The 342,912-nt window shown below is 39.4% G+C and carries 303 protein-coding genes (1 of these 303 only partly in view); 195 read left to right on the top strand and 108 right to left on the bottom strand.

Annotated features, from left to right (window positions below; all coding sequences use genetic code 11):
* Positions 1–119 precede the first annotated feature (119 nt).
* From GVK91_RS15115 to GVK91_RS15095, 5 genes are all read left to right on the top strand, one after another.
* The gene (locus GVK91_RS15115; RefSeq protein WP_159729813.1) at positions 120–875 is read left to right on the top strand and encodes an energy transducer TonB; all 756 of its coding nucleotides are present in this window, start codon (positions 120–122) and stop codon (positions 873–875) included.
* Between the two features lie 419 nt (positions 876–1,294).
* Complete coding sequence (locus GVK91_RS15110; protein WP_159332775.1) at positions 1,295–4,432, top strand: SusC/RagA family TonB-linked outer membrane protein; 3,138 nt, start codon at positions 1,295–1,297, stop codon at positions 4,430–4,432.
* 11 nt (positions 4,433–4,443) lie between these two features.
* Complete coding sequence (locus GVK91_RS15105) at positions 4,444–6,027, top strand: SusD/RagB family nutrient-binding outer membrane lipoprotein (protein ID WP_159729811.1); 1,584 nt, start codon at positions 4,444–4,446, stop codon at positions 6,025–6,027.
* Positions 6,028–6,038: 11 nt separating this feature from the next.
* A complete protein-coding gene (locus GVK91_RS15100; protein WP_159729808.1) occupies positions 6,039–6,971 on the top strand; it encodes a DUF1735 domain-containing protein in 933 nt (310 codons plus the stop codon).
* A 139-nt stretch (positions 6,972–7,110) separates the two neighbouring features.
* The gene (locus tag GVK91_RS15095; protein WP_159729806.1) at positions 7,111–7,800 is read left to right on the top strand and encodes an energy transducer TonB; all 690 of its coding nucleotides are present in this window, start codon (positions 7,111–7,113) and stop codon (positions 7,798–7,800) included.
* Between the two features lie 121 nt (positions 7,801–7,921).
* Here GVK91_RS15095 and GVK91_RS15090 read toward each other — a convergent pair whose 3' ends face one another.
* The gene (locus tag GVK91_RS15090; protein ID WP_200845632.1) at positions 7,922–8,215 is read right to left on the bottom strand and encodes a VOC family protein; all 294 of its coding nucleotides are present in this window, start codon (positions 8,213–8,215) and stop codon (positions 7,922–7,924) included.
* Positions 8,216–8,686: 471 nt separating this feature from the next.
* On the opposite strand from GVK91_RS15090, the gene GVK91_RS15085 reads away from it, so the two are divergent.
* The 3 genes from GVK91_RS15085 (at position 8,687) to GVK91_RS15075 (ending at position 15,012) form a co-directional block, all read left to right on the top strand.
* Positions 8,687–11,932 carry a TonB-dependent receptor gene (locus GVK91_RS15085; RefSeq protein ID WP_159729804.1) on the top strand — a complete coding sequence of 1,082 codons (3,246 nt, stop codon included), beginning with the start codon at positions 8,687–8,689 and terminating at the stop codon, positions 11,930–11,932.
* 11 nt (positions 11,933–11,943) lie between these two features.
* Positions 11,944–13,479 carry a RagB/SusD family nutrient uptake outer membrane protein gene (locus GVK91_RS15080; RefSeq protein WP_159729802.1) on the top strand — a complete coding sequence of 512 codons (1,536 nt, stop codon included), beginning with the start codon at positions 11,944–11,946 and terminating at the stop codon, positions 13,477–13,479.
* A 297-nt stretch (positions 13,480–13,776) separates the two neighbouring features.
* The gene (locus GVK91_RS15075) at positions 13,777–15,012 is read left to right on the top strand and encodes a porin (protein WP_159729800.1); all 1,236 of its coding nucleotides are present in this window, start codon (positions 13,777–13,779) and stop codon (positions 15,010–15,012) included.
* Positions 15,013–15,123: 111 nt separating this feature from the next.
* Here the strand turns inward: GVK91_RS15075 and GVK91_RS15070 are convergent, their stop codons facing one another.
* From GVK91_RS15070 to GVK91_RS15045, 6 genes are all read right to left on the bottom strand, one after another.
* Positions 15,124–15,690, bottom strand: coding sequence for a Crp/Fnr family transcriptional regulator (locus tag GVK91_RS15070; RefSeq protein ID WP_153848615.1), 567 nt, complete (start codon positions 15,688–15,690; stop codon positions 15,124–15,126).
* Positions 15,691–15,702: 12 nt separating this feature from the next.
* Positions 15,703–16,977, bottom strand: coding sequence for an adenylosuccinate synthase (locus GVK91_RS15065; RefSeq protein WP_159729798.1), 1,275 nt, complete (start codon positions 16,975–16,977; stop codon positions 15,703–15,705).
* Between the two features lie 122 nt (positions 16,978–17,099).
* Complete coding sequence (locus GVK91_RS15060) at positions 17,100–17,681, bottom strand: NAD(P)H-dependent oxidoreductase (RefSeq protein WP_153848617.1); 582 nt, start codon at positions 17,679–17,681, stop codon at positions 17,100–17,102.
* Between the two features lie 58 nt (positions 17,682–17,739).
* Positions 17,740–18,306, bottom strand: a complete 567-nt coding sequence (locus GVK91_RS15055; protein WP_153848630.1) for a Crp/Fnr family transcriptional regulator — start codon at positions 18,304–18,306, stop codon at positions 17,740–17,742.
* Between the two features lie 100 nt (positions 18,307–18,406).
* Entirely contained in the window at positions 18,407–18,874 is a 468-nt protein-coding gene (locus tag GVK91_RS15050; protein ID WP_153848618.1) for a cupin domain-containing protein, read from the bottom strand.
* Complete coding sequence (locus GVK91_RS15045) at positions 18,871–19,863, bottom strand: NADP-dependent oxidoreductase (RefSeq protein WP_159729796.1); 993 nt, start codon at positions 19,861–19,863, stop codon at positions 18,871–18,873. Before GVK91_RS15045 ends, GVK91_RS15050 begins: the two co-directional genes overlap by 4 nt.
* 158 nt (positions 19,864–20,021) lie before the next feature.
* On the opposite strand from GVK91_RS15045, the gene GVK91_RS15040 reads away from it, so the two are divergent.
* A complete protein-coding gene (locus GVK91_RS15040; RefSeq protein ID WP_153848620.1) occupies positions 20,022–20,408 on the top strand; it encodes a helix-turn-helix domain-containing protein in 387 nt (128 codons plus the stop codon).
* Between the two features lie 4 nt (positions 20,409–20,412).
* Here GVK91_RS15040 and GVK91_RS15035 read toward each other — a convergent pair whose 3' ends face one another.
* Positions 20,413–20,886: a DinB family protein gene (locus GVK91_RS15035; protein ID WP_145327692.1), complete on the bottom strand. Its 474-nt coding sequence runs from the start codon at positions 20,884–20,886 to the stop codon at positions 20,413–20,415.
* Positions 20,887–21,079: 193 nt separating this feature from the next.
* On the opposite strand from GVK91_RS15035, the gene GVK91_RS15030 reads away from it, so the two are divergent.
* The 10 genes from GVK91_RS15030 (at position 21,080) to GVK91_RS14985 (ending at position 38,537) form a co-directional block, all read left to right on the top strand.
* Entirely contained in the window at positions 21,080–21,700 is a 621-nt protein-coding gene (locus tag GVK91_RS15030) for an RNA polymerase sigma factor (protein WP_159729794.1), read from the top strand.
* A gap of 60 nt (positions 21,701–21,760) precedes the next feature.
* A complete protein-coding gene (locus tag GVK91_RS15025) occupies positions 21,761–22,960 on the top strand; it encodes a FecR family protein (protein ID WP_159729792.1) in 1,200 nt (399 codons plus the stop codon).
* A 194-nt stretch (positions 22,961–23,154) separates the two neighbouring features.
* Positions 23,155–26,556, top strand: a complete 3,402-nt coding sequence (locus GVK91_RS15020) for a TonB-dependent receptor (protein WP_235032936.1) — start codon at positions 23,155–23,157, stop codon at positions 26,554–26,556.
* A 4-nt stretch (positions 26,557–26,560) separates the two neighbouring features.
* Entirely contained in the window at positions 26,561–28,294 is a 1,734-nt protein-coding gene (locus tag GVK91_RS15015; protein ID WP_159729790.1) for a DUF4397 domain-containing protein, read from the top strand.
* A complete protein-coding gene (locus tag GVK91_RS15010; protein WP_159729788.1) occupies positions 28,294–29,499 on the top strand; it encodes a hypothetical protein in 1,206 nt (401 codons plus the stop codon). The genes GVK91_RS15015 and GVK91_RS15010 overlap by 1 nt, the downstream gene beginning before the upstream one ends.
* Before the next feature lie 11 nt (positions 29,500–29,510).
* The gene (locus GVK91_RS27505) at positions 29,511–30,632 is read left to right on the top strand and encodes a fasciclin domain-containing protein (protein WP_159729786.1); all 1,122 of its coding nucleotides are present in this window, start codon (positions 29,511–29,513) and stop codon (positions 30,630–30,632) included.
* Positions 30,622–31,965 carry a fasciclin domain-containing protein gene (locus tag GVK91_RS15000; protein WP_159729784.1) on the top strand — a complete coding sequence of 448 codons (1,344 nt, stop codon included), beginning with the start codon at positions 30,622–30,624 and terminating at the stop codon, positions 31,963–31,965. Before GVK91_RS27505 ends, GVK91_RS15000 begins: the two co-directional genes overlap by 11 nt.
* Positions 31,966–31,968: 3 nt before the next feature.
* The gene (locus tag GVK91_RS14995) at positions 31,969–32,967 is read left to right on the top strand and encodes a fasciclin domain-containing protein (protein ID WP_159729782.1); all 999 of its coding nucleotides are present in this window, start codon (positions 31,969–31,971) and stop codon (positions 32,965–32,967) included.
* A 37-nt stretch (positions 32,968–33,004) separates the two neighbouring features.
* Positions 33,005–36,319, top strand: a complete 3,315-nt coding sequence (locus GVK91_RS14990; RefSeq protein ID WP_235032935.1) for a carboxypeptidase regulatory-like domain-containing protein — start codon at positions 33,005–33,007, stop codon at positions 36,317–36,319.
* Between the two features lie 61 nt (positions 36,320–36,380).
* A complete protein-coding gene (locus GVK91_RS14985; protein WP_159729780.1) occupies positions 36,381–38,537 on the top strand; it encodes an IPT/TIG domain-containing protein in 2,157 nt (718 codons plus the stop codon).
* 140 nt (positions 38,538–38,677) lie between these two features.
* On the opposite strand, the gene GVK91_RS14980 is transcribed toward GVK91_RS14985, so the two are convergent.
* From GVK91_RS14980 to GVK91_RS14970, 3 genes are all read right to left on the bottom strand, one after another.
* Entirely contained in the window at positions 38,678–39,415 is a 738-nt protein-coding gene (locus tag GVK91_RS14980; protein WP_159729778.1) for a metallophosphoesterase, read from the bottom strand.
* Positions 39,416–39,607: 192 nt separating this feature from the next.
* Entirely contained in the window at positions 39,608–40,369 is a 762-nt protein-coding gene (locus GVK91_RS14975; RefSeq protein ID WP_159729776.1) for an SDR family NAD(P)-dependent oxidoreductase, read from the bottom strand.
* A gap of 93 nt (positions 40,370–40,462) precedes the next feature.
* Positions 40,463–41,377 (bottom strand): AraC family transcriptional regulator, encoded by a 915-nt coding sequence (locus GVK91_RS14970; RefSeq protein ID WP_159729774.1) that lies wholly within the window; start codon positions 41,375–41,377, stop codon positions 40,463–40,465.
* A 167-nt stretch (positions 41,378–41,544) separates the two neighbouring features.
* Between GVK91_RS14970 and GVK91_RS14965 the strand changes: the two genes are divergently transcribed.
* The 7 genes from GVK91_RS14965 to GVK91_RS14935 all read left to right on the top strand — a co-directional run bounded on the left by GVK91_RS14965 (position 41,545) and on the right by GVK91_RS14935 (position 45,130).
* Entirely contained in the window at positions 41,545–41,970 is a 426-nt protein-coding gene (locus GVK91_RS14965; RefSeq protein ID WP_159729772.1) for an organic hydroperoxide resistance protein, read from the top strand.
* A 3-nt stretch (positions 41,971–41,973) separates the two neighbouring features.
* Entirely contained in the window at positions 41,974–42,342 is a 369-nt protein-coding gene (locus GVK91_RS14960) for a DUF1304 domain-containing protein (RefSeq protein ID WP_159729770.1), read from the top strand.
* 12 nt (positions 42,343–42,354) lie between these two features.
* Positions 42,355–42,990, top strand: a complete 636-nt coding sequence (locus tag GVK91_RS14955; RefSeq protein ID WP_159729768.1) for a nitroreductase family protein — start codon at positions 42,355–42,357, stop codon at positions 42,988–42,990.
* 46 nt (positions 42,991–43,036) lie between these two features.
* Positions 43,037–43,468, top strand: coding sequence for a MarR family winged helix-turn-helix transcriptional regulator (locus tag GVK91_RS14950; protein WP_159729766.1), 432 nt, complete (start codon positions 43,037–43,039; stop codon positions 43,466–43,468).
* Positions 43,469–43,580: 112 nt separating this feature from the next.
* Positions 43,581–44,294, top strand: a complete 714-nt coding sequence (locus GVK91_RS14945; protein ID WP_159729764.1) for a 2OG-Fe(II) oxygenase — start codon at positions 43,581–43,583, stop codon at positions 44,292–44,294.
* Positions 44,295–44,304: 10 nt separating this feature from the next.
* Positions 44,305–44,565 carry an Ada metal-binding domain-containing protein gene (locus GVK91_RS14940; protein WP_159729762.1) on the top strand — a complete coding sequence of 87 codons (261 nt, stop codon included), beginning with the start codon at positions 44,305–44,307 and terminating at the stop codon, positions 44,563–44,565.
* Positions 44,566–44,701: 136 nt separating this feature from the next.
* A complete protein-coding gene (locus GVK91_RS14935) occupies positions 44,702–45,130 on the top strand; it encodes a hypothetical protein (protein ID WP_159729760.1) in 429 nt (142 codons plus the stop codon).
* 23 nt (positions 45,131–45,153) lie between these two features.
* Here the strand turns inward: GVK91_RS14935 and nudK are convergent, their stop codons facing one another.
* From nudK to GVK91_RS14920, 3 genes are all read right to left on the bottom strand, one after another.
* Positions 45,154–45,735, bottom strand: a complete 582-nt coding sequence (nudK, locus tag GVK91_RS14930) for a GDP-mannose pyrophosphatase NudK (protein WP_159729758.1) — start codon at positions 45,733–45,735, stop codon at positions 45,154–45,156.
* A gap of 242 nt (positions 45,736–45,977) precedes the next feature.
* On the bottom strand, positions 45,978–46,817 hold the full coding sequence (locus GVK91_RS14925) for an AraC family transcriptional regulator (RefSeq protein WP_159729756.1): 840 nt from the start codon (positions 46,815–46,817) through the stop codon (positions 45,978–45,980).
* A gap of 31 nt (positions 46,818–46,848) precedes the next feature.
* Positions 46,849–48,078 carry a hypothetical protein gene (locus tag GVK91_RS14920; RefSeq protein WP_159729754.1) on the bottom strand — a complete coding sequence of 410 codons (1,230 nt, stop codon included), beginning with the start codon at positions 48,076–48,078 and terminating at the stop codon, positions 46,849–46,851.
* Positions 48,079–48,554: 476 nt separating this feature from the next.
* Here GVK91_RS14920 and GVK91_RS14915 point away from each other — a divergent pair, with 476 nt between their 5' ends.
* Positions 48,555–49,316, top strand: coding sequence for an AraC family transcriptional regulator (locus GVK91_RS14915; protein WP_235032934.1), 762 nt, complete (start codon positions 48,555–48,557; stop codon positions 49,314–49,316).
* Between the two features lie 9 nt (positions 49,317–49,325).
* Entirely contained in the window at positions 49,326–50,504 is a 1,179-nt protein-coding gene (locus GVK91_RS14910; protein ID WP_235032933.1) for an NAD(P)/FAD-dependent oxidoreductase, read from the top strand.
* 60 nt (positions 50,505–50,564) lie between these two features.
* Here GVK91_RS14910 and GVK91_RS14905 read toward each other — a convergent pair whose 3' ends face one another.
* From GVK91_RS14905 to GVK91_RS14895, 3 genes are read right to left on the bottom strand one after another with little or no spacing between them, the layout of a single operon-like run.
* Positions 50,565–50,846 (bottom strand): hypothetical protein, encoded by a 282-nt coding sequence (locus GVK91_RS14905; RefSeq protein ID WP_075991365.1) that lies wholly within the window; start codon positions 50,844–50,846, stop codon positions 50,565–50,567.
* On the bottom strand, positions 50,843–51,697 hold the full coding sequence (locus tag GVK91_RS14900; protein ID WP_159729750.1) for a DUF2071 domain-containing protein: 855 nt from the start codon (positions 51,695–51,697) through the stop codon (positions 50,843–50,845). Before GVK91_RS14900 ends, GVK91_RS14905 begins: the two co-directional genes overlap by 4 nt.
* 36 nt (positions 51,698–51,733) lie before the next feature.
* Complete coding sequence (locus tag GVK91_RS14895; RefSeq protein ID WP_235032932.1) at positions 51,734–52,645, bottom strand: SIR2 family protein; 912 nt, start codon at positions 52,643–52,645, stop codon at positions 51,734–51,736.
* Between the two features lie 717 nt (positions 52,646–53,362).
* Here GVK91_RS14895 and GVK91_RS14890 point away from each other — a divergent pair.
* Genes GVK91_RS14890 through GVK91_RS14880 form a run of 3 tightly spaced genes read left to right on the top strand, consistent with a single transcriptional unit; the run spans position 53,363 to position 54,693 of the window.
* A complete protein-coding gene (locus tag GVK91_RS14890; protein ID WP_153848471.1) occupies positions 53,363–53,857 on the top strand; it encodes an N-acetylmuramoyl-L-alanine amidase in 495 nt (164 codons plus the stop codon).
* Positions 53,844–54,221 (top strand): hypothetical protein, encoded by a 378-nt coding sequence (locus tag GVK91_RS14885; protein WP_153848472.1) that lies wholly within the window; start codon positions 53,844–53,846, stop codon positions 54,219–54,221. Before GVK91_RS14890 ends, GVK91_RS14885 begins: the two co-directional genes overlap by 14 nt.
* Positions 54,178–54,693 (top strand): hypothetical protein, encoded by a 516-nt coding sequence (locus GVK91_RS14880; RefSeq protein ID WP_153848473.1) that lies wholly within the window; start codon positions 54,178–54,180, stop codon positions 54,691–54,693. The genes GVK91_RS14885 and GVK91_RS14880 overlap by 44 nt, the downstream gene beginning before the upstream one ends.
* 150 nt (positions 54,694–54,843) lie before the next feature.
* On the opposite strand, the gene GVK91_RS14875 is transcribed toward GVK91_RS14880, so the two are convergent.
* Positions 54,844–55,416 (bottom strand): hypothetical protein, encoded by a 573-nt coding sequence (locus GVK91_RS14875; RefSeq protein ID WP_153848474.1) that lies wholly within the window; start codon positions 55,414–55,416, stop codon positions 54,844–54,846.
* A gap of 341 nt (positions 55,417–55,757) precedes the next feature.
* Between GVK91_RS14875 and GVK91_RS14870 the strand changes: the two genes are divergently transcribed.
* Positions 55,758–56,564: a LexA family transcriptional regulator gene (locus tag GVK91_RS14870; RefSeq protein ID WP_153848475.1), complete on the top strand. Its 807-nt coding sequence runs from the start codon at positions 55,758–55,760 to the stop codon at positions 56,562–56,564.
* 527 nt (positions 56,565–57,091) lie between these two features.
* On the opposite strand, the gene GVK91_RS14865 is transcribed toward GVK91_RS14870, so the two are convergent.
* From GVK91_RS14865 to GVK91_RS14840, 6 genes are all read right to left on the bottom strand, one after another.
* Positions 57,092–57,595 (bottom strand): hypothetical protein, encoded by a 504-nt coding sequence (locus GVK91_RS14865; RefSeq protein WP_159729748.1) that lies wholly within the window; start codon positions 57,593–57,595, stop codon positions 57,092–57,094.
* A 408-nt stretch (positions 57,596–58,003) separates the two neighbouring features.
* Positions 58,004–58,294, bottom strand: coding sequence for an anthrone oxygenase family protein (locus tag GVK91_RS27770; RefSeq protein WP_369073911.1), 291 nt, complete (start codon positions 58,292–58,294; stop codon positions 58,004–58,006).
* A 409-nt stretch (positions 58,295–58,703) separates the two neighbouring features.
* Entirely contained in the window at positions 58,704–59,477 is a 774-nt protein-coding gene (locus GVK91_RS14855; RefSeq protein WP_159729744.1) for an AraC family transcriptional regulator, read from the bottom strand.
* 145 nt (positions 59,478–59,622) lie between these two features.
* A complete protein-coding gene (locus GVK91_RS14850; protein WP_159729742.1) occupies positions 59,623–60,534 on the bottom strand; it encodes a hypothetical protein in 912 nt (303 codons plus the stop codon).
* Between the two features lie 163 nt (positions 60,535–60,697).
* A complete protein-coding gene (locus tag GVK91_RS14845) occupies positions 60,698–61,819 on the bottom strand; it encodes an NAD(P)-binding domain-containing protein (protein ID WP_159729740.1) in 1,122 nt (373 codons plus the stop codon).
* Between the two features lie 12 nt (positions 61,820–61,831).
* Entirely contained in the window at positions 61,832–62,854 is a 1,023-nt protein-coding gene (locus tag GVK91_RS14840) for an LLM class flavin-dependent oxidoreductase (RefSeq protein WP_159729738.1), read from the bottom strand.
* Between the two features lie 178 nt (positions 62,855–63,032).
* On the opposite strand from GVK91_RS14840, the gene GVK91_RS14835 reads away from it, so the two are divergent.
* The gene (locus GVK91_RS14835; protein ID WP_235032931.1) at positions 63,033–63,632 is read left to right on the top strand and encodes an HD family hydrolase; all 600 of its coding nucleotides are present in this window, start codon (positions 63,033–63,035) and stop codon (positions 63,630–63,632) included.
* 71 nt (positions 63,633–63,703) lie between these two features.
* On the opposite strand, the gene GVK91_RS14830 is transcribed toward GVK91_RS14835, so the two are convergent.
* Positions 63,704–66,163 carry a glutaminyl-peptide cyclotransferase gene (locus GVK91_RS14830; protein WP_159729736.1) on the bottom strand — a complete coding sequence of 820 codons (2,460 nt, stop codon included), beginning with the start codon at positions 66,161–66,163 and terminating at the stop codon, positions 63,704–63,706.
* 763 nt (positions 66,164–66,926) lie between these two features.
* On the opposite strand from GVK91_RS14830, the gene GVK91_RS27635 reads away from it, so the two are divergent.
* The 3 genes from GVK91_RS27635 (at position 66,927) to GVK91_RS14820 (ending at position 68,464) form a co-directional block, all read left to right on the top strand.
* On the top strand, positions 66,927–67,055 hold the full coding sequence (locus GVK91_RS27635; RefSeq protein ID WP_256602545.1) for a hypothetical protein: 129 nt from the start codon (positions 66,927–66,929) through the stop codon (positions 67,053–67,055).
* A 157-nt stretch (positions 67,056–67,212) separates the two neighbouring features.
* Positions 67,213–67,434 (top strand): methyltransferase type 11, encoded by a 222-nt coding sequence (locus GVK91_RS14825; protein ID WP_075991379.1) that lies wholly within the window; start codon positions 67,213–67,215, stop codon positions 67,432–67,434.
* Between the two features lie 172 nt (positions 67,435–67,606).
* Positions 67,607–68,464 (top strand): alpha/beta hydrolase, encoded by an 858-nt coding sequence (locus GVK91_RS14820; RefSeq protein WP_153848483.1) that lies wholly within the window; start codon positions 67,607–67,609, stop codon positions 68,462–68,464.
* Between the two features lie 24 nt (positions 68,465–68,488).
* On the opposite strand, the gene GVK91_RS14815 is transcribed toward GVK91_RS14820, so the two are convergent.
* The 6 genes from GVK91_RS14815 to GVK91_RS14800 form a co-directional block, all read right to left on the bottom strand.
* Positions 68,489–69,025, bottom strand: a complete 537-nt coding sequence (locus GVK91_RS14815; RefSeq protein WP_153848484.1) for a GNAT family N-acetyltransferase — start codon at positions 69,023–69,025, stop codon at positions 68,489–68,491.
* A 166-nt stretch (positions 69,026–69,191) separates the two neighbouring features.
* Positions 69,192–69,671, bottom strand: coding sequence for a GNAT family N-acetyltransferase (locus GVK91_RS14810; protein WP_159729734.1), 480 nt, complete (start codon positions 69,669–69,671; stop codon positions 69,192–69,194).
* A 119-nt stretch (positions 69,672–69,790) separates the two neighbouring features.
* Positions 69,791–70,594, bottom strand: a complete 804-nt coding sequence (locus GVK91_RS14805; RefSeq protein ID WP_200845631.1) for a metallophosphoesterase — start codon at positions 70,592–70,594, stop codon at positions 69,791–69,793.
* A 6-nt stretch (positions 70,595–70,600) separates the two neighbouring features.
* Complete coding sequence (locus tag GVK91_RS27765; RefSeq protein WP_227550358.1) at positions 70,601–70,792, bottom strand: fibronectin type III domain-containing protein; 192 nt, start codon at positions 70,790–70,792, stop codon at positions 70,601–70,603.
* Positions 70,793–71,047 (bottom strand): hypothetical protein, encoded by a 255-nt coding sequence (locus GVK91_RS27380; RefSeq protein ID WP_200845629.1) that lies wholly within the window; start codon positions 71,045–71,047, stop codon positions 70,793–70,795.
* A 240-nt stretch (positions 71,048–71,287) separates the two neighbouring features.
* Positions 71,288–73,927 carry an alpha-L-rhamnosidase gene (locus GVK91_RS14800; RefSeq protein WP_159729732.1) on the bottom strand — a complete coding sequence of 880 codons (2,640 nt, stop codon included), beginning with the start codon at positions 73,925–73,927 and terminating at the stop codon, positions 71,288–71,290.
* Positions 73,928–74,151: 224 nt separating this feature from the next.
* Between GVK91_RS14800 and GVK91_RS14795 the strand changes: the two genes are divergently transcribed.
* From GVK91_RS14795 to GVK91_RS14775, 5 genes are all read left to right on the top strand, one after another.
* Positions 74,152–74,595 carry an SRPBCC domain-containing protein gene (locus tag GVK91_RS14795; RefSeq protein ID WP_159729730.1) on the top strand — a complete coding sequence of 148 codons (444 nt, stop codon included), beginning with the start codon at positions 74,152–74,154 and terminating at the stop codon, positions 74,593–74,595.
* A gap of 600 nt (positions 74,596–75,195) precedes the next feature.
* Complete coding sequence (locus tag GVK91_RS14790) at positions 75,196–75,408, top strand: hypothetical protein (protein ID WP_153848488.1); 213 nt, start codon at positions 75,196–75,198, stop codon at positions 75,406–75,408.
* Positions 75,409–75,488: 80 nt separating this feature from the next.
* A complete protein-coding gene (locus tag GVK91_RS14785) occupies positions 75,489–76,337 on the top strand; it encodes a TraB/GumN family protein (RefSeq protein WP_159729728.1) in 849 nt (282 codons plus the stop codon).
* A 36-nt stretch (positions 76,338–76,373) separates the two neighbouring features.
* Entirely contained in the window at positions 76,374–77,135 is a 762-nt protein-coding gene (locus GVK91_RS14780; RefSeq protein WP_159729726.1) for an SDR family oxidoreductase, read from the top strand.
* A gap of 138 nt (positions 77,136–77,273) precedes the next feature.
* Positions 77,274–78,182 (top strand): DUF6268 family outer membrane beta-barrel protein, encoded by a 909-nt coding sequence (locus GVK91_RS14775; protein ID WP_159729724.1) that lies wholly within the window; start codon positions 77,274–77,276, stop codon positions 78,180–78,182.
* On the opposite strand, the gene GVK91_RS14770 is transcribed toward GVK91_RS14775, so the two are convergent.
* The 3 genes from GVK91_RS14770 to GVK91_RS14760 all read right to left on the bottom strand — a co-directional run bounded on the left by GVK91_RS14770 (position 78,183) and on the right by GVK91_RS14760 (position 80,627).
* Positions 78,183–78,911, bottom strand: a complete 729-nt coding sequence (locus GVK91_RS14770) for a LytTR family DNA-binding domain-containing protein (protein WP_200845627.1) — start codon at positions 78,909–78,911, stop codon at positions 78,183–78,185.
* A 9-nt stretch (positions 78,912–78,920) separates the two neighbouring features.
* Positions 78,921–79,958: a sensor histidine kinase gene (locus tag GVK91_RS14765; RefSeq protein WP_159729722.1), complete on the bottom strand. Its 1,038-nt coding sequence runs from the start codon at positions 79,956–79,958 to the stop codon at positions 78,921–78,923.
* A 72-nt stretch (positions 79,959–80,030) separates the two neighbouring features.
* The gene (locus GVK91_RS14760) at positions 80,031–80,627 is read right to left on the bottom strand and encodes a porin family protein (RefSeq protein ID WP_159729720.1); all 597 of its coding nucleotides are present in this window, start codon (positions 80,625–80,627) and stop codon (positions 80,031–80,033) included.
* A 250-nt stretch (positions 80,628–80,877) separates the two neighbouring features.
* Here GVK91_RS14760 and GVK91_RS14755 point away from each other — a divergent pair, with 250 nt between their 5' ends.
* Positions 80,878–81,813, top strand: coding sequence for a hypothetical protein (locus GVK91_RS14755; RefSeq protein WP_159729719.1), 936 nt, complete (start codon positions 80,878–80,880; stop codon positions 81,811–81,813).
* 97 nt (positions 81,814–81,910) lie between these two features.
* Here GVK91_RS14755 and GVK91_RS14750 read toward each other — a convergent pair whose 3' ends face one another.
* Positions 81,911–82,102, bottom strand: coding sequence for a GtrA family protein (locus GVK91_RS14750; RefSeq protein WP_159729717.1), 192 nt, complete (start codon positions 82,100–82,102; stop codon positions 81,911–81,913).
* Between the two features lie 153 nt (positions 82,103–82,255).
* Between GVK91_RS14750 and GVK91_RS14745 the strand changes: the two genes are divergently transcribed.
* The 4 genes from GVK91_RS14745 (at position 82,256) to GVK91_RS14730 (ending at position 87,287) form a co-directional block, all read left to right on the top strand.
* Positions 82,256–82,789: a sigma-70 family RNA polymerase sigma factor gene (locus GVK91_RS14745; protein ID WP_159729715.1), complete on the top strand. Its 534-nt coding sequence runs from the start codon at positions 82,256–82,258 to the stop codon at positions 82,787–82,789.
* Between the two features lie 132 nt (positions 82,790–82,921).
* Positions 82,922–83,524, top strand: coding sequence for a hypothetical protein (locus GVK91_RS14740; protein WP_159729712.1), 603 nt, complete (start codon positions 82,922–82,924; stop codon positions 83,522–83,524).
* Between the two features lie 94 nt (positions 83,525–83,618).
* Positions 83,619–84,734: a hypothetical protein gene (locus tag GVK91_RS14735; protein WP_159729710.1), complete on the top strand. Its 1,116-nt coding sequence runs from the start codon at positions 83,619–83,621 to the stop codon at positions 84,732–84,734.
* 138 nt (positions 84,735–84,872) lie between these two features.
* Positions 84,873–87,287, top strand: coding sequence for a TonB-dependent siderophore receptor (locus GVK91_RS14730; RefSeq protein WP_159729708.1), 2,415 nt, complete (start codon positions 84,873–84,875; stop codon positions 87,285–87,287).
* A gap of 69 nt (positions 87,288–87,356) precedes the next feature.
* Here the strand turns inward: GVK91_RS14730 and GVK91_RS14725 are convergent, their stop codons facing one another.
* The 7 genes from GVK91_RS14725 to GVK91_RS14695 form a co-directional block, all read right to left on the bottom strand.
* Positions 87,357–89,120 (bottom strand): hypothetical protein, encoded by a 1,764-nt coding sequence (locus GVK91_RS14725; protein ID WP_159729706.1) that lies wholly within the window; start codon positions 89,118–89,120, stop codon positions 87,357–87,359.
* 356 nt (positions 89,121–89,476) lie between these two features.
* Positions 89,477–90,139, bottom strand: coding sequence for a discoidin domain-containing protein (locus GVK91_RS14720; protein WP_159729704.1), 663 nt, complete (start codon positions 90,137–90,139; stop codon positions 89,477–89,479).
* Positions 90,136–90,822 carry an alpha-L-fucosidase gene (locus GVK91_RS14715; protein ID WP_159729702.1) on the bottom strand — a complete coding sequence of 229 codons (687 nt, stop codon included), beginning with the start codon at positions 90,820–90,822 and terminating at the stop codon, positions 90,136–90,138. The genes GVK91_RS14720 and GVK91_RS14715 overlap by 4 nt, the downstream gene beginning before the upstream one ends.
* Before the next feature lie 5 nt (positions 90,823–90,827).
* Positions 90,828–92,501, bottom strand: coding sequence for a RagB/SusD family nutrient uptake outer membrane protein (locus GVK91_RS14710; RefSeq protein ID WP_159729700.1), 1,674 nt, complete (start codon positions 92,499–92,501; stop codon positions 90,828–90,830).
* Positions 92,502–92,525: 24 nt separating this feature from the next.
* On the bottom strand, positions 92,526–96,008 hold the full coding sequence (locus GVK91_RS14705; protein WP_200845626.1) for a TonB-dependent receptor: 3,483 nt from the start codon (positions 96,006–96,008) through the stop codon (positions 92,526–92,528).
* Positions 96,009–96,190: 182 nt separating this feature from the next.
* The gene (locus GVK91_RS14700) at positions 96,191–97,294 is read right to left on the bottom strand and encodes a FecR family protein (protein ID WP_159729688.1); all 1,104 of its coding nucleotides are present in this window, start codon (positions 97,292–97,294) and stop codon (positions 96,191–96,193) included.
* Positions 97,295–97,351: 57 nt separating this feature from the next.
* Complete coding sequence (locus GVK91_RS14695) at positions 97,352–97,939, bottom strand: RNA polymerase sigma factor (RefSeq protein ID WP_159729685.1); 588 nt, start codon at positions 97,937–97,939, stop codon at positions 97,352–97,354.
* 225 nt (positions 97,940–98,164) lie between these two features.
* Between GVK91_RS14695 and GVK91_RS14690 the strand changes: the two genes are divergently transcribed.
* The gene (locus GVK91_RS14690; protein WP_159729683.1) at positions 98,165–98,719 is read left to right on the top strand and encodes a hypothetical protein; all 555 of its coding nucleotides are present in this window, start codon (positions 98,165–98,167) and stop codon (positions 98,717–98,719) included.
* Positions 98,720–99,081: 362 nt separating this feature from the next.
* Entirely contained in the window at positions 99,082–99,972 is an 891-nt protein-coding gene (locus GVK91_RS14685; RefSeq protein ID WP_159729681.1) for a hypothetical protein, read from the top strand.
* 352 nt (positions 99,973–100,324) lie between these two features.
* Here the strand turns inward: GVK91_RS14685 and GVK91_RS14680 are convergent, their stop codons facing one another.
* The 5 genes from GVK91_RS14680 to GVK91_RS14660 form a co-directional block, all read right to left on the bottom strand.
* Positions 100,325–101,824 (bottom strand): SusD/RagB family nutrient-binding outer membrane lipoprotein, encoded by a 1,500-nt coding sequence (locus GVK91_RS14680; protein WP_159729679.1) that lies wholly within the window; start codon positions 101,822–101,824, stop codon positions 100,325–100,327.
* A 10-nt stretch (positions 101,825–101,834) separates the two neighbouring features.
* The gene (locus GVK91_RS14675; RefSeq protein WP_159729669.1) at positions 101,835–105,191 is read right to left on the bottom strand and encodes a SusC/RagA family TonB-linked outer membrane protein; all 3,357 of its coding nucleotides are present in this window, start codon (positions 105,189–105,191) and stop codon (positions 101,835–101,837) included.
* 25 nt (positions 105,192–105,216) lie between these two features.
* Positions 105,217–106,242 (bottom strand): FecR family protein, encoded by a 1,026-nt coding sequence (locus GVK91_RS14670; protein ID WP_159729667.1) that lies wholly within the window; start codon positions 106,240–106,242, stop codon positions 105,217–105,219.
* A gap of 42 nt (positions 106,243–106,284) precedes the next feature.
* Entirely contained in the window at positions 106,285–106,815 is a 531-nt protein-coding gene (locus tag GVK91_RS14665) for a sigma-70 family RNA polymerase sigma factor (RefSeq protein ID WP_153847021.1), read from the bottom strand.
* Positions 106,816–106,894: 79 nt separating this feature from the next.
* Entirely contained in the window at positions 106,895–107,260 is a 366-nt protein-coding gene (locus GVK91_RS14660) for a hypothetical protein (RefSeq protein ID WP_159729665.1), read from the bottom strand.
* A gap of 326 nt (positions 107,261–107,586) precedes the next feature.
* Here GVK91_RS14660 and GVK91_RS14655 point away from each other — a divergent pair, with 326 nt between their 5' ends.
* Positions 107,587–107,982: a hypothetical protein gene (locus GVK91_RS14655; protein ID WP_075991410.1), complete on the top strand. Its 396-nt coding sequence runs from the start codon at positions 107,587–107,589 to the stop codon at positions 107,980–107,982.
* Between the two features lie 127 nt (positions 107,983–108,109).
* Positions 108,110–108,295: a CsbD family protein gene (locus GVK91_RS14650; protein WP_046672091.1), complete on the top strand. Its 186-nt coding sequence runs from the start codon at positions 108,110–108,112 to the stop codon at positions 108,293–108,295.
* A 155-nt stretch (positions 108,296–108,450) separates the two neighbouring features.
* On the opposite strand, the gene GVK91_RS14645 is transcribed toward GVK91_RS14650, so the two are convergent.
* Genes GVK91_RS14645 through GVK91_RS14630 form a run of 4 tightly spaced genes read right to left on the bottom strand, consistent with a single transcriptional unit; the run spans position 108,451 to position 111,250 of the window.
* On the bottom strand, positions 108,451–109,380 hold the full coding sequence (locus GVK91_RS14645; protein WP_159729663.1) for a DUF5777 family beta-barrel protein: 930 nt from the start codon (positions 109,378–109,380) through the stop codon (positions 108,451–108,453).
* 19 nt (positions 109,381–109,399) lie between these two features.
* Positions 109,400–109,951, bottom strand: a complete 552-nt coding sequence (locus GVK91_RS14640; RefSeq protein ID WP_159729661.1) for a YceI family protein — start codon at positions 109,949–109,951, stop codon at positions 109,400–109,402.
* Positions 109,952–109,961: 10 nt separating this feature from the next.
* Positions 109,962–110,369 carry a cytochrome c gene (locus GVK91_RS14635; protein WP_159729659.1) on the bottom strand — a complete coding sequence of 136 codons (408 nt, stop codon included), beginning with the start codon at positions 110,367–110,369 and terminating at the stop codon, positions 109,962–109,964.
* A 23-nt stretch (positions 110,370–110,392) separates the two neighbouring features.
* Positions 110,393–111,250 carry a hypothetical protein gene (locus tag GVK91_RS14630; protein WP_159729657.1) on the bottom strand — a complete coding sequence of 286 codons (858 nt, stop codon included), beginning with the start codon at positions 111,248–111,250 and terminating at the stop codon, positions 110,393–110,395.
* Between the two features lie 162 nt (positions 111,251–111,412).
* Between GVK91_RS14630 and GVK91_RS14625 the strand changes: the two genes are divergently transcribed.
* The 6 genes from GVK91_RS14625 (at position 111,413) to GVK91_RS14600 (ending at position 121,788) form a co-directional block, all read left to right on the top strand.
* Positions 111,413–111,991 (top strand): RNA polymerase sigma factor, encoded by a 579-nt coding sequence (locus tag GVK91_RS14625; protein WP_120335478.1) that lies wholly within the window; start codon positions 111,413–111,415, stop codon positions 111,989–111,991.
* On the top strand, positions 111,988–113,202 hold the full coding sequence (locus tag GVK91_RS14620; RefSeq protein WP_159729655.1) for an outer membrane beta-barrel protein: 1,215 nt from the start codon (positions 111,988–111,990) through the stop codon (positions 113,200–113,202). Before GVK91_RS14625 ends, GVK91_RS14620 begins: the two co-directional genes overlap by 4 nt.
* A 510-nt stretch (positions 113,203–113,712) precedes the next feature.
* A complete protein-coding gene (locus GVK91_RS14615) occupies positions 113,713–114,159 on the top strand; it encodes a nuclear transport factor 2 family protein (protein ID WP_159729653.1) in 447 nt (148 codons plus the stop codon).
* Between the two features lie 507 nt (positions 114,160–114,666).
* Positions 114,667–117,867 (top strand): TonB-dependent receptor, encoded by a 3,201-nt coding sequence (locus GVK91_RS14610; RefSeq protein ID WP_159729651.1) that lies wholly within the window; start codon positions 114,667–114,669, stop codon positions 117,865–117,867.
* Positions 117,868–117,878: 11 nt separating this feature from the next.
* Entirely contained in the window at positions 117,879–119,876 is a 1,998-nt protein-coding gene (locus GVK91_RS14605; protein ID WP_159729649.1) for a RagB/SusD family nutrient uptake outer membrane protein, read from the top strand.
* Positions 119,877–120,033: 157 nt separating this feature from the next.
* Positions 120,034–121,788 carry a family 43 glycosylhydrolase gene (locus GVK91_RS14600; RefSeq protein WP_159729647.1) on the top strand — a complete coding sequence of 585 codons (1,755 nt, stop codon included), beginning with the start codon at positions 120,034–120,036 and terminating at the stop codon, positions 121,786–121,788.
* A 170-nt stretch (positions 121,789–121,958) separates the two neighbouring features.
* Here the strand turns inward: GVK91_RS14600 and GVK91_RS14595 are convergent, their stop codons facing one another.
* Positions 121,959–125,912: a two-component regulator propeller domain-containing protein gene (locus GVK91_RS14595; protein ID WP_159729645.1), complete on the bottom strand. Its 3,954-nt coding sequence runs from the start codon at positions 125,910–125,912 to the stop codon at positions 121,959–121,961.
* A 430-nt stretch (positions 125,913–126,342) separates the two neighbouring features.
* Here GVK91_RS14595 and GVK91_RS14590 point away from each other — a divergent pair, with 430 nt between their 5' ends.
* The 3 genes from GVK91_RS14590 (at position 126,343) to GVK91_RS14580 (ending at position 130,105) form a co-directional block, all read left to right on the top strand.
* Positions 126,343–127,458, top strand: coding sequence for a glycoside hydrolase family 88 protein (locus tag GVK91_RS14590; RefSeq protein ID WP_159729643.1), 1,116 nt, complete (start codon positions 126,343–126,345; stop codon positions 127,456–127,458).
* A gap of 13 nt (positions 127,459–127,471) precedes the next feature.
* Positions 127,472–128,713 (top strand): DUF2264 domain-containing protein, encoded by a 1,242-nt coding sequence (locus GVK91_RS14585; protein WP_159729641.1) that lies wholly within the window; start codon positions 127,472–127,474, stop codon positions 128,711–128,713.
* A gap of 69 nt (positions 128,714–128,782) precedes the next feature.
* Positions 128,783–130,105: a BNR repeat-containing protein gene (locus tag GVK91_RS14580; RefSeq protein ID WP_159729639.1), complete on the top strand. Its 1,323-nt coding sequence runs from the start codon at positions 128,783–128,785 to the stop codon at positions 130,103–130,105.
* Positions 130,106–130,277: 172 nt separating this feature from the next.
* Here the strand turns inward: GVK91_RS14580 and GVK91_RS14575 are convergent, their stop codons facing one another.
* Positions 130,278–132,665: an ABC transporter permease gene (locus tag GVK91_RS14575; RefSeq protein ID WP_159729637.1), complete on the bottom strand. Its 2,388-nt coding sequence runs from the start codon at positions 132,663–132,665 to the stop codon at positions 130,278–130,280.
* Between the two features lie 586 nt (positions 132,666–133,251).
* On the opposite strand from GVK91_RS14575, the gene GVK91_RS14570 reads away from it, so the two are divergent.
* From GVK91_RS14570 to GVK91_RS14505, 14 genes are all read left to right on the top strand, one after another.
* A complete protein-coding gene (locus GVK91_RS14570; protein ID WP_159729635.1) occupies positions 133,252–133,698 on the top strand; it encodes a nuclear transport factor 2 family protein in 447 nt (148 codons plus the stop codon).
* Positions 133,699–134,294: 596 nt separating this feature from the next.
* Positions 134,295–134,930, top strand: a complete 636-nt coding sequence (locus GVK91_RS14565; protein ID WP_159729633.1) for a hypothetical protein — start codon at positions 134,295–134,297, stop codon at positions 134,928–134,930.
* 355 nt (positions 134,931–135,285) lie between these two features.
* Positions 135,286–135,735, top strand: a complete 450-nt coding sequence (locus GVK91_RS14560) for a nuclear transport factor 2 family protein (RefSeq protein WP_159729631.1) — start codon at positions 135,286–135,288, stop codon at positions 135,733–135,735.
* A 228-nt stretch (positions 135,736–135,963) separates the two neighbouring features.
* The gene (locus GVK91_RS14555) at positions 135,964–138,516 is read left to right on the top strand and encodes a tetratricopeptide repeat protein (protein ID WP_159729629.1); all 2,553 of its coding nucleotides are present in this window, start codon (positions 135,964–135,966) and stop codon (positions 138,514–138,516) included.
* A gap of 482 nt (positions 138,517–138,998) precedes the next feature.
* Positions 138,999–140,522: a DUF4832 domain-containing protein gene (locus tag GVK91_RS14550; RefSeq protein ID WP_200845624.1), complete on the top strand. Its 1,524-nt coding sequence runs from the start codon at positions 138,999–139,001 to the stop codon at positions 140,520–140,522.
* 28 nt (positions 140,523–140,550) lie between these two features.
* On the top strand, positions 140,551–142,338 hold the full coding sequence (locus GVK91_RS14545) for a glycoside hydrolase family 2 protein (protein ID WP_159729627.1): 1,788 nt from the start codon (positions 140,551–140,553) through the stop codon (positions 142,336–142,338).
* Between the two features lie 86 nt (positions 142,339–142,424).
* On the top strand, positions 142,425–145,190 hold the full coding sequence (locus GVK91_RS14540) for a sugar-binding domain-containing protein (protein WP_228280027.1): 2,766 nt from the start codon (positions 142,425–142,427) through the stop codon (positions 145,188–145,190).
* 14 nt (positions 145,191–145,204) lie between these two features.
* Positions 145,205–145,975 carry a hypothetical protein gene (locus tag GVK91_RS14535; protein WP_159729625.1) on the top strand — a complete coding sequence of 257 codons (771 nt, stop codon included), beginning with the start codon at positions 145,205–145,207 and terminating at the stop codon, positions 145,973–145,975.
* A 200-nt stretch (positions 145,976–146,175) separates the two neighbouring features.
* Positions 146,176–150,240, top strand: a complete 4,065-nt coding sequence (locus GVK91_RS14530; RefSeq protein ID WP_200845623.1) for a hybrid sensor histidine kinase/response regulator transcription factor — start codon at positions 146,176–146,178, stop codon at positions 150,238–150,240.
* A 78-nt stretch (positions 150,241–150,318) separates the two neighbouring features.
* The gene (locus GVK91_RS14525; protein WP_159729623.1) at positions 150,319–151,548 is read left to right on the top strand and encodes a glycosyl hydrolase family 28 protein; all 1,230 of its coding nucleotides are present in this window, start codon (positions 150,319–150,321) and stop codon (positions 151,546–151,548) included.
* A gap of 435 nt (positions 151,549–151,983) precedes the next feature.
* Positions 151,984–154,980: a TonB-dependent receptor gene (locus GVK91_RS14520; protein ID WP_159729621.1), complete on the top strand. Its 2,997-nt coding sequence runs from the start codon at positions 151,984–151,986 to the stop codon at positions 154,978–154,980.
* A gap of 16 nt (positions 154,981–154,996) precedes the next feature.
* Positions 154,997–156,637: a RagB/SusD family nutrient uptake outer membrane protein gene (locus GVK91_RS14515; RefSeq protein ID WP_120335571.1), complete on the top strand. Its 1,641-nt coding sequence runs from the start codon at positions 154,997–154,999 to the stop codon at positions 156,635–156,637.
* A gap of 123 nt (positions 156,638–156,760) precedes the next feature.
* Positions 156,761–157,975, top strand: coding sequence for a SusE domain-containing protein (locus tag GVK91_RS14510; RefSeq protein WP_200845622.1), 1,215 nt, complete (start codon positions 156,761–156,763; stop codon positions 157,973–157,975).
* Between the two features lie 44 nt (positions 157,976–158,019).
* On the top strand, positions 158,020–159,585 hold the full coding sequence (locus tag GVK91_RS14505) for a DUF4832 domain-containing protein (protein ID WP_235032930.1): 1,566 nt from the start codon (positions 158,020–158,022) through the stop codon (positions 159,583–159,585).
* Between the two features lie 416 nt (positions 159,586–160,001).
* Here the strand turns inward: GVK91_RS14505 and GVK91_RS14500 are convergent, their stop codons facing one another.
* Complete coding sequence (locus tag GVK91_RS14500; protein ID WP_159729619.1) at positions 160,002–160,997, bottom strand: hypothetical protein; 996 nt, start codon at positions 160,995–160,997, stop codon at positions 160,002–160,004.
* Positions 160,998–161,137: 140 nt separating this feature from the next.
* On the opposite strand from GVK91_RS14500, the gene GVK91_RS14495 reads away from it, so the two are divergent.
* Complete coding sequence (locus GVK91_RS14495) at positions 161,138–161,395, top strand: hypothetical protein (RefSeq protein ID WP_159729617.1); 258 nt, start codon at positions 161,138–161,140, stop codon at positions 161,393–161,395.
* Positions 161,396–161,570: 175 nt separating this feature from the next.
* Here the strand turns inward: GVK91_RS14495 and GVK91_RS14490 are convergent, their stop codons facing one another.
* Positions 161,571–161,912, bottom strand: a complete 342-nt coding sequence (locus tag GVK91_RS14490; protein WP_159729615.1) for a hypothetical protein — start codon at positions 161,910–161,912, stop codon at positions 161,571–161,573.
* A 342-nt stretch (positions 161,913–162,254) separates the two neighbouring features.
* Here GVK91_RS14490 and GVK91_RS14485 point away from each other — a divergent pair, with 342 nt between their 5' ends.
* The 6 genes from GVK91_RS14485 (at position 162,255) to GVK91_RS14460 (ending at position 165,508) form a co-directional block, all read left to right on the top strand.
* Entirely contained in the window at positions 162,255–162,701 is a 447-nt protein-coding gene (locus GVK91_RS14485; RefSeq protein ID WP_159729613.1) for a nuclear transport factor 2 family protein, read from the top strand.
* Between the two features lie 204 nt (positions 162,702–162,905).
* A complete protein-coding gene (locus tag GVK91_RS14480; RefSeq protein WP_153846992.1) occupies positions 162,906–163,286 on the top strand; it encodes a hypothetical protein in 381 nt (126 codons plus the stop codon).
* A gap of 148 nt (positions 163,287–163,434) precedes the next feature.
* Positions 163,435–163,851 (top strand): hypothetical protein, encoded by a 417-nt coding sequence (locus GVK91_RS14475; RefSeq protein WP_153846991.1) that lies wholly within the window; start codon positions 163,435–163,437, stop codon positions 163,849–163,851.
* A gap of 80 nt (positions 163,852–163,931) precedes the next feature.
* Positions 163,932–164,357 carry a hypothetical protein gene (locus GVK91_RS14470; protein ID WP_153846990.1) on the top strand — a complete coding sequence of 142 codons (426 nt, stop codon included), beginning with the start codon at positions 163,932–163,934 and terminating at the stop codon, positions 164,355–164,357.
* A gap of 76 nt (positions 164,358–164,433) precedes the next feature.
* Complete coding sequence (locus GVK91_RS14465; protein WP_153846989.1) at positions 164,434–165,000, top strand: hypothetical protein; 567 nt, start codon at positions 164,434–164,436, stop codon at positions 164,998–165,000.
* Between the two features lie 127 nt (positions 165,001–165,127).
* Positions 165,128–165,508, top strand: coding sequence for a hypothetical protein (locus tag GVK91_RS14460; protein WP_153846988.1), 381 nt, complete (start codon positions 165,128–165,130; stop codon positions 165,506–165,508).
* Between the two features lie 376 nt (positions 165,509–165,884).
* Here GVK91_RS14460 and GVK91_RS14455 read toward each other — a convergent pair whose 3' ends face one another.
* Together GVK91_RS14455 and GVK91_RS14450 are read right to left on the bottom strand one after the other, a co-directional pair.
* Complete coding sequence (locus GVK91_RS14455) at positions 165,885–166,427, bottom strand: hypothetical protein (protein WP_159729611.1); 543 nt, start codon at positions 166,425–166,427, stop codon at positions 165,885–165,887.
* Positions 166,428–166,490: 63 nt separating this feature from the next.
* Entirely contained in the window at positions 166,491–167,012 is a 522-nt protein-coding gene (locus GVK91_RS14450; protein WP_153846986.1) for a hypothetical protein, read from the bottom strand.
* 372 nt (positions 167,013–167,384) lie between these two features.
* Here GVK91_RS14450 and GVK91_RS14445 point away from each other — a divergent pair, with 372 nt between their 5' ends.
* The 9 genes from GVK91_RS14445 (at position 167,385) to GVK91_RS14405 (ending at position 176,809) form a co-directional block, all read left to right on the top strand.
* The gene (locus tag GVK91_RS14445; RefSeq protein ID WP_153846985.1) at positions 167,385–168,182 is read left to right on the top strand and encodes an ankyrin repeat domain-containing protein; all 798 of its coding nucleotides are present in this window, start codon (positions 167,385–167,387) and stop codon (positions 168,180–168,182) included.
* Between the two features lie 175 nt (positions 168,183–168,357).
* Positions 168,358–168,846, top strand: a complete 489-nt coding sequence (locus GVK91_RS14440) for a PepSY-like domain-containing protein (RefSeq protein WP_159729609.1) — start codon at positions 168,358–168,360, stop codon at positions 168,844–168,846.
* Between the two features lie 156 nt (positions 168,847–169,002).
* A complete protein-coding gene (locus GVK91_RS14435; protein ID WP_153846983.1) occupies positions 169,003–169,449 on the top strand; it encodes a nuclear transport factor 2 family protein in 447 nt (148 codons plus the stop codon).
* A 348-nt stretch (positions 169,450–169,797) separates the two neighbouring features.
* The gene (locus GVK91_RS14430) at positions 169,798–170,361 is read left to right on the top strand and encodes a suppressor of fused domain protein (RefSeq protein ID WP_153846982.1); all 564 of its coding nucleotides are present in this window, start codon (positions 169,798–169,800) and stop codon (positions 170,359–170,361) included.
* Positions 170,362–170,423: 62 nt separating this feature from the next.
* Positions 170,424–170,846 (top strand): hypothetical protein, encoded by a 423-nt coding sequence (locus GVK91_RS14425; RefSeq protein ID WP_159729607.1) that lies wholly within the window; start codon positions 170,424–170,426, stop codon positions 170,844–170,846.
* Between the two features lie 352 nt (positions 170,847–171,198).
* Complete coding sequence (locus GVK91_RS14420; RefSeq protein WP_159729604.1) at positions 171,199–171,579, top strand: SH3 domain-containing protein; 381 nt, start codon at positions 171,199–171,201, stop codon at positions 171,577–171,579.
* 510 nt (positions 171,580–172,089) lie between these two features.
* Positions 172,090–172,905 (top strand): GLPGLI family protein, encoded by an 816-nt coding sequence (locus GVK91_RS14415; protein ID WP_159729602.1) that lies wholly within the window; start codon positions 172,090–172,092, stop codon positions 172,903–172,905.
* 21 nt (positions 172,906–172,926) lie between these two features.
* Positions 172,927–175,575: a hypothetical protein gene (locus GVK91_RS14410; RefSeq protein ID WP_159729600.1), complete on the top strand. Its 2,649-nt coding sequence runs from the start codon at positions 172,927–172,929 to the stop codon at positions 175,573–175,575.
* Positions 175,576–176,191: 616 nt separating this feature from the next.
* A complete protein-coding gene (locus tag GVK91_RS14405) occupies positions 176,192–176,809 on the top strand; it encodes a hypothetical protein (RefSeq protein WP_159729598.1) in 618 nt (205 codons plus the stop codon).
* A gap of 82 nt (positions 176,810–176,891) precedes the next feature.
* Here the strand turns inward: GVK91_RS14405 and GVK91_RS14400 are convergent, their stop codons facing one another.
* Complete coding sequence (locus GVK91_RS14400; RefSeq protein WP_235032929.1) at positions 176,892–177,695, bottom strand: type 1 glutamine amidotransferase domain-containing protein; 804 nt, start codon at positions 177,693–177,695, stop codon at positions 176,892–176,894.
* 172 nt (positions 177,696–177,867) lie between these two features.
* Here GVK91_RS14400 and GVK91_RS14395 point away from each other — a divergent pair, with 172 nt between their 5' ends.
* The 10 genes from GVK91_RS14395 to GVK91_RS14350 all read left to right on the top strand — a co-directional run bounded on the left by GVK91_RS14395 (position 177,868) and on the right by GVK91_RS14350 (position 187,702).
* The gene (locus GVK91_RS14395) at positions 177,868–178,314 is read left to right on the top strand and encodes a nuclear transport factor 2 family protein (RefSeq protein ID WP_153846976.1); all 447 of its coding nucleotides are present in this window, start codon (positions 177,868–177,870) and stop codon (positions 178,312–178,314) included.
* 115 nt (positions 178,315–178,429) lie between these two features.
* A complete protein-coding gene (locus GVK91_RS14390; protein ID WP_159729596.1) occupies positions 178,430–179,188 on the top strand; it encodes an NADAR family protein in 759 nt (252 codons plus the stop codon).
* 562 nt (positions 179,189–179,750) lie between these two features.
* Positions 179,751–180,461: a hypothetical protein gene (locus GVK91_RS14385; protein WP_159729594.1), complete on the top strand. Its 711-nt coding sequence runs from the start codon at positions 179,751–179,753 to the stop codon at positions 180,459–180,461.
* A gap of 131 nt (positions 180,462–180,592) precedes the next feature.
* A complete protein-coding gene (locus GVK91_RS14380) occupies positions 180,593–181,282 on the top strand; it encodes a response regulator transcription factor (RefSeq protein WP_145327763.1) in 690 nt (229 codons plus the stop codon).
* Entirely contained in the window at positions 181,279–182,658 is a 1,380-nt protein-coding gene (locus GVK91_RS14375) for a cell wall metabolism sensor histidine kinase WalK (RefSeq protein ID WP_159729592.1), read from the top strand. Before GVK91_RS14380 ends, GVK91_RS14375 begins: the two co-directional genes overlap by 4 nt.
* Positions 182,659–182,745: 87 nt before the next feature.
* On the top strand, positions 182,746–184,071 hold the full coding sequence (locus GVK91_RS14370) for a hypothetical protein (RefSeq protein ID WP_159729590.1): 1,326 nt from the start codon (positions 182,746–182,748) through the stop codon (positions 184,069–184,071).
* A gap of 11 nt (positions 184,072–184,082) precedes the next feature.
* Positions 184,083–184,493 carry a Dabb family protein gene (locus GVK91_RS14365; protein WP_070565284.1) on the top strand — a complete coding sequence of 137 codons (411 nt, stop codon included), beginning with the start codon at positions 184,083–184,085 and terminating at the stop codon, positions 184,491–184,493.
* Positions 184,494–184,531: 38 nt separating this feature from the next.
* Positions 184,532–185,011, top strand: a complete 480-nt coding sequence (locus GVK91_RS14360; RefSeq protein ID WP_227550248.1) for a hypothetical protein — start codon at positions 184,532–184,534, stop codon at positions 185,009–185,011.
* A gap of 230 nt (positions 185,012–185,241) precedes the next feature.
* Positions 185,242–186,858: a family 43 glycosylhydrolase gene (locus GVK91_RS14355; RefSeq protein ID WP_159729588.1), complete on the top strand. Its 1,617-nt coding sequence runs from the start codon at positions 185,242–185,244 to the stop codon at positions 186,856–186,858.
* A 91-nt stretch (positions 186,859–186,949) separates the two neighbouring features.
* Complete coding sequence (locus GVK91_RS14350) at positions 186,950–187,702, top strand: carboxypeptidase-like regulatory domain-containing protein (protein ID WP_159729586.1); 753 nt, start codon at positions 186,950–186,952, stop codon at positions 187,700–187,702.
* Between the two features lie 193 nt (positions 187,703–187,895).
* Here GVK91_RS14350 and GVK91_RS14345 read toward each other — a convergent pair whose 3' ends face one another.
* Entirely contained in the window at positions 187,896–189,362 is a 1,467-nt protein-coding gene (locus GVK91_RS14345; protein WP_159729584.1) for a S41 family peptidase, read from the bottom strand.
* 578 nt (positions 189,363–189,940) lie between these two features.
* Between GVK91_RS14345 and GVK91_RS14340 the strand changes: the two genes are divergently transcribed.
* From GVK91_RS14340 to GVK91_RS14330, 3 genes are all read left to right on the top strand, one after another.
* Positions 189,941–190,366 (top strand): hypothetical protein, encoded by a 426-nt coding sequence (locus tag GVK91_RS14340; RefSeq protein ID WP_159729582.1) that lies wholly within the window; start codon positions 189,941–189,943, stop codon positions 190,364–190,366.
* 667 nt (positions 190,367–191,033) lie between these two features.
* The gene (locus GVK91_RS14335; RefSeq protein ID WP_159729580.1) at positions 191,034–191,426 is read left to right on the top strand and encodes a hypothetical protein; all 393 of its coding nucleotides are present in this window, start codon (positions 191,034–191,036) and stop codon (positions 191,424–191,426) included.
* A 564-nt stretch (positions 191,427–191,990) separates the two neighbouring features.
* Positions 191,991–192,437: a nuclear transport factor 2 family protein gene (locus GVK91_RS14330; protein WP_159729578.1), complete on the top strand. Its 447-nt coding sequence runs from the start codon at positions 191,991–191,993 to the stop codon at positions 192,435–192,437.
* A 461-nt stretch (positions 192,438–192,898) separates the two neighbouring features.
* Here the strand turns inward: GVK91_RS14330 and GVK91_RS14325 are convergent, their stop codons facing one another.
* The 3 genes from GVK91_RS14325 to GVK91_RS14315 all read right to left on the bottom strand — a co-directional run bounded on the left by GVK91_RS14325 (position 192,899) and on the right by GVK91_RS14315 (position 195,719).
* Positions 192,899–193,813: a hypothetical protein gene (locus tag GVK91_RS14325; RefSeq protein WP_200845621.1), complete on the bottom strand. Its 915-nt coding sequence runs from the start codon at positions 193,811–193,813 to the stop codon at positions 192,899–192,901.
* Positions 193,814–193,865: 52 nt separating this feature from the next.
* Entirely contained in the window at positions 193,866–194,723 is an 858-nt protein-coding gene (locus tag GVK91_RS14320; protein ID WP_159729576.1) for a helix-turn-helix domain-containing protein, read from the bottom strand.
* 90 nt (positions 194,724–194,813) lie between these two features.
* On the bottom strand, positions 194,814–195,719 hold the full coding sequence (locus GVK91_RS14315; protein WP_120335520.1) for an alpha/beta fold hydrolase: 906 nt from the start codon (positions 195,717–195,719) through the stop codon (positions 194,814–194,816).
* Positions 195,720–196,295: 576 nt separating this feature from the next.
* Here GVK91_RS14315 and GVK91_RS14310 point away from each other — a divergent pair.
* From GVK91_RS14310 to GVK91_RS14260, 11 genes are all read left to right on the top strand, one after another.
* Positions 196,296–196,649, top strand: a complete 354-nt coding sequence (locus GVK91_RS14310; protein WP_200845620.1) for a DUF3024 domain-containing protein — start codon at positions 196,296–196,298, stop codon at positions 196,647–196,649.
* Positions 196,650–196,891: 242 nt separating this feature from the next.
* Positions 196,892–197,488, top strand: a complete 597-nt coding sequence (locus tag GVK91_RS14305; protein ID WP_159729574.1) for a DUF6088 family protein — start codon at positions 196,892–196,894, stop codon at positions 197,486–197,488.
* A 657-nt stretch (positions 197,489–198,145) separates the two neighbouring features.
* The gene (locus GVK91_RS14300) at positions 198,146–198,592 is read left to right on the top strand and encodes a nuclear transport factor 2 family protein (RefSeq protein ID WP_159729572.1); all 447 of its coding nucleotides are present in this window, start codon (positions 198,146–198,148) and stop codon (positions 198,590–198,592) included.
* A 196-nt stretch (positions 198,593–198,788) separates the two neighbouring features.
* Entirely contained in the window at positions 198,789–199,124 is a 336-nt protein-coding gene (locus GVK91_RS14295) for a hypothetical protein (RefSeq protein ID WP_075991470.1), read from the top strand.
* A gap of 110 nt (positions 199,125–199,234) precedes the next feature.
* Positions 199,235–200,413, top strand: a complete 1,179-nt coding sequence (locus GVK91_RS14290) for a putative Ig domain-containing protein (protein ID WP_159729570.1) — start codon at positions 199,235–199,237, stop codon at positions 200,411–200,413.
* Between the two features lie 151 nt (positions 200,414–200,564).
* The gene (locus GVK91_RS14285) at positions 200,565–201,011 is read left to right on the top strand and encodes a nuclear transport factor 2 family protein (RefSeq protein ID WP_159729568.1); all 447 of its coding nucleotides are present in this window, start codon (positions 200,565–200,567) and stop codon (positions 201,009–201,011) included.
* 565 nt (positions 201,012–201,576) lie between these two features.
* On the top strand, positions 201,577–202,059 hold the full coding sequence (locus GVK91_RS14280; protein WP_159729566.1) for a CPBP family glutamic-type intramembrane protease: 483 nt from the start codon (positions 201,577–201,579) through the stop codon (positions 202,057–202,059).
* A 663-nt stretch (positions 202,060–202,722) separates the two neighbouring features.
* Positions 202,723–203,208, top strand: coding sequence for an RNA polymerase sigma factor (locus tag GVK91_RS14275; RefSeq protein ID WP_159729564.1), 486 nt, complete (start codon positions 202,723–202,725; stop codon positions 203,206–203,208).
* Positions 203,208–203,843: a hypothetical protein gene (locus GVK91_RS14270; RefSeq protein ID WP_159729562.1), complete on the top strand. Its 636-nt coding sequence runs from the start codon at positions 203,208–203,210 to the stop codon at positions 203,841–203,843. The genes GVK91_RS14275 and GVK91_RS14270 overlap by 1 nt, the downstream gene beginning before the upstream one ends.
* A gap of 185 nt (positions 203,844–204,028) precedes the next feature.
* A complete protein-coding gene (locus GVK91_RS14265) occupies positions 204,029–204,922 on the top strand; it encodes a hypothetical protein (protein ID WP_159729560.1) in 894 nt (297 codons plus the stop codon).
* 358 nt (positions 204,923–205,280) lie between these two features.
* Positions 205,281–205,727, top strand: coding sequence for a nuclear transport factor 2 family protein (locus GVK91_RS14260; protein WP_159729558.1), 447 nt, complete (start codon positions 205,281–205,283; stop codon positions 205,725–205,727).
* Positions 205,728–205,817: 90 nt separating this feature from the next.
* On the opposite strand, the gene GVK91_RS14255 is transcribed toward GVK91_RS14260, so the two are convergent.
* Positions 205,818–206,996: a hypothetical protein gene (locus tag GVK91_RS14255; protein ID WP_159729556.1), complete on the bottom strand. Its 1,179-nt coding sequence runs from the start codon at positions 206,994–206,996 to the stop codon at positions 205,818–205,820.
* 415 nt (positions 206,997–207,411) lie between these two features.
* Between GVK91_RS14255 and GVK91_RS14250 the strand changes: the two genes are divergently transcribed.
* From GVK91_RS14250 to GVK91_RS14240, 3 genes are all read left to right on the top strand, one after another.
* Positions 207,412–207,579 (top strand): hypothetical protein, encoded by a 168-nt coding sequence (locus GVK91_RS14250; protein WP_159729554.1) that lies wholly within the window; start codon positions 207,412–207,414, stop codon positions 207,577–207,579.
* 295 nt (positions 207,580–207,874) lie between these two features.
* Positions 207,875–209,338 carry a tetratricopeptide repeat-containing sensor histidine kinase gene (locus GVK91_RS14245; RefSeq protein WP_159729552.1) on the top strand — a complete coding sequence of 488 codons (1,464 nt, stop codon included), beginning with the start codon at positions 207,875–207,877 and terminating at the stop codon, positions 209,336–209,338.
* 14 nt (positions 209,339–209,352) lie between these two features.
* Positions 209,353–210,018, top strand: coding sequence for a response regulator (locus GVK91_RS14240; protein ID WP_120335528.1), 666 nt, complete (start codon positions 209,353–209,355; stop codon positions 210,016–210,018).
* A 251-nt stretch (positions 210,019–210,269) separates the two neighbouring features.
* Here GVK91_RS14240 and GVK91_RS14235 read toward each other — a convergent pair whose 3' ends face one another.
* On the bottom strand, positions 210,270–210,758 hold the full coding sequence (locus GVK91_RS14235; RefSeq protein WP_159729550.1) for a tol-pal system YbgF family protein: 489 nt from the start codon (positions 210,756–210,758) through the stop codon (positions 210,270–210,272).
* A gap of 406 nt (positions 210,759–211,164) precedes the next feature.
* Between GVK91_RS14235 and GVK91_RS14230 the strand changes: the two genes are divergently transcribed.
* The 16 genes from GVK91_RS14230 (at position 211,165) to GVK91_RS14155 (ending at position 223,874) form a co-directional block, all read left to right on the top strand.
* Positions 211,165–211,740, top strand: a complete 576-nt coding sequence (locus GVK91_RS14230) for a TerD family protein (protein ID WP_159729548.1) — start codon at positions 211,165–211,167, stop codon at positions 211,738–211,740.
* A gap of 8 nt (positions 211,741–211,748) precedes the next feature.
* Positions 211,749–212,402, top strand: coding sequence for a stress protein (locus tag GVK91_RS14225; protein WP_159729546.1), 654 nt, complete (start codon positions 211,749–211,751; stop codon positions 212,400–212,402).
* A gap of 9 nt (positions 212,403–212,411) precedes the next feature.
* A complete protein-coding gene (locus tag GVK91_RS14220) occupies positions 212,412–213,074 on the top strand; it encodes an HAD family hydrolase (protein WP_159729544.1) in 663 nt (220 codons plus the stop codon).
* A gap of 3 nt (positions 213,075–213,077) precedes the next feature.
* Entirely contained in the window at positions 213,078–213,953 is an 876-nt protein-coding gene (locus GVK91_RS14215; RefSeq protein WP_159729542.1) for a phosphoribosyltransferase family protein, read from the top strand.
* Complete coding sequence (locus tag GVK91_RS14210; protein ID WP_075991483.1) at positions 213,887–214,441, top strand: TerD family protein; 555 nt, start codon at positions 213,887–213,889, stop codon at positions 214,439–214,441. Before GVK91_RS14215 ends, GVK91_RS14210 begins: the two co-directional genes overlap by 67 nt.
* Before the next feature lie 5 nt (positions 214,442–214,446).
* Positions 214,447–215,058: a TerD family protein gene (locus tag GVK91_RS14205; RefSeq protein WP_159729540.1), complete on the top strand. Its 612-nt coding sequence runs from the start codon at positions 214,447–214,449 to the stop codon at positions 215,056–215,058.
* A gap of 2 nt (positions 215,059–215,060) precedes the next feature.
* Positions 215,061–215,699: a VWA domain-containing protein gene (locus tag GVK91_RS14200; protein WP_075991485.1), complete on the top strand. Its 639-nt coding sequence runs from the start codon at positions 215,061–215,063 to the stop codon at positions 215,697–215,699.
* Positions 215,700–215,701: 2 nt separating this feature from the next.
* A complete protein-coding gene (locus GVK91_RS14195; protein ID WP_046674353.1) occupies positions 215,702–216,340 on the top strand; it encodes a VWA domain-containing protein in 639 nt (212 codons plus the stop codon).
* 15 nt (positions 216,341–216,355) lie between these two features.
* Positions 216,356–217,399 (top strand): TerY-C metal binding domain-containing protein, encoded by a 1,044-nt coding sequence (locus GVK91_RS14190; RefSeq protein ID WP_159729537.1) that lies wholly within the window; start codon positions 216,356–216,358, stop codon positions 217,397–217,399.
* A gap of 2 nt (positions 217,400–217,401) precedes the next feature.
* On the top strand, positions 217,402–218,886 hold the full coding sequence (locus GVK91_RS14185) for a PP2C family serine/threonine-protein phosphatase (RefSeq protein ID WP_075991488.1): 1,485 nt from the start codon (positions 217,402–217,404) through the stop codon (positions 218,884–218,886).
* Between the two features lie 3 nt (positions 218,887–218,889).
* Positions 218,890–220,401 carry a helix-hairpin-helix domain-containing protein gene (locus GVK91_RS14180; RefSeq protein WP_159729535.1) on the top strand — a complete coding sequence of 504 codons (1,512 nt, stop codon included), beginning with the start codon at positions 218,890–218,892 and terminating at the stop codon, positions 220,399–220,401.
* A 9-nt stretch (positions 220,402–220,410) separates the two neighbouring features.
* Positions 220,411–221,448 carry a TerC/Alx family metal homeostasis membrane protein gene (locus tag GVK91_RS14175; RefSeq protein WP_075991490.1) on the top strand — a complete coding sequence of 346 codons (1,038 nt, stop codon included), beginning with the start codon at positions 220,411–220,413 and terminating at the stop codon, positions 221,446–221,448.
* Positions 221,448–222,035: a thermonuclease family protein gene (locus GVK91_RS14170; protein ID WP_200845619.1), complete on the top strand. Its 588-nt coding sequence runs from the start codon at positions 221,448–221,450 to the stop codon at positions 222,033–222,035. Before GVK91_RS14175 ends, GVK91_RS14170 begins: the two co-directional genes overlap by 1 nt.
* Positions 222,036–222,101: 66 nt before the next feature.
* The gene (locus GVK91_RS14165; protein ID WP_159729534.1) at positions 222,102–222,338 is read left to right on the top strand and encodes a hypothetical protein; all 237 of its coding nucleotides are present in this window, start codon (positions 222,102–222,104) and stop codon (positions 222,336–222,338) included.
* Between the two features lie 34 nt (positions 222,339–222,372).
* Positions 222,373–223,422: a type I restriction endonuclease gene (locus GVK91_RS14160; protein WP_075991492.1), complete on the top strand. Its 1,050-nt coding sequence runs from the start codon at positions 222,373–222,375 to the stop codon at positions 223,420–223,422.
* An 11-nt stretch (positions 223,423–223,433) separates the two neighbouring features.
* Positions 223,434–223,874, top strand: coding sequence for a hypothetical protein (locus tag GVK91_RS14155; RefSeq protein ID WP_159729531.1), 441 nt, complete (start codon positions 223,434–223,436; stop codon positions 223,872–223,874).
* Positions 223,875–224,073: 199 nt separating this feature from the next.
* Here GVK91_RS14155 and yidD read toward each other — a convergent pair whose 3' ends face one another.
* Both yidD and GVK91_RS14145 read right to left on the bottom strand, forming a co-directional pair.
* Entirely contained in the window at positions 224,074–224,352 is a 279-nt protein-coding gene (gene yidD / locus GVK91_RS14150; protein WP_120335546.1) for a membrane protein insertion efficiency factor YidD, read from the bottom strand.
* The gene (locus GVK91_RS14145) at positions 224,349–224,576 is read right to left on the bottom strand and encodes a hypothetical protein (protein WP_159729529.1); all 228 of its coding nucleotides are present in this window, start codon (positions 224,574–224,576) and stop codon (positions 224,349–224,351) included. The genes yidD and GVK91_RS14145 overlap by 4 nt, the downstream gene beginning before the upstream one ends.
* Positions 224,577–224,778: 202 nt before the next feature.
* On the opposite strand from GVK91_RS14145, the gene GVK91_RS14140 reads away from it, so the two are divergent.
* From GVK91_RS14140 to GVK91_RS14120, 5 genes are all read left to right on the top strand, one after another.
* Complete coding sequence (locus tag GVK91_RS14140) at positions 224,779–225,081, top strand: hypothetical protein (RefSeq protein WP_159729527.1); 303 nt, start codon at positions 224,779–224,781, stop codon at positions 225,079–225,081.
* A gap of 237 nt (positions 225,082–225,318) precedes the next feature.
* On the top strand, positions 225,319–226,113 hold the full coding sequence (locus tag GVK91_RS14135; RefSeq protein ID WP_159729525.1) for a type IV toxin-antitoxin system AbiEi family antitoxin: 795 nt from the start codon (positions 225,319–225,321) through the stop codon (positions 226,111–226,113).
* Positions 226,106–227,026 (top strand): nucleotidyl transferase AbiEii/AbiGii toxin family protein, encoded by a 921-nt coding sequence (locus GVK91_RS14130; RefSeq protein ID WP_159729523.1) that lies wholly within the window; start codon positions 226,106–226,108, stop codon positions 227,024–227,026. The genes GVK91_RS14135 and GVK91_RS14130 overlap by 8 nt, the downstream gene beginning before the upstream one ends.
* Positions 227,027–227,382: 356 nt before the next feature.
* Positions 227,383–227,727 carry a hypothetical protein gene (locus GVK91_RS14125; protein ID WP_159729521.1) on the top strand — a complete coding sequence of 115 codons (345 nt, stop codon included), beginning with the start codon at positions 227,383–227,385 and terminating at the stop codon, positions 227,725–227,727.
* Between the two features lie 172 nt (positions 227,728–227,899).
* The gene (locus tag GVK91_RS14120) at positions 227,900–228,346 is read left to right on the top strand and encodes a nuclear transport factor 2 family protein (protein ID WP_159729519.1); all 447 of its coding nucleotides are present in this window, start codon (positions 227,900–227,902) and stop codon (positions 228,344–228,346) included.
* Between the two features lie 148 nt (positions 228,347–228,494).
* Here GVK91_RS14120 and GVK91_RS14115 read toward each other — a convergent pair whose 3' ends face one another.
* The 3 genes from GVK91_RS14115 to GVK91_RS14105 form a co-directional block, all read right to left on the bottom strand.
* Positions 228,495–229,445 carry a hypothetical protein gene (locus GVK91_RS14115; protein ID WP_159729517.1) on the bottom strand — a complete coding sequence of 317 codons (951 nt, stop codon included), beginning with the start codon at positions 229,443–229,445 and terminating at the stop codon, positions 228,495–228,497.
* A gap of 104 nt (positions 229,446–229,549) precedes the next feature.
* Positions 229,550–230,410, bottom strand: coding sequence for a hypothetical protein (locus GVK91_RS14110; protein WP_159729515.1), 861 nt, complete (start codon positions 230,408–230,410; stop codon positions 229,550–229,552).
* Between the two features lie 76 nt (positions 230,411–230,486).
* On the bottom strand, positions 230,487–230,792 hold the full coding sequence (locus tag GVK91_RS14105; RefSeq protein WP_159729513.1) for a hypothetical protein: 306 nt from the start codon (positions 230,790–230,792) through the stop codon (positions 230,487–230,489).
* A 352-nt stretch (positions 230,793–231,144) separates the two neighbouring features.
* On the opposite strand from GVK91_RS14105, the gene GVK91_RS14100 reads away from it, so the two are divergent.
* The 4 genes from GVK91_RS14100 (at position 231,145) to GVK91_RS14085 (ending at position 236,444) form a co-directional block, all read left to right on the top strand.
* Positions 231,145–231,591, top strand: coding sequence for a nuclear transport factor 2 family protein (locus tag GVK91_RS14100; protein WP_159729511.1), 447 nt, complete (start codon positions 231,145–231,147; stop codon positions 231,589–231,591).
* Between the two features lie 507 nt (positions 231,592–232,098).
* Positions 232,099–233,007: a DUF5655 domain-containing protein gene (locus GVK91_RS14095; RefSeq protein ID WP_159729509.1), complete on the top strand. Its 909-nt coding sequence runs from the start codon at positions 232,099–232,101 to the stop codon at positions 233,005–233,007.
* A gap of 33 nt (positions 233,008–233,040) precedes the next feature.
* Entirely contained in the window at positions 233,041–234,999 is a 1,959-nt protein-coding gene (locus tag GVK91_RS14090; protein ID WP_200845618.1) for an AAA family ATPase, read from the top strand.
* 5 nt (positions 235,000–235,004) lie between these two features.
* Complete coding sequence (locus tag GVK91_RS14085) at positions 235,005–236,444, top strand: restriction endonuclease (RefSeq protein WP_159729507.1); 1,440 nt, start codon at positions 235,005–235,007, stop codon at positions 236,442–236,444.
* A 23-nt stretch (positions 236,445–236,467) separates the two neighbouring features.
* On the opposite strand, the gene GVK91_RS14080 is transcribed toward GVK91_RS14085, so the two are convergent.
* The 12 genes from GVK91_RS14080 to GVK91_RS14025 form a co-directional block, all read right to left on the bottom strand.
* Positions 236,468–237,121 carry a DUF4391 domain-containing protein gene (locus GVK91_RS14080; protein ID WP_159729505.1) on the bottom strand — a complete coding sequence of 218 codons (654 nt, stop codon included), beginning with the start codon at positions 237,119–237,121 and terminating at the stop codon, positions 236,468–236,470.
* A complete protein-coding gene (locus GVK91_RS14075) occupies positions 237,121–240,354 on the bottom strand; it encodes a helicase-related protein (protein WP_159729503.1) in 3,234 nt (1,077 codons plus the stop codon). The genes GVK91_RS14080 and GVK91_RS14075 overlap by 1 nt, the downstream gene beginning before the upstream one ends.
* A 3-nt stretch (positions 240,355–240,357) precedes the next feature.
* Positions 240,358–243,492 (bottom strand): type III restriction-modification system endonuclease, encoded by a 3,135-nt coding sequence (locus tag GVK91_RS14070; RefSeq protein ID WP_159729501.1) that lies wholly within the window; start codon positions 243,490–243,492, stop codon positions 240,358–240,360.
* Positions 243,493–243,500: 8 nt separating this feature from the next.
* Positions 243,501–245,414: an ATP-binding protein gene (locus GVK91_RS14065; RefSeq protein WP_159729499.1), complete on the bottom strand. Its 1,914-nt coding sequence runs from the start codon at positions 245,412–245,414 to the stop codon at positions 243,501–243,503.
* A complete protein-coding gene (locus tag GVK91_RS14060) occupies positions 245,414–247,264 on the bottom strand; it encodes a site-specific DNA-methyltransferase (protein WP_159729497.1) in 1,851 nt (616 codons plus the stop codon). Before GVK91_RS14060 ends, GVK91_RS14065 begins: the two co-directional genes overlap by 1 nt.
* Before the next feature lie 216 nt (positions 247,265–247,480).
* Complete coding sequence (locus tag GVK91_RS14055; protein WP_159729495.1) at positions 247,481–248,107, bottom strand: hypothetical protein; 627 nt, start codon at positions 248,105–248,107, stop codon at positions 247,481–247,483.
* Positions 248,108–248,110: 3 nt separating this feature from the next.
* On the bottom strand, positions 248,111–248,962 hold the full coding sequence (locus GVK91_RS14050) for an HAD family hydrolase (protein WP_159729493.1): 852 nt from the start codon (positions 248,960–248,962) through the stop codon (positions 248,111–248,113).
* Between the two features lie 16 nt (positions 248,963–248,978).
* On the bottom strand, positions 248,979–250,808 hold the full coding sequence (locus GVK91_RS14045) for an N-6 DNA methylase (protein WP_159729491.1): 1,830 nt from the start codon (positions 250,806–250,808) through the stop codon (positions 248,979–248,981).
* Positions 250,805–251,383 carry an HNH endonuclease gene (locus GVK91_RS14040; RefSeq protein ID WP_159729489.1) on the bottom strand — a complete coding sequence of 193 codons (579 nt, stop codon included), beginning with the start codon at positions 251,381–251,383 and terminating at the stop codon, positions 250,805–250,807. The genes GVK91_RS14045 and GVK91_RS14040 overlap by 4 nt, the downstream gene beginning before the upstream one ends.
* Position 251,384: 1 nt before the next feature.
* On the bottom strand, positions 251,385–252,044 hold the full coding sequence (locus tag GVK91_RS14035) for a hypothetical protein (protein ID WP_159729487.1): 660 nt from the start codon (positions 252,042–252,044) through the stop codon (positions 251,385–251,387).
* Positions 252,041–254,575 (bottom strand): ATP-binding protein, encoded by a 2,535-nt coding sequence (locus tag GVK91_RS14030; protein ID WP_159729485.1) that lies wholly within the window; start codon positions 254,573–254,575, stop codon positions 252,041–252,043. The genes GVK91_RS14035 and GVK91_RS14030 overlap by 4 nt, the downstream gene beginning before the upstream one ends.
* 120 nt (positions 254,576–254,695) lie before the next feature.
* Positions 254,696–255,160 carry a helix-turn-helix domain-containing protein gene (locus tag GVK91_RS14025; protein ID WP_159729483.1) on the bottom strand — a complete coding sequence of 155 codons (465 nt, stop codon included), beginning with the start codon at positions 255,158–255,160 and terminating at the stop codon, positions 254,696–254,698.
* 670 nt (positions 255,161–255,830) lie between these two features.
* Here GVK91_RS14025 and GVK91_RS14020 point away from each other — a divergent pair.
* The 4 genes from GVK91_RS14020 to GVK91_RS14005 all read left to right on the top strand — a co-directional run bounded on the left by GVK91_RS14020 (position 255,831) and on the right by GVK91_RS14005 (position 262,882).
* Positions 255,831–256,205 carry a hypothetical protein gene (locus GVK91_RS14020; RefSeq protein WP_159729481.1) on the top strand — a complete coding sequence of 125 codons (375 nt, stop codon included), beginning with the start codon at positions 255,831–255,833 and terminating at the stop codon, positions 256,203–256,205.
* A gap of 152 nt (positions 256,206–256,357) precedes the next feature.
* Positions 256,358–258,316: a redoxin domain-containing protein gene (locus GVK91_RS14015; RefSeq protein WP_159729479.1), complete on the top strand. Its 1,959-nt coding sequence runs from the start codon at positions 256,358–256,360 to the stop codon at positions 258,314–258,316.
* Positions 258,313–261,519 carry a SusC/RagA family TonB-linked outer membrane protein gene (locus tag GVK91_RS14010; protein WP_159729477.1) on the top strand — a complete coding sequence of 1,069 codons (3,207 nt, stop codon included), beginning with the start codon at positions 258,313–258,315 and terminating at the stop codon, positions 261,517–261,519. Before GVK91_RS14015 ends, GVK91_RS14010 begins: the two co-directional genes overlap by 4 nt.
* Position 261,520: 1 nt before the next feature.
* Complete coding sequence (locus GVK91_RS14005) at positions 261,521–262,882, top strand: RagB/SusD family nutrient uptake outer membrane protein (RefSeq protein WP_159729474.1); 1,362 nt, start codon at positions 261,521–261,523, stop codon at positions 262,880–262,882.
* Between the two features lie 89 nt (positions 262,883–262,971).
* Here the strand turns inward: GVK91_RS14005 and GVK91_RS14000 are convergent, their stop codons facing one another.
* From GVK91_RS14000 to GVK91_RS13990, 3 genes are all read right to left on the bottom strand, one after another.
* Entirely contained in the window at positions 262,972–263,352 is a 381-nt protein-coding gene (locus tag GVK91_RS14000) for a hypothetical protein (RefSeq protein WP_159729472.1), read from the bottom strand.
* A gap of 123 nt (positions 263,353–263,475) precedes the next feature.
* A complete protein-coding gene (locus GVK91_RS13995) occupies positions 263,476–264,054 on the bottom strand; it encodes a hypothetical protein (protein WP_159729470.1) in 579 nt (192 codons plus the stop codon).
* Positions 264,055–264,059: 5 nt separating this feature from the next.
* Entirely contained in the window at positions 264,060–265,193 is a 1,134-nt protein-coding gene (locus GVK91_RS13990; RefSeq protein ID WP_159729468.1) for a hypothetical protein, read from the bottom strand.
* 333 nt (positions 265,194–265,526) lie between these two features.
* Between GVK91_RS13990 and GVK91_RS13985 the strand changes: the two genes are divergently transcribed.
* Positions 265,527–266,480 carry a LytTR family DNA-binding domain-containing protein gene (locus GVK91_RS13985; protein WP_159729466.1) on the top strand — a complete coding sequence of 318 codons (954 nt, stop codon included), beginning with the start codon at positions 265,527–265,529 and terminating at the stop codon, positions 266,478–266,480.
* Positions 266,481–266,586: 106 nt separating this feature from the next.
* Here the strand turns inward: GVK91_RS13985 and GVK91_RS13980 are convergent, their stop codons facing one another.
* Positions 266,587–267,210, bottom strand: a complete 624-nt coding sequence (locus GVK91_RS13980; protein WP_159729464.1) for an outer membrane beta-barrel protein — start codon at positions 267,208–267,210, stop codon at positions 266,587–266,589.
* Positions 267,211–267,270: 60 nt separating this feature from the next.
* Positions 267,271–267,987, bottom strand: a complete 717-nt coding sequence (locus GVK91_RS13975; RefSeq protein WP_159729462.1) for a hypothetical protein — start codon at positions 267,985–267,987, stop codon at positions 267,271–267,273.
* Between the two features lie 369 nt (positions 267,988–268,356).
* Between GVK91_RS13975 and GVK91_RS13970 the strand changes: the two genes are divergently transcribed.
* The gene (locus tag GVK91_RS13970; protein ID WP_159729460.1) at positions 268,357–268,899 is read left to right on the top strand and encodes a hypothetical protein; all 543 of its coding nucleotides are present in this window, start codon (positions 268,357–268,359) and stop codon (positions 268,897–268,899) included.
* A gap of 6 nt (positions 268,900–268,905) precedes the next feature.
* Here GVK91_RS13970 and GVK91_RS13965 read toward each other — a convergent pair whose 3' ends face one another.
* Positions 268,906–270,159: a hypothetical protein gene (locus tag GVK91_RS13965; protein ID WP_159729458.1), complete on the bottom strand. Its 1,254-nt coding sequence runs from the start codon at positions 270,157–270,159 to the stop codon at positions 268,906–268,908.
* A gap of 164 nt (positions 270,160–270,323) precedes the next feature.
* Here GVK91_RS13965 and GVK91_RS13960 point away from each other — a divergent pair, with 164 nt between their 5' ends.
* From GVK91_RS13960 to GVK91_RS13930, 7 genes are all read left to right on the top strand, one after another.
* On the top strand, positions 270,324–270,851 hold the full coding sequence (locus GVK91_RS13960) for a hypothetical protein (protein ID WP_159729456.1): 528 nt from the start codon (positions 270,324–270,326) through the stop codon (positions 270,849–270,851).
* Positions 270,852–271,117: 266 nt separating this feature from the next.
* Positions 271,118–272,737 (top strand): DUF6377 domain-containing protein, encoded by a 1,620-nt coding sequence (locus tag GVK91_RS13955; RefSeq protein ID WP_159729454.1) that lies wholly within the window; start codon positions 271,118–271,120, stop codon positions 272,735–272,737.
* A 222-nt stretch (positions 272,738–272,959) separates the two neighbouring features.
* Positions 272,960–275,911 (top strand): TonB-dependent receptor, encoded by a 2,952-nt coding sequence (locus GVK91_RS13950; RefSeq protein ID WP_159729452.1) that lies wholly within the window; start codon positions 272,960–272,962, stop codon positions 275,909–275,911.
* A 20-nt stretch (positions 275,912–275,931) separates the two neighbouring features.
* Positions 275,932–277,617 (top strand): RagB/SusD family nutrient uptake outer membrane protein, encoded by a 1,686-nt coding sequence (locus GVK91_RS13945; RefSeq protein ID WP_159729450.1) that lies wholly within the window; start codon positions 275,932–275,934, stop codon positions 277,615–277,617.
* 60 nt (positions 277,618–277,677) lie between these two features.
* Positions 277,678–278,949, top strand: a complete 1,272-nt coding sequence (locus GVK91_RS13940) for a histidine-type phosphatase (protein WP_159729448.1) — start codon at positions 277,678–277,680, stop codon at positions 278,947–278,949.
* A 264-nt stretch (positions 278,950–279,213) separates the two neighbouring features.
* Positions 279,214–279,639 carry a DUF3805 domain-containing protein gene (locus GVK91_RS13935; RefSeq protein ID WP_159729446.1) on the top strand — a complete coding sequence of 142 codons (426 nt, stop codon included), beginning with the start codon at positions 279,214–279,216 and terminating at the stop codon, positions 279,637–279,639.
* 31 nt (positions 279,640–279,670) lie between these two features.
* On the top strand, positions 279,671–280,207 hold the full coding sequence (locus GVK91_RS13930; protein WP_159729444.1) for a hypothetical protein: 537 nt from the start codon (positions 279,671–279,673) through the stop codon (positions 280,205–280,207).
* 244 nt (positions 280,208–280,451) lie between these two features.
* Here the strand turns inward: GVK91_RS13930 and GVK91_RS13925 are convergent, their stop codons facing one another.
* From GVK91_RS13925 to GVK91_RS13910, 4 genes are all read right to left on the bottom strand, one after another.
* Positions 280,452–280,910, bottom strand: a complete 459-nt coding sequence (locus tag GVK91_RS13925) for a hypothetical protein (protein WP_159729442.1) — start codon at positions 280,908–280,910, stop codon at positions 280,452–280,454.
* A gap of 68 nt (positions 280,911–280,978) precedes the next feature.
* On the bottom strand, positions 280,979–281,905 hold the full coding sequence (locus GVK91_RS13920) for a HipA domain-containing protein (protein WP_159729440.1): 927 nt from the start codon (positions 281,903–281,905) through the stop codon (positions 280,979–280,981).
* Positions 281,898–282,233 carry a HipA N-terminal domain-containing protein gene (locus tag GVK91_RS13915; RefSeq protein WP_159729438.1) on the bottom strand — a complete coding sequence of 112 codons (336 nt, stop codon included), beginning with the start codon at positions 282,231–282,233 and terminating at the stop codon, positions 281,898–281,900. The genes GVK91_RS13920 and GVK91_RS13915 overlap by 8 nt, the downstream gene beginning before the upstream one ends.
* The gene (locus GVK91_RS13910; RefSeq protein WP_153846654.1) at positions 282,233–282,436 is read right to left on the bottom strand and encodes a type II toxin-antitoxin system Y4mF family antitoxin; all 204 of its coding nucleotides are present in this window, start codon (positions 282,434–282,436) and stop codon (positions 282,233–282,235) included. The genes GVK91_RS13915 and GVK91_RS13910 overlap by 1 nt, the downstream gene beginning before the upstream one ends.
* Positions 282,437–282,737: 301 nt before the next feature.
* Here GVK91_RS13910 and GVK91_RS13905 point away from each other — a divergent pair, with 301 nt between their 5' ends.
* The 9 genes from GVK91_RS13905 (at position 282,738) to GVK91_RS13865 (ending at position 297,016) form a co-directional block, all read left to right on the top strand.
* A complete protein-coding gene (locus GVK91_RS13905) occupies positions 282,738–283,601 on the top strand; it encodes an AraC family transcriptional regulator (protein ID WP_159729436.1) in 864 nt (287 codons plus the stop codon).
* Between the two features lie 391 nt (positions 283,602–283,992).
* Complete coding sequence (locus tag GVK91_RS13900; protein WP_159729434.1) at positions 283,993–287,154, top strand: SusC/RagA family TonB-linked outer membrane protein; 3,162 nt, start codon at positions 283,993–283,995, stop codon at positions 287,152–287,154.
* Between the two features lie 45 nt (positions 287,155–287,199).
* Positions 287,200–288,675 carry a RagB/SusD family nutrient uptake outer membrane protein gene (locus GVK91_RS13895; RefSeq protein WP_159729432.1) on the top strand — a complete coding sequence of 492 codons (1,476 nt, stop codon included), beginning with the start codon at positions 287,200–287,202 and terminating at the stop codon, positions 288,673–288,675.
* Positions 288,676–288,694: 19 nt separating this feature from the next.
* A complete protein-coding gene (locus tag GVK91_RS13890) occupies positions 288,695–289,837 on the top strand; it encodes a DUF4859 domain-containing protein (RefSeq protein ID WP_159729430.1) in 1,143 nt (380 codons plus the stop codon).
* Positions 289,838–289,917: 80 nt separating this feature from the next.
* The gene (locus tag GVK91_RS13885; RefSeq protein WP_159729428.1) at positions 289,918–290,886 is read left to right on the top strand and encodes a hypothetical protein; all 969 of its coding nucleotides are present in this window, start codon (positions 289,918–289,920) and stop codon (positions 290,884–290,886) included.
* Between the two features lie 22 nt (positions 290,887–290,908).
* Positions 290,909–292,765, top strand: coding sequence for a DUF4859 domain-containing protein (locus GVK91_RS13880; protein WP_200845617.1), 1,857 nt, complete (start codon positions 290,909–290,911; stop codon positions 292,763–292,765).
* 230 nt (positions 292,766–292,995) lie between these two features.
* Positions 292,996–295,221 (top strand): outer membrane beta-barrel family protein, encoded by a 2,226-nt coding sequence (locus tag GVK91_RS13875; protein ID WP_159729426.1) that lies wholly within the window; start codon positions 292,996–292,998, stop codon positions 295,219–295,221.
* Complete coding sequence (locus tag GVK91_RS13870) at positions 295,184–296,296, top strand: sensor histidine kinase (protein ID WP_235032928.1); 1,113 nt, start codon at positions 295,184–295,186, stop codon at positions 296,294–296,296. The genes GVK91_RS13875 and GVK91_RS13870 overlap by 38 nt, the downstream gene beginning before the upstream one ends.
* A gap of 6 nt (positions 296,297–296,302) precedes the next feature.
* On the top strand, positions 296,303–297,016 hold the full coding sequence (locus GVK91_RS13865; RefSeq protein WP_159729422.1) for a LytTR family DNA-binding domain-containing protein: 714 nt from the start codon (positions 296,303–296,305) through the stop codon (positions 297,014–297,016).
* Between the two features lie 38 nt (positions 297,017–297,054).
* Here the strand turns inward: GVK91_RS13865 and GVK91_RS13860 are convergent, their stop codons facing one another.
* On the bottom strand, positions 297,055–297,516 hold the full coding sequence (locus GVK91_RS13860; RefSeq protein ID WP_159729420.1) for a hypothetical protein: 462 nt from the start codon (positions 297,514–297,516) through the stop codon (positions 297,055–297,057).
* A 391-nt stretch (positions 297,517–297,907) separates the two neighbouring features.
* On the opposite strand from GVK91_RS13860, the gene GVK91_RS13855 reads away from it, so the two are divergent.
* The 7 genes from GVK91_RS13855 (at position 297,908) to GVK91_RS13825 (ending at position 302,673) form a co-directional block, all read left to right on the top strand.
* Positions 297,908–298,189: a hypothetical protein gene (locus tag GVK91_RS13855; protein ID WP_159729418.1), complete on the top strand. Its 282-nt coding sequence runs from the start codon at positions 297,908–297,910 to the stop codon at positions 298,187–298,189.
* Positions 298,190–298,363: 174 nt separating this feature from the next.
* A complete protein-coding gene (locus tag GVK91_RS13850) occupies positions 298,364–298,921 on the top strand; it encodes a hypothetical protein (protein ID WP_159729416.1) in 558 nt (185 codons plus the stop codon).
* A 33-nt stretch (positions 298,922–298,954) separates the two neighbouring features.
* The gene (locus tag GVK91_RS13845; protein WP_153846666.1) at positions 298,955–299,428 is read left to right on the top strand and encodes a hypothetical protein; all 474 of its coding nucleotides are present in this window, start codon (positions 298,955–298,957) and stop codon (positions 299,426–299,428) included.
* An 11-nt stretch (positions 299,429–299,439) separates the two neighbouring features.
* A complete protein-coding gene (locus GVK91_RS13840) occupies positions 299,440–299,646 on the top strand; it encodes a hypothetical protein (protein WP_153846667.1) in 207 nt (68 codons plus the stop codon).
* Between the two features lie 100 nt (positions 299,647–299,746).
* A complete protein-coding gene (locus GVK91_RS13835; RefSeq protein ID WP_153846668.1) occupies positions 299,747–300,379 on the top strand; it encodes a hypothetical protein in 633 nt (210 codons plus the stop codon).
* A 6-nt stretch (positions 300,380–300,385) separates the two neighbouring features.
* Positions 300,386–301,006 (top strand): hypothetical protein, encoded by a 621-nt coding sequence (locus tag GVK91_RS13830; protein WP_153846669.1) that lies wholly within the window; start codon positions 300,386–300,388, stop codon positions 301,004–301,006.
* 770 nt (positions 301,007–301,776) lie between these two features.
* Positions 301,777–302,673, top strand: coding sequence for a hypothetical protein (locus tag GVK91_RS13825; RefSeq protein ID WP_153846670.1), 897 nt, complete (start codon positions 301,777–301,779; stop codon positions 302,671–302,673).
* Between the two features lie 13 nt (positions 302,674–302,686).
* On the opposite strand, the gene GVK91_RS13820 is transcribed toward GVK91_RS13825, so the two are convergent.
* The gene (locus GVK91_RS13820; protein ID WP_159729414.1) at positions 302,687–303,409 is read right to left on the bottom strand and encodes a hypothetical protein; all 723 of its coding nucleotides are present in this window, start codon (positions 303,407–303,409) and stop codon (positions 302,687–302,689) included.
* Positions 303,410–304,065: 656 nt separating this feature from the next.
* Here GVK91_RS13820 and GVK91_RS13815 point away from each other — a divergent pair.
* From GVK91_RS13815 to GVK91_RS13795, 5 genes are all read left to right on the top strand, one after another.
* The gene (locus GVK91_RS13815) at positions 304,066–304,425 is read left to right on the top strand and encodes a hypothetical protein (RefSeq protein WP_159729412.1); all 360 of its coding nucleotides are present in this window, start codon (positions 304,066–304,068) and stop codon (positions 304,423–304,425) included.
* A gap of 139 nt (positions 304,426–304,564) precedes the next feature.
* Positions 304,565–304,945, top strand: coding sequence for a hypothetical protein (locus GVK91_RS13810; protein WP_159729410.1), 381 nt, complete (start codon positions 304,565–304,567; stop codon positions 304,943–304,945).
* Positions 304,946–305,114: 169 nt separating this feature from the next.
* Complete coding sequence (locus GVK91_RS13805) at positions 305,115–305,552, top strand: DUF5958 family protein (protein ID WP_159729408.1); 438 nt, start codon at positions 305,115–305,117, stop codon at positions 305,550–305,552.
* A 68-nt stretch (positions 305,553–305,620) separates the two neighbouring features.
* Positions 305,621–306,397: a hypothetical protein gene (locus tag GVK91_RS13800; RefSeq protein WP_159729406.1), complete on the top strand. Its 777-nt coding sequence runs from the start codon at positions 305,621–305,623 to the stop codon at positions 306,395–306,397.
* A 64-nt stretch (positions 306,398–306,461) separates the two neighbouring features.
* Entirely contained in the window at positions 306,462–306,875 is a 414-nt protein-coding gene (locus tag GVK91_RS13795; RefSeq protein WP_159729404.1) for a hypothetical protein, read from the top strand.
* A 78-nt stretch (positions 306,876–306,953) separates the two neighbouring features.
* Here GVK91_RS13795 and GVK91_RS13790 read toward each other — a convergent pair whose 3' ends face one another.
* The 8 genes from GVK91_RS13790 to GVK91_RS13755 form a co-directional block, all read right to left on the bottom strand.
* Entirely contained in the window at positions 306,954–307,988 is a 1,035-nt protein-coding gene (locus GVK91_RS13790) for a leucine-rich repeat domain-containing protein (protein ID WP_159729402.1), read from the bottom strand.
* 216 nt (positions 307,989–308,204) lie between these two features.
* Positions 308,205–309,545: an alpha-L-fucosidase gene (locus GVK91_RS13785; RefSeq protein ID WP_159729400.1), complete on the bottom strand. Its 1,341-nt coding sequence runs from the start codon at positions 309,543–309,545 to the stop codon at positions 308,205–308,207.
* A gap of 74 nt (positions 309,546–309,619) precedes the next feature.
* Positions 309,620–311,077: a hypothetical protein gene (locus tag GVK91_RS13780; protein ID WP_159729398.1), complete on the bottom strand. Its 1,458-nt coding sequence runs from the start codon at positions 311,075–311,077 to the stop codon at positions 309,620–309,622.
* 273 nt (positions 311,078–311,350) lie between these two features.
* A complete protein-coding gene (locus tag GVK91_RS13775) occupies positions 311,351–311,704 on the bottom strand; it encodes an Ig-like domain-containing protein (RefSeq protein ID WP_083663520.1) in 354 nt (117 codons plus the stop codon).
* 23 nt (positions 311,705–311,727) lie between these two features.
* A complete protein-coding gene (locus tag GVK91_RS13770) occupies positions 311,728–313,683 on the bottom strand; it encodes a RagB/SusD family nutrient uptake outer membrane protein (protein WP_159729396.1) in 1,956 nt (651 codons plus the stop codon).
* 11 nt (positions 313,684–313,694) lie between these two features.
* Positions 313,695–317,222 carry a SusC/RagA family TonB-linked outer membrane protein gene (locus tag GVK91_RS13765; protein WP_159729394.1) on the bottom strand — a complete coding sequence of 1,176 codons (3,528 nt, stop codon included), beginning with the start codon at positions 317,220–317,222 and terminating at the stop codon, positions 313,695–313,697.
* Positions 317,223–317,372: 150 nt separating this feature from the next.
* Positions 317,373–318,566 (bottom strand): FecR family protein, encoded by a 1,194-nt coding sequence (locus tag GVK91_RS13760; RefSeq protein WP_159729392.1) that lies wholly within the window; start codon positions 318,564–318,566, stop codon positions 317,373–317,375.
* A gap of 84 nt (positions 318,567–318,650) precedes the next feature.
* Positions 318,651–319,199, bottom strand: coding sequence for an RNA polymerase sigma-70 factor (locus tag GVK91_RS13755; protein WP_159729390.1), 549 nt, complete (start codon positions 319,197–319,199; stop codon positions 318,651–318,653).
* Between the two features lie 519 nt (positions 319,200–319,718).
* Between GVK91_RS13755 and GVK91_RS13750 the strand changes: the two genes are divergently transcribed.
* Positions 319,719–321,083, top strand: coding sequence for a hypothetical protein (locus GVK91_RS13750; protein WP_159729387.1), 1,365 nt, complete (start codon positions 319,719–319,721; stop codon positions 321,081–321,083).
* A 6-nt stretch (positions 321,084–321,089) separates the two neighbouring features.
* On the opposite strand, the gene GVK91_RS13745 is transcribed toward GVK91_RS13750, so the two are convergent.
* On the bottom strand, positions 321,090–322,091 hold the full coding sequence (locus GVK91_RS13745; protein ID WP_159729385.1) for an energy transducer TonB: 1,002 nt from the start codon (positions 322,089–322,091) through the stop codon (positions 321,090–321,092).
* A gap of 221 nt (positions 322,092–322,312) precedes the next feature.
* Between GVK91_RS13745 and GVK91_RS13740 the strand changes: the two genes are divergently transcribed.
* The 3 genes from GVK91_RS13740 (at position 322,313) to GVK91_RS13730 (ending at position 323,867) form a co-directional block, all read left to right on the top strand.
* Entirely contained in the window at positions 322,313–322,702 is a 390-nt protein-coding gene (locus GVK91_RS13740; RefSeq protein WP_159729835.1) for a hypothetical protein, read from the top strand.
* Between the two features lie 260 nt (positions 322,703–322,962).
* Positions 322,963–323,214 (top strand): FUSC family protein, encoded by a 252-nt coding sequence (locus tag GVK91_RS13735; protein WP_153846684.1) that lies wholly within the window; start codon positions 322,963–322,965, stop codon positions 323,212–323,214.
* A gap of 53 nt (positions 323,215–323,267) precedes the next feature.
* Positions 323,268–323,867 (top strand): hypothetical protein, encoded by a 600-nt coding sequence (locus GVK91_RS13730; protein WP_159729383.1) that lies wholly within the window; start codon positions 323,268–323,270, stop codon positions 323,865–323,867.
* 96 nt (positions 323,868–323,963) lie between these two features.
* Here GVK91_RS13730 and GVK91_RS13725 read toward each other — a convergent pair whose 3' ends face one another.
* On the bottom strand, positions 323,964–324,353 hold the full coding sequence (locus GVK91_RS13725) for a VOC family protein (protein ID WP_153846686.1): 390 nt from the start codon (positions 324,351–324,353) through the stop codon (positions 323,964–323,966).
* 75 nt (positions 324,354–324,428) lie between these two features.
* Between GVK91_RS13725 and GVK91_RS13720 the strand changes: the two genes are divergently transcribed.
* Positions 324,429–325,598 carry an MFS transporter gene (locus tag GVK91_RS13720; protein ID WP_159729381.1) on the top strand — a complete coding sequence of 390 codons (1,170 nt, stop codon included), beginning with the start codon at positions 324,429–324,431 and terminating at the stop codon, positions 325,596–325,598.
* 4 nt (positions 325,599–325,602) lie between these two features.
* On the top strand, positions 325,603–326,352 hold the full coding sequence (locus GVK91_RS13715; RefSeq protein WP_153846688.1) for a DeoR/GlpR family DNA-binding transcription regulator: 750 nt from the start codon (positions 325,603–325,605) through the stop codon (positions 326,350–326,352).
* Positions 326,353–326,518: 166 nt separating this feature from the next.
* Here the strand turns inward: GVK91_RS13715 and cobA are convergent, their stop codons facing one another.
* Positions 326,519–327,280, bottom strand: coding sequence for a uroporphyrinogen-III C-methyltransferase (gene cobA, locus GVK91_RS13710; RefSeq protein ID WP_159729379.1), 762 nt, complete (start codon positions 327,278–327,280; stop codon positions 326,519–326,521).
* A 200-nt stretch (positions 327,281–327,480) separates the two neighbouring features.
* Here cobA and nirB point away from each other — a divergent pair, with 200 nt between their 5' ends.
* Genes nirB through GVK91_RS13690 form a run of 4 tightly spaced genes read left to right on the top strand, consistent with a single transcriptional unit; the run spans position 327,481 to position 331,647 of the window.
* A complete protein-coding gene (gene nirB, locus GVK91_RS13705; RefSeq protein ID WP_159729377.1) occupies positions 327,481–329,997 on the top strand; it encodes a nitrite reductase large subunit NirB in 2,517 nt (838 codons plus the stop codon).
* A gap of 34 nt (positions 329,998–330,031) precedes the next feature.
* Positions 330,032–330,379: a nitrite reductase small subunit NirD gene (gene nirD / locus GVK91_RS13700; RefSeq protein WP_075994676.1), complete on the top strand. Its 348-nt coding sequence runs from the start codon at positions 330,032–330,034 to the stop codon at positions 330,377–330,379.
* A gap of 47 nt (positions 330,380–330,426) precedes the next feature.
* A complete protein-coding gene (locus tag GVK91_RS13695; RefSeq protein WP_075991570.1) occupies positions 330,427–331,239 on the top strand; it encodes a formate/nitrite transporter family protein in 813 nt (270 codons plus the stop codon).
* A gap of 6 nt (positions 331,240–331,245) precedes the next feature.
* Positions 331,246–331,647 (top strand): hypothetical protein, encoded by a 402-nt coding sequence (locus tag GVK91_RS13690; RefSeq protein WP_075991571.1) that lies wholly within the window; start codon positions 331,246–331,248, stop codon positions 331,645–331,647.
* Between the two features lie 49 nt (positions 331,648–331,696).
* Here the strand turns inward: GVK91_RS13690 and GVK91_RS13685 are convergent, their stop codons facing one another.
* A complete protein-coding gene (locus GVK91_RS13685) occupies positions 331,697–332,407 on the bottom strand; it encodes a Crp/Fnr family transcriptional regulator (protein WP_075991572.1) in 711 nt (236 codons plus the stop codon).
* Positions 332,408–332,639: 232 nt separating this feature from the next.
* Between GVK91_RS13685 and GVK91_RS13680 the strand changes: the two genes are divergently transcribed.
* Positions 332,640–333,173, top strand: a complete 534-nt coding sequence (locus GVK91_RS13680; RefSeq protein ID WP_159729375.1) for a hypothetical protein — start codon at positions 332,640–332,642, stop codon at positions 333,171–333,173.
* Between the two features lie 68 nt (positions 333,174–333,241).
* Positions 333,242–333,766 carry a hypothetical protein gene (locus GVK91_RS13675; protein ID WP_159729373.1) on the top strand — a complete coding sequence of 175 codons (525 nt, stop codon included), beginning with the start codon at positions 333,242–333,244 and terminating at the stop codon, positions 333,764–333,766.
* Between the two features lie 57 nt (positions 333,767–333,823).
* Here GVK91_RS13675 and GVK91_RS13670 read toward each other — a convergent pair whose 3' ends face one another.
* Positions 333,824–333,967: a hypothetical protein gene (locus GVK91_RS13670; RefSeq protein WP_159729371.1), complete on the bottom strand. Its 144-nt coding sequence runs from the start codon at positions 333,965–333,967 to the stop codon at positions 333,824–333,826.
* A 233-nt stretch (positions 333,968–334,200) separates the two neighbouring features.
* On the opposite strand from GVK91_RS13670, the gene GVK91_RS13665 reads away from it, so the two are divergent.
* The 3 genes from GVK91_RS13665 to GVK91_RS13655 all read left to right on the top strand — a co-directional run bounded on the left by GVK91_RS13665 (position 334,201) and on the right by GVK91_RS13655 (position 337,255).
* Positions 334,201–334,725 carry a hypothetical protein gene (locus GVK91_RS13665; RefSeq protein ID WP_159729369.1) on the top strand — a complete coding sequence of 175 codons (525 nt, stop codon included), beginning with the start codon at positions 334,201–334,203 and terminating at the stop codon, positions 334,723–334,725.
* Positions 334,726–334,733: 8 nt separating this feature from the next.
* Entirely contained in the window at positions 334,734–335,543 is an 810-nt protein-coding gene (locus GVK91_RS13660; RefSeq protein ID WP_159729367.1) for an AraC family transcriptional regulator, read from the top strand.
* A 71-nt stretch (positions 335,544–335,614) separates the two neighbouring features.
* Positions 335,615–337,255, top strand: coding sequence for a serine hydrolase (locus GVK91_RS13655; RefSeq protein WP_159729365.1), 1,641 nt, complete (start codon positions 335,615–335,617; stop codon positions 337,253–337,255).
* Between the two features lie 20 nt (positions 337,256–337,275).
* Here GVK91_RS13655 and GVK91_RS13650 read toward each other — a convergent pair whose 3' ends face one another.
* On the bottom strand, positions 337,276–338,190 hold the full coding sequence (locus tag GVK91_RS13650) for an AraC family transcriptional regulator (RefSeq protein WP_159729363.1): 915 nt from the start codon (positions 338,188–338,190) through the stop codon (positions 337,276–337,278).
* Between the two features lie 74 nt (positions 338,191–338,264).
* Positions 338,265–339,215, bottom strand: coding sequence for an SDR family NAD(P)-dependent oxidoreductase (locus GVK91_RS13645; protein ID WP_235032927.1), 951 nt, complete (start codon positions 339,213–339,215; stop codon positions 338,265–338,267).
* Positions 339,216–339,465: 250 nt separating this feature from the next.
* Between GVK91_RS13645 and GVK91_RS13640 the strand changes: the two genes are divergently transcribed.
* The 5 genes from GVK91_RS13640 to GVK91_RS13620 all read left to right on the top strand — a co-directional run.
* Positions 339,466–340,524, top strand: a complete 1,059-nt coding sequence (locus tag GVK91_RS13640) for an NADH:flavin oxidoreductase/NADH oxidase (RefSeq protein WP_153845103.1) — start codon at positions 339,466–339,468, stop codon at positions 340,522–340,524.
* A 14-nt stretch (positions 340,525–340,538) separates the two neighbouring features.
* Complete coding sequence (locus GVK91_RS13635) at positions 340,539–341,090, top strand: antibiotic biosynthesis monooxygenase (RefSeq protein WP_153845102.1); 552 nt, start codon at positions 340,539–340,541, stop codon at positions 341,088–341,090.
* A gap of 277 nt (positions 341,091–341,367) precedes the next feature.
* Positions 341,368–341,829 carry a redoxin domain-containing protein gene (locus tag GVK91_RS13630; protein WP_153845101.1) on the top strand — a complete coding sequence of 154 codons (462 nt, stop codon included), beginning with the start codon at positions 341,368–341,370 and terminating at the stop codon, positions 341,827–341,829.
* 2 nt (positions 341,830–341,831) lie between these two features.
* Entirely contained in the window at positions 341,832–342,341 is a 510-nt protein-coding gene (locus tag GVK91_RS13625) for a thioredoxin domain-containing protein (RefSeq protein ID WP_153845100.1), read from the top strand.
* A gap of 235 nt (positions 342,342–342,576) precedes the next feature.
* On the top strand, positions 342,577–342,912 hold the 5' end (the start) of the coding sequence (locus tag GVK91_RS13620; protein ID WP_153845099.1) for an alpha/beta fold hydrolase. 486 nt of this gene lie beyond the right edge of the window; 336 of the gene's 822 nt are visible here — the first part of the coding sequence; it begins with the start codon at positions 342,577–342,579; the stop codon falls past the right edge of the window.

Below are 342,912 nucleotides of genomic sequence, written 5' to 3'. Positions count from 1 at the left end.
CAGGTTTCTCTGTGTCCCAGCATCCTCAAAGAAAAGTGCCTAGTTTAATGTTCAAGTTGCTGCTTTAGCTCTGTTAGTTTTTAATATAAAAATATTGATTATACATTATTTTCAAAGATATGAGTTTAAATTATGATGGAAAAACATTAAAGTACTTTGGCGAGAGCGTGTCTTATTTTCCTACCGGAAAGGTGGAATCTGTGGAACTTTATGATGAGCTTTCCTATTTGATTGATACCGCATATTATTATCACCCAAATGGAAAATTAAAAGCTTTGGTTTATTATGAGCCCAATAAAACAGAGGCTAAGTCCAATTTCCCTCATTATTTGCTGTATTTGGATTCGGTAGGAAATATGCTACTTCGGAAAGGAAATGGCTTTTTTAGATTTGACTATAAAAATGGTCAATATATCGAAGGTGAATTAGTTAATGATAAACGAGAAGGGATTTGGACTGGTTGGGATCATTCAAAATATGAAGAATTTTATAAAGAAGATATATTAATAAATGGGAAGCGCTATTTGCCCGATGGAAAAATTAATACATATACTGCCAAGACCATGAAGCAAGAACCCAAATATCGTGGTGATCTAATGGCTGACATTGGATTGGTTATGCGTAAAGTTCAGTTTCCCTCAGAATTTTTTGAGAAATATAAAAAGAAAACGATACTTGTCAGTTTCGTCGTTAATAAGTCTGGTGCTACTGAAGATTACGAAATTGAGGGAGATTATGATCTAAATGTCAAAAGGATGATGATTGAGGCAATGCAACGGTTAAGTAAATGGACTCCTGCCTACCTAAAAGGAATACCAGTGCGAGTGCGTTTTACAGTCCCTGTGAGATTTAATTTCGAATTAATTACGCATTAGATTTACTTAAAGTAAATATTTTGGTTTTATGATAAGTTACCGTCTTTGTTTGTCTCTATTTTACGCAAACTTAGGATTTCCATCGTCGACTGATTATTTTAGGTTATTAGGACAGTTTACAGCGAATAATCAAGCCAAATTACTTTTGTTACGTTTAAAGGTGAAAATAATGTACTGTTTTTCAGTTGCTTGTAGTTTATTATAAAATAAATGTTATCACAAAGTTATGCTTGCATTGCAAAAGTTAAAAAAAGTTATAAATTTGTATTTAACATTTTTTAACAGCTGACATTGCTGAATTAATAGATGTATGACTAACTAACATAGCATATAATAATTATTGAGAAGTAAAAAAATTGCTAGCCAAGCTGCTTTATTGCCAAGAATTTAAATAAACATACTTAATTAAACATAAACATATGAAACACAAACTACTCAGTTTTTTATTGGGTGGTGCTATCCTAACTTCGGTAGCATTCGCCCAAGAAAAGAAGGTTAGTGGAAGAGTGACAGGTACAAATGGCGAGGGGTTGCCAGGCGTTACTATTGTTATTCAAGGCACTAACCAAGCCACACAAACCGACGCAAACGGTAACTATTCTATTAATGTTCCTACTGGAAAAATTTTAGTCTTTCGCTCTGTAGGCTATTCAGACAAAACAATTACCGTTGCACAAGGTTCAAGTTTATATAACGTACAACTGAATGACAATGCTTCTGTTCTTGATGAAGTCGTTGTAACTGGTGCGGGTCTTCAGGCCAGTCGTCGTTCTATTGGTGTTACCCAAACAACTATTAAAGCAGATGATCTACAAAAGGCAAAACCGACAAACATCGTGACCGGCCTTACTGGAAAAGTTGCGGGTCTAACAGTACAAGGAGTTGGTAGTGGTGTAAATCCCAATTACCGCGTAGTATTGCGGGGAATGCGCTCTTTAACGGGTAATAACCAAGCCTTAATTGTTATTGATAATATCATTTCTCCTTCAGCTATGCTGGGTAATCTAAACCCTGATGATGTGGAAGATATCACCGTACTGAATGGTGCTTCTGCTGCTGCGCTTTATGGATCACAAGCATCAAATGGTGCCTTGATCATAAAAACGAAAAAAGGTGCTGCTTCCCAAGGCCTAGAAGTGACAATCGATAACACAACAACTTTTGAAAATTCGGTTTTTTTACCTAAGATGCAGAAGTTATTCGGGTCTGGTGCGGATAAATATGTTCAGATTTACACACCTTATGAAAACCAACAATATGGACCTAAATTTGACGGTTCAAATGTGTTAATTGGCGATCCGCTCCAAGATGGAAGCACGCAATATACACCATATTCTTATAGCGGTGATAAAGATAAATTCTGGGAAACCGGCGTTACTAATATGACCAACTTGTCTGTTGCATCAAAGCTCGATAAAAGCTCATTCCGTTTTTCTGGTCAGTATTTAAATTCTACAGGTACGGTTCCAGGAGATAAATACACAAGAGCTTCAGCTCGCGTAAATGGGGCTAGAGAATTAAGTGATAAGTTGAATATTTCGTATTCTTCTTACTATGCACAAAATCGATATGATCAGACATCAGCGAATTCTTCCATTTATGATGCAGTTTTGAATCAACCTGGACAAATCCCTTTATTAAGTTATAAAGACTGGAAAAATAATCCGTTTGCTGACCCTAGCGGTTATTACAATGCTTATTATAATAACCCATATTTTGTGGCTGCTAATAATCGTCAGAATATCCGTAATGACTATTTTATGGGGAACATTGACTTAAGTTTCAAACCATTACAATGGTTAGATTTTACAGGCCGTGTTGGTATGACAACTGCCAATCAGTCTTATAAATATACGACGGGTAAATATTCATTTACACCTTATGCAGCAGGGCTTCATGGTTCCTATAAGGCTAATAATATTACGGGTAATGTTACAGATGCATTTAACTATACTACAAATATAGCAACAGACTTTATTTCCCATGCGACACATACCAATGGTGATTTCAAGTTTGATTATACTTTACTCTTCCAATTTTTACAAAATCAATATTCAGGTATGAACGCCTCTGTAAGTGGCTTGGTCATTCCTGATATTTATAATCTTGGGAACTCATTGAACAATCCAAGCGCGGGTCAATCTTCATACCTCGCCCGTACATTTGGTTTATCTGGAAAAGTGGATGTTGCGTACAAAAATTATCTTTACTTGAGTCTGACTGGACGTAATGACTGGGTTTCTATTCTTGATCCAGATCATAGATCGTTCTTTTATCCAGGTGTAGCATTATCTTTTGTAGCGACTGATGCTATTGACGGATTGAAAGATTTTGAACCATTAAATTTCTTGAAGCTGATTGCTAACTGGTCAAAAGTGGGACAAGTTAACGTAGGTAGTACTTCTACATTTGGAGCTTATGCAACTGTTCCAACTTTCAGCCAAGGCTCAGGATATCCATATAATGGCGTCGGCGGTTTTACAATCGGAAATCAGATTGTTCAGCCTGGATTAAAGCCTGAAATGACTCGCTCAATTGAGTTGGGCTTTGAGTCACAATGGTGGAATAATCGGATAACTGCAAATGCAACCTATTTTAACAATAGAACAACAGATAATACCGTTCCAGCTATCATCTCATGGGCAACTGGATACAGCAATTACCTGGTCAATGCAGGTATTACAACTGGTAAGGGGATTGAATCTAAATTGACGGTTACACCGATCAGAACACAGGATTGGGATTTAACGGTAGGCGGTAACTTTACCTATATTGATAATAGAGTAGAGGCAGTAGGAGCAGGTCTAACACAATTGGCTTTGGGAACATATGGAGGAAGTACAGGATCATACGCAATTGCAGGAGAGAAGTTTCCAGTGATCATGGGTTATGGTTATAACAGAGACCCTCAAGGACGGATTATTGTAGATAAAAATACGGGGTATCCAACAAAAACAGAAAGCTTGATCAATATGGGGCCTGCAATGCCTACGCATACACTTGGGTTGAATCTTAGCTTATCTTGGAAAGACCTGACGTTCTATACGAGTGCTGAATACCGCACTGGAAATTATATCTATCATAGAGGAGCAAGCACTTTTGATTTTTCTGGATCAGGAATCAATACTGTCGGTTATGATAGAGAGCGTTTTGTTATCCCTAATTCATCTTATTGGGATGATGCAACACAATCTTATGTCGCTAACACGAATATAACAGTGTATGATGGCGGTTCAGATTATTGGACAATGGGAACCGGAAGAAGGGATATTGATGAAACTTATGTGACTTCGGCAGCTTTCTGGAAGATTCGTGAAATGTCAGTAACCTATAACATTCCTAAAAGTTGGTTAGCTGGACAAAAAGTAATTAAAAGAGCTCGAGTAAGTGCGCAAGGTCGTAACTTATTCTTATGGACTCCAGCAACGAACGTTTACACCGATCCAGAATACTCTGACGGAAATGGTTCTTCAAACGGAAATGCGATTGGTTTAACTGGTTTGAGCCAAACGCCACCATCGAGATACCTTGGATTCTCTGTTAGTTTAACTTTTTAATCTTACTACAAATGAAACGAAATATTAAATATATAATGTTGGGATTGGTAGCTGCACTTTGTACACAAGGTTTACAATCCTGTAATAAAGCGTTAGATATAAATACTAACCCAAATTCACCGACTTATTCTACACCTGAATTGGTGTTACCGCAAGCTATGGTCGCTACAGCTCAGCAAGTTCCAGGTTTTAATACCTATGGAGCACGCTTTGTAGGATACTATGCGACATCTGGTGGGGTCTCGGGTTGGGGAGATATCCTGACATACGATTATGCAACAAGTGCGTTCGGTGGTTTATGGAGCGGGGTTTATAATACACTTACGGATTTGGATTATGTTGTTAAAAATACCTCCGGAAACGCGGGTTATCAGGATTTAAATCAAGCTGCCGTAGTGTTGATGGCCTACAACTATGCTAATTTAGTAGATACCTACAATGACATTCCTTATTCTGAAGCACTGCAAGGAGCAGCATTCTTAACACCGAAATACGATAAAGCAAGTGATATTTATGTCGATTTGGCTAAAAAGCTCGATGGAGCGGTGGCGTATTTTAAGGCAAATGCTTCTTCTGATGTATTTAAAAAATCGGATATCATTTTCAAAGGAGATAATACCTCTTGGGCTAAATTTGCTAATACACTTAAATTAAGGTTGGTATTGCGTGCAGGCAGTAAAGCGGCGTTTGCAAATAAGACGATAGATCCTATTGGTGTAATTACAGATGATGTGATTGTACAACCTGGATTTACTAAAATTGCGGGAAAACAGAATCCAATGTGGAATACCTGGGCATATGGTGCTGATGGTGCTGCTGTAGGTACATGGGGAACGCAATTTATCCCTACACCATTTGTAATGGCTTTTTTTGATGGATCTAAATTAAGTGATGAAGCACGTGCGAACTTGTTTTTTGCCAATGGTATTTCAACAAACGTAAACCAGTTGGGAAATACAAACAATCCGCCAGTGGGAATCTCTCCTTCTGCTTGGGTTATGAAACCAGCCTCAGGAACAATCAGTGCAACAAACTATAGAGGTTATGGTGTTATTAAAGGACCATCTGCAGGTCAACCTTTAATGCTTGGTGCAGAAGGTAATTTTCTTGGTGCAGAAGCTGTCGTTGAAGGATTACTTTCAGGTGATGCGAAAACATTTTTTGAAAACGGAATTAAAGCTTCTTTCACTTATTTAAATAAAAATGAGTCCGATGTTGTATCAAATGGTGCAAATGCGGCTACTTATTTGACAAGTTACGTGTCTGCCAATGCAGGTAAATACCTGGCAGACTGGTCTGCAGCACAAACAAAAGACCAAAAATTAGAGGCTATTGTGACACAGAAATATATAGCAATGAACTTCTTATTTGGGCACGAGGCGTATAATGAATACCGTAGAATTGGTTATCCGAAAATTGCAGGTGGAAATGTGATTGGTAATGGTAAGTTGAACTTTATTTCTACTGAGTCACGCTCGACCGCTCCTGATAAAAATCTTGCTAGGCTACCTTATCCAGCAAGTGAGTTCAGTTATAACGGTGCAAATATCCCGACGGTGAATAAATACACTGATAAATTGTTTTGGGCAAAATAAATTGATTTGAAATGAAAAAGATTATAAATTATATTTCGGTACTGTTGTTACCGTTTATGTTCACAAGTTGTTTGAAGGATGATGCAATCATCGGTCCCGATGCAGGTGGGAATGTTGAAAATATCATCGAGTTTAAAAACTTTGTAGCGCCATCTTCGGGGACATCTAGTAAATATCCGCTGTATATTCAGGCTTTTGATATGGTTCCAACAACGGATTTTGCAATTCCTGTTCAAATAGCAGGGGTGTATAATCCGAAAGCGGATGTTAAAGTTACACTAGAATTGGATAATAGTATAATTACTGCTTATAATGCACAGAATGGATCGAAATATCAACCGTTGCAAACAGCGAATTATACTATTTCAACTTACGAGATTACAATTCCAAAAGGTCAAAAAATTGGAAACTTAAACATCAAGTTTTTTCCTGAAAAATTCGATTTTAAAGAAAGCTATGCTTTGGGATTAAAAATCAAATCTGTAAGTGAGGGGACAATCTCTGGTAATTTTGGAGCAATAGTCTTAGGTGTTGTACCGAAAAACTTATATGACGGTGTTTACACCGTTGAAAAAGGGCTTGTACAACGTTATACTGGCGGTGCTTTAAATATTGGTGATGCATTGAACGGAAGTTTGGCTGGTAATCCAAAGGTTACGCTTAAATCAATAGATGGAAACACTGTCGAAATTACAAATATGAGATGGGCAGGTGGTACTTCTGGTATTGCTGGTATCGACAACTTGCGGGCGACAATTAACCCTGCTACTAATGAAGTCACTATGTTTGCTTTAGGTGCACCGACATTAAGAAATATTGCGGGGAAGGTCAATAAATATGATCCTGCAACAAAAACATTTACATTAAATTTTGACTGGGCACAAACAACGAATAAGAGAGAAATTCTTGATCTTCAGATCAAATTTGATTCTCCTAGACCATAGTGCTACAAATTTCACATAGAAAAGGTCGTCTGAAAAGACGACCTTTTCTATGTGAAATTATTTTCTTTAGTGGTGCCTTAGTCTATGTTTTTATGTAATAATTACCTATATTTAGTTAACAATCTCTAGAACTTATATTATGAAATTATTAGGTACCTTATGCTTTCTGGCTTTGTCCATAAGTCTATATGGCCAGAATAACCTAGCCCGTCCTAAAGAGGGCGATGAGCAGTTCGCAGCGAAATTGAATAAGCAATTAAAATTATCGAATTCCGAAATACAACGTGATATTTCGGGCGAAGTAGTTCTTGATTTTCGTGTCAACGAACATGGGAAAATTGATTCAATTGATATCGTTCGGGATTTGGGCGATAAAATTTCACTCCGCTTGATCGATATTCTTAAACGATCGGGGGATTGGGAACCTGCTAAGAAGAATGGATCACCAGTAGCTTCGTGGGTTCGTTTTCCTTACAAAGTATTAAGCTTGAGAGAATCTGCTAGTTCGTCGCTGCTAGTAAAGGCAGAACCAATTGAAGGCATGTCTACTTTCATTGAAAAATTCTATAAAAATTTCCAATATCCACCTGAAGCACTGAAAGCAGGCTTGTCTGGTGATTATGAGTTAAATTTTATTGTGAAAGAAGATGGGAAAATTACTGGTGTTAAATTAAAAGATGATCCTGGTTATGGCGTATTAACGAGTGCGCAACGTGCACTTAACAGAGCAGGTAAATGGAAACCAGCAACCCAAAACGGGGAGGCTGTAAAGTCTTCTGTTGTTGTTCCATTCAAATTGAATTTGAAAGAATTCAGAACACATATTTAATTAGATCAAAAAGGAATTTTTATGTAATATAGAGGTAGCAAGTATTTTGCTACCTCTATATTTTTTCACCAAACTGAAGCACATATCCATTATTATCATAAATAGCAAACTCAAGCATGCCCTATTCGAAAGTTTCTATTTCATAACATATTTTGACATTATCTTTCAAACTTTCCCATAAATTATCAACATCAGCTATGTTAAAATAAAGGGACCCTGTAAATTGTGCTGTTTCAAAAGCAATGCTTTCAACAGGATGCGAAAACATGATTTCGATGGTTCCACTTCGCAGTAGAGCCCAGTTCAATGCTTCGTTTTTTTCAACACATGTAAACCCGAGTTTTTCAGTATAGAACTGAATAGTTTGATCTAAGTTTTTTGTATATAATATTGGATTTAAGCTTTTGTAGTTCATCTTTATTTGCCTTTGATTGTTTTGAACTATTGTTTTGTCTTTTTGATAGTAGTTATGTGTTTTTTTTATATTGTTATCGATTGTAATGATAGTTTTATGATGAAAAACACAAAATATTACAGTATTTATTGTTACTTCATGAAAAAAATATTTACTTTTTTGGATTAAGGTGAGTTGTTTGTGTAATTGTTTGGTATTTAGTATTTTTTGTGTCGTTTTTTGTGTGAAATACTATGATTTATATCGTTTGTTTTCCAGTTTTTTAATTCTATTTCTAACTTCTTGTTGCATCTTTAAAAGATTGTTTTATCTTTGCTTTTAACAAAACCTTAACATTTCATGTCTGGTTTTGCACACTAACTGTATTAGCCTGTTGGGCTCATCACTTTTGAAAAACATATATTAAAAGTTTCTTCGGTGCTTTTATCGTATTTAGTTAGATAAACTACTTATTTAAACAAACATAAACATATGAAACACAAACTACTCAGTTTTTTCGTGGGGAGTATGATCCTGTCGTCTGTTGCTTTTGCGCAAGAGAAGAAGATTAGCGGTCGTGTAACTGGCGCTGATGGGAAACCGTTGGTAGGAGTTACAATTGCCGTTCAAGGATCAAACATTGCTACTCAAACAGATGCAAATGGAAAATATTCTTTATCAGTTTCAGTTGGTAAAATGATGGTTTTTAGATCTGTCGGTCATTCTGATAAAACTGTAATCGTTAAAGAAGGACAATCATTATTCAATGTGTCTTTAGAGGATCAGAATACGGCATTAGATGAGGTCGTTGTAGTCGCTTATGGTACTGCTAAGAAAGAATCTGTAACGGGATCCGTAACCTCTGTTTCTGCAAAAGATATCGAAAAGAGACCTGTTACCAATGCATTTGCAGCTTTAGAGGGATCTGCTGCTGGTATTCAACTGAACAATACTTCTGGTATGCCAGGCGCAGAACCTAGTATACGGATACGCGGATTTTCATCATTGAATGGATCTAACAACCCGCTTTATGTCGTGGACGGTGTACCTTTTGGTGGCAATATCTCCGATATCAACCCCAATGATGTGGAAAGTATTTCAGTTTTAAAAGATGCTTCATCATCTGCACTTTATGGAAGTCGGGCTAGTAATGGGGTAATTATTATTACCACCAAGAAGGGTAAGGCTGGCCGTTCTCAGGTTAATATCTCAACAGACCAGGGTTTCTACTCGAGAGGTATTGCCGAATACGATCGCGTGAATGATAGGCAATTTATGGAAGCCATGTGGCAGGGATATAGAAATAGTTTACTAACTAACAATTCGGCATCCTATCCAACAGTTCAATCTGCAAATGATGAAGCTACAAAATCTTTGGTGAGCAATTATTTGAAATTAAACATCTATGATAAGGCTGATGATAAACTATTTGATTCCAATGGAAAACTTGTCTCTGATGCCCAAATTAAAAGTGGATATGCAGACGATTTGGACTGGTTTAAAGAAGTAGACCGTGTGGGACACCGTCAAAATTATAACATTGATGGAACTACCGCTACGGATAAAGCAAAGGTTTTTTATTCGACAGGATACCTAGACGAGAAAGGATACATTAAAAATTCGGGTTTAAAAAGATTTACTGGACGATTAAATGCCGAACTTCAAGCTAAAGATTGGTTCAAATATGGCTTTAACTTAGCAGGTTCACATCAGATCTCAAATCAAATTAGCGGTTCTACTGACGATGCCAGTTCATTTGTTAATCCGTATAACTATGCAAGATCGATAGCACCAATTTATCCAATTCATTTGCATAACGCAGACGGATCTTATGCATTGGACGAGGCCGGAAAAATACAGTATGATAACGGTGAATCTACAAGATTGCAATATGTCGGAAGACATACCATTTGGGAAAATGAATTAAACAAAGACCAAACAGTTCGTAATACAGTAAATGGTAGAGGCTTTCTTGAGTTTAAGTTTCTTAAGGATTTTACTTTAACGCTAAACGGTGATCTTAATCTTCGCAATTCGGAACGTCGTACGTATAATAACGCAATAATAGGTGATGGTGCCGGTCAGGGTAGAGCGGCTAGGAATATTTATCGCTACAAAAACTATACAGTTCAACAATTATTGACTTGGAACAAAGATTTTGGCTTACACCATCTGGACTTATTGGCAGGACATGAGAATTATTCTGACAACTGGAGTTATCTATATGGCTATAAAACAGATGAAATTTTTGAAGGCCAAACTGATATGGTAAATTTCACCAAAATTACGTCGCTGTATGACTATCAGGAAGATTATCGTGTAGAAAGTTTCTTGTCTCGCGCTCGTTATAATTACGCGGGTAAATATTTTGCGGAAGCATCTTTTAGAAGAGATGGTTCATCTCGATTCAGCCCAGACAATCGTTGGGGGAATTTTTGGTCATTAGGTGGTAGCTGGAGTGTATCTAAAGAGGATTTCTTTAAAGATATGCTGAATACTGTTAATGAGTTAAAGGTGAGAGCATCTTACGGTGAAGTAGGTAATGATGAAAGTGCAAGTAAGTATTCTTATTTATCCTTATATGAGTTAAGCCAAAATGCGAATGCAGGGGCGGTCTTTAAAAACCAAAATCCTTCACCTGACTTAATTTGGGAAACCTCTAGTTCGTTCTCTGCGGCAGTAGAAGCCCGATTATTTAAACGAGCAAATTTAAGCTTTGAATACTTTAACAAGCAGTCTCAAAACTTGATTTTTGATTTTAATCTTCCATTGTCTGCTGGAGCAACATCATCTTCAAGTGCAGTTTCAACAGTAACAAGGAATATTGGTTCAATGTCAAATAGGGGCTTCGAGTTAACTTTTGATGTAGACGTGTTAAAAGGTGATGGATGGAGATGGAATGTTGGTGCGAATGCGACTTGGTTGACAAATAAAATATTATCACTACCTGAAGAAAATAGGGAGAACGGAATTGTAACTGGTAATTTCAAATGGGTTGAAGGCGGAAGCCGTTATGACTTCTGGTTGTTTAAGTATGCGGGTGTAGATCAGATGACTGGTCGTTCACTTTACCTGGCAGACACAGAGCGTTTTAATGTGAATGGTTCTGCCCCAGGAAAAGCAGAGATCCCTACAGCGGAACTTGTTGAAATTAATGGAAAATACTACGTTACTAATGCTTCTAGCTATGGTCTAAGGGGCTGGTCCGGATCGGTTATTCCTAAAATGAATGGAAGTTTCAATACCAGCTTTGAGTATAAAAACTTCAGCTTCTCAGCGTTATTCACTTACGCTATCGGTGGTAAAGTATACGATTCTTCCTATGCTAGTTTAATGGCCATGTCCGGTACGCCAAGTGCGCTACACACGGATATCATGAAATCGTGGAACGGTATTCCAGATGGAATGACAGCCTCCTCGGCGGATAGGTTGGATGTAAACGGTATTCCTTCTATCAACTTTTCTCAAAGTAGTATGAATAATTATGCTACTAGTGACCGTTTCTTAACTGATGGATCATATTTGGTTATCAAGAATATTGCGGTGGGTTATAGTTTGCCAAAAAAATTGGTTAGTAAAATAGATTTGTCTTCCGTGAGAGTTGTTGCTGGAATTGAAAACTTGTCTACAATGACAAAACGTAAAGGAATGAACCCGCAACAGCAATGGAATGGTACCAGCACAAATGCTTGGGTTACTCCACGTACAATTTCTTTTGGTGTAAAAATTGGATTATAAGAAATCAAACAATGAAAAATAATAAATATATAAAAGTATTGTTAGCAGGAATGATTCTTGTTTCTTCTTGCAAAAAAGACTATCTAAATACAAGTCCTACAGATTCCGTTGAGCTTTCTAAAGTATTTGAGACGACAAAAAATGCTGAAGTAGCCGTTAACGGTTTGGCAAAAATGATGACCCAACAGTATTTAGGTAGCCAAGGTTTTAATGGAGAGGGGACAATCAAAATGTACTATGGGAACTATCCTGGAAACAATTTTTTTGTCAACTTAAGTGGCTGGGCAGACATTATCAATGCAAATTATAATCAAAACTTAACAAGCATTTACCTGTATTATCCTTGGTTTTATTACTACAAAATCATTGGTAACGCAAATCAAATTGTCGAAAATATTGATGCTGCGGATGGAAACTTAGCCGACAAACAATTTATAAAAGCGCAAGCATTGACTTACCGTGCTTACAGTTACATGATGCTAGCTCAGATCTATGGCAATAGATGGAGTGATTCAAATAATGGGCAGACAAATGGATTGGTGTTAAGAAAAGATGTGTCAACTGGAGATATGCCTTTATCTACCTTGGGCCAGACTTATGATTTGATCTATACGGATTTGAATGATGCCATTTCATTGTATGAATCTTCAAAATTAGTTCGTAATGCAAATAAAAATTACGAAGTAAACAAAGATGTTGCTTATGCGGTTTATGCGCGAGCAGCTTTGAATAAACAGGATTATGTCAATGCCGAAAAATATGCTGTTTTGGCACGGGCTAATTATGAACTGATGAATAATGCAGAGTATAAAAGTGGCTTTGCAAATCCAAATAGAGAGTGGATTTGGAGTAGCTACGGTGCGTCTGATGAAACGTTATACTTCTATTCATTTCAATCGTATATTGCTTATAATTCGTCGGCAAGTGCTGTTAGAACAGCGCCTAAATGTATCAGTAGAGAACTATTCGATAAAATTCCTTCAACAGATATTAGAAGAGATCTTTTCTTAGATCCAAAAGGCGAAGCGTACACAACAGCTACAGGATTGGCCGGAGCGACTATGAAGGCTAGGGCTTTTGCTACATTTCCAGATTTACAGTCTAATGCAGTGCCTTACGCTTACATGAACTTTAAGTTCAAAGCGAATGATCTACCGGGTGTTGGAAATTTAAATCACTTTAGGGCTTCCGAGATGTATCTTATTGAAGCTGAAGCTAAATTTTTCCAAAATAAAGCAGCAAGTGAAGTTCAAGGTGTTCTTAACACATTAAACGCAACTTCAGGAAGAGATGTGAAATATGTTTGTACAAAAACAGGTACAGATCTACTTAATGAAATTAAACTTTATCGCGCGGTTGAACTATGGGGCGAAGGATTCGATTGGTTTGATATGAAACGTTGGGGAGATACTATTGTGAGAAGAAATAACGCAAACGGGGGTAATTTCCTTACATCTTTAGCTGTTACAATTAATCCACAAGATAAAAATAAGTGGACTTGGTCTATCCCTCTTCGCGAAAGCGATTATAATAAGGGTTTGGAATAATTCAACGTATAAATCAATAGGATTAAAAGGCCGGTACAATTTGTATCGGCCTTTTTATTCTAAAGAGACCTCTAGATTGCGAGAGTTCTCATTTTGAGAAAACGATCTCCAAGGTGATATATTACTAAATCGTTAATTTTATGTATATAAATTAATAGACTAACAATTTATTAATATTAACTTAATATTGAGAATCTATTTTTACGCCGTTGAAAGATGATGGAATAGAAGATGGAAAAATGATTCTACTCGTATCATATCATCACAAGCGAAAAAGATAATTTATTTAAAATTCTCATGAAAAAAGCACTTTTACTCTTAGCCCTGATAGGTCCTGTCGTAGCGCTTGCGCAAAATAATAATGCGCCCTCCAGCTATGATCCACATGATATCAAGATTACGGGGTACCTTCAGACACAGTTTCAGAAAGCGCAATCTCCCGGAATTACTTCCTTTTCGGGGGGGGATTTTTCAAAGAATTCGGATAACAGATTTATGATCCGCAGGGGACGTCTTAAAATTGACCGCGTGGATACGTACTCCAGTATTGTCTTTCAATTGGACGCTACTCAAGACGGTGTACAACTGATGGATGCCTTTATTCAATTGCGTCACCCAAGTCAAAAAGGCCTAAGTTTAACGGCGGGTCTTTTCAATAGACCTTTTGGATACTCTATTGTGTACTCATCCGGCTATCGTGATTTTCCGGAACGGGCACGTGTATTCCAGACGTTGATGCCACGCGAACGTGATCTTGGAGGGATGGTAAGCTATCACCCTGGCGGTAAAGCTAAATTCTTAAACTTAGATTTAGCCTTGGTTAATGGTAGTGGCCATTCGGCTAAAGATTATGATTCCAAAAAAGATCTGATCGGTAATCTTGCTTTTAAATTTGATAGCCTAGCGGATAAAAAACTTCATTTGGGATTTGGTGGTTCGTTCTATAAAGGTTCGGTTCGTAATGATACGAAAACTTATTATACGCCCAATAGCAATGGTTATACAGCACTTACCAGCGACGAGAATGAAGGCAGGGCGATCGGTCGGAATTATTATGGCGCCAATTTACAGTTGGAATTTGATAGTAGCTTGGGAAAGTCCAGCTTTAAAACAGAATATGTTGCTGGTGATCAGCCAGGGGTAGCGGGTGGTGCCGATATCAAAGGGCCTTACGCAAGCAGAAGTTTTACGACCCAACCGACAACAGACCTTTATCAACGAAAATTTAACGGATATTATCTTTGGTTTACGCAAGAGATTGCTAAGACCGGTATAACTGCGCTGTTAGCGTATGACGTCAATGATCCAAATACTAAAGCAAGTGGCATGACAATCGGCATGCCCGATAATTTTACGGCCGACGGAGATGTTAAGTTTAGTACGCTGGGCTATGGTCTTGCATATCAGATTAACAATAGGATAAAATTGACCGTATATAATGAGCATGTAACAAACGAAACCACAAGTTTACCAAACTTTTCTGCTGATTTGAAAGATAATGTCTTCACAACAAGACTGCTTTATCGTTGGTAAGTTGGTTCGGGGCTAAGGTTTTATCGCAATGATCGGAGTTGATCGAAAGGATTCGTATTCGTGTGACTAATGCATTAGGGGGCGCGATTTAATTTAGATGCTGCGAGGGGATTAGATATTTTTCCGAATCCGGCTCAGGGATGATGCGGTAATCCCTAAATAGGATGCTAACATGGCTAATGGAACACGATTGGCCAAACCAGGGTAAAGCTTTAAGAACAGGAGGTAACGGTCTTTGGCATCGAGATTCATCATGGTATTTGCCGTTTTTAGCTTACTTTCCACTACAAAACCATAAAGTTTGGCCATTAACAATGGCCAAACTTCAATTTCCTTTTCAAGGAGCGTAAAATTGTCAAAATCAAGGCTCCAGATCTCGGTATCTGTGAGGGATTCTATATAGTCATTGGACGGTGTTCGATCCAAGAAGCTCTGAAGATCTCCAATAAAACGACCTTCATAAATAAAATAACGTGTAAAATCATCGCCTTTACTATTGTAATAGAGCGAACGGAATACCCCCGATTCCACAAAAGCAATGCTATTGTTTACTTTACCGCAGGCGACAAAATAGCTTGACTTTGGAATACTTTTTTTTTCGAATGCCTGTCGAATTAAGTTCTCTTCTCGCAAATCGAGCTGTCCAAATTTTCGGATGTATTCCAGTAATTGCTCCATGTTACCTTTATATTACTTTGCTAAGTTAATCAATTCTTCACGTTGAGGTCCTGTTGAAAGATACTTTATGGGAACTTGTAACTCTTCTTCTAAAAATGAGATAAATGCACCCAAGGTTTCTGGAAGTAAGTTTGCCTGCTTGATATTAGAGAAATCGGTATTCCAACCTTTTAAAGATTTCCAGATCGGTTTAATTTCTTGTTCAGCGGATTGAGGAAATGCTAAGGAAATTTTTTGTTCATCTATTTCATAATGTGTACAGACGGGAATCTCAGCCATTTCGTTTAAGATGTCGGCTTTCGTAAGAACAAGCTGAGTGACTCCATTTAACATGATGGCATATTTTAATGCTGGAAGATCCAGCCAGCCGACACGACGGGGACGCTTGGTATTGGAACCGAATTCAGCTCCTTTTTCCCGTAAATCATTGGCAGCTTGTCCTGTGATCTCGGTTGGGAAAATGCCATTACCCACACGCGTGCAATAGGCTTTTGTAACACCATAAATTTTGTCCACCAGTTTAGGCGACACACCCAAGCTTACACAGGCTGCGGAGGCAATCGTATTTGATGAGGTCACATAAGGATAACTTCCATGGTCGATGTCAAGCAGGGTTGCCTGCGCACCTTCCGCCAATACCTTCTTGCCATCTCGGATTGCCTTGTTCAGAAAGATTTCAGTATCTATAATTGGTACCTGTTTTAAAGAAGCGCATCCTTGAATAAAATCGTGGTAGAGCTCTTCGAATGCAGGCATTTCTTGTCCGAGAAGCTGTAGTTCATTGTATTGACGATTTAAAATTTGATATACGTCCGTATTAAAACTATCCGAGTGAATATCACCAACACGAAGGTTCTGTCTTAGGATTTTATTGGAATAGCTTGGCGCAATTCCATTTTTGGTCGTTCCTATTGTACGGTACAATGGGGACTGTTCCATATAGATATCCCAATAGCGATGGGTCGGTAAAACGAGATGCGCTTTTTGGGATATCAAAATCCTATTGAAGAGATCTTGATCTGGCATAATGTGTGCTAGTTCTTCGATTTCCGCTTTGAATGCTAATGGGTCAACCACCACACCGGTGCCAATAATGTTTTTGACATGCGACGAAAAGATGCCCGATGGAAGTAGTTTAAGCGTAACTTTGTTACCTTGATAATAAATACTATGTCCGGCATTCGCGCCGCCATTAAATCGAGCGATAATGTCATAGTCGCTTCCGATCAGATCAATGAATTTTCCTTTACCTTCGTCTCCCCATTGGAGCCCAATTAGAATGTCCATATTGCGTTTGTCTTGAATTTATGGTCAAAGCTAGGGCTTGCAAAGCGGAGGACAATTGCCATTTGGCAAAAAGTGCTCCTCATTATCATTTGGCCAGCAGTATTACTGAATTTGAATTGCGCTTAAGCTTGTTTGTGTCCCAACTGTTGTATTTTTTGTAGCCATTTATTCCGTTTAATAGGATCGGAAGTTTTGATAATTCCGATATAGGTGACTTTCACCGGCGATATTCCACAAAATTGAAGGGTGGATCTTTTTAGTTGATTAACACTTGGTCTGCCGTAAACTAATGCATAATACCAACTTGGTTGATCGAGTGTTGTAATAATTCGGGCAGATTTTCCTTTTAGCAATTTGTCCCAAAAAAGAGAATTTTCGCGGTATTGAAAGGCCCGTCCAGGTAGAAATAGTCTATCGATAAAGCCCTTCATCAAGGCAGGAAGACCACCCCACCAAACGGGATGTATCCAGACCAAATGATCGGCCCACAAGATGTCCTCCCAGGCAAGAAGTAGGTCCTGCTCAAGTTCTGTCCGTTTACGATAACCAAATTCAAGGTTTGGATTGAAGTCCAGGTCAATAATATGGATTGTTCGTACTGTAGCTCCGGACGCTACCGCAGCTTCTTGATAAGTATTTGCAATGCCAAAATTGAAGGATTCCCGATTCGGGTGACCATTGATAATCAGTATTTTTTTCTGCATGATGTCGTATTACATCACAAAAGTAGCGATAGAACCACCGTCTTTATAGGACAAATGTCTAAAAAGAAATTTCGCTGCGAATACGACTTAAATGACGTTGTGTAATGCCCAAATAGGATGCAAGATATTGTAAAGGAAGTTGTTGGATAAACTCAGGATGATCTTTGAGTAAATTGGCATAACGTTGTGATGCGGTTTCTTTTTGCAATTGAAAGACGCGCTTTTCAAGCTCAAGATATTGTTCCTCGGCAATCATTTTAAGGTACTTTGTCCATTTTAGGCTATTTATAGCGAGTGTATCAATGGTGTTTTTTTTGATCGTCCATAGTTCGGCAGGGGTGATGGCCTGCATGGTCTCCGTACTCGGCCCGCCTGTAATAAAGGAGGAGTAGGCCGCTATCCAAGTATTGGGAAAGCGGAAACAATAGGTAATATCTTCCTTGTTTGCACTGCTATAATAAGAACGGAAGATCCCTGATTGTATAAAAGCAACCTCATGACAAGGTTGATTCTCTTTAACAAAAAAGTCGTTTTTGTTCAGCTTTCTGTATTCAAAAAGCTGAACAATCTGATTGATCTCTTCTTCCTCAAACAGACGCAAAGACCGAAAATATGCTGCTATCATGAAGTCCAAACTTAGAAAAATTGCGGTGTTCATGCAAAATAAATTCGATGTGATTCAATCGACGCAATGTTTAGTTGCCGATTGAGCAATAGGTGGATTTTTAATTCGCATCGATTAGAATCGCCAATTGCAGGCACATATGATCGGAGCGATTGCTCCAAGCATGATTCGTGCCACGCTGAATCACAATATCGCCGGCCTGTAAAAGCGTTTCTTCTGTGTCTGTAATCAGGTAAATCTCCCCTGAAAGAATAACGATGTAATCTAAACTTGCTGTCTGATGCATAAGGGGATGAGGGGTGCCAATCGCTGTTTCTATGCCAAGTTCCCGATCGGGGGGGATCTGTACATAGCGGAAGTACGTGCCATTTTTGATGACTTGGGGTATAGCAGTGTTTTCTATGGGATGCTCTTTCTCAAACTTGGCCGGCATTTGACTGGTTTGCCAGATATCGGAAATAACGAGATTGGGATAGTGCTCCGATACATTATCGACCAATGCATCCGCTTCGATAAAGGATTTGCCGGCACGTATGCCTGTCACGATTCGTCTAGGTATAGTTCTCATTGATTTTGTATAATTAATTTATTGCCTTGAGTCTGGTTGTTTTTCAACATTAGATGCCCTTTTTCTATTGTTTCGGGGTTCAGTTTACCAATAAGATAAATAGGGGCGGATTGAATAATTTCTTGCTCAATATTGTGTCTGATCCGATCCAGCCCATTTTTGAAATAGGTATAATTTAGTCTTTGCGCGTGGATGAAGTTGGATATATTGATGATCTGTGCGGCCGAACTAAATAGTTGGTCTCTTGCTGCCGCGGTCGTAAAATGTGTGATGTCGATATAAGTTCCATAGGGCTTTAATACTGCGGCGGCAACTTCCGAGAGATGCTGACCCACCGCATCGATAGCGACATCAATACCCTGCTGATTACTTCTACGCTTGATTATTTCCGTTAAATTCTCTTTTCGATAATTGATGATGCTGTCTTTTTGCAGTCCTAGTTGGTGTAATTTTTCAATACTGTTCATACTTCCTGCAGTTGCCACAATATTTTTAATGCCGTTAGCCAGGAGTAATTTTAATACAAAAAGCCCTACACCCCCGGACGCGCCGGTTAGGAAAATATGGTCTTGCGGATTAATTGTTGCTCTGTCGAAAACCTGTAATGCGGTGATGCCAGCGGTAGGAAGTGCTGCTGCTTGCTCAAAAGAAATATTTTTTGGCTTAGGGGCAATGAGGCCAGCTGGTAACTGAATGTATGCTGCATAGGTCCCGTTGCTGCCCATGCTACCACAGGCAAAAAACACTTCATATCCAATTGCATATTCACTTACTTCTGAACCTTTATCTGTAATAATTCCTGCCCCTTCTCTACCAAGTATCGGTGAATATAAATAACGTCGTTCAAATTCATTTTCACGCATTTGGTAGTCTATGGGATTGATTGCGGAAGCTATTATTTTAATTTTCACCTCGTTGGGCTTCAATGGAGGAAGGTCAACGTTGGCATTTATCAATTGATTGTCTTTATTTAATATAACGGCGTTCATAACTCTATCTATTTTAAGGGATGAAAAATCAAATTGAAAATAATTTACACTGCATCCATAGATTTTACATCTTATATAGTTGTTATGACAAATCTACCTTTCGTTTGCTATATATTTGTTGGTAGTTAACAAGTGGTAACTAGTTGTTAGAAATCAATATGGGACAAGTTTTGGACGGAAATCAAATGCGGGAGGCGAGTTGTACAGAAGAATTGCGCGCTATGCGTGACGCGCTGGATATTTTGGGCGGAAAATGGAAATTGATGATATTGCGTTATTTGGCTAATCGGGAGTCGCAGGAAATCTATTTCAAAAAAATGGAACGGGAGATTCAGGGAATTTCTGCAAAAGTGTTGACGAAAGAACTTCGAGACCTTGAATTAAACTTGTTAGTCGCCCGCCCGCCAAGTGAAGACCCCATAAAAGTATTTTATAAAATTACGGACTATGGTAAAAGTGTGTTCCCCGTCACCGAATCTCTGGTCAGTTGGGGTTTGGAATACCGAGAGAAAGTGAAACAGGAACTCACTGCATTAGCGAAATAACAATTTATTCCGATTGAAGAATTAACTTTTTGATCAGTGAAATCTGACCAAGGTGATAATAGCTATGTTCGATTACACCTTCGATATTTCTGAGGTAAGATCCATACTTTTTATCAATAAATGGCTGATCGAATAGGTTTTCTTCAAATTGGGCAATGCCGTCGGCAAATGTTGCTGCGTTTTTTAGGAATCGATCTACTAGCGCATTCCAATCGGCTTTGGATCGGATAGGCGGGATATCAAAGCTGTATTTATCGCTGATTTCCAATTTTCCATGCTCAAATGCCATAAGTAATCCCTCGAGGTAATAATTGATATGATAGGTTAGGGCAGCAATAGAATTCAGATTACTTATTTTGAATATGGCCTGTTCCCAGGTCGTATCCAATAATTGTTCCTGATAGTTGGTATTGGCAATCCAACGTCCATTCAAAAAAACTTCGCGAAGTCTATCTGCAAGAAATATACGTCTTTCCATTTTGTGTTAAAATTTTCCAATGATTAGTTTTTTCCTGCCCTTTGCCTTTATTTACACGTTACAGCTATAGGAAGAATTGGTATTGGTTTTCTAAGTCCAATTTACATACAATTTTCCTATTCTTCATCTTTGGTTAATCTCTTGTTAATAAGACTTTCCTTTTTTTGTATAAAGTCATTGTTACCAAGATATCATGTTTGCACTAACCGGAAAAGATCTAAGAAATGTTTGGGACCAATTTGTGAAAGAGGAGTGTGAAGAATCATTTTATACGTTATATAAACATTATTACCACTATCTTTCTTATTTGGGGCTAAAAAAGAAAATGTCGGTACAGCGTGTTCAGGATAGCGTGAATGATGTGTTTCTACATCTATGGGAGAAAAAGTCCAGCAATTGTCAGATACGTAATCATCATAATTACATTATTACGGTTTTCTTTCAAAAACTTTTCCGCAAGGAATCACTACAGCTGACAGATTTGGATTTTGTAGAAGAAATCCATGATCCGTCAATCCATCACTCTGTTGAAGAACAACATATCCGTGCGGTAACAACAAATACCGTCACACAGTTGGTTGAGGAGCATATGGAGCAATTAGGGAAAAAACAACGACTGGTGATTTACCAACGATTTTTTTTGGATCTTTCTTATCAGGAAATCGCTGATGCCAATCAGGTTTCGATCCATACGATCTATAATACCATTTATAAATCTCTAGAAAAAATAAAAAATAATCTTTCTAGTGAACAAGAAATCTTTCTTAAAGTTGCCGTAGGGCTACTTTCTTCATTTTTGTTGATTTTTTCTTAAAAACGAGTAGTGAAAAAATGACCCTGCCCACTCTATTGTATAAATTACGATTAGAGTAGTATGAACGAACTTAATTTGCAAGCGTTATTATTGGACGAATCTTTTGTGAACTATTGTAAGGGAACAAATAAAGAAGATATCGAAAAATGGGAAAAATGGTTACAAAAATATCCTGAACATAAAGCGTCCATAACGGAGTTGCAGGAAACCATTGTGGCAATGGGACATTATGCGGGCGAACTATCCGTTCAAACAAACTATGAGCGTTTGCAGTCTCAAATAAAAAAGCGCGCTAACCAGCACAGCTTTACAGAAATTGGCATGGCTGTCTGGTTAAAAATTGCGGCACTCTTAGTCGTCGTTGGCGCTATCTCACTGTTTCTATTTAAACAACAGCTTGCTGAAGAACAGCCAAAAAACGTACAGCATATCGGTGTTCCGGGAAAGGATGATGCCTTATTGACACTAAAAGATGGCTCCGTTGTTTCCTTAGCTGATATAAAGAATGGAAGTGTTGTTGCACTTCAGGGCGGGGTAGAAATACAAAAGAACAACGATGGTGAATTGGTGTATAAGGCTGTTGAAAAGGAACGGATCGCCAGTACAGCAATGAATAAAATTGCGACGAATAGGGGAAATCAATATCAAATTATATTGCCAGATGGATCGAAAGCTTTCCTCAATGCAAATTCAACCCTGACATATCCTTTGAAATTTAGTGAAAACGAACGGCATGTGCATATGACCGGAGAGGTTTACTTTGAAATTGCAAAAATTGAGACGGGAATGGGAGGGGGAAAACGAATTCCTTTTTACGTGGAGACAGCAAATCAAAAAATAGAAGTTCTTGGTACGCATTTCAATGTCAACGCATATGATGACGAACCTTATACAACAACAACTTTATTGGAGGGAAGTGTCCGCGTTAATTCGAAAAAAAGGAATGAATCGGTGCTCTTAAAACCAGGACAGCGGGCCTTGTTAAGTGAAGCCCTGCATGTAGAAAATATCGATATTTCTCAGGAAGTAGCTTGGATAAATGGAGACTTTGTTTTTAAAGGAGAGGAGTTGGTAAGTCTGCTGCGTAAAGTTTCAAGGTGGTACAACGTGGATGTAGCATGTCCGGAACGACTTGAAAAGTTGAAATTTGATGGTATGGTGTCGCGTTCTCAACCGCTATCTACCATTATTGATATGTTGCAAACAACAGGAAAAGTAAAATTAACGCTAAATGGAAGGAGGCTTATTGTGATAGATTGACCTATCTAATTTTTACGATAAGCCGGATAAAAACAACCAAAGGTGCTGGTAACACCTTTGGTCAATGTGTTAAGCTTATCGATCATGTTGCGATTCAATGATCATCAAATAATATTAACAACAACAAATATATGAGTTTTTATCAATGCATGCGTGTTATGAAAATCACCATGGTATTTTTAACTTGTTTGTTGATGAAAGTCAGTGCGTTTACTTACGGTCAACGTATTACACTTAACAAACAAAATAGTCATATCCCAGCTATATTAAAAGAAATAAGGCAGCAGAGCGGTTATGATTTTTTTTACGATAATGGGCTCTTTAATCGAGCAAAACCCGTTAATGTCAATCTAAACAATGCAACTGTTGAAGAAGCATTGAATATATGTTTTGCAGGACAACCGTTCGGTTATGTTGTGAAAAATAAACTGGTTGTTGTTACGGCGCTTCGGACTGCGCTGGAAAAGCCCGCTGATGTATTGCAGCAGCGCTTGGCTGGTCGAGTCATTGATCAACAGACAAAAAGGACATTGGCCAGTGTTTCAATCCGTGTTAAAGGGACATCTGGAGGAACGAATTCTGATGCAAATGGAAATTTTTCGTTATCGATTTCTAAAATCCCTACTGTTCTCGTTCTTTCCTATCTAGGCTATCAGACCAAGGAAATTGAAATTAATGATGTGAAGGAAAACCTTGTCATTGGGTTGAGCCCTCTTGCTACAGCATTGGAAGAGGTCACCGTCCAGGCAAGGCGTAAAATGAACACTGAAACAGCCGTGCTGGAAGAACGTAAACGCGCTTCTATTGTACAGGATGCTATTTCGGCTGAATTGATTGAGCGTACGGCCAGTATCACGACTACACAGGCATTACAGCGTGTTACTGGTGTTACGGTGACTGATGATAAATATGTTGCGATAAGAGGGCTAGGTGATCGATCTGTGATCGGTCAGTTGAATGGCGTAAGATTGGCTTCTTCTGATCCTGACCGTAGCGCCATCCCATTGGATCTTGTTCCGGCTTCCTTATTGGATAATATTACCGTTTATAAAACAGTAACACCAGATAAACCTGCCGATGCTGCTTCGGGTATCGTTGAGCTCAAAACGAAATCTGTACCTGAGAAAATGACATTTGAGCTTATCGCTCAAACCGGGCTCAATTCGAACATTGGTTTGGGAGGAAATTACAACAGCTTTTGGAACAGTGAGATGGGATTATTGGGAACACGAATCAATAAAAAAGACCTTTCCTCGGATTTTCTAAATCTTGCAACGCAATATCCCAATGGATTAAGTTCCATCCAGGATATGATTGCCAATAGCAACTATAGCCCATCAGGATACCAGGAGGTAAATCGGGTTAATACGATTATGAAAGGGTTTGATCCCGTTATGACAACTCGATACCGCCGTGCGCCGATGAATCAACTTTACTCGGCAACATTCGGTAATAGTTATGATGTTTTTGGAAAGCATAAATTGGGACTTGTTGTCGGAGGGAATTATTATAGAAGAACCGCTGATATTTATCAGGGCGAACTGACCCAGTATAGCATCTATCAAGGGGTAGTAACCGGTAACCCTGATATTTTTAGTTTTAGGAATATCCCTAATTATATTACACCGAATAGTCTTTTTATGGGGAAGTATCAAACTTATCGTGAAAATACAGGAACCGAAACACTAAACTATGGTACACTTGTAGGGGTCACCTACCGATTTAATCCGCAGCATGAGATCAGTATGCAATATTTGGGAAGCTGGGGAGGAGAATCTATCGCAACAAATTTAAACGGGCGCTATGAGTATTCGGGCTTGCCTGGCGAAGTCAGAAGTACTATACACTCGCTTAAGCAGACTTTCCGTAATCTGAATACCTTTAACCTGCAGGGCGAACATAAGTTTTTGAAAAATGAGTTGTCGCCTCGTTTGAGTTATAATGTTGCAACGTCAAAGTCCACACAGAATGATCCGGATTTTAGATTTGCAAGTCTTGTAGACTACAAACCTCGGGGTGGGGGATGGTATCGACGTCCCATTATAGGTGAGCAGGCTCATTTTGATGACTATGTATATTCTGAACATCTCTATGCACTTACATCGGGCTATGTAAACGGATTTGGAAATTATGGTATTATTCAAGCTGAACCTAATGGTCGGAGATGGCGGAATTTGAACGAAGATAATTTTAATGCAAAAGCTGATCTGAGTTTTCCTTTTAGGCTATTTGGTGAAAAACAGTTGTTTAAAACGGGGTTCAATTATTTATTTAGGGATCGTAAATTTACAGAAAACCAGCTGTTTCTGCCAGGTTCAAATTTTACTGGCAATAAGACCATTCCTTTATATGACGTCCAAGGCAATTTAGACCGTTTGGTAAGCAATGAAATTGTAGGTGTTGTATTACCAAAAGCGGGACAGGGTGAAGGTATGATGCCAGTAGGTGGATTTCTATACAATAGCCAAAAATCGCCAAATAACTACAAAGGTTATTTTGAAACCAATGCATTATATGGTATGCTGGATCTCAAGATAGCTGAACGATTCCGCATGGCTGGAGGAGTTCGGTTTGAGATGACAAATATTGGTTCGGCAGTGGATACTGCTAATGTATTTTTAGACCCTGCACTGACAGCAACATCTCCAGATGGTACACGCATTCCACTGGATCCGATTAATCCCAATTCTGTCTATAAAACGAAATATAAACCATTCTATTCTGTCAATGCAACCTACACGTTGAATGACAACATGAATTTTCGTGGGGCCTTCAACACGACCCTGGCAAGACCTGAATTGCGTGAGATTACCAATGTATTTGAATTTGATGCCTTTCAAATGGGCTTAGTTGTTGGTAATCCCAATTTGAAAAACCAATATACCCAAAATGCGGATTTTCGTTGGGAATGGTTTCCTGCTAAAGGAGAGGTTATTGCTGTGTCGGCTTTTGGAAAGCGTATAGAAAATCAATTGGTTAAGGTATTTAATCTAAAAACCCAAGGGTTAGCTGCTACTTATCCGGAATTTCCAACCATCCAATTTCAGAATGACGGTAATACTGGTAGGGTATGGGGATTGGAATTTGAGGTTGTTAAGAACTTAGGAACCTTATATGATCCTTTAAAAAACTTGTTTTTGGGTACCAATCTTTTATTGGCACAAAGTGAAATTAAAAAATCTGAGGAGCGTTATGAAGCAAATCGTTCACTGGATAGATATACGCCAAAAAATAGTCCTTTATTCGAGCAGGCTCCTTATTCGATTAATGCTTGGTTAAACTATGATAACGACAAATCAGGGACCGACCTCACAATGACCTTTAATATGGTTGGGGAACGCTTAGTGCAAATTAATCTGACAGGGGAACCGGATCTGTATACACAGCCAGTACCTTACCTTGATTTTGTTTTTTCCCAAAAGCTCAATAAACGGATCTTGTTTAAAGGGTATGCCAAAAATATAATGAATCCTGCTATTAAAACTGTTTATGCAAATCCGCAAACCGGAGGAAAGTGGTATGGAAATGAGTATATCAACAGAAGTTATAAGCGCGGTGCGGAAATTATGATCGGTTTTACCTATAACTTATTTTAATCTAATGAAAATCAGTATGTTTAAGCGTGTGAGTTGTCGGTTTTTTGGTGTTGCAGCTTTATGTTTTTTATCCTTTGTTTCTTGTAAAAAAGAAAAGCTGGATGTGATTAATGACAATCGTCCTGTAACTGAAAACCGACCAAATTCGAATACCAGAATTGTTAATCTATCTGACTTTAATCAGGTTATTGCTAATGGCGACAGCTTGACAAGTTTTGTTGTGTTGCATCCGTTAAATCCGGGGAATCATAAATATCCTGGAACGTCATATTTCCCAACAGACGGACGTTTGGGAAAGACATGGACAGTTCCACAAGATCTTTTTGATCAGAAAGAAGAGACAGATCTTACGTTTGCAGCTCGCTTTTATCAGGGTTTTGGTTTGAACCATGATTTTAAAGTCAAGGTTGACAATAGTTATGAGCAACCCAAGGATTATTTTTTGCTTCCTTCCTTAATTATGAATGGTCAACCTGAAGTTGTTGCATTAACGCGGACTATTACCAGTCCCAGTAAGCCAGACCATTTTAAGATTCGGATTGTTAACCTAGCTGGAGCGATCAAAAACCCTTCCAATGGGATGGGCGGTGCACAGGAGAATCTCGTTGGTGCAATATCGTTAGCTTATGCCGATGGTACTTTGGTTGATCAAAAAACGAATGATATTTCTGTCGCACGTCGCAATTCAGACTATATTGAACTGCCCTATGGGACCTATCAGTTTAAAATATTGCTAGCAGATGGCAGACCCCTTCCTTCTTTGGGCTCGGGGCGGTTTGAGTATGGGCTTATTGATCTACCGACTTCCACCATTCCAAAAGATTATGCGAAGTCCACTAATTTTGCTTATGCTCCGATTCAGGATTTCCAACCTGGTGGTGTTTATACGATCGTAGTCACCCCGCAGCGATTTAGTTATTTCTCAAATGAGATGAACGAAACAGCTGAGGCCTATCAAAATTCGTTTCAGATTATCACAGATATTTCAGGACAGGTTAATCAAAGTTATTTGAGGATACAAGGTGTAAATGCATATAAGGATCAATCGATAGGATTTCGGGTCGATGGAAAGGTTATTGCCAGCGGTATCGGATTTGGAAAAGGAAGCGATTATAGTGTGTTTACCCAAAAGCAATATGATATAGAGGCTATAGATGCAACTGGAAACGTACTCGCTACAATAAAGCAGGAATTGCGTAGCAATCAAAATTATACGTTATGGCTCTATCCTGATCTAAATGGAAAAGCTCAGTTGCTTCTCATTTCCAATGATCTGAGTGGTACGCTCCCTTTACCAGCTGAAGACGATGGAACATACAGCCGACTAGCTTTTAAATTCTTCTTCTTTAATCGCTTTTTAAATCTATCAGCAAGCAATCCTTATATCACCTTTACACTGCCCAACGGACAGCCTTTCGGGAACAATGGCAATGTAAATCTGCAACCTGGGATTCCTTCGATTAATATGCCTTATACCAATGTAAATGTTATGACGGATCCCTACGCTATAATGGCTTATCGTTCTAAACCAGATGTAATACCAGGTATCTGGGCTGATGATATTGACGTATTGAAATCGACGGAGTTTATAGCAAATAAATCACTATACACAAACATTGGAAGGTCTCTACCAGCATTTGAGCCAGGAATTTATACTGTGGCGTTGATTGGAAAAAGTGGAACGGGGCTGTCCGATAAAGAGAAAGCGCGAATGATCATTATCAAACATAATAAATAATGAAAAAGCAAAACATATCAAATCGTATTTGGCTATTGGCCATTTTTATATTATTGTTTGCATCCTGTACGAAGATTGAATATACACAGATCGCAGAGCCGGCTTACCTACGTGTTTTTAATAATGTCAATTACGTACAGACTATGGGTAGCAAGGATGATAAAGTACCCTATTTCTGCATGCTTATCAATCCGAAAATAGGATCTGATGGAAAATTTACAGGAGCGGAAATTATAGGTGATTTCTTGGATAAAAGAGATCCTTATGCTCCCCCATATCCTTCTCACATCGGGAATAGTACAGACCCAAGCAATCCCGAATATCCAGGAAAGGAAAATGTCCTAGTCGGCCCTATTTTAAACGGATTTGACTTAAGTAGCTGGGCTCAGGTACCCTCAGGCGAGGTAAGAGTCGTATTTGCGTATCGTCCAAAAAATACGGTACCCTTCTTTGAATTGGAAGATCGTTTGAAAAATGACATTCTGATTGACACGGTTATCAATCTTCAAAGCAAAGAAGTTTATACACTCCATCTTTTGCAAACGGATTTTATCAAGAAGGATCATGGAATCTTATTGAGACATGAAAATTTCTATAAACTCCCTTTATCAGATTCATTGGTGTACGTAAACTTTTACAATATGAGTGCAAAAGGGTTCTGGGAAGCTGATGCAAGCTTAAAAGATGATGATTATAGGTTGAAAAGCTTCAAAAATGGCGTCAAAGATGAAATGAATGTGTTTTTGTCACTTTATGAAAGTCAGGAAGAGCTCAGCCATTATGCTGCGAAAGTAAATGGTTACCAAGGGCGTTTTTTGACAACCGTTAAACGTAATACAAGTTCAAATGAAGTGAATGCATATGCAAGTTTTCCGTTATGGGCGAGTAGTAAATCCAACGGTATCCGCACAGCTATTTGGCAACGATTTGACTTTTTTACACTTGGAATGGATCCCGTCACGAATCCATTTTATGATAGTGATACAAATACAGGTAGCAACTGGGCTGTACTTAATTGTCTCCTGAACGGAAAAGTAGGATTGACCAGTAATGAAAACGGAACACTGCTTCCAAATTTGTTGGTCAATGTACATTCGGGAAAGGATAATCCACGCACTTTCGCAACGGTCAATACGATCGAAATTGTCAATGGTCGCGTCTACCTAACTACCATACAACGAAAATATGCTCCACCTATTTACTAAAATTAGCAGAAATGATTCAATATAATAGCAAAATAGAACAGAAGGTTTCACTGCTTCATGCTATGGGCTGGTTTTCTGCGTGCTTATTTATTTTGTTGCTACAAGGCTGCAAACATGATAATCTCACGGTGCCCCAACCTAATGAAAATATACGACCGGCCGCCGACTTTATTCACAACAATTACGAAATGCGCCTATTTGATGCGGCGCTGGAGAAAACAGGTCTGAATGTCGAACTAAATGGTAATGGGCCATTTACAGTTCTTGTGCCAACCGATCTCGCTTTTAATGAGATAGGTGTGTTTCGTCCAGCTGACTTTGATCGAATGAATAAAGATAGCTTGCGGCGACTGATTTCTTATCATATTCTCACAAGGCGTCTTTATGTTAGCGATATTCCGAGCAACTCGGTGGATTTTAGGTATGCAACACTGGAAGGTTCCGAATTGTACGCCTCAATCGGTTCTGTATCACCTGGGGCTGTTACTCCAACGAATATGCTGTTTTTTAGCGGAGCGAAAGCGGTCCGCAAAGACGTGGTTTTATCTAATGGGGTATTGCATGTGCTGGACAAGCTCATGAAACCACAATTTGAGAAAAATATTCAGGATTGGCTCAGTGATAAGAAAGACTATACTGTTTTTGTGGCTGGACTGAAGAAATTTGGACTATGGGATCAGTTAGCTGAAAAAGGCCCTTTTACGGTATTTGCACCAACAAATGAAGCCCTAGAAAAGAGAGGGATTACGATGGAATTTTTGAATAGTGCCGTTCCTCAAAACTATATCGTTGAAGTATTATTTGGTGCTTACATCATGTACGATAAACATTTTTTTATATCGGATTCACAGGTTTTCACTGTCATTAATTCGAATGGTAATTACAAATACCACTTGAAAGACAAAGTACATTATATGGAATATTTTGCCAATGAAGCCTATCCGACCTGGAAACTGAGTTATAACATGAGGCTCAGGGACAACGATACTTTCTATTCGATTATACTCGCTGATGTAACGTATGCTGTCGGCGCTAAAATGGACTATTTATGTAGCAATGGTTTGGTGCATGATTTAGATCAGGGATTGGTAAGCCCAGATCAAGCGATTAAAAAAGAAAAAGATGAAAAATAAATCAATAAATGCCATTTGGCATATGCTGTTGTTATGTGCTGCTACTGTATCTGTACTGCTGTCTTGCCAAAAAACTGAGTTCATGCCGGAGCTTGTGGGTGAGGAAGTCCCTTATAAAAATGAAGCTTCACAAGATGTTACGCAACTATTGACAACGCATAGTGAAGCAAAAGTTTTTTTAGCGGCTTGGCAGAAAAGTAACATTGTAGCACTGATCAAGGCTGCTGGAGTCAATACAAAAGTGACCATATTGGTCCCAACCGATAATGCGTTGAAGCAAGTAGGAATAACATTAGAGACTATTCAAAAAATGACTACTGAGGAAGCTGCCGATTTCATTCAATTTTACAGTTTTTTAGGAGATCTTAATCAAATTAAACTTGGTAAATATAGTCTCATGGTTCGCTCGATGTTAAAAAATAAAAATTACCGAGTACCTTTTTATGATAATACCGAGCCTGTAGGAAGACGTTACGATATCTATGCTTATCGTCATTATCTCGCTGTGAAAGATGGCGATTTGCTAGTCAATGGTAAGTCTAAAGGAAAATTAGCCTATGAGCCTGCGACAAATGGCGGTGTTTATATGTTGGAAAAAGTGATCGAAAAACCGACTATGACCATATTGGAGGCGCTAATAGCCGACGGAAGATTTACTTTTTTTGTGGAATCCCAACGTTTGTCCGAGGAAATGTTTTATAAAAAAATGTTGGATGATATTGAACCTCTATGGGGATATCGTATGAGTAAAGAGGAGTTTTTGAGCTATTATCCAGAGGCCAGAGCTCCCTATCAACGAGGCTGGGATGTAGATAGTGGGCCATCTTACAATGAGGCACCTAATCTTACCCTGACAGCCACCTTTGCACCAACAGATGATGCCTTTCGAAAAGCAGGGTTTAATAGCGTGGCAGATATTTTAGCTTTTAATGCTAAACGAGGAGATGTAAGATACGACGACATTTATTTTGAACCACGTGGAGCATATCCGACAGATACTTTATTCAGTTTTCATCGCAATTGGGGCAGAGTGTTTGCAACTAAGGACCCTGCATATGGCATTGCGCTATCTAATAATACCGTCTTTTATAGTAATGACCTGGATCCTGTATTGTTAAATGATTACTATGTGAATGTGGGAGGGTCAGGACAAGTTCAATATGCCTATAAAATGCCGCTTTCCTTTTCCAAAAATGCGAATCAGATCCAAATGAAGGTCAAAGAAGCCGAGCAAGCACCGATCAATATTATTGATACAGATATCAATACGGTCAATGGACCTATCCATGTTGTTGATAACCTACTGCTTCCAAAAGGATTTAAACTTAAATAAAAGATGAGACGACATAATTTTAGTTATAGTAAGTGTAGCCTATTTTTGCTGGCGATTAATCTATTATTTGCTTGTAAAAAGGAAGAAAACGCGACGAGTTTTGATAATAATAAGGTCAATTTAGTTGTTGCTGATAATTTTAATTTATCGGTATTTAATGCTGCATTGCGTGTCAGTAATATGGATAAGGAGTTGCAAAAGGGCGAAGGTCCCTATACTTTGCTGGCTCCATCCGACAATGCCTTTGGAAAGGCGGGTTATCCAACTGTCGTGAGCATGTTGTCTGAACGCGCAGCGATAGTTTCTAATATCGCTAATTATCACATACTGGATGGAAAATATGAGCTCAATAAGCTTCCTTTTCTGTTCAATCAAGAATTGAAAACACGTCGAGGTAAGGTCTATGCCACACATTGGGTAAAAGGAGCTGATACAGTACTGACACTGAATGGAGCACGTGTATTGACACAAAACTTGCCTGCATCTAATGGACTAATTCAAGTGCTCGACCGCGTTATGACTCCTTATGTACATGACAAGATTGTGGATGCTATCAACGCAGATGCGAGTATCAGCATATTTGCTCGTGCGATAAAAAGGACCGGCATTTTATCCGAAAAAACAAATCAGGGAGCCTATACAGTTTTTGCACCAAATAATGCTGCAATGACTCTGCTGGGATTTCAATCCGTGCAGGATGTGGAGCTGGCCAATTTAGACGATCTGAAAAAATTAGTCCGCTATCATATTCTCCATGACCGTCGTTTTGTGTACGACTATATCTTGAGTACGGGTAATACAAATATGTCTAAGCAAACCATGCTAGATGGTAACAGTGTAGACATTAAGTTGGTTCCAAATACCAGCTCTCCGGGCTCTTTTAGCGGTATAACACTTCGGGGTTTGGGAAATACAAATGATGTCTTATTACAGAAACAGGATATCCTTACCGGAGATGGGGTACTACATATTGTTGATCAGGGTCTACGGCTAACACAGTAATAAGAAGATTTATCTAACGAATTAATGAAACATAGCAATGAATAGATATCAATATGACAGTATATGCATAGGAAGATCAACCATGACTTTCTATCCTATATTGTCAATACTAAAGCTAATTTTACTCTTTTTGTTTCTTTTGCAAGCGCTCAATTCTTTTGCGCAGGAAACTTCGGGTACAATTAACGGAAAGGTGCAAAGTAGCAGTGGAACTCTTGTGGAGAAGGCGACCGTTACTGTGATACACACACCAACGGGGACCCGTTATGTGCAATCGACCGATAAAGATGGACGTTTTACTTTAAATAATATTCGTATTGGAGGTCCATATACAGTTGATGTAAGCAGCATTGGATTACAAACAGAACGTAAAGAAAATATATTTGTGCGTTTGGGAGAATCCTTGCAGACTGATTTTATTATGCAACAGCGTAATGAAACACTTAGCGAGGTCATTGTGACTGGCCGGAAAGCTGATACAAGGGCAGGGACAGTAGGGACCGGAAATCATTTCAGTGGCGAGCAAGTCAGGAATATGCCTACAGTCAACCGTTCTATTACGGATGTAACTCGGCTTACCCCTCAAGGAAGTCGCGACAACAGCTTCGGTGGTACAAATTTCAGGTATAATAATGTCACGATAGACGGTGCCATCAATAATGATGCAATAGGTTTTAGCCCCTCTCTTGGCGGACAAACGGGGACCTCAGGAATGGCGGGGAGCAGTACAAGAACAAACCCCATATCAATAGATGCTATCCAGGATATGCAAGTATTTTTGGCTCCCTACGATGTCAAGATCGGAAATTTTACAGGCGGTTCGGTCAATGCTGTCACTCGAAGTGGTACAAACCAAGTTGAAGGTTCGGTTTACGCCTATGGACGGAATGCCGCATTAACGGGTAAGGACCGTGTGGGAACTTTGGGGAAAATGAATAAAGATTTTTATGATTATCAAACAGGTTTCCGAATAGGATTTCCTTTAATAAAAGATAAATTATTCTTTTTCAGTAATGAAGAGTTTACCAGGCGTCAAGATCCTACGCAGTTGCGTGTTGGAACTGTCGAAACAGCTCATATCCTAGAGCAGCGTGATGTAGAAGCAATAGCCGAAGCTGCTCGTTCTCGTTATGGTGATATTTTTAATATTGGAACCGCAGGTAATTATACAAATTGGTCCCGGTCAACCAAGTTTTTCAATCGTTTAGACTGGAATATAAATGCCAAACATCAGTTGGCAATCCGTAACAATACAATCTTTAGTAAGGCAACTCACATGGATCGGGATCAACAGGATTTTCGGTTCAGTAGTATGGCCTTTGAACAAGAGAACAACCAAACAAGTACCGTTGCAGAATTGAAAAGTAGATTTAGTAATAATCTTTCTTCCAATATTGTGTTGGGATATACACAGGTAAATGATCGACGTGACCCCTTAAGTGATCCTTCCTTACCTCAGGTACAGATACAAGGACGTACACCGGGCACAACAATTTATCTTGGAACTGATCGTGAAGCTAGTATATTTAACATGCGACAAGGTACCTGGGAGATTACGGCCAATCTAAATTGGACAAAAGGTAGGCATAAATTGTTATTTGGAACACATAATGAGCTTTATCGCATTCGGTATGGGTTTGTTAATAGTTGGAATGGTCGGGTTGATTACAATAGTATTGCAGATTTCGTCGCGAATGTTCCGTATCGTGTAAGAGGAAGTTACAACTATAAGGATAATTCCCGTTCTTACATTTTGGATCATCCCGCGGCTAACTTCTCTGTTGATATGTATAGTCTCTACATTCAGGATGAAATCCGTATAAATGATCGTTTCCAAATCATACCTGGGCTCCGTGCGGATTTGGCAGCTTTGCCAACAATGCCGACACGAAGTGATAAAGTCAATGACATGTGGTCTGACCCTACTTTTGGTACAACCTACACTTATACACCACCGAATCGGTTAAGAAATGAGTTTCTAAATAGGATACAGTTGTCTCCGAGAATTGGCTTTCGATGGGAGGCAATGGACAATAAACAACTGACTGTCCGGGGGGGCGCCGGTTTGTTTACAGGGCGTATACCGTTTGCTTGGTTGGCTTATGCATACTATAATACGGGTAACAGTTACGGTGCTTTCGATCAAAAAGCAGATCAGAAACCATTTGCACCTGGGTCTGACCCTATAAAGCCAAGTCCGAATGGAATAGGTGAGTTTATAGCGCAGAATGGCGCTGTCATTAATGATCCAAGCACCGGAAAAACACAGGTTGATCTGGTCGATAACAATTTTGTGCTGCCGCAGGTGCTGCGGTCCAGCTTGGGTATAGATTACAAAGTTGAAAGCTGGAAATTTACGATTGAAGGCATTTATACAAAGAATATTAAAGATGTTCTATTTCAGCAGCTGAACAACAAGGATAACCCATTATGGTATGGGTATGACGTCAATAAACAACAACCTGTTTATAGCGGTACTGTGGATAATCGTTTCTCGAATGTATATCTTCTGAGTAATACCAATCAGGGGTACCGCTACAGTATAACAGGGACCATTGGGAAAACGATCAAAGAAAAATTGAATGCTACACTGAGCTACACCTATGGAGAATCAAAGGATTTAAGTAATGGCGTACGTAATTCTATGGAAAGTAACTGGCAACTGAATCAGTCACTTGTCCCTAATAATCCAAAGTTAGCTTACAGCAATTTCGATATCCGTCACCGTATCGTTTCGAGTATAAATTACGAACAAACTTGGCGTAATGCAGGACGTACGAATTTTACCTTGTATGTCAGTGCGCAATCTGGAAGTCCATTTACCTATGGTATCGTCAATAACAGCATACAAGGCTTGCCACAGCAAGTAAGTTTGGTTTATATTCCAAGACCGACGGAAGCAATTCATTACTTTAAAGATCTTGCAAATGGTCTTTCTGCTCAGCAGCAAGCAGATGCTTTTAATCGGTTCATTGATGGTAATGATTATCTGAGCTCCCGTAGGGGTGATTTTACAGAGCGTAATATGGGACGTACACCATGGAATGTACAGGCAGATCTTCGAATTGCACATGATCTCTTTCTTCAGAAGTCAAAGAAACAATTTATAACATTTTCGGTGGATGTTATGAACTTGACTAATCTAATCTCCAAGAAATGGGGTATTCAATATTTTTCACCCAATACATTTAATTCGACGAGTAGTGTGGGCCTTACCCCATCATTATTTCCGCCGAGGCAAAATGCTGATAGCTGGCCCGTATTTACCTTTAGTGATCCTGGGCAACCTTATAGCATCGATTATTTTAACTCAAGAGCACAAATACAATGTGGGGTTCGATATACATTCTAGTTTGGTCATTTGGGAAAAACCTAAAAGGATAGCGGATATATAGTTATAAGAATTTATTCCAATGAAAAATACAATTAATCTAGTCATCATATCTATATGGATGGCTATTGCGACGATCGGTTGCAGTAAAAAGGAAGAATTGGTCGATAAAATTCCGGCTAAAGTGGATAGTTATTACCCTAATTCTGGTAAAGCTGGCACCCTAGTTACGATTGAAGGACAGGGCTTCAGCGGGGCAATTACAGAATTTTCTGCAACAGTTGCAGGGAGTTCGGCAGAAGTGATTAGCGCTACTCCAACATCGGTTGTTTTACGTGCGCCAAAAGGTGACAAAAGTGGAGGAATTGTCTTGAAGTATGGAAGTAATAGTTTTGATGTTGGTACTTATACCTATCAAGATCTTTCAGTCTCAAAAATTTTTCCGACAAATGGTACGGGAGGCACCCAGCTACGGATTGACGGGGAGGGGTTTGGTAGTACAGATAAACCTGCAGAAGTCTATGTTAATGGCAAAAAAGCTTTGGTTGTAAGTGTTACAGATAAAATAATCGTTGCAGAAATTCCTGAAGATGCGGGGTATGGTGCTGTAGAAGTTCGTGTGGATGGTAAAAAGTCGCAAGGACAGAATTTTACTTATCAGGTCGTCCGCAGTATTAAACCATTAACAGGTGGGGCGGGAACCAAAGTTACCCTAACGGGTGAAGGCTTCGAAAAAGTCAGTTCGGGGAATATCGTTGATTTCAATGGAAAGATCGCGGTCGTATTGGAGTCTAGTCCTGAAAAAATTGTCGTAGTGGCTCCAGCTGGCGTCAGTACAGGACTTCTATCCGTGAATATCAATGAACAGAAAATTTCAGGTCCGAAATTTACGGTTGTAGGCAAGCCTGAAATTGGCGCAGTTTCTCCTTTGAGTGGCCCAAAAGGGGCTGAAATGACAATAAGTGGGCTATTGTTTAGTAAAGAACTTGGCGAAAATCAGGTTTTTATAAATGGAAAGCAAGTTGCTGTTTCTTCAAGTAGTGAAAATCAGCTTAAGTTGATCATCCCTGGAGGAACTGGATCCGGAAAGGTAAGGGTTGTAGTCAACGATCAATCCGTGGAAGGACCACAGTTTAAGGATCAGACGCTTGGTATTCGTTCTATAAGTCCAGACAATGGTTTGGCGGGAACAAGTGTAACCTTATTGGGAACTGGATTTAGTACAAATGCTGCCGAAAATAGGGTTTATTTTAATGGTGTTTTGACCCCTGTGACAAGTGCTAGTGACAATAAGTTGGTTATGGAGGCACCACAGGGTGTTGCAACAGGCGAGGTAAAGGTAATCGTTGGCGGTCAGGATGCTTTAGCACCGCAACCGTTCCGTCGCGCAGGTGTAATGACATTCGTAGGGGGGCCAGGAAGTACGGTATTCGGCAATAACCTAGCTGGAATGGCGATAGATGCGCAGGGAAATTTATATGTCGCAGATCCAGAGAATAAACAAGTTAAAAAGGTATCCCCGACTGGAAGTGTATCTATTTTGCAGGTAGATGGTGCCAATGCTGTATTCGACTATCCTACAGGAATAGTTGTTGACCCACAAAACAATATTTATGTCAGCGATCAGCGAACAAATCAGATCTTTAAAATTACACCTGCGGGCAAACGCACTATACATGCAAAAGGATTTTCTCCGGGTTCAATGTGTTTAGATCTGTCAGGGAATTTATATGTCGCAGTAGCTGGTTTTGCGCAGGGTATAAACAAAGTCAACGTGGCTGGAAATTATACTAAGGTACCCGGACCTAGTTGGGTAATGGCTAAGCCCTTTGTGGATAGTCAAGGAGTTTTGTATTATTCGGATCAGAATACGAGCAGCAATAACGGGATCGAAATTGTAAGACCGGGTGATGCACGTGGGGAACGTTGGGTTGGAGGTTCGGATGCGGGCTATCAAGATGGGATTGGAACGAACACATATTTCAACGGAATAGGCGGTATCACAGCAGGATTAAATAACAGATTGATTGTTGCCGATAACTACAATTATGCTATTCGGGAGGTCAATATGTCGACACGAGAAGTGACTACTTTGATAAAGGGAACGAATGGATATGTGGATGGTACTTTATCGACAGCACGGTTTGGTCTGATAAAAGATGTGGTAGTAGATAAAGATGGTAATATCTATCTTCTGGATGTTGGTAATAAAGCTATTCGGAAACTGTTTCTGAAATAACAATTGTACATAAATCCCCGATGCAATCGTATTGTTTTTTTAGGAGATCCTCTCTTTGAAAATAATGCGGAGTATGTGTCGGGGATTTTTATGTTAAAATTGAAAGGACACCTTTAACTATTGAGGCAAATAGACAATGATTAAAGTGTATTATTCGCAAGTAAGAAGTCTCCGTAGAAATCGGGGATATTGCTCTCGTAAATTGCATTTGCGACAGCTGTTATTGGGTAATCTACTTTAACGATCTCGGCATTAATTTCTTTATGAGATAAGGTTATTATTGCGTAGGTCGCTTTTCTGTCTTTTTCTTTACTACGCCCGACTGAACCACCATTGATAAACAAGACGTCTCCATCCTGTTGAATATAAGAATGGTGTGTATGCCCCATCACCAGAATATCGATTGCTCTTTGCTTTAATTGAGTCGATAGAGCATGCTTTGGAGTTGATTCATGGATGTACTCGTCGTTGCTTTGAAGGCTCGCGTGCACAAGCAGTATTTTCCTGAGGCTCGTTCCAAGCTTGAAGGTTAGTTCAATGTTGTAGGGTAATGTTGCTAACCACTTTTTATGAGGGGCCGATATCTCTTTTTTACTTATGTTGATGGCGATTTCCCGATTTGAAGTCTCTATTACATCATGGTGTGGTAAAGGGATAATGGCTTCGTCAAAAGCAATTCTCTGGTCATGGTTTCCTAGTAGACATGGAATGTTTTTTTCTTGTATTCTGTCAATGACTTCATTACCCCAAGGTGCGAAATCAACAAGATCACCTAAGCAGTAGATTTGTGTTAATCCTCTATTTTTGATATCTGTTAATACCGCATCCAATGCAATTAAATTGGCATGAATATCACTTATTATGGCAATTTGTATCATATTCTTATACTACAAACATAATCATTCGGGTAATCAGTCAACGTACAATTTATGAGCTAAGGAAGAAAATGATAATAGCATTATAATTTTTAGGCTAAAAGGGGAGAAATTGGTTGAAATTGGTGAAGAAATACTTTAAAATAAGCACATAGCTAATAGCCTCAGCTATGTGCTTATTTAGGTGGTACGTTACTAAAGATTCATCCCGCCGGATACCTCAATACGTTGTCCGTTGATCCATCTTGCGTCTTCGGTACAAAGGAAGGCAACCACACCGCCGATATCGTCAGGTACACCAGCACGTCCTAAAGCTGTAACAGCTGCAATATGCGCATTTGTTTCTTTGTTATCCCGCACATGCCCGCCGCCAAAGTCTGTCTCGATTGCACCGGGAGCGACAACGTTTGCTGCAATACCACGGGGACCAAGTTCTTTGGCAAGATACCTCGTCAATACCTCGATTGCTCCTTTCATCGAGCCATAGGCAGATGATCCCGGAAATGCAAAACGTGCGAGACCAGAAGAAATATTGATAATACGTCCACCATCGTTCAAATAGGGAAGAACTTTCTGCGTGAGAAAAAATACTCCTTTATAATGGATATTATAAGCTGTATCGAATTGCTCTTCCGTAGTTTCCATGAAAGGGGCGTATAATGCTGTTCCGGCATTATTGATTAGGAAATCGAAGTTTGGTTGTCCTGTTTCTTGTTTTATATGCTGTGTAACTCGTTCGATGAAGAGATCAAAAGACTGCACATTGCCTGCGTCTAATTGGAATGCGGCAGCCTTTTGTCCCAAAGACTGTATATGTGAAACCACATGATCTGCTTCTTCTCGATTACTGTTATAGGTTAAGATGACATCGATTCCTTTTTTCGCGAGATTAATTGCCATGTTTCTACCTAAGCCACGACTTCCGCCTGTTACCAAAGCTATTTTATTTGTAGTCATTTTTGATTTGTTTTAAGATTCAACAACACAAAGGTCCTTTAAAAAGACGGATTCTCCTTTGCAATAAGCAAATGGATATTTGTAAAATTCAAATTATAACGTTTGAGAGCGGAAATTGTTTGGTGCCAAACCTGTCTGTTTTTTGAAAAAATTTGAAAAGTGGGCTATCTCTTCAAAGCCAAGTGAAAATGCGATTTCAGAAATGTTCCAATCGGTTTGTCGTAGCAATATTTTAGCTTCCTGTACGATCCTTGCGGCAATGACATGGCTTGTTGTTTTACCTGTATTTTCTTTTAGGGTTTTATTCAGGTGATTGACATGTATGGCAAGCCGTTCCGCAAAATCATTAGCTGTTCGTAGTTGTAGGCGTTGCATTGGGGATTCAATGGGGAATTGCCTTTCTAGTAATTCTATAAATAGAGATGTGATTCTATTTGAGGCATTAGAAGTTGGATTCGTCATACTCTTTGGCTGGAGTTTTTGCCCATAGTGGATAATTTCCAGTACATAATTTCGCAGCAGATCGTATTTAAAGACGTACTCTGAAGAAAGCTCTTTATTTATTTTTACGAAGATTTCCTCTATTTCAATACGTTGTTCTTCTGATAATTGAAAAATCGGAAGGCCGCCCGGTTGAAAGATAGGGAGATCATCTATGTTAACACCACTTTTATTTCGGGTTAGAAATTCATCGGTGAAAACGCAGAAATAACCCTTCTGATGCTCATCTTTCGGTATCCAATGGTAAGGAACTTTTGGGGTAGCAAATACAAGTGCTGATTCATCGATTTCGATCACTTTGTCGGCATATTCAGCCGTGTTTTTCCCTGTGATTAAGCTTATTTTATAGTACGTACGCTTATTGTAGGGCATGATCGGTTTATCTTTTAATGTAGCTGCAAGTTCCTCAAAGTTGAATACATTAAAATGACCAATCTCTCTTGCGATCTCTTTTGGGATGCTCGCATTGATCTCCTGATAAAACTGTTCAATGGAAGTTGTTTTCATTTAAACTCGATTTGCAATAATCAAATGTACTGGTTTTAAATTACATTCGATACTCGCAGTTATGTTTTTGAGATTTTGCTATTCTCATCTTAATGTAAATTGCAATATTATATTTTGCACAATATAATTTCTTGCCATACATTTGTACAAACAAAACAAATTGAAATATGAAAACGTTATATAACATCGGCGCGACAGCCAAAGGAGGACGAAACGGTCAGGTAAGAAGTGAAAATGGTGTACTGGATTTAGCTGTTCGTATGCCAAAAGGACTAGGAGGTGCGAATGATGATTATGCCAATCCAGAGATGCTTTTTGCTGCAGGTTACGCTGCGTGTTTTGATAGTGCCTTGAATTTGGTCATTAGGTCAGAAAAAGTAAAAACTGGAGAGACTTCGGTAACTGCACATGTGAGTATTGGACAATTGGATAATGGTGGTTTTGGATTGGCTGCAGAATTACATGCAAATATACCTGGCGTAAGCTTAGAGTTAGCACAACAATTAATTGAAAAAGCACATCAAGTGTGCCCTTATTCAAATGCAACTAGGGGTAATATGGATGTCAAATTGACGGTATCAACTAACGAATAATATATGAATTATATTGCCAACGTGCTTACAGCACTCGTACTTTTAGAACATGTATACATTGTATGGATGGAAATGTTTGCTTGGGAAACTGCAGGAAAACGTAGTTTTGGAAAGGCTCTTCCGGCAGAATTATTTAAGCCAACGAAGGGGCTTGCTGCAAATCAAGGGCTCTACAATGGCTTTCTCGTTGCAGGTTTAGCCTGGTCTTTTTTAATCAATGACCCCATCTGGAGTCGCAATGTACGCCTGTTCTTTTTAGGATGTGTCCTTGTTGCCGGTATTTTTGGTGGAATTACAGCGAGCAAAAAGATATTTTTTGTACAAGGAGTTCCTGCATTGTTGGCGTTGTTATCCGTTATACTCGTAAAATAAAAATATAATTATATGTCATTAATAGAAGATTTACAATGGCGTCATGCTGTGAAAGCATACGATCCGACAAAAAAAGTTAGTCAAGAAAATATAGATAAAATCGTTGAAGCAGCGCGCTTTGCACCGACTTCCTCGGGCTTACAGCCATTTAAAATATTGATTGTTGAAAATCAGGCATTGAAAGAAGAATTGGCAAAAGGAGCACTAAATCCAGACTGTATGCGTGAATGCTCACATGTGCTTGTTTTCGCTGCATGGGATCGTTATACAGAAGAACGTATTGATAAAGTTTATGATTTTACTACAGATGAACGGGATTTGCCAAGGGGACGCTTTGGCTCCTATACGGACAAGTTAAAATCTATTTATCTGAATGAAGCTGCAGAAAGAAATTTTGCGCACACGGCAAGACAGACTTATATAGCCTTAGGTTTGGCTTTGGCTCAGGCAGCTGAACTTCGTGTCGATTCTACCCCTGCAGAAGGCTTCGATAACCATGTGGTGGATACGGTATTGCAATTGGAAAAACATGGATTAAAAAGTGTCTCGTTAATGTATGTTGGTGTCGCAGACAGTTCCCGGGATTGGATCTCAACAATGAAGAAGGTTCGAATACCCAAGGAAGATTTTGTTGTTGAGTACAAATAGTTGATTACTGTTTTTCAATCCCTTAAAAACTCAATATCTTTGTAAGATGGATGATTTATTAAAATTAGATAAGCAGCTTTGCTTTTCAGTCTATGTGCTACATAGAGAAATTATGCAGCAATATCGAACTATCCTTGAAGAGATTGACTTGACCTATCCCCAGTATATCACCATGATGGCTTTATGGGAGAATGATGAGCAAACAGTAAATCAATTAGGGGCTAAGCTATTTCTAGATAATGGAACGCTTACGCCACTGTTGAAACGTTTGGAGACGAAAGCATTGCTTACCCGGACACGAAGCAAAGAAGATGAACGCGTGGTGAAAGTACGGCTTACCGTACAAGGATTGCAATTAAAGGAAAAGGCGAGCTGTGTTCCCATGCAGATTTTTGAAGCCTTAAAGCTCGACTATGCGGATATGGTTCAGCTTAAAGCCTTGGCAGAAAAAATCGTGAATAATGTTGGAAACAGCTAGTTTTTTTTGATATGGATTGTCTTGAGCTATAAATGTTCACGTGCCTTTTATTATACATCATTTTAGCATATTTCGGATTTTTTGACAGGACTATAATGTGGAGATTCGTGGTATGGAAAATGTCATTCAAAACATAGAAAATCTAGATTGGCCTGCAATTACAGAAGAAATGCATAAACAGGGTTATGTGGTCATTCCAAATCTATTGACAGATTTACAATGCGATCTATTAAAAAAAGGGTATAGCGATTCGACGCTCTACCGTAAAACTGTCGTTATGGAGAGATATCGATTCGGAATAGGAGAGTACAAATATTTTGACTACCCACTACCAGAGTTGATTCAAACAATTCGATCCCAACTTTATCCCCATCTGGCCGTCATTGCTAATGCTTGGTTTCGCGCGCTGAAAGTCGATAAGTCGTTTTCGATGAAACATGAAGACCTTTTGACTGATTGCCGCTTGAAAGGACAACAACAGGCAACAGTATTGATTTTGAAATATAGTCAAGGAGGTTTCAATACCCTACATCAGGACTTATATGGAGAAATCTATTTTCCGATGCAAGCGGTGTTTATGTTGAACGAGCCAGAAATAGATTTTACAGGGGGGGAATTTGTCCTAACGCAACAAATACCTAGAGCGCAGTCAAAGGCTATTGTTTTGAAACCCCAAAAGGGAGATCTCGTGCTATTTGCGACAAATTTTAGGCCTGAGAAAGGACGAATCGGATATTTTAGGGTTAATATGAAACACGGGGTGAGTGAAGTTACGGCAGGTGAACGCCATGCGTTGGGTATTATTTTTCACGACGCCGAGAGATAAAACCCGCACAATGGAATGGCATAAAAATATATCAGATGCTTCATTGCACGCCAAGATTCGAACGGGAGAAATTCGCTTAGGAGGCAATGAAAAATTAAAAATTTATGGATTGCTTTGTTGTATTTCGGGAAAAAGGATGAAGCGGGAGAACAGGGTCTTTTTTGCCACTAAGCAAGAAGCGCTACAGCATCAATATCGTCCTTGTGGGCACTGCTTAAAAGCGAACTATGTTGAATGGAAGGAAAAAAATAGGAGATTTGGTGAAGTGTAGGTCGCATTAAGTTCTCTTATATAGAGCATCTAAGTAAATCGAGTTTGGAAAAAGCATCTTATGTCAATTTCCTTGTGTATTGTTGAATTTTGTGTTTATCTTGAGGCAGGGTTAATTATCGTAGATCAAAAGAAAAATGCGTTTATTTTCGATTGCTGTTTATTTTATTTTTTCGGCTCTGCTGTTGATAAGCTGTGAAGAGCGGAGGCGAGATACTAAAGTATTGAGTTATATAGCGCATAGTGAACGGGATAGTGCCCGTTTGGATCTTAATCTTTTCGAGAGCCGTTTTCATGGTAAATTGTTCTTTTATAGACCTGGAGGTGAGGTTGATTCAGGAGATATTCGCGGCAATATCCAAAAAGACACATTGCTTGGGGACTATTATTATACGCCATTTGGCTGGGGACAGAAAAAAAGAAGACCCTTTGTTTTATTAAAAAAAGGGTCTCTGTATATTTTAGGTACAGGAGCGGAGCAAGTGTATATGGGAATTCCACATTATATACCTTCAACCGTCAATTTCCAAGACCCAAAGTTTATCTTTGAGAAAGTTAATCACTAGCCCTAATCATCTAAAATAGGCGTCTACAGTATATTTTTTAAACGAATATATTGTAGTAGCATAATGGTTTTTCCATCTTTGATTTCACCTGTATCAATCATATGTAGTGCTTCTTCGATATTGATTTCTAGAATTTCAATATGCTCTTCCTCTTCTTCTAAACCACCGCCATCGCCAACTTTCATGTTATTAGTGTATTCTGCTATAAAAAAATGTAGAATTTCAGTTACAGAACCTGGAGACATATATGCTTCAAATATCTTTTTTGCTTCCTTGATCTGATAGCCTGTTTCTTCTTCTGTTTCCCTTCGTATACAGTCGTGGGGAGAATCTTGATCAAGTAGACCTGCACAAGCTTCGATAAGCATGCCTGATTCATTTCCGTTGATGTAGGTGGGTATTCGAAATTGTCTTGTTAATATGACTGTTTGAGTACTGGTATTATAGAGTAAAATGACAGCTCCATTGCCACGATCATAAGCTTCTCGGCTTTGTTGCTGTACCGTGCCATCGGGTTTGCTGTATTGATAAGTCACTTTTTTTAAAGTGTACCAGTTGTCTGATAGAATTTCAGTTTTTACAATTTTAATATCTTTTATTGCCATTTTTAGCGCGTTAAAGTCAAAATATAAAAATAAGAATTGCAATCCAAACTAAGCAGGAAAAACTAAGAGAAGCTTTGATGTATGTCGCGATTCTCCATGGTGCTACCCAGCGTAGTCGAAGCGGGATAAAAAGTAGGATGAAACCCGTTATTAAACTAACAGGTATAATAGAAAAGAAATTAGTTATTTTAAACAAAGATGTGTTGGTACAAAATTTAATTTATGCTAGGTATTGGCGAACCTCAGTCCGTTCTAAATTGCTTTGGATTCAGACCTGTATGTTGTTTGAAGAAATTGGAGAAGTAAGGAGAGTCGACGAAACCAAGTTTGAACGAAATTTCTTTGATAGATAGATCGGTTGCTTTTAACAATCGTTTTGCTTCCAAGATAGTTCGTTGCTGAATGAGCTGGCTTGGAGATACTTCGAGCTTTTGACGGCAGATTTTAGTAAGGTGCGGGGTGGATATATTAAGTTCTTTCGCATAGAAAGATACCGACTTCTCATGCCGAAAATGGATATCAATTAACTCCTGTAACTTTAAGAGACGTGGATTGGATTCATTATTTTGTTCATTTTGGACTACCTTTTGTACCTCTTTGCTTAGTATCGATGCGATCACAGCTGTGCGAGAATAGATAATAGCAGGAACGCAATTGTGGTCCTCAAGTTCTTTTCTTATCGCATTAAATTCATAATAAAGTAGAGCAAATGTTTCGTTGGAGAGTGAGATAACAGGATTACGTTGATAGTAAGCGAATGAAAAACGGAAATTGGGTGAAAATTTCTCGAAGTATTCTCTATCAACCATCAATTGGAAACCAGTTGTATTGGCCCCTAATTTCCAGCTATGAACTTGTTTTGGAAACAGGATATGGATTTGATGACGATCAATGTGATAATCTTTAAAATCAATCGTATGGACACCTTCTGCTTGGTCAAAAAGAACCAATAAAAAAAAGTGATGTTGATGTGGACGCGCTATATGATGTTCACCACGTAATTCTGAGTATAAATATCCTTGATTACCTGCAAGCTGGTCTTTTCTAAATTCTTGAATATCTATTGTCGGAAATAACTCCATCGAAATGATTTTGAACCTAAATATAGGTGTTTTATTTTAAACCATCTTCCAGTACCTGTTTGTTGATGGTGAATTCACGATAGCCAAAGGCTCCAGACTTATAACCAATTACAGCACCAAATTCAATGCTTTTTGAGGAAGAGGTCTTTGGGAATACAGAAGAGCGGTATACATTGGCCGCAGCTAAAGGTTTTTCGAAGACGCGAAAGTGTAGACCATCCTTTGAATAGGCTAGATAATTCATATCTGAGGTAAATCGATCGACGTTTCCAATTGCCAGACATAGAAAATAGTATCCATCAATATAGGAGCCTTGCAGATGCCAAGTCGAATATCCCTTGCTGAATTCTAGCCAAGGTTTATTCATAAATTCAACTTTCTTACTGTCGCGATAAGCGGTGAAATCTAAGCCATTTGTAGAAATACGCGATAGGATATTGGTCATAATTGGTGCTTTGTAGCTTGGCATGAAATCCACTTCGTAACTCGTCGTTAGGTTTTTCGAATTTCTCACAAATGTTGGTGAAAGGATATGGTTATCTTGGAAAGATGTAGGTTCATTACTATTATACACGAGTTCCAGCGGTGTCCAGTCAATCCCATTTTTTGATGTTTGTCTTACAATAACACGTTCAGCTTCTTCATTTAATTTTTTATTGTTGTTTGCGCTTTTGGCGCCCCATTTTTTTAAAATTTTGCTTGAGAAAAAGCAACCTCTATAATATAGTTCGAATTCCTCACCGTTGAAATTCCAGTCTACATCGGACCAATAACCTTGATTAGGGCTGCCGTCCTTTTGGATGAAAGAATCTTCTAGTGCCGGACGTCGTTGAATAGGATTTATTAATCCTACCGGAGTAATCCATTCTTTTCCATCATTAGAAACTACCACAGTCGGATTTTCATAGAGTGAGGCGGTACGGTCTGACCCGATTATGCCAAAATATGGCGTAAATACCATCCAATATTTGTATCCTTTGAAACCGGCAGGGAAATATTCAACATCTGGGTGGCAATAACTCGCACTATTGCCAGAGATATCGCGTATCCAGCCTGGGAATTCTTCGCCGGGTTGGTTTGCATTGGCAATTGTATTAATTTTTATTGAACCTAGATCACTTGTGAAACCTGTAGGAATGGGTAATTTATCTTTTTCAATGACTTCGGGATCAGGTGGTACAATTCCTGGATGAATATCTCTTTTACAACCAATAAATAACAAAAATCCCAAAAAGAAATAGGCAATTCTCTTAAATGACATATAGAATCAATAAAAAATAAATGATAGTACCTTACGGTCTTACTTTCCCTGTTAATCTTAGCTAAATGATAGCAAAAATGATCTATTTTTTTTATTTCTCAAAATCGATTTTAAAAAATATTTTATATGTCGTAAATATTTGGTTTTCTGATTTATAAATGTCTTTTTGACTTGTTTTTATGATGTGGAATCCGTCCTTGTACCCCTTGTTTAATCCATCGGTTGGGAAAGATTTGAACGTGTAATTTCATTGACTTTAACAGCCAATCGTTTTCAGTACGAAAGAACGGTTGCGTAGCGCAAGTTATTCATTGTTTCATGATCTTGTGGCTTAGTAGGGGAAATAAGCTCGTTGGTCATGAAGTCAAGACCTTATTGTTCAGGTTTTAGACAATAAGTAAACTTAAGATTTAATCGTTAATTTTATGTTGTTTTATCAATTAGCATACTCAAAATACGAATGATAAGGACAATTGATGATGGAAGATGGCCTACAATATACAATAGTTAAACCTGATGAAGCGATCGCAAGTTTTGTGGATAGCTTTTGGTATTTGCGTAATGAATCTGGCGTTATAAAGGAAACCATCGGTTTGCCAGATGGACGTGTTGATTTGTTTCTTTTCAAATCTTCTGTAGATAACTTTCGGATCGTTTTACTTGGTCTAGGAACAATGCCCCATGAAGAAGCGACTATTCCTATTGACGGACAACTATTTTGTATCAGCTTTAAATTGCTTGGGGCGGAGTATATTTTAAAAGAAAGTATTGCCGGTATCATCAATACGGGTAAGTTTCTTGCGACTGATTTTTGGAGCTTTTGTGAATTGGATTTAGTTGATTTTGAGTTATTTGTTGTCAAATCTGTACAAATTATTAAGTCACTTCTTCCTTCTATGATTGATGAGCGAAAGCGTAAGTTATTTGAACTGATCTATCAGCGTAAGGGAGCGATTTCAGTTGCCGAACTCTCCGAACAGATTTTTTGGAACAGCAGGCAAATTAATCGTTATTTTAATCAGCAATTTGGACTTTCTTTAAAGTCGTACTGTAATATTTTACGTTTTAGGTCCTCATTGAATCACATTGCAAAAGGGAAACTTTTTCCAGAGGAACATTTTTTCGATCAGACTCATTTTATTAAAGAGATTAAGAAATTTTCGGGAGTAGTTCCCAAAGAGCTGTTAAAAAATAAAAACGACCGATTTATACTATTATCATCGCTTACATCTCAATAGTTTTGTTTTATGAATTTTAAAACAAATAAGATGTTAATAGAAAATAAAAAAATAGCCATAATTGGCGGTGGAATTGGAGGCCTTACGTTAGCTCGATTATTACAGTTAAAGGGGGCTGATGTAGCCGTTTATGAGCGGGATTTAAATCCTGAAGTTCGTGTACAGGGCTCTACTTTGGATCTTCATGAAGGGGCGGGACTTGAAGCGATGAAACGCGCAGGATTAATAGAAGAGTTCTATAAATATCATCGACCGACTGCGAGTAAGCTGCGTATTGTTGATCAGGATCTCATCGTAAAATTTGATGACCATGATGAAGAGCAGTCAGTCGCCGAAAATCGGCCGGAAATAGACCGAGCCCCTTTGCGAGATATCTTATTGAATGCTTTGGAATCGCATACCGTTGTTTGGGATAGTCAATTCGTTGGAATGGAAAGATATGGTGAAGGTTGGTTGTTGCATTTTAAACATGCAGTGGATGCATCTGCCGATCTGGTGATCGCAGCAGATGGGGCAAATTCAAGAGTACGTCCTTACTTAAGTAATCTAACGCCTATATATTCGGGAATTACATTGGTTGAGGGAAATATCTATGATGCTGAAAAGAATGCTCCTCATCTTTTTAAATTGGCGAACGGTGGTAAAGTGATGGCTTTTGGAACGGAACAATTTATCGGATATGGTACAAAAGGTGACGGTTCAATGATGTTTGTTGCAAGTACAAAGATTCTAGAAGATGATTATAATAAGGCTAGAATTGATTTTAAGGACAATAAGCAAGTATCGCAATGGTTTAAAGATCATTTCCCTGGATGGACCACGGTTTGGGATGAGTTTTTTGTGAATGACAATGTACAGTTTATACCCCGTCCCCAATATTATTTTGCTCTTGATCAACACTGGGAAACACAGACTAACCTTACAATGATCGGAGATGCAGCTCATCGCATGCCGCCATTTGCTGGTGAGGGGGCGAATGTAGCAATGCAGGATGCCTTCGAGTTGGCTGAATGCCTGACAAATAGGAAACATGAATCTTTGCTGGAAGCATTATCTTATTTTGAAAAAGATATGATAAGAAGGGGGGCAGAAGCAACACAGGATACATTGGAAAATAGTGATCGCATGCATTCGGCTACTGCTTTATCTGTCATGCTGGAATTTTTTACCCATCCATCGGGGGATTAACAACCTTAAATTGCCTAAAGCTGTATGGAGCAACAAAGGGAGTTTCCAGAAAAAGAATATTTATTTTTTCTGGAACTTCACAAGCAGTAAGCTACCGAAAATAAAATAAAGTATCAGAACTAATGTGCTGCCAAGTGCAAAACCATTGCTAAAAAGTTTATCTAGCCCGTATTTATGATGAAACAGACCGATTCCGACTATACATTGGCATAGTGCATAACAAATATTTGCCGTTGCCGTATAACCAAAAAGCCCCAAGAAGCGAACTTTTGTTATTCCAAAAATAAAATGGGGCATCGCGTTCGCGAGCAATACAGCTATACTAAAATCGATAAAGTTCATAATTTTATTGTTTTTTCGTGATTCATAAAAAATGAGACCGCCGGTATTTCGAAAGCAAAACACTTTTCATGCTGAACGATATCAGCTAATGTTTCGCTTTTAAAAAAATCAATTTTTAAAGGTCTTATGTCTTTTGGATCGAACTTTAACGCAATATTCGCCTGTCGGAATAGGCCATTGTCCAGTGGAGTTAAGGCTTGGTCCTGAATAATTATTTTATTCAGGAGTTGATTGATATCTTTCGACAGATGGAGAAATTGACTTGGAATATTCCAGTGATCACAGGGGTGGCAAACAACCTCCAAGTCTGGTGCATTGCTTCTTCCAGGGATTATTTTGGTGTGAGTTTGAACGCCGATATGGTTATGTTGGAAAGCCAAAGGTTGATGTGTATACATCATGCTACTGAATAAACGACTACCGATGCAATAGATCTGGCTACTCATTACATTTGCGAGAAATAGGACTGTAGGCACTTTAAATTGCTTTTGGGTTTGACTGATGTAAAGTCTCCAATTACTCTGTAGAGGTGACCCATATAAGGATTTTAAATGATATAGTTTTGCAGGACCGAAATGGCCATGGCGGTAAGTTAGCACTGAAAATAAAACATGGTCACCGATAAGATCGAGGGCAATTCCTGAGGGGACGAATTGTTGAATTTTGGCGAGAGGTACCATCCAGTTTAAATAAACTACATGGCTAATTTCACTTTTCAATTTTATTGCTGAAAAGGGTTTGGTAAGTATAAACTTTGTTTTCCTCAAGAATAGACTATTCAGAAAGTTTTCAATGCTTAATGTAAATTTGTTGAGTTTGACAGCGCGAAATTCTTTTTCTATTAATGACATGATAACAAGTTGAAAATCTATGAATTGCTCTGTGGTTCAACTTAAAATTTTGCTGGGCAGCTTATATCTATTTTTTATGCCTGCGAGGACTTTCTTGTAGTATTTAGTTTTATTGGTTTCGTCAATAACGACAATTTCAACATCGTTTGCTTGAAGTAATTGCATTTTATCTTTGGAGAGTGCATACCATTTTTTAGTTGTATAATAAAAGAGTTGATTTTCAATAAAGGCGCTTCGTCTATAATACTTATTTCTGGCGCGATAGGTTAGCAGCCACCAAAGGTCTATTTCTACAAAATCAAGCGATAGACCTAGAATGTGGATATCCTGTGTGAAAAATAAATCAATCCAGGATTGGAGTTTAGTATCCTTTTTTCGGCTTAATCTTTTAATTAGTGCAGCCTTGTAGACCGTTTGTGAATTATAATTTGTCCCATTAACCACATAATCCCTCATTTTTTGCAATTGACCACAGTAATGTTCATAACCTAGGTTAATGGAAGATGGATTTAGGCAGTCACCGTGTATATGCCAATAGCTCGTGTTGCCGATTTGGTGTTTACGAAATACACTGTAGGTCGTTTCACGGATTAAGCCGGTATTTGCTGTGGCGATTTCTCCTTCTAAACTGAATTCATAGTTAGTGGTGATTATGTTTTCGATCGAAAGATCCCGAATTAATTGGTGTATTTCGTTTTGATTGATTTGAGAGACGCAATCCGATATATAGGTTTTAAGTTCTCTTTCATTAATATGTTTTTCTCGAATTGCGTTAAGGAATATTTCCTCATACAACATAGGAAAAGGTTTTTGTCCATTTTCTAATGAGCTGACTTTATACTTTTCTTTGATTTTGTGTAGCAAATCACTCCAGCTTATTCCTGGTGAAATATTATTAATGTCGTTTCCGACTAATAAAGCAAACTTGTTCATTGTATTATAAATCAAGATTCACGCATGTAAAGTTAAATGACGATGTCGATCAATCGCATTTTTGGATGTAACATATAATCTATTGAATTTAGATTTCTCTCCTACGAATTTAATAAAAAATCGTAGGATTTATGTCAACTAGATTTGTGATGGTATTGTCTGCAGGGCCATGGAAGCAATATAGTGTAAATTGAAACCTCTGTAAAAAATGATTATGTCATTGCGATGGGCGGATCAGTCAGATATGTTGTTTTTATTCGTCAAAAAAGGCTAGGCGAACCAACTTCCTAGCCTTCACGGTATAACTCATCCTATGCTATAACAAACAAATAACAAAGCAGCATAGGAAATGTTTGATGCCTCGTCAATGATGTGAGGTCTGTTGTGATATGGCTTGACAATGATATCACGGTCTTGTTAACATGTTCCCTCATAAATTTCAGTAATATTTTGTTGTGTTATTATCTGTTTTTGAGGGCACTATGAAGAGTTGGTCCTGTTAAACTCACTTTTGGTGAACGCGTACACCGAAGAAAATTTTGTGTAATATTCGGTATCTGTAATCTACCGCTTATATCCAGCTAATAGTCCGTTCTGCGACAGAGGATCACACTTAACTTTGTATAAAAATAGAAGCTAAATGACGATTGATAAAGTGTGTTTCCCTTTTTTAATACACAATGGCAATTTTTTTAGCGTAGAAACAGGTTAAGTCATAAAAAAGTTCGTGATATGGAAATTAAAGAAAACAAATTGATCGGTGTTTCTTATAGAGATACACCAAACAAAGGTGGAATTATTAAACCCGTTTATATTATTATGCACTACGATGGTGCATCCAATGCAACGAGTGCAATTGATTGGATGACTGATTCCCGGAGCAAGGTCTCCGCCCATCTTCATATCAGCCGTGATGGTGTTATAACGCAATTGGCCCCATTTAATATTAAATGTTGGCATGCGGGCCTTAGTACCTGGGCTGGTCAAAGAGATTTGAATAATTGTAGCATTGGAATTGAATTGCAAAATAAGGGTACGGAGAGCTACACCGAAAAACAGATTAATGTGGCGATAGCTGTGTGTAAAACAATTGTCCGTACTTATTCAATTCGGGAGATTTTGGGGCATTCGGATATTGCGCCTGGAAGAAAGGAGGATCCAGGGATACAGTTTCCCTGGGAAAAATTTAAACCGTTAACAAAAGGAAGTTATAATGGAATTACTTGAGATTTTGGAGAAATTGATTATCCCTGTAGTGACAGCTGTAGGGGGGTATTTTGTTGGAAGGCCCAAGCAGCAAGCTGAAGTGGAGGCAACAAATGTTGAGAATGCCGGAAAGGTAATTGAAAAATGGGAAGGATATGCCAATAGATTAGAGAAAGATATTGAGCAATTACGGACGATCATTGAAGATCTTAATGAAGGGTTACGTTTGGCAAATGACGAACGTACGTCTTGCGCTAAGACCTTAGCGGATTTGCAAGTGAAATATGATGATCTAATGAAACTTTATAATAGGTTACAGATTGAATTAAAGCGCGTTAAAAATGAAGAATACACTACAGGTAATCGCAATGCTGCTACTGGTTAGCAGCTGCGGTTTGTTTAGAAAGGTTGAGAAAACCAAGGGATCACAAGAGTTTGGTGTCAAAGAGAAAAATACCAATTATGCTACTATAGCACAGCACACGGAACATATACAAATTGTTCGATCAGATAAAGAGGCTTTGGTAACAGATGAATATGTGATGCAAATTGAAGGTGAAGGGATCCAGATTATGCAGGATGGTGCTTTTCAGCTACGTAAGGGAAAAGTCTATACGAAAAAGGAACATTATTCTGAAAAGCTGCAGCTTGAGAGTAGGTTCGATACCAATTGGAAAGCTCAGAAGGTAGAAAGTCGTCAACAAATTGAAACGAAAATGGAGCTACGCAAAGCACAATCAAAAGAGGTTTCAAAACCAGCGGTGTCAAGCCTTCTTTATTTTTTAATGGGTTGCGGTGTATTGGTCGGTTTGATTATTTGGTGGATAAAGAAACGTAAGTTTGTTGAGTCTTGGTAGTTTCCGATTAAAAAATGTTACTATTATTTTTAATGCAATTCAGATAAGAAGCACAAAATAGTCCTTGAGTATTTAAAATTCAAGGACTATATTTTTGGAACCGGGCAGAATTGCCGAATTAGCAGAGCTGGTGTGATTGTGCAAATAATACTAAACCCCATCGAAATGCCTGTCAATAAGGTAATAATTGGCAATCTGTTTAATTTCCTTTTTGAAATCACGATAGAGGTCAAATTGATTGCAAGCACAGATGATAGATTTCTGTAATGTGTCATTATTTATTTTTAAATAAGGGCCAAGTTCCTTATATATGCTACTTTTTACTTTTGTTTTTAGATTATCTAATTTTTCCGGCTGAAAAATACGTAGAACAACGGCGATAGCTTTGTAACGATGCTGAATATCCTTATAATTGATATATTCACCCATAATCTGTTGAGAAGGTATACCCACAAATTGACAATAGCAGTCAATTACTTGACTGATTTTGGAAAGGTCAGATTCATATATCTTATCGATGGATTTTAGTATTTCAGGATGATTTTCTTTCAAGAAACTCATGATGAATGAATAATATAGTGAGTTCATACCTTGTGAGCTATTTTTGTCGGTTATTGTACTGCTTTCTTCTTTTCTTAAATTACTGTTGTGTTTTTGTCGTTGATGATAATCTACTGCGTAAACAATGTGCTGTCTAGGGTGTTGTGTCATGAGCTGTTCCATTTTCTTTTTATCTTTAAGTATGAACTGATTCTAGTCTCGCTAATTGCAAATCCAGTGAATAGCTAATTTACTTACTACCCTGTTCGTCTATTCTATGAATTTAATATAGTCTATTGATGTTAAACAAAGTTAAACAAATTTGTTAATCAAGCAAGTTTATTCGAAGCTTATTTTTACTTTTTATATGAAAATATAAACTTATTTGTTTAACTATAATTTGTTGGTAATTAGGTTTTTATTGTTTTATTTTGATTGTCTGTTTGTTTAGGTTTAATAAGTTGTGTAACTTAGTGTCAGATTGTTATATATTTGTGTAACATTTGTTAAATACCCGATCGACTATGGAAACTTATCCAAATAATAACTTTGAAGTTTTACGCTTGGAGATGCGCGTTACCAACCGTGAATTCGCGTCTTTATTGGGGGTACGCGAACAGGTGTACTCGCGTATTAAAAAAGGAGAGTATCCTATTGGACTTACGATGAAAACACGTATTCAAGCAGCTTTTCCTCAGGTTCAGTATGACTGGTTGTTATATGGAAAGGGTGAAAGAGTAGAGATAACTCCTTTAATGCACCCCGACACGATAGCAATGCTTAGTATTGGTAACGGTAAGTCAATAGGGTATTTTTCGGAGGACGTCAAGTTTATTGACGAAAATAAAAATAATATATTTTTTGAAGTTTCCCCAGGACGATATTTGATGCAGACAAAACTTGTGACAGAGAAAGCTAAAGCCGGGTATTTGTCTGGCTTTTCTGATGCTGAATATATGGACGATTTACCGGCACATTTTATTACGGTCAATGAGTTTCATAAAGGTGCCTATCGTTCTTTTGAAGTTAGTGGTGATAGTATGACCGATGGAACCGATGCAAGTGTATTGGACGGCGATATTGTGACGGGACGTTTGATTAAAAGGGAGTTATGGCAATCAAAATTTCATACCCACAAATATCGTTATTGGGTTGTTGTACATAAATATGAAGGAGTTATTATCAAAGAAATTGCTCATCATGATGTCAATAACGGAATTCTTACCCTTCGTTCGCTAAATGCTGATAAAACAAGATACCCGGATTTTGAAGTAAGTTTAGATGATGTTGACCAAATTTTTAATGTTGTAGATATTAGCCGTTCGCTTTAGGAACAGCCTAACTCAGAATATGATCGTTTTGGTGGTTCGTCTCTTCATATCAACGTTTATAGGTGGACCTTTTTGTTTCGGCTATATGTGCGATAAATTAATCCAATCGCCCGCTATTAAATTGAAAGTTCTCCGTATCAAGTCTTTATGTGTTTGCTAAAAAATATAGAAATAAAAACTAATATAATTAGTTTTTATTTCTATATTTGACTATAAATTGAACGTATGCGGACATGTTGTTGCGTGCTGTCTTGGCGCTCCTAGTATATATTTAACGTTAAGAAGGCTGATAACGTGACGAGAATATTGGTTGCTCATTATTCAGGCATGTCCGTGGCGTTCAATTGAAATAATAGGTACATGTGCGTAGGTTGTCAGGGCGGGGTTGAGGCATTTTTGAATAAATCGAACTATTTACTAAGTTGTACCTATGGACTTACCATTTACTAATCATCATATGTTTATTTTTGAAGCCAGGTTTTGAAATCTGGCTTTTTTATTTCTTACGCTATCAATTGTTGTTAATTTTAGTCTTTTACAAACCTTACATCGGTTATTTTATAGGAAAAATTATCTTTTTCCCGTTCATTTTCAGGTTTTTCCATTTCACTGTAGTGAACGGTTCCCTTCATCTTGAAGGTTGTATGGGAATCTAGATTGATTTTTTCTCCCTTATCGTCAAATACATAAAAGTTCTTAAGCGTATAATTTTTCTGATCTGCGGGAATTTCAAATAAAACATTGTTTTTTTCTGTCCCTACAGGTAATATAACGCTGAATGCAGTGAATTTTTCAGAACTAAATGCATGAGATTTAACTACGAAATTCATGGCCATAGTTTTTGATTTACCTGATGAGAATGTAAAGGAAGGTGCATCAAATTCACCTGTTAACGTAATGGTTTTGTTTTGATTGTCATAGTTTGATTCGATAGCTTTTACCGTATCGACAGAACTACCATTGCAAGATGCGAACAACGCTATGGCAGAAGATACTAACAATGATGTCGAAATTAAGTGTTTTGTTTTCATGGGGAAAAATTTCATTAATTGTATATTATTTTGAGCATAACATACTTCATACTGCTATGCTCCTTTTTTAATTGTAAAGACCCTTTTTATTGATAGACAACTTCTGCTCATTTATGTTTTGGCAGTTTCTTGAAGATTTCTTTGAATCATCAATATACATGCTTTCATGATGATTTAAGCTCACATTCAATAACATCCGTTGATCAATTTTTATAAAAGTAAGGTATTGAGGAAGAGGTTTTAGCACTTGATTTAAATTCGGGGGGAATGAATTTAAATTCGCATGCCTTGGGCTTTTTTTCGTCTATAAGAGATAGGTAAATGATAAACTCGAGTTTTATTTCGGCGGAAATGTCAGTAAACAGGTTGTAAGGGATTTGATCTTATACTATAAGCCCAATGTTATGATCAATTTTTTGATTTAAAAAAGACCAAGTTAATAACTAAACAAGTGAGTGTAAGTAAAGAAGAGCAAGTTCGGATGTTATTCCAAAATACCCAGGGTTTTTCAAAGATGTCACGAGCAAGTCTTAACGATTTTTCTGAAGATATCGATAGGTCTATCGAGGCTAATTGATTATTTAAGGGTACATTTTGGGTGCCTGTAACCACAAGTACACCAATAATATAGCTTAGGCATGCTGCTAGGATTAGATAAAATTTAGGTGAATACAGGTCAAAAAATAGTATAGTAGCCATGAGTAACAAAATTGGTGCGCCTAGAAAACAGCAGTAAAAAGCTGAGTTTAGTATTTCTTTATTGATATTTTGCATGGCCATCAAAAAGGCTTTATCGTTGAGTTTATGTAGACCCAAATTGACCGAAAAGGTATACGAAAAAAACAAACCTGATATGATAGCCGAAAATATTGTTGCCAGCGCTAAAATGATGTCTTGCGATTTCATGTCTATATTTTTTTTGATGTACAATGTTTTACTGAACTTAATTGTCTAGGTGTTCTAATTTATCAAAGCATTGTTTTCTTATAGCAAATATTTCGAAGAAGTTGAGGCTTAAAGAAATTACACACTTTCGTTGAGCTCGCCCTTAGACAATACAAAAGTTGTGATAAACAGTGAGTCAATATAGAATAAAAACGACAGTAACCTACTTTTTGTTAAATGATGTTGGAGTTGTTCCTGTGAAAGTCTTAAAGACACGAATAAAGTGCGATTGGTCGGAGAACCCATTTTCATAAACAACTTCCGTTAGCTTTTGGAAATCTTTGCTATTAAGCTGTTTCAAAGCGGCCTGAAACTGTACCATTTTAGCGAATTGTTTAGCTGACACCCCAGTTTCCTTGAAAAACCTTCTTTCAAAAGTTCGGATGTTCAATGCTTCTTTTTTTGCAATTTCCTTAATAATGATTTGGCCCTTTTTTTCGATGATTTCGAGAATTGCTCGCTGAATCGAAAAATCTATGTTATATTTCTTGCTATCGAAAAAGCTGAGGAGCGATTGTGTTAATAGTTGGATGCTGTTTTCAGCGTTTGAAGATGAGGATAATGTACTGCTTAGTTGGTGGAAGGCTCTATTTGAAGGAGCATCTAGATCATAGCAGCCGTCGTTTATGCTTTCGGGCGAGATACCCCAAAATCGGCGTAATACAAATGGGTAAAATTGAAAAACGATAATCTGAAAAGGTCCTGTTACATCTATTGAAATCGGTTTTATTGTCTGACCATAGAGAAAAATCGTCGGCATCTTTTTATCATGAGGCTTGATTGTAAAATCACCATAGCATCGTTGAAACAATAGACCGGGGTAACCATCAGCATAAAAAGGTAAGTTTACGCGATCATTTTTCTGACTTTCAAATACCAGGATCGCCTTTACGAATAATGTAATGGATGTATCAGGGCTGATAATTTGAGAATTCATCAATTAACTTTGTTGGTTTTTGATTACGACCTGTTGTACGTTTAAATATACTGAAAAATCTATTATAAGATGGAGTTGCCCTAAGATTTTCATTAGCGGATTTGTAATATCATGGTATGTCTAAAGTCTACGCATGCAATCCGACTTATTTGAAATAAAAAAGGGGATTTTTTCTTCTCACCTGAAATAATTGAGCATGTTCCAGTAATTTAACATAATTATTTTGCCAATAATTGGCAATCCAATTTGAATCCAATGAAGGATTGTAATGACTCAGGTCACTTTTTAAAACGACCGAATCCACTGCTGTCCCAACATTCCAAATGCTTATTTTGCTGTAACGTCCCCTGTAGGGAGGAGTATAACATTTAATAGCCTGCACGCAACTGTCAACCGAGGGATAATCATAACTGCCGAAATTATCCAATGTTGCAATGCTGATTTTCTGATAATTTTCATCAATCGCAAAGAGTTCTGAATGTGTTTCGCTGATTTCTCTGCAAATTGAGTTCATGGATTTCTCTTCGTTCCAGAAATACTGAATAGGAAAACTATGCTTATAGAGCATGGTTTTCCCTTTGATTTTAAGTGGTTTGCTATTGTGGTATTCACCTATCTCAATAAAGTTTTCAACCTTTGGATTAAACAAATAGGCATGTTCTTGCCACTTCTTGTTCCATACAATATCTTCAAAACCGTCTTTATTTTGATCTCTAAACGATAATCCTGAATTATTGGTCCGATAATCCATATCCCGCATAATGAGGTGCCATTTATTGTTTTGCAGCTTTTCGACCTGAAAGAAACACGCTGAGTCGTTCTTAAAGACGGAAAACCTATAACGCTTATTTGCTATAAAAGAACAATCTTGTTCTATCAGATTGTAATTCGAAGTTTTTAGGCTATCGATTTCCTGGTAGACTAGAAAAGAATCCGGTAATTGCACATGCTTGTTGTGCGAGTTACAACTAAAGAATGCAACGGCGGATAGTCCCAGCAACAATTTCCAGCGCTGGTTTATTATTTTTGCACGGAATGGCTGTTTGCAACGTCTCATATCAATTAAGTTGTGCTGGTGCGTATTATTGATCGTCTGTCGTATACCTTTGTTTCAGTGGACTGTGACAATAATGGTTTTAATTTTTAAGATTCGTACTGTTGTTAAATAGCGTACAAAATAAATTGACTTTTTATTATTGTACTCAAAATTGAAACTATCATTATAGCTGGTTTCCACTAAATGTATTTGTGTTCAGGTCGGCTGCTGAAAGTGTTTTTAGAAGTTCTCTAGCTGCGGCGCTACCTGCACGGTTTGCACCGATTGTTGATGCTGATGGACCATAACCCACGAGGTGAATTCTTGGTTCTTTAGCGACCATGGTCGCTAGTCTGCCTGCCATTTGAATGCCGCCCTGTTTTTCTTTTGGTAGCACTGCGTCTAGATGGCTCAATGAACTTTTAAAACCTGTATTCCAAAGTATAACATCTGCTTTTTGTTCTGTTCCATCGGCCCATTTGATCCCCTTTTCGGTTATTTCTTGAAACATTGGAAAACGTTGAAGGACACCCCGTTTTTCCATCTCCTGGATTTCTGTAGAATAGGGGAGGCCCGTAACGGAAACGACAGACAAAGGTGAAAGCCCTAATCGTACACGTTCTTCTACCATAGCAACCGCATTATGGCCAGCCATGTCATCAAATGGCCCCTCTCTGAATAAAGGCGGTCGTCGTGTTACCCAGGTTGTCGTTGTAACCTGGGAAATTTGGTCCAATAGCTGAATGGCGGAAATACCAGCTCCGACAACAATAACATGTTTGCCACGAAAATACTCTGCAGTTTTAAAATCCTTTGTGTGAAGTTGCTCGCCCCGAAATAATTCTGCACCTGGATAGGTAGGAATATAGGGGTTTTCCCATGTTCCAGTGGCGTTGATAATACCGAGTGCTGAGAAAAGAGTTTCTGCCGTATCGATATGAAAGCGATCTTGGTACATGTAGACTTTTTCTACTTTAGCTGGTCGATATACTTGAAGTTCAAATTTTTCTTCATAAAGTTTAAAATAATGGGGAACAGCGGTGTTGGCTTGAACTTCCGCCCCTTTTGTTGATAAAGTCTCCTCAAACGACATGCCGGGCAAATCGTGTATTTTATTGACTGTACTTAAGGTAAGGGAGTCCCAGCGAAATTGCCAGGCTCCTCCGGGTGCAGAGGCTTCATCCAGGATGATAAAATCCGGCCCGATTTTAAGTCCGAGCTTCTTCAAATGATAAGCAGCAGAAAGTCCAGCCTGACCCGCACCAATGACTGCAATTTTTGTTTTGTAGCGAATGTTCTTTATCATACGAGAGCGGAGTTAACGCCAACCAAGTTCGGGAGCTACGTGTTCCAAAATGGCTGAAAGAATGTGGACATTGTAGTCGACCCCTAGCGTATTTGGAATGGTCAATAATAGCGTGTCTGCTTCCTGTATTGCTTCATCTTGCGCTAGTTCTTTCACGAGTTGATCTGGTTCTGCGGCATAACTTCGCCCAAAAATCGTCCGCTTGTCCGATTCGATTACCCCAATTTTATCTGTTTTGTCAGCCTCTTGCCCGAAGTAATAACGATCTAAATCATCGACCAGAGCGAATATGGATCGACTGACCGAAACGCGGGGTTCACCAGAGTGCCCTGCTTCCTTCCAGGCCTCTTTGTATAAACGTATTTGTTCGGCCTGCTGAATATGAAAAGGTTTGCCATTTTCATCATATTTCAAAGTGGAACTTTGCAGGTGCATCTTGTTTTGAGCAGCCCATACAGCCGTGGCATTCGATGCTGCTCCCCACCAGATACGATCACGTAACCCTTCCGAATGGGGTTCGAGTCTCAGCAAACCGGGCGGGTTTGGAAACATTGGATAGGGATTTGGTTCAGCGAAACCAATTCCTTTAAGTTTTTCTAAAAATTCCAATGCTTTTTGCCTTCCCATATCAGCATCTGTTTCGCCCTCGTTGATATTGTAACCAAAGTAACGCCAACCATCTATTACTTGTTCAGGCGATCCTCTGCTGATGCCGAGCTGCAATCTGCCCCCGGAGATTAGATCTGCAGCTCCCGCGTCTTCCACCATATAAAGGGGGTTTTCATAGCGCATATCGATGACACCGGTGCCGATCTCAATTTTTGAGGTTTTGGCTCCAATGGCCGATAATAAAGGAAAAGGAGATGCTAGCTGATTCGCAAAATGGTGTACACGGAAATATGCACCATCTATGCCTATTTCTTCAGCAGCTACTGCTAGATCGATGGATTGCAATAAAGTATCGCTTGCGGTCTGCGTACTATATGCGGGATGCTTGGACCAATGGCCAAAAGATAAAAAGCCTATTTTTTTCATAAATCACAATGGGATTTGATGTCAATCAAATTTAATAAATGTTGCGATTATATCGGTAGTTTGGATTGTCCGATGGGTGTCAATAATATATGGTTTGAATGAATTTGCCAAATGACAAGTAGGCTGTGGCTCAAAAAGAGTAATTTTATGTATTATTCAATTGTATAAGTGATTCAGGATGATGCTTTCAGACAAATTATTACAACAGATCGAGTTTATTAAGGAGATTGATAAGATTAAATATATCCAGCGCAGGACAAAACTTTTCAATAGTGACCGTCCCGAAAATGACGCTGAACATAGTTGGCATCTTGCCCTCATGGCTATTGTACTTTCAGAACACGCAAATCAATCCGTGGATTTATTGAAGGTAGTCAAAATGGTATTGATACACGATATCGTCGAAATTGATGCAGGTGATACTTTTATCTATGATACAGAAAAAAATCATACCAATACAGGTGCGGAGCGTTTGGCAGCTCAGCGGATTTTTGGAATTTTGCCTGGGGAGCAAGCGGAGGAACTCATTGCGATCTGGGAAGAATTTGAAGCTGGTCAAACGCCAGAAGCACAGTTCGCGCGAGCGATGGATCGATTGGAGCCACTTTTACAGAATAGTTCCAATAATGGTGGAACCTGGAATGAACCTGGTGTAAATTATGAAAAGGTTTATGCAAAAAAATCTGTCATTAAGGATGGCTCAGCAGTATTGTGGGAATATGCAGAAAAATTGATCGATGCTGGAGTTGCTCGAGGGATTCTCAAAAAGGGAAAGTAGTTAGGATACTGATCAATGGCCAGCAGTAATCTCGATACTATTGCTGACCATTGTGGTTTTATAAATATACATTAATCGTCATCATCCTCTTTTTTTTCGCTTACCTTTAGGAAGGCGGCTCTTTTTGGAGCTGGAGCGGATTCACCTTTAAGTCCCTGCCATAGAATTTCATTGAATACCAAATCAGGCACAGCGTCTTCTTTCGACCAATCATATTTGTCACTCCATATAGCTAATTTCCCTTTACTTGGATTGCGCTCGTTGAGATCTACATTTGCGTCGATATGGTCAAATGGAGTATAGTCGGGGCTAGTGCTAAACGATCGCCACATGGGTGTTGCAGCGGCGTCGTATTGCGTCATGGGTTTCATTCCTAAAATCAGCTCTATTGTTCTAATCATCCCTGAGGTTGAATACATGGTGTGATCTACAGATCTTCTTTTTACATAGGGACTAATCAAATAGGCCGGACTACGGTGTGCATCCACATGATCAGGACCATTCTGGGCATCATCTTCCAGTATAAAGATCGCAGATTCTTTCCATATTGGACTCTTGCTGATATGATCGACAAACATCCCAACAGCGAGGTCATTGTCCGCTACATGTGCATAAGGGGACTTTTTGCCGGCACGCATCCCTTCCGTATGGTCATTACTGATTCGAATGGTTGTCAATTGGGGCATTTCTCCTTTTTGGATGAGTTGATCAAAATCAGCTTTCCATTGTCTTATACGTGTGGTGTCGGCAACACTCAAGTCATAACTTGTATATCCAGTGGCAACATGCCCTTCCAAAGATTTTACGTTAGGTTTTCCTTTGTCTGCGAATTCACCATAGGTGCGATAAGATACCTGATGTCGCTTGGCATTATCCCAAATAAATCCGCCTTTATTGTTGGCTATTTCTCGTTCCCCTTCTCCTCCATAAGTACCGCCGCGACCGCCATAGCTTGATGGCCAGGTTTTCTCGAGATAGTCGGTGGCATAAGCACCCATACTCCAATTGTGCCCATCCGCACTAACTTCCGCATCGACATAGAAATTGTCTAGAAGTGCAAATTCATTGACAATTTTGTGTTGATTAGGTGTGATTTTTTCGCCGAATAAACAAAGTGAAGTGTCTCCATTTCCTTGTTTAACATCACCTAGAACTTGATCGTAGGTACGATTTTCTTTGATGACATAAAATACGTATTTGATCGGAGAGGGGTCTCCAACTTTCATTGGGATAGGGTTGCCGACTTCACCCTCTGTTTGCAGCTCCTTTTCTTTCGAATAGGGCGTATTCCGGTATACCGCACGAGAATATAGGGCGAGTTCTTCTGGTTTAGGATCGGGTATAAAGCTTAACGTTCCCCTAAAAAGACCAGCAATATATTGTATCTCTTTTGGTTTGTTGAGGTCGCCCGCATGACGATCGACTTTTTCCTTTTGGTCTGTCGGATTAGGGCCTTGTGGATTAGCTTTGGATGATAAGCCTTTGCCATTTGTAACCAGAATTGTTTTACCGACTACTTTTACATTCGTTGGATACCAGCCCACTGGAATAAATCCTTTCGAAATAGATCGGCCAGGCTTACTTACGTCGAATACTGCTAAACAATTGTTGTCTGCATTGGCTATGTAAAGGGTTTTATCATCTGTGGACAAAGCAACACCATTGCTGGTCGATCCACTTGGAGCATTAGGATACAATGCCGCATTCAATGTTTCTACCACTGCGCCTGTTTTGGTATCGATTATGGATACCGAGTTGTCGTTTGCGTTGGCGACAAAAAGCCATTTACCATTTTTACTAAACGTAATTTCATTTGGGTGGCTACCTACAGGAATCTCTTTGGTTATCTTATTTTGTGTAACATCCCATACTAAAATCTTTTCTCCACCCCAGACACTGATATAGAGTTGTTTTGCATCAGGTGTAAGCTGACAGGTATAACCCTCAGCTCCCAAATCATAAGTTGCTTTCGTTGCTTTGGTTTTTAAGTCTACGACATATAGTTTTTTATCTTCTCTGGTGACGGTGTATAATTGCTGTTTGTTTTTATCATCTACAGCCAATCCAGCTATCCCTATTTTATTGGGCCATGGCTTGCCAAGAACAATAGAATCTTTGAATGCAATTTTTTCACCGTTGATCTTATAGATCCTGATCATGTTATCATGTCCTCCAGAAGCATACAGTGTATTATCATCGCTCGAAAAGGCCAATCCATACCAAGATTTTGGTATAGCAATACTATCGATTTTTCGTTGTGAAGCTAGATCGATAAGATCTATTGTTTGTGTACTTTGTCCATTGTTGCTGACAGCTGCCAGCTTTTTATGATGACTGATAACTAAGTTCAGCGGTAAATCTCCGAGTTCTATTTGTTTCCCAACAGGGATTAGTGTCCAGCCATTTGGTAGTCCAACCTTATTGCTTTCCAAAATTGAACTAATCCTATTTTGTATATTGTTTTGACTGAACGTGAGCTGCGAGGTTGCAAACATGCACGTTGTCAAAATGAATGTTCCTATTCTTTTCATGGGACATATTTACGAAATTGAGTAGTCAGACTAAATAGGAAGCATCAAAATTAAAGAAAACTTAATATTGGACCGCGAACTTAGCGTAGGTTATAACGCGTTGTTTTTTAGTATGGTCAAGAGCCTCTGAAAATCTGTTTGCAAAAAAAAATAATATATGACAGAAAATTTAGTATGGAATTCTCTTGTGTAATTGTTTATAGCAAAAGCTGATCGGTTTATAGGTAAAAGTCTGTTGTTTACCGATGGGAATTGTTCTTTCACCGAAAACTTATGGTTTTTTAAAGTTTATTTTTTGAAATTGGATTGATAAACTATTCAATCTTTATTTATGATACACTTCTTTAATTCATTGGTAATTTTAACTATAGTAGGATTGATAACCATCTCTACCAACGTGAAAACTAAAGATCCTCAGGCCAATATTGGGGACACTATAGTAGAATATAAATCTTCAATCAATCGCGCTATTAAGCCCAGTATCCTACACAATATGCGACAAGATAAGGTTCAACTATATATGGATTACAAAGATTCTATTTTGTAACATTAACTTTCTTATTTGAAGTGACTGTTTTTATTTTTTGAAAAATATAATTTTTTAAATTACTTTATTGTTATATAGATTAATTTCGTATATTGGGTTATATTGAAAATCAAGAGGGTATGTTATAGTGTCTGTTCTGTTTTTGCAGCGCTCTAGCGCAATTCCCATCTTTGTGAAGCCTATATTTTTAAATTGATTATTCTTAAATAGCTTGTTATGAAAAAGAAAAGTTCGTCGTGGTTTTTTTATGCCATTATTGCTATTGTCATTTGCGTATTTCTATTATTGAATCTACCTGAACTTATTCAGGGATTTATGAACGGTTATAATTCAGTTATCAAATAGCAACCTGGTGTTTACCGTTTAATTTACCATACTTACCGAGTTTTTTACTGTATTTATCTAAATTTTGTAGCTGTTGCACGCGCTGTATTGTAGTTTAGAATGAGTAAATAGAATAGGATTAACACCGTATTTCTTGAATTGAACTTAATCAGATCTAATGAAACGAGTCGAAATATTTAAAACCAATGTTTATCGAATGAAGGATGCACAGCGAATTGTTGCAACTCTTGTCAGCCTGTTTTCCTCTTATAAAATTAACTTCGATCTTGACGATGAAGAACGTATTCTAAGAATTGAATCTTCACAATTGGAAATTGAGACCAACAGCATTGTTAGAAAGATGTTTGAGTGGGGTTATCGTTGTGAAAGAATCATTTAATTATGCTCAAAAAATAAAAAACTAACAATTATATTAATTTTCATTGTAAATTGTGCTGGTAATTTGTTGAACAAAACTGTTGGCAGGTCTTAGGGATATTATGTCGAATAGTCAAGGATTTCAATATAGGATTATTCAAAAAAACATTGTTAGTAAGCGCAATATATCGGATATGATTGGTAATAGAATGCTCATTCTTTTAATTTTCTTTATTTTTAATACAGATTGTTTGGCACAAAATGGTACTCCTTTATTGATGGGGAGGTCAGAGATTTTGCATTCAAAAGTTTTGGGTGAAGACAGAATGATCAACATTTATCTTCCCGACAATTATAACCCCAATGATTCTGTTCGCTATCCAATTGTATATGTTCTTGATGGTGGTGTTGATGAAGATTTTTTTCATATTGCGGGTATTGTCCGTTTCAGTACACAACCCTGGATCGATAGATTCCCTCAAAGTATTGTTGTTGGAATAGGTGGAAATACACGTAGAAGAGATTTTACCTTCCCTGTTGAAAATACAGATTTTATAGAAAAGGAAGGTTTTCAAAAAGCTAGCTTTCCCTCGTATGGTGGTTCCGATAAATATAGAACCTTCATGAAAAATGAATTGATTCCTTACATAAGTGGCAATTATAAATCGAATGGAAAACAGACTTTAATAGGAGAATCACTGGCGGGACTTCTTTCCGTAGAGATACTATTAAAACAACCCGAACTATTTGATGACTATATCATTATAAGCCCAAGTTTGTGGTGGGGCGAGGAGTCATTATTGAAAAAAGCGGAGAAGTTTCTACAAGGTAATTTGAAAAAAGATGTAAAAGTTTATCTTGGTGTGCCCAATAAAGAAGAAGATGTGAGAATGTATGACGAAGCCATAGCGTTATCTGATATACTTAATAACAATAAAAAAATTCATTTTGTATTTGATTACATGCCTGATGAATTGCATTCCACTGTAATACATCAAGCGGTCTACAACGCTTTTAAGAAGTTGTATCCAAAAACATTTTATTCAAAATAGTGTGGGGATATGTAGCGATTAATTTTATTTTATACCTAGGTTTCTTCTATCGTGCCATTCATCTTCCAGGATTGACATCAATAGCTTGTCGTGAAATTGATTATCCCTAAAACAGGCTTTACGCATTCTTCCTTCCAATTGAAATCCTGCGTTTCCATATGCTTTTATCGCTGCATAATTCGGTTTAGATACCGTAAGCATAATTCTATTGAGCCCTAGATTTCCAAACCCTATATCTAGGATTAATTTGGTAACTAAAGAGCCTATCCCTTTCCCCCATTCTTGGCGATCCCCTATAAAGATAAAATACTCTCCGGATCTGTTTAGCTTTGAAATATTACAAATGCCCGCATACCCAATCAGTTTATTCGAATCGTTTAGGAAAATTCCACGATTAAAATTTTTAGAATCGTTGACAACGGATAAAAACCAATTGTCTATATGATCCTTTGATCGGAGTGACTGAAAAAGAGAGAGGGAATATTTAATAGATAAATCGTCATTGAGCCATTCATAAAATGGTGAGACATCTTCAACAGAGAGTGGTTTTAAGTTGACCATGGTTTAAGGTATAATGCATTCATTATTTTCAAAATTTATTCAGGTTTAAAGGCTCTTCAGCTAATGCTCGTTCCCCTGATAGATGCACATGGGGTCGTTTTTCTTGGCTCTTTCGAAGCTTTTTTGTTAGAAATTGACGGCAGTACGATTTGCTATTAGCACTGCGCTATCTTCTTGACCATTTTATTTTTACTGCTGATAGGTTGGAAGTCTCAAGACGTTGATTCGGTTCGACTTCAAAACCATTTTTCATATAGAAACCTAGCGGTGAATTATACAGGCAATTATTATTTTTTTTCTCCATGTGATGGTCTATCACCCAGCCGTTAAGCTCCGTTTCTTCAGATTTCAATCTGTCAAGTAGATTGGAACCTATTCTTTTTTTGTGTAAAAGACTTGAAAGTATAATAAGAAACCAGCGTTTTGTATCGCGATCAAATTTTGAACACCAACCGACAATTTGTTGATTTTGTTTGACAAGGATGTGTTGTGGTTGGCCTAAGCTTTCCAAATAGTTCTCAAAGGTCGATAGGCTGGAATATGCCATAACTGCGGGATATTCTTCATTCCATAATCCCATGATAGCAATTTTTTCGTTCCTGTCAAGTTCTGAGGTCATCAGATATTCAGTCGATATTGTATTCATTTATATTAATTTACCATAATTTGCTGAATTATAAAGAATAGAGTTAAACTATCTACATGGTAGTTTTACAACATACGGTTATGGCCGTATAGTCCTCATTCATGAGCAAATTTGTTGTTTTATTTTAACGGGTTAATGATCACTTGGTCCACCGTTTTCCCCTGCTGATCGAGAATTTTGAAGATTCCTTTTTCATCGTCTAAATCTACGCGAAGCACATTATTGTTGGAATTTACAATGACCGGAAATTGTATCGTATTTGTCGCATTTTTGATGATGTGTCTATGTAAATGTCCTGATAGCATGATCTGTATTCCTGCTTTGTTGAGGATAGGAACAAATTTCTCCAAAATCTCTTGTTCCCCATGCCATCCACCAAAAGGGGGCATATGACAGATTACGATCTTATATTTGGCATCTTTAAATGACGGATCTTCAATAGCTTGAGCTAACCAGGCCGCTTGTTCGCTTCTATAGTTATCCATATCTACAATGCCACTATATTCAATGTCGGTATCGGGTTTATCTTCACCACAATCTAAAATGATAAAACCAGCATTTCCATGCCTAAATTGGTCATACAGTTTACCTGTTGGTGTTGGGAAATATTTGGGATACGCAATGGCAAAAGGTCCTCGTGTTTCGTGATTTCCTCTTGAGTAAAACATTGGCTTTTCACTGGCGAATCTTTTAATAGCTGTATCCATAAACCCATCATACATCTGTGCTTCAGTTAGTAGGTTATTTACCATGTCGCCATTAAAGACCACAAAATCACTTGTCTTTAGATCGCCAACATCTAACAGCTTGTCGAGAATCTCGTTGCGTTCATGAATATCATTGACAACTGTGAAATGGGTAGATGTAGCCTTGCCAAAGGTTTGGAAAAATAGGGGTGCCTTTTGATAGACATCAGTGGCCACTACCTTTCAATAGTGTACATTGACACCAACATGTTTGAGGACTTCCTGGCTATATACTCTATACCGGTAACGTGTTCCGGGTTTCAAGTTGGTCAATGTTACTTGATGCAGCGTCCCCACTTTTTTAAAACCATAGGCAGCCGCATAATATTTTGTCCTTTCTTTAAAGTAAAAGTGGCTGGAGTCATCTAGGGCCAACTAAACCCAACCGGTAGCTGGTTTGTCTGTTGTCCAAATTATAGAAACAGATTGCTCTGTCAAACCTTGAATGAAAGGTAAGTGATTTATTCTAATCGCATCCTGACCAACTGCCATAAAACGATTGAAGAACAACAATAGGATGATGCATTTTAGTTTCGTCATTTTAGTGCTTGGGTCTATAATTGATGTTCCTCCGTAAATGATTTTTTTCAATTTAAAGATATAAAAATGTGTAAAAAAGCCATCAATCATAATGTAACAGTCTTGCTAGACTAAAAGGTGGCAAAATAGTCTTCACCTTGGTCGAAACACTCGGTATTATTGACGAGGGTGTGGCAATCACTTATGAAAGTACCTTCTGCACAAAAGCTATTGTAGAGATATCAAAAATTTCAGGTAAAGAGTTAAAAAATCTTCCAGCTGTTGATACAGAAAATACAATTGTTTCATATGTTTAGTTTAAGGCCACGTCGTGAGACGTGGCTTTTATGTTTATTTGACACTACTTTCAAAATGATAAGTACCCGAACCTATATCATGGCTGGAATCAACGAGTACAATTTTTGCCCGTGTATTTGCCGGGACGGTGACATCTAGTTTCAATAGATTATTCTCTAAGACCCAGGCCGATTTTACCGTACCGTACACCGTTTCAAGTTCTGCAGATGCCTGTGTTAATTTACCTCCCGGTTTTGGGGCAATAACGATAGATTTATAACCCGGAGCATCTGCTGCCGAGTTAATTCCAGCTATTGTTCGATACATCCAGTCACCAATGGCGCCATAGGCGTAATGGTTATAGGAATTCATGTCTGGAGTTTGAAAAGATCCATCAGGTTTAATACCATCCCATCTTTCCCAGATGGTGGTAGCGCCCATTTTCACGGGGTAGAGCCACGAGGGATAACTCTCTTGCATCAATAGATCGTATGCAACGTCATTATGTCCAAATCGAGTTAAGACATGGCATATATAAGGGGTGCCCAAGAAACCTGTCGTGAGGTGGTTGCCATAATCCCGGATGTTGGCAACAAGGCGATCAGCACATGCGGCTCGTAATCCTTCAGGCAACATATCAAATTGCAGTGCCAGTACGTAAGCAGTCTGTGTACCGGATACGAGGCGACCTGTTGGAGTCATATACTCCTTTGCAAAGGCTGCTTTGATGTTAGAAAGTAATGCCGTGTATTTGGCAACGTCTTCTTTTTTGCCTAAGACCTCCGCTGCGTTAATCAGTAGTTGCGTCGAGTGAGCATAAAAAGTCTGTGCGATTAGATATTTATCGGTTACAGCGGCTCTTCCATCATTATCATCATTCGGACGGTAAAAAAGCCAATCCCCAAAATGAAAACCTGAATTCCAGAGATTATTTTTCGCAACAGAAGTAATATAACCCACCCATTTTTGCATACTCTCGTATTGTGTTTCCAATATTCTGCGATCTCCATAAGCGCGGTACATATCCCAAGGAATAATTGTGGCTACATCGGCCCAACCAGCTGACGCACCATCATTGATTCCGAGTACATTTGGTACGACATGAGGAATGAGTCCGCTGGGTTGTTGGTCAGCTTTGACATCCTTTAGCCATTTCGTGAAGAATCCTGCTACATCCATGTTGTAAGCCGCGGTATTCGCGAAAGCTTGTGCATCGCCTGTCCAACCTAAGCGTTCATCGCGTTGTGGACAGTCGGTAGGTACGTCTAGGAAATTTCCTTTTTGTCCCCATTGAATATTGTGCTGCAATTGGTTGATTAGGGGATTGGAAGTCGTAAATTTACCCGTTGTCGCCATATCAGAATAGAGAGCCACGGCCGTTAGATCATCGGATTTTAATTCTCCGGGATAGCCCTCAACTTTTACATATCTAAAACCCTGAAAAGTAAAATGCGGTTCAAAGACTTGTTCGGCCCCGCCTTTTAAAATATAGCTGTCCTGAGCTTTGGCAGATCGTAGATTTGTTGTATAAAAATTACCTTCTTTAGTAAGTACTTCAGCATGACTTATCGTAATCTTTGTTCCAGTAGGGCCCTGTGCCTTCAAAATCACCCATCCCACCAAATTTTGCCCAAAATCTACCACAGTTTCCCCTTTTGGGGTTTTAAAAATGCTGAGGGCTTTAAACTGCTCATGTTTCCTAACAGGAGGACCGCTCATCGCGATAAGCTTTTCCGTTCCTTTGTTCATCACATTTACATTCTTCCAGTTGCTATCTTCTTTAAAATCAATATTATCCCATCCAGTAATCTCCATTCTAGCATCGTAAATCTCTCCATCATAGATATCCGACGCCATAATAGGCCCATAAGTATACTTCCAGTTCTCATCCGTATTTATTGTTTCCTTTGTGCCGTCGGTATATTCGACCTCAAGTTGTAAAAGCAGTCCCCGTGTATCGCCATAGAAATTATGCTGGTTTCCAAATCCAATACGGCCTTTATACCAGCCATTGCCAAGACTTGCGCCCAGCACATTCGAACCGACCCTAAGAAATGCTGTAACATCGTAAACTTGGTATTGCAACTGGTTCTTGTAACTGGTCCATCCCGGAGCAAAATATGTGTCACTTATACGGGTGCCATTAAGCTTGGCTTCGTATAGGCCTTTTGCCGTAATATAGGCCATCGCTGATTTTATCTTTTTTTTCAGGCTGAATTCTTTTCTGAAAAGTGGACTTCGGGACGAAGTGTCCTTTCCTGAGACAGTGATCCATTGTGCAGACCAATCTGAGGCTGAGATTCCCATTTGAAAGAATCCAATTGTGGACCAGGCAGATGTATTGCCATGATTGTCTTTTACCCGGACTTGCCAAAAATATTTTTTCTTTGACTGAAGGGGAGATCCCGCGTAGTCAATTAACACAGATTGATCTGTGGAAGCACGATGTTTCCAAACTAGATCTTTATCTTTATTTAAGAAAACTTTGTCTGTTCCCACTCGGATTTCATATTCGGCTTGTTGTGTGTTTTTCTCCGTAGAGGTTATTTTCCAGCTCAATCTCGGAATCTCAGTTTCAACGGCCAATGGATTGCTCAGATGCTCTACCTTTAGGTCAATTACCTCTAGTTTTTGAGCGAAAGTGGAGAGATTTAGTACGATCAGAAATCCTAATATTCCTAATTTTTGAAGCATAGTCTTCATAGATGGTTTTATATTTGATTAGTAACGTGTTGCTTGGAGTATAAAAGTAATATAGCTATTATCCGCAATAAATTTTATATAAGCGTCATGTACTATCCTGACACTAAAGAAAAACTTGTCTTATGCTAAGGTCGATTGGAAAATCTATCTATAAATTCGTTAATAATAACGGAAAATCGAGGCCGTATTTAATATTCAAAAAATAAAAATTGACAATGGAAAATTATAGTCAAACTATCCAGTTGGGTGTAACAAAGGATCGGGTTTTTAAAGCACTAACCGATGAAATACCATTTTGGTGGACAACCATGTTTGAGGGCTCTTCCAATAAGAAGGACGATAGATTTACAATTCGCTTTGGCGATCTTATTTACAAAGTAATGCAAGTGGAAGACTTATATGAAAATGCAAAAGTTGTTTGGCATGTCGAAGATTCATTGATAACCCTTCCTGGATTGAAAAATCAAAAAGAATGGATTGGCACAACGATCGTTTGGGACATCACTGAAAAAGAAAACGGGATTGTGTTGCAACTTGAACATATTGGCTTATCCCCTGAAATCGAATGCTATGATATTTGTACAGATGGATGGCGACAATTTGTGAAAAGTTTAGAAGCATATATTGAAACAGGTAAAGGACAGCCTTTTTCGAATTGATCTTTGCTAGCAAATATAGCTTCTGTTAAGGTATTACTATCTTCATAGTGGGCTGGATGTGACAACCAAGCTTCCGGAATAGATTTTTTACCATAATAAAATATATAACTGTGATAATATATAACTGTGAGCCTGCCCTTGGGGGCTCCAGTATCTGTTTCTCCTCCGAGATTAATAATCCCTAAAACAGTGCCTCTATAATTTTTCTTTCCCCAAAAAAGTACCATAGGCTTGATTCTAAGCTGTCTATCACATATCCATTGGATCCCAGCTCATCTTCAGATTTACTCCTGATGTCATGTAAAATGACATGGTCGAAATAAAACCTCTCCACTGTGGAAAAATTGATTGGATCTGAATTCAATGGAACTATGATAGCTATAATTTCTTGTAGAAGTAGTTGTTAATTGTTTGATTAATTTATGAAAATAACAATTAAATTAATAATCTGTTTGATGAAATATTTAAAATTATTTACGATATTTGAATGAATTATAAAACTGTGAGGAAATAAAAATTAATATGCTTTCTGAAAGATCAATGGACCTATGGATCCGCATTGATGTGGAAAGCATTTATTTCTAGAATTGAATAAGAACAATGGAGTATTTTTCCCAACTTGGATACCATTCTAACGAAATCGTAAAATTCGCTGCCGCTAGCGGAATCTTTTCCCTACTTTTAAAATGTGGTGAAGTAATCCATTTTACACCACAAGATCCGGAGCATTTTAGAGCCTGGTTGATTGAAAAAAATATCGAAGATATTAAAAGCGAAAAACAGCAGCGAGAATTTTGGGGGACTAGCATTTAATACCATAAACAGTAGATAATATTTTGGTGAAAAGCCAAAAATTATATTTTTTTATATAAAAAATCAATTTATACGATCTTATGAAAAAGACATTACTTCTATTGGCGCTGCTGATTTGTATGACCATTAATAGCTTTGCCCAAGGCAGTTCTATGTTATGGAAAATTTCCGGTAATGGTCTAAAACAAGATTCTTATTTGTTCGGTACGATCCATATGTTGTGTCCAGACGACTTTGTCATCAAACAGAAGAATTTAGATGCGCTCAATGCTAGTAAAAAGGTAGTTTTTGAAGTTGATCTTTCCAAACCAGAAAATGCAAAATCTCTACAGGCATTTACTGTTTCGGATCCGAATTTTATAAAGTCATTTTCTGAAGACGATATCAAAAAGATGGACAGCGTGTTGATCGCACAGCAGCTTTCAATCAAATTGTTGGACTATGTATCACCTGTTGCTGTTATATCCTTGTTCTCGATGAAAGGATTTAATTGCCCGGATCCAACAAAGATGAAGTCTTATGAGGTTGAATTATCAGCACTTGCAACCAGCCAAGGAAAGGTAATAGGAGAGTTGGAGACACCAGAATTTCAGTTTAATTTACTGAAAGATCTCATTACACCCAAATTGTTCATGGAGTCTGTTTTTCAGTTGGACGAATACCCTGCATTGACCGTTAAGATGGTTCAAGCTTATAAATCAGAGAATTTGGAAGAGTTGACAAAATTGCTCCAAGATCCAGCCTGGATGACGGCAGAGCAAAAAGAAAAATTGTTAATTGGGAGAAATTTGAATTGGAGTAACCTGATACCCCCTATGATCAATGAAGAATCCTGTTTTATTGCCGTTGGCGCAGGGCATTTGGCCGGTGATCAGGGGCTGATTACCTTACTCCGAGAAAAAGGATTCAAAGTAGAGGCCGTAAAATAAATCTTATCTTAGTGGATATTTAAAACTAAGAAAAAAATGGCATCCGAGCACAACAAAACAGTAGAGATATTGAAAACAGGTGGCAAGACATATTTGATTTTTGGTATAAGTAAGGGATTAGGCAGAGCTATAGCGTTGAATTTGCCAAATGAGAATGATCTAATATTTGGTATTTCCAGGAATGAACCAAATTATTTAAGTGCCAATTCAGACATCCGATGGATTGCTACCGATCTATCCCAACCGAAAGAATCTTCGGAGACGATAAAGGCGATAATAGGAAATCAGCGGATTGATTATTTTATCTATAATGTTGGGATATGGGAAAAAGATGCATTTACGGAAGCGTATAATTTTGCAGATAGCAGCGCCTCCGAAATAATAAACTTAATCAATACGAATATTACGTCTTGCATTTTAAATGTACAGTCGGTAATAGATAATTTAAGACAATCGTCCAACGCTAAGATTATATTGATTGGTTCTACTTGGGGTTTAGATAACCACAGTGGAAAAGAAGTTGCATTCTCTGCGACAAAGTTTGCATTACGTGGTGTTGTCCATTCCTTACGAGAAAACCTTAGAAAAGATAAAATAGGTGTTTCCATATTAAATTTGGGCTATTTAGCGACAGAATTTGATCATAATGAAACCATAGAAAACGTTATTGTACAAACACAAGGTAATCTTATTCCCCTGCAAGATGTAATCCAAGCATTACGATTTATTATCTCTACTTCGGCGGCAAGCTGTGTAAAGGAAATTAATATGCCGGCAATGTGTGATTTCAATCTATAACATTGCTTTTGATCCGCACTTCTTGCCGTTATAAATTTTTTGACATCGCGATAAATTTGCATTTGGTCAACGTATACATGCACTATATCAAAAAGATTGGTGCTTGAGCCGTCCAAAAGCTTCCTTTGTTGAAAAAACATGAGGAAACAAGTATTATGTGCAGTTATACTCAGCGGTTTTACTACGCTGGCTGCACATGCTCAAAATGCAGTATCGGGACAGGTTGCTGTGGATTATGTCCCACTATCAAATTATATTCGCCCTGAAGATAGTGTTAAGACAGGTTCAAAGAGCGATTTTAGGCGAATACAGTTTAACCTGGAAGTTCCATTATCTACCAAAATAGATTCTTCTGGCAATATAAAACGCTGGTCCTGGAAGATAGGGGCAGCTTATGCAAAGATGGAAAATAGAGGGTACGAAGAGCCCTTATTCCCGACTGAAATGCTCAATGCAGAAATGGGACTTCAATACCTGACCTCATTAAGGAAAAATTGGTCTCTATTGACTTTCGCCTCCGTTGGGATTTATTCAGACCTCGTTAAAGTAAATGGTAAGGATGTACTGGGGCAGGGGGGAGTGCTTTTTATCAAAAAATTTAGACCGAATTTAGCTTTTGGTTTTGGCCCTGTGTTGAGCAATAGTTTTGGCGTGCCAATGATCTTACCGGGCTTGTATTTTGACTGGAAAACAAATGGAAAAGTGAAGTTCAATGTGAATTTCCCACAGGGTCTTTCCGCATCCTATCACCTCAATGAATTGGTTGATCTTCGTGCTGTCGTTAATCTAGATGGTATGACTGCAGAGCGAGAAAAGAATGGGAAATCTACTTTGGCTGGTTTTATGTTATTGACAGCTGGGCTTCAGCCTCAGTTCAATTTGGGCAAGAGCCTTAAGCTCCAGCTGACCGGCGGAAGCACACTTGCTAGATTGTATGTAGAAAATGATAGGTCGCTGAAAAGTTTATTCAAGAACAAAAGTCAGGCGGATCCCCGGTTTTCTCCAACCTTCTATACTTCCGTAGCACTTAAATGGAATATGCCTTAATCATCTGCTGAGGAGCTTCTTAAAAACAACATTTTGGAGAAGCTCCTCTCTTTTTGTACGCGATATCGGTAATTCTTGTTCCTGTATATATACTCTCCCTCCAGTAATAATATCAATGTGGTTTACATTGACTAGGTAGGATTTGTGAATACGAAAAAAATGGTTGCCGGGTAATGCCTCTTCCAAAGCTAACATGGTTTGATGGATTGTAATTGTACGGTCTTTAAAGTGAAGTTTTGTATAATTTTGCATACTTTCCGCGTACAGAATATCTGTCCAGGAGATTTTAACAAAAGCATCCCCCTGTCTTACAAATAACATATTGTCATTCGGACTACTTTCCTGTAAGGGTTTGTTCCGCTGTACAAAAAGCTGATAAGCTTTGGTGCTGGCCTGATAGAAACGCTGGAAAATTATAGGTTTGAGCAGGTAATCAACAGCTTGAAGTCTGAATCCTTCCAAAGCATATTCTGAATAAGCTGTGATGAAGATGCATAAAGGCGGGTTTTCAAGGGAGTCTAAAAAGTCTATACCACTGAGATAGGGCATATTAATATCTAAAAAAATAAGATCTATATCGCCCTGCTGTAACCTCGAAGTTGCAGCTAGTGCTGAAGGAAATGTTTCCACTAAATCCAAAAAATCGATCTGCTCGGTCATTTCGGCAATATGTTGCCGCAGCATAGGTTCATCGTCTACGATGATACATTTCATTTTAATTTCTTCCATTGTCAATAGTTAGCTGTTAAGATCGATGGTCAGTTGTATAGTAAAACTGTTGTCAAGTTTATGGATTGTTAACGAATAGTTGTTTTCATATTGCAGTTCCAGTCTTTTTTTTACATTTTCCAGCCCTATGCCCGAGTGTCCTGTCGAAGCTAATTGCGGATAGTCCTGATAACTATTACTGATGTTGAATTGAAGTTTTCCTTCTTCCTCAACACAGGATAGCTCTATGCTTCCTTTTTGATTTGGAAGGCGGTTTACGTGTTTAAATGCGTTTTCGACAAAACAGATGAGCATCAATGGTGCAATATATAAATCCTTTGAAGATTGATTCCATGAACAGCTTACATCCAGTTCGTTACCCCACCGCATTTTTTCTATGGCTATAAAATCCTGTAAATATTGCAGTTCGCGTGTTAAAAGTACGAGCGGTTGGTTGCACTCATAGAGCTGATACCTCAGAATGTCCGAAAATTTCAGAAGCAAATAATCGGCCATTTCCACATTCTTTTTCATAAGGATGTGAATATGGTTCAAGACATTAAACATAAAATGAGGATTGACCTGATCCTGTAAAAATTTTACCTGACTTTCAAGAAAATTCTGCTGCAATTGACCATGGATACGTTGAATATCTGCATGTTCCTGATAAAATCTAATCCCGCAGGCGGTACCATTGATCAGTAGGGAAGATGGAATTGCTTGATAGAAATGAGTGAGTATTAGATCTGTCCGTTCATGGTTAGATATTCCTTCTTTGGTGAGAATGAAGTAGTAATCTATGCCACCAATTAAAATAGCTAAAATGATCACAAAAGCGATCGCTTTCAGCACAAAAGGTTTCATTTGTTGAGTCTTGATCGCTTCAGGCAAAACCCGGTCACTCAGCCATTGTGATACAACAATGGACGAAACCATAATTAATGATGTATGGAATAAGGCCTGTAACGCATTGAATTCATCTTTTATTTGGATCCATACCGCAAATCCAAGTACAAGCCAAAATAAGATAAGGAAAAGATGTTTATTTAAATAGTTTTTTTTGAACATATGACGATTTAAAAAAAATACCTTTGGAGCCTGATTCCTAGGTAGCTCCAAAGGTAAAACTTATTCATTGTTTTAGAAGATAAAGTAACCCAATCCAATGGAAAATGCCTGTGGTTTGGATTTAAAAGATTTATTAAGGTCAGAAAAACCGCGTTCATAACGAACATCGAGTGTAAATCGCTGAATATCGACTCCCAGACCGCCGGTAACTTGTAAGTTTGATTTGTCAAAATGTTTGATTCCTTGTTGTATTGCTTTTAGAGGCGGCAAGTTGTCGTTTAGCGTATAACTGTAAATTACACCAGCCAATACCCGGAAATTGATGTCCTGATTTTGGTAGATTTTGTAGCCTGCAACGACGGGGATATCAATCGCATTCCATTTGAGTTTGCTTTCGGTTTGCCCTTGCGGTTTAAGTGCTGCTTTACGCTTATTGAAAAGAGCTTCACCCTGGATATAAGCTCTTCCAAGATTAACTCTTGCCATACCTCCTACGTGTAACCCTATGGCATATTTGTCATCTAAGTCTGCTAATTCGGTATTGAGTTTGTTGAGACTACTTCCCCCTTTAATACCCAATTGAATGAAAGGTTGCTCCTGAGCAAACAGTGTTTTGCTAAACATCATGGCAAATAATACGATGCATGATAAAATTGCTTTGTTATTCATTTTATATTGTTTTGATTTGTTCAAAAGAACGAAGGATCAATTCCTTGGCAAAAAGAGTTTGACGAACGGCATTTTTATAGTGACGAAGGTTAATATAGGGATGATTAATCTGTCAAGATTTCTATTTGTTTGTCAAGATTTCTGGCCTAAGCGTATTTTTTCTAGGATTGATGGGAAAAGGTCTATTATTTTTTTTAACTTACAAGATAGATTTTGTTTGGTCAATTGTGTTGTACAAATAATCGATTTCATGAAAAATCCATTGAAGCGAACGTTTTCCTTTTCCTATCTGGTATGGCCGTTTTGTCTGCTTATACTAACATCCTGTTCTAAAGAAGGACTTAATTCACAAGGAGGTCTAATAGATCCCGGTTTTAAAGCTGTCAACTTACAAACCGGAATCAAGGAAAATGTAATTCCGATCAAAGCGGATTTATGGTATGTATCCTATGTCAAAGATGTCCTTACAGGAGAAATATTGAAAGATTCCACTGGGAAAAAGCTCAAATTGGAGCGTACGGGCTCAATTGGAGTTGACGGCGGGTGGCTACAGTTGGAAAAAACAATTAATAACGAGCTTAAATTGACCTTATTGGAAAATTTTAGTGATCAGCCCAGGAATTTTGCTATTGGCATATTATCAGCGGATAAAATGGATGAAGTGAATTTTATTCAAACTAGGGCTGATGGATATGAGTTGGTCAAAAAAGAAATCAAAGAAGTGAAAGAAAGCCGGAAAATCTATGTCAGTACCGAAGGGTGTACTGCGATGAATCTGGTAAATAGCTCAAATCGAGAGCGAAAAGTCGATATCACTGCCATTTTTAAGGACGTAAAGTATAGTTCCGAATTCATAAGTGACAGCTACGGCGCTTTTGACTGGCTCAATAAAACAGATTCTACGATTTTCATGGATGAATTAATGGTAAATGGTGGAGTTCGCTGGCAAGGTAAAGTTCCTTACAGCAAAGACAAAACTTTTGAAAATTATATTAAATCTGGAGATAAACAAGAATTGCTGCTCAAACCCAATGCCCAGATAACTGCGAGAGGTGAATTCAAATACCTCGAAAGAACTTGCAATTATATCTTCACGATCAAGAATAAAACATCCGGGCACGAATTCCAAGTGAAGGGTACCTGGAAGCAAAAGGTTCCGCTGACCCCACGGACTATTTTGCAATAAGATTATTTATTCTATTGAACTAGCGAAGTCGGCATTTACTTTCATAAGGAGTGTAGTGCATGGTTTTCTGTTTTGTAGAATACCTTCAAATTCGTTTTTAGTTTGGTTCTTTTAAAGAGAGACTAAAAGTAAACTTCTTTTGCATTAAAAAGCTATAAACAGTAACAATAAAAGTGCAGAGAATTTGTGATGGAGTAGGATACCAAAGAAATTGCTCAACAAATAACTTCAACAGAAGGTAATTTATCAATAAAGAACCGAGATTGGAAAATAGATATCTACCTAACATCGTATAAACCGTAAATCCTAGAACTTGACAAATATATAAATCTGCTTACCTATAGGGGAGATGAACGACAAATTGTTTGAATTGAGAAAAAATTAGGATTACATCGCTATCTTTTCTTATACTTGCATTAAATTAGATTTATTCTAAATAACTGTGAAAAGCGAAAATACGATAATTGTTGATTTTAAGACTCCCAATGATTTTGAGGTCCTTTATAGGAATACTTCCGAACAATTATTCAATATTATTTTCAAACAAGTAAGAGACCACGCGATCACAGAAGAGCTTGTACAGAATATTTATCTCAGACTTTGGGAAAGAAGGTTTGAAATCCAACTATCTATCCCTATACAACATTATTTGAATCGTGCTGCTAAACTCGCAGCTTTAGATTACCTTAAAACCAATAATCGTCGGAACATACATCTTAAGCAACTCTATATTGAGCAGGAAGAGAGCGATAATGTCACTGAGAAAACTGTCTTTTTCAGGGATTTAAAGAAGAGGATCCATGCAATAACCGATCAGTTACCTCCCAAGTGCAGAACAGTTTTTGTTATGAGCAGAGAACAGGGGCTTAATACCCGTACGATTTCGCAACGTTTGTCAATCGCTGAAAAGACTGTTGAAGCACATCTGACCAAAGCTTTGAAAGCGATCAAAAATAGTATCGATCGAAAAATATAAAAAAAATCAAAACAGACTAAGGGTATTAGGTACTTTGGCCAACTATACTAATAAAGGGGCTATAATTAGATAATTGCCGTTTCCTTTGAAAAATTGATATAACAACAATACGTATTACACAATAGCTTTATTTTGGAAATTAACCCAGATATTTTAAAACGATATAATGAGCATACGGCCAGCGAAGCCGAACGCAAAGCAGTTGAAGAATGGCTCGATGATCATTCAATTGAAACTAATATTATCCCAACGAATGAATTGTATGCCATGAAAGCATCTGTATGGGATCGTGTTCACGAAAATATAATAGGAACAAATGTAATCAAGCTTGTGCGTACACGGAAAAAAAGTGACTACCTTCCGTTGACAGCGGCTCTCGGATTACTGTTACTAATAGGTTTAATCTGCCAACAATGGACTTCACGCGATCAGCGCTACTCCGATGCTATTGTCATTACTTCTGCCCAGGGTGATGTTGAGATTTTGGACGACCACTGCAAATTGCAATTTTCGGGATATCTTCAGGTCTTCAACCGTTCATCCAAAGTTAAATCGATTGAATGTAGCAACGGCGAGAAATACACCTTGGCACCGGGCGAGACCTATTATCTGGAAACCATCGATGGCAAACATTCTATTGTACAAGAAAGCAATCTTTCACCAGAAGATAATTGTTCGCGTTTCATCCGCGGTGACGTGAAAATATATGCGGGAAAAGCTAAAAACAATGTATAAAATTTACAGATTTCGAATCACAAATTACGCTATTTTAACGATCTGTCTGCTAGCTCTCTTTCTGACGGCTTGCAACAGTCCGTCAAATAGTAAGATGAATAACGATAATGGATTGATTGTGATCGGAACGCGTGTGAATACCCCCAAAGGACGGATGTTCTATTTGGGAGCCTATCGGGATATACCCCAAAAAGTTGATCCCAAAGATATGTTGCTCTTGGGGCGCGAAAATGCGATATATTCCTATGGCGAGCATCCTTACATTTGGGATGGTATCTCTGCTATGCTGAGGAAGTATCATGTAGATAGACAGATGAAGATAACGGCGACTGACTCTATTCATTTCAAAAGCTTAGTTAACAGTGAATCGTTTGGTTCATTAGCCTTTATTTCAGAGGAAGAGGCTTATGCATTCTTTCTTGCCGACGGAAAGATTATCCAGTTTAATCCAACTACAATGCATGTTGCTGCATCTTTGAACGTACAACCACTTCCGAAGGGAAAAGCTACAGAGGTCAATACAAACACCTATTATTCCTTTGTAACGGACGATCATACCGTACTATTGCCTATAGGAACAAATCCCAATAGCTTTGCTAAATTTCCGACCAACGCCCAGGTTGCTGTTTTCAATTACAAGGAAAAGACAATACAGTATTCAAGTGATTCACGTATGTCGCTAGGGTATAATAATTTTGCTGTAGATATTTTGAATGGCGACCTGTATTATAGACCATCTAAGTATATCGCGCGAGCACAGGATTATTCGCCTGTTGTAGATTCACCGCCAACAGGAGGTTTGTTGAAGGTTCGGAAAGATGGGAACTTTGATACGGACTTCTTTGTCGATCTTCAGAAAGTACTTGATGCGCATCGTATCGTGTCGGTTATTTATATCAAAGGCAAAGATGTGCTGGTGCAGTATATTGAAAAGGGATGGAGAGTTCCAGAAGATCCCGGGGCCTGGTTTAACTGCCCGACCAAATTGGCGGTGGTTGATTTGCATAAAATGACCTATAAGGATCAACCTCTTTTAGATAAATATGGAACCATTTATCCAGTGGGTGAGGTAGATGGTAAACAATATTTTTCCAATTTCGGAGCAAAAGATGGTACCTATCATTTTCTTGAACAGGATGATGGCCAAATTTTCAAAACTAGAATAGAGACCCTTGGCGGAAGTGGTATCTATATCGCCCGTATCAGATAACGATAAAATATTTGTCGAATAATTGAAGTGCTGTTTGCTAACAGCAATGGGAATGTTATTGATTAGTATTTTCGTTTAGTGTAAATATTTATTGTTTTATATATATATATTATTCATGTTTTTTTTATTTTTTCAGTTATGAAATCAGTTTTATCAATTTTCTTATGTTGCATATTATCCTTTGCTGCCGCGGCGCAAACGCAGGACAAAGTCAAAGGAAAGATTATGATATCCGAAAGCATTCCGGCAAAAGATGCACTATTGAGACTCCTGAATACGGCCTACCAGACTAGGACCAATGCCGCTGGTGAATTCTATTTTAATGATGTACCTCCGGGAAAATACATTCTCCAGGCCTCTGTCAATGACGTGGAGATTATCCGTGAAAATATCAGTATTAACGAAAATACAGAGAACCTTCCTGTCATTTATGTGATCAAAAAAATGAACAATTTAGATGGGGTAACCGTGTATGGATATAAAAGAAACAAATTCTTGGATCAGGATACAACAATGATTGCCAAGATGCCACTATCTTACATGGAAAATCCGCAGGCATATACCAGCATCAACCAAACGATCATGAAGGAGCAATTGACTACTGACGTTTCTGATGCATTGCGTAATGTACCTGGTATGATTAAGATGCAGGGTAGTCCTGGTCGAGGTAGTGGCGACGGTAGCTTCTATTACAGTTTGCGGGGATTTCCAACGAAGGTTTCTATGGTGGATGGCGTTCCCGCTACGACAAATGGGGAGATTGATCCAGCAGATATAGAACGTATAGAAGTTATCAAAGGACCGGCAGGAACGTTGTATGGTGGTGCTGTGACTTCTTTTGGCGGATTGATTAATGTGACGACAAAGAAGCCCCGTGACTATTTTGGTGGCGAAGTAGCCTATACATTTGGAAGTTTTAATCTCAATCGACTGACTGCCGATGTCTATGGTCCTGTAGATCGCAATAGAAAAACACTATTTCGATTGAATAGTGCTTATCAATATCAGAATGGATTTAGGGATTCCGAATTCAGAAAATCATTCTTTGTCGCACCAACGTTCAGTTATCAGGTCAGTGACCGTTTGACATTTAACCTTGGAGCACAAATCTATAATTACGAAGGTACCAATACGCCGATTATCTTCTTGAGCAGAAACCGCCAATTTTTTGCCAGAGCACCGAAAGAATTAGGTTTTGACTGGACAAGATCCTATTCTAATAACGACATGACATTGAAAGCTCCAGCAATTAATATCAAAGGTGAGATCAATTACCGGATATCCGATACCTGGACTTCGCAGACCATTATCTCCAGAAATTTCCGTAAAACGGAAGGACTTTATCAGTATCAGTTTATCCGCGGAAATACCAGTGATGCAATGCTTGAGCGCAATGTGCAATGGAACAATTCTGAGGCTGCTTCTACAAGCATACAACACAATCTCAATGGTACATTCCAGCTAGGTAGCATTAAAAATAAACTGCTTATTGGGATTGATTATCTCAATCAGTCCTTACGTAACAACCATTCACCTATCGTGAAATACGATACCGTAAATGCCCAAAATTTGACAAGTGGCTATGGTTTTATTTCCCAGGAATTGGCAACGGCAAGTATTCAGAAATCAAAAGGCAATATGATCAGAACCTACGCATCTAACAATGTTTATGGCGCTTATATCTCCGATGTTGTCTACCTGACAGATCGCTGGACTACCCTTTTAAGTCTGCGTTTAGACCATTTTGATTCAAGAGGACAGCTCAATCTGAACACGAACGTTCGTGATGGAGAATATAAACAAACAGCTTTATCACCCAAATTTGGTATGGTCTATCAGTTGGTAAAGGAGCAGCTTTCAGCTTATGCGAATTACATGAATGGCTTTAGTAATGTTGCACCGGTTGACAATAAAGGAATTGTAGGTTATAGTAATATTTTAAAGCCGCAAATGGCTGGACAATGGGAGGCGGGATTAAAGGCTAATCTTTGGAAAAATCGCTTCAACATGACTGCTTCTTATTATGATATCACAGTGAATAATATGAGCAGGGATATTGAAGTTACCCAGGATGGGCAATCTGCTATTGTCACGATCCAGGATGGTGAACAACGTAGTAAAGGTGTTGAATTTGAACTGATCACTAACCCGGTAAGAGGCCTAAATATTATGGCCGGATATACCTACAATGATAGTAAATTTCAGAAAGCTGATGCTTCAGTTGAAGGACGAAGACCTGCATCTGCAGGACCGGCAAATGTCTTTAACTCTTGGCTTAGCTATGTATTTCAGAATAGAACCCTTCATGGATTTGGAATCGGACTTGGTATTAACCGTGTCGGTGAGCAGATTACTGTAGATCAAGAAGCGACAGGTCGATTCACCTTTCCGGCATACACGCTGGTCAATACATCCCTTTTTCTGGAAAGAGAGAAATATCGATTTGCTGTGCGTACGAATAATTTGACCAATAGCGAATATTTTGCAGGACAGGGGGTTATCGTGGCTCAGATGCCACGTAATTTTGCTGTGCAACTCAGCCTGAGGTTTTAAGCAAATCACAAAAAAGCCACATCAGATGATGTGGCTTTTTTGTGATTTGCTTAATAGCTATACAATGTCTTATTTGACTTGTGTAATTGTTCCGTTAGTAACGCTTCCCCAATTTGTAAGACTTCCATAAACAATTAATTTAGACTTACTGTTGGCAAATTCTACCTTTCCGCTACCATTAATAGTCAAGTTACCGTATACGACAACTTCACCGTCAATAACCATCTTACCATTGATAAATGAAGTGGATTTTGATCCTACAGTTCCTTGAGAAAGTGAGCCAGTTACACTCAAGATACCGCTTCCGTTTACGGTAAAAGTTCCACCAATAACGCCTGAGCCCACCAAATTCATTGTTGAATTGACGTTAATGTTTTGCTTCAAAGCGATTGAACCATACATATTGAATACACCGCTGTTGATGTTAACAGAATTTCCATTGATATTGAGTGTTCCACACCAGTTAAAATTCCGGTTGATATTGACATTTGAGGCAAATGTTTTTGTGTCCGAGTAACTCGCCTCATTATTGACATTCAGGTCTCCTTGTGTACTACCTGTGAAAGCTGGATAAGTACCATTACAGCTTGGAGTTGTTGGTTTCAGATCGATGAGTTTAAGAATTTTTAAGCCACCTTTTCCCGTTGCCACAAAAACATAGTTATCTCTACTGATCACAAAATTACTTGAACTGTTGTCAATCGCGTTGAAACTTGCACTACCGATATAGTTAAAGTTGTTTTGTGTGTCAAATTGATAAGCTGCGATACCAGCGCCACCGTTGGCAACAAATACACGTTTGTCGTTTGTGGATACAGCATTTGTCACAATATCTTCCGGATCCATATTGCTGTCATCAGGACTTACTGGAATACTAATGCGTTTATCCAGTGCTCCTGTATTGATATTATAAATACCCAAGCCCTGAGCGCCTTCAGAAGCTAAAAGATAACTGCTGTAAAAATCGATAGTGCGCTTTGCCGAACTTGGATTTTGACTCACATTGATTGTTTTAACAAGATCAAGATTATTGGATACAACTTTTATCCCCTGTGTTCCTGAAAGCACATACACTTGATTTTGGTATGTCCTTACAGATAGGAGATCCGCGATATTTACCGATTTTTCGATAGCACCCGAAGATTTATTGATTTTAGAAATAGAACCCGCATTACCTGAAACAGCATACTGGCTTTCGTTGTTAAAAGTAACATCTGTTGCCACATAGCTTGGTAGTCCTGTATAACGATAAGCATCAGTAGGTAGGCCATTCTGAAGAGGTAAAACAATGAGGACTGCAGGGGAGGTCATTTTTGCCAATACACCTTCATCTGCTGCTCCAGCTAAGAGTAGGCTATTGCCATCAACTGCCAATGAGCTTATGTCGATATTCGGCAATTTAGCATTTACGATAAGACGTGGGTTATTAATATCTGAAATATCGATGACATCGACACCACCAAGATATCGATCACCTTCGGTATTGTAACTTACATAAGCGTAGTTGCCCGATACCGCAACATGAGTTGCACGAAGCTTATTGCCTTCATAATCCGGAGGAGCGACTTGTGCGACCAATGCTAACGAGAAATCTGGGTTCTGAGTGGCAGTGACTGTCGAACCATTGGCTGCTCGCTTACCGGATGCTAAAAGATTAGATAACGGCAATAAACCAGCATTTTGATGATCTAAACGTGCATTCAGTTGACTTGCATTATTGTCAATAACAACAGACTGATTTTTAGGATCATCAATGTTATCATTGTTTTTGTTACAGCTAATAATTGCGGTCAATGTCAATGCTAAAAGTGGCAGGTAAAATTTCTGTTTCATAATATTATATATCTATCACAAAAGTAAACCAAAAATCTTATAGTTAAGTTTTGTTGCGGTTAATTTTTGTAAAGCTGTAGTTGTTTTACTACTACAGCTTTATGCAGTGTAAACTTCTAATGAACATAAAATTTTCCATAGCTTGTTCAACTGAGTTTACTCGTATACAAAAGGGTCTGATATAAATCAGACCCTTACTTTTTGAAGATGAAACTCTTTGTTCTTTCTTATCGCTACGGTTTCCTCTTTTATATGGAATTATTTCATTTTTTAATCCTTATTTGATGTTCAATGCACTAATGCTGCTCAAAGAAGGATTTCTTATTGCTGAACGTTGCGCAACTAAGTCTTGTAGCTCAAATGTCATAAACTGCAAAGCTTTTAATTTGTGGCGTTGCTGTCGAATCAACGACATGAAAACGAATTTTAGATGTTTTGATTTTGTCAAACTTATGTATCCTTTTGTTGCCAACTGATTCACCAGAACCAATATTTACCCAATTATTATCGATCCAAGCGGCTATGGTGTATTTTCGAATACGCTCGCCATGCTGTATTGCCTCACCAAAGATGACCTGATTTACAGTTTTAGGCGTTTTCAGGTCTAGGGTAAAGTCTTCTGCTGCTTTGTTCTTAACGATTGCTATGGGATGGGATATGACAGTGGTCAATGCTCTGCCAAACTCTGCTAGTCGATTAACATCCTCTTTTGGAACCAAGCCGCTCGTATCGACTACAATGCCCAGTAACATGTTGGAATTTCTGCCTACACTGGTATAGTAGGAATCCACCAGTTGATCCACCGAAAGGAGCTTCTGTCCATTTTCTTTCCAAAACCAGCCACCTTGCCAACCGGTACGCATTGGGAAATCGGCTTCCCCCGGGCACCATATTGCCCCATTTGGATTGCCGTTCAAACCATCGATAACAATTGTCCCCGTAGCTGATGTCGTGAAATCCGAACGGCTCCAATTGGGATATGGTGCTCTTCCTTCTTCATTGCCTATCCATCGGATCAAATTTTTGGCATCACTTGGACCTTGAAAACGACAGCATCAGGCTGTAGTTTTTTTAGTAACGGAGCAATATCCGGTCCGCCATCTTTTATGGGCAGTACTCCGCCATCAAACCAGATTTCAAACAGCTTACCATAATTTGACCATAATTCGGAAAGCTGCGTTTTCACCACTTCATTGTATTGCTGTTGCGTAAGTGGGCCTCCGGGTTGAACTTTACCAGGATTGTTTACGTGCAAATATCCATTGGCGGAAGCGCTGGCATAGATGCCAGGTCTGATGCCATATTTTTGACAGGATTGGATAAAATCCTTTACGATATCGCCTTTCCCTGCTTTCCAAGGTGATTTGCTGATATTATAGTCATGTGCTTTGGTAGGCCATAAGCTGAATCCCGAACAATGCTTTGCGACGAGCACAGCATATTTTGCACCCGCAGCTTTGGCAGCCTTGATCCATTGATCTGTGTCCAATTTGCTAGGGTTAAAGACTGAGGCAGGAGGGTGCGAGCCCCATTGTTGCCATTTATAGTCGGGCACATAGTTCACAACATCGAAGTGAAAAATTACCCCGATCTCTGCTTCAGCCCATGCTACATGGGCCGGAGAAGGGATCACTTCCTTTTGTTGGGCGTTACAAAGTAAGCCCAACAAAAGGAAGTGGATCATTAAAATATAGTTCTTCATTTTTATCATTGTTGTTGCCATCCTGTATTCTGTCCCAAAGCAGGATTTAAACTGATTTCCTCTAACGGGATTGGAAATAAATACATTTTGTCATTCCATGATCTTTTTTCTAGTGCAGTGTAGATTCGAATATAAAAATCACTATTGACAGTTATACCATTGACTTGTGCCGCTGGATATTTGGCTCTTAATGCAGGAGTAAGTTTCATCCCTAATATTGTTTCAGGACGTTCGATTCTTTTTCCTGCTTTCCAGCGTAACAGATCGTCAAACCTGAAACCTTCATCAGCGAGCTCTACTCTGCGTTCCCTTCTAATTTCGTCTATCAAAACCGGAACCTCTGGAAAGACCGAATTGGGATCTCTTTTTAGCGAAGCAATAATCATATCTGGCATACCTACACGTCTTCGCAGCAGATTGATACTTTTGTCGATATCAGTTTGTTTGATATCACCCAGTTCGGCCTTGGCTTCGGCATAGATCAATAGTATTTCAGCGTATCGGAAGATAAAAAAGTCCAGAGTCGATTGATTGGCTTGCCACATAGCAGGGTCTGAGCTTCGTCCTTTAATCAACTGATACCCTGTATTGGCAGTGTTTGTTCCAATTCTGGGTAGATCAATAATGTCTTTCGATCCGTCGCTGTTTTGTAGTAATACAAAGCCTTTGGTTGCAATTGTCTGTTTGGCCCTTGGGTCACGATCCGCAAATTCATCCTCAGGTGTATTGTCTCCTTTATATTTTGTGCTAAGCGCGGTAGGTAGTCCATCTGAACAAAGATAATTTTGGACGAAATCTTTGCTGTAGCCTGTCCCTGTCTCACCCAAAGTCCTACTGATACCATTCATAAGGATGCTTTGAAGGTAACGTCTTCCAAGAATAGATTCGGTGTTGCCATTGAGTTCCTGTTGGATAAAAAGATTGTAGTAATCCGTTGTTGGATTTCCTGTAGAGTATAAGGAGTATTTATTTGATCCCATGATAAGTTCGGCAGCATTGAGCGCTTCGCGAAGATATTTTTCGCTCCCTTCGACGCCAAAATATTTTCTTCGGGTTCCCTCCCATAGACATATACGGGCTTTTAGTGCTGCGGCTGCATATTTATGCAAGCGTCCGGCAGAAACGTTATCGGCAGGAATATTTTCGACAGCAAAATTTAGGTCGGCCAATACCGAATCCATGACGATATTACGAGGAGTTCTCGGCGCATAAAGCTCTTCACTTTTTTCCGTAAGATCCTTATTGTACCAGGCAACGTCTCCATAACGTTTGGAGAGCCCCCAATAAAAAAGAGCGCGAAAAAACCGAATTTCACCGGCATATTGATTTTTAATTGCTGCACTAGCTTCGGCATTGTTGTAGCGCTGTAAGAAATAATTTACATTACGGATATTTGTCCAGTTATAACTGGCATCTGTATTGGGAACAACATATTGACCAGCTAAAAAAGCGTTTATACTACTAGGGACTTTATCATCTGACTGATTGTCCTGGATAAAATTTTGGGTAGGCAGCGAAGTATAAAACTGATTCGCATAGAGCATCAGGTCATTTTCATTCTTGAAGAAGGTTGGTTCGGTGATCGAGGACAAAGGTAATCTATCCAGGTAGCTGTCTTTTTTACAAGAAGTAATAAACGCCAATGAACCAAGTATGAGCAGTGTTTTTAAAATTTTCATAATCTAAAAGCTAAATCTTATCAATTAAAATCCGAGTTGTAATCCAAATGCCACCGATTTACTCTGTGGAGCATCTTGAAAATTGAGGACTTCTGGATCGAAGGCATCAAATAAGCTCGTAAACGTTAGGAGATTCTGTCCTGAAATATACACGCGTGCACGCCCAAGTTTGGCCTTTTCAGTCCATCTTTTAGGTAGTGAGTAACCAAGTGTAAGTTGTTTCACCCGAAGGTAGGCCGCGTTTTGAAGGTATTTTGTCTGTTGTTGCGAGTTTCCACCATTACCAAATCGTAGCCTCGGAAAATAAGCATCCCTGTTTTCTGGTGTCCAATAATCTGTTGCATAGACAAAAGGGACATTCCATTCGCTCGTAAATCCCCAGAAAGCACTATTGCTGATCCAGGTATCGCGCTTGCCTATACCTTGTAAGAAAGCCGAGAAATCAAAGTTTTTATAATTCAATCCCATGTTAAGGCCAAACGAATACCGAGGTGTAGAATTTCCGATAATTTTTCGGTCTCCTGGATTGCCGACTGTGTTGTTGCCAAAGTCGATTTTACCATCATTATTTAAATCTGCATAGCGGATATCGCCTGGCCTCCAGGTGCCACCCCATACTTGGGTCTGTTTTGGCGCCGAATCGATCTCTTGCTGACTTTGAAAGTAACCCTGTGTTTCAAATCCCCATATTTCGCCGTCTAATTTCCCTTCATACCAGTTATTGAATATTTTGGTTGTATTCAGCGGATATTTAGTGAGCTTGGCATGATTGTCCGATAATGAAAGCATCACGTCATAGGAAAGGTCATCGCCTATGCGATCATTCCAACCCACACTAAGCTCCCATCCCTTTGTAACCAATGTACCTGCATTTTGGCTTGGAGCGGCTGTTCCCAGTACGGATGGGAGCGGAACTCCAGCAACAAGCATATCTCGTGTGCGCCTTTCGTAAAGGTCAAAGCTACCTGTCAAGCGGTTTTTAAGTAAGGCGAAATCTAAGCCGAAATTGGTCGTCGCCGATTTTTCCCAGGTAAAGTTTGTGCTCACAAGCCCAGGAGCGCCTACACTCACACCGGTTTGATTACCAAAAATATAGCCTACGCTATTGTTTACGGGCATTGTCGGTAGATAGGGATAGAAATTGGAAGCGGAATATAAATCATCACTATTGAAACCTTGGTTAGGCAATTCACCGTATGATGCTCTCAATTTTAAGTCATTGACAACATCCTTAATGCCTTCCATAAAGTTTTCTTCAGAAATTCGCCAACCTGCAGAAACAGAGGGGGTGAAGACATATCTTTTATCCGCAGAAAAACGGGAGGATCCGTCGTAACGACCATTTATTTCCAATAGGTATTTCTTATCGAAAATATAGTTCAATCTGAAAACTGTTCCAAAGAGCGCCCACTCGTTCTCGGCCCCAGTGACACTTGGTCGGGGATCATTATTTAGATTGATTGCCGGTTTGGTGGGGTCAACTAGATTATTTGCGAATATGCCTAATCGTTTGTAACGGCTACTTTCTCGATTAATACCAACCATTGCTTTGAAATAATGTTTTTCGGCGAAGGTGTTTTCATATGTTGCAAAAGCATTTAAGGCAAAGTAATTATGGTTATCTGTTGTTTCTGATACGGATGAAGGGTTTGTCCAAGGAAATGTTCCGAGCAGAATCCCATTCACACCATATTCCTTAAAAGGAATCTGATGGCTTTGTAGAAAGTTGTTGTAAGCATTCCAGGTATAATCAGCGACGACCGAGACATGTTCGATAGGTTTGATTTTTACTCCTCCAGTCAGCCATAAATCATTAGAATATCGTTTTCTTTTTCCATTGTTGGCAGCTACAGCGAAAGGATTTGTAAAACTGCCCTGTCCTGAAAAGTTACCGTCAGGATGTCGAATTGGCATAGTCGGTCTCAAGTCTCCGGAGATCCATCCAGAAGATGTTCCCCCCGTGACGACTCCGGCTGTTTCTTTATCGTCTATATGTGTGAGGGCGAAATTTCCTGTTAGGGTCAGCCAATCTGTAATTTCCGAGTTTACTTTCATCGATGGGTTCAAGCGTTGATACTTTTGACCAGCCTCTTTAAATAAGCCCTTTTGTTGTAGATAACCTAGGGAGGTGATCACCGAAGTTGCACCACGACCTCCTTGTAATGATAGATTGTGTCGCTGCATCGGCGCCCATCCTGGATATTGTTCCTTAATCCAGTCTGTATTTCCAACATAACGATACTTGGCTGGATTGGAAGGGTCTACATATACCGGAAGGTTGTTGGCCGGATCATTAAAATAGGCATTGGCAAGAATTGAATCTTGTTCTGTAAAAGATTCTGTTGCTGTAGTTCCACCGTCTTGTCCATTTCGATTTGCCTGGCGGTGCATTCTAATGTAGTCGATCGAATTGATGTATTTGGCCATTTTGGTAGGCCTGGAGACGGTGTATTCTCCTGTATAATTGATTTGTGGATTTTGGCTTTTCGGGTTTTTTGTCTGGATCAAGATGACACCATAAGCCGCTCTACCGCCATATATAGCTGCCGCAGCGGCATCTTTTAAAACGGTTACATTTTCCACATCCGAAGGATCAATAGAATTGGGATCACGTTGTACACCGTCTACTAAAATCAGGGGTCCTGCGGTACCGCCATTGATCGATCCTGTACCGCGGATGGTGAACTGAGAACCAGTTCCCGGTTTGCCATTGGCAGAGGTAATGTTTAAGTTTGGTACTAAGCCTTGCAACCCTTGACCCAAATTTGCAATTGGGCGATCTGCCAAACGTTTGGCACTCACGGTTGCGACTGCTCCGGTCAGATTCTCTTTCTTTTGGGTACCAAATCCGACAACAACGACTTCCTCGAGGTTACTGTTTGCTGCCTTTAGAACAACATTGATTTCGTTTTTCCCCTGCGTGGGTATTTCTGCTGTTGCATATCCAACGGAACTAATAATCAATAGGCTGTTTGATTCTGGTACAGAAAGGGAAAACTCCCCTTGGGCATTGGTACTTGTGCCGATGGCACTACCTTTTAAAAGAACATTTATACCAGGAAGAGCTTGCCCATTTTCATTTGTCACTCGCCCTGTGATTGTCCGTTTTTGAATATTGTCATTGACGTTTTTAGCGATAGGCTGTATCGTTGGTTTGCGCCCTATCGCGATAGAGCGCCCCTTTATTTGATAATCCAACGATTTCTCAACTAAGAGTTCATCCAATAGAGAGGTGATCGATTTATTGTTCGCACTGATCGTGATCGGTTTAATATTTTTCAGGTCGTTCTCGTCATAAATGAACGTGTAACCCGACTGTCTACTGATCTCAATCAATATATTTTTCAGTTGTGCTTTATGTTGGTTGAGGTTGATGCGCTGCGCGCGAACATTTCCCATAGCCACCATAATGGAAGCTAATAGTAGAACAAAGGTTAGTTTCATAGACAGATGTGTCTTGTAAGATTTCAGGCATTGGTAATAATACCTTGGATGATCTTTTTTCATATTCTTTTAAGTTTAATAAACAATGCAGGTTGATACCTATACAGTCCTTGGTTGCGGAGACCATATAAGTCAGATTTACATTGGTGGTTATAGGTTTTTGTTCCAGGTTTTAGCGGAACTAACACAATAATTGGTTTTGGATCTCTTCTCGAATGTCGATGAAAAAGCTTTTTTTTATCATGTTATCGCATAGCTACAATCCTCCTTCCTTCTCTTGTGAATTTTACGTTTGACTTTAACTCAATAGCCTGCAACACTTCAGATAATTTGGCGTCCCTTGGGATAATGGCTGAAAATTTACGATCGCCATAGGGGCCCATGTCGACTTCAACATCATACCAACGTTCGATCTTGAGTGCATATTGGCTCAAAGGCTCCTCATGCAGTACATAAAGACCGTCCTTCCATGCATAACTATCTTCAATACCGCTGGTTGTTATTTCAATAGCATCTTTTCCATTGACAATTGCCTGTTGCCCTGGACTTAAGAGGGCCTGATGTTTTGTCTTTGTGTCTGTAACGCGCAGACTGCCACTGACAAGTGTCGTGTATGAACGGCCATTGTCATTATAGGTATTGACGTTGAGACTTGTCCCCAGCACTTCAATACGCTGTTGTGCTGTTTGTATGACAAATGGTTTGTGTACATTTTTGGCAACGTCCAGATAGACTTCACCTGTCAGCTGGATTTGTCTTTCTTTACCAATAAAGGTCGCTGGATAAGTGATAGAAGATAAGGCATTCAACCATGCTTTGGTACCATCAGGCAGCACGACTTCAAATTGACCGGCAGCCGGTGTTGAAAGCTGGATTGTTTTTACATCCTCCGTTTCAATGATCGTCGTTCCATTATTGTATCCCAATGAGCCTCCTTTTGAAATAATGCCGCTATTTTTTCCGTCTAGAGCAATTGCTGGTTGTCCATCTATTGATAATAACGCCTTGTTTTTGCCTGGCGCAATGTCATCAACAAACAACTCATGTTTGCTTTCTTGATTATTATTCCGTTGTAGATATAGTATTGTTCCAATTGAAAAAAAAGCGAGGAGAATTGCAGCAATTGCTATAATGTACCCTTTATTATAATAAGGCTGCTCTTTAGAGATTCCCTTTAATCTTTTTTGTAGTTCGATTACATCGGAAATTAGCTCCTTGTCAGATGGAATTTGGTCTTCACCTAGATTAAGATACCATTCTTCAACAAGCGCTTGTTCTTGTGTTGTACATTTCCCTTCCAGATATTTCTTAAGTAAGGACGGGCCATTTGCATGCTCTTGGTTCATCATGATAATATAGTTGGTTACTTCTATATGACGGATGAGAAGGGGGGAAAGGGGGGGCGATTAGAAAATTTTACAAAAAAACAGTAAGCTTACCCAAAGCAAGCTTCCTAATTTACTGCGGAGCAGACGTAGGGCTTCTTTCATATAACTGCGAACGCTATGTTCTGATAGATTAAGCCTTTTTGCGATATCCTTGTGACTGAGATAGTGCTCCCTACTCAGTTCAAAGACCTCTCTTACGCGTGGGGAAAGCTTATTAAGCACACGATCTATTTGTTCCTGAAGCAATTTCTCCCTTAGGGAATGGTCGGTACCTCCGGTATGATGTGTTGTAATAGGAGGTAATGAAGCCAAATACTTGGTTTTTGATTGTTCCTTGGCGATATGATCTATTACACGGTAGCGTATGGCACTGTGGAGGTAGGCAGATATTTCTCCCTGGATAGCTAATGTATACCTGTTTTGCCAAATCGAAGCAAATAAGTCATGGACGATATCCTTAGCGGCTTCGCGATCGTGCAACTTATTGGTTGCGTGAAGATATAATAAGGCAAAATAAGTGTTATAGAGTTTCTGAAAGGCAAGAGAGTTCCCATTCTTTAGCTCTTGCAGCAGATCCCTTTCTTCTATTTTTTGCTTATTGTACATGATCAATGGACAATATTAGTAAACAATGCATAGTTGAGCAAATCTATTCAGCTTTTGTTTGAATGCACACGATTGCGTAATATTTGATCTCCCAACGCTTTCCGATAACTTGATTAGAAAACGTTTATTTCAGTTCTATACGGATGTGTATATTACTAGATTATAAAATGAAATTGATAATTTTGAAAATAGCTAAACCACTCAAAAATCTGTAAATTATCAGCTATGAAAAGAATAATATGTTTTACCATTGGATGTCTACTTTTCAGTGCTATTTATCTGCAAGGTTGCATGAATAGTGGAAATACTATAGAACAGCGGGGAAAAGAGCCCTCAGTCCCGATACCATCTAATTTTGATTCACTGGAGTATTATTTTGTGGATATTGATTTATTTAAAATAGGGGAATTGGAGGACAAAAAGAATAAATCTGAGAAAGAGCGTCTTTTGTTATCAGTATTGGAAGATGATAAGTTGGATCTTTCCCTTTTACCTCATTTGAAGAATATAGGATATGTTAGAGGCTCACTGGATCAATCTCTCTATAGTGCTGTCGACTCACTATTTTTCTTAAAAACAAGAACAGATCATGTCGACACCTCTTGTATTTATGAATTTCGAGATATCCTTGTGTTCTATAAAAATAAGCAATGCATTGGGATCGCTAAGATCTGTTTTGATTGTAAAGCTATGGTTTCATGGAGCGAAAAACCAAATTTCGCAGGTTTCGGTGATTGGGAAGATTACGATAAATTGCATCTTTTACTCAGGAGAAAATAAAATTTCACCTTTCGAATTCATTTATTTTCCGATTGTTCTAAGGTGTTAGACCAAAATACCTAGTACAAATTATCGCTGAGTCAGCGGGCTGTTACCAATAGCGACAGTTGGAAAGTGTCAGTTGGGTGCTACCTTGTGAAATGTAGCTTTTTGTGTTGAATTAATTTTTAAGATAACGTTTTTTGTATATTTTTATCAGCTCATAAAAAAACTGAATGTTAAATTCTGTGTTCTTATGTTCTGCTTGAACGATATTAACGAATAAGCAGTAAGAGAACGTTCAATTGATTTAAGAACAGCGTTACCTAAGCATTAGCTTTATGCAAGCTTAGCCGATATATTGTATACTAAAACTATTTAAAATGAAACAATGCATAAAAATCGCACTGATCGGACTATTCTTGACATTATCTATAAGCTCTTGTAGCGAAAGACTAAGTGGAAAGGACGAATCGTCCTTTGACAGTTCCCGTAAAAAGGTAGAAGCGAAGCTGAATGACAAAGAAAAAGCGAACTTGGAAAAGGCCTTGCGAGTGGCACTATCCGAAGCGATGTGGCTCAAAATGAACGAACCTCAAAAATATAATGAGGAATCAATAAATCGTATTTCGTTGGGTATGATCGATGGAAAATCTTATGCTGCAGTATTGGACCTGGCCGATGACATCCTTCAAAAACAACAGGAAAGGAAAATAGCTCATCTTCAAAATGAGATCGATAGTCTACAAAAACATAAAACTGAATTTGAACAGGTAAAGAAAGAGCTGGCTGTTTTTCAGTTGGAACCTATTGAACTGGGACTCGAAGATTTCTTTGGCGAACCTGTTCCCAGAATTATAGTGACTATGAAGTATATGGGTAAAAAGCCGCTAAAAGGAAGTCAGGGCTTTTCGTATGTGCTGAAAAAACGTTCTTCACAAACTATTATCAGTAATGAACAGGCTGTTTTTGGCGAATCTGACAGTGTGCTCCAGCCAGGTGATTCTCGTGTCAATACGATAGTCTTCAATCAGCAAAAAAAAGATTATCCTAAACTCTGGAGCTTTCCTCGCTATCCCGTCAAAGGAATCAATCTGACAGATTATGATCTAGAATTAGTTGTGACGACGCAATCGATCAAATCGAATGACCGGGAGACAGTTCTTCCTGAAGGTAGTATAGCATTGATTGATGAAAACTTAAAAAAATTAGAAAAGGAAATTACCGAACTAAAGAAAGAGAAAATTAGCCTTGACGATTTGGAATTGAACTAATTTTTGAAGTACTTAAAATCTTCCTTCGTGTTTCAGCGGACTCACTGTTGTTTTACCCTCCAAAGGGGAATGATGACTTGGGTAAAGATAGCTTAATTTATTACTCCGGAAAATTTTCCATAAGCGGTAATGAGTTGAAAATTATACAGCACAATAAAACGGAAATATTTAAGAGGATCCGATAGTATCGTTTGACTTATATTTTATTGGTAAGACCTGACAACCACGCGAATTGGAGATGAGAAGAAATAAGTAGGGCCCTGATATTAATATCAGGGCCCTACTTATTAGCACTTCTTTGAATGATTGTGAACAGCTTTTTCTGTCTATAATCTCGGCTAAAAAAGTGCAGTTACTTCTTGTCCCACCAAACTTTGGATAGGAAAGAGTCACCATTTGTCAAGCGTGCTGCAGCCTCTTTTAAATTTGCTGCGTTTAACTCAGCCTCTTCACTTGAATAAATAGCTCTACGCGGTATTTGTCCGTTGGTGGAACCTGGGTTAGGACCGGGGGTTAATCGAGGATATCCTGTACGTCGCCATTCGGCAAAGGCTTCCATGTCCCGGCCAAATAGGTGAATCCATTTTTGTGTCGCTATTTTCTCCATTTTCTGTTCGTCTGTCAAGCCGCTTAGATTGAGCACAGGTTCGTATGAAGAAGGGATTGCCGTCATATTGTACGGCGGAAGTGCCAGCGCCGCTTTAACACCGTCTGTAAAGAACGTTTGGGCATTTGCACTTGTAGCACCCCAGCCAAGAAGTGCAGCTTCGGCTTTGTAAAAACAGATATCCGAATACGTAAACGCATAGCTTGGGATCGGTGCGAATGAAAGGCTGAACCAAGTCGACTTATTGGCTGTTGAATAGTTGGCGCGAATCAGTTGTGATAGCTGGTTATCGGTCAACGAAACCCCAATACCTTGATAGGTTGCGACTCCATTGCTAATGACCGGTTCGGCAAGTAAAGGAAGCCTTGGATCATTGTATTCTTTGAGTTTGTCAACCAGAGTATTAGCCAAATAACGTAGATCGGCACTTCCGGTAGTCATTTGACGTAAAATCGGGTTCTGGTTTTCAGCTTGAGCATCGTTGTAGGTCGGTACTGCTGCATTATCACTGTTGCTGGAGAATAGACCTATAGCAGAAGTCATTGCTTCGGTAACCGTTTTCTGTGCCAAAGAAGGATTGGCGTACCGCATGCGTATGCCGAGCTTTAATTTGAGCGAATTGCCAAATTTTTTCCATTTATCGATACTGCCTTTGTAAAAGAAATCTGAAGAGCCGTAAGAGAGGTCTCCGCTCGTAAGCCTTGCTATAGCTGCATCGACCTTTTGAACCAGTGCCGGATAGATATCTTCTTGTTTGTCAAATTTGGGCGTACGGTTAATTTCCTTATTGGATTTTGTGATCTCGGAGTAGGGGATGTCACCAAACAAGTCTGTAAGGCGCTGATAGAGGTATACTTCATAAAGTTCGGCAATAGCCAGTTTACTTCTCCCTTCTACATTGTCTTCCTTGCCGCTCAATTCCTGTTTGATCTGAACGATATTGCGGAGCAAGGTGTAGTGCTGCGACCAAATAAGATTTTCGGGTCCTTCAAAATATCGAGAAACAGGCACTACCGGTCCACCGGCCCAATGTTGGATCCAAGAGCCAAACTTGTTGTTGGGTAGTTCCCCAGATTCCTGAAAAGTGCCATCACGTAGAATGCGAGCTATGAGTAAGGAAGGGTCTACAGTGGTGACAGATGTCGGCGGCGTATTGATCCGTTCGAAATCTTTGGTACATGAACCTAATCCTGCCACAGAAATAAGTCCGACGATGAATGTATTTTTAAATAGTTTCTTTTTCATGATAAAGGGTTTACAGACCAACAGTGAGATTAATACCGAATGTGCGCATCATTGGAAGTGACGTTGATTCAATACCGATGGAGCTATTGTTTACATTGAAAGCAGAAGCTTCTGGTGAAAATCCATCAGTTTTCCGTTGAAAATAAAATAGATTCCGCCCATAGACGCCCAATTTTATGGAGTTAACAAGTTTATGTGGCATCAGCTTTTTAGGGAAAGAATAGGAGAGACTGATTTCGCGCATGGCAATATAACTCATATCATTGATCATTTCTTCGGATACCATGACTTCTTTGTCACTCGCAACCATGTTCCAGTAATCTTGTGCGGCAACCTGCTTGCTGTTTTTTGTTCCTGTACTTGTCCAGTTCCCTGATCCATCTTTTTGTCCGACCATCCCTTCGGCAAGGTAGGTGCCATCACGGCCTTCCAAGGTCTTTTTAGAAGTACCATAAATGATCTGCTCACGATTGGATTGGGAGAAGATCACGCCGCCCTGACGGATATCGACAAGTGCATAGAGGTTGAAACCTTTATATTTAAAGGTATTGGCAAAACCACCCAGCCAGTCGGGTTGTGCATTTCCAAGATCGGTTTCTACACGTCCGGCTGTACGCAAAGGGAGTCCAGTGGTAGGGTCGATCAACCTATTTCCCTGATCATCTTTGATCCATGCAAACTGAGTCCCAATTAGCTGGCCAAATGGTTTTCCGACCTCCGCAACCACATTTATCCCGCGGTCTGTAGCGAGTAAAAAACTTTCTACACCGGGATAGAGTGATTCAACTTTATTTCTGTTGCGGTTGTAATTGAAGGTTGTATTCCATTCAAATCCCGATTCGCTTTTGATTGGTGTTGCTCCCAATACAAATTCAATACCTCTGTTGCTAATTTCTCCAGCGTTGATCCTATTTTTTACATAGAGACTGGAAGGGGCGATTGGTACGTCCAAAATCTGATTCTTTGTCTTGGCCTGATAGTAGGTGAAGGAGAAAGAAAGTCTGTTTTTTAGAAATCGCAGATCTGCCCCAGCTTCGATCGACGTGGTCAATTCGTTTTTCAAATTCGGATCAGGAATAATTTCTGTATAAGAAGCCATCGGTACGCCACCATGGGTATACTGGTTGAGACTATATGCTCCTGTCAGCTGATATGGGTTTCCTGAACTACCGGCCTGGGCCCATGAACCTCTGATTTTGGCGAAAGACAGTGCGTCAGATTGCCATTTGAAGGCATCCGATAAGACTAAACTGGAACTTACACTCGGGTAGAAAAACGAATTGTTTTCCTTTGACAGGGTCGAAGACCAGTCGTTACGGGCAGAGAAATCAACAAACCAATAGTCTTTGTAACTGAACTGGCCCGATAGATAAGCCGAATTAATCTTGGACTCGATCAGGTCAAATATGTAACTATTTGTCGTGGTGTTATTGATTACAAAGAGATTCGGAACAATAAATTGATTACCTGAATTTCCTGTCATACGCAAATACCGGCTTTGATGGCTGGCCCCTAAGTTGGCACTGAGTTTAATGTCATCAGTCAATTTGAAGTTGGAGCTAGCGAGGACGTCAAAATTGTCTTCGCGGGCTCTGATGACCTCTTCGCGAATATCACCCTTTCGGTTCAAGCTTTGGTAGGTGTTTATTGGACGGTAACGAAACCGTTGATCGGTATAGAAGTCCGTACCCCCGGTCGCTGTGACCTTAAGCCAAGGAGCAAAGTCGTAACTCAGACGGAGTAACCCTATGATGCGGTCCCGACGATCTTCATTGTGGTTTTCATGAATGGTCCAAAAGGGGTTGGCTGTGGAACTATTGGTGGCATATGTTTTCTCCAATCCTTCCGTCAATCCCGAAAATCCAAGCTGTCTGCTGATCTCCTGTGCGTTCCATTTATACTGTGCCATGATGTCGTTGCCCAAGCTTCGCGGCTGGCTGATAAATAGGTAGGCAGGATTGTCTGCAGCATCGGCCAGTGTTGGCCGGTTTTGCCCCTTTTGCGCGATATAGTTCGCCTTGATGTCGATGTGAAATTTATCGGTTATTTTTGCTTGGGTGCGCAGACCGAAATTGTTTCTCTTCAGCGTATTGGTTGGGATATAACCCTTTACATCTGTATTGGCAAATGAAAAACGGTAGTTTACTTTGTCGGTTCCGCCATCGATACTAAGGTTGTTGACAAACTGTTTCTCCGTTTGAAAAAACGACGAGTAGGTATCTGGTTTTGGTGTTAACTGTAAGATGTTGCCATAAGCATCTTCATAAGTCTGGCCTTCCATTTTTGCACCCCAGCTTGCCCGTGTCGTACGGTCACGTCCGGCACTCATTTTAGGCATACCACTGTAACCATTTTTCAGCGCTTCGCTCATAGAAACAATGGTGCCGTCATCTTTTCTGAAATGTGTAAATGTTCCGTTCAATCCTTGTCCATAGACATTTTGAAAATCCGGTAAGACCAGTCCATTGCCCAATGAAAAATCTGTACCATAGCTAAAACGGGTCTTACCAGCTTTACCGGATTTAGTTGTGATCAAGATAACTCCGTTACTTCCTCTTTGTCCATAAAGTGCGGCCGCATTCGGGCCTTTTAATACCGACATTGTTTCGATGTCTTCGGGATTGATGTTTCCGATTCCGTCGCCATAATCGGTTCCCCCAGATTGGTTTGGAGAGGAAATGTTTTGATTATCAATCGGTACTCCATCAACAACATAGAGCGGCTGGCTATTACCGATAAGTGAGTTGTTACCACGTATCACGACCTTGGATGAACCTCCGGCACCGGATGCGGCGCGGCTCACCTGCACGCCGGCAACTTTACCCGATAAGGCATTCGCCACATTGGTTTCCTTACCCTGCGTCAGCTCGTCGCCTTTGAGTTCAGCGACCGTATAACCGAGCGCTTTTTTTTCGCGTTTGATACCGAGTGCTGTAACGACAACCTCCTGTAGGTTTTGCGCACTCGATTCCAAACTGATATTGATCGCTAGCTTGTCTCTGTCTGTAATGGTGTAATCCAACAGTTCTCTGCTTTTAAAACCGATAGACGATACGCTGATCTGGTAGCCCTGTCCAGCGGGAATCTGGTCGAATGAAAAAGTTCCGTCAGGCCTACTGGTTGTTGTTTTTTTCATTCCGTTCGTCGCATTACGTATGGTAACCGTCGCCGAGGGGATGGGCTTTCCTGTTTCATCTTTGATTACTCCGTTAATGGACGCATTTTGTTGGGCATTAGCAAGAAGATAGCTTGTTGACAAAAGCCCCACGAGGCCAAGACGCAGTGCCCAGTTTACGTCGGCTCGAATGTTGGATCTCAACAATAGCATAGTCAGGATACTATGCTTGGAAGGTAAATAATTGTGCATAATTTGTGGGTTATGTGAGTGAATTTTATTCGGTTTGTACATGAATGGTTATTTTATGGAGTGCTTGGATATCAGCTAGCATGTTGACGTATGCTAATGCTGTATTTTTATACGTTCCACTATAGTATTTATCTTGTATATCTTTAGGTTCAAAGCTTAGTTTAAGGCCATAATTATGACTGATGATGTGAAGTACATCTTGTAATGGGAGGTTTTTAAAGATCAGCTGTCCGCTAGTTTTTAAGTAAGACCCCCTTTTGCTGGATTGAGAAGTATTGACTCGGGTTTCGGCAATGATCTGTTGTAGCTTGCGATCAATGCTGATTTCTTCGTTGGGTTGAAACTGTAGATTTAAGGTCTGTTTATTTTCAGGACGCTGATTGCTTTTGACTTCAATACGGCCTTCATAGAGTTTTATTTTTGTAATCGCGCTACCACCTTCTTCCACACTGAAAACAGTGCCAAGTGCGGTTGTTGTCAAATCTGCCGTATGAACGCGAAAAGGCTTTGTTTTATCCTTTGCTACCGTAAATTTGGCTTTACCTTTTAATTGGATTTCTCGCGCGCTAATAGTTGTGAAATCTGAACTGAACTTTACTTCAGAATTGGGGTATAGGTCGATCGTAGAACCGTCTGGAACTGCAATTTGTTGAATGGTATTACCTGAATTGATATAATATAAATTACTTGGTTGCTCCTGCAGTGTTGGCTGGACTTTCTTCGCGCTACGGTATGCGGTGTTATATTTAGGAGAATCGATCTGGTTTAATCCCAGCCAAGCCCCGATTCCAATGAAGAAGATAATAGCCGCATATTTTAACCAGCTGAAACGATCTTTATTTTTTTGTCCTATTTGTTTGAAAATACGTGCTTTTATTTCCTTTTGGTTTTTAAAATCCGAATCCATCTCATATGCTTGCCATTCCGTTTCCGGCATAAAATCTTCCCAATAAAACTCGTTATTGGCCAGCGCATTTTCTACTGCGGCAATTTCTTCCGCACTGGCTTTACCGCTTAGGTATTTGTCGATGAGTGTTTTTGTAATCTTCATGTATAAAGATTACGATTGAAAATGAGGTACCCCCCAAAGAAATTAAAAAATAATTTGCACCAGCATACTGAACAGTAAAGCCTTTCGAATGGTTTTTAGTGCTAGTGTCAATTGGTTCTCCACAGTTTTCGTCGATATGGCCAGCTTGTCCGCAATTTCCTTATGCGAAAGATTAGAAAACCGGCTTAGCATAAAAATCTCCTTGCGTTTCTCCGGTAGTTTATCGACAATTTCATGGATTGTGGATGTAAGTTGTTTGGCATAAAAATCATCCTGAGGGCTATGGCGCAAGACAAATGTCTGATCGTGATCCAGAAGTTTCTTTCGGTTATACTCTGCCTTGACCAGATCGATCACCACTGTTCGGGTGATACAGAAAATTTGGGATTCTATGGTGGCATCGATATTTTTGTCACTCATATTTTTCCAGAGTTTGATAAATACACGCTGTACAGTTTCTTCGGCTAGATAAGAAGATTTGGTTTTATGGACTGCATATTGATATACTTTGGAACTCCATAGGTCAAAATATTCCTCGAATCTTCGAACGATAAGCGCATAATTGATTTCCATAGTGTAGGCTTGGAATAAATGAATTTAGCGATAATGCGCTTTCGCTGCAAGTTTTTTAAAAAATATTTTGCCTCTTTTCTTAGTGGATGAGATTTGTTTTCTGAATGATCTTCGATGTATGGTTATAGACTCTCAATTGGATATTAGTTCCTTGATTGGATTGATTTAGGAATACGATGTTCCCTTTCTGGTTGACATTCAGTGTGTATGTTTTGTTCTTCTCCATCTCAATCTCCTCTGATTCATTCAAAATTTTTAGCCGACCGGTCGATGTTTTTTTAGCTGTAATGGAAAATGGACTGGCATCTTCTGTTGAGATGGCTAAGGAACTATGTGCGGGGATTGATGTATTGATATACAAAGAGCCTTTTTCTTTTTTTTCTATCCGCTGAGCGGTGCAAGACTGGAGGGCAATGAAAAATAGAAAGACGGAAAATAATTTCATAAATAAGGCTGTTTTTTTATATGGGATCTAATCATGCATCATACCGGAGGTTTTTCCTACTACATTGGAGTTAGATTACTCCAATGTGCTGGGAAAACCAGTTATGGTCTTAAAAATACAAAAAAATCATAATGACTTATTAATAGAAATGGGGTGTTTAACGGATATCTGTATACGATCGTTGTGTATTTATTCGCTAGTTCGGTATTTATACCCCTTCTTAAGTGTTTGATACGGGTGTTTCTATGGCTGTATTTGGACTGGCATAAAGTTTGAATTTTACCCAGCTGTAATAAAATAGAGTATTCACATTAACACATCAACGTATGAAAAAATTAATTCAAACACTGGGACTAGGTATGCTTATTTTAACGGTTTTAGTAGGCTTTACATCATGTAGCAAAGACGATGATCCGGCCGACAACGATCTTTTTGTTGGTAAATATGAAGGCACTATCTCGTATGATGATATGAATAACAATGACAATGATGTTGCCGCTGCAGAAGGAACAGTTACCGTAACAAAAGTTGGCGATACCTATAATTTCGCTTTTGGAAATGGGATTCCAAATCTCAACGGCGTAGATTTTGAAAAAAAGGATAACGTCTTGGTCAACATTGGTTCGGCAGGTACAGGAGTTATCCGTATTGATGCCGGTAAATTGACAATTGGTTATACAAAAGACAGCAAGGTATGGACGGCCAATTGTAACCGGAAATAATATTATGAAGAATAGAAAGTGCTTGTTTACCAGGTGAATGTTATAGAATTAACATTTTATAACATTATTTTTTAAACGATTAGCTGTACGATACTGTTCTATTAGTAAACAACGAAAGGAAATAATTATGAGCGAATTAACATGGAAAGGCCGTTGGAACGAAATCAAAGGTAAGGTAAAACAACAATATGCAGATCTTACTGATGATGATCTATTGTATGCCGAGGGCAAAGAAGATGAGTTGGTAGGTAAACTTCAAAAGAAGACCGGTAAAACACAAGATGAGGTAAATAAGTGGTTAAATGACTTGTAGGTTTAGAATTGTGTGATAAAAAAGCGGGTAACAGCATTGTTATCCGCTTTTTTTATTTAAGGCCATATCACTCATGAGGATTTTGAGCATTTTGAATTCCTATTGCTTTGGATAGATTCTTTTCTTTCCAAGTCCCCGATGGAGCAATTTACTTTTTATTTTTTGTTAAAATTGAAACGGCGTGCAATGCTAAATCCCCAGCGGAATTGTCCCTTACCCCAGGAGCTATTTGTTTCGCTAATAAACTGAGATTCTTGTATTGCGGTGGCATTGGTAAAATTGAGATGGAAGATATGTCCTCCGGTATCCATTTCCAAACCGACACCTAATGCATTATAATAACGCTGTCCGCTTACATCTTCACGGTATTTTTTGTTCGACGACTTTCGGAAAGGTAATGTATAGTCTGCTACTAATGCGATCCTATTGCTGACCTTGGCCCGCCCGCCAATACCAACAGCAAATACATCATTCTGATCGTTATAAGCCGTATAGTTCCGGTGAAGATAGGTCGGTACCACAACGAGCGATAGATTTGAGCTAAATTTACGGGCAATGATGAGCTGCGTCACATAACTCAATCGGTCATTGAAGTCTTCAAAGCTTGCTGCCGAAGATTTATCCGGGCTGGCTTCCATTGCAGATAGGGTTGTACTTCCAAAAAAAGCAACGGAAACAGGTACATTATTGTCGACCGTTTGTTCGATAAATCGGTATTTCACATTACCCTCAAAGAGTTGTCTAACCTCTGTTGCGCCCTTCGTGCGGGCGATTCCAATGTTTAGATTATCTGATAGACCGTAATCAAAACCGATTCGGATGTCGGTCGAATTATCGAGGCCGAAGAAATTCTTCCCTCCACCGGCGGCGCCTGCGATATCGCCAAAACGGTGATCTACTCTAAAGTCCATTTCACGTCGGTGAATTGTTTCTGTCGTCTTAAGGTTGATCAGGTTACCGGATTTAAAGGTTGCAGTGACTTTTTCATTTTTAACCCCATCGATATGGATTAATTTATCAAGGTCTTCCTGTGCAAATAACTTTGTGAAAGTAAAGCACAGGAGTATAAATAGTGTTTTTCTCATTTGCAATGAATTCGAGTAGTTATGGTTTGTAGGTCGCATCAACGGTGATTTTTACTACTTCAGCAATTTTTTTTCCGACGATGGAAGGAATAGAAATTTTGTGATCGGCGAGTTTTACCTGAAAACTTGTAACAGCTTTTAATGTCCCATCTTTAACAATAAACGCAGCCTTGGTGCTGTAAGGTTTGGTAACCCCATGGATCTGAAGTGCGCCCGTTACGTTCAGCGTATAGTTGCCGTCCTTTGTTAATTTGTCTGCATTTTCGACTTTACCTTTAAATTCTGATAGGGGATATCGATCACTTTCCATGTAATTTTCATTGAAATGCTCTTGCATGAGCTTTTTGTCAAATTGAAAAGATGTATTTTTTACCCGAAAGATGATATCTCCGCTTTGGAGGTTCATCGCTGAAGCACCTAAGATACTTTTGGCTTCGATGTCTTCCAATGGTGCATTACTGAAAAAGGTGATGCTGGTCTCTTTTGAAACAAGGGAAGCCTTTTGTTGCGCAAATGTCTTCATACTAATGAGCATCATGAAGAGCGCTATATAAATGTTGATTTTGTTCATAGGTATAACATTAATTTTCAGGTGAATTTCTCTTAATCCATGCATCCAGCAGTTCTATTTCTTTTGCTGTGAGTGAGCCGCCCAGTGGCATGGATTTGGTCACCAGTACTGCATTGTTAATCTTTGCAATATGGTCTTTGACAGAGGTATAACCACTGAACGTCCATCGTCCACTAGCCGAACGTCCTGCTGCGTGGCATGAACTACATTTCGTTTCAAAGAGTACTTTAGAAAAATTCGTATAGGACACATTCTGGACTGTCACCGTTTCAGTTCCGTTATCCGGATTGCTTGTAAGTTCTTGTGCTTGCTTTTTGGTACAGGCCGAGAACGAGAGAACCGTTAAGGTCAAGAGTGAAATAACAAAGTAACGATGTGCGCTGAGGCAAGGATTTGTCGTTTTTAGATTTTGTTCCATAAGTTTGAATAGTTAGTCTTGACTTAGTTAGCAGGAGCAACGGCTGTGTTGTCATTTACGATTGGCCAAACACCAACGCGTGGGAAACTTATTCCTTTGTTGTCTCCGCGTTGTATATCCTGGCCGAAGTAATATAAGGGCCATCCTTTGAAAGTTAATTGTTTCTTTCCATAGACGGTAATGACAGCAATGTCAGCTGTACGAACAAGGGAAGGCAGAGCTCCCGTCTCTTTTTGAAAGATAGGCCAGGTCGCATCATTACTGAAATCTGCAGCAGTATAATTGTTTTTGTTGAATTTGTCGGGTTTAAAAGCATACAGCGTTCTGCCCTTATCATCTGTCAGATAAATTGTTTTTCCAGTTCCTTCGATGTAGTCACCTAAATAGTTTTTAGTATCGTGTCCAATAAGTTGTGCATTGGCCACCATGAGTAAATAATCTGGTTTGGCCACATACCATATTTTATTGACAGCATCTCCTTTCACCTGACCAGATTGACTATCGCCTGCATAGTAGTAAAGAGGCCAGCCCTTATATGTACTTTGTTTGGAACCATCTTCACGTGTTATTTCACCGAGCAGGCTTTTGTCAATTTTCAGGTCTGTACTTGTTTCGCTGCTGTAATAAACCGGCCAAGTGGCTATACAATTACCGCTGCAGGTCGAAGTTCCCTTTGTATCATTCGAAAAGAAATAGAGTGTTTTACCGTCGGCATCGGTCAGAATATTGCCAAACTGTGTATTGGCAGACATTTGCACGCCCTTGTTTTTATTTTCGACATTGCCAGGCTCACCATCGCTTTTTGAACATGCAGAAAACATCGCTAAGGCCAATAGACCACCTATAAAGGTTAATTTGACTTGTTTTTGGTTTGATTTCATAATTGTATGTTTTAAAATAATGTCTTGATATTACGATCAGGTCAGCGTAAAGGTTGCTTTGAAATCGCGCTGAAAAAAAATATTTTTTGCAGGCAACCTTTTCGATTATCTACTCGTAATAGACTTAATACTATATTTATCAAAAGAAAGAAGCAATAGCGAGTGGCGATAACAGAAGTTGACGAAAAATCTATCCATATTATTAAAGGATGTATTGATGAGGACCGCAGGGCTCAGAAAGATCTTTATACTATCTACTACGCTATGTCTTTAGGGATATGTCTGCGTTACGCTAATCACAGAGAGGATGCCATAAGTATTTTAAATGAAGGCTTTTTCAAGGTTTTTAAAAATATCAGTAAATATGATTTTCAGAAGCCTTTTTCTATATGGATCAAAAAAATCATGACAAATACTGCAATTGATTTTTATCGAGCAAAGATTAAACAGGGCATTTTGGTCGATGTTTCCATGTATGAGCATACCATTGTTGAAGATGATAGCATCAGTCAAAAGTTAAACTATGAAGATTTATTGGCCATGGTGCAGCAGCTTCCACCCGCCTATAGGACAGTGTTCAATCTCTATGCGATCGATGGTTATGGACACGAAGAAATTAGTGGCATGTTGGGTATTGCCATTGGAACATCAAAATCTAATCTGCATAAGGCACGTGGCCGACTGGCAGAAATGGTGGAAGTTCAAGGGGTAAAATTTGGTAAAACGGAAGAGAAAAGATGATGGAAAAGGATAAGAACAAGATTGATGAATTATTTAAGGAGGGCCTAAGTGATACTAACTTTGACTTTGATGAATCACATTGGCAAGATATAGAATCGCGGTTAGACAATGAAAGACGTTCAAAGAGACGCAAGATAGTCGTTTTAATGACTTGGGCAGCCACGTTGGCAGCAGTTTTAACGGTCTTTTTTATTTGGAATAGCGCGTTATTTAGATCGAGTCATTTACAAAGTGAAATAAATGAGGCCGGTATTTCGCCAAAAAAAGAGGTTCCAGAGAGCAAAACTGTTCAACCTAAGGAAAATTCGCTAGACGAAGCCAAACAGGATGAGCGTTGGACTGAATTTCAGCCGATCAAACGCACGAATCGTGCATTACAGATTTTAAATGAAACCATCGTCCTGAAGGATATTCGTTTGGGAAAGATAACCAATGCATATCCGATAGGCGTGCAAGAAAGAAAACTGAATACTGTATTTACAATTCCACGCATGGACTATAACAATCCGAGATTGCCTCATTTCAACTTAAGAGAAGAACCGGTTGAAGGGCTAGGGGAGCGTCTGGCAGCCATCTATCAGCCTAAAGAAGGTATCGGATCCGAAGGACAGGAAAGAGAACGGTCGGTTGTAAGTTTCTTGGCGGGACCAGATCTCACAAGCGTGCGTGGAGCAGGCAAATCCTCACTTAGTGAGAATATCGGTTTGGCTTATTCTTATCCCCTCACAAAAGGATTAAGTGTGTCTGTGGGAGCCACCTATGCTAAAAAGAATTATAAGTCAGCTTATAAGTTTTATGCGCCATCAAATCCGCCGGAAATGACGCAATTGCCAAGCAATGTGAGTGCTGTATGTGATGTTATTGATGTACCATTGACAGCAAGTTATACGGTATTGAAAAGTAAAAAAGTGAAGTTTAATGTTAGCGCAGGACTTTCGAGTTATTTTATGCTAAAGGAAAAATACACTTTTGATTATGAAAACGGAGGTAGCTACGGTGGATCTCAGAAAAGTGCCGTCTATGAAGTGAATGGAGAGAACCAGCATATCTTCGGTGTTGCCGATTTTTCGATCTCCATTGAGAAGAAAATCAATGATAAAATTAACATCGGTGTAAAACCTTTTGTTAAAATGCCATTGACAGGGATAGGCTACGGAAATGTGGACCTGGAATCTAAAGGCGTCGCGTTTACCTTGGGAATGAGTTTGTAATTCCGATATATTCCCTCGAAGATGACCACTTAAACCTAGTTTAGTGAGCTTGTACCCCTGTTACTAGCCTGTTTGTCCCCCCCCCCCGAAAAAAATTGGCACCTGACCTTTCTGATCAGGCAAACATGTACATTTTTTTTTATTGTATATCGTCTCTTTAAAATGCACAGAAAATTAAACTTCTATTACATTTTAATGTGCTGTACGTATGTGAACAATTCGGTTAATAACTGTTCGCATACGTACATTTCGTTTTTTGAAGAAGAGCTTAAATCGCCCATAATGGGCTTTAAAAGGCATAAATGAACCTTGGGGCCAACTGGTATGGTCTTTGGCACGGAGCTATTAAAATTGATCGTATGTTCTTTATGCATTTTGAAGTTTACTTTTTCATTTCAGTCATTCAGCGACTTTTGCTGGTTATTGATCTAAAATCCGTGGGCAACAAGCATTTGGAGCGATCGTTTTGAGTCAACAGATAAGCAAGGTAAAAAAACAAAAAAAGATAGTATGAAAACTCTTGTAAAAACATTCACAGTAGCAGCTTTAATGGCCGTATCAACGTTTGCTATGGCAGCTGAAGGACCGGGTTCAAAATCAAACCCAGTCAGCGTTAATCTATCAACCGCAGACTTTGCGCTAGAGCACTATGTCGCCGTGATCACTGAAGGTGAGTCGGCTGGAATAGAACAGTTGTTTGCTGAAGACTTTAATCTAAAGGTACAAACGGGCACCTTAAAGTCATATAGCCGCTATGAAGTGGTTAAATCCTTGAAAAAGCAAAAAAATATCTACCTGAATTGTGCGGTTAGCACAGATGTAGTTGAACAGTCTACAGATTATATGGTGGCCAGGGTTACTTTGAAATTTGAAAATTTCACCAAAACCGATCTTGTTACCTTAGTGCGTGAAGGTAAAGACTGGAGAGTATCCAAATCGATCAATTCCTATAAATAGAAGCTCATAATTTTGGGGCCAGTTCAGTTATACCAAAAGCTGATCCCTAGTGAATAACATGTTTATAAATTTAGTTTAGAAGCCACGTCGGGAGATGTGGCTTTTTTTGTCTGCCTTAACCAGAATATCCTTTAACAAGGTCAAAAAGCCTAAATTGACGAATTTACCCCTTAAAATAAGAAGATTCTACCCCCCTTCCTCTGTAACGTTTTTGATAATATTGCAAGTGTCAATATGACGTTTTATTGTGTTGACGATGTTAAATAACCAAGAGTGTTTGCCTGATTAGATGAATACCCTCTCCAAATCACATAAAAAATAGGTGGAGGGAAAGTAAGTTGGCTAAAACTCAAAAACAGCTAAATAACCAAGTTTAATTATGATGAATTTACCAATCAAAAGTGGATTGTTTGATCCTTGAATTCCTAATGGAACGCAATATTGCTACCTCATATTGCCATGTTACTCTTCATCAAAATATTATTTAATCACTAAACAGTTTTACTTATGAAAAGGAAAATAGTATTAACACAGCGCTGGCTTTGTTGTATCTGCTTTTTACTTTTAAGCTTACAGCAGACTTATGCACAGTCAATAACTGTACGGGGCCAGGTTACCGAAAATAACAGGCCACTTGCTGGAGTGACCGTTAAAAATATCGGTTCCACAATGCAGGCGCAGACAGATACACAAGGGAAATATACACTCAGTGCTGCGACAGTCACGGCATTAGAATTTACCTTTCTAGGCTATGCGAAACAGCGCTTTGAATTCAGTCAGCTTAAACAGATCAGCCAAGGGAACTACGAGCTTAACGTGCAGCTTGATGCTTCCGAAGGAGATGTTTTGGATGAAGTGGTGGTCGTTGGTTTTGGCTCGCAGAAAAAAACAAACCTGACTGGTTCTGTTGCGGTGGTTGATGCCAAGCAGCTGGAAAATAGACCCGTAAGAAATGCTATCCAGGCACTGCAAGGACTGGCGCCGGGCTTAAATATTTCTCAAAACTCAGGTACTATGGAAACCAATCCATCCATTAACATTCGGGGGACAGGTACAATCGGAACATCTTCTTCGGCACCATTGGTCCTAATTGACGGTTCTGAAGGATCTTTGGCGGCATTAAATCCACAAGATATCGAAAGTGTGTCTGTATTGAAAGATGCCGGTGCTGCTTCAATCTATGGTTCTAGAGCCGCTTTTGGGGTTATTTTGGTCACCACAAAATCTGGAAAGGCTGGACGTACTTCGGTAAATTATAATAATAGCTTTCGTATGAACGCACCGACATTGATGCCTAAGATGATGGACTCTTACACTTTTGCTCAATATTTCAATCAGGCCGAAGTCAATGCAGGCGGTTCACCACATTTCTCCGCGGAGCATCTGCAGCGCATCTTGGATTATCAAAACGGAAGCCTGAAAAATTCGACCATTGTCGATCCGAATAATAAGTTGTACTGGGCTGAAGGATATGCCTATGGTAACGACAATAACGATTGGTTCGATGTCATGTACCGGGATCAGGCTTTTGCCCAGGAGCACAACCTAAGTCTCAATGGTGGAACCGAAAAAACAACCTATTACCTTTCTGGCAATTTCATGAAGCAACAAGGATTGATGGCCTTCAATACAGACCATTACGACCGTTACTCTGTTGCGGCTAAAATCAATTCTAAAGTATCTGACATCTTTCAGGTAAATTACAACGCTAGGTTGGTACGTGAAGACTACGACCGTCCTGCGGCATTGACCAATAGTTTTTACGATGATTTAGGAAGACAGGGCTGGCCAACGCTGCCACTTTATGATCCGAATGGATACTTGTTCAGTTCTCCTTCACCTGCACTTGCCATGAAAGAAGGCGGACAGGATAAATCCAGTAAGGATTATATTTATCAACAGTTACAACTGATCCTTGAACCAATTAAAGGATGGCGTACAACCGGTAATTTTAACTATAGGACCACAACTCAATTTCGTCACTGGGATTCGCAGCGTCTTTACAATCATGACGTAAATGGTGATCCTTATTTGTATAAAAACTCTTCAAACGTCTACGAATTTGGTTTAAAGGAAAACTATTATAACATCAATATCTTTTCTGATTACGATAAAAGCTGGGGTGACCATCATTTTAAAGTTATGGTCGGTGGTCAGATTGAACACACGGCCTATCGCAATCTCGGTGTGCAACGTGATGGAATCATTATCCCGGATCAACCGGTATTGAATCTGACTTCCGGCACAGATATCAATGGAAAAGCAGTAGTGCCTTCCGTCTCTGGCGAATATCAAAAATGGGCAACAGCGGGTTTCTTCGGCCGATTGAATTACAATTATGCTGAAAAATATCTATTGGAAGCTAATTTGCGCTATGACGGTTCATCACGTTTCCGTAGCGATAGCCGCTGGGGCTGGTTTCCTTCAGTTTCTGCAGGATGGAACATCGCCAAAGAAAACTTCCTTGTAGAGTCGGCACCATTTATTAATATGCTGAAATTAAGAGCTTCCTACGGAGAGCTAGGTAATCAAAATACCGATGTCTGGTATCCGACTTATGTCACCCAACCAACGGGGACAGCCAATGGTGCTTGGCTGATCAATAATGCGCGACCAAATTCTGCATCGGCTCCAGGCCTCGTAAGTGCTTTATTGACCTGGGAATCTATCAATACGAAAAACTTAGGTGTCGATTTTGCATTTTTAAATAGCCGTCTTTCTGGGTCTTTTGAGGTCTTCGAACGGAAAACATTTAATATGGTCGGCCCAGCTCCGCAGTTGCCAAATACATTAGGCACAACAGTTCCTCAAACAAACAATACCGATTTAAAAACAAAAGGATTTGAAGCTACCCTGGGCTGGAATGACCGTACTGCCAGTGGTTTTGCATATGGAGCAAAGTTCCTCTTGTCCGATTATACCACAACAGTAACACGCTATCCTAACGCAATAGGGTCATTATCAAACTATCGTGAAGGTCAAAAGCTGGGTGAAATATGGGGGTATCAAACCCTTGGTATTGCCAAAACAGAAGAACAAATGAGCCAGCATTTGGCGAGCTTGCCCAATGGTGGACAAAATGCATTAGGAACACAATGGGGGGCAGGAGATATCATGTATGCTGATCTTAATGGAGACGGAAAAATAGATGGTGGAAGTAATACAGAGGCCGATCCGGGTGATCGTCGTGTGATTGGAAACAGCACACCGCGTTACTCCTTTGGATTGAATCTGAATGCGGACTACAAAAATTTTGACTTTAGTATTTTTATGCAAGGTGTCATGAAACGCGATTATTGGCAAGGGGGCTACTATTTTTGGGGAGCAACTTCAAAATGGTGGTCAACGGGCTTGGTCGATCATCTTGATTATTTCCGTACTGCCGATAATCCCCTGGGTGAAAATCTTGAAGCATATTACGCACGTCCTGTTTTTGGTACTGCTAAAAACCAGCAGACGCAGACGCGCTTTTTGCAGAACGCAGCCTATATCCGCATAAAAAATATTCAGCTGGGCTATACCTTGCCGAAAGAAACAACAAAACATTTCGGTGTAGAGCGTTTGCGTGTATACGTTTCCGGAGAAAATATCTGGACCGGCTCAAGTGTAGCGGGAATGTTTGATCCCGAAACTATTGATGGCGGAAGCAACGGAACCGTTTACCCATTGACTAAAGTCTGGTCTGCAGGTTTAAGTGTTACATTTTAAGTCGATTTATTATGAAATTCAATAGTACTATTTTTAGATTGATGCAATTGGGCCTTGTCGCTTTGGTAGGTCTAGCTTCCTGCAATAAATATTTGGATATTGCACCCCCTTCGTCCATTATACCTGAAGCTTATCTGGATGAGGAGTCACAACTTGCTGCTTATACCGTAAATCAATATGCTGGACTATTTCCTTCGCACGGCAACTGGTCATTTGGCACTTTCGGCATAGACGGAAACACAGACAATATGGCTATTCCAACACTCGATAACAAGTTTATTCCGGGCCAATGGCGCGTAGGATCGAATGGCGGTGACTGGGATTTTTCAAGTATTTATCAGATGAATTATTTTATAAATACGGTGGTTCCCAAATGGAAAGAAAATCGTATTCTCGGAAATTCCAGTAATATATCACATTATATCGGTGAAGCCTATTTTTTACGGGCCTACGTTTACTTTGGGAAATTGCAGGCCTTGGGTGATTTTCCTATTATTCGCAATGTGATGTCGGATAAGGACAAGAATATTTTGGTAGAAGCAAGTAAGCGTTCGCCAAGAAATGAAGTCGCTCGTTTTATTCTTTCTGACTTGGATTCGGCTATTACCTTGCTGAACCAAAGTTCTCCTGATGGTAAAAAACAGCGGATCTCAAAAAATGTAGCCCAGCTTTTCAAGTCCCGAGTAGCTTTGTACGAAGGTACCTGGCTCAAATACTTCAGCGGAACCGCATTCGTCCCTAAAGGACCAGGATGGCCTGGTGCAGCAAAATCATACAATAGCAATTATGCATTCCCGACGGGAAGTATTGCTGGAGAGATCGACTACTTTTTAACGCAGGCCATGGAATCGGCAGCTGCGGTTGCTGATAATGTGCCGCTGGTGAGCAATACCGGGATAATAGAATCTGCCAACAATGAGAATCCTTACTTCAGTATGTTTGGTGCCGTGGATATGTCCAGCTATGGCGAAGTACTTTTGTGGCGACAATATAATCAAAGCCTGGTGACACACAATGTACCGGTATATGCACAGCGTGGCAATTATGCGGTTGGTTTGACACGCGGCCTTGTTGAAAGCTTCCTGATGTCCAATGGACTGCCTATTTACGCTTCGGGCAGCGGTTATGCTGGCGATGATTACATCGCAGATGTTCGGAAGAATCGCGATGGTCGTTTACAATTGTTTTTAAAAGAGCCCGGCCAAAAGAATGTATTGGTCAATATTGGACAAGGTACGCACTACACGCTCATAGAGCCCACCCCGACTGTATACGATACCGATTGGGAACGACGTTACACAACAGGTTATACAATTCGTAAAGGCATTTCATACGACGGTTTACAAACGCTCAACGGTCAGGGATTTACGGGTAGCATTACCTTCCGAGCTACCGAAGCTTACCTCAATTATATGGAGGCTTGTTATGAAAAGAATCAAAATTTAGATACGAAGGCGCAGGCCTATTGGCGCTCATTGCGTACACGTGCTAAGGTCGACCAAGATTTCAATGCAACCATTGCGGCAACACAAATGGAGAAAGAGAAGAAAGATTGGGGTGCGTATTCTGCAGGACAGTTTGTGTCACCAACCTTGTACAATATACGTCGCGAACGCAGAAGCGAACTTATGGCGGAAGGTCTGCGTTGGATGGATCTCAAGCGTTGGCGGGCAATGGATCAGCTGATTACAACAGCAGACCATTTTGAAGGTTTTAAACTTTGGGGACCGATGAAAGATTGGTATAAACCCGAACAGCTGATTTATGGTGCTACCAATGATAAATCTGTCGTTTCGGATCCCGCACGGAGTGAATACCTCAGACCATTGGAGATCAGAAGCAATGCCCTGTCTTATACCGGTGTAAAATTTGCCATGGCACATTACCTCGCACCCATTGCCATAGAACATTTCCAGTTGACTTCGGATGATGGAACAGCAGAAAATTCTGTTATTTATCAAAATCCAGGATGGTCACTTATCAGTGGAACTGCCCCAACCGGACTGTAGAAAATATGAAAATGGATATGTGTCATCTCATTATTACACAAATACGAATATATCCCTCTTTTTGACTCAATATCCCCCTTGATCACGCAGAAAAAGGGGGATATTTTTGTTTACTGATAATCAAGAGCTGTTAGCTCAAAGAAACTTAAACTAAATCATGAAAAAACTTTTACCTGTCTGTCTTAGTTTGCTGTCAAGTTGTTTTGCCGCATATAGTCAACAGCCCGTCCCACCACAGTATACATTGGTATGGTCGGATGAGTTTGATTATAATGGTGCACCCGACACGACTAAATGGAGTTATGAAGAAGGTTTCAAACGTAACCGGGAAGAGCAGTGGTATCAAAAGGAAAACGTTTCCTGTCGTAATGGCCTGTTGGTTATTGAAGCAAAAAAAGAACAACGTAATCATCCGGGTTTTATTCAGGGTAGTCATGATTGGATTGCCAGCCGTAAAAAGATAACCTATACTTCGGCTTCGATAAATACTTTAGGAAAGCAGAGCTGGAAATACGGAATTTTTGAAATCCGGGCACGTATCCCAGTTGGTGAGGGCCTTTGGCCTGCATTCTGGACGTTAGGCACCACCAAAGAATGGCCATCCAATGGTGAAATAGATATCATGGAATATTACCGTGGCAATATATTGGCTAATATCGCAACCGGTACTGACCAACGCTGGAAAGCACATTGGTTTGGTAAGACAAAAGCAGTCAAAGATCTTGGCGGAAAGGCTTGGGCAGATCAGTTTCATACCTGGCGAATGATTTGGGATGAAGACGCTATTACGCTTTATGTGGACGATATGGAAATGCTTCACGTTCCTATGGATCAATTGGTCAATCGGGATGGTACCGGATTCAATCCATTTACCCAACCGCATTATCTCCTGTTAAATTTGGCCCTCGGCGGAATAAATGGCGGCACGATAGCTGATAAATTACTTCCTGCAAAATATGAAATTGATTATGTCCGGGTTTATCAAAAAAAGGAACATGCTGAGATGCATAGTTTTACGCCAGGGGAAATATGGAAAGACCAGTCCGGTCATGTGATCAATGCGCATGGCGGCGGCGTACTTCATCAAAATGGAAAATATTATTGGTACGGTGAGAAACGTGGCGGAACTACATCCCAGGGAGTCAATGTGTACTCATCCAATGATTTGTATAACTGGAAGTTTGAAGGATTGGCTCTCACACCTAGCACAGATTCTACAAGCGATATTGCTTGGGGCTGTATTATGGAGCGGCCAAAGGTTATCTATCACGATCAGCTGAAGAAATATGTGATGTGGTTCCATCTCGAGCTGAAAGGGCAAGGTTATGCAGCAGCCAGGGCCGCCGTTGCTACCAGTGACTCTCCGCTTGGGCCTTTTCAGTTTGTCCATAGCTTCCGGCCAAATAACAATATGTCCCGCGACATGGGCCTATTTGTTGACACCGATGGCAAGGCTTACCAAATCTATTCATCGGATGAAAACTATGCCTTACGCCTGGTTCAATTAACCGATGATTACCTGCATGTGACAGCGAAAGATTCCTTACTCTTCCGAAATCATAGGGAAGCCCCAGCTTTATTCAAGTACAAAGATAAGTATTATCTGATCACCAGCGGATGCACTGGCTGGGATCCAAATCGTGCAGAGCTTCATGTTGCTACAGATCTTTTTGGCCCTTGGAAATCCCTTGGGGATCCAATGCAAGGACCAAATTCGGCGTTGACTTATGGTGGCCAATCGACATTTATCCTTCCTGTCGCAGGAAAAAAGGATTCCTTTATCTTTATGGCCGACCGCTGGAATCCCAAAGATCTTATGGATAGCAGATATATCTGGCTTCCGGTTGATCTCCAGAATGAAAAAGTACAGATAAATTGGAAGGATCAGTGGGATTTAAGTGTATTTCACTAATTCGACCCTATAGTCCGGACTCAACCCAGATTCAGTTAAACAAATCAGTTGCAAGGCACCAGCAAAACAGGTTACAGTTCTGATACAGGCAACAGGCAATAAGAGGCCCTGTACAGCAACAACCGTTCGTAATTGTTGTACAGGGCTTATTTTATTTTTGACAATTCAGACTAAGGCCGATCGACATGGAATTCATTCTGAAACGCTTTTCGATACTTTTTGACATAGTCGGATGGCGTATGGCCAAACAATTTGCTGAACTGCTGTCTAAAGTAGCGTTGGTCGTAGAAACCTGTTAAGTTAGCTACTTCATTAATTTTTGAATCTGTCAGTATGAGCATTTCTGCTGCTTTTTTGAGTCGTACCGACCTGATAAATTCATTGATCGATTTGCCTGAAATAGTTTTAATTTTTTTATAGAGTGAAGAATGACTCATGCCTGTTTTTTCGGCAAGACTTATTACAGTCAGTTCTTCCAACAGGTTCTCTTCAATAATCTCAATGCACCGTTCTATCAATAGCTTGTCTGTGATCGGTATCTTTAGCTCATTGGACTGTAGCGTAATCGCATTAAAGAAAAAGTCCTGCAGGTTCTTTTTGTTCTGCAGCAATGTTTTGACCCGGAGCAACAATATTTCCGAATCAAATGGCTTATGGATATAATCATCGGCACCATATTGAATTCCGGCCAATTTAGTGCTATCAGAGGTACTTGAAGTAAGTAGGATGATTTGAATATGGTTGAGCGTAGCATTAGATTTTACGGCTTTGCAAAGTGACAATCCATCCATCTCTTCCATGATAATATCACTTATTACCAGATCAGGTTGTTTTTCCTTGATCATATCGAGTGCCTGAACACCATTATGGGCATTATAGACCGTGTAGTCTACCTTAAAAATGTCGGTAAGATAGCTGCGGATAGCATCGTCGTCGTCAACCAATAAGACACTGAATTTTTTGCTTGATATAGCTGTCGGGAATAAGGGAACGGTTTCCGTCACTACTTGCGAATCGTATAGCATTTGAATCCCCGACTCATTGTGGAGCGCTACATCCGCCAATGGTTCTTCAGCTGGGGTTTGTTGTGCTAAGATAGGCAAAACGAGGTCGAATGTTGTTCCCGCTGTTGCTGAACTCGTGTAATTTATTGTTCCGGCGTGCATTTCAACAAAAGTTTTGACAAGGTACATCCCAATCCCGAATCCTGTTTGTTTTTTGGGACCATTGAGAGGATCCGAAAAATATTTGTCAAATATCCTATCGCCAAGATGTTCGGGGATACCTTTTCCCGAATCTTTGATCTGAATGGTTAATTCCCGCCCCTGTTGCGATAAGGCAATGTGGATAGCACCATTTGAAGGCGTAAATTTAAAGGCATTTGATATGAGATTGCATAAGATGATCTCAATTTTTTCTTTGTCGGCATTGACATAAATCGGATCGGAATTCTCCTGGAACTGATAATCTATCTTTTGCAATTTTGCCTGAGCAGCGAAATATAGAAATATTTCTTTCATAAAGCTTTGGCAGTCAAAAATACTTGTTTTGAGCTGTTCGGCACCGTCCTCTGTTTTTCTAAATACAAGCAGCTGGTCCACCAAGCTCAACAGTCTTTTGGCATTTCTATGTACAACCTGAAGGGAAGCGTTGTCCTTGGACTCGTTTTTGGTCTTAAGCAGATCTTTAATCGGATTAATAATTAAGGTCAGTGGTGTTCTAAATTCATGCGATATATTCGTGAAAAATGCGTGCCTCTTATCATTGAGTTCTCTTTCTTTCTGAATGGTAAATTTTGAAAGCTGTATTTCGTAATTTAAAGCGATTTGCCTTCTCCGATAGCGCAGATACCATAGTCCGATATAGGCAATAACCAGCGTGTAAAGCAGGTAGGCCCACCAGCTTCTATACCAAGGCGGAAGAATTTGAATCTCGAGCTTAATCTGTTTATTCGTCCAGTTGCCTTCCGAGTCGGTCGATTGAATATGCAGAATATAAGTTCCTTCATGCAGACCGTTGTAATTTATTGATCGGGTAGACCCTGCATCGTTCCATCCCTTGTCCAATCCTTCCAATAGATACCTGTATTTTATCTTTTGTGGGGAATCAAACTCCAGGGCTGCAAACTCCAGCGAAAAAGTGGATTGATTGTAGGGGAGCGTCAATTTGTGAATGCTATGATCTGTTCCAATATCGACCCTGTCGTTCAGGTCGGCAATCTTTTTATTGTTAATTTTAAGGCTTGTGATAGCTAAGGCAGGTTCATAAATTTTCAGTTTAATGCTATCGGCGTCAAAGATGTTAAAACCGTTGTTCCCTCCGAAAAGAAGATGGCCGTCTTTGAGCTTAAGAGCTGCCCCATAGGAAAATTCGTTGCTTTGAAGTCCGTCAGTTTCTTCGTACCGTACAAATTTTTTAGTGGAAGGATCGAACTTCGAAAGCCCATTAAAGGTGCTTAACCACAATTTTCCAGTTTTATCTTCCAAAATATTAAGTACGGCATTGTTGCTCAATCCTTCGTTTGTGGAATAATTTTCGACAATCTTTTTTAAACTGATATCAAATGCCAAGAGTCCCTTTCCTTCTGTTCCCAGCCAAAGTCTGTTATTTTTTCCGAGCTGAATGGCACGAACAGGTTTTCCGATTAAATATCTGGAGATTTTTTTCGTCTGCTTGTTTAGCTGTATGATCTCATTGTAATTCCCCATCCAGATATTACCTTTCTGATCATCAATCATACAATTGATATCATAGATGTCTTCGCTGAATACTTCAAATTGGTCGCTTGTCGGATTATATGTATATACTCTTCCCTCAGAAAATGTCGCTGCCCAGATCTTCTCATCCTGATCCTTAAAAAGTAACTGTACACTGTTATTTAGAATCCCATTTGGCGTTCTACAAACATAATATTTAAAACCCGACCCCTTTGTGTAACGCGCAAGGCCCCTTTCGGTTGCTATCCATAGTTCTCCATTAGTTCCAGTCAAAAGATGGTTTACCGTATTGTCTGGCAATTGCTGTGGCCCTTTTTGAAAAGACTGAACCTCATTGGTCTTGCTATCCCATACATAAAGACCATTGCCTTCGGTACCAATCCAGATCTTGTTATCATATTCAACAAAAGAACGGACAAATTTGTGCGCCAAGTTAAAGCCTGCATAATGTTTCTGCTGTAAATAATTAAATTTATAGCCATTGTTATCAATCGTCTCAATTCCGCCTTTTCCGGTGCCGATCCATATTTTACGCTGGGAGTCTATGTAAACCGTATAAATGGTCTTGCTATTCAGTGAAAATTGAACGGGCTGTAGATCATTTTTGTTTTCTCCTTTTCCATGAGATAGGTTAAGTATAAAAATGCCATTGTTTTGGGTGGCTATCCAAAGTTTGTTTTGTCCTTCCAGCGTCAGCATATTGATCTGACTCGATTTAAGCTCCTGCGAATACAATGTCGAAAGCATGCCGTCTTTGATTTTCAAAACAAATAGTCCCTCGTAATTACCAATAAAGAGTTCACCGCTGTTTGTACTAGCCATACAGGTTGCACTGGTAATGACCTTTGATACAAGAAGCAACTGCTGTGTTTTTTTATCGAAAGCATATAAACCGCTTCCCTCTATAAAAATCCATACCCGACCTACTGCATCAATATGCGTCGCGGATACATGGTAGTATAAGCTGGATAGGTTCGATTTATAATCTTTAAAAGCGATTTGCATGGCATATGCTTCTTTATGACTTTTGTAAAATAGCCCCCAGCCGTTTGTGCCTATATAAATATTATTGTCACTATCGATTTGAATGGATTTCGTGTCGGCGTTGAGATGATATGACCGTTTCGATTTTTGGTCTCTATAATTTAAACGGGAGAAGGTGTCAAAATTTCGGTCGTAGATTCCAATCCCTTGACCGGTTCCTATCCACAATTTTTTATTGTGGTCTTCTGCTATACAATAGATATAATTATGCGGAATGCTATTTTCGTTATTTAGCTGGTTTCTATAGGTTTTTATATCGTAACCGTCGAATCTGTTAAGCCCGTCGAAGGTACCGAGCCATATAAAGCCCTGACTATCCTGAAATATGGATTTCACCGAACTATTGGACAAACCTCTATTCATCTCCCTGGGAAATTGTGCTAGGGTCAGCATACTTGAGTGAACAAGGATGAGAACGAATACCAGGATTAAGGCCTGACGAGAATATAGGAGTCTGTTGAAACTAGGCATGTTAGCAGTTTTGTTCGTATGGTATTTCCGATATCAGGTAAAATTATCGATTTATCCTATCATAGGTTATTATCTTGAAAACGACTATTTGCAATTGAAAACAGTCAAATTGAAGATTGTATGGCTAAAGATACGATTGTTTTTTAAAATAAGTGTATATTGTACGTTTATATAAAAAGGCCTGTATTACAGCTAACATTTTTGCTTTATAAAGCAAAAAAAATCGGGAAGAAAGTAATGAGTGTCTCCATTAAATAGTGTACAAACCAATTTAAAGCAGCTTTTGTGCTGATTTATCAAAAAATACTATACATCTAAATATATGCGGATCAATTTAATCTTATGTCTATTGTTTGTAGGACATTTTTCATTTGGACAGCAACTGAACAAAGAAGCCGTACTTGCTCAGCTAAATAAGGCAAACCAATACTGGCAGTCTCATCATAAGCCCGAGGTTTGGGCTTTTTGGGATCAGGCAGCTTATCATACCGGAAATATGGAATTCTATAAGATTTCAAAATCAGCGGGCGACTTAAAATATGCTGAGGATTGGGCCAAATACAATGATTGGAAAGGTGCCAAGTCTACCAATACACAACTTTGGAAATACAACTATGGAGAAACAGACGAACACGTTCTTTTTGGTGACTGGCAAATTTGTTTCCAAACCTATATCGATCTCTATCATTTATCGCCGAGCCCTGACAAGATTGCACGAGCTCAGGAAGTCATGGAATATCAGATCCACTCCAATAAACAGGACTATTGGTGGTGGGCCGATGGTTTGTATATGGTGATGCCCGTGATGGCGAAAATGTACAAATTGACAGGAAATTCACTTTATCTGGATAAGATGTATACTTATTTGCAATATGCCGATAGTATCATGTTTGATCGGGAAGAGAAATTGTATTACCGCGATGCAAAATATGTCTTCCCCAAACACCAGAGCTTACATGGCAAAAAGGATTTTTGGGCTCGTGGCGATGGCTGGGTGTTCGCTGCATTTGCAAAGGTTCTTCAAGATCTACCTCAGGAGGATAAACATTATACCTACTATCAGGATCGCTTTAAGGATATGGCAGCCGCTATCATTAATTGCCAACAGCAGGAGGGATTTTGGACTCGAAGCATGTTAGATCCCGAACATGCACCCGGTCGGGAAACAAGCGGAACGGCTTTTTTTACTTATGGACTGCTCTGGGGAATAAATAATGGCTTGCTAAGCGATTTTAAATTTAAAGATGCTGCGGTTAAAGGCTGGAAATATCTTAGTGAGATCGCTTTACAACCCGATGGCAGAATTGGGTATATACAACCTATCGGTGAAAAAGCTATCCCCGGACAGGTGGTGGATACCAACTCTACAGCTCCTTTTGGTGTAGGTGCGTTTTTATTAGCCGGCTCGGAAATGTATCGTTATTTAGCTAAAAAATAGACTGGATTTGAAAATGAAAAATAAGATTTTATTGTTCTTTGTTATTCTTCTGACAGGCCATACTGTCTTTGGACAGGGCTTGAAGAAGAAACCTGCATCAACAAAAGAGACGGATAGAGCTTTTTGGCTTAAAGAAATGGATCATATGCTGCGTCCCGTCCTCCGCAGTCTGGCCCATGATAGCCTGCGGTTAACTATGCCACAAATGACTTCTATACACGTGGATAATAAGGAACAGCGCATCAAAGTACAATATGTTGAAGTCTTGGGAAGGGTATTGTCAGGCATAGCACCCTGGCTTTCCTTGGATGGCGGTTCGGCTGAAGAGATAAAGTTACGCGATCAATACAGAGCATGGACTGTTCAAGCACTTAAAAATGCTTTGGACAGCAATGCGCGTGATTTTATGCGTTTTGATCTCGGTGGTCAACAGCTTGTTGATGCCTCATTTATCGCTTTGGGATTTATGCGCAGTCCTTGGCTGTGGGATCATATCGACAATCAGACAAAAAAGAATTTGGTAGCATCCATAAAAATTACACGCCAATTTCGACCGGCTTATTCAAATTGGTTACTCTTTTCAGCAATGAATGAAGTTTTTTTAGCGAAATATTCGGATGATTGGGATGTGATGCGTGTTGATTATGCGCTGCAGCAATTGGAACAGTGGTATGTTGGAGATGGAATGTATATGGATGGTCCGCATTATGCATTTGATTACTATAATAGTTATGTTATCCATCCCTTCTTGGCCGGAATTATGGATTTCATACAGTTGAAAACTAAAAACTATGATGGGATGTTTGCAAAAATCAAGCTCCGAAATGAGCGCTATGCCATTATTCAGGAACGGTTGATCAATGCCGACGGTAGCTTTCCTCCGACAGGAAGGTCCATAATCTATCGCGCGGCAGCTTTCCATCATCTTGCAGATATGGCGTTCAAGAGACGACTCCCTAGGGAACTCAGCGAAGGACAGGTGAAGGCTGCCCTGTCTGCGGTATTGAAAAAATCGACCGAAAACCCAAATACGTATGAAAATGGCTGGCTGACACTGGGTATGTATGGTAATCAGCCGGGCTTGGGTGATCCATACAATAATCAGGGGAGCCCCTATTTATGTTCAGTAATTTTTTTGCCTTTGGGATTACCCGACGGAGATTCTTTTTGGACAAGTGAAGCTAGCGACTGGAGTGCACGGCGTATCTGGTCAGGACAGGACTGGCATAAAGATCAGGGTAAAGCCATTCAATAACCCCAAATTCCGGGAATAAGTCTCCTTTCAAAAGGATCTGGTGGGCTCAACAAATGTATAAAAAATTCAATGAAACAATATCTAAATCAACTAGTAAGAGTGGGGATGCTCATTTGCGCGTGTCTCTTGTTTATTTACAATGCACAAGGGCAGAAAATTAAGAATACGCTTGTCGGAAATGGCTGGGCAAAGAACACGGTCAACACAACCGTATTTCGTAAAAATTCATTAACCAGCAATGGTAAATACCAATATATCGCTTATTATGATGAAGCTGGATATGTAGTTTTAGGCCAGCGATTACTTTCTGGCAAGGTATGGAAGTTGCGACGTACCGGCTATACTGGGCATGTGAAGGATGCTCATAATGTGATTAGTATTATGGTGGATAAGGCTGGATATCTCCACGTTTGTTGGGATCAGCATGACAGCAAGTTGAGATATGCACGTACCCTTCACCCCAATAGTCTTGTGCTAGGTTATGAGCAAGCCATGCTGGGACAAAATGAATCAAAGGTAACCTACCCTGAATTCTTAAAGCTGCCTAGTGGCGAGTTACTGTTTTTATATCGTGACGGCGGATCCGGTCATGGTAATCTTGTGGTCAATAAGTACGATAGTAAGCAGCAAAAATGGGAGCGGATGCATAGCAATCTGATTGATGGCGAGGGACGGAGAAATGCCTATTGGCAAAGTTATGTGGATCGTCGGGGGACGATACATCTTTCTTGGGTCTGGCGGGAGAGTCCCAACGTGGAAAGCAATCATGATATGGCTTATGCATGTTCAAAAGATGGCGGATTAACCTGGCAAAAGAGTAATGGCATGCGGTACGATTTGCCCATGAAAGAATCTACGGTCGAGTATGCGGCCCATATACCCCAGCAGCACGAATTGATTAATCAAACCTCTATCGCTGCGGATGAAAAAGGGAATCCTTTTATCGCTAGTTACTGGCGTGATGCAGGAACACAGATCCCGCAATATAAGGTAATCTATTTACAAGAGGGTGAATGGAAGATCCGGTCTTTTGATTTTAGAAAAACACCTTTTAGTTTGAGTGGTGGTGGAACAAAGGATATTCCAATCGCCAGGCCCCAGGTGTTGGTTCGCGGAAAAGACAATAAAATAATGTTGACGCTGGTCTTTCGGGATCAGGAGCGCGGTTACCGACCTTCGATACTGAGGTTGAATGGCATGCATCAAGAGGCAAATGACATTATTGATCTTTGTGAGCAGTCCGTAGGGGCTTGGGAACCTACATATGATACCCAGTTGTGGCAAAAGAAACGTAAAGTTGCTTTATTTGTGCAGTCTACAGTGCAAAAGGATGCTGAGGGACTCGCTGATGCTCCCGCGACAGCAATACGGGTAGTAGAATGGCGTGATTGAGAAAGAGTATGGCTCGAAAATATCCGGGTAAAAAGATTGTCGTCTTAACAGGTTTTCTACATCGCTATTATTTGATAAGAGAGCTAGATAAGCTCAATAAAAACGATTTTGTACGCAACGAATTTTATCAATAACAATCATAATTACACGGAAGTATAGTGGATACAAATTCTTAATCCACTTTTAAGCTGTCGACCGGATTAGCTTTTGCAGCGGCTATTGCTCTGGTACATAGGGTTAGAATAGCAATTAACAGTGCGATGATCCCGGCAACTACAAGTATCCACCAGCTGACCGAAATGCGATAAGCGAACTCTTGCAGCCACTGGTTCATCAATAACCATCCGAGCGGCAGTGCAATCAACAGGGCTATACCGACCAGTTTAACCATATCAGAGCACAGAAGATAAACGAGGTTGCTTAATGTTGCACCTAATGTTTTGCGTATACCAATTTCTTTTATTCGCAATTGAATAGCAAATGTGATTACACCAAATAGTCCTAAACAGGCAATAACGATAGACAATAAGGCAAAAATTAATAGTATTTGACCCTGTTTTATTTCCGAATTGTATTGATGTTCAAAGGTCTTATCTAAAAATGTGTATTCTAAAGGATAATCGGGTACATATTTACTGTAAACTTTGTTTATATGCGAAATTGTATGCTCTACATTTGTCGATTTCATGCGAATATAAATATTGTCCATTTCCATTTTATTAGCTGGAAGTTCTAGGATAAGAGGCTCTATTTTGTGCTGAAGCGAATAAATATGAAAGTCGCCGACCACCCCGATAACAGATTTCAGGATGGATTTTCCAGTTGTGTCTCTTCCAAATTCGATCCTTTTACCTATAGCGTTTGTCCAGCCTTGTTTTTTTGCAAATGCTGCGTTTATAATGACAGAGGCGCTATCTGTTGGCATGGTACTGTCGAAATTTCTTCCCTTAACCAGTTGAATATGCATTGCTGGGATAAAATTAGGGTCAATTTTTAAGGTATTGGCGAGTGTAAAGTTGGGATCAATTTTTCCATTATTTTCAACATTGAAAGTTCCCACGCCAATGTCGTTTTTCCCAATTGGATTGCTGGCGAACGCTACTTCTGTGATATGGCTATCTTCAAGTAAGCTATTTCTGAGCTCGTCACCTTTATTGCGAGTGGATTCATTGTCCAGATGGAAAACCATGACCTGATTTTTGTCAAAACCCAGGTTTTTTGTCGTCATAAAATTCAATTGTAGAAAAATGACCATGGTGGATACAATAAGCAATACTGCGATTACAAATTGAAAAACCACAAGTGATTTTCTTAGTAGATGTTGGAATCCATGTGTTCCGATCTGATTTTTTAGCGAAGGAATAGTCTTTAGTCCAGCAAGTACTAAAGCTGGATAAATACCGGTAGTGAATACTAAAAATACGATAAATGGAAGTACAAACAGTAAGGTTTTCCCTATTCCAAAATGCCATAAATCCAATTGCTTACCGATCATTTGGTTTAGCCATGGAAGAAAAGTTGACGCCAGCAATATGCTTAACAATGCTGCACAAAAGATGATTAAAGACGTTTCAACAAGAAACTGCTTTGTTAGATTTAAAGTGCTGGATCCGATTACTTTTCGGACGGCAATTTCTCTCATCCTTATTGAAGCCTGCGCCGTCGTGATATTAATATAATTTACGATTGCAATTAAAAGTACTAATGCACCGACAATGGAAAAGATGTAAACATATTTGATATTGCTATTATTGCCAAGCTCATAACTTAGATTAGAATGCAGGTGGATATCCGTAATTGGTTGTAATTCGATTTTATAATCAAAATCGAGGTCCCGTCCATGAATATATTTTTTTACGATGTAAGGAAGTTTTTTTTGAAGTTGGGGCAAGTATGACTGATCTTTTAATAGTACATAAGTATAAAGGTAAAGTTGATTCCAATCAGGATTAAAGTCTTTTGAAAAGGAACGGATAGCTCTGAAGCTGAAATGTGTATTTTGAGGTACATTTTGTATAACAGCCGTGACAAGGCTGGGTTCAGATTTATTGAAATAAAGCGTTTTATTGACTGCTGTTTCTACGGATCCAAATAATTGCACGGCTAAGTCTTCTGTCAGTACAATAGACTGGGGATTAGCCAATGCCGTTGCAGGATTGCCAGCAAGAAAATTATAGTCAAATAGATTGAAGAAATTCTTGTCTGCGAGGAAGATTTCGTTGACTTTTGTTTGTTGATTATCAATGGTAATTATACCACCGCCCTCGATATCTAATCGGGTAGCTTCCTTTACGCCTGGAAATTCATCTTTAATAACATTTGCAAGGGGACCTGCAGTTCCTGTTATATCAAAGGAACCACCATCCCATTTTCCGTGGGAAACAACGCGATATATACGGTCTGCCTGCGTAAAATAACGATCATAACTCAATTCATCATTCACAAATAAGAGGATAATCCAGCATGCGGCTAGGCCCAACGATAATCCTAGTATATTGATTAAGGAGAAGATTTTGTTTCTGAACAATTTCCGCCAACCGACTTTTAAGTAATTATACATGATTTCCTAATTTTAATCTTAAAAATTCATTGCATTGCATATCATTTTTATTTCATGCAACATGCTTGAGATCAATTAGTTTTAATTGCATCAATAGTTTTGCCTAAGCTTTAAGTGTTTAGTATTCAGTGTTTTGATTGTTTTTGTAGCCGTATTAAATTGTTCGATTGTGAACAATACTGTTCGCTTGCGAACGGAGAATGATTACATAGTTAGCCAGCTCACATCTTATGGCTTCAATTCATCTTTTAGCCAGCATTTAATAGGGTGTACGCATGTGAACAATATCGCAATAAACTGTTCGCATCCGTACAGCTACTTTTTCTGAAAAAGATATGGAATATGCTTTAAAAGGTCATAGAAGCCGTTATTGAACTCACAGGACAACTGGTATAGTATTTGGCACGGAGCTAATAAAATTGATCTTAAGTTCTTTATGCATTTTGAAGTTCACCTTTTCATTTCAGTCATTCACCGAGTTTTACCCGTTGTTGATCTAAAGTCTGTGAGCAAGAAGCATCTAGAGTAGTAGTTTTGAATCAACAAATAAGAATAGAAAAAACTTACACGATAAAATAAAGATATTATGAAAATGCTAGTAAAAACAATCGCAGCAGCAGCCTTAATCGCAATTTCAACATGTGCTATGGCAGCTGAAGGTCCCGGATCAAAATCAGCAAAAACAAACGTTAACCTATCAACAGCAGACTTTGCTTTAGAGCACTATGTTGCTGTAATGACTGAAGGTGAATCGGCTGGTGTAGAACAATTGTTTGCTGAGGATTTTAATCAAAAGGTCCAAACGGCAAAACTGAAGTCAAATAGCCGTAGTGAAGTGGTTAAGTCCTTGAAAAAACAAAAAGGCGAAAAGCTCAACTGTACAGTGAGTACAGATGTACTTGAAGAATCAGCAGATTATATGGTGGCCAGGGTGACCTTGAAATTTGAGGATTTCAGCAAGACAGATCTAGTGACTTTTGTCCGTGAAGGAAATGACTGGAAAGTGTCCAAATCGATCAATTCGTATAAATAGGAGTCATTTTAATTCAATATATAAGTTGTAGGGCCACATCAGGAGATGTGGCTTTTTTTATGTTATTGTGGACAGTTCGTTTTTCTAACTCTAACTTACGAAACGTGCGCTAACATTCAGCATCGTTATACGTGAATTTGCTAATCATCATTTGCTTCTTTCGGGACAAGTGCTCACTTATGGCAGGAACCAAGTTATCTTATAGATACGTATTCCTTTGCTGTTTCTTTGCTTTTTTACCAACGAAACACCAATGAAACACCGAAGAAACACCGAAGAAACACCAAAGAAATAGCAGACGAAGCCCAAGCCAATCCCAAAGAAGACCCGAACAAAGAGCAAAGAAACACCAAAGAAACGGCAAAGAATCAGCAAGGAATAAGCATAGCTATTTCATTAAAAATTCTCTTTTTTAACTAAATCTTGACCAATAGTGGTGTATCAGTTAATTGAGTGAAATCAATGAAATACGACGAATATTCTTAAGTTTGCGGCATTAACCTGTATTATATTCAAAAAGTGATTCAATTTAGTTTAGACACTCGGTTGAAGTTCCCACTTTAATAGTTATAGCATAAAAAGCTTATTAATATCAAATGAACGCAAATAGATTATTGTTATTTTTATTATTGCTATCCGTCACATTGAAAGGCTATGCTCAAGAAGCATTTGAAGGGGAAATTATTTATCAAAATAGCTTTCAAAGTAAGAATTCAAGCGTCACTAGTGAACAAATGAAGATTCTTCTAGGTGATAAGCAAGAATATTTTATTAAATCGGGGAATTATAAATCGTGCACAAATGGTGTCGGTATAACAATACAGTTATATATTGGTGAAACCAATAGACTTTACAATAAGACGAGCCGATCCGACACACTTTATTGGTTTGATGCCGATGTGAAATCAGATGCAGTTATAAGTTATGAGCTCGTTAAGAATAAAGAGAAAATATTGGGGGAAGATTGTGATGCCTTGATTTTAAAGACGCAAGGTGGGCAGACAACCTATTTCTACACATCAAAGTACCCTGTTGATTTTACGAAGTATCAGATGCATAATTATGGAAACTGGAACTACTATTTATCAAAAGCCAAGTCTGTTCCATTGAAAATTGTGGTCGATAATGAGCAATTCAAAATGGAATCGGTAGCTCAAAAGATTGAAGCAAGGGAGCTTCCTGACGATTTTTTTGCAATATCAGTCGATACACCGATAAAGAAAACGAAATAAATCAACTTGGTCAGCAGACAGTAATCATTAATCTTTTGCTAGGCTTTTTATGCGGTGTGCGTATGCGAACAATCTATTTTGAAACTGTTCGTATGCGCACATTTTCTTTTTCGTAAAGAATCTTGAAAATGCCTTTAAATGTGCTGAGAGGCACAAATGTTCTTATTGTAGCCACTGGTATAGTATTTGGCATGCAGCAGCTAAGATGGTTGTTATATTCACCTTTACATTTCCGCCATTCACCGATATTCAAATATCGTTGGTCTAAAGTCCATAGGCCAGAGATATATTGAACTTTAGTTTTGGATCAACAAGTAAGGGTATATAGACTAACACAATAGAACAAAAAGATAGTATGAAAGCATTCGTAAAAACATTCACGGCAGCAGCTTTAATCTGCTTATCGTCAGTTGCCATGGCAGCTGAAAAACCAGTATCAAAACCAGAAAAAATTAGCATTAATCTTTCCACAGCAGACTTCGCTTTGCAGCATTATGTTGCTGTAACGACGGCTGGAGAATCTGTGGGTTTAGAGCAATTATTTGCGGAAGATTTCAGCCAAAGGATCCAGGCTTCCAATATACAGACCTACTACGGACGCCAGGCTTTGATTAAATCTTTAAAAAAACAGCAGGGAGAAATTCTGAACTGTAAAACGCATATCAAGATTGTCGAAAAATCCGCAAATTATATGATTGCAAAAATTGTATTGAAATTTGACAGCTTTAGCATGACTGACCTAGTGACTTTAGTTTATGAGAATGGCAGTTGGCAGGTATCCAAGTCAGTCCATTCCTATCAGTAAGAACCACTCTTTTATTTTTTCTTCTTGGCTCCATTATTGTATAAATTCAGTTGCCGATAGAGCAATGGAATAGCGTGTTTTGTTCTAAATCGTTGAAACGAAGCAACTATGAGGTGTAAATTACCGAATGTGCTTGGAATTCTTTAGTTTTGAATACACTAGTTAGGGATAACCCTATGTCTCCTCGGCAAAGGAACGTTTGGAACAATTCAGAAATACGGACGAACAATGATATTGAAAGAAAGAATCGGTCACAATTACCTGAAATACCTGTTTACTGGTACGCTCTCGGCTTTGCTGGTTACAGGTTATGCGCAGGAAGTGGGGAAACAACAGAAAGAAAAGAAAGAGAAACAACAGCAACAGCAACATAGTGTGCAAGGTGGCGGCGGAGAGGTTCAAACCATGGATTCCATTGATGTCGTACGCGACTACCGGCCTATGCTGGCCGATGCGGTCAAAGTACGCCGTAGTCCGGATATGACGCATATCAACCGCGATGCTATCGAGACGGAGCTGCGCCAAATTGCCACAGCCACCTATTTAGCACAACAAAAATATAAACAGGCCTATTATCACGAATTGATGAAACGGCACCCAGACGCTTCGCAAAGTAATATCGATAATTATCGCATCAGCTATCTGGCTTATGGCGCTGGCGAATACAAAAGAGCGAGCGGTATGCTGGAGGCCATAAAACCTTCGGATGCCTTTTATCAGGGGGCGATCATGACATTAGGCCATATCGCTCTGGAGACTGGCGACAAGCAAGCTGCACGAAATGCTTTTGTCAAAGCGACAAAACTGGATTTAGACCAGCAAGTGAAAGCCGATGCGCTATTTAACTATGCTAAAATCTTGTTTGCAATGGACTCCACCCAAGCGGCACAAAAAGTCCTCGAAAAATATATCGCCCAAGAAGTGAAACCTGTCGATCCGGGTTCAAAAAGAAAGGAAAGTGCCGAAACACTATCCGCTGAAATTCTACGTGGGACGACCAACTTCCATGCCGGTGTTAGTATGCTGGAATCGCTAAAAGAGCGCGGTCGGGAGGTCAATGCGATCTATCAAAAGGTAACCTACTACCGCGGACTGGAGTTTTATAACGAGCGCGCTTTCGAAAATAGCATATCCATGTTTATGCGATCTGAAAAGTTTCCGGTCAATGCTGAAATGGCCGCTCTTGCAACCTATTGGAAAGCAGAGGCCATGTATGAAGTGCGCAAATTTGGTGAAGCCGTAGAAAACTTCTCCCAGTTTCTGAGCCTGCCCGTCGCTCGGAATAGCGACCTGTATAATTATGCAAATTATGGGTTGGCGTATGCGGCTTACCGAAACAACCGTTTTGAACTGGCGGCCAATTATTTTGAACGTTTTTTGGCTGCTGGAGGAAATGCGGTGGATCAAAATATACGGTATGATGTCATTGCACGCCTAGGCGATTCGTATCTGTGTCTGCGCGATTACGGCCGGGCAAATAAGTACTATGATCAGCTGATCGACAGCAAAGCGCCCAATCAGGATTATGCCCTATTCCAGCGCGGTATCTTATTTGGTCTGCAAGGTAACAACGAAACCAAGCTCAGTACGCTGCGGTCCGTTTTGAAGCAATTTCCATCTTCGAACTATGCGGATGATGCGGCCTTTGAAATTCCCTATACTTATTTCACGATGGGTGATTATGGTCGTGCTATCGAAGGATTGCAAGCAATGGTCGAAAAGTACCCCCGTAGCAGTTATATTCCCCGCGCTTTAATGACCATAGGGCTCGTGCAGTACAATAACGATGAGCCCGAAGCGGCGAAAGCGACTTTTCAGAAGGTGGTGGAGAAATATACCCGAACTGCTGAAGCCGAGCAGGCCATGCGTTTCATCGAAAATATTTACCTCGATCAGGGGGATGCTTCAAGCTATATCCGTTATGCTGTCGGTACCAATGTCAGTAATCTGAGTCCTGCAGAGCTAGATAACATGGCTTTCCAGGCTGCGCAGTCGCTATTCGCCAGGGGAGAATACGGAGCGGCTGTAGAAGCGATCAATGCCTATTTTGATAAATTTCCAAAACCCAGACAAGAAAAATTTGCCCGTTACATCCGTGGGGTGAGTTCGTACCGCACTGGGCATCCACAGGAAGCACTACACGATCTGAATATCATATTGAACGACTGGACGAGCAAATATTCAGAGAATACCTTGCTGACGGTTGCTGCGCTATATCTGGATCTTAAAGAATACAATGAAGCCATTGTGCACCTCAAAAAATTGGAGCTCAACGAAGAATATAAAAAGAACTATGGCTATGCGGTAACGAACCTGATGGTGTGTTACTTCGAACTCGGCGATATGGAGCAAATGGCTAAGTACGTGAGCCTGGTCAAGAATTACAACGGAGCAACGGAGGAAGAAATAGCGAAAGCGCATCTGTATAGTGGAAAAGCCTTGCTGAAAGAAAAGAATGTAGCGTCTGCCATGAAAGAATTCAACCTGGCCGCGCTGAAGAGCCAATCGGCAGTCGGCGCAGAAGCGCGGTATCGTGTGGGGCAGCTACAGTATGATAACAAGGAATATGATAAAGCGCTGGAAACAGCCTTTGATGTAATCAACAATAGGGAAGCACAAGAATATTGGGTTGCCAAGAGCTTCCTATTGCTTGCTGATGCCTATGCGCGTAAAGGCAATGCTTTCCAGGCGAAGAGTACCTTGAAAAGTGTGATTGACAATTATGATAAAAACGATGATATCGTGCCCGCGGCGAAAGAGCGCTTACAGAAGTTGAAGTAATACTTCTGAAAATTTGGCATACGCCAGATGTGATAGCGTTTTTCATTTCTTTCGAATGAAGAGGATCGTATGGAACATGAACCTAAAAAGCCCGAGAACAATCGGGCTTTTTACATTAAGTAGACTGCTATAAATCTGATAAGAAACCTCCCTAATAATTATAAACGGTATAAATCCAAGAAGGAAGATCTGTTTCTTTATCACTTAGTCTCCATAAGTGAATGATTTTATTCACATCGTCCTTCATAGCGGATTAAATCCTAATTTTTGTACAAAAACGAACCTTTTTTGAACAAATCAATACCATAGCGGAAATCTGCTGTGGTTATTTTTGTGTCGTCCCATTTGATCAATTTGATTTAAAGAAGACCAATATAGCATAGACTACAATAACCAATAGACTTGAAAATATGTTCAAATACGAAATGATAAACAAACAGCTATTCTCAAATTGGATAATAAATTTTTTTTTAACGCTTTTATTGTGCACTTCTGGATTGCTTGGTTTTTCTCAAAAAAATGAAGGGAAAAGCGGTTCGGGCAACACCGGGTATATTTTATTAAAACCAAAATACGATGGTCATTCAGTCTTGCGCAATCCTTTAAATGGTTGGGTAATGTATGCTCCCCGTAATGCCGATGATACGTATTGGGATATCGAATATTTTGTGCCAGCATTGGATAAAAAGGTAAAGGTCATTGATTATGCTTCGGCATGTTATGTACGCACGAGCTGGTCTTCGCTGAATCCCAGTGACGGTGTTTATGCCTGGGATGATCCAAACTCTAAAATAGGAAAGCTCCTTAAAGGCGCACAAACGAGAGGGTTGCCCATAGCGCTCCGTATTGTGGTAGATGGTCGCGATCAAGGTCAAAATACACCGAAATTTGTGTTCGACCTCGGAGCCAAATATTATTTGGAAAATGAAAATCATCCCGATAGGCAAACACCTTATCCTCAGGATGCGGTATTTAGAAAATACTATACCAAATTTATCACAGCTTTGGCCAAGGAATTTAATGATCCTGAAAAGACCTCTTTTATTGATGCCTATGGCTTGGGGAAATGGGGCGAAGCACATTATGTTGTCTATGAAGATCCCAAAATGGCAACACCCGAAAGTACTGAAAAAATAAAGGAAGAAACCCTGGACTGGGTGACCAGTTTATATGTTAACACATTTACAAAAGTTCCTTTGGTTATCAACTACCATCGTCTGGTCGGTCATCCCGAAAGTTGGGGAGCAGTCAACCCAAATAGTGAACGCTTATTGGATAAAGCTATTGATAAGGGGTATAGCCTTCGCCAAGATGCTTTTGGCATGACTGGCTATTACCAGAATTGGGAAAAGGATTTTGCCAAGAAATGGAATTTTAAGCGTCCTATCATTATGGAAGGAGGCTGGATTATTGCCCCAGGTAAGCACCGTTATTGGACAGACCCCAGTGGAAAATATAGAGAAGGTCATGATGAGGATGTGAGGAAAGGTGAGTTCGACCTGTCGGCCGAAGCCCATGTCAATATGATGGACTTTAGAGCGGGGGGAGAAACTGAATCCTGGTTTAAGTCCTTTGATTTGGTTCAACGGTTTATTACAGAAGGGGGGTACCGTGTATATCCAGACCAAATCAACCTCCCTCAAGATATCAAGTCGGGAAAAGTAGCGCAAATCGCCCATCGTTGGCAGAATATGGGCTGGGGCTATTTACCTAATAATATTCCACAATGGAACTACAAATATAAAGTTGCTTTTGCACTGTTAGATGCCAAAGGGAATGTTAAAAAGATTTTTGTAGATCTTCAGAGTGAACCGTCTGCTTGGTTGAAAGGTGCTGCTGCGAGTTATAAAATAAATGCAAAAGTAGATCTACCTGCAGGGATATATAGCTGGGCAGTCGCCATTGTTGATACGACCAAGGAAAATAAGCCGGCAATTCAACTTGCCCTTGATGGAGATTTGACGGCTCAAGGTTGGACAAAGCTTTCGGCATTGCAGGTAAAATAGAAAATTTTATTAATAACTCACACCTATTATGATAAAGCTGATCAATCTATCTTTGATATTGTCCCTTTTTTTTAGCCTGATAACCTCCAACCTTCTTGCACAGCAAAATATGGCCAATGTGTATGGTAGGCGAGCTCAATCCTTAAATGGAAAGTGGAACGCTATTGTAGACTTATACGACCAGGGAAGAAAAAACCAAATCTATCTGAATAAAAAAGCCGAAAACAAGACTGATTTTTATGAATACGCTTTCGAGAATGGTCTCCGTTTAAATGTACCTTCAGATTGGAACAGTCAAATGCCTGAACTTAAATATTACGAAGGTACTATCTGGTATGGCCGCAAGTTCGATGTAGTGAAAGAAAATAACGAAAGGTTGTTCTTGTATTTTGCTGCGGTAAGTTACCGTTGTCGCATATATCTCAATGGACAAGAGATTGCACAACATGAAGGTGGTTTTACCCCCTTTCAGATTGAAATAACGGATGCAGCTAAAGAAAACGATAATTTTTTGGCAGTTGAGGTAAATAATAGCCGGCAGGTTGATGCCATTCCGGCAATGGCCTTTGATTGGTGGAACTATGGCGGTATCACCCGAGATGTCTTTTTGGTAAGCACGCCAAAAGTTTTTATCGATGATTATTTTGTTCAATTGGACAAAACCAAAGCCGATAAAATCAATGCGAAGGTCAAACTTTCGGAAACGATGGCCAATTCCTCGGTAACTATCGAAATACCGGAACTACAACTAAAACAAACGCTTAAAACAGATGCTCAGGGAGAAGTAAAAACTTCATTCCTATCGAGAAAAATCAAACGTTGGTCGCCCACTTCACCTAAACTGTATAACGTGAAGATTTCAACGCGCGACGATCAAATAGAAGAGGAAATAGGTTTTCGCAATATTTGGGTAAAAGGGGAAGATATCTTCCTGAATGGCGAAGCTATTTTTCTTAAGTCCATTTCATTTCATGAGGAAATACCTCAGCGCAGAGGTCGTGCTTTTTCACAGGCAGATGCAGTGATGCTGCTTTCAGAAGCGAAAGCTTTGGGCTGTAATATGATTCGTTTGGCACATTATCCACAAAATGAATATATCGTGAGAATGGCCGAAAAAATGGGTTTCTTGTTGTGGGAAGAAATTCCCATTTGGCAAGGCATCAATTTTGAAAATGAATCGACCAAAGAGAAAGCCGGTAAAATGATGCGGGAAATGGTTGCTCGAGACAAAAATCGTTGCGCACTCGCTTTTTGGGGCGTAGCCAATGAAACCCAACCATCCGAGCCTAGAAATGCTTTTATCAGGCATTTGATTGCTACATGCAGAGCCATTGACACGACCAGGCTTATAACCGCTGCTTTTGATCTTGTTCGTTTCAATAAGGAGAAGGAAACCTTTGTTATGGATGATCCTTTTACGAAAGAATTGGACGTCGTAGCTGTCAACAAATATTTAGGCTGGTACCATTCCTGGCCAGTTTCTCCTGATAAAGCAGTATGGGATGTGGCAAAAGGCCAGCCCTTAATTATTTCTGAATTTGGAGGCGAGGCGCTGTATGGCAAAACGGGCGAAAAGGATGTCGTCAGTTCATGGAGTGAAGATTACCAAGCGACTTTGTACAAAAACAACCTCGAAATGTTTAAGCATATTCCAAACCTGCGCGGAACTTCACCTTGGGTGCTATTTGATTTCCGTTCGCCGTTCCGTTTTCATCCGACCAACCAAGATGGCTGGAACCGCAAAGGATTGATCTCAGACCAAGGCTACCGAAAGAAAGCCTGGTTTCTGATGAAGCATTATTATGATAATAAATAAGACTTCAATTACGAAACCGAGCTTAAAGAGGAGTATCACAGTGACACTATTTTTTCGATGCCTACAAAAATAATATACTGAAAAGAATGAAAGCACCTAAACTATCGAAACACAAAATGGATGAATACAGGACAAGTATCTATAAATACTTTAAAATGATGTGCCTAATGGGGTTTTTCCTGCTGGCATCCTTGTTAAAGGCTCAAGATGCTATCGATTTATCAGGAACTTGGGGGTTCCAGACGGACGTGATGGATTTCCGTAGAGGATCGCTGTCCCCCCGCTATAATCATCTTTTGCAAGAAACAATTAAGCTTCCCGGTATTACCGATGATTATCAGATAGGATATAAAAATCCCTATAAATATATCGATCGCCTGACCCGAAAATACGAATACATGGGACCGGCATGGTACCAACGTGATATTGAAATCCCTGCCGAATGGAAAGGGAAAAAAATATTCCTATACTTTGAGCGTACCCACTGGTTGAGTTCAGTTTTTGTAGATACCAAGGAAGTCAGCAGTATTGATTATGTAAGTGTGCCCCACAACCACGATCTGAGCTCATTTGTAAAGCCCGGAAAGAAGCATCGCATGACCATTTGTATCGATAACCGGTTTCAGTATAATACACATAAATGGAACCATGCGCATACTGAATTTACGCAGATTAACTGGAACGGTATTCTAGGAGAAATAAAACTGCTGGCCATAGACCCAGTTTATCTGGAAGATCTTCAGGTATATCCAAATATAGCCGATCAGTCCATAAAAGTAAAATTACGGGTAAATAATGCGACCAAAAAACAGATAAAGGGCAAAGTGTCTTTCGTCATCGAGGGAACAAACTACAGTCTTAAGGATGAAGTTGCACTGGTAAGTACCGATTCGGTGACCTTCGTAGAGACCACTATTCCATTAGGTAAGCATATCAAATTGTGGGATGAGTTTAACCCAAACCTCTATCGTATAAATTGTCAACTGAATACCTCCGACGGCAAAAACAGCTACCGACATGAAAAAGCGACAACCTTTGGTATGCGTGAAGTAAAACAAGGAAAAAACCATGTACTGCTCAATAATCGTCCCATCCATTTAAGAGGCAATGTAGAAAATGCAGTGTTTCCAAAAACAGGCCATGCTCCGCTCGACGATGCCTCTTGGGAACGAATCATGGTGCTGATGAAGGCGTATGGCATGAACCATTTACGATTCCATTCATGGTGCCCGCCGGCGGCGGCCTTTCGCATGGCAGACAAACATGGAATATATTTTGAAGTGGAAATGCCTATGTGGGGCAAAGATGCCGAACCCGACGAGTCTAGATATAACTTCTTCCGTAGGGAAATTAAAGCTATTTTAAAAGAATATGGCAACCATCCTTCTTTTGTTCTGTACTGCAACGGAAATGAAATTACCGGGAATTTCGACTTTATCGAGGAGTTGACTGCCGAAGGCAGAAAAGCTGATCCCCGTCATCTTTACAGCGGTTCCACGGCACGAACACGCGTTAAATCAGATCAATATTACGTTTCCCAGCAAACCAATAAAGGGCCGGTGAAGGTGTACGAAGGTCTGCCCGGTACCGATTGGGACAAGAATTTGGAATCTGATGTAGATGTGCCCGTCATTTCACACGAGTCAGGACAACGCTGTATTTATCCAAATTTTGATGAAATAAAGAAATATGCCAACAGTCCCGTAGAGGCCCGCAATTTTGAAGTATTTAGCGATCTATTACAAAAAAATGGCATGTTGGACCAAGCAAAGGATTTCTTCAGAGCATCTGGTGCGTTAACCGTGCTGGAGTACAAAGCCGTGATCGAAGCTCTGTTGCGATCAGGTAAATCTGCCGGATTTCAGCTTTTGTCGATGAATGACTTTCCGGGACAAGGGTACGCGCCCGTGGGGATCTTCGATCCTTTCTGGGATTCGAAAGGATTGGTTACAGCAGAAAAATTCAGCGAGTTTTGCGCGCCAACGGTCGCTCTACTGCGCTACGATAAAAGCAGTTTTTTCAACACAGAAACATTTAGGGGAAAAGCCGAGGTATATAACTTTAGCAATTCTGCACTTGAAAATGCGAAAATTAAATGGTGGTTGACCGATACCGCTGGCAACGTATTGAAAAAGGGAACACTGAAAAAGCAAACCATTGCCAACGAAAATGTATCGCCGGTAGGTGAATTTGAGATTTCCCTAAAAAACATCAGCACCCAAAAAGTTACGGTTCATCTTGCGGTGAACGATAGCATTAAGAATAGCTGGGACATTTGGGTATATCCAAAGCATCAACATCTGATGCAGTCTACAGCTAATGTATTGTACACCGATGTCTACGATGATGTTGCAAAAAGGCAGTTGGCCCAGGGTAAAACCGTGGTTCTTTATCCTTCTCCAGACCAGGTGAAAGGTCGAAAGTCACTGTTTCACAATCATTTTTGGAACCCCATTATGTTTGCATGGGCACCGATGACCATCGGCAATCTGGTTCATCATAAGCAGGCCATGTTTAATGATTTTCTTACTTCATACCATACCGATTGGCAGTGGTGGGATATCCTGAACCATGCAAAAGTAATCGAAATGCAACATGCACCACAACAACTGCGTCCATTTATACAGGTCATCGACAGCTACGACAACAACCAGAAATTGGGTATAGGTTTCGAAGCCAAACTGCACGGCGGGAAATTGCTGGTACTGGCATTGGATACCAAAAATGATATGGATAACCGTCCCGCTACCCAACAATTGTTGTACAGTATCGATAATTATGTAAAAAGTGAGAAATTCTCGCCGCAAGTGGCCGTGGACGAAACTTTTATTCAATCATTTTTAGAGAAATAAGAAAGATTTACACAATGGTAAGAACAATGATATTATCTGTGATGACTGTTTTTTTGGGTCAGCCCCTCATGGCACAGGAAATTAGGTTAGAAGAGAAAGCGTCTGTAAACCAGGTTTATAATAAGGCTGTCGAGGCGGAAAATGCATTATCTTTGAATGATTTGGACATCGAATCGGGCTATGTACTTTATCAGACCGAGATAAACACTGATGCCGAAAGCGAAGAGCTGGAATTGGAAAACGTACGCGATTATGCCGTGGTCTATGTCGACGGTAAGGTACAGGGTAGCCTGACAGATAAGAGTAAAAAACTAGCCATCAAAACACATCCAGGCAAACACTTACTTCAATTTTATGTCGAGAATATTGGCCGGATCACTTACGGACCAGAAATTACAGATAATTCAAAAGGGATATTTGGCACCATTACTTTAGACGGAAACGACCTTCAAGACTGGAAAATGATCCCCTTAACGGTGCGTAATTATCCACTGAAGGATTTGGTTTTTGAACAAAGATCAGTTAATGACAGCCCCGGTTTTTACAAAGGTCAGTTCGAACACAATCTGTCCGGAAACAAGTATCTTAATATGACAGGATGGGGAATGGGCGAGGTATGGTTAAATCAAAAATATTTGGGATCTTACTGGGAGGAAGAAAAACAGCAGTCGATATTAATTCCTTCTACGGATTTAAAACCCGGAAAAAATGAACTTGTAATCTTCGAACTCAAAAATAATCAGCAAAAGAAGATAAGTTTGTCCCCAACGCCTGTTTTTAAGTAAATTGGTACTGTTGGCTTCGCATGGATCTGAACAGCTGAAAAAGAGCTAAGGCCAGAATTTCGACGAAGCTCATTGCCTAATAGTATGATAATCGAAGTTTATAGAACCACTGATCAACAATTAGCAGCAGGGTATTTTGATTGAACCTGGCACGCGTAAATCTTGGATAGAAATTTAAACAGCTTTAGTAGCATCGGTAAATGAATAAATACAGTCTGATAATTTGTTTCGTCGTTTTTTGGGGACAATGTGTTCTCGGTATCGATCTTTCGAGGTATAGGTTTCATCTGATGCCCGAAACTTCCTATTATGGCGGTATACAGAGCATCGCAAAAGATAGTTTAGGGCGTATTTGGTACACGGGGCCCGATGCGCTCTTCATGTACGATGGCAATAGTTTTTATCAGTTAAATGATATCGTCTCTGCGATCAAACCAACGCAAAAATGGGGTTATGGTTCTTTAATTCGGGATAAAAAGGGAAATCTGTTTCTAGCTTCTGGGCAAGGCTTATTAAAATTCGATTACGAACGGTTTTCTTTTCATGTCGTGGTTCCCGGAATGATCCGTTCGCTTTGTGTACATAGCGATGGTCAGGTTTACATGCTGTCAGACAATAGCATACTACGCTATAATCCGCAAAATAAACAGACAGAAAGCTTTTTATTGCCCAAAAACAAGTCTTTCCAAAATATATTGAGTGCTAAAGATCAGGTGTTTCTAAGCCAAGGGGCTGTCGTGTATCAAGTTGAAATGACGAAAAAACGCCTAATCCAGTTTGCGGATTTTGGTAGTACGACAAATCAGGTGAACGATGCGGTCGCGTACGGGGGGGGATATTACTTTTTAACACAACGAGGGGGAATCCATGTAACAGATTTAACAGGTAACTTAAAACAGAAGATCCCAGTAAGCATAATGGGAAATTCAGCCGTGTTAACCAAAAAATTATATTTGGACCAAACCGGGGTGATCTGGGTGGCTACGCAAGCTGGATTGTATCTTTATGATCCATCCAATGAAAGCAGCAGCACCTTGCAAATGAACTTGAACGATGCTTATTCATTACCGAATAACTCGATATGGACAATTTATCCGGATCCGGACCAAGGGGCCTGGATAGGTACTTACGGTGGTAAAATAGCTTATAGCTCGCTTTACGATTCCCGAGTACGTTACTTCAAGCCCAGCCCAGGGGGACTCAATCACCCCATAGTCAGTAGTTTTCAGGAAGATCATCTGGGAAATATATGGATCGGTACCGAGGGGGGGAGCCTGAATTACTGGAATAGAAAAAAGGATCAGTTTAACCGTCCAGAAAAATCGCAGGGTAGTTCGTCAAGTCCCCATATGATTAAACGCCTGAAATTTGACCTAACGAGCAAAAAACTGTTGATTTCAGCCTATAACGGCGGTATTGGCAGTTATGATGTGGACAGTCAGCATTTCAGCAGTTTCAATTTCCGCTCTCCGGAGAGCCAGCAACCACTCACCGTTTATGATTTTGTAAACGATAAGGAAGGCACCTGGTGGATGACAGATCCCGATAAATCATTTTTATATCGCAAGAAGCCGCTAGGTCCTATAGAGATGGTGAGCGTCCTTGATGCGCAGGGCAAAAAAATGAAACTCGAAGTCGAAGCATTATATGTGAATAATCAAGATCAGCTCTGTTTAATTAGCCATCAAGGATTTTTTGTTGTAAATCCCCATACGTTAAAGGTATTGAAACACTACGCGCTCAAAGATGCTTCCTATTCAGCAAATTACCTGTGTAGTTATACAGTGACTTCAAATGGCGAAGTATGGTTGGGGACATTGGGTAAAGGCGTAAATGTACTCAAAAGAGATGGGACATATGTCAACTATAGTGTAAGTAACGGATTCCCGGCGAAAATGGTATTTGGCATATTAGAAGATGTTGCCACGAAAAATATCTGGTTAAGTACCAGTGATGGTCTTTTTTGTTTCAATTGGAAATCCAGTAAATTTGAGAAAGCCAGATTTTATCAGGAAAATAACATTGGTTCATTTTATATTCATGCCGCTTACAAAACTTCCAGGGGTGAAATGCTGTTTGGTGGTACCAATGGATTTCTACTTTTCGATCCGGCGTACCTCAATAAAAATCTGCAAAAACCCAAAGTTTTTTTTACAGGATTTCTGGTCAACAATAAACTCGTGAAACCAGCGGATGGCTCATCAGTTTTAACGAAAGACATTGGCAGTCTTTCCAATCAAAAAGAAGACAAGATAAGGCTCTCCAGTAGCCAGTCCAATGTAGAAATTAAGTTTTCGGCAAATAGTTATCTATCCGCAGAGAAGAACCAGTTCGCTTACCGGATGTTGGGGCTTGGTGAAGACTGGCAAATCAGTCATGCCAACCAGAAATCTGTACAGTTTCTCAACCTTTCGGGCGGAGATTATATCTTTGAAATCAAGGCTTCCAACAATGATGGGCTATGGGGCGATCAAATATCACGATTATACATCCATGTCGATCCACCATTTTTCTTGTCCTGGTGGGCATATTGCTGCTATGCAGCACTTGTTTTTGCTCTGCTCTTTTTCATAATGAGATATTACAGCAATAAAAGAGTGTTTAAAGAGCGATTAGCACTCGAGCGTTTAAAAGAACAGAATATGCAAGAGCTGAACCAGGCGCGTACCGACTTCTTTACCAATATCTCACACGATTTAAAAACACCGCTAACCTTGGTTTTACAGCCGCTTAAGCAACTCAAAGACACTATTGTATCCAACGATACGGCTTTGGTATACATGGATTTAATAGAAAAAAATGTATCCAGAATACAGCGGATGATTAGCCAATTGCTGCGCTTTCGCGAAATAGAAAGCCAAAAAATTACGCTCAATCCGCAGGTTGGTGATTTTATCAATTTTGTAAGGGATATATTTAGCCTGTTTGAGCTCTATGCCAATAAAAAAGGTGTTGAAACCAATATTTCCGCGTACAAGGACAATTTATATGTTGCCTTTGATTACGATGTTATCGAAAAAATATTGACTAATCTGTTCTCCAATGCCCTAAAATATACACCAGATAATGGGTATGTGGGCGTACGTATCTATAGTGCAACAGCAGAAGAAAAAGAACGGTTTCCTTCGTTAAATCCGAAGGAAGTCGAATACATCTCCATTGAAGTTATAAATACCGGTGATTGTTTTTCTGAAGAACAGATCGCGACACTTTACACTTCTTTCAACCGCTTATCTTCTCATCGGCCAACTTTTGAAGAAAGTTCAGGACTTGGACTTGCTATTGTGAAAGAACTGGTAGATGTGCTTGAGGGTAAAATATGGATGGTCAATAAGACCGATAAAATTTCATTTAACCTTTCACTACCGTTAAGGAAACAGGCCGGGGCAGGGGACATGCAGCCTAACGTGTATGATTACACCGTTTCTGAAATCGACGATATTATCACGCAGGATACTGCAGCCCCAGAAACAGGATCGATCCCTATAAAAAAGACAGATAATATCCTGCTCATTGAAGATGACCAACAACTGCGTGTTTACCTGGAGCAGCGTCTGGCCGAAAAATATAATGTATATACAGCAAGTGACGGCGAAGAGGGCTTAATTAAAGCCGAAAAAATTTATCCGCAACTTATTATTACCGATTTGATCATGCCAAATCGCAATGGCTTGGAAGTATGCCGTAGCCTTAGACAAAATTTTAAGACGAGCCATATTCCTATTATTATGATTTCGGGTACGGGAGATGACAACCAGCATAAAATAAAAGCATTGGAATATGGCGCTAATGTGTTTATTGATAAACCGTTTCATGTCGACTACCTGTTGCAACAGACGGAAACCATTCTAAGAAATCAGCGGGAACTAAAAGAAAAATACAGCAAACACATTCAGGTAGATCCCTCCAATGTAACCGTTACCTCCATGGACGAGGAACTGCTGATTAAGGCCATTCAGGTAATTGAAGAAAATATTGACAATGCCAGTTATTCCGTAGAAGATTTTGTGGCTGATATGAACGTAGGCAGAACCATTCTTTATCAAAAAATACATGATATTGTGGGAATGTCCATCAAAGAATTTATTTTGAATATGCGGCTGAAAAGAAGTGCTTATCTGTTAGAAAAATCGGATTTGACGATAGCGGAAGTTGCTTACCAAACCGGGTTTAACAATGCCAAATACTTTAGCGTCTGTTTCAAAAAACAGTTTGAACTGAGCCCTTCAGAGTTTAAGAAAAAGGTTTCGAGTGGAAAGAAATAAAAATACAGCCAATAGTTGACCGATATACCCTTTCAGATAGGTGAAAGGCCATTCTATATTTTTGAAATACTAACGATCATGAAAATGACAATTTTTAGAAAAACGCTTCTGCTTACATATTGCTTTTGCTTGTTTAACGTAATTTATCTGACAGCGGCTGTCGCCCAAAAGGTAGATGAGACTTCGATCAGCCCCAATAAATACAAGAGTGGTTCCCAGTCAGAACGTATACAAAAAGCCATAAATGAAGCAAAAAAGTCGACTGGGAAAGTAGTGATCCCTAAATACGATGCGGTAACAAAAAAAAGTGTCTGGCTCATCGATCAGGCCATTTTGCTTCCGGGCGATTTTGAACTTGAATTGAATAACTGTACCATTAAGCTATCGGATAAATGCCGGGATAATTTTATTCGTTCGGCAAATGCAGGGCTGGCAATTAAAGATATAGCACCCACAAAGAATATCCGGATTATTGGAAAAGGAAATGTTCTTTTAGAAGGAGCTGATCATCCCAGAGCTACCGGTGACCATAATAAAATCTTGTCCTTAAATCCCAGCGGATTTGGAGAATCTTATGGTACAGATGCAGGTAAGCCCGGAGAGAACCAAAAAGGTGGATGGAGGAACCACGCCATTATATTGGCGCACACTGATGTATTTGAAGTTAGCGGCATTACATTAAAGGATTATCATGGGCATGGACTGGTATTGGAACGCTGTACAAACGGTAAGGTAAGCGATATTACTTTTAACGTAAGGCAGGCAGTAACTGTTGATGGAGTAGACAAACAGATTTTGAACCAAGACGGCATGGGCATACGTTTTGGCTGTAAAAATATTATTATTGCGAATTGCAAAGGTAAAAGCGGCGACGACTTTATTAATATAGGGTTGACAGATACCGGAGTGGGAGCAGGTGAAGAAAATGTAAATGTGGTAAGTGGTTCGATTTATAGGGGCGAAATCGACAACATTTCAACTATTTATCTCCAGAACTGGCAGGACTTCTATTCAATTTCACACCGATCCATACGGATTATGCCTGTGGGTAAACTTCGTATAAGTCATGTTTTTATCGAGAATATGGTCATCAGTCCGCTAGCAAAACAAGGTTTGGTGGTCGAGTATGGCGAGCATGTGCAGGGCTTATTTGTACGAAATTTAATCAGTCATCAACCTATAAAAGCCAAAGGTATCTCGCAGGCCAGTTTCCGCGATATCATTTATAAAGGTCGGGGTGAAGCTATCGATGTGCAACCAAGCGATACCGTTATCCTAGATCATCTAATGCGTATAAAAAACGAATAATAAAGCGCTTCTAACCTCCATTTTACAGCGAAAAACACATCTTTTTGCCTTTTGTACAAAATCAAACCATTTTCGTACAAAAACGAACCCTACGAATTGGTGATGATTATAGTTTTGTCTTAACCAATTTTAAAAAAGCAAAATATGTGTATGAAAATTCCTCCCGACCACGTGATTAGGCTCACGCAGGGTAATCCGAACTTTACAAAAATCAATAGCAAGGCGCAACGGAATTTTAGGTTTCGTCAATAAGAACGAAAACGAAGTCTTGCCATCGGCATTGCGCATGCATTTGCAGCAATGAGATAGTATGTATCACAAAATTTAAATTAAAAATCCAAGCCTATTGAAGCAGACCTATTTTAAACTCATATTCTTTACGAGAAAGGGAAAGTAAAGAACGCAAGTAAATTTTAAACTAACCATTATAAATCAATGATACAAAAGATACATATCTGGCTCAGGAGCTGGATAATGAGTGCTACCCTATCGGTGGTGGCGGCTAATTATGCTTATTCGCAAGCAACAGATCAAATAAATGTCAAAGGTCAGGTCACCAACGATGCAGGAGAAGGACTTAAGGGTGTTTCGGTTATGATTAAAGGGGCGAAAACCGGTGTTCAGACAGATGCAAATGGCCGTTATACCATTCTGGCGCCACGCACGGCTACGCTACTTTTTACCTACATCGGTTTTAATAACCAGGAATTAAAGGTCAATCCATCAGGAATCATCAATGTGAAGATGTCAGGAAATAATGTCCTGGATCAGGTTGTGGTCGTAGGGTATGGTACAGCCAAGAAGAAAGATTTAACAGGAGGTTTGGCTGTGGTCGGAAAAGAGCAGCTAAGCATGGTATCTACCTCAAACCTGATGGATCGCTTGGTGGGGCAGGTGGCCGGTTTTTCCATTACGACCGGAGAAGCTGCGCCGGGAGCATCACAGACCCTGTTGATACGGGGTGAAAATTCGATATCGGCCAACAATAGTCCATTGATTATTTTAGATGGTATTCCCTACAGCGGATCCCTGGCAGATATCGATCCCAACAACGTCGAAAACCTTTCGATCTTAAAAGATGCCTCGGCTTCGGCCATCTACGGTTCGCGTGCGGCCAATGGGGTTATTCTGATACAAACCAAAAGGGGGGCGCTGGGTAGAGCTCAGGTAAACTATAAAGGTTTGATCGGCATGGCCGAGCCTATGCAACGCATCAATGTTATGGGGCCAAATGAATATATCCGCTTTCAACAAGATATTGCCCGAATTAGGCAAGGCTATACTGGAGCGCTATTAGATCCTATCGCCGGGGATATTATTAGCGTAACAGAGCGCGGTAATTATGCGAAAGGCATTACTAACAATTGGCAGGATTACGTCTTTCGAAAAGCCATGACCATGGATCATCAGTTGAGCATTTCCGGTGGAACAGAAAATACAAAATATATGGCTGCCCTTGCTGCTTTGGATCAAGAGGGTGTGGTATACAATTCTAAGTTGTCCCGTTTAAATATTACCACAAATGTGGATCAGACTTTTAATAAATGGTTAACCACTGGTGTTGGCCTGCAATATACCCGGAAAAGCGACGGTGGTATTACGCCAAATTTGGAACATGCCATAAAACAAAGTCCTTATGGGAGCTATAAAGACGAATCGGGGAAGTATGTGCCCGAACCCATGGAGTATTCATTGATCGTCAATCCGATGCGCAACGTCAATGCGATTCAGGATAGGTATAATAACAACTTCTTTCTTTCTGGCTATGCCAATATTTTGCTGCCGGTGGAGGGTCTTTCCTTACGATCAAATTTTGGTTATAATTATCGGAACGGATTTACCGGAACCTATTACGGGCGCAATACTTTTGAAGGCAGGGATCAGGGTACGCAGGCCGGAGGCAGTGCTTCCATTAACAATTCCAATTATAACGATTATACCTGGGAGAACCTGCTCAAATACGAGCGGCAGATCGGCGATCATCGTTTTGATGTGACGGGTTTATTCAGTATGCAAAAAACGAAAAGCTGGTCAACAGCCCAGAGCGGTGCAGGTTTTGTAACCGATGATACCGAATACTTTATGATCGGTTCGGCCAGCCGTCTTGTTTCCAACAGCGCTTCCTTATCGGAATCTGCGATGCTGTCATACATGGGCCGGATAAATTATGCCTACAAAGGCAAGTATCTATTGACCCTGACAGGACGTACAGATGGAGCCTCGGTATTTGGTATCAACAATAAATATGCATTTTTTCCTGTCGCAGCGGCGGCGTGGCAAATCGGGGAGGAACGTTTTCTGAAAGATAACGCCAAATGGCTGGATATGCTGAAAATCCGCCTTTCTTATGGTGCCAACGGTAACCAGGCGATTACACCATACCGCACGTTAGACCGCTTATACTCCAATGTAAAATATATCTGGGGCGATGATGGTACTGCCGTTACGACAGCCTATTTGGCCGGTGATGGTGTGGGGAACCCTAATTTGAAATGGGAAACCACCTATTCGACCAACCTGGGGCTGGACTTTCAGTTATTTAATAACAGATTGGGAGGAACTATCGATGCCTATCTCTCTAAAACGAAAGATTTACTGATGACCCGCACTGTACCTATCATGAACGGGTATAACCGGATTTGGGACAATATCGGCGCCACCCAAAATAAAGGTATTGAAGTCACCTTAAACTCCACGAACGTGAAAGGGGAAAATTTTCAATGGAATACGACCGCTGTGTTTTCCTTAAACCGAGACAAAATTGTCGAGTTGAGGGGGGATGGTATCGATGATATTGCCAACAACTGGTTTATTGGTAAGCCATTACGAGTATTCTACGATTATAAAATGATCGGTGTATGGCAAAATGGAGAAACCATTACTGTGGATGGGGCAGCACCCGGAGCTGCCAAGCTGTACGACCGCGATGGTAACGGCAAGATAGAAGCGAGTGACAGGGTGGTCATCGGATCTAAAAATCCACGCTATACAGCATCTTTAGCCAATCGGTTTTCTTACAAAAATTTTTATGCATCTGCGTTGGTAACCGGGGTTTTTGATGTATGGCGCGATGATCACATGGCCAATCTTGGGGCCTGGACTTTCGGGATTACCAACTATGTACACGATGCCAATTATTGGACACCGGAGAATCCCAATGCGACTATTGTTTCACCCGGTTATCTCAATCCATTAGGACACGGGTACTATAAAAAGGTGAGCTACTTACAGGTGAAGAACATCACCTTTGGTTATAAATTGCCACACAAAATTGCTAAAAAGGTCGGTGTAAATGGTATTGATATAAACGCTAGCGTGAACAATCTGAATACGATTTCTAATATCAGAGAGGTACTCAATTACGACAACACCTGGATGGCCTCCTATCCGACGGCACGTTCGTATATGTTTGGCTTAAATGTAAACTTCTAATCGAATGGACATGAAAATGAAAAATATTATCACAACAAGTTTAGGGCTTATCGTATTGTTAACCTTAGGAGGCTGTAAGAAGTTTCTGGAGGAAGAACTGAAAACTGAACTGGCCCCCTCCAATACCTATACCAGCACCTACGGTTTCGAGGTGGGGAGTGCTGGTTTGTATACACTCACACGTTCAGAATACAATACCTATGGCGAAGGTGGCGCCTTCATCCATAATGGTGCCTGCCCATATGAAGCTTTACAGGTATCTACAGATATCGCCGATGCCATTAATAGCGATGGCTCGCTGACGGCTTTTGCAAACCTTACACTTACTGCCTCAGAACGGTTTGTGGGTACTTACTGGAATTGGGCTTACAACCTCATTTCATCGGCAAACCTGATGCTGGTTTATTCCGAAAAAAACACCAATTGGGATACGCCCGCGGATAAGGCACGTTTTCAGGCTGAAGCTCGCTTCTTTCGGGCTTATGCTTACCGTACCTTGGTTTATCTCTATGGCGATGTACCCTATGTGGAAACTATCCTGTATGATTTTCAGCTTAATTTTACCCGTACACCAAAAGCCGAAGTCATCGGCCACATGGTAGACGACCTGAAGTTTGCCGTGGATAACCTGCCTACAAATCCGGACGACGTAAAAGAAGGAAAGCTGACCAAATGGGCTGCAAGTCATTTGCTGAGCGAAATCTACCTATTGCAGGGCAATCATGCCGAAGCAGAAAAGGCCGCATTGGCGGTCATCAATAGTGGGTATTATAACCTTATGAAAAACAGATATGGCGTAAATGGCAGCAAACCAGGCGATGTATTTAGCGATTTATTTCTGGAAAATAACCAAAATAGAAAAAGTGGCAATAAAGAAAGTATCTGGGTATTGCAGTTCCAGTTTAACACGATCGGTGGTGGTACCAATTCGGATGACTGGACGCGTAGGGCTTGGATACCCAATTACTCGACGATTACAGGATTTGTTTTGGCTGACACATTGGGCGGCCGTGGTATTGCACAATTAGTGCCAATGAAATGGTGGGTAGGTACCACAGGTACCAATGCTACAGGCAATGTCGCTGGTATTTTCGAAGCAAATGATATCCGTAATTCAGGTTATAACATTAAACGCAACTGGTATTACAACAACGCGAATGAGGCCTCGCTATATGGTAAAAAAGCCAATATTACCGAACAGACCTGGTTTACGACCAAAAGCTTATTTCCAGCGATTACAAAATTCTTTTACGGACGTACTGAAAATTTAAGTTTGACCGGTAGTTATAAAGATCGTATGAAATTCCGTTTGGCTGAAACCTATCTATTGCTTGCTGAAGCCTATTTGGGACAAAATATGCCAGATAAAGCTGCCCAAGCCGTCAATGAAGTGCGGAAAAGAGCTGGAGCGTCCGAAATTACCGGCGCTCAGATGAATATGGATTTTCTGCTCGATGAGCGTATCCGTGAATTAGTTGGTGAAGAAAGCAGAAGATTTACCCTGGTGCGTACCAATACTTTGGTGGAGCGGGTCAAAAAATACAATAATGCGATCAAGGATAAAATTACGGACAACAATATCTTATGGCCTATTCCACAGGTGATCAGGGATGCCAATACAGGGGCACCGTTCCCGCAGAATCCGGGTTATAATTAATGGTTATGGGAGGCTGTCCAAATCCTAATCGTATTTTCGGCAGCTTTCCCATCTGATGACAAAAAAGCAGTTGCGCTAGTCAAGCGCGTGATTCTATCCAAACGTTAGCAAAACTATAAATCAATGAAAATCATCAATTATTTATACAAAACCTTATTTTTCTTAAGCATGGTACTTTGCCAGTTATCCTGCAAACAGGAAATTCAGGATATACCCAAAGTCAATGAAACGATGGACCTTCAGCCTTCGTCGGAAAACATTACGCTGGACGAAGTCAATTTGACCAAAGATATCGTCACATTTAACTGGAAACCCGCTAGGGTACAATCAGATGATCATTTGGTCAGCTACAGTACGATGTTAGATGTGGTGGGGAACAATTTTGGTACCGGTACAGCCATATTTAACTATGAAGACGATAACGTATTGAGCAGAAGCTTTACTTCCGAACAATTACAAAATTGGGCAAATGAAAAGTGGGGCATACCAGCAAATAAAAGCTTTACACTAGAGTTTAGAGTGGTTGCCCAATGGGAGGGCGGTGCAACTTTTGAGGCACCCGAAGTACGTACCGTAAGAATTACAGTAAACCCGATCAAGACGGTTGTTTTTGATGCCGATAAAGTGTTCTTGAGCGGAAGTGCCGTTGGCGGGAGCAAAGTGGAGATGCCAAAAACATTGGAAAATCTGGATCAGTATGCCTATGTATTGAATTTGCAGCCTGGCGAACTGGAAATTCCGGTCGAATTTAACGGTGAAACCAATTATGTTGTTACCTCCGATGGAAGCGGTGAACTAAACGATGGAAATGCCGTTGGCATCAAAATGAGAGAAAACGTATTCTCCTGGAAAATAGCAACTGCGGGCGAGTATCGCGTTGTGGTCAATATGCAAAAAGCGACAGCAACCATTTATTCTCCAGCGAAAGCACTTGCTCCCAAAATAGTGACATGGACAGGGGATCAGCCTTATACGACCACGGTGGCGGATTTGTGGATGCACGGAAGTATCAATGGCTGGGGAACTCCGGTAAAAATGGATTGTCAGGTAAGTTTGGCGGATCCGCAGGTTTTGGTCTATACTGGGGGTAAAGTCGGGACCACCAAGTTTATCGTGACAGGAGACAACAGTAATAACAAAAACCTGGCTTATGCTTTTAGTGCTCCGCCTACGACTGAAGGTGTGGCTCAGACCCTGACGCTTACTTTAGGAAAAGTTGCAGAATTGGGCGGAGGTACCGTTGGCGCCAACCGAAATTCTTATTTCACCATTCCGGCCACGACCAATGTGCTGATTTTTGATCTAAGGAACATGACAATTCTGGGGTTAAAACGGTAAGAAATTGTATCAAAGCATTTAAATTAACTTTAACATTTCTGAAAGTGAAAAACAATATAAACTATAAAAAAGCCTGCCTCAGCGCATTTGCTATCATGCTTTGCTTTCTAGCGGTTTCATGCAAGAAAGATAGTGCTGATAACGAAAAAGATATAGCAGGGACCTTGGTGAAACCCAGCTACAACCGCAGTGCCATGTTTCGTAACCCTTTAAACGGCTGGGTCATGTATGCTTCAGCTTCGGGGACTCCTTCCTATTGGGACACCCAATTCTATGTACCTGACTTAGGTAAAACGGTCAAAGCAATTGACTATGCATCTGCCTGTTATATCCGTACCAGCTGGCGAACTTTTAATCCTGTAGATGGCGTATATGCCTGGAGGGATCCCAGCACGGCAATCTATAAAATGATCAAAGGGGCACAAGATAAAGGATTGCCAATCGCCTTTCGTATCGTCGTCGACGGTCGCGATCAAGGAGCAAATACGCCGCAGTTTGTTTTCGATGCAGGCGCCAAGTATTATGTTGCCAATGCTTCTTTTCCGGATAGAAAAACACCCGTGCTGCAAGATCCTATTTTTAGGAAATATTATAATAAGCTGATCGAAGAGTTGGCGAAGGATTTTAATGATTTAAATAAAACCTCCTTTGTCGATGCCTATGGACTCGGTTTGTGGGGGGAGGGACATAGTGTCATTTACGAAGATCCTAATAATCCTTCCGGCCAAAATATTGAGGTGATCAAAGAAGAAGTTGTTGATTGGATTTCAGATGTGTATTCCAAGAACTTTACAAAAGTGCCCTTGCTGATCAATTATCACCGCTTAGTTGGCGACCCTGCGGGCAATGGAGCTCCTAATCCTAATTCGGAGAAGCTGTTGAATAAGATGATCAATAAAGGGTACAGCCTGCGTCAGGATGCCTTTGGAATGACCGATTATTATCAAAGCTGGGAGAAGAATTTTGCCAAGGTCTGGAATTTTAAACGCCCGATTATTATGGAAGGTGGTTGGATTACGACTGGTACACACCGTTACTGGACTGATCCAAGCGGTAAATACAGGCAAGACCATCCCGAAGATGTTCGGCAGGGCGAATTTGACAGCTCCTTGGAAGCTGCTGTAAATATGATGGATTTCCGTATCGGTGAAATTGAAAGCTGGTTCACCAAATCTTTTACCTTATGCCAGCGTTTTATTTCTGAAGGTGGCTATCGTTTGTATCCCGATCGTATTTATTTACCGGAGAAAGTCAATTCGGGTACTGAAACAACAATTAACCACCGCTGGCGGAATATGGGCTGGGGGTATTTCCCGAATAATATTCCTCAATGGAATTATAAATATAAAGTAGCTTTTGCACTCCTGGACGAAGAAAACAGGGTGAAAAAAGTTTTTGTTGATGATAAAGGAGAACCTTCCACCTGGCTTAAGAATAATCCAGTCGCATACGAGTTGAAAGCTAATGTCGATATAGCTGCTGGAAACTATACCTGGGCCGTCGCCATTGTAGATACAACAAATGAAAATCAGCCGGGAATAAGGCTTGCCGTAAATGGCGATATAACTGATTCAGGATGGTTAAAACTATTGGAGGTGCAGGTACAGTGAGATCATTCGCATAAGTTTTAAAAGCCAAAATTAGCGAAAGTTTTTTAGTCAAAAGGGCCTGATATTGATCAGGCCTTTTATTTTAGCGTGTACTTGTACAGTAATCATATACCTGAAATTTTATAGTGTTTTAAGTAGCTAAAATTAAGCGTTGGTTGCTTTTTACCTCAAAAGGGCCCGATGTTCAAATTAGCCCCTTTGTTTTAGCGTATACTTGTACAGTAATTTTTATGTTTCATATCGTTTCCTCGTTTTTGTTTCGTCATCCAATGTTTTTAAATACTATTGAATTTTCACCGTACGATTCCAATTTTTATGTTGACTCTTTCTTTTTGAAATGTAGCTAGTAGCCGTTTTGAACTATTAATGCCACGTCGAGCGATGTGACTTTTTCGGATTTATATTCTTTTGTTTCGTTATTTAAAATTTCGATAAGGTAATCCAATGTTTAATCGGGTTAAAAAGTATGCGCTCACTGGATTTTTATCTTTGTTCTGAGCTGGAATAAAAAATGAATAATTTTTGAAAAGATCAATCTTTAAAGTCTCTACAAAGGATTTTAATACTGAGTCTTCTATTCGAACAGATTGTTTTTCCGGAATTGAATATTCCATATAAGCATCAAGTTTATTAACTTTTCCTTCCTTGTCGATTACCATTGAAATGGATAAATCAATGTCTTCGGGATTAATCTCCTTTTTTTGAGCAGCAGCTTTAAGTGAATTTTTTAAGCGTACTACCTTTTCATAAAATTCATTTTTTGGATTGGGTTCTTTTAAAAGGTTCCAGTCATTATTAAAATAAACTCTATTGGAACCGTACTTTAATTCCAAGCTATCAACAGCAACTTTATTTACTAATTGATAGTTATTGACTTGTCTGTCACCGATTTTTTCAACGAGACTATGACTATGCCCGTTAAATTTGATGGGAAACAAGCTGTGGTTTTCAAAAGCAGTATTTGCATTTACACCTATATAAATCTGATTATTTTGCATAAAACCAACCATTGGATGTTGATAGAACTGATGATAGTTTTTCGTCAAATCAAGGTTAGCGTTATAATTGTATTTTTCGAATAAAATTGCTGGATAATCTGTGTTGACCTTTAAAATGATATAGTTTTTAGGGTCGAAAAAATATTTTACCCCTAAAAATGAGTTGTTTTCATATTCTTCCTTCGTATTTACTTTCTTATTCTCAAGAATTACTTTTTTTAATAATCCTATTTCTTTAGAAACAGGACTTCCAAGCGTTATTCTTTTAGGGAATACCTGAGATTTATCAGAATTCTTGCCTGTATTTCTAATTGAGTCAATAGCAGTCTCTTTTTGATTCGGCTGATCCGAACAACTGACATGGATTGTCAACAGTATCTTGGCAAAAAATAGTAAGAAAAGGCTTCTTCCCATATGGCTTAAATTTTAGTGTATATCCAATAATACCATTTTATATTCGGATTTATAGTCTAAAAATAATTGCGACATCAATCTTTCAATAGAAGGTGTTTTTTGATTTTGATATTGTCTGATGGAGTCTGGGGACAAGCTTTATGGTGATTGCAGTTGCGAAAAACTTAAATATTGATTCAAAATCAATACTTAAAGAACTTTCTGAAAAAATAGACTCAAAAGCTACCATTTTCAAGACTCGAAGATGGGGAAAGCCCGAAAAGTTTGGCGACTGGACATTCCTAAACTGGATTCAGGATACGTATATGGTTTTATACAAGGAAGAAAGTTTGCATACTTTCGACTTCAATAGTTTGGAGTTTCAGCCTCATTGGGAAGTGTTATATAGACATACCTAAATGCCCAATTGCCAGGCTTACGAAGTTTTTTTCGATACGTTTAAAAGTATTCTTTTTTCAGACAAAAGGTAAATATGTTTTATTTCTGACCTAGCCTTTTAAATCAATGCAAAGCGGGGCCTTGGCCCCGCTTATTTTTCAGTACTTATAATTCGAATTAAATATAAGTTGCAGACTATATGCCTAATTCACCATTGGCAAGCATATGTCTGTAAATCGTTCTGCAGTTGTCGAAGAATCCTGAACAGGAATTTTCAACATAGGTTTGCGAAGTGAAGGTGTCAATCACTTGGCCACTAGTGTTGTAGACCGTTAGCGTGTAAACACACTTTCTTAGAAATTTTGCATTGCTTTCTTTTGTTGACTCGGCAACTTCAACTTTGTTGGTGTTTTCGGCAGCTGCCGAGGTACTTGTTTTTACTTCTGCATTTTCTTTGGCAGCTTTTGTGTCCGTGCCTGCAAAAGCTGCTGTCGATAGCGCAGCTACCGCGACCAAACTCATTAATAACTTTTTCATTGTTTTTAAGTTTTATTTGTTAAATAATGTATGCCTTTTGGGCATGTTTTAATTATCTAATACTAAAAGTAATCACAAGAAATTTGACTAGGATGAGCGATTCTTATTCGTGAGAGTTGATCTAATATTCGCGCTTACTCAGTTGATATTTAGTTTACCCAGTAAACTGAAAGCCGCTCAAAAATTAGACTGGGTGTTCGTACATATTTTCACCTTCCGATTCCGACCATTCACCGAGTTTTCCCGAGCGTTGGTCTAAAGCCAATAGGCTAGGGGCGTATTGTGTCGTAGTTTTGAGTCAACAAATAAGAACAACAGAACTAACACTATAAAAAAGATATTATGAAAATCCTAGTAAAAACATTCGCAGCAGCAGCTTTAATCGCCGTATCAACATTCGCTATGGCAGCTGCAGGACCAGGTTCGAAATCAGAGAAAGCAAACGTTAATCTTTCCACAGTAGACTTGGCACTGGATCACTATCTTGCAGTAACCACTGCGGGAGAATCAGCAGGTGTAGAGCAGCTATTTGCAGAAGATTTTAACCAAAAGTTTCAAGCGTCCAATGCGCAAAGTCATGGCCGTAGCGAAATCGTTAAATTCTTGAAAAAGCAAAAAGGAGAGAAGCTGAACTGCACCGTAAGCACCGATATCCTTGAAGAGTCAGCAGACTATATGGTCGCTAAAGTAACCTTGAAATTTGAAAACTTTACCAAGACTGACCTGGTCACCTTAGAGCGCGAGGGTAACAGCTGGAAAGTTTCGAAATCAATCAATTCGTACAAATAAAATCTAATAGTTAGTGGTCTGTCAGTTCGGGTGGAGGACAGGCCACTAGAGAATTATCTATTTAAGTTTAATTTAAAAGCCGCGTCGGGAGATGTGGCTTTTTTTCTGATATACAAGTTTGGAACTTTTAATTTAACTTTAGGTATTCACCATTCGTGCTGAGATTTCGCACAAATAGCGTGTGGTCGCTAGATTATAGTAATTATGGAAGAAAAATATGAGAGATGGGATCCTATAGAGGAACTCCCCGATAATCCTTTTTTTTATGAAATGTATTTTCAAAGTGGGAAATTAGTAGTCTTATTAAAAGAATCTGATCTTGTTGATAGGTGTTTAAAAATAGAATTTAGTAACCCATTAGGCTATCGAATAGTAAATGAATCAGGCCGGTTGAAAACTTTGGATAGACAGGTCATATATACATTTTGTAAAACAGATGCTTCAAAATTTCTTGAATGGTTTGATGAGGAGAGTTATGGAATCTTTGATGACTTACTGAAGTATCATTATATGGTATGTACTAGTGATAATATAATTGATGTAATTACTCATCAAGATCCTGAAGTTTCCTGGATTAACCTTTAATCGGGCTGGGCTTATGTTTAAGAACGATTTCAAAAAAGAAATTGAAAATTTGGATAGGTAGTCAGGTTGGCCCTGTAGGACTAACATCAGCGCCCCCATATTGAATTTGGACGAAAAAGTAATAGAAACAAAATTTAGATACTACACGATGAAAGATAAATATGAAAAATGGGCTATTGATTTATCCCTTCCTCAAGATTTATTTTTTTATAAAATGTATGTGGAATACAGTGAAATAGTTATTCTTTTAAAAAACTTAGTTGATCACACTCAAATTCTCGAAATAAAATTTGAGTATTTTATTTCGTATAAAGTTACGATCGACTTGGCGCTAATGAAGATGGTTAACGAGAACGACGATTTTCGGGGATTTGCGAGATCTACATGCTCCGCTTATTTGGATTCAGTTATTGAGGGCAGCTATGATATTTTAGAAAGAAAAAATATTGAACATTTCGTTATTTATAATTTAGAAAATGCAATTGAGGTGCTTTCGGATGAACCTGCTACATTTCGCTGGTTAAGTAAGGAAGAGGTAACCGTCTGTGATGTCTCAAAAACCTAAAATATGAAACGACTTATATATGTCCTGTATTGTTGGGCTGCGGAAACAGTAGTAAAGAAAATAGCCAATATGATAAGGTGATGATTTTTTCTTCGGATACGTCCTATGTAAACGATATTTCATGGCAAATGGATGATTTGTTAAGTGGTTTCTACCAGGATAGTTCGACGTTTTCAATTGGTCGTGCAGAAGCAATGAAAGCGAGCCGGGTAGCGGATATTCTTCACGATCTAGACCATCTAAAAATAACGTATTATGCAAGAAAAAATCCTTATATAAAAGAATTCAATTTCTGTAAAAAATGGCAAATTATTTTTTTTAAACAGGAGATACAGCAATGTGCTATTTGCATCGACACAACTTCCATGTTAATGTCTGTAAAAGATTCTATTTTTAAAATTGAGAGCGATAGGTTTTATAACAATGTATCATTAAAAGATTTTTATCCTCTTCAAGCTTTAGGTCAAAAGCATTATAGTAGTCGGATGATCACTATTCAAGAGTAGGGATTTAGATATCTTCTTCTATGGTAAAGGATCTTCTTATTAGGCGCTGAATTGCATATAACATAAAATTTAGCTTATGATACATTATTTGAAAATTGGTTTAATTTGTTTTTTATTTACAGCCTGCTCAGGAAATATGGTTCTAACGAAAAAGGCTATCGGGGTGCTGGAAAAAGTTCATATGGATCAATTAATCTATTTCAATAATATGGATAAAAAGGACGATTATGCAAGTATTATCTATTTTGGAAAGCAGGGTCGAAATATATTGGCAAAAGAGGCTTTCGATGTGATTTCATCTGATCGTTTTACGATTTTAGAGGGATTTAATCTTGCTTGGGGAGATTATGTTGGGTTAATCTGGAATGATCGTGTAGCCTATAGTTATCATCGGCAGACTGGTCGTAAAAAACTTCACATTGTTAAATTGTTACTTAGTAATACTGATCTGGAGAAGGCTAATGTGGAAATATCCTCTCATATTGTTGAAAAGGTAAAGAACTGGAACACTCAATATATCCGTAATCTTAAAAATCAAGTTGGTATGGGAATATCGGACGGATTTTGTTTTATGGCTACAAGGGTTGATATGAATCGTGCGAATAAGAATCAAATAGAAACGATTTCTTTTGAGGAATTTTAACCTTTTTAATGCAGGTTTCGCTTTAGCATGCTATGTTTGAATGGAATAGGATCGCTAGGATATATTAATTATGGCAGAAAAGTATTATTACCAACTTTATTTACAATAATGTTAAGAATAAATGCTGATGAATGATTTTATAAAATGGGATCCAGTATCTCCTCCACCAAATGATCTTTATTTTGTTCATTTAACGGACAACGGTGGTAGCATAGAGATTCATCTGGCTGAAATGAAAGATGATCGAATATTAATCTTAAAATTTAATGGTGTAATGTCTTATCAAGTGACAGATGAAGGTGCAAGATCAAGAAGCCTCTATGAGCACCCAGGTTATAGAGGTTTAGTGGTATCTGATAATTCAAACTATTTAGATTGGTTTCGTAGAGAAAGTCAAGAAATGTTTATAGATTGGGATCTGAAACACTATTCTATCGGTAATGTAAATAATATTATCGACATCATAAGCGGTGATGAAATCGAAGTGGTTTGGCAGGCGGAAGTTTGAAATTTTGAGCAGTTATAGCCAAAAGAATACAACGCTTCAATAGGAAGCCTCCAAAAGTCAGCGCGATATAAATTTAAGAATGTGATTTCGATGTTACAACGGAAGAATCCTTATAGATGAGGAACTGTATCAGAAGAATAAGGGTTTTCTGAATAAGGAAAACCAAATTAGATTTTCAAGAAAAGTCTTTCAGTTTGATCATATTATTAAAAATAAAGAGATTAAAATATGAAATATTTATTGGTTATTCTTACAAGTGTTCGAGGTGATTTTTATTAAGAAGTGTAGTGAATTTTTGTAAAGCTTATTATTCTCATTTTCCAAAGACTGTACACCGATTTTTTTACGATCAAAAGGGAGAAATGATTTGCTAAATTCAGTCAGGTTTACGCCCCCATAAAAATGGTTGTTTTTTCAATTGCTGTTCATATTGTTCTTTGCTGATGAAGGGCCATAGATCGTGATCTCCTGTATTCTTAAATTTTTCAAACTGTACTTTCCATTCATTTAATTTCACGTTATAATGTTGGCCAAAGCTTAGGATAGTAAATAACAAGTCTTTAAATGAAAACCGTATTAGTGGATTTATACGATCAAAGTAAGGCCATTCGTACTCTAAATTTGAATTTAAGAATAAAATAATCCGAGCAATGTTTTTCAGTTCTTCATCAGCGAGTTGGTGTTTACCTGTAAGTTTATGATTTCCTAAGTCGCTATATAAGCACCAGCTTAATTCGAGCATTGGCCTTATAATAGGGGCGTCAAGTTTCGCTTGTTTTGAGGAATAATATTGTTCAGGAAGATAACCAAAAGATACATTGTCTTGCATTTCCTCTTCAAACTCATCATTGCTAATACGCCCGATGACTAAATGTCTTAGGTGATATGCAAGCATCTTTCTGCGTTCTAGGTCGACCATATCATCATGTTTTTATAAAGATAACAGAAATTGATAATATAGTTATAACTATTATTTAAGTAACTATCTTTCAATTTTAGTCAACTTTATACTGTCGCTACCATCTCTAAATTTATACAGATATCCTTTTTTGATGATGAACTCAGTTGTGTCTGTTGACAGATAGTATTTATCTCCTTTTTTAATAAATTTCCCCGATAAAAATTCACTTGATGAACCAGGTCTGCTACTTTCACTGATACTAAAAGTGTTTTCGAGCTTCCAATGTGTAATCGTGTAAGTCTCATTTTTCAATTTAAAGGTCCAACTTTCAAGTCTATTATTTTGGTATCTATCAATTCCTTTCCCAAATAAGTATGACATTAATATTCCAGAAATAATTGAATTAACGATGAAAAGGGAAACAAATTCCTTTTTCGTGAAGTATAAAATCAACGCTATAATCAAATTCAAGATGACCACAAGCGGAATAAGTATTAAAATTCCAATAGAAATGCTTGGATCAGGGTTCATCTGTCTAACCCATATCCAAATAATTACAAAATCAATTATCGTCAATAAAATTACTCTAATCAAAAATTTCATTTTTTTAGCGAATTTGGTTTCCGTTGGTTCTTACAAACTTCTAATTAAGGTTTTGAGATTCTACGTACATCCATGATTTCAAAGCCGGAACATGCTATTATTACTAAAGATCAAGTGATAACTACTGTTTTAAACAGCTGGCCACGAAATGAATATTCCAGTAGCTTAATGTTTAAATTCTCTTCATGAAAATACTAATTATGTTTAGATTTACGATGATAGCTTTTGTCTTGTTAAGCGTATGTTCGAAAAATCAAAAAATAGCGGTTATTGATCCTAGGATAACTAATTCAACATTTGATAGTTAAACTGTAAAAAAGGTCATCGTATCATGAGCGTTCTAAAGAGCTTAGGCAGTAAATAATTCTATGCATGAAATATTTTATAGTAGTATTCATTTTTTTAATAACGTGTGGTTGTAGTAAACCTATTCCTGGTTTTGATTTTGATCTCTTTAAAGGGAATGCAACGAGAGACCTTGCGCATGCCGTAAAAAGTGAATCGAAAGAAAGAATTAATGAAGTTCTGAGAGAGTCAGCAATTTCTCCAGATATTAGAGAACCAAAATATGGTCATACATTATTGATGTTGGCTGTTGCAAATAATCTAAAAAAATCGGTACGCTATTTATTGGAAGCGGGAGCTGATCCTAATATAAGATCAAATAAGGATGAAGATGATTTAACAACTCCGATGTTTATAGCTTGTAATCATATCTATAAAAAACAAATCTGTGATCTGGATATTTTAGATCTTTTAATATCTTATAAAGGCAATGTGAATGATAGCCTACCTGTAGTTTTTGCAAATGCTAATTACACTGTTGCAAATCGCCCTTTACTTGAAGCATGTAAAAGTGGCTGTTTAGATATGGTAAAATTATTGGTTAATAAAGGTGCGGATATTAATCAATATGATTATAGTGAGGGAGATGGTCCAATTTCTTATGCTATAATTTTTGATAATTTAGAAATTCTTAAGTATTTGATAATAGAGCGGAAAATCAAAATTCCAAAATACTGTTGTGTTATCCAGGCACATAATGAAAGCCCTAGAGTCGAGAAGACCATACAAGAAAGTCTGATGAGTAAAAAATACAAAGATGGATCCAAGGCGTTTAGACTTAGAGAAGACATACTAAACTATTTAAAATCTAAAGCGCGGAAATAGTTTAATAGTGTGCTTACGTTCGCGATTATGCAGATGATGACTATATGGAATGATTTTTCAAAATACGTTGCAGCAAACAAGAGCAATCTACCTGCTTAATTGAGCGCTTTTCAACTAAAAGAGTTATAAAAACATTTTGCTTCTTTAAAAGTTATTATTAAAAAAAACAACGATCATGTGGAAGCTATTCTTGGTAATACCTACTTGTTTAATTTTTTGCGCATGTTCAAATGCTGCGCAAAGTAATAAGGCTTATAATTTCAGTAAAGACAATCAACTTAAATCTAGACCTTTAGAGAATGTAACGCTACCAGATAGTGCTGTGGCATTTATTAAGGCATATTTTCCGGATGTACAGATACTTGAAGTAAAGGTAAAGAAATCCCCTTCTGCCACAGGGACATTTCACGAAGTGATATTGGCTGATCGTACGGAAATTGACTTTGGGAAATTGGGTAACTGGATCGAGGTTAAAGCTCCAGATGGAATTGGACTGCCGACCGTTTTTTTTCCGCAGTCAATACAATCTTACTTGAAAGAAAATTACAAGGGTACTGCTGTGGAGAGCATTGATAAATCTTCTAAAGGGTATAAATTGGAACTAACGAATGACAATAAACTATATTTTGATACCAAAGGTAAATTTTTGCGCAAGAAAAAATAATCATTGTTAAGGGGGGCTTATCTCCCCATTCCTGCCATTCACCGAGTTTTCCTGATCGTTGGTCTAAAGCCCGTAGTCTAGGGGCGTATTGTGTCGTAGTTTTGAGTCAACAAATAAGAACAGATAAAAAAACTAACACAATAAAATAAAGACATTATGAAAGCATTAGTAAAGACATTCGCAACAGTAGCTTTAATCGCAGTATCTACATTTGCTATGGCAGCTGACAAACCCGCATCGAAATCAGAGAAAGCAAACGTTAACCTTTCTACAGCAGACTTTGCACTTGATCACTATGTTGCGGTAACGACTGCGGGAGAATCGACAGGGGTAGAGCGGTTATTCGCTGATGATTTCAATCAAAAGATCCATTCATCCAATGCACAAAATCACAGTAGGAGTGAAGTGGTTAAATCCTTGAAAAAACAAAAAGGCGAGAAGCTGAACTGTACTGTAAGTACGGATATCCTTGAAGAGTCAGCAGACTATATGGTTGCTAAAGTAACGTTGAAATTTGAAGATTTTACCAAGACTGATTTGGTGACTTTGGTTCGTGAAGACAATGACTGGAAAGTATCCAAATCGATTAATTCGTATAAATAGTTTACAATAGCTAGTGCTCTGTCAAATGATGTAATATGTAGAGCACTAGTGAATCATATGTTTAAATTTAGTTCAAAGCCATGTCGAGAGATGTGGCTTTTTTAAGTCAAAAGAACTGATTATCATCAGACCCTTTCTTTTAGCGTTTATTTGTACAGTAATTTTTATGTTTCCCATTGTTTCGTCATCCAATGTTTTTAAAAACTATTTTATTTTCACTGTACCAAGCCAATTTTTATGTTGAATCTCCTTGTCGAAATGAAGCTTGTTGCCGTTTTGTATAGTAAGAGCAAGGGTTATATTGAAATAGTTTTATTGGAGTAGATTATTTTTGATAAATTGAAAAAAATGGATACAGCCTTATATAATCAGAAGCTTTTAGAACACTATACCTGTAATTGGGGACAGGAATATAACGTCTTGACTTGGCCAAAAGGTCCCTATAAGGATCTAGGCGATCACTTTAGGGTGCTGGAATTTCCCCCAACAGCCGAACGGAACATGTGGGCTTATGCTACTATAGGTATGTCTGGCTTGCATGATGAATTTGCCCTCGAACTGCACATGTTTTCTGGTGAGCAAGATGAAACATTAGTTGAATCATTAATAGTCGTAGCACATTATCATAGATTTGGCGCAAGTTTGGGACATTGGCATACCATCAACTGGGGAAGAGGATGGCGCATGGATTCTCCCTGTTCTTATGGCCTTATTTCGCTGCCTTATCTCGATGGACCCAAACTCGAAATTCTTATCCTTGATAACAATAAATCAGTCCATTTCTATTGGTTGCTGCCTATTACCGAGGAGGAAGTAGCTTTTAAAAAGGAAAATGGTGCCGAAAAGCTTGAGGAAATATTTGAAGAACGAGGATTAAATTATTTAGATCCATTCAGGGACACGTTGGTTTGAATGAAATAATATCTCGGGATTTAGTAGTCAAAAATACCAATTTTTCTAAAAAATAGATAGCTATGAAACTACTACGAAATTTTGAATTACACGATATACTGTTTGATTTAGAATCTGGCAAAGAGTTTGAAAATTTGGAGCCAGTCACCAATACTTATGGATGGTACAGACAGATTGAAGATGTTTTGACAGCTTTTTATGTAGAAAAAAATGAACTTTATTTTTTATTTGGTACAACAAAGTTCCATGTGGGAGATCAATGTAAAGTAGATTTGATACAACTAACGGAGAATACGATGGAGCTTCTTATTTATCATAAAGAAGACCTAATTGTTAGATTTTCTTTTCCATTTGCTCCTAAATTCAACTATCCAGCGCTATTTGACTATCTAAATGATATGGAACAGGATTGGGGATTATTCATTCAGGAAATCATTAATAATCCATTACGGAGAAGGAATATGATTTCAAATCTCATGGAATGAGTTAATAATAAGTTATACTGTTCTGTTATTAAAACAGCTTCCACTTCTAGCAACATAAAGATTGATGCAAGAACATTTGGAATTGTTTAGTGATGAAATTTATATACAAAAAGTCATTAACCCTAGCGAGTTTTCAGCAGAAAACGGGTAAAAGGACTTTCATTATATAAATTCGTAAATAGCTAGTCCGAGCATATATTTTAAAAGATTTTTAATCAACAAATGATATAAAGGTAGCGAGATTGTTATCTTTCAATTAAATTCGTAAATATGAGTCATCGTAAGGAAGATCGTATGGTACAAGATCTTACTAGTCGGGGGCAAAATATTATCAGTAATAACTTTATACCAAATGAATCACAGATATCTTTTAGTACTACTGTTTCTCACTGTATGCCAATTGGCCTCGGCCCAATTTGCAAAAATCATTGACAAAGACGGCTATGTAAATGTGAGGCAACAAGCTACAGTGAATAGCGTGGTTGTTTCAAAAATTGCTGCTGATGAAATTGTTTATGCATTTCCTGATGAAAAGTTCGGCGATTGGGTAATTGTTGATTATACCGACAACCATAACAAGAGCATCACTGGGTATGTACACAATTCAAGAATTAAATATATTCCTTTTCGTTTTGATTTCACATTATTTGAATATAGCGTGGGTTTCGCATCAGTGAATGTAGATCGTTATAAAAAAGATTATTACTGTACAATGCCACCGATGTTAAAGTAAGTATCGTCGTAAATGGGCAAACCACTCATGAATCATCTATTTATTAAGGCCACTTTGGGAAATGTGGCTTTTTTTCTTTTGTGATATCGAAACAATGCATAGTACAAGATATGGAGACTATTGCAACATCGAAAAGAAAGAAGATCACCAAAATAGCTTACCAGAAATGTGAGTTTTGCGTAAATTATTTTCCGTTTAAAATAACGCAATCGATTGATTTGATTTAATATTTTAATATTCGGTAATGTATATATAACTTGAAGTGTAAATGTGCATTCTGGTAACGCTAGTTATCACGATTTGTAATTTTTTAACCAAACGAAACGCTTAATTTATGGGTAAATCTGCTCTTTTTAAAGGTAAAAATAGTGATCTAAATTATACTTGTGCATTTTTGCTAGATACTATTAAGGTGACGCATGCGAAATTAAATGATAACCCTACATCGGACCAAATAAGAACAGCCTATCAAAACTGCTATAATCCTCTTCAAGTGAATCCGTTTTAATTATGAAAATACTATTTTACCCACTATTTTTTTTATTATTTCAATTTACCGTTCATGCTCAGGTCAAACCGGTGGCATTCGATATGAAGATCATGTATAAGTTTACTTATCAGAACGATAGTACATCTAGTGCCTCGCGAAAAAGTATTTTTACACAATTGACGATCGGTGAGCAAGAAAGTCATTTTCAGACCCTATCAAAATTTAGAGCTGATTCAGCATTAGCACTGGCACATGGCAGTAATATGCTTTTCTACAGTTATGGTCGTATAGCACCCAATAACTTTTTAATTATAAAACGCGAAGATATCATTTCCACTTACGATCCCATGAACGGGGTGGGGTTTAGTGGAAATAATGAGCTGTCCTACTATGAGGAAAATAAGGCAGATATGCAATGGGAAATACACCCTGACACTGCGCATATACATCATTTTGTTTGTCAGAAAGCAACGACGGACTGGGGCGGGCGAAAATGGATCGCGTGGTTTACCATGGATATACCGATTTCAGATGGTCCATATAAGTTTTGTGGACTACCGGGGTTAGTGTTGTCCATATCAGATCAGGATAAGTATTTCATATTCGATATGGTCTCCATAAGCAAAGTAAACAGTGTATCGGCCACTTTCGATCAATTACGACCAGACCTTATTATCCAAAAGACAACAAAAGCTAATTTTTATAAGGAAAGGCAAAAATTAAGGGATAATATGATTGAATATGCGCTGTTGACCGGAGCTATATTATCTGACGAAAGCAAAATAAATATCCGTGCAGAAATGAAAACAGATCATAATCCTATCGAGCGGCATTAATGAGATGTGCAAATAGACGCTATGCTAGCTAAACTCTTTTTCACCATCATATTTATCTGGATAGGTGGCCATTCCTTTGCGCAAACCATTATTACAGGCAAATTACTCGACGAAAATCAAAAACCGATCGCCAATGTCACTGTGTCTTATAAAAAGATCGGTTCTGCAGCCTTATTGAACTTTTCAAAAAGTGACGCTAGTGGAGCCTTCAAACTTACTGTTAAAGTTAGCGACGTAGATTCAGTACAGTTGGATTTTAATCACCTCAGCTATGCCAAACGTAGCGTACATGTTGCCAATGCGACTGCAAATTATGCTTATATTTTAAAAAGTGAGGTGCGGAAAATACAAGAGGTAAAGGTGTCGGATGTGCCAGTGTACAACCGAAAAGATACGATTAATTATAATGTAGCTTCTTTTACAGGAGCGCAAGATCGTGTAATAGGTGATATCATCAAGAAGCTTCCAGGCGTAGAGATGCGTAACGGTCAGATCTTTTATCAAGGCGAACCTATCCAGCAGTATCGGGTCAATGGATTGGACATGATGGGCGGACGTTACGGGCTTATCAATCAAAATCTTCCAGCAGATGCGGTTATGAAAGTTCAGATCCTTGAAAATCATCAACCCATCAAAATGTTGGATAAATTGGTATTTTCAAACCGCGCCACCCTTAATTTACAGCTTAAGAAATTTACCACAACAGGTACCGGTAAACTAGGTCTTGGAGCAGCTCCTGCGCTTTGGGATGCTAATATTACACCAATGACATTTGCCAAGACCTTTCAAATGCTCAATTCATTTCAGACGAACAATGTTGGCGATGATGTGTCACAGCAGTTAAAACCATTCTATTCAGGTACTGGTTATTTTACAGCGCGATCTCGCTTTTCAGAAGGACCGTCCTATCTCTCCATTCGGGAGGTCGCCACTCCGGGTTTCGATCAGAAAAAATGGTTGAACAACCAGATCTTTTTAATGAGTAGCAATATGATTCAAAAGTTAAAGAACGGTTTGGAAGTCAAAGGTAATTTTTCTTATTTCCACGATAATCGAAAATTGCAAGGAACAACGTCGACACAATATTTTACAAACAACGAAGTTATCCACAACCAGGAGGTAGTAGACAATCGCTATGGTATCGATGAGTTGAATATTGGGATGCTGGTCGAAAAGAACGAGTCAAACGTTTTTTTTAGTAACAGTACCAATTATCGTAAACATTGGAATAACAGTGCCGGTAATATTCTTTTTAATGAAGACATCCCTATACAGCAGGACAAAAAATTCTCAGACGAAGCCTTTCTCAATTCCTTTTCACTCGGCCGTTTTATAGGCAAGCAGTTGGTCAATATCACGTCTACTTTAGAGTGGCACAGTACACCTCAACGTCTTACGGTCAATCCCGGTCAGTTTGAATCGTTGCTCAACGGCGGGATGCCCTATGATCAGATGGGACAGATCGTTCGTTTTAAGAGCTTTAATTTTGAAAATGGCCTGAGTTTATCGCGCAAGATCAAAACATGGACTTTTTCACCTAGCATCAACCTGAATTACAACAACAGTACGTTAAACAGCTATATCGAGCTGCATGATCAGCATGATATTCGCGTCCTGGATACTGGTTATTTCAATGCTATGAATAGCGCGCAGATGCAGCTGCGGATGGCGCTCCAAATTGGGAAAGAAGTGCGCAAGTTTAAATACAGTTTTAATCTGCCATTCAGTCAATATTACTACAATGTCAAACAACAAGGTATACAGCGTCTGAAAAATGAATTGCGGAGCAGTTGGAGCCCCTCTGCTTCGATGAGCTATCTGTTTAACGGGGAAAATACGATCAGTACAAACCTGAGTGGAGGTCGAAATTTTGGTGGGCTCGACAATTTCTACAATGGTTACATCATCAGTCAGTATCGCAGTATTCAAAAGTATGATGCACGCTTACTCAAGAATGAAGAGCTGCGTACAGGAATACATTATGCGTATAAAAACACCTTGAAGGCAAGCTTTGCCAATCTGGGTTATAATTTTAGAAAAAGTTGGCGTGACTATATGTTCAGTACAGTATTGGATAGTATGGGACGCAGCACGACCAGTATTATTAATCAAAATGCGCAGAGTCTGTCGCATGGGATCAGTGGTGGACTTTCCAAACTATTTGTCCGTATCAAAACTGTAGCAAAGTTAAATAGTAATTTCAGTTGGAGTACTTCAGATTATTTGCTGAATGAGCAGTTGGTCAAACAACATGTAAGCAGTCATTCGTTCACACTTGACTTGATCAATTCGTCTTCAGCGTTAATTTCTGGAGATTACCGGCTTGCTATGGGGCGGACCCACAATAGATTGGCTGCTGGACAGCGCAATGAGCTGTTATATAACAATCATTTTTTTAATCTGGTAATTTCGCCCCATGATCGACATTTGATCACCTTGTCCAATTCATTATATGCAAATAATGTCAAGGCACAAAAAAGTCAGTATTTTATGGACGCAACTTATCGGTTCAGGCTAAGCCATTGGCGTACCGATTTAGAGCTGACAGCAACCAATATCTTGAATAATAAAAACTATCTGCAGCAATTTTCCTCAGATTATGAGCTTATACAGAGTTATTTCGAACTCAGGCCAAGACAGTTTCTGATTGCAATGCGATTTAAAATCTAGTTTTTAACTCCCAAAGAATTTGTTAACTTAAGGCTCTCAAATGACCTTTGATAATTTAGCTAATTTCTATCTTCCCATGAGGTGGTAAATGGCCTCTGTTTTGAAGTTATATAACGTACAAATCAATAAATGTTTAAGAAGTGAAAATTAATAAAAAAGTTGTTCTAACTATTTATATTCTGACCTATGTTTGTTTGATCGTGATAAATTTTATTGCGATAGAGCACCAAGCAATTAAAGGATGTTTTAGTCAGTTATTGGCTGATTTTTTTCATTTAGGGCATAAATTTGATGGCTTTCAAATTTTTAGAATATATCTTTTTGGGAATCCATGGATATTGGGATTATTCTATTATGGCTTTAAAATTAAGTGGATAGTATATTGCTTTATTGCCACCAATATCTTAATTTTTATAACGCTATTGCAATGTTATATGAAATTAACTTAATGCACCTGTCAGTTATTCTACTTCTTTGATGAAATTACTGCTACAATGGAAAATTAGATCTAAACTGCGAGATGATTAGGAAACATTTGTTGTCAGATAATAATATTTTAATACCCTTATTTTAAAAGTGTGATAACTGTAATTGGTAGTTTGGTTATATTAGGTTTATGGTAAAAAGATCAGTCTTAGAAAAACTATCCAATAAGGACCTGTTGCGGTATACTTCAGAAGAGACCCGATCAGTCCCTGAAGCTATAGAAATGGCTTTCGACATTCTCAAAAAAAGGGGCTATTTTTTTTCCGAAACAGAAATTGTTAAGATAAATCAACTTATCGCATCAAGGAAACAAGAGGAGCCTGATTACAAGTTCCTTAACACATGGGATATTGATGAAGATGCTGAAAAAGCTTCCGTCAGTTTCTATTCACAAAAAGCAATATGGTATTTTAGTATACTATTCGGATTATTTACAGGCGCTATATTGTTAGCGATTAACTTATTCACATTATCCAAGAAAAAAGAAGCATGGGCAACACTCCTATTTGGATTTGGTTATACCATAGCGTTAATTTTAGTATACAATGAATTTAAAGATTATTTTGATCAGAGTAGATTCACTGGTATTTTGTTGTATGGAATAGGTGCCGCCATATTGCAGTTTGGGTTTTGGAATCAATATTTGAAAGGAATAAAATATAAGAAGAGAAGCATCATTGCTCCACTTATGATCTGTTTAGTTGTTGTTGGTTTAATTATATTACGTATCATAATATTCTTGAGGTGATTCTCCGCAATAATATTGAAAGACCCTATGGTTTTTCCAAGGCCAATGTTGTTATCTTGAGAGGTATACCTTACTTACTTACTTACTTACTTAATGCCTTGACGATGGCCATGCCTATGGCCTTGGCTGATTGAGGATTTTGGCCAGTGATCAATCTGCCGTCAATGGTGACATGCGACTGCCAAGGCTCTGATTTTTCATAAATCCCACCTATAGCTTTTAGTTTATCTTCTAGTAGAAAGGGAACAACATTGCTGAGCTTTACAAGCTCTTCTTCTTCATTGCTAAAGCCATTGACTTTTTTCCCTTTTATCAAATATTCACCGGATTTCAGTTTGATATTGATCAAGCCAGCAGGACCATGACACACAGCTGCGACAACGCCGTTTGCTTCGTATATCTTGCTTGCAATCTTTGCGATTGTCGAATCGAAAGGCAGATCCCACATCGCACCATGTCCTCCGGCATAGAAAATGGCTTTATAATCTTCCAGTTTTACCTGAGAAGGTTTAAGGGAATGGGTGATTTTATTGTGGTAGTATTTATCCTCCCAGAATTTTTTGTTAACAGGATCAGTCAGGTCAAATCCATCCACAGGTGGATTCCCTCCCTGAGGACTAAGGAAATCAATCTCGTATCCAGCCGCTGTTAAAACCTCCCAGGGATGTGAGACTTCACCGAGATAATAACCTGTTTTCTCGCCTGTATTACCTTTTGTATCGTGACTAGTTACTACAATTAGAATTTTCGGTTTTCGATTTGTTGCATAGCAATGTGTCACAACTAGGATGAATAAGGCCGAAAGTATACCTATTTGTCTGAAGAGTTGTTTTGCTTTCATATCGTTGAGATTTTCTTTTTGTTGGAACAAATCTCTCGATTTCATATCGTAATTTAACGTGACCTACATCACATAATTAAAATTCACCTTCCCATTCCTGCCATTCACCGAGTTTTCCTAATCGTTAGTCTAAAGCCGATAGGCTAGGGGCGTATTGTGTCGTAGTTTTGAGTCAACAAATAAGAACAACAGAACTAACACTATAAAAAAAGACATTATGAAAACGCTAGTAAAAACATTCGCAGCAGCAGCTTTAATCGCAGTATCTACTTTCGCTATGGCAGCTGAAGGACCCGATTCAAAATCAGCAAAAGCAAACGTTAACCTTTCCACCGCTGATTTCGCTTTAGAGCACTATGTTGCAGTAACGACTGCGGGTGAATCAGCAGGCCTAGAGCAACTATTTGCAGAAGATTTTAATCAAAAGATCCAAACTACCAATGCGCAGTCTAACAGCCGTAGCGAAGTGGTTAAATCCTTGAAAAAACAAAAAGGCGAAAAGCTAAACTGTACAGTAAGTACAGATATTTTAGAAGAATCCGCAGATTATATGATCGCTAAAGTGACTTTGAAATTTGAGGATTTCACCAAGACTGATCTTGTCACTTTGGAGCGTGTGGGGAATGACTGGAAAGTATCCAAATCAATCAATTCGTATAAATAAGAGCCATCCCTAACAAATAGATAAGTTGTGAAGCCACGTCGAGAGATGTGGCTTTAATTTTTTGCGTATCATTGTATGTCGATGGATAATAGGCGATCAATTTTGAATTGAACATATGGTACAATATACTATCAAATGGCTAACAGATAGATTTGAAAATGGAGATAGCTTCAAATTTCTCTTCTTTTGGGGGCATACAGCTAAGCAAAATCAGGAAGTTGGAAAATTTGTTTTCAGTCAATGGTATGAGAGTCCGTTTACAGTAGATAATATTACCTATAGGACTGCGGAACATTGGATGATGGCCCAAAAAGCATTACTTTTTGATGATAAGAAGAATTTTGAGAAAATCATCAACTGTATTAAACCGGGTGAGGCTAAAGAGTTGGGAAGGCAAGTTGTGGGCTATGATGATCAGATTTGGAATGAACGCAAATTTGAGATCGTTAGGAACGGAAACATCCATAAGTTTAATCAACATTGGACGCTGGCCGAATATCTGTTAAAAACAGAAAATAGAGTTCTTGTTGAGGCAAGCCCCGTTGATGCTATCTGGGGTATTGGACTTGCACAAGATGACGTGGATATTGAAAACATCTATTGTTGGCGCGGTCAAAATTTATTGGGCTTTGCATTGATGGAAGTACGAGATTTTCTAGGTCAATTTGGGCAATTTCAAGTACTTCAAAACGCTATGCAACCACCTTGGTTGAAGTTTTCCGATAAGGACAGTAGGGATATGTTTTGGAGAATGGGATTGGGTGAGGAATATTTGAGCAAATTCGGTGCTTATTATGATAATCTGTCTGAAAGGGAACAAAAGATATATCAACTGACCTATCCTCATCCTTATTCATGGATGGATTTTTATTAGCTCGAAATAGGAATGTCCCCATTTCATGAAAAGATTGATCAAGCTATTTTTGACATGCCGAATTTAGCCAATTACATTAAACATAAAATTAAATCGAACAATTCGGGTAGACTTTGCTGTTTCGTTATGCCATGTTTTTAATGATTATTGGATTTTCACTGTACGACGCTAATTTTTATGTTAAACCTTTCTTCAAAAGGTAGCTTGTAGTCGTTTCAGCGTGCCGCAACTACCTTCCACTTAAATAAGCTATAAAGTAGCGAAACACTTCAAATGAATCAGATCCATTAGGTTTGTGGAAAATTATATAATTAGAATTTTGCTCGTCATTCTTTTTGTTTTCTCCAGATGACAGTGTGAGGTTTTGTTCAAGTGCGACAGCTTTTCCGGGAAATTTATCGCTATGAGCTGAGTAATTAAAAAGTAGAAAATGAAATAAAAGTAACGAAATTATCAGCTTTCAATTTAAATTTGTATACAGCACTGCAATTAAAGAAGATAAAATGATCGAAGATCTTATTAAGCTGAGGGCAAAATATTATCAGTAATAACTTTATACCAAATGAATCACAGATATCTTTTAGTACTACTTTTTCTCACAGTATGCCAATTGGTCTCGGCCCAATTTGCAAAAATCATTGATAAAGACGGCTATGTAAATGTGAGGAAACAAGCTACAGTGAATAGTGCGGTTGTTTCAAAAATTGCTGCTGATGAAATTGTTTATGCATTTCCTGATGAAAAGTTCGGCGATTGGGTAATTGTAGATTATACAGACAAAAGCAACAAGAGCATCACTGGCTATGTACACCATTCAAGAATTAAATATATCGAATCCTATAAGCAGATCCCTACTGTATTTTCTGATGAAGGCACAGCAAAATTTATAGCAAAAGATATAACCGTGCAAATAAATTCAGATAGTTTCGATTATGAAAAAAGTAAAGGTGATTTTTCATCGACTCAATATGATGGCTATACCGTTGTAGACAAATTTAGAGGGCAGCAGGTCTGGGGAACAGATGGCGAAATCCCTACAAGCCATTATACCTCCATTGAAGCTACTATAAAGGGAAGATTTATCCAGATCCCGGCAAAGGAAATTGAAAGCCTATTTAATGTAAACAAAGAGTTTGCAACATGCTACTATGATGAGTCAAATGATATTTTATACATTACTGCTGTTAATGGCGATGGAGCTGGTGGGTATGCAGTTTTATTTGAGATTAAAAAAGGTACATATCATGCAAAGGTGGTAACAATGCCATTTTAGCAATAGCGATAACGGTAAATTTACCGAGTTTTCCTGACCGTTGTCTAAAGTTCATGGAGGCTGCGCCAGCCTTTTTGAAAAATAACTAACTTTGTCCTGCAGTATTAGTAGATACATACAAGCATGCTAGAATGGTGAAAATAATGGTCGTAGAAGACAATGAACGCGTTGCTTCGAGTGTGAAAAAAGGATTAGCAAGTCAGGGCTACCTGGTTAATGTTTTTGGTGATGCGGAATCAGCGATCAAAGAAGCCAAATCTGTTGACTATGATTTACTTCTCATAGACATCATGTTACCAAGAATGAATGGGATTGAGCTCAGTAAACAGATGCGTGCGGCTTACCCCAGGATCCCAATCATCATGCTCACAGCATTGGGCAGTATCGATGAAAAAATATCTGGTTTTGATGCGGGAGCCGATGATTATATGGTGAAACCTTTTGAAATACGTGAACTTTTTGCACGTATCGCTGTCTTGCTTAAACGGCACAGGGAAATCAGTGAAGAAGAGATTCAGGGGCTGCTGACTTATGATCGTATCAGTATTGATCTCCGGAGTAAGCAGGTTCATAGTCAGGGACAACTTATTAAGTTGACTCCCAAAGAGTTTGATCTCCTTCACTTCTTTTTGAAACATAGGGAGACCATGCTCAGCAAGGATGAAATAGCACGTAATGTATGGAGCAAAAACTTTGATACCGGAACAAACTATATTGATGTATATATCAATTATTTGCGTAAAAAAATAGACCGGGATTTTTCACCTAAATTGATTCATACGAAATCCGGACATGGATTTATTTTATCCAATAAAGAATGAAGATTGTCAATAGAACTTCCTGGGTATTTACGCTCTCTTCGGCTATCATCTTGTTTCTATTCGCCTATGCGGTTTATTTCTTCTCGGAATTAAATCGGCAGGAAGAATTTGTGGATCGGTTGCGCTATAAGATCATCTGGCGCGCAGAATTTATTTTTGATGCACAGGTGCAGGAACATCAGATAAGAAGAATTCATGAACAAAATAAAAAGCTGATCAATGAAGCCCAGATTACTGTTTTCGATCAGCAGAATAGGGTTGTTTTTTCCGATATAGGCGAACCGACGTATCCCGATGTTAAATTAGAATCTGTCAAAACGTCTAATTTTTTTACATGGGAGCAAGGCAAAGAACTGTATATGGGCTTAAACTATCAATTTGAGGGTAAGCCTTTTTTCTTGATCGGACATGCGTACGATGTAACGGGTTTTGCACATATGGAACGGCTGAAAAATATTTTGATAACGATTTATATCGTTGCCCTATTTTTTATTTTTTTCTCTTCATTTCTATTTGCACGTTATATTCTTAAGCCAATCAATTACATTATACATCAGATAAAGGATGTGTCCGAACATAACTTGAGCACACGTGTCTCCTATAGTAATGCAAAAGATGAGCTCTCAGAACTTATCGAAACATTCAACAATACGTTCAATCGGTTGGAAAAATCTTTCAACAACCAGCGCCATTTTGTATCCATTATTTCACACGAGTTTAGAACACCTTTGGCAGCTATGATCGCCGAACTGGAATTGGCGCAGCAGCTGAATACCAATGTGGATGAGTATTTTAACTCTATTGATAGGGCATTGCTCGATGCGAAGGAGGCTACGGTACTTTCGACAGCTTTGCTGGATTTTGCCCGGGCAAACTACGATAGTTCGCAGGTAAATTTTGAAGAAATCAGAGTGGATGAAATACTACTTGAAGCAAAGTTGGTGGTCTTAGAGAAAAATAAAGACTATCGGGTAAGCATCTCTTTTGATGCTAATGCTGCAATCGACGAAGAGGAAATCTTGGTATCTGCAAATGCCTACCTCTTGAAAGTAGCCTTTGCTAATCTGATCGAGAATGCCTGTAAATATAGTGCCGATCGGCATGCCCAGGTACTGCTCTCCAGAAATAAAACCGTAGCGCAGGTGCAGGTAATAGATCATGGTATCGGAATAGACAGCAAGGATATCCCGCATATCTTTGATTTGTTTTACCGTGTGGCGGGTACGCCTTCAAAAGAGGGACATGGCATCGGTCTCTCAATTGTTCAGCGGATTATTGAGATGCATCAGGGTACCGTAGCGGTTAATTCAACTCTCCATGTAGGGACTGTGTTTTCAGTCGAACTTAAACTTGCCTATCCAAAGGGGCTTGAATAAGCTAAAAATTCTAATGGTTTTCTAATAATATCACCTCCATATTCAGCCTAATTTTGACTTATCAAAAAAACAAAATTAGGTTGAATCATGAATAGAAAACAGCTTACCTTGGCATTGTTCCTCAGTTTGGGACTAGGTAGCGCAGAGCTCGCCGAGGCGCAAACCAATGATTTTGGAAATCCAAAACTTACTCATTTCTTAAATAAGGAGCATACACGTTATATCAGCTTCAGCGGGTACGCTGAGCTGTGGGCGAGATATAGTCAGCTCAATCCGGGGAGTTTGGTAAACAACGAATCCGTTTCGAATGTATCTGATCTTTCTTTGCGGCGTATTAGGGCAAAGATGACTTACAAGCCTACCGAAAATTTACTGTTTGTATTACAGATGGGGCCTACCAACGTAAACGTCAACAGCAAGACTAATACGTATATGGATCTCTTGGATGCCTATGCGGAATATAATTTCAGTCCCAAACTTGCGATCGGTGGCGGCCGTTCGACTTGGCGCGGTCTTTCCCGATTTACAACAGGACCGCTCAATACGCTGCTTTACGACTTGCCTCTGTATGCGACATCCAATACTGGGGCGACTGATATGGTCGTGCGTGAAATGAGCATCTATGCAAAAGGGCAGTTTGGAAAATTTGACTATCGGGTGGTACTGGCTGATCCATATTCCGCCGCCAGTGCTGATCCAAAATTAAATAAAGCCACCTTCAGCAAAAATGAAGCACGCAAAGATGTGTCAGGCTACTTCCGCTACGCATTTCACGATAAAGAGAGTAACGAAACGCCATTCAATTCGGGTACATACCTCGGTAAAAAAGATGTGCTCAGCATAGGGGCTGGATTTGAGTATATGCACAATGCCCTTTGGCATCTGGATGAACGGCAGATGACCAAAAATGACGATATGCGCAATTTTGCAGCGGATATCATCTATGACGCACCCATCGACAAAGTGAAGGGAACTTCGATTAGTGCCTATGGTATGGCCATGCACAGCGATTATGGTCCTAACTATCTCCGCTTTGCAGGGACAAACAACCCCGCGACAGGTATCGATGCGGCCAATGCAAGCCTGAATGGTGCGGGAAATAGCTTGCCAAATGCTGGCACGGGAAATACATTTTACGCACAGGTCGGCGGTACACTCCCTTATTTCAATCCATCCAAACATAATTTACAGCTGCAGCCAGCGGTTTCTGTACAAGTAGGGGACTACAAGGCATTGAAAGACAAAAGTCTAATTTATGATGCAGGTATCTCGCTACTGATGCACGGTAATAGCAGCCGGCTGACTTTTGATGCGCAAAATCGTCCGATCTATAATTTAAATGCTGCGGATCAAGCTGTGGTAACAGATCACAAGTGGGCATTTGTGCTTAAATATAGAATTGATTTTAATTAAATAGCAATAACATGAAAAGAAAAGATTTTATCCTTACACTAGGTACTGCTGGCGTAATGAGCTTTGCGGCCACCTCACTGATGGCAAAAGAGAAAAAAGCGAAAACAAAAAAAGTGTATTTCCACTATTTGCTTTTTTGGCTAAAACCTGACTTGTCTGCTGAACAGGTAGAAGAGTTTAAACAGTTTTTTGAAGGTCTTAAAAAGCTTCCCTATGTCAAAAATGTACGTTATGGCAAGCCAGCTGCTTCTTCCCCAAGAGCGGTATTGGACAATTCGTTTACCTACAATGCGTCCATGGAATTTGCGACATTGGAGGAACTAGAGGCTTATGGTAAACTGCCGGGACACCTCGCTCTTGTCGCTAAATACAAACCTTATTTTGAACGGATGATGGTGCACGACACAGTCTATGAATTCTAAAATTAAAACAACAAAATAATAATTTCAAACATTACAAAATGAAAATGATATCCAAACTAACTATTGCTTGCGTATTGGCAGCATCAAGCTTAAACGCTGTGAAAGCGCAAGAAGGTCATGGAAAAATTAAGGAGGTCAACGTGGAAGCCGAAGGTAAAATGCCTGCAGTACGATTGATCAACAATCCGGATGGAACCTGCTCGTTTCAAAAAGGCTTTATTCCAACATTGAAACACGCCAATACGAGTACATTTTGGACAAGCAATAAAACAGAAGAATGGGAGAAAAACGCTCATCCAGCTCCAAGAAGACAATACGTGGTTACGCTGAAAGGTAAAATCAGATTTAAAGTCAGCGATGGTTCAACTTTTTTAATTGAACCTGGAACGATTCTTTTGGCTGAAGATTTGAAAGGTACTGGGCATAGCTGGGAAATGGTTCATTCAAAAAGCTGGGAAAGATTGTATATCCCTATCAATGAGGGGGCTGATGATCTTTTCGTGACAAGAAATAACTAACAATTATGTTGTGCCGCAGTCTGACCTGTGGCACAACATTGCCAGTAATTTTTCTTGTTTCCTATCGTTTCCTCTTTTTTGTTTCGTCATCAAATGTTTCTAAAGGCTATTGGATTTTCACTGTGCGACGCCAATTTTTATGTTGAGCCTTTTTTCGAAAGGACAGGTTGGACCATGATAGCCTTTAAGAATTATTGCTTTATCTTGGATTTTTTCATTGGACCAAAACTATGATCACCTTTTCTAAAAACATCTTATTTTCTTTTATCTTTTGCCTGTTATTTTCACAGTTACAAGGTCAGTCAGATCCTGAAAAAGGATTTTTGAAGATTAAAAATGATATTTTTTGGGACACTCAAGATGGAGATCCTTTGTATAGCCAAGGAGGAGGTATTTTTTCTTTCAAAGACCCTGAAGATGGGCAGACTAAATATTTTTGGTATGGCGCAAAATATCAAGAATCTGAAAAATACCGAAATGATCCTAGTGTTACTCCTGAACGTGACAATTTTGTTTCTGTAACCTGTTATGTGTCTAAGGATCTCGTAAACTGGACCTCTCAAGGCGATGTATTGACTCTTGATGAACTCAATAAAAATTCTACCCAGACAACGCGTTGGGCAGGACGTTTAGGTGTCGCATACATCAAGGAAATACGTAAGTATGCACTGCTCATCCAACACAATGATCAATTGTTAGTTACCTTATCGGAGCGTCCCAATGGCCCATTTAAATGGCACCAGCGCATCGATATGACTGGTATGATAGGCACCAGCAACACCGGAGATCAAACGGTATTCACCGATGAGGATACCGGAAAGTCTTACCTGGTGTATTCCTACGGAAAAGGAAGAAACAAGATTTACATCTCACAAATTGGTGTAAAGGACGGTAAGGTAGGACTACTGGATTGTAATATGGTATTTAAAGGCGAGGGGCGAGAGGGGAACTGTATGTTCAAACATAATGGAAAATACTATTTATTTGCTTCCAACTTGTACGGCTGGGATTCCTCTTTTGCCTATTACTTAGTTTCAGATCATATTTACGGTCCATATACGCCCACCCATGAAATGCTGATCATGGAGGGCTCAGAGGCCGATTATGCCCATGTCACGCAAACAGGATTTTTTGTAACGCTAAAAGGAACTAAAAAGCAGACAATTATCTATTGTGGCGATAGATGGGCTAATTTTGCGGGTAATGGTCTGGGATATAACCAGTGGTGTCCTCTTTCCTTTAATGGCCCGAAGCCTATTTTTAATTCCTTAAGTTCATGGAGCCTTCATCCAACAACAGGAGAATGGCTGGTTAACAGTGACAATAATTATGTGAAGAACGGTAGTTTCGAGGCCGATAGAAGACATATACCAAGTCCGGTAAAACCTGTTCAGGAACAGTTATTAGGATGGCAAACCACGATCATGATGGGGAATATGCTCTCCGTTGGTGATTCTTTATCGCCTGTGCTTAATTATTTCAATACAACCGAGGATAGAAAGCAGGTCGTTGGAGAAAAGAGTTTGCAGATAAATGATAAAATAGATTTTAAACGTAAGGTTTCACAGATTATTCAGTCTAGCCAGCATGTGAAACTAGTGGATGGAAAATATACTTTATCTGCAAAATTTAAACGTGGCAGTGGATTTGAGGATTTATATATGTATGCCTTAAGCGATGGTAAAGCGTATAAACAAAAACTGAGTAAAGTGGATCAGCATTGGCGTAATATTACTTTAGCGAATATATCCATTAAAAACGGGCGCGTTGAAATAGGTTTTATGGCTCGTGGAAAGGCGAATGCTTATTGCCATATAGATGATGTAACGCTAATTCGATCTAAATAATCCGCATGGAATAAAAACGCGCGTTAAAAAGAGTTAATAACATTGCTAGATGTTTGGTTTTATAATATTTTTATTGTAAAACTAATTGAAAATGAGTAGACTATGGTTGTTGTTGCTATTGCTCTTTATCACAAACTTATCTTCTGCACAAGATCTGAAAGGCACGATTAAAGATAAGTATTCGGGTGAAATTCTTATAGGTGTTTCGATCAAAGTAGCTTCACGCAGCACCTATTCCGATAGCTATGGCAATTTTATATTGTCAGGCATTAAGCTTGGAGATACAATCACCTTTTCTTCAATCGGATATCGCGAGGAAAAATATATCGTTGATAATAGCAATCTTGATAATTTGGTCATATATATGAAGCAAACAACAATTTTGTTGGATGAAGTCAAGATCAATTCTTTAAGAAGTTATAAGGCTGATTCCTTAAAGTTTCGGGAAGAATTTGCCAAGACTTTCAATTATAGCAAACCCAAATTTAAAGACATTTTCATCAGCAAAAATTATTCTTCAAATGTCCCGAGACACCCTAATCAAGCTAGCAATAGTACCGCCTCGCTGATTAGTGTTGATGTGCTTTCTGTTATTTCTATGTTAGGGAAAAATCGTACCCCTCAATCCAAGCTCCAACAGAAATTGATAAAGGAAGAAGAAGAGCAGTATCTTGATAATACCTTTTCTAAGCGTAAGGTTCAAAATTTGACGGGCCTTAAATGTGATTCTCTACAAACTTTCATGCAGTTGTACCGTCCGAATATTGACGCCGCGAAATACATGTCCGACTATGATATTATCCTGTACATCAAAAAAAGTTACCATGAATATATCGAGCCTTAAACTTCGCCCCATTAAGCATTTGCATATATAAATCCTACAGTAACAAGTCCCGCACCGACGACAGATGCCCCGGCGCAGGATTGTAAGAAGCTTTTCAATACATTGTGTGTTTTATGAAATACGCTAATTAGTAATCTGCCTAGATCAGTCAGACAATAAACACTAGTGAATCTAAAATCTCAGACATAGACAATCATTTTAAGTTTTCCAGTACAAATCCAACCCAATCTTTTTGGGATATTGAAGGATCGAGGTAATAATCTGGCTGTAGGCCCACATTGTCTATTGCCATTTCTGGGATCCGGTAGCTTTTCGACCTGCAATACCACAGCTGAAATTCACCACTTGGCGAATCTACATGGTGCATATTTGATATATCCAGAGAGCCATAAGTGCTTTTTCCATAAAGTTTAACCTTTGCGCTTTGTTTTGCCTCGAGCAAAAACTGTTCAGTTGTACTTCCACAATATTCGTTTATCAATATGGCTACCTTTTGCGGGAACGGGAGAATTTGATCCATGCTATCGATAGAGATCATATTTTCTTTAACCCGAACGTATTTACCAAGATTTAAATTCAGCTTGTCATAGATCTCCTTAAATTCTTTCCTTGATCTTTCATCATATAACGTATCCTTAGAGAGCGTCAGCAATGCAGCGTTGTTCAACTCTGTGGAAAGCAATTCTAAACCTACAGTTCTGATAGGATTAGTATATAGATAGGGAACCAGTGAAGAATATGCATCATCAGATCCTCCGCCATTGTTCCTTAGGTCTATGATCAGATTTGGTGTGTGAATAATTTTTTCATGGTTTACACGAAGAACGCTGTCGATAGATCTTTTATTAGACATATCGAAACTTGGTATACGTACATATACTGCTTTGTCTGAAATTTGTTCAAAATAAGGGCCATTGGAATATAAATAGCTTATATAACTTTTGACAAGTGGTGTATCTTGAAATGCTTTGGACTTGCGTACAAAAAAAGCCATACCATCGATATGGATAATATTATTTCCGATAAATTCAACCGATAGATTCTCTCTAGCAGAAAAATTCCTCAGCCAGATTGTTGCTCGGTAGTTTTCTCCATTCTTATATAGCTTGAATTTTACCTTACCTTTATTCCAAGGAGTTCCTGGAGCATCCAGCACAACTCCAGTATAACCGCTATCGCTGGGAACTATACCAACTTTGTAAGGAGCGCTTTCCCATATACCAATAGGTGATGGTTCGGCTTGTTTATCAAGCAGACGATTGAGCTCGTTTTCCTTTAAGGTTAATCTTTCATGCTTTTTGATTCTATTTTCATCTGCTTCAACGATTTGTGCGGGTTTAGGTTCCTCTTTTAAATCAACAATTCCAAGATGTCCCTTCCTAAAGAATTTAAACCATCTATAAATCAGATTCATACAGTCAGCTTTGTTTTTGGCTGTCTTAGCCATATTCATTATTTCTTCGGTATGGAGGTCGTATGCTTTTTGCCCTTTTTCTTTCAAGATGTACGCAAACCCTGCGTCGTTTTTTTCGAAAGTGTTCTTGATCCATGTAAATTCAGCATGGCAATCGCATTGAGATCCTCCTCGTACCTTATTGATAGAGAGTAAAAAGGAATTGCATAGCATAAACCAAAAAAAGAAGTTTTTAATGACTTTCATAATGACTATAAATGTTAGGTTATTTGATGTATAGTTTTATTTCGTTTTAACGATATACGATGTTCAATAGTCGATCCGTTTTCGTAACATGTTGATTTTAAGTGTAAAATGATAATGGGTTAATATGGTAACTGTTCGGAAGTGGACATAGTCGTTCGATAATGATCATGAGTAAAGGAATTACACGCTTTAGATCGCTTGGTCCGGAGAAAATTATGTATTATTGCTAGAGTACATATTATGCAAATCAGTTTTACGATGAGACTAAAATTTCTCCTTGTTATTTTGGGACCGTGCTTTTTGCTTTTTTCTTGCAAAAACAAGAGTTTAACAAATTCCATTTGGAAAAATTGTGGCGATAATAGTGACCTACAGGATATCCTTGTGTTTAATGATACGAATAATTTCGTACGGAATGATACCATCTATAGCAGGCTGGTTATTGACTCTCCAATCGCTGTAATTAACCGGATTGATAGCTATTATGGCGAAAGAAGATTATATCTAAACAGGCTTTCTGATCAAAAAAACTATAGGTACTGTGAGCAATAATCGACAATATTAACATGCTTTAATTTATGCAACTTAATAATGATCATCAGTACAATGTCGGTTTAAGAGTGAAAAAAACTAAAAATTGGCCATTCTTATTTATTGTATTTTTATTGGTTTTGGCAATCGTATATTCACGGTTAATTACTCATTCGATGATTATAGGGAAATATTATTTTAAATATTACGAATGTCCCGCTATGGGGGATTTACCGAAAAGCGATGATATGCTTACTTTGCTTGATGAAAATAAATATAGAAGTTCTTACTGGGGAAATGGAGAATATCGTATAGAATATGAGTTTTTTAGAACAGTATTAGTTTTAAGCAATTCAGGTGGGACGGTCTCAAATGAGCTAGAAATAAAAAAAATTGGAAATAAGATCAATATTGTTTTAGATGATACCTGTGATTTTTTTTATGAAAAGGCTGATTGGAAGATATCGGATTAAATAGGAGAAATTATGTTACCATCAAAATCTAGTTAAAGCATATCAAGTTAATCTTTTTTTTCAATATTTTATTCTTCAGGGAGCTACGTTTTTTATCATTATATCGTTTGTCTTTCTATTTAACAGGCTGGTACGCTCGCTGAAAGAATATGTTAGGTATATACTATCTTTTCTGATTGCCTATATCTTTTTAATGCTCCTGCTTTGGCAGATAAATGGCGGGGATCTGTTTGTATTTGTTCAGAAGTATCAGAATAATAGAGATTTTTGGGCAATGGTTTTCCCTTTTGCTTTTTCCAATATTTGCATGATAATAAAATCGATGCTAAAAAAATGACAAATTATTTTTTGTGAAAAATATAAAGATTTTATGAATTTGGTTTTTAATGTCAAAAGGGTCTGATTCTCATCAGACCCTTTCTCTTAGCGTTTATCTGTACAGTAATTTTTATGTTTCCTATCGTTTCCTCTTTTTTGTTTCGTCATCCAATGTTTTTAAAGACTATTGGATTTTCACTGTACGACGCCAATTTTTATGTTGAACCTTTCTTTCGAAAGGTAGCTTGTAGCCGTTTTGTATAGTAAGAACAACTGTCGATTTGAAATAGTTTTATTGGAGTGATTTTTTTGATAACTTTAATCGAATATAGAGATACAAGGGAAGCTAATGATGGAATTTCCTATTATACAAATAGATTTTATTGAGTGGAATTTAGAGTTGATCACGGAGCTTTTGATGTTTGATGGTTACTATCATTCAAGTGATGATGATTTTTTTGATAAATACATCCTAAATAAAAGATTCGTAAGTTCCGATGGCACAATTTATATAGCAACCCATAAAACTAGAAGTACGGATTTTTTATCTCGAACTGGCTTAAGGTCAAAGTACAAAATTCACTTCAAAGATGCTGGAGTCCGATGGACATTTTCTCAAACAAAAGAATTTTTTTATAACAGGATATTTACCATGAAAGAGGAATTTGCAAAAGAGAATTGGCTAAAAATAATTGACCGGTCAAATAGCATTAGAGATTTGATTGAAAGTCAGGATGATTGAAAACGGCTAGTTTTCTATAACTCAGCTATGGCGAAAGCTTATAATTTGATTCCCCAACAATTAGTGATTTTATTTAGACCTGCAATTTTGTAAAGAGAATGCTGGGCTCATTCGTTCAACATTTACCGATTACTATAGTTCGGCCTGGATTATTGTGGTTAGTGGGTTCTGTTTGTCCATGTTGTAAAATATAAAATTCTGATTTTAGCAATTATGAAAATCTATTATTCGGGATGAGTTTAAATAACTTTTATAGGGGTCTTGTTCGTACCTACTTCGTACAGCATTCGGATTAGGTCGGGGAGGGTTCTATTGTTGACTAGTCTCTGACCAGTTTTTCCCTGTTCAGAGACTGGACAAGGTCTGTTGGGTGTCTGTACAATATCTGTAGTTGATCCGAACGTGGTACGAATCTGATACGAAGCAGGCTCACCTCTCTATTTCCGCCATTCACCGAGTTTTCCTGAGCGTTGGTCTAAAGCCGATAGGCTAGGAGCGTATTGTGTTGTAGTTTTGAGTCAACAAATAAGAACAACAGAACTAACACAATAAAATAAAGACATTATGAGAACGCTAGTAAAAACATTTGCAGCAGCAGCTTTAATCGCAGTATCTACATTCGCTATGGCAGCTGAAGGACCTGGAGCAAAAGCAACAAAAGCAAACGTTAACCTTTCCACAGCAGACTTGGCTTTGGATCATTATGTTGCGGTAACGACTGAGGGCGAATCAGCAGGTGTAGAGCAGTTATTTGCAGCTGATTTTAATCAAAAGATCCAAGCATCCAATACGCAATCTAACAGCCGTAGCGAAGTAGTTAAATACTTAAAAAAACAAAAAGGCGAAAAACTAGACTGCACAGTAAGCATTGATGTCCTCGAAGAATCTGCAGATTATATGGTAGCTAAAGTGACTCTAAAATTTGAAAATTTCACCAAAACGGACTTAGTTACCTTGGAGCGTGTGGCTAATGACTGGAAAGTATCCAAATCAATTAATTCATATAAATAAATCTCAAGAACTATTGCTCTGCGAAGCTATAGGTAGAGCACTAGTGAATCATATGTTTAAGTTTAGTTTAAAGGCCAGGTCGCGAGATCTGGCTTTTTTATGTCAAAAGGGCCTGATTCTCATCAGACCCTTTCTCTTAGCGTTTACTTGTACAGTAATTTTTATGTTTCCTATCGTTTCCTCTTTTTTGTTTCGTCATCCAATGTTTTTAAAGACTATTGGATTTTCACTGTACGACGCCAATTTTTATGTTGAACCTTTCTTTCGAAAGGTAGCTTGTAGCCGTTTTGTATTATAAGAACAATAGCCAGTTCAAAATAGTTTTATAATTTTTTACTAACTGCAGTTTTAATTCAAAAAGCTTACGCTCTTAGTGAAGTACAGGTTGTACTAGTAAACATTTGAAACATCCTTTGATTATCAACCAGAGCTTACAACTCGGGATTAATCATGAAGGACCGCTAATCATAAAATACCTTCAGCTGCTCCAGCCTCTTTTTTACCAGCTTACTTTTCATCGGTTCAAAACTCATGATTTCTTTGCTGTTCTGTTTTACGGATACCCGAAACGGCTGGTTTAGCTTTGCTGTCAAATGATAGATAGCCACTAGCTCAGCGAGGTCTTCAAACCATGCAGCTGTACTGTAAAGTGACGCGAAGGGTGTTTTTTGAAGCTCTTTGTAAATTTTAGGTGCATCAGAAACTGACACCTGCTTTCCGCTCCGGAAGCGTGCGGTTGCCAGCAAAGGGCTAATGAACGCTTTCTCGCGCACATTCGCGGCATGCCAGATACCCCGGGTAAATGCTGTAGGTGCCGCAACTGTATCACTTTCGAAGGAGTGAGGTGTAAGAGCCAGCACCGCATCCACTACATGCGTTGCCTCGTGAAGCAATACGTACACCATAGCGTCCAGCTCGCCGGCATCTATCGTTACCTTCAGTCCGCTGTCTTCAGGAAATGTGTAGTATGAATTCTCCTTCCATGTGGCCCATTGGGAAACAGTTTCATTAATAATCTCTGCACGAAAAGTGATGTTGAATTTTTGGGTTGAATCGGCTGTTTCAACCGGGGATGTAAGTGCCGTGTTGGGCATATTATCCATGAAACTTATACTGTGCAGATGTTGTTTCAGAATTTTACTATGTAGCGGCGACAGCATGTTAAAAGCCTTTGCGACCTTGTCTTTTTCTTTGGCTGTCAGTACATGATCCACTGGCTGCAAACCTGCTTCGCGAAATTTGTTAAAAACTTCGTCCGGTGCCGGTTGTATTCGTTCCGCCAATGCTGACAAGGACCGGCTTTCTGGACTTTGTGCGCGAAGAGCCATCGGGATAATAAGAGAAAAAAATAAGTAAGTAAAAAATCTGCTTATCATATTGAATTTTGTTTTGGAGCAAAAAAGACTGAATTTACAAAAAAGACTGAATTTAATTTATGGCAAGAAATTTTGCCCGGAATGCTGATGGCGTTTCACCTGATTTCTGCACAAATAGCCTGCTGAAGTATGCTGGATCTTCATATCCCAGTTCATAGCCAACCTCTTTTGCCGTCAGATTGGTATGTACCAGCAGCCGTTTTGCTTCTAACAGAATTCTGTTCTTTATCACATCATTAGGCTGTGGCAGATTGAGCCTTTTAAATTTATGGCTAATCGTTTTTGGAGCCATAAACAGCAGCTCGGCATAATCGGCAACATGGTGCTTTTCTTTATAATGTTCGTCAACCAACAAGGTAAACTTCCTGAAAAACTCCAGGTCGCTGTTCTGTTCAGTAAGTTCTTTATCGAGATTTTGCTTTTTCCACAATCGTGCAGATTTGATGAACAATTGTTTGAGATAGGTACGAAGCATCTCTTCCCGCGAGGTATCGTTCAATCCGAACTCATCCGTCATCTGTCCGAAAATATAGCTAAAGAAAGGAATTTCGCCACTGTCCAATTCCACCATCGGCATATTGTAGATGTTGCTGAACAGCAATCCGTTACAGGCTACTTCCTCATCATGTATCTGGATACAATAAAAGTTGCGGTTGTAAAAAATGAAGTGTCCCTCTTCTTGTCCGAGCTTCTTTATATGCAGATGCTGATTGGGGCTTATAAAGAACAGGGAGGGCTGTTTTACGGAATATTCAGTAAGATCAACCTGTAACTCAGTTCCCATTGAAAGAAGCAGTACTTTTATGTATTGTTTATAACCCGCGCCATTAATGGAATCGACATTTTCTTCATGCAACGATATAAGTCCTATGGTTTTTAGGTCGTTTCGAAATACTTTTTCACTTGCCATATTGGTAAACTAATGGGGTTAAAAATACAAATCTCAGTTCAAATAGAAACAGGAGAACATAATATTCTTGCTCTCCTGTTTTGCAATTCATCATGATTTTGCAAATTTCTCCAGCTCAGTATTGAATTTTTCCATTTCTTCGACAAATAAGGCATGACCGCTGTTTTCAAAGCGGATAAGCGTTGCATTTTTTATGCCTTTCTGTAATTGTTCGGCCCAAACAAGCGGACAGTTTTTATCATACACTCCCTGAAAGATGGTTACAGGAATATTGATTTTTGAAAGCTGGGGGCGTAGGTCCAAATCGCGGAGTGCGGTGATCGATTCTGTCATGGCATAAGGAGAGGCCTGCAAGTTGATATTCTCCAACCATTTTTCTACGTTTTTAGAGATATTGCCCTCTTTCGCCACGAAGCCTGCACCGAAACTTGCGATTAGATCCTCTCTTTGTGTTTTGGTTGCGTTTATCAATCCTTGTACCACTTCATTCGGCAATCCGTCAGGAAAACCTTCCCGCTGTTTCCACGATGGTGCTGCCGCCCCAAACAGCGCTAGCTTGCTTATATGGGCGGAGTTATATTTTGTTACATAATGCAGCACCACTGCGCCACCGAGCGAAAACCCTCCAAGCGTAGCATTTTGTATGTCCAGTTTTTCCAGAACCACTTTTATATCATCGGAAAAAACATCAAAATCATATTTTCCGTAAGGTTTATCTGATTTTCCAAAACCACGAAGTGTAATTCCAATCACTCTGAATCCTCTGCGGGATAGATATTGGTATTGGTATTCGTACATTTCATCGCTCAATGGCCAACCGTGAATCAATACGATAGGTTTACCTTCGCCAAGGTCGGTTACATGGAGCTTTACTCCCTTTTCTACTTCGATGTATTCTGCTCTTCCGGCAGAAGCTGGTACTCTTTTCCCTTGAGCAAAAATAGAAGTGCTCAATAAAGTCATCACTAAGCTGATTGTTGCAATAATTGTTTTCATTTTTTTAATGTTTAAATTGTTTAAAAGTTATGATACAAAGGTATAATCAGCTTGGTTTGAATGGAATGGATAATGGTGGATATGTATTGTACTTTTTTCCCTAATAAAGAATTTGAGGATAATAACCTCGAATCAAAAGTAATGTTGAAATTTGAAGTTTTTACCAAGGCTGATCTCGTAAATCATCTATTTATTAAGGTCACGTCGAGAGATGTGGCTTTTTAGGTATCATTGTATTTCGATTCGGCGATAATGATAACTTTGAAAATGGTCGCATACTGCAGGAGACCAGATGAAGTAAAGTATGTAATGAAAGGGCTGGTTTCAGTATGGGAATAGTTAAAGAAAACAAGTGTGCCGAAGATTATCAAAGAATTTTAGGGAAACGCTATGCTAATTTTGATCTCATCAATCCATCGTGTACTGATGAGTTAATCGATAAAATTGTATCGGAGTATCAGCCGTTTGTTTACAAAAAAGAACTATAAATAAGCGCAAATAAAAATTTTAGTTCAGCAAAGTATGTTAGATCATTGGTATGAGATGGAAAAATAAGCCGATAAATTTAAATTTGTAATGATGATGGATAAAAAAGAACTTATTTCAATGATTGAAATTCAGTTGAAAAGCTTTATAGATTCCAAAAGACCAAAAGATGCAGAAGTGCGCAAAAAATTGGATTTTGGTTATTCGTGGGATGGGAAAACCGCTTTACTGTTTGAAATTAGACCACAATGGAATGACCCAACGAATATTGTAGAATTACCGTTTGCAAAGCTTCGCTTTGTGAAAGCATCTAAAATTTGGAAACTCTATTGGATGCGAGGATCGGGCAAATGGGAGGCTTATGAACCGAAACCCGAGTGTACTAATCTGCAATTATTGTTGGATGAAATCGATCATGATGGATATGGATGTTTTTTCGGATGATATCCGGTCGAAAAAGCCAAAGGTATTGCTAGAAAGTATAATGAATTGTAATTAATAGCGTATGTCAGAATTAGATATTAATGAAGTCCATATTGTTCCCGTCGGGAATACAGATGAGGTCAAGGATACAGATAGCAAGCTAGATTTTTCTCTTACCTAAGTCAATCTATATGATGCCTTTTGATAATAAATCTTTTTGTCACAAATTTTGACTAAATTTGTGACAAATTAAATTCTTTATAGTGTTGGAAAGTGTTGTTAATCAAATTAGAACGAAGGTTTTAAAGTCATATAGAGGAGCTTTTTTTTTCGCTGAAGATTTTTCTCAATTTGGTTCATCGGATAATGTCCGTAAAGTACTGTCGCGATTGGAGAAAGATAATCTATTAGTTCGATTAGCGCAGGGTATTTATTTAAAACCTAACCGGGACCCTTTGTTAGGAATTATTTATCCCAATATCGAAGAAATTGCTAAGGAAATCGCAAAACGGGACAAAGCTCGCATCTCTGCTACAGGTGTGATGGCCTCTTATTTATTAGGACTGACTACTCAAATACCATTAAAAGCAGTTTATCTTACCGATGGTTCACAGCGTGAAGTCAAGATTGGTAATCGCAGTATAAAATTTAAAAGGACAGTTCCAAAAAGCTTTGCCATAAAAGATGAATTATTACATCTGATTGTGCAGGCATTTAAGGAAAAGGGGCAAAGAAATATTACCAAAGAATTCTTAGATACCATAAAAACTTCCGTTAAAAAAGTTGATAAGCAAGTCATTGATTCCCAATTGAAATATGCGCCAGTATGGATTCAAAAAGCAATCGAAAATCTTCACTGATCTTAAAATTATGTGGCTAAATCTTAACACGAAACAAAAGAATCTTGTCCTAGACCAACTAAGCAGTATAATGGGATTACCAGAATGGGGCCATTGTTGTATTGGAATCTGGATATGAGAATCTACTTTTTAAGTGTGCTCAAAATGATAAATCCTTTTTATCTTCCATCTTTAATGTCGTTCTTTTTCTTGAAAGAAGGGCGGTTGAAGAAGATTTGTATGTGAATGTAGAATTGAACATTCAAATGGCTGAAGAATTGGGGGATATTGCAGGAGGTAAACTATATTATGATTTTTACAAAATGATGTTAGGTGTATAAGACTAATAGTCCATTTAAAACACCTATTCATGGTGTTAGATCCTATCTGACAATAGCGAATTTTTCCACGGTACGGTTTTTTTAATTTAACCACTAATGCCCTTGATTAACCCTGATCAATAATTTTCCTAAAGTTGTTCCAATAAGAATGGATATTTATTTTGCACAGCATCAATTGAAGCGATATTTCGAACGATAACATTCACCTCCTCATTCCCACCACTCACCGAGTTTTCCTGATCGTTGGTCTAAAGCCGATAGGCTAGGAGCGTATTGTGTTGTAGTTTTGAGTCAACAAATAAGAACAACAGAACTAACACAATAAAATAAAGACATTATGAAAGCATTAGTAAAAACATTCGCAGCAGCAGCCCTAATCGCAGTATCAACATTTACTATGGCAGCTGAAGGACCTGGAGCAAAAGCAACAAAAACAAACGTTAACCTTTCTACAGCAGATTTCACTCTAGAGCACTATGTTGCGGTAACCACAGAGGGAGAATCAGCAGGAGTAGAACAATTATTCACCGAAGATTTCAATCAAAAGATCCAAGCTTCCAATGCGCAGTCTAATAGCCGTAGCGAAGTAGTTAAATCTTTGAAAAAACAAAAAGGTGAAAAGCTAAACTGTACAGTAAGCACAGCTATCATCGAGGAATCGGCAGACTATATGGTGGCTAAAGTGACTTTGAAATTTGAGAATTTCACCAAGACTGATTTCGTTACTTTGGAGCGTGTGGGCAATGACTGGAAGGTTTCCAAATCAATCAATTCGTATAAATAGTATCCAATAACTAGTGGTTTGCCGTTAACAAAAGACAAACCACTAGTGAATCATATGTTTATTAAGGCCAGGTCGCGAGATCTGGCTTTTTTCTTTTGCTCAAGTATAAGACAGACTTTTTGGTTAACTTTAAGTATTCATGAGTGATGATGAGTTTTCTTTATGAAGTGAGTATTGCCACAAGGATATATTAATTATGACCGAAAAGTATTATTATAAACTTTATTTACAAATTGTTTTAAAAGGAGCCGATTACGTTTTTGGCTATTTAAATGTCTCTCATATTCCTTATGAAAAATTTTATGAACTTTTTCAGGATCAAGTGACTACTGAAACCTTCTTGTTTAAAGATGTCAGTTATTTTATAGACGAAGAGCTCTACCAGAAGAATAAGGTTTTTCTGGATAAGGAAGTTTCTTTCACATTTGATTTTGATTTATTTGAATATAGTATCGGTCTTACAGGAGACCCATTTAGTCGTTATATAAAAGATTATTACGAAGAGCTGCCACCCGCAATAAAACGGAAATAAAAATGTACCTGTATTTATAAGAAGAAGAAAATATGCTACGATGCGAGTACATAAAGATAATGGAATATATTGGTTGGGCATGATTCCTGAGCATTCGTAAATTCAGATATATGACTAAAATAATCATTCCTCTTATTCTAATCTTTCTATTAATTGGTTGTAAATCGATTACAGATTCGGTAGATTATTTTGGGCAAACCTACCCTGATTCTATCCCTATTGTTTTTGCCCCAGGTACCATTTCAGTAAAAGGCCGACTGGAACATGGTATTTCATTTACACCTAATGGCGGGGAATTAGCATTTGGAATACTCGATAAAGAAGATTTCAGTGGAGCGATATTTCATGCTAAAAAAATCAACAAAAAGTGGACTAAACCTGTAGCTTTCGAACCATTAAGAAATAAGTGTGTCTATTTACCCTATTTTTCACCTAATGGTACATCCTTACTTTTTAGTCAAAGTAATGCTGGAAAGGACAACGCCTCCACAGATATTTGGATACTTGAGAAAGTTAAAGGTGAGTGGGGGATTCCAAATATGATACAAGCTCCAATAAATTCGGCAAGTAGGGAAGCAAACGCCTGCATGACTTATGACGGTACAATCTATTTTTCATCCAACAGAAATTGCGAGGGAAAGGAAAATTGCCACAACGCTGATTTATTCTATTCAAAGCTCGTGGGTAATGCGCATCCAAGCGCAGATATCATACCGGAATTTGCCTCCCCAAATGATGAGGAAAGTGTATTTATTTCTCCAAAAGAGGATTACATAATTTTTTGTAGATATACAAACGATGAAAGTAAAGTTGATCTATATATCAGTTACCGCGATATACACAATAATTGGATTGTGCCGCAAATTGTTCATTCAACAATAAATTCAAAAGATTGGGACAGAAGACCATTTGTAACTATTGATAATAAGTTCCTGTTTTTTACTCGATTGCAAATTGGAGAAAGGGGAGTAACCGAATCTGATATATATTGGGTTAATACTTCAAAACTGTTTAAGCCTTTTGTCTATAATTCTCTTTCTGATACAACAGTTCAAATAGGAAAGAAATTCGAGATATCCGTCCCAAAAAATTATTTTAAAGATATAGATGATGAACGGTTGGTGTACAGTATTAACCAAAACCAATTTAATTGGCTGCATTTTGATAGAGAACAAATGAAATTATCTGGGCTGCCAACTGTCGAGGGGGATTTTGAACTCACTTTTTCAGCAAGAGACCGATATTCAAATATGGCAGACGATAAGATTATTATAACCGTAAAAAAGTAAATACTGCTATAAGACTTTTCACCTCCCCATTCCCGCCATTTACCGAGTTTTCTTGATCGTTGGTCTAAAGCCCACAGGCTAGGGGCCTATTGTGTTGTAGTTTTGAGTCAACAAATAAGAACTAAAGACTAACACAATAAAAAAAGACATTATGAAAACTCTAGTAAAAACATTCGTAGCAGCTGCTTTAATCGCCGTATCAACTTTCACTATGGCTGCTGAAGGACCAGGTTCCAAATCAGCAAAAGCAAACGTTAACCTTTCTACAGCAGACTTTGCCCTTGAGCATTATGTTGCAGTGACGACAGAAGGTGAATCTGCAGGCGTAGAGCAGTTATTTGCGGCTGATTTTAATCAAAAGATCCAAGCAACCAATGTGCAGTCTAACAGCCGTAGCGAAGTGGTTAAATCTTTGAAGAAACAAAACGGAGAAAAGCTGAATTGTGTAGTAAGCACAGACATCTTAGAAGAATCGGCAGACTATATGGTAGCTAAAGTCACGTTGAAATTTGAGAACTTCACCAAAACAGATCTAGTTACTTTGGAGCGTGCGGGCAATGACTGGAAAGTATCCAAATCGATCAATTCTTATAAATAGGAGCCATCCCTTACAAATATATATGTTGTGAAGCCATGTCGTGAGATATGGCTTTTTTACGTCAAAAGGGACTGATTCTCATCAGACCCTTTCTCTTAGCGTTTATTTGTACAGTAATTTTTATGTTTCTTATCGTTTCCTCTTTTTTGTTTCGTCATCCAATGTTTTTAAAGACTATTGGATTTTCACTGTACGACGCCAATTTTATGTTGAACCTTTCTTTCAAAAGGTAGCTTGTAGCCGTTTTGTATTGTAAGAACAATAGTCATTTCTAAATAGTTTTATTGGAGTAAATTCAAAGTTTAAAAAAAATGAATAAATTAGATTTGAAAAGTTTTGATGCTCAAGACTTGAGTGTTAATGAAATGTCGACAATCGATGGTGGAAGATTTATTGGCGACTTTTTTTTAAACTAAAGTTGCAGATCTTATTGTAGACTCTATTGGATATAGTATGAATAATCCTGAGCCGGGCTGGAATTCCACATCTTTTGGTCACTACGGAGGAGCTAGACCCTAGTATTAGATAAGGAGACGCCGTTCTCCTTATGAAAAAAATATTATAGATGCCGAAATATATAAATCGATTATTGAAGTTACCTGTAACTTATTTATATGTTGTGATGATAATTGCTTATGTGATTATTGATGTTTTGTGTAATTTAGTTCTCATTGACGTGCTCAAGTTAGCGTTTGTGTCAAACGAAGTGGTTCGTGGCCAAGGGATTTTAAAAATTTTCCTATATGCAATAATTTTAGGTCCTTTTTTTGAGACATTATTATTCCAATTTATTCCTATAAAACTCCTGTCTACATATACTTTTTTTAAACAAAGGAAATTATTGATGGCTTTAATTTCTGCCCTTACTTTTGCTTTGACTCATATGTATAGTTTATATTATTTTATTTTAAGTTTCCTTATGGGAATAGTTTTTGTTTTTTTCTTTTTCATCACGGAGTTTAAGAAGAAGGGGACTGGTCTTTGGCATACTATATTCTTACATGCTATTATCAATTTAATGGTATTCTTAAATAAGTATTTTATATAATTTTTCAGGCTTTCTATCTTGTGCTTTATCCTTCTGTAGTGGTTCGAGCATTTAATAAAGACTTTAATATCATTAAAAATATACAATTCAAAGCATCAGACAGTACATTGATTTTCATAAGATTGATTCCATGATCTTTTGAATTGGCAACTTTTTCCTATAAATATTTCATCTTATTACTTAAATCTAAACATTTATGTACCAGTTTTAAGCTGTTGGATTTTTTGGGACACTTACAGTAGAAGTTATAACGAACGCTTAAATATATTTCTTTTTCTTGGTCTTCGATATTTCTTCTATATGATAAAGTTGTGTTGCAAAAAACACCCATAAAAAAGGAAACAGAAACATTAGTATAATACTCAAAAAAGATATTCTCTCTTTTGATTTAGCTATTTGAACGACCGCTACTATGTAACTGATAAACCACAATAAAGCAAGTATTATTAAGAAATATTTCATTTTTTAAAGTTTTATTAATAAAAATAATCAAAAATTTAATTATAAGCAAGTATAGGCAGCATTGGAAAGCAGGTAATTGGAGAAAAGAGTTAACGGTTTTGTCATGAACGCTATATCACTTTTTTTATATAAGTTGTAATGTTTTTCTCTTTTTGGAGACTAACAAGTAAAGCAATAACAAATAAGACATCCTCGTAGGATATGAGTATCGAAAAAGACTTTATTACTTTAGCGACTTCTAATCAGGCTATCATACACCGCATCTGCTGTATGTACCTAGACAATAAAGCCGATAGGGAAGATTTATTTCAAGAAATCGTATTACAGGCATGGAAATCATTCAAAAGCTTCAGGGGGGATGCCAAGTTTCAGACATGGCTATATCGAGTCGGATTGAATACGGCGATCACATATATCAAACGAGGCAATAGGTATACGCTCGCCGAACTACAATATAGCCAAGAAAGTTATTGCGAGATCACCTATCGGGAGGATGAAGATATACTGCTTATGTATCAGGCAATAAGCAGATTGACAAAAGTAGAAAAGGCCTTGGTAACACTATATCTCGAAGACTATAGTTATAATGAAATTGCAGAAACACTGGGCATGACTGCTAATCACGTAGCGGTAAAAATATCGCGGATCAAAACAAAATTAAAACAACTAAGCAAACAGCTATCGTAATGGAACTAGATCAACTTAAATATAGGATGCAACAATATCGAGATGAAGCTCAGGCGAATGCAATACTTTTGTCTCAGGAAGCTATTGAGAAAATATCGCTACAAAAATCGGCAGGTTTGCTTGATTTAATAGATGAGAATTTGAAAAAGAATATGCGCTACGGATCAGTGATTGTCATCCTGTGCATCGGTATTATCCTGTATTTCTATGACAGTGCATTTTGGAGCTATTACTTCCTATTTGGCATAGTGGTCGAGGGGGGATTGATATGTATGGCCTATATATTGCGAAAAAATATTCATCAAAATTATGAAACAGATTTGCCATTAATTGATCGTTTCAAGAATATACAGCGGCTCCTCTCGGATTATTTGAACTACTATAACTTAACTGGACTTACGATCTGCCTCTTATTGACAGCTGCACTTTCAATCAAAAATATTGAAACTTTTAACCTAGCGTCAATTTTCAATACAGCAGTATTTTTTAGATTTGTTATCCTCGGAGTAATTTTCTGTGTTTCGTATATCTATACTTATAAAAAATATGCTAAACCTCATAAAGATATGTTAGTAGACCTGCGGTGTCATATAGCTGAACTGGAGAACTTTCATACAAAAGCTATAGACGATTAGAAAAAAATAATATTGGTTTTAGAAGTCCTGAATCGTTCAATTTTTACCTTATGTTCATGAAACATGAACATTTGAATTTGCTGAACAAAGCAATAAACTTGTACTTTCCAACTGTTCTAAAAGTATGAAAGTTTGGAGGATTTGAATCTTTTCCTTAAGTTGTGTTAATAGATTAGATATACATTATGAAAAGATTTATTCCATTTGTATTAGCTGCTTCTCTGGCTATTGCTGGCTGTAGTAAGAGTGATGGAACTGGGGAGACTGAAAAACCAATTCAAGAAGTTAAGACTGGGACGGATATCCGTGACAAATATATTTCTGCCATTTCTGAATTGCAAAACTACCAGCATTTCGCAGAAGGTAGAACACTGAATCAGAAATACAAAACTATTGGGGCTTTGAGAGGAACTGATGTTTTGGTAGCATATATTGATGCTTCGGGAAAATTGTTTTTAATGACTAAGTTTAAAATTGATTCAAAATTCATTGATAAAATAGGCCAAATAGGATTTGCAGTTGACGGCAGATCCAAACCTAGTGATATCGCTGCTCTCATGTTTTTAGAAAAATTAAATTCAAGCGGACCTACAGGAAGTCCTATGCCAGCATTTTATTCAATAGTATATCCTCACAGTGAAAAATTGGTTAGCGTAGGGATCGATGTTTCAAATTTAGATTACAAGTTTATTTCATACATGAACCTATCATACAAAACATTTTACTGCTATAATGGGGCCTGGTTTTTGAGCTTTTATAAAAGTACAGGAGCTCCGCTTTTGCAAGACACAAAAATACCTGAAGATTTCTTGATGAAATCAATTACAGCATATTATTTTGAGGAAAACAGAATGATAGTACTTTACAATGAGTCAGGGAACCTTATCGTAAAATGCTTTCCTACAAAAAGACCAAGAGACTTAACCGCGCCACTTTGGCAAAATATGATTAATGGTTACGGATATCTGGGAGAGAAAGGAATTGATATAAGCGATGATGATGATAACTTAATCATAAAATTAAAAGAACCTAATATTCAATACAAATACAGAAAGTCTACAGGACTTGTTGTTTATTAATAATGAATGACCACATGGGCTCGCCATATACCTTTTTTACGACCCTCAATAGAAATAAAAATTCTCAAAATCACCGATTTGTGCAGTAACATAACTAATGGTAAAATCACCGATGGCCGATAGGAGGTCAAGGACTGCACTTTTTGGAAAGGGAGGATCTGTTTGCTGTCAGTACGATATCTGTTGATGCTCCGAACACAGTGCGAATCTGAAACGAATCAGACTCACCTCCCCATTCCCGCCATTCACCGAGTTTTCCCGATCGTTGGTCTAAAGCCGATAGGCTAGGCGCCTATTGTGTTGTAGTTTTGAGTCAACAAATAAGAACTACAGAACTAACATTATAAAAAAAGACAGTATGAAAACTCTAGTAAAAACATTCGCAGCAGCAGCTTTAATCGCCGTATCAACATTCGCTATGGCAGCTGAAGGACCTGGAGCAAAAGCAACAAAAACAAACGTTAACTTATCAACAGCAGACTTGGCTTTAGAGCACTATGTTGCGGTAACCACCGAGGGCGAATCAGCAGGAGTAGAGCAGTTATTCGCCGACGATTTCAGCCAAAAGATCCAAGCTACCAATGCACAGTCTAATAGCCGAAGCGAAGTGGTTAAATCCTTGAAAAAGCAAAAAGGCGAAAAGTTAAACTGTACAGTAAGCACCGATATCATCGAAGAATCGGCAGACTATATGGTGGCTAAAGTGACTCTAAAATTTGAGAACTTCACCAAGACAGATCTGGTTACTTTGGAGCGTGCGGGCAATGACTGGAAAGTATCCAAATCGATCAATTCTTATAAGTAGGAGCCATCCCGTACAAATATATATGTTGTGAAGCCATGTCGTGAGATGTGGCTTTTTTATGAGCAATTACTTTTACAGGGAAAAGCCTTTCTATTGTTTATCCATGATTCCTAGCCGACTATTTTGGTTATTGTCAGATGCCCCCTTAATCTTTGTTTCCCAAATATATTTTGTAGTCGCCTTAAGTGATCTTGTCTGTGCAACAGGATGTCGTCCAGGTGCTGTGAAAAATTCATATTCATTGTCAATTTTTGAATACCAGATATGATCAATGTCTTCCAATTTTACAGTGTCTAATTTCATGATTTTTTGGAAGTTGTCTAGTTTATTTTGATCTAATCCGATTACTTGATAACGCTGTGTTTTGTCCTGACAACTTATCTGGATATATTGTTCCCCGTTCCAGCACATACAGTCTTTGTCTGGGTTTGAAATAAGCATTACTAACGTTACGCAAGTCAAAATACCAGCGCCCCCCAATAAAAAATTCCGTTTCTTACCCGTTTTCAAAAAACTAACACCAAACTTTTTAATTTTATTTTCCTGTTGATTTGTTCCCTTGTTTGGGCCTGATAGATCATCTGTTCCTGTAGAATTTGCTAGCCCAAGATCAACCGATTCAGAAGGCTCATCTTTTAAAATATCGGATGTTTCGTCGATAGATCCATCAACTTTGCTTGACAGAGATCCATTTTCCGCTGATATAGGAGGATCTTTATAAGCTTTATCGATATCGGCACCATTTAGATGCTGTCTTTGGACATGATTATCGATTATTTCGTTAGTTAATCCCTCCGAAGCCCCTTTAAGATAGGTCGTATTGGATTCTTCTACAGAATCTTGATCATCATTATTTTCTTTTGTTATTATGTCTTTATCTTTCTCAGCTTCTTTATTCACAACTTGTCGAAGTTCTCTCCAATAGTCATATGGTCTTGGTTCAAAATCAATAAATATGGCTAGTAGCGTAGTGATGTTGTCGGTTGGTTTACTCGTGCGCTGTTGAAAAAAATCCTGTACAGGGCGGAATCTATCCGAACCAGCTTTTTTAATTGCTTTTCTCAAATTTTCACGTGTGCCATCAGACCCAAATATTTCAGTTAAATCGGCGAGGTCTCTATCGAGTTCTCCTTTATCCAAGCGCCGCATGCATTCTTTCATCAGATTTGCACGCGTTGCGCGTTGCAGCATTGCAAGCTTTTCTTGATCTTTTATTTCCTGAAAGGCTTGTAATACTTCTCTATTATATCGGTCAATTTCAAACATCATTACAAAATTAAATCATTCGTTCTTCGGGAAAATACGGGAAACCGTATCAGTTTTAATGCTTCAAAACTGTCGTGATATCATCGTAGCTCAAGGTAACTGGCGGCGGACTAAGGTTATCACGGGTTATGTTGGGAAATCACGGAAATCCATAATAAAAAGGATTTTAACGGCTATAACTTTGTTCTCGAAGTCAGATGATAGATCGATTAAAATAAAAACTAAGATACTAATCTGATTTCACAATGAGAAGATCTCGCGGTAGTCTTTAGCCGGTTTGGGAAGCAGCTTCTGCCTCCCGCGATTGACACTCTTACTTCCCAAAAAATTCAGAAGGCCTTCTGAAAACATTTGTAGCAATCCCGTGCATGGGGCACGGGGACTACTCATTTTTTCAACTTTTTAAATTTTTTGAATCATGTGGAGTTTAATATTATATTTTCTATTTGGAATCGGTCAACCTTCTAATTCGCAACCCAGCGCAGGAACACCAACAGTACAAACGGCAGACGCACCTCCTGTGGATCCGGGGGATCATGGTGGAGAAACAGAAACACCCCTACCTCCTCGACCTCCAAAATCATAATTTTATTTTAAAAGGCAGCTCAGGCTGCCTTTTGTATTAATAAGGAATTTTTATTATTTTCGGGAAAACAGATCCATTGAAGCCTTTTTTTATTTTCCTATCAATATTAACTTTTTTTTCATGTTCGCGAAAAGAAGATCAGCCGTCAAATAAAGTTAATTCTATTTATTATGATAAAGCATACAGTTTTTTAGAAAAAGGGTTAACAGATAGCGCCTTTTTAGCTTTTAGCCGAGTTAAAGACCTATATGCTGAGGCCAATGACAGTCTAAATATTGCCAATTGTTTAATTATTATGGCTGTTATTCAAAAGGATGGAGGTGATTACTATGGTGCTCAAGAAACAGCATTGCAGGCCCTTGGATATATGGACACTAAGGAGTCTAAATACAAAGTTTACCTAAGTACCAATTATAATAATCTGGGTGTTGTTAGTTCTGCTCTCGGTCAATATAAATCAGCACTATCTTTTTATGAGTTAGCTCTCAAATTTTCTAATGACTCCAATAATACATTTAGCTATCAAAATAATATAGCGCATTGCTATCAAAATATCCGGCAGTATGATAAAGCTATTGCAATCTATGAAGGTTTACTTGTGAAAACTAAAGATAATCCGAAGCGCTTCGCTCGAATTCTATCTAATTTAACGAGAACTAAATGGCTACAACGAAAGAACTATCCTGCCGAAGATGAATTATTGGAAGCTATGTATATTCGAAAGAAGGAGAAGGATAACTGGGGTTTAAATGCAAGCTATGTACACTTAACTGATTATTATACCCCTAGCGATCCGGTCAAAGCTCTTTCTTATGCAGAGAAGATGTATGAAGTTGCTAAAGAATTAAAAAGTGCTGATGATCAGGTTTATGCCTTGGGCAAATTGGTGGAGTTGACTTCCTCCAATGAGGCAAAAGATTTTTTTAGAGAATATCAACATCTTTCCGACAGCATCCAACAGGCCCGAGCCGCCGCCAAAAACCAGTTCGCCCTGATCCGGTATGAAGTCGAAAAAAATAAAGCCGATAACCTGCGGCTGGAAAAAGAAAATGTCGAAAAGCAGAACCGACTGGTCAGACAACGAGCCATTACCGGCGCAAGTATCTTTTTACTGCTGTTGGCTGTTGGCGGCGGTACCCTCTGGTACAAACGACGCAAGCAACGTCTTGAACTCGAAGCACAGAATCGGGTCAAAGAAACACAGCTTCATCTTTCCAAAAAGATTCACGATGTCGTGGCCAATGGCATCTATCGGGTAATGTCGGAAATTGAACATGGCGATGAAGTGGATCGCGATGGTGTGCTCGATAAACTGGAAAATATGTACCATCAGTCGCGCGATATCTCCCACGATGTCGAACAGGAAACGATCACAGAGACACCTTATAACGAGCAACTGGCAAGCCTACTTAAATCCTTTGCCGCTGACCATCGGAAGGTATTAATCGCTGGTAATGATGCCGAACAGTGGGACGATATTAGCAAACGTATTAAAGATGAAGTAAAGCATGTGCTTCAGGAGTTGATGGTTAATATGAAGAAGCATAGTCAGGCCGAACAAGTCGTCGTACGTTTTGAAAAATCGGAGCAAAAACTCAATATATTCTATAAGGATAATGGTGTTGGAATTCCTGAAGAAAAATCGAATGGAAAAGGTTTAGCCAATACGGTTTCCCGTATTGAAAGCCTTGGTGGTAGAATTACCTTTGTCAATGAACCGGGAAAAGGGCTCAATATCACGACCGTTATCCCATTATAAAAAGACAATAATGTATGTTTAAGAAAGTACTCATTGCCGAAGACCACGAGATAGCCAACATTTCCGTGCAGAAAACCTTGCACGACCTCGGTATTCACAATACCAAATACGTTTATTATTGCGATCATGCACTGACCTGGATTAAAAATGCGATCCGCGATGGCGAACCATATGACCTACTCATTACGGATATCGAATTTGAAGATGATGATAGTCCGCAGGAGATAAAGGATGGCCTTTCACTGATCAAAGCTGTCAAGATTGTACAACCAGACATTAAGGTTATTGTCCTGACGGCCAAGGACCGCTCGTCCTTGATCAATGATATGTTCAAAAACAACGAGATCGATGGCCTGGTACGCAAAGCACGCCGCGATGGCCAACATCTGCGCGAAGCTCTCCAAGCGGTTGATCAGAACCGAACGTACCAATCGCCCGACAGTAAAAAATTTATTCAGGAGCAGAACTCGCATGAATTTACGCAGTTTGACCTACATATTATTAAACTCCTGTACGAAGGTGTTTCCCAAAAAGAAATGCCCGAATATCTGCAGCAGCGTGATATCCGCCCGTCGAGTCTGAGTAGTATCGAGAAAAGGCTCAACCTCATGAAAGATGTACTAGGTTTTACCAAAAATGAACAGCTTGTTGCACACTGCAAGGAATTAGGTTTTATATAAATAATCTTTGCTATCGGATTACGGTTTTCCGTAAAGACTCTTGGGGTTATCGTGTTACTTTTGTGCAAGCAAGGTAAATAACGTGGTAGGGTTGCTTGCCGAAAATACGATATCTGATGCATTCACGATATTTAGTGCCATATTTTAACCAATAACATGATGAGAAAAGGCTATCGTAGGATAGTCTTTGTTTGTTTCATGATTATCTGTAAAAGCTAGGTTTATGAGCGGCCCAGCTGAATGTACTATTTTTAATCAGCCTGATTTGAAAAGGTATTGATTGAGTTTAGCGCATAGTAAGCGATTCCATTTTCGGGGTATTCTTGCAGGATTTCTTCGTAGAGCGCTTTTGCTTTTTCGGCTTTGCCAGTCTGAGAATAACAGAATGCAATATTACAGAGCGCCATTTCCCGATAGCTCATTTTTGAAGCGCTAAACATGGTAACTGCCCGATATTTATCTAACCATTCCTTTTTTGTAAAGAAATCGACACTCTGTTTAAAATATTCAATCGCACCGTTAAAATTATTTTGTTTGACTGCTTTCATTCCCTTTTTGTGGCTCTTTGGAATGAGCTGTTGCAATGCTGTTACTAAAATGAAAAAAAGAACTGAGGCGACCATCATGCCCTCAAGTTGGAATAAGAATAAGGAAGCTACCACTAGGACCATCCAGAACACAATAAGTATAAAAACAGCTGGCCAGGACACCGACCTTACAATAGGAACATTTGCACTCATATAGATTAATAAATTGATGGTTTTTATTTTTCTAAAGGTATCAAAATTTCTTAAAAAAATCCTCTTTCAGTATGTCGATTACGTTAAGTTTTAAAGCGGTATTTATCGTATTGCTGCTTATCTCTAGAATATAAGGTAATTGTTTTATCTAAAGTACTTCTGTTGACAAAATTATAAGACAAAATGATAGTAAAAATAGCTTGTAAGATACTGAAATGTAGTTTACTATTTTTACGTAAAATCATATTTTGAATATCATGTTAAGATTCTGATTTAATTTTTATGAGCTACGGTTTCCCGTAAAGAACGCTGCTTTGATCTAGTTAGTTTTGTTCTCAGCGAGGTAGTACTGTGTACATCATAGTTTATCTCGCCAAATTAACTAAACTTTTGTTAGCAGATAAATATGGCTATTAACCTACAAAAAGGACAACGGATCGAAGTTGGACTTACAAAGATTACCATAGGATTGGGCTGGGATCCTAATGAAGGAACAGGGAATGATTTTGACTTAGATGCATCCGCATTTATGATTGATCAATTCAAACAGATACCAGCTGAACCTTTCTTTATTTTTTATGGAAATACAGATTCTCCAGATGGCGCACTTCATCATACAGGTGATGATCCAACCGGTGGAAATAGTGCCGATGGAGATGATGAAAGTATTCAAGTTGATTTATCAAAAGTAGATTCACGAATTACAGAAATATCCTTTGTGGTTACCATCCATGATGCGATTGCCCGCAGGCAAAATTATGGACAGGTAAGAAATTCCTACATACGAATCGTAGATGATAGCAATGGGCAAGAAGTTGCGAAATACGAATTAGGAGAAGATTTTTCTCTTGAAACTGCCGTTGAGTTCGGGCGTCTTTATCGTCGCAATGAAAGCTGGAAATTTGAAGCTTCTGGTATGGGCTATAAAGAAGATCTAGCCTTCTTCCTGTCAAAATATTATAAAGGACAAATTATAAAATAATATAAATTATGGCTATTAACCTAGAGAAAATCACCCTTGAAAAGAAAGGTGACTCGCATTTTATTGACTTATCAAAAAAAGGTAATCCAATTACACAGGAGATCAATATCAATTTGAATTGGTCAAAAGGAACAAAAAAGGGAATATTTGGAAGTTTATTCAGTAAGGATATCGACCTGGATCTGGGATGTTTCTATGAGTTGAATAACGGAGAGAAAACCGTTATCGATGGTCTTCAGTTTTCCGGTGGCAGGGGGGGATCCAAGGATCGTTTGACCCGGCAAGGACGTTATGTGGCTGAACCCTGGATATGGCATACTGGTGATGATAGAGGGGCTAGCTCGGGTTCTGGAGAAAATATCATTGTAAATCCGGCTGGACTAAAAGACCTGAAACGGATGGTTATCTACTGTTTCATTTACGAAGGGGCAGCACGTTGGCAAGAAACAAATGGTGTTGTCACTGTAAAGGTCCCTGGTAATGCGGAAATAGAAGTACAGATGGGAGCACAATCCAGTCACAGCAAATTCTGTGCGATTGCTGAAATACTCTTTTCTCAAAATTCAATCACTGTCAGAAAGCTGGTGACTTTCCATACTTCGCATGGAGACTGTGACAAGGCTTACCGATGGGGAATGCAATGGACGGCCGGATCAAAATAGGAAATCATTATGGTTATTGATACGTCATTATTTGAACACTATTCCTTTGATCTATGGCTTACACTCATCAAATCAAATCCTCATTTCAAACAAAAGAGAAATATGTTGCTACGGGATTTCTTTTGCGTCGATAAAAAGATCGAGGATATAGGTGAAGTCGTCCGGCATTACGATATTTTGAGTAATCAGATCAGTGAGATAACAGGAAAACATATAGATCGCGAGTTTATCTACTGTTTGATTTTAAATGAATTAGGAATTGATCTCGATACAGATCTCAAAGATCGTTTGACGGAATTCACGAAGGAAGTCGATATTCTTTTTTGGGAATATAAGCCTGTTCTCCTGAATGATAATCAGAAAAACGTATTCGAAACAATAGTTTCCAAGGGAAAGACTCTAAGTCTTTTAAGCAATACTGCATTTCTGGACGGTACCGTGTTACGTCAGGTACTCGAATATTATGAGCTATCGGATTTCTTCTCTTTTCAACTTTATTCAGATGAAATAGGGGTTTCCAAGCCAAATAATACAGCTTTTGAACTTGTTTTCCAAAAAATAAGACAACATCGAACGATCAAGAAAAAAGATATTGTGCATATAGGTGATAATCAAAAAGCAGATTATAATGGCGCTATCAATTATGGTTTTAACGCAATATTAATCCAATAAATTATGATGTACAGATATAGTTTACATCATGTTGAACATCAGCATGTATGTCCTTTTTCAGAAATGGAATACAGTCGCTTTAAGTTTGGAGAGACGATTTATGCCGAGAAATTTGCAAAAGAACTCTGTAAGGGTTTTTTGGAAAAGCATAAGAATTTGATTCTCGAACAAGAGGAGATTGTTTTATTGCCCAGTCCTTATCATTCCATTCCTACAGCTTCTAATTTCTTATGCTTTTATTTCAAGAGAGAGCTAAATAGATTTTTGTTTCTGCATAGCAAGGCCGCATGCAAAGAAAGTAAGATCCATCGCAAACAGACTTATGTGGAAGACTATGGAAATATGGACTCTGAACAACGCTTGAAACTTATTGCCAACGATACCTATCATTTGGATCGGAATTTTATAGCAGATAGGTTCTGTATTTTTTTAGATGATATCAAAATCACTGGAAGCCACGAACTGACAGTTGAAAAAATACTAAAAGATCATAACGTGCAGGGGACTTTTTTCTTTGTCTATTATGCTGAGCTCGTCAACCAGTCTATCCATCCCAATATTGAGAATAAGTACAATTACTTTGATGTCAAATCACCGGGCGACCTTGTACGGATCATTAACAGTAGTAGTTTTCACTTCAATACACGCTTGGTTAAATATTTACTCTTGTTAAATGAAGTAGATTTTTTCCAGGTCGTCAATCAAATCCCGGTAGAAAAAAGCTGTGAATTGTTCGATCTAGCAATTAGCAATAACTACCATACTATAGTGCATTACCAACAGAATATTATAAAACTAAAACAACATAAATCATGGCAATCAATTTACAAAAAGGGCAAAGAGAAAACATCAATGCACCCAAATTTACAATCGGCCTAGGCTGGGACACCAATAGTTCTTCCACAGGAAGCGCCTTTGACTTGGACGCTTCGGTATTTATTCTTGGAGAAGACAAAAAGATCCTTTCGGATCAACATTTTATTTTTTACAACAACCTAAAATCTCCAAATGAGGCAGTAGTTCATACTGGTGACAATCTTACGGGAGATGGGGATGGAGACGACGAGCAAATCATCGTAGATCTAGCGAAGATTGAAGATACAGCGACAGAAATATGCATCGTCATTACCATTCACGATGCAATATCACGAGGTCAGAACTTTGGACAAGTACGCAATTCCTTTATGCGTATTCTCGACACTGTTTCCAATGAGGAACTATTGAAATACGAATTGGAAGAGGATTTCTCCATAGAGACTGCTGTCGAGTTTGGCCGTATTTATAAACGGAATGGTGAGTGGAAATTTGAAGCTGTGGGTATGGGCATGAAGGGTGGATTGGAAGACTATCTAACAAAATACAATTAAGGAAAATGGGAATTAATCTTCAAAAAGGACAACGTATCAACCTTCAGAAAGGTAATGGTACATTATTGCAAAATGTTTGTGTGGGTGTGAACTGGGGAGCTATTGAAAGGAAAAATTGGCTCGGCGGAACAGAGAAAGAAGCGGTAGATCTAGACGCCAGTTGTATTCTTTTCGATGAAGCTAAAAATAATGTTGATGTTGTGTACTTCGGGAGTTTACGATCTAGAGATGGAGCCATTAGTCACAGTGGCGACGATTTGACGGGAGACATGGATGGCGATGATGGCTTGGATAATGAAATCATTACGGTTGATTTTTCTAAGCTTAATAGTCAAGTAACTCATGTCGCGTTTGTGCTCAACAGTTATCGTGGGCATGATTTCGGGACTATTCCTTTTGCCTCTATCCGGATTTATGAGGGTACACCTTCCCGGGTCAATGAAGTATTTGCGACCTACAATATTGCTAAAGGTGAGGGCTTTTCTGGGCACGTCTCCATGGTATTGGGCGTATTTTATAAACGCAATGGTACATGGAAATTTAATGCCATTGGAGAGCCTACTAAAGACCGTAAGTTGGAAGAGACTATTAAAACCGTTCAGCAAAAATTTTTATAGCCATGAGAAGACTTCCCGTATATCTATTATTGGATACTTCTGGCTCAATGACCGGAGAACCAATTGAAGCCGTTAAAAACGGTGTACAGATGATGATGCATTCCCTACGTCAAAATCCTCAAGCGATCGAGACCGCTTTTGTCAGTATTATCACCTTTGACTCTGACGCTAGGCAGATTGTACCCTTGACCGATTTGGCTTCCTTCCAGATGGTTGATATTAAAGCCTCTGGTGTGACTTCCTTGGGAGCAGCCTTGGCCTTACTTGCTGATAAACTGGAAACAGAGGTAACCACGACCACACTGGAACAGAAAGGGGACTGGAAGCCACTGATTTTTGTTATGACCGACGGTATCCCAACGGATAATTGGCAGCAAGGGTATAGCAAACTAAAGGCTGTTAATAAAGGGTTGATTGTCGGTTGTGCAGCAGGACAGGGGGCTGATGATGCTATTTTAAGACAAATTACTAATTCTGTAGTACGTCTTGACAGTGCAGATTCAGAAAGCATCTCAAAATTCTTTCAATGGGTAACGGCTTCCATATCCACTACGTCGACCAAAGTTGAGGAATCAGGCAAAGAGGTAACTGGATTGGATCAGCTACCACCACCGCCATCGGAGTTAGTTATAGTAGCTTAGTTATGAACAGACGATTATTAGCCTACTTTCTGCTCGACACCTCAGGATCTATGCGTGGTGAGCCCATACAAGCATTGAATAATGGCTTTAATGGGCTCATTAGTATGCTCCGTACTGATCCACAGGCGATGGATTCCTTGCATATCAGTGTCATTACCTTTGATCGTGAAGTTCATAATCTAGTTCCTTTGACCGACTTGGCAAGCTTTCAGCCAGTAGAAATACATTGCCCCGAAAGCGGCCCAACTCATACAGGAGAGGCACTCGAAATGCTGCTTAAAATGATAGACAATGAACTGGTCAAGGGATCGACCGAACGAAAGGGTGACTGGAAGCCTCTGCTCTTTGTTTTCACCGATGGAAAGCCATCCGATATTCAGAAATATCGGATGTGCATTCCCAAAATCAAAGCAATGGATTTTGGAATTATTGTTGGTTGTGCAGCTGGTCCTAAAGCCGAAGTTTCTTTTTTAAAGGAGCTGACGGATGAAGTTGTCAAATTGGATACCACCGATAGTAATACATTGACAACCTTCTTTCGATGGGTGAGTTCATCAATTGAAATGGGCAGTAAATCCCAAGGTACTGGCGAAATTCTGACACTTCCACCTCCACCGAACGAATTGAATATTATCATTTAAAACTTTGAATTAATCATGAGAAGGTTACCTGTATATTTCTTGATAGATGTATCTGAATCTATGGTCGGCGAACCTATAGAACAAGTACAAGATGGTATTGGTACCGTCATTCAGACACTCAAAACTGATCCTTTTGCACTCGAAACTGTATGGATATCCGTCATTGGCTTTGCCGGTAAAAGCAAGGTCATTACACCCTTACAGGATGTGATCACTTTTTATCCGCCAAAATTGCCCATTGGTAGTGGAACCTCGCTGTCCAGTGGATTGACAGAACTGATGCGCTCCATTGATAACGAGTTAATGCCGACGACCTATGAACGAAAAGGTGATTGGAAACCCATTATATTTTTGTTTACGGACGGTGTACCGACAGATGATACAGAAGAAGCCATCAAAAAGTGGAATACAGTATACCAACGCAAAGCAAATCTAATCGCGATCTCAATAGGAGATAATACCAACTATGGATTACTGGAGCAACTGACCCCACATGTGTTGCGTTTTAATAATAGCGGTGCGCAGTCATACAAAGAGTTTTTTAAATGGGTGACAGCTTCCATCAAAGCGACAAGTGAGCAAGTGACCAATAGTAATACTGATACAATAAATTTAGCGAAAAGCACTCCTGAGGTGATTGAGAAAGTTGATACAGTTAGAATGCATCAGATCGTGGATGATAATTTTGTCGTGGTTAATGCAAAATGTTCAAATACCGATAAGTCATATCTGATCAAATTTAGGCGTGATATGGAAGATTCAGGTATCATGGACTTATCTACCCGAGTTTATCGTGTACAAGGAGCTTATAAAATAGATGAAAACGCCTATCGTGATTATTCTGGACTTGACAATTCTAACTTGAAGGTATCAACCGACGAGCTGTATGGTAATCCCAATTGTCCTTGTTGCGGTAACCAATTTGGTCTCGCCAGCTGCTCCTGTGGTGGAATACATTGTATCAAAGGTGATGGCGAAAATACATGCCCTTGGTGTGGCAATATTGGCTTTTATGGTGCCTCAGGTGGCGAATTTGATATTAATAGAACTTTAGGTTAATCGTGGAAACAATTTTAAAACAACTGCTGGACGAATTTAACGTAGAGCAGAACAAGGTCGTTGATAATACTCTGGCCAAACTGATGCACAATGCGAAGATCAATGCATTAGCAAGGGATATTAATTCATTAAAACAGCAAATAATAGCGATATTTCAAATGTATAGAGAGAAGGAAGAATTTAAAGAAGCGCAACTGGTCATTACTAATGCTAATGCGAAAAAACACTATGCGTATAGTTTTGACCTAGCTCAATTTCCCAATATTCGCATCCAACAGATCAAAAATCTGGATAAAGTTGGTTTAACCTTTGATCCGGAGACTTCAAGTATCTGTGGAGTGCCAAACATGGCACTTACGATGGATTTGCACTTGGTTTTTATTAATACTCTAGAAGAAAATCCAACGGAAGACATTAAGATCATCCCATTTATTGTCAATGCTGATCCTAAGGACCTTTGGCTGAATAAACCGAGCAATCAAAATGATCTATACGCCAAGGCGGACAGTGATAAATATGCTGGAGCCTTTCTCGACAAGCGGATAGTTGTTGCCTCACAAAGAGGACGCTCGCATGCACACGAAGGTTCTTTTCGTGATGATCATTTTTATGTGTCTGCACTGCCTGAAGCTTGGGCCGTCGTGGCCGTTGCGGACGGAGCTGGTTCGGCTAAATTTTCCCGGCAAGGATCTAAAATAGCTACAGAATATCTTGTTAAAACTTTCGATAACGAGGTTCTTCTACACGAATTAAACGATTTATGCTTGGCTTACTATACTACCGCACCCGCTGAAGCAGTTCCGCCTGCACCAAAAGATGATCAACCTGTTTCCGCGGCCACAACAAATATTGTCAATGATCCGATTGAAGAGGTTGTTAAAGCCGAAATGACTACAGAGGAGTGTTTGCTCAAGGTCAAATCTTCGATCATCAATATCCTTTACAAATCTGTTCGCGATGTACATGCAAAGCTAGTGGAGTTTGCCAAACAGGAAGATATTCTATTGAAAGATCTCAACACCACATTGATTTTTGCGCTTGTCAAAAAATTTGATTTTGGCTACGTGGTCCTGACATTTGGTGTCGGTGATTGCCCGATCAATGTTGTTATTGGCGATCTACAGGAAGTACATTTACTCAATCTGCTCGATATCGGTGAGTTTGGTGGGGGAACCCGTTTTATTACTATGCCAGAGATTTTCAGTCACAGTGATATGCCATTACGATTTGCGATCAATAGATTTGATGATTTTTCAAAATTGATGTTGATGACAGATGGGATCTATGATGCCAAATTTATTACAGAAAACAAACTGGAAGATAAAGAAAGATGGAATACCTTTCTACAAGATCTTGGTGGGCAAAATGAAGACGGTGCAAAGGTAGATTTTCTGACAGATGAACATATTAAGGATCAGTTATTGACCTGGCTTGACTTCTGGAGTAAAGGTAACCACGACGATAGAACACTAGCCATAATCTATTAACAGATGAAGACGATAACTATAAAATCCATTATTGATCCGTCTCGGACTTACAAGTATATAGATGACGGCAGTCCCAAACAAGGTGGTGTTAAGGATGTCTATTTCGCACCCAATAGAAAGTACGTAGTTGCTTTTTTTCGAAACACCCTTGACTTCAATCAGCGGGATCGGATAAAGCGTATTGTCACTTTATATTTAGACAATATTAAGAATGGTAGTGCAGGTGATTATTTCTTGCAGGAAATCTACCGCTGGCCTTACGATGCGGTAGAACAGGATGGCAAGACAGGCGTCATTGTACCTATCTATGATACCAAATTTTTCTTTGCAAAGGGTTATGGTGCCAATTCGATGATAAAAGGAGGGGAGAAAGTTGGAAAGTGGTTTACTGCACCATCCTTTCGTCATCAACAATATCCGCTCGCCTTGGATAAGTCCGAATTAGGCGATTGGCTAAGTTATTTTCAAATTGCTATTAATATTTGTCGGGGCGTCAAGAAAATGCATCAAATGGGTCTTGCTCATTCAGATCTATCCTATAATAATGTGCTTATTGATCCTGTTAGTAAGTCTGCCAATATCATTGATTTGGATGGTTTGGTTGTCCCCGGATTGTACCCTCCTGAGGTGATTGGTACAGCCGATTTTATTGCCCCAGAGGTATTAAAGACCAAACACCTTAAACTTAATGATCCCGATCGGGTACTGCCTAATCAGAAGACAGATCTCCATGCCCTGGCAGTGCTGATTTATATGTATCTGTTGCGACGGCACCCACTGCGGGGTGGTAAGATTTGGGATCTTGATGCCGAAAAAGATGAACTAATGGCGATGGGAGAAAAAGCTCTGTTTGTTGAGCATCCTACTGATCAAATGAATGCTGTTAAGACCGATCAGCTGAGAAAATGGGAATCCTTCTGGGGAAATCCTAATAAGCTTTCCTACACCAAAACGGGACCTTATCTGGCCGATCTGTTTAAACGGGCTTTTATCGATGGCCTGCACAACCCTATGTTGCGTCCCATTGCCAACGAGTGGGAGACTGCATTATTGAAAACAGTAGACCTTATTCAGCCGTGCAATAATCCACAATGTGATGAGAAGTGGTACGTATTTGACAATTCTACCAAACCTATCTGTCCATTCTGTGGTACAGCGCACAAAGGAAGCCTTCCCGTCATCGATCTCTATTTTAAATTTAAAGATACTGTATGGAAACCCGAAGGACATCGGCTAATGGTCTATCACAATCAATATCTTTTCAAATGGCATGTATCCCGTAAAGTGATACGGAATGAAAGCCTTACCGCTGAGGATAAGAAACCAGTTGGGTATTTCACCTATTACCAAAATAAATGGATGCTAGTCAACCAAAACCTGCAGGGGATGAAGGATCTGACTGAGCAAAAAGATGTACCAATTAATTCAATGGTTGAATTGACTGACGGCAAAAAGATTCTACTGTCCAATGAGGAGGGTGGAAGGTTATTATTTATCACGCTAACTAATCAATAATTTATAAAAATGGAACAAAGTATTTTACAATTACATCCTGGTCTAATTTGGGGATTTGGGTTGACAGTCATTATCATGCTGTTACTGGATTTGGGTGTTTTCAACAAAAAGAGCCATATTGTTTCTTCCAAAGAAGCGACTATATGGACAGTGGTTTGGATTTCGTTGGCAATGATTTTCTCCGGTGTTGTCTATTATGTATTTAATCAGGATGCTGGAGGGCATGCCACTGCAATAGAAAAGTTTACCCAGTTTCAGGCAGCTTACTGGATTGAAAAGGCTTTGTCAGTAGATAATTTATTTGTGTTTATCTTGGTGTTTTCTTACTTCAAAGTGCCACGGGAATTACATCACAAAGTACTGTTCTGGGGGATTTTGGGTGCGTTACTCTTTCGGGCGATCTTCATCTTTGCAGGCGTAGGCCTAATTAATTTGACATATCTTAATCCGATACTGGATTTCTTTGGTGTGACCGCTCTACCTTGGAATATCAATCTTGTGTTGACAGCCTTTGGTTTGTTTCTAATTTTTGCAGGGATCAAATCTTGGGGAAGTGGAGATGACGATGAAGATGAGGATTTTAGCGAAACAGCAGGTGCGCGATTGGTGAAGAAATTCTGGAAGGTATCTGATAATTATGATCAAGGAAAGTTTTTTACTGTTCAGAACGGGACGAAACTTGCAACCCCGCTTTTGGTTGTTGTTGCCGTAATTGAATTTACAGACGTGTTATTTGCGGTCGACTCTATCCCTGCTATTTTTGCTATTTCGAAGGATCCTTTTATTCTTTACACATCCAACATCTTTGCCATACTTGGACTTCGGTCACTCTATTTTCTACTGTCCAATTTTATCCATATGTTCAGCAAACTTCCTTACGGGCTCTCGGTAATCTTAACGTTCATTGGTGTCAAAATGATCATCTCGCCTTGGTATCATATCCCTTCACCAGTTTCTTTGGGCATTGTAGGGGGAATTCTTATTTTATCTGTTTTGGTATCCATACTATTTCCTGAAAAGGAAGCAGATGAAAAGATCTCGGCATAATGAAAAAGCTAGCCAGAGTCAGAAAAAGATGGCAAATACTGGTTGCCATCTTTTTCATATTACCTTTATTTATTAATTGCGGAAGTGAACAGCCGACTGAGGTCACTCAACAACATTTTATTAGTGCCTCTAGGGAAGGGAAGTCTACTGCTCCACTTCAGGAGGAAATGATCAACCGGTGGCAACAAAAAGAAGTTTATGTTACGAAGGTCATTGATGGAGACACTTTCTGGGTTAATAATGGTAGTGAAAAATTTAAGGTCAGATTTATAGGAATTGATGCACCAGAGACGCGCAATTCCCGAGGAAAATTAAAGGGACCATATGCAAAGGAAGCAAAAGAATATGTACGACAGCTAACCGAAAATAAGTGGGTGAAGCTCGAACTTGATGTTCAGAAAAAGGACAGATATAGACGGATGCTGGCCTACATCTATCTACTTGATGGTACATTTCTAAACGCGGATTTAGTAAAAGGCGGATTTGCTGTTGTAGATACCTATCCTCCCAATGTAAAACATACAAACCTGTTTGTGAAGCTTCAGCATGAGGCGAGAGAAAGTAAGAAGGGGGTATGGGCTTATTAAAGTAAAATGTGTCACTACGGGAAACCGTAAAATAGGATGCACTGATCCCATTATTTTTGATATATTATGAAATTGATAAGCCTATTATTTATCATCCTGTTGCAGTTTGATGGTACCACAGCTTCGCTAGGGAAAGAAAGTTCAGATAAGAATACAGTATACGTTTGTGGTAGTGGCAAAGGGAAGCGATATCACCTCAATGAAAACTGCAGAGGATTAAAGTCGTGCAGTGCCAAAACTATCAAGACAACACGGGAGCAAGCACAAAAAGAAGGTAAAACCCTTTGCGGTTGGGAAGATTAAAGAAACCATTTATTGCTAACAAAACTATTTTATTATGGATTTTAAAGATGAGATTCGTCAATTTGCCAAGCGCGTTGACAGACTTTTACCACAGATCAAAACAGAGGAAGCCACCAAGACATCCTTAGTGATGCCGTTTTTGAAGATATTGGGATACGATGTGTTTGACCCCTTTGAGGTACAACCAGAGTTTATTGCCGATATCGGTATCAAGAAAGGGGAGAAGGTTGACTATGCAATATTACGTGAAGACAAACCTGTTATCTTAATCGAATGCAAACATTATGCGGACGGGCTTGATCCACACAATTCACAGTTGTTCCGTTATTTCCATACCACAGAAGCTAAATTTGGTTTGCTGACGAACGGCGTAGAATACCGGTTTTACACCGATCTGGTTACACCGAATAAGATGGACGAAAAGCCATTTTTTGAGTTCAAGATTATGGATATCAAAGACAATGAAGTATCCGAATTACGCAAATTCCACAAAACAGAATTTGATCTCGAAAGCATTTCCAGCGTTGCGAGCGAATTAAAGTACTTTAACGAGTTGACTATTTTAGCAATGGGCGAGATGCAAAACCCAAGCGACGATTTCGTTCGTTTTTTTGCGAAGCAAGCCTATCCAAGTGTTGTTACAGCAAAGGTTTTGGAACAGTTTACTCCATTAGTAAAACGGGTGTTTACACAGATTGTGAACGACCAGATCGCCGAAAGACTAAAAAGCGCACTCAAAAAAGAAACTGAAGCCGAAGAAAAGAACGCTGCAATTGCACCGACAGAACCCGATGCCTTGATTGTCACCACGGAGGAAGAGATTGAGGGATACCTGATCATTAAATCTATTTTGCGTAAAGAGATCGAGGTAGGTCGCATATTTATGCGTGATAATCAGTCCTACTGCGGCATCTTACTAGATGATAACAATCGCAAACCAATTTGCCGTTTTTATTTTACGCCCAATAGACTTCGGATCGGTTTGTTTGACAAAGACAAAAAGGAAGCTAAATATGATCTAGATTCACTGGATGATATTTACAAATATTCAGAGCAGATCGTGGAAACCGTCATTAACTATTAATCAGGTGTGTTATGAAAAAGTATCTATTGTTATTTCTTATTTCATTTTTATCTATGGCTTGTAAAAAAGCTGAATCGGAATACGATACATATGGTTATGAAACAGAATGTGATGAATGCGACATTAACTATGTTGATGATCTAGGCACTACGGTGTATGTGAATGGTCATAAAGGAACATGGAAGAAAGATTTTCCACGCTCGGTATTCACAGAGATGAAAGTGACCGTCACTGCGCGACAATCGAATTCGAATACTGTGTCTGCTCATATTATAAAAGACGGTAAGCGGCTGGTTTCGAAGTCAGGCAATTCCAGTGTTACTGTTAGACATATCGTAAAAAGTTCGGGATCAACTAAACCTGTTTCGGGCATCTGTGGTGCTCCAACCCAAAAAGGAGGACCGTGTCAGCGAAAAGTGTCAGGTGGGGGAAGGTGCTGGCAGCATAAATAAAGATTCAGGACTGAATAAAGGTTGTTCGATAAAGCCTTATTGAACAACCTTTAAAAAGCCAATTACCTACATTCCGAGAGGTTTAACAGATTATTGTTTACAGTGTATATGACTTTCTCAGTTATCTTCGGCTTTTTGTATTGATTTAGTTCGCAAAAATACAGATAGGTATGCTTTTTAAGTTCCATCCCTAAACTATTTACAACAACCTCTCCGCGATCTCCGCCTCGCCAACCACTACACCGCCTTTCAGGTACATCATCCGCTCACCACTTTTATAATCCGTGATTATGTCAAAGTGACCATTACAGGTTCTCATGCGTGAAAGCAATGCTTTCCTACCTGCCCTAAAGCCTTCATGTTTAGTTACGTCAAATACATATTTAGAGCAGCTATGCCTAAATATACACTTACGTCTTCTTTCAGGTGGGATGATCAACCAATACAATCGGATCGCGGTCAATAGGAGAGACTTCATGGCCTTGAAAATACCACCATCTGTCTTGCCGTCGTATATCCAGGTTTATTATTAAAACAACCGTTTTCGGCATGTACATAAGTTGTCACGCTTTCTAGTCTTACATAGTTCCATCCTCCTGATGCACCCTGATTAATCAGGGTTTCTAATTGTTCTGCTACTTGATCCGATGTGCCTGTCCTTGGGTCTATCGATGCTACAAAAGGTACTACTTTGTATTCCATAATATCAGTATTTGATTGGGTTAATGATTTAATTAAAGTTATATAATAAAATATTGAAAATCAATGTGTTTTGAGTTTTATTGCAATCCATTTTACAATATTGTCAATTTTAAGAATAAAAAATTACAGATTATTACGGCTTCCCGTAAAAGTTATGCCTGTGCACCAGGTGGCTAGCTACTGTATTAAAGAATATGTCAAGATGAGGAATGCTTTTGCATTTTATCTGACCTCTGGAGACTGGCTTTTACGAACCAAGATCAGTATTTTTAATACATTGAGTTTTGCCAATGAGCAGTTTTACGATCCTATCAAAGGCACTTTGCAGTTTGATGTGTCCGATCTGGTGCTGATTAAGCCCAGCGGGCGAAATCAGGTCCGCTTGCAAAGGCTGGAAAACAAATTGGATAAGCAAGAGATCGATGGCATCAAAAGATCGATTTTGGCCATTGGCGATGCTCGGGTTGTCTTAGGTGACTGGCAACAATCGGTGTATTTTTTGTAGAGCGGAGGATCTCGGCGAGTCAATTCAGATAACATGATATCAATATGAGTTTTTTACATCCATTTCTCTAAAATCAGGAATAACGGTATTATGCTTGTTTTTCGAAAAGACTTACTTGTTTATATATTTCTTTATTATCGGCGAAAAACGCCGATAATATAAGTTTTGTTAAATAAATCAGTTTATGTATATTTGATTTATCGGCGTTTTTCGCCGATAAATTTAAATAGTTTAAACATGAATATGTATTCTCAGAGAAGGAAAGATGTGTTAAAATTAGTGCCGGAGGGAGCTTTGGTTACCAGATCTTGGCTACAGCAGAATGATCTCACAGGCCATGCGATCGATAATTTATTGAAGAGTCGACTATTGGAATCTGTGAAAAATGGAGTATATAAACGTGAAGGGGCAGAAGTGGAATGGGGGGATATTGTCTATTTCCTGCAGAAACAGCTAGATACAGATCTAACCATTGGAGGCCTATCGGCTTTAGAACTTCAGAAACTGACCCATTATCTCCCGATGTCTAATCAACGCTTGATTCATTTATATGGCCGGGATAATCTTCCCATATGGATAAATAACCTTACAACAGGGATCAAATTTCTTAAGCATAGTTCTGGCTATTTATTTGGTAATAGTTTTGAAGATGAAAGGCCGCTAGCATTACTTGAGTTTACTGGAGCTTTCAGTTGGAAAAATACAAAGGAAGGCTTACGTATATCCATTCCTGAAAGAGCTATTTTGGAAGTGATGAATCAAGTTCCCCAAAATATATCATTTGAACATGCGGATGAATTAATGCAAGGATTAAATACGCTTTCTCCTAGGACACTCCAAAGATTATTGGAACTGTGCACAAATATCAAAGTTCGCAGGCTTTTCTTTTACCTTGCCGAGCGTCAAAATCATACCTGGTTTACAAAACTTCAATCTGAGAAAATAGATTTTGGATCTGGTAATCGTGTGATCGTCACAGGTGGGAAACTAAATAAGAAATATAAAATAACTGTTCCTGATTTTTATGAGTAAGAAAGAAGAATATGCCGAGCAGGTCCGTTTATTGATCCGATTGTTACCTATAATCGATAAAGAAGACTGTTTTGCACTTAAAGACGGTACGGCTATTAATTTGTTTTATAGAGATTTGCCAAGGCTTTCCGTAGACATCGATTTGTTGTATCTGCCAATGGAGGATCGCGACGCCTCTCTTGAAAATATCAGAGCTGCATTAGCGAGAATAACAGATTCCATAAAGAAATCGATTGCAGGTGCCCAAGTTCAAAATACAACACTACAACAGGATAATTCTTTACGAATAATAGTTTCACTTAATGATGTTCGTGTTAAAATAGAACTATCTCCTGTTATACGTGGAAGCCTTTTCCCAGCTGTCAGAATGGAAGTGCGACCGCAGGTTGAAAAAGAATTTGGTTATGCTGAAATGCTAGTTGCATCACACCCAGATCTGTATGCTGGTAAACTTTGCGCTGCCCTAGATCGTCAACATCCCCGTGATTTGTTTGATGTAAAACAGTTATACGAAAATGAAGGATTAACGGAAGAATTACGAAAAACATTTCTTGTATTTTTAATAAGTCATTTTCGACCGATGGCAGAACTGCTTAATCCAAACCGAAAAGATATCTCAGGTATATATGAAATGGAGTTTGCGCAAATGGCAGAAATTGAAGTTTCTTTAGAGGAGCTACTTTCTGTACGGGAGAAACTGATTGCAGATATCAACAAGGAGATGACTGATAGTGAACGTAAATTTTTACTCTCTGTCAAAAATAAGACACCTGATTGGGCACTCTTAGGATTGGACGCAGCTTTAGTCTCGGAACTTCATTCAGTGAAATGGAGATTAATCAATTTAAATAAAATGTCAGAGAATAAACACGTGACCGCTTACAAAAATCTAGAAGCTGTCCTATATCCTTAAAGTCAAGCTGAATAGGAGAGATATGGCTTTTTTACGTCAAAAGGGCCTGATTTTCATCAGACCCTTTCTGTTAGCGTTTATTTGTACAATAATTTTTATGTTTCCTATCGTTTCCTCTTTTTTGTTTCGTCATCCAATGCTTTTAAAGACTATTGGATTTTCACTGTACGACGCCAATTTTTATGTTGAACCTTTCTTTCGAAAGGTAGCTTGTAGCCGGTTTGTATTGTAAGAACAACAGTCAATTTGAAATAGTTTTATTGGAGTAATTTTTTTTGATAACTTGATATGACGGCAGCTGTCTCAATAAAGTATTTTAAAAGTACATAGCATTTCAACCGTAGGATTACTTTTATATGAAAAATCGTTATATCGTTACGCCAAAAGACAAAAGGGCAGAAGAGTTATTGGATTTTAATGAAGCCGGAGATCATGATTTGATCCAGTTAGTTCTCTCAGAGTCGCAATTTTATCAATTAGATGCTTTTGGTGTATTTTCAGATTTGAATAATATGCTAGGCTGTTTAATAGATGATTTTGAAGACGATGCTATTACGAATAAGCAACAGCTGGAGGAAGGATTAAAATATTTAAAAAATGTAAGGTTAAAAGATGATCGTATTCAGGAGCTTATGGAAGAAATTATTAGCCTTTTTGAAGAAGCAGTGAAAAGGGAAACAGGCGTTTATTTTTTCTTTTAATTGGAGCTATGCAATTTTTAAATTGTTAAAATAAAACTCACCTCCCCATTCCCGTCATTCACCGAGTTTTCCCGATCGTTGGTCTAAAGCCGATAGGCTAGGAGCGTATTGTGTCGTAGTTTTGAGTCAACAAATAAGAACAACAGAACTAACACAATAAAATAAAGACATTATGAAAACGCTAGTAAAAACATTCACAGCAGCAGCTTTAATCGCAGTATCTACATTCGCTATGGCAGCTGAAGGACCTGGAGCAAAAGCAACAAAAGCAAACGTAAATCTTTCCACAGCAGACTTCGCTTTAGAGCATTATGTTGCGGTAACCACGGAGGGCGAATCAGCAGGGGTGGAACAGTTATTCGCCGAAGATTTTAATCAAAAGATCCAAGCTACCAATGCACAAAGTAACAGCCGTAGCGAAGTCGTTAAAGCTTTTAAAAAACAAAAAGGAGAGAAGCTGAACTGTACAGTAAGCACAGACATCTTAGAAGAATCAGCAGACTATATGGTTGCTAAAGTCACGTTGAAATTTGAGAACTTCACCAAAACAGATCTAGTTACTTTGGAGCGTGCGGGCAATGACTGGAAAGTATCCAAATCGATCAATTCGTATAAATAAGTATTTAAATAACTAGTGATCTGCCGAGATCAGTTTAAGGGTAGATCACTAGTGAATCAAATGTTTAAATTTAGTTTAGAAGCCACGTCGTGAGATGTGGTTTTTTTGTTTTGTCATGCAATGTGCTTTACGCGTTGATTGCCGATCATCAAACTTTAAATTCTGGCGCAATCATCACTTTTTCCTCTTTCACGTTATTCAGGAAATCGCTGTATTTTATAGGTAATTTTTTACGATAAAAATAAAAATAGAAGTCAAATGAACCGCCCACGATCCCATTTCCTGGTACGTATATAAATCTGTCAATACCTCTATCTACCTCCAGTTCATGATTATGCGTATGCCAGTCTGTGTAAGTCCAAAATTGATAACCCATCGCACCATTTTTAAACTTGATGACTTTGGATAAATATTCTCTTCGGTCCCTTAGATAGTCGAAAGTAGGATAGTCGTAAGGGGTATTGCCGATAGTGTAATCAGGAAATTCTTCATGGGGATATCTCTTTTTAAAAATAGCTTCCATTTCAGTAATTTTAATAGGCTCTTGCTCAATATTTATTGTTCCAAACATATTCTGAAAAATGGAAGGCCTATTTCTTATCGCAAAAAATTGTATTAGACAATGTTTGGACGAATAGTATTTGTCGTCAATTTTCCGGATAATTTGATATTCGTTGAAATATTTATTTTTTGCACCGTATGTTTTATCAAAATCAGCGTATGTATTGGCTCTTAATAGCCTTTTAAGGTATTGGTGGGGTATCGTATCATTTTTGATACTATCCAGTTGAATTTCAGTCCAATCCCGGTTTCCTTCTAAATCTGGAAGAACGGCAATAAGAATTAGATTAAGGTCTTTTTGATGGCCCAATTTATTTCGATCTATAGCTATACCATCGATGAACGTCAGTGAAAATAGCTCAACGCTTTTCTTGATACCATACAAGTTATCTGTAGATAATTTGTAATTATCTAAGATACAGTCCTGTGGCTGATCAGGTAATAAGATATATTTGACGTTGGCTGATAAACTGAGCGAAACAATTAATAGTGGCATCAAAAGCCATAATCTGGACAGTTTAATTACATGTTGTTTCATCTTTTCTTTCGTTATGGTTAATAACAGTATTCTTCTCAGCCTTGCTAAAATCATTTAATGAACCGACTTTGGTGAATAACATTTTTTAATGTGATGAGCGATCATCAAACTTTAAATTCTGGCGCAATCATCACTTTTTCCTCTTTTACGTTATTCAGGAAATCGCTGAATTTTATAGGTAATTTTTTACTATGAAAATAAAAGTAGAAGTCAAATGAACCGCCCACGATCCCTTTTCCGGGGACGTATATAAATCTGTCAATACCTCTATCTACCTCCAACTCATGATCATGCGTATGCCAATTCGTATAGGTCCAAAACTGGTAACCAATTTCGTTATTTTGGAACTTGATGGTTTTTGACAAGTATTCTTTCCGATCTCTTAAATAATCAATAGCGCTACTGTAGGAATAAGGTGTGTCGCCGATCGTATATGGTGGAAAGTTAGTGCCGGGGTATCTCTTTTTAAAAATAGTTTCCATTTCTGTAATCTTGAGCGGTTCTTGCTCAATATTTATTGTCCCAAACACATTCTGAAAAATGGAAGGCCTATTTCTGACGGCAAAAAATTGAATTAAACAATGTTTAGAGGCAAAGTATTTGTTGCCAATTTTCCGGATAATTTGATATTCGTCAAAATATTTAGTTTTTGGACCATAAGGATCGTCTAAACCTGAAAGCGTATTTATTCGGAATAATCTATTTAATACCGAAGTAGTAATAAGGTCGTCTTTAATAGTATCGAGATTAATTTCTTTCCAATCTGCGCTCCCTGACAAATCGGGGAGGACAGCAATAAGTATTATATTAAGCTGAGTGTTGGCATTAATTTTATCTTTACTTATTGGGTCTGGTCCGTTATGGAATGTGAGTGTAAATAACTCTACATTCTTTTCTATACCATATAGTTTTTCTGTTGATAATTTGTACTGATCAATTGAATAGCTCTCCGGCTTATCTGGCATAACAAAATATTTTGGTCGGCTAAATAAACTAACATTGACAAATATAAATGACAATAAAAGTAATAATCTGAATATTTTAATTACATGTTGTTCCATCATTTCCTTCTCTATGTTTAATAACTTTGTTTTTCTCCGCTTCGCTAAAATCATTTACCACGCCGACTTTAGATAATGCCATGGCATCAGAATCACTTATATTAGGATTAAATGAACTATGTGCAGCAGCTAAATCGTTCAAAAGTGATCCATATTCATTATGTCCTTTTACAAACCTTGGTTGGCCGTTAATATTGATTTTTGTAAATCCTGGATATAAAATTCCGAATTCTTCTTTCAGCCATCGAAAAATCCTATTCTCTAAGTTAGGAATTTTTGCTAGCAATTATGAAAATCCGTTATTCGGAGATGAGTTTAAATAACTTTTATAGGCATTGTGTTCGTACCTGCTTCGTATAGCCTTCGGATCATGACATGTAGGGTTCGATTGTTGACCAGTATCTGAACAGTTTTTCCCTGTACAGAGACTGGACAAGGTCTGTTGGGTGTCTGTACAATATCTATTGATGATCCGAACGTGGTACGAATCTGATACGAAGCAGACTTACCTATCTATTCCCGCCATTCACCGAGTTTTCCTGATCGTTGGTCTAAAGCCCATAGGCTAGGGGCCTATTGTGTTGTAGTTTTGAGTCAACAAATAAGAACTAAAAACTAACACGATAAAAAAAGACATTATGAAAACTCTAGTAAAAACATTCGTAGCAGCAGCTTTAATCGCTGTATCAACTTTCACTATGGCAGCTGAAGGACCTGGAACAAAAGCAACAAAAACAATCGTTAACCTTTCCACAGCAGACTTCGCTTTAGAGCACTACGTTGCGGTAACCACAGAGGGCGAATCAGCAGGCGTAGAGCAGTTGTTCGCCGAAGATTTCAGCCAGAAGATTCAAGCTTACAACGCACAGTCTAACAGCCGTATTGCAATAGTTACACTATTGAAAAAGCAAAAAGGAGAAAAGCTAAACTGTACAGTAAGCACAGGTATCATCGAGGAATCGGCAGACTATATGGTCGCTAAAGTAACGTTGAAATTTGAAAACTTCACCAAAACAGATTTAGTTACCTTGGAGCGTGTGGGCAATGACTGGAAAGTATCTAAATCGATCAATTCGTATAAGTAGTATCCAATAACTGGTGGTTTGCTATTAAAAGAAGGCAAACCACTAGTGAATCATATGTTTATTAAGGCCACGTCGGGAGATGTGGCTTTTTTACGTTTTATGGTTGCTCATCGACTCAACTTTTCGGTAGTTGTATTCTACCGCTTACATTGGATGCTTTTCACTCAAATACCCCTCGAATGAAGCCTAAGTTTGTGTAAGAATTAAAAACAACAGCATTATGGAAAATCAAATACTTTTAAGAAAAGCACGTTTTGCCCCTTTAACTTAATGTTCTGTATATCAGCTTAGCTTTTAGAATGTATGCTGTAAAGATTTATGATACTCTTCTTTCATCTTTCTGTTAGACTTTTATGGTCGATGACTTTGACTACAGCATATTAAATAGCTCACTTACTTTTTCGTACAAAGCAATAATAACAAGAGTAATATTGATCATTAAAAAGTTTTCTAACGAAAATTTATATAGCCTCAATTGATTATTATAATAATTGACTATATTGGTGTATGCAGCTATATATTCAAACCAAAAAACACTTATCCTCCCTTGATGAAATACCTTTCCGATTGGAAAAAGATATTCAAAATATTTTTGAAGATAACCTAGAATCTATTACAGGGTTGAGATTTATTAAGTCAGAATTTATAATTAAAGCACAGCGTTTTGATACTTTGGCTTTTGACCTTGAATCTAAAGCTTTTGTAATTATCGAATATAAACGGGAGAGGAATTATTCTGTGGTTGACCAAGGTGTGTCTTACCTTAACCTTATGCTGGAGAATAAAGCTGAGTTTATAATAGAGTATAATGAATCTCAACAAGGAAACTTAAAACGGACCGACGTAGATTGGTCTCAATCTAGAGTAATATTTGTATCTCCTTCTTTCACTGATTTTCAGAAGCAAGCATCCAACTTCAAAGATCTGCCCATTGAGCTATGGGAAATCAAGCAATATGAAGGGGGAATTGTAGTTGTTAACCCAGTGAAAAAATCAAAAGCTGCTCCAAGTATTAAACAAGTGCAGCAAAAGGAAGATACACCTATTGCAAAAGTTGTCAGTGAGATAAAAGTATATACAGAAGAGGATCATCTAAAAAACAAGTCAGAACTTGTGAAAGAGCTTTATGAAGTTTTTAAGTCAGGGATAATTAATCTTACTGCAGATATTAACGTAACTCCCAAAAAACTATATATAAGTTTTGAAAAAGGTACTAGAATAATCGCTGATATTGTAGTGCAGTCACAGGAATTAAAACTTTATATCAATACACAGAATTGTAGTTTCTCAGATCTACGAAAATTAGGAGCTCCTATGACCGATAAGACAAAATGGGGGCGGGGCTACTATCAGATTTCTATAAAGGATACCGAAAATCTTGAATATATCATGAGTTTAGTGAAACAGGCTATTTAGCCTATTTGAAAAATTATTGTGAATTATTGGCATATGCAATTGCATCCTGCAGATCATAAGGAGTGGACTGTATCGGATATAAAGGAAATTTTGAAAAGAAATATAATAGGTTGCAGTGGCGATCCGGTGCAGCAATTTTGTAAGATCAAAAAAGAAGATTTGGTACTTGTCAGACATGGAGGTACCGTTATAGGTTTGGTGAGGGTGAAAGAAAACCCTAAAGGGATCGATCCGGATCTGAAAGATGATTATATATGGTTTGACTATTTCGCAGCAGTAGATGTTTTGGATATTTATGATGATAAAACAATATACGGTGAAGGATGGTACCTTCCTAAAACATTGATGCCAGTCGAAAATGAAATTGCCTATTCCTATATTGATAACCTCTATAAAGATTATGTAACAACGATGAAAGAAGGAAATATGAATGAGCTTATGGGGCTTTTAGAGTATAAAAGACAAATTATACTCCAAGGGCCTCCGGGGACTGGTAAAACTCGACTAGCGAAAGAAATTGCGACGAGAATCTCTAATGGAACCATAAAAAAAACACCTATGGATTTGTTTAAGGATTACATAGCTTCATATGTGCGGGAGGATCATTGGGTTTCAGAATTAAAACATTACGCGGAAATGCGGGATAATTTTTATAGAGCATTTCCGAAAGAATCTTTAAGTAGCATTACTAAGGAAGAATATTCTATCGGAACAGGAGATAACAATAGTTTTTGCTGGTGGATTGAGCGCGGTTTACAAAAGCTTGGAAAGTACTTCCCTGGTAATTCCAGTAATTACCATATGTATTTCAGTAAAGAAAAGCAGGATTATATATCGAGTCGAAAGTTAGATAACTTCGGCGGTTTTCAAGCTATTCCAATTGCTTTGAGTGAATTAGTAAATGATAGAAAAACTGAAAGGGCATCATTGCTTTTTGGTTCAGGATTTATTTTAAAAATATTAAATAGTTATTATCCAGATGAGTACTTTCCAGTTAACGGAGAGGAGGCTATCAATAATATTATTAAGGTTTTTAATATCCCAAGCAGTGATACTAATCCAATTGAAAAGAACAAAATGATTAATGAATTCTTTAAGAATATCATAGATAACGCCGATGTTGATATAACCACTTATGAGATTATGCATTATCTTTTTGGTCGATTGGGAGTCGGTGGAGATGTGTTACTAATAGAAGAGCAGGAGATTAAGTTTAAAAATGAAACAACTATTATCCAGTTTCATCCTTCATATACTTATGAAGATTTTGTAAGAGGTATTTCAGCCAAATCTTCGGAAGGAAATATAGAGTATATTGTAGAAAATAAAACCTTGGGATTACTTATTGAAAAAGCACTATTAAATCCTCTTTCCAAATTTGTCTTAATCATTGATGAGATAAATAGAGCTAATTTGTCGTCAGTCCTGGGCGAACTAATTTACGCATTAGAATATAGGTATAGACCCGAAGATTCAGAAGAAAACAAAAGGATACAAATAGTTCAGAGCATTTATGGGTTAGTTGATGGAAGCAAAGAGGTGAACTATGATTTGTGTTTACCTCAAAACCTTTATATTATTGGCACTATGAATACCGCAGATCGATCGGTTGGGCATATTGATTATGCAATTAGAAGACGATTTGCCTTTGTCGATATCTTGCCAAAGAATTTAAAACGAGATGGTGAAATTAGATTTGATGAAGGATTATTTGAGCAGGTGTCAAAATTGTTTATCAAAGATTACCAGAAAGATAAAGATTATTCGTTATTAACTCATAAAATTGAACCCTCTAAGTACATTTCTAATGATTTCCGTCCGGAAGACGTGTGGTTAGGACACTCCTATTTTATGGATAAGAGTAAAGAAAAAGGTTCTATGGATATTCGTTTAAAGTATGAAATCAAACCTATTTTATTAGAATATATAAAAGATGGTATATTGAAAGAAGATGCGTTAACCGAGATAGAAAAACTTACTGCCTCTGTTTAATTGCGATGGGAATACTAATAAGCGAGCATAAGAAGACTTCTTTAACTCTTTGTGAAGAAGGGGGAGGTGAGTTCTATGATGATAGATTAAAAGTCAATAAGACGGTCTTTGAACAATTATGTGCTAGCAATATCAGAATATTTAAGAAGCATCGAGGGAAGAAAATCTATCCCTATAAAAAGCTTATTGGCGAAAAAAAAGTTGATTTTGAGGCTGATTATTATATTGGCGTTGACTGGGTAATTGCCAGTCAACGTTATATTTATGTTGAACCTAAAATTAATGTTGCCATTTTTGATTACTTTGGTAAGCAGGCAGAATTAGATCCGGTTAAAGAAGAGGAGATAGATAAGTTAGATAATCAAGCTCAAAAGGTTCTAAGCACATGGGATAAGATCGGTCCTGAGGTAAATTATTTAGCTATGCTTATGAATGTTATGACCGATGAGCAAGCTAGCAAAGAATGTGGAGATTTGGTATTGATTGATTGGGAGGCGCCAAACATCACAATCAATCAACAGGATGATAGACTTACTCCCTTTTTAGTCGTGCAGTTTTTACAGATACTAAGTCAGATTGTTCGAAAGGGATTGAAGAAATCCTATTATAAAGTTCAAGAAAATTTAAGTAACAAAGTAAAAGGAAAAATACTTGTCAGCCAGCATATTAAGCAAAATCTTTTAAAGAACCGTCATACAAAGACCAACTGTGAATATCAGGTTTTTGGAGTAGATAATCCTGAAAATCAGTTTCTCAAAAAAGTAATGCAATTTGCATCTAAATATGTAGAGAATAATCCAACTTTTTTTCAGCAAAATGATAATACGATCCGGGAACTTATCGACTACTGCCGTCCAACTTTTGATCAGATCACAGATCTGAACGATGAAAATCAAGTTCGGCACATCAAGTATAATCCATTTTTTAAAGAATATAAGGAAGCAGTCAGGATCGGGCACTTTATACTAAAGCGCTTTTCATATAATATTTCAAAGGCTACCAACAAGTTAATAGAAACACCACCATTTTGGATAGATATGCCTCGATTATTTGAGCTATATGTCTACTCACAGCTTATTAAAGCTAATCCAAAAGAGCGGAATAAAATACTTTACCAGTTTTCCACCTATGGAAATGCGCTGGATATTCTTATAACGCATCTTGGTTTCCACTGTATTATTGATGCTAAGTATAAATTGCATTATAATCATGGGTTGGTCCATGCCGATATTAGACAGGTTGCTGGATATGCTCGGCTGAAACAGGTAAGAGCAAAACTGGAGCTTTCAGATAATGATGATAGTAATATTGATTGTCTAATAATCTATCCAGATATTGATGGGGTAGAAAATTTGACACTAGAAAATATTAAATCAAAAAGGCAACCAATCTCAGCTTATCATAAAGTTTGGAAATTGAATGTTAGGATCCCCTGTATAGGATGAAAATAATAATTAACCGCTTAAGATTAAAATACCATCGCAGTCATCTCATCTTCCAACCTCTTAAGCTGTAAATTCAACTCGACTTTTTTATTAAACTGCTCGCAGGAAGATATAGCCGATCGTAGTATGTTAATTTTTTTCCGAATTTTAAAGAGTTTTGAACTCTTTTCGACAAGCTCAGCCATAGAATTCACTTCTTTCGATACAAAAGGAGATAGCTGCTTACAAAAATCAAAGAAAATAGCATCTAGGCTTTCTTTCAAATTCAACTGGAAGGTGCTGTCTTTTGCCACGAACCATTCTGAAAAGAATTCCCAATCCAAGACATAAGAATCAATACGAGTAGGGTGTGGATGTTTGGCTGAGGCAGATAAATAAAATCGGTCGCCATATTGCACGACAAATATGACGCCGTAAGGAACACTTTTGTTGATAACAGCGAGTAATTCTGATATTCGCTTCTCCTGTTTTAGTTCAATATGTATGATCTGGATTTCCGTGAAATACTTACCGGACAGATTTATTGTTGAAGGCGCCAATTTATGTGTCCAGGAAATTTTACTGATCAAATTTGTAAACCACTGTTTTTGCTTATTCGATGTAAAGCGGTCAAAAGAATTCTTTGGGATAATTTTCCCGTAGGCTGTACTGATCGGTAAATTAAAAAGATCGACCATTAGCGGACAATTAAAAAAGTGATTAATTGAAAATCTTCCAATCCCTTTATTTTATCCATCAATGTAGTGGTGCCGCCTGATCGGAATAGACTATGTATTTCTTTTTCTTCTTCTGCTTGGATAATGGAGCTGATACTATCTTTTAATAAGCGTGAATAGTTATCCATTCGATGGTATTCATCTGTCTCTTCATTCAATGCTTTACAAAGATCGGTTATCGGTTCCGTTTTACCTTTGCATAGCTTGCGCATGGCATCGAGTATCTTTTTAGATTCTACGTGCTTCAGATGAAGTAGTCCATCCGAACAGATATATACCAGGTAGTATGGATGTAAACGATTAGCTTTATTGATGTTGACCGACGAATTTATATTCTTCAGGACAAATATGGTACCTGCCGGCAACATGTCATCAGAAGGAACAATAGCATGTAGTCCTTCGGGAATATGATCTAATGTTCCATACAGTTTAAAATAATTGGAAAGATCCACCCGAAAATCGTTTAATCCAAGATCTGTGATATCTACGCCCTCTCGAAGATCTTCGAGATCAATTACTTCATCTTTCAGCTTTTGAAGCTGTATCTTTCTGTACTCTAGATCTTGCTCTCTAGCGTTCAAGATGTTGTCATCTCCCGTACTGGACATATTCGAAATCAGCATACGGCTCTCTACTTTTTGCTTTAGATTGATATAGGCGTCCAGCGTCACATCTGGCCAAAAATTGACAAGTGTTATCGTATCATTTTTAGATCCAATACGATCGATCCGGCCAAATCGTTGAATGATACGCACTGGATTCCAATGAATGTCATAGTTGACTAGATAATCACAGTCCTGTAGGTTTTGTCCCTCCGAAATGCAGTCTGTTGCAATCAGAATGTCAATCTCTTCATTTATCTGTGGATATAACTGAGATTTTCCTTTTGATATCGGAGAAAAGCAAGTGAGTAATGGATTCAAATCCGAAGGTATAGTTTTTGCTGAACTGATTTTTCTCGATCCAGTAATGAGCGTTGTATTGATGCCATATTTATTTTTAAAATGAGTTTCAATATGCTCGTACAGATAATTTGCTGTATCTGCAAAAGCGGTAAAGACAATCGCTTTTTTATTCTGACCATTAAAAGGATGGTTTATTTTTCCTTCTAATAATTCAAGAAGCTGACGAAGTTTGTAATCGTTATTTCCACGGACAAGCTCAATGCTATTCCAGATACTTCGTAGTAGCTTTAGATCATCCTGCAAATCTTCTTGCCAACGATAAACATCTATGTCGGCAACATGGACTTTGATTTTTTTACCAATAAAGTATTCCTCATCACCCCAATCGGAGTCCCAGTCAAAATTTTCGTCTTCAATTCTTGCCTGTATACCCTCATCATCTAATTTTACACCATTTTTGATAGTCTTTTGTGTTTTCTCAATTAAACCGATAATACCTTGAAGCGTGATACGGAATGAATCAACAGAGCTCTCTAACCGCTTTAAAAGGTTAATACGCATCAGAATACGTAAGCTATTGTCCCGATCTTTTTGTGATAATTTGCTCGCTCCCGCACGAACTTCCTTATCGTACAGCGATCGATAATAATCCAACTTGCTGTCGAGAATGTAATTCAATGGCGTGTAGACCGAAAGATTTAATAGTGTCAGACTTTCTGCTATTTGCACGTAGGTGATATGTCCATCCTCCGTTAAAGGGCTTTGAATTGCGAGTGGCTCATTTCGCTTCGGAAACTTACCGATAGCACTGATGTCGTAATAGGTAGTAATGTGCTTTCTCGATCGTGCGATGGTTAATGAATCCAATATCTCGAAGAAATCAAAGTCAAGCATCTCCAATAGATGTTCAGTTGTACGATATGCCGTATCGTATTTACTCCAGGTATTGAAAGCTTGTTGTGCTTTTCTGAAAACCTGCTCTATGGAGCTTTTGGTATCCAATTTTTGATCTATAATGGCGGCTTCCCCCTCGTACGCCAATGCTAATTGATTCCGTAAATCCGCAAAACGGTTGTTGACAGGTGTTGCGGACAACATAAGGACCTTTGTCTCGATTCCTTCCTTAATCACTTTACGCAATAACTTCTGATATCGATTTTCCCGGTCTGAATATGGATTGTTATTTCTGAAATTATGAGATTCGTCAATGACCACCAAACCATAATTCCCCCAATTGACATTTTCCAAACTTCTACCGTTGCTCATACCTTGGTCGCGACTGAGATCTGTATGAAATAATACATCATACCGGAAGCGGTCCGCTGCCAAAAAATTGTTCTTGTCATTATGACGGTAGACATTCCAGTTCGCTTCTAATTTTTTTGGACACAATACCAGAACATCCTTATTCCGCATTTCGTAGTATTTGATCACCCCTAAAGCAGAGAAGGTTTTGCCCAAGCCTACACTATCCGCTAAAATGCAGCCGCTATATTTTTCAAGCTTGTTAATGGCACCTATTACAGCATCACGTTGAAAATTGTAGAGCTTGCTCCATATTAACGTATCTTTAAAACCAATTTGATCATTAGGCAATGTATTCAAGGAAAGGTCTTCAAGAAAATCATTAAAAATATTGTATAGCGTAATGAAATAGATAAACTCGGGACTGTTCTCTTTATAAGCTGTCTCAAAATAGCTTTGCACTTGCTCGGTTACTTCTTTTAGATCTTCTTCGTTTTTCCACACCTGATCAAACCATTCCAGATAAGCTTCACTATCTGGATAGTTTGTTTTTTGAATCAGGGTAGGGAAGCCTTTTTTATGTGTAAATCCTAAATCAGCCGTCGTAAAGCCTCCAATATGCGCATAATTGACTGAATCCTCTGCACTGTTCTTCACATGTATCATTCCATGTAAGGGTTGATGAAAATGCCGATTCGATTTAAACCGAACCTTGTCTTTTACCCATTTTGAACATTCCCGTGCAATAGCACGTTGATTAAGCTGATTCTTGAGCCGAAGTTCAAATTCTCCACCACAAAGGTTAGCCTCCTTGTGTAGATGGGGGATGAAAAACTTGGGGACTTCTTTCTTTAAGTTTTCTTCTACGAATGTAGGCGAACTGAATATAAAGCGGAGCTCATCGATTTCGCCTAGTTCCTTCCGAAGGGCTTCAAAAGCATAGATCGAAAAGGAAGACGCGGCTATACTCAATCTACTTCCTCGTTGAATCTGTTGCCGTAGGTCGTCACCAAGGCGTTTGTTGATATTATCGATGAGTTGCATAGGCTATATAACCTGAACTATGTCCAACAATTTACCGTAATTACTTATTGTATCGAATTTCACAACACCGCCACTGATCTCTTTAAAGTGTTCCTGGGCGCAATGAATCTTAAGCTTTTCGATTTCGCGCAAATCCAAATCCGAATCAGAACCTTTGGTTTCAGCAACAAAGTAAATATGACGTACCTTGTCTTTATCAAATACGATTGCCCAGTCCGGACTGTAATTTGATACCGGCGTAGAGATATAAAAACTCTTAGGCAATTTAGCATACACAACTACTTCTAAGCTGTTCTCCAAAGCTTCTGCAAAATCGGCTTCTATTTTAGAGTCCGAAGTCAGGTAATCATAAATATGTTTTTTCAGAAGATCTGAATTTCGCAAAGCAGACTTATCATTTGTAAATACTGTTTTCGCATCATGCCTATCTTCCAGTTTATGATACACAATATTATTGATGATCAGCTTGGCCTTTGCCTCATTGATCAATTTACTGCATTTCGCAATGAATTCCTCCGGGTTTCGACGGAGCATTAGGAATTTTTCCTCGTGTATAGATTTAAGGATATCCACTATGGTACGCCGGGTAAGATTTGTTTTTTGCTCGATCTCGCCAACAATATCATACAGTGCGTTTGTATACAAGTTATTATCTAACTTCATATATTGCCGTTTTGATTCTCGGATTAATAATCCTTGCGCCATCTGTTCTTTTGTACCATCTTCCAGTTCTCCGGTTTTCACTTCATACATTCGCGTGCTAATGTGCAATTTGGCGTTGATCAGTGTTTTACTTTCGTAAACTAATCTCTCTGTATCAAAGCGAACTTCATAGACTGTTTTGAGATTAATTTTATCCCAAAGCGCCTGAAACTCTTTCTTTTTGAAATTCGGGTTGGTCTGCAAAACGATCGTCTGCCGTTCGTCTTCAGGTTTGAAGGACTCTCCTGTATAAATTGATTGGAGCAATTGGATAATCGATTTTCGATAGGACTCTAGTTGCTCTGGCAATGGTATTTTGCCTTGTTCAATCAGTTCTTGTCCTTCAGCAGTAATCTTATCATCTTCATCAATCACATCGTGTTTATAAAGTAGTTTGTTGAGCTTTTTTCCGTCATCTTCAGTCAATCGCCGCGATTCACCTTGTTCATTGACGACCACCTTACCAACGAAATACTCTATTTCAGCTTTTTGTGGACGATCAGCCAGTGTAGCTGCTATCTCAGTTTGTAGGCCTTTAGCAAAGGCTTCATAGCTTTCCGAAGCAACAACGGTTAGTTTGTTGACCTCATGAACTTGCTCACCAATGAGTTCAAAGTCCTGGCGCACTCCACGTTTATCCACACACAAACGCATACCCCGTCCAACTTCTTGTCTACGCCTGGTTTGGCTTCCGGTTTCTGCACTCTTTAGAGCGCATATCTGGAAGACATTGGGATTATCCCAACCTTCTTTCAATGCGGAGTGGGAAAAAATAAAGCGCGTGGGTTCCTCAAAACTGAGTAAACGCTCTTTGTCCTTCATGATCAGATCGTAAGCTGATATATCGTCAGAATCTTCTTTGCCACGTTTTAGTGATGGGTCTATAGATTTTCCTTTCTTATCTATGGAGAAGTAGCCCTCATGTATCTTGCCTGCATCATCACGCTGTAGATAATCAAAATAGTTGGGTGGCATATAGCCTTTGTGTGCCTGACTTGGATCGGTATCTTTTAGGTAGTCATTATAATCTTGCTGAAATAGGTCCAAAAAGTCATTACGTACCTTATTATATTCCTCCTCAAATATTTGGGCATATTCACCAAGTTCTTTTTCACCATTGCCATCGTATATACGATATTTCTCCACCGAATCGATGAAGAATAAGCTCAATACTTTAATTCCCTTATCAAAAAGTTGTTTTTCTTTTTGAAGATGCGATAAGATCGTTTCCCTAATCTGTACCCTGCGGAATGCCAATTCATCTTTGTCGTTCACGATATCTCCGGGATAAATATCCTCACCATTGACGACTATTTTATTGAGATACCCGTTTATCTCTGTAATTGTATGATTTTTATAGACGGGAAGGTTACCAGATAGTTCGTAAAGATTAGCTCCTTCGGCTAATTTTCTGCGAACTTTTTTCACTCCATCTCCTGACCGTTCTTCAAACTCTACTACCGCAAATGGCGGCTTCGTTGTACTCAGGCTAATTTGTTCGAGATAGAGGTAACCCGTTGTGCCTGTCGAACCTTTTAGGTTAATTCCTTTCACCTGGATTTTTTTGACCAAACTTTGGTGATAAGCATCGAGAGCATCCAGGCGAAATACCTTATTGTATTCTACCTTGTGCGTAGCCGAATAGCGCAAGGTAAATAGCGGATTGAAATCTTGCATGCTTTTCAGTGTTTTTTCACCATCTACGGATTGAGGCTCGTCGATGATCAAGATTGGATTTGTCTGCGCAATGATATCGATGGGCTTACGCGTTCCGAACTGATCAAGCTCCATATAGATACGCCGTGCATCCGCACCACTAGCGTTGAAGGCCTGCGTGTTGATAATCATAACTGATATGCGGTTGTCGGAAGCAAAACTCTCTATATCTTGTGGTCTACCGGAATTATAGATAAATGGATTGATCTTATGTCCGTACAGCTCTTGGAAATGATCCTGCGTTACCTGAAACGATTTATATACACCTTCACGGATAGCAATGCTTGGCACGATTACAATAAACTTACTCCATCCATAATGTTTGTTTAGCTCATACATTGTACGGATATAGGTATAAGTCTTACCTGTACCCGTTTCCATTTCTATGGTCAGGTTATAGCCAAGCTTCACACCTTTAGGACGTTCAATGATTTGGCTTTTGCTCAGTCCCTGACCCTGCTGTACTTCTTGTATATTTTCGAGAATCTGATTATCTACTAGCTGAATTAGACTATTTCGATAACCAATATCTTCCAGAACTTCATGGTCAAAGGCCGAGGTCTGTATAGCACCGCTGGCAGCGTGTTTCGCTTTTCGGATAAGCTCCCGGCTCCGCTCAAGAGTAAATCGATTCGTTTTCAACGGTTGTCCTTGAAAACAATCGACCACGGTTTTGGCCGCCTGAATCTGAAAGTCCTGTTCTTTAAATTGTAATTTCATGTTTCAGCTTATTTTTTGGCGGCGCGGTAAGCCTGTTTGAAATGATTTGGCATGTCTGGGATTGTGTACTCCAGTATTCCTTTCTCACGAAGAGGTTTTATAAAATTAGACAATAGGTATTTTTCTGTTTTGTTGAGTATTGTAGAAAGCTCATGTAGCTGAAAACTATCTGCTTCACAAAGTCGGTAAATAAAATCTGCTAACAAGGTTTTGTCTTGTATACGCTTTCTATACAATGGTATTTCATTTATCAGTTCTTGAGGTAGGCGCTTTAATATATCCTCAGATATTGTACCTTCTACATTACGAGGTAGTTCACTATCAGCTATACGTAGTTCACTATCAGCTACAGGAGGTTCACTATCTCCGAGAAATGGTATTTCAAGATCATCAACTGGTGCACTAACGCTTACAGGTGGTTTACTATCTTCTGCTCTATCTCCGGCAACAAAGTTTTTCCCGACAACATAATAGGTAGCTCTACCTTTACCTTTTTGAATTAGTAATTCTTTAATACGCATATCCCTAAGATCACTACTGGCTTTGAGAATATCTACACCGTTAAGCTGTCTATACGAAGAATTATCTATAGCACCGACTTCCCGAGTAAAAATTAACGCACGTTTCTGATCTTCATTTAGCGAATAATTTTCAAAAGTCGACAGCCATTGTACATCATCCACTCCCAAAAAGTGATGAAGAAGTAAACGTACGGCAAATTGGTTACGACCATGATCACTTTCAAATGTCGGCGGTAAAAGGTTTGCTTTTTCCATCAAAGCCCTCATCGTACGTATTCCCGAACCTTTGGTCTCCGCCAAGTTAGTTTCATGGAATACAGCTGCAATAAATGGGTTTCGGCTCTTCGAGCCCGGTTCTCCCAAATTATCCTCCGGTTTTAAGGAAAAGCCAGGGTTCTTAATCTCTATGCGGTTACCATAGCGGATAATCTGTATAGGTTGGTTCTCCCGATAAGTTCTATGGATCAATGCGTTGACAATAGCCTCGCGAAGAACACGAGTAGGCAGTCCATTACTTTCGGCCTGTAGCTCGCCCTCTGGAAGAATAAAGCCTTTCGGGAGGTCATCCGTAATCTGACTAAAAACACGTTGCACCATCTCTAAAAGCGAACCACGCATGTCAATAGTTGTAAACCTATTTTCGGGATCTTCCATCCATTCATTACCCGGAACCCGTATATAATCCACACGGACCATAGGCAACAGCCGGCGATGTGCTACTCGTTTTCCAAAAAGCAGTAAGCCTGCGTATGTCAATTGGATTTCTCCTTTTTCTTTTCGGATGCACCCTAATGAATAGAGTAAATCTTCGTCATTGTACTGCAGTTCTTCCGCAAAAGAATTTACCTTACTACGAAGCTGTCTATATAATGCAAGAGCTTCTTCACTAATATCATCGAGAGAAGAACCGCCTACCAAAGTACTATCAAAACTATCTTCTTTATTAAAGAATACAAACAGATCATCGTCTGTACAGCGTTGGTCTGAAGATCCTATACGGCGATAAGCTCCGTGAGGTAACTTCTCACTTTTAAAATAGATTGGTTTCTGCCCATCCGGAATCTCTGGCACATAAGCTACGATAACATTTTTTCCGTCGACAGATTCGACCTGTATAGTAGGACGAATGGATTGGTTAAACATGGACGCACACTGCGAGCTCAGGTCAAGCTGTATTTTATCTGACTGTTCTACCCCAGAGGCATAGTAAGTTGGGAATAAAGATAACTCTTCCTGTTCTACACCAAGCAAAATGTAACCACCTCCCAGACCTGGTTCGTTGGCGAAAGCACACACGCTTTCCAATATGGATCTATCAATAGTACTTCCGCGCTTAGCTTCTATCCAATTACACTCGTCGGTGTGATTGAGCTGTTGAATTAATTCTGCTGCATTTTTCATTAAATCACCTTCATTTCAGTTTCTGGACTCAATTGCTTCAGCAATTGCTTGACATTGACCTTCGCTGTGTCATCCTTAAATCCATTATCCCTAAAGACCACACGTAAAGGTTTATCTTTTGCTATTTCTTTGGCAAATGTCTCATCAAGGCCTTTATCGAAACATGCGTATAAAGAATTTTCAGCAACGCGGAAAACTTCCTTTCCTCCAATTTCCAATCGTTCAATCTTCAAGCTCAATGGCAATCCCCAGTCGAGCATGACCTGGGCTAAAAGGTCATCTGCTGTTCGATCAGATTTTATATTATCTGCAAACAGATCCAGATTCGCTTGCAAATATTCCTGAGGTTTATAATACACGTCCTGCATATTGCTTTCGTCCAAACGGTAAACCCGGAAACCGTAGTCGATATCCGCTCCAGTTTCTACTTTGATTTTATTAGCTGCACGGCGGATGCGTTCTTTGCCTATCTCACATATGTTTTTGTACCCAGCTTTGTACGCTTCGCTTTTTTCATCGACCGCTTCGGGTAGCTGAACCATAATGTATTTGAGCTTGCCGTCTTTATATTCGGCATTGAGATTCATCACTGCATGGGCGGTAGTGGCAGAACCAGAAAAAAAATCGAGAATAATATCTTCGTCTCTAGTTATCCACCTAATAGCCCTCATGAGAATTTCGGCGTTTTTTTCGGTGTCAAATTCTTTAGTCTCGTTGCCGCTTAGAGTAATATCCATCCAGTTATCACTAAGAAGTTTCCCCTCACTAGGCGGTACGTAATATTGTACTACTCCATTTTCACTTTTGCGAAGGAAGTTCAATTTCAAATTAGTTGAAGTTAGGTTGTCCAAAAACCATTCATCAAGAGACATTGTTTCAGAATATTTTTCTAAGTAAATCTCATAATTCTTTACAGCTTCGAAAGCTCGTTTTTCTTCCCACCGCCACTGACCTGATTTTGGTGTAATATCGAGAAGATTGTATCGCATTGTCGGTCGGTCTGTTCCGCGCCAGAATGTATCCCATTTACCGGGTTTTTTTTCCCCATGTGAAAACATTAGTTTAGGAAGCCTAGTTTCATCAGTCTTTGAATACAATAGAATATATTCGTGTCCTTGAGATAGTGCACTTAAGTCATCAAACTGAGCTTGTACATTTTTTATTCCTCTACGAACAGCAATACTATTTTTATAACTTGACTCCCCAAAGATTTCATCACAAATCTTCTTTAAATTATGCACTTCGTTATCATCAATGGAGATAAAAATTACGCCATCCTCTTTCAAAAGATTACGAGCTAATTTCAATCTTGGATACATCATACTAAGCCAATTGGAATGATATCGTCCGGCTGTTTCAGGGTTGACGACTAAGCGTTGGTTATATTCATCTTTCTGACCACTTTCAAAAAGTTCATCCTGTGTATCTTTCGCAAAATTGTCTTTATATACAAAGTCCTTTCCGGTATTATATGGGGGATCGATATAGATCGTCTTGATCTTCCCTAGATAACTTTCCTGTAATAGTTTAAGTACTTCTAAATTGTCGCCTTCGATATAGATGTTTTCGGTATTGTAAAAATTGACCGAATCCTCGTGAACAGGGCGTAAAGTCTTCGTTGTGGGCAAGTTTGCACTCACAATAGCTTCTTTCTTGCCTGGCCATTCTAGTCGGTAGCGTTCTTTGTTGCCTTCCACCACTGCATGATTTAATTCTTGTCGTAATAAATCAAAGTCAATAGCTTTACCTGCATCACTCTCAGTAACACAGTTCGGAAACAACTCAGCCAATTTTTCTATATTCTGATTCACCAAATTCGCTGATTGCATATCCAATTTGTCTACACTCATTTCGCTATTCTATTTAGTTAATTTAATTGTCTTCAATTCCAGGTCCAATACTTCCTTTGATAAGATTCTGTTTCCACTGTTTTTAAGAACCCGATCCGCTAGCTTGACTATAGAAAACATATACACCATCTCATCAAATGTGCTGAATTATTACTTATACTCTCTATTTAAAAGAATTATTGATACAATCTCATCATCCTTAGGTCAATTAACTTTTTACAGACTATTATTCGAAGTGTCCCTCACTTGCATTTTTGTAGAATCTAAAAATAGACGTTTTAATTTCGATATCTCTAAACTATTTAATTCTATTTTACTTTCTAATTCCGTAATTTCTTCATTTGATTTTGACTTCCCATGCTCAAAGAATGCATATGTTGCAATTACTATGAAAGGTATTATAAGTATTGAATAAAATATATTAGTTTTTCTTTCCGAATTGAGTATTAAAACACCATTAATTGGCTTCTTACTTTCAATGCCTATTCGTTCACTTACCTTTAAGGCTTCTTTTAGAGCTGAGGGTAATTCATTATTCTTTTCAAGAAAATCGATATGTGTTGATGTCGCTTTAAGGAATAGATGATACCAAAATCTATCTATAAAATAGAAGAGAATAATGATAAGTGCTCCCATAAGAGAAAACCACATCAAAATATTAATTTCTTCCAGATAAACCTTTTCTTTATACAAATAGCCTAATCCTGCTATGAAAAATGTAAAACCTGTAATTGCTAAACTCTTTATTGTTAAGTTTATTGAATTAAAATGCATTTGGATGTCAATACACTTAGACCATATCGTTATAAAATTTAGAGAATCCTGTTTTTCCGTATTTTCCATGTTTTAAAATAGGTTCAGTATTTGATTGAAGTTTGTTATTTCCAAGTTTGGTTCAATAGTTATTCCTGCTGTTTGTTTTTTTATTTTTGCTTCATATTGGACATCTTCTTCTGACCAATGCGATACTTTTTGAAGTAGTTTATAACTTTCGTCAATAGGGATATCTCCGTATTTAGCGTGAACAGAAAAAACATTAGCATCATTTGCCATTACAATGTCTTTTTGAAGCTTATCCCCAACATAAATAGCATCTTCCGCAGTGAAATTATTTTCTTTTAATATTGTTAATAATACATCTTTATTGGGTTTTTTTGTACCTTTTGGAAGCTCATTTAATTTAACGGATTTTGAAATATATTGATCTTTTTGGTAAAAACGTTTTGTCATGTCTTTTTTTCCTAAATCGATCGGAGCATAGATAGAATCAAAGAAAGACTCGAGTCCTAGTTGTTTGATTCTTTTTAATGTATGAAAAGTATTACTTTCTGTAAAGCCAATTATTTTTATATTTTTTGAACGTAAAACTTCTAATGTTTCTAAGACATTTGGATATAGCATCAGATTGTGAACTCTATCTGAGTTATATTTGTGCATGATAGTTTTATTTCCTATAAATGCCTTATTTCTTATAAAATTTATATCGTCAATTGTTAAGGATTCAATTTCGTCTATTTCATGTGAAGCTTCACTAGTGTGATATTTTTGATGTACAGCCCGGAAGTCTTTATAAAGTTTTTCAGGATCTTTACCCAAATGTTGAATTATATTGTTATAAAAATTATTAGACGATTCATACCACATTTTAAACCAATTCCAAATAGTGTCGTCTAAATCTGTTATTAATACTTTTTTCATAAATTATCATTTATCGTTATATGGTTACCCCATATTTATCTCCAAAAAACTCATCTAAATGCTCTTTGTTTTTCTCATAAAGAAGGAACTCAACTTCCTTTTCTGACAGATCACATACACCGAAATTGTTGATGTAGGTGCTATTCAAAGAATAATATTTATTGGAATAAGGTTTACTAGTAGACTCTATGTAGTACCAGAAGACTTTTGATTCCATAATCTTACGAGCGATTTCTACTTCCAGTTCGCTCTCTCCTATGAGCGCCAAACCGTTGTAAAACATTAAGTTTTCGTCATGGTCAACAAGAAAGGAGGGAGTAACATCAGAGAACTTTGGAAAGAACAATTTATGTCTCATTCTCTCTAATGACTGTGTCCGGCCATAAGCATACCAATTATCATAGTCTTTTGCGCCACCCTTGTCTCGGTCTTCTAAAATGCTCCTTTTATGTTGTAGATAACGATACGCTTTAGGATAAAGATCTTGAATCTTTTCTTCTGGCATAATCGTGACTCGATTACCAATTTGTTCATAAGGGAAAATGACCTTTTCTTTCAAAGAATTTATATCCTTAATACGGCTCAATTTATTCGAATTAACGATCTCCTTACATATACCGCGTTCAATTTCGAACCGTTGTCCATTTTGTAAATAAAAGAAATTATCATCTTCATCAGCAGGTGAGAAAATATAGATGTCATTTTTAAGTGTTGCGATACCATGCCGCGTAGTGTATATATCTCCAAACGGTCGCCCCGTATTCTCGATAGCAGTTACAGTTGCTGTATTTCTTAAGTTCCAGCCACTTCGGTTATTTAATGTGACATATGGTCGTATATGATGTTCTCTGGGTTCATTCAGAGTCTCTTCGGTAATGCTTGCATAACGAATAGCGTCCGCTTGACGATTGTAAATAAAACAAATGCAGACATATGTATTCTTTGATTTGAAGATTTGTTCTGCACCAAAATCTTCGATTATAAAATCAAGTTGATGATCCGCGAAATATTGGCGCAATGCTCGCCCATTTAAGCTTTTGAAAAAGCTATTCATAGTGATGAACCCTAATACACCGTTCGGTTGGAGGTTTTCGATTCCGATTTGAAAAAATGGTATATATAAATCAGTAAGACCAACTTGAGCTACTTCCCAATGTCGTAAATTAAGGCGCGTCTGCTCGTCCATATTGCGATAACGAACATAAGGTGGGTTACCCAATAAAATGGAGAATCCGATAAATCCTGGAACATTCTCTGCCCAGTTGAATGTAAGAGCGTCGCCAACACGGAGATTAAAATCGAATGCCACTGGATCCTCGCTTTCGGATAGAGCTAAAAGTGAAAGAAGTAACTTTGCTCTTGTTATAGAGTATTCTTGAATATCTAGACCATAAATATTCTCCCTAAAGATCTCCGAATATGTTCGGTTTGTGCGTGCTTTTAATTCTTTGGCAGCAGTAAATAAGAAACTTGCACAACCGCATGCGATGTCGCCAATAACAATTTCCTGTAAATTTTCTTGATTTTCAAATGCTTTATTAACAATATATTCTCGAATATTAATCGGGGTATATATGGCGCCGTTAATTATTCTGTCGGCAGGAGAAACGACAAATTCGAAGAGTTTAATTATTGTTTCAAAATTGATATCTCTATACTCTTTTTCTAATGCTTTTTGAAAGTCACAGAGTTCTTTATAGTCATCACTCTGATCTTGACTAATCAGATGATCTAGTAGCAAGAGATTATTAGAAACTGCAATTTTATTTATGTATATATAGGCTGAAATTATTTTTCTATTTGCTTGGAATGGATCGAGAAATTTTAAATGATCAATTGCTTTCATGTTGAGCCGAGCTGTTTCGTATAGTTTCTATATTCTCTGTAAAGATACAATAGTCTTTCTTTTAATGCCTCATTGTGGAAATTTTCTAAGAATTTTTCACATTCCTCAATTAAAGTATCCAACTCTTCTATTTGCCAAATTATTTCGTGTTGTGGTTTGTGTAGTTTAAGTTTATAATACATCCATTTGCCAAGAAGAGTTTTATGAAGGATTCTTCCCTTATTATCTCTTTGAAACTGTTTTTCATACTCATCATTACAAGGGTCGATAAAGCCAACATCATTTTTATGATGGATAAATTCGTTTTCAGTTGGCCAATGGGCACGTTTTGAATTATTGCATGACCTACAAGCGTAAACGAGGTTTGAATAATCTGTTTCCTCAATTGTTTTTAAATATTTCTGTGGAACAAAATGATCAATCTCATACCAAGTCGTTCTCCATACATCGATATCGTTACAATACCCACATCTGCATTTATAATCTAGCTTTAAGTCATTTTTATGATCCGAATATTTAGTGACCTTAGTTTTAATATCCCTTCTTTTTGGAGTCTCTTGTCTAAATGGAATCATGTTATTTTTTTGTGTTAAGTCTTTTTAGTTGGTCTAAAATTTCCTTTGTCTCATTAACAAACTCATTGAGCTTTGAAATAGAATCTCTGTGAATTAGGTTTGCTGGCAAATCTTTACCTTCAGGGTTAAGTTCGTCAAACAAAATATATAATTTCGTTAGTTCCTCCTCTTCTGTAATATCTAACCCTTGATTATTTCTCTTTTCTATAAGTTTCTCAATTCTTATGTTTGTTTCCTCAATTTTTTTATAATAATTTGAAATATTAGACTGGATTTTCGTTTTAAAAATGTCAAGTTCCTCTTGGTCTTTATCATTCTCTACAGTCAAGATATCTTTACTATAGATGATATGTACATCATCTGTATGACCTATTGCCTGTGTTGGATATGAGGTCAGCATTACAATCGGAAAATGTGGTCTTATTTTTTTTATTTCTTCAACTATTTTATTTCCATTGAATGGCACTTCTGCGTTTTCTTCCAATAAATAATCGGTAACGATTGCATTAGGGGCACTTTCTTGTAGTTTGGCAAAAATAGACTCAATAGAGGATCCTGAATTAACTTCAATCCTCGTTACATCAAAATCATTCTTAAAAGAATGGTAAAAGGTATTGATCCAACCTTTATCTTCATCTACATATGCAATCCTGTATTTCATTTTCTTGTTTTGAAAGTTATTTTAAATGTTAATCCATTGTCAATTTTAATGGTTGAGATTGACGAATTATTATACTCTTCAATAATTGATTTCACAATGTAAAGCCCTAATCCTGTGCCGATTTTATTTCCTTTGTTATCTGTTTTTGAGGATTCATTTAAATTAAAAATTTCCTCCGGATTATCTTTATACCTTTTATCCAATCCTTTACCATTGTCAGAGAATAAAATTTCAATATCATCGCCTTTTTTCTGCCAACTAATTTCTATTTTCTTCTGTTCCTTGTTATATCCGTAATGTGCATTTATTGAGTTTGATAGTAAATTATTAAAGATAGAATCCATATTTACTTCAAATGCTCTAATAATATGTTCATTATCATCTATTTTGTTTAATTCAAGACTAATATTTCTTTGCTCTAAAGCTTTACTCCAATTAGCTCTAAAATTCTCAAAATATTGAGAGAAATCTAGATTTTTCCTTTCCCTTTTATCTATTTTTAATGTACTCAACGAATAATCCAACCAATGTTTCAGTTTCACGTCTTCGTCACGCATTAAATCAATCATGTAGAAAGGATTATCATCTTTATCAAGATTCTTCTTTAGTTCTTCTTCGTTCAAATGATTTTTTAGCTCATCTACTAAATATTTTGTACGTGGAATTAATCTTGCTCTCAGGCTTCTGACTTCGTGTGCAAAAGAAGAAATGATAAGTCCTACACTTGCAAGGCCTCTTAATAATCTTAATTCTTCATCTTTTTTCTCGTTATCCTTTTCTAAAATCAATATAGCATCAGCCATATTCTCCTCATTTTCAGAATATTCTTTATCTTCCTCCGAAGGCTTATCGTTACTTTGAGTTTCAGAACTTGCTTTTTTCTCCCCTTTTTCTTCTTTTTGCTTCCTAATTTTTTCTGCTTCTTCTTTAGCTCTTCTTAGTTTTTCTATTTCCTCATTGTTTCTCTTGTACAATTCGGAAAGATTGTACATTATAACATTTCTATCTCTTTCAAATAGTGAGATAATTTCCTTTATTATATTTTTGAATAATTCAAATTCATCATTTTCAATTAAGCCTTCACGCCCAGATTTATCTTGAAAGCTTGTATTATAAAGTCTGGAAATTTTAATAGTACCCGCTATTTGATTAGGTCTAATTCTATATCCTCCAAGTCTTTGACCAGCACCTCCCGGGCTTTGAGCCTGTCTTTCTCCTAATCTTAACCAATCATCTCCATTTTCGCCGTACGGCCTGATTCGGAAATCATCTCTGAATATCTTGATACCTCCAAACTTTTTTAACCACGATTTTCTATTAGCACTATTAATGCTTTTGTATGGATATTTCCTTACATCTCCATCTTCTTTGTCATCTGAAATTGTATTTTTTAAGAAATAAAATGTAAAATCAAATTTACCTACCCGTTCCAATAGATCTTTATCAACTTTTTCGGATGTTAATTTTTCAATAGGTATATTTAATTCAATTTTTTCTTTCTTAAAATCTTCAAGTTTATACGGTGATTTTTTCATCATATCAAACTTAAATACCTCTGCATATCTATTTTCTAAAGCATCAATATCAAGTTCATTTCGTGAAATTTCTACCTGAAGTACTTTATCATCACTGTGATTATATGTAGCATTTAATTTATAATCATAGTCGTCATAATAAGCTCTTTTTACAATTCCAAACTCTTCTAAATCATTAAGTAAAAAGAAATCTATACCAAAATCATTCTGTTCCTCCGGTGGGAGCAACATCTCTAGATTACCGAATAACCTCCCTAACTTATCCTTATTCCAATCATCATTGAGCTCGGTAATTTCAATTACAGTACCCGATTTAAAATCAATACTTTCTAATATTTCTTTGATTTTAGGATATGAAGAAAATCTACTTAAAAGCTCTTGCTTAAGATTTAAGTTTTCTTTGTCTGATAGAACCGCTTCAACATCTGAAACGGTAGCTCCTTTTTTATCAAAATCTTTCCAATCAACAGTCCACTCAAAACCTACATTATAGCTATTTGGTATTAATTTAGTACTGGAAATTTCTTCTTCCCGTCCCTCAATTACTGTGCTATTTGCATCTATGACTTCTAACAAAGTAGGTAGAGAAGTCATATTCGTAAGCATACCTAATCGGTTTAACGCAAAACGTCCTATACCTTTAGCTCCGGTTTTAACTCTTCCGCTTTTTGTTGTATGCTCATATAGTTTGTCATCAGTACCTATCGTCATCCATTGGTTTTGAATAATTCTATCATTCATTCCAATTCCATTGTCAATGATATAAATACTACTATTTTCTTTTTCGAACTTTTCTATTTCAGCTTCAGTACCATCTTCATTTACTATTTTTTCCTTTTTGATTTTTAAGTCAAAAATTAGAATACAATTATTTGCGTCGGCATCATAGGTGTTTTTAACCAACTCAATGACCGCACCCTCTTCGGTTGAGAAGTTTTCTAAACCAATTAATTTAGCCGTACGTGCTGATACTTTAAAAGGAATTTTGATGGACATACCGAATGCAGTTGATTATAATGGAAATTGGTTTATAAAGATTAATTTATATTGTGAAATATCTGACTCCACTATGATTAGATGTTTGCTTGGAATAGTTGATCTAACGGAAGAAGCTTTTCATTTCCCCTTCAACTTCCTCACCTCCTTGGCCAAATCAGAAACTACTTTAGTCAGGTCGACGACGGCTTGAGTTTTTACCTTGTCATCTTCAATCAATTTTTCAAGCATTACTATCAGTTCCTTGTTCTCATTGTAGTTAATAGTTGGCTGATAGTGTTGTATCTGACTGTGGTCTTGACTACTTTCTCTATAAGTGTTTTTGTTATGCAAAATGTTGTAAATAGCATTGCTGTCGTCAAAGTTTTTTATAAACTCAACTGTAACACCTAAAGCTTCTGCCAATTCTTCTAAGGTCGGTTCATCAATTATCCATTGTGATTCTAACTCGGAAATTTTTTGCTGTGAAAATTTACTAGGGCACATTTTACCCAAGGCTTCTTGTTTGATTCCTTGCATTTTTCGAAATTTTGCAACAACTTCTCCTTGTTTTACTTTTCTTTCTTCTTGAAATACAACACTCATAATTTATCTGATTAAAATAAGTCCGTAAAATACGGGTATTTTACCCTTTTGTACCGAAAACTTAGTTTGGTATCTTTGAAATAAAGATACGATTATTTATCGATAAAAGCAGCTTTATATGTAGTTTAAAGCCACTTTTAAAGTAAATTATTTGTCTTTAGTAGATTAAAACAATACATTTGCACCATCTCATACAGGTGGTTGCACTTATGAGTCTTGGCTGTGAAACCTGAGAAATTTCAAATGGAACAAGGCGATAAGTGGAATCAAACGCCCGTCAGCAATGGCGTGGCGTCCGCTTACTCGTTCCACGGCTTCTCAGGGCCTCACAGCGGTAAGTTGGATGTCACGCCATTGCCGTTTCTAACATCTACCAAAAGACTCGTTACCAATAAACGGGTTATGAACAGAAAACAACAATTTCAAAACATCATCGCAGCCCCCGAGTAGCTCGGCTGGTTTGGCCAAATAAGATTTGGCTTCTCTTGCCATGGAATGCGTAACGCCAATATTATACACCTTGTGCCCCCTCATTCGAACGCGCTCTGGCTTCCAGAATGAATTAATTATTACTAATGTGAACTGAGTAACATCAGGCTCCCAACAAAAAGCTGATTTCGATCGGAGAGGGGATGCTATGTACTTTCGGTTAAAGATTACAGACTGAAAAATGAAAAGGATTTTAGCGCTGCAATTTGCTTTTGATTGGTTTATTTATGAAGTCCATAAGGTCGATTACGATCCTTTAAAGGAAATTGAGACATTCTGGAATCATTATGCCTTAGACGCTATTTCTGCAAATATTCTCCAGCTATTGAGTACTTATCTTGATGGTGGTGCAGGAGAAAATAGGCTCCTAAAAGATGAGGAAATGCAGGAGTTTGCAACCGCATTGTATCGGGTGTTGATAGCTTATTGTATCGTCAATCATCGCCATATAGACCTGCGTAAAATGCAACTTTCAGCAGAAGCTGAAGAGCGCATCGGAAAAGAGCTAGAATTGAGCAAAAAGGTCGCTGAGTTTTTCGGTCGGTTATCTGAGTAACCACTAACAAAAAAATAATGAATATCCTGAAATTTTTAGCCTTTTTAATGGGCTATATAACCTATATATTTCAAGTGCCTGTGAAGTACTACTTAAGCACAGATATAGTACTAATTACGCAAAATTTGCGTAATAAAATTAGACAAGGAAAAATGTACTTTAAAGGTACTTCGATCCTGCTAAAAAAGCGCTGTACGATTGGCGCTCAGAACCTTCTAAAAAAAGCAGATTCTTCGGGCAGCCTTCGGCTTTTGTTTGAGTATCGTTCGACACTTCGTCGTACCAACCTCGCCTCTTCTTCCGGAACGCTTCGACCGTTGTTCGACTGCGCTTCGGGTAGGAGTCGAAGCGTACACGAAGCCCTGCCGAAGCCGAGCCGAAAGGGTGCCAAGCCTGTATCGACCATATCCCGAAGAAGTCTCGAAGCCGAGCCAAAGGTCAGTCGACGAGCGGGAGAGGCATTACCTTCTTCGGACTTTTGCCTGACCAACTTCTCCCCAGCTTCTGCCTTTCATGCTATTGGCATCGAGTTTTCATCGGGATCTCATCGGGCCACACCGATCAAAACCCGATGCCGACTCGATGAAAATCCGATGAAATGTAAAAATTCGGCAGGAATTGCTCAAAAGATGGTCGAAGATTTTCAGCAGGTGGGAGATGCTAGATTGACGTATGGAGTAGAATCTGAACGATCTGTTTTAAGGTGTTTTAAGTCGATCTGTAAGGCTTTGGTATTTCGAATCAATACTTTGCTTGGATTAATAAGTCCAGTTGTTCAGCGGGCTTTAAAATGCTTTTTATTCGTTGCAGATTATAAGCGTGCCTATCGCATGATTTTGACATGCTTGTTTTTAAGTTTAGTTTCTATGTTTAGTTTATCGGCTCAGACGCCCCGCAAGGACAGCGGGGCCGATGGGCTCTCCGAGATCAAAGCTTTAAACATTGGCGACAAGATTCCTCAATCACTATGGGAGGTGCCATTGCAGGTGGTCAACCATCCAACTGGTCAGAAAACGATAAAGCTCAGTGAATACCGCGATAAAAAATTGATCATATTGGATTTTTGGGCAGTATGGTGCGCAAGCTGTGTGGAGAGTCTTGGAAAAATTCAGCATAAACTGAAGTACGATCATTCAGACATTGTATTTATCCCTGTTACCTTGAATACCGATACGGTCGTTGCAAAATTTCAACGTTCAAATAAGGTAGCAGGAGAATGGCAGTTTCCTTTGGTTGTTGGGGATAAATTGTTGAGACAGATTTTTCAGCATTCGTCCATATCACACTTCGTTTGGTTGTCGAACGATGGTACCGTGTTGGCTTTTACCTCATCGGAATATATTACAGATAGCCAATTGCAGAAAGGTCTGAAAGGTGATTTTGCTGATGTAAAAATGAAAATAGATCAGATTGATTTTGATCCGAAGAAACCGCTATTGATCCCTGAACTCGCTGACTTAAAAGCGCGCTATACAGGTTTTCGAACATTGCTAGCGGGTGCGGCACCTACAAGTGGGATGCAGAATTTGGATAGTCTGGGATTGAAGCGCCGCTATTTTGTAAATGCTAGCCTGAGAAGTCTCTGTATGGATGCTATGAGCGATATCCAAGGAATCCAGCTTGCCAAAAAGAAAATTGTCTACGAGGTCATCGATCGAAATAGATATTTTAATAAAGATCAGGTCAATGCTGATGTCTATAACCAGCAATATGGCTTATGCTATGAGGCTGTATTACCTGCTGAGACTACAAAAGCTGCTTTTCGGGAGACGCTTAAAAATGATCTTTGGCAACATTTTAAGATCAGACTGACCATAGAAGAACGACCGATTCCAGTAATTGCCTTGTACGGTAATAGCCGTAAATCTCATGTCTCAATAGGTGAAACTATAGCATTGAAAACACTGGTCGATAAGCTTAATGTTCGGGATAATGATATTCCGTATCTCATCTGCCCCGCTGATCTGCAAAACATGCCTGTGTCGAGTAATTTAAAAGATTGTACTTCTGCCAAGTTGCTGATCGAACGGCTGGCTCAATGGGGTATCAAGGCTGATGAGCGTAAGGAAAATCTTGCGGTATTGGTTATCAAAGAAAGGAGGGGAGCATGATGCGAGTTTTATTGATTCTTTTCATGCTGTCTTTCTCGGGACAGCTATTATTGGCTCAGTCTCTGGTATTGACTGTACGGGATAGCACAGATCAAAAGCCCATCAAAGGGGTATTGGTCCGATTAGATGATGTGCTCCTTCCGAGGGCTACGGACGATCGAGGGGAAATTGTGCTTAAGCCTTTGAAAAATAAGGTTCTGCTCAGTTTTAGGATGATGGGCTACCAGCGTAAAGAACTTGATGTGCTAGCCGGAAAACTGCCTGCAGTAGTCTACCTGAGTAGGACCAGCCATACCTTAGCAGAGGTAACGGTAAACACGGGTTATCAGGTGCTCTCGCGTGAACGCTCTGCTGGTTCTTTTGAGCTGGTAGATTCGGCACTGTTTAATCGATCGGTGGGTATGAATGTGCTTTCTCGACTGGAGAATACCACATCGGGACTGCTCTTTGATACGCGTACCGATCAGCCAAAACTACAGATCAGGGGGCTAAGTACGCTATTTTCGGATGCGAATCCACTGATTATTCTGGATGATTTTCCTTTTGAAGGGAATATCGAGTCCATCAATCCCAATGATATTGCCAATGTATCGATCTTAAAGGATGCGACGGCAACCTCAATATGGGGTGCGCGCGCTGGAAATGGCGTTATCGTTATCACAAGCAAACGTGGAAGCAGCAATAAAGCTAGGCACATCAGCTACCGCAATAATTTCTCATGGAGCGCAAAACCCAATTTAATGGCTTACCCCGAAATGTCAAGTGCAGATTATATAGGCTTCCAGCGTGTACTCTATGATCAAGGATATTACGAGAGCGGTATAAATGACAAAACTTTATATCCGGTATTAGGTGAGGCGGTGGAGATCTGGCAGGGAGTTAAGGAAGGGCGTATGGACGCTGCTGAAGGCGATCGACTGGTAGATCTGTTGAAAACTAGGGACGTGCGACAGGATATCAGCCGCTATCTGTACCGCCCGACATTCTTGCAGCAGCATTTTGTTTCCATAGATGGTGGTGCGGCCAGCAATAGTTACCTGTTTTCAGTCGGTTATGATAAAAATAATACAGATCTAGTAGGGCAATACAATGACCGGCTGACCTTAAATCTCCGAAACAACATCGATCTGACAAAGCAGATCAAATTGGAAAGTGACTTTTACTATGCACATGAGGGCGGTACACAAAGTGGCCTCGGCGGCTATGCTACCGGTTATCGTTTAGGTCGCGACCGGGTTGCCCTATTTCCATATACGCGTTTAGTTGACGAAAGTGGGAACCGACTGCCTGTGGAAAGAGATTTTAGGCATTCTTTTGTGGATACAGTGGGCAATGGAGCACTATTGGACTGGAATTATTTTCCGCTGAAGGATCGGGATGCGGTACAGGTAACCTCGGCTATGAATACCCTGCGGTTTAACATAGGGGCAAAAGCACAGCTGTTCAGCTTCCTGCGTGCAAGTCTCAAATATCAATTTGGACAGTCTTTTGGTCGAAATGATGACTATATGGGGCCGGATAGCTACTATGCACGTAACCTGATCAATCTGATGACGACGGTCAAAAATGGTACACCTGCTTATGCGGTACCGATGGGCGGAATCCTGGACTACAGCAACAGTAGGCTGGCATCGCACTCTTTTCGGATGCAAACGGATCTGAATCTCAAAATCGGGGATTTGGGACTGTTGAATGGACTCGTTGGAGCCGAATTGCGCCACAGTAAACAGAAGAGCGAGGGAAATCGGTTATACGGATATGTGGACGATTTGATTAGTTCAGCACCTGTTAATACAATCGATTATCTCCCCACTTACAATGGGATGTATGGACTGCAAAGGATTCCGGGCGGGGTATCGCTCTCGGAAAGCACCACCCGTTTTATCTCTTACTATGGTAATGTTGGCTATTCCTACGATGGGCGTATCAACTTCAATGCAAGTATGCGCAAGGATGAATCCAACCTGTTTGGTGTGGAGACAAATAAACGTGGGGTGCCGTTGTGGTCGGTAGGTGCTTCGTGGAATATTGCACGTGAAGATTTTTGGCGATCAAAGATTTTCTCTAGCCTGAATCTGCGCGCCACTTATGGTACGAGTGGTAACATCCCCAATGGCATGTCTGCTTATACCATTATCAGCAACAGTTCGGCTTCCTCAAATTCGGTCGTTAAAATACCTTATGCCAATATCGTATCCCCGCGCAATCCTTACTTACGCTGGGAGAAGGTCGCGATGGCCAATTTTGCGCTGGATTTTGGTTTGCTAGATGATCGGATCAGGGGAACGGTAGAATACTACCGTAAAAAGGTGGTAGATATGGTCAGCTCGCAGACAGTAGATCCGACGAAAGGGTTTTCGTCTGTAATGGTCAATAGCGCGCATATGACGGGACAGGGATTAGACTTGAATTTGATCGGAAAGGTTTTTAAAGGTAGCTGGAACTGGACTGTCAACATGCAGACAGGCTACGCTAAAAATACCTTGACAAAATATTTGTTGAATAGTCAAAGTCCGGCTTACCTCTATGTGGGAAGTGGTACCAATGTGCTGCCTTATGAAGGTGAGATGCCTTATATGCTCCTGAGCTACCGCTTCAATGGGCTGGATCCGGCAACAGGTGATCCCATAGGCGAGTTGGATGGCGCTCCTAGCGAAAATTATAAGGATATCCGTCAGAAGACGGCTTTGGACCAGGTGGTTTTCCATGGCTCGCCAGTACCGCTGTGGCATGGCGCCTTGAGGAATACGCTTTCGTACAGACAACTTACGTTATCCGCCAATATTGCTTTTAAAGCTGCTTATTATTTTCGGCGGAATACCGTCTCCTACAGTAGCTTACTAAAAAATAATGATGGCCATGCCGACTATGCGCTGCGCTGGCAAAAGGCTGGTGATGAGCTGTATACGACTGTTCCTTCTTTTGTGTATCCGATCAATGAAGATCGGGATAATTTCTATAGTATGTCGTCAGCGACCGTAGAAAATGGATCCCATATTCGCTTAAATGATATCAGGATTTCTTATGCCTTCAAGGGAAATTTATTTGGAAGCAAAATCATCCGTGGCATGGATATCTACTGTTTTGCAGATCGCCTAAACTGGGTACTTTGGCGTAAAAATAGGCGCGGTATCGACCCGGAATATCCGGACGGATTTAAAATGCCAATGCAGATTTCCTTTGGCTTAAACATGCAATTATAATATGAAAAAGATACATCTCTATTTTGGACTAGCGCTGTACTGGAGTCTACTATGTATGGTCTCCTGCACGAAGTTTTTGGATGAAAAATCGAATAAGGCACTTTCTGTCCCAAAGACAATTAATGATCTGCAGGCATTGCTAGATGCCTACGGAACCATAAACAGTGTCTATTCATCGACAGGTGAAGAGGCTTCGGACAATTACTTTTTGAGCGCCAAAAACTGGCAGGGTATTGCCAATCAGGATACACGTAATAGGTACATATGGCAGGAGCAGGGAAAGCTTAATGCCGATTGGATATCTCCATATAAGGTCGTATTTATCTGCAACACGGTTCTCGAAGAACTGGAAGTGCTGGGAAAAGAAAAAAGTGAACAGGACTATCAGCGTATCAAAGGCTCGGGGTTATTTTTTAGATCCTTTGCTTTGTATGAACTGGCAAGTCTCTTTGCACCGGTGTATGCTGCTGAAAATATAGAGAAGCTTAGTATTCCCATTCGGCTGTCTACAACAATTGAGGAGGATACCCCGCGAGGTACGGTGGGACAAACTTATGAACAGATTTTGAGCGATCTGGAAACTGCTGCCGAACTATTGCCCGAGCATACGGCTTATATCAATAGGCCGACTAAGCGTACAGCTTATGCGCTTTTGGCCCGTATTTATTTGGCTATGTCGGATTATGCAAATGCGTTGAAAGCAAGTACGCAGGCACTTTCTTATGGTAAAGAGTTAGTGGACTATAATAGTATCAACCTCACTGCCGCAGCGCCTTTTAACACGACGAACGCAGAGATTATCTGGATGGCAGGAGGTAATACAGTCAGTGCGCTACTGGCTCCGGCTCGTAGTCGGGTAGACTCGATTCTGTACAGTAGCTATGCCGATAACGACCTGCGCAAAAAGGCATTCTTTACCAAAAATGCGGATAGCTATTATACATTTAAAGGAACCTACGATGGCCGTGTACAGGGCTTCCTGTTTAAAGGCTTGACCGTGGATGAGCTATACCTAATACAAGCCGAAACACAAGTGAGGGTGGGAGAGGTGCAGGAAGGATTAAAAAGTTTGGCAGTCCTGCTGAGCAATCGCTATGTTAAAGGTACCTATCAGCCGGATTTAACGATGGAGCATGAGCAGGCATTGAAATTGGTGCTCGAAGAAAGGAGAAAGGAATTGTTGTTTCGGGGACTTCGCTGGACAGACCTAAGGCGTTTCAATCTGGAGAAAGAGACAGCCATGACGCTACAGCGGAAATTGGATCAGGAAGTCTACAGGCTTGCACCTGATGATCTGACATATGTGTTTCTGATACCTGATAATGTTATAGCCATCGCTGGGTTTCCGCAGAACCCACGATAAAAAAGGAAATCCATCCAGATCTGCATTGTAAGCATTTCTGGATGGATTCAAAACTAAATTTAATTTAACGTATGAAAGAGACAAAAAGATTAGTCATGCAATTTAATCTCCGTTGTCGGTGCGGAGTTTGCCAAGGCATTGCTAATGTCTTGTTTAAATTGATTACTAAATGTAGCGGGCTGTGTTGATGATCCAGGCAATGCACGTACCGCACACATTTCTTCGGTACCTGGACATAGCGTGTTAGCTTCACCGTCATCTGCCGGTTGCGGTTGAATAAGGGTATAATTGCTTGCATCGGTCGGATCTCCGCTGCCGTCATACTGATACCATTGTGGATCAACAATTGTTGATTTCTCAGTTATCGTATTTTTCTTCATCACTGCAACTGCCGCATACGTACCGATTGCGAGCATTGCCAAGATTAAAGTGAAGAGTGATGCCTTCACTGCGAATTTATTTTTCATCATAATCGTGTTTTTTGATTATGATACTAAGGTAGACCCAGCAATGTGGAATTACTATAGTATTAATTCCTATAGTGCGGACATTAATTCCTAAATGTTAAGTTTCTTTTCCTATTTCAGCTGTATTTATTCCAAACTTGGGTTATTTTTATTCTGATTGTACCACCTGAGCGTGATACCCAGAAATTGAGCGATCTGTAGATCGGTGAGTTTAAATCGAATGTCAGCATAGCGATGGTGAAACCAGCGTATCAGTGTTCTGCTGTTTTTTAATCTAAACAGATTTTCCTGCTGCTGGTAATATTTGAGTTCTTGCAGGAGCAGATAATGGAAAAAGGCGGTTAGCTCTGTCGCTTGTAAGAGATGTTCAACAGGGATCTCGATGATATTGCCGCCTTCTGGGAAGATAATATTCATTTCGCTACGCTGGAAAGCAAGCAAACTGTCAGTCTTTAAAATAATCTGATCTTCTTGCCAGATACGGGATAGTCGCAATTCCCTGTCAATATGCTCATAACCCAAAGCATAACCGGTATGGATAAAACAGATATGCTTGGCAATACCACCGCGCTCGAGATAGATCTCCTTGGGACTGCAATATTTGATAGTGACCAGCTGGCGCAAGATATTCTCCTGACTGTCAGTGAGCCTTCTGTAGGATTCTAAATGCTTGATGAGCTTTTGATATGATCCGCTATGTTCCATTAATTTTACTTTTGTTGTTGACTACAGACTGTCTCCAGCTGTAGGGCCGCGCGGCCCCGATCGCTTAGAATATAAAATTGATCAAACTCCTGCTCTTCCATCAGCGCGTGAAAATCGATCGTATCGATGCGGTAAAATGCGGATATCCATCCGATCTCCAATGCCAGTTCAAGTCGCTCTTGCCAAAGTGTGATGTTAAAAAAAGCGGCATCATGAGCTAAGCCATCCCGTGAGCGGTTGTTTTGAGCGCTAAGGCAAAGCAAGAGCAATTCCAGCAAGACAAAGTCATCAATCCGCTCTAGCCAAAGTTGCCGCTTTTCACGATGAAGCTGCTGCCGCAGAAGCGAAAGATCGTAGCATTTCAGGATGCTTAGAACAGGGTAAGGCGCAAAAGGCTTCAAGGATTTATGGATTAAATCCTGTAGGTTAACAATGATGGTGCAGAGCCGATGATAGGGTATTTTTTTATAGTTCTGTTTATGGTAATTGGCAATTTTAAGCTTTGCCAGGAAAATTTCGGGTTCATCATTCGCCTTGCTGTTGTTACAGCTATGACAGCTGAATACAATCTTTCTAGATTCGGGATGTTTGGAAAGAGGGCGTACATGATCGCGGGTGATCTGACGGCTGGGATCTTGCCGGGTGATGTCCAATGGTGTATTGCAGTAATAGCAGGTCAGGCTTGTGTTAATCTGCGATGCGTTCGGTTGGATAGAAAGGGGGCTGGATACAGCCTGGTACTTTAATTGCGGCTTTTCGGAGTCCGTTCTCTTGAGGACAGTGAGATTCCGCCCGTTGAGATCAGGCTCCAGATGATCCAGGATGTAAAGAATATTTCTGATGATGGTCTGGATCTGCGATACAGCAATATATTTAAACTCCTTTGTTTTGTCAAAGCAGCCTTGCAGTATTTCGATAAACTCTTCGGGCTCAAGCTGTGATTTGGCTCTTTGGCAGGTATGGCATACAACAACCCTGATCTTATTGCCGCACAATTTCGTCGATGGACGAAATAGGTCATTGCATCGCTGGAGATTGGTCCAGTTGTTATGGTCACTCAAATGGCGTTTGCAATAGAAACACTGTTCTATGGGGGAATTATAAAAGGACTGTCTGTATGTTATTCTTAGTTTTCTCATAATTATTTTATGATAGTCTATAGTCATTGGTTTTGTGCCAACAGCTGTGCTATTGTTGGTGATCCAATAACTCATTGTGGTATTATAAAATTAGCAAGCTCTTACTTTGAAGGCAAGGTAAGATGTTTGAAAACGGATGAATGGTAAGGGCGATCGTATTTAAAAGTTGCTTTATGGATGCATTAGGTGAATTTTTCGTCTTGGCTTGAAAATAAAATTATAGTACGAATGGTGGTATTTGTCGGTATATTTTAAGGGGGGATGTAGTGATTTTTTAATTTGTTGTTTGAAAAATTATTTATTTTAGTTTGCCTTAACCGGTTATACAGCTTTATGGAAACTAAAAAACTTATTGAGACATTTCATTCCGAGATTCAGGTAAAATACATACCGATCAGGCTCCAGCTATTTTTTGCTGTTCTGGTGGGGAATTTTTTCTTTTCGCCCAGCAGGTTTCTTGTTTTTGATGCGCGTTATTCAGCGCCGAAATTTTATCTCTATTGGTTTCTATCGTCGTTGATTGCTATGTGTGTGCTTCGTGGAGCACATATTTTTAATCGGTATATGGATAAAAGATTATCATGGCTGACGGATTTTAAGCCTCGGTTGATCAGGCAAATCCTCTACGGACTGGTACTGCCCGCCTTGCTGACAGTGGTTTTAGTGATGCTGGTATTCTTACCCTTAAATGCAAAAGGTTGGGGTGCAATCATACCCTACATACACAACGAATTCAGGTTTTTGGTTTTGTTTATTTTTATTTTGAATCTGCTATTTCTGGTGATATACGTCATCCGCTTTGCCCGATTTGTGAAAGATCAATACTTAGAGGCAGAACTTGAGTTGGCTGCTCTCAGGGAGGTAGTTGTAAGTTATGAAACACTGCAAATGAAATTGGAGGATGAGCGGAGTGAGGACCTTTCCGATGCGATCAAGCTTGCTCCTTGTCTTGGGGTGAAATACGGTTATGAAGATAACTATGTCGCACTTGACGGCATTGCCTTTATCAAAAGCTCGGCGAATGATAAAAAGCTCCTGACCTTGACGAGTAGTAAGGAATATACACACAACTATAGCCTCGAGACATTGATGAAGGTACTCGACCATAATCAATATTACCTGATGTACAGGCGTTATATCGTTAATCGGAGTATCATTAAAGAATATCGTGCTTTAGAAAATGGTATATTAACGATTGAACTAAAGCCGTCTTTTGAGAAGCAAGATGATATATTGGTAAGCCGTTACCATGCTGCTGATTTTAAACGTTGGTTTGAGAAGGCCTAAAAGCCATATTGCTAAATCATTCATGATATAGCTGTGGCTGACTTACAGGTGGACTATGTCAGTAGTTTGCTGATAGGTCAGCCGTATTTCCTTTATCCGGCAAATGCTATTTTGCAAACTTATAATTCACGCCAACCGCAATTCCCAAAGCCTGCACACGATCATAGTTTCTCTCGGAATGGAAAGGAATGAGCGAGTACATTTTGTAGTGTGGGGACAGCGTAACAGCAAATTGCTGGGATAATGGAACCTTTGCGCCTAGTCCAACATGGAAACCTATGCCATGCTGCTTGTCTACATAACTATTTGCGTTCTGCTGGAAGTGTAACATCGGTCCCGCATTTGCGTAGAGATATTTCAAAAATTTTACCCTGGCATCTAAAGGGAATTCCCAAATAGAGAGTTCCGAGGAATATTGCATCCGCTCCACCGATGGATCGACTATTGCCGATGTCGTCGTGATGTTCTGGTGGGAATAGCCCACACCTGCACCAAACGACCATGTTTCATTATAGTGATAGCCTACGCGGAGCAATACAGCGATATAATTCTTACTGTCGTCGCTACCGGCTCCCATAAGGCTTTTCCGAGGTCCAATAGTACTCTCAGCAAGTGGAGTAATAGAAAGTTCGATGTCATAACTGCCACTATTGTTTTGCTGCGCATAGAGGCCGGTTCCTGATAAAGTTAAAACGGAAAGAAATATCCTGGAAAGTAATTTTTTAAGCATATGAATGTATGATTATAGATTTTATAATTGTTTTCTCTTTTTAATTGGCGCTAATTCTCACTAGAAATCTAACTGATAACGTGTAAAGCTTCCTTTTTCTGAATTAACAGTGGCGGCCTTGTCGAATTGTAAGGGATCCGGTCCATTATAGCCTTGCCATTTTAATACAGATTCCATATCGGCAGGAATCGTTATCCTAACGATGGTATCCAAATCACGAGGGACAGGAGCGATAGAAAAACTAGTATTGGATTTCTCTGGACCATAGCTAACCGATAGCATTTTCAAATCGAGTTTTTTGACATTTTTGAGATGCAACTCCATTTCACCTCTTTTGAAAAGCATTATTCGTTCATCGGTTGGGGTATCATATTTGAGCTCGTCCAAGTCATAATAAGCTACGCTTTGATAGGAATCTGGATCATATGCATTAAGATAATAACCATTCTTTTTGACACTAACTATAAAAAAGCCTTCTCGGGATAGGTATTTGCTGGCATCAAATCGAAAACTATATTTGCCTTTGGTATCTGTCTTTGTTTTCCCCAAACTTATAGATGGTTTAAGGAACGAACTGTAATATTGGAAAGAAATTCCTAGTTCTACATCAGATAATAATTTGTTCGCAGGAGTATCCACAACAACTCCCGATAGTACAATACAATTCTGCGCACAGGTTGTGCCATCGCGCTCATCTTTTTCGCACCCAAATAGAAAGAATGGTAGGATAAAGAGCAACCATTGCCCTTTATTTACTTTTTGAAATATGTTCAGCATAATAATATAGAATAGGTCAGTAAGACGTATTAAAGGAAAATCAATAAAACTGCGCATTTCGTTAAAATAGGTCTTTTCATAATTTATTTTGATACTATACTATTGCAAACGGAAATAATATGCGTAATGCTACAAATTTAATAAATATAAGTTAATAACTCGTTTTAGACGGTAAATTATAAAATTTGATCATAGATGATTGGGCATTTGCGAGAATAATGGCTCCCAATTGACCAATGCATAATAAGCTATTGGAAAATTTATTGGAGTAGTGTAAAATTTTTGTGTCTGTGTCAGCTAGAAATCGAAAAATGAAATGTTTGCTGGCCAGCTGGGGTAATATTCTTTGAATTTTAATAAATTAGTTGGATGAGATATTTAATAGTCCTATTGTTAGGCTGGTTTACTTGTTATCCGGTCGCTGCACAAAACCAAGCGAAGGGAAATAGTGCCGGTAAAGATGAGAAGACCTATGTACTGGTCGCCAATAAGATCAATACCGATTTTAATTACAAGTTACTGGATGATTTTGAGCAGTCTTTTTCAGCTTTAATCAAAGAAAACAACAGCCGCGAATTGATATTCAATCCCATAAATGGCAAGTACCATTATTACAAGTTTATCGCCACCTATAAAGCAAGAGGTATCTCACCAGATAACGATTCGGTCAAGCCGGAGCAAACCTTTCACAATATTTTGATCATCAAAACCGATGACCAGCAAAAGATTGTAGATGGCTATCATTTTGTGCTCGAATGGGGCGAAAAGCCATTATCTTATCCCTTGTTTAGGATAAAGTCTACAGGGGTGCCTCTGCAGGAAGGCTTGTCATTAAAGCAGTTGAACCTAAAAAGGGTGACGGATAATACGGATTTTGATAGCGATGGTAAAATCAAATTGGCAGGATGGTAGATCATTTTATCGAAGTATTAGCCTGCTGTTTATTGGCTTTCCTTTAGGCTGCGGTCGTTGGGGCCATATGCTCATTAATGCCTCGTCTTTTCCGGCCATATAATTTTCGATCGTATACGTGATATTGATATCAGGTTTTAAAGGTCCTTTTTTTCCTTTCCATACTTCCCAGTATTTCGTCGAATAGGCAATCACGATGTCTGATTTTGGTAGACTGAATCCCCTTACTTCGCCATAATGATTGATTGAGCCGCTGGTTTCTTCGCCTATAAAGGTTGCATTAGAATTTTTCTTCAGTTCAACTGCATTCATCACAGCTGAGGAGAACGTATTCTTGCCTATCAATACAAAAAAACTGTCTTTTTTATTCAGGTAGCTGTTTTTGATTTGGTCAATAAATGGCGTCAAAATACCGGAATTCCCGCCGTTGTTATACCTTAGATCCAGCACAATTTTATTTGGACGTTCGGCATTGATCAACGTGAACAACTCCTGATTGAATTGATCGAAAGGCTGAGCCGGATCTTCCCGGCATGTCGTATAATTAAAATAAAGGATTTTGTGAGCAGCGTCATAATCGTACCAATAGTTCCCTTTTTTCTTTTTTGAAAGTAGATTGACCGCACCCGCTGTTAAGTTTAATTTTTTTAGGTCATTAGCTTCCGATGACGTCAATTTTATCTTACTGATTTTATTGTTCCGGTCAACAAATGTGAATGCAGCTTCTTTGTCCGAATCTATGATTCCAAGGCCTTTTAAAAAAGCCGGATTGTTGATGAAATGGAGAAGATGATCATTGAAATACGAAAGGTTTTCACTTAGGATAGCCTCCTTAAACAAAGCATTAATCTGTTTGAAGCTGTGGTTATTGATTGCTACTAATTTGTTACCCAATAACGATGCAAAAGCTGGGTCTATAGCTGTTATATAGACTTCATCGTTAAACATATCCAGCTGAACGGGAAGTATCCTGTTGAACTTTGTTTCAACAAAGGTGTGTTCATCTTTTATACTTACCATTAGCTTGAAGAGCGCTACGGTGAAGGTCTCATAATTCAACGAATCAGCTTTGCTGGCAATGTCATCGACGAGCTTCTCAAAAGTGGCTTTTGTGGTTTTGGCAAATAGATTGGTATGTTTGGCGGGTAATGTCCTTTTTAAAAAATCCAGATCTTCGAGATAGTCTGCTTTAGTCAAGGTTTGTGAAAAACCGAAAGTAGAAACCAAAACAAAGAGGATGATAAATAGTATTTTATTCATGATCATTTAAATGCAGCCTGCGGTAAATAATAGTATAATTTTAAGTTTTCTTGTTAATAAAGATATAAATTTGCTTTAATACGTAAAATAAAAAAAGAGGGTATATTTTATTTCTTCTTTAGGCGTGAATGAAAGGTGGGCAATTATAAATAAATAGTTTAAATATGATAGTGAAAATATTAATCCCAATTCTTGCGTGCTGCTGCTTCGTGTCATGCATTGACCAAAAGCTCTATTTGCGTAATGTCCAAAACCCTGGAGCTCTGGATATCGATGGTGTATTTGTTTCAGAAACGAATAAGGAAGATGCAAAGGAATACGTTTGTTCAGTAATTTTGCTGTATCGCAATTCGGTGATGTTGCACGGACTGGTATTCAAATCTGATTTGAAGAATAATTTTGAGGGTACGATAGATAGATTTGCTAATTTGATGCAAGATAGCAAGACTGGTTTTGGGGTTTATGATATCTCCAATGATGAAATTTACATGGAATTTTGGGAACCATCGTCGGGAGGGCCTTTAAAAACAGTGATAAACAAGGCGAGAATTATTGATAAAAGAAACTTTAGGATTACCTATTCGAAAAGTAATTATAGAGGTCGGGAGCGAACCGTAGATGAACTTTATAAGTTTTATCCTTTGAAGCATAAGCCGGATAGTACAAACAGATTTATTCGAATAAAAAAGTAACTGATATAAGCTAGTCGCCGTTATTCCAATCACTGGGATGCCGCGCCATAGCTTGAAGAGCTATCATCCTTTTGTTTTTGATTTTAAACACTGATGAATAGCGGTCTTGGTTCGGGATATTCCTTAAAAGTCAGAAAGATCCACAAAGTCCCCACAATTTTAAAAACGACCATATTCGCATCTTTATTCTTTTTTTACAACAATAACCGTAGTTTTGAGCTAGCCGGAATACGGCAGCTATCAGTCTACCTTTTTAAGCCTCTATCATGAAAAAAATTATTCTTCTGATCTTATTATCCATAACGCTACTTCCAGTTTTTGCCAATGGAAATGTAGATTCATTATTGCAGGTACTCGATAAAGCGATAGCACGACGAGCTGATTTTTCAGATAAAAAGGAACAGCATTTAAAGGATCTGAAACTGGCATTCCATCGCAGCAGCGGTCTACAAGATAAATTCAACTATGCGGATAAGCTCTTTGATGCTTATAAACATTACAATCTCGATTCGGCCATTGCCGCCGCACGGACGAAATTGTCCCTTGCGCAGCAGCTGCAGGACCGGCAGCTGGTATTGCAGTCGCAGATGAATATTGCGGAGATTATGGGGAAAATGGGGATCTACAAGGAAACTTTTGATAGCATGGCCAAAATAGACAAGTCTCAATTAAATAAAGACCAATGGGGCTACTACTATCACCTCTACCATTCCATCTATACGCTGCTATTTAACAATGCTTTACTGGATGATGAAAAAAAACAGTACAATACACTCATTAGCCGTTATAAGGACTCGCTCCTCCAGGTTTATGATACGCAGAGTATACCCTATAAACTGACCTATAACGATAAGCTGCTTGAAAAAGGAGATTATAGAAAAGCCCTTTTGGCATTAGAGCAAATCGGGCAGCAGCCGGATGAAGATAGTGCGCAAAAAGCCAGTATCGCTTATCGCTTTGCCAAGACTTACGAAAAGCTGGGCGATGCATCGGAACAAAAAAGATTTCTGACGCTTGCTGCTCTGACAGACATCAGGAGAGCAGCCAAAAGTTATGTCGCCCTGCGCGAGCTGGCTGTCTTACTGTATGAGGAAGGTCAGGTGGATAGAGCTTACTCCTATATCCGCTGCGCGATGGAAGATGCTTCCTTTGCCCGAGCCCGGTTCCGTATGCTCGAAATTTCCGAAGCGCTTCCCATTATAGTCGCATCTTATGATAAGAAGATGGAGGAGGAGAAGAATAACTTATTCAATTATCTGATACTGATTTCCGTATTGTCGGTGATCTTATTGGCGAGCAGTATCCTTATTTATCAGCAGCTTAAACGGATATCGGCAACCAAGAAGCTAGTGAAAAGCAAAAACGATGAATTGATGGAAATCAATGTCACCCTGCGCGATCTGAATACCAAGCTTTCTGAATCCGACCATGTTAAGGAAACGTATATCGGCTATGTGTTCAACCTATGTTCGTCGTATATCAACAAGCTGGAAAGCTATCGTGTCAACCTGCATAAAAAACTCCGGGCGGGCCAGATCCAGGAGGCCCTGGCGGCAACTGGCGATACCAATCTTGTATCCAATGAAGTCAGGGATTTCTTCCAGAATTTTGACGCGGTATTCCTGAGTATATATCCGCGATTTATTCCGGACTTCAATCGGCTGCTTAAACCCGAAGAGCAGATCCAGCCCAAGGCTGATGACTGCCTTACACCCGAATTGCGTGTCTTTGCGCTGATGCGGATGGGGATTCCGGACAGTAGCCGTATCGCAAACTTTTTGCATTATTCACCGCAGACAGTTTATAACTACAAACGGAAAATTATGAATAAGCTGGAAGTCGGCAAGGAGGAATTCAAACTGAAAATGGAACAGATCGGACGTTGATTTTGCGCTGATGGTCTACTCATAACCCCTATTTTGTCTACTTTATTTTTGAGTTTTGTTTTTATTAAAGTATTGTTTATTAAGTAGTTGTTTTTCTGTTTTCTAGCAATTAATCTACTTTCTGCATCTACTTCTATTTTAATTGCAGCTGTCTCAGTCTAACTTTGAATTATCGGGCAATGGATATCCTGTTGCTCATTAGATAACCAATTATAGACAATTATGATACAGTTCAAACAGCGGAAAAATCTGCTTACTTCTCTACTTTTTCTTGTCGGCCATCTTATCGTTTTGCAGCAGGCGATAGGACAGGAGATGACCGCGGTCAAGGGTACCGTTTTCAATCGTGCGACGGGCAAGGCAATCGTTGGTGCCAATATAAAAGTGAAGGGACAGGATCGCACGGTACTTACGGATGCCAATGGAAATTATCAGCTTAAACCTGGCGAAAAGGGTACGCTAGTCATCTCCTATGTGGGTTTTCAAAAACAGGAGATACAGCTTGATGGACGCATGCAAACTGATATCTTTCTCGAGCCTGCGGATCAGGAACTGGAAGAGGTCGTAGTGATCGGTTACGGTCAGGTCAAGAAAACAGATGCCACAGGTGCTGTTGCTAGCCTGAAACCCGACCAATTAAATAAAGGTGTTCAGATAACACCCCAAGATGCCCTAGTAGGGAAGATTGCGGGTGTTAATATTGTACCCGGGAGCGGAGCACCGGGGAGTGAAGGGACGATCCGGATCCGGATGGGGGCATCGCTGTCGGCTTCCAATGATCCGCTGATCGTGATCGATGGTGTACCTATAAGCAGCGGATCGCCCCTGCGGTCAATCAACCCAAACGATATCGAGACATTTACCGTCTTAAAGGATGCTTCGGCCACAGCGATCTATGGTTCGCGTGCATCTAATGGGGTCGTCATCATTACAACAAAAAAAGGTACGCTGGGGCAGTCGAAACCACAATTTAATTATAGCAGCAATTTTACGCTCAATAGGGTAGCAAGTTATTATGATGTGCTGTCTGCCGACGAATACCGCAAGGCTTTTGCTGAGAAAGCCAATGCTCCTGCAGATTTTCAGCTGGGTTCAGCAAATACCGATTGGCAAAAGGAAATATACCGCACAGCCTTCGGCAACGATCATAACCTTTCTTTAACAGGTAACAGCGCTGGCATGCCCTACCGCGTATCAGGTGGATATACTAATCAGAATGGTATCATCAAAGAAAACAAATACCAGCGGACAAACTTAGGGTTCGGCATTTCCCCTAAATTTCTGGATAAACATTTATCTGTAGACCTGAATCTAAAAGGCAGCTTGGAGCGCGAGCGTCCAATTTCTACTGGTGTCATCGGAAGTGCGATCTCTTTTGATCCTACACGGCCAGTTTATGAAGATTATCCTGATCAGGAAGGATTGGGCTATTATCTTTGGCGGAATGGTGGTACGCCCATCACATTGGCACCAAGCAACCCGGTGGCGGAGCTCTTTTTGTCTGATAAGCTCGATCGGATCAAAAGGTCAATCGGGAATGTTGCGGTGGACTATAAAATCCATGGTTTCGAAGAGCTCAGGTTAAATCTCAATCTAGGGTATGATATCCGCAAGCGGGACTATGAGGAGTCTATTCCGGATAAGGCACCATCCATGTATACCTCAAACCGTAACGATGGAAGGGGGCTTTTCCGGACACAGAATGACAAGAATACCAACTACATGCTCACTGCCTATGCAAATTATGTGAAAAAGTTTGGTGGGAAGCACCAGATTGATGCGACTGCAGGTTACGAATGGCAGCGCTTCTGGTATAGTACCGACCCCAAAAGCGCCGTTAAAGATGTTGTTGATACCTCAATTCCGGATGAAGATATCCTCTATCTGCTCTCTTTTTTCGGCCGGGTCAATTATTCCTTTGCAGACAAAATATTACTGACAGGAACATTGCGTGCCGATGCATCTTCGCGTTTCTCGCCGGAAAACAGGTGGGGCTATTTCCCGTCTGCGGCATTGGCTTACCGCCTTTCTGAGGAAAGTTTTATCAAAGATATGGGCAAGATCTCCGATCTGAAGCTGAGACTGAGCTATGGCCGGACAGGTCAGCAGGAGATCGGCGGTTATCATCCTTACTTATCAACGTATTCGGTTTCCAGCAACGCGGCAAGATACCTCTTTGGAAGCAATTGGCTAAATATGTACCGCCCCAATGGATACGATCCGAATATCCGATGGGAGACAACAGATACGTATAACCTAGGGCTGGATTTTGGTTTTTTTAACAATCGTCTATATGGAAGTTTTGATATCTATAAACGTTACACCAAAGACCTGCTGAATAAAATTGCGGTGCCTGCGGGAAGTAATTTTACCAATATTATTGAAACTAACATCGGCGATATGGAGAGCCGGGGTATAGAGCTTGCGCTGGGCGGCAGTCCGATCAAGAAGAAGGACCTGGAATGGACGGTAAATGCAAACTTCACTTATGGCAATGCGACAATAAAAAAGCTCAATACCATTGATACAGACGATAATTACGTGAAAACGGGTACCATTAGCCGCAATGATTTTCAGGTGCAGAAAGTGGGCGAAACACCGAATACCTTTTTCTTGCTCAAACAGGCCTATGATGACAATGGCAAAGCGATCGAAGGCAGCTATATCGCCAAAGATGGTTCGGTTACCACCAGCGAACAGGATGCCAATAAATACATTACGGGCAAAAGCTCGCGGGTTCCTTATTACTACGGCCTATCGACCCGCCTAAATTATAAAAATTGGGATCTGGGAATCAACGGTCATGGAAGTTTTGGTAACTATGTGCTCAATTACCAGCAGGCGAGCCAGTCAATGATGGACTTGTTCAGCTCGGAACGTGTATCCAGCAATATTTCACAAAAAGCATTGGAGCGGGGCTTCGCGCAGGAACGCTATTTCTCCGATCTGTTTTTGGAGAGCGGTGCCTTCTTTCGAATCGATAATATTACTTTGGGACACTCATTTCGCCGTCTTTGGAATGAAGGTACTGCACTACGGATAGCCCTGAGTGCGCAGAATGTAAAGCTCTTTACAAAATATTCGGGCGTGGATCCTGAGCTTTTCAATGGGCTCGACAACAATGTGTACCAACGTCCGCGCATCTATACCCTTTCATTAAATCTTAGCTTTTAATCTCCTTAAGAATGAAAATCATGAAACACAGGATAATGATATATGTAGGTAGCTTATTCATGCTATCTGGATTAATGACTTCATGTCTGAAAGATCTCGATACCTTGCCGCTCAACGATCGGCAGCTGATCAATGAAGATGTTTATAAAACAGCAGCCGGCTATAAAGGAGTGCTTGCCAAATGTTATGGTTCGCTCATCTTGAACGGACAGGAAGGACCGGATGCCAATGGTGATCTTGGCGGTCTAGATGTAGGATATAGCGGCTATACCCGGGCTTTATTTTATTTGCAGGAGTGCACGACTGACGAAGTAGCCCTGCATTCGGGAAGTTCACAGGGTTCGCGTGACTTGCTCTTTGTCAATTGGAACCCCTCGACTATGATCAGTAAATATGCCTATTATAGGCTCTATATGACAATCGGCTACTGCAATGAATTTCTTCGCGAAGCAACAGAAAGTAAATTGAAAGAAAGAGCGGTGTATGATGCGCTCAAAAATGATATCGATGCTTTCCGGGCCGAAATCCGCTTCCTACGGGCTTACTGCTATAGCATGCTCTGCGACCTGTATGGTTCGGGGCCCTTTATCGATGAAACCATGGCTGTCGGGACTATTCCGCTGCAGAAAACACGCAAGGAAATCTACGATTATGTAGTTTCCGAACTCGAAGATGTACAGGCCAAACTGATACCCGCTGGTAAAAATGAATATGGACGCGTCGATCAGGTGGCATCCTGGTTTCTATTGGCCCGTGTTTATCTGAATGCAGAAGTATGGTCCGGAAATAAGGAATATACCAAAGCATACAGCTATGCCAAGAAAATCATTAGCGATGGTACCTACCCATTGGCCTCCGATTATCGCCATATCTTCTTGGCCGACAACGATAAATGCAAGGAGATCATCTGGCCGTTGGTACAGGATCAGGATAATACGATCAATAGCGCTGGGACCAATTTTCTGATCAAAGCATTGGTGAACGGTGTGATGAGCAATTATTATCTGACCGGAATCGGTGCGCGCGGCTGGGGAAATGCTCGTGCGAAAACACAGCTGCTGGATAAGTTTGCCACCGCTGACCAGCCATTTATTGCTAACGATACCTGGGGGGATAGCAAGCGGGATAAGCGTGCCCAATTTTTTTCGCCAGGTCATACCAAGGAAACCTGGGTAGCAGGTAAAGCATTTCAAAATGATTTCAATAATGGCTATGCGATCATGAAGTGGCGCAATGTTACCAAGGATCGCAAAGACCTTGCAGAAGGGGGTACCACATATAGTTCGGTAGACTATCCGATGTTCCGTACCGCAGATGCCTATTTGATGGCCTCGGAGGCTATCTTGCGCGGTGCTGCGGGAAGCCGGACCGAAGCTTTGGACTATGTCAATCAGCTACGTGACCGCGCCTATCTATCGGGTAATTACGGCGGGGCTGCCAGCGGAAGAATCACTGAGGCTGAACTTAGCCTGGATTTTATCCTTGATGAACGTGCACGTGAATTATACACGGAGTCTGTGAGACGGACAGACCTGATCCGATTCGGCAAATTTACAAAGGGATACAATTGGGACTGGAAAGGGAGCGATGGCGCAGCAGGGCATTATGTGGGCAAGGATGTAGATGACAAATTCAACTTATTTCCCATCCCCCAGGACGAATTTACCGTGAATCCAAATATCAAGCAGAATCCAAATTTTAATTAAGCCGGCGATATAGCCCATATTGTATGGCCATTTGATACGATAGACACAATTTTTATTAGCATGATAAGATATTTTTATTTTCTTGTACTCTTTATTCTCGCTAAACAGACGACAGCGCAGACAAGTAAGACCGAACTGTATAACCAGATTGAAAAAGCTGGTGGTGTGCACTTTGCCTATCCCGAACATGAAATAGGTTCGCAAAGCCAAGCTCCCGACGGCTATAGCCCCTTTTACATCAGTCACTTGGGACGTCACGGATCCCGTTATCTCATCAGCGATACGGAGTATAAAGATCTGATCGATCTGTTCGAAAAGGCATCGCGAAAAAATGAGCTGACACGATTGGGCAGGGAAGTCCTCGGGAGGCTCCATATACTGTGGAAGGAGGTGCAATGGCGCGGTGGCGATCTGTCGCCTCGAGGTGTGCGCGAACAGCGTGGTATTGCTTCACGTCTATATAGCAGCTACCCTGAGCTGTTCGGTACAGGCAGCAAAGTAACAGCTTGTGCCACTACAGTTGTCCGCTGTGTACTCAGTATGGATGCTTTTTGCGAACGGATCAAGGAGTTTAGTCCTGAAACGCATATTGAACGCAATTCAGGGGAGAAATGGCAACGTTTTCTCAATCATCATACCAAGCAGGCTGTTGCCTATCGCTCTGCAGCAGACACCTGGAAACCGGAATACAATAAGTTTGAGAAAGCCCATGTTAAGCCGGAACGGATGATGCAAGCACTGTTTACAAACGCAAAGTCAGTGGAAAGAGAGATGACGGCAGAAAAGATTATGTGGGGACTTTTTGCCATCGCGGAGGGCATGCAAAATGTAGAAACCAAGCTGAGTTTTTTTGACGTATTTACCAAAGATGAGCTGGTGGACCTTTGGCAGTGTAAAAATCTGAAAACTTACCTGAATGATGGAAATTCGGCGTTTAGTAAGGGCTTAATGATGGAGAATGCAAAACCATTGTTGCGTAGCATTTTGGATAGTGCAGAGCAGATCATTGCTCATGGAGGCAGAGGGGCTGACTTTAGGTTTGCCCATGACGGGAATATTATTCCGCTGGCGATGCTGCTGCACTTAAAAGGTTGTTATAGCAGTGTCTCGGATCCTAATAAGGTTTATGAGGCTTGGAGCGATTTTAAAGTCGCACCGATGGCAGGGAATATACAGTTTGTTTTTTTTAGAAAAAACGGTGGAAATCCAAATGATATCCTGGTGAAAATATTACTCCATGAAAATGAAATTACTGTCCCGCCAGTCAAGACAGTGGATGGCGTGTATTATCGATGGAAAGACCTTAGGCAATTTTACGAATCTTTGCTGTAATCCCAGGCAATACGCATCATAGGATTGTTTATGTTTATTTAGTTTTGAGCCATATCGTAAGATATGGCTTTTTTAAACTTTTATTTTTTCATTTTCCTGTGTCTAAATATGGTCATCATTGCATGCTGTTTATTCCGCAAAGGATAATAAGCTTGCGTAGGAGATAAGGAATGAGGTTTAACGGCCAAAAAGCGACATCTCAGTAGAAAAAGGTTCTTTGAATCTGATGATCGGAAGCGGAGAGAATTTTGTAAATTAACCGCTATGAAGTATAATCATTTTGTTTCCAACCAAGGGTGGATAAAATTTAATTATCCGAGTCATTTGATCTATGTTGAAGAGGAGGAGGGGACTTACTTGTTTTACACTGAACAAACAGGAAGTTTTAGAATCACGCCCTTAGAAATACAAGCTAGTCATTTTGATACGGACAAGTATTTAGTAGATTTATGTGAAGAGAATAATGGGAAAATACTGGAAAATGACGGAGGCTACAGTTATCTTTATTATATCTCGTCATCGGAAAATAGCGGCGAAGCGTTAACTATTTTTAATTGGATTTTTGCAGCTGATAATAAAATAGTTTATTGCAGTTACACTATTGACACTCTTACGCAGATTGATCCGGAGATTGTTGAAGAACAACAAGAAATTAATCAGATAATAGCAAACTTAGCGATAGGAAAATAGTTGTGATTGATCCGGAATGATCTGAATAAATATGTTAAAATTTATATTGATAGCGTTCATCGTTTTAAGCTCTTGTTCTAGAAATAAGAATACAAAGCGCATTGATTCAAGGATAATTTATGAAATGGCTTATGATGACAGAACAACGCCCTCAAGATTTGATTTTGACTTTTTTGTTCGATGCAATAATGGCAAAGTCGCTATGATTAATGAACCTGCATTGTGGGGAATTCATCGTGAAAATCCGAAAAACTTGTCTTATGAAAAATTTTTGGATTTAGCTTTGAACCAAATAATAGAGGTAGATGATACGCGTATTTTAAGTAGCGCTGATTGCTTTTTATTGGATTCCAAAGTAGCTAATTATTATAAAAGTCATAGTTTAGAAGATTTTCTACGCGAATACTTCATCAAGGAAAATAGTGGTTGGAGACTTAAAGATGGATATGCTAAATCACAGCTCATGTCTATCAGCTACTATTGCTTTATCAATAATAAATTTTTGCAGTTTGATGATTTTATAGGGATTTATATCCTTGTTGAACCAGATGAACTGTTTTTAAAATAAATAATACCTGGCGGCCCAGGGTTTGAATAATTAGGGGCTGGAGAATTTAATCATAAATTTCAATCACTAGGATGCAGCATCCTATCGTGAAGAGCTATCATCCTTGTTTCCAGGTTACAGTCATATTGCAGTTCTTTTTTTATAGTATCAGAGAGAACATTGTTGTTCAGGAGGATTTCTATGTCGGTCATTAATGATTAAAATTAGAAAATTCAGCGCTGAATTACTAATTTTAAAGGGAGACTTACCTATTATGATCTTCAGCAATGATTTCGTCGATATCATTAATAATACGGTTAATGGTTTTTGTAAAATAGGCTTGTGCGAGTTGTGCCTTTTTCTCTTTGCCATTTTCGTTTTTATAGCGAGCAATAAGGGATACGTTAACGGTGATAAAGCCATACTGTTGTAATTTATGTATACTAAAACCCTGGAGGCTTTCCAGCGGAATGGTCACTTCTTTACCCAAAAGTCCCTTACGGACGCGCATTTCCCTTCTGTCCATATCAATGATAAAATAGGCTCTCAACAGGGAAATCATCAAGATAACGACAATACCCAACATCCACCATTTAAGAATAGATTCTGGAAATTTGATAAAACTGACCAGACCTATAGTGATAAAAATACCTAACATAGGAATGTAGGTGCCTAACTGGGGTGTCATTTTGTATTCATTTCCGTTTCTTTCGAAATTTTTCATGTGCTTATCTCTAATTTAGCTATTTCAATATTGCAATGTGTTGATTATTAATTTTTTTATATTTTTTTCTATAGTTCAATCTGTTTCAATTTAGTGTGAACAATTTGAACATATTTTTCCTTGTAATCATCCGTTAGAAAGCTATGATCAATCAATTCTTTAACTTTATCAGCATTTTTTCTGAAGTCTTTATAAATATTATTTCTTACGAGCTCAGATATTCCCAAACTTTGCGCAAGCTGGTTAAAATCTGACCGTTTTATTTTTCGTTTACGACCACCCAATGTGAGAGCCATATCTTCCTTATCTTTTGGATAGATTAAGTTAACATTGATGAGATCATATGCTGGTGATAATATAACACCATGATTCGTATGCATGAGTGAAAAATTCTTGAGATGCATGTCGTTATTTCCAGTTAAAAAGCTAAATAGTACGAGCCTAAAATATTTGATTGCATCTAATCCTGTATTGGAAGCAAATTGCTTGATGATTTTTCCTACGCGTTCATAGGAGCTATTGTATTTTTGCTCGGTCAGAAGCTGCGATAATTGACATAAATCTTCAACGTGGATTTTTTTGCCCTTCTTTCGGTCAAATCGTTTTGTAATGTATGCTAGTTCTCCTGTGGAAGTTCGTATTAATGCGTGTTTTGCTGTTTCTATCTTAAATAGCGCTGCGAGGTGCATGGTTAGATCTTCTACTTCCGGCATGAAAAGATATTCTTTTGATTGAGGTTTCAGAATATAATCTCCCCAAAGACCAACTAAGGTAAGTCGCTTATTGCCTTTTTCTCCATTTAGACTGAGTGATATTTTTGGCTGTACGCCAGTTATTGCCAATCGCTCAGCTACAGTAACTTCGCCTAATTTTCTCAATTTTTCCTGATCCAACTCCAAATAGGGAACTTGAGTTGTTCCAAAAAATACTCTTGAACATGCTGCGTGATACTCCCCAGTTTCAACTGGTTTATAGCAAAATAAACAATTAGCCATCGTTTTCCGCCTCCATCGGATAAACAGAAACTGCTCCTATAGTGTCTCGACAAAGATTTATCAACAGCGCAAAACGATCTCTGGGATTGAGTTTCCAATGTTTTTCACCGATTTCCAATAACCATCCTTCAGGAATTAATCCATCAAAAAACGGAAATAATATATTGCTATAATAAGTATTTTCGGAAATCGGTAAAGTTAGACTGATAGGTAGTGGATCAGTTTTTTTTAGATAGTTCTCGTCATAACTAAATGAATAGCCATGATCAGTCTCAAGGAGATATCCAGCTAAATCATCATGAAAATATATTTTTGCTTCGCGTGCCATCACTCTCTAATTTGATCAATTACACCAACTTCTTTGCCGAATAACGCCAATATGTCGTTTACTTTGTCTAAACGTAACGTTTTTTTTCCTTGCTCGAGATCACGCACAAACCGTAAGCCGACTCCAGCATTAGCAGCTAAGTCTTCCTGTGTTAGCTTTAATTCTTTCCGTTTCTGTTTTACAAACACTCGTATTGAATCCATAATTATACCCTTTCTGATATAAATATAGTAAATGTTCTTAAATTATACTACATCGGGTATAAATTATGTGTTTTATATACTTTTTATACCCGTTCGGGGTGTAAATTTTAAAATCGATATGGGAGGAGTACGAAGCTCATAATGACGTAAAAAAATGATATCTATTGGGTTTTAATTCACGTATGTGCAAATTATAACCAAATATCACCTTATTTTAACCTTTTTTAGCTAAGCATTGTAATCCTAAATTGGCTATTGTATATTTAATGTCAATTTGACATTTATTTAAATCTAAATTGTTATGAAGCCAGTTCAATTTAAAGTTCCTGCCCCTCAGGATAAATCTATCTATATTCAAGAAGACGTGCTGGATAAGTTCTATCCGTATATGCATCGTCATGAGGAATATCAATTAATCTGGATTAAAGAAGGTATCGGCCAGCTACTCGTGGACGATAATGTACACGAATTTCAGCCCGGCGACATTTTTCTATTGGGAACAAACCAGGCCCATGTGTTTAAAAGTTTCATCGCAGGAGTATCTGTGCGGTCTGTCTCACTATTTTTTAGCCCGAAAGGAGCACTGTCTACCATGGCCACCATGCCCGAACTTCGCAATCTGCTTGATTTTGTGCATAAATGCCAGCGGGGATTTAAGGTTCCGCCGAAACATCAGGGACAGGTATGCTATTATATTGAAATCCTGCAAAAGTCCGACTTTCTGGATCAGCTCGTCAATTTCTTTTATCTGTTAAAATCACTCAGCAAAGTATTCGCCGAATTGGAGCCGCTTTCTGGTGTTCAACTGGCCAAAAGGGAAATCTCCAAACCTTTCCGTATTGAGAAACTATGTAAATTTTTGGAAGAGCACTTTAAAGAGGATATCAGTTTGGATGAAATAGCCGAAAAGGCAAACCTTACGCCGCATGCCTTTTGCCGCTATTTTAAGAATTGCACCGGAAAAACTTTTGTCGCCTATTTAAATGAACTGCGTATCCGCGAAGCCTGTAAATTATTGGGTTTGGGTAGGCACGAGTCGATCTCTTTAATCGCCTATGATGCCGGCTTTAATAGCATCACCAATTTCAACCGTGTGTTTCGAAGTATATTGGGGATATCGCCCAAAATATATGTGCGCAACTACCGAAATTATCTATACGATTAAAACTTTTTAATCACTTTAGGCTATTTGATCCCATCTGGCAGAAGGTCGCTCAATTTCCTGCACGATTTCGGCTCTGATTCAATTCCGTCTAACCATAACAGAAATATTTTTCCTGTTATGGTTAGACGGAATTGCTGTTTTATGCACTATGCTGCAATCCTACAGCTCGCCAATAGGCCTCTTTTTCTTTTGTTAAAATGCTAGAATGAGTGGGTAAGATCGGACCGAAAACCGCTACTCCGAAGTACTAATTTTGTTACAGAAAGAAGAACTAATCAATTTTTTAACATGCTGTTAAAGCCTTTTTTGCAAAAGGAATCCATTTATCCCAGGGATAGATGTGTCATTGACAGTATGCTAAACTGAACACCTGCTTAACGAAATTATGACTATGTATGAAAATCTTCCAAAAAAATGCTTAACGGGTATTTTTATGTTGCTGCTGTTGATATGTCAACAGCTATATGCGCAACAACAGAGAACGGTCACGGGGATCGTTAAAGACGAAAAAGGCATACCTTTGTCTGATCTGAGTATTTTAGAGAAAGGCATCCGCAATGCCACCAAAACGGATGCGGATGGAAAATTCAGCCTACCGCTTAAATCGGCAAATCCGACCTTGATTTTTAGTTATGTCGGTTATGTACGGCAGGAGAAACAGCTGCGTGCCGGCGAAAATACACTTCAGATAACGATGAAGGAAGATGGAACGGGGCTTGATGAGGTGGTCGTGATGGGCTATCAGGATGTGCAGCGGCGGAAGACGACAGGAGCTATTGCTACCGTAAAAGGGAAAGATTTTGAAAATACGCCCTATGCAACCTTCGATGCCATGCTGCAGGGACGCGTGGCTGGTTTGACGGTGTTGAGTACTTCGGGCGAACCCGGTACCAATAACATTGTCAACATCCGCGGGACGAGCAACCTGGGCTTAGCAGACAACCAACTGCAGGCGCCCTTATATGTGATCGACAATATTATTTACGACGTGAGTGATATCCGGTCGGCTTATGGTAATGCAAGTCCTTTGCAGGCCATTAATCCCAACGACATCGAATCGGTTGATATCCTGAAAGATGCTTCGGCATCGGCCATTTATGGTGCCCGTGCTGCAAATGGGGTCATTATCATCAAAACCAAACGTCCGGCGCAGGGTAAACCCGAAATACGGATCTCGGCTTACAACGGAGTTTCCAGCCGTCCGGCAATGAAGCCCATCACTGTTGGTGCAGCCGAGCGCAGGCTGAAAATGAACTTGCTCTATCAGGGTGGATCGTACGACTGGTTCAATAATGGATCCATTAGCCCCATGTTAACAGATAGTTTAAATCCAGCCTTTAACAACAATACCGATTGGCAGGGGCTTTTTCTGCAGTCGGCCAACATCAACAATGTCAATGTGAGTATCGGTGCCACCATGGAGAAATTTTTATACCGTTTCTCGGCACAGCGTTACTATGAGCAGGGCGTAATGATGGGCTTTGAAAATGAAAACCTAACCCCGCGCCTGATGTTACAGGCTAACCCGACGGACAATTTCCAATTTGAAACAAATTTGTTCGCAGGTTTTACTAAAGCGAAACATGGTTCGGGTGACGATACAAAATATCCCTTTAGCACCTGGGGATTTCCTTCTTCTTTCTATCAGCTTACGGATGTCGACCAGCAGATCTATACGGGGCGCTACGATGGTTTGATGGATCGCGATAACTCCTTCAGCCTGAATGGAAACTTCGCTGGGACACTCAAGAAATTTCTGATCAATGGGCTGACCCTGCGCTCGCAGTTTTCGTTTAATGTCAATAATAATACACGCGATCTTTTTCGCCCCAAACTGCTTACGGGCTATAGAAACTTTGCACAGAATTGGGTGAACCAAAATAAGCGCTGGGAATGGGAAACCTATTTTAACTACATCAAGAGCATTCGAAACATCCATAATTTTAGTGCCGTTTTGGGTACTGGTATTGAACGCAATACGTCCAATGAAAATTATATGTATGGCTACAACGACAATGGAAATTATGTGAAAACCGTAACCGGTATCCCTTCCGGGCCTGATCTCTATGCAACGACTTCCATCAATGAGCGCTCGCGCGTATCGGTATTCGGTCGTTTTGGCTATGATTATAAGGACAAATACCTGCTTTCTGCAAGCTACAGGATGGACGCATCGTCGCGCTACAGCAAGGATAACCGCTGGGGTATTTTCCCATCCATATCTGCCGGCTGGGTGCTTTCGGAAGAACCGTTTTTCCAGGGAGTCAAAAACGCCATATCCTTTTTCAAAATAAGGGGTAGCTATGGTATTACGGGTCGTGATCCGGGCTCTTACTATGCGCGCTATACAGGACTGACTTTTGACGCATCTTATCCAGGGGCGGTGCTGGAAAATGGCATTGCTGGTTCGGTACTCTCGTATAACGGTAAGCCGACAGTATCTCCTAATTATGCGGCGGCGGCAACATCACCGACAATCAGATGGGAGCGTTCACCGCAGTTTAATGCCGGGTTCGATATGAACCTGCTGCACGACCGGGTTACGGTAACTGCTGATTTTTATGTGCGCGACTCCAAAGAGTTGGTATACGATCTGACGATGCCCGCTACTTCGGGATACAGCACGGTCTCCAATAATTTTATCAGTGTGAGAAACAGTGGTGTGGAAATGACGATTATCTCCCGAAATATGGCCCCTTCATCGGCATTCCAGTGGACCACCAATTTCAATATGGCTTATAATAAAAATTATGTGACCAGCCTGCCTGACGGTGGAAAGGAAATACAAGTGGGACCACCCTGGATGCAACGCGCCCTGAATGTAGGCCAGCCTATTTTTCCATTCAAAGTATGGGATGTGGATGGCGTATATGCGACCAATGCTGACGTGCCTGTCGATCCATTGACGGGAAGAAGAATAGCGCACTTTAATCGATCAGTCCTTTATCAGGCTGGCGATCCGCGCAGAAGGGATGTCAATGGGGATTATGTGATCGATTATAACGATAAAATTGATATGGGAAATCCAAATCCTGACTTCGTGGGCGGTTTTATCAACCAGTTCTCTTACAAGAATTTTAGCCTATCCACACTCGTGAGCTTTGTTTTCGGACGCTCTTTGTGGAATGGTTACCTGTCGGATAAATTACAGGATGCCGGTTCATCTGCCCTTTATTCGACCTGGGGTACCAATTCGGCTATTGCAGGCGATTTTAAACCCAGCGACTTCTGGATGAAAGACGGCGATCAGACCAAATACCCTACTTTGTTTCGCAATACGGTAGACAATTGGCACATCGCCAACAGCACTTTTGTGGAAAATGCCAGTTTTGTACGCCTGAAAAATATTCAGCTGAGCTACACATTCCCGCAGGCCATGATTAAGAAACTTAAGTTGAAAATGCTCCGCATTTATGGGGTCGTGGATAATGTGGCTGTTAAGTCCTGGTCTTCTGTGCCGGACCCTGAAGCAGTGGAAGCCAATGGTTATTCAACGGGTAACGGATATCCGATCCCGAAGAAATGGACAATAGGCTTGGATGTAACCTTTTAATCATGTCAGTTCCATCGGATAACGGTGGCTTAAAATTAGTTAGAGATGAAAAGAAAAATATTGTTTTTAATGCTGAGTGCTTTCATGTATCTCGCTTCAGGCTGCTCCAAGTTTCTGGACATTGAGCCTGTCAGTTCGGCAACCGACGAGAACTTCTGGAAAACGCAGGAAGATGCCAATAGCGCAACCAACGCCATGTATGCGCTGCTGCGCAAGGCCCTAAATCAAGCCAGCGGTATGGCCTACTATGCCTATGGCGATTTGCTAACGGACGAAATTACTTCTTCAACCAACGCAGACTTTAATCCGATTGTCAATATGCAGCTCAACACGGCTGTAGCAGCTTCGGAAACTTGGCGGCCCGCGTATCAGCTGCGACGCTATGATGCCTTTTATCAGGCCATAGACCAGGCCAACCGCGTGATCCAGAAGCTCCCTAAGATGGATGAAAATGCCTTTGACAATGTATCGACCAGGGATTACTATATCGGCGAAGCTTACTTTGTGCGTGCATTTGCCTATTTCTATATGGCGAGGGTATGGGGAACAGTGCCGATTATCACAGCATCTGTGGTGCCCATCAATGCTGTAAATCTCCCGGCAAGTAAAGAGAGTGATGTGCTGGATCAGAGCCAGGCCGATTTAACTAAAGCTTTGACTTTACTGAAATGGAGCAATATTGACCAAGATGATTTTGCCCTGCGTGCAAATACCGGAGCAGCGCTTGCCCTGCAGGCGCACCTGAGTGCATGGCGCGGCGAATATGCGGACTGCATCGAGGCAGCTAAATCGGTATTGGAAAGCGGCGAATATTCTTTTGTGGGAAGGGATAGTCTGAACTACCGCAGTATTTATCAGGGAAAATCCAATGAAGGTATTTTTGAGATTTCCCAAAATGGGGAAAACGAAGGTACAAACTCGGGAATAGGGTACTTCTCGCTAGCCGGGCCTTATTTTCGGACTTTAACAGATCCGATTCTAAGAATCAGTCAGGATTATATTAAAACGCTCTTTAAAGACAGTAACGATAAACGATTTAAAAGTGTGTTTGATATAGTTTATAACGGTAACTATGCGCTGTGTACGAAATATGCGAATGTTAAGTTTTCGAGTAATGCGTCAAATGCCAATGCGATATTTAAAAATAACATCATCATCTTTCGCTATTCTGATATTAAGCTGCTTATGGCAGAGGGATTGGCCGCAACAGGTAAAAATAGCTCCGCAGAAACCATCTTAAATGAAATCCGCACGCAAGCTGGACTGCCTGCCTACACAAACGAGGAACCGCTCATCGAGGCCATCTTTAGTGAAAGAGCGCGCGAGCTTTTTCTGGAAGGCCATCGCTATTACGATCTCGTGCGGTTGTATAAACACTTCAATGTCTATAAATTTCCGGAAGGCAAAATGAACCAGTCGCAATTTAATGCGAAGAAATACCTTTGGCCATTTGACCCATCGTTGTTGTCAACCAATCCGCTGCTGAATCAGACACCATACTGGGGAACCGTCAATATGTAAACCACTAAACCTGAAAAAAATGAAAACCTTATATCGATTTGCGTTGCTGCTGGCTTTTGGACTGGCAGTGGTGGGTTGCAAGAAAGCAGCTTATCTGACGGATGATGGCCTCCATACAGCCGAAGTCAATCTGTCTACTTACGACTACCTGGCGGCTCATCCCAATGGGATGTTTGATACCCTGCTGCTGGTGATTGACCATTTTAAACTCAAAGACGAAATCAACAAGGCGAAAACCTTTTGGGCACCTTCGGATTATTCGGTCAACCGTTATTATAAGCAGAAGGCAGACTCGGTGAAGTATGTGGACGAAAATGCACAGTATTCTTTTGATCAGTTTCTCAACGAAATCCCTGTGGATTCGGTCAGGGCATACATCTACAACGATGCCCCTTACAATTTGGAAACGGCCAGTACAGCGTATACGACGATCAGCAATGCGTCCAATGTGGGTGGATTTTTCTATCATAGGCAAAAGCAGCCCAAAGCGGCCTGGTCTTCGCAGCCCGTTTATTATTTATACTACGTCAAAGTGCGTGGCGAGGCGGATCAGATCAGCCCTGACGGTATTGTTACGGTCAAAGAAGATGATCAGGCCGACATGCGTATATATTGTCAGACAACCGGGATTAAAACGGCTTCAGGAACCATGCTGAATGTATTGGCCAATACACATACGTTTATAGGCGATTTTGTGCCACGCCTCCTGACGGGGCCTAAAATCGTGGAAACCGGTTCTACGCTGACCTTTACATACGACCTGAGTATTAAATATGATGCAGCCGGTTATACAGGTACCACAGTGGACCTGCTGTTGCCACGTTTAGCGCGCTTTTATGGCGTGGAGAGCGGCGCAATATCCGCGCTGGTGGGTAAGGATATTACGTATTATGCTGTACAGCCCGATGGCAGCTTAAATGCAAACAGCACTGCCAACGCCCCCGGGCACTGGTTCGATACGAAAGGGCAAACCTGTTCATGGGGCACCGATGCACGCATTGTGTCTGAGCTGGCAACCTCAACGATGACCTTCAATATTCTGCAATATCCAGGGCAAACAACGGTGGGTAGTACCTATACGGTCCGCCAATCCCTCGTGTACAAGTCGAAAACAAAGGGTGATTTGAATGCTGTTTTTGTATTCAACATTAAGATCAAATAAATTATGAAACTAACTGGATTGATTCCGCGGCAGTGCCGGATCAACCGGATAGCTTCATCACAAATGAAAAAATAAAACAGATGAAAAAACGAAGTTTTATAATCGGCTTAGCAGGTTTATCCCTATTGCTATTGGATTCCTGCAAGAGTGACCAAATAGGTTATTTAAGTGAAAATATACGCTATAATGTGGAGAATCTGCAAGTCAACCAGGGGACGGTGGTGTACACGGATGCCATTGTTGCCAATGGAAGCACAACCCCGCTGACCGTCAATCTGGTTGCGGTACGGAACAAGGAAACCGGCGAGCTCACAACAGAATTTTCAAAAGAACATGAAATATCCACCTACCTTGCTGAAGTCACCTGGCGGGATACCACCCTGGATCTGTTGAAAGCGAAGATTGGCAAGGCTAAATATCCGCCGATGATGCTCAATGCGACCGGTGGCCGCGTGGGTTTTACACAGGCGACGCAATTCGTGACCCCGGGGCAGTACACCATCGATGTGGAGGTGAGCAATATCGCCGGACAGAAAAAATTTAAGAATATACTGGACTTTAATGTTATCGGTGCCAAGAAGGAAGATATTTTATTTAAGTCGTGCACGAGTTCGGACTACGGTGCCGAATCTAATTTTTTGCCGTATACAGATTACGAGATCAGTGTAGAACATCAGGCTGAAGGGGAAAACAAAATTGTATATCAATGGGAAGATAAAAACGGCAAGCCCTTCAATCCTAAAAAAGGCGAGATCATCAAGCGTGGCGACCGGCCTACGTTCAAAAATTGGTCTCCTTATTATCCGGAGGAAGTTACCGATACGGGCTTGGTGTATCGCTATCCAGATGTTTCGGGGCTGGTATACCCCATCATGAACGGTACTTATGTAGGTACAGAATTTTGGTCGGGGGATCCTATTTCTTATTACCGTATTGTGGGGACAGCGACTACGCTGGGGCGTAATCTCAATCCGGTATCGACCATCAAATTCTACAGAAGTGGTACCTACATCGTTCGCTTCCGTTTTTTGACCGTCACACATAGTTGATCTCTACCTATTAAAAGCGCAAATGATGAAAAGTATAGTATTGCATAAAGTTCTGCTGATACTGGTTTCAGCACTTGTATTCCTTTCGCAGGGATGCAGCAAAAAAGTTGAACTTCCGGTCGAGGAAGAGGTCACCACGCCGCCCGTTACAGTGGGGACAGATTCTTTGAAGATTTATAAGCCAAAGGAATTTGAAGGGATGGATTATAACGATAAAGGGAGTAAATGGTCCTATTCGCGCAGCCGTCAGTCGGAGCATTTTATCGTGTTCTGGGGTGCAAGTTATGGGAAGAATGACCCCAATTCGGACGCTGTACCCGAAGAATACCGCGTCGATATTGATGATCTCTTGGCCAAGGCCGAACAGTTCTATGCATTGAACGTTGGCACGCTGAAGTTTGCAGAACGCAAAGTAAACCGATCCAATCTGGATAAGTATAAAATGATGATTTTTGTTCATTATACGACAGAATGGATGGCGTATGGTGGCGGTTACGACGATACGATCGGCGCATTGTGGATCAATCCGGCGACCTGTAAGCCAGTAGGTGCTGTGATTGCCCACGAGATCGGGCATAGTTTTCAATATCAGGTATTTGCCGATCTGAAAGGCGGACATGGATTTCGCTACGGTTTTGGCGGAACGAGCGGCAATGGGTTCTGGGAGCAGACAGCGCAATGGCAGGCCTACCAAACGTATCCCGCACAGGCATTTTCGGGCTCCGATTTTCCCGTCTATACCGAAAATTATCATCGCCATATTCATCACGAGAAATATCGTTATGCCAGCTATTTCATCCATTGGTATTGGACAAGTAAACATGGGATCGATATGATTGGCCGCATCTGGCGCGAAGCGTTAAAACCCGAAGATCCGGTGCAGGCCTATATGCGTATAACGGGTATCGATGTGAAACAATTCAACAATGAGATCTATGATGCGGCGACCCGCTTTGTGACCTGGGACCTGAACAGCATCCGGGATTATGGTAAGAATTATATTGGTAAGCTGACGACCAAATTTACGCGGCAATCCAACGGTAGTCTTCGCGTTACCTATGATCGTTGTCCGGGTACTACGGGTTATAATGTGATTCCGCTGGAAGTTCCGGCTGCGGGAACCCCGGTTTCAGTAGCTTTTAAGGGACTACCAAATGCCGCCGGATTCAACGCGGTGGATGCCAGCCGTGCCGGATGGCGCTATGGCTATGTAGCTTTATTGAAAGACGGCACGCGGGTATATGGTGACAGGACGGAGGGCACGGAGAATACGGTAGCGTTTACTGTTCCGGCCAATTGTAGCAACCTCTGGTTTGTTGTCACAGGTGCCCCATCTGTTTACCAACCACATGCCTGGGATGATGACGATAGCAATGATGAGCAATGGCCTTACGAAATCAAAATTCAGGGTACAACGGCTACAGGATACAATGAGGTGAGCAGTCAGCCCAAAGATATCGCGTTGAATTATGACCTGAGCTTCCCGGCAGATGCCACAGGGTATTCGGGTGCGCAGGTAAGCGTCAATGCCGCTCAGCTAGGGGAGGCTTTGGCCATATCTTCGGCAGACCTGGCGGGTTTGATGAGCAGCGGGAAAATTAAGTTCTATGCCGTGGAGCCGAATGGAAGTTTAAATCCCAACAATACGGCCACAGGTTACGGGCATTGGTTTACGCCTGCTGGGGCTGTCACCAACTGGGGTGCCAGTGCGGGCTTGTTTTCGGAATTTAACGCCAGTACGATAACGTTCTCCATAGGTCAATATCCGGGCGCTTTGGCCACTGGAAAGAAATACACCATCAAGCAGGCACTGCTGTATACGTACGAAGGAACGAAAAGCGTGCAGGCGACGTTCACATTTAATGTGAATATCAAATAAGAGTATGTTAAAACCACAAGATGAGATGGTGGTTCATATGTTTATGTTTAGTTTAAGCCACGTCGGGAGATGTGGCTTTTTTGATTTTTGTATTGTTGCTATTGTATCGATGCCTCTGGGCTCTGCGCTTAGCTGTGGTCATTCATCCCGAAAATCATACCGTTCGAATAAATTATTTAGGCAACCGCTGTTAGGCCTATACATTCGTATCGAATTAAAGAATACGAATAATGATCCGAAAATTAATCTATCTAGAGTTGGCCACAATGCTGTTTGCTTGCCGTACCGCTTATGGGGAGACAGGCTGTTCGTTGCAGGATACCACCACCATTAAACCGATACGCTTGAATGAGGTACACGTGTCGGGACGGGTAAATCCCCTTAAAATTGCTCCCGGCAGGCTGACTTATCAGGTAGCTAAAGGCAGCGCCGGTTCTTCGGGTAGCGCCCTGGAGCTGCTGCGCAGAATGCCTGGTGTGAGCATTTTAGCAAATGGTAAGATCAGTTTAAACGGGCAAGCGGGCATTCAACTGCTGGTCGACGGCAAAACAAATTTTATGGATGGCGAAAATCTGATCAATTTTTTGGCCTCCATGCCAGCCGCATCGCTCGATGTTGTCGAACTTATTACGCAACCAGATGCTACAATGGATGCCAATGGTGATGCCCGCTTTATCAATCTGAAACGGATCAACAGGACCGCCCCTGGCCTCAGTGTTTCTTTATCGACCAATGCCGAACAAGGGAAGTACAGCAGAACCTTCCAAAATATCGCCGTGGCCGCCAACACCGCTAAGTTGGCGATGTCGCATACCTATTCTTATGGAGAAGGGACGGAATTAATTGATGTTAATTCGACCAGGTATATCAGCAAGGAGGGGGATAAGAGGGGCAATGAATTGCGATTGGATATGGACGCCGTTAGAAAGAGAAATTATCGCAATCATTATTACAACGGCACGCTCGATTATGCACCAAATGATCACGTGAAAATGGGGACTTATGTATTAATCAACAATCATGAGCGGACCAAACAGGAAGCTGTTCGTTCTAATTTCTTTAACAGCTCTTCACAGGTGGACTCCAGCATAGCAACAGGAAATGTGTTGGGGCATACCTTTAGGAACTTTAGTACCGGAGCCCATTTGACGGTTCAGTTTGGCGCTGGCTCTAAATGGGAAAATTATCTTGATCGGCAACAGTTTAACCAATCCGAAACCCAAGATCAACTGCTGGACAAATTTGGTGCTGATGGCTCAGTAACGGCCTTGCAGCAAAAACTCCGCGGTGAGACGGGAGGGAAGGTTACTATTACGACCGTGCAATCGAAATATATGCTCGACATCCGTCCAAATATGACGGCCTCTTTTGGTGGAAAATTGACGCAGGTTAATATGCGTACCAATTCATTTTATCAGCAAACTCATGACAACAGCTGGCAGGACCGCGCCGACCTGATCAATACATTCGGTCATGCGGAGCAGTTGAAAGCGCTATTTATGCAGACGCGGTTTAGCCCTTCGGACCTCTTCCAAATTGATGTGGGGCTACGATTTGAGGATGCTGCATTTAAGAGCAGGACCGCCAATGATAAGGATACAGATTTTATCATGCTGAGATCCTATAAAAATTTGTTTCCGAACCTGACCGCGACCTATGCAATGGATGCGGAACAAAAGCTTTCGCTCAATTACCACAGGCGGGTCAATCGTCCCAATTTCAAAGACCTGAGCCCTTTTGTGGAGGTCAACGACCCCTATTTGTACGAGAAGGGAAACTCAGCATTAAAGCCCGAGTTTGTCCATACGATGGAACTGACCTGGTTGTTCAAAAACAGCTATTCGTTGCAGCTGCGCTATAACCTGCGGCAAAATGCGATCAGCAAGAGTTACAACCTGGACGAGCAAAGGCGGACTGTCGTTATGCCGATGAATCTGGAGCACGCATCCAATGTGGGGTTGCGGTTTAATGCAGCGAGTATTTCCCCCCTGAAAAAGTGGAACATACAGCTGAACGGGAACCTGAACTATACCTCTTTTGAATGGCGGACGGCAACTGATGTGCATCGCAACAGGCGGCTGGTACCTTCTTTGCAGGTACAAAATACGGTAAGTCTGCCTTTTAAACTCAGTCTCGAGCTCAATGGCTTCTGGAATGGGTCTACTGCCGAGGGGCAGGCTACCATGGCTTCCCTCTGGTCTATGAATACTGCCGTACGTAAAACCATCTTGCAAGATAAATTAACTTTGTATATTTATGCCAATGACCTTTTCAGGACCAACAGGCCTAAAATAATTTTTAGTAGTGATGCTATGGAAGGGAAGTACAGGGAGTTGTACGATAGTAGAGTTATTGGGATCAACCTTTCCTACCGATTACATCGCGGAATGAAAGGTAACCTAAAAAGCGATCGTACCAATGACCGATTGGAAGAAAATAGCCGGATTAATTACTGATATCATGAGAGCGAACATTGCAAAATTAAGCGGAAACCCCATACACTATCTAGGTCCGGCACTCTGGGGAATCGCTTCTTTCAATATTCTTCGAGTCGTGACAGATGTAACCAAGAAAGATGAATTTTGGTCTGGGGGAATTAGGATCCATTCGGTTGGACTGCTTATCTCGGTGGTTTTTTGTTACGTCATAACAGTGCTTTGGCGGCGGAGACTGGCGAGGATCTTTGCTGCAAAGCCTACCGTCAAACCAAATGTCGCAGTAGAGTATATCGTTGCTGTTGTTCAAATCATGGGGATATTGAATCCAACGGTCTTCGTGTCCGAACGCCTGGGCTGGATCTATATGGGGGATGGTTATATTGATTACATCTTGGTTAATGCGATTTATGTTCCCTTGTTTCTGCTTTACTACATGTTTTTGCGGAACGAGCGCAGCGACAGGAATATGGCCGACAATCGCATCTATGTGGAACAGATCAAAGCGGACAAGCTAAATACCGAATTGCAATTATTGAAAAGTCAGTACCACCCACATTTTCTCTTTAATGCGCTTAATACGGTCTATTTTCAAATTGATGAATCAAATACATTGGCAAAAAAAAGTGTCGAACAGCTTTCGGAACTGTTACGTTATCAGATTTATACGGTGGATGAAAAGGTATCGATGGAGCAGGAACTTGCATATTTAAAATCTTATATTGCGTTTCAGCAGCAGCGGTTGACAGCAAGATTGACCGTGCGCACAGACATTGACGAGGATTGGACAGACATCAGCATCTTTCCTTTGCTTTTTCAGCCTTTAATAGAAAATGCCTTTAAATATGTGCGCGGGCAGTACGAGATCGCAATCTGTCTCAAGCGTCGTCCTACTAACATATGCTTCAGCATTTCCAATAGCCTATCCGGGGCCGCGGCAGTTGAGGCGGCAATTCCCCGGGCTGAGGTAGCGGAGTCGGGGGCGGGACTTACCAATCTGAAAAAGAGATTGGCATTGTGCTATCCGCAGCGGCATACCTTGAATACGCATGCCGATACAACGCATTTTTTTGCTGAGTTAATACTAGATTTATAATTGTTTATGAGAGAGATCAGATGTGCTATAGTGGACGATGAACCTTTTGCGCGCAAAGGAATCGCATCCTACATCGAGAAAATAGATTTTTTGAAGCTTGTTGCTGAATGCGAAGATGCGATCGAGTTGAGCCAATATCTGCGTTTGCATCCCCTTGATCTTATCTTTCTTGATATTGAGATGCCCGAGATATCGGGCTTGGATTACATAGCGAGCCTGAGCAATCCGCCCAAGATAATCGTCGTCTCAGCGTACGAAAAATATGCATTGCGGGGGTATGAGCTGGACGTTGTCGATTATCTGTTAAAACCGGTGCCCTTCGAACGCTTCTTTAAGGCGGCGAATCGGGCATTTGATGTGCTCAGCAGCGCTGCTCCATCTGCAGGTCTGTTGGCAACTTCTCCAGATGCGCATATTTTTCTGAAGGTGGACAAACAGTTAAAGAAGATTTTTCTGCACGATATCCTATTCGTGCAGAGTATGGGTAACTATGTGATCGTGCAGACGATAGATTCGCAGGAAGTGACCTATTGCAGCCTACAGCAGATGATGAGTACGCTGCCAGTCCACCAGTTTATCGCCTGCCATCGATCCTATCTTGTCAATAGGAATAGGATAGCAATCATAGAAGGGAATCAGTTACATGTGGGGGAATACAAAATTCCGATCGCCCGAAATTTAAGGGAGGACGTGATGACATCGATCTTAAATCGTAGTTGAGTAGATACTGCAGTTTGATGATTATATAGGGATTTATATCATTGTTGAGCCAAATGAACAGCTATGATTTCGTCGATATCATTACATATTCGCTGTATCGGTTTTGTAAAATAGTGCTGTGCGAGCTGTACCTTTTTTTCTTTCCCATTTTCATCCTTATAACGCGCGATCAGGGCGACGTTGATCGTGATAAAGCCATATTGTTTAAGCTTGTGGATACTAAAACCCTGTAGGCTCTCCAGTGGAATGGTCACTTCTTTACCCAAAAGTCCCTTACGTGTACGGATCTCCCTATTGTCCATATCAATGATGAAATAGGCTCTAAGCAGGGAAATCATCAAGATAACGACAATACCCAGCATCCACCATTTGAATGAGGATTCAGGCATTTTAATGAAACCTACTAGGGCCATAATGGAAAATATACCAACCAAAGGAACATAGGTTCCTAACTGGGGTTTCATTTTGTATTCATTTCCGTTTCTTTCGAAATTTTTCATGTGTTTATCTCTAATTTAGCTATATTAATATTCCAATCTGCTGATGCGTTATCTGGTATGTTAAATAATCGACTTTAGAGAATATCATTATTGGGTGGTGCATTGCGCTAGATCTTCATTAAATGATTGCATTTTTTTAAGTCTCCAAGTAAATAAAGTTATAAATTTGCTTTAGAAAAAAAAAGGCCATAAAAACCACTGCATTTTTTAATTGTGGATCATTTCATGTGGGTATGATTTCTGAGCTTTTCTATTAAAGCCCTATAGAGGAACTTCCTTATAGGATCTGTCCGAACTATTGAAAAATATTAATGAGTACGATGGACGGTTTATGGAAATAGCATGGATAAGAAAGCGCCGCAATTTATTTTAGACCAAGTCAATTTTAAATATGGATAAAAAGGAAACTGTGAATTATGATTCATTGCAGTATGTCAAATATTATGATTCATTGATTCGTCTGGAAGGATATAATCATAAAGTAGTTGTACCCTACGGTGGGATTGGGGTGCATAATCCACAAATGAATACCGTAGTTAGGTATGAGCCAGGTGATGGAGGTATACTTACCCCTGCCAGCCTGCTTCTCCATATAATTTTGATTATTTATTTCTTTGTTAAGATTGTGAAAAATATTTTTAAACTTAAAAATAAACCGAAATATGATGGATAAACTAGCTTTTTTGAATGATTGGGCTCAAATCATCCTCATATTTATATTTATTGTATATGTATGCTTAGAATTATTGATTTATATACGAAATACGCTGAAAAATAGGTAGTGGTGGAGTTATGGAAAGTCAGCACAATAAACATCGTAAGAAATAAACTTCCGTAACATAGCATTATGAAAATAATTCTACTTTTAAATATTGCCTTATTAGGTATTTTATCTTCATGTCAATCCGTTGAAAAATGCGAAGATTCAATATGTTTAAAAACAGCGATTAGAAAAACGGGGAATGATTATCTTGTAAGGTTGGAGTTCAAATCAAAAATGGATACAATATTAAAATTAGATCAGCGAATGTTTGCAACTGGCTGTCCTGATTATTGGGAAGACCCGACCGTATTTTATAAAACCAAGAATCCAGATGCATTAAAACATAACCAAATTATTATTGAAAATACAGATGATCAAATTAGGTTATTGTCAAGACAGTTTTATCCAGAAGGAAAGCAAGTACCGACTGTACTGCCAAACTGCGCATTTTTAGAGGAATTCAAATTGGAATTGAAAAAGGACAGTATTATTTCATATCGATTTACTGTAGGAAAGGACGATTTGAGAGTTTCGACCGCAGATAGGAAGGTGAAATTGCACCTATATCTAAAAAATAAGGGAAATGGAAGAATTATAACGTCAAGCAATTGGATCAAAATAAATTCTTATCGTTCTGAATAACTTGATAGCATATTATTTTTAAAAGGATTAAGCATGTTCAAATTTTATCAAACCATAGTGATTCTAATTTTATTGAGCGGTTTCTTTGCCTCTTGCGACTTCATCGCTGCTGGAAGTAATTTAATGGCCGAACGGTATGAATTTGATGTAACGCAGGATTCTCTTATTAAAAAGATAACAGCTTATAATAACATGACTCTCCAGGATTCATTATTTAAAATCGGCACGGACAGTCCTTATTTTTACGAAGGTTATGTTAATGATGAGAAAAATAATGATATCTACTGGGTATTAATTCCGGTTCCAACGGAATCTCCAACCGAATTATTGCTTCTTTCTGTAGAAAATAAACAATCGGGAGAAAGAAAACATGTTAATAACAAACCTGAAAATGAAGCGGAGATCCGTGATAGAAAAATCGCTATAGACAACTTTAAAAACAGGGTATTGGATAATCTGGGATTGCAGTACAAACATACCGGTAACGCGATGAACAAGGTTTACTAAATAAAGGTCTTATGAACAATGAAGAATTAATTTCGTCAACTATTCTTTGGAAAAAACATCCAGAAATTGGGTATTACTATTACAACGAAGAATACGACAAGCTGATTCTATTGCGGATGAATAATTTTCCTGAAGAGCCACTTTATACACTAATCAATGGGCTTGACATCACAGATCTGGAAGATAAACCGACTGGATGGAATTTGGAAAGGCATTAATCCAAGCATAATTATGGAAAGTTAGGACAATAAACATCGTAAGAAATAAACTTCCGTAACATAGCATTATGAAAATATGTTTAAAAATGGGCAATCTGAAATGAAAAAAACGAAACAGATTCTACATTGGTTGCTAGCCAGCATGATGAGTTGCCTGCTGCTTATATCAAGCTGCAATGGACCTGTTGTTGAAAATAAAAAGATAGACAGCGCATCTAGGACAGACAGTGCTTATATTAAAGTTATCTTTGAAGATGGACTTATCCAAGATGACAAGTTTAGCTTTTCAACTTTTCAACAAAATATATTTGATTACGATGCTGTTGCAAAGGTCCATGATAAACTATTAGATAGTGCCGAATGGAACAAGTTGTATAAAACGATAGTAAATAAATATCGAACCCAGGGAGATACCATTAATCGCGATGACAATAAAATGTATCCCTATGGAGACTATAAAATTTACCTGATTACTTCTAAAGACGATATCTTATTGATTAATAATGATAACGATATTTTTTATAAGAGCAAAAACGGCATCATCACGTTTCGGGATAAGGATTTTGGAGATAAAATCAGATCGCTGATTGACTATTACAATTATTTTGAGAAGATCGACCGGATCTATTTATCCGGAAATTCAGCATTTTTGGATAAACATAAATATGAGGCGATAAAAAATCCACCAAGTCCACCAAAAACTTATTATGAAGTCGATGTAAAATATAAATAGGAACGTATGGGATTGCGATTGTTACTTCTAGTTTGTGTATCAGCTTTTTTTTGTAGTTGTCATCCTGACGACAAGAAAACGGCTTCTATAGATCCTCGCCCTAATGAAGTTAGCTTTTCTAGAGAAGACGCAGAAACATTGCACAAATCCGCAAGCATTAGGACGTTTGTTTTAAGCGATAGTAGTGAATTTTTTTACGATCGAAATGATCTACTTTTTGTATACGGAAAAACAAAGGGGAATAGACTTTTTATGGGGCGCTTACTGTGGTTTAGAAACTATTTTAAGGAAAATATGGATACCGAGATAAGTTTCTCGCAATTTCTTAATGATCTTTTAACGAATCCGCAAGATGAAGCTTTTATAGCCGAAATAGTTGATAAATATAGGATTTTTAATCAAGATTTAGCAGTATTAAAATACGTTGACCAACCTATTTCAGAATCTATTGAACGATTTACGTACCATATCCGTGGATCGGTTATCTTGCGTTTGAAAGGTGAGTTTCAAAGTCCACTTGATACAAAATATTCTATTGCTTATCTATTTTATTTAAATGGTTTTTCACTTGACGAAGATGATTATGAGCCGAATAGTTTTTTTGTTCCGTTGAACAAAAATAATTAAATGAAAAGGTTATCCTTAAGGATGTGAATTTATGAATTCAATCTGATTTTTTAGAATAACCTACTGTAAAGCATGTTATTATTATATTAGGGACATTTGTTTAAAGTTGGTAAAAATAGACCCAAAGGAATAATATACGATCTGATGATTGATCAACAAGAGATATAAAAATGTACAAAAATATTTGGCTTGCTTTAGTTGAAATCGAAGCAAAAGACGGTTAAATATTTCATGATCTCCTTGATCATGAAGAAGAACTCGAAGAGCAGTATATAGGTGCTTGGGGAAATGTCTTGGTTAATTGCGAAAGGATAAATCAAGTGCCTGACATCATTGAAAAAGGGTTGAATGAAAAGGGAATGACGGTTTTGTTTATTGACAAAATCGAAAATATGGAATCGCTGATAAAAGCAGAGCAAGTTGTAAAACAGGTGATTGGTGAAGCTGATTGGCTTTTGAACTCCAATTATATATTTATGATAAGTGATAAGCTTTTTCCATATACTGAGCGCATATAAAAAGCGCTATCTAATCAATATCAAAAAATCAGATGCATGGATACTGATGATATATATAAGAATACTGTATTGGCACGCAAATAGATTTTAACATGAATACCTTTTCTCTAATGTTTCTAGTGAACAGATGACAGCTCTCGTAGGCGAGAAACAAATACGGCCTAACATAATTATGGAGATTTAGGACTATAAACATCGTATACAGTAGACTTCCATAACGAATTGAAATTTCATTTTAGCATGTATAGTATAATGAATCGTTTTTTACTTGTTTTTAGTGTATTTATGGGTACGTTGATCCTATCCTGTACCGGGAATAATGAAAAGCAATCAATAGAAAATATACAGGGAAGCTGGGGTTTCGATACGGCAACCCTGCCCGATATTGGTTCGGGAAGAGTGATTTCAAAAATCCGTGATAATTGTGGTTTTGAATTTCGTATGGATTCATGTAATATGAGCTGTGCATTTTATCGAAAAAGCGAGTCGAATGTTTGCGATGGTATGACGACAGGATTCCGTACCAATTTTGATATTAAAAAAGATTCTTTACGGATTTGGGATGTTGAACGAAAGAGCTGGCATATCTACCTGATAAAAAATCTGACAAAAGACAGCCTGATATTATTTGATCAAAATATGAACTATGATGTCGCATATTGCAGACCTTCGAGTTCAAAAAATAATAGTTTTGATGGAATATTTTTTTCTAAAGTATTTGTAGGTGTTGGGTACACATGTGTTGATGAATCATTTTATTTTGATAGACACGGCAATTACTATTATCAAAATAGTGAGGATGAACTTTCAGCTTATCGATTTAATCAGAAAATGGTCGATCGCATATTTGATGCATATGATCGTTTGGATGTCGGCTCTTTAAAGTCTGAATATATTGGCGGAGGCACAGGCCCATCTTTACACTATTCCATATCATTTATTAGAAACGGTACAGTAATCAAACGTGTAATAGATCATCAAAATACGGGCCCTGATGAGCTTTTGCAGGCTTACATAGTTATGATTAGTAACTTAAAGAAATATAAGGCAGAAAAAGTTAATGTCGATCACAAAATGTCGAAATTAGCTCGAGAAGAGAGCCAGATTTTCTATCAAAAGATGGGGTTAAAAAAGAGGGGATTAAAATAGTTGTTTTTTTTGACTAACTTTTCTTTAAAAATTTCGATCGGATCGCTGGCAGATAAGGCCAGGTTACAAAAATAGCCAGTACGACGGAGACTTTTAAAATGATGACTAAGGACTGAAGTAAGACTGACCCTCTGAAGTTAAAAATATCCAGGGGCATAAATAATTTTGGTTCAGCTCGTTCATTGAGCAGTATCTTGTAATTTTTGGCACCGATATATTCCTGCACTTGTTTTTGCAGCGCTAGATTATAAGTAGCAATATCGTTTTCGGTATTCCAGACGTCTCCCGAATATCGGATGACTGCTTTTGGTGCATATACCTGTTCTTCGCGAAGGTCGACGTTATATGCATAATGAATGGTGGCTGTAGAAGCTTTATCAGTGCGTTTGGCAGTCGGTAGCCATTCGATTTTATAATCGATAATTCTACCCTCTGTTTCTGTCCAGTTGGGGTGAAAAAAACGAAAGCTCTGATATTGAAAATTGGGTAAGCAGTTGTAGATCAATGCTCCGGTCAAAAATACAGGAAAAGAAAATATAACAAATCTTTTACTGAAAATTTTGCGGTCAAAAATAAATATATAGAGGAGTGGGGACAGGATTCCCGTAAAAATAATGACCGGAGCTTCACTAAAATACAGGACTATCAGATATACAAAAGGCAAAAGAAAGTGAAGAGCAAATTTTTCTGTCAATTTCTGTTTCTTATATGTATTGTTTCTCTTTCGATTGCTCATTAAATAAAGTAGGTGCTGTAGTGTTTTGCGTGCAAACTTACTAAATAACCCAAAAAACCCACAATGAATATTAGGGCGAGAAAACTAATTATGAAAAACCTATTTAAAATTATAGCGTGCCTAGTCATCCTCCTCCAGCTCGTACTTTTGGTCGAAAAAGGCAATGATTTGATAAACTATGATGGATATTTAGGACTTCCAAAAGGTTCCTACGGCTACCCCGTTCCATATCACAGTATAGTGTCAATATGCTGTCTAATCACATTATTTACTATAAATATGCTGATCTTAATCATTAAGAAGAAGAGTTTTTTTTATCATACCTCAATTGCGTTTACGACAATATATATGTTAATTATTGGATCTGATCTTTATTTGCATAGATACTCATATCCAGTCCTTTTTAAAGAAATCTTATGCGTTTCTTTAATAGCCTTGATTTTTACTTTATTGATCCCTAGATTTAACGATCTAAATGCAAAGTTAAATGTATATAAGCTAATCCTAATTCTAATGCTCACTTTTAGTATTTTGATGTTTTTGCTTTGGTTCCGAATTATAGGATAATATATAGCTATGATTATGGGGCTAGGTTTTATGATTCGGTGCCGAGACAGATGTAGTTTGGTTGACAGTTTATAAAAAGTAAGAAGGTTATGAAATTTAAAGTTCGATTTCCAGCTCCTTATCAAGTTATCGATGTATATGATGATAACCTTGATGTCAACATTATTTTAGAGAATGATGAGGTTTATTTTGGAACATTGTTTACGTTGACTAATATCGATAAACTGATGGAGAAAAATCGTGAAATTTATTTTTGGTCTACAGATATGCTTATTGTAAAAGAGCTCTCTTACCAGGGGATTCATGCAGCTCTTCAAGCTATATTAAATGAGGGCTATTTTTTCTCCGTTTTCAGTAAGATAGGTGTGGTCAAGGATATTTATTCGCATTTGGAGTGGAAACATTTTTCGGATGTAGTATCGGAGATAAAGGTGCAAATCATTAAATGAAACTAGTGAAACAAGGCGCAATGCTGCTAGACGAGCCTTGGTTTATTAAACTTATTAGATGATTGAATTATCGGTGGGGACCAATTTAATTGAAAAATAAATTTAGTTGCTTGTAGGAAGCAAAGGTATGATTAATAGAATGTTACAGTTAGATTTTGTGCTGTCAAAATGGTTTGCAGGAAAGAGGAAGACAGAAAATGTAGTTCCCGGGCTAGCTTATTTATTCTTAAGTAAAGTAATCTATTTAGGGGAAGTATTTGTCTTTTTATTTTTAAAATTAGTAGGTGTTAAAGAGCCTATCTTTATGGCATTTGGTATTATGATCTATAGTCTATTAGTCATTTTAATTGGCCGTTCACCCATTGAACAAACCGTGAGAAATCCTGTATTTGAGAAATACTATAAAAGTTTAAGTAAATCGCAGGTCTATGTAAAAAGAACAATTGCTCTTTTCACTTTAATTGTGAGTTTCTTTTTTATGATAATTGGCTCAATTATGATCGAGAGAATAAAATTTTGAAAATAAAAATTTACAGCACTAAAGCGTCTATTTACTTCAATTTAATTGATGATATAGTTTTTAGGGTTGAGAGACTAGATATGAAAAAAACGACATGCATACTCTTGTTGTTGTTGTTGTTAAAAAGAGAACCAAGTTCATGTGACTATTTATCCGTACTTATGTAAACATGAAATTAGAAGACCAAATTTTAGTCAATCGGTTTGGACAAGGTTTGATTGCAATTGATCAATTAACAACTAGTTTTAGATTACTTGAATTGATGACGAAAAAGAAATTTCTAAACGAACTTCTTTTTCTAATTATGCAGTCAAAACCGGAGGAAGGAGATATTGAACCCGCGATTATAAAAAGTGATTTAAAGTCCACTTTTACCCCCTGCGTTCTACTTAAAAGAGGAGTTGCAAACCATAATTTGAAAAAAATTATAAATCTGCCGGAATATGAGTTAACAAAAGCATTTGTGCTGCTTTTAAATTTATTTAAAGTAGCTTATGAGAGAAGATTTATTGATGAAAAAGACAATTCTCACAAATGGTGGTATTGGGATTTGTCTGATCATGAAAAGCTTGAGAAGATAATGGTATCTGAAGGAAGGAGGGTATGAAGTTGGGCTCGAATAAATCAGCCGAGGGTTATGTCTGTTCTATTAAAATTGGGAAAATAATGAGATTTATGAGAGGAAGCGCATTTATTTGCATGGTCGTCGTAATTTTTACAGTTTCTTGTAATAGTACCCCTAAAGATCATGTTTTGGTTGAGGCCGTAACAGTCAATAGTGATATGTTTGGTGCTTCGGATTACGCTATTGAAATACGAGAAGACTCCTCATATCGGGTAATTGATTATTCCCTAGGTCTTGATTCTGTTACGTTGGAATTAATAGATCCTAAAGAAAATTCGCTATTGTTGGCAGATAATACTGTTAAGGGTAAAACTAGAATAGATGGAAATACTTTCTTCTTTAATCCTGGTTTTAGACAGGTTGATAAGGCTTTACTAAAAAATGGCTTTATGGATTTATATATAGGGGATAGTTTTTTTAGGAGGCTACGGTTACAAAAAGGGAATACCTATAGTATAAATTATTTCGATCAAAAGAGGTTTCATGATTATGCAATTTTCAATGCTCCAAAGGATTCTGTTTTTGATAATAGTTATAATCTGAATCAAAGAGATTTAATTTTTATTGATTCTGTTCTAACGTCAATTTTGAAAAATAAAGAGGGTAATAATGCATTTTACAAACAATTGAAAGTTTATAGTAATTCGGATAGTGTACTTGTTGACGTAAATATCTTCTTAAAGAATAATAAATCTCTTAAGGATTTTTTTAGGTACTATCCTATAATTTCTTTTGATTCGCCCACATATGAAGGTACCTATGGGAAATTAGAAATTAATCTTTCAAAACGCACTTTTTCCGAATTAATAATGTCTGATGACTTTTGATTTTTAAAATTCAAGGCAAAAATACTGTCAGACTAACATTGCCATTAAATTAAACGACTGTAATATGGATTTTGAAGAAATAAATAGAGTTTTGTTTTTTACATTAAATGATATCTGCCCGATTGCGACAAGTAGAATATCAATGATGTCAATAGATGATCGGTATGCGGGATACCCATTTCTACGTTTCAGATTTAAGGAAAAAGATAAAAATGATGTTATATATAGCAAAATCAGGGATGCTGTAAAAGATTTTAAAGGGCTGTTGTCATGGGAAATGATAACCTTTGATGATGTGCCAAATTATTTGATTTTGCCTACTTATGTTTATAGTGAGGGAAGGCCAGCGAGCGGTGATTTAAATGAGCATTTAGTAGCAAAATATGGAGAAAATTTATATCGAAAAATGATTGATCAAGCTATTGTTGATATTCCAAATTTAGCAAAAGAAATTAAAGATAAATTTCATGAACAATAATTGTATCGCGTGTAATTTGGAATGAATAATTTCGAATGTTAGCCCAACAATTATCTTTTGGGCTAACTTTAAAAATGTTTAATCATTCATCTCATCATAATAGACGTCTGTCTTGTTAAGGATCTGCTGTACCTGTTCGTACTGTTTTTTGCTAAGCCCTGTATCGTTCAAAAAGAAGAGACCGCTCCATTTTATTTTTTTGACAGAAGCCAAAAATGGTTCCCATTGAAGGGGATTATTTGTAAATGGTACAAACACCAGTTTGGGATTATTGTACAATGCGGCGGGGAAGCTTGTAAATTGATTGAAAGAAAAATTGGCCTTTTCTAGTTTCTTTAATGCAGCAATAGATTTTGGCAGTGTCGATAGCCCCGCATGTTCTATGCCGAGTTCTTTTAGTTCGGGCAACTGCGCAAATAGATCAGGCAGATATGTCAGCTTGGTCTCACCTTTATAATTGCCCGAAAGGTATAGGAAAGACAGCTTGTTCAAACTAAAAATTTCTTTGGGAAAAGTGCTGAACAGATTCCCGTTAAGCCCGAGCTGTTTTAAGTTTTTGAGTTGTGCAAAGGTTGAAGGCAAACCCGTCAAGGGATTATTGCAGTCGAATTCTTCCAACGCTGTCAAATTGGAAATACTTGCGGGAAGTATACTGAGATTATTTCTGCTTAACGCGATCTTTTTAAGTTTAGGATGGGCGGCTGTGATTTCAGGAAATGTGCTGATGTCTAGATTGCTAATTTCCAGTGACTCCATTTGATTGCCTTCGTCCATAATCTTTTGCAGGATTTCGCTGCTGAGCTTCTTTCCGGAGATGGAAGAACCCAGGGATAAGGTTTTTACCTGAGCAAGGTCTGTGCTTACTAATTCCTCCAGTTTCTCCAGATTGAGTTCTTGCCCATCCGTCTTTTTGATGCGCACCTGATCTGCCGCCCGCATGGGCATGGATATCATAACAGGCATGCTTTCCGAAGTACCTGCCTGTTCGATCACTTTTGGTGGCTCGGGGATAGGTTTCACCACTGGTGGCGGGCCCTGTTTTTTCTTTTTCTTTTGCGCCGAGACGCTTAACGTAAGTAAGGATAGACTGAATACGATAATATATTTTTTCATGTGTGTGCTTTGTCTTTTGTCGTTGAAGCAAAGATGCACATTTTAAGACTGCTCTTTTCTGTGGATTTATATCCGATCGCTTTGGCTTACGATTCGTTGCACCTGGATGAATAATGGTTTGGGCTTCGTTGTGAATCGTAAAAGCTCCCTGATAATTTAATGATCAGGGAGCTTATTGTTAAAGGGAGTAAGACGATTGGTGAAATAGGCGCTGGGCTATTTCGTTTCGATCTTGTATACGTAAATCGGGATTTCTGGGTCTTTGACAGTGGGTAAAGACAGCTGTAGGACATCTCTTCCTTGTGTCCATTTCACCTTTGAGGAACTGCCGAGAAGCGCTAAACTTTTGATGTAGAGGCTGCTTTTTGCAAGTTCCGGGATGTCGATCGTGGCCGTTGAAGGACTACGCACAAAAAGATAAACACTTTTCCCTTTCTGCGTAAAGCGGTAGTCTGACACGATTTCTTTCGACGTTGCATCATTCACAGCATCTTTCATACTGGCTTTATCCTTTTCGGTTGCTTTATTGTCCGACGGCAAGGTATGCAGGGCTTGTTTGACTCCGCTCCAGACCGTGGTGCCGTAAATCGCTTCACCATTGGTTTTCATCCAGCTTCCTATAGCATGTAGGTTTTCCTGGCTTTCGACTGGCCAGGTACCATCGCCTTTGGGGCCTACATTGAGCAGCAGGTTGCCCCCCTTGCTCACGACTTCAATAAGGTTGCGGACCAGCAGCTCGGGGCTTTTCCATTTTGTGTCATGTCTATTGTAACCCCAATTTTCACTCATCGTGATGCAGGCTTCCCAGTTCTTCCGTGCAGTAGAAACCAGCGACTGCTCAACAACAGCATAATCGCCAAGCCCATTGCCTATCCGGCTGTTGATGATACAGTCGGGCTGAATGGAATGGATCAGATCTTTGATTTCCTGACTTTGTTTTTTGGTGATCAGCTCGGGAGTATCAAACCAGATAATACCGATAGGACCATACTGTGTCAGCAATTCGCGCAGCTGCGGTTTTACCTTATTTTCGACGTATTTGTTGAGGTCTTTGGCATCTTCGTCGGGATAATCCCAGGTATTGCTGCGCCCGGCTTTGACAGGCCAGTTGGTGGGTACATCGGGGTTCTCCCAGTCGCGGCCAAGGGAATAATAGAAGCAGAGCTTGAGACCGTATTTCTTACAGGCCACGGCGAGCTCCTTCATCGGATCTTTTGCCCAAGGGCTGCGCTTGACGATGTTATAGTCGCTGACGGCTGAGTTATACATCGCAAATCCATCATGGTGTTTGGCTGTGATCACCAGGTATTTCATGCCGGCATCGTGGGCCATCTGAGCCCAACGGTCGGCATCAAAGTCTGTTGGATTAAACTGATCGGCGATCTTTGCATAGGTCTTGACGGGTATGCGTTCGTAGAGCATAAAATGCTCGCCGCCTTTGGTGGGATGGCCATTCCAGTCGCCCGCAGTCTGGGAATAGAGCCCCCAGTGCAAAAACAGACCGAATTTACTGTCGGTAAACCAAGGAGCGGGCTGGCCCGACACTTTTAATGCCATGAAGGATAGTACCAGAGCCAGTAATCTACTTGTGTTTGTTAAAAATAATTTATGCATCGTATTTCCCAAGTTTTCTAACGGTTTTGTACTTTCATGGACGAAACCTTATCGTTAAAAGTCGAGAGATAGGTCGATGAAGAGGTGACGACAAGGCTATCGCCTGTAAAATTATTGCCGTTGTATAAAGTTACTTTAACATTGGCGCCAACTTTAATGGAAGAGATGCTATTGTCTGTCACGCCTTTTGCCAATAAATCTGAAGTAGTATACTGCCCTTTGCCAAAGCTTCCTTTCACACCGGCATAGGACGCATTGGAATAGGTATACACCGAATCTTGATTGGTTGTCATGAGATCATTGACATAGTTAAATTCGTAAACATTAGAAGTTGTGTAGCCATTTTGCAATAATAATTTTACCTTAAGCTCATAAGGTGTATTGCCTTTGTAGTAAAGCTCATTCAGATCTATAGTTCCTTGGATGACTCCAGAGGAAACGGGGGCAAATTTCCAGGTAACTGCATTGTAATCTTTGTTGGCCCCTGTGCCTTCGTTGTTTACATTGGGATCCATATAAACCAATATCTCACTCACAGGCAAATTGGACGTATAATTTCCAGTAATAAAGATTTTTTGCTGGCTGTTGTCAATGGCAAATTGAGGTTGTACCGAATATGTAGGTGCCTGATAAGGGCTAGCTGTTGCCACTGCAGGTTGAAAAACTTCATTTCTGTTGAGAATTGCTGCATCAGAGCCGGTTAGAAATGTAGGCTGTCCCTTGCTAAAACTCACATTGCCGCTTCCCATCAATGATGTGCCCAATGTAGGTTCTTCACTGACATATTTAGCGCGGTTGTGGGGCAAATTTAATCCATGGCCCAATTCATGTAGCATGCCACCGAGATAGTTTGAGCTAGGATTTGGAATTCCATTGACAGACATGGAGGAATTATCTACTGCAAAGCAGTATTTTCCATAGCCATAGAATGGTTGGCTGTTATCGCCATCTGTTCTTGCAGGCAACAGCACTAGATAGTGATTGTTGGATGAAAATTGGCTTGGATGGGCAGCTCTGTAGATATTGATCTCATTTATAATTTTACCAGCGGATACGGCCGAGCTGTAGGGGTAGTCCGCTTGAGCTCCTGCGGCCGGTATTTCAATGATGTTAACTAGGCCTGCAGAATCTTTTGCCAGACCCAGATAGCTGCTATAACCATAGCGACCCATCTCATTATGCAGCCAATCCTGGAAATGGACAAACAGCTGGGATAACCGTGTTTTATAGTTAGGCAACGCTGGATTGTCTGTGGGTACAAACATGATGATATTGAGATTTACTGGATTAGTCACAAAGGTAAGGTTGGAAAGAGTGGTGTCTATGGCACCATTCGATGACGCTTTTAAACGTTGAGTTTCTGCTGCATTTTGCTCTACCAATGGCTTTGAACAGGCGAAAAAAAGTGAGAGGACCGCGGTGGACAATGCAAATCCTTTCATGATCTGCATCCATCTTTTTGTTTGTTTTGTCATAATTTTTGAAGTAAATAATTTATAATTGTTAATGTATATTGGTGGCTTATAACTACTCAAAATACAAGCCTATAGTAAGAAATAGGGTTTGTTTTACAGGGGTTTGGAACTAAGTAAACCGTTTCTATAAATTGAAAAACGGTAAAGCGAATAAATGTTATTTGGTCAGAAGAAGACTACCAGACGGGTTTGTCTGATAGTCTAAACTAAACACTAAATAAACAAATGGTCATCTCTTACCATTATTCTTTTGACTTGTTTATATGTCCGCTATTATTTGGTTACATTGACAATATACCAAACATGGAGTTCGCCAGATCGTATGGTGATGGTATCCTTACCGACGGTTAAGCCGGTAACCAAGCCTGTATTGCTATATGTTGCGATTTCTGGATGTTTGCTGGTATAGGTCGCCTCAGTGACACTGCGGTTTCCCGGATTGACTGCCAGATTGATCTGAAGCGGCGTTCCGATTTTAACAGGAATCTGCATGAAACCTCCAGAAAGTACAGCTTCCCGAACAGTCAAGTTGTCTTTAATGGGCCCCAGGTCCTTTTTGCATGCGTTCAACCCCATAGTTACACATAGGAGGCTAATCGACAGGTAGATATATGCTTTAATTTTCATAATGTTATTTCTTTTAATACGTATTATTTTGCACCCAGCCATCCCGGATTTTGAACCAGCTGATTACCATCTAAAGTGAGATCGTATAAAGGTAACGGCCAATAGTAGCGGTAATCTGCCCATAAGGCGACACCATCAGCAATGTTGGCACTCCGCGGATAAGCGATGATAAATCCGTTATTATCTAAAAAGATGTCTTTATTGACTTCTTCTTTTAGGGCGATAATAGGTTTGGCGGTATGTGTCCCATCGTACAATTTTCCTTTTTCAGCTGTAAATTTCATACCCCGTAACGGAACCGTCATCAGGTTGCCGGCCTTCCAACGCATCAAGTCTTCATATCGACGGTCTTCCAGGACCATCTCGATACGACGTTCCCTTCTTATTTCACGGATGATGGGGCTAACGGAATAATCAAGTTTTGCAGCATAGATCTCATCGAGCCTTGGATCGGCAGGGAGGTTGCCAAGCTCGAGTTTGCTGCTCGGATATTTCGCAAAGTCAAATCCCGCGCGTTGACGCAATAGATTGATTGTTCTATCTAGGTCGTTCTGCGTCAAAGTACCTAAAATGGCTTTTGCTTCTGCTAACATCAGCAATACCTCTCCATAGCGGAATTCAATAGCCGTTTGTTGTCCGTTTGTTGTCGCTTCGTTTTCGGTACGGTCACCCATCCAGTGCTTAATAGGTAAGTAGCCGGTTACGGTGGTACCACCACTGACATTATAAGATAGCCGAGGATATGTTATACCATTTTTTTCGAGGCTGGTCGTCCCATCTGTTCGATTAAACAAGGAACGATTTTCACCGGGATAATTAATGGTCTGTTTCAGACGTGGATCCCGGTTTTCGAGTTCGGACCATAGGCCGTCGTAACCTTTGAAAAGTGGGTTGGCGGTATAGCTGCCAGCGGATCCTGACGTATAGATCGGTTTACCGTCAATACACAGATATTCATCGATCAGGCCCCGTGTTGCACCTCCAGCAGGTCTTCCGCCCGAAATACTGTTGTTCTGATCCCAATAACGCTGCGTTGCGTGACCGACAACAGTGCCATCATAAACGCGGGCTAAGATAGCCTCTTTATTGCCGTCGGAATTTGGATCTTTCTTGAATGTAAACAATTTCCAGTAAGGAGTTTCACCCGTAGCATACAATTGATAGCGACCTGAGGCGATGATTTTTTCGCAAGCATCCACAGCTGCCTCCAAAAAAGGTTTTGCTGTGCTTTGTAGAGACAACTCGTTATGGTAGGTCCTAAAGGAGCCTTCGAAAAGGCCAATTCTCGCTTTTAAAAACAAGGCCATATCCTGATTGATACGTCCGTCTGGACGGCCAGTAATGCCTGCAAGACCTGCAATAGCAAGATCGATTGTCTTCATTAAAGAATCAGCAACCACTGTTCGCTTATCCCGAGGTTTGTAAAGGTCCTTGCTGTCGATATTGAGGTCGCTTGAAAACCAGGGCACATCTCCAAAAAGCATAAGCTTGCGGTAGTAATCCATCGACTTAAAGAAATAGGCCTCGCCCACATATTTGTTCAGTCTGCTGATGTCATTGTTGACGGCGGGCAAAGCATTGCTGTAGTTTTTGAGGAAATAATTGACTGAGCGTAGGTTTTCCCAAGTCCAGTCGACCGACGTACCAGCATTTGGTGGAATAAAGGTGTTGTCCATCATACTGCTGATATTGCCGTAGCGGACCATATTGTCGGTCATAAAGTCGGATGCCAATAAATGGCTGCCGCCGACAACATTGGGGTTTACTTTAGCATCAGCCCAGCCCGAACCGTGTCCTAGAATATAGCGGTTATAGAGATTATTGAGGTATAATGTCAACTCCGTTTCGGTATGTAAGGAGTTGTCCTTCGATAGATCGGTCTCGGGACTTAGCTGTAAAAATTTATCGTTACAAGATTGTGTCAGCAATAAGGAGGATGCTGCGGCAATGACGATTAATCTGGATATATTTTTTTTCATAGTAGTATTAGTTAGAAAACAATTTGGGCACCAAAAGCAATTGATCTCTTTTGTGGATAGTCTGCAGATATCTGGTCGACGTCAAAAATTGTAGGTATTTTTGTGAGCTCAAAAATGTTGTAACCGGCAAGCGTGAAACGCAGGCGCTCCACACCAAATCGTTTGGTCATCTCCTGCGGTAGGGTATAGCCCAATACCGCCTGTTTAAGTCTCAGATAAGCGCCATTGATCAAGTATCTGTCCTGGACATTGACCGAAGAACCGTACATTGGAAATTCAGCGTCTGTGCGGTCTGGTGTCCAAGATCTCTCATACATCCATTTTGAGCCTGCTCCTCCGCCCCAGTAAGAAGATAGCCCGGCCCAGATATCACGTTTCAGCACACCTTGGAACAAAAAGTCGAGATCGAAATGTTTATATTGGACATTTCCAGTGATACCAAATCGATAACGTGGTGTAGAGTTTCCAATAACGACACGGTCGCCTGGATTTGCCAAGGTGTTCAGTCCGGCATCTATCTTTCCATCAGGAATTCCCTCCGGTCCGCCAAGATCCTGGTACCAGATATAACCTGGATATAACGTGCCCTGGTACGCTCCGTTGTAGATCCAGTTGCCATTGCTTGGATTGCGACCTGCGAAATCACTTTCCTGTAGTATACCACCGGTACGGTAACCCCATATTTCGCCGATCGTTTTACCATCATACATCACCTCCCTGCCCGAAGAGTTGGTGATCATCATGCTGGTGTTGGCAGCGTAATGCTGTACTTTGGTGAGGTAGTCGGATAGGTTGAGGCCTACACGGTAGCGGAGGTCCGCATTGATCGTTTGCTTCCAAAGGAAAGAAAGTTCAAATCCTTTGGTTTCGAGTATACCTGAGTTTTCCAGTGGCGCAGCGGTTCCCAAAGTGGTTGGAAACGAGGCACTGCCATCGGTCAGGATATCGGTGGTCTTTCTATTGTAATATTCAAATGTTACATCGAGCCTGTTTTTGAGAAATGTTCCATCAAAACCGACGTTCCATGTTCTGGCTTTCTCAAATGTAAGGTATGGGGATACGAGTCCCGGAGGATCGATATAGACTATTTGCTGCCCGTTGATTAAGTAAGGCGCTTTGCCGGTATTCATGGTTGCTTGATAGGGATAGATGGATGAAGGCTGATTTCCTAATTTCCCCCAGCTTCCACGCAATTTGAGTTCGTTGAGCCAGCTCTTAGTTCCGGCCATAAAATTCTCCTGCGATATGCGCCAACCGGCAGAAAAGGATGGAAAAGTGACAAATCGGTCTTTTTCCGTAAACTTTGCACTTCCATCATAGCGGAGATTGCTCTCAACAAAGTACTTTTCTGCAAAGTTGTAACTGACACGCCCAAATAGTGCTCGTCCCGCAAGCGTGTAGGCATTTCGGGAGACCGTATGCAGAGATGGGTCCTCAGCGGCATCAGGGTTTTGTATATCTGGCGAGATCAACTTTCTGAATGTGTTCGTGATCTGATTATATTTTGTCTGCTCCTGATTGTAGCCGACTACAGTAGCGAAATTATGCTTCTCTGCCCAGGTTTTCTTATAATCAGCATAGATGTTGACCAGATATTTGTTGGTGTTATTATTGTCAAAATACGCTCTGTTTTCAGCCGCTTCGGCCTGTTGAGAGGTATACTGCCAAGAGTCTACGACTTGGTTGAATTTGGGGCTGTATCGGCTCAAACTATAAGACTGGGGCTGATAACTGAGGTCTGCCTTTAATTTCAGCGCATTCGGTATCAAGGTAAATTCCGGCGAAATCAACAAGGATACTCTTCTGTCCATGGACTGGTTGTTTGCACCATAGCTCAGCCAGGCAAGAATATTGTCTGTATAGGTATTGGGGAGCGGATCATTGGGACCGGTTTGGATAGGCATATTGATGTTTTTGTTCGTCTCACCCATCATAGCCGACCAGATGCTGCCTTTGCCCCCAACGATATAGGGGCTATTGAAATTTGTTTGGTCGAAACCTATTTTTCCAAAAACGCTGAACCAGTTATTCACTTTGGCGTTGATATTCATCAGGGCGTTATAGCGTTTCAGTTTATCGGTATTGATCTTGTACATACCCGATTGATTCTGCATACCACCCGAAATATAATAGTTAATGGACTCGGCTCCACCACTGAGGTTGAGCGTATGTTTTTGCATCGGCGTCCATTTTTTGACGGCTTCCTCAAATGGGTTAACTTTAGCTACCCAAATAATGCTGTTCCCTTCCTGATACCATGCATTTTCGGGAGTGGGATTGTCCATGTACTTTTGGATCATCTCCAGCTTTTTTTCATCGGAAGTACCTGGTTTGCCGTTGGTCCATAATGTCCTGTCCATGCCTGATTTTTGGATCTCATACGCGTTAAGGATATCAGGTAGTCCAGAGGGCGTATCAAAGTTGGAGTCGAAGTTGTAGGCGATCTTGCCTTTCTGATTGAATTCACCTCGTTTGGTACGTACCAGTATTACCCCATAGGCTGCTTTTGTACCATAAATTGCGGCAGCAGATGCATCTTTGATAAAAGACATGTCCATGATATCATTCGGGTTGAGCTGATTCAAGGCACCGGTAGAACTCTCTACGCCGTCTATAATCACCAAAGGGTCTCCGTTTACGGATTCGAATACTCCTGTATTGCCATTGTAATTCATGGAGGTACCACCCCGTAAGTTAAACCCAGGTGTGCTGTTTGGAGAACCATTTCCGAAGGTGATGTTTAGATTGGGAACAAGACCCTGTAAAGCCTGCCCGATATTGGCTACCGGTCGATTTTCAAAGGCCTCTTTGCCAACATGTGAAATGGCTCCTGTTAAGTTGACTTTCTTCTGTGTGCCGAATCCGACAACAACAACTTCCTCCAATGCACTGTCATTCTCCTCCAATGCTATTGTCAAAGCACTGGCTGTTGCACTGTTAAACCGCACAGTCTGTGGTTTGAAGGAAAGGTGCGAAATGGTCAGCGTACCTTCCGCCTGAACTGTTTGCAGGGAAAAGTTTCCTTTACTATCAGAAGATGTTCTGCTGTTGCCGCCGTTGATGCTGATCGTTGCGTTTTCGATGGGCTTGCCATCTTTTTTTGCTACCAATTGCCCTTTGATGGTATATTGCTGTTGCAGCGTTTGAGGCATACTCTTTGGCGCACTTGACAATACAATAATATGGTTTTTGTGCATTTCAAACTGCAGGGGCAACTCGTCTGAAAGCTTTTTGAGAACGTTTTCCAGTTTTTGGTTGGAGACGTCTACATTTACCTGCTTGAGATCATTAAAGAGACTTTCGTCATAAAAGAAATGATATCCGGTCTGTTTTTTGATTTCTGTAAAGACCGATTTTAGATTTCCTTTATTGATATGCAGGGTAACCTGTTGGGCTTCGGTTTTACCGTAGACACCATAGGTAAATAGTAAACCCAGGAAAAGGGTGGCTTTCACCTTTTTGGAAAAGAGAGGTGCAAAGCTAGGTTCAGCCATTCGGTTCCCGAATAGGTAATCTTTACATTTGATAAAGTAATTCATATTTTCAGTAATAGGGTTGGTTTTTGTTTAATTCACATATAGATGTTATTCAAGCACTGCCGAATAGAGTAATAGCAATGTTTGTTGGAGTAGGTAAATATTTAAATCATCTTTGGTCCTCCTTTGGTTTTTAAAAATTGGTTTATCTTTTTAGTTTTTGTTCTTTACGGTAACGGTTTTTCTGTCAATTTCAAATTCAAGGCCGGCCCCGCGTTTAATGAGTTCTAAGGCTTCGGCGAGGCTTACACTTCGGCTCATGCTCCCGCCAAACTTTTTCTTACTGATTGGTCCTTTGTAGATAACTTGGATATCATACCAGCGTGCCAGCTGTTCCATAATGTCCTGAATCTGGTCGTGTTCGAAATAGAAATAGCCATGTTGCCAGGCGGTTTCCTTTTCAATATTTGCCTGAGAGACGCGCATGACGCTGCCGTCGAATTCGACTTTCTGTCCAGGTACGATTTGTTTGGTCGTATTATTTTTATTGGTCAGCTGGATACTTCCATTGATTAATGTGACATTGGAGGCCACATTGCTGTAGGCCGTCAGATTAAAGGCGGTCCCCAGTACTTTAATATCACCGTGTGTCGTGCTGACGATGAAGGGCCGATTTTTTTCGTGGGCCACTTCAAAGTAGGCTTCGCCCCGTAGTTCCACATTGCGGGTCGATTTACCAAAGGCCAAAGGATAGCTCAGCTCGGAAGCTGAATTGATCCAGACTTTGGTGCCATCGGGCAGGACCATGCGATAGAAGCCCGATTCGGGTACTTTTAATGTGTTCTTTAGGCTTGCAAGTTCGGCCTGTCCGCTGTTTGGTTTGTAATGCAACTGGCCATCTACGATCTGAAGCTGTTCGCCATGCGTTTCCTCTATAGTCGTCTGCTCGTCAGAGAGCGCAATAGTTTTACCATTGGAGAGGGTAAGCGTGGCTTTCTGCCCGCCGGGTAATACATCGTTGTTATACCGATAGACTTGATCGGCGACAATTTGTTTGTCCTGAGGAGCAGAGTTTAGAAACCATGCGACACCTAAAAAGATGAGTAGGCTGGCAGCAAGACCTGCATAGATCTTTAGTCGGCGCATGCCGCGGGTATGTAATGGTCGTTTTGCTGGTTTGGCCGACGTATAGTTTAGTATCTTCGCTCTAGCCTGATCCAGGTCCAGTCTATCCCAGAACTCTGCATCGCTAGATCTGAGCCCCCGACTGGTATATCGTTCCCATCGTTCGCGTAGGGTCGGATCATCTTCAAAGATTTTTTGGAGAGCCTGCATATCTGCTTGACTCAATGTCCCGCTAAAGTGCTTGACTAAGAAATCTACGAGTATAAATTGGTGATCCATCATGTTGTTCAATTGGCTGTATAAAGAGAAGAGCCACGGGGGGCGCAAAAGGATGGAAGGAAAAAAAATAAAAATTATAAATGCTTGTTATTCAGTTATTAAAAATAACAAGAGGAGGAGTGCTCGTGCATCTAAACGTGATCTGAGAAGCTGTATCGCTCTTTTTTTCTGACTTTTGACGGTGTTGATGGAGATGGTCAGGTTGCCCGCAATTTCTTCGTTTGAGAGTTTGTCGAAGATGGCCATATGCAATACCTGTCTGCAGCCCTGAGGAAGTTGATGAATGGCTTCCATGAGCTGGTCTATGACTTCGGCCTGTATCATGGCATCCATGACTGTCTGCTCTTCGATCATATCTTTGTCAAGCTGATCGACGTATTTACTTTTTATTTTTTCACTGCGGATGTGTTTGAGGCAATTATTTCGGACGGAAACGAAGAGGTAGCTTTTGCGTGCATGTTCTTCCTCAGGCAAGATATTGCGTCCCTCGCAGAGCCCTGCGAAAAAGCTCTGAACAACATCTTCAGCCAAAGCTTCGTCGTGTAGGATATTGTTTGCAAAGAGACAAAGCTGTCGGTAGTATTGCTGAAAAAGAGATTCAATATCGTAAGGTAAAGCTATCTGCAAATTTTCCACCTTGTTTGATGATGTATAAAGAAATTGACATAACAGGAGCTCTGGGAGCACGGGTATAAATATAGGGAAATATGCTCAGGTTTTGGATTTGAGAAAGGCAGCTGTTCTTATATTTCTTCGAAAACGTTTGAGTACCCGCTACTGTTCTGTTGCCGACATCGATCTGTTCCATAGGGAAGAGCCATGATGTGGTAAAGTACCCTTTGTCTATCTGAAAAAGCGGCCTGCTCTTCGTAGATCGGCCGCCTTTTAGCTATCAAAGCTTTTTTTATCGGTATTTGTCTAGTGGCTTACGGGGAGTGCTATTGCAGAGCTTTCTTTTTTTTATTAATTTTTTATGTATAGAGTTAAATTCGTTGTGGTTTTTTGCCTGTATTTTATTAGCTTTATACATTCATTTTTGCTATTTAATTGTTCGCTTGGCCTCCAAATTCGATGTCTCTTGAATAGAAGAATTGAAACTTTTATCCAATTCTATAAATTATATCATAAGTTATTGCTAGTTAATTTTCATAGATAATGAATCATTTCAAGTTACAATCTGCTGTATTCATATTTTTGTGTTGGGTGTTTGTTTACCCTGCAATAGCACAGCAGCAGAGATTTCCGCAAAAAGAAGATTATTTACAGCTGCTGGAGCGTGCGGCAAAGGAAAATAAGCCGATGTTCTTGGTGGTCCATCAACGGGACGATCAGTTTATTCCTTTTAGAGGCTCTGTTTCAAAAAAAGCAAAAGATATGCTCAGTACGCAGTTTGTGTCGGGAATCGTTCAGGTGGATCGGGATGAATTTGACCATCCGTTGCAACGGGCTTTCTATTTGAACAAACCGATGTACCTTGTTACTGATAAAGATGGGATTCCTATTTTACGAATAGACAAGGCGGTTGATGGGGGAGATGAGCTGGAAAGACTCATAGACTCGGCAAATACGCTTGCAAAAGCTGAAACTCTCGGTAAGCTTATAGCAGAATATCGAAAGGGGATGCGTCAACAGTCCTTGTTGAGCAAAATACTTCGCTACAATCAGACATTTGATCAATATACAGACCAGCAGCTATTGAGTGACTATATTGCGCAGCTGACGATAGAGCAATTGAATAATTTTGAGACAGTTATATTTTTATTGAGCTGTGGCCCTGTATATAATAGTAAATCTTATTTACTGGCGCGTACCAATAACAAAATGGTGGATAGCCTCTATTCCTCTTTGCCATTGCCAGTTCGTAAAAAGATAAACAACAGGATTATACAGCGGACATTTCGGGAATCGCTCGACAAGAAAAACTTTTCTTTGGCCCAAGAAGTTGGTTATTTTGCCTATACGACATGGACGCCTAATTATTTGCGTGCATCTAATGCGCAAGCTTTTCATCCCTTGGAGTATAAGCGGCTTATGAAAGATAGCCTTTCTTACATCCAGATGGCGCGGAACTATTACGATCAATCATTTTATCGGGTTGATCCTGATTCATTGTCCCGAATAGATTTTGCGCAAGATCGGCAGATCCAGTTTACACGAAACCGTCTTTTATTGGACAGTGCGCAAAACGCAGAATTCAAATCCCTAGTGGGTAAAGGGCGTAAATATTATCAGGATGACCAGGCAACTAATTTAAATTACGGTGCGCAACAGATCCTGGCTTTTGAAAAGAATAACCCGGAAGTTATATTTGATGCGATCCGTTGGCAAAAGAAAACGATAGATCTCAAACCTGATGTGCCCGCATTCCGTTATACGATGGCTTTATTGTTGTATCGGGTTGGCTTTTATGCCCAGGCAGAAGCAGAACAACAAAAAGCGCTGGAGCTATCGAAGCCCTATAAGTTGTATCACAAAAAAATGCAGAGTGTATTGAAGCAGATAAAGTCCCGGCATTTATGATCAGGGCTAATTTGGAGCAGGCGCTGTATGTAAACGGATAGGAATGGAAAACTGCACGCGCACAGGCATGCCATACTGATAACCCGGAGTCCATTTTTCGGCTTTCTTCAGTACTGCTATACCACTGGCTGCTGTTCCATAGCCGAGGTCATTAATCACTTCAAATTCATTTGCCAGACCATTTTTTTCAATGACAAAACTGATGAGAAGTTGTCCTGATACTTTTGCATTTAAAGCTTCTTTGGGATATTTATAATTCTGGGCAATAAAGATCATGAGGTTTTTTATCCCGCCAGGGTATTCCGGTTGGACATCCCGCTGCGTATAGGGATGCACATTGCCCATACTATCTGTGCTGGTTCCTTTGCTTAATATGCCTTTTTCGTACCATTCCTCAAACTTATTTTTACCCTTTTTTAGAGTACCCTCCCAATGTCCTTGACGTAAACCATCGATATATTGGCCTTTTTCACTATTTATGCTGTCCTTAAATTCAAACTTGCCGTTTCCATTGACAATCTGTTGGCGGCCTGTTGAATCCGCATAATAGATTAGTCGGCTATGCTGGTCCTGAAAAAGAAATTCGTTGGGACTGGCTTCAGAACCGGAGAAAAATCTAATTTCTTTTAAAAGACCATTTTCGTGGTATCTTTTTAACGTATCGCTCAATTTATTGTCTTTATATCCGGCTGATACCGCTAGGTTGCCATTGTTGTGATAACTTTCAATAATGCCTTCCAGATATAATCTTCGTGGGTCAGCTACTTTGGTCCATCCATGTCTTTTTAAATTGCCATTTGGATAGTATTCGTTTAATTCGTGAAGCCCCAGCTCGTTTGTTGATAATCGGATGATGTTGGTGTAAGCTGCCGAATCTTTGATTGCAGTAAAACCACGATTTTTCTTAATGTAGCTGACGATTGTTTCCTGTGCTTTTGAAGGAATCACAAGGGCCGTAAAAAGGAGGAAAATAATGTATTTGTGTATATTTAAGGGATAATAGTGCATAGGATTAGTTTTATTTAATCAAATATATATTTTTTAAGTGAAATAATATTGTTTCATTGTTAGATGAACAACTTTTCGTATCAATCCCAATTTGGAGCTTTCGATTGGTCAATAATAGGGGGCAATCGCTGATAAGAAAAAGATCGGGAGTTATCAAGCTGGGTAATCTACAGAATGACCAAACAATTTTACATCGAATGATGTACCTTAAGAAAAAAGCTATGGATAAATCACCTATGCAGAAGATTGCACGAGTTGGATTAGGAGCCTTTTTGGTTGTAGCCGGTATTGGACATCTGTCCTTCGCCCGCAAGGAATTTCAGGCTCAGGTGCCCGACTGGGTTCCGATCGCTAAAGACGATACAGTTGTATATTCCGGTATTGCGGAAATTGCTTTGGGTGCTGCACTGATTTTCGCGCCTGCTAAACAGCGATCGAACGTTGGAAAAATCGCAGCAGCGTTTTTTGCAGCTGTGTTTCCCGGAAATATTGCCCAATATAAAGACCATCGCGACGGCTTTGGATTGGATACGGATGGAAAGCGCCTTGCCCGTTTATTTTTTCAGCCCATATTGGTTGCTTGGGCTTTGAAAAGTACATGCAAGAGCTGATTGGGTGAAGGCTGGTTGAACAGAAGTTGATACAAAATTGTAAAAAACAAACCATCTGCCTGCGGCTGTTGTCCTATAGGTATCCATGTAAGGAGTAACTTAGTTAAAAGGTCGGGTGTTCCATTTTCATCCGACCTTTTTTATTTTTTTGCGCTATTCTTTTGCTAATTTCCAATCTTTTCTGTTTTTTTATTGCCCATTTAAATAATTATATTCGCATCAAACATATAAAATAACTAACCTATAAAAGTACAGACCAGATGGAAGAAAAGAAATTAAATGAACTGAGCAACGAAGAGCTGTTGGTTCTCAAAAAGAAAGCTAAACCCACGAAAATAATCAATGCATCGATTATTGGCTTTTGTTTGGGGATCGCTGCCTACAGTATATTCGTAGCCGGTTTAACCTGGCCTACAATTTTCCCATTAATATTGGCCATTTTGTTCTTTAAATATTTTGGAAAAAATGAGAAAGCACTGGATGCGGAGCTGAAAGCCCGAAATCTGAAATAGAAAAAGAAAACCATTGCAGCTGCGCTGTTGTTTATTTTAAAAAACAGTTTAAGATGAGAAGGGAACAAATAGAAGCATGGGTAGCGCAAGGTTACAATGTGCTTGAGCACAGGAAGCCCAAAGTTGTACAGGGCGATATCTGGTCGTATCTCAATCAGTGTGATGGCCATGGTACCGATGTATATGCGCTTTCTGAGTTGCAGCAATGGTCGGATAGGGAACTTGCAGAAATGGAACTGAAAAAATACGCTAATCAGTACGGACAGATGGGCGAGAAGCTGTTTCTGCGAAATGATGCAATCCGAAATAAAGAATTTGATAAGTATGAAGCCTTCCTGTTGCTTTTTTTTCCGGACAGTGTCGAAAAAGAGCTGGAAGAAGCACGGTTTTTGGCCGAGCGTGTGAAACGTGTTAGCAAGGAAGAAATGGAAAAATGGACGCTGGCCCACACAATCAATGTGCTGATATCTGATCTTCACTGCTTGGACTATGGATCCATTATGAGCGGGATGGTGATGCCATCCGAAGATGTGGTCACTTATACCGACGACGGGCTCAGTGATACCATTGATTGCCATGTTACGCCGATGGAGTTTTTCGCTCATACCAACCATGACTATTACTGGATCGATCCTGTCATAAGAAAATCCTAATGGAAGCCCTTATTAGAGCCTTTTAGGCTTACTTTTCATGCAGAATAAGGTAAAGCATCCCGATAGTGTTCGGGATGCTTTACTTTTTTGAACTGTTTAAGCTACAATTTCTATCGGATTTCCCTCCGGATCAAGCACGACACTTTCATAATAACCATCCCCCGTAGTACGGGGCTCGCTTTCGACGATATAACCATCCGACCGTAATTGCTCGGTCAACTTATCGACAGCATCCTTTCCACCGACGCTAATGGCCAGATGGGTATAGCCTTTGTTGAGGCTCCTATCAGCCGCGGCAGTAGTAATATCAATACGATTCATAATCTCCAAACGTGCGCCGGATTCGCGGAATTTAAGGAAGTAGGATGAAAACCCCTTCTTCGGGTTATGGTACTTTTCTCCGCTTACAGTACCAAAGTATTTGGCATAAAAAGCACGTGTTTTCTCAAGATCATCGACCCATAGGGCGAGGTGTTCTATTCGCATGTCAAATCTTTTTGTTTAATTATATTGCAATATTGTGCAAATTTGCATAATATTGCAATATAAAAATTATCAGATATGTTGAACGAATCGATATTAAAGGCTAAGGTAGCGACACAGTTCATGTTTTTGGTATGTGGCCTCGCGTTATCAAGCTGGGCACCGATGGTACCTTTTGCCAAGGACCGTCTTGGTCTGAATGACGGAGAACTGGGGCTTTTACTGCTGTGCTTGGGAGGTGGCGCGCTATTAACGATGCCGCTTTCCGGGTTTTTCATCGGGAAAGTTGGGAGCAGACAAGTGATTTTGATTTCAGGTTTGATAGCTGCCGTAGTGCTCCCTGTACTGTTGATGGTAACCAATAGCTATTTGATGGCCTGTGTTCTTTTTATATTTGGCTGCAGTATAGGTGGTATAGATGTGGCCATGAATGCACATGGTGTGCAGGTTCAAAATGCAATAGGTAAACCGATAATGTCATCTTTACATGGACTGTTCAGTGTTGGAGGGCTATTTGGATCGATCGGCTTGGGTTTTCTGATAAAGATGGGGTTAGTTCCTATTTATGCAGCAGTTACCATAGCCATTCTTTTAATACTGCTACTGATCTTACAATATCGAAAGTTGCTGAGCTACCAAAAGGAAAAAGAAATCATTGTCCAGTTTTCTCCTATTGATGAAACTCAGGTCTCAAAAAAAGGATTTCAATGGTTTAGGTGGAGTGTGCTGATACTTGGGCTGATGTGTTTCATTGCCTTTTTGTCTGAGGGAGCGATGTTGGACTGGAGTGCGATTTTCTTGCGGGATCACAAAGGGGTATCTCCTGAGTTTACGGGAATTGGATATGCGGCATTCTCCGTTGCGATGGCGGTCATGAGATTGCAGGGAGACCGATTAGTAAGTAAACTGAATAGTAAGGTTGTGGTGATAGGTGGTAGCTTGTTGGCTTCGTTGGGCATTTTGATCGTCGTGTGTAGTCCTTGGTTATCGCTAACGCTCATTGGATTTGTCCTTTTGGGACTGGGAGCCGCCAATATTGTCCCTGTATTTTTTAGCGAGGGGGGACGGATTGAAGGACTTTCGCCGACGGTAGCCATTCCGGTTATTTCAACAATGGGTTATGCCGGTCAGCTGGCGGGCCCCGCGCTTTTGGGGGCTATTGCGCAGCATTTTTCTTTGATCATTGCTTTCGAAACAATAGCTTTGCTTTTTCTAGTGGTAGCTCTTATCTATAAAATCAGGAAGTAATAGCATGTTAAAAGAAGAACGTTTTGAGATAATCCTCCGCGAATTAGCGGTCCGGAGGAAGGTGAAATTTGAAGAGCTGGCGGTGTTGTTGGCGGTATCGGAAGATACCATCCGCCGCGATATAGACCTTCTCTATCGGAACGGCTTGCTTTCCAAGACCAGAGGTGGTGCTATACTGCGAGAAAAAGATCCACTGACTTTCCAGGATAGGCAATCGTTTCTGACCAAAGAAAAAGATATTATCGCATTAAAAGTACAGCCGTTTCTGAAAGATGGCATGACTCTTTTTGTGGATGGTGGCACCACGACGCGGGCCGTAGTGAATGCTATGCCATTGGATATCCGGATTCGGATGGTTACAAATAATTTTTCCATCGTGCCACTGCTCGAGAAGTTCAAAAATGTGGAACTTATTTTTTTGGGTGGTCATTTTGAACCCGATCTGGCTGTAACTTCAGGCATCACAACCTGTATGGAAGTTGCTAAGTATAATGCCGATATCTTTATCATGGGAACTTGTGCTGTAGATCCTGAGCTCGGTGTTTCGGCGGCGTCAGCTGCAGATGGAGAAACCAAAAAGATGATGGTTCAATGTGCAAAGAAAACAATAGCCTTAGCCAGCCAGAATAAGCTTTATCAAGGTGAACTGTTTAGGGTGTGTCCAATAGATTCGCTCACGGCATTGATCACCGACCTGGACTCAAATGATTCCGAATTGAATCTCTTTAGAAATATGGACCTGCAGATTGTCTAGCCAATTGACAGCGACAAATCTGACGAGATTTGATAGATGATATAAAGCTTCCAAATAATAATATTAAAGTCTTCGCAGGTATTGATGACCTTTGTCTGTTTTAGTCCGGCAATAAAGTGGATAATAATAGGCTTTACTTATATTTCAAGTAATGCTATAATCGATCCTAAATAATGCGCCGCTGTTCGGCAGCAACTGTCAATGTTTGCTGCAGATCCACTACGTCGCCGATGATAATGATAGCAGGATGCCCTATCTGATGCTCCTTGCTTATTCTGACGAGATCCTTGACTTTGCAACGCACCTGTCTTTGTTGCGGCAAGCTCGCATGCTGTATAATTGCTGCGGCTGTTTCTCCTTTGCTGTGCAAAACATAGGTGCGTGCTATTTCATCGAGCTTACGCATTCCCATATAGATGACTACAGTAGATCTGCTCTGAACTGCCAGGGCCAGATCGGCAGATAGGGATCCGTCCTTTTTCATACCTGTTAATGCCCATACGCCTTCACTTACACCACGATGTGTCAGCGGAATATCATTGAGGCCGGCGCCTTGCATGCTGCTGATGCCCGGAATGTAGGTCATGTTAATTGATCTGTTTTGTACGGTAAGCCATTCTTCAAAGCCGCGCCCAAAAAGATAGGGATCGCCACCTTTAAGCCGTACCACTCTTTCGTATCTTTCGCAATAGTGAAGGATGAGCCTATTGATTTCTTCCTGGGGCACGTATTTTCCGTAAGGATGCTTGCCGACATAGTGTTTTAAACAGTTTTTATCTGCTATTTGAAGGATTTCTTTATTAATTAAGTTGTCATATAAGATCACTTGTGCATTTTCTATTGCTTTATATGCTTTCAGGGTGAGTAATTCGGGGTCTCCAGGGCCAGATCCTACAATAAATAACGATGTTGTGCTTAATTTTTTCATGTTATTGTTGTTTTTGTTGTTGAATTATATGTAAATCTATTAAAAAATCTGATATAAATCATAAAAAATACAATTATTTATAGTTTTTTATTGAAAAAATATTACTAAAATCATATTTATTTTGATTTTTTAATTTTTTATTACATAAATTAGTGTTGTTAAAATATTAAATTGAATTTTTATCATAAAAAATAGCAGTTATGGAAAGAAAAAAGGTTGTTGTCGTTGGTAATGGTATGGTCGGTAATAAGTTTTGTGAAAAATTAAAGCAGAAAATAAACGATCTGGAAATAATTGTGTTTTCAGAAGAGCCGATACGAGCTTATGATCGTGTTCATTTGACAGATTACTTCAAAATTTCGTCTATTGACGAGCTTTTCTTGTTAAAAAATGAGTGGTATTTGGAAAATAATGTAAAAATTCATTTAGATGATCCAATTGTTGCTGTAAATCTATTAAAAAAAGAAGTGGAATCTCAAAAAGGTATCACAGTCAATTATGACTATCTGGTTTTTGCGACTGGTTCTGCTCCTTTTGTTCCACCAATTCCGGGCATTGAAAAGGAAGGGGTATTTCTATATCGTACCATCGAAGATCTGGATCTGATCAAAGCTTATGCGGCAAAAGCGAAGCGTGGTACAGTAATGGGCGGTGGACTTTTGGGACTCGAAGCTGCGAAAGCAATGGTGGATCTTGGTCTGGAAGAGACTGCCGTGATCGAATTTGCCCAACGCCTGATGCCGCGTCAGATTGATGATAGCGCCAGTATGTTGTTGCAAAACAAGTTGTCAGAACTAGGCTTGACCTGTTTATTGCAAAAGTCGACAAGCCAATTGTTGGGGGATGATCGCCTGACGGGGATTGCTTTTCAGGATGGTTCGTCGATAGAGACGGATTTATTGGTGATTTCAGCAGGTATACGTCCCCGTGATGAGCTGGCCAAGAAAATTGGACTGGATGTTGGTGAAAGGGGCGGAATATTGGTTAATGCGCAGATGCAGACTTCTGATCCTGTAGTTTATGCTATCGGTGAGTGTGCCTTAGTGAATGATATGATCTATGGTCTGGTAGCACCGGGCTATGAAATGGCTGAAATTGCGGCATCTCATATTGTGGGGGAAGAGAAATCCTTTAAGGGATTTGACATGAGCACCAAACTGAAACTGATGGGAGTTGATGTGGCTAGTTTTGGAGACGCTTTTATCAGCGAGCCTTATGCACGCACGATCTTATTGGAGGATCGTAATAAAGGTATTTATAAACGATTGAACGTAAGTAAAGATGGAACGCGTCTGCTGGGTGGGATACTTGTCGGGGAAGCGGCAAGTTACAACATGTTGCTTCAGATGGTTAATAATAGCCTGCCGTTGGCGGAACACCCTGAACTCCTTCTTTTTGGCCAGCAGAGCGAAAGTAAGTCGGCTTCTGCTGGTCTGGAGGTTCTTCCTGATGCGGCATTGATTTGCAGTTGCGAAGGTGTCACTAAAGCACAGATCTGTGATGCTGTGATAACTGGTCATTGTGAAAATGCAGATGCGGTAAAGAAATGTACCAAGGCTGGATCGGGATGTGGCGGCTGCGTGCCGATGGTCAAGGACCTGGTCAATTATACGATGAAACAGCAAGGAAAATATATCCGGAGTACCATCTGTGAACATTTCGATCTGAGCCGCCAGGAACTATATGACCTGATCAAGATCCATGAGCTGAAAAGTTACGATCATGTATTGGATGCGCTAGGCCGCGGACATGGCTGCGAAGTCTGTAAACCGTTGGTGTCTTCCTTGCTAGCGAGCCTTTGGAACGAGATGATTCTTGGCAAGGGTAATGATGTGGCTCAGGATAGTAATGACCGTTATTTGGCCAATATACAGAAGGGCGGGACCTATTCAGTTGTTCCGCGCATTCCGGGAGGTGAAATTACCCCAGATAAACTGATTGTTATCGGGGAAGTCGCTAAGAAGTACAGCCTATATACAAAAATTACGGGCGGACAGCGCATTGACCTATTTGGTGCACATCTCAATGATCTGCCGTTTATCTGGGAAGAACTTATTGCTGCCGGCTTTGAAAGCGGACATGCTTATGGCAAGGCACTACGGACTGTTAAAAGCTGTGTGGGCAGTACCTGGTGTCGGTTTGGGCTGCACGATAGTGTTTCTTTTGCGATACGGATAGAGGAACGTTACCGTGGTCTTCGTGCTCCACATAAGATAAAGTCGGCTGTTAGTGGTTGTATCCGCGAATGTGCCGAGGCGCAGAGTAAGGATTTTGGAATTATTGCGACGGAAAAAGGCTGGAACCTCTATGTGTGCGGTAATGGCGGAAGTAAGCCGCAGCATGCTTTGCTGCTTGCATCGGATATCGATAGTGAAACCTGTATCCGTTACATTGACCGTTTCCTGATGTTTTATATTCGCACTGCCGATCCGCTGACCCGGACTGCTACCTGGCTTAATAAAATGGAAGGCGGAATAGATTATTTAAGGAATGTCGTGGTAGAGGATGGCCTGGGTATGGGGGAGGCCTGGGAGCAGGATATGCAGCTGCTTGTCGATAGTTATCGCTGTGAATGGAAAGTAGCCGTAGAGAATCCGGAAATTCGCAAACGCTTTGTTCACTTTGTAAATGCACCCGAAGAGAAGGATGAAACTGTTCGCTTTGACAGCTTTCGCGGACAGAAAAAAGCTGCTGATTGGAACTTCAGTACTTATTAAATATAAAATCGCTAAACCTTTTAATTGAAATCATATGAATACGCAAATTGACATGAAATGGCTGAAGGCTTGTCGGATAGAAGATGCTATTGAAAATGGTGGAGTCTGTCTTAAATTGAATAACGAACAGGTGGCGCTGTTTTATTTCGCCCGCCGCAATGAGTGGTATGCCACACAAAATGAATGTCCGCACAAACGGCAGATGATTTTAAGCCGCGGCATGCTGGGCTCTTTGGGTGAAACGCCTAAAGTCGCCTGTCCGTTCCATAAGAAAACCTTTGCGTTGGATACAGGTGAATGTCTTTCGGGTGATGAATGTGCCATTAAGACTTATCCTGTGAAGGTGGAAAACGGAAGTATTTTTATTGGGATGACTGCTTAGGAGAAATAAAAATAATTGAATCTAAAACCTTTTAAAACAAAAATACAATGGATTATATTAGCCCTAAAGAGGTAGCTGGTGCCATGATGAACACCGCTATCTACAAATCTTCGCTTCCTGTCAAAGATCTACTGATACGGGGAGCATTGTCAGGTGCCTTATTGGCAATTTCTGTTACACTCGCACTTTTGGCCACTTCGCAGACTGGATTGGGATTGGTCGGTGCATTCGTTTTTCCTGTAGGGTTTGTTATTATCGTCATCCTCGGTTTGGAATTGGTGACAGGCAGCTTCTCTCTCGTGCCTTTAGCCTGGTTTGAGGGTAAAATCAATTTTAAGGCTATGGCCAATAATTTATTCTGGGTTTTTCTAGGCAACTTGCTTGGGAGTGTCCTGTTTGCGATTTTATTTTGGGCAGCTAGTACAGAAACTGGACATTCGAGCCAGCTCGGAAACATCGAACAGAGCCTGATCCTGATCAGCGAAAAGAAAACGCTCGGATACAGCGCCCATGGTGCAGCAGGCTTGTTTTCGGCCTTTGTTAAAGCTATTTTGTGTAATTGGATGGTCTGTATGGGGGTGGTGATGTCCATGACTTCTAAGTCTACTCTTGGCAAAATACTGGCTGCAGGTATTCCGATCTTTATATTCTTTGCATTAGGCTATGAGCACGCAGTGGTCAATATGTTTGTGATTCCTGCCGGGATGATGTTCGGTGCAAAAGTGACTATCTCCGACTGGTGGCTGTGCAATCAGCTGATTGTAACAGCTGGAAATATTGTCGGCGGATTGCTGTTTACAGGGATGGCTATCTATTATACCTATCATCAAAAAGAGAAAGTGTCGACTTCACAAAACTAGATTTTTATGCATCAGATAAAACAATTATTCATGTTATTTCTATTGCTAGCTATTAGCATGGAGTCTTACAGTCAGGAAAAAACAGTCAAAGGGAGTTTGTTTGAGGGAATTGCCGTGGCAGGATATGCTGATCATGGTGCTTATATCAATTGTACTGGACCAGCGGTGAAATATATATTCAGCCCGAAAAGTTGCCTGTTGTTGGGTTTATTGCCGAGTTTAAAACTTAAAGAAGATAAGGTTGAAACAGGGAAGCCAAAGAATTCCTGGGTCACCCCGTCTCTAGGCTTTGGTCTGACGGCCGTATTCCGGCATATTGCTATTCAGCTGCCCGCATTTTACGCGGCGAAAACGGGTACTGCTGATGGCAAGTGGCGTTTGGGGGTCGGTTTAGGCTATAAATTTTAGTGTGATGTATTTTTAGGGAAGTATATGGATTGGGGAGTCGTTAGCCGTCTTAGACTGTTTCACTCCCCATATTTTCTTCCGAAAGATCATGCAAAAGCTGGAAGTTTTTAATAAAGATATTTTTTTTGTCCATCGCTATCGCCTCTAGATCGATAAGTTCACCTAGCATGCGGTAGACGGTCTCGTAAGTAGTACCTACATAGGATGAAAGATCTTTTTTACTCAAGGTGAGACCGATATATCCGTCCATGTTTTCCTCGCCAAAAATACGGTAGAGTAACAATAAGCTCCAAGCAAGCCGGTTTTTAACAGGAAGCTGTGTCAGGTTGGTCATTTTTTGCTCAGAAAGATGTAGTTCGTCGGCAAAAAATAACATCAGCCGATAGCTCAATTCGGGATTTATGCGCAGTGTGGACAGAAAAAATGGCAGTTCCACGAAGCAGAGCTGCGTGACATCCAAGGTAGTTGCCGAAATGGGATAGACGGTTTGTTCAGTACTGATACCGCGATGGCCTACGATATCTCCCTTTTTTGCAAAACGAACAATGGTTTCCTTATCCCCAAGATTGCGGTGAACTTTGACAAGTCCAGACTGGACAAAATAAATACCCCGAACCGATTGCCCTTCAGTAATAAACTGCTCGCCTTTTTTCAATCTGATATTTGTTCGGTGCAGGTCGATTTGCCCAAGCCAGTCTTGTAGGACATAACGGCACATAAGGCAGGAGTGGTCGCAGGTATTTACTTTTTTCGATTTCATGAAGGCCTGATTCGTATAACGGACGGTGTGTTATCTGTCCAAAGTTATTATCTATTCGTTTAAATTCCTATTTTATCTTTTATAAAAACAGTATATCTTTTGTTTTTAACTTATTAATGTGTGGAACTGGATGAAATTTTGCATCTCCATTATGGTTGGCATCTTGTTGATGCTGTCATTTGAAATCAACATTTATTGTTTTCTTCGGTTTAGTGTAAAGACCAATAGTACTATGAAGCTAAGGACTTATTTAATTTTTGTTGCTTTTTATTGTCTGTTGACGCTGTTTTTATCCTGTGGTTCCAAAGAGAAACAGCGGGAAAAGGAATTACGGATTTTGTTCAGTCGGGAATTCGTTGATGAGCAGTATGGTCAAGAAAGATACTTGAGTGATTCTTATAGAAATCATGTGGTTGATTTTTTTGCGGCTAAGAATGATACAGTTCCATTAGTGAAATGGGATATTCTTCTTGATGAAATGGATAAATTAAAGCGGTATAAACCTGAAATGAATGATATAGGGCATAAACATAATTATTGCTCGAATCTAGAGATTGAGTTTTTTGATCATGAGAAATCCTTATGTCAATTATGTTTGAATCCAGATAATAGAACTTTAAGGCTGAATTATTTGGTGTATGAGGCTTCTCCTGAATTGATTTCTTTTTTTTGTAATTACATTTCGGCAGATTCGGCAGCTCTGGCTTTGAGTGGAAAAAGCAATTATGTGAAAAAAGTAATGTTTAATAACAGGAGCGTAAAGTGAACGCGGTCAACAAAAATCGATGGATTCGTGGAGATCTAATTGCTTAAAAAATAGAATGTTATATAGTTATGGTGAAAAGAAAAGAGATAAAGATTTTACAACTGTTTACTGTTATTTTTTGTGTGTTTTTCTTGAGTTGTAGCCATCATATCGAAAAAAAGCTAGAAGCAGTAATCGATGACCCCAAAGATCTGGAACTGCCTCGGAAAGTAGCTGATTCGCTTTGGCGTCGAGCAATTAATGCAGGGGATTTCAAGGCTTATAATGAAGTGTCAAATAATTATTTGCTTATCTTAAAAATACCTGAGTTGTATTATTATGCACAATTGATGGCAAATAGACACCAGTGCCCGGAAGCTTACCTAGATCTCTATGATATGTTTTCATGGGAAGGAACAATGAATGGTATCGAGCTTGCAGGCAGGGATAGTCTTTCTCGAAATCAAGCCCTGTTTTATCTCCTTAGGGCTTATGAACTCGGCGAGGAAGATGCGCTTTCTTATGTTCATAAAGAGTTTGGACATCGTGTTCGACCTCCAAAATCGATTACCTATTTAAAGAAAATTCAAAAATTCTACGAAGAAAAAAAATGAAGGCGATGAGTTTCTGTTAGTCCACCTTAAACCGTTTGGGATACTCGCCTGTGGTATCTAGGCTAAAAAAATCATCTCAATATCATATTTCTGTTCAAGGGCCCTAAACTCATCTGCCGATAACGGGGATTGTAGATCGGTATACAGTTCAGGTCTTAGATTTTGGATATAACTGTCTAATGTCGCTAGCGTCTGTTGCATAATCGTCGATTTTTGATGCATGCATAAAGTTAGTCATAATTGGCTGAGTATGCGAATTATCATGTGCGCTTAGGGTCGTAAGAAAAGTTAAAAATGTTAATAATTATTTAATGGGAATTAGTGTAAATTTATGTCAGCATAAAGCTGTAGCTATGTTCATCCTTGGATAAAACGATAGCGGATGTTCAAGTGTTATTTATGCAGTTGTCGTTTTTATAATTTACTTAATACGGATGAAAAAGATCGAACTAGTCCCACTTGTTGGGATTCAAATTGAAGGTATTGGTCAGGTTAATCTCGGTGCGGGCTATGCTGAAGTTCAAAGTGTACTTGGTGCTCCTTCAGATGCGCTGGACGACCAATATTATTATGATGAACTCGAATTGAGACTTGATTTTAATGATCAGGGAACATTGGAATTTATAGAAAGCATCAATGGACCCTATCCAGAAAAAACTGAAATCAGTATCTATGGTGTTAATCCGTTTCAGGTCGAAGCGACCGAACTTGTAAGCATCCTGCGTGATAAAAACGCGGGTGAGGTTGATGATGCCGAAGCGGGATATTGCTATACATTTTTAAATAGCTCTGTTGGTGTCTGGAGACAGATTACTGAAGAGGATGTTCAGGAGGAGATTGAGGAAATCAAAGCCGATGGCGAATACGAAGACAATGCGGATATGCTGCTGGAGGACCTTAAAAAGTCAAAGTTCTTTTGGACGATTGGCATTGGCGTAGCGGGATATTACGCGGAATAAAGTAAGACGTGGAGCAGCTCAGTGCAGGTACCTACTACGGTGCTATAAATAGGAAATTTAATTCCAATGAACTACTTGTTTCAGATGCTATTTATACACTGGAAAAAGTGGACTGGCATTACCATGAAAACCCTTATTTCACGTTTATTTTGGAAGGGAATTTGCTCGAGGGGAGCAAAAAAGGGATTCATCATTGTAGTGCTGGGGACCTGCTTTTTCATAATTGGCAAGACCCTCACTACAATAGAAAACCAGATGGGTGTACCCGGGGTTTTCATATTGAACTAAGTCCACACTGGCACTGGAACGAGATGGCGGCGCTGCATCTGCTGGAAGGCAATATGGATATTCATCTGCCAGAGGTAAGGCTGCTCTTCCATAAACTCTTTTGGGAATCTTTTGATCAGGATAATAGTTCGGGACTTGCAATGGACAGTTTGTTGTTACATGTGTTTTCTTTGTTGCATCGCGATCGGATAGTGAGCGAACGTAAAATTCCGCAATGGGTTTATACGTTGCGTGATTATTTGAGGGCGAATTTTAGCAGTGAGCTGAATCTGACGACTATCTCCCATACTGTCGATCTACATCCCGTTTATCTGTCCCGTGAATTTTCCCGGTATTTTGGTGTAACGATGGGTGATTATATCCGCAAATTGAAAGTGGAAAATGCGGTGCTGCTGCTGCGTGAACCGACTTTTTCGCTAACCGAAATAGGCTATCAATCAGGTTTTGCGGATCAAAGTCATTTTATACGTTGTTTTAAAAGTTTGTTTGGGTCCACACCTGGGGAATATCGCAACAAGATAAACGCTTAAAAAGTTAATTTCATTCTATTTTATTCATTTGGCTAATGCTATTTTTACACAAATAGACTGGAAAAAGCCTTATGAAATATCTTGCTTTATTTTTTTTATTCTGTTATCCGCTGTTAATCAATGCGCAACAACAATCGAAGCGGGATACTTTACAGGTTCACTTTGATCAGGAAATGCCTGGTGAAATTTTGTTCACAAGCTCGCGGGAGCGGTTGCAAAAAGAAGAGTTTATGCCTAATTATGTGCTCTCACCGAAAAGTGATCTGTTTTTTGCTATCAAACTTCAAAAGCCATTGCTCTATTATCAAAAGATCCTAGCGCCGAAGCTTACGGAGACCGAACTTTTTCAACAGGGTAATTTTCAGTTTACGTTATGGATAGATGGAAAAGTAATTTACAGAAGCAATTTATCTCCTGGCGCACCTCAGCAGGAGATACAGCAACAGGAGACGATCTTGAAACGTCCCCTGATCGATCAAATCAATGGACAGGGATCCTGGTCTGAATCGTTCTGGAATCGTTTTCTTTTTAATGGTGGTGAAAAGGCGTTAACGGATGGAAAACATCATCTTAAGATGGAAATCAGACCTTACGTAAATACTGATAATCTGGTTGTTGGTGGTATCATTGCAAGTGGTGAACTGCAGCTTTCTGTCAGCATGAACCCGGATATAAATCCGGATAAATATAGGCTACAGTTGCCGGAGTCTTATCCTGGGTTGAATTTATCAAAAGCAAAGTTTGACCGCCGTAGGATGCAGCAGCTAAAAGGAAAGATTGAAGAGGGGATTTTTAAAAAGGTAAACGGAATTGTGGTATTGGAACATGGAAATCTGTTGATAGAAGAATATTTCAATGGTGAAAATAGGGATAGCCTACATGATCCCCGGTCCGTCGGCAAAACCTTTGCATCGACTTTAACCGGGATGGCCATTGCGGACGGCTTTGTCAAGGATGAATATCAAACACTGGATCAATGCTATGATTTTACAAAATATCAACATCCTGATCCAGGTAAAAATAAAACAACCATTCGTGAATTGTTGACCATGAGTGCTGGCTTTGATGGTAACGATGAAGATCCCAATAGCCCCGGTAATGAGGAAAATATGTATCCCACAACAAATTGGGTAGACTTTACCTTAGATCTTCCTTTTCGAAAATCTCTGCAGCGACAATGGCATTATTTTACCGCCGGAGTCGTTGTATTGGGAGATCTGCTCCATAAACAAGTAGAAGGTGGATTGGAATCCTATGCAGACAAAAGACTGTTTGTTCCATTGGGAATACGGAAATACCGCTGGGAACACACCCCGCAAGGACTGCCAAATACTGCTGGTGGTATTCGTATGAATGCACTTGATTTTGCGAAGTACGGCCAGCTCTATAAGAACGGTGGGCGCTGGAATGGTAAGCAGATCCTTCCGCAAGCCTGGGTTCAAAAGAGCCTTTCGAAACAACTTATGATTCCTGAAAGGGAGAAAGAATATTATGGTTATCTGTTTTGGAACAAGTGCTTTAATGTTGGAAATAAGGCGTATGAAGCATATTATTGTGCTGGCAATGGCGGGAATTACATTATTGTTATGAACGACATTCCATATGTGATCGTTATTACAGCCAGCGCCTATGGTCAAGCTTATGCGCATAGGCAGGTCGACCGGATCGTCAGCGAATTTTTGCTTCCAGCCTTAATTAATGCTGGTAATTGATCGCTTTAAAAAGTAGTTTTTTACTGAAACAGTTGCCTAAATTCCATGGGACTTTGTTGAGTATTCTTTTTGAAGACCTTACTGAACGACTGTGGATGTTCGAACCCTAGTTCATAGGCGATCTCGCTGATGGAGAGGGAGCTCGTGCTTAATCTTAATTTGGCATACTCGATCATTTTATGCTGAATATGCTGCTGGGTGTTTTGTTGTGTGTAGATACGCAGCAAACTGCCCAGGTAGTTTGGTGATAAATTGAGCTGCTGCGCCAGAAAGCTGACTGTCGGTACACCATGCTCCAAAAGTATATGTTGCTGAAACTGTGTTGACAGTAACTGCTCAAATTTGGTGACCAGCTCTTGAGTCGATCGTTTGCGGGTGATAAATTGACGTTCGTAAAATCGTTCGGCGTAAATCAACAAGCGCTCAATCTGTTTGAGAATGAGTTCACGACTAAATTTATCGATATTAGACTGATATTCTTTTTCGATATTCTGCAGAATATCGACAATGATAGCTTCTTCTTTGTCTGAAAGAAAAAGCGCTTCATTGACCTGATATTGGAAAAAATCGTAGGAGTGAATATGTTTTGCCAATTCGCTGTTCCAGAGAAAATCGGGATGGATCAACAAAATCCAGCCGCTGGGTTGTGCCTGCACTTCCTGGTTGATCTCCACTTTTAGAAATTGTAAGGGCGATATAAAGGTGAGTATACCTGAATCGAAGTCATAATGCTGCTGTCCATAATTGAACCGGGCATTTACATTTCGCTTTAAACCGATCGAATAAAAATGTTGTATCCAATTCAATTTGCTGTCATTAATGGGATAATGTACTTGACTATAATCAACCAAGCTGATCAATGGATGTTCGGGCTTAGATAGTCCGCAAAAGCTGTGGAATTCCGAAAGGGAATGAAAGCGAAATGTATTCTCCATGTTGTAAATTTACTGAATTTCTAATTTGATTGTTGTGAAATATCCTTGGAAGCTCCTTACACTGAATTAAGCTATTATACGGATTGCTCAAAACCGGTTGATACCGTATAGCTCTTCCATTTTTCGAGTTCAGCGGTCAGCATATTGATCTTATTTTTCGCCAGCTCATAGGCATCTTCGCCCATTAAAAAATGGACTGGAGGCTGCTCCAATGTACTCAGTTCGATTAATAAGGTTGCTGCTTTCTGGGGATCGTTTGCCTGATTCCCGTGGATCTGATGCAGATGGGTAGCTTCGTTTTCTCGGGCAGTTACATAAGCTGCAATCGGATTAGCTGCGGTATGTAGGGACCCTTCAGATAAAAAATCAGTTCTGAAGTAACCCGGATACACCAAGGTCGTGTGTACACCAAAAGGTTCCATTTCGACAGCGAGAGCTTCAGTAAAGCCTGCAACAGCAAATTTGGTGGAGCAATAAACACCAAAGGCTGGGTAATTTCCTGCAAGTCCACCGATAGATGCGATATTGAAAATATGTCCCGATTGTTGGCGTCGCATATGGGGGGCGATATGCCGGATGGCATTAAGTGATCCAAAGACATTCACTTCGAAGTTGCGACGTGCTTCCAGGTCACTGAGCTCCTCTAGGGTTCCAGTTTGGCCATATCCGGCATTGTTGACCAGTACATCAATTCGTCCAAAATAATCAATGGCCGAGAGTACAGCGCGGGCAACGTCGCTGTCATCGGTAATGTCGACTTCAAGCGGCAGAAAATTTTCCTGATCGCCGATTTCATCTTCCAGCGCCTGTTTTGTTCGTGATGTGGCAACTACAGAATAATCTTGGGCGAGCAGCTCTTTAACGAGGTTGAGACCAAGCCCTTTGGAGGCACCAGTGACGAACCATACTTTTTGTGATTTCATGTGTTTCTGTTTTAAATAAATTGATGATACAAAGGTGGCCAATCCACCGATTTTGGATGTAGGCAGATCAACGGATCTTGTAGTCAGATCGTGGATTATCATCCTTTCAACGACTGAATTTGCCGGTTCGACGAAATCTATACAGCAAAAAAAAAATATTGGGTAATTTTAAATGAAGGAAGACTAATAGCGCTTTTTCATTAAATCAATATGTTATGAAAACCAATAGCCTGATTGCCCAGAAAAAAGGATCGACCGTCTCGATGAATGGTAAAGTTTCCTGCTTAACAACTATAATTTTAAAAAAAATAGTAGATCAGTTATGAGCAAAAGAACCCAAAAAACTAATAGTATGAATTTATTTTCAACAATAAGACTACGCGATCTTACCTTAAAAAACAGGATTGTGGTATCGCCTATGCAACAGTATAGTGCGACTGAAGGTATACCAGGAGATTGGCATCTTGTCCACTTGGGCAGCCGCGCGATTGGTGGAGCAGGATTGCTACTCACTGAATGTACTGCTGTCTCGCCCCAAGGAATGGCGACGTTAAGTGATGTCGGTATTTGGAATGCGGTACAGCAGGAAAGCTGGAAAGCTATTGTAGATTTTGTGCATCTACAGGGCGCTAAAATAGGGATACAGTTATGGCACGCGGGCGGAAAAGGAAGCCTAAAGCACCCAAAGGAACGGATGCTGCCTTTGGCTGTTTCAGAAGGGGGATGGCAGTTGAAATCATCATCAGCGACAATGATCAATCAAGTCGTTCCTAAGGCATTGACACGCGATGAGATCACTGAAATAAAGCAACAATTTGTCGAAGCAGCAATTCGCGCTGTCGGTGCTGGATTCGATACAATTGAGCTGCATGCGGGACACGGTTATCTATTTCATCAATTTTATTCAGCTGTTATTAACAAAAGAGCGGATGAGTATGGTGGGTCTCTGTCTAATCGCATACGGTTCCTTATCGAAACGGTTGACTTGGTACGAGGGGTAATTCCTGAAGGAATGCCGCTGCTGGTACGCATATCTGCAGTTGATTATCTTGATACCGCCGATGCCTGGACCTTGGAGGATAGCCTGATATTAGCCCAGGTACTGAAACAACATGGCGTGGATCTGATTACGGCCTCCGGCGGCGGATTTGCAAACGTAAGCAAAAATCGCGTATTCCCGGGGTACCAAGTTCCCTTTGCAGAGGCAATCAAAAATCATACAGGGATTTTAGTCGGTGCTGTAGGAATGATCAATGAACCTGAGCAGGCCAATGCTATCATTACCGACGGTTTGGCCGATCTTATACTAATTGCTCGTGAGCACCTTCGGGATCCTTATTTTTCCTTACATGCAGCAAAAATACTCGGAGAGGAAATAGCAATACCCTGGCAATACCAACGTGCATTTTAATTTCATCTGATCCTATGGAAAACCAAGGCGCTTCCGCTGTAATCACACATCATATTCTGGATGATAAAATCTATGAATATGAAAAATGGCTTGAAGAGATTATGCCATTAACTAGACATGCAAAGGGCTTTATTGATCTTCAGATCGTAAGGCCTATTCCTCAATTGACTTTTGTATATACGATCATTATTCGTTTTGACACGGTCGACCATCTCAAAATTTGGCTAGAATCGACGGAGCGAAAGCGCTGGATTGAAAAGGTTGAGCCACTATTTCGTCGCCACGATCACTATCAGATCCAGTCGGGTTTGGATTTTCTTTTTGAAGTCCCAGAGAATAGTGCAAAAATCCCTCCTCGCTGGAAACAATATCTTGTCACTTGGTCTGCTATTTATCCATTATCTATTTGTATACCCATGTTACTCGTGCCATTATTGCGCGCTTTAAATTTTCCCTTCAATCACTTTTCGGATGCACTCTTGATTTCTGGTACGATTGTGTTTTTGATGGTCTATGTTGTCATGCCAAAGTATACTAAGCTGATTCGTAAATGGCTAAATAAATAGTCTAAAGTTGGCTGTGTTGAACGATAATTTCTGCCTTTTCGAGGAATCCTGAATCTAAGAAATTTATGATGTATGAGGGGATGCCTTAAAATGATTTTTAGATCGGAAATTCATTCCTTGAGGAACTTCCGGAAAGTCAGATCTTTATCAAACCTGAAACTAAATAAAACAAATTTAACTGTTCACACCTTTATACTATGGTGGTACAGATCTATTTGTAAATGTATAAACAGGCAGACTGGAATGCCAATATTGCTTACACTTTAAAGATATTAGTATGTTACAAAAAAATGATGTTGCCCCTGATTTTACCTTGTATGCGACCCCCGATCAAAAAATTAGCTTATCAGAATTCAAGGGACAGAATGTGATCTTGGCATTTTACCCTGCAGATTGGAGTCCGGTATGTAGCGATCAGATGGCACTATATAATGAAATGCTCAAGTATTTTAAGAAATATGATGCCGAAATTATGGGTATTTCCGTTGACAGCAAATGGTGTCATTTGGCGTTCGCTCAGTCCCGAAAACTACATTTTCCACTTCTAGCCGATTTTGAAGCGAAAGGAGAGGTCGCCAAAAAATATGGTGTTTACGATGAAGAGGAAGGTGAGTGCAAGCGCGCACTCTTTGTGATTGATAAGGAAGGGGTTATCGCTTGGAGTTATCTATCTCCGACGGCGGTCAATCCAGGTGCAGACGGTATTATCGAAGCATTGGAGAATCTTAAATCAAAATAATTATGTCATTGAAACCGAAGGTCAGCAAAGCTGACCATATATTGGGAAATGGCCAGGCCGATCTGACCATTGTTGAATATGGGGATTATCAATGTCCACATTGCGGTGCAGCCCATCCCATAATAAAAGAAATGATGGCCGAACTGGGAAGCCAGATCAAGTTTGTATTCCGCAATTTCCCACTTTCGGAAATGCATCCTTATGCTCAACCCGCAGCATTAGCGGCGGAGGCGGCGGCCTTGCAGGGAAAATTTTGGGAGATGCATGATGCCATTTTTGAAAACCAGAACTTGTTAAGTGCGAGATTACTGTTGGATATCGCCGAGCAACTGGATTTGGATATGTCGAAGTTCAAATCTGATATGCAGGACGAGGCGTTACAGGATCGGGTAGATGGCGATTTTGAAAGTGGTATGCTGAGTGGCGTTAATGGGACACCGACATTTTTTGTCAATGGACAGAAATTTGACGGTGGCGCGGAAGATCTGGTTCAAATATTAGGTGAAAACTGAATATATGATTACTATTTAAAAACAGGTGCGCACACGGCGAGAAGCCTTTTGCAGGAAAATAGAACCTATCGTAAAAAAAGAATGAATCTGTTGTATAAATAACGAAATATCGTTGTTTATAAATTTACTTTTTATTTTATAATATGCTTAAATACAGTTATGTATGTTTGTTGGACTATAAATTGCAATCCAATTAACATATCATGTAAATAATAAAATTCTTAAACTAATCATCATGGCAACATTCAAAGTTCAAGACGGAACAGAAATTTATTACAAAGACTGGGGAACAGGACAACCGATCGTATTTCATCATGGTTGGCCTCTATCCAGCGACGATTGGGACGCGCAGCTGATGTACTTCCTCGAAAAAGGGTACCGTGTGATCGCACACGATCGCCGGGGTCATGGTCGCTCGACACAGACGGCGACAGGAAATGAGATGGATACCTATGCGTCGGATATTGCACAATTGGTAGAAGCATTGGACTTAAAAGATGCCATCCATATTGGCCACTCAACAGGTGGCGGCGAGGTTGTTCGCTACATAACCAATCATGGTACTTCTCGG

The sequence above is a fragment of the Sphingobacterium sp. 18053 genome, from assembly GCF_902706145.1.
Classification (GTDB): domain Bacteria; phylum Bacteroidota; class Bacteroidia; order Sphingobacteriales; family Sphingobacteriaceae; genus Sphingobacterium; species Sphingobacterium paramultivorum.
Note: the sequence above shows the minus strand (reverse complement) of the source record. Positions and strands in the feature narration are given on the sequence as shown.

What these genes read in the sequence shown, in the direction of transcription:
- GVK91_RS15035 (WP_145327692.1), bottom strand. Translation starts at nt 20,886, where the DNA reads ATGGAAAGACGTATATTTCTTGCAGATAGACTTCGCGAAGTTTTTTTG.
- GVK91_RS14570 (WP_159729635.1), top strand. Translation starts at nt 133,252, where the DNA reads ATGAAAATGCTAGTAAAAACAATCGCAGCAGCAGCCTTAATCGCAATT.
- GVK91_RS15000 (WP_159729784.1), top strand. Translation starts at nt 30,622, where the DNA reads ATGAAAAATAAATCAATAAATGCCATTTGGCATATGCTGTTGTTATGT.
- GVK91_RS14770 (WP_200845627.1), bottom strand. Translation starts at nt 78,911, where the DNA reads ATGGAAGAAATTAAAATGAAATGTATCATCGTAGACGATGAACCTATG.
- GVK91_RS13760 (WP_159729392.1), bottom strand. Translation starts at nt 318,566, where the DNA reads ATGATGGATCACCAATTTATACTCGTAGATTTCTTAGTCAAGCACTTT.
- GVK91_RS13990 (WP_159729468.1), bottom strand. Translation starts at nt 265,193, where the DNA reads ATGAGAAAACTAAGAATAACATACAGACAGTCCTTTTATAATTCCCCC.
- GVK91_RS14375 (WP_159729592.1), top strand. Translation starts at nt 181,279, where the DNA reads ATGAAGATTGTCAATAGAACTTCCTGGGTATTTACGCTCTCTTCGGCT.
- GVK91_RS14845 (WP_159729740.1), bottom strand. Translation starts at nt 61,819, where the DNA reads ATGATAAAGAACATTCGCTACAAAACAAAAATTGCAGTCATTGGTGCG.
- GVK91_RS14890 (WP_153848471.1), top strand. Translation starts at nt 53,363, where the DNA reads ATGGAAATTAAAGAAAACAAATTGATCGGTGTTTCTTATAGAGATACA.
- GVK91_RS14405 (WP_159729598.1), top strand. Translation starts at nt 176,192, where the DNA reads ATGGTAAAAAGATCAGTCTTAGAAAAACTATCCAATAAGGACCTGTTG.
- GVK91_RS14710 (WP_159729700.1), bottom strand. Translation starts at nt 92,501, where the DNA reads ATGAAAATTTTAAAAACACTGCTCATACTTGGTTCATTGGCGTTTATT.
- GVK91_RS14915 (WP_235032934.1), top strand. Translation starts at nt 48,555, where the DNA reads ATGATGGAAGATGGCCTACAATATACAATAGTTAAACCTGATGAAGCG.
- GVK91_RS14045 (WP_159729491.1), bottom strand. Translation starts at nt 250,808, where the DNA reads ATGAAAGCAATTGATCATTTAAAATTTCTCGATCCATTCCAAGCAAAT.
- GVK91_RS13805 (WP_159729408.1), top strand. Translation starts at nt 305,115, where the DNA reads ATGAAATTAGAAGACCAAATTTTAGTCAATCGGTTTGGACAAGGTTTG.
- GVK91_RS14925 (WP_159729756.1), bottom strand. Translation starts at nt 46,817, where the DNA reads ATGGAGTTATTTCCGACAATAGATATTCAAGAATTTAGAAAAGACCAG.
- GVK91_RS14945 (WP_159729764.1), top strand. Translation starts at nt 43,581, where the DNA reads ATGGAAAATGTCATTCAAAACATAGAAAATCTAGATTGGCCTGCAATT.
- GVK91_RS14990 (WP_235032935.1), top strand. Translation starts at nt 33,005, where the DNA reads ATGAATAGATATCAATATGACAGTATATGCATAGGAAGATCAACCATG.
- GVK91_RS14665 (WP_153847021.1), bottom strand. Translation starts at nt 106,815, where the DNA reads ATGGAAATCAATTATGCGCTTATCGTTCGAAGATTCGAGGAATATTTT.
- GVK91_RS14560 (WP_159729631.1), top strand. Translation starts at nt 135,286, where the DNA reads ATGAAAGCATTCGTAAAAACATTCACGGCAGCAGCTTTAATCTGCTTA.
- GVK91_RS13810 (WP_159729410.1), top strand. Translation starts at nt 304,565, where the DNA reads ATGTTACAGTTAGATTTTGTGCTGTCAAAATGGTTTGCAGGAAAGAGG.
- GVK91_RS14985 (WP_159729780.1), top strand. Translation starts at nt 36,381, where the DNA reads ATGAAAAATACAATTAATCTAGTCATCATATCTATATGGATGGCTATT.
- GVK91_RS14690 (WP_159729683.1), top strand. Translation starts at nt 98,165, where the DNA reads ATGAAAAGAATAATATGTTTTACCATTGGATGTCTACTTTTCAGTGCT.
- GVK91_RS15105 (WP_159729811.1), top strand. Translation starts at nt 4,444, where the DNA reads ATGAAACGAAATATTAAATATATAATGTTGGGATTGGTAGCTGCACTT.
- GVK91_RS14260 (WP_159729558.1), top strand. Translation starts at nt 205,281, where the DNA reads ATGAAAACTCTAGTAAAAACATTCGCAGCAGCAGCTTTAATCGCCGTA.
- GVK91_RS14870 (WP_153848475.1), top strand. Translation starts at nt 55,758, where the DNA reads ATGGAAACTTATCCAAATAATAACTTTGAAGTTTTACGCTTGGAGATG.
- GVK91_RS14545 (WP_159729627.1), top strand. Translation starts at nt 140,551, where the DNA reads ATGATAAAGCTGATCAATCTATCTTTGATATTGTCCCTTTTTTTTAGC.
- GVK91_RS13935 (WP_159729446.1), top strand. Translation starts at nt 279,214, where the DNA reads ATGAAGTATAATCATTTTGTTTCCAACCAAGGGTGGATAAAATTTAAT.
- GVK91_RS14750 (WP_159729717.1), bottom strand. Translation starts at nt 82,102, where the DNA reads ATGTTAGGTAGATATCTATTTTCCAATCTCGGTTCTTTATTGATAAAT.
- GVK91_RS15070 (WP_153848615.1), bottom strand. Translation starts at nt 15,690, where the DNA reads ATGGAGCAATTACTGGAATACATCCGAAAATTTGGACAGCTCGATTTG.
- GVK91_RS15060 (WP_153848617.1), bottom strand. Translation starts at nt 17,681, where the DNA reads ATGCAGAAAAAAATACTGATTATCAATGGTCACCCGAATCGGGAATCC.
- GVK91_RS14075 (WP_159729503.1), bottom strand. Translation starts at nt 240,354, where the DNA reads ATGCAACTCATCGATAATATCAACAAACGCCTTGGTGACGACCTACGG.
- GVK91_RS14840 (WP_159729738.1), bottom strand. Translation starts at nt 62,854, where the DNA reads ATGAAAAAAATAGGCTTTTTATCTTTTGGCCATTGGTCCAAGCATCCC.
- GVK91_RS14335 (WP_159729580.1), top strand. Translation starts at nt 191,034, where the DNA reads ATGATGGAATTTCCTATTATACAAATAGATTTTATTGAGTGGAATTTA.
- GVK91_RS14275 (WP_159729564.1), top strand. Translation starts at nt 202,723, where the DNA reads ATGAGTATCGAAAAAGACTTTATTACTTTAGCGACTTCTAATCAGGCT.
- GVK91_RS13675 (WP_159729373.1), top strand. Translation starts at nt 333,242, where the DNA reads ATGGTGAAAAGAAAAGAGATAAAGATTTTACAACTGTTTACTGTTATT.
- GVK91_RS13890 (WP_159729430.1), top strand. Translation starts at nt 288,695, where the DNA reads ATGAAAACCTTATATCGATTTGCGTTGCTGCTGGCTTTTGGACTGGCA.
- GVK91_RS13735 (WP_153846684.1), top strand. Translation starts at nt 322,963, where the DNA reads ATGGAAGAAAAGAAATTAAATGAACTGAGCAACGAAGAGCTGTTGGTT.
- GVK91_RS13685 (WP_075991572.1), bottom strand. Translation starts at nt 332,407, where the DNA reads ATGAAATCGAAAAAAGTAAATACCTGCGACCACTCCTGCCTTATGTGC.
- GVK91_RS13635 (WP_153845102.1), top strand. Translation starts at nt 340,539, where the DNA reads ATGGAAAACCAAGGCGCTTCCGCTGTAATCACACATCATATTCTGGAT.
- GVK91_RS14465 (WP_153846989.1), top strand. Translation starts at nt 164,434, where the DNA reads ATGATACATTATTTGAAAATTGGTTTAATTTGTTTTTTATTTACAGCC.
- GVK91_RS14685 (WP_159729681.1), top strand. Translation starts at nt 99,082, where the DNA reads ATGAAACAATGCATAAAAATCGCACTGATCGGACTATTCTTGACATTA.
- GVK91_RS14995 (WP_159729782.1), top strand. Translation starts at nt 31,969, where the DNA reads ATGAGACGACATAATTTTAGTTATAGTAAGTGTAGCCTATTTTTGCTG.
- GVK91_RS14155 (WP_159729531.1), top strand. Translation starts at nt 223,434, where the DNA reads ATGAAAAAGTATCTATTGTTATTTCTTATTTCATTTTTATCTATGGCT.
- GVK91_RS14175 (WP_075991490.1), top strand. Translation starts at nt 220,411, where the DNA reads ATGGAACAAAGTATTTTACAATTACATCCTGGTCTAATTTGGGGATTT.
- GVK91_RS13875 (WP_159729426.1), top strand. Translation starts at nt 292,996, where the DNA reads ATGATCCGAAAATTAATCTATCTAGAGTTGGCCACAATGCTGTTTGCT.
- GVK91_RS14765 (WP_159729722.1), bottom strand. Translation starts at nt 79,958, where the DNA reads ATGTTCAAAAAAAACTATTTAAATAAACATCTTTTCCTTATCTTATTT.
- GVK91_RS13730 (WP_159729383.1), top strand. Translation starts at nt 323,268, where the DNA reads ATGAGAAGGGAACAAATAGAAGCATGGGTAGCGCAAGGTTACAATGTG.
- GVK91_RS14920 (WP_159729754.1), bottom strand. Translation starts at nt 48,078, where the DNA reads ATGTCATTTAAGAGAATTGCCTATTTCTTTTTGGGATTTTTGTTATTT.
- GVK91_RS13645 (WP_235032927.1), bottom strand. Translation starts at nt 339,215, where the DNA reads ATGATAATCCACGATCTGACTACAAGATCCGTTGATCTGCCTACATCC.
- GVK91_RS13815 (WP_159729412.1), top strand. Translation starts at nt 304,066, where the DNA reads ATGAAATTTAAAGTTCGATTTCCAGCTCCTTATCAAGTTATCGATGTA.
- GVK91_RS14715 (WP_159729702.1), bottom strand. Translation starts at nt 90,822, where the DNA reads ATGAAGAACTATATTTTAATGATCCACTTCCTTTTGTTGGGCTTACTT.
- GVK91_RS14310 (WP_200845620.1), top strand. Translation starts at nt 196,296, where the DNA reads ATGATGATGGATAAAAAAGAACTTATTTCAATGATTGAAATTCAGTTG.
- GVK91_RS14565 (WP_159729633.1), top strand. Translation starts at nt 134,295, where the DNA reads ATGAACGCAAATAGATTATTGTTATTTTTATTATTGCTATCCGTCACA.
- GVK91_RS14090 (WP_200845618.1), top strand. Translation starts at nt 233,041, where the DNA reads ATGCAATTGCATCCTGCAGATCATAAGGAGTGGACTGTATCGGATATA.
- GVK91_RS14110 (WP_159729515.1), bottom strand. Translation starts at nt 230,410, where the DNA reads ATGCCAGATAAGCCGGAGAGCTATTCAATTGATCAGTACAAATTATCA.
- GVK91_RS13790 (WP_159729402.1), bottom strand. Translation starts at nt 307,988, where the DNA reads ATGAAAAAATATATTATCGTATTCAGTCTATCCTTACTTACGTTAAGC.
- GVK91_RS15025 (WP_159729792.1), top strand. Translation starts at nt 21,761, where the DNA reads ATGAACGAACTTAATTTGCAAGCGTTATTATTGGACGAATCTTTTGTG.
- GVK91_RS13630 (WP_153845101.1), top strand. Translation starts at nt 341,368, where the DNA reads ATGTTACAAAAAAATGATGTTGCCCCTGATTTTACCTTGTATGCGACC.
- GVK91_RS14830 (WP_159729736.1), bottom strand. Translation starts at nt 66,163, where the DNA reads ATGAAAAGAATAGGAACATTCATTTTGACAACGTGCATGTTTGCAACC.
- GVK91_RS14010 (WP_159729477.1), top strand. Translation starts at nt 258,313, where the DNA reads ATGATGCGAGTTTTATTGATTCTTTTCATGCTGTCTTTCTCGGGACAG.
- GVK91_RS15050 (WP_153848618.1), bottom strand. Translation starts at nt 18,874, where the DNA reads ATGAGAACTATACCTAGACGAATCGTGACAGGCATACGTGCCGGCAAA.
- GVK91_RS14905 (WP_075991365.1), bottom strand. Translation starts at nt 50,846, where the DNA reads ATGAACTTTATCGATTTTAGTATAGCTGTATTGCTCGCGAACGCGATG.
- GVK91_RS13925 (WP_159729442.1), bottom strand. Translation starts at nt 280,910, where the DNA reads ATGAAAAATTTCGAAAGAAACGGAAATGAATACAAAATGACACCCCAG.
- cobA (WP_159729379.1), bottom strand. Translation starts at nt 327,280, where the DNA reads ATGAAAAAATTAAGCACAACATCGTTATTTATTGTAGGATCTGGCCCT.
- GVK91_RS14475 (WP_153846991.1), top strand. Translation starts at nt 163,435, where the DNA reads ATGAAAGATAAATATGAAAAATGGGCTATTGATTTATCCCTTCCTCAA.
- GVK91_RS14205 (WP_159729540.1), top strand. Translation starts at nt 214,447, where the DNA reads ATGGGAATTAATCTTCAAAAAGGACAACGTATCAACCTTCAGAAAGGT.
- GVK91_RS13665 (WP_159729369.1), top strand. Translation starts at nt 334,201, where the DNA reads ATGAAAAAGATCGAACTAGTCCCACTTGTTGGGATTCAAATTGAAGGT.
- GVK91_RS13785 (WP_159729400.1), bottom strand. Translation starts at nt 309,545, where the DNA reads ATGGCATTAAAAGTGTCGGGCCAGCCCGCTCCTTGGTTTACCGACAGT.
- GVK91_RS14070 (WP_159729501.1), bottom strand. Translation starts at nt 243,492, where the DNA reads ATGAAATTACAATTTAAAGAACAGGACTTTCAGATTCAGGCGGCCAAA.
- GVK91_RS14080 (WP_159729505.1), bottom strand. Translation starts at nt 237,121, where the DNA reads ATGGTCGATCTTTTTAATTTACCGATCAGTACAGCCTACGGGAAAATT.
- yidD (WP_120335546.1), bottom strand. Translation starts at nt 224,352, where the DNA reads ATGAAGTCTCTCCTATTGACCGCGATCCGATTGTATTGGTTGATCATC.
- GVK91_RS14410 (WP_159729600.1), top strand. Translation starts at nt 172,927, where the DNA reads ATGCTAGCTAAACTCTTTTTCACCATCATATTTATCTGGATAGGTGGC.
- GVK91_RS13765 (WP_159729394.1), bottom strand. Translation starts at nt 317,222, where the DNA reads ATGAATTACTTTATCAAATGTAAAGATTACCTATTCGGGAACCGAATG.
- GVK91_RS14610 (WP_159729651.1), top strand. Translation starts at nt 114,667, where the DNA reads ATGAAAAGGAAAATAGTATTAACACAGCGCTGGCTTTGTTGTATCTGC.
- GVK91_RS14210 (WP_075991483.1), top strand. Translation starts at nt 213,887, where the DNA reads ATGGCAATCAATTTACAAAAAGGGCAAAGAGAAAACATCAATGCACCC.
- GVK91_RS14955 (WP_159729768.1), top strand. Translation starts at nt 42,355, where the DNA reads ATGTCATTAATAGAAGATTTACAATGGCGTCATGCTGTGAAAGCATAC.
- GVK91_RS14635 (WP_159729659.1), bottom strand. Translation starts at nt 110,369, where the DNA reads ATGGAACAAAATCTAAAAACGACAAATCCTTGCCTCAGCGCACATCGT.
- GVK91_RS14320 (WP_159729576.1), bottom strand. Translation starts at nt 194,723, where the DNA reads ATGGCAAGTGAAAAAGTATTTCGAAACGACCTAAAAACCATAGGACTT.
- GVK91_RS15030 (WP_159729794.1), top strand. Translation starts at nt 21,080, where the DNA reads ATGTTTGCACTAACCGGAAAAGATCTAAGAAATGTTTGGGACCAATTT.
- GVK91_RS14980 (WP_159729778.1), bottom strand. Translation starts at nt 39,415, where the DNA reads ATGATACAAATTGCCATAATAAGTGATATTCATGCCAATTTAATTGCA.
- GVK91_RS13825 (WP_153846670.1), top strand. Translation starts at nt 301,777, where the DNA reads ATGAATCGTTTTTTACTTGTTTTTAGTGTATTTATGGGTACGTTGATC.
- GVK91_RS14300 (WP_159729572.1), top strand. Translation starts at nt 198,146, where the DNA reads ATGAAAGCATTAGTAAAAACATTCGCAGCAGCAGCCCTAATCGCAGTA.
- GVK91_RS14195 (WP_046674353.1), top strand. Translation starts at nt 215,702, where the DNA reads ATGAACAGACGATTATTAGCCTACTTTCTGCTCGACACCTCAGGATCT.
- GVK91_RS14815 (WP_153848484.1), bottom strand. Translation starts at nt 69,025, where the DNA reads ATGGTCAACTTAAAACCACTCTCTGTTGAAGATGTCTCACCATTTTAT.
- GVK91_RS27380 (WP_200845629.1), bottom strand. Translation starts at nt 71,047, where the DNA reads ATGATTGATGGCTTTTTTACACATTTTTATATCTTTAAATTGAAAAAA.
- GVK91_RS14230 (WP_159729548.1), top strand. Translation starts at nt 211,165, where the DNA reads ATGGCTATTAACCTACAAAAAGGACAACGGATCGAAGTTGGACTTACA.
- GVK91_RS14630 (WP_159729657.1), bottom strand. Translation starts at nt 111,250, where the DNA reads ATGAAATCAAACCAAAAACAAGTCAAATTAACCTTTATAGGTGGTCTA.
- GVK91_RS14165 (WP_159729534.1), top strand. Translation starts at nt 222,102, where the DNA reads ATGAAATTGATAAGCCTATTATTTATCATCCTGTTGCAGTTTGATGGT.
- GVK91_RS13680 (WP_159729375.1), top strand. Translation starts at nt 332,640, where the DNA reads ATGAAGCTAAGGACTTATTTAATTTTTGTTGCTTTTTATTGTCTGTTG.
- GVK91_RS27635 (WP_256602545.1), top strand. Translation starts at nt 66,927, where the DNA reads ATGAAAAAGAAAAGTTCGTCGTGGTTTTTTTATGCCATTATTGCTATT.
- GVK91_RS14065 (WP_159729499.1), bottom strand. Translation starts at nt 245,414, where the DNA reads ATGAAAAATGCAGCAGAATTAATTCAACAGCTCAATCACACCGACGAG.
- GVK91_RS14595 (WP_159729645.1), bottom strand. Translation starts at nt 125,912, where the DNA reads ATGAATAGAGGTTTGTCCAATAGTTCGGTGAAATCCATATTTCAGGAT.
- GVK91_RS14330 (WP_159729578.1), top strand. Translation starts at nt 191,991, where the DNA reads ATGAGAACGCTAGTAAAAACATTTGCAGCAGCAGCTTTAATCGCAGTA.
- GVK91_RS13780 (WP_159729398.1), bottom strand. Translation starts at nt 311,077, where the DNA reads ATGACAAAACAAACAAAAAGATGGATGCAGATCATGAAAGGATTTGCA.
- GVK91_RS14970 (WP_159729774.1), bottom strand. Translation starts at nt 41,377, where the DNA reads ATGAAAACAACTTCCATTGAACAGTTTTATCAGGAGATCAATGCGAGC.
- GVK91_RS14060 (WP_159729497.1), bottom strand. Translation starts at nt 247,264, where the DNA reads ATGAGTGTAGACAAATTGGATATGCAATCAGCGAATTTGGTGAATCAG.
- GVK91_RS14220 (WP_159729544.1), top strand. Translation starts at nt 212,412, where the DNA reads ATGGTTATTGATACGTCATTATTTGAACACTATTCCTTTGATCTATGG.
- GVK91_RS14975 (WP_159729776.1), bottom strand. Translation starts at nt 40,369, where the DNA reads ATGACTACAAATAAAATAGCTTTGGTAACAGGCGGAAGTCGTGGCTTA.
- GVK91_RS13980 (WP_159729464.1), bottom strand. Translation starts at nt 267,210, where the DNA reads ATGCTTAAAAAATTACTTTCCAGGATATTTCTTTCCGTTTTAACTTTA.
- GVK91_RS14240 (WP_120335528.1), top strand. Translation starts at nt 209,353, where the DNA reads ATGTTTAAGAAAGTACTCATTGCCGAAGACCACGAGATAGCCAACATT.
- GVK91_RS14225 (WP_159729546.1), top strand. Translation starts at nt 211,749, where the DNA reads ATGGCTATTAACCTAGAGAAAATCACCCTTGAAAAGAAAGGTGACTCG.
- GVK91_RS14295 (WP_075991470.1), top strand. Translation starts at nt 198,789, where the DNA reads ATGACCGAAAAGTATTATTATAAACTTTATTTACAAATTGTTTTAAAA.
- GVK91_RS13650 (WP_159729363.1), bottom strand. Translation starts at nt 338,190, where the DNA reads ATGGAGAATACATTTCGCTTTCATTCCCTTTCGGAATTCCACAGCTTT.
- GVK91_RS13940 (WP_159729448.1), top strand. Translation starts at nt 277,678, where the DNA reads ATGATAAGATATTTTTATTTTCTTGTACTCTTTATTCTCGCTAAACAG.
- GVK91_RS14590 (WP_159729643.1), top strand. Translation starts at nt 126,343, where the DNA reads ATGCGGATCAATTTAATCTTATGTCTATTGTTTGTAGGACATTTTTCA.
- GVK91_RS14285 (WP_159729568.1), top strand. Translation starts at nt 200,565, where the DNA reads ATGAAAACTCTAGTAAAAACATTCGTAGCAGCTGCTTTAATCGCCGTA.
- GVK91_RS13915 (WP_159729438.1), bottom strand. Translation starts at nt 282,233, where the DNA reads ATGGCACGCGAAGCAAAAATATATTTTCATGATGATTTAGCTGGATAT.
- GVK91_RS13985 (WP_159729466.1), top strand. Translation starts at nt 265,527, where the DNA reads ATGGAAACTAAAAAACTTATTGAGACATTTCATTCCGAGATTCAGGTA.
- GVK91_RS14675 (WP_159729669.1), bottom strand. Translation starts at nt 105,191, where the DNA reads ATGCACAATTATTTACCTTCCAAGCATAGTATCCTGACTATGCTATTG.
- GVK91_RS14960 (WP_159729770.1), top strand. Translation starts at nt 41,974, where the DNA reads ATGAATTATATTGCCAACGTGCTTACAGCACTCGTACTTTTAGAACAT.
- GVK91_RS13775 (WP_083663520.1), bottom strand. Translation starts at nt 311,704, where the DNA reads ATGAAAATTAAAGCATATATCTACCTGTCGATTAGCCTCCTATGTGTA.
- GVK91_RS14490 (WP_159729615.1), bottom strand. Translation starts at nt 161,912, where the DNA reads ATGAAAAAGTTATTAATGAGTTTGGTCGCGGTAGCTGCGCTATCGACA.
- GVK91_RS13725 (WP_153846686.1), bottom strand. Translation starts at nt 324,353, where the DNA reads ATGCGAATAGAACACCTCGCCCTATGGGTCGATGATCTTGAGAAAACA.
- GVK91_RS14555 (WP_159729629.1), top strand. Translation starts at nt 135,964, where the DNA reads ATGATATTGAAAGAAAGAATCGGTCACAATTACCTGAAATACCTGTTT.
- GVK91_RS13690 (WP_075991571.1), top strand. Translation starts at nt 331,246, where the DNA reads ATGCATCAGATAAAACAATTATTCATGTTATTTCTATTGCTAGCTATT.
- GVK91_RS14575 (WP_159729637.1), bottom strand. Translation starts at nt 132,665, where the DNA reads ATGTATAATTACTTAAAAGTCGGTTGGCGGAAATTGTTCAGAAACAAA.
- GVK91_RS14865 (WP_159729748.1), bottom strand. Translation starts at nt 57,595, where the DNA reads ATGAAAACAAAACACTTAATTTCGACATCATTGTTAGTATCTTCTGCC.
- GVK91_RS14170 (WP_200845619.1), top strand. Translation starts at nt 221,448, where the DNA reads ATGAAAAAGCTAGCCAGAGTCAGAAAAAGATGGCAAATACTGGTTGCC.
- GVK91_RS15075 (WP_159729800.1), top strand. Translation starts at nt 13,777, where the DNA reads ATGAAAAAAGCACTTTTACTCTTAGCCCTGATAGGTCCTGTCGTAGCG.
- GVK91_RS14345 (WP_159729584.1), bottom strand. Translation starts at nt 189,362, where the DNA reads ATGAAAGTCATTAAAAACTTCTTTTTTTGGTTTATGCTATGCAATTCC.
- GVK91_RS14280 (WP_159729566.1), top strand. Translation starts at nt 201,577, where the DNA reads ATGCCGAAATATATAAATCGATTATTGAAGTTACCTGTAACTTATTTA.
- GVK91_RS14040 (WP_159729489.1), bottom strand. Translation starts at nt 251,383, where the DNA reads ATGATTCCATTTAGACAAGAGACTCCAAAAAGAAGGGATATTAAAACT.
- GVK91_RS14020 (WP_159729481.1), top strand. Translation starts at nt 255,831, where the DNA reads ATGAAAAGGATTTTAGCGCTGCAATTTGCTTTTGATTGGTTTATTTAT.
- GVK91_RS14000 (WP_159729472.1), bottom strand. Translation starts at nt 263,352, where the DNA reads ATGATGAAAAATAAATTCGCAGTGAAGGCATCACTCTTCACTTTAATC.
- GVK91_RS13840 (WP_153846667.1), top strand. Translation starts at nt 299,440, where the DNA reads ATGAACAATGAAGAATTAATTTCGTCAACTATTCTTTGGAAAAAACAT.
- GVK91_RS14760 (WP_159729720.1), bottom strand. Translation starts at nt 80,627, where the DNA reads ATGAATAACAAAGCAATTTTATCATGCATCGTATTATTTGCCATGATG.
- GVK91_RS14585 (WP_159729641.1), top strand. Translation starts at nt 127,472, where the DNA reads ATGAAAAATAAGATTTTATTGTTCTTTGTTATTCTTCTGACAGGCCAT.
- GVK91_RS13970 (WP_159729460.1), top strand. Translation starts at nt 268,357, where the DNA reads ATGAGATATTTAATAGTCCTATTGTTAGGCTGGTTTACTTGTTATCCG.
- GVK91_RS14135 (WP_159729525.1), top strand. Translation starts at nt 225,319, where the DNA reads ATGAATATGTATTCTCAGAGAAGGAAAGATGTGTTAAAATTAGTGCCG.
- GVK91_RS14390 (WP_159729596.1), top strand. Translation starts at nt 178,430, where the DNA reads ATGGTACAATATACTATCAAATGGCTAACAGATAGATTTGAAAATGGA.
- GVK91_RS13695 (WP_075991570.1), top strand. Translation starts at nt 330,427, where the DNA reads ATGGATTATATTAGCCCTAAAGAGGTAGCTGGTGCCATGATGAACACC.
- GVK91_RS13920 (WP_159729440.1), bottom strand. Translation starts at nt 281,905, where the DNA reads ATGGCTAATTGTTTATTTTGCTATAAACCAGTTGAAACTGGGGAGTAT.
- GVK91_RS14680 (WP_159729679.1), bottom strand. Translation starts at nt 101,824, where the DNA reads ATGAAAAAGAAACTATTTAAAAATACATTCATCGTCGGACTTATTTCT.
- GVK91_RS14270 (WP_159729562.1), top strand. Translation starts at nt 203,208, where the DNA reads ATGGAACTAGATCAACTTAAATATAGGATGCAACAATATCGAGATGAA.
- GVK91_RS13655 (WP_159729365.1), top strand. Translation starts at nt 335,615, where the DNA reads ATGAAATATCTTGCTTTATTTTTTTTATTCTGTTATCCGCTGTTAATC.
- GVK91_RS13740 (WP_159729835.1), top strand. Translation starts at nt 322,313, where the DNA reads ATGGATAAATCACCTATGCAGAAGATTGCACGAGTTGGATTAGGAGCC.
- GVK91_RS14825 (WP_075991379.1), top strand. Translation starts at nt 67,213, where the DNA reads ATGAAACGAGTCGAAATATTTAAAACCAATGTTTATCGAATGAAGGAT.
- GVK91_RS13820 (WP_159729414.1), bottom strand. Translation starts at nt 303,409, where the DNA reads ATGAGCAATCGAAAGAGAAACAATACATATAAGAAACAGAAATTGACA.
- GVK91_RS13640 (WP_153845103.1), top strand. Translation starts at nt 339,466, where the DNA reads ATGAATTTATTTTCAACAATAAGACTACGCGATCTTACCTTAAAAAAC.
- GVK91_RS14775 (WP_159729724.1), top strand. Translation starts at nt 77,274, where the DNA reads ATGAGGAAACAAGTATTATGTGCAGTTATACTCAGCGGTTTTACTACG.
- GVK91_RS15090 (WP_200845632.1), bottom strand. Translation starts at nt 8,215, where the DNA reads ATGAACTACAAAAGCTTAAATCCAATATTATATACAAAAAACTTAGAT.
- GVK91_RS14050 (WP_159729493.1), bottom strand. Translation starts at nt 248,962, where the DNA reads ATGAAAAAAGTATTAATAACAGATTTAGACGACACTATTTGGAATTGG.
- GVK91_RS14445 (WP_153846985.1), top strand. Translation starts at nt 167,385, where the DNA reads ATGAAATATTTTATAGTAGTATTCATTTTTTTAATAACGTGTGGTTGT.
- GVK91_RS14780 (WP_159729726.1), top strand. Translation starts at nt 76,374, where the DNA reads ATGGCATCCGAGCACAACAAAACAGTAGAGATATTGAAAACAGGTGGC.
- GVK91_RS14950 (WP_159729766.1), top strand. Translation starts at nt 43,037, where the DNA reads ATGGATGATTTATTAAAATTAGATAAGCAGCTTTGCTTTTCAGTCTAT.
- GVK91_RS14820 (WP_153848483.1), top strand. Translation starts at nt 67,607, where the DNA reads ATGATTGGTAATAGAATGCTCATTCTTTTAATTTTCTTTATTTTTAAT.
- GVK91_RS13860 (WP_159729420.1), bottom strand. Translation starts at nt 297,516, where the DNA reads ATGAAAAATTTCGAAAGAAACGGAAATGAATACAAAATGAAACCCCAG.
- GVK91_RS13865 (WP_159729422.1), top strand. Translation starts at nt 296,303, where the DNA reads ATGAGAGAGATCAGATGTGCTATAGTGGACGATGAACCTTTTGCGCGC.
- GVK91_RS13870 (WP_235032928.1), top strand. Translation starts at nt 295,184, where the DNA reads ATGACCGATTGGAAGAAAATAGCCGGATTAATTACTGATATCATGAGA.
- GVK91_RS14005 (WP_159729474.1), top strand. Translation starts at nt 261,521, where the DNA reads ATGAAAAAGATACATCTCTATTTTGGACTAGCGCTGTACTGGAGTCTA.
- GVK91_RS15080 (WP_159729802.1), top strand. Translation starts at nt 11,944, where the DNA reads ATGAAAAATAATAAATATATAAAAGTATTGTTAGCAGGAATGATTCTT.
- GVK91_RS13770 (WP_159729396.1), bottom strand. Translation starts at nt 313,683, where the DNA reads ATGAAAAAAAATATATCCAGATTAATCGTCATTGCCGCAGCATCCTCC.
- GVK91_RS14430 (WP_153846982.1), top strand. Translation starts at nt 169,798, where the DNA reads ATGGATACAGCCTTATATAATCAGAAGCTTTTAGAACACTATACCTGT.
- GVK91_RS14355 (WP_159729588.1), top strand. Translation starts at nt 185,242, where the DNA reads ATGATCACCTTTTCTAAAAACATCTTATTTTCTTTTATCTTTTGCCTG.
- GVK91_RS13975 (WP_159729462.1), bottom strand. Translation starts at nt 267,987, where the DNA reads ATGCTGAACATATTTCAAAAAGTAAATAAAGGGCAATGGTTGCTCTTT.
- GVK91_RS14855 (WP_159729744.1), bottom strand. Translation starts at nt 59,477, where the DNA reads ATGAATTCTCAAATTATCAGCCCTGATACATCCATTACATTATTCGTA.
- GVK91_RS13800 (WP_159729406.1), top strand. Translation starts at nt 305,621, where the DNA reads ATGAGAGGAAGCGCATTTATTTGCATGGTCGTCGTAATTTTTACAGTT.
- GVK91_RS13855 (WP_159729418.1), top strand. Translation starts at nt 297,908, where the DNA reads ATGGATAAAAAGGAAACTGTGAATTATGATTCATTGCAGTATGTCAAA.
- GVK91_RS14290 (WP_159729570.1), top strand. Translation starts at nt 199,235, where the DNA reads ATGACTAAAATAATCATTCCTCTTATTCTAATCTTTCTATTAATTGGT.
- GVK91_RS14580 (WP_159729639.1), top strand. Translation starts at nt 128,783, where the DNA reads ATGAAACAATATCTAAATCAACTAGTAAGAGTGGGGATGCTCATTTGC.
- GVK91_RS14965 (WP_159729772.1), top strand. Translation starts at nt 41,545, where the DNA reads ATGAAAACGTTATATAACATCGGCGCGACAGCCAAAGGAGGACGAAAC.
- GVK91_RS15055 (WP_153848630.1), bottom strand. Translation starts at nt 18,306, where the DNA reads ATGATAGCAGCATATTTTCGGTCTTTGCGTCTGTTTGAGGAAGAAGAG.
- GVK91_RS13905 (WP_159729436.1), top strand. Translation starts at nt 282,738, where the DNA reads ATGAAGCCAGTTCAATTTAAAGTTCCTGCCCCTCAGGATAAATCTATC.
- GVK91_RS14735 (WP_159729710.1), top strand. Translation starts at nt 83,619, where the DNA reads ATGAATAACGATAATGGATTGATTGTGATCGGAACGCGTGTGAATACC.
- GVK91_RS14340 (WP_159729582.1), top strand. Translation starts at nt 189,941, where the DNA reads ATGCAACTTAATAATGATCATCAGTACAATGTCGGTTTAAGAGTGAAA.
- GVK91_RS15040 (WP_153848620.1), top strand. Translation starts at nt 20,022, where the DNA reads ATGGGACAAGTTTTGGACGGAAATCAAATGCGGGAGGCGAGTTGTACA.
- GVK91_RS13795 (WP_159729404.1), top strand. Translation starts at nt 306,462, where the DNA reads ATGGATTTTGAAGAAATAAATAGAGTTTTGTTTTTTACATTAAATGAT.
- GVK91_RS13950 (WP_159729452.1), top strand. Translation starts at nt 272,960, where the DNA reads ATGATACAGTTCAAACAGCGGAAAAATCTGCTTACTTCTCTACTTTTT.
- GVK91_RS14265 (WP_159729560.1), top strand. Translation starts at nt 204,029, where the DNA reads ATGAAAAGATTTATTCCATTTGTATTAGCTGCTTCTCTGGCTATTGCT.
- GVK91_RS14535 (WP_159729625.1), top strand. Translation starts at nt 145,205, where the DNA reads ATGGTAAGAACAATGATATTATCTGTGATGACTGTTTTTTTGGGTCAG.
- GVK91_RS14315 (WP_120335520.1), bottom strand. Translation starts at nt 195,719, where the DNA reads ATGAAAACAATTATTGCAACAATCAGCTTAGTGATGACTTTATTGAGC.
- GVK91_RS14755 (WP_159729719.1), top strand. Translation starts at nt 80,878, where the DNA reads ATGAAAAATCCATTGAAGCGAACGTTTTCCTTTTCCTATCTGGTATGG.
- GVK91_RS14500 (WP_159729619.1), bottom strand. Translation starts at nt 160,997, where the DNA reads ATGGGAAGAAGCCTTTTCTTACTATTTTTTGCCAAGATACTGTTGACA.
- GVK91_RS13955 (WP_159729454.1), top strand. Translation starts at nt 271,118, where the DNA reads ATGAAAAAAATTATTCTTCTGATCTTATTATCCATAACGCTACTTCCA.
- GVK91_RS14695 (WP_159729685.1), bottom strand. Translation starts at nt 97,939, where the DNA reads ATGTACAATAAGCAAAAAATAGAAGAAAGGGATCTGCTGCAAGAGCTA.
- GVK91_RS14120 (WP_159729519.1), top strand. Translation starts at nt 227,900, where the DNA reads ATGAAAACGCTAGTAAAAACATTCACAGCAGCAGCTTTAATCGCAGTA.
- nirD (WP_075994676.1), top strand. Translation starts at nt 330,032, where the DNA reads ATGAATACGCAAATTGACATGAAATGGCTGAAGGCTTGTCGGATAGAA.
- GVK91_RS13880 (WP_200845617.1), top strand. Translation starts at nt 290,909, where the DNA reads ATGATGAAAAGTATAGTATTGCATAAAGTTCTGCTGATACTGGTTTCA.
- GVK91_RS14425 (WP_159729607.1), top strand. Translation starts at nt 170,424, where the DNA reads ATGAAACTACTACGAAATTTTGAATTACACGATATACTGTTTGATTTA.
- GVK91_RS14435 (WP_153846983.1), top strand. Translation starts at nt 169,003, where the DNA reads ATGAAAGCATTAGTAAAGACATTCGCAACAGTAGCTTTAATCGCAGTA.
- GVK91_RS14900 (WP_159729750.1), bottom strand. Translation starts at nt 51,697, where the DNA reads ATGTCATTAATAGAAAAAGAATTTCGCGCTGTCAAACTCAACAAATTT.
- GVK91_RS14250 (WP_159729554.1), top strand. Translation starts at nt 207,412, where the DNA reads ATGTGGAGTTTAATATTATATTTTCTATTTGGAATCGGTCAACCTTCT.
- GVK91_RS14795 (WP_159729730.1), top strand. Translation starts at nt 74,152, where the DNA reads ATGGAAAATTATAGTCAAACTATCCAGTTGGGTGTAACAAAGGATCGG.
- GVK91_RS14115 (WP_159729517.1), bottom strand. Translation starts at nt 229,445, where the DNA reads ATGAAACAACATGTAATTAAACTGTCCAGATTATGGCTTTTGATGCCA.
- GVK91_RS14655 (WP_075991410.1), top strand. Translation starts at nt 107,587, where the DNA reads ATGAAAAAATTAATTCAAACACTGGGACTAGGTATGCTTATTTTAACG.
- GVK91_RS14395 (WP_153846976.1), top strand. Translation starts at nt 177,868, where the DNA reads ATGAAAACGCTAGTAAAAACATTCGCAGCAGCAGCTTTAATCGCAGTA.
- GVK91_RS13900 (WP_159729434.1), top strand. Translation starts at nt 283,993, where the DNA reads ATGTATGAAAATCTTCCAAAAAAATGCTTAACGGGTATTTTTATGTTG.
- GVK91_RS14725 (WP_159729706.1), bottom strand. Translation starts at nt 89,120, where the DNA reads ATGAAACAGAAATTTTACCTGCCACTTTTAGCATTGACATTGACCGCA.
- GVK91_RS15015 (WP_159729790.1), top strand. Translation starts at nt 26,561, where the DNA reads ATGAAAATCAGTATGTTTAAGCGTGTGAGTTGTCGGTTTTTTGGTGTT.
- GVK91_RS14385 (WP_159729594.1), top strand. Translation starts at nt 179,751, where the DNA reads ATGAATCACAGATATCTTTTAGTACTACTTTTTCTCACAGTATGCCAA.
- GVK91_RS14055 (WP_159729495.1), bottom strand. Translation starts at nt 248,107, where the DNA reads ATGGAAAATACGGAAAAACAGGATTCTCTAAATTTTATAACGATATGG.
- GVK91_RS13830 (WP_153846669.1), top strand. Translation starts at nt 300,386, where the DNA reads ATGGGATTGCGATTGTTACTTCTAGTTTGTGTATCAGCTTTTTTTTGT.
- GVK91_RS15095 (WP_159729806.1), top strand. Translation starts at nt 7,111, where the DNA reads ATGAAATTATTAGGTACCTTATGCTTTCTGGCTTTGTCCATAAGTCTA.
- GVK91_RS14515 (WP_120335571.1), top strand. Translation starts at nt 154,997, where the DNA reads ATGAAAAATATTATCACAACAAGTTTAGGGCTTATCGTATTGTTAACC.
- GVK91_RS14100 (WP_159729511.1), top strand. Translation starts at nt 231,145, where the DNA reads ATGAAAACTCTAGTAAAAACATTCGTAGCAGCAGCTTTAATCGCTGTA.
- GVK91_RS14520 (WP_159729621.1), top strand. Translation starts at nt 151,984, where the DNA reads ATGATACAAAAGATACATATCTGGCTCAGGAGCTGGATAATGAGTGCT.
- GVK91_RS14255 (WP_159729556.1), bottom strand. Translation starts at nt 206,996, where the DNA reads ATGATGTTTGAAATTGACCGATATAATAGAGAAGTATTACAAGCCTTT.
- GVK91_RS15085 (WP_159729804.1), top strand. Translation starts at nt 8,687, where the DNA reads ATGAAACACAAACTACTCAGTTTTTTCGTGGGGAGTATGATCCTGTCG.
- GVK91_RS15045 (WP_159729796.1), bottom strand. Translation starts at nt 19,863, where the DNA reads ATGAACGCCGTTATATTAAATAAAGACAATCAATTGATAAATGCCAAC.
- GVK91_RS14140 (WP_159729527.1), top strand. Translation starts at nt 224,779, where the DNA reads ATGAGGAATGCTTTTGCATTTTATCTGACCTCTGGAGACTGGCTTTTA.
- GVK91_RS14460 (WP_153846988.1), top strand. Translation starts at nt 165,128, where the DNA reads ATGAATGATTTTATAAAATGGGATCCAGTATCTCCTCCACCAAATGAT.
- GVK91_RS13750 (WP_159729387.1), top strand. Translation starts at nt 319,719, where the DNA reads ATGAATCATTTCAAGTTACAATCTGCTGTATTCATATTTTTGTGTTGG.
- GVK91_RS14540 (WP_228280027.1), top strand. Translation starts at nt 142,425, where the DNA reads ATGAAAGCACCTAAACTATCGAAACACAAAATGGATGAATACAGGACA.
- GVK91_RS14935 (WP_159729760.1), top strand. Translation starts at nt 44,702, where the DNA reads ATGCGTTTATTTTCGATTGCTGTTTATTTTATTTTTTCGGCTCTGCTG.
- GVK91_RS13965 (WP_159729458.1), bottom strand. Translation starts at nt 270,159, where the DNA reads ATGAATAAAATACTATTTATCATCCTCTTTGTTTTGGTTTCTACTTTC.
- GVK91_RS13845 (WP_153846666.1), top strand. Translation starts at nt 298,955, where the DNA reads ATGTTCAAATTTTATCAAACCATAGTGATTCTAATTTTATTGAGCGGT.
- GVK91_RS14085 (WP_159729507.1), top strand. Translation starts at nt 235,005, where the DNA reads ATGGGAATACTAATAAGCGAGCATAAGAAGACTTCTTTAACTCTTTGT.
- GVK91_RS14495 (WP_159729617.1), top strand. Translation starts at nt 161,138, where the DNA reads ATGGTGATTGCAGTTGCGAAAAACTTAAATATTGATTCAAAATCAATA.
- GVK91_RS14730 (WP_159729708.1), top strand. Translation starts at nt 84,873, where the DNA reads ATGAAATCAGTTTTATCAATTTTCTTATGTTGCATATTATCCTTTGCT.
- GVK91_RS14485 (WP_159729613.1), top strand. Translation starts at nt 162,255, where the DNA reads ATGAAAATCCTAGTAAAAACATTCGCAGCAGCAGCTTTAATCGCCGTA.
- GVK91_RS14365 (WP_070565284.1), top strand. Translation starts at nt 184,083, where the DNA reads ATGAAAAGAAAAGATTTTATCCTTACACTAGGTACTGCTGGCGTAATG.
- GVK91_RS14605 (WP_159729649.1), top strand. Translation starts at nt 117,879, where the DNA reads ATGAAATTCAATAGTACTATTTTTAGATTGATGCAATTGGGCCTTGTC.
- GVK91_RS14200 (WP_075991485.1), top strand. Translation starts at nt 215,061, where the DNA reads ATGAGAAGACTTCCCGTATATCTATTATTGGATACTTCTGGCTCAATG.
- GVK91_RS14030 (WP_159729485.1), bottom strand. Translation starts at nt 254,575, where the DNA reads ATGTCCATCAAAATTCCTTTTAAAGTATCAGCACGTACGGCTAAATTA.
- GVK91_RS14180 (WP_159729535.1), top strand. Translation starts at nt 218,890, where the DNA reads ATGAAGACGATAACTATAAAATCCATTATTGATCCGTCTCGGACTTAC.
- GVK91_RS14790 (WP_153848488.1), top strand. Translation starts at nt 75,196, where the DNA reads ATGGAGTATTTTTCCCAACTTGGATACCATTCTAACGAAATCGTAAAA.
- GVK91_RS14670 (WP_159729667.1), bottom strand. Translation starts at nt 106,242, where the DNA reads ATGAAGATTACAAAAACACTCATCGACAAATACCTAAGCGGTAAAGCC.
- GVK91_RS15010 (WP_159729788.1), top strand. Translation starts at nt 28,294, where the DNA reads ATGAAAAAGCAAAACATATCAAATCGTATTTGGCTATTGGCCATTTTT.
- GVK91_RS13835 (WP_153846668.1), top strand. Translation starts at nt 299,747, where the DNA reads ATGAAAAAAACGAAACAGATTCTACATTGGTTGCTAGCCAGCATGATG.
- GVK91_RS13745 (WP_159729385.1), bottom strand. Translation starts at nt 322,091, where the DNA reads ATGCACTATTATCCCTTAAATATACACAAATACATTATTTTCCTCCTT.
- GVK91_RS15100 (WP_159729808.1), top strand. Translation starts at nt 6,039, where the DNA reads ATGAAAAAGATTATAAATTATATTTCGGTACTGTTGTTACCGTTTATG.
- GVK91_RS14130 (WP_159729523.1), top strand. Translation starts at nt 226,106, where the DNA reads ATGAGTAAGAAAGAAGAATATGCCGAGCAGGTCCGTTTATTGATCCGA.
- GVK91_RS13910 (WP_153846654.1), bottom strand. Translation starts at nt 282,436, where the DNA reads ATGGATTCAATACGAGTGTTTGTAAAACAGAAACGGAAAGAATTAAAG.
- GVK91_RS14800 (WP_159729732.1), bottom strand. Translation starts at nt 73,927, where the DNA reads ATGCTTCAAAAATTAGGAATATTAGGATTTCTGATCGTACTAAATCTC.
- GVK91_RS13625 (WP_153845100.1), top strand. Translation starts at nt 341,832, where the DNA reads ATGTCATTGAAACCGAAGGTCAGCAAAGCTGACCATATATTGGGAAAT.
- GVK91_RS14705 (WP_200845626.1), bottom strand. Translation starts at nt 96,008, where the DNA reads ATGAAAAAAGATCATCCAAGGTATTATTACCAATGCCTGAAATCTTAC.
- GVK91_RS14525 (WP_159729623.1), top strand. Translation starts at nt 150,319, where the DNA reads ATGAAAATGACAATTTTTAGAAAAACGCTTCTGCTTACATATTGCTTT.
- GVK91_RS14415 (WP_159729602.1), top strand. Translation starts at nt 172,090, where the DNA reads ATGAAAATACTATTTTACCCACTATTTTTTTTATTATTTCAATTTACC.
- GVK91_RS14125 (WP_159729521.1), top strand. Translation starts at nt 227,383, where the DNA reads ATGAAAAATCGTTATATCGTTACGCCAAAAGACAAAAGGGCAGAAGAG.
- GVK91_RS14640 (WP_159729661.1), bottom strand. Translation starts at nt 109,951, where the DNA reads ATGAACAAAATCAACATTTATATAGCGCTCTTCATGATGCTCATTAGT.
- GVK91_RS15115 (WP_159729813.1), top strand. Translation starts at nt 120, where the DNA reads ATGAGTTTAAATTATGATGGAAAAACATTAAAGTACTTTGGCGAGAGC.
- GVK91_RS14700 (WP_159729688.1), bottom strand. Translation starts at nt 97,294, where the DNA reads ATGATGAACCAAGAGCATGCAAATGGCCCGTCCTTACTTAAGAAATAT.
- GVK91_RS27770 (WP_369073911.1), bottom strand. Translation starts at nt 58,294, where the DNA reads ATGGCTACTATACTATTTTTTGACCTGTATTCACCTAAATTTTATCTA.
- GVK91_RS14015 (WP_159729479.1), top strand. Translation starts at nt 256,358, where the DNA reads ATGTACTTTAAAGGTACTTCGATCCTGCTAAAAAAGCGCTGTACGATT.
- GVK91_RS14400 (WP_235032929.1), bottom strand. Translation starts at nt 177,695, where the DNA reads ATGAAATCGAGAGATTTGTTCCAACAAAAAGAAAATCTCAACGATATG.
- GVK91_RS14245 (WP_159729552.1), top strand. Translation starts at nt 207,875, where the DNA reads ATGGCTGTTATTCAAAAGGATGGAGGTGATTACTATGGTGCTCAAGAA.
- GVK91_RS13850 (WP_159729416.1), top strand. Translation starts at nt 298,364, where the DNA reads ATGAAAATAATTCTACTTTTAAATATTGCCTTATTAGGTATTTTATCT.
- nirB (WP_159729377.1), top strand. Translation starts at nt 327,481, where the DNA reads ATGGAAAGAAAAAAGGTTGTTGTCGTTGGTAATGGTATGGTCGGTAAT.
- GVK91_RS14215 (WP_159729542.1), top strand. Translation starts at nt 213,078, where the DNA reads ATGATGTACAGATATAGTTTACATCATGTTGAACATCAGCATGTATGT.
- GVK91_RS14145 (WP_159729529.1), bottom strand. Translation starts at nt 224,576, where the DNA reads ATGGAATACAAAGTAGTACCTTTTGTAGCATCGATAGACCCAAGGACA.
- GVK91_RS14530 (WP_200845623.1), top strand. Translation starts at nt 146,176, where the DNA reads ATGAATAAATACAGTCTGATAATTTGTTTCGTCGTTTTTTGGGGACAA.
- GVK91_RS14940 (WP_159729762.1), top strand. Translation starts at nt 44,305, where the DNA reads ATGGAATGGCATAAAAATATATCAGATGCTTCATTGCACGCCAAGATT.
- GVK91_RS14420 (WP_159729604.1), top strand. Translation starts at nt 171,199, where the DNA reads ATGAATCACAGATATCTTTTAGTACTACTGTTTCTCACTGTATGCCAA.
- GVK91_RS14025 (WP_159729483.1), bottom strand. Translation starts at nt 255,160, where the DNA reads ATGAGTGTTGTATTTCAAGAAGAAAGAAAAGTAAAACAAGGAGAAGTT.
- GVK91_RS14440 (WP_159729609.1), top strand. Translation starts at nt 168,358, where the DNA reads ATGTGGAAGCTATTCTTGGTAATACCTACTTGTTTAATTTTTTGCGCA.
- GVK91_RS13930 (WP_159729444.1), top strand. Translation starts at nt 279,671, where the DNA reads ATGTTAAAATTTATATTGATAGCGTTCATCGTTTTAAGCTCTTGTTCT.
- GVK91_RS14660 (WP_159729665.1), bottom strand. Translation starts at nt 107,260, where the DNA reads ATGAAATTATTTTCCGTCTTTCTATTTTTCATTGCCCTCCAGTCTTGC.
- GVK91_RS13670 (WP_159729371.1), bottom strand. Translation starts at nt 333,967, where the DNA reads ATGCAACAGACGCTAGCGACATTAGACAGTTATATCCAAAATCTAAGA.
- GVK91_RS14910 (WP_235032933.1), top strand. Translation starts at nt 49,326, where the DNA reads ATGAATTTTAAAACAAATAAGATGTTAATAGAAAATAAAAAAATAGCC.
- GVK91_RS14235 (WP_159729550.1), bottom strand. Translation starts at nt 210,758, where the DNA reads ATGAGTGCAAATGTTCCTATTGTAAGGTCGGTGTCCTGGCCAGCTGTT.
- GVK91_RS13720 (WP_159729381.1), top strand. Translation starts at nt 324,429, where the DNA reads ATGTTGAACGAATCGATATTAAAGGCTAAGGTAGCGACACAGTTCATG.
- GVK91_RS14650 (WP_046672091.1), top strand. Translation starts at nt 108,110, where the DNA reads ATGAGCGAATTAACATGGAAAGGCCGTTGGAACGAAATCAAAGGTAAG.
- GVK91_RS14785 (WP_159729728.1), top strand. Translation starts at nt 75,489, where the DNA reads ATGAAAAAGACATTACTTCTATTGGCGCTGCTGATTTGTATGACCATT.
- GVK91_RS27505 (WP_159729786.1), top strand. Translation starts at nt 29,511, where the DNA reads ATGATTCAATATAATAGCAAAATAGAACAGAAGGTTTCACTGCTTCAT.
- GVK91_RS14370 (WP_159729590.1), top strand. Translation starts at nt 182,746, where the DNA reads ATGAATAGAAAACAGCTTACCTTGGCATTGTTCCTCAGTTTGGGACTA.
- GVK91_RS14455 (WP_159729611.1), bottom strand. Translation starts at nt 166,427, where the DNA reads ATGGTCGACCTAGAACGCAGAAAGATGCTTGCATATCACCTAAGACAT.
- GVK91_RS13960 (WP_159729456.1), top strand. Translation starts at nt 270,324, where the DNA reads ATGATAGTGAAAATATTAATCCCAATTCTTGCGTGCTGCTGCTTCGTG.
- GVK91_RS14480 (WP_153846992.1), top strand. Translation starts at nt 162,906, where the DNA reads ATGGAAGAAAAATATGAGAGATGGGATCCTATAGAGGAACTCCCCGAT.
- nudK (WP_159729758.1), bottom strand. Translation starts at nt 45,735, where the DNA reads ATGGCAATAAAAGATATTAAAATTGTAAAAACTGAAATTCTATCAGAC.
- GVK91_RS14810 (WP_159729734.1), bottom strand. Translation starts at nt 69,671, where the DNA reads ATGAATACAATATCGACTGAATATCTGATGACCTCAGAACTTGACAGG.
- GVK91_RS14325 (WP_200845621.1), bottom strand. Translation starts at nt 193,813, where the DNA reads ATGATAAGCAGATTTTTTACTTACTTATTTTTTTCTCTTATTATCCCG.
- GVK91_RS14380 (WP_145327763.1), top strand. Translation starts at nt 180,593, where the DNA reads ATGGTGAAAATAATGGTCGTAGAAGACAATGAACGCGTTGCTTCGAGT.
- GVK91_RS14835 (WP_235032931.1), top strand. Translation starts at nt 63,033, where the DNA reads ATGATGCTTTCAGACAAATTATTACAACAGATCGAGTTTATTAAGGAG.
- GVK91_RS14510 (WP_200845622.1), top strand. Translation starts at nt 156,761, where the DNA reads ATGAAAATCATCAATTATTTATACAAAACCTTATTTTTCTTAAGCATG.
- GVK91_RS14160 (WP_075991492.1), top strand. Translation starts at nt 222,373, where the DNA reads ATGGATTTTAAAGATGAGATTCGTCAATTTGCCAAGCGCGTTGACAGA.
- GVK91_RS14190 (WP_159729537.1), top strand. Translation starts at nt 216,356, where the DNA reads ATGAGAAGGTTACCTGTATATTTCTTGATAGATGTATCTGAATCTATG.
- GVK91_RS13715 (WP_153846688.1), top strand. Translation starts at nt 325,603, where the DNA reads ATGTTAAAAGAAGAACGTTTTGAGATAATCCTCCGCGAATTAGCGGTC.
- GVK91_RS14885 (WP_153848472.1), top strand. Translation starts at nt 53,844, where the DNA reads ATGGAATTACTTGAGATTTTGGAGAAATTGATTATCCCTGTAGTGACA.
- GVK91_RS14360 (WP_227550248.1), top strand. Translation starts at nt 184,532, where the DNA reads ATGAAAATGATATCCAAACTAACTATTGCTTGCGTATTGGCAGCATCA.
- GVK91_RS14350 (WP_159729586.1), top strand. Translation starts at nt 186,950, where the DNA reads ATGAGTAGACTATGGTTGTTGTTGCTATTGCTCTTTATCACAAACTTA.
- GVK91_RS14875 (WP_153848474.1), bottom strand. Translation starts at nt 55,416, where the DNA reads ATGGAACAGCTCATGACACAACACCCTAGACAGCACATTGTTTACGCA.
- GVK91_RS14615 (WP_159729653.1), top strand. Translation starts at nt 113,713, where the DNA reads ATGAAAACTCTTGTAAAAACATTCACAGTAGCAGCTTTAATGGCCGTA.
- GVK91_RS15065 (WP_159729798.1), bottom strand. Translation starts at nt 16,977, where the DNA reads ATGGACATTCTAATTGGGCTCCAATGGGGAGACGAAGGTAAAGGAAAA.
- GVK91_RS14470 (WP_153846990.1), top strand. Translation starts at nt 163,932, where the DNA reads ATGATTTTTTCTTCGGATACGTCCTATGTAAACGATATTTCATGGCAA.
- GVK91_RS14450 (WP_153846986.1), bottom strand. Translation starts at nt 167,012, where the DNA reads ATGAAATTTTTGATTAGAGTAATTTTATTGACGATAATTGATTTTGTA.
- GVK91_RS14035 (WP_159729487.1), bottom strand. Translation starts at nt 252,044, where the DNA reads ATGAAATACAGGATTGCATATGTAGATGAAGATAAAGGTTGGATCAAT.
- GVK91_RS14645 (WP_159729663.1), bottom strand. Translation starts at nt 109,380, where the DNA reads ATGAGAAAAACACTATTTATACTCCTGTGCTTTACTTTCACAAAGTTA.
- GVK91_RS13885 (WP_159729428.1), top strand. Translation starts at nt 289,918, where the DNA reads ATGAAAAAACGAAGTTTTATAATCGGCTTAGCAGGTTTATCCCTATTG.
- GVK91_RS14600 (WP_159729647.1), top strand. Translation starts at nt 120,034, where the DNA reads ATGAAAAAACTTTTACCTGTCTGTCTTAGTTTGCTGTCAAGTTGTTTT.
- GVK91_RS14620 (WP_159729655.1), top strand. Translation starts at nt 111,988, where the DNA reads ATGATGGAAAAGGATAAGAACAAGATTGATGAATTATTTAAGGAGGGC.
- GVK91_RS15020 (WP_235032936.1), top strand. Translation starts at nt 23,155, where the DNA reads ATGAAAGTCAGTGCGTTTACTTACGGTCAACGTATTACACTTAACAAA.
- GVK91_RS13995 (WP_159729470.1), bottom strand. Translation starts at nt 264,054, where the DNA reads ATGGAACATAGCGGATCATATCAAAAGCTCATCAAGCATTTAGAATCC.
- GVK91_RS14880 (WP_153848473.1), top strand. Translation starts at nt 54,178, where the DNA reads ATGAAGAATACACTACAGGTAATCGCAATGCTGCTACTGGTTAGCAGC.
- GVK91_RS13945 (WP_159729450.1), top strand. Translation starts at nt 275,932, where the DNA reads ATGAAACACAGGATAATGATATATGTAGGTAGCTTATTCATGCTATCT.
- GVK91_RS14850 (WP_159729742.1), bottom strand. Translation starts at nt 60,534, where the DNA reads ATGAGACGTTGCAAACAGCCATTCCGTGCAAAAATAATAAACCAGCGC.
- GVK91_RS14095 (WP_159729509.1), top strand. Translation starts at nt 232,099, where the DNA reads ATGCAGCTATATATTCAAACCAAAAAACACTTATCCTCCCTTGATGAA.
- GVK91_RS15110 (WP_159332775.1), top strand. Translation starts at nt 1,295, where the DNA reads ATGAAACACAAACTACTCAGTTTTTTATTGGGTGGTGCTATCCTAACT.
- GVK91_RS13895 (WP_159729432.1), top strand. Translation starts at nt 287,200, where the DNA reads ATGAAAAGAAAAATATTGTTTTTAATGCTGAGTGCTTTCATGTATCTC.